The sequence below is a fragment of the Kaistia sp. SLG-1 genome (assembly GCF_059699055.1).
In genome coordinates, this window is sequence record NZ_AP048544.1 from 1,096,383 (window position 1) to 1,552,331 (window position 455,949).

The following is a 455,949-nucleotide window of genomic DNA, read 5'->3' on the forward strand; positions in this document are numbered from 1 at the left end:
TGCCAGCCGCGAAATGCCGATGCCCTATGGCTGGGGCACCGGCGGCGTGCAGGTGACGGCGGCGATCATCGGCCCGGCCGACGTGCTGAAGGTGATCGACCAGGGCTCGGACGACACCACCAACGCCGTCTCGATCCGCAAGTTCTTTGCCAAGACCGCCGGCGTCGCGACGACGACGGAGACGAAGGCCGCGACCATCATCCAGACGCGCCACCGCATCCCGGAGCAGCGGCTGACGGAAAAGCAGACGATCGTCTACCAGGTGCCGATCCCGGAACCGCTGCGCTTCCTGGAGCCGCGCGAGACCGAAACGCGAAAGCTGCATGCGCTGGCCGATTACGGGCTGATGCATGTGAAGCTCTACGAGGACATCGCCCGGCACGGCCACATCGCCACCACCTACGACTATCCGGTCGAGGTCGCGGATCGCTATGTGATGAACCCGTCGCCGACGCCGAAGTTCGACAATCCGAAGATGCACATGTCGGAGGCGCTGCAATTGTTCGGCGCCGGCCGCGAGAAGCGCATCTATGCCGTGCCGCCCTTCACCAAGGTGCGCAGCCTCGATTTCGAGGATCATCCGTTCGAGGTGCAGCGCTTCGACAAGCCCTGCGCGCTCTGCGCCGCGACCAATGTCTATCTCGACGAAGTCGTGCTCGACGATCGCGGCGGGCGGATGTTCGTCTGCTCGGACTCCGACTTCTGCGAGGAGCGCCGGGCCGAGGGTCATCGCGGCGAACTCTCCGGGGAGGCGGCATGATGACCGAAGTCTCCGTCCGCAAGGCGACCGAAGCCGATCTGCCGGCCCTGCTCGCGCTCTATGCGCAGCCGGATTTCAACAATGGCCGCGTCACCACGCTCGAAGTGGCGCAGGCGACGCTCGCCCGCATGGCGACCTATCCCGATTTCGCCGCCTATTGCGCCGAGATCGATGGCGAGATCGTCGGCACCTTCTCGCTGATGGTGATCGACAATCTCGCGCATTGGGGCATGAGCTCGGCGCTGGTCGAGAACGTCGTCGTCGCCAACGGCCACCAGGGCGCGGGCATCGGCCGCGCCATGATCCGGCAGGCCTTCCGGCTGGCCGAGGAGAAGGGCGCCTACAAGGTCGCGCTTTCCTCCAACATCAAGTCGACCCGGGCGCACGCCTTCTACGAGAGCCTCGGCTTCGAGAAATACGGCTTCAGCTTCAGGCTGGAGCCGGTGGTCGGCGATCGCGCCCTTCAGGTTGAACTCATTGACGGAGCCGCATCATGACGGCCAATCTGAACGACAAGCCGCTGCTTTCCGCGCGCGGTCTCGGCAAGCATTACGGCCAGCGGCTCGGCTGCCGGGATGTGAACTTCGATCTCTACGAGGGCGAGGTGCTCGCCGTGGTCGGCGAATCCGGTTCCGGCAAGTCGACTTTGCTCGGCCTGCTCGCGACCGAACTCGCACCCACCGCCGGCGCCGTGCACTACCGCATGCGCGATGGCGAGACGCGGAACCTGTTCGATCTCTCGGAGGCTGATCGCCGCTTCCTGCTCCGTACCGACTGGGGCTTCGTCCGCCAGGACGCGCGCGACGGCCTGCGCATGGGCGTCTCGGCCGGCGGCAATGTCGGCGAGCGGCTGATGGCGGTCGGCGGCCGGCACTATGGCCGCATCCGCGACACGGCGAGCGACTGGCTCGGCCGCGTCGAGATCGAGCCGGAGCGGATCGACGATTTGCCGAAGAGCTTCTCCGGCGGCATGCGGCAGCGCCTGCAGATCGCCCGCAACCTCGTCACCCATCCGCGCCTCGTCTTCATGGACGAGCCGACGTCCAGCCTCGACGTCTCGGTACAGGCGCGCCTGCTCGACCTGATCCGCGGCCTCGTCGCCGAGCTCGGCCTCGCGGTCATCATCGTCACGCACGACCTCGCCGTCGCCCGCCTGCTGTCGCACCGGATCATGGTGATGCGGCAGGGCCGGGTGATCGAGACCGGCCTCACCGACCAGGTGCTGGACGATCCGCGCGAGGCCTACACCCAGCTTCTCGTCTCCTCGGTGCTCGCAGCATGACCCAGAATCTCGTCAGCCTCGAAGGCGTCTCCAAGGCCTTCACCCTGCATCTGCGCGACGGTCTTAGGATCAGCGTCGTCGACAACGTCTCCTTCAAGGTCGAGCCCGGCGAATGCGTCGTGCTGGGCGGCCCCTCCGGCGCCGGCAAATCGTCGATCCTCAAGATGATCTACGGCAACTACCGCTGCGATCACGGTCGCATCCTCGTTCGCGACGGTGACGAACTCGTCGATGTCGCCACCGCCGAGCCGCGCCGCATCCTGGCGCTGCGCGGATCGGTGATGGGCTATGTCAGCCAGTTCCTGCGCGTCATTCCCCGCGTCTCGGCGCTCGACATCGTCGCGGGTGCTGCGACCGACAGCGGCGTCGGCCGGGCCGAGGCTTGGAGCCGGGCCGAGCGGCTCCTGACGCTCCTGAACGTGCCGGAGCGGCTCTGGAGCCTGCCGCCGGCGACCTTCTCCGGCGGCGAGCAGCAGCGCGTCAACATCGCGCGTGGCCTCGCCGCCGACCGGCCGATCCTGCTCCTCGACGAGCCGACCGCCTCGCTCGACGCGGCGAACCGCGCCGTCGTCGTGCGGCTGATCGAGGAGAAGAAGCGCGCGGGAACCGCCATCATCGGCATCTTCCACGACGAGGACGTCCGCGATCACGTCGCCGACCGCATCGTCGACGTGACGGAATTCGCCGCCTCCAGGGCGGCCTGAGCGGCAAGAGCCTGCAAGCAAACGAGATCGAAATGACCGAACCGACCGAATTCCTGATCGAGAACGCCAGCCTCGTCCTGCCCGACCGGGTGGTGCAGAACGGCTGGATCGCCATTGCCGGCGGCAGGATCGCCGAGATCGGCGAGGGCAAGGCGCCGGAGCGCGGCCTCGACGTCCAGGGCGACACGCTGGTGCCCGGCCTCGTCGAGCTGCACACGGATCACCTGGAAGCGCATTTCGCGCCGCGTCCGCATGTGCGCTGGCACGCGCTTTCTTCCGTCATGGCCTATGACGCGCAGATCGCCGCGGCCGGCATCACCACCGTGTTCGACTCGCTCCGTGCCGGCTCCGACGCCGATTCCGCCTCGATCGGCACCGATCTGGCGCAGCTTGCCGCCGCGATCGCGGAAGCGCGCGCGACCGGCCATCTCCGCGTCGATCACCGCACGCATCTGCGTTGCGAGATTGCCTGCGAGGACGTGCTGGAGCATGTCGAGGCCTATGCCGCGCAATACCCCGTCCACATGATGTCGCTGATGGACCACACGCCCGGCCAGCGCCAGTTCAAGGATCTCGAGACCTGGCGGCGCTACTACATGCGCAAGAAGCCGATGTCGGACGAGGAAGTGAACCGCTTCGTCGGCAATCGGCTGGCGCTGCACGCCAACAATGCCGGGCCGAACCGGCTGCGCCTCGTCGAGATCGCGGCCGAGACCGGCGCGGTGCTGGCGAGCCATGACGACGCAACGATCGCGCATGCCGAGGAAGCCGTCGAGAACGGCGTCGGCCTCGCCGAGTTCCCCACCACGATCGAGGCGGCGGAAGCGCTGCACCAGGCCGGCATCAGCGTCATGATGGGCGGACCGAATGTGGTGCGTGGCGGCTCGCATTCCGGAAATGTCGCAGCCGAAGAGCTCGCACGCGCCGGCGTTCTGGATATTCTGTCGTCGGATTACGTGCCTGCGAGTCTCCTGATGTCCGCCTTCGAACTGCCGCGCCGGATTCCCGGCATCGACCTTGCCACTGCCATCCGCACCGTGACGCTGACGCCGGCGCGCACCACCGGCCTTACCGACCGTGGCGCCATCGAGACCGGCCTGCGCGCCGATCTCGTCCGCGTCCATGTCAGCGGCGGCGAAAGCCCGACGCCGATCGTGCGCCAGGTCTGGCGCGAAGGGCAGCGGGTTTCGTGAGGCGGTGATGGGACAGGGCGTTCTCGTCGCGGTGGTCGGCCCCAGCGGGGTCGGCAAGGACACGCTGATCGGCCACGCCAGGGCGGCGCTGGCGGAGGAGGACGGTTTCGTCTTCGTCCGCCGGCTCGTCACGCGCGGCGAGAATGCGTTCGAGGATCATGACACGCTGGACGAGGCGGCGTTCGCCAGAGGCGTCGAGAGCGGTCGCTTCCCGGTCTCCTGGCGCGCGCATGGCCTCGGCTACGCGCTCCCCGCCGCGACGCTCGACGCGATCGCAGCCGGCGCCATCGTCATCTGCAATTTTTCACGCGGCGCGATTGCTGCCGCGCGCGAACGCTTTCCCGCCGTGCGCGTGGTGGCGATCTCCGCGCCGGACGCGATCCTCGCGGCCCGCCTGATCGCGCGCGGCCGCGAGACCGAAGAGGGCGTCGCTGCCCGCCTCGCCCGCGAGGCGATCTGCGCGCGCGAGATCGATCCCGACCTGACGATCGTCAACGACCGCCCGATCGAGCAGTCCGGCGGCGAGCTGGTGGCGTATCTCCGGAGCCTGCGGGGGTGAGGCGCGCTTTCCGGACGCTGTTTCCACTCGACCATCATCCTGAGTGTCTAGCCGCATGTTCGGATGGAAGAGGAGACGTCCTTCTTTCAGGTCGAAAACGCTCTTGCGTTTTCGGGAGGGGGCACTTCGCGTAGCTTGCGGTAAATCCGACGAAGCAACCCCTCCCCAAGACCGCCCGAAGGCGGTCTTGACCCTCCCTCAAGGGGAGGGTTCAGGCATCATCCTGAGGTATCAGGCGAAGCCGGGCCTCGAGGGAGGGTCCAGGGAACGCGTCTGCAGGCCGATCCCTAGAACCGTCGCGCCATGGTGAGGCTGCCCGCCGGCAAATCGTCCGACACTACCTCCGCGAAGCCGAGCTTTTCGTAGAAGGCGATGGCGCGGTCGTTCTGCGGGTGGACGTCGAGATGCATGCCCGGCGATCCGGCCGCCGCCAGCGCGTCCATCAGATGCTGGAAGCCGCGTTTGCCCCAGCCTTGGCCGCGCGCCTCGGGCAGGAAGTCGATATGTCCGTGCGAGGGGAAGGCGTGCAGCGCCGGCGGATAGGCGTAGGGCGGATGGTGGATGCGGTGGCGCACCCAGTCGCTGCCGCGCCAGAGGCTCTCGTCGGCTCCCGGATCGCGGATGCGTTGCCTGAGGCCCGGCAGCCAGTCTCGCTCCATGCGCCGATAGAAATCCGGCGTGTCGAGCGCGCCCATGATGTAGCCGGCGACGCCGTCCGGGCCGTCGAGCACGAAGGCGAGCTCGGGCTCGAGCACCAGATAGGGGCCGATGAACATGTGGCCGAGCGCGTCGGGATCGTCCTCGCGCGCCGTGGCGTCCTGCCCCGCGTCGCCGGTGCGCAGGCAGACCCGGTAGACGGCCGGTAGGTCGGCGAGGTCGGCCTTGCGCAGCCGGAACGCTCCGCTGGATACGGCCGTCATGCGGAAACTCCGTTCTTCACCTCTCCCTGAGGGAGAATCTTTGCAGCCCACTGTCCTCATCATCCTGAGGAGGCCTGAAGGGCCGTCTCGAAGGACGCAGAGCGGTCGTGCAGCTGAAATCTTGCCCCAAGGTCGTGCGTCCTTCGAGACGGCTTGCTGCCGCAAGCCTCCTCAGGATGATGGACATCGGGCCCCGCACAACTCAAGGGTTCCAAGAGAAGCGCCGAGGCTTGAGCCTCGGCTTATTCTCGCGTCAGGCCTCAGGCGAGTGTGCGGCCGCCGTTTACCGCGAAGGTCTGGCCGGTGATGAAGTCGGCGGCTGGCGAGGCGAGGAAGGCGACGATGCCGGCGATGTCCTCCGGCACGCCCTGATGGCCGAGCGGCACCAGGCGGCGATAGTCCTCGAGCTCGTCGACCGTCGTGTCGGCGTGGCGCTCGACCGGGATGAAGCCCGGCGCGACGAGGTTGACCGTGATGCTCTCCGGGCCGAGCTCGCGGGCCCAGGAGCGCGTCAGCCCGACCATGGCGGCCTTGGCGGCGACGTAGTGGCCGAAGATCGGATTGCCCATGTCGACCACTTCGGAGCCGATATTGATGACGCGGCCGGCGCGCCGGGTCCGCCAGTCCGGCAGCACCGTCTGCAACAGGAGCAGCGGCGCCTTGACGAAGAAGCGCAGCTGGTCGAGGTGGTCGTCCCAGGTCTGTTCCTCGATCGGGATCAGCGGCTGCGGGCCGGTGGCGTTGTTGACGATGAGGTCGACCGGGCCGAGCTGGCGGGTGATCTCGGCGATGCCGTGGCGGACGCTGGCCTTGTCCGTGACGTCGAACTTGAAGGCCGCGGCCTGTCCGCCGGCGCTGGTGATGGCGTCGACGACGCTGCCGGCGCCGATGTCGTCATGTGCGAAGTTGACGGCGACCGTCCAGCCGGCGCCGCCGAGCCCCTTTGCGATCGCTGCGCCAAGCCCGCGTGAAGCGCCGGTGACGAGTGCAATTCCCACGATCATCCTCCCGAAATGACGCCCGCCCTGGGATTCGTGCGGGCCGCCGCCGATCGAAGCACAGGCGGCCGGGATTGTCTCCCGACTTCTTAGCCGGGTAGGGGGCGCCTAATCGACAGTGGCCGCGACCGGCACCTCGAAGATCGTGCCCGAGACCATGTTTCGGCCGGCGGCCTTGGCGATGTAGAGCTGCTCGTCGGCGGCCCGGATCCACGCTTCCGGCGCCGCGCCCGGAACGCAGGGCGCCGTGGCGACGCCGATCGAGACCGAGACGGTCGGCGCCGCCTCGGAGCCGGAATGCGGGATGTTCAGCGCCTCGACCCGCTCGCGGATGCCGCGCGCGATCTCCATCGCCTCTTCGAAGCGGGCTTCCGGCAGCACGCAGGCGAACTCCTCGCCGCCATAGCGCACCGTCAGGTCGCTGCCATGGCGCACGGCCCGGTTCAGCGCCGCCGCCACCATGGTCAGGCAGCGGTCGCCGGCCGTGTGGCCGTAGAGGTCGTTGAAGCGCTTGAAGAAGTCGATGTCGAGGATGATCACCGACAGCAGGCCGCCGCTGAGCGAGAGGCGGGCGGTCTCGACATTGAGCGTCCGTTCCAGCCGGCGGCGGTTGCCGAGGCCGGTGAGCGCGTCCGTCACCGCCAGCCTGGCGAGGTCGTCGCGCAGCCGCTTCATCTCCAGATGGTTCTTTACGCGGGCGCGCACGACCACCGGCGAGATCGGCTTGTGGATGTAGTCGATGGCGCCGAGTTCCAGCCCCCGCACCTCGGCCTCCTGGTCGCCGAGCGCCGTGGTGAAGATCACCGGCACGTCGGCGAGCAGCGGATCGTTCTTGATCTGGGTGCAGACGTCATAGCCGTCGGTGCCCGGCATCAGGATGTCGAGCAGGATGAGATCGGGGAGGGCGGTGCGGGCGATCGCGAGCGCTTCCTCGCCGGACGTCGCGAAATAGATGTCGTGATCCTCCTCGAGCACGGCGCTGAGGATCTCGATGTTGCTGACTTCGTCATCGACGAGGAGGATCGATGGCCGCTCGCTCAATTCAGTTTTTCCTTGGTGTCGTCAAACCGACGCTCGATGGCGTCCAGCCCGGCCAGGGCGTTGGTGAAATCCAGCCGGGCGATCGGGTCGCGGATCCCGTCGAGCGATGTCGCCTCGGCCGAGCCGCGAAGCGTCGTTTCCAGGGCTTCGAAGGTCTTGCGGGCCCGCATGCTGCGCACGCCGAGCTGCTGGCGAAGCTCGCCGAGAAGCCGGATCGCCTCGGCGCGCCCGGCGGCGTCGAGCCGCGTCTCGGGCTCGGCCGCCTTAACCGTCTCGGCCGCGCTGGCCGTCTCGGCCGGCTGCAGCGACCGTGCCGCGGCGAGCGCCGGCTGCAGCGCCTGGTCGAGCCGCTCGACGAGATCGTCGATGTTCATCAGCTCGCGATGCGCCAATGCGTCCTCCAGCTGGCGCGAGGCCTCGGCCACCTTGCGCAGTTCGAGCGAACCGGCGACGCCCTTCAGCGTGTGGGCGAGGCGGCGCGCCTCGTCCAGCGCCCCTGCATCGATGTCCTCGCGCAGCGTCGCGGCGAAGCCGCGATATTTGGCGCCGAAACTGACGATCAGCTTGCGCAGCAGGGCGGACTTGCCGTTGACGCGGGAGAGCGCCGCCGGGATGTCGAACGGCGGCAGTTCCTGCGGCAGCTCGGTCGAGGCGAGCGGCGCGGCCGGCGTGGCGGCGGGCGCGACGGCCGCGGGGCTCGATGCTGTGGCGGCGGGCTTGAGCCAACGTTCCAGCGTGCGCATCAGCGCGGCCGGATCGACGGGCTTTGCGACATGGTCGTTCATGCCGGCATTCAGGCAGTTCTGGCGTTCCTGCTCATAGGCATGAGCGGTCATGGCGATGATCGGCAGGGTTTCGGCGGGGATGCGCTCGCGTATTTTGCGCGTCGCCGTGATGCCGTCCATCTCCGGCATCTGGATGTCCATCAGCACCGCGTCGTAGCGGCGGCCGGGATCGAGCGCGAGCTCGCAGGCGATCCGGCCGTTCGCGGCCAGCTCGACGACGAGGCCGCCGTCGCTCAGGATCTCGTAGGCGACCTCGCTGTTGATCTCGTTGTCCTCGGCCAGGAGGATGCGCGAGCCGCGCAGTTCCGGCGCCACCATCGGCACCGTTGGAAGCGCGGGAACGACGGTTTCGTCCGGCGCGCGCGCATTGCCGATGAACTGCGTGATCTGGGTGAGGAGTAGCGCGGGATCGATCGGCTTGACGAGGAAGGCGGAAATGCCGGCCGCGCGCGCGTCGGCCATCGCCTCCTCGCGGGCATAGGCGCTGACCATCATGATCGTCGGCAGCTTCGTCAGCTTTTCGCTCGCCTGCATCGCCTCGACCGCCTGGATGCCGTCCATGCCGGGCATCTTCCAGTCGATCAGCATCAGGTCGTAATTGGTGCCGCGCTCGTTCGCCGCCTCGAGGAAGGCGATCGCCTCGGTGCCGGAGGCGACGAGGTCCGATTGCACCGACCAGCTTTCGAACAGGTTGTGCAGGATCTCGCGCGAGGCGGGATTGTCGTCGACGATGAGGACGCGCAGCCCGCGCAGTTCCTCGATATGGGCGGCGCTGGCGAGCATCTCGGCGTCGCCGATCTGCATCCGCACCGTGAAGGTGAAGGTGCTGCCGGCGCCCGCCTGGCTTTCGACGCGGATCGAGCCGCCCATCAGCTCGACCAGCTGCTTGCTGATGGCGAGGCCAAGGCCGGTGCCGCCGAAGCGGCGCGTCGTCGAGCTGTCGGCCTGGCTGAACGAGCGGAAGAGGTTCGCCTGCTGCTCCGGCGTCATGCCGATGCCGGTATCGCGGACGGAGATCTCGAGGAGGAGGTCCGGATCCCGGCGCTCGAGCGCGCGGATCGACAGGATGACGCCGCCGCGCTCGGTGAACTTGACCGCGTTCGAGACGAGGTTGAGCACGATCTGGTTCAGCCGCAGCGCGTCGCCGAGAAGCGTCTCGGGCACGCTGTCGTCGACGACGATGCGGATCTCGACGCCCTTCTCGGCCGCCTTCACCGCCGAGATCGCCGTGGCGTTCTCGATCGTGTCGCGGATCTCGAAATGGGTGCTCTCCAGCGTGAGCATGCCGGCCTCGATCTTGGAGAAGTCGAGGATGTCGTTGATCAGGCCGAGCAGGGCGGTGCTGGCCGCCTTGATCTTGCTGACATAATCGGCCTGCTTCGGCGTCAGCTCGGTGCGCAGCGCCAGGTGACTGAAGCCGAGAATGGCGTTCATCGGCGTGCGGATCTCGTGGCTCATATTGGCCAGGAACAGGCTCTTGGCGATGCTGGCGGCATTGGCCTCGCGGGTCTTGACCTCGAGCGTGCGGTTGTAGCTGACGATCTCGTCGCTCATCGCCTTGATCCGGCGGAAGCTCGCCACCAGCGTGATGCTGAGCCAGACCAGGACGGCCGTCTGGAACGCGACGATCGAGGCGTGCAGGTAGACGCGGGGCAGGTCGGCGCCGGCGGGGAACACCGCATAGGGGAACACGAAGTTCAGCATCAGGTGGTGGGCTGCGACGGCGACGGCCGCGACGACCACGGGCCGCCAGTCGCACCAGCCGATCACCAGCGCCAGCGTGGCGAAGAAGTACATGTGCATGTCCATCTGCCACGCATGTCCGGCGAACAGATAGACGAGAAGGGCGGGCTGCCCCATCAGCGCGACCGCCGAGACATAGCGCGTAACCGGCGCCGGACCGCGCAGCAGCCACGAGATCTGCAGCGCGGCCGCCAGCAGCGCGGCGATCAGCGTCGGCGCGATCACGCTCCGGCCGATCGACCCGGCGACCAGCGCCATGAACGGCACATGCACCCAGATCAGGACCACCAGGAACAGGCCGAAATTGCGCCGCAGTCTATCGAGTTCGGCCATTGTGCAATCCTTGAAAGGTACTGCCCCGGCGGGCAGGTCTGGTCTGGCGGACAAATCGGATCAGGCGGGCAGGCAGCCGCGCAATTTGACGGCATCGAGGACGAGCCACGCGCCCGTCCGATACAGCCTGGCGATGAAGTCGGGATTGTCGGACCGGGCGATGAGGACGTTCGCAAGGCCGGCGCCGGCGACGATCGTGCCGCCCGAACTGGCGATGATCTCCGCGGTCTCGGCGGCGTCGGCCCAGAGGGGTGCCACCACCGCGACCTCGGGCGTGCCGGCATCCGCCGTCATCGAGCCGAGGAAGATGGCCAGAACGCTCACGATCAGGAGCAGGCCGGCCGGGATGAAATCCCGCCAGCTTCCCCGCTCCGTCCGAGAATCGAGCTCTACGCGTGAAATTCGCTGCCCCCTGCGACTGCCCTGCCGCAAAGGCGCATAAAACCCGGTTCACGGTACGTTATCAAGGCGCATAGGGTCGCGCCCGCCGGCAAAGGTGGAATGCTGCCGGCGGGGTCGGTAACGGACCGGAGCGCTATCGGTCAATCCAGGTGGGCACTTCCCCCATGACCGGCCATCATTCGCCGGTGCTGCATTCTGCTTTTCTGGATTGGCTCGGTCGTTGGGGTCTCCCGCTTCGCTTGAACCCTCCCCCTGAGGGAGGGTCGAAAACGCAACAGCGTTTTCGGGGAGGGGGCGCTGCGATGGGGACAGGTGTTTTGTGCGGGGGAGCCGAAGGCACCCCTCCCCAAAACCGCAAAGGCGGTTTTGACCCTCCCTCAAGGGGAGGGTTCAAGGGAGAACGGGCGTGGAAATCATCCCTTCACGGCGCCGACGGCGATGCCGTTGACGATCTGGCGCTGGAAGATGACGTAGAGGATCACGATCGGCGCGGCGGCTAGGCAAATGCCGGCGGCGAGCAGCGGCACGTTGGTGGTGTATTCGCCGCGCAACGCCGCGATGCCGACCATCAGCGTGCGCTTGTCCTGCAGCACCAAAAGCGAGATCAGTACGTCGTTCCAGCAATAGAGCGTGTTCAGAATACCAAGCGTTACCAGCGCCGGCTTGCCCATCGGCAGCATGATGTGCCACCAGACCTTCAGGAGGCTGGCGCCGTCGATCTGCGCCGCCTCGAACAATTCGCGCGGGAGGCGGGCGTAGAAGGCGGTCATCAGATAGACGCTGAACGGCAGGAAGAACGCCGTATAAGCGATGATCAGGCCGGGGCGGCTGTCGATCAGGTTCAGGCCGATCATGGTGCGGTAGAACGGCACCAGCACGACCTGCACCGGGATCATCAGCGACACCAGGATGGTGATGAAGATCGCCTTGCGGCCGCGGAAGCGCAGGATGGCGAGCGCGAAGCCGGCCATCGAGGCGACGACCAGCAGCACCAGCACCGCGCCGACCGTGACGACGACGGAATTGGTGAAATATTCGGAGAGGCGCGACTGGTTCCAGGCCTGGGCGAAATTGGCGAAGGTCGGGTCGGTGGTCAGGCCGAACCGGTCCAGCACATAGCCTTTTCGCGTCTTCAGCGCCGCGTTGACGGCGAAGAAGACGGGATAGACGGCCGAGAGCGCGAGCAGCGCCATCGGGATCGAGATCAGCCAGAGGATGCGCTTCTCTCGGGTCTGGACGGCGGCCATGGCGTGCTCCTCAGATGCTGGCGTTGCGGGACATGATGCGGATCTGGATGGCGGCGAGGCCACCCATCATCAGGAACAGCACCATCGAGATCGCGCTGGCATAGCCCGGGCGGTTCATCCGGCCCTGTTCGAGCCAGATCAGGAATTCCGGCAGGATGGTCGAGGTGCCGGGGCCGCCGGCGGTCAGCACGTAGATCAGGCCGAACATCGCGGTCAGCATGCCGATCGTCGTCACCACGGCGGCGAACTCGATGATCGGCCGGATCGACGGAATGACGATGTACCACCAGGTCTGGGTCAGCTTCGCGCCGTCGAGCTTGGCCGCCTCCAGCATGTCGGACGGCACGGTCGAGAGGCCGGCGAGGAAGATCAGGAGGCTCATGCCGAAGGTCGACCAGAGCTGCACGGCGATCAGGCTGAAGAGCGCGGTCGACGAATTGCCGAGCCAGTCGACGGCCGAGAAGCCGAGCGCCTTCAGGAACATGTTGAAGGAGCCGTCATAGCGCAGCAGCACGTTGAAGATGGCGCCGACGATGACGGAGGAGAGCACGGCCGGGAAGAAATAGACGGCGCGGTAGAGCTTGCCGCCCGGCACGCCCTGGTGGATCAGGATGGCGAGCACCAGCGGCAGGCCGATCCAGATCGGCAGCGTCGCCAGCAGGATCAGCATGTTGACGAGGCTGTCGAGGAATACAGGGTCGCTGGCGATGCCGATGTAGTTGTCGAAGCCGACGAAGCGCGGCGCCGACATGCCGTCATAATCGGTGAAGGAATAGCCGAAGCCCCAGATCAGCGGCACGATCCGGAAGACGACGACCAGCGCTAAGGCCGGCAGCACGAACAGATAGGCGAAGCGCTCGACGCTGCGGCTGCCGGGATCCGCATGCGCCGCGGCGGCGGCCTTGCGGCGCTTGGTGTCCGTTGCGGTCAGGATCTCGGTCATGCGCGGGGCCTTCTGGCTATCAGAATGGAGGAGGTTCCGGGCGAGCGCGATCTCGTCCGGACCATCGTCGCGGGGCTCGCGGAGCGACCCGGCAGTCCACTCCCGTCACCCCCGCGAAGGCGGGGATCCATGCAGCCGGGTTCCGGGAGATTCGCGGGATCGGTCTCGGCTGAATGGATCCCGGGTCAAGCCCGGGATGACGGCGAGCGTGTGGATGCACTCTGCGGCTTCAGGGCCGAAGACTACTTCTTCTTCGCCTGCGCCTGGACTTCGTCGAGGCGGGCGACGGCCTTGTCGACCGTGGTCTCGCCGGTGAACAGCATCTGGCTCTGGCGATGCCATTCCTCGGTCTCGGCCGTCGAGGTGTTGTTGTGCAGCAGCGCCGCGCCGTTCGAGAGCGAGCCGAGCACGACCTTGGCCGAGGGGCTCTCGACCTTCGAGGTGTCGACGGCGGTATCGGACGGCACCGCGCCGGCGGCCTCGAAGAACACCTGCATCGCAGGCGTCTCGGCGAAGCTCTTCGCGAGCGCGATGGCGAGGTCCTGGTTCGGCGAGAATTTCGTCACCGCGTAGCCGATGCCGCCGGCGAGCGGCATCAGCAGCGTCTCGTTCACGCTGGTCGTGACCGGCGGCATGACGAAGACGCCGACATTTTGCGGCTCGAGGAACTCGTCGAATTCCTTCCAGTGCGCCACGTCCGAGAGCAGGCCGATGGTGTTGGCGTTCTCCGAGCGCTCGAAGCTCTGGTATTCGTCCATGAACTTGGCGGTCGAGTTGGCGCCTTCCGCGTACCAGCCGTCCTTCTGGGTATCGACCCAGGCCTGGACGATCGCCTTGATCTCCGGGCTCGACCATTTGAGGTCGCCGGCGGTCCAGGCCGCCTGCTGCGCCGGCGTCAGCGCGTTGGCGGCGGCGGAGGAATAGAAGAAGTCGGCGCCGTAGCCTTCCTTGTTGCCGAGCGCGAAGCAGGTGGTGCCGGCGGCCTTCAGCGCCTCGCAGACCGCCTTGAGCTCGGCCCAGCTCTTCGGCGTCTTCTCGGGATCGAGCCCGGCCTTCTTGTAGAGTTCCTTGTTGTAGTAGACGGCGAGGCCCTGGATCGAGATCGGCACGGCATAGACGCTGCCGTCGGGACCGGCGAACTCGTCCCAGCCGGCGACGCGCGTTCTGATGTCGGCGACCTTGTCGTCGAGCTTGGTCAGCGCGGCGATGCGTTCCTTCGCCTGCGAACCGCCATGCACCAGCACGACATCCGGCCCCTTGCTGGCGGCGATCGCCGTGCCGAGCAGGGTGTAGTACTGGTCGTGCGGCTGCATGACGTATTTGATCGTCACGCCGGGATGCGCGGCCTCGAAATCGGCCTTCACCTTGTCGTAATACGCCGTCGTCGTCGGATCGCCGGACTTCCAGTCCCAGACCGTCAGCGTGACGTTCTCGGCGCTGGCGATCGACATGGCGCCGATGGTGACGGCCAGCGTGCCGGCGAGCCTCGTGCCGAGGCGCAGAAGCGTTTTCGTCGTCTTCATTAGAGGTCTCCTCCCTCGCTTATCGTTCCCCTTGCCCGCTGCCGGCGAGCGCGGCGGCGGGCATTGTCGGCTTGCGGCCGGCCTAGTGCGGCAGGCGCGTGTTCACCGGTCCCGGCGGCAGGGCGTCGTTCGCCAGCACCTCGGGCACGGCCCATTCGCTGCGCGCGCTTTCGGAAAGCACCAGGCCGTGGCCGGGGCGGTCATGCGCATGGATCCAGCCGTCGCGGATCTCGAAAGGCGTCTCGACCAGATGGTCGAAATTCTGGAACGAGTATTCCAGCCATTCGACCTCCGGCAGCGCGATCGCCATGTTGACGCCGATCTCCAGGAACGAATTGCCGAGGCTGACGGGAATGCCGTGCTCGGCGGCGAGCCAGCCGATGCGCATCACCTCGGAGACGAAGCCGTGCACGTTGATCATGTCGGTGCCGCGCGCCTCGATCAGCTGGCGCTTGCCGTGCGCGTCGAAATATTCGCCCGAATTCACCAGCGTGAACGGGCAGCCGGCCCGGATCATCTTCAACCCCTCGAAATCGTAGCGCAGGCAGGGATCCTCGATCCACAGGATGTCGAAGCCGGCATCCCGGATCTTGTTCATGTTGCGGACGGTCTGCTGCGGCGACCAGCCCTCGTTGGCGTCGATCATGATCGCCTCGGGCTTGCCGACGGTCTTCACCAGCAGGTCGAGGCGGTGCAGGTCGCGCTCGATGTCGGGATGGCCGACCTTGATCTTGAACGCTCGGTAGCCGATCGACGCGGCGTGGTCGAACAGCGCGCAGAAATCATCGTCCGAGAGGTGGAAATCGAGGCCGCTGGCATAGGCCTTGACCCGCGTCTTGCTGCCGCCGAGCAGCTTCCAGAGCGGCATGTCGAGTTCCTTGGCGGCGAGATCCCAGAGCGCCTGGTCGACGCCTTCGCCGAAGGGGAGCGAGGCGCCGCGGATGTTGCCGCCGCGCGGCCGGCGCACGCGGTGAACCAGCGCCGCCGGGGCCTGGCCCTCGAGGCCTGGCCAGATCTCGGCGCGGAAGATCCGCTCGATCTCGGCCTGCGCGGGCAGCGGGTTGAATAGCGTCGCGAGGAAGCCGAGACCGACCATGCCGTTGTCGGCGATCAACTCGATCGTCGCGACATGCGCATGCGCGATGCGGACCTGGCTGTCGCCGATCACACGGTCGCGGGCGAACTGGAAACGGACAATTCGGAAATCCACGATACGCATGCTATGCTCGCTTAATCGATCAAGAATGAGAGTTGATATGTCACGTAAGCGATCTGATAGATCAGATCTCCTTTCTTCGCAAGATGCCGGCGCGACCGAACCGACGGAGCGCGAGGGCGATTCCGTCACCGTGTCGCTGAGCGAGGTCGCCTATGAGCGCATTCTCGACATGCTGTTCGGACGCGAGCTGCCGGCCGGCGCCTTCGTCTCGCAGAACGATTTGGTGAAGCTGATCGGCGTGCCGGTGGCGCCGCTGCGCGATGCGCTGCGCGTGCTGCAGACTGAAGGGCTGCTGACGATCCATCCGCGCTCCGGCATCCGCTTCCTGAAGGCGGATTTCGAGCTGGCGCGGAACACCTACCAGCTGCGCGGCATTCTCGAGCGGCCGGCGGTGCGTGTGTTCGCCGAGACCGCCTCTATGGAAGTCCTGGACGCGCTGATCGCCCGGCACGAGCGCGGCATCGCGGCGCTGGAGCGCGACGGCTTCACGCCGGCGATCGCGCCCGAGATGATCGACATCGACGCGGTGCTGCATTTCGAGATCATCGGCGCGCTCGGCAATCCGCTGATCGGATCGACCTATCGCCGCGTCCATAACTATCTGCGGCTGATCCGGCTCGATCGCACCCTGACCACGCCGATCGTCATGCGCACTTTGCGCGAGCACATGGTGCTGCTCGAGGCCTGCAAGGCCCGCGACGCCGACGCCGCCGAGGCGGCGCTGCAGGCGCATTTCTCCAACGCGCTGCAGCGGACGCTGGGGATTTTCTGAGGTCTTTGGCCGGAGCGGTGGGGGCGTGGTGCGTGCTTCGAGACGCCCGCTTTGCGGGCTCCTCAGCATGTTGGGAATTTGAGGGCCAAGAGACCCTCACCAGACCCTCACCCCAACCCTCTCCCGCAAGCGGGAGAGGGGGCTGACCGCGGCCAGCCTCTCTGTCGACACAACACGGGCGGAAAGCCCTCTCCCGCGAGCGGGGGAGGGTGGGGTGAGGGGCTTGCTTCTCGCTCCGCGACTAGCTCGCCTTGGTCACCCAGCCGAGCACGTTCTTCCACAGCCGCGCATAGCCCGGCCATTCGACGAAGCTGTTCGGCAGCCAGTGCGGGCCGATGTCGGAGGTCCAGGCGACGCTGCGGCCCTCGCCATAGCTGCCCGTGACGAGGAGCGGGTGGCCGCCGTCGGAATCGGGCAGCCGCGCCAGCAGCTCGACGCCCGGCCGGTCCTTGAGCTTGACCTCGTTGGCGCCGAGCAGGATCGGCCATTCGCCGTCGAGCCCGGCGAGGATCGGATGCGAGCGGTCGCCGGTGATCTCGGCGCGGAAACCTTCCGGCACCTCGATGCGGTCGTCATGGGGCAGGCAGTCGACCGGCAGCGCCTGCTCGACCGCCGTGCGCGCCCAGCGCCCGCGTCCGTCGATGCCCTGGAAGGTCAAATAGCCGCCGATCATGACGAGACCGCCGCCCTTTTCCGTCCATTCGCGCAGCAGCTTGACGCGGTTCGGCACCGGCTTGCCGTGTAGCCAGACGTCGGGATGCAGCAGGATCGAATTGGAGCCGATGTCGGAGAGGATTACCGCGTCATAGGCGTCGAGCCCTTCGAGCGTGAAGGGGAGGTCGGTCGGCGCCTGATGCGCCTGCATGTAGGTCAGCTCGAACTCGCTGTCCTTCAGCGCCTTCACCAGCGGCTCGGCGCCGAGATGGAAGGTGACGCTGCCGAACTGGTCGAAACCCTTGTAGTGCGTGGCGCTCGACATCCAGCTTTCGCCGACGAGCAGTACTTTCTTCCTGGCCATTTTCTTCCCTTGAGATGCCGCTCTCAGATACGTGGCGGCTTGACGGATTCGCGGATGATCAGCTCGACCGGCAGGATCTCGGTATCCGGCCTGCGGATTTCCCCCTTGATCAGGCTGAGCACGCGTTCAACCGCCAGCCGCCCCATGGCGGCGACCGGCTGGCGGATGGCGGTAAGCGGCGGATCGAACAGGTCGAGCGGGCCGGCATCGTCGAAGGCGACGACGGAGATGTCGGGGCCGACCTTGACGCCGCGCTGCTTGAAGACGGCGAGCATGCCGAGCACGATCTCGTCGGAGGCGGCGAAGACCGCCGTCGGCGGCCGGTCGAGCGCGAGGAGCCTGTCCGCCGCCTCGCGGCCATGCGCCGAGGAGTACTGGCCGGTGAGCTCGGCCGCGATGGTCATGTCCAGCCCGGATTCGGCGATGGCGCGGCGAAAGCCGGCGACGCGGTTGCGGCTGCTCGAAAGCCCGGCCGGGCCGCCGACATAGGCGAGATTGCGATGCCCGGCCTCGATCAGATGGGTGGTGGCGAGAAAGCCGCCCTGTTCGCTGTCGGCCATGATGGTCGGCGCGATCGTGCCGTCGACGTCGTCGTCGACGAGGACGACCGTGCCTGCCGCCTGCAGCGCCCGCGTCAGCGCCGGATCGTCGCCATTGTTGGTGATGAAGAGCAGGCCGTCGACATAGCGGCGCGACAGCCGGCTCAGATAGTCGAGCTCGCGCTCGGTCCGGCTCAGCGTCGGGCAGAGGACAAGGCCGAGGCCGAATTCCGACGCCGCCCGTTCGACCGCGGCGGCGAGATGGGCGAAATAGGGATTGGAGATATCCGGCACGACCAGGCCGATGGTCTCGGAGCGGCCGAGGCTCAGGCTGCGCGCATGCGGATTGGGCTGGTAGCTCAGGGCGGCGATGGCGGCGTCGATGCGATCCGTCGTCGCCTTGGGCAGCTTGATCGAGTGGTTGAGATAGCGCGATACGGTGGCGATCGAGAGGCCGCACGCTTCCGCGACATCCTTCAGCGTCGCAATCTTCCGGCCCGTCGCGTCTTTCTTTTCGATCATCGCATTCCTTCTCGATGACGATGGCTGGCATACCTCAGCATGCGCGGTGCCGACGCCCCAATTCGCAGGATGAAATAATTCTGACCTGCAAAGCAACCTGCGGATGCGACATCGACCTCGAAATGTCGAAAAGCGATAGAGCGCCTATGTCTTTCGGGGGAGCCGCCTTGCCTCCCCGTGATGGGGCCGCGATAGACTGAACCCGGATTCTGGATGTCTGTCGCAGGAGTATAGCGTGAATTCACCCGATCGGTTCCGTCCGGACGCCGCCATCGGCCTTCGTTGCGAGGCGCTGCTCGAAACGGTCGAGCCGGCGCTCAACGCCGAGGTCGCGGCCAAGCTGGCGGAGCCTCGCCCGCCGGAGGATGGCCTCGTCCTCTCGGCCGATGTCGCCGCCGAGCTGGTCGCGCGGCACGGCCTCGCTGACATCCGCGAGCTGATGCTGCTGCTGGTGCCGTTCGCGCGCAACGTGGCGCGGCCGCCGATCTCGAATTTCACCATCGGCGCGGTGGCGCTGGAGCGCGAGACCGGCGCGCTCCTCCTCGGCGGCAATGTCGAATTCCCCGGCGCCAATCTCGGCGAGGCGATCCATGGCGAGCAGTTCCTGTCGGCGCGCGCCTTCTCGCGCGGCACGTCGATCGCGGCGATCGCGCTCGAGGCCGCGCCGCCCTGCGGCCATTGCCGCCAGTTCCTGGCCGAGTTCAGGGGCGGACTGGACGTCGATATCATCACCATGCAGGGACACCGGATCCCGCTCCGCGACCTGCTGCCCTGGGCCTTCTCGCCCGCCGATCTCGGGGAAGCGGGCGTGACGCCGTTGGCGCCGGGCTCAATCCGGCAGGCGCTCGCAGTAGTGCATTCGGAGATCGCGGATATGCCGGCCCTCGAACAGACGCTCATCGCCGCCGGCCAGTTCGCCTATGTGCCCTATGGCCGCGCGCCGTCCGCCGTGGCGCTTCGGCTCGTCGACGGCAGCGTCATCACCGGCGCGGCGCTGGAGAACGTCGCCTTCAATCCGAGCCTCGGCCCGTTGCAGGTGGCGCTGGTCAATCTGATCGCCGCCGGCCGCGCCTATGACGAGATCGAGCTGGCCGTGCTCGGCGGGGTGGAGAAGGGGGCCGTCGACTATTCCCGCGACCTGCCGAACCTGCTGGCGACGGTGGCTCCGGCGGCGAGCTTCGAGCGGGTGGTCTGGGAAGTGGCGTGACGGGGGCTCCCCTTGGAACCCTCCCCTTGAGGGAGGGTCAAAACCGCCTCGGCGGTTTTGGGGAGGGGGCTCTTCGAGGGATGGATCCATGCGGCCGGACCCCGTTGCCCCTTACCTCTCCCATGGGGAGAGGTCGGCCCGCAGGGCCGGGTGAGGGGGTAGGGAACCATCCGGTGAGGCCGTAAACCCTCACCCGCCGGCCCTTCGGCCGTCGACCTCTCCCTCAGGGAGGTTAAGAAGAGAGGGCGTTCCCTGGACCCTCCTTCGAGGCCCGGCTTCGCCGGGCACCTCAGGATGATGGTCGAGTTTCTGGGGAGGGGGCTCTTGTCATGCAGGGCCCCCGAGGCAGGTCGATCTGCCGGTCGCCCCTCCCCGAAAACGCTGGCGCGTTTTCGACCCTCCCTCAAGGGGAGGGTTCAAGGGGAGGCAACCCTCTCCCGCGAGCGGGCGAGGGTTTAGGGAAGCAATTACGCCGCGACGCCTTCGCCGAAGGCGGGGATCGTCGAGGCGATCTTGTCGCCGGTGAAGTTCGCGACCCAGCCATCCGGCGAGATGAACAGGCGGATACAGGTGAAGTTCGGCTCCGGGCCCATGTCGAACCAGTGCAGCGTGCCGGCCGGCACCGACAAGAGGTCGTCGCGGGTGCAGACCACCTGGTAGACCTTGTCGCCGAGATGCAGGTAGAACGCGCCCGATCCCTCGACGAAGAAACGGACTTCGTCCTCGTCATGCGTGTGCTCGTCGAGGAACTTGGTGCGGATCGTCTGCTTGTTGGGATTGTCCGGCGTGATGCGCATCACGTCGATCGTCTTGTAGCCCTCGGCGGCCGAAAGCCGGTCGATCTCCGGCTTGTAGGCGGCGAGGATGTCCTCATGGCTGGCATCGGCGGCGAGCTCGGCGCCGGCCTTCCAGCGCTCGAACAGCACGCCGACCTTGTTGAGCTCGGCGGCGATCTCGGCCGGATCGGACGTGACGGTGACGGGGTTGGCCGGATCCTTGTCCGGATAGATGGTCAGCGTGGTCATGGCGTGAACCTCCTGTAGGAAAGCTCGAATTCGAACAGCGTTTCGAGCGCTTCAAGATGACGGGCGGCATCGCCTTCGGTGGCGCCCCATGCATAGACACCGTGTCCGGCCAAGAGATAGCCGGGCGCGGGAATAGCCCCCTGGCGGGTCGTCGGCTGCGCCAGGCGCGCCTCGACCCGGCCGGACAGGGCCGGGATGTCCTGATCATTGGCGAAGACGGGCACTTCGACAATTGCTTCATGCGTCCTGACACCGGCGAGCGCCTTCTGCAGCTCCCAGCCGGTCAGCGTCAGCGTGCCTTCGTGAAGCGCCAGCCGCGACAGCACGGTCGCCGCCGGGCTGTGGACGTGGAAGATTGCGCCGAGTTCCGGCCGTTGCCGGTAGAGGGCGGTGTGCAGCTCGGCTTCCGCCGAGGAGCCCGGCAGCAGCGGCTCGCCGAGCGGCTGGATCAGGATGTCGGACGGGACGAGGTTGCCCTTGTCGACGCCCGAGCGGGTGATCGCGATCTGGTCGGCATCGATGCGGACGGAGAAATTGCCCGATGTCGCCGGCACCCAGTGGCGCAGCGACGCGTTCCGGCCGGCGGCGATGACGCCCGCGACCGCCTTCTGCACGATATCGGCCGTGTCCGGCGCGCCGGTTTCGGTCTTCAGGGGAATCGTCTGCGCCAACCGCGCAACCTCCGTCAAAAAAGCGTCCCGGAACGGGTCCGGGCGCCACCATACTAGCTAAACCACGCGCGGGCGCGCGCGGGAGATCAAATTTCCCAATCCGGGCCCATGAAAGAGAAAATCCTTCGTTCCGCCAGCGTAAGCCGTCGCGCTATCAGAATTATATTGCAACTTCGCAGTCGAATTACAGCGCGTTCTCGGGTCGCAGCCCCGACCGGACGGAACACAGGGAGAGTTTAGCATGAAGCGTTTCGCATTCGGTCTTGCCGGCGCGGGCCTGCTGGCCACCAGCCTGCTCGGCGCCCCCGCCTATGGCGAAGGCATTGCCGGCGCCCCGGCTCCGTTCGACAAGGGCGGCGTCAAGGTGGCGCTGGTCACCTTCATCTCGGCCGGCGATTTCTTCCAGTCCTACCAGGCCGGCGCCGAGAAGCAGGCGAAGGCGCTTGGCATCGACCTGCAGATCTTCCCGGGTCGCCAGGACGCCGCCCAGCAGCGCGAGCAGATCGAGCAGGCGATCAATCTCGGCGTCAAGGGCATCATCATCGATCACGGCCAGCCGGAAGCGCTGAAGGACGTCGCGCAGAAGGCGCTCGACGCCGGCATCAAGGTCGTCGCCTTCGACGTCGATCTCGGCAATCCCGCCATTCCCCAGGTCGAGCAGTCGGACCACGAACTGGCCAAGACCGCGCTGGAGCAGGCGATCGCCGACAACGGCAAGTCGTTCAACGCTGGCTATGTCTATGTCGCCGGCTTCGCGCCGCTCGACCGCCGCAACGAGGTCTGGGAAGAGACCAAGAAGGCCAATCCGGGCATCGTCGAGAAGGCGCGCTGGGGCGCGGTGAACGACACCACCGCCGCCTCGACCGCCGACCAGACCAAGGCCGCCTTCCAGGCCAATCCCGACATCACCGTCGTGTTCGCGCCCTATGACGAGTTCGCCCGCGGCGTGAAGCTCGCGACCGACGAGCTCGGCATCTCCGACAAGGTGAAGATCTACTCGGCCGACGTCTCGACCGCCGATATCACCGAGATCGCCGCCGACGGCAGCCCGTGGGTCGCCACCGTCGCCACCAACCCCGCCGTCGTCGGCGAAGTCTCGGTGCGCGCCGTCGCCAAGCTGATCGCCGGCGAGGACCCCGGCCACAATATCGTTGTGAAGCCCGTGCTGATCACGCAAAAGGATCTGCGCGACAACGGCATCAAGACGGTGGAAGATCTCGACGCGAAGCTGCCGGCTTTCGGCAAGAGCGACGCGGCGAGCGCCAGCTGGATCCCCGTCGCGACGCAGTAGACGCAATGGAGCGAGATGCATGAGCCTGCCCATACGCAGCATGTTCGGCAAAGCGGCCCTCGGGGCCGCTTTCGTCGTCATGGCCCTCTCGACCGCGGAGGCGGTCGAGCCGGTCCTGATCTCCTACGAGGCGGCGCCCTCGGCGGGGTATGACCTGCCGAAGCTCGGCGAGGCGCCCTATGCGGTGCGCTCCGCCTTCGCCACGCAGGCGCTGGCCGGGATCGTCCCGAAGATCGCCGACGCCGTCGGCGTCGAAGACGCCAAGATGGTCAGCGAGGTGACGCCCGGCGGCTACCTGCTGAAGACCAACGCCTCGCTGCAGACCATGGCCGATCTCGACGACGCGGCGGCCGACCGCTTCGCCGCCGCGCTCGGCTATGTCTTCCGCCAGGAAAGCGTGCTGGTCTCGCGCCTCGACGACCCGTCCGGCCAGACCGACTTCGTCACCGTGACCTATCCGCGCGACAAGCTCGATTCCACCGTCGCGCAGGCCTTCTTCGAGAAGGCGGCCTCGATCGATCAGGGCCTCGGCGGCGGCTACACGGTGTTCGGCGACGACCAGATCTTCCTGAACGTCACCGATGGCGACGGCAAGCCCTATAGCGGCCTCGACCACGACGCCTTCCTCGCCGGCCTCAGCAAGGCGGCGGCGGAGTTCGGCCCCCTGAAGCCGACCGTTACCAACAATGGCAAGGCGGTCGCCCGCTTTGTCGGCAATGACTGGAAGGCCCAACCGGACGGCGCGGCCTATATCGAGCGCCTCGGCGGCAAGGATTCCGATCTCGTCAAGAAGCTCGAGACGATCGAGGCCGACTATGCCGTGCTGGTCGACGCCGCCGCCACGCGCTACGGCTGGAAATGACGCTAGAGCGTTCTCGAGCGAAGCGGATACCGGTTCGCATGAAAAAACGCGAGAAAACAAATAGTTAGAGCGCGCGGTCCCGTCCGCGCGCCCTCCCAGACTGAATGAGCAGGTTCGATGTCGCTTCATACTCCCGACGGCTACCAGGCCCTCGACAACCATTCCGTCCGGACCTTCCTGGCTGGCCTTCCGGAGATCCGCTCGAAGCTCGGCGGCGCCCCGGAGCGCTGGACGGTCGAGGAGGTCGGCGACGGCAATCTGAACCTCGTCTTTCTCGTCGACGGGCTGGACGGCTCGGTCTGCGTGAAGCAGTCGCTTCCCTATGTGCGCGCCGCCGGCGAGAGCTGGCCGCTGCCGCTCGACCGCGCCTTTTTCGAGCAGTCCTACTACCGGGCGATCGAGCCGCATGTCGAAGGGCTGGTTCCGCGCTTCTACTACTATGAGCCCAAGCTCTACGCCTTCGTGATGGAGAAGCTCTCGCCGCACATCATCCTGCGGCGCGGCCTGATCGAGGGCCGGCGCTATCCGCAGGCTGCCGCGCATGTCGGCGATTTCGCCGCCCGCTCGACCTTCGCCACCTCCGATTTCGGCGCCACCATCGAGGAAAAGGCGGAGCTGACGGCGCGCTTCGCCAAGAACACCTCGCTGATCCGCATCACCGCCGAGGTGGTGTTCTCCGATCCGCTGAGCCCGTCGCCGCGCAACCGCTGGACCAGCCCGGAGCTCGATGGCCTCGCGGCGCGCTTCCGCTCCGATTCCGTGCTGAAGGCGGCGGTCGCCCATTTCGGCTGGCGCTTCCTGACCGAGGGACAGGCGCTGATCCATGGCGACCTGCACACCGGCTCGGTCATGGTCACCGAGACCGACACGCGCGTCATGGACCCGGAATTCTCCTTCGTCGGGCCGATCGGCTTCGACGTCGGCGCTTTCCTCGCCAATCTCGTCATGAACTACCTGGCGCAGCCCGGCCACGCGACGGCGGCGGACGACCGGCGCGAGCAGGCCGACTGGGTGCTCGACCAGGTGCCGGTGTTCTGGAACGCTTTCAAGACGCGCTTCCTGTCGCTCTGGGAGACGAGCGCCCGCGGCGACGCCTATCCCGTCACCATGTTCGGCAACCCCGCCGACGCCACCGTGCTCGCGGCGGCGCGCGAGGTCTTCCTCGACCGGATCTTCGCCGACGCGGTCGGCTATGCCGGCGTCAAGACGATCCGCCGTATCCTCGGCTTCGCCCACAATGCGGATTTCGAGCGGATCGCCGATCCGGCCCGCCGCGCGCCGCTGGAGACGAAAACCATCGAGCTCGCGCGCGCCTTCCTGCTCGAGCCGGCAAGCTTCCGCACGCCGGAAGACATCGTCGCCGCCGCGAAGGCGATCTGAGGCAAGTTGGCGGGGGCTCAGGCCCCGCTGCCCTCGGGGGCCGGTGCGCGCGCCGCCATCGCCTTGGCGCGCAGCTCCGCGACATGCGGGTCGATGAATGTCGACCGGTAGTGGAGCCGGTAGCGAAGCCGGCGCCAGTGCTTCGGCCGCAGCGTCAACAGGCCGAATACCGTCCGCCGGAAGGTCTTGAACTGCCAGCCGCGCTTCGGCTTCGGAATATCGGCGCCGGACACCTCGCGATAGGCATCGAAGACATCCGCCAGCGGTGAGCGCTTGTTGCTCCACGGCTTGTCGGGGCCGGGATAGTGGATGATGCGCGGGATCATCTTCGGGAAGCGGGTGTATTCGCGCGCGAAGAAGTTGAACTTGCGGTCGATGTAGCGAACGCGGTCCCGGGCGACGAGGTTGATCGCCGTCTGGTCCGGAAACTCCAGCCCGGGCCGGTCGAGCAGTAGCGCGATCGCCTGCTCCGCGATCCGCTCGGCGCGCCAGAGGGCGAGGTTCATCACCAGGACGCCGGAGTTGATGTACTGGTCGGGCCGGAGTCCGATGTCCGCCAGGAACGCCGGCGTCATCAGCCCGTCGAGCGCGCCGGCGACCAGATCCCTGCCGAGATCGAGCTGCCAGAGCTCCGAAATGTCCGAATTCACCACCGCGTCGCCGTCGATATAGATGGCCTTGTCGTGTTCGGCGAGAAGATCGGGAATGAAGAGCCGCGCATACATGGCGGGCGACCAGTTCACGCTCTTCGGCAACCGGGCCAGAAACGCGGGGTCGACGCCAACGATCTCGCAGGAAATGCCATGGTCGGCGCAGAAGGCCGAAAGCTTCTTGCGCCCGTCCGGACTGATGCCGGCGTCGACGACATAGAAGCGGGCGTTCCGGTTGTTGATCCATGCTGAGTAAATGAGCATCATCATGCCTGGGACGAACTTGGTGTCGCCTGCGCTGACGATGATCATTCTAGGTCAGTCCGATATCCCGATATTTCGTTGACGGTCGTCGATGCAATGCCATTCGGTACGGCGACAGGGCCTGAAGGCGCCCTGACTGTCCGGTGCATGGATTGGTTGCATAGCGGATCGCTGCGACCGGAACCAGCGCTGTTCGAGCGGCCGGTGCACCGGTTTACGTCAAGAAAACGTGAGGGAAGGTTGCCCGCTCCGCCCGCCCCTCGACGCAGGGGAAGCGGGCGCCGGACTACCGCTTCTTCTTGCCGAGGCCGAAGGTCAGCGCCAGCGCGCCGACGAGGACGACGCCCTTGACGAAGTCCTGCGTGTAATAGGGCGCGTTCAGCATGGTGAGGCCGTTCAGGAGCACGCCGACGAAGATCGCGCCGAGCACGGTGCCGAGCACGTGCGGCCGGCGCTTGTCGAGAACGGCGAAGCCGATCAGCGCGGCGGCGACGGAATCGAGCAGCAGCGAATTGCCGGCCGAGACGTCGCCGCGTCCGACGCGCGAGGCGACGATGAGCCCGCCGAGCGAGGCGAGCGTGCCGGAGATGACATAGGCCCAGAGGCGATACGCCTTGGTCGGCGCGCCGGCGAGATGCGCCGCCGTCTCGTTGCCGCCGATCGCATAGAACACGCGGCCCCAGCGCGTCCGCTCCATCAGGAACCAGGCGAGGATGGCGACGACAGCCATGACGATGACGGGGTAGGGCACCGTGTCGAACAACCGCCCGCGACCGAGGATGAGGAAGGCCGGATCATAGGCGCCGGGCGCCGTCGTGCCGTTCGGCAGGGTCATGCCGGCGGTGATCGAGCGCCCGCCGGTCGGGATCAGCTGCAGGCCGGCCAGCAGGAACATGGTCGAGAGCGTCGCCAAGAGGTCGGGCACGCCGACGCGCACGATCAACAGGCCGTTCACGAGCCCGATGAAGGCACCCATCAGCAGCACGAGGCCGAGCGTCTCGACCGCGTTCATCTGCAGGACGACCATGGCGTAGCTCGCCGCCATCACCGAGGAGGCGGCGACGCTGCCGACGGAGAGATCGAAGCCACCGGCCGACATGGTGATCGAGACGCCGACGCCGAGGATGGCGACGACGGACACCGCCTGCAGGATGGAGAACAGGTTGGCCGAGTTGATGAAGGCGGGCTGGGCGTACCAGAACCCAACCAGCATCAGCGCCAGGAGCACGAAGAGCGCATATTTGCGCCCCGTCTCCGCGAAGGTCGAGGCCGGCTTCGACGAGGATGCAGCGTGGTCGGTCATGGTGTCTGTCCTGTGCCGTCGGCCCGGGTCTCGGCGCTTTCGACGCTGCCGATGACGGCGGCGAGGCCGCCCTCCTGGCTGCCGTCGGCCTCGTAAAGGGAGTGGTCGCGCATGACGAGGATGCGGTCGGCAACCTCGAGCGCCTCTTCCGTGTCGCTGGTGGCGATCAGCGTCGCCGAGCCGGACTGGCTGTTGCGGATGGCGGCGATCAGGTCGGCGCGCGCGCCGACATCGACGCCCTGGAACGGCTCGTCGAGCAGCAGCAGCCGGCAGGGCGCCGCCTGCCAGCGCGCCAAGACGACTTTCTGCTGGTTGCCGCCGGAAAGCTGGTCCAGCGTGTCGTCGGGGCTGCGGGCCTTGATGCCGAGCCGGCCGATCGCCTCCGAGGCGACCAGGCGCTCGCGTGTTTCGCGCAAGATGCCGAGCGGGAACCAGCGCGGCAGATGCGGCAGCGCGATGGTGCCGGCGATCGAGGCGCCTGGGATCTCGGGCGGCAGCAGCGACGAGGCCCAGCGGTCCTCCGCCACCATGAACACGCCGTTGTCGATCGAGCGTGCGGGCCCGTTCGAGAGCCAGGGCTTGCCGTCGAGCGTGAACGAACCCTCGACCAGCGGCTCCAGCCCGAACAGGGCGCGCAACAAACGACTCTTGCCCGAGCCGAGGGTGCCGGTGATGGCGACGACCTCGCCGGAGCGCAGATCGAGGTCGAACGGCCGGGCGCCGGGGATCAGCCGCGCCTTGCGGATCGAGGCGAGGACCGGCGCGGTCGAGATGGTCGGGGCATGCGCGCCGGCGTCGAGCGTCCGCCCGATCATGGCGGCGATGGCCGCGGAAAAATCGATCGGCCGCGCGAAGGAGGCGACGACCTTGCCGCCGCGCAGCACGACGGCGCGGTCAGCGATCGCCGCGAGATCTCCGGTCCGGTGCGAGATGTAGAGGATGGCGATGCCGCTCTCTTTCAGCCGGCGCAGCACGGCGAAGAGCCGCTCGGCCTCGGTCGCCGAGAGGCTCGAGGTCGGCTCGTCGAGGATCAGCACCGAGGCCTTGGCCGCGACGGCGCGGGCGATGGCGATCAGCTGGCGCTCGGCCGGGCGGAGGTCGATGAAGTCGCGGTCGAGCGGCAGGTCGAGGTCGATCAGCGCCGCGATTTCCTTCGCGCGCTTGCGGGTCGAGCGCGGCGAGACGAAGAAGCTGCCGGTGCCGCAGAGCTCGTTCAGCGTCAGGTTCTCGGCGACCGTCAGCCCCGCCGCGCCGGCCTGGTCGGTCGCCTGGTGCACGGTGGCGACGCCGGCCGCCTGCGCCCCGGCCGGCGAGGCGAACGAGACCGCCTTGCCGTTCAAAAGGATGGTGCCGCTGTCGGCGGTGATCGAACCGGAGAGGATCTTGACCAGCGTCGACTTGCCGGCGCCATTCGCCCCCATCAGCGCCACGATCTCGCCAGCCCCAACCTCGAGATCCGCGCCGGCGAGCGCCCGCGTCGGGCCGAAGGATTTTTCGATGGCCCTGACGGAGACGACGATGTTGGCGGGGGAGGTGGTCAAGGCGGCTCGGTTCGGGACTGGACGTTGACAGGCTCAGGCGGAATTCCCTCCCCCTTGTGGGGAGGGTCAGGGAGGGGGTACCGGCTCGGTCTACAGAGAGCCGCTACCCCTGGCGTTCATTCTTCGGCTTCGGCGCTGGTACCCCCACCCCGACCCTCCCCACAAGGGGGAGGGCGAAGAGGGCGCCGCCCCTAGGCTCAGCTCACCCCTCATACTCCATGATGGCGAGGCCGGCATTGTAATCGGTCGAATAGATGATGCCGTTGGCATCGACGAAGAGGTCGGCCGACTGGATCACGCGGGGACGATTTCCCCGCTTGTCGACCATGCGCTCCGGCGCCGCCGGCACCAGCGCGCCGGTTTCCTTCGGCTCATAGGGGTTCGAGATGTCGAACACGCGCACGCCGGCGTTCTGGTAGGTGGCGAAGATGAGCGTGTCGGAGACGAAACTGCCCGGCCGGTTCTCATGCAGATTGTGCGGGCCGAAATGGCCGCCCTTGGCGGTGTAGTCGGCCTCGGACGGCGTCGGCAGCGTTGATATCGAGATCGGGTTCGCCTTGTCCCTGATATCGAAGATCCAGGTGTGCTTGCGGCCGTCTTCCTCGTGGTCGAGCACGGCCTCGTCGGCGACGACGAGGAGGTCGCGCTTCGGCAGCGGCAGGGCGGAGTGCGTGCCACCGCCGAAGGGCGGCGACCAGTTTTTGTGCGTGATCAGTTTTGGCGATGACTTGTCGGCGATATCGAGGATGGTGAGGCCGCCGTCGCGCCAGCAGGCATAGGCGGTGTCGCCCTCGACCAGGCCGTGATGCAGCGCATAGCGCCGGCCGTCGCCCCAGGTCGGCTGCTCGCCACCGGCCAGGTGCATGCCGGGGATCCACCAGCGACCGGCCTCGACCGGCCTGGTCGGATCCTGCAGGTCGACGATCAGGAAGATGTAGTCGCTGTAGCCGTCGAGCAGCGCCGAGACATAGGCGTAGCGGCCGCCGACATACCAGATGCGATGGATGCCGACGCCGTCGACGGGGAAGAAGCCGATCTGGCGCGGCGCCGTCGGCTTCGAGATGTCATAGATCGCCATGCCGGCCGACCAGTTGCGGGACACCTTGCCGGCGGCGGTGCCGACGGTCTCGCCGACCGATTTCGTGTAGTAGACCTTCTCGTCGACCGCGAAGGCGGCGTCGGCGAACAGGTCGCGCGCATGGATGACGAGCAGCAGATCGTCATGCGTCTGCAGGTGGATCGTCCAGGTGTTCGGCGGCGCCGGCACGAAGACGGTCTCGCCCGGGTTCTTCGGATCGCGCACGTCGATGATGGAAAAGCCCTGCGACCAGGGATGCGCCACATAGGCGAAGCCGCGATGCACCATGACCTGCAGCGCATCCGGCCGCCCGCCCTGGTCGGAATGGCCGATCAGGCGGATGTTCTTGGCAAAATCGGGCGTCGGCAGCGTCATGGCGTTTGGCGGCTTCTTGTTCAGTCGTGATTTTGCCGCGCGTGCGGTCGCGGCGAAGCGAGTTTCTTTCTTCACCTCTCCCTGAGGGAGAGGTCGGACCGCAGGTCCGGGTGAGGGTTTACGCCCTCACCGGATAGGTCCCTAAACCCTCACCCGCCGCACTTCGTGCGTCGACCTCTCCCTCAGGGAGAGGTGAAGGGAAGGGGGCGACGTCATCCCGGGTCAAGCCCGGGATGACGTCGGAGTGTTTGCTGGCCTCACTTCGAAGCCGGGATCCAGTCGGCCTTGGCGGCGTCGCTGTCCTTGAAGGCCGGGAACTTGTCCTGCAGTTCCTCGATCGTCTTGATGTTGTTGTCGACGAGGTCCTTCTTGGTGACCAGAGTCGGCTGGATCAGCACCGAGCGGCCGGGATCCTGGCCGGCGATCAGCTGGGCGAGCGCACGCACCGAGACCTCGCCGACGACGGCCGGGTTGGTGGCGGCGGTGGCGACCCACGGGCTGTTCGGCTCGAGCATGGCCTGGATGTCCGAGGTCGAGATGTCGACGCCGTAGATCTTGACCTTGTCGCTGACGCCGGCCTCGTCGATCGCGAGCTTCACGCCGCGGGCGAACTCGTCCCAGGGAGTGAATACGACGGAGAGCGTCGGGTTGGCGGCGAGCACGGCCTTGGTCTGGTCGGCGACGGAGGCCGGGACGCTGTCGTTGACGACGCCCCAGGTGGCGACTTCCTTGATGCCCGGATACTTCTTCTCGAAGTCCTTCCAGACGGCATAGCGGCGGTCGAGCGGCGCGAAGCCGGCGACATAGACGGCGCCGCCGTCGAAGGTCTCGCCCTGCTCCTTGACCGCCTGCTCGAGCACGAGGCGCGCCATGTCGGCGTCCGACTGCTCGATCTGCGGGATCTTGGCGTTGTCGAGGTTGACGTCATAGGCGACGACCGGGATGCCGGCGTCGATGGCCGCCTGGGCGACGTCCTTCAGGGCTTCCGGCTGGCCGTTGTTGATGACGATGCCCTTGACGCCGAGATTGACCGCCTGCTGGATCAGTTCGCGCTGGGCGTTGATGTCGTTGCGCGCCTGCGAGACGTTGGCGTCGATGCCGAGCGCCTCGGCCTGGCGCTTCACGCCGGCCTCGAAGGCCTGCAGCCAGTCGCCCGAGCCGAGGAAGCTGATGACGGCGATCTTGACGCCGCCCTTGTCGAACGGCGCCGGCGCGCCGGCGATGCCCTCGGCATAGGCGCCGGATGACAGCGCCGTCAGACCGGCGGCGAGCGCCAGCGAAAGAAGTTTCTTGCCCATGTCCCAAACCCCCGTTTGATGGCTCGAAATTGTGCGCCGGCATCTGTGCTCGCTGGAGCTGCCGCCACGATTGTTGCCAAGCTAGCGTTCTACTGTGGGGCATAAAGGAACAGCATTTCAATTCAAGCCATAATTCGGGACATTTGTTGCTGAATGCCATTCGGCCGATGCCGGCGCGGCGGTCCACTTTGACGCGCGATGGCAGGCGTGACTTTCGACGGGATCGCCACCAGAATTCACCGGTTGGACAGGGCGCGCCAGGGCGGCGCATCGCAGGGAACGAAGACAAAGAATGACCAGGCTCACCCGCTTCTCCGTCGCGCCGCTCGCGACGATGACCCGCCATCTCGCCGACGTCGCCTCCGGCCGCGCCGCGCCCGATCTCGTCATCAAGGGGGCGCGCGTCCTCTCGACCTATTCGGAGCGTATCCTGCCGGAGCGCGAGATCTGGATCTCCGGTGGCCGCATCGCGGCGGTGAAGCCGTCCGGTACGCACAAGGGCGGAGCGAAGGCGATCTATGACGCGAAGGGCGGCATCGTCGCGCCGGGCCTCGTCGACCCGCACATCCACATCGAATCCTCGATGGTGACGGCCTGCGCCTATGCCGAGGCAGCGCTTTTGAACGGCACGACGACGATCTTCTGCGACAGCCACGAGATCGGCAACGTGATGGACGTCGCCGGCGTCGAGGCGATGCTGGAGGATGCGCGCGTCGCGCCGCTCTCGATCTTCCTGACGGTGCCCTCGACCGTGCCGGCCACCTCGCCGGAGCTGGAGACGGCCGGCGGCGACCTGACGCCGGACAAGATCGCGGCGCTGTTCGACAAGTGGCCGGAAGCCGTCGCGCTCGGCGAGAAGATGGATTTCGTACCCGTCGCCATGGGCGACGAGCGCAGCCACGCGATCATCGCGGCGGCGCTGTCGCGCGGGCGGCCGGTCTCGGGCCACGTCTATGGCCGCGAGTTCGTCGCGGCCTATGCCGCCAGCGGCGTCACCGATACGCATGAGGCGATCGACCGCGACATCGCCGACGACATGCTGGAGGCCGGCATCTGGCTGTTCCTGCGCGGCGGCCCGCCGACGACGCCGTGGCATTCGCTCCCGCAGGCGATCAAGACGATCACCGAGCTCGGCTCCTCGCACAAGCGCGTCGCGGTGTGCACCGACGACCGCGACGCCGACGATTTGATGCATTTCGGCCTCGACTGGGTGGTGCGCGAGGCGGTCAAGGCCGGCATGTCGCCGGAACAGGCGTGGTCGATGGGCTCGCTGCATGGCGCCACCCGCTTCGGCCAGGAGAACGAGATCGGCGGCATGGGCGGCGGCCGCCGCGCCGACCTCGTGCTGATGAGCGACGATCTCGATCCGCAATCGACCTGGTATGGCGGCGAGCTGGTCGTCGACGGCGCGAAGATCACGCCGATCCTCGATGCGGCGCTCTCCGATCGCTACCAGTATCCGAAGGCGGCGTACCAGACGGTCAAGCTGCCGAAGGGGCTGAAGCTGACGCCGGAGCTGCCGTCCGGTCCCGGCACGCTGCATGCGATCCGCACGGAGCTTCCCGGCATCACGCTCGGCCACGAGCGTATCGAGATCGAGGCGGCGAACGACTGGCAGACCCTGTTCGAGCGGCACGGCCTCTGCTTCGTCACCGTCGTCGAGCGGCACGGCAAATCGGCCGGCAACGTCGCGCATGGCGTGTTGTCGAATTTCAGCCTGCTGCGCGGCGCCGTCGCCTCGTCGGTCGGCCATGACAGCCACAACATCATCGTCGCCGGCACCAACGAGCCGGACATGCAGCTGGCGCTCGACACGGTCGCGGAAACCCAGGGCGGCGTCTGCGTCGTTGCCGACGGCAAGGTGCTGGCGAAGATCGACCTGCCGATCGCCGGCCTCCTCTCCGACAAGCGCGTCACCGAGGTGGCCGAGGAGACGCGGGCGCTGAAGGTCGAGTGGGAGAAGGCCGGCTGCTCGATCCCCTATATGGGCTTCAACCTGATCCCGCTCTCGGTCATCCCGGAGATCCGCATCACCGACAAGGGCCTGGTGCTGGTGCCGGAAATGGCGATCCAGACGATGTTCGAGCCGGCCTGAAGCCAAACGAAAACGCCCCGGCACGCGGTGCCGGGGCGTTTTATCCTGTTCGCCCGTCCGGGATGTCGGAGGACATCCTTTCAGGGAGCGATCTCGCTTCGCGAGCCTAGCCCACCGGGACGGGATGGCTGGTCGCCGGCGCCGCGGCGATGCGGTCGAGCTTCTCGCGCTTGGCGAGGACAGGCGTTTCGTAGGTCTTCTTGGCCATGGTCGTTCTCCTTGCGGGCCTGCCCAGAAGCTCTCGGGCCTCCGGGCCTGGCGCTCATTTCAACGGATGGTGGCGTTCGAAATCGCCGGCAGGGACGCCGGCGACGGCGACTAGGGCGGCGGCGGGCTCACGGGACGCGAGCCGGCGGCCCCGGCTGCGATGCGGTCGAGCTTCTCGCGCTTGACGAGAGCAGGCGCCTCGTAGGTCTTCTTGGTCATCGGAGATGTCCTTCAGGCTAGCCCCGATGCTCCTGGCATGCGGGCATGGCGTTGCTTCAACCGATAGTAAGGGGCCAGTCCGCCGGCAGAAACGCCGGCGCGGCCTTCAACGGAGCGGACGCGAGCCGACGGGTTCGGCAGCGATGCGGTCGAGCTTCTCGCGCTTGACGAGAGCAGGCGCTTCGTAAGGCTTCTTGGTCATGGCAGTTTCCCATTCGCGCCAGCCCCGATGCCTTCCAGCATCCGGGCCGGGCGCTCATTTCAATGGATCGCGGTGTTCGCTACCGCCGGCAGAAACGCCGGCGACGGCCATCAGGTGACGTTCGGACGCGAACCGATGCTCGCCGCGGCGATGCGGTCGAGCTTCTCGCGCTTGACGAGGACGGGTGCTTCGTAGGTCTTCTTGGTCATGGTATTCCCCCAGCCGCCATGCCCGATGCCTTCGCGCGGGGCATGGCGTCCATTTCAATGAATTGTGGTGTCAGGGACCGCCGGCAGAAACGCCGGCGACGGCATCAGACCGGCGGCTTCTGGCCCGAGACGACGGAGTTCGCGGCGATGCGGTCGAGCTTCTCGCGCTTGACGAGGACGGGCGCTTCGTAGGTCTTCTTGGTCATGGCAGATTTCCCATTCACGCCGGCCCCGATGCGCTCTGGCATCGGGCATGGCGCTCATTGCAACGGATGGTGGTTTACGGGATCGCCGGCGGGGACGCCGGCGACGGCCATCACTCGGGCGGACGGACGGCACCCGAGACGGGCGGCAGCGTGGCCGCGATGCGGTCGAGCTTCTCGCGCTTGTTGAGAACAGGCGCTTCGTAAAGACGCTTTGTCATTTAGCCCCCTATGCGTGACGTAGCGTCTTTTCGTTCCAGCTTTATTGGCGCTCCGCAATGGGATCCTAAGGTAACCAGATCGTTCGACACAGTTTTGAAATATCCGTTGCGTGGAAGTCGCACACGCCAACAATCCGCAGGTTGCAGACTATACATAAGACATCTTTGGGTTGCTTCAGAGCGCCGAGGTGACCAGCTCGCGCGCGGCGCGGTCGGCTTCCTGCAGGGCCAGGAAGACGCGATATTTGGCGTCGTGGATTCGCGCCGTCGCGCCGCCGGTCGGCTTCTGCTCGGCGCAGAGGCGCGACATCCGGTCGATCGCCGCGCCGGTGTCCGGATAGGCGCCGGCCGCCACCGCGCCGAGGATCGCTGCGCCCAGCAGCACCGGCTCGGCCGTCTCGGGAATGGCAATGGTGAGGCCGGTGGCGTCGGCCATGATCTGGCGGACCAGCGGGCTCTGTCCGGCGCCGCCGGAAACGACGATCGTGTCGAGCTCGGCGCCCTGTTCGGCCACGGCCGCCACGATCTGCCGCGCGCCATAGCCGAGGCCGCAGAGACCAGCGAGATAGAGGCGCGCCAGGCTGTCGAGATCCTCGTCCATGTCGAGCCCGGCGATCACCGCGCGGGCGTCCGGATTGGCGTTGGGCGAGCGGTTGCCCAGGAATTCCGGCACGACCTGCAGGGTCGCGGCGAGGCGGGCGAGCGCCTCCGGCGTCGCGGCGAGCGCGCCGACGCGCGCCTCGAGATAGGCGAGCAGCGACTTGCCCTCGGCCTTCGCCCTGGCGGTCGCCTCGGCATGGGCCGGGTGCAGCTTGACCAGATGGTCGATCGCGGCGCCCGCCGCCGACTGGCCGCCCTCGTTCAGCCAGAAGCCCGGCAGCATGGCCGAGAAATACGGCCCCCAGACGCCGGGCACGAAGCGCGGCTCGACCGTCGTCGTCATGGCGCAGGCCGAGGTGCCGAAGATATAGGCCATCTGGCGCTTGGCGTCGGTCGTCCGGTTCGCCGTATCGCGCGCGCCGATCGAGCCGACGCCGCCGGCATGCGCGTCGATCAGCGCCGCGCCGACCGGGATGCCGGCCTTGAGGCCGAGTTCGTCAGCGGCCGCCTGCGTCAGGCCGCGGCCCAGCGGCGTGCCGGGATCCACGACATTGGTGCCGATGCGGGCGAAGCCCTCGTCGGCGAGGGCGCCGAGGCCGATTTGGCGGAAATAGCTCTCGTCCCAGCGCTTCTCATGCGCGAGATAGGTCCACTTGCACGTGACGGTGCAGACGGAGCGGTCGAGGCTGCCGGTGGCGCGATAGGTGAGCCAGTCGGAGAGATCGAAGAAGTGCTTCGCCTTGTCGAAGCTTTCGGGCAGGTTTTCCGAAAGCCAGAGCAGCTTCGGCGTCTCCATCTCGGGCGAGATGACGCCGCCGACATAGGCGAGCACCGGATGCTTGGTCGCGTTGATCCGGCGCGTCTGCTCGGTGGCGCGGTGGTCCATCCAGACGATGATGTTGCGGTCGGGATCGCCCGACTGGCTGACGGTGACGGGCTTGTCCTCGGCGTCGATCAGCACCAGCGAGCAGGTGGCGTCGAAGCCGATGCCGGCGACGGCGTCCGGCGCGACCTTCGATGCCGCCATCGCCTCGCGGACCGAGGCGACGATCGCCTGCCAGATGTTCTCCGACGACTGCTCGACGACGTCGCCGGGCTCGTGCCAGAGCGTGATCTCGCGCTTGGCCGAGGCCTTCAGCACGCCGTCCGCGTCGAACACGCCGGCGCGCGCGCTGCCGGTACCGACATCGATGCCGATGAAGAAGCTCATGAGGACATTCCCGTTTCGCTGTCAGCCGGCGGCGTCGGCGCCATAGCCCGGCCGCAGCAGCACCTTGATGGACTCAAGTCCATAGGCCTTGTCGATGGCCGTGGTCCAGTCCTTGAGGCCGTAGTGATGCGTGACGATGCCCTTCGAGGTGACGAGGCCGCGCTGCAGGAGATCGATGGCTACGGGATAGCAATAGGGCGCGAGATGGGCGCCGCGAATATCGAGCTCCTTGCGGTCGCCGATGATCGACCAGTCGGCCGTCGTCTCGGCGCCGAAGACGGAGAATTCGACGAAACGGCCGAGCTTGCGGATCATCTCCAGGCCCTGCGTCACGCCGGCCGGCACGCCCGTCGTCTCGATATAGACGTCGCAGCCATAGCCGTCGGTCAGGCCGCGAATGACCTCGATCGCATCCTCTTCGCGCGGGTTGATCACCACGTCGGCGCCGAAGGATTTCGCCAGCGCCAGCCGCTCCGGCACGAGGTCGACGACGACCAGCTTCTTCGGCGTCTTCAGATGCGCGACCTGCGTCATGAACAGGCCGAGCGGGCCGGCGCCGGCGATCACCACGACGTCGTCGAGCTGGATGTCGCCGCGATTGACCGTATGGATCGCGCAGGAGAGTGGCTCGATGATCGCCGCGTCCTCGAGCGAGATCTCTTCCGGGATCTTGTGCACGCGCGCCGTCTCGGGAATGCGCATGTATTCGGCCATGCCGCCATCGGCGACCTGGCGCTGGAAGCCGAAGATGTTGTGGATCTCGCACATCCAGTACTGGCCCGAGCGGCAGTAGCGGCACTTGTCGCAGGGCACGATCTGCTCGGCGATGACGCGGTCGCCGACCTCGACGCCGAAATGCTCGGCCGCTTCCTCGCCGATCTCCTCGACGCGGCCGAAGAATTCGTGGCCGGGGATCACCGGCGGCTTCACGTAAGGATTCTGGCCGCCCCAGAACATGTTGGCGCCGGACCAGCACTTGCAGTCGCTGGCGCAGATGCCGCAGGCGTCGATCTTCAGCACCAGCTCGCGCCGGCGCGGCTCCGGCTTGCCGACCGCCTCGACGCGATAGTCCTTCGGGCCGTGGCAGACGATCGCCGTCATGGTGCGGGCTTGGTACATGGAGGCCTCTCCAGGGATCCGGGCGACGCTCACGCGGAACGCGCCCTCGTGTTGGAACTGGCCCGCGAGGATAGGGACAGTTCGCGCCCCGCGCCAATCGCGAAACAGCGCCGGACTGATACGGATTTGACCGGGTGGTGATGGTGGGGGGGCCGGCGGGAGGGCGATGCGGGCGCAACCCGCTCGCCGTCATCCCGGGCTTGACCCGGGATCCATGCAGCCGAAGCGCGGGGCGCTCGAAACGCCGGAAAACCCGGCGGGATGGATCCCGGATCTCCGCTGCGCTGCGTCCGGGATGACGGCGAGGGTGCGGAAAGGTTCGACCTGAGCCCCCCACGAATTCAAGGCAAAGCCCTGCGCCTCACACTTCCGGAATGTTCTCCTTGAAGATCGCCTGCAGGCGCGTCGCCGGGCCGGTCGGGTTCGCCTCGCCGCGGGCGGCGCGGGCGAGCCGGTCGACCGCCTCGCGCGCCTCGACGCGCGGGTTCTGGTCGATCGCCGCGTCCATCACGCCGGAGATCAGGAAGCGGCGCGTGTGCTCGGTCAGCTCGTGGCCGATGAAGACGACGGATTTCTCGCGCCCCGCCTCCTGCAGCGCGCGCGCGATGCCCCGGTTTCCCGCGCCGATATTGTAGATGCCGGCGAGATCGGGGTGGCGGGCAAGCAGCGCCGCCGCTTCCCGGTAGGCGCGCTCGCTGTCGTCGCGGATCTCGCGCAGCTCGACGATCGCAAGCCCCGGATAGTCCTCGCTCAACATGTGGCGGAAGCCCATCTCGCGCTCCTCGTGGCCGCGATAGGAAAGCGAGCCGGCGAAGAGCGCGACCTTCGCCGTTTCCGCCTTCAGGAAGCGGCCGAGCAGATAGCCGGCGAGGCGGCCGGCGGCGCGGTTGTCGATGCCGACATAGCCGACGCGCGGCACGTGGCTGATATCCGAGACCAGCGTCATCACCGGCACGCCGGAATCGGCGAGCGCGCGGATCGCCTCGCGCACCACCGGGTGATCGAGGCCGATCAGCGCCACGCCCTGGCTCTTTCCGCGCAGGGCTTCGAGCTTTTCGGCCAACAGCGCCGGCTCGAAGCCCTCGATCGAGTGCAGGCGCAGATTGACGTCCGGCCGCGCCATGGCGGTGTCGGCGAAGCGGGCGGCGAGGTTGTTGATGAAGGTGTTGGTGCCGCCGGGCAGCACGATGTCAAGGTCGACGATATCGATCGGCGGGCGGGCGGCCTCGGCCGTCTCGAGAACGTAGCCGAGGCTGGCGGCGGCGGTAAGCACCTGCGCGCGGGTCCGCTCGCGCACGCCGTCGCGCTGGTTGAGGACGCGATCGACCGTGGCGGTCGAGACGCCCGCCACCCTGGCGATATCAACAAGTGTCGTCCGCATTCCGTCTGTCCGAGTCGTTTGGGCCGAGGAGGCTGCACCTAAGCCGATTGGGGTTCGCGCCGGAAGCGCCGCCGCGTCTCGGTCGATGAAATGATGTAAAATGATGGTTCTGATGTCAATATCATCAGTTGACATCCGATCTGATCAATAACAATCATCTGGCCGTTGACGCCCTCGCGGCGTCGCGGCGCGGTCGTCGTGGTTTCGGTCATCCCGGGAGGAGGGCGCCGGGACCGATCGGCGACGGCTCGGCCGGCTTCCATATGGCTAACGGGAGGTTAACGGCCGCGGCGCGCATTCAGGAATGGTGGAGGAACCCATGGTCGACACGAAGGGCTTCGCGCCCGATCCGGAAATCCGGGTCAACGATCTCCGGATCGGCGCCATCGGCGCCGGCATGATCATGGCCGAGTGCCATCTCGCCGCCTATCACGAGGCCGGCTTCCCGGTCGTGGCGATCGCCTCGCGCACCAAGGCGAACGCCACCAGGGTGGCGACACGCTGGTCGATCCCGACCGTCCACGAGACGCCGGAAGCCCTGATCGAGGACGAGCAAGTCGAGATCCTCGACATCGCCTTCCCGCCGGACCAGCAGCTGGCGCTGATCCGCCACGCGCTGAAGCAGAAGCATATCAAGGGGATACTGGCGCAGAAGCCGCTGGCGCTGACGCTCGACGAGGCGATTGCGCTCCGCGACGAGGCGAAGGCGGCCGGCAAGATCCTCTCCGTCAACCAGAACATGCGCTACGACCAGTCGATGCGCGTGCTGAAGCAGATCCTCGATCGCGGCGAGCTCGGCACGCCTGTCATCGCGACGATCGACATGCACGCGATCCCGCATTGGCAGGGCTTTCTCGAAGATTATGACAGGCTGACGCTCGCTAATATGAGCGTGCATCACCTAGATGTACTTCGCTTTCTGTTCGGCGAGGTCGACGAGATCTACACCGCCGCCCGTCCTGATCCGCGCACGACCTTCGAGCACAAGGACGGCATTACCGCCTCGACGATCAAGTTCCAGTCCGGCGTCTTCGCCGTGTCGCTGGAGGATGTCTGGTCCGGCCCGCGCGAGGAGGGCTTTGACTCGGACATCTACATCAGATGGCGGGTCGAGGGCACGGAGGGCGTCGCCCAAGGCACGATCGGCTGGCCGACCGGCGCCGCCTCGACGCTCACCTATGCCTCGAAGCGCACCACCGGCGGCAAGTGGGTGACGCCGGATTGGGACACGATGTGGTTCCCGCACGCCTTCAAGGGCGTGATGGAGCAGCTGCAATACGCGGTGAAGACGGGCACCGAGCCGGCGCTCACCGTCGCCGACAATGTCCGCACCGTGGCGCTGATCGAGGCCGGCTACCGCTCGATGGCCGAGCGCCGCGCCGTCCGGCTTTCCGAAATCGCCATCTGAAGTTCAGGGAGGAACTCATCATGATGCAGACCGGCATTTTTTCCGGCTATTTCCCCTATGGCCTCGAGGAGACGGCGAAAAAGATCCGCGCGCTCGGCTTCAATACGGTGCAGCTCGACCTGCATTTCAAGGATATCGACCTCTCGGCCGGAGAGATCACCAAGGCCAAGGCGAAGCAGGTCAGGGACACGTTCCGCGACCACGACCTGCCGATCTCTTGCATCTCGGGCTACACCAACATCATCCATCCCGACCGCGACGAGCGCGCCCGCCGCGTCGGCTATCTTAAGGAAATCATCCGCAACGCGCGGGATTTCGGCAGCCCTTACGTGATCTCCGAGACCGGCACCTACAACACCGAATCCGACTGGGTTCATCACCCGAAGAACAAGACCGAGGAAGGTTTCGAGGAATGCCGCAAGGTGATCGCGGAGCTGTCGCAGGAAGCCTATGACCATGGCGCGGTCTTCCTGCTCGAGACCTATGTGAACAACGTCGTCGGCTCGGTCGAGGAGACGGTGAAGATGTTCGCGCAGGTCGATCATCCCGGCCTCGGCCTCTTGATGGACCCGACCAACTATTTCGAGACGCACAACATCGACCGCATGGATCCGATCCTGAACCAGGTGTTCGACACGCTGACCGACAAGATCAAGATCGCGCATGCCAAGGACGTGAAGCGGTCCGGCGACGACAAGAGCGAGAAGCACGCCGACATCGGCGACAGCGACGCGCTCGAGAGCCACACCTTCCGCGGCGTCGGCGAGATCGAGCTGCCGGCGCCCGGCCTCGGCTCGCTCAACTACGACCTCTATCTGCAGCGCCTCTCGGAAAAGCACCCGAACATTCCGGTGATCATCGAGCACCTGTCCGAGGACGACGTGCCGCGCGCCAAGAAATTCCTCGACGGCAAGCTGCGCGCCAACGGGCTGTAGGGAAGACCCTAACCCTCTCGCGCAAGCGGGAGAGGGGAGCGCGCCCCGCGGCCGCGATGTCGGTGAGTGGGCGCCGGCGGAATTGCCCTCTCCCGCTCGCGGGAGAGGGTTGGGTGAGGGCCTTGTGGCCTTCCGCGAAACGAGAAAAGCGAGACACGACCATGGTGGAACTCTTCGGGCGGAGTTTTTCGCGGCGCGAGCTGGCGGAGCATTCGGGAATGCTGTCGCAATTCGCCGGCGTCCGGCTGGTGACGCTGGGCGACGGCGTCGAGCGCGGCATCCGCATGCTCGAATTCCGCACCGGCACCGGCCTGCGCTTCACCGTGCTGGTCGACCGCGCGATGGATATCGCCGATCTCGACTACCAAGGTACCTCGATTGGCTGGCATTCGCCGGCCGGCTTCAGGAACGCCTTCCTGCATGAATATGAGGGCGAGGGCGGGCTGGCCTGGCTGCGGTCGTTCTCGGGCCTGCTCGTCACCTGCGGCCTGGACCATGTGCTCTTCATGCATGAGGCCGCTGCCGACAGCTACGTCTACGGCCCGCGCGGCACGGTCAAGCATTCGCTGCATGGCCGGGTCAGCACGATTCCCGCGCGCCTCACGGGCTATGGCGAGACGTGGGACGGCGACGAGTGCACGCTGTGGGCGGAAGGCATCGTCCAGCAGTCGGCCGTGTTCGGCGAGGATCTGCACCTGATCCGTCGCATCGAGGCGAAGGTCGGCTCGAACGAGATCAAGCTCACCGACCGCGTCGTCAACCACGGCTTCTACAAGACGCCGCACATGTACTGCTACCACATCAACCCGGCGGCGCCGCTGCTGGAAGAGGGCGCCCGCTATGTCGCGCCGATCGAGGAAGTTGTCTGGGCGGCCCATGCCGGCGCCGATTACCGGAAGCAGGGCGTCGGCTACCGCACCCTGCCGGCGCCGCAGCGGAACTTCCACGAGCAGGTCTGGCAGCACCAGATGAAAGCGGATGCGAACGGCCTGGTGCCGGTGGCGCTGGTCAACGACCGCCTCGGCCTCGCCTTCGAGGTCGAGACGCGGCAGGACCAGTTCCCCTGCCAGTTCGAGTGGCAGAACCTGCAGGCCGGCCAGTATGCGATCGGCCTCGAGCCCTCGACCAACCACGTGCTCGGGCACAGATATGCCGAGGAGCACAACGAGCTGATCTGGCTCGAGCATGGCGACGAGCGCCATTACGACACGACCTTCCGCATCCATGCGGGGACAGATTCCGTGGCGGCTCTGGAGCAGCGGATTTCCGGCCTCGCCGCGCAGCCGACCGACGAATATCCGGCCCCGACCGGCAACCACCGGCCAATCCTGGGGCGATGATGTTCGAGAGCGGCCGAGGGCCCAGAAACTGGCGTCATCCCGGCGAAGGCCGGGATCCATTCAGCCGGAGCGGAGGGAGGTTCGCGGACTCTCCCTGGCGGCACGGCTGCATGGATCCCGGGTCGCGCTGCGCTTGCCCGGGATGACGGCGAGCGGGTGGCGAGGCCGAGGTCTCTCCGGCCCGAAGACCTAATTCCTGCGCTTGGGAACTGACCTTGGGAACTGACCCATGAACATCCAGAACAAGACCATCCTTTACACGGGCGCTGCCGGCGGCCTCGGACTGCCGGCGACTTTGGCCTTCCTGCGGGCGGGCGCGACGGTGGTGGCGATCGATCATGATCCCGCCAAGGGCGAGGCGCTGAAGCAGGCGGCTGCCGAGGCCGGCCTAGACAGGCTCGTCTTCGAGGCGCTGGACCTCTCCGATCTCGCCGGTTTGAAGGCGGGGCTGGAGCGGCTCGCTGGGCAGGTGGGCGGCTTCGATGTCGTCATCAACAACGCCGCGATCTACCCGTCGAAGCCGTTCGAGGACTACACGATCGAGGAGCACCAGGCGGTGCAGCGGGTTAATGTCGACGCCGGCATCGTCTGTGTGCAGGTGGCGCTGCCGGGCATGCGGGCGAAGGGCTTCGGCCGCATCATCAACATCGCCAGCGTGACGCTGTCCGGCGGCTGGGCCAATCTCTCGCCCTATGTCCAGTCGAAGGGCGCGCTGGTCGGCCTGACGCGCGCCTGGGCGCGCGAATTTGGTCCGTACGGCATTACCGTCAACGCGATCTCGCCCGGCGCCTTCCCGACCGACGCCGAAAAAATCCATCCCGATCCCGAGGGCTACAACCGCTTCGTGCTCGACCGCCAGGCCGTCAAGCGCCGCGGCGCGGCCGCGGACATCGCCAACGCGCTGATGTTCTTCGCCTCCGAGGAATCGGGCTTCGTCACCGGCCAGACGCTCAATGTCGACGGCGGATGGTGGATGACGTGAGACGGATCGCGAACGCGACCATGCCGGCCGTCTGGCGCGGCTCTCTGCGCTTCCGGTGCTCACGGACCGAAGTCCGCTCCGCTCCGGTTCTCGACAGCCACGCCAGCCGACTCTGCCTGGCGCATTCCCGAGCCGTCTCACGGCCGACGATGTACAAGGGATACTGAAAATGGGCATTCTCTCCGGGTACCGTGTGCTCGACTGCTCGATCGCCATGGCCGGGCCCTTCGCCGCCCAGCGCCTCGGCGATCTCGGCGCCGACGTCGTCAAGGTAGAGCCGCTGAATGGCGAGTGGCAGCGCCATGTCGCCGCCGGTGGCGCGCGCGGCAACAAGGTCAACGTCTCGTTCCTGTCGCTCAACCGCAACAAGCGCTCGCTCGCCATCGATCTGAAGAATCCGGACGGCAAGGCGATGCTGCTGGAGCTGGTGAAGACGGCCGACGTCTTCCTGCAGAACTACCGCCCCGGCGTCGCCAAGCGCCTCGGCGTCGACTATGAGAGCCTCTCGAAGATCAATCCGAGGCTGATCTACGTCTCGATCTCCGGCTATGGCGAGGATGGGCCGTATCTCAACCGCCCGGGTCAGGACCTCGTGCTGCAGGGCATGTCCGGCGCGATGCTGTCGGCCGGCCGCGCAGGCGAGCCCCCCAACGCCGCCGGCCAGTATCTGGTCGACGCGATCACCGCCTATACGGCGTTCGAGGGCGCTCTGGCCGCGCTGCTGCATCGCGAGCGGACGGGCGAGGGCCAGTTGGTCCAGGTCAACATGCTGGACGCGATCACGACGATCCAGATGCAGGAGCTCTCGGTCTTCACCGTCGCGGGCAAGCCGCAGACCCGCTCGGCCGAGCCGCATGCGCATGTCTATATCCGCGCCCCTTACGGCGCGTTCGCCACGACCGACGGCTACATCATCGTCTCGTTCCCGAAGCTCGCGACGCTCGGCCAGGTGATCGGCGAGGATAGCTTCCTCGGCATGGACGACGAGGTCGACACCTGGGAGAAGCGCGACGAGATCTTCGCCAAGACGCGCGAGAAGCTGAAGACGAAGTCCTCGGCCGAATGGCTCGAATTGCTGCGCGCGGCGGATATCTGGTGCGGCCCGGTCTATGGCTATGCCGACCTCGTCGAGGACGAGCAGATCAAGCACAACGGCACCTTCGTCGAATATGACCATCCCACCGAAGGCCATGTGAAGACGCCGGGCTTCGCCATCAGGTTCTCGAAGACCCCGTCCACGGTCGAGCGCGGCGCGCCGCTCGCCGGCGAGCATACCCGCGACGTGCTGCGCGAGGCGGGCCTCGGCGAGGCCGCGATCGACGAACTGGTCGCCAAGGGCGCGGTCATGGACGGCACGGCGAAGGAGGCGGCGGAATGACCGACGACATCCTCTTCACCGTCGACGGTGCCGTCGCCACCATCACGCTGAACCGGCCGCAGAAGCTCAACGCCGTCACGCCGGAGATGTCGAAGGCGATCGTCGCCGCCGTGCGAGAGTGCAATGACAGCGACACGATCCGCGTCGTCATCGTCACCGGCGCGGGCGAGCGCGCCTTTTGCGCCGGCTCCGACATCAAGGAGCTCGACAGCTACGAGACACCCTGGCAGTTCCGCAATCGCGCCGATTATTGCGACGCGATCCGCAAGCTGCTGAAGCCGACCATCGCGGCGGTCAACGGCTATGCCTTCGGCGGCGGACTGGAGACATCGCTTTCCTGCGATATCCGCATCGCTTCCGACAATGCGCAGTTCGCCGCCCCTGAAATAAAACTCGGCTGGATCGGCGGCGGCGGCATGGCGACCTTCCTCGCCCATTCCGTCGGCCCGTCCAACGCGGCGCTGATGATCATGACCGGCGATCCGATCCCGGCCGAGAAGGCGCTCGCCTGGGGGCTGGTCTCCGAAGTGGTGCCGCAGGCCGAGCTTCTCGCCCGAGCCCGCGCCATCGCCGAGGTGATCGCCAGCCGCGCGCCGATCGCCGCCGAGACCGCCAAGCTCAACCTGCACGCGGCCTTCACCATGCCGCAGGAGCAGGCGATCGACTACGAGCGCGACCTGCAGACGATCTGCTTCGCTACCGAGGACGCCATCGAGGGCCGGGCCGCGTTCAAGGAAAAGCGCCAACCCGTCTTCAGGAGGCGCTGATTGGTGTCGTCCTCGTCGGTCGATATTGGATCGGACCGGCAGTTCGGCTAACGTCGCGGCTCTTGCGGCAGCTCCGGCCAGCGTTGGCTCTGGTGTTGCGGTGACATCGTAGCGATGGAGACGTTGGCTTGGACGGCGATGTCACCTCTCAGCTCGAGAGGCTTCATGAGGCGTCGGATGTATTGGTCGCGCTCTATGACGCCTTCGATCGCATCCGCTATGCCAACCGGGCTTTTCGCGATGCCTATTTCGTCGACCGCGACGAGGCTCCGACCTGGGCCGAGCTCATGCGCCGCAATCACGGCCTACGGCGCGGCACGGTCCTTCGCGTCGACGATGTCGAGGCCTGGCTGACCTCGACGCTGTCGCGGCGCGGCAAGACAGGCTTTCGCGCCTTCGAGACGGACTTGCATGACGGGCGCTGGCTCTGGATGACGGAGACGGTGCAGAGCGAGGGCTGGATGCTCTGCATCGCCAGCGACATCACCGGCCTCCGCGTCGAGGAGCGCGCCATCCGGCAGGATCGCGACCAGGCGATCAAGGCGTCCTACACGGACGACCTGACCGGCATTGCCAACCGTCGCTTCCTGACCACGCGCATCGAACAGATCCTTTCCGCCCACCGCGCCGACGCGCAGGCCGGATGCCTGGTCGTCATCGATCTCGATCACTTCAAGCTGGTCAACGACCGTTTCGGCCACCAGACCGGCGACATCATCCTGCGTGACTTCGCGCTCCAGATTCAGGGCCAGTTGCGGCGCGCGGATTCGTTCGGCCGGATGGGGGGCGAGGAGTTCGCGCTGACCTTGCCCGACACGTCGCTCGAGCACGCGAGGCTGATCCTCGAGCGTATGCTCGCCGTGGTCCGCGCCTCGCGGCCGCTCACCCTCTATCCGGATTTCTCCTATTCCTTCTCGGCCGGGATCTCGGTGTGCCGGCCGGAGGACACGTTGAGCGAGTTCTACCGACGCGCCGACGAGGCGCTCTATCAGGCCAAGGTCGCGGGCCGCAACCAGGCGCTGGTGTTCGTCGATCCCGTCGATACCACCGTCGAGGCGCGCTAGGCCCGGATCTCTCCGGTCTTCTCAGGCCGAGGCCCGCATGACGAGCTTGCCTTCGAGCCGCACCTGCTGGGGCGGGTGGCTCTCGTCGCCTTCCACCTCGTTCTCGACCCGGTCGAGCAGGATCGAGACGGCGTTCTGGGCGAGTTGGTCGAAATCCTGGGCCACCGTCGTCAAGGGCGGACAGCCATAGCGGCTGTGCGGCTGGTCGTCGTGGCCGGCGATGCGGATGTCGCAGCCGGGCTCGCGGCCGATGCGAAGTCCGTGCTGGAACGCCGCCGCCATGACGCCGACGGCGCAGCGATCATTGGCGCAGAGTACGGTACGGGTCGGAAAGCCCGGTCCCTGCAGGACGCGTCGCGCCTCTTCGAAGGCGATGTCCTCGAAGCGCCAATCGTTCTTCGGCGTGACGGCGACGATCTCCGGCTTCAGGCCGAGCCGTTCCATGGTCTTCACATAGGCGAGCTTGCGCTCCGGGCCGTTCTGGTTGACGGCCGGCATGTCGAAATAGGTCGGCGCGTCGCCGCTGCGGCAGAGATATTCGGTGATCAGCGGGACGCTCTGGAAATTGTTGGTGCCGACGAAGGGCGTGTCCTCGTCGAGGCTTGAATCGAGGAACACCATCGGAATGCGAGCCTGGAGACTGCGGATCAGCTGCTGGTCGGAATGGACGCCGAGCGGCGCGACGATGGCGCCGGCGATCTTCAGCGACAGAAGCGTTTCGATGGCGCGGGCTTCGAGCTGCGCATCGCCGCGCGACGACAGCACGATCGCCAGATAGCCGCGATCGACGCAGCGCATCTCGATCCGCCGCACCAGCTCCGAGAAGAAGGTATCGCCCGTATCCGGCACGATCAGGCCGACGATCTTCGGCCGCTTCTTGTTCAGGTTCACCGCGAAGAAATTGGGGCGGTACTCGTACTTTGCCAGCGCCTTCTCGATCTGGGCCCGGGTGGATTTGCGGACGCTGTCGGGGTCGTTGAAATACTTGGATACCGTTGGTCGCGAGATGCCGCTGAGCGCCGAGAACTCCGCCATGTTCTTGATCGTGCGATCGGTCATTCGTGTTCTTTCAACACCGGGTTTTGGCGGGGCAAGCAACCGTGCGTCACGGTAGCCGAAATCGTCGTCCGTCGACGCGTGATGACGCAGGGTCTGCATTTCGGGCGAAGCGGACAGGAGACGTAAAGCTAGAGTAACAGACTGCTTTACGCGTGCAAATTTCCAAGTTGACGTGCTTGGGCGGAATGTTAGCCTCCTTGGAGAGGTTGAGCGGGACCGGGAGGACGCGCGAGGCGGAGTTGTCTCGTGCGCGGGACCAAGCCAGCACCCATCATCGACGAAGCGCGGAAGCCGGGCGGATGTTTCGGCGGGCGACGACGTCGTGCGACCAGGGAGGGTCTGCATGAGCCGTGATCTCAAGGGAAAAGTCGCGCTGGTCACCGGCGCGAGCTCGGGCATCGGCCGCGCCATGGCGCGGATGCTGGCGGGGCAGGGCGTGCGCCTGGCGCTGGTCGGCCGTTCGGCGGAACGGCTGCAGGCCGTGCGCGACGAATTCCCCGACGCTGACGCGCTCGTCATCGCGGCCGACCTGACCAAGCCCGCCGAGGTCGAGCGCACGATCGCCGAGACGATCGCCCGCTTCGGCCAGATCGACATCCTGCTTGCCAATGCCGGGCTCTATCTGGCCGGCGACCTTGTCGACGGGAACCCCGACGATTTCGACGCGGTGATCGGCGTCAACATCAACGCCGTGTTCCGCGCCGTGCGGGCAGTCCTGCCCGGCATGATCGAGCGTGGCTCCGGTGAGGTGATCGTCACCAGTTCGGTCGCCGGCCATCAGGCGATCCAATGGGAGCCGGTCTATAGCGCGACCAAGCATGCGGTGCAGGCTTTCGTGCATGGCGTCCGCCGCCAGGTCGCGCCGCATGGCGTGCGGGTCGGCGCGGTGGCGCCGGGCGTCGTCCTGAACGAGCTCTGGGGCTATTCGGATCCCGCCGTGGTCGCTGCCAAGGCGGCGGCGCGCGAGGGGCTGCTGTCGGAAGACGTCGCCGACGCGGTGCTGTTCATGCTGACGCGACCGGCCAATGTCACCATCCGCGATCTGGTCATCCTGCCGCAGAACCAGGACATCTGATCGGCCTTCCGCAGCTGCGGCGCGCCGGGCGGCCCGACGCCGGAAACGGCGTCGGCCGGACGCTTGCGCCCGGCCGGGCGCATCGCTCTCCACTCGCCGGGTCCGATCAGACGGCGTTGATCCCGCTCGTAGCGGGCCGGGATCCATGGATTCCTCTTGGGCATGCCCAAGAGGTATTCCAAGCAAACTTAGCTTGCGTAAAATATCGGATTGACCTCGTCGAAACGCGCAACTAGGCTCATTTCAACAAAAAAGAAATGGGAGGGCTTGGCTCTGCGGAGCCATCAGCCAAATTTGCTGTATTAGTCTCGGCGTCGCCTGTCATCAGGCGCGATGAGGATTGTATTGTCTGATGTTGCAGGCGTCAGGCTGCCAATTTGCTTGTCGAATTTCTTTTATATCCGAATTTTAACTTGGGCGCGCCTTGGCGTGCCAGTGTCCAATCAAGGCCGTATCGATCGCCTGGAGCGTCGATGCCGGCCGAGACCATCGGGTCGAACCGCCCCGAAGAAGGGCGTCGGCAGATGGACCACCGTTGCTCGGCAACAGCTTCCAAATGCAAGGCAAACACGAGGGAACGCCATGAAGAAAATCGTCAAGGCACTGGCGGCACTGGCCGTCGGCGCGACCGTCCTGACCGGCGCCGTGGCGCAGGCGCAGGACAAGAAGCCCACCATCGCGCTCATTCCGGGTCTCACGACCGACGGCTTCTACATCACCATGCGCCGCGGCGCGGAGGCCGCGGCCAAGGCCGTCGGCGCCGAACTCGTCTTCCAGGGCGCGCCTGAATTCAACCCGGTGCTGCAGGTGCCGGTGCTCGATGCGATCATCGCCCGCAAGCCCGACGCGATCCTGATCGCGCCGACCGACAAGGTGCAGCTCGTCGAGCCGCTGAAGAAGGCCCACGCGGCCGGCATCCCGGTCATCACCGTCGACACCTTCATCGGCACCGGCAACTACCAGACCGGCGCCGGCGACGCCGACTTCCCGCTCGCCTATATCGCGTCCGACAACGTTCTCGGCGGCCGCATCGCCGCCCGCTCGCTCGCGAAGGCGATCGGCGAGAAGGGCAAGGTCTACGTCTCCAACGTCAAGCCCGGCATCTCGACGACCGACCAGCGCGAGGAAGGCTTCAAGGCGGAGATGAAGAACTTCCCGAACATCGAGGTTCTCGAGACCCAGTTCAACGACAACGACTCGAACAAGGCCGCTTCGCAGCTGCAGTCGGTGTTTGCCCGTAACTCGGATCTCGCCGGTGTCTTCGGCGCCAACCTGTTCTCCGCGCTTGGCGCCGCCAATGGCGTCCAGCAGGCCGGCCAGTCGGGCAAGGTCAGGGTCGTCGCCTTCGACGCGCCGCCCTCGATCGTCGACAACATCAAGACCGGCCTGGTCGACATCGCGATCGCCCAGCATCCGGCTGAAATCGGCTATTTCGGCCTGATCTCGGCCTTCGCCCATCTCTCGGGCCAGTCGATCCCGGTGGCGATCGGCACGGGCTTCACCGTGATGGACAAGGACAACATCGACAAGCCTGAAATCGCGCAGTTCATCTACAAGGATTGAGCCGCCGGCGCCGTCGGGCCAGCGGTCCGGCGGCGCTCCCTTTCAGTTCGATACCTGTTACGGAGTGGCGCATGTCCGCCCATACGTCTACGGAATCGCGCGCGGACCCCACCCAGTCCCGGTCACGTCAGCTGATCGTTCGCATTGCGGCCCTGCGCGCCTGGCTGTTCCTCGCCCTTCTCTTGATCTTCTTCGAGACGTGGTCGCGCGTCAGCTACGGCCAGACCTTCCTGTTCTCGAGCTATAATGCCCAGTCGATCGCGATCTTCGCCGTCGCGCCGCTGCTCCTGGCGCTCGGATCGACCTTCGTCATCATCTCCGGCGGCATCGACCTTTCGGTCGGCTTCATCATGGGCCTCGCCGCCGTCATTGCCGCGCACGCCACCAATATCGCCGGCCAGTCGCTGCCGCCCTTCGCGGCCATGCTGGTGGGCATCACCGCCGGCCTCGTCGTCGCGCTCGGCCCCGGCTTCGTCAACGGCTTCCTGATCTCGAAGCTGAAGGTGCCGCCCTTCATCGGCACGCTCGGCATGTTCGGCGTGGCGCGCGGCGTCGCCTTCCTGCTCGCCGGCGGCACGACGGTTCCGGTCTCCAATGCCTGGTTCGCCTCGCTCGGCAATGGCCGCCTCTTCGGCGTGCCTATCATCGTGATCATCACGGTCCTGTTCGTGCTCCTGATGCACTACGTCCTGTCGCAGACGCGCTTCGGCCAGCACACCTATGCGATCGGCGCCAACGAGCAGGCGGCGATCCGCTCCGGCATCAACGTGCCACGCCATATCCGCAAGCTGTACATGCTCTCCGCGCTCTGCGCCGGCCTTGGCGGCGTGCTTTATGCGGCGCGCTTCACGGCCGGCGCCGCGCAGGCCGGCGAGCCGCTGCTGCTCGACTCGATCGCCGCCGTGGTGATCGGCGGCGCCAGCCTGTTCGGCGGCTCCGGCACCATCCTCGGCACGGTCGCCGGCGCGCTGGTGATCGCGGTGATCCAGTACGGCCTCGTCTTCATCAATGTCGAGCCGTTCTGGCAGTTCGTCGCCGTCGGCGTCGTCATCATCATCTCGGTGCTCGTCGACCAGACGCAGCGCAAGTTCGGTGGGGATCGTTAGGGATGTCCGTGCAAACCAAGCTGCCGTCCGAGGAGCCCGTTCTCGACGTTCGCTCCGTCTCCAAGCGGTTCGGCGGCGTCGAGGCCCTGAAGGGCGTTTCGATGTCGCTCTATCCCGGCGAGGTGGTGGCGCTGGCCGGCGACAACGGCGCCGGCAAGTCCACCCTGATCAAGACGATCTCCGGCGTGCATGGCCCCGATGGCGGCGAGATCCGCTTCGCCGGCGAGGTGGTCCATTTCGCCACGCCGGAAGCGGCCCGCGCCCATGGCATCGAGACGATCTACCAGGACCTCGCGCTCGCCGACAATCTGTCGATCGGCGCCAACATCTTCCTCGGCCGCGAGCCGATGAAGCGACTGTTCGGCATCCTGCCGGTGCTCGACCGGCCGGCGATGGCGAAGGCCGCCAAGGAGACGATGGCGCGGCTCGACTTCCATGTGAACCGGCTCGACGCGCCTGTCGGCCGCTTTTCCGGCGGCCAGCGCCAGGCGGTGGCCATCGGCCGGGCGATCTACTGGAACGCCCGCGTCCTGATCATGGACGAGCCGACGGCGGCGCTCGGCGTGCCCGAGCAGCGCAAGGTCGTGTCACTGATCCAGAACCTGAAGGCGCAGGGCCGTGCGATCATCTTCATCTCGCACAACCTCCAGGACATCTTCGCGGTGGCCGACCGTATCGTCGTCCTGCGGCGCGGCACGCTGGCCGGTGAACGCAAGATCGCCGAGACCAACCCCGACGAGATCGTCAAGCTGATGGTCGGCGGCTGAGGTCGGTCTCCAACGATGACGGCCGCACCGGTGCGGCCGTCATTTTCTTCCTTGAACCCTCCCCTTGAGGGAGGGTCGAAAACGCCCTTCGCGTTTTCGGGGAGGGGGTCTCTTTCTAGCTCCGGCGGCTATCCTCGATGGGTCACTTCGATAACAAGCGGCCCCTCCCCAAAACCGCTGCGCGGTTTTGACCCTCCCTCAAGGGGAGGGTTCAAGCGGAAGCCCGTATCGCTCACGATGTCTGGGGGACGTCGAACTCCCGCTGCATCTTGAGAATCCGCCGCAAGAACAGCTGCGTATAGATGCCCGGGCCGCTCGAATAGGTGCGCCAGCCGCCGTCGACGGCGATGTCACCGTCGCGGACCCGGCTCCATTCCGCGCTGGCGCGGTAGCGGTCGGAAAAGGCGGCGTCGCTCGAGCTGAAATAGGTGTTGCGCTGGCGGAGCGACGCCTGCGGCAGCAACTCGGTGACGGCAATCGGGTTGACGAAGGCGAGCGCGGCGCGCGCGCCGTCGACATCGCCGCTGACGGCCAGCGCCTCGCAATAGCGTAAGTGCGCGTGGACATAGAGGAGGCCGATCTCGCGGCCGAAGAAGGCGGCGGATTCGGCCCGGCGGAACAGCGTCTCGACGCCGCCGCGATAGACGACCGGCTTGTCCATCAGCCGCGCCCCGTCCGGGAAGAGCAGGTGCTCCTCGATCAGTTTCAGGTGCCGCTTCGTCTGCTCCGGCGTGAACAGCCCGCCCAGAATGGCCTGCGTCATCGGGATCAACGAATAGGAAAGCCCGGTGCGCCGGTCATCTGGATGCAGCATCAGCTCGACGCCGTGATGGCCGGGGTCGAACACGCCGTAGCCGGCAAGGACGCCGTCGCGGATCAGGTGGCGGTTGACGTCGGCCCGGATCGCGTCGGCGAGCGAGGCGAGTTGGTCGGCCTCTTCGATGGCTCCGGTCCGCCGCAGGATCGCGCCATAGCGGCGGATCTGCTCATAGAGCAGCGCGACGGTCCAGCTTGAGACCATCCAGTCGGCGAGATGCGGATCGGCCGGCTGCAGGGAATCGTTCCAGTCGCCCTCGCCATAGCGGATCAGGTGCGTGCCGGGGACGAAGCGGGAGCGGACGGTCGCGAGCAGCAATTCGACATGCTCGCGGATGGAGCCTTGCTCCGTCGTTGGCTCGAGATTGTCGTCGCGCCGCCAGGGCAGCGCCTCGTCGAGGATGCCGAGATCGCCTGTCGCCTCGACATAGTCGCAGAGCGCCTTTAGGGGCCAGACGACGATGTCGCCATGCGCCTCGCCGGCGCGGATGTTGGAATAGGGCGGCAGCATGAACCATTGCGGCCAATCGCCCCGCGTCCGGAACTGCTCGGCGAACAAGATCGTCAGGATTGCGCGCGCCGTCACGTCGTGGCGGAGCGCCAGCATGAATTCGAGCGGCCCCTGGCAGACATCGCGCGTGCCCCAGGCGGCGCCGGTATATTGCTCGAGCCCGTGCGGCACGGTGAGGTGCACGATCGCGTCATGTGCCAGCCAGGGCAGGATCGCCTGCTCGGCGGTCAGCGCGTCGCCATCGTCGGGGACGCGGATCTCGCGCGTGACATTCCGCCAGAAGGCCTGCGCCGGCTCCAGCAGCGTCAACGCGTCGATGCCGGCGGCATAGCGATCCGCGAGCCTTTCCGCCTCGGCGGCGTCGGTCATCGAGCCGACGACGGCGAAGGCGAGGCGGCGCGTCGCGTGGGTGCGGATCGCGACATGGCCGCCGGCGCGCGCGACGCCGTCCTCATAGAGCAGCTCGTCGCCGCCGATCGCCTCGACCGCGTCGGGCGTGCCGGTGATGAGATGGTAGGCGGCGTCCGGAAAGCGCTGGCCCCAGAGCCAGTCGGAGCCCGGACGGAAGGTGAAGCGCTTCGCGGCCGCGTCGACGGTGATCCGGCCGCACTGCTCATATTCGCGTTCGCCGAGCACGATCTGGCCGAAGACGAGGAAGCGGGCCGGCGGCCCTTCGACATCGACCTGCCACTGCATCGCTGCGTCAGCGCCGGCGGCGATCGCCGAGACGGTGACGATCCGGTCGGCGAGGCGATAGATCCAGCGGCAGTCGCTCAAGCCCATGTCGAAGGCGGAGGGCACGGCGAGCAGGCGCCAGCCGTCGCCAATATCGATCAGCATCCGCAAGCCGCTGGCGCGGGTGATGTTGTAGGGGTCGCGCGAGACCGAGAACAGCTTGTGGAACGAGGTGTTGCCGATCGTCAGCTGCGCCGCGAACACGCCATGCATCCAGCAGGTCGCCGCCAGCGTCGCCTCGTCCGGCAGCATCGACTGGCCGCTCCGGAGGATCGAGCCGTGCCGGCGGGCGACGAGCAGCTCCTTTTCGGCAAGCACGACATGGCGGTTCAGCGCGCCGTCGGGCACGAAGAAGGAGAGGAGGGCGGCGTCGCCTTTCTCTTCCAGCGCGCGCGACGGATAGAGCCGATCGAGCAGCGCGGCGTCGAGCGGCAGCACGTCGAGCGTCGGCGCATCCTGCAACAGGCTGCGGACCGTCGGCGCGGGATCGGCCTCGGCAGGCGCGGGTGCGAGCGCCGCGGCGGCGATGCCGTCGAGACGCCCGAGGTCGGCGTCGCTGGAGGCTTCGGGATGGTCGGCGACGAAGACGTCGAAGAAGGTGCGGCGGTCCGATCGGCCCGGCTTGAGCCTCATCGGCTTCGATTGCAGGGCCGGGCAGGCGAGCTCGTGCTGCCAGACGACATTGGCGAGATCCCGGCCGAAGCCGAGCCCGATCTCGTCGAGGACGCGGTATGGCGTGCCGAAGAGCTGGATCGCGTCGGTCGAATAGGCGGTCGCGCCTTCGATACAGCCGAGCGCATGCCAGGGATGGCGGCCCGCCTGCGCAAGATTTTGCCGGCTCAGCACCACCGGGCCGAAGGTCGGATGCAGGGCGGCGCGATGGTCGAGATATTGCGAGGCATAGGCTTCGCTCCCCATCAGGAAGCCACGGCCGCCGAGGCCGAGATCCTGCGCCAGCAGGACGTCGCAGGCGATCTCCGCGGCTCCGAGGTTCTGCAGCTCGACATGCCAGAACCAGCGGGTCGCCACCGGGTCGAGGCGGAGCGTGACGCGATGCGCGATGCCGCCCGTCTGGCCGCGCCAGGCGAACTGGCTCTCGCTCGCCGTGAATTCGACCCTGGCGCGCGGGCCGACCAGCTGCGCGATGAACGGGCTCGCGCCGCCGACGCGCAGCCAGATCCGCCCGATGCCGCCCTCGACCGGCGAGCCGAGGACCTGGTTGATCATCGTCTGGCTGCCACCGTCGCGATGCGTGATGGCGAAGAGCGAGCCGTTCGGCAGGACGGAAATCGAGAGGCCGGCCGGATTCTCGATCCCATGGAGGCCAAGGTCGCCATCCCGGGGTGTCTGGATTTCGCGTCGGGTCGTCTCGGACATCATCGCCTCGCCAGTTTCGCCGTTCCTGCCGGCTTGGCGGATGATATCGACCGTTCGGCGATTTGCCGATGGCCAGATCGGGCTTGTCTGGCTCCTAGCCCTTGAACGGCACCAGCGGCAGGCCCTTGACGCCGACGTCGAGGGCGAACAGGCCACCGGGATTCTGCTGGCCCTTGAGCTGCTCCGGCGTGCGGTTGTAGATCGCCGTCGTGACATAGAGCGTGTCGAGATCCCGCCCACCGAACTCGCAGCAGGTCGGCAAATCCGTCGGCATCTCGATGGTCCGCATCAGCTTGCCCGCCGGATCGTAGCGCAGCACCTTGCCCTTGAAGGGGATGGTCGCCCAGTAGCAGCCCTCGGCATCGACGGTGGAGCCGTCGACGACGCCGCCCATCTCCGAGAGGTCGAAAAAGGGGCGCTGGTTCTCGACTTCGCCGGTGGCGGGATCAAAATCCCACGCCCAGACGACCGGGCCGTGGCTGTCGGTGTAGTAGAGCGTGCGGCTGTCCGGGCTCCAGGCAAGCCCGTTCGAGCAGCCGAAGCCGCCGGCGACCTTATGCACCGAGAGGTCCGTATCCATCCGGTAGAGCGAGGCGTTCTTCACCACCGGCTTGCCGGGCGCCTCGAACATCGAGCCCGACCAGAACCTTCCCTGGCGGTCCGTCTTGCCGTCGTTGAAGCGGTTGTCGGGCAGGTCGGCTTCGGGATCGGCGATCGGGGTCAACGCGCCGGTGTCGGGGTCGAAGAAGTGGAAGCCGCTCGCCATGGTGAGCACCAGCCCGCCCTTTTCGCGCACCGCGATACAGCCGAGATATTCCGGCAGGACGAAGGTCCGCGTGTTGCGCGTCTCGGGCTCGAAGCGATGGATCGCCTTGGCGTAGATGTCGATCCACCAGAGCACGCCGGCCTTCGGATCCCAGTAGGTGCTCTCGCCCAGCTGCGCCTTCGCGTCGGCGACGCATTCGATGTCGGTCATGGGATTCCTCAGACGGATTGGCTTCGCCGCCGGCGGGGCAGGAAGACGGAAAGGCCGGACAGGGCCTCGCTGGCGAGCGAGACGGTGACGAGGATGACGACGCCGTAGACGATCAGGAGCGCGCCGCTGGAGAGGTTCAGCGCCGGCAGGAGCCCGGTCAGGATCGTCAGCACGAAGGCGCCGGCGATGGTGCCGATATAGTGGCCGCTGCCGCCGAGGATCGAGGCGCCGCCGATCGCCACCGCGGCGATCGAGGTGAAGAGATAGGGATCGCCCATGCCGAGATAGGCCTGCGCCGTGTAGCCGGTCAAAAGCATGCCGGCGAGCGCCGCCGTGAAGCCGGAGAGCGTGTAGGCGAGGACGGTGGTGCGCAATGTCGGCACGCCGGAGAATTCGGCCACCGTGGCGCTGGTGCCGACGGCGTAGAGATGGCGGCCGAACGCCGTTTTCGACAGGAGCACGGTGGCGAGGATGGCGAGCGCGATCCAGAGGATCAGGATAACTGGGAAGCCGAGGATGCGGCCGACCGCGAGGAACTGGATCGCTTGCGGCGCGGTCGAGGTCGGCGCGCCGCCCGTATAGACGAGGATGCCGCCCTGCAGGATCACGTTGACGGCGAGCGTCATGATGATCGGCGGCACGCCGAACAGCGCGACGCCGAGCCCGTTGATCATTCCCACCAGCGCGCCGGCGGCGAGCAGCAGCGGCACGATCCAGACCAGCGGCGCGTCCTGGCTGCCGGCGAGCAGCGTCATCAGCACGGCGGCCGAATTCAGCACCCAGGGCACGGAAAGGTCGATGCCGCCGCCGATGATGACGAAGGTCTGGCCGAGCGCGACGATGCCGATGAAGGCGGCGAGCACGGCCGTGCTGCGGAGATGCGTCGGCGACAGGAAGCCCGGCGCGACGACGCTGGTGAGAAGCAGCAGCGCGATCATGCCGAGATAGGCGAGCAGGATGGCCCGGTGGCGGCGCAGGTTCATGAAAGGCTCCGTCGCGCGGATTTCTCGGCGATCGAGCTGGCAAGCACCGCAATCAGCAGGATGATGCCCGAGACGATCGGCTGCCAGTAGCTGGAGACCTCCAGCACGAAGACGAGATTGCCGATGATGGTCAGGATGTAGGCGCCGATGATCGTGCCGACGAGGCCGCCGCGACCGCCGAACAGGCTGATGCCGCCGATCACCGCCGCCGCCACCGAGGGCAGGATGTAGTCCTTGCCGATGGTCGGCGATCCGGCGCCGGTCTGGGTCGTCAGATAGAGGGCCGCCAGCGCCGCGAACAGGCCGGAGAGGCCATAGGTGGCGACGTTGATGCCGAGCGGCGAGACGCCGGAGAGGAAGGCGGAGCGCTCGTTCGAGCCGGTGGCGCGGATCGAGATGCCGAGCCGGGTCCGCTTGAACCAGAACCAGAAGGCGAGGAGGGCGAGGAGCAGCCAGACGGAGCTCGAAAGTCCGAACCACTCGGAAATGCCGAACCGCGTCCAGCTCGCCGGCACGCTGCCGCCGTCAGTCGGCAGGATGATCATCGCCGTGCCGGAAAGGATCGACCAGGTCGCCAGCGTCACCAGGAAGGGCTGCAGGCGGAGCACTGTGATCAGCAGGCCGTTGAAGGCGCCGACGAGGCCGCCGATCGCGACGATGCCGAACGCCCAGGCGGCCGCCTGCGCCGGATCCGTGCCGAAGCGGGTCGCGGCTAGGACGGTGCCGAGGCTGATCATGCCGCCGATCGAGAGGTCGATGCCGCCGCGTAGCAGCACGATGGTCTGCCCGGTCGCCGCCAGCAGCAGAGTCATCGCCGCCGCCGTGTCGAGGTTCAGCTCGTCGATGGTGAAGACGCCTTCGCGGAGCGTGCCGTAGACGGCGAGCAGCGCGGCCAGCATCACGCAGGGAATGATCAGCGAGGCGCGGTCGAGCAATCTGCCGCGCCAGAGGGACGCCGCGCTCTGTCGCGTCGCCGCGCCGTCGGTTGGATGTTCGAGCGTCGCCATGGTCATGCCGCCCTCGTTTCGATCATGGCGGCGCGCAGGATCTGGCGCTCCGAATTGTCGTCGCCCTCGAGGATCGCGGCGAGCCGGCCGCTGCGCAGCACCGCGACCCGGTCGGCGACATGCACCAGTTCGGCGAGATCGCTCGAATAGAACAGGATGGCATAGCCCTTGGCCGCGAGATCGCGCATCAACTGGAAGATCTCGCCCTTGGTGCCGACATCGATGCCGCGCGTCGGATCGTAGAGCAGCAGGATGCGCGCCTGCGTCAAAAGCATCTTGCCGAAGATGACCTTCTGCTGGTTGCCGCCGGAGAGCGTGCCGGCGAGCTGCTCGGGCGTGCCGGCCTTGATCTTCAGCGTGGCGATCATCTCGTCGACCAGCTTGCCCTCGCGCTTCGGGTCGGTGAGGCCGAAGCGGGTGAAGCGCTGGATGACGGAGAGCGTCAGGTTCTCGCGCACGCTCTTCGAAAGCAGCAGGCCGTGATTGCGCCGATCCTCCGGCACCAGCGCCAGGCCGTCGCGGCCGGTCAGCGCCTGGCGCGGGCCGCGGATCGTCTTGGTTTTGCCCCAGATCTCGACCGATCCGCGCGACCCGCCAATGCCGAACAGCGCCTGGAACAATTCGCGCTGGCCGTGGCCCTGCATGCCGGCGACGCCGAGGACTTCGCCCTCGCGGAGATCGAGGTCGATGCCGTCGAGGCGGTGGCCGACGCCGAAACCGCGCAGCCGCACGGCCACCCGCTCCGTCGCCGTCGGCTTCCGCTCCGGATAGAGCCGGTCCATGCGGCGGCCGAGCATATCGGCGATGATCGTCTCGTCATCGACCGAATGGGTGTCGTAGGCGGAAACCGTCGCGCCATTGCGGAAGACGGTGATGCGGTCGGCGATCTGGCGCACCTCGCCAAGCCGGTGCGAGATGTAGATGACGAGCGTGCCGGCCCTGGCCAGCCCCTGCGACAGGCCGAGCAGCCACTCCGTCTCGCGCGGTCCCAGCGCCGAGGTCGCCTCGTCGAGGATCAGCACTTTCGGATCGCTCGACAGCGCCTTGGCGATCTCGACCAGCTGGCGATCGGCCAGCGTCAGCCGGCGCAGCTCCTGATCCGGCCGGATCGCCGGGAAGCCGTGCCGCGCGAACAGCGTCTCGGTGGCCTCGCGCAGGGCTCGCGCGCGGACGGTGCGGGCGAAGGACAATGGCTCGCGGCGGAACCAGATGTTCTGCTCGACCGTCAGGTCGGGGATCAGCGACAATTCCTGGAAGACCGGCGCGATGCCGGCGTCCTGCGCGGCCTGCGGATTGCGCGGCCGGTAGGACTCGTCGCGGAACCGGACGCTGCCGCCATCGGGACGGACAGCTCCGGCGAGGATCTGGATGAAGGTGCTCTTGCCGGCGCCGTTTTCGCCTAGCAGGGCATGCACTTCGCCGGCGCGCGCCGAGAAATCGGCGCGGCTGAGCGCGGTGATGCCGCCATAGGATTTGGTGACGGCGGTGGCGGTCAGAAGTTCGGTCATGCGTGGCCGGATCTCTGGTCAAAATTGCAGCGGCAGGCGAAGGGCGCGTCGGCGAAGGGTCAGGAAGCTTTCTCCCTGTGAGCCGGTAGCAAGACCCTCACCCAGCCCTCTCCCGCTCGCGGGCGAGGGCTAGAGCTCGATCAACTCCCTCTCCCGCGAGCGGGAGAGGGCTGCGGTGAGGGGGCCCTTACGAGCCGGCGGCTTCCTTGGCCGTGATCTCGACCCAGTCGGGCGTGATCGGCAGCGACAGGCCGGGCGCGAGATCGGGGAAGGCGTTCTTGCCGATCTCGATCTTCTGCATCTTCACGTCCGGGTAGAGCTTCGAGGGCTGCGGATCCGTCGCCAGGAACGGGCCGTAGACGAAGACATGCTTGTCCTCGACCTTCTTGCCGTCGAGGATGTCGACCGCGAGCTTCAGCGCCTCGGCCGAGAGATAGGCCGGGTTGGTCTCGAGGATGCACTGCGCCCCTTCCGTCTGCGCGCAGACGAGCGAGGCGGTGTTGTAGCCGCCGCCGGCGACGGGCACGAGCGGGCGGCCAGCATCCTGCAGCGCCTTGATGGCGCCGGAGCCGTAGCCCTGGGTCAGGATCGCGTCGACCTGCGGATGGGCGGCGAGCAGCGAGGCGACGCCTTCCTGCTCCGGGCCGAGCGCGTAATTGCCGTTGAAATAGCCGACGATTTCGATGCCCGGATAGTTCTTCAGCACCTTCTCGAAGCCGGACTGCAGCTGCTCGGAGATCGGCGCGCCGGCGAGGCCGCGATCGACGAACACCTTGCCCTTGCCGCCGATCTTCTCGGCGATCCACTCGGCCTGTACCGCCGGCAGCATGTTCCAGTCGGATTCTAGCTTGTAGGCGCAGTCGGCGGTGGCGACCTGGTCGAAGGTGATGACCAGGATGCCGGCGGCGCAGGCCTTCTCGATCGTCGGGTTCAGCGCCGTCGGCGAGCCGACGTCGATCAGGATCGCGTCGGGCTTGGCGCGGATGATGTTGTTGAGCGAATTGATCTGCGCCTGTGTCGTCGTCTCGACATTCTCGACCTTCAGGTCGACGCGGCCGGCGAGCGGCGGCTTCTTCACCACGGCGTCGGCGATGCGCAGCATCTGCTGGCGCCAGTCATTGCCGACGAAGTTGTTGGAAAGATAGATCTTGTAGGTCTTTTCGCCCTCGGCCTTGGCCGGCGGGGCATAGCCGTATGTCGTCGCGATCGCCGACAGGGCGACCAGTGCTGCGGCAGTGCGCTTCACGGTGTTTCCTCCCTCAAGGAATGCGTCGATGCATGCGCGCGGATGCTTCTTCCCGAAGGCGGCACCCGTCATGATAACGCGATCATCTGCGCCGGCGGTCCTGCGCGCCGACGATCCCTGCACCCCCTCCGGGCAGGGAATAAATATATGCTATTATAATCTCTTTGGGTTGTCCAGCCTGCCGGCCGTCATTCGAGATCGTTCGGCGCGTCGTAGGAAAGGCTGAACAGATCGGCGCGGTTCTTGTTGATCGTCAGTTCGACCGGCTCGCCCTCGGCGGACAGATAGAGCATCTCGATCACCAGGATCGGCCCGCCGACCGCATAGTCCAGCGCCTTCGCCAGCGCCTCGTCGGCGATGTCGGCCCGGACCGTGATCTTGGCGCCGGAAAGCTGGATGCCGAGATGGCGCTGAACGGCGCGGAAGACGACGACGTCGTCGAAATCGGCCCGCTTCAGCCGGCTGCCGATGGCGGGCGGGAAATAGAAGGTCGTCTGCCCGGTCGGGCCGTCTTTCTGGTGCAGCGTCGCCCGCAGGCAATGGCAGGCCTCGTCGGGCTTGAGGCCGAAGGCGGCGGTCGCCGCGGCGGAGCGTTCCTTGCGATAGGAATGGATCTCGAGCGCGCGGCCCTTGGTCGATTCGGCGATCTGCGCGAAGCTCCGGAAGCCGAAGCTCGGCATGGCGGGGGCGGCCGGCGCCGTCACGATCGCCGGCTTCGCGGCGCGCTTCTTGATCAGCCCGTCATTCTCGAGATCGCGCAGCGCCTGGCGCACGGTGATCAGGCTGACGCCGAAGCGCTCGGCGAGGTCGGCCTCGCGCGGCAACGAGGTCCCCGGCTGCAGCGTGCCGCTGGTGATCGGCTCCCTCAGAATGGCGACGAGCTGGCGGTAAAGCGGTCCGTCGTCGCGCGACAGCACGCGCGGCATGAAGCTTTCGAGCGCTGCGACGGCGCCCGCGGAATCGGACGGGTTGTCGCTTGCCGGCTCCGTCTTGCTTGCTCTCACCTGCGCATTCCCCAGAATCGAATTGGCCCCAGAAACGGAACTTGCCTCAGAATCGGAATTTGTTTGAACACCAAATTAGCGAAGTTCGGGGCCTGCACCAACGCGCCGTTGCAGCCCGCCCGGTTGCCGTTCGTTTCCATTAGATTATAGTATCATAATAGATCCGTGAAGTCCGGCCTGTTCGGACCGATTGCCGGGGAGGGCAGGGGGCATGCGCAGCGATCTCAGAGGGAAGGTCGCCTTCGTGACGGGGGCCGCCGGCGGCATCGGACGGGGCATCGTCAGCCGGCTGGCGGCGAACGGCGCCTCGATCGTCGTCGCCGACATCAACGGCGAGGGCGCCCGCGACGTGGCGGCCAGCCTGCCGGATGCGCTCGCCGTGACGGTCGACATCCGCGACCCCGCTTCGGTCGACCGCGCCGTCGCGCTGACGTTGGAAACATATGGCCGCCTTGATATTCTCGTCAACAATGCCGGCGTCAACACGCTGGCCTACCGGGTCGACGTCGACGCCTTCCCGGTCGAGGAATGGCACCGCATCGTCGGCATCGACCTCGACGGTCTGTTCGTGATGAGCCGGCGGGCGCTCGAGCCGATGCTGGCGGCAGGCGAGGGCGGGCGCGTCATCAACATCGCCTCGGTGGTCGGTCTCGCTGCCATGCGGTTGCAGAGCCCGTTCGTCGCGGCCAAGGCCGGCATCATCCACCTGACCCGATCGATGGCGCTCGAACTCGGGGCGAAGGGCGTGCTCGTCAACGCGATCGCGCCCGGCTCGATCATGACCGAGGCCACCAAGGCGCTGTTCTATGGCGCCGAGGGCAAGTTCCAGGCGAAGACACAGGCATTCATGGAGCATATCCCGCTCGGCCGCCCCGGCACGCCGGAGGAGATCGCGGAGGCCGTGCTGTTCCTCGCCGCGCCGGAATCGTCCTACATCAACGGCCAGATCCTCGCCGTCGATGGCGGCTGGACGGCCGGCTACATGATGTGAAACGACGAAGGGGTTAACACGGTTTTCGCGTTAACCCCTCTGTTAGCGTCTCGTAACCGTCCCGTCAGCGCGGGCGCGGCCTCATACCAGCAGTCGCAGCGGCGCCTCGACCAGGTCGCGGAATCCGGCGAGGATTTTTGTCGCGTCGCCCTCCGAGACCGCCTCGGCATCATGTACGAGCAGCACCTCGGCGCTCGCCGCGTCCTCCGCGGCGACGACCAGGAGGCGGAGCTCGGCATCGGCCGGCAGCGCGCCCGCGACCGGTCGGATGCCCCGGGTCGACAGCCGCGACATCACCAGCGCCTTGCCGGTCGTGTCGCTATCCGCCTCTCCGGCGAGCCGCCGCGCGATCTCGGTCGGCGCTAGCGCCACCGCGATGGGGATCGTCACACTGCCACCCTCTGGCCTCGCCCAGCGGATTGCCTCCGCCCGGGACCCGGCCGCCCGCGCCGCCGCCTTGACCAGGAAGGCGTCGATCGAGAGCGCCGCGCCCGACGCCGCGATGAACTCGGCAAGCGGCGCCAGATCGATTGTTGCGGCAAAGGCCGAGATCGACCGGGGCTGCGCTGCTGCAAGCGCCGGAGCCGCAATGGCGGCTTCGGGTGCCGGAGCGGGAGCGGGCGTCGTCGCCACCTTCGGGGCAGGGGCAGTCACGGCCGCTGCGACCGGCGCCGACAGCAGGTCGCCGGCGATGATGCGGCCGTTCGGGCCGGAGCCGGCAAACCCTTCGAGCGCGAGGCCGCGCTCGCGGGCGAGGCGTCTCGCATAGGGCGAGGCGAGGATGCGGACGGGGGCGTTCATGCCGTTCTCCTCACCGGACGCTGCCGATGCGGCCGCCCATCGGCACGACCGCGCCCTTCGGCTGCTCGATCGGGCCGAGAATGCCGTCGACCGGCGCCTCGATCTCGACCACCGCCTTGTCCGTCTCGATCTCGGCGACGATCTCGCCCGCCTTGACCGCGTCGCCCTCCGCCTTCAGCCAGCCGACGATCGTGCCTTCGCTCACCGTCAGATCGCCGAACGGCATGGTGATCGGCTCGCCGTCGCCAGCAGGAGCCGTTGCTGGAGCGGGCGCCGGCGCGGCCGGAGCGGGGGCCGCCACAGGCGCGACCGGAGCAACCGGCGCGACGGGCGCGGCCAAGACCTGGCCACCGACATGCCGCCAGTGCTTCGGCACGGGCGGTCGGCCTTCGAGCACCCCCTTCGCGCCGGCGACGATCTTGTCGGTATCGACCAGCATGGCGCGCTCCAGCGCCGGCGCGAGCGGATGCGGCTGCGCGTCGGTGTTCAACCGGCCGACCGGCGCGTCGAGATCGTCGAAGGCGAGCTCGTTCATCGCCTGCGCCACCTCGGCGCCGACGCCGAACGCGCCCCAGCCCTCGTCGACCACCAGCAGCCGGTGCGTCTTCGCGACCGATTTCGCCACCGTGCCGACGTCGAGCGGCATGATGGTGCGGAGATCGACCACCTCGGCCGAGACGCCCTCGGCGCTGAGCTTCTCCGCCGCTTCCAGCGCGCGATGCACCAGCTGCCCGGCGGCGACGATGGTGATGTCCGTGCCCTCGCGCGCGATTCTGGCGAGTCCGAACGGCACCAGATGCTCGCCCGTCGGCACCGCGCCCTTGGTGGCGAACAGCGCCTTCGGCTCCAGCATCATGACGGGATCGCCGGCTCGAAGCGCCGTCTTCATCAGCCCCTTGGCGTCGGCCGGCGTCGACGGCATGCAGACGATTAGGCCCGGAATATTGGCCCACGACGGATGATAGGTGCCGCTGTGATGGGGCCCGGCCGAGCGCACTGCGCCGGAGCCGACGCGCACCACCATCGGCGCGTTCATCTGCCCGTTCGACATGTAGCGCAGCTTCGCTGCCTGCAGCACGATCTGCCCCGCCGCCTCGAACACGAAATCGGCGAACATCAGGTCGGCGATCGTTCGCGTGCCCGTCGCCGAGGCGCCGATCGCCGCCCCCGTGAAACCCTGCTCGGAGATCGGCGTATCGACCATGCGGTTCGGCCCGAACTCGGCCCAGAGGTTTTTCGTATGCGCGAAGGTGCCGCCGCGCTCGCCCGTGCCCTCGCCGAGATAGAGGATGTTCCTGTCGCGGCGCATTTCCTCCGCGATGCCGTCGCGCACCGCGTCGAGCCAGCTCTGCGTCACGCTCCCCGTCGGCGCCGCCTGCACGAGCGCTTCCGCCGGGTTGATCGGCTCGGCATAGACGTGCAGCCCCGTCGTCGCCGGGTCCGGCTCGGGTGAATTGCGCGCGAATTCGAGCGATTTCTGCACGATGCCGTCGATTTTCGCGTCGATCGCGTCGAGCTCGTCGGTCGTGGCGGCTTCAAAATCCTCGAGAATGCGACGGCGCAGCATCTGGATCGGGTCGCGCTTCGCCCATGCGTCCACCTCCGCCTGCGTGCGGTACGTGCCGGTGACCGGATCGCCCTCGTGATGGCCGACGGTGCGATAGGTCTTCGCCTCGATCAGTGTCGGGCCCTCGCCGGAACGGGCGCGGGCCGTTGCCTCGGCCATTACCTGCCAGACGGCGATGACGTCGTTGCCGTCGACGGCGACGCCGGGGATGCCATAGGCCGACGCGCGGGTCGCGATCTCGGGGTTCAGCGTCGCCGAGGCGAGCGGCGTCGCGGTGGCATAGAGGTTGTTCTCGCAGACGAAGATAGCCGGCGCCTTCTGGATGCCGGCGAAATTGAGCGATTCATGGAAGCCGCCATGGTTGGTCGCGCCGTCGCCGAAGAAGGCGACGCCGACGTCGTCGCGCCCTTGCGTGCGGGCCGACATGCCGGCGCCGACGGCGTGGCTGATGCCGGCGGCGACGATGCCGTTGGTGCCGAACAGGCCGACCGAGCGATCATAGAGATGCATGGTGCCGCCGCGTCCGCCGCAACAGCCGTCGCGCTTTCCGAACAGCTCCGCCATCAGGATGTTGGGATCCATGCCCTTGGCGAGCGCATGGCCATGGCCGCGATGCGTCGAGGTGATCCAGTCGGCCGGCCTGAGATGCGCGCAGACGCCGACGGCCGTCGCCTCCTCGCCGATATAGAGATGCAGGAAGCCGGGCGTCTCGCCCTTGCGGCAGGCGGTTTGCGCCACGCTCTCGAATTTGCGCAACAGCACCATCTGCTCGTAGAGCGCGAGCAGCGCCGGCGCGTCGAGCCCGGCCGGCAGGACCTTGCCGGGTGTGCTGCGGACGACCGGGCTGACGGCAGCCGGCTTGTTCGCTGATTGGGCCGGCTGGCCTCCGCTCTTCCCGCCGTCGGAACGGATGGCTTCCGGGCTCGCGTCCGGGCTTGGTTGCGCGCTCATGCTTCCTCCCTCTTCCCCGCCTGGGCGACGGGGCGATGCGTCCTCGCGTCCGGGTGGACATCGCATCAAAAATTATAATAGCATGATGTTATGTTATCGAACGACGAATTGCCAAGGCCAAAAAGCACCGGTCCTGCAAATCGTCGGAGCGGCGCGGGACGGCAGGCCGGGCGATCGTTTCAGGCCGGCCGGCGGCGAGCCGATGCCGGCCGGCGTGCCGGCCCGCGTCGCGGGAAAGCAGCGCCGGCACAAGAGGTTGAGCCTTGCGGCGTTTCCATGGAACGATGCGCGGCGAGCATTCGGGGGAGAACGCATGGAAGTCGAACTGGCCGGCCAGACCGCGCGCGTTGCGGGCGCTGAATCCGCCATCCTGGAGGCGGTCGCCGCCGCGCTCCGCGCCAATGGCGCGATCGTCACGCGGGATTTGGCACCAGCCTCCGGCTCGCCAGGGGAGGAGGGGAGCGGCGAAGTTTTGGTCGAAAGCATCGCGGCGCCGGATATCCTGATCCTGGCCCATCCGCTGGCGCCCGACGCGAGCTACCGGCCGGAGGCGCTCGTCGCCGAGGCGGAGCGCGTCGCGCGCGCCATGGTTTCGCGAGGCTCGGGCCGCATCGTCCATCTCGTCTCGGCCGCCGGCCTCGTCCCGATGCGCCGCCATCCCGCCTGGTCGGCGGCGGCGGCTTCCGTGATCGCAGCCGTCCGGGCGCTGGCCATGACGGCCGCCCCAAGCGTCCGCGTCAACGCCGTCGCCGTCGGCCGCATCGAGGCGGAAGACGAGGGCGGGGCGGATCCGGCAGCGAGCGGCGACGCGGCCATGCTCTCCCACGTGCCGCTCGGCCGCGCCGGCACGCCGGCAGAAATCGCCCACGCCGTGCTGTTCCTGGTCGACCCGCTGAACAGCTACACCACCGGCCAGACCCTCGCCGTCGACGGCGGCTGGACGACGGGATACGGCCGGAATTTCTGATTTCGTCTCGTCCGGACATCATCTTGGTCAGGCGAGACGTATCTGGACGTCCAAGCCTTCACGTCTCCCCGAGGGAGACCTTTGCAGAACACCACCCTCATCATGCTGAGGAGCACCGAAGGGGCGTCTCGAAGCACGCAGAGCGGTTCTGCAATCGATGCACTGCCCCTGAACCGTGCGTCCTTCGAGGCCCGAGCTACGCTCGGGCGCCTCAGGATGAGGGGGCCGGCGCACTGGATGACTGTCGCCTAGGGTTGCGCGAAGGTTTCCTGATGGAGAGGTCGACGGCCGGAGGCCGGCGGGTGAGGGATTGCAGCCTCACCGTAGGGTTCCCCAAAACCTCTCCCAGAGGAGACGTGCAGCGAGGCTTCCGGCATGAGCGACGCCGTCATCCCACCCTCGCCGTCATCCCGGGCTTGACCCGGGATCCATTCGGCCGGGTTGCCGCCGCGCGGACCCCGGGAGCCCTCGGATGCCTGGATCCTTGCTTTCGCAAGGATGACGGGGAGGGCAGCCAGGCGAGCCTCTGGCAGGCGACGGCCCCCCGACCGACCTGCCCGTCTCAACCCCCATCATCCTGAGGAGGGCCGGAGGCCCGTCTCGAAGGACGCACGGCGCGCCTGCATCCAACACGCGGCCACGAAAGGCTCGCCGGAAAGCGGGGACGACCTCCGCGCGCCCCTTTCGCGCGCGCCCCGGCCGGCTAACATCGAAGCCACGAACAGAATCCAAGGAAACGCCAGCATGATCGAACTCGCCGCCGGTGATCTCACCCTCGTCCTCGCGCCAAAGATCGGCGGCTCGATCGCCGCCTTCCGCAAGAACGGCGTCGACATCCTGCGGGCGCTGACGCCGGAGCGGGCGGCGAAGGGCGACGTGCTCGGCGTCGCCTCCTTCCCGATGCTCCCCTATGCCAACCGCATCGACGGCAACCAGTTCACCTTCGACGGCGTCCCCTATCGCTTCGAAGCCAACAACGGCGCCGAGCGCTTTAATGTGCACGGCACCGGCTGGCAGTCCGTCTGGCATGCGGAGCAGCTATCGGACTCCACCGCTCTGATGACGCTGGAGCGCCGCGTCGCCGGCGAGCCGTTTCAGTATCGCGCCACGCAGCGCTTCGAGCTGGCGCCGGAGGGGCTGACGCTGACGACGACGCTGGAGAACCTCGGCCCCGTCCGCATGCCCTTCGGCTTCGGCCACCACCCCTGGTTCGAGCGCGACGCCGATGTCGCGCTCACCTTCAACGCCCAAAACTTCTGGCTCGAAGCCCCGGACGGAGTTGCCGGCTCGCGCATCACGGTTCCGCCCGAGCTCGATTTCTCAAATGGCGCAAAGCTGCCAAGCCACTGGCGCAACAATGATTATTCCGGCTGGGACGGCGTCGCCGAGCTCCGCTTCCCCTCGCGCGGCGTGACGCTCGTCATCGAGGCCGAACCCATCTTCGAAAACCTGATGCTCTACGCCGACCCGAACCAAACCTTCTTCTGCCTGGAACCCCAAACCAACGTCCCCTGCGCCGCAAACAAGCTGGAAGCCGGCGAGGAAGGGCTGGGGCTGGTCGTGCTCAAGCCGGGCGAGGGGATGGCGGGGGTGGTTCGGTTTGGGGTGAGGTGAGAAGAAATCAGGCACTCCCATTGGAGGCCGGATTGAGGATGGAGAAATCAATCTTAGGTTGAATTAATCGTAAGTGCCTGCTCTCATTCTCGCAGACTTGGAGGCGACTCATTTGCGTATTCAGAGCATAAAAATCGATTGGTGGCGGCACTTTGAGAGTATCGAATTTCAGCTCCCGGATGCGGCCCCGGTAGTATGTATTGTTGGCGGTAATGGCACGGGAAAGAGCCAGATCCTTGAGCTTATTGCAGCGTGTGCACAGCGTATTGGTCTTACTCCTGGAACAGAAAGCAATCGTGGGGATCCATTTTCCGAGGGTGCTCAATTTGAGGTGGTTTTCTATATAAACTCCCTTGCAATTCCTGATCTAGATCGGGGTGATATATATAAGAATCTCAATCTGTCCGAAGCGTATACGCTTTGGGATCGAACGCTAGCTGTAATCTGTAGTCCTGAACTTGGCATTAGAATTCGTGCGGGAGGATTGAAGGAGGAGTGGGAGTCAGAGCTGTTTGCTCTACATACAGTTGGGATAATTCAGCAAAGTGCGTCTGTTCATTATCTCCCTCTGGACGCGGACCGAGCCTACCCAAAACTCCAAATCCCTACTCATCAGTTGGGAGATGTTTTTGAGAAAGATTGGGAAAACACGAAGAAGCAAAGTTCTTTCAAGATCACTCGAAATCTTTATGACGAATGGTTTAAATTTCTAATTGGTCGAGAAAATCAGGAGAATAATAAACATATTCAGGCCATACGCCTCGCTAGGGACGGTGGTGTCGATGAGCCGATGTTTGTCGATCAATTTGAGAGTTACAAAGATGCTATACGAAAAGTTCTGCCACATCTTCTGTTCGTCGGGGTGGACTCCCAGACTAGGCAAATAAGATTTGACTCTACGGGATTGCCGCTCACGTTTGACCAGTTAAGCGGCGGTGAGCGAGAGATAGCTTTTCTTGTGGGGCAGATTGAACGCTTTGGGCTAAAGCGTGGACTCTTGCTTGTTGATGAGCCGGAGCTTCATTTAAACTATGATCTGCTAAGGGCTTGGATCAGCTTTCTGAAGGATAGTGTCGAGGAAGGTCAGATATGGCTGGCAACCCATTCATTGGAGGTCGTTGAAGTTACCGGCCAAGATGCGACCATAATCCTAGATCGAGACGTGAGAACTCGCCGCGTCACTGGTGCCACTAGACTTAGTTTAAGGCCAGTCATAGCGACGTTGTCGCGGGCTATCGGGTCGCCAGCGTTCTCAATTTCGAGTTTGTCTTTTATTATGATTGAAGGTGAGGAGGAGATCGGAGAGCGGGAGAGATTTAGGCTTCTCTGCGATATTCAGCCACATGTGCGATTCCTGGAATCCGGATCTTGCACCGAAGTGATACGAAGAATTGAGGGCCTTAAGAGCCTTGCGAAAGCCTCAGATCAACCCATCCGGATTGGTGGTGTAATTGATCAGGATTGGCGTTCTCCCAGTGAAAGAAGCTTTCTTGTTTCTAAAGGTGTGTTTGTCTTGGGGGTCCATGAGGTGGAGAACTTCTTTCTGCACCCTCAGACATTGATGGAAGTTATGTCCGTCAATGGATCTGATCCGAGCTCTGTAGAGCCGCTTATCTTGATGGCCGCAGACCGGAGGGCTGGCTCCTGGATATTTGATGCTGCGCGCACCAGCCAAAAATTCCGTGACTACCCTGAGCCTTCAAAGGCCGTAAGAGAGTATGTGCATAGATTAACGTGGCAGGATTTTGCCGATCTGGGCGGGCGTTGTGCTGAAATCACTAAAATTCATGGCGATCTTAACGCAAAGCAAGAAGCCGATTTTATAGCCTCGCTAATAGCAAATGCAAAGATATTTCAGAGGAAGCGCGATAGTGGAGACGTATGGAAGTCTTGTGAGGGAAAGGAGGTTTTTCGATCGATCGTTTCTCAATTGGGTTTTGTAGATGATGGTGCGGCCGAGCGAGCGATTTACGCTGTATGGCGTCGTAGGCCGGAGTTATTGCCGAAGGAGTTGTTAGAGCTGCGCGAATATATCGCCGGTATCTAGAGATTGGCCCTCTGCGGCTTGGGCTTGACGATGTCTATCCCTACAACAACAGCGCCGTCAAACCCCCATCCGCGGTAAACGCACTCCCGGTGACAAACGACGCGTCGTCGGAGAGCAGGAAGGCGATGGCGCGGGCGAGTTCGGCGGGGGCGGCGACGCGCGGGACCTTGCGCTCGTCGAAATGGAGGCCGGCCGCTTCCACCCGCTCGCGCGCGTCCGGCGCGTCGCCGAGCGTCATTCTTGTCGCCACCGAGCCGACGACGACCGCGTTGACGCGGACGCGGTCGACCGCGTAGTCGAGCGCCATCTGCTTCGAGAGGCCGACCACGGCCGCCTTGGTGGCGGCATAGGCCGGCACGCCGGGGACGGTCGCGACCGCGTGCACCGAGGCGAGGTTGACGACCGAGCCGCCGCCCGACGCGCGGAGCAAGGGCAGCGCGGCGCGGCAGACGCGAAAGATCGCGGTCAGGTTGACGGAGACGCAGAGGTCCCACTCGGCATCCGTGACGTCCTCCAGGCGCTTGCCCGTCGGATAGATGCCGGCGCCGTTGACGACGGCGTCGAGCCTTCCGGATGTCTCCTGCGCACGCGCGATGGCGGTCCGGATCGCCGCGTCGTCGGTCAGGTCCACCTCGGCGAAATGGAGCGGCAGGCCGCGTCTGGCGTAGTTGGCGGCAAGCGCGCGGCCCTCGTCGGCGTCGAGGCCGAGGCCTTGCACGGTGGCGCCCTCGGCGACGAGATGTTCGGCCGTGGCGCGGCCGATGCCGGTCGCGGCGCCCGTGACCAGGATTGATTTGCCGGCGAATCGTTTCGTCATGCTGTCTGTCCTGCCTTCGCCAGCGCGGCGCGCTGCATCTCCGCCTGCGCGGCGGTGATAGTGCGCAACACCTTGTCCTCGCTGCCTTCCGCGCGCGAGAATTCGCCGACGAGGCGGCCATCGGCGACGACGAGGCAGCGGTCGGAGATGCCGATCACCTCTTCCAGCTCCGAGGCGACGACGACGAGCGCCACGCCCTTGTCGGCGAGGTCGACGATCAGCCGGTAGATCTCGGCGCGGGTCGCCGCGTCGACGCCCTTGGTCGGCTCGTCGAGGAGGAGCACGCGCGGCGCGCGCATCAGCACGCGGGCGAAGAGCAGCTTCTGCTGGTTGCCGCCGGAGAGATGGGCGACGGAGGCTTGCGGCGAGCGCGCCTTGACGTTGAGCGCCCGCATGGCGGCGAGCACGGCGCTCTTCTCGCGGCCGTCGCGCACCATGCCGTGGCTCGAAAGCGGGCCGAGATTGCCGATGGTGATGTTGGCGCCGACGGGCAGGTTGAACAGCAGCCCGTCGCGCTTGCGGTCCTCGGTCAAGAGCGCGATGCCGGCGGCGCGCGCATCGGCGGCGGTGCGGATCGCGACCGGTGCGCCGTCGACGGCGATTTCGCCGGAATAGGGGATGCGGCCGTAGATCGCGTGCAAAATCTCGGTGCGGCCGGAACCGAGCAGGCCGGCGAGGCCGAGGATTTCGCCGGGGCGCACGTCGAAGGAGACATCGCTGACGCCGCGATTGACGCCGAAGCGGCCCGCGATCGAGAGGTTTTTCACCTGGAGCAGCGGCCTCGTTTCCGCCGGCGGCGCGTCATGATGGGGATAGAGGCGCTGCAGCTTCTGGCCCGACATGGCGTAGATGAACTGCTCCTCGTCGAAGGCGTCGCGCTCGATCGCGGCGGCGACGCGGCCGTCGCGCAGCACCGTGGCGCGGTCGCAGATGGCGAGCACTTCGGGCAGGCGGTGGGTGATGAAGATCATCGTCTTGCCCTGCGCCTTCAGCCGGCGCAGCACTTGGAACAGTCGCTCGACCTCGACGCCGGAGAGCGAGGCGGTCGGCTCGTCGAGCATCAGGACGCGGGGCTTGAAGGAGAGGGCGCGCGCGATCATCACCAGGTGGCGCTGCGCCGAGGTCAGGCTAGCGACCAGCATGCGCGGGTCGATCGAGAGGCCGAGCTCGGCGAAGAGGGCGCGCGCCTCCTGCTCCATGCGGCGGCGGTTGATGATCGGGCCGCGGCCGAGGCCGGTATGCCCGGCAAAGACGTTTTCCGCGACGGTCAGCTGCTCCAGCACCTCGATTTCCTGCGGCACGTAGCCGACGCCCCTGGCGCGGGCTTCCGAGGTCGAGGCGAAGGCGACCAACTCGCCGTCGACCAGGATTTCGCCCGAATAGGAGCCGGCCTTGTGCACGCCGTTCAGGATCTTGACGAGGGTCGATTTGCCGGCGCCGTTCTGGCCGAGCAGGGCGTGGATCTCGCCGGGATGCACGGCGAAGTCGACGCCACGCAGCGCCGGCACGCCGGCGAAGCTCTTGGCGATGGCGCGGGTCTGGATGACGGGCGGGGCGGTGTTTGGGTCGGTCATGTTTAGGTCCCCGAAGTCCTTTTCTCGATCGCGCAGTCTCATAGGCGGTCGTCCTCACCGCGACGCCGGTGGCGCATCCGGCCGCGCCACGCTCGCCGTCATCCCGGGCAAGCGCAGCGCGACCCGGGATCCATTCAGCCGCCGGCAGAAGGCGGCGTGGATCCCTGCTTTCGCAGGGATGACGGCGGAGTGGCCTTCGTCGATCTCCGCCTTCACCCACGACGCCCCGGCAGCGGGAGCCAGATTGGCGAGGCCGTAAACCCTCACCCGCCGGCCTGCGGCCGTTCACCTCTCCCTTGAGGCGAGAGGTGAAGAGCGGCTCTCCTCGAAAACCTCAGTCCGGCTTCGACGAAAGTCCCTCACCCAACCCTCTCCCGCATGCGGGAGAGGGCAAGTTGGGAGCCGCTTACTGCCCGGCGCGGTCGAGCATGGCGTAGTAGGGCTCGAGGTCGCCGGCGGTGATGACGCCGGCCGGCAGCGGGTTCAGGTAGGGAACCGCCTTGCCCTCGGCGAGATCGTTGGCGAGCTCTGCGGTCCGGGCGCTTTCCTCGTAGAGCGGCTGCGCGACGACGCCATAGGCGGCGCCGGACCGCACCAGGTCGAGGTTCTGGCGGATATAGTCCATGCCGATGATGACGAGCGGACGGTCGGCCTTGCGCGCGGCGCCCGACCAGGTCTGCGCGCCGTTGCCGGTGGTCGAGAAGGCGGCGGTGACGTCCGGGTTGCCCTGCAGCAGCGCCACGGCCTTCGCCTCGGCGGCCGAGGGCTCGAAGCCTTCCATCTGGGTTTCGAGGATCTTGATGTCGGGGAAGCGCTCGGCCATCGTCTTGCGGAACGAATCCGCCATGACGTTCTCGGTATCGTTCGACGAGCCCTGGGTCAGCGCGATGACGCCCTTGCCGCCCAGCTTCTCGCCCATGGCGATGGCGGCCGACTGGCCGGCGCTCGGGATGTCCTCGCCGACGGCGGCCTTCAGGCCGGGGACGGAGCCCTCCGGCGGCAGCACGTGCCAGGTGACGACGGGAAACCCTTCCTTGCCGAGCTTGCCGATGAACGGGAAGATCTCGGGGCCGGGGCCATAGACGGCGATGGCGTCGAACTTGGTGCGGGCCATGGCGGCCTCGGCGAGCGGGATCGAGGCGGAGACGTCATAATTGGTGGCGCTCGGATTGCCGACCACTTCGCAGCTGTTGCCGAGTTCCTTGCACTTCTCCAGGAAGCCGGCCTGCATCAGCCGGTGCACCGGATGGTCGCGCATCGGCTGCACCCAGAGCACGTTCTTGCCGGCGGCGCTCGCCGCCTGGCCGAAGCCGGCGAGGGCGCCCAGGATGGTCACGGCACCGAGTGCCGCCATTCGGATCTTGTGGTTCAACTCGGTATCCTCCCTGTTGGTGTCCGGCCTGTGCCGGATCGTTTGAAGCTATTGGCCGGCGCTTTTCAGCATGGCGTAGTAGGGCTCGAGGTCGGCGGCGGTCGCGACCTTGGCCGGCAGCGGGTTGAGGTAGTCGACGGCCTTGCCCTCGGCGAGTGCTGCGGAAAGCTCCGCGACCTTCGCGCCTTCCTCGTAGAGCGGCTGCGCGACGATGCCGTAGGCCTCGCCCGACTTGATCAGGTCGAGGTTCTGGCGCGTGTAGTCCATGCCGATGATGACGAGCTTGCGGCCGGCGGCGCGCGCTGCGCCGGACCATGTCTGAAGCCCGTTGCCGGTGGTCGAGAAGGCGCCGGTGACGTCGGCATGGCCCTGGAGCAGGGCGACGGCCTTGGCCTGGGCCGCGCTCGGTTCATAGCCCTCGAGCTCGGGGTCGAGCACCCTTATGTCGGGGTATTTCTCGGCCATCGTCTTCTTGAAGGCGGCCGCCATGTCGTTCTCGGCCGTGTTGTAGCTGCCCTCGGTGACGGCGACGACGCCCTTGCCGCCGAGCTTGTCGCCCATGGCGATGGCGGCGTTGGCGCCGGCCTCCGGGATGACTTCGCCGGTCGCCGCCTTCAGGCCCGGCACGGAGCCTTCCGGCGGAAGGATGTGCCAGGAGACGACGGGATAGCCGTCGCGGGCGAGGCGCGAGATGTAGGTGTTGATGGCCGGGTCGTTGCCGATGACGGCGACGGCGGCAAACTGGGTCCGGGCCAGCGCCGCGTCCGCCAGCGGAATGCTGGCGGGGATATCGAAGCTCGTGGCGCTCGGATTGCCGACGATCTCGCAGGCGTATCCGAGCTCCTTGCACTTATCGAGGAAGCCGGCCTGCATGATCTTGCAGACCGGATGGTCGCGGAGCGGGTTGACCCAGAGCAGGTTCTTCTCGGCGGCTTGGCTCGCCTCGCTCAGCGCCAGCAGGGCGACAATGGCGGCGCCGAACGTCAGTCCGGTCGATCTTGCGGCTTTGTATGACATCACGCTTCTCCCCTCGTTCTTCTTGCCTGGAGCCGATGCATTGCCTGCCGATCCGTCCGGGCTATGGCGGATTGGGCGGGGTCTCGGCCGGCGCGGACGTGGAGCCGGCGATGAAGAAGCGGCGGCGCAATATGTCGAGGCCGACGGCGAGCACCATGATCACGCCCACCGCGATCTGCTGCCAGTTGGCGTTGACGCCGACGACGACGAGGCCGCTGGTGACGACCTGCAGGAGCAGCACGCCGATCAGGCCGCCCGCCATCGTGCCGGCGCCGCCGAACAGGCTGACGCCGCCGACGACGACGCCGGCGATGACGTTCAGTTCCCAGCCGCTTCCGATCGAGGTGGTGCCGGAGGCAAGGTCCGCCATGACGAACATGCCGGCGATCGCCGCGAGCGCGCCGACCGTCATGAAGGCACCGATCTTGTAATGCGCCGTGTCGATGCCGACGAGGCGGGCGACCTCGGGATTGCCGCCGGTCGCGTACATGTTGCGGCCGAGCACGGTGCGGCGGAGCACGAAATCGGCCGTGAGCGCGGCGACGATGAAGAAGACGAAGCTCCAGCCGAGCCCGAAGACGATGCTGGCATAGCCGATATCGCTGATCACGGCCGGCAGCGGATAGACCGGATAGCCGTTGGTGACGACCTGGATCAGGCCCTGGCCGATGAACAGCATGCCGAGCGTCTGGATGAAGGCCGGGATCCTGAACTTGACGACGACGATGCCATTGACGAGGCCGACGCCGGCGCCGACCAGCACGCCGCCGAGCAGCGCTAAGGGCACGGGCAGGGCGAGGGCCGTCATCAGCTTGGCGCTGCAGACGGCGGAGAGGCCGGCGACCGCGCCGACCGAAAGGTCGAACTCGCCGCAGACGAGCAGGATGGTTTGGCCGATGGCGATGATGCCGATGAAGGAGACGACGCGCAGGATGGCGCGGATGTTGCGCTCCGACAGGAAGGCGGGCTCCATCAGGTAGAAGAAGGCGACGAGCACGATCAGCGCGAGCAGCACGCCCACTTCGCCGACGGCGACGAGCCGCGTCAGCCGATCGCGCAGCGCGCGGCCGGATCCCTCGAAGGCGGCATCCCGCTCGACGGTACGTTCCATGTTTTCCTCCCTTTCCACCGGGTACATCCTCCTCGATGCGCTCCCAGGCGGGGCTTCCCCGGAACAGCGGGGCGGCCTGTTCGCATAACATCATGCTATTATAAATTTATCAACTCTCATGAAAATGGGAGGCGGGGAATTTCGGGGGGCGCGGGACGAATGGTGGGATGGGCGAGGGGTGAGCGGCGAATGGTGAATGGCGGGAGGGCTGGGTCGCACGTCGAGTGTGCGACTGGCGTGAGGCGCGCGGCTGGCGTGAATCCTCTGGCCGTCATGCAACCCGTGCCGTCATCCTCTGTCCGGCAGACTGGCAAGCCACCCATTCCCATCATCCTGAGGAGCCCCGAAGGGGCGTCTCGAAGGACGCACGGCCTGCGTGCCGGCGCGGTCCCCACGCCCTCCGGCCGCCATCCCACGCTCGCCGTCATCCCCGCGGAAGCAGGGATCCATCCATCCGAGGCATCGGGAGGTTCGCGCGGCCAACAACCCGGCTGAATGGATCCCGGCTCGGGGGCCGGGATGACGGCGAGCGTGGGGGCGGGCGGCGGAGTTCCACCCGGCCAACAACCGGGCTGAATGGATCCCGGCTCGGGGGATGACGGCGAGGGTGGGGCGGGGTGGGGCGTTCCACGCGGTGGGGGAGGGCGGCAGCGAGATCAGTCCGACGAGCGCGGCTGGCTGCAGCAAGCTCGGTGAGAGCCGCTTTGTCGATTGTTAACAATCAGCCAAGCGCCGCGAACGCCGACCTGCCGAGGCCGCACCCGACCGTCTCGGCCAACCCTACCCGGCCGCCTCGGTCTCGAGCAGGTGTTGCCTCAGGCGGCCATAGGCGGCTTCGATGTGGTCCTCGATGCAGGCGAGCGCGGCAACGGAATCGCGGCTGCGCACCGTTTCGAGCAGCCGCGCGTGCGCCTCGACCCAGGAGGTCAGATAGTCCTCCGGCAGGCCGTCGCGGAGCAGCAGGAAGACGAAGATTTGCGAGCGCAGCGCCTCCCAGGCGCGGTAGAGGCGGGCGTGATGGGCGGCGCGGAACAGCGCGTCGTGGAAGTCGATATCCATCTCCGCGACGCGGCGACGGGTCATCGAGGCGCGCGGAATCGATTGAAACAACAGGAGAATGGCGTCGAGCGGCGCGAGGTCGGCCTCGGTCGCGTTGCGGCAGGCCTCGACCACGGCGAGCTTTTCCAGCGCCGTGCGCAGGCTGTAGATCTCGCTCGCGTCGTGCAGCGAGATCTGCGCCACGGTGGCGCCGCGATGCGTCTCGTGCACCACCAGGCCTTCCTGCTGCAGGCGGAAGATCGCCTGCCGGATCGGCCCGCGGCTGACGTTCAGGCTCTCCGCCAGCTCGTCCTCGATCAGGCGCTCGCCGCGCTGGAAACGGCCGCTCAAAATCGCCTCGCGCAGCGCATCGGCGACGTCGTCGGTCAGCACCCGGCGTTCGCGGCGCTGCAGGGGAGGGGTCATCGGACGCTTGCTCATTGATATAGTCTACTGTTAACAATCCGGAGAACGCCAGCACGAATGTGGCGAGCCAAGGCAGGAAACACCATGCGCATTCTGAAAGCCAACTGGTATCCGCCCGAAAATCCGGAGCTCTTCGAGATGTTCGGATCGAAGGCGGATTTCGACATCGATCCGACCCCCGCCGATCCCGCCTATCGGCTCGATCGCGCCCGCTCGGCCGCCGCCGACGCCGTCATCAACTGCTCGGCGACGCTTCTGTTGCCGGCCGAACTCGACGACTTCGAGAAGGTGAAGATCGTCGTCCGCGAGGGCGTCGGCTACGACAATCTCGACCTCGAAGGCTGGGGCGCGCGCGGCGTGCCGGTCTGCAACGTGCCGGACTACGGCACGACGGAGGTGGCCGACCACGCCATCGCGCTGATGCTGGCGCTGACGCGCGGCACCGACAGCTATGACCGTCTGCTGAACGCCGACCCGGCGCATGGCTGGAACTTTGCCCGCGCGCCGCTGGTGCGGCGGCTGCGGGGCGCCACGTTCGGCGTCGTCGGCCTCGGCCGCATCGGGCTCGCCGCCGCGCGCCGCGCCGCCGCCTTCGACATGCGCGTCGTCTTCTTCGATCCGCATCTCTCGAACGGCGTCGAGCTCGCCACCGGCTACGAGCGCGTGCACAGCCTGCATGAACTGATGGCGATCAGCGACATATTGAGCGTGCATGCGCCGCTCTCGACCGAGACCAGCGGCTTTATCGACGCCGCCGCCTTCGCGGCCGCCAAGCCCGGCCTGATTTTGATCAACACGGCGCGCGGGCCGATCGTCGATCTCGATGCGCTCTTCGCGGCGCTGAAGGACGGCCGCGTCGCCGGCGCCGGGCTCGACGTGCTGCCGAAGGAGCCGGCCGATCGCTCGCATCCGCTCATCGCCGCCTGGGCCGCGCGCGAGCCCTGGATCGACGGCCGCCTGGTCCTGTCGCCGCACGCCGCCTTCTACAGCCCCGCCTCGATGAAGGACATGCAGAGGAAAGCTGTCGAGTGCATCCTCGCTTTTCTGAACGAGGGAAGGCTGACCAACTGCGTCAACCGCGAGTTCCTGGTGACGCCGGCCAGGGTGCGCAAGGCGTCGTAGCTGGCCGCCACCGTCGATCCACGCTCCCCGTCATCCCGGGCTTGACCCGGGATCCATTCAACCGGGTTACTGGGAGGCTCACACGCCCGAGGCTTCCGCTGCATGGATCCCCGCCTTCGCGGGGATGACGGCGAGGGTGGGGCGACGGGGGGCGCTGGTTGGATGAAGAAAAAGGGCGGTGATCATGCGATCGCCGCCCTTTTCATTTCGAGCCGTTTGGTCTCAGCCTCAGCCGTTGTCGGCGGTCGCGGCCGGGACCTTGACGCCGTACTTGGCAGCAAAACCTTCGAGCGCGTTCCAGGTGACGTTGTCGACAGGGATGCCGTCGACGGCGCGCTTCTTCGCCTCGCCCTTCTCGATGTCGGACGGGGCGTAGACCTTCTGGCCGGGCTTCGCCGGCTGGGCGCGCAGGTCGGCCAGGAAGTCGGTGATGCGGGCGTCGAAGACGGAGAGCGCCTGGAACACGGCCGGCGACAGCACGATGAAGAAGTGGCCGATCTGGATCGGCTTGGTGAAGTCCGGGCCGTTGAACGAGGCCATGGTCTTGCCGTGGCCCATGCCGGTGAAGGCCGAGCAGAGCAGGTCGACCATGCCGGCGAGGCCCGAGCCCTTGTAGCCGTAATCGGCGCCGCCTACCGGGGCGACCCAGACGGCCGCGTTGGCGTCGGTGGTGAATTCGCCCTTGTCGTCGACGGCGACCTCGGCCGGCAGCGGCTGGCCGGTGGCGCGGCGGAGGCCGACGCGGTTGAACGGGATCGAGCTGGTGGCCATGTCGAGCACCATCGGATCCTCGCCCTCGACCGGCACGGCGAAGGAGAGCGGGTTGGTGCCGAAGAAGGCCGAGGCGCCGCCATGCGGGATCACCATGGCGTCGGCATGGGTCATGCCGATGGCGACATAGCCCTTGGTCGCGGCGTAGCGCGTGTAGACGCCGGTGGCGCCGTGATGGGTCGAGCGGCCGACGGTGGCAACCGCGACGCCGGTCTTCTCGGCGAGCTTGGCGGCCTCGTCGATGGCGCGGTAGCTGGCGTAATGGCCGAGGCCGTCGTCGGCGTCGATATGCACGGCCGAGGCGGCCTTCTCGGTGACGGTGAGCGTCGGCGTCTTGTTGATGCGGCCGCCGTCGAGGCCCTGCATGTAGAACGGGATCAGGCGGACGCCATGCGTGTCGTAGGCGCGGGCCGAGGCGTCGACCACGGCGCGGGCGCAGGTCTCGGCGCTCTCGCGGTTCACGCCGGCTGCGATGAACAGCTCGGTGACGAACGGTTCGACATCACGGGCCGCGGCACGAACGCCCGCGATCTTTTCCAGGGCCATGTTTTATTCCTCGAGCAAGCGCAGAACCGGAAGCCGTCGGGCGACATCATGGTTCGCCAGATGAAAACAGCAGCGGCCTCGGGGCGTATCCGCGAGCCCACGCAGCCGCGAACCCTCGTCTAAGGCGAAACCGCGCTCTATTCAAATGATGATTGACACGGGAAGGGGCAAAGACGCTGGGGAAGGCGCGACTTTTGTGATCGGTAACGCCGTCACGCGGCATTTCTCCCACAGATGCCGTGGCGAGACGCCGGGGAAAGTCCCTGGCGAGATGCGGCGAAGGGGCTCCGGCCGGCCGGCGAAGGGCGCCGGCCGGCCGGGTTAGCGTGGATCAGCGCAGCTTGTTCACCTTGTCCATGAAGCGCTTGACGCGGTCGGCGTCGACGGCGTTCCAGGTGTAGCCGTCGACCTTGAAATGCGTGCCGATGACGACGCCGGAGGCGAAGTTGAAGATGTCGGTGACGTTGTCGATGTTGACGCCGGTATTGGCGAAGATCGGCACGCTCTTCACCGTCTCGGCGACCTTGCGCAGATTCGACGCGTCGGCCGGCTCGCCGGTGATCGGGCCGGAGACGAGGATGGCGTCGGCGAGCGAGGAGAAGACGGCGCTCTTGGCGCGCAGTTCGATCGGCCGCTGGTCGAGCGAATGGGCGAACTCGGCGTTGATGTTGAAGAGCAGCTTCATGTCATCGCGGCCGAGATTGTGGCGAAGCCGCGAGGCCTCGGCGCAGTTCGGCTCCCAGATGCCCATGTCGGACGCGAACACACCGGTGAAGATCTCGCGCACGAAGGAGGCGCCGGTCACCGCGCCGATCGCGACCGAGGCGATCGGATCCCAGAGGTAATTGACGCCGAACGGCACCTTCAGCTCCGGCTTGATCGCCTGCACGATCGCCGACATCGCGGCGATCGATTCCGGCGCGCCCTTGAAGACGTAGGGGCGGTCGTTCTCGTTGCCGAACATGATGGCGTCGACGCCGCCGGCCTGCAGCTTCTTGACGTCGGAAAGCGCGTCGTCGATCAGCTTGTTCAGGCCACCCTTGGCGTCATAGAGCGGCGAACCCGGCAGGGCGCCGATATGCGACATGGAAATGACCACCTTCTTCTTGTCGCCGAAGAAATCGAAAACCATAAGTCCGCTCCATTATTGCGAAGGATGACAGGGGTAAGCTGGGGTTAACCTCGTTACGGGGCGACCTGAACGTCGACCCGGGCGGCCGCGAGCGCCGCCGCGATCTCAGGCGGTGGCGCTGCGTCGGTGATCAGCACGTCGAGATCGGCGAGCGGCGCGACATGCACCAGCGACATGCGCTGGAATTTCGAGGCGTCGCAGAGCGCGACCTTGAGGCCGGACCGGTTCAGATAGACCTGCTTCAGGTCGACATCCTCGATCGAATAATCGAACAGCCCATCCTTGGTGAGGCCGGAAATGCCGACGAAGCAGACGTCGAACCAGAGCTTTTCGAACTGGGCCACGGCTTCCGCGCCGCCGACCGAGAGCTCGTCGCGGCGGACGCGGCCGCCGGCCAGATAAGTCTCGGTCTGGCTGGCGCCGAGCAGCTCCGCCGCCCGTACGCTGTTGGTGAAAACCTTGGCATGCGTCCGCTCGCGCAAATGCTGCGCCAGCAGGAAGGTCGTCGTGCCGACGTCGAGCGCGATGGCGCGGTGGGCGAGCGACAGCGTGGCGGCCGCGGCGGCGATCCGCTCCTTGGCGTCGCGCTGGTGGCGCAGTCGCGCGTCGAAGCCCGGCTCCTCGCTGTCCATCGCCACCGGGGGCGCGGCCGCCGCGGGCATCGCGCCGCCATGCGTCCGGACCAGCTTGCCGGCGCGCTCCAGTTCCAGGAGGTCGCGGCGGACCGTCATGTCGGAGACCTGCAGCTCGGCGGCGATCTCCGCGACCAGGACGGCGCCGCTGGCGCGCAGCGCATCGAGAATGGCCGCCTGGCGCATCTCGGGCAGGCGGGGACGCGCCTGGATGGAGACGGCATGGGCGGGGGACTTCGGGTGCGCGGCGGGCAGCTTCGACAAGGATCTTCCCTGTTGCAGTGGTCGGGCTCGACGGAACCCGGACCATAGCAGGCCGCCAAACAAATTCAAACATGCTGCGTTGTTTATTGTTTGAATATGTTGTTCTGGGTTCGCTGTGAAAAAAATCTGCGGTCCCGCGAGGCAGCCCCGAAAAGCCTGTCATTGACCGATTTTGTGGCTGTTTTCCTCATTTTTGATGATATGGCAGCCGCTCGATTGCCTCTCCCGAGGGCCGCTTCGCGTAAAAATTAAACACGATCGACCAAAATTGATCCTTGAGGCGTTTGAATTTGTGCGACTACAATCGCCACGTCACGAGAGGGAAAGCCGGCCCGGTGCCGGCGATCGAGGGAGACGCGAGGGGGGCCGTCACGCTCCGTTCGCACGAGGAACGACATGGCATCCATTGAGCTCGACAAGGTTTCCAAGATCTACGCCAACGGCGCCCATGGCGTGCGCGATGTCGATCTCAAGATCGAAGACGGCGAATTCGTGATCTTTCTCGGCCCGTCCGGCTGCGGCAAGTCGACGACTTTGCGCATGATCGCCGGGCTGGAGAGCATCTCCTCCGGCGACCTCCGCATCGGCGGCCGCAGCGTCACGGGCATGGCGCCGCGCGACCGCAACGTCGCCGTGGTGTTCCAGAGCTACGCGCTCTATCCGCACATGTCCGTCTGGCACAACATGGCCTTCGGGTTGAAGATGCGCGGCGCATCGACGGCCGAGATCGATAGCAAGGTGGCGAACGCCGCCGAGCTGCTCGGCCTCAAGCCGCTGCTGCAGCGCAAGCCCGGCGCGCTTTCCGGCGGCCAGCGCCAGCGCGTCGCGCTCGGCCGCGCCATCGTGCGCGAGCCGGAAGCCTTTTTGCTCGACGAGCCGCTCTCCAACCTCGACGCGCAGCTGCGCGCCGAGATGCGGCTGGAGCTGGTCAAGCTGCATCGCCGCCTCGGCCGCACCATCGTGCACGTCACGCACGACCAGGTCGAGGCGATGACGATGGGCGATCGCATCTGCATCATGAAGGACGGGCGGATGATCCAGACCGGCCGGCCGCTCGACGTCTACGCCAATCCGGCCGACACCTTCGTCGCGCGCTTCCTGGCGACGCCGCCGATGAACCTGGTGCCGGCGCGGCTGGAGGCGGCGGGCGACGATCTCGTCGTCGCCATCGACGCCGCGACACGCATCAGCGTGCCGCGCATGCACCATCTGCCCTATGTCCATAAGGCGGGCGGTCCGATCACCGCCGGCATCCGCGCCGAGGACATCTACGAGACGCAGCAGCGCCCCGAATGGCAGAAGATCACGGTCAAGGTGGTCGCGGTCGAGGCGCTCGGCGCGGAAAACGTCCTGATCGGTCTCCTCGGCCGCGACAAGCCGATCGAGATCCAGGCACGGCTCGGCCGGCATTTCTTCGCGCCGGTGGATTCGATGGTCGACCTCTATGTCGACGTCGAGCCGATGCATCTTTTCGATGCCGAAACCGGCAAGGCGGTCGCGCGGCCGCCTCTGCCGGTCGGCCGCTGAGGCGAGGGTATCATGCGCAAGTTCGGCCTGCATTTCGGTTTGATATTGGCATGCGTGGTCGTGCTGCTGCCGCCGCTCTGGGCGCTGCGCACCAGCCTCGTGCCGGAATCGATGTCCTACAGCACGGAGATCTTCCCGGCCTTCACGCTGGACAACTACGCCGGCCTGTTCGCCAAGAACCGGTTCGGCACCTTCTACGTCAACAGCCTGATCGTGGCGCTAGGCTCCGTCCTCGTGGCGCTGCCCTTCGCCGCCTGCACCGGCTACGCCTTCGCCCGCTTCCGCACCGGCGGCCGTTTCGCCCGCTTCGTCGTGCTGGCGACGCAGATGCTGCCGCCGGTGGCGCTGGTGCTGCCCGCCTTCGCGCTTCTGCGCGGCGCCGGCCTCACCAATTCGCTGCCCGGCCTCATCCTCGTCTATTCGGCGCTGAACCTGCCGTTCCTGACCTGGATCCTGATGGGCTTCTTCGAGGGCGTGCCGGCCGACATGGAGGGCGCGGCGATGACCGACGGCGCCACCGCCTGGGGCGCGTTCTGGCGCATCGTCATCCCGGTCTCGCTGCCCGGCCTCGCCGCCGCCGGCGTGCTCGGCTTCATCCTGTCGTGGAACGAGTTCCTGTTCGCGCTCGTCTTGAGCGGGCCGCAGACCGCCACGATCCCGGTTTCGCTGGCTGCGTTGCAGACATCGAATGGCGTGCAGATCGCCAAAGTCTCGGCAGGCGTGGTGCTGGCCATCCTGCCGCTGGTGATCGCCTCGCGCTTCATCCAGCGCTTCATCATCCAGGGGTTGACGTTCGGCGGCGTCAAATAATGCCCGGAGGGGGCAGCGACGCAGCCGGTATCAAAGAGGAGAACACCATGACGCTGAAACGGATTCTACTCGCAGCCGCCGGCCTCGGCGCGCTGATGGCCTCGGCTCCGGCCCATGCCGACGAGATCGTGCTGCGCGCCCTGATGGAGGACGTGCCGGAGACGCAGATCATCGAGAGCCTGCTGCCCGATTTCGAGAAGGAGACCGGCATCAAGGTCGAGTTCGAGAAGATCGGCTACCCCGACATGCACGACAAGCTGGTGTCGCAGCTGGTCTCGCCGCAGAGCTACTACAATCTGCTCGAGGTCGACTTCCTCTGGGCCGGCGAATTCCCGGCCGCCGGCTGGCTCACCGACCTGAAGCCGTTCGTCGAGAAGTCGAACTACGACTTGTCGCCGTTCATCCCCTCGACGCTCGACCTGCTCGGCCGCACGCCGGACAGCCTGCAGATCCTGCCGATGTACAATTACTCGATGGGCCTGCTCTACCGGAAGGACCTGCTCGAGGATCCCAAGCTCAAGGAAGCCTTCAAGACGGCGACCGGCAAGGAACTGGCGGCGCCGACGACGCTCGCCGACTATGTCGAGATCTCCAAGTTCATGAAGGCGAATGCCGGCGTCGCGGGTGCTGCCATGCAGGGCCAGCGCGGCGATCCGAACAGCATGGAGTTCTCCAACTACCTGTTCGCGGCCGGTGGCAACTATCTCGGCGACGGCAAGAAGGTCGTGCTCGACAGCCCCGAGGCCAAGGTCGCGCTCGACCTCTATGTCGACAACATCAAGAACGGCGCGCAGCAGGGCGCTCTCTCCGCCACCCTCGACGACACGCTGCGGCTGATGTGCAGCGGCAAGGCGTTCAGCATGGTCACCTACTGGTGGATGCTGCCGCAGGTCGACAATGCCGAGAAGTGCCCGGATGTCGCCGGCAAGGTCGCGATTTCCGTGATGCCCGGCGGGCATGGCGAGAGCGGCGGCTGGGGCTGGGGCATTCCGAAGAATGTGAGCCCGGAAGAGCAGGAAGCCGCCTGGAAGTTCATCCAGTGGGTGCAGAGCAAGGACATTTCGGTCGCCCGCGCCCTGCAGGGCCACGCGCCGGTCCGCTCCGACGTCTTCGCCGACGCCAAGGTCCTGGAGAAGTACCCCTACTACAAGACCGCGCAGGACATCGTCGCGAGCGGCAAGTCGTTCCCGATCTTCGCCTATTCGGCGCAGTACGAGGACGTGCTCGGCACCTCGCTGTCGCAGGCCGGCGGCGGCGAAGTTACGTCCGACGCGGCGCTGAAGGCGGCCCACAAGGGCCTCGAGGAACTGCTGGCCAAGTAAAGGCCACAGCCAGAGACGGAGCGCGGCGCGGATGCCGCGCTCCGAAGACCACGCGGCGGGAGGCCGCGGGAACGAAGAGCACGATCGGACGGGAATTCAATGACAGGCTGGATCAACAGGGTCAGTCGCGAGACGCGGATCAGCTGGGGCTTTGCCTCACCGGGGCTGCTGCTGCTCGCCATCGTCATGGGCTTTCCGCTCCTCTATGCCTGCCTGCTCTCGGTCTCGTCCTACACGCTCTTGAAACCGGCGATCCTGCCGATCGTCGGCGTCGACAATTTCGCCACCATGATGGCGAGCGACCGCTTCTGGAACGCCACCTGGCTGACGGTGAAGTATTCGGTCGTCACCGTTGCCGGCGAGTTCGTCATCGGCCTCGGCATCGCGCTGATGCTGAACCGCGTCGTCCGCACCAAGCCGATCTACTTCGCCATCCTGACCATCCCGATGGCGATGTCGCCGGTCAGCGTCGCCCTGATCTGGCGCATGCTGCTGCAGCCCAATCTCGGCATCGTCAACCATCTGATGGAGACGATGGGCCTGCCGCGGCTCGACTGGCTCGGCTCGCCCAATCTCGCGCTCTGGACCATGGCCGGCATCGATATCTGGCAGCAGATGTCCTTCGTCGTGCTGATCCTCGCCGCCGGCCTCGCCTCGCTGCCGCGCGAGCCCTATGAGGCGGCCGAGGTCGACGGCGCGCGCGGCTGGCAGCAGTTCTGGTTCATCACCTTGCCGATGCTGCGCCCGGTCGCCGCGATCACCGTCATCATCCAGCTGATCAACGAATTCCGCACCTACGACCTGCCCTATGTGCTGACCAAGGGCGGGCCGGGCACGTCGACCGAGGTGCTGAGCTTCTTCGCCTACCGCCAGGCCTTCCTCGGCCTCTCGATCAACGAGGGCGCGGCCGCCGCCTTCGTCCTGCTCGTCATCGTGCTCGCCATGACGGTGGTGTTCTTCTCGCTGCTGGAAAAGCAGGCGAAGGGGTAGGGCGCCTATCCCTCCACCGCGCCGGGGCTCCGTCCCGGGCCCCGCGCTCCCCGTCATCCCTGCGGAAGCAGGGATCTCATGCAGCGCGAAGCTTGAGCGTCTAGGCTCCCAGAACCCGGCTGAATGGATCCCGGCTCGGAGGCCGGGATGACGGCGAGCGTGGGACGGGCTCGGACCCAGAGAACCCAGATATTGTTTCAAGCAGCCGGCCGGCTCCGCTCCGATCCCGGTTCAGGCGAACCGGGCGAGGTTCAGCAGGCTGTCGCCGGATTGGCTGTGGGTGTGCAGGCGGCGTGACAGGACGATGCCGCCTTCCTGGAAATGGAGCGTTTCCGGCGCTTCCAGCGGGCGTTCCAGGTCGTGCAGCCAGCCGGCGACGTCGCCCGCCGCGACCGTGTCGCCGATCTCGACCGCCGGCTCGAACCAGCCCTCGCGCTCGGCATAGACGAAGAGCGACTGGCCGCCGGTCGAGAGCACGATGGTTTCCGGGCCGCGATCGGCGTCGGTGTAGAGGATCGGCCGATTGGTGATGCCGACGGCCTGCAGCAGATTGTCGACCGCGCGCTGCGTCACCGCCATGGTCGCCTTGGTCGCCGTGGCGCCGCCACCGAATTCACCGGAGAGCGCGATGCAGCCGGCGCGCAGCGCCGCCGCCATCGAGGTCGGCGAATCCGGGCCGTTGTCGGCGATCATGCCGTAGGGCAGGCGCATCGCCTGCATCAGCTCCAGTCCTCGCGAAAAGCGCTCGCCGTCGCCGCTGCGCTCGATCAGGCTGCAGATCAGGTGGTCCATGCTGGTGCCGCCGGAATGCAGGTCGAGCACGACCTCGTGGCGCGGGAAGATCTCGTGCTCGATGTAATGCGCCATGCGCTGGGTCGGGCCGCCATAGGGGTTGCCCGGAAACGAGCGGTTCATGTTGCCGCCGTCGAAGGGCGAGCAGCGCTTCGCGGCCATGACGGCCGGCGTGTTCGCCGCCGGCAGGATGGTGAGCGAGCCGCGGATGTCGGCGGCCTCGATCAGCCGGATCGCCTTCAGCAGCGTCAGCTCGCCCTCATATTCGTCGCCATGGTTGCCGGCCATCAGCACCAGGCTCGGGCCGTCGCCGTTCTTGATCCGGCAGACGGGCATCTTGATCTGGTAGTAGGGCGAGCGGTCGATCGAATAGGGAAAGCTGAAGAAGCCGACCTGCTTGCCGTCCTTGTCCCAGTCGATGTCGGAAAAGGCGCCCGTATGCATCGTTGATATCCTTCATGATGGGGTTTCGTTGCGCCGCGGCGCAGCGTTGACTGGAGTCTGGGACGAGATCGACCGCGGGGCCGCAAGGGAACGGGCCCCGGTGGGGAAAAGGGAGTGGAGACGGCGATGCGTATCGAAGAGGGGCTCTATCTGGTGATGAGCGGCGGCGGCGGCTTCGACCTGACCGACGCGTTCGACTGCAACGTCTTCCTGGTCGAGACCGGGGAGGGCCTCGCGATGTTCGACGCCGGCGCCGGCCGCTTTCCCGACCAGGTCTTCGACGTGCTGGAGGAGGACGGCATCGACCCCGCGAAGATCCGCCATCTGTTCCTGACGCATGGCCATGCCGATCATTCCGGCGGCGCGGCGGCGCTGCGCGAGCGGCTCGGCCTGACGGTGCATGCGGGTGCCGCGACGGCGGCCATGGTCTCGGCCGGCGACGAGGAGGGGATCAGCCTCGGCAAGGCGAAGCGCGGCGGCGTCTATCCGACAGACTACGCCTACCGCGCCTGTCCGGTCGACCGTGTCTGGGCGCCGGGTGAGGCGCAGCGCTTCGGCGACGTCACCGTCGAGCTGGTCCCGACGCCCGGCCACAGCCGCGACCACGTCTCCTATCTGGTGACCACGCCGCGCCGGCGCATGCTGATCGGCGGCGACGCGCTGTTCCATGGCGGCAAGGTGGCGATCCAGGACATCGTCGATTGCGACATCGCGGCGATCTGCGAGACGGTGCGCGTCCTCGCGGCGCTGGAATTCGACACGCTGTTGCCCGGCCATCTCGCCTTCACGCTGAAGGACGGCCACCGTCACGCCGAGCTGGCGCTGGCCTGCGTCAACCGCCTGCAATGCCCGCCCTCCATCATCTGACCGTTCCGACCGGGAGGCTGGCCGCATCGCGTTCAGCCTTCGCGCATGCCGCCGAAGATCATCGAGGACATGCCGCCGTCGACGGTGAGGGTGGAGCCGGTGACGAAGCTCGAGCTGTCCTCGGCCAGGAACAGGGCGGCGGCGGCGACCTCGTGCGGCAGGCCGGGGCGCCCCAGGATCACCTCGTCGCGCAGCTCGGCGGCGAGCTTCGGCTCGCTGTAGCCGGTGTGGTCGCCGGTCACGTCGACGGGGCCGGGGGCGATCATGTTGACGAGGATGCCGTGGCGGGCGAGGTCGACCGCCATGGCGCGCGTCAGCATGGCGACGCCGCCCTTGGTCGCGACATAGGCGGCCGCCTCCGGCTCGGCCATGAAGGAATTCACGGAGCCGATGGTGATGATCCGGCCGGTCCGGCCGCCCTTGCCCGCGCCCGCTGCGACCATGGCGCGCGCGCCGGCGCGGCAGGCGAGGAAGGTTCCGGTCAGGTTGACGTCGACATAGAGGTCCCAGTCGCGATCGGTGAGATCGAGGAAATTGCCGGTGCCGCCCTTGATCGCGCCGGAGGCGACCAGGATGTCGAGGCCGCCGAGTTTCTCGACCGCCCGGTCCGTCGCGTCCAGGACGGCGGCGCGGTCGCCGAGGTCGCAGGCGATCGGGATGGCGCCCTGCGCGTTGAAGCGGGTGGCGGCGAGCGGCCCCGGAAGGTCCATCGCCACGACCAGGGCGCCCTCGCGCAGGAAGGCCTCGACCGTGGCGCGGCCGATGCCGCCGGCGGCGCCGGTGACGATCGCCGCCTTGCCGGCAAGGCGCCCCGCCTTGGCTGAACCCGCGCCCGTGATCATCGCCCGCTTCCACTCCCCGACCGCCGGGCTTCCGGCAAAAGCCGTGCCCTGCTTGACCTCATGGGGCAGAATGCTAACGTTCCACTTTAATGCGCGCAATTGCATAACTATGGAATTGAAGGGCCCGGGCTCTTCCGGCCCGGGCGCACGATCAATCGAAAGGCGCGCCCCAGCGCGCGGAAGCGAATGGCCCGGATGCACGACCCCATCTCCCGCGCGACCGGGTCCGTTCAGGACCGGCTGCGCGCGCTGAAAATCGACCTGCCCAGCCCGCCGGCGCCGGTCGGAAGCTTCGTCACCCATGTCCGCGAAGGCAATCTGCTGTTCCTGTCGGGGCAGGGACCGACGCGGGCGGACGGGTTTCTTTTTCAGGGCCGGGTCGGCGACGACGTGACGCCGGAAGAGGCCTATGACCACGCCCGCGTCACGGGGTTGAACCTGCTGGCGGTGATGCAGGAGGCGCTCGGCTCGCTCGACCGGGTGCGCCGGGTGGTCAAGCTCTTCGGCATGGTCAATGCCGTGCCGGAATTCGGCGCGCATCCGCAGGTGATCAACGGCTGCTCCGACCTGTTCCTGGCAGTCTTCGGCGAGGAGCGGGGCCGGCACGCGCGATCGGCCGTCGGCATGGCGTCGTTGCCGAACCGGATCACCGTCGAGATCGAGGCGGTGGTCGCCATCGAGGATTGACGGCCTCAGCGCTCGCGCCAGCCGAGACGGCGCTCGATCGCCTCGGAGGCGCCGCGCACGGCTTCCGCGTAAAGGGCCGAATTGGCGACGACCTTGTGTTCCGGCAGTACGATCGAGATCGTCGCGACGCAGGCGCCCGCCCGGTCGCAGATCGGCGAGGCGACGCAGGAGACGAGGAAATCCGTCTCGCTGATCTGGATCGACAGCCGCTCCCGGAAGGCGAGGCCGGCGAGCTTCGACAGCTTCAGCGCATCCGTCTCGGCGCGCTCGGTCGGCGAGGCGCAGGCGGTGCGGCGGAAGATCTCGATCCGCTCCGGCTCCGGCAGGTGGCCGATCAGCAGCCGTCCCGACGCGGTCCAGTTGAGCGGCACGCGCGTGCCGACCTCCGACAGGATGCGGAAAGGACCCGGCCCCCTGGCCATGGCGAGCACGACCATGTGGCCGTCGTCGCGGCCGCAGATCTGCACGGATTCGCCGATCTCGCGTCCGAGCTGGTGCATGACATGGCTCGCCTCGCCGAGGAAATCGAGCGAGCGGGCATAGGCGAGGCCGTAGTGATAGAGCCGGGCGCCGAGCCAGACCAGGCCGTCGGCGCGGCGCGACAGCATCTCGCGCTCGACCAGTTCGTCGATGACGACATAGACGGTCGAGAGCGGCGCGCCGACCGCCTTGGCGATGGTGTAGCTGCCGGCCGGTTCGCCGGTCTGGTAGAGATGGTCGAGGATCTGCAGGGCGCGGTCCATGCCGCTGACCCGCGCCCGACGGGGTAACTTATCCGGCTCAGGAGTTTCGCCCGTGCCGCGCTGGGGGGATTTCATGGCGGTCACTTTCCGTTCCAGTGGCCGATATTGCATATATCTGGAACAGTCGCGCGTCCACCGCAGCGTCGGGAACCTCAACCCGGCGCGAGGCTGAGTTCGCCGGGGAAATGGCAGGCGACGGTGTGATCCGCGGCTCTGTTTTGCTGGGGCGCGTTTTCTTCACGCGAACCGGCATCCACTTCGCTCGAAAACGCTATCGCCCCGTGCGGTCGCAGCGCCGGGCGTTCCTCGGCGCAGATCGCGCGGTCCTTGCCGACCGGGCAGCGGGCGCGGAAGACGCAGCCCTTCGAGGCGCCGCTGCCGAGCGGCGAGACCTCGCCCTCCAGCACGATGCGCTGGCCCGTCTTGGCGCCGACGCGCGGCACGGCCGAGAGCAGGCTGACCGTGTAGGGGTGCTGCGGATCGGCGAAGAGTTCCTTGGCCGTGCCGCTCTCCATCACCTGGCCGAGATAGAGCACGGCGAGGCGGTCGCAGAAGAACTCGGCGACCGTCAGATCGTGCACGATGAAGACGTAGGAGACGCCGAGCTTCTCCTGCAGATCCTTCAATAGGTTGAGGATCTGCGCCTGCACCGAGACGTCGAGCGCCGAGATCGGCTCGTCGAGCACCACCAGCTCCGGCTCCAGCACGAGCGCGCGGGCGATGCCGATGCGCTGGCGCTGGCCGCCGGAAAACTGGTGCGGCCGGCGATCGGCGAATTCCGGCCGGATGCCGACCAGCTCCAGCATGGCGTCGACCTTGGCGCGGCGTTCCCTGGCGTCGCCGAGGCCGTGCACGATCAGCGGTTCCTCGACGAGGTCGCGCACGCTCATGCGCGGGTCGAGCGTGCCGGTGCTGTCCTGGAACACCATCTGCATGCGCCGGCGCAGCTTTCGCATCGGTTCTGGCGCGAGGCTCGCGACGTCGATGCCGTCGAAGCGGACGCTGCCGCCGGTCGGCTCGACGAGACGGAGGATGGCGCGCGCCGCCGTCGACTTGCCGCAGCCGGATTCACCGACGAGGCCGAACGTCTCGCCGCGTCCTACGGTGAAGGAGATGCCGTCAACGGCGCGCAGTTTTTCGCGGCTTGGTTTGAACGGATTGCTGCTTCGCGCGGCAAAGCTCTTTTCGAGATGATCGACGACGAGGAGCGGCGAAGTTGTGTCGCGTCCGGTCATGATGCGGCGACCTCGCTGGCGCGGGCAGCGCGCTCGGCGGCGAAATGGCACTCGACAAGCGACGGCCCGGCGACGGTCTCGATTTCGACCGGGGCAGGCTGGTGCGCGCGGCAGATCTCGCGGCCATGGCCGAAGAAGCAGCGCGGCTCGAAGGCGCAGCCGGAGGGCATGGCCGAGAGGTCCGGCGGCATGCCGGGAATGGCTCGGAGCCGCGTGCCGATCCGGGCAGGATCCGGAATGCTTTCGAGCAGGGCCTGCGTATAGGGATGGGTCGGTTTGGCGAGGATCGCCTCGGTCGGGCCGCGCTCGACGATGCGCCCGGCATACATGACCTGCACCACGTCGCAGAACTCGGCGACGACGCCGAGATTGTGGGTGATGAGCAGCACCGCGACGCCATGATCGGCGACGACGCGCTCCAGAAGCGACAGCACCTGCGCCTGCGTCGTCACGTCGAGCGCCGTCGTCGGCTCGTCGGCGATGATAAGATCCGGCGCATTGGCGAGCGCGATGGCGATCATGACGCGCTGGCGCATGCCGCCGGAATAATGATGCGGATAGTCGTCGAGCCGCCGTTCCGCCGCCGGCACTTCCACTTCGCGCAGCAGCTCGACGGCCCGGGCGCGCGCCGCCTTGTGGCTGAGGCCCGGCTGGTGGCGGCGCAGCGTGTCGATCATCTGCGCGCCGACCGTCTGGATCGGGTCGAGCGCGCCCATCGGATCCTGGAAGATCAGCGACACGGTCTTGCCGCGGATCGTCTTCATCGCCCTCTCGCCAAGCCCCACCAGGTCACGGCCGTCGAGCAGAACCTGGCCCGAAGCAATGCGGCCGGGCTTGTCGATCAGGCTGAGGATCGAGAGCGCCAGCGTGGACTTGCCGCAGCCGGATTCGCCGACGATCGCCACCTTCTCGCCGCGCCGGACCGTGAGCGAGACGTCGCGCACGGCCGCGACCGCGCCGGCGCGGGTGGCGAATTCGGTGGTGAGGCCGCGAACCTCCAGCAGGGGCGGCTGGTTCGTCGTTGCGCTCATCGTCCGCCTCCCTGGCTCTGGGCGACGCGCGGATCGAGCATGGCGGCGAGGATGTCGACGACGAGGCTGGTCAGCACATAGATGAAGGCGGAGAGCAGGATGAAGGCCTGCACGACGGAGAAATCCTGCTTCAGCACGCCGTCGGTGACGAGGGCGCCGGCGCCCGGCCAGACGAAGACGCGCTCGACCAGCACGCTGCCGGCGAGCAATTGCCCGAACAGCAGGCCGGCGGCGGTGAGCGTCGGCAGGAAGGCGTTCGGCAGCGCGTGGCGGACATAGGCGGCCCAGCGTGTCAGGCCACGCCCGCGCGCGACGGTGATGAACGGCTCGCGCGTCACCCCTTCGAGATTGGCGCGGAGCAGCCGGTAGAGGAAGCCGAACGGCATCAGGCCGAGTGTCAGCGCCGGCAGGATCAGGTGGCGGATCGCGTCCTTGAAGGCGGTCCAGTCGCCGGCGAGGAGCGAATCCACCGTCAGCAGGCCGGTGACGGTCGGCGGCGGGATGATGCGCAGACCGAGCCGCCCCTCCGGGCCGGGCAGCCAGCCGAAGCCCTCGAAGAAGATTAAGAGCATCATCAGGCCGAACCAGAAGGGCGGCACGCCCTGGGCGAAGAAGGAAAGCGCCCGTACGCCGCCATCCGAGACCGGGCCGCGCCGATAGACCGAGACGAGGGCGCAGGAGACCGCCGCGACGAAGGCGAAGAAGAAGGCGAAGAGGCCGAGCTCGATGGTGGCCGGGAAACGGGCGAGCAGCAGGCCGGCGACCGATTGCCCGGTCGAATAGGAGAAGCCCCAGTCGCCCGACAGGAAGCGCTGCATGTAGATGAGGTACTGGCTGAGGATCGAGCCGTTCAGGCCGAGCTCGGCGCGCAGCGCCTGCACCGCCTCCTCGCCGGCGAACTGGCCGAGGAAGAGGCGGGCCGGATCGCCGGGCGTGAGGCGCAAGAGCACGAAGGCGATCAGCGATGCGCCGATCAGCGAGATCAGCGAAGTGACGATGCGGCCCGAGATCAGTCTCAGCATGTCAGCGCACCTGGTTGCGCGCCGAGCGCGGGTTCAGGCTCTCCTCGAGCCGGTCGGCGAGGAGGTTGGCGGCGATCACCGCGAGCAGCACGCCGAGGCCGGGGAAGAGCGCCAGCCACCATTGCCCGGTCAGCGCATATTGCAGGCCGTCGGTGATCATCGCGCCCCATTCGGGCTCCGGGATCTGCGCGCCGAGGCCGATGAAGCCGAGGCCGGCCAGCGTCAGGATGGCATAGCCGAAGACGGAGGCGCATTGCACCAACATGGTCGGGGCGGTGTGCGGCAGCAGATGGCGGGCGATGATGCGGCCGCGCTTCGCGCCCATGGCGACGCTCGCCTCGACGAAGGGCATGGTGCGGATTTTCAGGATATCGCCGCGCATCAGCCGGGCGAAGAAGGGCACGGAGGAGAGCGCGATGCCGATCGCCGCCGTCTTCAGGCCGACGCCGAGCCCGACCGTCACCGCCATGGCGAGGATCAGCGGCGGGAAGGCGGCGAGCGCGTCGATGATGCGCATCAGCATGGTGTCGACGACGCGGCCGCCGATCCCCGCCGCGACGCCGATCGCGCCGCCGACGACGAGGCCCGCCAGCACCACGATAGCGCCGACGGCGAGCGAGATGCGGGCGCCGGTGAGGAAGCGGGCGAACACGTCGCGGCCGTTGCTGTCGGTGCCCATCGGATGGGTGAAGGAGGGGGCGGCGAGCGGCGCGCCGAAATCCATGTCGAGCGGGCCGAGCGGCCAGAGGAGCGGCCCGATGAGGGCGCCGAGGATCAGCAGGGCGGCAATCAGCGTGGCGAGGGCGAACGCCTTGTCGTCGCCGATCCGCCGCAGCGCCGTCCCAACCCAAGCTCGTTTCACCAGCGGCACTCCGCATAAAGCACTGCGCGCGGCCCATGGACCGCGCGCTGTTTTCGGATCGGTCGACCGGGCGGAGGCCCGATCAATGCGTTATGTTACCGGCCCCAGAGATTGAGGTCGAACGGACCGTCCTGGGCGAAGTGCCAGTCCTTGACGTCGGCCGAGACGACGGCCGTGTAGACGTCGGCATAGACCGGGATGCGCGGGCTGTCGGCCACCCAGATCTTGGCGATCTTGTCCCAGAGCGCCTGCCGCTCGGCATCGCTCTTCAGGTCGTGGCGGGTGTCGAGCAGGGCTTCCGCTTCCTTGCTGCAGTAATTGCTGGTGTTGTAGGCGGAGGCGCAGCGCAGGTCGTAATCGAGCAGCCAGGCCGGATCGTCGACCGACGGGCCGTCGAAGCGGACGATCGCCGAGGTCTTGGTCTTGGCGCCGACCGCTTCCTGATAGCCTGAGGCCGGCAGCTTGCGGATCGTCAGGTTGACGCCGATCTGCGACCAGGCGCCCTGGGCGATGGTGGCGATCTGCTCCTGATCGTTCTGGCCCTCGCGGATGATGATCTCGGCGGTGACCGGGGTCTTCACGCCGGATTCGGCCAGCAGCTTCTTCGCCTTCTCGAGGTCATAGGCGCGCGCCGCGCCGATTTCCTTGTTGTAGGCCGGGAACTGCGGCGGGTAGGGGCCGTAGAAGGTCTCGCCGAAGCCGTGCGCGACGTTCTTCAGGATGGCGTCATAGGGCAGCGCGTAGGAGAGCGCCTCGCGGAACTTGGCGTTGTCGAACGGCGCGACCTGGTTCGGCAGGCCGATCAGCTGCCAGCGCGCGGTCGGGACTTCGATGACCTTGAGGCCGTCGGCGCCCTTCAGGCTCTCGACCGAGGCCTTCGACAGGCCGAGCGTCACGTCGGCCTGCTTGTTGCGGGCCTGCAGCAGCAGCGTCGCGTTGTCGGTGATGAAGTTGACGATGACGTCCTTCTCGCGCGGCGCTTCGCCGAAGAAGTCCGGATTGGCCTTGAACACGGCGCGGACGCCGGGCTGGTAGTCGGCGAGCAGATAGGGACCGCTGCCGGCGGCGTGGCCGGCGAGCCAGGCCTTGCCGCCATTCGCCTCGACCGTCTTCAAATCGATGATGCCGAGATTGGGCTGGGTCAGCGCATGCGGCAGCAGCGGCTCGCCGCGCTTCAGCTTGATCACGACGGTCGTCGCGTCCGGCGCCTCGATCGCCTCGGTGTTGCCGAACTGGGCCGCCTCGAGGAAGTAGGTGCCGCAGGTGCCGCTCTTCAGCACGTATTCGAGCGAGGCCTTCACGGCGGCCGCGTCGAGCGGATTGCCGCTCGGGAATTTCAGCCCGTCGCGCAGCTTGAAGGTGAGCACCTTGCCGTCGTCGGAGACCTTGTAGCTCTCGGCCAGGTAGCCGACGATCTTGGTCGTGTCCTCGGTGGTGACCTTGACGCCCTCGGCGGCGTTGGCGACCGGCTTCGCCTCGTAGCGCAGGAGCGGCGTGTAGAGCGGGGCCAGGAAGCCGTCATCGGCGATGTCGCAGACGATGGTCGGATCGAGCGTCGGCGGCGGCAGCGAATAGTTGATGACGAAGGGGCCTTCGGCGGCGGTCGCGGCGAGCGGCGCGAGGGCCGTCGCGGCGAACGATATGGCCAAGGCGCCGGCCCGGACGCGCGCGGAAATACCAGACATGAGTCAATCCTCGATTGGCTTGCGGATCATGGTCGCACCGCGTTGGGACGTAGTCCGGGGGGCCGGCCTGCTGCCTGGACGGGGACGATTGTGGCAGATTAAGCGCGAAGTCCCCGCGCTGCGCGGCGCGAAATTTTAAGTTTCGCTAAAATCGTGGATTTTCGTCCCCCTTGCTTGGGCCGCGAGAGAACATCGATCCTTATATCGTTCCGATCCATCTGGTAAAAGCACGGTTCTACTGCTCGGGAGAGAATTTCTTTGCGTTGGCTGTAACGTTAGGGAAGTTCGCAACCTGCAATTGATCGGGAACAGATGATGTCGCACTGGAATGTCGGTATTGACGTTGGCGGAACCTTTACGGATCTCGTGGCCATCGGTCCCAATGGCGAGTTCCGCGCCACGAAGACACCGTCGACGCCCGATCAGTCGGACGGTGTTCTGAACGGCCTCGGCCGCCTCGCGACCGAGCTGGGCCGCTCGCTGGCCGATTTTCTCGGCGAATTGCCGCTCATCGTGCACGGAACCACCGTCGCGACCAATTCGCTGCTCGAATACAATGGCGCCAAGGTCGGCCTGATCACGACCAAGGGCTTTCGCGACGAGATCGAGTTCCGCCGCTCCTACAAGGAGAGCGTGTTCGACCCGCGCCTGAAGCCGCCGCACGCCATCGTGCCGCGCCGCTCGCGCATCGGCGTCGCCGAGCGCGTCGACCATCAGGGCAACGTGCTGACGCCGCTCGACGAGGCGGAGGTCCGCGCGGCCTGCGAGGAATTCCGCCGCCAGGGCGTCGAGGCGGTGGCGATCTGCTACCTCTTCTCCTTCGTCAATCCGGCGCATGAGCGCCGCACCGCCGAGATCGTGCGCGAGGAGCTGCCGGACGCGTTCATCTCGCTCTCCTGCGACGTGCTGCCGGAAATCCGCGAGTTCGAGCGCGTCTCGACGACGACGGTCAACGCCTTCGTCGGCCCGCGCGTCAACGCCTACCTGACCCATCTCGAAGAGCGGCTGCGGAGCCAGGGCTTCAAGGGCGAGCTCTTCATCATCCAGTCGAATGGCGGCGTGCTGTCGGCAGGCGAGGCGGGGCGCTACGCCGTCAACACGCTGCTCTCGGGACCGGCCGGCGGCGTCACGGCCGGCTCCTATCTCGGCGAGATGGCGGGCTACGACAATCTGATCACCGTCGACATGGGCGGCACCAGCTACGACATCGCGCTGATCGAGAACCTGCAGCCGGCGGTGACGACCGAGAGCTGGATCGGCCGCTACCGCATCGCGCTGCCGATGCTCGACATCCACACCATCGGCGCCGGTGGTGGCTCGATCGCCTGGGTCGATGCCGGCGGCGCGCTGCAAGTGGGACCGGCGAGCGCCGGCTCCTATCCGGGCCCCGCCTGCTACAGCCGCGGCGGCACGCGCCCGACCGTCACCGACGCCAATGTCGTGCTCGGCCTGCTCAATCCCGACTTCTTCCTCGGCGGCGAGATGGTGCTCGACCGCGAGAAGGCAGTCGACGCGGTGCGCCGCGAAGTGGCCGAGCCGCTCGGGCTCTCGGTCATCGAGGCGGCCTCGGCGATCATCGAGTTGGTCAATTCCAACATGGCTAACGCCACGCGGCTGGTGACCACCAAGCGCGGCCGCGATCCGCAGCAGTTCGCGCTCGTCGCGGCCGGCGGCGCCGGCGGCATCCATGCCGGCAAGCAGGCCGAGGAACTCGGCATCCGCACCGTGATCGTGCCCGGCCTGGCGCCCGTCTTCTGCGCGCTCGGCGACAACGTGGCCGACCTGAAGATCAGCGAGAGCCGCACCCATATCGGCCGCGTCGACGAGCTCGATTTCGAGGCGCTGAACACGATGTTCCAGGAGATGGAGCAGCGCGCCCGCGGCCGCCTCGCCGGCCAGGCCGTGGCCGGCAATTTCGAGATCAAGCGCAGCCTCGACATGCACTATGTCGGCGAGGTGCACGAGGTGACGGTGCCGATCCGCTCGCGCACCCGCCGCATCACCAAGCTGAACCTCGACGCGACGCTTGGCGATTTCCACGAGCTGCACGAGCGGCTGTTCGCGCACAAGGATCCGAGCCAGCCGGTCGAGATCCTGACGCTGCGGCTCGACCTGATCGGCGTGCGCGAGCGGCCGCGCATGATCCCGCAGGAATTCGGCGACGAGGATGCCTCGGGCGCGCTGAAGGGCGAGCGGCAGGTGCATTTCGACGTCGAGCCGACGAAGGTGCCGGTCTATGATGGCGGCCTGCTCAAGGCCGGCAGCTTCATTCCGGGGCCGGCGATCATCGAGCAGTGGGGCACCACCATCGCCGTCTATCCGGGCCATGAGTGCCTGATCGACGCCTATGGTAATGTCATCATCGAGATCGGCCAGGCTCGGACGGCGGCGGAGCGCGCCGCCTGATGATCCGCTCGCAGATCCTCTACAGCCGCATCGCGGCGATCGCCCGGGAGCTGGCCGAGACGGTGGGCCGGACCGCCCGCTCGCCGGGCCTGACCGAGGGCCGGCGCTATGCCGCCGCGCTCCTGACGGGCGAACCAAAGCTCGTGGCGCAGGCGCAGTACGACGCCAGCCACGTCTTCCTGATCCGCGACAGCGTCGCGGCGCTGCTCGATCGCTTCGCCTTCAATCTCGGCGAGGGCGACATCGTCCTCGTCGGCGATCCCTATAGCGGCGGCTCGACGCCGCAGGCCCTCACCATCGCCGCGCCCTTGTTCTACGAGGGCGAGCTGGTGCTGTTCCCGGCCGTCCGCGCGGAGATGGCGGATCTCGCCGGCGAGTTTCCGGGATCGCTGCATCCCTTCGCCTCGGAGACCTGGCAGGAGGCGGTGCGCTTCACGCCGCTGAAGCTTTATCGCCACGGGCTGCTGCAGCGCGACGCGCTCCGCTTCATGCTGCGCAACAGCCGCGCCGAGAGCCAGGTCCGTGCCGACATCGAGGCGATCGTCTCCGCACTTCGTGCAGCTTCCGCCTCGCTCGTCGCGCTGATGGACGAGAAGGGCCGCAAGGCGACCGAGACGGCGATCGCGCAGACGATCGCGCACAGCCGCGCGCTGGGTGCCGCCGAGATCACCGAGCGCTTCGGCGCCGTCGACCGGACGGAGCGGACGAGCCTGCCGGTCTCGGTCGATGCGTCGGTCGATCTCGTCGTCCGCGTCACCACCTCCGACGGCCATCTCGGCCTCGATTTCACAGGCACGGGTTCCAATCGCTCCGGCCCCTACAACATGACGCCCGGCCAGGCGAAGGGCTACGCGCTGGTGGCGGCGCTGGCGGAATCGCTCGATGCGACGACGCTGAACGACGGCCATCTGCAGCTGGTCTCGATGACCGCGCCGAAGGGCTCGCTGGTCGATCCGGTGCTGCCGGCCGCGACCGGCCTTTCGGATGCCGTCACCGCGCATCATCTGGTCGGCCTCGTCCGCGCCGCGCTCTTTGGCGGCGAGGCGCCGGACGAGACGCGGCTCGACGGCGTGCAGCCGGCCGTCCTCGCCTTCCTGCCGATCGGCGCCGAGGACAATCCGCCGATCAGCCTCGATCCCGGCTTCTCGCTCTCGGCGCAAGGCTGGGGACCACCTGTGCTCGCCGGCCGTCGCCTGATGCCGTCCGCCGAGGTGCTGGAGGCGCGCGAGCATTTCAATCTCGTCAGCCGCGAGATCGGCGCCGATGGGCGGATCCACGCCGTCATCCGTAATGACGGCCCGACGCTCGAGGGCAATTTCTTCGTGCCGCGCGACGCGGGCGGCCCGCGCGGCCGGCTCACCCTCGTCGTCGACGGCGCCCGGCAGGTGCTGGAGAGCGCCGTGCTCGTCGTCATCCCGCCCGGCGGGCTGATCGAGTTCATCTACCCGACCTATGCGGAGCGCGCCGATGGATAAGAGAAGTTTCGTTCTGTCGCAGGTCGTCGCCGGCTCGCTCAACACGATCGCCGACGAGATGAGCGCCACCGTGACGCGGACGGCGCGCTCGCCCGTCTTCAACGAGGCGCATGACTTCACCACCGCCATCTTCGAGATGAAGGACATGAAGTCCCGGCTCGTCGCCCAGTCGCCGGGCTGCACGCTGCATCTCTATGCCGTGGCGATGGCCGTCGACCGCGCCATCGACGCGTTCAAATACGACCTGCAGCCGGGCGACGTGATCCTTGCCTCCGATCCCTACAATGGCGGCACGCATATCCCGGATCTCGTCGTCATCACGCCGGTGTTCCACGATCGCAAGCCGGTCCTGTTCCCGGCCGTGCGCGCCCATATGGGCGATGTCGGCGGCCCGGTCGCCGGCGGCTACAACCCGCATGCCCGCGACGTCTGGCAGGACGGGCTGGTGATGCCGCCGGTCAAGATCGTCGAGCGCGGCGAGAAGCGCGCCGACATGTTCGACCTGATCGTCGCCAACAACCGCATCGCCCACTGGATCAACGGCGACCTCGACTCGATGATCGGCGCCTGCCAGCTGGCGAGCCGCCGCATCGGCGAGCTGTTCGACCGCTACGGCCTCGACACCGTCCGCGACGCCATCCAGGCGAATGTCGACTATTCGGAGCGCCGCGTGCGCGCCGAGATCGAGAGCTGGGCTGACGGAGAGTACTACGCCGAGACCTTCGTCGACCACGATTATCAGGGCCAGCGCGACGTCAAGATCGCCTGCAAGGCGATCGTTCGGGGATCCGACCTGACGCTCGATTTCACCGGCACGGACCCGCAGGTGAAGGGCTTCATCAACAGCCCGATCGCCAACACCATGTCGTTCATCTTCATTGGGCTGACGACCTGCTGCGACGAGGACATCCCGATCAACGAGGGCTGCATGGCGCCGGTGACGGTGATCGCGCCCGAGGGCACGGTGATCAACCCGAAGCGGCCGGCCCCGGTCGGCACCTGCACCTGCTCGGCCGGCGCCGAGGTGACCGAGGCGGTGCTGCTGGCGCTGGCGCAGTGCGCGCCGAAGCGCGTCGGCGTCAACGCCCACAAGATGCCGCTCGTCATGTCCTATGGCAGCTACGACGACGAGCGGATGTGGGTGTTCCTGAACTTCATCGGCTTCACAGGCGGCGCGGGTGCTGCCTACGAGACCGATGGCTGGGGCCTCTATCCGCCGCTGATGACGGGCGTCATCCTGCCGTCGATCGAGATGACCGAGATCCAGTATCCGACCCGGATCCTGAAGCACGAATATGTCGCCGATCAGACCGGCGCCGGCCGCTGGCGCGGCACGCCGGGGCTGGAGACGATCACCCAGCATCTCGTGCCGAACCAGACCAGCGTGATGATGGAGGGCGTTCGCCACACCGCCAAGGGCATGGTCGGCGGCGAGCACGGCGCCTCGAACCGCGTCTATCTGGCGACGCCGGAAGGCGCCGAGACCGAGATCCCCGAATACGCCTTCATGCATCCGCTCGAGGCCGGCGGCGCCATCCGCACCATACGCGGCGGCGGCGGCGGCTGGGGCGACGCGATGGAGCGCGCGCCGGAGACGGTGCGCGAGGACGTCATCGACGGCTATGTCACGCGCGAGGGCGCGCTCGCCGATTATGGCGTCGTGCTTGACGAGGAACTCGGGATCGACGTCGCCGCGACCGAGGCGGCCCGCGCCGCCCGGCTCGCCCGCGCCGCCTGACGTCGGAACCGGCCGGGCGACGCGCCCGGCCACGGAGAGAGACCACCATGTCCGATCTCGATCGCCGGCGCGCCAAGAGGCTGCTTGACGAACGCGGCCTCGACGCGCTGGTGCTGACCCAGCCGGAGAGCTTCTCCTATGCGACGGGCCTGCCGGCCGGCGTCGCCGCGATGTGGCGGCGCGCGGGCGGGGCGACGGCGCTGGTGCCCTCCGACCCGGATGCGCCGATCGGCGCCATCGTCGGCGACTTGAACGCCGACGCGCTGGCGCGACGCGCCCCGGCGCTCGACATCCGCACCCATCCGCTCTGGATCGATCTGGTCGACATCGGCGGTCTCGATCCGGCGGAGCCGGACACCGCCAAGCTGGTGACGGCGGGCTACCGGCGCGACAATGGCGGCTCCGACCGGTTTGCGCCCCGGCCGACGACGTTCCGCGCCGAGACGGCCTTCGCGGTGCTCGGCGAGATGCTGCGCGAGCGCGGGCTTGGCCGGGCGCGGATCGGCGTCGATCTCGAATTCATGCCGGCGGCCGATTTCGCCTCGTTGGGGGCGGCGCTGCCGGAGATCGACTGCGTCGACGGTTCGGAGGTGGTCCGGCGGCTGCGGGCGGTGAAATCGCCGCGCGAGCTCGACTGCATCCGCCGCGCCTGTGCGCTCTCCGACGCCGGCTTCCGCGCGCTCGTCGCCGGCATCCGCGCCGGCGATACGCCCAAGGACATGACGCGGCTCTGGCGCGACGGCGTGGCGGCGGAAGTCGCGCGGCGCGGCGAGACGGCCCTGACGGGCGTCTGGGACTACATGTCGGTCGGCCCCGATCCCTGGAGCGGCGGCGGCGAGGTCGTGCCGGGCGCGATCCTCAAGGCCGATGTCGGCTGCGTCGTCGACGGCTACAATTCGGATACGGCGCGCAGCTACGTGTTCGGCGAGCCTGACCGGATCGCCCGCGACGTCCATGCGGCGCTCGCCGATGCCTTCGAGGCGGGACTAGCGGCGATCCGGCCGGGAGCAAAGATGTCGGACGTGTTCGAGACCACGGTCGCTGCCATGCGCGCCGCCGGCTATCCCGGCTACCGGCGCGGCCATTTCGGCCATTCGATCGGCGCCAGCGTCGGCTCGGAGGAATGGCCCTTCTTCGCCGCCGACAGCGATTTCGTGCTGGAGCCGGGCATGGCGCTCGCTTTCGAGACGCCGTTCTACGGCAAGGGCATCGGCGCACTGACGATCGAGGACTCGCTCATCGTCACCGAGACGGGCGTCGAGATCCTGAACGATCTGCCGCGTGGGCTGGTTCGGCTCGGCTAATGCCGTCACACACTACGCGTCGCGCGGCAGCACCTGCATCACCCGCGCGACGAAGATGTGAAACGATTCCATGTAGTTGCGCAGGAAGGTCTCGGTCGATTCATCCGAGACCTCGCCGTCGTCGTTGATCAGGCCGGGCTTGAACTGGATATAGGCCTCCGGCGCGTTCATCTGCGGCGCGTTGCAGAAGGAGAGCACGCTGCGCAGGCTTTGCTGGGCGATCGCCGTGCCGATCGCGCCCGGCGAGGTGCCGATCACGGCGGACGGCTTGCGGGCGAAGGAATTGGTGCCATAGGGCCGGCTCGCCCAGTCGATGGCGTTCTTCAGCCCGCCGGGGATCGAGCGGTTGTATTCGGGCGTCACGAACAGCAGCGCGTCGTTCTCGGCGATCGCCGTCTTGAAGGCTCGTGCGACCGGCGGATAGTCCGCGTCATAGTCGTAGCTGTAGAGCGGCAGGTCGCGGAACGAGATCTCGGTGAATTTCAAATTCTCCGGCGAGAGCTTGATCAGCGCCTTGGAGAGCTTGCGGTTGATCGAATTGGTGGCGAGGCTGCCGACGAAATATCCGACCTGATAGGTTTTCATGATCCATCCCGTTTGAACGCCGCGCGGACGGGACCTCCGGTCCCCTCCCTCTAAAGAGGGCACCGCCGCGGCGTTTCAAGTCGGGGAGGGGCGGCGGACCGGGGCGCCGCCGGGGCCGGACTACACTGGCTCGCCCAGCTGGATCTCGCCCTCGAAGCGCTGGATGCGCGACGGTTCGGGCAGGCTGGAGGCCGAGAAATACTCCGGATAGCGCTCCTGCACCCGTCCGAGCACCGAGAAGATCCGGCGCAGATGGTTGCGCATCGCCTCCTCGGCGGCGTGGATGTCGCCCTTCTCGATCGCCGCCGCGATGGTCCGGTGCTGGTCGATGACGACGGCGACGCTGTCCATGCGCGGGAAGGTCAGATAGCGGAACCGGTCCATGTGCAGCTTGGCGGCGCTGATGTCGGCCCAGATGCCGGGGAAGCCGGCATAGGCGGCGATGTGCTGGTGGAACAGCTCGTCCGACTTGAAGAAGCGCGCGTCGTCCGAGATCGCCAGCAGCGTGTCCTGGATCGCCAGCTCGTCCTTCAGTTTCTGCACCAGCTCGTCGCGCTGGGGGCTCTCGATGGCGCGGGCGACGAGGCCGATCTCGAGCGCCTCGCGCAGGAACTGCGACTTGCGCAGATTGTCGAGGCGGAGCGGCGCGACGACGCTGCCGCGCTGCGCGTAGATGTCGATCAGCCCGAGGCTCGCAAGGCGGGCGAGCGCCTCGCGCACCGGAGTGCGGCTGACGCCGAGCGCCTCCGACATGCCCTTTTCCGAAATCAGCTCGAACGGCTTCAGGCGGAAGGCCATGATCTCGTCCAGGAGGACGTCGAAGGTTCGTTGCGCCACCGAGCCGGCCGGTGTGGTCTCGGGGTAGAAGGCCGAACTGGTGCGGGCTACGCGATCTCGCGCCATGGTCGGAATTCCCTAAAGGCTCTGCAGTTTCAAACCGTTCATGAAGTGCTTGCGCAGCAGCAGGAACAGCGCGACGCTGGGCAGGCTGGCGAGCAAGGTCGCCGTCATCACGACATTCGGCGTGGTGTTGGCGTAGCTGCCTTGTAGCACCATCAGGCCGTTCATGAGCGAGCGCGCTTCCTCGCGGCTGGTCAGCACCATGGAAAAGATAAGGTCGTTCCAGATCCAGGTGAACTGGATCAGGAAGAGGGTGGCCATCGGCGCCCAGCAATTCGGCAGGATGATCGAGCGGAAGATGCGGATTTCCGAGCAGCCGTCGATGCGCGCCGCCTCGTCCATCTCGCGCGGCAGGCCGGCCATGAAGTTGCGGAGCACCAGCACGGGGAAGGGGATGCAGACGGCGGTGTAGAACAGCATCATGCCGATGCGCGAGTTCGTCATGCCGAGCTTGTTGTAGCCCATGAAGAGCGGGATCAGGTACATCTGCAGCGGGAAGATGGTGCCCGAGAAGATCAGCATGAACCAGAAGCCCTTGCCGGGAAACTCGATGCGCGTCAGCCCGTAGGACGCCAGCGCCGCGATGAAGATCGCCGCGCCGCCGCCGACCAGGCCGTAGAGCAGCGAGTTCAGCATGCCGGAGCCCATCTTGGCCTTCGACCACGCCTCGGAGATGTTCTCGAACACGGGCGTGATCGAGGTCGGCAGCGACAGCGGATGGCCGAGGCCGTATTCCGCGTTGGTTTTGAAGATCGAGATTGCGAGATAGTAGAACGGCGTGATCCAGGCCAGCGCCAGGATCGCGGTGATCGCGAACAGCAGGATCCGCTGCGTGCGCGCCTGGTCGTTGCGGCGGGCGATGGCGTCGAAGTCGAGCGTCGCGAGGTCGAAGGTGGTTACGGACATCTTGTGATCCTCAGCGCTTGTCGAGACGGTGCTGGAGCGCGCCGAGCGACCAGGAGATGCTCATCGCGATGATGCCGAGGACGACGGCGATCGCCGCGCCATAGGCCCAGGAGCCGGCCCGGAACGATTCCCAGTACTGGTTGACCGAGAGCGTCAGGGTCGAGCGGTTGGGGAAGTCGCGGCCCATCACCCAGACGAGATCGAACGAGGTGAAGCCGGCGAGCACCGAGACGGTGGTGACCATGATCAGCGTCGGCATCAGGAGCGGCAGCACGATGTGGCGGAAGACCTGGCTGCGCGAGGCGCCGTCGACCTTGGCGGCTTCCATCGGCTCGCTCGGCAGCGCGTTGAGGCCGATCAGGAGCAGCACCATCATCAGGCCGACCTGCTGCCAGACATGGGTGACGATCATGGCGGGCGTGGCGAGATGCGTTTCGTAGAGCCAGCGGTTGGCGAGGTCGCCGAGGCCGATGGCGCGCAGCCCCGAATTGACGATGCCCTCATTCGCATAGACGTAGTACCAGACGACGCCGACGGCGGTGGCCGAGAACATGCGCGGCAGGAAGAAGATCGACTTGAAGGTCTCCTCGCCCTTGACGCCGCGCACCAGCATGGCGAGCGACAGGCCGATGGTTGCCGGCAGGACGAAGGAGACGGCGACCCAGATCATTGTGTTGATCGTGGCGTCGAAGAATTTCGGATTGGAAGCGAGACGCTGGTAGTTGGCGAAGCCGGCGTACTGGTTGAGGCCCGAGAACTTCGCCCACTGCGTCATCGACGCGTAGAGATTGAACACTACCGGCAGCAGCAGGAAGATCGCCACGAAGGCGATCGCCGGCGCCATGAAGGCGAGCGCGGTCCAGAGCCGCTTGCGGGCGCGACGCCGCTCGGCCGCGATCATCGCGTCGATCGAAGGCGCGCCGGGCGGCAGGGCAAAGGCTGGTTGTGGCTGCTTCATCTCTCGTCTCCCGCGCAGGAATTGCACCCGGCAGGGCCGCGCTGGGCGGTCCTGCCGGGGATCGTCGGATTACTGGTGGTTGGCCCAGTACTGCGAGGCGATCGCCTCGATATTGGCCATGGCCTTGTCGGCCGCTTCCGGCGACGGATTGGTCATGAAGCGGTTGAACTCCTCGACCGCCGGCAGGACGATCTCGGACGGCGAGGCTTCCCAGTAGCGCGTGACGGAGTTGTACTTGCCGTCGGTCGCGATCTTGGCGATGTCGGTGATGATCGTGTTCGGCGTCTTCGCCTTCAGATTGCCGGCATAGAGGCCGGGATCGGTCGCCCAGCTGTTCATGGCGTTCTCGCTCATGTACCAGTCGGCGAACTTGGCGACGTCGGGGTTCTCGAGGCCCGCCTTGGTGATGACGATCGGCGCGCCTTCGACGATGACATTGTTCGGCAGCGACGGATCGACATTCGGCATGATGAAGGCGCCGAAATCGGTGCCGGCCTTCATGCCGCCCTTCTCGACCAGGCCGATGATCCAGTCACCGAACAGGTACATCGCGCCCTTGCCGCGGGCGAAATCAAGCGGCTCTTCCTGGCTGGTCGGATCCGTGAAGTAGCCCTTGGCGTAGAAGTCGTTCCAGATCTTGAAGACGTTCCTGACCGGCTCGTCGGTGTATTTGAGCTTGCCCTGGTTGAGGGCCGCATAGGCGTCTGGATTGGTCCTGAGCAGCAGTTCCTGGAACCAGACGAAGCCGCGCCAGCCGTCCTGGATGCTGGCGTTGAACGGGGTGATGCCGGCGGCCTTCAGCTTGTCGGCGGCGGCGATCAGCTCCTCCCAGGTCGCCGGCGGATTGGCGATGCCGGCCTTCTCGAACTGCGCCTTGTTGTAGAGCACGATCCAGCGGTTCAGGCCCGTCGGCATGCCGTAGATGTGGCCGTCGACCGTGAAGGGCGCGGCGCTCGAGGCGTCATATTCGCCCGACGCGATCTTCTTAGCCCAGAGGTCGTCGAGCGGGGCGAGCTGGCCGCTGTCGACGATTTCCTTCAGCTTGGTGCCGTTCCACCAGGTGAAGGCCTGCGGCGCGTCGCCCGACATCAGGCTCGACTGGATGTAGGCCTGGAACTGGTCGGTGGCGTAGGCGCTGAAATTGAGGTCGATGCCGTCTTTCTTCGCCGTCGCCGTCAGGCCGTCCCAGCCGGACTGGTAGAACGGCTTGTCGTGGAAGACGGTGACGGGATCGGCGGAAGCCGCCGCCGTTGCAAAGGTCATGCCCAGGGCCGCCGCGGCCAGGAGCTTCGTCAATCTGTTCTGCATGGCTCTCCTCCAGAGTTTTTGCTTGGTTCAGACGTTCAGGATCTGCGCAGCGTGCGGCCGGTATCCGCATCGAAGAGATGCAGCCGCTCCCTGTTCAGCAGGAAGGTCAGGGTCTCGCCCTCGGCGACGGGACGCGGGCGCTGCATGCGGCTGGTCACGTCGGCGCCGGCGAATTCGGCGAAGATCAGCGTCTCGTTGCCGAGCGACTCGGTCAGGTTGACCTTCGCCTCGAAGCGATGGGCGCGCTCGGGCGGCATGCCGTGCCCGTCCGGCACGATGTCCTCGGAGCGGATGCCGACCGAAACCGGGCGGCCCTCCGCCGGCACGTCGAAGGCGGCGCCGTCGATGGCGATCGTCGTGCCTCCGTCAAGCGCGATGGCAGGCTGGCCGTCGGCGGTGCGGGCCGAGCGGGCGGGCAGGATGTTCATGGCGGGCGAGCCGATGAACTGGCCGACGAACTGGGTCGCCGGGCGCTCGAACACGTCGAGCGGCGCGCCGGCCTGCTCGATCAGCCCGTCGCGCATGATGACGATCTTGTCGGCCATGGTCATGGCCTCGATCTGGTCGTGCGTGACGTAGATCGCGGTGGTGCCGAGGCGCTGGTGCAGGCGCTTGATCTCGACGCGCATGGCGCTGCGCAGTTGCGCATCCAGATTGGACAGCGGCTCGTCGAACAGGAACACCTTGGGCTCGCGGATGATGGCGCGGCCCATGGCGACGCGCTGGCGCTGGCCGCCCGAAAGCGCCGAGGTGCGACGATCGAGATAATCGGTCAGGCGCAGGATGTCGGCGGCGTGGCGGACGCGGCGGTCGATTTCATCCCGCGGCACCTTCGCGACCTTCAGCGCGAAGGCCATGTTCTCGTAGACGGTCATATGCGGATAGAGCGCATAGGACTGGAACACCATGGCGATGCCGCGATCGCGCGAGGCGACGTCGTTGACGCGGCGGCCGCCGATGCTGATGTCGCCATGCGAGACGCTCTCAAGCCCGGCGATCATGCGGAGCGTCGTCGACTTGCCGCAGCCGGACGGCCCGACAAAGGCGACGAAGCTGCCGGCCTCGATCTCCAGGTCGATGCCTTTGACGGCGACCTGGCGGCCATAGACCTTGACGAGTTCGCGGAGGGTTACGTTGGACAATGGCTTAATCCTTGCGCGGCGAGCCGCCGATCCTGGACAGGAGGCCGCCATCGACGCGGACGACCTCGCCGGTGACGAAGGAGGCGGCGTTCGAGCCGAGGAAGGCGACGACTTCGGCGACTTCTTCCGGCCGCGCCGTGCGGCCGAGCGGATGCATGCCGTCGAGGACGCGCCAGAGCGCGGCGGGGTTTTCGTTGAGCGCCACGGCATCGCGCAGCATCGGCGTGTTGACCGCGCCGGGGGCGACCGCGTTGACCCTGACGCCGAGTGGCGCATAGTCGACGGCCATGGATTTCGTCATGCCGATCAGGCCGTGCTTGGCGACGGAATAGGCGAGCACGCCCTCCTGGCTCGCGAGGCCCTGCGCCGACGACATCAGCACGATGGCGCCGTGGCTCTCGCGCAGCATCGGCATCGCGGCCTGCGAGATCAGGTAGGCGGCCTTCAGGTTGACGTTCATCACCTCGTCCCAGAGCGCCTCGTCGGTCGTCTCGACGGTGCCGTAGCGCTGGATGCCGGCATTGTGGGAGAGGAGGTCGAGCCCGCCGAGCTTCTCCCGGGCGACCGAGGCCGCCTGTTCGCAGACGGCCTTGTCGGCGACCGAGCCGATGACGGTGTGAACGTCGGAACCCTGCGCCCTGAGCTCCGCCGCGAGCGCTTCGAGCGGCTCGGCGGCGAGATCGAGCAGGACCATGGCGGCCTTGTCGCGGGCGAGCCTTTCGGCGACCGCGCGGCCGATGCCCATGGCGGCGCCTGTGACGAGCGCGCGTTGTGCCTGTGCCGACATGCGGCTTCTCCCTCTCTGTAGGCTCGTCCGACTACCATGGCAGCCTTATGAGCCTGTCTCCCTGTCGGGACCGGCCATCGCTGGCCGGCCGGTTGTCTCAGCCGCGCGCCGCGCGGATCGCCTGAAGCGACGCCGCCATGCGGTCGCGGATGCTGTCGCTCGGTCCTTCCGCGTACATCCACGATCCGCCGACCGAGGTGATGTTGCGGAGCTTGCCGTAGCCGGCGAGATGCGCCGGCTGGATCTTGCCGCTCGGCATGAACGTGGCGGAGGTGAAGATGTTGGCGAAATCGGCGAGCACCACCGTGCCGCCGGCCGGCTCGGACGGATAGAACTTCAGCAGATCGAAGCCGGACGCCTGCGCCGCCATGACCTCGCTCGCCGTCTGCACGCCGGGCACCAGCGCGATCGGGCCCGCCCTGGCGTGATCGCAGACGGCGGGCAGGAAGCCGGGGCTGATGGTGAACTCAGCGCCGGCGTCGACAGCGGCGTCATAATGCGCTGTCGTCAGGATCGTGCCGGCGCCGACGAGGAGCTCCGGAAAGCGCTTGCGGCAGGCCTCGATGGCGGCGAGCGCCGCCTCGCTGCGGAGCACGATCTCGATCGCCTCGGCGCCGCCCTCGGCCAGCTCTTCGGTGAGCTGCAGCACGAAATCGACCGAGCGCGGCTGCACGATCGGCAGGATCGCGGCCTGGCGCAGCTTCGGTTCGAGGCGGTCCGGCGTCATCGGGCGAGCTCTCCATCCAGCATGGCGAGCGTCTCCGCCCGGTTGGGCGCGCCGAGGCGCCCACCGAACGTCAGGCATTTGAGCGCCGCGGCGGCGCTGGCGAAGCGGATCGTGCGCTCCATGTCCCAGCCTTCCGCGAGGCCGACGGCGAAGCTGCCATGGAAGACGTCGCCGGCCGCCAGCGTATCGACCGGCGTGATCTCGGGCGCCTTGGTGTGGCGCACGGCGTTGGTCGCCATGTCGAGCCAGAACGTTCCGGCGCCGCCGGCAGTCACCGCGACGAAGACGCCGGTGCGCGCATGAAGCGCCTGGACGGCCTCGGGGCCGGCGATCTCGTCGCCGCAGAGAATGGCGGCGGCGGGTTCGGAGGCGACGATATGGGTGGCGAAGGGGAGGAGGCTCTCCAGCACTGGCCTTGCCGCGACGTCGACATCGAGAATGGCGGGAATGCCGGCGTTGCGCGCCGCCCGCAGCGCCATCGCGGCGGCGCCCGGCCAGCGCACGTCCGTCAGGACCGCGTCGAAACCGGAGATGTCAAAGGGGAGGGCATCCGGCACGGTGGTGGCGCGCGGGTCATAGAACGGCACGATCATCCGCTCGCCGGCCGCGTCGACCAGAATGGTGGCGATCGCTGAGCGGGCGCCGGCAACGCGGCGCACGCCCGAGCAGTCGATGCCTTCCGCCACGAGTTCGGCGATCAGTTCCCCGCCCAGCATGTCGTCGCCGACGCTGGCCCAGAGCGAGACATCCGCCCCCTGGCGCTTCGCCGCCGTGGCGGCGCTCGACGCCATGCCGGCCGCGTTCTGCACGGCCTCGAGGGGAATGAACTTGCCCGGCCCGCGCGGCAGCTCGTCGAGCCGATAGATCGTATCCTGAGTCAGCGCGCCGACGCAGAGGATGCGGGGAGGGCGGCTCACTGCAGCGCCAGCCTGTAGCCGCGCTGATGCGCGAGCGTGGTCATGATGCCGCGAAGCTCGGCGAGGCCGCGCAGGCGGCCGATCACCGGATAGCCCGGATGGGTCGGCCGCGTGACGTCGTCGATCAGGTCGTGACCGTGGTCGGGCCGGAACGGGATCAGCGCGTTGGGCAGGCCTTCGGCGCGCCGGCGCTGTTCCTCTTCCATGATCACGCTCACCACCGCGACCATGTCGACGTCGCCGCCGAGGTGATCCGCCTCCATGAACGAGCCGTCCGGTTCCTTGGTGACATTGCGCAGATGGGTGAAGAAGATCTTGTCGGCGAAGCGCCTGGCGATCGCCGGCACGTCGTTGGCGGGATTGGCGCCGAGCGAGCCCGAGCAGAGCGTCAGGCCGTTCGACGGCGACGGCACGGCGTTCAGGATGAAGTCGATGTCGTCGGCGTTCTTGACGATGCGCGACAGGCCCATGATGTCGCGCGGCGGGTCGTCCGGATGGATCGCCATCACCACGCCGGCCTCTTCCGCCGCCGGCAGCACGTTCTCGAGGAACTGCACCAGATTTGCCCGCAGCTTCGCGTGGTTCATCTCGGCCTGCTCGGCCAGGATGTCGCGCAGCTCCTCGATGCCGTAGCGTTTGAAGGCGCCCGGCAGGCCGGCCATGATGTTGGCGAGCAGCTTGGTCTTCGCTTCCGGCGGCGTCGTGTCCATCCACTCGCTCGCCCGCTGCAGCACGTCCTGGTGATAGTCGCGCTCGGCGCCCGGCCGCTGCAGGACGTGGCAATCGAACGCTGCGACCTCATGCATGTTGCACTTCAGCGCGCGGGCGCCGCCCGGCAGCTCGACGGCGAGGTCGGTGCGGGTCCAGTCGAGCACGGTCATGAAATTGTAGCAGACGGTGCGGATGCCGGCCTGGCCGAGATTGCGCAGCGTCTGGCTGAAATTGCCGTAGAGCCGGTCGAGGTCGCCGCGGCCGAGCTTGATGTCGTCATGCATCGGCACACTCTCAACGACGCTCCATTTCAGGCCCATCGACGTGTCGGCCTCGATGATCGCCTTGCGTTCGAGGATCGCTTCCAGCGGCCAGACTTCGCCATAGGGGATCTCGTGCAGCGCACTGACGATCCCGGTCGCGCCCGCCTGGCGGGCGTGGGCGAGCGTCGCCGCATCCTTCGGTCCGAACCAGCGCCAGGTCTGTTCCATTCAATCCATCCCGCATCTGCGATTGCATCCGGCCCGCGCCGTCTGTCGACGCCGTCCCTCGGCCGGAACCAGCTTGCCCCAAGCCCGATCGCTTCTAGAGGTCGGCTACCATGGTAGTCAACTGGAGTCTTCGTGATCGGTGGGATTCGAGGGCTTGGATGTTGGGGCCTTGCTTGAACCTCCCCCTTGAAGGGAGGTCGAAAACGCCTTCGCGTTTTCGGGAGGGGGCGCTTTGCGCAGCTTGCGGCGAATTCGGGAAGAACCCCCCAAGACCGCCAGCAGGCGGTCTTGACCCTCCCTAAGGGGAGGGTTCAGGGCATCGAGCTTCCCGGGACGAACGATGGACCAGACCGCATCCCGAAAAGCGATGGCTGCGGCGATATCCCCGGATGGTAAACTGGCGAAAGGCCGACTGAGTCGCGCCGATACCGCCACGGACGCCGCCGGTCCGCCTTGCGCAGAGCGCGCCCGCCGATTGCCGGTGGGACAAGCCACGGGGAACCATGTTTCGCTTCATTCACGCCGCCGATCTCCATCTCGACAGCCCGTTGCGCGGGCTGGCCCGGCGCGGCGAGCTGGCCGGCGTGTTTCTCGAAGCCTCGCGGCGCGCGCTCGAAAACCTCGTCCAGGCGGCGATCGATGCGAAGGTCGATTTCGTCGTCATCGCCGGCGATGTCTATGACGGCGACTGGAAGGACTATGCGACGGGGCAGTTCTTCGTCCGCGAGATGGGCCGGCTGGCGCGCGCGGATATCCGCGTCTTCCTGATCCGCGGCAATCACGACGCCGAGTCGCTGATCAGCAAGAGCCTGACCCTGCCTCCCAACGTCTTCAGCTTCTCGGTGCGCTCCGTGCAGACCGAGACGATCGAGGATCTCCGCGTCGCGCTGCATGGGCGCGGCTTCGCCAATCGGCACGTGCCGGACAATGTCGCGCTGACCTATCCCGCGGCGAAACCCGGCTATTTCAACATCGGCGTGCTGCACACCTCGCTGACCGGCCGCGACGGCCACGACGCCTATGCGCCGTGCTCGGTCGAGGACCTCGCCCGCGCCGGCTACGACTATTGGGCGCTCGGCCATGTCCACAAGCGCGAGGTGGTCTCCGAGAACCCGGCCATCGTCTTCCCCGGCAATCTGCAGGGGCGGCACGCGCGCGAGACCGGGCCGAAAGGCGCGACGCTCGTCACCGTCACCGACGGCCGCATCACCGACATGCAGGCGCTGACGCTGGACGCGGCGCGGTTCGAGGCGGTCGAGATCGACGCGGCCGGGCTGGCCGATCCGAGGGCGCTGCTCGCCGAGGCGCGGCGGATCATCGCCGAGACGCGCGACGGCGCCGAGGGACGGCCGTTGGCGCTGCGGCTGACGATCACCGGCGAGACGGCGCTGCACGATTATCTCTCGGTCCAGGCCGAGCAGATCCGCGAGGAAATGCAGGCGCTCGCCTGGGAGGCGGGCTCCGACATTCTGATCGAGAAGGTGCGCGACCGCACCACGCCGCCGCGCGGCGAGGCGCGGCTTTCGGCGCTCCTCGGCTTCGACGCCATTCTCGCCGATATCGCTGCCGACCCCGCTTTCCGGGCCGAGATCGCCCGCACACTTGGCGACATGCGGGCGCGCACGCCGGCGGATGCGCTGGCGCTGCTGGACGCAGCCGATGCCGAGGCCGATGTCGTGGCGGGCAGCGTCATCGACGCCGCGACCGAGGCGGTGCTGGCGGCGCTCGGCCATGTCGGCAACGAGCCGGAGGGCGCGCGATGAAGCTCCGTTCGCTTGGCCTCGAACGCTATGGCCGCTTCACGGATCGCGTGCTGGAATTCTCTTCCGAAGCGCGCGTGACCGTCATCGTCGGCGCCAATGAGGCCGGCAAGACGACGGCGCTGGCAGCCGTCGCCGACGCGCTGTATGGCATCGAAACCCGGTCGCGCTACAATTTCCTGCATGATTACAAGACGATGCGACTCGCCGCGACGGTCGAGGCGCCGGATGGGCGGACGCTCTCCTTCGCCCGGCTGAAGCGGCTCAACGCGGCGCTGGTCGATCCGGCCGACGAGAAGCCGTTGAATGACGATGCGCTGGCGCCCTTCCTCGGCGCGCATGACCGGCAGGCCTTTCTCGACATTTTCGGCCTCAACCAGAAGCGCCTGCGCGAAGGCGGCGAGAAGCTGCTCGCCGGCGGCGGCGACCTCGCCGAGACGCTTTTGGCGGCGGCGCCCGGTCTCGGCCATGTCGCGGCGCTGCGCGACCGCTTCCAGGACAGTGCTGCCAAGATCTTCAATCCGGCCCGCAAGACGTCGAGCCATCTGTTTCACGTCGCCGTCGACAAGCGCGCCCAGGCGCAGCGCGCCATCCGCGAGCTGGAGCTCCGCGTCGACGAAGTCCGGAAGTTGCGCGACGAGGCCGAACGCGCGGCCGAGGCGCGCGGGGCGGCGGAGCGCGACGAGCGCGCCGCCGACATCGCGCTTGTCCGGGCGCGCGGGCTGGTGCAGGCGGCGCGCGAGTTGCGCATTCTCGACGGCCAGGCGCGGGCGCTGGCGGCGCTCGGCGAACTGCCGGCCGTGCCGGCCGGCTTCGCCACCGGCGCGCGCGAAGCCTTGCAGCATCTCGCCTCGGCGCGCGAGCGGCATCGCTTCGCGGACGATGAGGTGGCGCGCGCCAGTGCGGAACGCGACGGCATCGACCTCGACGACGCGATCCTGCCCTTCGCCGAGACCGTCGAGGTCGTCGATGGCGAGCGCGCGGCCGTCGCCAAGGAATTGTTGAGCCTGCCGAACCGGCGCGCCGAGGCGGCCGAGGCGCGCGCCGCGCTCGAACGGATCGCGCAGGCGCTCGGCCTCGCCGACGTGGCGCGCCTGCTCGCCTCGCTGCCGGACATGCCGCTTCTGGCGCGGGCCGAGGACCTTGCCGATCGCAAGTTCACGGCCGCCGCGGCGGCGGAAGCGCTTTTACGCGAAAAATCGCGGCAGCTGGCCGATCGGCAGCTCGCCGAGACCGCGCGGGCCGGGCTCGGCCATGTCGCCGACCCGACGCCTTTGCAGCGCCGGCTGGCGCTGCTCGACGGCGCCGAGGAGCGCGAGCGGGCGCTCCGCCAGCTGGAGCACCGGCTCGGCGCGCAGCGGGCGCAGCTCGGCGAGCGGGTCGCCCGGCTCGGCCATGGCCTCACCGACGCCGACGCGCTCGCCGCCCTGCCGCTGCCTTCGCTCGGCGCGGCGGAGGCGACGCTCCGGGACCTCAGGCTGGTCGACGATGCGCTCGGCCGGCTGCGGGAGGCGCTTTCGGCGCTTGAGGAAGAGGATGGCCGGGTCGAGGCGCGGCTGGCGCTGTTGAAATCCGGCCGCCCGGCGCCGACCGACGCGGCGATCGCAGCCGCCCGCCGGGACCGCGACATGGCGTGGTCGGCGCTCCGGCCGCTGGCGCTCGGCGAGCGGCCACGGCGCGACGGCGACCTCGAGAGCGTCGTCCATCTCGACCGGGCGCTGATCTCGGCCGACCAGCTTGCCGACGAGCGGCAGGTCGAGACGCAGCGGCTCGCCGAGCTGGCGCAGGCCGAGCGCGACCTCGCCGATCTCGCCGTGCGCAAGGACGCGGCGCGGAAGCGCCTCGCCGAGGCGACGGCGCGGCACGTCGCGGTGCTGCGCGACTGGACGGGGCTCTTTGCGCCGTCGGCGCTGACGCTCGAGGCCGACGACCGGGCGCTGGCGTTGTTGCGCGAGGTCGAGAGCATCCGTCAGGCGCGCGACCTCCTGCGCCAGGAGACGGCGCAGGCCGAGGCGCAGCGCGAGTCGATCGCCTTCGAGCGGGCCGAGACCGACCGGTTGCGCGCCCAGCTTGAGCTCCCGACGCTCGGCGATGCGCCGCTCCGCATGGCCGACCTGCGCGACGCGATCGCCGTTGCCGAGGCGCGCTTCCGGAAGGCGCGCGACCATGAGCGCGACCTGAAGCAGCTGGACGCCGGAGAGGCCGATCTCGCGGCGCGCGAACAGGCCGCCGCCGAGGCGCTGGCGGCGCTGGTCGCCGAGGCGGGCGAGATCTTTCCGCGCCTTTCGATCCGGACCGAGGCGTCGGCCGGCGAGGCGCGCGCGGCGATCGATCTCTGGCGTGACGCGCTGCGGTTCGCCGCCGAGCTCGGCACGGCCGAGCGCCGCATCGCCGGCATCGAGCGGGACCGTGATCAGTTCGTCGCGCGCGTTGCGGCACTTTTGGGTGAGCTTGGCGCCGCCGCTGAGGACGATCCCTTCGCGGCGGCGAAGCTGTTGCGCGGCCGTCTCGACCGGGCGCGGCAGCTCCGATCGCGCGCCGACGCGGTCGACGAGGCGGTCGAAGCCCGTCGGCGTGGCCTCGCGGTCGCGGCCGAGGCGCTGCAGGTGGCCGAGGCGGCGATGGCCGGGATCCTCGCGACCGCCGGCTCTGCCGCCGAGGCGCTGCTGGCGCCGCTGCTCGACCGGCTCGACCAGGCGGCCCTCTGCGCCGGGCGGATCGCCGAGGCGCGCGAGCGCTTCGAGGGCTTGAGCGGCGGGCGGAGTGCCGACGAGGTGCGCGCCGCGATCGACGGCCGCGACGACGAGGCGCTGGCGCTGTCGGCGGCCGAGCTCGAAGTGGCGCATGCTGATGCGCGCACGGCGCGCGACGCCGCGATCGAGATGGATACGCAGGCGCGCGCCGCGCTTCAGGCTCTCGAGCGGCGCGACGGCGCGGCAGCCGCGGCGCAGGACGAGCAGGACGCGGTCGCCGAGATCGCCGAGGCGGTCGAGCGCTTCAGCCGCGACCATGTCGCCGCGCGCCTGCTCTCGGCCGCGATCGAGCGCTACCGGGCCGAGCACCAGAACCCGATCGTCGAGCGCGCCTCGCACGCCTTCGCGATGCTGACGGGCGGCGACTGGAGCGGCATCGGCATCGATTATGACGAGGATCCGCCCCGCCTCGCCGCGCTCCGCGACGGCCGCCTGCTGGGTCCGGACGCGCTTTCGGAAGGGACGCGCGACCAGCTCTTCCTGGCGCTGCGCATCGCCGCGATCGAGGAGCATGCGCGCCGGGCGACGCCGCTCCCCTTCATCGCCGACGACCTCTTCATCACCTTCGACGAGAAGCGCACGGAAAACGGCTTCCGCCTGCTCGGCGAGCTCGGCGCCTTCACGCAGGTGATCGTCTTCACCCACCACCTCTACGTCGCCGAACGCGCGGTGGCCGCGCTGGGCAAGCAGGCGGCGGTGATCGAGTTGTGAGGTGGGACGGTGCCCGGGCGGGATGCGGAGTTCCTTTACCTCTCCCTGAGGGAGAGGTCGGCCCGAAGGGCCGGGTGAGGGTTTACGCCCTCTCCGGATGGTTCCCTAAACCCTCACCCGCCGGCCTGCGGCCGTCGACCTCTCCCTCAGGGAGAGGTGAAAGGAGAGCGTCCCCGCATTACGGGCCAGACGCTCAGGATGATGGATATCGAGCATCGCATGACTGCAGGGCAGCGTTGCGCAAGGGTCTCCCCAGGGAGAGGTGAAGGGGGAGGTCTGGCCCCGGCCTTTGCTCCACGCTCGCCGTCATCCCGGCCCCCGAGCCGGGATCCATTCAGCCGAGGCCTTGGGAAGTCAGGCCTGCGGATGCATGGATCCCTGCTTCCGCAGGGATGACGGCCAGGGTGGGACGGTTCAGGCGGGCCCGACCGGGGCGCGCAAACCTCGTTGCCTCTTCCTGAACAGGAACGCGGTGTGTTACCCCGCTCCCGTCGTCCACTCGCCAAAACTCGCGATGAACCGGTCGACTTCTTCCGCCGTGTTGTATTGCGCCAGGCCGACGCGGACGACGCCGCCCTTGTCGATCAGGCCGAGGCGGGTGGTCGGCTCGATGCCGTAATTGTGGCCGTGCCAGAGCGAGATGTTCTTCCTGGCCATCGCCTTGCAGATCTCGGTCGGATCGGTGCCGGCATAGGTGAAGGAGACGGTGGGGACGCGTCGCGACAGCGCCTGCTTCTCGGTCAGGCCCTGGATCTTCAATTTCGGGAAGGATTGCAGCCCTTCGATCAGCCTCGCCGTCAGGACGCGTTCATGCGCGTCGACGGCGTGCATGCCGGCGACGAAGCGCTGGCGCCGCGTCGCCTGGTCCGATGCGCCGCCGAACGTGCTGCCGATCCATTCGAAATGCTCGATCGCGCCGCGCACGCCGGCGAGCGACTCGCGGTTGGTGGTGCCGGTCTCGAATTTGCCGGGCGGCGTGTTGGAGGCGGCGCGAACCTTGTAGGCCTCGAGCTCGTCGAGCACCTCGCGGCGTCCCCAGAGCACGCCGTGATGCGGGCCGTAGAACTTGTAGGCCGAGCAGACGAGGATATCACAGCCGATCTCCTGCACGTCGATGACGCCATGCGGGGCGAACTGCACGGCATCGACATAAACCAGCGCGCCGACCGACTTCGCCGCCCGCGCGATCGTCTTCACGTCGTGGATCGTGCCGGTGACGTTCGAGGCATAGCCGATCGCCGCCACCTTGAGCCGGTCGGTGACGAGGCTGTCCAGCTGCGTCAGGTCGAACTCGAAGCTCTCGGGATCGAAGTCGATCCAGCGCACGACCAGCCCCATGTCCTCGGCCAGCATCAGCCAGGGCGCGACATTCGCGTCGTGGTCCATGCGGGTGAGCAGGATCTCGTCGCCGGGCAAGAGATCGCGGCCGATGGCGCGCGAGATCGCGAAGGTGAGGGTGGTCATGTTCTGGCCAAACACCACCTCGCGCCAGTCGGACGCGTTGAAGAGATCGGCCATCGCCTTGTGCGCTTCCTGCGCGTTGGCGCCGGCGCGCAGCGAGGTGTCGAAATAGCCGCCGAGATTGGCGTTGTCTTCGACGAGCGCCTCCATCATGCGGTGGATCACCCGGCGCGGCACCTGCGTCCCGGCCGGATTGTCGAAGAAGACGGGCGCGTCGGCCCGGTCGGCGATCGCCGGGAATTCACGTCGGATCGCCTCGATGTCCAGGCCTGTCGCAGCGGCGGTGCTGTCGCTCATGGCCGCTTCCTCCCGTTTTGATGTCACGCCGTTAGCGATGGATGGCGATGGCGCGCGCCGGAAATCCCGAGCCGCCTTCGGCCTTCGGCCAGCTCGCCAGGATCAGCGCGCCGGCCTCCGGCACTTCGTCGAGGCGGGCGAGCAGCTCGATCTGCCAGCGGTCGAGCGACAGCACATAGTGCTCCAGCGCATAGCTGCCGGCGGACGTGGCGAGGCCGGGATCGGTGTCGATCTGCTCGTGGCCGATCGCCGTGATGCCGCGCTCCTCGAACAGCGCCTCCAGCACGTCGCGGGACCAGCCCGGCGTGTGCGCGACGCCGTCGGCGGAGCGGTTGTAGAAATCGTCGGTATCCGGCCAGCGCTTCCACCAGTCGGTGCGCAGCGCCACGAAGGATTTTTCCGGGATGCGGCCGTTGCGCGCCTCCCACCCTGCGATGTCGTCCAGCGTCGGCGTGGCGTCGGCGTTTGCCGCCACGCGTTCGCTGATGTCGAGAATGACGAGCGGCAGCAGCATCTCTTCGACCGGGATCTGGTCGACGGTCCGGCCCCATTCGATGAAGTGGACCGGCGGATCGACATGCGTGCCCCATTGTCCGACGAATCCATAGCGATGGACCTGGAATCCATCGCCCCTGGAATGGTCGAACAGCACCTCGCGTTGCTCGTCCGGGAACAGCGCAAAGCGTGGCTGGCCCGGATGGAAGGCATGGCTCAGGTCGGTGAAGGTCGCGCCGGCGAGCTCGGCTCGAAAGAGTTCCCAGAGGCTGCTGCTGCCGTTCATGGTTTTATGGCTCCGGCACGTAGGTCGGGGCGGCCTCGCTGGCGAGCGTCAGCTTGCCGTCCTTGACGCCGATGACCGAGACGGACTTGTCGGGAACGGCGACACCCGGACGGTAGGTGATGGTGCCGGTGACGCCCGGCAGGCCCGACGTGGCGGCGATGGCGTCGCGGATCTTGGCGGGTTCGGGCGCGCCGGCGCGCTTGATGGCGTCGGCCATCAGCTTGACGGCGTCATAGCCGAGCGCCGCGAAGGAGTTTTCGGGCGCGTTGCCGGTCGCCTTCTTGTAGGCCTCGCTGAAGGCGACGACGGCCGGGCTGCCGCCTTCGCCCATGAAGGCATGCGTGGTGAAATAGGCATCGTTCGCGGCGGCGCCGCCGACTTCGACGAGCAGCGGCGTGTCGTAGCCGTCGCCGCCGACCACGGGCAGGTTGATGCCGGCCTGGCGGAGCTGCTTCAGGATCAGGCCGATCTCCTCGGCGTTGGACGAGGCGTAGATGAAGGCGGGCTGTTCCGGCAGCGCCTTGATCTTGGCGATCTGGGCCGTGAAGGTCTTGTCGCCGATCTTGTAGGTGTCCTGGCCGAGCAGTTTGCCGCCGCCATGCGCGTAGGCATCCTTGAAATAGTCGGCGAGCAGCGTCGTATATTCGGAGCCGATGTCGGTGAGCAGGTAGCCCGTCTTGGCATTGAGCTTGTTGAGCGCGAATTCCGCGCCGACGGCGGCCTGGACGTTGTCGCCGAAGGCGGCGAGGAAGACCTGGTTGCCGAGCTGTTCCGGCAATTTGGGCGAGGTGGCGCCCGGCGTGATGAACGGGATCTTGGCCTTGTCGACCTGCGGCCCGATCGAGAGCACGCTGTCGGAATCGGCGAAGCCGATGATGCCGACCACCTTGTCGCTGTCGATCAGCTGGCTGGCGACGGTCGAGATGACGGTCGCGTCGCTCTTCGAGTCATAGGTCACGAGCTCGATCGGGCTGCCGAGCACGCCGCCGCTAGCGTTGATCTCGGCGACGGCGAGCTTGGCGCCGTTCAGCATCGGCCCGTCGAGCGAGGCCTGCACGCCGGTGAGATTGGCCGGGAAACCGATCTTGATCGGATCCGCCGCCTGAGCGCCGGGGATCGAAATGGCGAAGGCGGCGCCGAGGCCCAAGCCGATGGCCGCCCGTCTGGAGAGCTTCATCATCTGTCTTTTCCCTCTTTATGATTATGGTTCGCCGACTTGCCGGAGAGACCGAACGTCAGTTCGCGGTCTCCCATGATCCCCTTCGGCCGGAAGATCATGATCAGGATGAACAGGAAGCCGAGCACGATCTGGCTGGCTCCGAACAGCGCCGGGACGGTGAAATCGCCGATCGAGAAGCCGCGCTCGACCGAGCGCAGCACTTCCGACAAGAGCGACACGCAGATGACGCCGATGATCGCGCCGGAGAGCGAGCCCATGCCGCCGAGAACCAGCATGGCGATCAGGTTCATCGTCATGGCGAAATAGAAGGTGTTGGGCGAGAACGAGCCGAGATAGTGGGCATAGAGCGAGCCGCCGACGCCGGCGAAGAAGGCGCCGATGACGAAGGCGAGCAGCCGGGCGCGCAGCACGCTGATGCCGACGGCGCTCGCCGCGATCGTGTCATCGCGCACCGCCTTCATCCGCCGCCCGAACGGCGAATAGACCAGCCGAGACAGCACCAGCAGCGTGATGGCCAGCCAGCCGAGGACCCAGGGCAGCGTCGTCGCCAGCGGCACGCCGGTGAAGGTGCGCGCGCCGCGGGTGAAATCCGAGGCGTTGATCAGCACGACGTTGACGATGATGAGGAAACCCATCGTCGCGACCGAGACGAAATAGCCGGAGAGCCGCATCAAGGGATAGCCGACGATGACGGCAAGCAGCGCCGTGAACAGGCCCGCCGCCAGCGTCGCCGGCAGGAAGGGCAGGCTGAACCAGTTGAGGAGATCCGGCAAATGCGGCAGCAGCGCCTTCTTCTGCTGCACCGTCAGCGACAGGATGCCGGCGGCATAGGCGCCGGCGCCGATGAAGCCGACATGGCCGAGCGAGAACACGCCGGTGAAGCCGTTCGAGAGCGAGAGCGACAGCACCAGGATGCTGTTCAGCGCCATCAGAAGCAGGATGCGGACGAAATAGTCGCCGACGACATGGGGGGCCGCGAAGGCGACGATGGCGGCAAGCACAAGTGCGGCGCCGACGGCGAGCGGAATGCGGACATCGGCCTTCACAGCTTGATCTCCCGGTTTGGCTGCATGAGGCCGCCCGGCCGGAACAGCAGGAAGGCGATCAGGAGAGCGAAGACGATGGCGTCGCGATAGGGAACGACGGTGTCGGGCAGGAAGGCGACGATGAAGATCTCCAGCGCGCCCAGCATGTAGCCGCCGAGCAGCGCGCCCGAGATCGAGCCGAAGCCGCCGATGATCGCGGCGACGAAGGCCTTCAAGAGCGGCGTGAAGCCCATCTGGGGCTGCACGACGCCGGCCTGCGCCGCCCAGAGCACGCCGGCGAGACCGGCGAAGGCGGAGGCGACGAGGAAGGCGACGATGATCAGCCTGTTCACGTCGAGGCCGACCAGCTGCGCCGCCGACATGTCCTCGGCCGCCGCGCGCATGCCGAGGCCGACGGTGGTGCGCGTGATGAACCAGCCGAGACCGATCAGCGAGACGAAAGTCAGCGCCACGGTCAGCACGTTGATGTTGGTGAAGGTGATGGCGCCGCCGGCGAGCTGCCAGGAGCTGTTCAGCATGTCCGGCAGCGGGAAATTGCGCGGCGACGAGGTGAACAGCAGGATGCCGAGATTTTCCAGGATGTAGGTGACGGCGAGGCTGGTCAGGAGCCGTGTCACGTCGGGGGCGTTACGGATCGGCCGGTAGGCGATGCGCTCGATCAGGAAGCCGGCGATCGCCGAGGCGAGAATGCCGCCGATCAGCGCGGGCACGAACGGCACGCCGATCGCGATCAGCAGCACGGTGGTGAAGGCGCCGACCATCATGACGTCGCCATGCGCGAAATTGGTCAGTTTCAGCACGCCGAAGACGATCGACAGGCCGACCGCGACCAGCGCGTAGAGGCTGCCGAGGCTGACGGCGTTGATCACCTGCTGGAGGATGTATTCGAACTGGCTCATTCGGCCGCCCCCAGATAGGCCTGCGCCACCCGGTCGTCGTCGCGAAGCTCGGCGGCGTCGCCCGAAAGCGCCACCTTGCCGGTTCGGAGCACATAGGCGCGGTCGGCGAGATTGAGGGCGAGCGCGATGTTCTGCTCGACCAGCAGCATGGTCATGCCCTGGCGCTTCAGTTCGGCCAGCGCCTCGAAGATGTGGCGGACCAGGAGCGGCGCGACGCCGAGGGACGGCTCGTCGAGCAGGAGCAGGCGCGGCGCCGCCATCAGGGCGCGGGCGAGCGCCAGCTGCTGCTGCTCGCCGCCCGAAAGCGTGCCGGCCAATTGCCGCCAGCGCTCGCGCAGGATCGGGAACAGCACGAACATCTTCTCGGTGTCGCGGGCGACGCCGTCGGCATCGGAGCGCGTGCAGGCGCCGAGGCGCAAATTCTCTGCCACGGTGAGGCTGCCGAACAGGCGGCGGCCCTCGGGGCTATGGGCGACGCCGAGCCGGACGATCTGCGGCGGCGAGCGACGGTTGATGACCGCGCCGTCGAAGCGGATCGTGCCCGCCTTCGGCCGGGCCAGCCCGGAAATGCTGCGCAAAGTCGTGCTCTTGCCGGCGCCATTGGCCCCGACCAGCGCGATCACCTCGCCCTCGCGCACGTCGAGCGAGACGCCCTTCAGCGCGCGCACGGCGCCGAAATTGACTTCGAGATCGTGGACCTGGAGGAGGGGCGTGTCAGCTGTGGCCAAGATACGCCTCCCGGACGCGCGGGTGGCTGCGCACTTCTTCCGGCGTGCCGACGCAGATCACCTCGCCGGTCGCCAGCACCTGGATGCGTTCGCAGAGCCCCATGATCAGGTCCATGTCGTGCTCGACGACGACGACCGCGACGCCGAAGCGGTCGCGGATGGTGCGGATCAGGCCGGCGAGCACCTTGGTCTCGTTGGAATCGAGGCCGGCGGCGGGTTCGTCGAGCAGCAGCAGTTCCGGCCGTGTCGCCAGCGCGCGGGCGATCTCGAGCCGGCGCTGGTCGCCATAGGGGAGGTCGGCGGCGAGGCGGTCCTTTTGCTCCGCGAGGCCCATCAGGTCGAGAAGCTCCGCCGCCACCGCCTCGGCAGCCTCGACGCGCCGGCGATAGAGCGGACCGCGCACGACCGAGGCGATCGGCCCGATCGGCTCGCGCAGCTGCGCCGCCGCCAGCACGTTCTCAGCCACCGTCAGTGTGCCGAACAGCCGCGAGCCCTGGAAGGTCCTGGCGATGCCGAGCGCGACGATGCGCGAGGTGCGCATGCCGACGATGGAGCGGCCCTTGAACTCGATGCGGCCGGAGTTCGGCTGCGAGAAGCCGGTGATCAGGTTGAAGAAGGTGCTCTTGCCGGAGCCGTTCGGGCCGATGATGCCGACAATTTCGCGCGGCCTGAGCGTGATGGTCTGGTCGCGCAGGGCGACGAGCCCCCGGAACGACTTGGTCAGTCCCGATGTCTTGAGCAGGATCTGCTCGTCCGATCTGCCATCCCGCAATGCCAAACTCGATCCCTCAAGAGAACTTGTTTCATGCAGTCAAACTGGTCGTTGTCTTTATTGTATCTTCATCGCCGAGATGGAGATTAAAATCGATGCAATATTATTTGCGCCGATCGAATATTATAGTTGAACCTTATTTCTATATTGGAGTGTCAAGCTGACGCTATGTCAAGCGAGGTTGCCTCCGAACCTTCGAAATTCGATCAGACCCGGGCGGCAAGCTCCTCGATGAGGCTCGCCGTATCGGTCTGGCGGCAATAGCCCTTGAAGGCGGCGAGCGCGTTGTCGTGCCGTTCGCGGCTGTCCGTGGTGCAGGCATCGACCGGGCAGATCATGCGGAAGCCGCGATCGGCGCCGTCGCGGACGGTGTGGTCGATGCACTGGTCGGTGAGGAAGCCGGTGACGATGACGGTATCGATGCCGATGTTGCGCATCAGATATTCGAACACGGTCGAGTTGAAGAGGCTGGACGAGGTCTTGGGCAGGACGATCTCGTCGTCGCCGGGGCGCAATTCCGCGATCACGCGGGTCTCCGGTGAGCCGGGCGCGAAATGGAAGTTGGTCTGCTTGTAGTCGAGGCTGCGGTCGCGGCCGTCGCGGGTCAGGCTCTCGATCACGGTGAAGACGATCTCGGCGCCGCTCGTCCGGCCGGCGGCGATCAGGCGGGCGATGTTGGGGATCGCGACGTCGCGGGCGCTTTCGAAGAAATAGGGCCGCGCCGTCGCCGCGCCGGGGTGAAAGATGCCGTCCTGCGTGTCGATGACGAGGATGGCGGTGCGCGCGGGATCGACGGGCGCGAGCCGTTCGGTGAGCGGCGCGCGGCTCATGTCCGGTCCCCGGTGAAGGTGCCGTAGGCCTGCGAGAGCACGCGCTCGAGACGTTCCGCCCATTCGGCCTGCCCGGTGGCAGTGCCGATCAGATCCTGACGGATCTCGAATTCGACATAGGGCAGGCCGCGCTCCTCGCCATGGACGGGGATGGAATAGTCCTTCGCCATGTCGACGCCATAGGGCTCGTTGCGGCCGACGACGAGGTTCTCTTCCTCATCGAGCCCGGCCAGGACCGGCAGGGTGAAGCGGGTGTCGACGCCATAGCAGAGCCCGACATGCCAGGGGCGGTCGAACGGCCGCGCCCGCAGCGACGGCGTGAAGGAGTGCATCGAGACGAGAATGGTCGGAATGCCGGCGTCCGTGCGGGCGTCGAGGATCGCGACGATCTGGCGGTGATAGGGCTCGGCGATCTCGCGCAGGCGCAGCGCCCGCGCTTCGTCCGAAAGGCCGGCATTGCCGGGAATGACGGTGCCGTCGGAGACGAGGGCGATGCTGTCCGGCGAGGTGGTGCGGCGGTTGCACTCGACGACGAGGCGGGAATAGCGCTGGAAGATGAGCGGCGCGTCGAGACGATCGGCAAGGCGTTCGGCGACACCGTGAATGCCGATGTCGATGCCGATATGGCGGTCCAGTTCGGCCGGCTCCAGTTCGAGCCCGTCCAGCATCGCCGGCACGGCGTTGCCGGCATGATCGCAGATCAGCACGAAGGGCGAGGCGCCGTCCTCGTTGCGGAGGCCGACCGGCTCGGGATCGCCGGGGCCGAGCAGGCGGTTGGCGGCGTGGTGGGGCGCGGTCATCAATAGGCCCGCGCGTAGAGGCGGCAGAGTTCGTCCATGTCGATGCCGGCCGTCATGCCGATTTCTCCGCGCTTGTGGATCAGATAGGCGTTGGAAAGCACCGGCCCGAGCCAGCCCATGGCGGCGCTGTCCGCCTGCAGCGCGTCGAGCGCTTCCTCAAGCGTGCGCGGCAGGTCGCCGATGCCGCGCTCGTCGCGCTGCTCTTGCGTCAGCGCGCCGGGATCGCCGCTGGAGATGAAGGGCGCCGGCAGCTTCTCGCGGATGCCGGCGAGGCCCGCATGGATCAGCATGCCGAGCTGCAGATAGGGGCTCGCGGTCGCGTCGGCGGCGCGGAATTCGAGATTGAAGCGCCTGGCGACGTCGACGCCCTCGACCTCGGGATAGGGGCAGATCCGCAGCAAGGCCTCGCGGTCGCGATCGGCGAGATTGGCGTAATAGGCCGACCAGGAATGCGGCTTCAGCCGCTCGTAGGAAATGGCGCTGGGGGCGGCGATGGCGCAGAGCGCGCGGGCATGCTTCAGGATGCCGGCGGCGAAGGCGGCGCCGGTCGGGCTCAGTTTTCCGGGGCCGTCGGCGGCATAGGCGACCGGCTTGCCGTCCGCATCGATCAGGCTGAAATGGATGTGGACGCCGTTGCCGACGATGCCGCGCGTCACAACCGGCGAGAAGGAGAGGTGGTGGCCGTGCCGGCGCGCCACCGAGCGGCCGATCTCGCGCAGCTTGACCGCCTCGTCGGCCGCGGTCAGCGCCAGCGCCGGATCGACGGTGATCTCGTATTGGCGCGGGCCGTATTCGGGCAGGAACGTGTCGGGCGATAGCCCGTTGGCGCGCAGCGCGCCGACGAAATCGCCGATGAAGGGTTCGAGGCCGCGCAGCGTGCTGGCGGCATAGGAATCGCCCGGCCGTTCCTCGCCGCCGTCGATCCAGAATTCATGCTCGAAGCTCGCGAGCAGCCGGAGGCCTGTCTCGCTTTCGAGCGCCTCAATCGCGCCCTTCAGGAAGCCGCGCAGGCAGCAGTCCCAGCGCTCGCCCGCCATGGTGAGGATGTCGCCGAGGATGACGCGCTCGACGGTTCCGCCATCGCCATAGTCGAGGGTGATGTCGCCCTCGGGCACCGGCACCAGCATCAGATCGCCCTCGGCGCCGAACGGCGTCGCCGGAATGCGGCCGAGGCAGTTGATCATGATGTTGGTCGGCGTCCAGCCGACGCCGAAGCGGCGCCGGCTTTCGAGTTCGCGTGCCGGAAAACCCTTGCCACGAACCTGCCCGGCAATATCGCTGCAGCAGACAGTGACGATCGTCTCACGCTCGATCGGCATGCATCCCCCGAATTCCCTCTGGCTTCGGTGCCGTCGCGCGGGTTGACCCGCATCTGTTTCCGGCACGGAAGGAACGCTAACATGCGTGACGAAAATTTTACAAGCCGACCCTTTAGGCGGTGAAGCTGTAATTTTTCGCAATGCCAGAGGGGTGTTCGAATCAGGGCATCAGCTTTGTTCGAACCGCCTCGATCGTCTCGAAACGGGCGCGGCCGATCGCCCATTGCCGCGCGTCGATCGAGAGCGCCAGCGTCTCGACCAGCGCGATCAGGCCGATCAGGCTGTCCCAGGGGGAGGGCAGGTCGACCTGGGCGCGCAGCACGACATCGGCCACTTGCGCGACATCCGACATCCAACGGTCGGTGAAGAGGGCTACGACCGCGCCGCGCTCCTTGGCGATCTCGGCGGTGCGGATGGTGTCTTGCTGGTAGCGGCGGATGTCGAACAGGATGACGACGTCGCGCTTGCGCAGGTCGGCCAGTTCGTCCGCCCGGCGCGACAGCCCCTGCGAGAACAGCCGCACGCGGCTGCGCATCTTGCGCAGGTGGAATTCCAGGTGCCGCGCCGCCGGATCGGTGAAATCGCCGCCGAGCAGGAAGATCTCGCGACGCTCGTCGACGAGGAGGTCCGTCAGCCGCTCGATATCGGCCGGGCTCGCCATGGCGAGCGAGTTCTCGACCGTGGTCACGAGGCTGCGGGCGAAATCGGCGAAGGGCGCCGTCTTGCCGTCGACATGCGGGCGGGTCAGCGGATACTCGGCCTGAGCCTCCATCTCCTCGCGCAGCGCACGGCGGAAATCGGCATAGCCGGAGAAGCCGAGCTTGGCGACGAAGCGCAGGATGGTCGGCGCGCTGACCTTGGCGCGCTCGGCGAAAAGTGCCACCGTCTCCATGCCGGTCGTCGGATAGCGGGCGAGAAGCGCACGGGCGGCGCGCCGCTCGGCCTCGCTGAGCGACGCCATGCTGGCGGTCACGCGGTCGGCCAGCGTCGGCTTGTCGGCCCGGGGGCCGGTGGCCGGACTCTCGTCGTCTTGGCCGCTCTGGCCTGCCGTGTCCCGCGTCCCGCTCATGCCGTCTCCTTCTGCTCCCTCGCAGAATAATCCAATAACATTTCGACGGCATCTTCCCAGAAGCGTAATCCTCATTACAGTACCGATGCGTCCAACCAAGCTTCGTCCCCTGGACCAGGCCGCCGCCTGATCCCAGGTCCCTTATGCCCTTGCCGGAGTTGCCGATGACCGTCCTGCCACCGATCGACGCTCCCAACGGCGCGTATCGCGAGCGAAACTTCGTACCGGCGCGGACCGCGCTTCTCAATGTCGACATGCAGAACGGCGAGTTCAACGAGGAACTCCTGTTCCGCGCCCGCCTCGACGGCACGCCGGAAGCGAAGAAGCGCGCCTTCTACGAGCGGATCGCCGATGTCGTCATCCCGAACCAGGCGCGGCTGCAGGACGCGGCGCGGGCGGCCGGCATCGAGGTGATCTTCACGGTCATCGAAAGCCTGACGCAGGACGGCCGCGACCGCAGCCTCGATCACAAGATCTCCGGCCTGCACTGGCCAAAGGGATCGTGGGAGGCGAAGCCGATCGAGGCGGTCGGGCCGCGCGGCGACGAGATCATCATCCCGAAGACGGCGTCGGGCATCTTCAACTGCACGAACCTCGAATACGTCCTGCGCAATCTCGGCGTCGAATATCTCGTCATCTACGGCGTGGTCACCGACCAGTGCGTTGAATCAGCGATCCGCGACGCCGCCGATCGCGGTTTCCTGGTGACGCAGGTCGAGGATTGCTGCGCCGCCGACGCGCCCGGCAACCATGAAGGCTCGATCGAGGCGATGCGCGGCCACTATTGCCGCACCCGCACCACCGACGAACTGATCGCCGAGATCCGGGGCGCCTGACCGCGCCCGTTTGACCGCCTCCCATTCTCGAAGCCGCGATCCGGGCGGCGCCGAACCCAGAGGGACCGCCATGTCCGACCAGCCGACGCTCTCGCACAATGAACTCCACGCCTGGGACCGGGATCATTTCTTCCATCCCTCGACCCACATGGCGCAGCATGCGCGCGGCGAGACGCCGAACCGCATCATCGCCGGCGGCGAGGGCGTCTACATCACCGATGTCGACGGCAGGCGCAGCCTCGACGCCTTCGCCGGGCTCTACTGCGTCAATGTCGGCTATGGCCGCACCAAGATCTCCGAGGCGATCGCTCGGCAGGCGGCGGAGCTGCCCTACTATCACGCCTATGTCGGCCATGCCTCGGAGCCGTCGATCCGCCTCGCCAAGATGGTGATCGACCGGGCGCCGGCGCATATGAGCCGCGTTTTCTTCGGCCTGTCCGGCTCGGACGCCAACGAGACCAACATCAAGCTGGTCTGGTACGTCAACAACGTGCTCGGCCGGCCGGAAAAGAAGAAGATCATCTCGCGCTGGCGCGGCTATCACGGCTCCGGCGTCATGACCGGCAGCCTGACGGGGCTCGCCGCCTTCCACAATCTGTTCGATCTGCCGCGCGCGCCGATCCTGCATACCGAGGCGCCGTATTTCTTCCGTCGCGCCGACCGCAGCCTCAGCGAGGAGCAGTTCTCGCAGTTCTGCGCCGACCAGCTCGAGGCGATGATCCTGGCCGAGGGTCCGGAGACCATCGCCGCCTTCATCGGCGAGCCGGTGCTGGGCACGGGCGGCATCGTGCCGCCGCCGGCCGGCTACTGGCCGAAGATCCAGGCGGTGCTCGACAAATATGACATCCTGCTGATCGCCGACGAGGTGGTGACGGCGTTCGGCCGGCTCGGCTCGATGTTCGGCTCGGATCACTACGGCATCAGGCCGGACCTGATCACCATCGCCAAGGGGCTGACCTCGGCCTATGCGCCGCTTTCCGGCGTCATCGTCTCGGAGAAGGTCTGGCGTATTCTGGAGCAGGGGTCCGACAATTTCGGCCCGATCGGGCACGGCTGGACCTATTCCTCGCATCCGCTCTGCACGGCGGCCGGCGTCGCCAATCTCGAAGTCGTCGACGAGTTGGACCTCGTCAACAATGCCCGCGACGTCGGCGCTTATTTCAGGGAACAGCTCGCGGAGGCGGTCGGCGGCAAACGGATCGTCGGCGACGTGCGCGGCGAGGGGCTGCTGGCGGCGGTCGAATTCGTCCGGGATCGCGACGACCGCGCCTTCTTCGAGGCGTCGGAGAAGGTGGGCCCACGCATCGCCGCCGCGCTGCTCGAACAGGGCGTCATCGGCCGCGCCATGCCGCAGGGCGACATCCTCGGCTTCGCGCCGCCGCTCTGCCTCTCCCGCGAGGAGGCCGATATCGTCGTCGCAGCGACGGCCAAGGCGATCGACGAGGTCGCCGCCACGCTCTGATCCGCACGACCCAACGGAAACGGCCGGCTCATCCTCGATGACCCGGCCGTTTCGTTATCTCGGTTTGGCGCTGGCAGCGCCTATTCGTCGATCCGGTTCAGCAGTTTGCCGCCCTCGGCGCGATGCAGATATTGCGAGCAGACCAGCCAGCCCTTGATCGGTCTCAATAGCAACAGGGTTGGCAGCAGCAGGATCGGCAAGGTCGTGATGAGGTGAACCCAGAGGGGCGCCTCGTATTTGAACTGGATCCAGAGCGCGAAGACCACGGCCGGAACCGCGCCGATGAACTGCGCGAAGAAGGCCGGCCCGTCGGCCGGATCGGCGAAGGAAAAGTCGAGGCCGCAGACCTCGCAGCGCGGGGCAAGCTTGAGCCAGCCGCTGAAGATATGACCGGACTGGCAGCGCGGGCAACGGCCGGAAATGCCAAGCCGGAAGGCCAGGCGGTATGGGGATTCGGTTTCGCTCATGGCGATCCTTTGGGTGCTTTCGGGCAGGCCTGCCTGCCGGACGGATTGGCTCGCTGGCTTCGGAATGACCCTGGCGCAGTGTGCCGGAGGCGGGCAACTCTGCTGGTCGCGCCTGCCTTTTGATCTCCGATGATCAAAATATAGCCTTTATCGCCGCGTCATGCGAGGCGACGAAATGTAGCCGTCACACATCCGCCGGTTGACGCCTCCGCCGCGGATGACCGTGCGGGACTCTTCTTTCACACTGAGGAGACCTTTGCAGAACACCATCCTCATCATGCTGAGGAGGCCCGCAGGGCCGTCTCGCACGCAGAGAGGTCGTGCCATCGATCGGTTGCCCCGGGATCGTGCGTCTTTCGAGGCCCGAGCTACGCTCGGGCACCTCAGGATGATGGAGATAAAGCCCCGCATCACGATTGGATACGGATGCGCAAAGGTCTCGTGACGGAGAGGGGGCAACGCGGCCCGAGCGGGAAATCGGGTTCGCTTGTTTACGGACCAGACACTCAGGAATCGCCGGGATCGCGGTCGAACTCGTCTTCGTCCTCGTCGAGCTCTTCCTCGTCTTCCGGCAGGTCAACGGCATCGCGCATCGGGCGGCCGTCGGTGTCGATCAGATTGTCGAGAAACGCCTGGTTGGCGCGATCGTCGATCTCAGGCACGGCGTGCTCGGGCACGTCGCGGCTCGGCGGCATCGGATCGGGAAGCGGCTTCTTCGGATCCATCCATGTCTTCCTTTGCTGAAATCAGAACGAACGACAACGCTCGCTGACGCGAAAGCGTCGCCGTGAGTTCGCCCGAACGTGCCGTCGTCTAGCCGGTGAGCAGATCGTCCTGCACGCGCAGCCCCCTGGCCAGCAGGCGCAGGGCGTCCTTCGAAATCATCCAGCCGGTCTCGCAGCGTGTGATCTGGGTCAGCGCGACGCCGGTGCGGTCGGCCAGATCCGTTTGGCTGATGCAGCGCCATTCACGGATCGCCTTCAGCGGATGTTCGCCTGCAGCAATCTTGTCCATGACATGGCTCGGGAGCGCGGCCGTATCGCGCGGTCCCACATTGGGCTGCTGACGGAAATGACGAAGCTCCATCTCTCCCTCCCAATCAACGGCATACGGATGCCGTTAGGTAAGAGGAACGCACGAAATCACGAAATGTTCCAGTGTTTTCATGCGCCCGGAGCTTCAACTTTCGATGCGGCTCAGACCGGGGCGAGCCCGGCCCGGGCGCGGAATTCCGCCTCGCGAACGTCGAGCGCGCGGCCCGCGAGATCGTCGGCGTCGGCCGAGCAGAGATAGACGATCGCGCGCGCCGGGTCGTCGACCGAGGCGAGGGTTTCACGCGGCAGCTTGCTCACCGGGCCGACGCCGGAGGCGCGGATGACGCCCTGCATGTCGGTGTCGACGATGCCCGGCGAGAAGCCGAAGACGCGGATGCCGCGCGCGCCATATTCGAGTGCGACCGACTGGGTCACCATGGCGAGGCCGGCCTTGCCGGCGCAATAGGCGCTCCAGCCCTCCATCGGCCGATGCGCCGCGCCGGAGGAGAGGTTGACGATGGTGCCGCGTCCCCGCGCCAGCATCGCCGGCAGGACCGCGCGGATCACCGCGACCGCGCCGACGAGATTGGCGTTCACGCTGGCGGCCCAGGCGGCCGGATCGGTCTCGTGCAGCAGGCCGATCGGCTGCACCACGCCGGCATTGTTGACCAGGAGGGTGGGCGCGCCAACCCGGGCGGTCGCTTCCTTGACCGCTGCCTCGACCGACGCCACGTCGGAGACGTCGCAGGCAATGGCGATGGCGCGACCCTCGGCGCAGCGCGCGGCGGTCGCCTCGGCGTCGGCAAGCCGGCGCGCCGTGACGACAACCGTGGCGCCGGCTTCCGCCAGCGCGATCGCCGCAGCGGCGCCGATGCCGCCCTTGGCGCCCGTGACGAACGCGATCTCTCCGTCGAGCATGTCAGCCCACTCCTAGTCCATGTGCCATTGCAGCGGCAGCATATAGGCGAAACCGGTGCGCGGGTCGCCTTCGAGCTTCATGATCGGCGCCATCGCCTCGCCCCAGCGCTTGTTGACCGGATCGTCCTTCAGATGGGCGATGGTCTTCTGCAAATCGTCGGTCTCGAAATAGCCGATCAGCTTCAAGCCCAAGCGGAAGATCGAGTAGTTGCGGATGCCGGCCGCCTTCAGCGTCTCCAGCATCTCAGGCCAGATCTCGTCATGCGCCTTCTTGTATTCCTCCTCGCAGCCGGGACGGACTTCGAGAACCCAGGCGTGATGTCCCATTCTTCTTCCCCTCAGGCGAGATAATCGTGAACGATGCGGCCGGGCACGAGCGTGAAATCGGCCTTCCAGTGCAGGCCGTCCAGCATGTCGACCACCGGCAGGCGGTGGATCGGCGCCTGCGCGTTCGGGCGGAGCTCGACCGTGCAGGGCCCGCCCCAGCATTCGTGCACGACGACGTTGGAGAGCCGCCGCGCCGTCAGCTGCCGGATGGCCGGGCGCTGGTCGATGTGGTCGATGACCTTCAGATTGATGTTCTCGGCGAAGTCGAAATGCCGGTTGAGGCTGGCCAGCGTATCGGTGCGCTGCTTGTAGGGTAGGGTGCCGGTCAGCACGTCGATGCCGTTCCGCGCCACCGTGCCGACGACGAGGTCGCCGCGCAGTTCCAGCTTCGGCTCGCCTGATTTCTTTGGCTGGCCGTGCAGCTCGCGGCCATGCGCGACGCCGGCGTCGGAGGAGAGGAACAGATAGGGCGAATAGGAGCCCTCGGCGACGCCCGGTAGGCGGCAGCCGAGCGAGACGTTGCTCTCGCCATAGGGGCCGAGCCATTCGGTGTCGTTCATCCGGTAGATATGCGCCATGACGATGTCGCTGGTCGGCTCCAGCGGCGGCGGCAGCAGCCTTGCCACGGCGGCTTCCGTCGTCCGCCAGACCAGCGTCAGCACGTCGACATTGCGGAAGGTGAACGGGTAGGGCGGCACCATCGGTGCGTCCCAGGGCGTCGAGAAGCCCGGCTTCAGAATGTCCTCGACGGTCAGACGATCGAGGCCGCCATTGCGCAGGTCCTTGCTCATTCCGTTGCATCCTGCGCGAAGCGCGCTTCCTTGGGCGGCGCGATGCCGTAGCCGACGAAGCCGCCCGTGACGTTGATCAGTTCGCCGGTGACGAAGGAGGCCTCCGGCGAGGTGACGTAGGCGACGGCGGCGGCGACGTCGGCCGGCCGGCACCAGCGGCCGACGGGGATGGTCTTCAGCACCTGCGCCTCGAACGCCTCCCAGGAGAGGCCGAGCTTTTCCGCCTTTTCGCGGAACTGCTTCTCCATGCCGGTGCCGGGGCCGACATGGCCCGGCGCGACGCCGTTCACCGTGATGCCATAGGAAGCGAGCTCGACCGCGAGGCACTGGGTCAGGCCCCAGAGCGCGTTCTTCGAGGCAATGTAGGCGCTGGAATAGGGATTGCCGAAATTGAGCCGGGTGATGATGTTGACGATGCGGCCGCGCTCCGCCCGCATCATCGCCCGCGCCGCCGCGCGGCAGGTCAGGAACGGCCCGCGCGCATTGACGCTCTGGATCCGGTCCCATTCCTCCGGCGTGGTGTCGACGACGAGCTTCTGCAGATGGATGCCGGCGGCGTTGACGAGGATGTCGAGGCGGCCATGCTGGTCGAGCACGGTCTCGAAGGCCTGGTCGACCGAGTTCGCGTCGGTAATGTCGATGCCGACGGCGCTGCCGCCGACGCCGTTGGCGACCTCGGCCGCGAGCGCCTCATTGTGATCGGCCGCGACGACGTGATAGCCGTCCGCCGCCAGTCGCCGGACGATCTCGGCGCCGATGCCGCCGGCGCCGCCGGTCACGAGCGCAATGCCTTTTGCCGTCACGCCAGCCACTCCCTCACGCAGTCGCGCATGTCGACGGTCTCGGTGAGCACGTCGTCATGCAATCCGTCCATGTAGTCCTGATGCACATATTCGATCGCCAGATAGCCGTCGTAGCCGGCCGCTTTCAGCGTTCCGAGCATGGCGCCGAAATTGATCGTGCCGAGCGAGAGCTTGCATTGCAGCACGCCCATCCGCGCCTGGCGGAGATGCACGTGGGCCGCATGCGGCGCCAGTATGTCGATCTCCTCCTGCCGGTAGCCGAGGCAGACGAAATGTGCGTAGTCGAGCGCGAGCTTCAGGCCGGGCACTCGGCCGAGCAACTCGAGCACCAGCGTCGGGCTTTCGAGATAGGAATGGACATGCGGCTCGATGGTGAGCTGCACGCCTTCCGGCGCCGCGATCGCGACCAGCCGGCGCAGGCTCTCCGCCGATTCCGCCAGCGCGCTCGCCCGGTCCTGGCCGGGATTGACGACGCCGGGCAGCACGAAGACGCTGCCGAGGCCGGCGCGCTTCGCGAAGCGCACGACTTGGCGAAAATCCGCCTCGTTCTGCTCACGATGGCGCGGGCCGGCGAGGTTGCGGTCCGACAGCGAGTTGCCGAACAGATGGTAGAGATTGGGCAGCGCGACGCCGAGCTTCAGCACGCGGTCGGCCATGCCGTCCGGGTCGGCGATCAGCGCCTCCTTGTCGAGGCCGGGCTTGTAGAAATAGCCGAGGTCGAGCGCGCCGATGCCGAGAATGCGGGAGAGCCCCGCCGCCTCGTCCAGCGTCAGGCTGCGCAGCGACCAGGTGGTGAGCGAGAGCTTCATCCGCGTCAGACCTTCTCGACGCGGCCGCTCTCGGCCGAACGGTAGAGCGCGTCCAGCACCTCGACGGCGCGCATGCCGACAATTCCGGGCGAGGCGTTGTGCGGGGCGAGGCCACGGCAGATGTCGACCAGCAGATTGACCGGCTCGATGCAGCTATAGGCGCCGGCGCCGGCGGCGATCGGAACGATCTCGTCGGTGCCGTCGCGGCGGCTCACTTCCAGCCGCTCGCGCTCGATGTCGAGCAGCAGCATGCCCTCCGAGCCGAAGATGCGCAGGTCGATCTGAAAGCCGCGATGCTTCGGCACGGTGGACGAGCCGGAGAGCGAGCCGGTGGCGCCATTGGCGAAGCGGACGACGGCGGCGTCATAATAGTCGACGCCGCTCGGCGAGCGGCCGACCATGGCGAAGACTTCCTCCGGCGCGATGTCGGCGATCTTGAACAGCAGGCCGAGCGCGTGCACCAGCTGGCCCCAGCCATAGCCGCCGGCCCGCTTCGGATCGGCCCAGGTCGAGGCCGGCGGACGGAACATCGCGCCCTCGGTTTCCTTCATCGGCTCGCCGGCCATCAGGTCGCCGAGGGCCGAGGCCATCTGCAGCACGACGTGCTCGACCTTGCCGATCTTGCCAGAGGCGACGAGTTCGGCGGCGCTGGCGCTGAAATGCTTGAAGTTCCAGCCATAGGGCACGACGATCTCGCGACCGCGTTCCGCCGCGGCGGCGACGATCTCGCGCGCGTCTGATGCCGTCGTGGCGAGCGGCTTCTCGACCAGCACGTGGCAGCCAGCCTTTATCGCGGCCAGCGCATGCTCATGGTGCAGCACATGCGGCGAGGCGACGATGACGCCGTCGAGCGGCACCTCGCGCAGCATCTCGGCATAGTCTTCATAGCCATTCTCGATGCCGAAGCGGTCCTGGATTTGGCGCAGCTCCGCCTTGCCGAGCCGGTTGACGGCGACCAGTTCGCAATGCGGGTTGTCCCTGAGCGCCGGGATGTGGTTCTCGACCGCCCACCATCCCGCGCCGATGATGCCGATCCGCGCGCGTTTCATGAGTTTCGTTCCATCAGGGAGTGATATCCATGGCGTTGACCGTCGAGAGGTGCACGTTGGTCATGTGCTGGACCATCGCCGCCTCGGCGGCGTCCGGGTCGCGCGCTGCCAGCGCCGCGACGATCAGTTCGTGATCCTGGAAGGATTGGCTGAGGACGCCCGGCGTTTCGGCGGCAATCCGCCGGTATTCCATGCCGAGGATGTAGAGCGAGGTCGAGACGCGCACGAGGAACGGGTTGCCCGTCGCGTCCGACAGAACGCGGTGGAACTCGACGTCGGAGACGCGAAACCCGATGGGATCGTTGATCAGCCCGCGCTGGACGAGGAGCATGTTCTTCATCCGCGTCAGGTCCTCGGGCGTGATCCGCTCGGCGGCCATCCGTCCGATACCGCCGTCGATCAGCTTTCGCGACTCGTAGAGGGCGTTGACGTTCTGCTCGTTGAGCGTGATCAAGAGCTGCAGCGGGCCGAGCAGATCGGACGCTTCGAGCGACGACACATAGATGCCGCCGCCCTGCCTGACCTTGAGCACGCCGAGGATCTGCAGACCGCGCAGCGCCTCGCGGACGCTGGGGCGGCTGACCTGCATGGCCGCCGCCAGCTCGCGTTCGGGCGGAAGTTGGTCGCCCGGCCTCAGGTTCTTTGTCCGCACCAGGTCGAGCAGCTTCTTGGCAACCTGTTCGGCTACCGAGCTGCGCTCGATCGGTTCGAAATCGGCCGGGATCATCTCCGCCATCCTATTCCCCCAGCGCGCGGGTTCGGATCTGGTCGAGGCTGACCGCCAGCATCAGCACGACACCACGGGTGACATCCTGCCAGAAGCTGGAAACATCAAGCAATGTCAGGCCGTTGTTGAGCGTGCCGAGGATCAGCACGGCAAGCAGGGTGCCCCAGACGCTGCCGCGGCCGCCGTTCAGGCTGGTGCCGCCGAGGATGATCGCGGCGATGACGGTGAGGAGCTGCGAGCCGGCCGCCGTCGGGCCGGCGGCGCCGAGCATGGCGCCGAGGATGGTGCCGGCGACGGCGCCGGAGATGGCCGAGATGACGTAGAGGATGATGACGGTCTTCTCGAGCGGGATGCCGATCAGCCGCGACGCCTCGGCATTGCCGCCGGCGGCGTAGATGTAGCGGCCGAAGCGCATCCGCGTCATCACGACCCAGAGGCCGACGAAGGTCACCATCATCAGGATGAACGGGATCGGGATGCCGACGACGCGGCCGGAGCCGACCCAGTTGAAGCCCGGCACCATCAGCGGCCGGGTCAGGCCGCCGGTCAGCACCAGCGCGATGCCGGAGATGATGCTCATCATGCCGAGCGTCACGATCAGCGGGTTGAGGCGCAAGCGCGTCGTAAACAATCCGTTAACCACGCCGATCGCCGCGGCGACGAGGATGGCGATGGCGACGGCAATCCAGATCGGGACGCCCATGCCGAATAGCATCGAGATGACGACGCCGGTCAGTCCGGCGATCGCCGCGACCGAGAGATCGAGGCCGCCGGCGATGATCAGCGGCGTGCCCGCCGCCGCCATCAGGCCGATATAGGCGACGTTGCCGCCGATCTGCAGCATGTTCCTGAGCGTCAGGAAGAAGGGCGACAGCACCGAGAAGACGGCGATCAGGATCAGGTAGAAGATCGCCAGCATCGCGACGCCGGACCAGGGCTGCCCGAGCAGGGCGGACATCCGCTCCCTGGCGCCGCCGGCGGCATGTGTTTCGACTGAATGGGCCATGGAATGAAGTCCTTCAGGTGGCCTGGAAGGCAGGATCGTTGCCGGTTGCGGCCATGAGCTCGGCCGGCTTGGCGCCGCGTTCGAATTCGCCGACGAGGCGGCCGCGATCGAGCACCAGCGAGCGGTCGCTGATGCCGGCGACTTCCTCGACGTCGGAGGAGAGGATCAGGACGGCGTAGCCGCGGTTCGCGAGCTCCCGCAGCTTGCCGTAGATCTCCCGCCTGGCGCCGACATCGACGCCGCGCGTTGGCTCCTCGAGGATCAGCAGGCGCACGCCCTCGACCAGCCAGCGGGCGATGCAGACCTTCTGCTGGTTGCCGCCGGAGAGGGTGCGGATCTTCTGCTCGGGACCGCGCGTGCGGATGCCGAGCTCGCCGATCCAGCGGATGGCGTGCTGGGCCTCCTCGTCCTTCGAGACGAACAGGCCACGCTCGAAGCGCTCCTCGAAGGGAAGGGCGATGTTCTCGCGCACCGTCAGGTCGGCGACGATGCCTTCCTTCTTGCGCTCGGCCGCGACGAAGCCGATGCCGGCGAGCTTGCCGGCGCGGGCGCTCATCGGCCGGTAGCTCTGGCCCGCGAGGCGGACATCCGCCGTCTTGAGCGGACCGAGCGCGCCATAAAGCGCGCGGCCGAGCACTTCGACGCCGGATCCGACCAGGCCGAAGATGCCGAGGATCTCGTTCTGCCGAAGCGTGAAGGAGATGTCGTCCAGCTTGCGCGGGATGCTGAGCTTCTCGACGTTCAGGATCTCGGCGCCGGGTGCGCCGGGCGTGCCGACGTCGTAGAGGTCGTCGACCGTGTTGCCGAGCATGGCGGCGAGCACTTCGGCGCGCCTTGTGTCGGCGGTGTTGAAGGTGCCGGCGTTGCGGCCGTCGCGCAGCACGACGATGCGGTCGGAGATCTCGAACACTTCCGAGAGGTAGTGCGAGATGTAGATGACCGAGACCCGGTTCTCCTTCAGGCGGCGGATGATCCTGAAGATCATCTTCGCTTCCTGCTCGGTCAGCGCCGCCGTCGGCTCGTCCATGACGAGGATGCTCGCATTGCCGGCGAGCGCACGGGCGATCTCGACGATGCGCTGTTCGGCGACGGAGAGCCGCTTCACCAGCATGTCGGGCAGGATGTCGGCGAAGCCGAGCTGGTCGAGCAGTTCGCGCGAGCGGGTGCGCATCGCGTCCTTGTCGACCTGCAGGATGCCGAATTTGCGCTTCAGCGGCATGTCGCCGAGGAAGATGTTCTCGGCCACCGTCATGTCCGGCATGACGGAGATTTCCTGCGGCAGCAGCTTGACGCCGGCGGCGACGGCTGCGGCCGGATCCTTGAAATCGACCTCCTCGCCGTCGATGCGGATGGTGCCGCCGTCGCGGCTGTAGAGGCCGGTCAGGATCTTCATCAGGGTCGACTTGCCGGCGCCGTTGGAGCCGAGCAGGGCGACGACCTCGCCGGGTTCGACGCTGAGATCGACATGGGTGAGCACCGGCACGCGTCCGAAGGACTTGCCGATGCCGTGCATGCCGAGGCGGGGAACGTTGGTCGCCATGCGGCCCTTCCTGAAATCAAAGAGAAGTAGGCGGGCGCGTTTGGCGCGCCCGCCGGCCGATCCTATCAGTTGGTCGGGATCAGGTTCTGGTAGTCGGCGAGATCGGGCAGGGCCCGGATCTCGGCCAGGTGCTTCTCGAAGGCGGCCTGCGGGAACTCGAACTTGATCGGGTCCTTGCCCTCGGCGCAGGCGAACTTGTCGTAGAAGGTGCAGACATTATCCTTGGTCACCATCACGTGGTTGACCAGGACCGTATCCGGCACTTCCTTGCCGGCGAGCTGCATCAGCGCCAGCGGGATCAGGTAGTTGCCGTAGCGCTCGGGGAAGTAGCCGACCGACGATACGAAGCTCGGCTCGTCGATCATGTTCTGGATTTCGTCGGCGCCCATGCCGACGACGATCAGGTCCGCCTCGCGGCCGGCCTGCTTGACGGCGCGCAGCATGCCGGTCGCCGCCTGGTCGTTGATCGCCGTCACCATGATCGGCGCGCCCTCGGGGATGCGCCCGATGACGTTGTTCATCTGGGTGAAGCTCTCTTCGAGCGTGTTCTTGGTGTCGATCTTGATGATGTGATCGTCCGCGAAGCCGTCGACGGCCGCCTTGAAGCCGGCGACCTGGCCGCCTGTGCGCATGGCGGGAATGGCGCCCGACTGCGGCAGTTCGCCGACGACGAAGTAGCCTTGCTTGACCTTGTCGGCACCGAATTTGGCGATCGCCGCCTGGCCGAGATAGGCGCCGCCCATGAAGCCGGAGCGCGGGTTGTTGGCGCCGAAGAAGGTGGCGCCCGGCATCGGGATGTCGATCGCCACCACCTTGGTGTTGGCGTCATTCATCTGCTGCATGATCGTGGCGCCGAAATTGGCGTCGGTCTGGAATTCGGTGACGTGGTCGACCTGGCGCTGCAGGAAGCTCTGCGCGTTGGCGAGCGCGGTGGCGCCGTCGAGGCGGTTGTCGGCGACCTGCAGCTCGATGCCCGCCGCTTTGGCGTTCTCGAGCATGCCGTTCTCGACCTTCAGGCAGAACGACACGTCGCGCTGCAGGTTGGCGAAGCCGAGGACGAGGTTCTTGCCGTTGTTGGGCTTATGGGCGGCGGTGGCGTCGGCCACCATGGCCTTGAGCTGGTCGGCGCTCAACATGGCGCCGTCGAATTTCGCCGGGTCGAACCCGTGGAAATCCTCGGCATAGGCGGCGCTGCCGAGCAGCAGCGTCATGACGGCCGCGCCGGCGACGCGGCGCATGGCATCGAACGGAATCCGAGCGTTCATTGGAATCTCCTCCCTCAAAGAGCATTCAGAATTGGTAAGGCCAATTTCTTATTGCCGTAAAACAAGCACGACATTTCACCTCACGCAAGCGTCACGTTGAAATAATTGGCCTGACCAATTTGATTGACGCCTCTCCGGTTTTGCCTCTAGCCTTGACGGAAAGTACCGCTCGAAAAGCGCGGTGAAGGGGAGGAATTTCGCATGCGTCTCGGCGGAGCTGAGTGCTTTGTGCTGCGTTGGCCGGAGCCGAATGATTTCGGCCACGACCGGATGACGCTGCTGGTCCGGGTCGACACCAAATCCGGAATCTCCGGCTGGGGCGAGGCGATCGCCATGTGGCCGGAAGCACTGCGGGCGACGGAGCTTGTCATCCGCGACGGCCTGCTGCCGCTGCTGGTCGAGCGCGACCTCTCCGATGTCGAGGGCTGCTGGCAGGCGATGAAGAACCATTGCTGGTGGTATGGCGAGGGTGGCATCGCCTCGATGGCCATCTCGGCGATCGACATGGCGCTCTGGGACCTGAAGGCGAAGGAAGCCGGCAAGCCGCTGGTCGATCTCTTCGGCCGCCATCACCAGGCGCTGCCCGTCTGCGCCAGCCTGCACGTCAACCAGGCGACGATCGAGGACAGCGTCCGCGACATCGCCGGCCACATCGCGAACGGCTTCCGCTCGACCAAGCTCGGCCTCGGCAAGCGGGGCCTGTCGCGCGCCGGCCGAGATCCCGATTACGACGTGGCGCTGGTGGCGGCGCTGCGCGCGGCGATCGGGCCGGAGGCCGGCATCATGGTCGACGCCGGCAACGGCACGAAATGGGATCTCGACACCGCCATCCGGACGGTGAAGCGGATGGAGGAATCCGCAATCGCCTGGATCGAGGAGCCGTTCCTGCCCGGCCAGGTCGCCGACCATATCGCCTTGAAGGCCGCCGTTTCGACGCCGGTCGCGGTCGGCGAGCGCGAGTTCACCGTCGCCGGCTACCAGCGCTGGCTCGATACGGGGGCTGCCGACGTGCTCGGCCTCGATCCCGCCCGCATCGAGGGCGTCACCGGCTTCCGCAAGGCCGCCGCCGTCATCGAGGCGGCCGGTAGAACCGTCAACGCACATGCCTGGAGCACGGCGGTCCTGACCGGCGCCAGCCTGCACCTGTCGCTCGCCTCGAAGGCGGCCGAGCTGTTCGAGCTGAAGCCGCTGCCGGGGCCGATGCAGTTCGACCTCGTCGACGAGCCGTTCTGGCACGAGAACGGCCTCATCTCGGCGCCGAACCGCCCCGGCCACGGCGCCGAACCCCGCGCCGATGTTCTTGCTCGTTACCGGGTGAACTGAGGCGGGCAGGGAGGATGGTCGATAGACCCTCACCCCAACCCTCTCCCGCAAGCGGGCGAGGGGGCAGACTGAGCCCGGTCTCGTTGCATCCGCCACACGGCCGGAAAGCCCTCGCCCGCTTGCGGGAGAGGGTGGGGTGAGGGGCTTGCTTGATACCACGCGTGGTCAGAATCGCTGAGCGTGGTCACCATCCCAGCGAAAGCAGGGATGACGGCGAGGGTGGAGAAACGGCGGAGGCAGGACCGAGGCAGCAATCCCGGTCCAGTTTCACAGTTGTGATGAGTCTCCTCCGTGAGAGGTGAGAATTCAGATGGTCATTGCTGAGGAAAACCCGATGAAAACCGTGATGGTCTATGGCGATTCCAACAGCTGGGGCGCCGAGCCGCAGCCTGAGCGCGGTGTCGGTGGCCGCTTCGCGCCGGATGTGCGCTGGCCGGGCGTGCTGCAGCAGAAGCTCGGCGCCGGCGTGCAGGTGATCGCCGAGGGGCTGAACGGCCGCACGACCTGCGTCGACGATCCGGTCGAAGGGCATCACAAGAACGGCGCGCGTTTCCTGCAGGTGGCGATCGAGACGCACATGCCGCTCGACCTCGTCATCATCAAGCTCGGCACCAATGATCTGAAGGCGCGGCTGTCGATGCAGGCGGGCGACATCGCCGATGGTGCGGTGCGCCTGGCCGACATCGTGCTGGGCTCGGCCACCGGGCCGGAGGGCAGGGCGCCCAAGGTGCTGCTCGTCGTGCCGGCGCCGATTGTGAAGCTCGGCTGGCTCACCGAGATGTTCGAGGGCGGCACGGAGAAATCGCGAAAGCTCGGCAAGGAATTCGCCCGCGCCGCCGCGCCGCGCGGCATCCCGGTGTTCGAGGCGGGCTCGGTCATCGCGTCGAGCGAGGTCGACGGCATCCATCTCGACGCGGACGCGCATCGCACGCTCGGCGAGGCGCTCGCCGGCCGGGTGCGCGACCTTCTGGCGGATTGAGGGAAGAACCATGGCGCATGACACGTTGAAGGTCGGCCTGTTCGGCATCGGACTGAACGCCTACTGGCCGCAATTCGCCGGCCTCGAACCGCGCCTGCGCGGCTATATCGAGACGGTGGCGGCAAAGCTGGCGCGGCCGGGTGTCGAGATCGTCAATCTCGGCCTGATCGACGATCCCGAGAAGGCGATGGATGCCGGGCACCAGTTCCGCGCCGCCGATGTCGACCTGATCTTCCTGCATGTCACGACCTACGCGGTGTCCTCGACCGTGCTGCCGGTGGTGCAGCGCGCCAAGGTTCCGGTGGTGATCCTGAACCTGCAGCCAGCCGCCGCGATCGACTATGCGACGTTCAACGCGCTCGACGACCGCACGCAAATGACCGGCGAGTGGCTCGCCTTCTGCGCCGCCTGCCCGGTGCCGGAGATCGCCAACGTCTTCCGCCGCGCCAACATCGATTTCCACCAGGTGACGGGCGTGCTCGAGGGCGACGACCATGTCGACCGCGAGATCGAGGCCTGGATCGAAGCGGCGCGCGTCGCCTATGTCATGTCGCACAACCGCCTCGGCCTGATGGGGCGCTATTACAACGGCATGCTCGACATCTATTCCGACACGACGGCGCAGGTCGCGACCTTCGGCGGCCATCTGGAGATCGTCGAGATCGACGAACTGGCTGAATTGCGGAAATCGGTGACCGAACTGGAGGCGGCGGCGCGTGTCGACGGCTTCCGGGGCGAGTTCGACATCCAGGCGGATTGCGATCCGGCCGAGCTTTTGCGCGCCGCCCGGACCTCGATCGCGCTCGACCGGCTGGTGGCGAAGCACAAGCTCGGCTCGCTCGCCTATTACTATGAATCGGTGCCCGGCCACGACCACGAGGACGTCATCTCGTCGGTGATCCTCGGTTGTTCGTACCTGGCGGCGCGCGGCGTGCCTGTGGCGGGCGAATACGAGGTGAAGAACGCGCAGGCGATGAAGATCCTCGACACGCTCGGCGTCGGCGGGTCGTTCACCGAGTATTACGGCATCGATTTCAACGACGACATCGTGCTGATGGGCCATGACGGCCCCGGCCATACGAAGATCGCCGAGGGCAAGACCAAGGTCCGGCCGCTCAAGGTTTATCACGGCAAGGTCGGCTCCGGCGTCAGCGTCGAGATGTCGGTCAAGCACGGCCCGGTGACGCTGCTCTCGGTGGCCGAGGACGGCGCCGGCAAGCTGAAGCTGGTGGTGGCGGAGGCTGAATCGGTGCCCGGTCCTATCCTCGAGATCGGCAACACCAACAGCCGCTATCGTTTTTCCATCGGCGCGCGAAAATTCGTCGAGACGTGGAACGCCGAATGTCCGGCGCATCACTGCGCCGTCGGAATCGGCCATGTCGCCGACAAAATCGAGAAGCTCGGCCAGCTGCTCGGCATCAAGACCGTGAAGGTGTGTTAGAAAAATACGGACGACCCCGACGCGGAGATCGGGACGTCCGTTTCAAGTATCTTCCCAGAGGGGATGCCGGTTCGGGCGGTCCCGCCGTCAGGGCGTGATCGCTACCTTCAGCACGCCGTCGCGCTGGTGGCCGAAGAGGTCGTAGGCTTCCTCGATGTCGTCGAGCTTGAAGCGGTGCGTGACGAGCGGCGTCAGGTCGACCCGGCCGGAGGCGACGACATTCATCAGCCGGCGCATGCGCTCCTTGCCGCCCGGGCAGAGCGAGGTGACGATCTTGTTGTCGCCGAGGCCGGCCGAGAACGCGCTGAGCGGGATCTTCAGATCGCTCGAATAGACGCCGAGGCTCGACAGCGTGCCGCCCGGACGCAGGACGCGCAGCGCGGATTCGAACGTGCCCTGGGTGCCGAGCGCCTCGATCGCCACGTCGACGCCGCGGCCGCCGGTCAAGGCCATGATCTGCTCGACCGGATCGCCCTTCTTGAAATCGACGACGATGTCGGCCCCGAGCTTCTTGGCGACCGCGAGGCGCTCCGGCACGGTGTCGACGCCGATGATCGTGGTGGCGCCCATCAGCTTGGCGCCGGCGACGGCGCAGAGCCCGATCGGGCCGAGCGCGAACACGGCCACCGTGTCGCCGATCCTGACGGCGCCGCTCTCGGCGCCGGCGAAGCCGGTCGACATGATGTCGGGGCACATCAGGATTTCTTCGTCCTTCAGCCCTTCGGCGACCGGGCTCAGATTGGCGGCGGCATCGGGAACGAGGACATATTCGGCCTGGCAGCCGTCGATCAGATTGCCGAATTTCCAGCCGCCGGTCGCCTTGAAGCCGTGCTTGGTGCCGGGGCCGTCCTGCGAGCCGCAGCCGCAGAGGCAGGCATAGCTGTGACCGCTCGGCGTGATGGCGCCGGCGATGACGCGCTGGCCCTCCTGGTATCCCTCGACCGCCGAGCCGAGCTTCTCGATGACGCCGACCGGCTCGTGGCCGATCGTCAGGCCCTTGGCGACGGGATATTCGCCCTTGAGGATGTGGATGTCGGTGCCGCAGATCGTCGTCGTGGTGATGCGCATCAGCGCATCGCGCGGCCCGACATCGGGAATGGGCTTCTCGTCGAGGACGATCCGTCCGGGTTCGACGAATATGGCGGCTTTCATGCGCGGCATCGAAACCTCCTCTTCCTCGCTCGCAGGAGGAGCCCCGCAGGCGAGTGTGCGACATCCGATCAGGATAGATCGTATCCGGATGCGGCGCAGAGTGGTTTGATATCCGTCAAATCGCGCGAAGGAGCCCTCAGCCCCGCGCGGTGTGCTCGCCGTCGTTTATGCCGCGGTCACCGACCAGCGAGGCGACGCTGTCGGCCTTCTCGGTCCGGTCGCGATAGATCGCGGCGCGGGCGAGCAGCATCAGCGTCACCGGCGTCGTCACGGTGACGAAGGCGGTGATCAGCAGCTCGTGCAGCACGAGGCGCGATTGCAGCACCGAGAAGCACACCATCGAGGCGATCAGGATCGCGCCGGCGCCGCCCGTCGTGCCGAGGGTGGGCGCGTGCACGCGCTCGTAGAAGCTCTTGAAGCGGACGAGGCCGATGGTTCCGAGCAGCGTCAGCCCGGAACCGAGCAGCAGCAGGAAGGCGACCAGCAGCGCCGCCCAGGCGGGAAGGTCTTCGAGGCCGTTCATTCGATCACCTCGCCGCGCATCAGGAACTTGGCCAGCGCCGCCGTCGAGACGAAGCCGAGCAGGGCGATGACTAGCGCCGCCTCGAAATAGATCGTGCTGCCGTTGCGGATGCCGAAGGTCAGGATCAGCAGCATGCCGCAGACATAGAGCGCGTCGACGCCGAGCACGCGGTCCTGCGCGCGCGGGCCGGCGAGGATGCGGTAGGCGGCGCAGGCCATCGCCGCGACGAGCATCAGCTGCGAGGCCGTGATCGACCAGAGGAGGATCGTCGTGCTCATTCGAAAACCTCCATCAGCAGCTGCTCGTAGCGTTTCTGGATCGTCTCGATCCAGAGATCGCCGTCGACCAGGTCGAGGACATGGATCAGGAGCCGGCCGTTCTCGGCGTGATACTCGACCCAGGCGGTGCCTGGCGTCGCCGTGAGGATGCAGGCGAGCACCGCGAGGCCCGTCCGGTCGCGCAGCCGCAGCGGAACGACCACGAAGCCCGGCCGCCGGGTGCTCCGCTTGCCCTGCAGGATGAGTTTCGAGACCGCGACGTTCGAGTGGTAGATGTCGATCAGCACGCGCCCGATCAGGACCGGGATCAGGTGCCAGCGCCGCAGGCGCGGCTTGTCCGGCTGTAGCGCCGCCATCGCCCAGGACGCGGCGACGGCGATCACCGTGCCCAGGATCAGATGGCCGAGCGAGAAGCTGTTCAGGAGCAGCCACATCAGGATCAGCGACGCCGTCAGCAGCGGGTAGGGCAGGAACCGGCTCATGGTGCGACCTCCGGCGTCTTGCTGGCCGGAGCCTCGGGGGCAGGGGCCTCGACGCGCGGCGCCGACATGACATCGCGGATGTAGCTGTGCGGCGCGTGCAGCGACTGGGCCGTCTGGTCCATGTAGCGCATCACCGGCCCGCCGAAGATCGTCAGCCCGACGCAGAGCGACAGCAGGAAGGCGATCGGCGCGATTTCCATCAGGAGGACGCGCGGCACGATGCCCTCGATCGGCGCCCAGAAGGCCTGGATGCCGGCGCGGGTCAGCGAGATCATCGCGGCGAGGCCGGAGATGACGAGCAGCGCGACGAAGGTCCAGATCGCCGGCGACAGGCTGCCGCCCTCGGTGAGCCCGTCGGGATTGAGCAGCGCCGTCAGGATCGCGAACTTGCCGACGAAGCCGGAGAGCGGCGGCAGGCCGGCCAGAAGCAGGCCGCAGGCGGCGAAGGAGATGCCGAGGATGGCGAGGGTCGAGGGAATGGCGACGCCGATCTCCTCCTCCGCTTCCTCTTCCTCGAGGTCTTCGCCATAGGCGTCGAGCGTGATGGCGAGGACGCCGGCGGAGGGATCCTGCACGCGGTCGATCAGCTCGATCAGCAGGAAGAAGGCGCTGATCGCGAGCGTCGAGCTCACCATGTAGTAGAGCGCGCCGGCGGTGGCCGAGACGTTGGCGATGCCGATCGCCGCCAGCATCGTGCCGGACGAGACGAGAATGTAGTAGCCGGCGAGGCGTCCCTTGGCCTGGGACGCCATGACGCCGATGGCGCCGAAGGCGATGGTCACCATGCCGCCGACCAGAAGCCAGGAATCGCCGAAGCCGCTCGAGGCTCCGGCCTCGACACCGAAGAGGAGCGGCGAAAGACGGAGCAGCACATAGACGCCGACCTTGGAGAGGATGGCGAAGATGGCGGCGACGGGGGCGGCGGCAGCGTTGTAGGCGGTCGGCAGCCAGAAGCCGAGCGGCCACATGCCGGCCTTGACCAGGAAGGCGATGCCGAGAATGCCGGCGCCGGCGTCGAGCAGCATGCGGTCCGAGGCCGGCACGCCGGGGATCCGCAGCGCCAGGTCGGCCATGTTGAGCGTGCCGGTGACGCCATAGATCATGGCGACGCCGATCAGGAACAGCGACGAGGCGGCGAGGTTGACGACGATGTAGTGCAGGCCCGCCTTGACGCGCGCCTGGCCGGAGCCGTGCAGCATCAGGCCGTAGGACGACGCCAGCATCACCTCGAAAAACACGAACAGGTTGAACAGGTCGCCGGTCAGGAAGGCGCCGTTGACGCCCATCAGCAGCAGCTGGAAGAGCGTGTGGAAATGCGGGCCGCTCCGGTGCCAGCGCGCCAGCGAATAGACGATCGCCGCGATCGCCAGCATCGAGGTCAGCACCAGCATCAGCGCCGCCAGGCGGTCGAGCACCAGCACGATGCCGAACGGCGCCGGCCAGTTGGCGAGCAGATAGACCTTCGTCGCCGGCCCGTTGGTCGCGGTCGGCGTGTTGGCGAAATCGAGCAGCGCGATCGCGACCAGAGCCAGCGCGATCGTCGAGATGACGTTGATGGCGGCTTTCAGCGCATGCCGGCGTTCATCGATCAGAAGTAGCGCCGCGCCGGTGATGAGCGGCAGCAGGATCGGAACGATGACGAGATGTTCAGCCCAATCCATCAGCTGGGCTCCCGGCCGTCGACATGGTCACTGCCCGTCAGGCCGCGCGAGACCAGAAGCACGACGAGGAACAGCGCCGTCGTCGCGAAGCCGATGACGATGGCGGTCAGCACCAGCGCCTGCGGGATCGGATCGGCATAATCGGCCGGATTGACGGCGCCGGCGGAGGAAAGCACGGGCGGTGCCGCCACCTTCAGCCGTCCCATCGAGAAGATGAACAGATTGACGCCATAGGCGATGAGCGACAGCCCGATGATGAGCTGGTAGGTGCGCGGGCGGAACAGCAGCCAGACGCCCGAGCCGATCAAGACGCCGATGCCGATGGCGAGAACGAGTTCCATCAGGCGGCCTCCTCCTCGCTGGTCGCGGCGGCGCGCGTGGAGCGCAGGCGGCGGATCGATTGGTGCGCGAGAGCGATCAACATCAGGCTGGTTGCGCCGAGAACGAGGGAGAAGACGCCGAAATCGAACAGGCTGGCGGTGGCGGCCGGCACGGCGCCGATCAGCGGCAGCTCGATATATTGCGAATGCGAGGTCAGGAACGGATAGCCGAAGACCCAGGAGCCGGCGCCGACGATGGCCGCCAGCAGCAGTCCGAAGCCGATCCAGACGACCGGCAGCACGCGCAGCCGGTCCTCGACCCAGATCGTGCCGGCGGACATGTATTGCAGGATGAACGCCGCCGCCATGGCGATGCCGGCGGCAAAGCCGCCGCCCGGCAGGTCGTGGCCGCGCAGGAACAGGTAGGCGGCGAACAGGATGATGACCGGGAACAGCCACTGCATGATCAGCGACGGCACCAGCAGATAGTCGCTGATCGTGTCGCCCACCTTGCGGTCGGGCTGGGCGTCGTCATGCGCGTTCTGGATCCGCTGCTGTTCCGGCGATTCGACGCTGTCGGCGGCCGGGCGGAAACGGCGGAGCAGGGCGAACACCGTCAGCGCGACGACGCCGAGGACGGTGATCTCGCCGAAGGTGTCGAAGCCGCGGAAGTCGACCAGGATGACGTTGACGACATTCTTGCCGCCGCCTTCCGAATAGGCCTTCTCGAGGAAATAGTCGCCGATCGTGGCCGGCTGGGTGCGCGTCATGATCGCATAGGCGACGATCGTCGCGCCGAGGCCGGCGGCGATCGCCATGGCGAAGTCGCGATAGCGGCGGAACCTGGCGATGACGGGAATCGTGTCCGTGGCGATTTCCGGCGACCGCTTCGGCAGCCAGCGCAGGCCGAGCAGGATCAGCACCGTGGTCACTACCTCGACGAGGAGCTGCGTCACGGCGAGATCCGGCGCCGACAGCCACAGGAAGGTGATGCAGGTGACGAGGCCGGAAACGCCGAGCAGCATCAGCGCCACCAGCCGGTGGAACTTGGCCTGCCAGGCGGCGCTGACGGCGCAGATGATCCCGATCAGCCACATGGCGACGAAGACGGGATCGGCGCCGGCAAGCGTCGGCCTACGCCAGTCGAGCCCCTGCAGCCAGATCGGCCATGTCGCCGCGATCAGAGCCACGAGCACGAGCAGCCGCAGCTGCGGCTGCAGCCGGCGGGTGCCGAGATTGGCTTCCAGGAAGCGGGCCCAGCGCCACGAGATCGTGGCCATGACGCGCTCGAAGATGCGCTGCCCCTTGAGGCGGCGGAAATAGGGAGGCCCTTCCTCGGAGGTGGCGAGGTAGTTCTTGAGGAAGTGGTAGAGCAGCACGCCGGCGGCCAGCGCGCCGATGCTCATGATCAGCGGCAGGTTGAAGCCGTGCCAGATGGCGAGGCTGTATTCCGGCGTCGCCGGGCCGAGCACCGACACCACCGCCGTGTGCAGATACGGGCCGATCGTGTAGCCCGGCAGGATGCCGACGACGAGGCAGGTCAGCACCAGCAGCAGGATCGGGAAACGCATCCAGAAGGGCGGCTCGTGCGGCTCATGCGGCAGGTCGGTCGGCGGCGGTCCGAAGAAGGTGCTGTGGATGAAGCGCAGCGAATAGGCGACGGCGAAGGCGCTGCCGAGGAAGGCGGCGTAGGGGGCGGCCGTGTCGAGGATCGAATTGACATGCGTCTCGATCGTCTCGGCGAAGAACATCTCCTTCGACAGGAAGCCGTTCAAGAGCGGCACGCCCGCCATGGCGGCGCTCGCCACCATCGCCAGCGTCGCGGTGAACGGCATGAAGCGGAACAGGCCGCTCAGCCGCCGCATGTCGCGCGTGCCGGTCTCGTGGTCGATGATGCCGGCGGCCATGAACAGCGACGCCTTGAAGGTGGCGTGGTTCATCATGTGGAAGATCGCGGCGACGGCGCCGAGCGAGCTGCCGAGGCTGAGCAGCATGGTGATCAGGCCGAGATGGCTGATCGTCGAATAGGCGAGCAGGCCTTTGATGTCCTGCTGGAAGATGGCGAAATAGGAGCCGAGCAGGAACGAGCTCATGCCGGCGAGCCCGACGATCCAGAACCATTCCTCCGTGCCCGCGAGCACCGGCCAGAACCGCGCCAGCAGGAACACGCCGGCCTTCACCATCGTCGCCGAATGCAGGAAGGACGAAACGGGGGTCGGCGCCGCCATCGCGTTCGGCAGCCAGAAATGGAACGGGAACTGCGCGCTCTTGGTCAGCGCCCCGAGCAGGATGAAGCAGAGCGTCGGCACATAGAGCGGATGCGAGCGGATCAGCTCGCCCGACGACAGCACGCGGTCGAGGTCGTAGCTGCCGACGATGTGGCCGATGAGCAGCACGCCGACCAGCAGGCCGAGGCCGCCAATGCCGGTGATCGTCAGCGCCATGCGGGCGCCGTCGCGCGCGCCGGCATTGTGGTGCCAGTAGCCGATCAGCAGGAACGAGAAGATGCTCGTCATTTCCCAGAAGATGACGAGCAGGATGAGATTTCCCGACAGCACGATGCCGAGCATCGAGCCCATGAAGGCCAGGAAAAACGAGAAGAACCGCGGCACCGGGTCTTCCGGCGACATGTAGTAGCGCGCGTAGAGCACGACGAGCAGGGCGATGGAGCTCACCAGCATGGCGAACATCCAGGCGAATCCGTCCATGCGCAGCGTGAAGTTCAGGCTGAGCGACGGGATCCATTCGACGTGGTTGTGGACGGCGCCATTCTGGGCCACGGCCGGGTAGAGCAGGGCGGCGAGCGCGATGCAGATCAGCGCGACGGCGGCGGCGAGGCCGGCGGCGGCATTGCGGGCATGCGTGGGGAGAATTGCAGCAAGGATGCTACCGGCGAACGGCAGGCCGACCATCAAAATCAGCGATGTGTCGTCCGTCATTCTCTACAATGATCCGCTGTCAACCCAGGCAACCATTGCCTGATCTCACCCATTATGGTTGACTTGGGAGAGGTAAGGCAAGGGCATAGGACAATGAATTTGCTGCCGGAGCAATGTCGGGCTGCACGCGGGCTCCTGAATTGGACCCAGGAGCACCTCGCGGCGATCGCGGGTGTATCGCGCAGCACGATCAAGGACTTCGAGTGCAATCGCCATGTGATTCACCGCGCCACGGAATCCCTGCTGATTCGCGCGCTGGAGGAAGGCGGCGTCCGCCTCATTCCCGCCGAAGGCGAAGGCCCGGGCGTCCGCCTCGCCTGCCGCTGCGCCGGCGCCCAGCCGGGCATGGTCGGCTGAGGCGCAGCCTCGTCGCGAACTCGGATTTACCTCCCCCTGAGGAAGCTTTTCGCGCAGCACCGTTCTTTGGGCGGCGACGCCCCAAGCCGCTGGGCCTTCCAGGCCCATCGACCGTCTCCACCATCATCCTGAGGTGCTTCGCGCAAGCGAAGCCTCGAAGGAGGCTCCAGGGAATGCGGTTCGGCAAAAAGGTCTCGGCGCCCTGAATCAAAAAGGGCTGCCGCACCGGGGTGCGACAGCCCTTCTTCATTTCGGAACCTCGTCGACGGCGCTTACTGCGCTTCGACCAGGAACGGAGCCAGGTCGAGCTTGGCGCCCATGTACTTCTCGAAGATCGTGGAGAGCGAGCCGTCGGCGGCGCCCTGCTTGACCCAATCCTGCAGCCAGGCCTTCAGCTCCGGCTCGTTCTTGCGCAGGCCGATGCCGAGCGGCTGCTGGACGACTTCCGCCTTGGGCTCCAGCTCCTTGGCCGGGTAGCGCTCGGCGAGCGTCAGGAACATGCCGTAGGGCGCGCACATGGCGTCGACCTGGCCGGACATCAGCGCGGTGATGGTGGTCGCGTCATCGTCGAAGCGGACGAGCTTGGTGTCGGCCGGGGCCTTCTTGGTCAGCTCGGTGTCCTGCAGGTTGCCGCGGACGACGCCGACGCGCTTGCCGGAGAGGTCCTCGAGCGACTTGATCTCGACGCCCTTCGGTCCGAACACGATCAGGCGGTTGACCGAGTAGGGGACGAAGTCGACGACCTTGGCGCGCTCGGGGGTGATCGCGAAGGACGAGATGACGATGTCGGTCTTGTTCGTCAGCAGGAACGGCACGCGGTTCGGGCCGGTCACTTCGACGAGCTTCATCTTGACGCCGAGATCCTGGGCCAGCTTGTTGGCGACGTCCACGTCGGCGCCGGCCGGCTTCAGGTTGGCGTCGGTCATGCCCCATGGCGGCGCGCCGAGGTCGATCGCGATGGCGATCTCGCCCTTGGCCTTGATGTCGGCCAGGAGATCGGCCTTGGCGACGCCGGCAACGCCGAGCGCCATGGTCGCGGCGAGCGCGACGCGGGTCAGGAACTTCATTCTCTTACCTCCAGTTAGAATGTCAGAGACCGCTGCTCAGGAATTGCCGCAGTTCCGGGGTCTTCGGATCCGCGAAAAGCTCAGCCGGCGGCCCTGCCTCCCAGACCTTGCCCTGGTGCATGAAGACGACGATGTCGGCGACACGGCGGGCAAAGGCCATTTCATGCGTGACGAGGACCATGGTCATGCCGTCACGCGCGAGATCTTCCATGACCTTCAGCACTTCGCCGGTCAGTTCCGGATCGAGCGCGGAGGTCACTTCATCGAACAGCAGCACCTTCGGGGAGAGGGCGAGCGAGCGGGCGATGGCGACGCGCTGCGCCTGGCCGCCCGAGAGCTGCTCCGGATAGGACTCGGCCTTGTCCGCCAGCCCGACCAGCCCGAGCACCTTGTGGGCGATCGCGTCGGCGTCGGCGCGCGACTTCTTCTGCACCGCCGTCAGGGCGAGGGTGATGTTCCGGAGCACGGTCAGGTGCGGGAACAGATTGTAGCTCTGGAACACCATGCCGACTTCGGAGCGCAGGCGCTTGATCGACGCGCGGTCCGACATGCTGACATTGTGGCCGCAGACCTTGATGGTGCCGCCATTGATCTCTTCGAGCGCGTTGATGCAGCGCAGCAGCGTGCTCTTGCCGGAACCGCTGCGCCCGACGATCGCGACCATGGTGCCGCGCTCGATCTGGAGCGAAACGCCGTGAAGGACCTGGAGAGGGCCGAAACTCTTCGAAACGTTGTCGACGACGATGATGGGTTCGGCGCCCGGGACGGCTTCGTTCCGAGGTCTCGTGCCGGTTGCTTCATTTACCGACATTGAGCTTCCTTTCGAAATGCCTGCTGGCGAGAGAGAGGGGGTAGCACATCGCGAAATAGATGATGGCCACGAAGATGAAGGTGATGAACGGCTGGAAGGTCGAGTTGTTGACGATCTGGCCGGCTCGGGCGAGTTCGACGAAGCCGATGATCGAGGTGATCGACGTATTCTTGATGATCTGCACCATGAAGCCGACCGTCGGCGGGATCGCTATACGCATCGCCTGCGGAAGGATGACGTAGCGATACTGCTGCGTCCGGCTCAGGCCGATGCAGTTCGAGGCTTCCCACTGGGTCTTCGGCACCGACAGGATGCAGCCGCGCCAGATCTCGCCGAGGAAGGCGGAGGTATAGAGCGTCAGCGACAGGCCGGCGGCGGCGATCGGCGGGATGTCGAGGCCGAGGATCGACAGGCCGAAATAGGCCAGGAACAGCACCACCAGCAGCGGCGTGCCCTGGATGATCTGGATGTAGGTGGCCGACAGAAGGCGCAGCGTCTTCAGCTGCGAGACGCGGCCGAGCGCCAGGATCAGGCCGAGGATGCCGCCGCCGATGAAGGCGATCACCGACAGCAGCAGCGTCCAGCGGGCCGCCTCGATGAGATAGATCAGATGGGTGGAGGAAAACTGGATCACGATCTCACCTCACGTGCGCAGCTTGCGGCGGCGGACAAAGGCGACTTCGCCGATGGCCCAGAGAACGACGCGGAAGAGGACGGAAAGGGCGAGATAGATGGCCGCGACGATCAGGTAGACCTCGAACGAGCGGAACGTTTCCGACTGGATCAGGTTCGCCTCGGCGGTCAGCTCCTGCGCGGAGATCTGCGAGGTGATCGAGGACGACAGCATCAGGAGCACGAACTGGCTCGAAAGCGCCGGATAGACGCGCTCGACCGCCGGAATCATGATGATGTGCCAGTAGACCTGGAACTTGTTGAGGCCGAGGCATTCCGCGGCTTCGAGCTGGCCCTTGGCGATCGATTCGATGCCGGCCCGGATGATCTCGCTGCCATAGGCGCCGGTGTTGATCACCAGCGCGATGACGGCGGCGGTCTCGGCCGAGAGCTTCAGACCGAGGCTCGGCAGGCCGAAATAGACGATGAAGATCTGGACCAGCAGCGGCGTGTTGCGGATCACCTCGACATAGGCGCCGACCAGCCCGGAGGCGAGCTTGTTCTTGCCGGAGCGGATGACGGCGCAGATCAGGGCGAGGACGAAGCCGATGGCGATCGACGCGCCCGCGAGCAGGATCGTCTGCCAGGCGCCGCGCAGGAACGCGGGCCAGCTGTCCAGAAAAAATGAGAAATCAAACGAGTATGAGAGCATCCCGTCGCCTGCGCTGTTGGTGGGCTCGGTAAGGATTGTGGTGAGATCGCGTGTCGTGCGGCAGGCTGCTGCCCGTCACCGATCGTTCCGAAGGCGCGACGAGGCGCTCCGGAAATCCGCTGACCTGGCTGAGGACGGCGGGATATTTCCTGTTGCGGAGGGCCGCGGGATCAGGGCCCTGTGGCAATCCGGCTTGGCGAGCCGGCGGCGGGCGTCGCCCGTTCCGCGAGGGCTCGGCCGGCGGGACCCGACGCTGCCGGCAGGCCGAGGGGGGATCGGCCTTCCGTTCGTCAGAGTCTCGATTTCCGTGGTGCTCATTGCATTGCCTTGGTCGAACGCCCCCTCCCGGAGGCAAGAATAGCGTTCCGCCGGAAACCGGCGCGCGCGGGCCTTGCTCAGGAACGTTGGACGGATGCGCGGGCCTGCCGCGCAGACCGACCGTCACCATGGCGAGTTGTCGACCGCGGGTCTGACAACCAACCGGGCACCTGTTGCCTCTTTTTGCGTCCCGGCACTAGTATTCTAGTCCACTGTGAATGACAATATGCGTTAACAAGCGGCCCTTACGGAAGGTCGGAATCGCCTAAATGCTTGGTTTTTCACCTGCATTGGACGAAAACCGGCGAAGCGGCAGCAAACGCCTATAAAAAAATGTGCGGGACGGAATTGATGACGGAACCGGTTGGGCAATCGCTCGGTGCCATCCTGGATGATGCCAATCTGAGCCGGGACCGGCGGGCATCGCTTCAGGTCTATGAACTGCTGCGCCGGGCGATCATCTCGCTGGAGCTGGAGCCCAACCGTCCGATCTCGGAGCAGGATGTCGCCAACCGTCTGTCGGTCAGCCGCACGCCGGTCCGCGAGGCCTTCATCCGTCTCCAGGAAGAAGGTTTACTGACGAGCTACCCGCAGCTCGCGACGGTGATCGCGCCGATCCGGATGGAGGGGCTGCTCGAGGCGCAGTTCCTGCGCGAGGCGATCGAATGCGCAACGGCGGAGCGCGCCGCCCGCATCATCGACGAGGACGGCATCCTCCGGCTGCGTTCGCTGCTGGCGCGCCATGCCGCCTCGCTCAAGGCCGAGAAATGGCCGGAATTCCATCTCCTCGACGAGGAGACGCACCGGCTGATCTGCGAGGTCGCCGGCCTGCGCGGTCTCGGCCGCCCGGTCGAGCAGGCGCGCGGACATCTCGATCGCGTGCGCTATCTGACCTTGCCGGAGCTCGATACGTCGCGCCGGGTCGTCGACCAGCACACGACCGTCGTCGAGGCGATCTGCGAGCATCGGCCGGAAGACGCGCGCGAGGCGATGCGCGTGCATGTGCGCGACCTGCTGCCCCGGCTGGAAGGCTTGCGCGAGCGCTATCCCGACTTCTTCGAGGAGAAGCCGCAATTCGCCCGCCGGACCTCGGTCCGCTAGCCGATCCCCTCTTCGGCTCCAGCGCCGGCTGCCAGCAAGGCGGGCGGGAGCCGTTTGTCTTTGCGAATACCCCCGGCTACGATCCGACGGCGACAACAGGGAGGTCGCGGGGGGATTGCGGCATCATCGTTTCCGGGCGCGACATCTCGCGCCGGCTGGTTCGCTGCCGCACCCTCGGCGATGTCGGGCAGGCGTGAGTGCGTGGCATGGCAGATCGTAGCCCGAAGGGCGCGCGGAGCGGGCAGGGGGCGGACGGAGGTGGCGTCGATCGGACGCCCGCCTATGCCTTCATCGCCGAACGGCTGCGCCGGGGCATCGCGAGTGGCGGGCTTCCCGAGGGGGCCGTGCTGCTCGAAGGGCATATCGCCTCGATATTCCGGTCGAGCCGCTCGCCGGTAAAGCGGGCGCTGGCCCGGCTGGAGGCGGAGGGGTTGCTCAGCCGGTTCGACGGACGCGGGCTCCTCGTCGGCCAGCGCGACGCGCCGAGGCGGCTGAAGATCACGTCCGACATGCTCGGCCTCGACGCGGAGGCGGCGCTGCCGCCCAAGCCCTTCGCCTGGCAATCGCTCTATTACGATTTCGAGCGCGAGGTGATCCTGCGCTCGGTGTTCGGCCGCTTCCGCGTCAACGAGCTGGCGCTCGCACGCCATTTCGACGTCGGCCGTACCGTGGCGCGCGACCTTCTGATCCACGCCCAGCAGGTCGGCATCGTGACCAAGGGTGAGAAATCGCACTGGTGGCTCATTCCGCTCGACGAGGCGCGGTTCCGCGATCTCTACGAGTTGCGCATCCTGCTCGAGCCAGCGGCGCTGGAGACCGCCGTCGACGCCATTCCGCCGACGGTCGTGGCCGGCATGGTGGCGCGGCTGCAGGCCGGCATCGATCGCTCGGGCGATGCCGACGTCGCCGAGCTCGACGTGCTGGAGAGCGATCTCCACATCGATTGCCTCGCCTATGGCGGCAATCGCGAGATCACCGAGGCGCTGAAGCGCACACGCTGCATCCTCGTTTCCGGCAAGCACTTCCAGGTCGCCCTGCAGCGCCAGCCCTATTTCGATTCGTTCCCGCAGGAGCATCTCGAAGTCCTGCAGGCCGTCGCGCGGCGGGACGCCGCCGCGGCGACGCATCTGCTCAGGGCGCATCTGCGGGCATCGAGCGAGAAGGCGGCGGAACGCCTGGCCGCCTTCCGCGCCACCCATGCCGTCTCGCCGACGTCCTATTTCGTCTGAAGGCCGTCCAGGCGGGCCGATCCGGCCGCCGGCGCCTGTCGATGAAATCTATTATAAACCTTACGAAGGAATGGAGTTGCGCGAACGGCCGATTGCAATCATTCTGCGCCGCGTTGTCGCCGAAAAGGCGGCACCAGAGTTCTGCTGGTCCCGGAGTGTTCCTTTGGAGTGAACGCCCGCAGCCGGCAAAGCCCGCCGCCCTGAAAAGGGTGTGCTGTTCCGGTGTGTCGGGGGGAGATGCCGGAACGAGGGAAGGGGAGAGCATCGATTTGGCGCTCGCCCCTCCCTTGGGCCCGACCCGAGGCAATCCACGAAACCAGCGAGACCCGAGCCGCGTCATTGTCGCCGGCTCCCGGTGGCATCCGCGCTGACGCCTGCCGTCGATCCGGCTACGGCTTCCGATATCGTGAGTTGTTCCGTTGCCAGCTGCCCTGTCAGGGTTGCAGGATGACGGCGATGCTTGACGCAGATGAACATAGTCTCGTTCTCGTCATGAACATCCGATTCGGAGTCTTGCCTTCTGGTTAGATCGACGTCACGCATTGCCAATATTGTGCACTTGCGAACAAGTACTGTGCAGTCGCGGCGCTCGATTCACAGGAGGGTAATGTTTCGCGCTGCGGACTTAAAAAATAGCTTGGCAGGAGCTGCCCGCCCGACACATGATCCCGGTCCGGGATCCTCGTTGGATGGAGGTCCAACGAGCCCGGCTTCCGGAGCGGGCCGTCGCGGCGGGAAGGCTTTTCCGAGGCGACCGAGGGGATGGGGAGGACGCACGGGCCCGGAACCGGGCGGTTTCAGATCATCTGCCGCGGAAGGACGGGGCGCCGGAGCGCCTGAACCGTCTCCGCCGGATCGAATACATCCGATTTCTGCGAGGCTGCCGGGGGAACAATCAACAATACGGCCGTCCTCGCAAGCCGGATGAAGGTTACATCGACTTCTACCTCGCTCGTTAGACATTCACGCAATGAATACGACAGGATCAGCTCAATGTACCAAATCAGGAAACGCAGGGTTCTCAGTCTATTGCTCGGCGCGGCCGCCATCCTTGGCGCGACGTCCGCGTCGCAGGCGGCGACCATCCGCGTCGTGCTCGGCTATTACAGCGCCGCGACGCAGGGCCTGTTCGAGGGCATGGCCAAGGACTTCATGGAGAAGCACCCCGGCGACGAGGTGAAGATCGAAGTCATCCAGTGGGACAACCTCCAGCAGCGCCTCACCACCGACATCGCCGGCGGCACCGCCCCCGACATCGCCATGATCGGCACGCGCTGGCTGGTCGACTACGTCAAGAACGATATCGCCGAGCCGCTCGACGGCTACATGACGCCGGAGTTCAAGGCCGGCTTCATCGAATCCTTCCTGTCGCCCTCGACCTTCGACGGCAAGATGTACGGCCTGCCGGTCGCGGCTTCGGCGCGCGCCATGTATTACAACAAGGACCTGCTGGCGAAGGCCGGCGTCAACGAGCCGCCGACGAACTGGGACGGCGTCGTCGATGCGGCCAAGAGGATCAAGGCGCTCGGCACCGATGCCTATGGCTTCGCGCTGCAGGGCAAGGAGATCGAGACCGACGCCTACTGGTACTATTCGCTCTGGACCCATGGCGGCGAGATCATCAAGGACGGCAAGTCCGGCGTCGCGAGCCCGCAGGCGATCGAGGCGCTGGCGCTCTACAAGATGATGATCGACGAGAAGCTGACTGAGCCCGATCCGAGCGGCCTGAACCGCCAGGACATCGAGCGCCTGTTCAAGCAGGGTCGCATCGGCATGATCCTGACCGGCCCGTGGCTGCGCGGCCAGATCAAGACGGACGCGCCCAACCTCAATTATGGCCTGTCGTCCATTCCGGAAGGCTCGAACAAGGCCACCTACGGCGTCACCGATACGCTGATGGTGTTCAATTCGAGCCCGAACAAGGAACTGGCGATGAAGTTCCTGACCGAGACGGCGTTCAGCCCGAAATGGCGCATCGAATTCTCGACCAAGGAAGGCTTCCTGCCGGTGATGAAGGAGGAGGCGGCCGCGCCCGTCTTCGCCAATGATCCGCAGCTCAAGGCCTTCACCGACATGCTGCCCTATGCCCGCTTCGCGCCGCCCGTCGCCAACTGGGAGCAGATGGTCGATGCGGTGATCGCGGCGCTCCAGAAGGTCTATATCGGCCAGGCCCAGCCTGAAGCCGCCCTGAAGGACGCGGCGGCGACGATCGATGGCCTCATCGAGCAGTAGTGCCGGCAAGGCATCGGAGGTCGGTGCCCGGCGCGGGAAAACGCGCGCCGGGACCCAGGCCAACGGCAGGATAGGGAGCGTCAGCGCGCCCTATCTTCTCATCCTTCCCGCAATCCTCTTCGCCTTCTGGATCATCGGCTATCCGATCTACGACATGGCCAACATGTCGGTGCACGCGGTCAACCGCTTCGGCAAGACCACGGCCTTCAACGATTTCGCCAATTACCAGCGGCTGTTCTCGCACCAGCTGTTCCTCGGCTGCCTCATCCGCACGCTGGTCTGGACGGTGTTCGTCGTCGGCGGCACGGTGATCCTGTCGGTGCCGATCGCGCTGGTCCTGAACGAGAAGTTCTATGGCCGCACGCTGGCCCGCATCATCATCATGCTGCCCTGGGCGGTATCGCTGACCATGACCGGCATCGTCTGGCGCTGGTCGCTGAACGGCCAGTTCGGCATGGTCAACGCCACGCTCTCGAGCTTCGGATTGCAGAATACGCCGGTCGAATGGCTGGCGACGGCGGGGACCGCCTTCCCAATCCTGATCGCGATCGGCATCCTCGTCTCGATCCCGTTCACGGTGACGGTCATCCTCGGCGGCCTGTCCTCGCTGCAGGCCGACATCTTCGAGGCGGCGAAGATCGACGGCGCCAGCGGCTGGCAGCGCTTTCGCTACCTGACGCTGCCCTTGATCCGGCCCTTCCTCAACATCGTCCTCGTGCTGAATTTCATCTACGTCTTCAACTCGTTCCCGCTGATCTGGGTGATGACGCAGGGCGATCCCGCCAACAGCACCGACATCCTGGTGACCTGGCTCTACAAGCTCGCCTTCCGCTATGGCGAGCTCGGCATCGCGTCCGCCTTGTCGATCGTCATGTTCCTGATCCTGCTGGCGCTGACCATCACCTATGCGGCGCTGGCGATGCGGCACGAGCGGAGGGAGATCTGAAATGGAGCATCCGGTCCGGAAATCCCTTCTGATGTGGCTCTGCCTGTCGCCGCTGATGCTGGTGATCCTGTTTCCCTTCGCCGTCATGGTGTCGACGGCGGTGAAGCCGCGCCTCGAGGTGCTGTCCTATCCGCCGCACTGGCTGCCGAGCGAGATCCGGCTGCAGAACTTCGCCGACATGTGGGAGGCGACGCGGCTCGGGCCGGCGGTGCTCAACAGCGTGCTGGTCAGCATCGCCGCGACCATCCTCTGCCTGCTGGTCGCCATTCCGGCGGCCTATGCCTCGGCGCGGATGGAGTTCACGGGAAAGCGGCTGTTCCGCCAGTTCCTGCTCGTCACACAGATGCTGTCGCCGATCGTGCTGGTGCTCGGCATCTTCCGGCTGATGGCGCGGATGGGGCTGGTCGACCAGCTGCCGGCGCTGGTGCTGGCCTATGTCGCCTTCAACCTCGCCTTCTCGGTCTGGATGCTGCAGGCCTATTTCCAGACCATCCCGAAGGAGCTGGAGGAGGCGGCGAAGCTCGACGGCGCCTCGGCGCTGCAACGGTTGCAGCGGATCTTCCTGCCGCTCGCCCTGCCGGCCATTGGCATCACGGCCGTTTTCGTCTTCATCTATTGCTGGAACGAATTCGTGCTGGCGATGACGCTGCTGCGATCGCCCGAGAACAACACGCTGACCTTCCAGACCTTCTCGCTGGTCGGCGGCCGCTATCAGGTCGAATGGGACCACGTCATGGCGGCGACTCTCGTCGCCAGCGTGCCGGTCGCCGTCATCTTCGCGCTGCTGCAACGTTCGCTGGTCAGCGGGCTGACGGTCGGCGCCGTGAAGTGATCTTCGGGCGGCGGGGAACGGCCCGCCGCCTCCATCATCCAAAAATCGCGGAGACCGAGATGGGACTGAAGGATTGGTTCGGGCTTGAAGGCAAGCGTGCGCTCGTCACCGGCGCGAGCCGCGGCCTCGGCCGCGAGATGGCGTTGGCGCTGGCGGAAGCCGGCGCCGACGTCATCATCACCGGCCGCACGCAGGAGACCCTCGATGCGACCGTTGGCGACATCCGCGCCTTCGGCCGGCAGGGCTGGGGCGTCATGGCCGACATGGCGAAAGCGGATCTGTGCGAGGCGGCCTGCCAGACGATCCTCGAGCAATACGGCCCGGTCGACATCCTGATCAACAATGTCGGCAACCGCATCGCCAGCATGCCGATCGTCGAGGAGACGCTGGAGACCTGGCAGCAATCGCTCGACATGAACCTGACGAGCTGCTTCCTCGGCACGAAGATCTTCGGCGCCGCGATGCTGGAACGCGGGCAGGGCGGGCGCATCATCAACATCGCCTCGATGAGCGGCCTGATCGCCAATCGCGGCATTGGCGGGCGCGACTACGAGACCGGCAAGGCGGCGGTGATCCATTTTACCCGATGCGCCGCCGCCGACTGGGCGCCGCACGGCGTCACCGTCAACGCGATCTGCCCGGGCCTGTTCATGACCGACACCAACCGCAGCTGGAACGAGCGGCGGCCTGACGTGATCGAGGCGATCGTCGCCCACATTCCGATGGGCCGCCCCGGCAATCCGCCGGAGATCGCGCCGCTCGCCGTCTATCTGGCTGGTCCCGCCGCTTCCTACGTGACCGGCGCCGCCTATGTCATAGATGGCGGCTACACGCTCTGGTAGGCTGATGATGCGACAGAGGCAACTTCACCTCTCCCTGAGGGAGAGGTCGGAGCGAAGCTCCGGGTGAGGGTTTAGGGAACTCTCCGGATATGCCGTAAACCCTCACCCGCCGCCGTTCCGGCGTCGACCTCTCCCTCAGGGAGAGGTGAAGAAAGAAAAAATCCGCCCGGGCAATACCGGGCGAGCGTCCTATCCAGGGAGTTATCGTGTCGATCCATTTCTTCGGCCGCCTGCCAGACGGCACGGCCATCTCGGAGATCAAGCTTTCCAACGCCGCCGGCGCCAGCGCGTCGATCCTGACCTTCGGGGCGGCGCTGCGCGATCTCGTCGTTCCCGTCGAAGGCGGCGAGCCCCGGCGCGTCGTGCTCGGCTTCGAGACGCTCGACGGCTATCTCGAGAACAATCGCTATCTCGGCGTCACAGCCGGCCGGCATGCGAGCCGCATCGATCGCGGCCGGCTGGTCATCGACGGGGTCGAGCATCAGCTCTCGCTGAACGAGGGCGGCGTGCATCTGCATGGCGGCGTCGTCGGGTTCTCGCGCAAGCTGTGGCGGATCGTCGAAACGGATGAGAGTTCGGTGACGCTCGGGCTGCTCTCGCCGGACGGCGACGACGGCTATCCGGGCGAGCTCGACGTGCGCTGCACCTATCGGCTGCTGGAGCCGGGGACGATCGCGATCACCATGACGGCGACCACGGACGCGCCGACCGTCGTCAGCCTGGCGCACCATTCCTATTTCACGCTGCAGCCCGGCACGTCCGTCCGCGACCATCGCATGCAGCTGAACGCCGTCGGCTACACCCCGCTCGGGCCCGATCTGGTGCCGAGCGGCGAGATCGTCGACGTCGCCGGCACGCCCTATGATTTTCGCGCGCTTCGTCCGCTTTCCGACCCGAAGGGCGATCCCGACTTTCTCTATGACTGCAGCCTGGTCATCGACCGCGAAGGCAAGGCGGACGCCAGGGGGCTGGTCCGCGCCGTCCGCCTCGTCGCGCCGGACGAAAGCCTCGCCATGGAGGTCCACACCACCGAGCCCTGTCTTGTCTTCTATGACGGCGCCGGCCTCGCCTCCGACTGGCCGGCGGTCGGCGGCATCCCGCATGCGCCGCATGCCGGGCTCTGCCTGGAGCCGATGCGCTATCCCGACAATCCGAACCAGCCGGCCTTCCCCTCCGCCATCCTGCGGCCGGGTGAGCTCTACCGGCAGGTGACGGAGTACCGCTTCTTCTGATCGAGCGCTCTAGCGCGCCAGACCGGACGCGATGGCCGCCATCGGATGGGCGGCCGTCGTTTCCGACAGGCGCTCGACCTGGCAACGGCAGGAGAAGCCGGTGGCGAGAACCGCCGCTTCGCCTGTGATCACCGGTGCCCAGGATGCGTCGAAAAGCGTCCGGCTGACCGTCTGGTTGCGCGCCTCGTGGCCGAACAGGCCCGCCATGCCGCAGCAGCCGGTCGGAACCGTTTGGACCGGCAGGCCGAGGGCCGTGAAGATCTCCTTCCAGTGCCGAAGCGCCTGCGGCGCCGCCGAGGCCTCGGTGCAATGGACCATCAGCTTCGGTCCGGCGCCGGTTGCCGATGCGGCCTTCGGCCAGCGATCACCGACCGCAAGACGCTCGCGCAGGAACTCCTGCACCAGCATCACCTTCGGAACGCGGCTTTCGATCTCGCGGAACTCGCCGCGGGTCATCAGCACGAAGGCGGGATCGACGCCGATCTTCGGCAGGCCGGTCTGTTCCAGCCGCTCAAGTGCTGCGATCTGGCGGCGGGCGAGCCGTTCGAAGCGCCGGCGCATGCCCTTGACGTGGCTCGCCTTGGAGCCGGGCGGCAGGGTGACGATGACCGGCTTGTAGCCCAGCGCGGCGAGCCCGTCGCAGACGGCCTTCACCGCGCTTGTGTCGAAGGTGGCGGTGAAGGGGTCCTGCAGCACCAGCACCGCAGGGTCGGTGCGATCCATCGCCGGCACGTCGGCGAAGGAGAGTACGGGATGGCCGAGCTGGCGCAGTCCGAGCCGCGAGATCGCCGGCAGGTCGACGAAGCCGAGCCGCGGCCCGGCGAGGCGATAGGCGAGCGGCGCCAGCCGCCGCGCCAGCGGCCGGAGGGCGGCGATAACAGGCGCGAGCGCCTCGACGGCAATGGCGGCGCGGTCGCGCAGCGGGCGGCGGCGGGTCGCGTGGTATTCGTCGAGAAAGCGCGACTTCAGGGTCGGCACGCTGACATGCGCCGGGCAGGCGCTGCCGCAGGCATTGCAGCCGAGGCAGGTGTCGAGCGCGGCATAGGCGTCGCGCGCGATCGCGTCCTGCTCCGGCGCGCCGGCTGATTTCGCCTGCCGCCAGCGCCGGACGGCCTCGGCGCGTCCCTTCGGCGACTGGGTCAAGTCGCGCGTCGCCTTGAAGGACGGGCAGATCGGCACGGTCTTGCTGTAGTTCAGGCAGGACGCATTGCCGTTGCAGTGAAACGCCATCTCGAAGGCCGGATCCCCCGGCGCATTGCCCTTGCGAAACGGCATGTCGAGAATGCCGATCGGCCTCTGGTCGACGGCGACCAGCTTGCCGGGATTGAAGCGCTCGTTCGGATCGAAGGCGCGCTTGATCCGCTGGAAGGCGGCATAGGCGACCGGGCCGACATAGTCCGGCAGATAGGCGCCGCGAATGCCCTTGCCGTGCTCGCCCCAGAAGATGCCGCCATGCGTCTTGCAGAGCGTGTAGACGGCGTCGGAGACAGCCTTGAAGATCGCCTGGTCGGCCTTGCCGTCGAGATCGAGCGCCGGCCGGACATGCAGGCAGCCGACATCGATATGGCCGTAGATGCCGTAGGCGAGACCGTGCTTTCTCATGATCGCGTCGAAGCCGTCGACGAAGGCGACGAGGTTCTCGACCGGCACGACGCAATCCTCGACGAAGGCGACCGGGCGCTTGGCGCCCTCGCGCTTGCCGAGCAGGCCGACGGCGGCGGCGCGGGTCGACCAGAGGCGGGCGCTGTCGGCCTCGTCGACCGCGCGGTAGGTGCCGATCACGCCGGGAAGGCGGGCCGCATCCGCCGTCAGCCGGGCGACGGAGCGATCGAGCGCCTCACTGTCCTCGCCGACGAATTCGACGAAGAGATAGGAGATGCGCGCGTCGGCCTCGCCGCGGATCGCCAGCGGCAGGCCGTCCATCAGCCCGGCCTCACGGGCGAGGCGCTGCACCCAGTCGTCCATGATCTCGATCGCCAGCGGCTCATGCCGGAGGATCGGTTCGCCCGCCGCCAGCGCATCGGCGAAACGCTCGAAGGCGACGACGACGAGGCGCTTTTGACGCGGCTTCGGCGTCAGCTTCAACCGGACGCGCGTGACGAGGCCGAGCGTGCCCTCGGCGCCGAGCAGCAACCGCCACCATTCGAGCTCGTCCGGGGCAGGGCGCGCCCGCTCGAGGTCGTAACCGGTGAAGCGGCGCGAGATCCGGGGCGTATTGTCGATCAGCGCCTGCCGTCCGGCATCGCAGGCCCGGGCGACGTCCGCGAGCAAGGGGGCAGCCCAGTCGGGCGCCGGGCGGAGGCTCGAGATCGTCCGCCCGCCCTCCGTCACCAGATCGAGCCCCAGCAAATTGTCGCTGGTCTTGCCGTAGATCCGCGATCCCTTGCCGGAGGCGTCCGTGCTGACCATGCCGCCGATCGTGCAGCGGTTCGAGGTCGAGGTGTTGGGCGCGAAGAACAGGCCGGTGTCGCTGATCCGCTCGTTCAGCTCGTCGAGGACGATGCCGGGCTCGACATCGACCCAGCCCTCGTCGGCGTTCACGGCGAGGATCTTCGTCATGAAGCGCTGGAAATTGACGATGACGCCGCGATTGAGGCTCTGGCCGTTCGTGCCCGTGCCGCCGCCGCGCGCCGTCATCGGCAGCGCGCGGAAGCGCTCCTCGCCGGCGACGCGCATCAGGATCTCGACATCGTAGCTGCTTCTCGGCGCGACGATCAGGTCGGGCTCGATCTCGTAGACGCTGTTGTCGGTCGACATCGCGGCGCGCGAGGCATGGTCGCCGGCGATCTCGCCGGCGAAGCCGGCGGCGCGCAGCGCGGCCTCGAAGGCAGCGAGGGGAGAGGGAGCGTCCAGCGGGCGGAGGCGAGTGGCGGTGGCGGGCATGGCTTGGGCGGGGTCCTGACGATGGCCCTATTGAAGCACGGTGGAGAAATTCTCTACATTGGAATGAAATGAGCATTTATTCGAAAAATACGAACATCGGTATCCGTCACTTTCGCGCCGCGTTGGCGCTGGCCCGGGAACAGTCGTTCGCGCGCGCCGCCGATGCGCTGGGCGTGGTTCCCTCGGCGTTGACCGAGACGATCAAGCAACTGGAGGCGGATTGCGGCCTGCGCCTGTTCGACCGCGAGTCCCGCCCGGTGACGCCGACCGAGGCGGGCGAGGCGTTCCTCGTCGAGGCACGGCGGGTCGTGTCGGATTTCGAGGCGGCGCTGCACGATCTCCGCCGCGTCGGCGGCGTCGAGCGCGGATCGGTCAGGGTCGCGGCCGCCCCCTCCGTCGTGCTGTTCCATCTCGCGCCGGCCTTGAAGACGTTTCGCGCCGTGCATCCGGCCGTCGAGGTCTCGGTTCATGACGACATCGCCGCGCGGGTCGGCTCCCTCGTCCTGGAGCGCGAGGTCGATTTCGGCATTGCCGAGCGCTGGCACGAAAGCGACCAGCTCGCCTATGAGCCGTTCCATGTCGATCCCTTCGTGCTCGTCTGCCACCGCGAGCATCCGCTCGCCGAACGAAGCCGCGTCCGCCTCGCCGATATCCCGGCCGCCGATGTGATCGCCCTCGACGAGAGCACCGGAACGGGCAAGCAGATTGCCGCGGCCGCGCCGGCGATGCCGCCGGGCTTCCTGGAAGGGCGGCTCCGGGCGCATGGCACGATCGCGCAATTGACGATGATCGCGCAGGGCATGGGCGTCGGCCTGATGCCGGAGCTCGCGGCTTCGGTGATCCAGAGTCCCGAAATCCGCCGTATTGCGGTCGAGGATCTGGGCCTCCGGCGGACGCTCTGCATCATCCGGCGCGCCCGGATCGGGCTGTCGCCGGCGGCGGAACGGCTGCTCGGGCACATCCGGCCGCTCGGCTCGCTCGCCTCCGCCTGAACGGTCCTTTTGCCGGGTAAGCCCGAATCCGATCTGACTTCCGTCGTTTCCATCCGTCCACGGCCGAAATTGTCACGCAGAAACCTTGTCTAAAATAGCGATTCCTCCGTCATTATTGTTTGAACTCATATGAGTTTGCGTGTAGGGACGAAGGGCTGCCTGACTTATGGACGCTATGGAGAAATGCGATGTCACACGATCCCGTTTCGGCACAGCCGAAGGGCAAACTCGTCATTCGCAACATCGGTATGGTGCTCAGCGGCGCCATGGAAAATCCGATCCTTGAAGCGGATACGGTTGTCGTCGTGGACGGCAAGATCGCAGCCATCGGGCGCGCCAAGGATGTCGACACCGATCATCCGGATCAGGTCATCGACGCCAACCAGGCGGTGCTGGCGCCGGGCCTGATCGACAGCCACGTTCATCCGGTCGCGGGCGACTGGACGCCGCGCCAGAGCCAGCTGAACTGGATCGACAGCACCATGCATGGCGGCGTGACCACCATGATCTCGGCCGGCGAGGTCCATACGCCCGGCCGTCCGACCGATATCGTCGGCCTGAAGGCCCTGGCGATCGCGGCGCAGCGCACCTTCACCAATTTCCGTCCCGGCGGCGTCAAGATCCACGCCGGTGCTCCGATCATCGAGCAGGGCATGGTCGAGCAGGACTTCAAGGACCTCGCCGACGCGGGCGTCCGGCTTCTCGGCGAGATCGGCCTCGGCAGCGTCAAGGACGGCGAGACGGCCGGCAAGATGGTGGCCTGGGCGCGGAAGTACGGCATCCAGTCGACGATCCACACCGGCGGCCCGTCCGTGCCGGGCTCCGGCCTGATCGGCGCCGATGTGGTGCTGGCGGCCGGCACCGACGTCGTCGGCCACATCAATGGCGGCCACACCGCGCTGCCGGATCGCGAGATCCGTTGCATCTGCGAGGGCTGCAAGGCCGGCCTCGAGATCGTCCATAACGGCAATGAGCGCGCCGCTCTCTATGCGCTGCGCACGGCGCGCGAGATGGGCGAGATGGAACGCGTCATCCTCGGCACCGACGGCCCGGCCGGCTCCGGCGTCCAGCCGCTCGGCATCCTCCGCATGATCTCGCTGCTGTCGTCGCTCGGCGACGTTCCGGCCGAGATCGCCCTCTGCTTCGCGACCGGCAACACCGCGCGCATGCGCAGCCTGGAAAGTGGCCTGATCGAAGTCGGTCGTCCCGCCGACTTCGTCTTCCTGGCCAAGGCGATGCACTCCGCCGGTCGCGACCTGCTCGACAGCATCCAGCTTGGCGATCTGCCTGGAGTCGGCATGATCGTCATCGACGGCATCGTCCGCTCGGGTCGCAGCCGCAACACGCCGCCGGCGGAACGCCTGCCCTTCGTCTGCAACTAACGCTCTCGACTACTTCAGGAGTTTGAAAATGACCGACGTTGTCGTCCGGAAATTCCTCATCCGCATCGAGGAAATTTTTCACGAGGGCGGACCCGTTTCCGCCAATCCGCCCCGTCGCGGCACGATCATGGCGGTCGTCAAGAACCCCTATGCCGGCCGCTACGTGGAAGACATCACCGGCTTCATGGAAGACCTGAAGCCGCTCGGCCTCGAAATGTCGACGCGCCTGCTCAACGCGCTCGGCGGCGACAAGTCGGTGATCGAGGGCTACGGCAAGGGCGCCATCGTCGGCGAGGGCGGTGAGCTCGAGCACGGCGCGCTCTGGCACATGCCGGGCGGTCACGCCATGCGGGCGCTGCTCGGCGACGTCAAGGCGATCGTCCCCTCGGCCAAGAAGGTCGGCGGCGTCGGCGCCAACATCGACATCCCGATCACCCACATCCACGCGTCCTATGTCCGCAGCCATTTCGATGCGATCGAGGTCAATGTTCCCGACGCGCCGCGCGCCGACGAGATCGTGCTGATCCTGTCGATGACCACCGGCTCGCGCGTCCACGCCCGCGTCGGCGGCCTCGCGGTTTCCGACATCAAGGGCGAGGATGGTCTGCGATGACCGTCATCCGCAAGATCATCACGACGCTGGAAGAGACGCTGATCGAGGGCGACGTCGTCCTGCCGCATCCCTTCCGCAAGGCGTCGGCCGTCGCGGTCGTCTCGAATTCGGCCTCCGGCCGCTATGTCGAGGATCTGAGCGAGCTGATGGATCTGGGCGAGCAGCTCGGCGACATCCTGCCCCGGCGGGCCGTGGCGCTGCTCGGCATTCCCGGTGATCAGGTCGAGAGCTTCGGCAAGGCGGTGATCGTCGGCGCCGAGGGCGAACTCGAGCATGCGGCGGCGATCATGCACCCGAAGCTCGGCGCGCCGTTCCGCGCGGTGCTCGGAAAGGGCGACGCGCTGATCCCGTCGGCCAAGAAGCGCGCCAATATCGGCGCCGTCATCGACGTCCCGCTCGGCCACAAGGATCATGCGCGCGTGCGCAGCCATTTCGACGCCATGGAAGTCCGTGTCCCGGACGCGCCCAAGAAGCACGAGATGGTCGTGGCGATCGCCGTCACCGATTCCGGCCGTCCGCTGGCCCGCGTCGGCGGCCTGCGCAAGGAAGATATCGACAAGGCCTAGACCGTCTGCGCCTCGTCGAAAATGAAAAGGGCCGCTGCTCGCGCAGCGGCCCTTTTCTATTGGGGGGGGGCAGGGGTCGTCAGGCCCGGGCGGCGATCTCCGCGCGGATCTCGTCTCCATGCTCGCCGAGGCGCGGCGAGCGCTTGTCGATCGACAGCTCCGCGCCCGACATGGTGATCGGCGTGCGCACGCCCGGCACGCCGCCGAGATCGAGGCGCATGCCGCGCGCGACCACCTGCGGATCGGCGAAGACGTCTTCCAGCGTGTTGATCGGCCCGGCCGGAACATGCGCGACTTCGAGCTTGGCGAGCAGGGCGTCGCGCTGCCAGTTTGCAAGCTCCGCGGCGATCGCTTCCGTCAGCGCCGTCCGGTTGGCAACCCGGCTCGCATTGGTCAGGAACCGCGTATCGGTGGCGAGTTCCGGCTTGCCGATCACCGAGGCGAAGCGGGCGAACTGGCCATCATTGCCGACGGCGAGGATCAGGTGGCCGTCGGAGACCGCGAAGGTCTGGTAGGGCGCGATGTTCGGATGGGCGTTGCCGAGCCGGCGCGGCGGCGTGCCGGTGGCGAGGAAGTTCATCGCCTGGTTCGCCAGCACGCCGACCGAGGTGTCGAGCAGCGCCATGTCGATGTGCTGGCCGACGCCGGTGCGCGCGCGCTGGGCGAGCGCCGCCTGGATCGCGATGACGCTGTAGAGGCCGGTGAAGATGTCGGAAAAGGCGACGCCGATCTTCTGCGGTTCGCCGGCGGGATCGCCGGTCAAATCCATGATGCCGGCCATGCCCTGGATCAGAAAGTCGTAGCCGGCGCGCTCGCGATACGGCCCGGTCTGGCCGAAGCCGGTGATCGAGCAATAGACGAGGCGCGGGTTGATCGCCTTCAGGCTCTCATAGTCGAGCCCGTATTTGGCGAGGCCGCCGACCTTGAAGTTCTCGATCACCACGTCGGCGTCGCGGATCAGCGCGCGGACCAGCTCGACGCCTTCCTCGGTCCGGAAGTCGGCGACGATCGAGCGCTTGCCCCGGTTGCAGGCGTGGAAATAGGCGGCGGATCTCTCGCCGCCGTCCTCGATGAAGGGCGGCCCCCAGGTGCGGGTGTCGTCGCCATCGGGGCTTTCGACCTTGATGACGTCGGCGCCGAGATCGGCCAGCGTCTGACCGGCCCAGGGGCCGGCCAGGATGCGCGCCAGCTCGATGACCTTCAGTCCCTCGAGCGGCTGCATCAGAAGAACGCCTGGATGCCGGTCTGGGCGCGGCCGAGGATCAGCGCATGCACGTCGTGCGTGCCCTCATAGGTGTTGACCGTCTCGAGGTTCTGCGCGTGGCGCATGACGTGGTACTCGATCTGGATGCCGTTGCCGCCATGCATGTCGCGGGCCTGGCGGGCGATGTCGAGTGCCTTGCCGCAATTGTTGCGCTTGACCAGCGAGACCATTTCCGGTGCTGCCTGGCCCTCGTCGAACAGCCGGCCGACGCGCAGCGACGCCTGCAGGCCGAGTGCGATCTCGGTCTGCATGTCGGCGAGCTTCTTTTGGAACAGCTGCATGCCGGCGAGCGGCTTGCCGAACTGCTTGCGGTCGAGGCCGTACTGGCGGGCGCGGAACCAGCAATCCTCGGCAGCACCCAGCACGCCCCACGAGATGCCGTAGCGGGCGCGGTTCAGGCAGCCGAACGGCCCCTTGAGGCCCGACACGTTCGGAAGCAGCGCGTCCTCTGAGACCTCGACATTGTCGAGCACGATCTCGCCGGTGATCGAGGCGCGCAGCGACAGCTTGCCGCCGATCTTCGGGGCGGAGAGGCCCTTCAGGCCCTTCTCCAGCACGAAGCCGCGGATCGCGCCGTCATGCGCTTCCGATTTCGCCCAGACGATGAAGACATCGGCGATCGGCGAATTGGAGATCCAGGTCTTGGCGCCGTTCAGGACGTAGCCGCCCTCGGTCCTCTTCGCGTTGGTGATCATGCCGCCCGGATCGGAGCCGGCGTCAGGCTCGGTCAGGCCGAAGCAGCCGATCCACTCGCCGGTCGCGAGCTTCGGCAGGTACTTCTGCCGCTGCGCCTCGCTGCCATAGGCATAGATCGGATACATCACCAGCGACGACTGCACGCTCATCATCGAGCGATAGCCCGAATCGATGCGCTCGACCTCGCGCGCCACCAGACCATAGGCGACGTAGGAGGCGCCAACGCCGCCATATTCGGCCGGCACGGTGACACCGAGCAGGCCGGTCTCGCCCATCTCGCGGAAGATCTCGGGATCGGTCAGCTCTTCGAGATAGGCCTTCTCGACGCGGGGCAGCAGGCGGTCGGCGGCGAAGGCCTTAGCCGTGTCGCGGATCATGCGCTCTTCGTCGGTGAGCTGGGCCTCGAAGTGGAACGGATCGTCCCAGACGAAGCGTGACAGTGCCGGCAGGTCCTTCGGCTTTAGGGTCGGGTTCTGGGCGGACATCGATCTCACCTATTGCTTGGATCCGGGGCGCGCGCGGCGGGCGCGGACGGTCGGTCCGGCCGGAGTCCTGGCGCGTTTCGGCGTTGAAACTAGCAAATTCGGGCTCTCCGCGATAACAAGGGTTTCAGCGAAGTTGATGAGTATTAGTGATAGGCTCGCGGGAGCGTGACCATGCGCGAAGGCTACATACCGACGATCACGGAGCTGCAGGCCTTCTCGGCCTGCGCCCGTCTCGGAGCAACGACGCGCGCCGCCCAGGCCCTCAACCTGACCCAGAGCGCCGTCAGCCGCTCGGTCGGCACGCTGGAGGAGCGGCTCGGCGTCCGCCTGTTCCACCGGGTGAAGCAGCGCCTCATCCTTTCCGATGCCGGACGGGCCCTCTATCGCGACGCGGACCGGCTGCTCGATGATCTCCGGCAGGCGGCGATGACGGTGATGGCCTTCGGCGGCCATGCCGACGTGCTGCGGCTCGCCGTGCTGCCGACCTTCGGCTCCAACTGGCTGGTGCCGCGGCTTGCCGCCTATCGGGCGATCGCGCCCAATCTCACCTTCGATGTCTCGGCCCGGCTCGACGTCGTCGATTTCGAGACGGAGGGCTTCGACGCCGCGATCCAGCGCGGCGATCACCGGCCGGGCGGCGCCTATGCCGACGTGCTTATGGCGGAGGAGCTTGTGGTGCTGGCGGCGCCGTCGCTGCTCGGCGGGCGGCGCGTGCTGGCGGATGACGAGCTGGCGGGCCTGCCGCTGCTGCAGCAATCGACCCGGCCGACGCTCTGGCTCGACTGGTTCCGCGATGCCGGCCTCGACAGCCGCACCATCCTGCGCGGCGCCCGTTTCCAGCATTTCGACATGGTGGTGAACGCGGCCATCGCCGGCCTCGGCGTCGCGCTCGTGCCGGAAGTGGTGGCGCGGGCGGCGCTGGCGGCGGGCGATCTGTGTCCCGCTTCCGAGCGCCGGCTCGTCGGCGACCAGCCCTATACGCTGATCTATCCCGCCCGCAGCCGCCAGATGGATGGTTTCATGCGGTTCCGCGCCTGGCTGCTCGACGAGGTGAAGGCCGGTCCTGCCGCCGAGACGACGGCGGGCTGATGGCCGGTCCTCGTCGAGGCGGCTATTCGTCGCCGATGCGCTTGAGCAGTTCGAGCAGCAGGGCCTGTTCGGCCGAGGAGAGGGGCGCGAGCAGCTGCTGGCCGGCTTCGCGGCTCTTGGCGAGCCGCTGAAGCGTGTAGTCGACGCCCTTGTTCGTCAGCGTGATGATCACCATCCGCTGATCGGTGCTGGAGGCGCTGCGCGCCACCAGGCCGAGCTTGCGCAGCTTGCGCACGACCAGGCTGATCGTCGACGGATCCATCGCGGTCAGGCGACCGAGATGGTTCTGCGAGACATCGCCATAGCGCAGGATCGTCGCCAGCGCAGCGAACTGCGTCGGCGTCAGATCCTCGCCAGTCATCACGGTCTGGAAGCACGTCGTGGCGCGCTGATGGGCCTTCCGGATGATGTGCGCGGGATGTAGATCGAGGTCATATCCGGTTGCCGCGAGCGTCGCGTCGATCTGCTCCCGTGTATAGCGGGTGCCTTCGACTGGCGGGTGGTCGAGAAGCCGGGTATTTCCGCTGCTGTCATCACTCAAAGGATTGGTGTCCCGTTCAGCCCCGCTTGTCCTAGAGACAAGCCTCAAACCTGTTGTAGCGCAAGGCCGTTCTGCAGAGAGGCCACAACATCCGCGGCGTTGGAGACGACGCCGAAATGGGTGGCGATGTCGTAGAGCGAGCTTTCCTGCTCTCGCGCTCCGGTTGCAGCGCAGCAATCCTGCGGTACGACGACGTCATAGCCGATGAAGAAGGCGTCGTGCACGGTCGAGCGCACGCAGATGTTGGTGACCACGCCGAACACGACCAGCTGGGTGATCTGCATGTCCTTCAGCGTCAGGTCGAGATCCGTCTGGAAGAACGCCGAATAGCGGCGCTTGATGATGTGGATCTCGTCGGGACGCGCGCCGAGGTCGTCGATGATCTCGGTGCCCCAGGTGCCCTCGACGCAATGCGGGGTGCGCTTCACCCATTCGCGGTCGCGGCGCATGTTGGCGCGGTGCACGTCATGGACCCAGAGGACGGGCGCGCCGACGGCGCGGGCGGCCTCGATCACGGCGAGCTGCGGCGGCACCAGCGTCTCGTAGCCCGGCAGCACCATCGCGCCGCCCGGCTTGCAGAAATCATTGATCATGTCGACGACGACCACCGCGGTGCGCGCCTTGTCGAGCGACATGGTTTCGCCATGACGGTGCGACGAGAAAACGTCCGAGCTCATATGAACCTCCATGCCTGCCGCGGGTGCCACCTCATGCTTTCGGCATGGGTCGTCCGGGTTCCCTGTGCCTCGGACTTTATTTGGCTAATAAGTAAAATGAACCATCAAGTCAATCTCCGCCGCCTGTGCATTTTTGAACCATTCACATGCGCTATGTGACTGATTTTAGAGCATTTTATCAAAATTCAATCACATTGTAGCAACGCATTGACAACCGCGGGATTTCGATCAAATTATTGTATGACTATCAATGAATGGAGGGGTCGAGGGGACGCCTCGTGTCATTGGTATGGAGGGACTCTACATGCACATTCGCAAGCGGACTCTTTCGCGACTGATGCTCGCCAGCGCCATGACCGTGCTGGCGGCTCTTTCACCGTCGATCGCCAGCGCCGAGGGCGTCACCCTCAAGGTGTTTGGCGGCTCTGCGCTCAACAAGCTGGCCCCCCGCCAGACGCCTGACGTGCAGAAGGCCATTCAGGACAAGGTGATCGCCGGCTTCCTCAAGGAGCATCCCGAAGTCAAGGCGGTCGAGTGGGACGCCCAGGGCCCGCAGGCCAACGACGTCCAGCGCCTGATGACGGCGCGGCTCGCCAATCAGGAAATGGACCTGATCGCGTGCTCGGCCTTCTACACCAACGGCGCCTATGTCCGCCGTGGCCTGGTCCGTCCGATCACCAAGGAGATCCAGGCGTTCGCCGGCAATCTCGACCAGCCGGCGATCGGCGCCTTCACCGTTCGCGGCGAGGTCTACGCCGTTCCGATTACCACGATGTCGACCTCGGCGATCTTCTACAACAAGAAGCTGTTCGCCAGCCTCGGCATCCCCGTCCCGCCGACCTACGAGGACCTGAAGGCGGCCGCGCCGAAGCTCGCCGCCGCCGGCGTGATCCCGCTGCTGCATCAGGGCTCGAACGCGCCGATGTGGCCGATGTGGTATTTCGAGACCTTCGCCCAGTCCTCCGGCGATCCGATCGGCCGCACGACGGCGATCCTCGACGGCAAGGCCAAGTTCAACGATGCCGACGGCGTCGCCGCCTTCGCGCTGCTCAAGCAGTGGGTCGATGACGGCATCCTCTCCAAGGACTCGCTCGCCGTCGACCAGGACGGCATGCGCTCCGCCTTCGCGAGCGGCAAGAGCGCCATGTACTATGGCGGCACCTGGGAAGTTCCCTCGCTCGAGGAGAGCGTGAAGGACTTCGAATGGGGCGTCTTCGCCTTCCCGAAGATGCCGGGCGCCGCGGGTGAGCCGAAGCATGGCGGCGGCGCGGACAACGGCATGTGCATGTCGGCGACCATCGCGCCGGAGAAGGTCGACGCCGCCGTCGCCTTCATGGGCTACCTGACCAAGCCGGACGTGGCGACGCTCTATCTCGAGCCCGAGCAGCCGCTGGCGACCTCGGTCAAGGGCGTGCCGGTCGTCGAGGACGCCTATGCCAAGGATCTGCGCGCCAGCGCCTTCCCGAACACCGTCAAGTTCCTCGATTGGGTCTGGCCGGCCGAAATCGCCACCGCCGTCTCGTCCTCGATCGCCGGCGTCGTCGGCGGCCAGCTGACGCCGCAGCAGGCAGCCGATGCCGTCCAGGCCGTCTATGACGATCTGGTCGCCCAGGGCAACTGGCCGCCGGCCGACTAAGTCTCTGACTTGAAAATGGGCATCGACCTCGAAACGATGCCGATGCCCGCAGCAAGGCGAGGCGCCGTCTCCGGCAATCCGGAACGGCGCCCGCTGATTTGGCATGCCGCCTGATCCGATAGTCGATAAGGACAAGACGATGACGACCCTGAGCTCGAAGCCGCAGCGCTTCTCGATCGGTTATCACCTGAACAGCTGGGACCTCGAAGGCCTGCCGCTGCAGCCGGCGCTGAAGTTCCTGGCCGACCAGGGCTTCGGCTGGTTCGAGATCCTGGCCTTTACCAGCCTCTCCGACCAGTTCGCCCGCAAGTACATGCAGCTCGGGCACCAGGCGCCCATGGGCGTCACCACCGATACCGACATCCTGCGCCGCTACGCGATCCTGTCGAAGGCGCAGAGCGAGCTCGGCATCCGCCTGTCGTCGCTCTACGTCAACGCGGTCTTCGTCAATCCGGTCGCCTGGGAATATGAGCGCGACGTGCTCCTGTCGCTGGCGCGCCTCCTCAAGGGCTTCGATGCGCCGGTGCTGGTGCTCGGCGGCGGTCCGTCGGTCGCTTCCGGCAATGCGCATGACGCGCAGGACTACCGCGATTTCGCCCGCGCGCTCGAGGATATCGGCCGCCGCACCAAGGATCTCGGCATCGATACCGTCTACCACCCGCACCTCGACACCTTCGTCGAGACGCGCGAACAGCTCGACCGCCTGATGGACGTGCTCGACACCTCCGTCGCCGGCCTCTGCATTGATCCGGCCCATCTGGCGCAGACCTATTCCGACCCGGTCGACGCGGTGAAGACCTACATCTCCGCCATCCGCTACATGCATCTGAAGGACACCAAGGTCGATCCGGCGCTCAAGGGCTATGACCGCTACGCGGCCTTCTGCGAGCTCGGCGCCGGCGTCGTCGACCTGAAGGGCATCGTCAAGGAGCTGCTTGACAACGACTATGCGGGCCTCGCCATCGTCGAGCTCGACGCGTCGCAGAAGACGGCCGAGCAGAGCACGCTGGAGAGCATCGACTATCTGAAGAACACGCTCGGCCTCGTGCTGACGCCTGACGGTTCGGCGTAACGATGGCGAACCTGTCGGCAATTTCTGGTGAGCGCGCGCGGGCTGTCCCGCGCGCTTCCTTGGCGAAGCGCCTGGGGCGCAGCGATGGCTTTGTCGCGGCGATGATGATCTTGCCGGCAGCCATCCTCTTCTCGCTGTTCTTCCTCTGGCCGTTCTTCAACGGCCTGTGGCTCAGCTTCCATCGCTGGGACGGCTTCTCGGCACCCCGCTTCATTGGGGTGGCGAACTATCTGCGGCTGACCAAGGACGGCGTCTTTCTCGGCGCGCTGAAGAACAGCTTCATTTTCGTGATCCTGAGCCTCGCGCTGAAGAACGGGCTCGGCCTCGCGCTGGCGCTGCTCCTCAACCGGGTCACCTTCGCGCGCGCCTTCTTCCGCGCCTCGGTCTTCGTGCCGGTGACGATCTCCTTCGTCGCGGCGGGCCTGCTCTGGTCGTGGATCTACAATCCGGTGTTCGGCCTGCTCAATGCGGGGCTGGATTTTGTCGGCCTGGCGTCGTGGAAGCGCAGCTGGCTCGGCGACGCCAATACGGCGCTCTATGCCGTCATCGCGGTCGACGTCTGGAAATGGCTCGGCTTCCACGCCGTCATCTATCTCGCCGGCCTGCAAACGATCCCGTCCGAGCTCTACGAGGCGGCCCGCGTCGACGGCGCCAGCGCCTGGCGGCGCCTCTGGCACATCACGCTGCCGCTGATGGTGCCGGTGATCTTCATCAACACCATCCTCGGCCTGTCCGGCGCCTTCGTCCGCAACTTTGACATCGTGCACGTCCTCACCCAGGGCGGCCCCAACCATGCCACCGAGGTCGTGATCACGGCGATGGTGAAGGCGGCCTTCAATGAGAGCCAGATGGGCTACGCCGCCGCCATGGGCTATGCGCTGTTCGTCCTCGTCGGCGGCCTCTGTGCGGTGCTCGTCTATCTGCTCGGTCGAACGAGGTTCAAAGTCTGATGGCCACGTCCTCCGCCCCCGCCGCGCCGCCGGCCGCGTCGTCCTCCTTCACGCAGACGCTGGAACGGCTCGGCATCTACGCCGCCTTGGCGATCGTGCTGTTCCAGACGCTCTACCCGCTGCTCTGGGTGCTGTTCGGCTCGTTGAAGACCAAGCCCGAGCTGATCAACAATGTCTGGGGCCCGCCGTCGAGCCTGGTGTTCGAGAACTATGTCCAGGCCTGGCAGATGGCGGACATGGGCAACCGCATCTTCAACAGCGTCACGGTGACGGCGCTGTCGCTGGCGATCCTGATCGTCGTCGTCACGCCCTGCAGCTATGCCCTGGCGCGGCTGCGCTTCCCCGGCCGGGTGGTGATCACCGGTATCGTCGTCGGCTCCATGCTGGTGCCGCCGCAGGTCCTCGCCATCCCGCTCTTTATGGTGGCGCGCGATCTCAACATCATCAATTCGACGGTCGGCATCTCGTTCATCTACGCCGCCTCGATCATGCCGCTGTCGATCTTCATCATGCGCAGCTTCTTCATGTCGCTGCCGTTTGATCTGGAGGATGCGGCGCGTGTCGACGGGGCAGGGCGGGTGACGATCCTGTTCCAGATCATGCTGCCGCTCGCCCGCCCGGGCATGGCGCTGATCATCATCTTCGGCTTCATCGAAGTCTGGAACGACTTCTTCCTCGCTTTCCTGCTGCTCCGGCAGCCGGATGTTCAGACCATCCCGCTCGGCTTGGTCAATTTCTTCCAGCAGTACGACTCCCTGTGGAACCTCTATTTCGCAGCGTTGATGATCACCACCCTGCCGGTGATCGCCCTGTTCGTGCTCATGCAGCGGCAGTTTATTGCCGGCCTGACCGCCGGCGCAGTGAAGGCCTGAAATGACAAAGCGTAAGATCGGTGTCGGCGTGGTCGGCTGCGGCGAGATTGCCCAGCTCATGCATCTGCCCATCATCAAGGAACTGCCGGGGATCGAGATCGCGGCGCTGTGCGATCTCTCCCGCCAGGTCGTCGACAGCCTGGGCAATGCCTATGGCGTCGCCGGCCGCTACACCGACCACCACGACCTGATCAACGACCCCGCCGTCGACGTGGTGGTGATCTGCACCTATGACCACGGCCCGATCATCGAGGACGTGATCGCCGCCGGAAAGCATTTCACGGTCGAGAAGCCGCTCGCCTTCACCGCCGAGGAGGCCGCTCCGCTGGTCCAGAAGGCCAAAGCCAAGGGCGTCCTCGGCCTCGTCGGCTACATGAAGCTCTATGATCCCGGCTATGTGCTCGGCATCGAGCGAATGGCCTCGATCGAGGCGCTGAAGCAGATCCACGTCCACAATTTCGCCGGCCGCTTCGACCGCTACCAGAGCCTCTATACCCAGGTTCGCGGCAACGACATCGACCCGTCGAGCTTCGCCGCCGGCCGCGCCTCGGCCGATGCCCGCATCGAGGCCTCGCTCGGCCCGGATCACGCCGGCTACAAGGACCTCTATCTGATGCTGCTGATGCTCGGCAGCCATAACCTCGCCGTGCTGCGCGGCGCCTTCGGCGTCGCCGAGAGCGTCGAATACGCCAAGGCCGTCGATCCCAACCACATCTTCGCGCTGCTCAATTTCGCCAATGGCGTGCCCTGCGTGTTCGAAGTTTCGTTCGGCGCGCAGTATGAGTGGTGGGACGAATGGATCGCCGCCTATGGCAAGCATGACGAGGTCCGCGTCGACTTCCAGAACCCCTATGTCCGCAACACGGCGGCGACCGTCACCATCCGCGAGCCGCGTGGCAACGGCCCGTCCGAGACGATCATTCCCGGCAAGCCGGACACCGCGTTCCGCCAGCAGTGGCTGCATTTCATCGACTGCATCGAGAACGGCACCGCGCCGCGCACCAGCCTCGAGGGCGGTCTCGAAGATCTGAAACTGGCGCAGGCCATCATCCAGGCGCTGCCGCCCCGTCCGAAGGCTGCCAACTGATGCGTATCGTCATTACCGGTTCGAGCGGCCTGCTCGGGCGCCACGTCGCCGCCGCCACCGTCGCGGCGGGCCATGATGTCCTCGGCATCGACACCGTGCCGCCGCCGGGCGCCGAGGCCGGCTGGCGCCACATCAGCGCCGACCTGACCGATCTCGGCGTGGCGCTGCAATTGGTGCGCGACGCCGACGCGGTGTTCCACATCGCCGCCATTCCGCGCCCGACGGGCCGGGCGGCGGCGGAAGTGTTCCAGACCAACATGGCGCTCGCCTACAACGTCATCGAAGGTGCTGCGCTCTCCGGCGCCCGCCGCTTCGTCTACGCCTCGTCCTTCAGCGTCTTCGGCTATCCGTTCTTCACGCGCTGGCCCGAGCAGCAATATCTGCCGATCGACGACGCCTACCCGACCGGCCCGCAGGACGCCTATGGCCTGTCGAAGTGGCTCGGCGAGGAGATGGTGCAGTCGGCCGTCCGGCGTGGCGCCTTCTCCGCCGTCAGCCTGCGCATGCCCTGGGTGCAGACGCCCGAGAGCTTTGCCGGCCAGATCGGCCCCCGCCGCGCCTCGGGCGACGCCGGCCGTGATCTCTGGTCCTATATCGACGCCCGCGACGCCGCCGACGCGTTCCTTTTGGCGCTCGAGGCGCCGGTCGAGGGCCATGCCCGCGTCATGATCAGCGCGGCCGACAGCTATATGGACGTGCCGACGGCGGAGCTCGCGGCGCGCCACTTCCCGAACGCCAGGCTCGGCGCGCTGCCGGGTTTCGCCAGCACGTTCGACCTCGACAACGCGCGGAAGACGCTGGGCTACGAGCCCCGCCATTCCTGGCGCGACTACCCGAAAGCATGATTGGAGACTGCGTATGACGAGGTTCGTGGACAAAATCGTCGTGGTGACCGGCGGCGCGGGAGCCATCGGCCAGGCGGCCGTGCGCCGCTTCCTCGATGAGGGCGCGGCCGGCGTCGCCATCCTCGACCAGGACGGCGCGCGCGCCGAGGCGCTGGCGGCGGAGCTGGGTGATCGCGCGCTCGCCGTCGCGGCCGACGTGACCGAGCCCGCGGCGGTCGACAAGGCGCTCGCGGCCGTCGTCGCGCGCTTCGGCCGGATCGATGTCCTCTTCAACAATGCCGGCATCTCCGGCACGCCGGCGCCGGTCTATGACCTGCCGCTGGAAGAGTGGGACCGCGTCATCCGCATCAATCTGCGCGGCATCTTCGTCGTGCAGCAGGCGGTCGTCCGCATCATGATCGCGCAGAAGACCGGCGGCGCCATCGTCAACATGGGCTCGTCCATGGCGGGCTGGGACGTGCTGTCGGGTGGCTCGCCCTACGCCGCCAGCAAGCACGCCGTCGTCGGCCTGACCAAGGTCGCGGCGCTCGACTGCGCGCCCTACGGCATCCGCATCAACGCGATCTGCCCGGGCGTCATCCAGACGACGCTCGGCGTTCCGGCTTCCGACCGCGCCGCATTCGAGGAAAGCACCAAGCGCTTCTCCGACCGCATCCCGCTGCGCCGTATCGGCCAGCCGGAGGACGTCGCCGCCTCGGTCGCCTTCCTCGCCAGCGACGATGCCCGTCACCTGACCGGCTCGGAGCTTCTGATCGACGGCGGCCAGACGCTGCAGAGCTGGGCCAACGCCCCCGACGCGGACGCTTTCCCGCGCTACATCTGAAACGACGAAGGGGCAGCCAATGGCTGCCCCTTCTGATTCAGGCTGACGTCGTCAGGCCTGCTTTCGTCAGGCTTTCCTGGCGATGGCAATGCACTCGACTTCGTAGCGCAGCGCGGCGCCGAGGCAGTTGGTGATCGTCGTGCGGGCCGGGAACGGCTCGCTGAAATATTCGCGGTAGAGCTTGTTGAAGAGCGGGATATCGGCCGGGTCCTGCACGTAGTTGCGCGTCTGCAGGACGTGCTTGAAGTCGCTGCCGGCGGTCTCCAGCACCTTGCGCATATTCTCCATCGAACGGCGCATCTCGCCTTCGAAGTCCTCGGAGATGATCTTACCCGTCGCGTCGACTGACGCCTGGCCGGAGACGAAGATCAGCTCGCCGAACTTGGTCGACGGGCTGAACGGCAGGTGCGAGCGGGGGGTATCCGGTTCGCTCGGATATTCGATCATCTTGGGTCTCCGTAAGATCGTGGGATATTGTTCACCTCTCCCCGAGGGAGAGATGCGAGGAATGACTTCCGTTGCGATGCGTGCGCCGCTCAGCTGACCGGGAAAACCGGCGAGCGCAGGCGGCGATAGGGGAGCGAGGTGATGACGCTCGTGCAGGGGCCTGATGTCGCCACCGTGTAGCTCCCGACCGTGATCGGATCGTAGGCGCGGCGATGCGCGACCGCAGCCTTGACGCCGATCGCCTTCAGATCCTCCGGGATGATCCCCTGCGAGCGGAGCTGGCCGAGATCGAAGGGCGGCGTCTTGCGGCTGTTGACCAGGATCTGGATGCCCGCCGTCTCCAATACGATCGACGGCCCCATGCTGATATGGACGCCCTGCATGGCCGCGAGGTGGCTGTTGCGGTCTTCCAGCTCGAATTCGCCGTCGCTGCGGCTGACGAAGGCGGCCTCGATCTCGACCGGCCCGGCGCCGAGCCGGCTGCCCTTGCCGCCGAGGGAGACCTTTCGGATCTCGCCGGGCTTCGCGTCGGCAAACAGTTGCACCGCCTGCGCGTCGGCGATGGCGACGGCGGCATTGCGGATGCCGTGGCGCAGGAAGCCGCGCAGGATGGCCGTATCGTCGCCCGGCGCGCCGCCGCCGATATTGTCGGCCGGCTCGACCACGACATAGGGGCCGCCCTCCAGCGTGGCGATCTCGGCGAGCGCGGCGTCGAGGTCCCATTCCTTCGGCTGGCCGAATTCGCGCAGCTCCCAGGCGAGCGCCTCCAGCCGGTCGAGCGCTGCCTTCGCCCGCTCGGCGGATCCCGTCGTGATCAGCGAGAAGGCGACACCCGCATCCGGCACGTCGGAAAAGGAATAGCCGCCGATGATGTTGACGGCCCAGATCTCGGGATCCTCGGCCTCGATCTGGCGGGCGAGCGCTTCCAGGTCGCGCATCGGCCGGTCGGCCGTGCCGGTGCCGGGCGGCGCCCATAGGATCGCGGCGTTGCGGGCGTGCATGACCGGCGCGGCCTTCTCGCGCAGCGCGTGGGCCAGAAGCTCGGCCGAGCGGACGGCGGCGTCGCGCGCGTCGGTGTGCGGGTTTTCTCGATAGGCGACGAGGCCGTTGGCGTATCTCGCCATGGCGGCGGTGAACGTCGCATGCAGGTCGAACACGCCGTAGAGCGGCAGCGCCTCGGCGCCGGGAACCGCGCGGATGCGGGCTAGGAGCTCGCCTTCGGGATCGACGCTCGCCGTCGTCACCATGGCGCCGTGCAGCGCCAGCCAGATGCCGTCGAGGCCGCCATTGGCGAGCGCCGCGCGCAATCCGGCCTCCAGCTCCTGCCAGAACTGCTCGAACACGGCGTGGTCCGTCGTGCCCGAGGGGAGGGCGGAATATTCGATGACCGGGACGACGTCCCAGCCCTCGGCAGCCGCCACCTCCAGGAAACCGTCGACGGTGGAGCCGTCGCCCTTGCGGGCCGGCAGTTCCGCGCCGCGCAGGATCTCGTAGTCCGCGAGCCGCGTGATCTCGTCCACGAAGGTGTGGGTCTCGTGATAGAGCCCGGCCAGCAGGATGCGAGGGCGGCGCGTATTCATGGAGGCTACCTGATTATCTGTTGCGTGACATGCTCGCCGTGACCTCGGCGAGGGTGGCGACGAGAAGCCGGCCGAGCCGCTCGATGGCGTCCGGCTCGAAGCGGGCCGAGGGGCCGGCGATGGAGACGGCGGCGATCGCTTCGCCGCCCGGCGCGAAGATCGGCGCGGCGACACAGGCGCCGCCGACCTCATTTTCCTCGTATTCGGTGGTCCAGCCGACGGTGCGGCAGCGCTCCAGCACTTCTTCCAGCGCCTGCGGATCGGTGATCGTCCGGTCGGTCGCGGCCGGCAGCGAGCCGAGATTGTAGATGATCTTGCGGAAGGAGAGCGGCTGATAGGCGAGCAGCGCCCGGCCGCAGGCAGTCGAGTGATAGGCGGCGCGCGTGCCGGAATAGGACGAGACGCGCAGCGTCTGGCTGCCTTCGAGGCTCTCGACGATGACGGCGTCGGTCGGGCCGGGCAGGGCGAGATTGACGGTTTCCCGCGTCTCCGCGCACAGTCGCACCAGATAGGGCTGCGCCAGCGCCGCGATGTCGAGCCGCCGCTCGACCGCCTTGCCGTAGACGAGGTGCTGCAGGCTGAGGCGGTAGGCGCCGGCCTTGGCGTCGCGCTCGGCCAGGCCGACGTCGACGAGCGCCGTGACGAGGTTGAAGGCCGTCGTCTTCGCGAGCCCGGTGCGCAGCGCCAGGTCGCGCAGCGATACGAAATCGCCGCTCGCCATCGCGTCGAGCAGCGCCTTGGCGCGGGCGACGGACTGAATGCGCGCGGCGACGGCCGCGCCGGAATCGCTCTCTTGCTTCGACATGCTGCTTCTGACCATGGTCATGAATTCCGGAAGCAATATTCCATATTATGGGATGACTTGTCACCTGCTCTTGAAGTCAGTCTGGCACGAAGGCAAAAGTTCGCGCAAGCCGAACATTGTGCTTTCCATGGAGAAGCCGCCCTGCGTTGTTGACAGCACGCCCATCCATCCCTTTAACTTTGCCCAAGCGACCGAAGTGTCGTTCCATTATGTGGGATATGCATCGCAATATATCCCCGTCGCGACAGGGGAGCTGGAATGCGGGTTTTTGTGGCGTCGCTTGCGACCGAGACGAATACGTTCGCGCCGCTCTTCGTCGATCGGACCGCGTTCGAGGGCGCCTTCTATTGCCCGCCCGGCACCCATCCCGAGACGCCGACGCTCTGCTCCGGCCCGATGGTGGCGGCGCGCCGCCGCGCGGCCACGGACGGCTTTACCCTGTTCGAGGGCACGGCGACCTGGGCCGAGCCGGCGGGACTGGTTTCGCGCGAGGCCTATGAAAGCCTGCGCGACGAGATCCTCGACCAGCTCCGCGCCGCCATGCCGGTCGACGTCGTGCTGTTCGGCCTGCACGGCGCCATGGTCGCGCGCGGCTACGATGATTGTGAAGGCGATCTTCTGGCGCAAGCGCGCGCCATCGCCGGGCCGGACGCCATCGTCGGCGCCGAGCTCGACATGCACTGCCACCTGAGCGACCAGATGGTCGAGGCGGCGGATATCCTCGTCGCCTTCAAGGAATTCCCGCATACCGATTTCCTCGAGCGCGCCGAGGATCTGGTCGAGCTCTGCCTGCGGGCGGCGCGGCGCGAGATCGCGCCGGTGAGCGCCGTCTTCGATTGCCGCGCCATCACCGGCTTCATGACCAGCCGCGAGCCCGGCCGCGGCTTCGTCGATCGCATGCTGGCGCTGGAAGGGCAGGACGGCATCCTCTCGATCTCCGTCGCGCACGGCTTCCAGGCCGCCGATGTCTACGATGTCGGCACCAAGGTGCTGGTTGTCGCCGATGGCGAGGCCAATCGCGCCAAGGCGGCGGCGCTCGCCGAACGCCTCGGCCGCGAGATCCTCGGATGGGGCGCCGGTGGCGGCGGTCCCTACCACTACAAGCCCGAGGAGGCGATCGAGCAGGCGCTTTCCGAGCTCGGCCAGCCCGTCGTGCTGGCGGATCGCTGGGACAATCCCGGCGGCGGCGTTGCCGGCGATTCCACCGTCATGATCGAGGCGCTGCTGCGGCATCCGGAAATCCCGGCCGCCATCGGCGCGCTCTGGGATCCCGTCGCGGTCGCCTTCTGCCGCGCCGCCGGCGTCGGCGCCGAGATCGAGCTGCGCTTCGGCGGTAAGGCGGCGCCGACCTCCGGCAAGCCGATCGATGCGCGCGTCACGGTGCGCGGCATCACCGACGACCTGCTGGTGCCGTTCGAGCAGAGCTGGGTCTCGCTCGGGCCGGCTGCCGCCATCACGATCGGCAATCTCGACGTCGTGCTGGCGTCGACCCGCGCGCAGACGTTCAGTCCGCCGGTCTTCACCGATCTCGGCGTCGATCTCGCCACGAAGAAGATCGTGGTGGTGAAGTCCTCCAACCATTTCCACGCGGCCTTCGCGCCGATCGCCCATAGGGTTCACTACCTCGATACCGGTGGGCCGTATCCGAGCGACACCGCCAAGATTCCCTACACCAAGGCCCGCCGCCCCCTCGCACCGATGGACCCCAATCCATGGCTCTGATCCCCCGTCTCGATATCGGCTCGCTCGACGAGCTCGAACTCGATCCGTCCACCAAGGGCCTGCCCTTCGACGCGCCGCGGCTGACCGTCGGCGATGTCGCGCTGCAGGGCTGGAGCCTGCTCGACGGCGACCTGCCGCTGCCCGTCGCCGTCATCCGCCAGGATGTCGTGGCGGCGAACAGCGCCTGGATGAGCGCCTTCACGGCCGGGAACGATCTCGTCATCGCGCCGCACGGCAAGACAACGATGTCGCCGCAATTGTTCGACCTGCAGATCGCCGACGGCGCCTGGGCGATCACGGCGGCGACGCTGCAGCAGGTCGGGGTCTGCCGCCGCTTCGGCGTCAAGCGGGTGCTGCTCGCCAACCAGCCGGTCGGCGGCCAGGCGATCGACGCCTGTTTTCGCGCGCTCGCGGGCGACGACGCGATCGAGCTCTATTGCCTGGCCGACAGCCTCGACGGCGTCGCCATGCTGGCCGAAGGAGCGCGCCGCAACCCGCCCCCGGCCGAAAATCCGCTGCGCATCCTCGTCGAGATGGGGTTTCCGGGCGGCCGCACGGGCGTGCGCTCGCGCGCCGGCGCGCTGGAGATCGCCCGCGCCGTCGCGGCGGCGCCGGGGCTGGAACTGGCCGGCTTCGAGTGCTTCGAGGGCATGCTGCCGACGCCGGAAACGGCGGACGGGCTGATCGACGACGTCGCCGAGACGGCGCTGATGGCGCTGGAGCAGGGGCTCTATGCCTCGCTAGCGCCGATGGTCATCAGCGCCGGCGGCTCAGCCTTCTTCGACCGGGTCGTCGAGCGCTTCAACCGCGTCGCCTTCCCACATCCGGTGCTGCGCGTGCTGCGCTCGGGCTGCTATCTGACGCATGACTCGATCGCCTATGCGGCGGCCTTCCGGCGCATCGTCAGCGAGACGACGCTCACTCTGCCCGAGGGCGGGCTGGAGCCGGCGCTCGAGGTCTGGGCGATGGTGCAGTCGCGCCCGGAAGCTGGCCGGACCATGCTCACCATGGGCAAGCGCGACGTCAGTCACGACGCCGGCCTGCCGGTGCCGCTCCTCTGGTATCGCCCGGACGGCAGCATGGCGGCGCCCGCCGACATGCCGCCCGGCCACGAGGTCGTGGCGCTCAACGACCAGCATTGTCATCTGGTGACGCCGGAGGACAGCCCGCTGAAGCCGGGCGACATGGTCGGCTTCGGCATCAGCCATCCCTGCACCACCTTCGACAAATGGTCGATCCTGATGCTGGTCGACGAGAACTACCGCGTCACCGGCGCGCTGAAGACGTTCTTCTGAAGCGATATCCGCCCCGAATTGTCTGGACTGTGAAAGTTGTTTCACGGAGCGAAACGACTTGGTGTTGACACGAAATGGGCCGGTTTATAGCCTGACGATCAACAGGTTGCCTTACAATTCGCACCTCGGCCCGGATCGGACCGGGTCTTATACTGGGCGTGTTGCGGTCTTCTTGGCTGCCGATTGAACGCATCAGTGAATCTATTCGTCCGGGCCGGAAAATAATTCTCATGGAGATTGACGTTGCGGATCGCAGTCATTCACGTCGCGCAGGAAACCAACGATTTCAATCCGGTGCTGACCACGCTGGCTGACTATCAATCCTTCGGCATTTTCGAAGGGGCGGAGATCTTCGAGAAGCTGCGGGGCTTCGGCCAGATCGGCGGCCACATCCAGGCGATCGAGGAGAGCGGGCTCGAGGTCGAGTCGATCCCGATCCTCCGTGCCTGGGCCGTGGCGGGCGGCCGCATTTCGGCCGAGGCGTTCCAGTTCTTCCAGGACAGGATCCGCGCCGGCCTGCTCGCGGCGGGCCAGATCGACGGCCTGGCGCTGCAACTGCACGGCGCCTGTTCGGCCGAGGGCGTCGACGATGTCGAGGGCGCGCAGATCGCGCTCTGCCGCGAGATCCTCGGTCCCGACGTGCCGATCGTGCTCGGCCTCGATCATCACGCCAACGTCACGCAGAAGATCATCGACAACGCGACCGCCATCGTCGGCCACCGCACCCAGCCGCATGATCCCTATGACACCGGCCTGATCGGCACCAAGCTGCTGCTGCGCATCCTGACCGAGGGCCTCAAGCCCGCGACGGCCTGGCGCAAGATCCCGCTGGTGTCGCACCAGGAGCAGTTCCTGACCTCGCAGGGGCCGATGAAGGTCTGGTTCGACGCGGCGCGCGCGGTCGAGGCCGATCCGCGCGTGCTGCAGGCGTCGAACTATCCGATGCAGCCCTGGCTCGACGTCGCCGAGGGCGGCTGGTCGGTCATCGTCGTCACCGACAACGACCCCGAACTGGCGGAAAAGCTGGCCGACGACCTCGCCGATCTCTGCTGGTCGCTGCGCGATGATTTCCAGATCCGCGAGGCGGTTCCCGTCGACGAGGCCGTCCGGCTCGCCGACGCGGCGCCGGGGCTCGTCGTCCTGAGCGATACCGGCGACACGGTGTTCGGCGGCGCCGCCGGCGACAGCAATCTGCTGCTCGAAGCCATGCTCCGTCTCAAAATCAGCAAGCGCGCGCTGGTGCCGCTGATCTCGCCGCAGGCGGCAGCAAAGCTGGTGGCGGCGGGCGAGGGCGCCACGGTGACGCTGCCGCTCGGCGGCGACGCGGCGACCGAGTTCTTCACCCCGCTCGAGGTGACCGGCACGGTCCGCAAGGTTGGCGGCGGTGTCGTCGTGCTCGACGATTACAACCAGCAGGGCGACGTCGATCTCGGCCCGTCCGTGATCTTCGACGTCGGCAACGTCACGCTGATGATCACCACCTTGCGCGGCGTCGCCGGCAATGTGCCCGGCGTCTATCGCGCCATGGGGATCGAGCCGAAGGATTACGGCATCGTGGTGCTGAAGACGGCGTCCAACTTCCAGTATTTCGCGCCGATCGCGCCCAAGGTGGTCCGCGCCGATACGCGCGGCCCCGGCCAGTCCGACGTCTTCACGCTGCCGTGGAAGCGGATTCCACGCCCGATCTACCCGATCGAGACGTTCGAAGACTGGCGCGAACACTCGTCGCAGCCGGGCGGGCGGGGCGGCGCCTGAGCGGCAGCATCCCGTTAGCGCTTCGTTAACCCAGACATACACCAAGGGGGGAACACCAGCATGAAGACGACCCTATTTCGAACACTCCGGCGGCTGGGGTTCCTGTTTCTCGCCGCGACCGCGCCCGTCGCCGTCGGTGGCGCCGGCTGGATCGCTCCGGCGCAGGCCGAGGAGGCGGCGCTGAAGGGCGGCACGCTCCGCGTCGCGGTGCTCGCGGACCTGACCAATTTCGATCCGCAGCAGTTCTCGACGGTGAACTTCCACCTGATCAAGAACCTCTATGACAGCCTGATCGAATACACCGCCGAAGGCGAGGCGGTGCCGAGCCTGGCGACCGCCTGGACCATCGCCCCCGACAACCAGTCGGTGACGGTGACGCTGCGCGACGACGTCACGTTCCACAGCGGCGCCAAGCTGACCTCGGCCGATGTCGCGGCGACGCTCGCCAAGGCGGCCGATCCCGAGCGCGGCAAGAACGTCTACGCCACCATGTCGATCGTCAAGGACTGGGCGACGCCGGACGACAACACCATCACCATCAACTTCAAGGCGCCGGTGCCCGAGCGCCAGATCACCGACCTCCTGCAGTTCACGATCCCGATCGAGGCAAAGGGCATCGACACCGTCGAGACCGTTCCGGCCGGAACCGGCGCCTACATGCTGGACAGCCGCACTGTCGGCCAGGGCCTGTCGCTGAAGGCCAATCCGAACTACTGGCGCAAGGGCCAGCCGGTCGCCGAGAAAGTCGATTTCACGATCTTCAGCGAGGACTCCTCCGCCAGCGCCGCACTCGAATCCGGCGCGATCGACCTGATCTATGGCGGTTCCTCGCGCAGCGCCGTGCGCCTCAAGGACGCCGGCTACCAGGTCCTGCGCGGACCGGGCCCGCTCGTGCAGGTGTTCCGCATCAATTCGACCCGCGGTCCGTTCCAGAACGCCAAGTTCCGCCAGGCCTTCAACCATCTGATGGACCGAGAAGGCATGCTGCGGGTCGGCTATGCCGGCCTCGGCGAGGTCGTCGCCCTGCCATGGGCGCGGGCAAGCCCGGCCTATGACGCGGCCTACACGGCCGAATTCGCCTATGACCTCGACAAGGCCAAGGAACTGCTCGCGGCTTCCGGCCTCACCCCGGCCGAGATGAGCAACTGGAAGATGCTGGTCTGGGGCAGCGACGAGCCGAGCGTCGTCCTGAGCCAGATCGCGCAGAGCGCGCTGGCCGAGGTCGGCATCAACATCGAGCTCGATGTGCGCCAAGGCGCCGAATATACCGAGGCGCAGCTTGCCGGCGATTACGACACCACCTTCGGCGCCGTCGGCAACGTGCAGAAGTTCCCGTCCCGCGTCGCCACCAACAGCATCTACCGCGTCGTCAAGAACCCGGTGCTGAAGGATCCGCATCCCCATCCCGACTATGTCGACGCCATCAACCGCGTGAACACGACCTCGGGTCCGGAAGCCGATGTGAAGGCGGCCTACGACCATCTGAACCGCGTCCTCGTGACCGATGCCTTCGCCGTGCCGATCAATTCCTACGACACCGGCCTCGTCGTCGCCGCGCCGAACCTCGGCGGTCTGGCGCTCGACATCGACAACCTGTTCGTCGCGCGCACGGTGGGCTTCCAGTGATGCAGGCAGGCACCGACGCCCCGCCGGCAAATCCACGCGCGATCGACCCGGTGCTCTCCGTCCGGGGACTGAAGGTGGATTTCGGCGGCGAGGCGCGTTCGGTGCCCGTCGTCCGGGGCGTCGATTTCGACGTCTTCCCGAATGAAGTGCTCTGCATCGTCGGTGAGTCCGGCTCGGGCAAGAGCGTCACCTCCCTCGCGGTCACCGGCCTTCTGTCGGAGACCGCGCGGGTCAATGGATCGATCCGGCTCTGCGGCATCGATGTCACGACCGCCGCGCCGGAAACGCTGCGCCAGATGCGCGGCCGCGATGTCGGCTTCATCTTCCAGGACCCGACGACGACGCTCAATCCGGTGCTCACCGTCGGCCGCCAGATCACCGAGGGCGAGGTCGCGCATGGCCGCCTGAAGAAGTCCGAAGCCCATGGTCGTGCGGCAGAGCTGCTGCGCGAGGTCGATATCGCCGATCCGCAAGGGCGGGCGGGCCAATATCCGCACCAGTTCTCCGGCGGCATGCGCCAGCGCGCCGTCATCGCCATGGCGATGGCCGGCCAGCCGAAGCTGATCATCGCCGACGAGCCGACCACAGCGCTCGACGTCACCGTGCAGGCGCAGGTGCTCGCCGTGCTGGCGCGTCGCCAGGCCGAGTTGGGCTCGGCCGTCATCCTGATCACGCATGATCTCGGCGTCGTCGCCGAAGTGGCCGACCGCGTCGCCGTCATGTATGGCGGCCGCATCGTCGAAACCGCGCCGGTCGCCGAAATCTTCGAGAACCCGCGCCATCCCTATACGCGCGCTCTGCTGCGCAGCGTTCCGCGCATCGACACGTCGGACTCGCGGCTCGATCCGATCCCGGGCCAGCCGCCCATTCCCGGCGCTCTGCCGAAAGGCTGCTCGTTCCAGCCGCGCTGCGCCGTCGGCCGCGATCAGCCGCTCTGCATTGCCGAGGAGCCGTCGCTCAGCGCCGTCGGCGACTTCAGGCAGTCGGCCTGCCATTTCGCCGAGAGGCTTCCGGCCGAGACGGTGGCGGCCGAACCGCGCGTCCACGCCGAAGCGCCGATGTCCAAGCCCGAACCGCTCCTCGCCGTCGAGGGGCTGAAGGTGCATTTTCCTATTCGGACCGGCGTGCTCCGCCGCACCACCGGCTGGGTCAAGGCGGTCGACGGCGTCAGCCTCTCCGTCAATCCGGGCGAAACGGTGAGCCTCGTCGGCGAATCCGGCTGCGGCAAGACGACGACCGGCCGCGCCATCATGGGCCTGATCAAGGCCACCGGCGGCAGCATCCGCTTCGCCGGCCGCTCGATCCGCGATCTCGACGGCGGCGCCATGCGCAAGGCGCGGCGCGAGATGCAATATGTCTTCCAGGATCCCTATGCCTCGCTGAACCCGGTTAAGTCGGTCGAGGACATCGTCGCCGAGCCTCTGAAGATCCATGGCATCTATGACGAGATGGGCGGCGCGCGCCGCATCGCTGAGCTGTTCGACATGGTCGGCCTGTCGCGCACCATGCTCGGCCGACTCCCGAGCGAATTCTCCGGCGGCCAGAAGCAGCGGATCGGCATCGCCCGCGCGCTGGCGTTGCAGCCGAAGCTCCTGATCCTCGACGAGCCGGTGGCAGCGCTCGACGTCTCGATCCAGGCGCAGGTGATCAACCTGCTGCAGGATCTGCAGCGCGAGCTCGGCCTCGCCTATCTCTTCATCGCGCACAACCTCTCGGTCGTCCGCCACGTCTCCGACCGCGTCGCCGTCATGTATCTCGGCCGTATCGTCGAGGAGGGGACGCGCGACGGGCTCTATGATCTTCCCGTCCACCCCTACACGCAGAGCCTGCTGTCGGCGGCGCCTGTGCCGGACCCGGCCGTCCGCGATACGCGGCGGCGGATCGTGCTCGAAGGCGAGATCCCCAATCCGGCCTCGCCGCCCTCCGGCTGCACCTTCCATCCGCGCTGCTTCCGCGCCACCCCGCTCTGTTCGGCCGAGGCGCCGATATTCGGGCGCCATCCGGGCTTCGCGACGCGGACGGCCTGCCATCACGCGGGGCCGCTCGCCGCGGGCCATCGCAACGTCTTCGCCCCGGTCGCCCTGGAGGCCGCGTCGTGAGCCGTTTCCTTCGCAAGACGCTCTCGATCCTCGGCCGGCTGATGGCGAGCAAGGGTTCGGCGCTGGCGCTGATCTTCCTGGTCGTGGTCACGCTCCTGGCTGTTTTCGCCGACTTCCTGCCGTTGAACCCGGTGGCGCAGAAGCTCGCCAACGCGCTGAAGGGGCCGTCCGCCACCAACTGGTTCGGCACCGACGAGCTCGGCCGTGACATCCTCGCCCGCGTCGTCTTCGGCGCGCGCACCTCGCTCATGACGGCCGGCGGCGCCGTCGCGATCGCGGCGCTGGCCGGCGTGCCGATCGGCCTCGTCGCCGGCTTCTTCGGCGGCTGGCGCGACGCCGCGCTGATGCGGCTCGTCGACGTGCTGCTGGCGCTGCCGGCGATCCTGTTCGCCATGGCGATGATCGCCGTGCTCGGCCGCAGCCAGGCGGCAGCGCTGATCGCGGTCGGCCTGACCGGCATCCCGAGCTTCGCCCGCATCACGCGGGCGCAGGTGCTGACGCTCAGGAAGCGCGATTTCGTCACCGCCGTCGAGGCGTTTGGCGGCACCGCGACCTACAACATGTTCCGCACCATCCTGCCGAACTCGTGGAGCCCGATCTTCGTGCAGGTTGTCGTGCTCTGCTCGGTCGCGATCCTGCTGGAAGCGGCGCTTTCCTTCCTCGGCGTCGGCGTACCGCCGCCGACCCCAAGCTGGGGCGAGATGCTGCGGACAGGAAAATCCTACCTGCATGAGGCGCCCTATTACGCCGTGCTGCCCGGTATCGTGCTGACGCTCACCATCCTCTCCTTCGACGTGCTCGGCCGCGCGCTTTCCGGCCTGCTCGAAGGCCGCCGCGATGTCGTCATCGCCCCGAAGGCCGAAGAGGTGACGTCATGATCGGCTTCGTGCTCCGCCGTCTCTTGCAACTGGTGCCCGTGCTGCTGCTTGCCTCGATGGGCATCTGGGCGATGATCTACGCGGTGCCGGGCGGGCCGATCGGCGCGCTCGCCGGCGAGAATGCCAGCCCCGAGCAGATTGCCGCCGCGACCGCGCAGTTCGGTCTCGACCGGCCGGTGCTGGTGCAATATGCGGAATGGCTCTGGAACGCGCTTCGCGGCGATTTCGGCATCTCGATCCGGGGCCGCGCGCCGGTGCTGGAACTGATCGGCCAGCGTCTGCCGGCGACGCTGCAGCTTGCCGTCGCCGCGACGATCGTCTCGCTCGTCATCGGCATTCCGGTGGCGATCGCCAGCGCGCTGCGCCCCGGCTCCTGGCTCGACCGCGTGCTCTCCGGCTGGAGCGCCATGGCGCTCGGCGTGCCGACCTTCTGGCTCGGCATCCTGCTGATCCTCGTCTTCGCGGTGGAGCTGCGCTGGCTGCCTTCGGCCTCGACCTATGTGCCGTTCTGGGAAAACCCGATCGGCGCGCTGCGCAACGTGGCGCTGCCGGCGCTGACGCTCGGCATCTACGTGTCCGGCATCCTGGCCCGCTTCCTGCGCGCCTCGCTGGTCAGCGAACTCCGCGCCGATTATGTGCGCACGGCGCGCTCGAAGGGCCTGCCGGAGCGGCAGATCGTCGGCGTCCACGTCCTGCGCAACGCGCTGCTGCCCTTCATCACCATCGTCGGCCTGATGATGGCGAACTTCATCGGCGGCGCGGTCGTGACGGAGGCGGTGTTCACCTATCCGGGCATCGGTCGCCTGCTGATCCAGGCGATCTCGACGCGCGACTACCCGCTGATCCAGGGCTGCATCGTCGTCATCCTGATGCTCTACATCGCCATCAACCTGGCCGTCGACGTCCTCTACGCCTACATCGACCCGCGGATTGACTATCGGTGAGGTCTGTTGCCGACCGCTCGCTCCGCTGCCGCCCCACGCTCGCCGTCATCCCGGGCTTGACCCGGGATCCATCCAGCCGGGTTGGCCGACGTGCGAGATTCCCTGGATCGCGGCTGCATGGATCCCCGCCTTCGCGGGGATGACGGCCAGGGTTGAACGGACAATCGCGGTGGGACGGTGAGGCCCTTCCTTCACCTCTCCCAGAGGGAGAGGTCGGCTCGAAGAGCCGGGTGAGGGGATGCGGCTTCTCCGGATGGGTCTGAACCCCTCACCCGCCGGCCTTCGGCCGTCGACCTCTCCCCATGGGAGAGGTGAAAACCGAGAGCCGGCCGCGGTTCGAAGAAGAACTCAATCCGACAGGCCGCGGGCCTCGATCGGCCAGATGTCTTCCAGCTTGTCAGCGCGCACGACGTGCAGGAAGTCATGCAAATTGGCCGTCGGGTCGCAATGCGGGACGCTGCATTCGAGGCGGGTGCCGATCGGCGGCACCGGCCTGCCGGGCAGGGAATCCAGCCGGCCGAACTCGTCGCCGACGAAGGCGATCGTGCCGATTTCTCGGCCGTCGAGATAGGCGCGGGGCGGCGGGCCGTCGACGGCGAAGCTCTTGCTGCCGGCGTCGACGATGGCGTCGCCATGCAGATTATGCGCGATCACCGTGACGACGACGAAGAGGGCGGTGCCGAAGACGTCCGCTCCCGATCCGTGCAGGTCGACCCGGCGATAGTCCTCGTCCATGAACACGTAGGAGCCGGCCTGCACCTCGGTCAGGACCTTGTCCTCGAGATCGAGCAGGTGGCTGCCCGTGCCGCCGCCGGTGACGATGGCGGGCGGCAGGCCGGCTTCGTCGAGCGCGTTGATGATCGCCAGCAGCCGGCCCATGGCGATCCGGTTCTCGGTCCGCCGCGCTTCGTGGTCGAAGATGTGCTGGACGAAGCCGGCATAGCCCTGCACGCCGACGAAGCGGAGCGCCTCCTCGTCGGCGATCTGCTGGGCGAGGGCGACGGCGCGCTCGGGCGTCGCGACGCCGGTGCGACGCTGGCCGACATCGCATTCGACCAGCACGTCGAGGCGGACGCCCGCCTCGCGCGCCGATTCCGCATAGTCGGCGACCAGGCCGGGGCGGTCGACGACGACGGTGAGGATGGCGCCGCGTCGCGCCGCCTCGGTGAGGCGGTCGATCTTCAGGCGGCTCGCGACCGGACCTCTCCCTATGGGAGAGGTGAAAGGCAGCCTTCGACGTTGAAGCCCGACGCCCGCCCCACGCTCGCCGTCATCCCGGGCTTGACCCGGGATCCATCCATCTGCGCCTCGCTGCCGGGATTTGCGCGCGAAACGCCCGAGGCCTCGGCTGCATGGATCCCTGCTTTCGCAGGGATGACGGCGGAGGTTGGGGAGAGGGCGGGCGACTTTCTTCACCTCTCCCAGAGGGAGAGGTCGGCGGCCGTAGGCCGGCGGGTGAGGGGTTCAGACCCATCCGGAGAGGCCGCAACCCCTCACCCGGCTCTTCGAGCCGACCTCTCCCTATGGGAGAGGTGAAAGGCAACCTTCGACACTGGAGAGCGTCACCTACGCCAGCGCGTTGCCCGCCAGCCCCGCCTCGACGGTCAGAATCGCGCCGACGAGATTGCGCGTCGCTTCCGCCTGCGGCTTCGTGAAGAGGTCGAGCGGCTTGCCGACTTCGACGATCTTTCCCGCCGACATTACCGAGACGCGGCTCGTCGTGTAGGCGACGACGGAGAGGTCGTGTGCGATGAAGACGAGGCTGAGGCCGAGCTCGCGGACGAGGTCCTTGAGCAGGTTCAGCACCTGCGCCTGGATCGAGACGTCGAGCGCCGAGACCGGTTCGTCGGCGATCAGCACCTTCGGCGCCGGCATCAGCGCGCGGGCGATGGCGATGCGCTGCAGCTGGCCGCCGGAGAACTCGTGCGGATAGCGCTCCAGCGCCTGCCGGCTCATGCCGACTTGGTCGAGCACCTCGTGCACGCGGGCGGCATGGTCGCCCTCGATCTTGAGCGCCCGCAGCGGCTCCAGCAGCGACAGGCCGATGCGCATCCGGGGGTCGAGCGACGAGCGCGGGCTCTGCATCACCACCTGCACCGAACGGCGGAAATTCCGCCAGCGTTCGCCGTCGCCGGCCCAGACATCGGCGCCGTTGTAGAAGACGTGGCCCTGCTTAGGCGTCTCCATGCCGGTCAGGATGCGCGTCAGCGTCGTCTTGCCGGAGCCGGATTCGCCGACAAGGCCGACTGCCTCGCCGGGGCGGACGTCGAAGCTGACATTGTCGAGCACCGTCAGCGACGGCCGCGCGCCGAGCAGCGACTTGCGGTTCAGCAGGTAGGTCTGCGTCACCTGCCGCATTTCGAGCAATGGCGGCGTCAGGGGCGTTTGGTTCAGCTGTCGGGTCATGACGCGGTCAATCCGGCTTGGGCGGCAAGCTCCGCTCCGGCTCCGATCGGATGCCAGCAGGCGGCGCGGCGGCTGCCCTGGTCGAGTTGCGGCACTTCGGTCCGGCAGCGTTCGCTGGCGGCGGCGCAGCGCGGATGGAAGGCGCAGCCCTTCGGCAGGCTGTGCAGCGGCGGCACCATGCCGGGGATCGAGGCGAGGCGCGAGCTGCCGTCGAGGGCGATGTTGTCCATGGTCGGCTGCGAGTCGAGCAGACCCTTGGTGTAGTGGTGCCGGGGCGCGCGGAACACTTCCGAGACGGGGCCCATCTCGACGATGCGGCCGGCATACATGACGGCGACCGTGTCGCACATCGCCGCGATGATCGGCAGGTCGTGCGTGATCATCATCAGCGCGCAGCCGCGCTCCTGGACGGCGCTGTTGAGGAGGCGCAGCACCTGCTTCTGCACGGTGACGTCAAGCGCCGTCGTCGGCTCGTCGGCGATGATCAATTGCGGATAGCAGGCGAGCGCCATGGCGATCATGACGCGCTGGCGCTGGCCGCCGGAGATCTCGTGCGGATAGGCGCGCATCAGCTGCTCGGGGCGCGGCAGCGACATCTGGCGGAAGAGCTCCAGCGTCTGCGCCTCGGCCTCCTGCTTGCTTGCCCGCGTGTGGCGGCGGATGACCGACGAGACCTGGAAGCCGATGCGGCGCACCGGATCGAGCGAGGAGAGCGGGTCCTGGAACACCATCGAGAGGGTGCGGCCGCGCCGGCTGGAGAGCGCCTTGTCGGACTGGGTGATCAAGTCGACGCCGTCGTGACGGACGCTGCCGTCCGCCTGCCAGCCCATCGGCAGCAGGCCCATCAGCGACAGCGCGGTCAGCGTCTTGCCGGAGCCGGATTCGCCGACGAGGCCCATTCGGCCGCCGGCTGGCAGCGTGAAGTCGATGCCGCGCACGGCGGTCAGCGCGGTGTTGTGCACGACGAGGTTTTTGACCTCGAGCGCGTTGGGCCGGCTTTGCTGGGGCTTCGTCATGAGGCCCTCCGGGCGAGCTTGGGGTCGAGCACGTCGCGCAGGCCGTCGCCGAGCAGGTTCAAACCGAGCACCATCAGCACGATGGCGAGGCCGGGCCAGATCGCGAGCGGCGACGACACGCCGACCTGCTGCTGCGCTTCGTTCAGCATCAGCCCCCAGGAGATCGATGGGCGGTGCACGCCGACGCCGAGATAGGAGAGGCCGGCCTCGGTCAGGATGCCGGCGGCGAAATAGAGCGTGAACTGGACGATCATCACGCCGGCGATGTTGGGCAGCACATGGCGGGCCAGCACGAAGATCTTGCCGCGGCCATAGAGCTTAGCAGCGGTGATGAAGTCCTCGTTCAAGACGCCCATCGCGGCGGAGCGGATGACGCGGGTGAAGGAGGGCGTGAAGAAGGCGGTCAGCGCCAGGATGGTGGTGAGCGCGCCGGAGCCCATGGTGGCGGCCAGCACAAGCGCCGTCACCATGCCGGGGATCGACAGCAGGATGTCGGCGCCGCGCGAGATCGCCTCATCGGCGATCTTGCCGGAGGCGGCGGCGGCGAGGCCGGCGATGGTGCCAAGCAGCAGGCTCAGCGTCGCGCCGCCGGCGCCGACCAGGATCGAGGTGCGCGCGCCAACCATCAGCTGAGCGATGATGTCGCGGCCGAGCACGTCGGTGCCGAGCCAGTGGCCGGGCGTGCCGGCCGGCAGCAGGCGGTTGCGGATCACCGGGATGTTGGGGTTCGACGGCAGGTAGAAGAACGAGACCAGCGCGACCGTCAGGAAGATCGCGGTCAGGATCAGGCCGAGGATGAGCGAGGCGTTGCGCGGCAGCCTGCGGCGCGGCTTGCGCTGCGGCGGCGAGATCGGCACGCCGGAGCCCGGCATGCCGGCGGGCGCGGGAGTCTGGTGGGATTTGCTCAGGGTCATCATGTTGGTTCTCCCGCTCACCGGCTCGACCGGACGCGCGGATCGAGGATGCCGTAGAGGAGGTCGACGAGGAGGTTCACGCCGATGACGAAGATGATGATCAGCATCACGGTCGACTGCACGACGATCACCTCGCGGGCGGCGACGTTGGCGAGCATCATCCGGCTCAGGCCCGGCAGCGAGAACACCGTCTCGATGATGACGGTGCCGCCGATCAGCTCGGCGATCTGCAGGCCGACGATGGTGACGAGCGGCAACGAGGCGTTGCGCAGGCCGACCTTCAGCAGCGCCTCGGTGCGCGTCATGCCGACGGCGCGCGCGGTGCGCAGATAATCCTGGTTCATGACGTCGAGCACGGCGGAGCGGACATAGCGGATCAAGACGGCGGCCATGATCAGGCCGAGCGACAGCACCGGCAGCACCAGCGAGCGGATCGCGCCCCAGGGGCTCACCGACCAGTCGGTCCAGCCGCCGGTCGGCAGCCAGCCGAGGCGGACGCCGAAGAGCAGCGACAGAAGAATGCCGGCCCAGAACACCGGCACGGCGACGCCGACCTGGCTGACGAGGGCGAGGATGGCGCCGGACGGCGTGCCGACATTGCGCGCGGCATAGGTGCCGACGGGAATGGCGATGATCAGGCCGAGGATCAGCCCGGAAAGCGCGAGCGGGATCGAGACGGAAAGCCGCGCGGTGACGAGGTCGGCGACGCTCTCATTGGTCCGGAACGAGCGGCCGAGATCGCCGGAGAGCATGTTGCCGATCCAGTCGAAATACTGGACGAAGAGCGGCCGGTCGAGGCCGTAGCTGTGCGCGAGCGCGTCGATCGCCTCGGGCGTCGCGCCCTTGCCGAGCACGACCGCGGCGACATTGCCGCCGGCGCCCCGGATCAGCAGGAAGATCGCCACCGAGGCGATGAAGATGGCGCCCAGGAAGAACACCAGTTTGCGCAGGACGTAGATCGCCATCAAGCTTTCCCGGAGAGATGCAGGGGATGCGGCCGCCGCCGGCCCGGAGGCGGGCGGCGGCCGTGTCTTGGGCCTGTGCGGCTTACCAGTGCAGCTTGTTGAGCTCGATCGCGACGTTGACGCGCGGCTCCTCAAAACCCTTCAGGTCGGGATTGAAGAGGCCGACGCCCTTCTTGGCGATCAGCGGGATGATGACCGCGTCCTTGCGCAGGATGTCGGCGGCCTTCTTCATCTCGGCCGTATAGGCCTCGTCGGTCAGCGCCACGTCGGCGTCGGCGAGCGCCTTGGTGTAGTCGGCCGAGCAATAGGTGCTCCAGCCGGCCTTGGTCGGATCCGGGCAGGCCCACTGCACCGGGTTGGCGTCGCCCGACATGATCGTCACGTCGAACTGCGGAGGCCGGCCCTGGAAGATCAGCTGCGAATAGCGCGCGAGGTCGATGGCGTTGCGGTTGACGTTGAAGCCGGCGCCCTGCATGGCCGGAACCATGATGTCGGCCGGCAGCGACAGGTCCGGCACGTCGCTGAGCGAGGCGTATTCGAGCGGCGTGCTCGCATAGCCCTTCTCGGCGATCGTCGCCATCGCGCCTTCCATGTCATACGGGAACGGGCAGGTCTCGGCGTTTTCCGGCGAGTACCAGACCTGGTTCGGCAGCGCGAAGGTGCAGGTGTTCTCCGCGCCCCAGGCCGCGCCGAAGGCGTCGTTGTAGGACTGGCGGTCGAGCGTCCGGGCGATGGTCTCGCGCAGTTCCTTGTCGAGCTTCTGGTTCAGCACCGCGTAGGTCGGCTCGCCCACCTGCGGATAGGTGACCAGCGTGTACTTCTTGTCGAGCCCGCGCTTCGAGAGCTGTTCCCAGAGATCGATGGTGATGACGGGAAGCGAATCCACTTCGCCGGCTTCGAGTGCGTTGAGGCCGGCCGTGCCGTCGGTGACGATGCGGACGGTGACGTTCTCGACCGCCGGCTTCTTGCCCCAGTAGGTCGGGTTGGCGGTGAACTCGAAGGCGCTGTTGGTGGTGTAGTTGGCGAGCTTGTAGGGGCCGGTGCCGATCGGGTTGGTGGCGATGTTGGCGGCGTTCGCCTCGGGCTGGATCAGGCCGGAAATCGCACCCATGCCGCGCCAGAAGTTCTGGCTCGGGCGGGAGAGCGTCACCTTGACCGTGTGGTCGTCGACCTTCTCGATCGCCGTCACCGCCTCATAGGCGGCGGCGTAGTCGACGACCGGGCTCGCCTTCATGGTGTTCAGCGAATAGATGACGTCCTCGGCCGTCACCGGCGCGCCGTTCGAAAACGTCGTGTCGCGGATCTTGAAGGTATAGGTCAGCTTGTCGTCGCTGATCGTCCAGCTCTCGGCGACGCCGGGCTCGACGCTGCCGTCCTTGTTGAAATAGACGAGCGGCTCGACGATGTTGGCCGGGATCCACAGCCGCATCGCCGTCAGGTTGCTCTTGACGAAGTCGAGCGTGCCGGGGTCCTGCCGGGCGACGAGGATCATCTTGTTCTCGGCGGCGCGAGGCGAGGCGGCCTCCGCCGTCGTGGCCAGGCCGCCGAGGGCGCCGGCGAAGAGCGTCGCTGCGGCCGTCAGCAGGCCGAGGCGCTTGGTGATCGAATTCCGAGTTCCCTGCATCTTTCAGTTTCCCTTCTGGAAGTGGCGGACGCTGCGGCGTCTCTTCATGCGTGATCTAGGCGGTCACGTTCCCAACGGTGTCCGGGCTGTCGCGTGCTGCGACGCGTCTTGGTCTTGCATCCCGTGTGGTTGCGCGCCGGAGACGGCCGCGCCGCAACACCCTCCCAATGTCGTTCCATGATATGGAACAAGAATTTCTTATATACCGCCGCAGTTTGTATAGGATGCGGCAGGAATGCAAGTCGCATCCCAAAAATGCCGTTGCTGAAGAATGCTGTGCCACGGATTTACGTCGCCTGCGTTCTACCGGATGGAATGCAGGCCTTCCCGCTTGCCCGAGCCGGAGCGCGGGGCGGCCTTGCCTGGCAGGCGCGCGCACGGAACGGCGATCGCCGGCCGGGCATCCGGGCGGAGTTCGAATCTGGAAAGGTTGGGGATTCTTAGCCGCCTTCGATGGCGAGGCGGCGGCCCCGGCCTCCACGCTCGCGGCAATAGGGGCGCGAGCGGAGCGGGAGAGCCCGTCCCGTCGCTTGTCGCGACGAGACGGGAAGGGGCGGCCTAGTCCTCGTCGGAGCCGGCGACGGCCGATTTCGGCATCAGGAAGCGGACGGCGACGAGGCAGAGCAGGGTGGTGAACAAGAGCACCAGCGCCACCAGCGCGTTGATGTCAGGCGTGAAGCCGAGCCGCATCATCGCCCAGAGCCGGATCGGAAGCGTGCTCTGCGTGCCGGTGACGAGGAGCGTGATCATCGTCTCGTCGAAGGAGAGCGCGAAGGCGAGCACCGCCGCGCCGACCATCGCGCTGGAGAGGTTGGGCAGCAGGACCAGGCGGAAGGTCTGCCAGCGGCTGGCGCCGAGATCGTAGGAAGCCTCGACCAGGCTGCTGCTCAGCGATTGCAGCCGCGTCAGGATGGTGCGGTAGACCAGCGCCAGCACGAAGACGGTGTGGCCGATGATGATGGTGACCAGAGAGCGCTCGAAATCGACCTGCCGAAAGAAGATCAAGAGCGCCAGGCCGGTGATGATCGGCGGCATCAGGAAGGGCAGGAAGATGATGAACTGCAGGAAGGCGCGTCCCTTGGCGGTGGGCGAGGTGTAGTAGAGCGCGATGCCGGTTCCCAGCGCGACCGAGCAGACGACCGCGCCGATGCCGACGACGAGCGTGGTCCAGAGCGCGTTGAGCACGCTCTCATTGGCGGCGAGCGCGACATAGGCCGAGGTCGTCGGCTGCGACCAGTCGACGGCGCCCTGGTGGATCGTGAAGAAGGACGAGACGATCGGCACCATCAGCGGGCCGTAGAGCAGCACGAAGACGACGAGCGTCATCAGGATCAGCAGAGCGGGGGCAAGCCTGTCGGCGAGGCGGGTCATCGCGGGCCTCCCTGCTGGCGCTCGACGCTGCCGCCGAGCCGGATCGCGACGATCACCACGGCAGCGAGGATGACGGAAAGAGCGGCGCCGAACGGCCAGTTGAAGGCGGTTCCGAACTGGCTGTAGATGATGCGCCCGAAGGTGAAGCCCGACTGGCCGCCGACCATCTGCGGCGTCAGGAAGTCGCCGATCGCCAGCACAAAGACGAAGCTCATCGCCGACAGCGTGCCGGGCATGCTGAGCGGCACGGTCACGCGCCAGAAGGTCTGCGCGTTGCTGGCGCCGAGATCGGCCGAGGCATGGCGGAGCGCCTTCGGGATGCGCTCGAGCGACAGGAAGATCGGCAGCACGGCGAACGGGATCAAAAGCACGGTGAGCGTCAGCAGCACCGCGTTCAGATTGAAGACGAACAGCATGGACGGCTTGTCGATCAGGCCGGTCGCCAGCAGCGCCTTGTTGAGCATGCCGTTGCCGCCGAGGATGCTGCGCACGGCGTAGATCTTGATGACATAGCTCATCAGGAGCGGCACCAGCAGCAGTACCAGCAGCATGTAGCGGCGGCGGCCGCGCAGCGTCGTCAGGAAATAGGCGACCGGAAAGGCGAACAGCACGCAGAGCACGGCAACGGCCAGGCACAGCAGGCAGGTGCGCCAGAAGATCGGCAGGAAGATCGGATCGGTGAAGAAGCGGACATAATTGGCGACCGTCGGCGTGAAGACGATGTTGCCCTTGTCGACGCTGAAGAACGAATAACCGAGGAAGAGCGCCATCGGCGCCAGCACGAACCAGAACGGCACCGCATAGGCGGCGAGTGCGGCGAGCCAGGGCGTCAGCCGGCTCGGCCCGGCATGGGCGGCCGGTTCGGCGCCGGCGTCGAGGGTCTGCCCGCTCATGCCGGCACCAGGCGGCAGGCGCTCGCGGGCACGACGAAGGTGACGGCGTCGCCGGGCGTGAGCGGTGAGCCGCCCGGACGGCTCGGCATGCGCGCCTTGAGCGACAGAGCGGGGTCGTCGAGCGCGGTGGCGGTCGCAACCGTCGAGGCGCCGGCGAAGGCGACCTGGCCGATCGAAACGAGGAAGCGGTTCTCGCCGGCGAAGTCGTCGCCGATCGCCACCGCCTCGGGGCGGCAGACCGCGAAGGCCGGGCTGCCCACCGGCGCTGCCGCCATTGCGGGCTGGCCGTCGACGGAGCAGATCACCCGTCCGGCGCGGGTCTCGAGCGCCCGCGTCTGGCCGTTCAGCGGCCCGAGCGTGCCCGGAATAAGGTTGTTCTCGCCGAAGAACTTGGCGACGAACTCGCAGCTCGGCCGGTAATAGACCTCGTGCGGCGAGCCGATCTGCTGGATGCGGCCGCCATTCATGACGCAGATCCGGTCGGCCATGGCGATCGCCTCTTCCTGGTCGTGGGTTACGAACAGGAAGGTGGTGCGGATCTCGGTCTGGATCGACTTCAGGAAGGTCTGCATGTGGCGGCGCAGCTCGACGTCGAGGGCGGCGAGCGGCTCGTCGAGCAGGATCAGGCGCGGCCGGCAGATGATGGCGCGGGCGAGCGCCACGCGCTGGCGCTGGCCGCCGGAAAGCTGGGCCGGATAGCGCTTGCCGAGCGGACCGAGCTGGACCAGTTCGAGCGCATCGGCGACGCGCTTGGCGATCTCGGCGCGCGGCGTGCCGCGCACGGCCAGGCCGTAGCCGACATTGCCCTCGACGGTCAGATGCGGAAACAGCGCGTAGTCCTGAAACACCGTGTTGAACGGGCGCTGGTTGATCGGCATCGCCGCGATATCGCGGCCATCGAGCAGGATCTCGCCGCCGGACGGCTTGGTGAAGCCGCCGATCAGGCGCAGGATGGTGGTCTTGCCCGAGCCGGAGGGCCCGAGAATGGTGATGAACTCGCCATCGCGGACGTCGAGATCGACGTCGTGCAGGATCGCGGTCGCGCCATAGGATTTCGAAACCGACCGCAGTTTCAGGAGCACACCGGCTTCGTTCATCGCCACTCCGGGACCATCAGCAAGGAGAAGGAACCGTCCGCGCAGCGCGCGCGGACGGGGATCTGCGTTCGGGCGAGCGCTTACGGCGCTGCCTTGATCTCGTTCCAGAGGTCCGAGCGCTTCAGCGGGTCTTCGACGTTCTCGATCCAGACGAGCTTGTCGCCGTCGCTGGCATTGCTGCTGGGGACGACGGTGTTGCCGAAGCCGGTCCGCTCGGAGAGCTGGGCGCCGATCTTCTTGTCGAGCAGGAAGTTGACCCACTTCGCCGCTGCCGCCTCGTCCTTGACGCCACTGGTCATTGCCCAGTTGTCGAGCCAGGACAGCGAGCCCTCCGTCGGCGCGACATAGGCGACGTGGGCGCCGACCTTCTGCAGCGCCTTCAGCTGCTGCTGGCCGTAATTGGCCCAGATCAGCGCGACGTCGTTGTTCTGGTAGATCTGCATCGCCTCGTCGGCGGTGGTGTAGAAGCTCAGCGTGTTGCGCTTCAGATCGACCAACTTGTCCTTGATCTTGGCGAGCTGTTCGTCGGTGAGCTGGAACGGGTTCTCGATGCCTTCGGTGAGCGCGGTGAAGGAGAAGTTGTGCTCGCCATTGTCATAGGCCAGCACCTTGCCCTGGTACTGCGGATCCCACAGCACGGTCATCGAGGTCGGGGCCGGCTTCACCTTGTCGGTGTCGTAGATCAGGCCGATCGAATCGAAGCAGAACGGAATGCCGTAGGCCTTGCCGTCGCGGGTCATGCCCTTGATCTTGGAAAGGTCCTTGAAGCGCGGCAGCGCCTCCTGCTGGTTCGGGATCTTGGTGAGGTCCCACGGCTTGACCAGGTTGGCGTCGATATAGCGCTGCAGCTGGGCCGTGTTGACGGCCATGACGTCGAAGTCCTTGCCTTCGCTGCCCTTGATCTTGGCCCAGATCTCGTCGTCGCTGCCGACGAAGACGACATCGACGTCGATGCCGGTCTCCTTGGTGAAATCCTTCACCCAGTCCGGGTCGGCATAGCCTTCCCAGGCGAGGACGCGCAGGGTTTCGGCCGAGGCGCTGGAGGCCCACAGGCCGGCCGCCAGCGCCGCGGCGCCCAGAACATGTTTGAATCCGATCACGACATTTCTCCTCTGGCTGGTGTCTGGTGGTGTGGAGCCCCTTGGCCGCGGTGACGGCTGGGGCTCTCTTGCTTGGTTCAGTCCAGTTCTTGGTAGAGGTCCGCCGACGTCAGAGCGGCGTGACGGAGATCCGCTTTTCCTCAGGCCCGGCCGTCATGCGGTTGCGCAGCGGCTTGCCGAAGGTCGGCGAGACGATCTCGAACTCGTCGTTCACCTCCGTCTTGAAGTTGGAGGCGTAGCTCATCGCGTCCGCGCCGAAGAAATAGGCGTGCAGGTCGCCCGGCCGGCAGAACATCGGATAGCGGAAGTGATAGTGCTCGAGATTGGCGATCGAGTGCGACATGTGGCTTTCGCCCGACAGGAACGCCTCGTCCCAGACCACCTTGCCGTCGCGGATGACGCGGACATTGCCCGAGACTTCCTGCGGCAGCTCGCCAAGCAGCAGCTCCGGCCCGAGCGAGCATTCGCGCAGCTTGGAATGGGCGAGGTAGAGGTAGTTCTTGCCCTCGGTGACATGGTCCGAGAAGTCGTTGCCGAGCGTGAATCCGATGCGGCGCGGCTTGCCGTTGCCGTCGACGACATAGAGGCCGACGATCTCGGCTTCCTCGGCGCCGGCGAGCGCGAAGCCCGGCAGTTCCAGCGGCGCGCCGGTCGGCACGACGCAGGTGCCGACGCCCTTGAAGAACCATTCCGGCTGGATGCCGATCTCGCCCTCGGCCGGCTTGCCGCCCGCGAGGCCCATGCGGAAGATCTTCATCGAGTCGGATTCGTCCGCGTCCGGCCCGTGCGTGTCCATATGCATGCGGTTGCGCGCCGTGGCGCTGCCGGTATGGGTCAGGCCCGTGCCGGTGATCAGGAAGCGCGCCGGCTCCGGATGGTCGAGCGGCGGCAGCACGCGGCCGGCCTTCAGCACCGTGTCATAATCGATCGCCGCCTCGCGCGGGCTGTTGGCGACCAGCGCCTCCAGCCCGGTGCCCGTCTCCAGGCTGCGCTGCACCAGCTCGTGCGTGGTGGCGAAGCCCGCGAGCGGCAGCAGCGTCTCGCCATCGGCGCCGACGACGGCGACCTTGCGCTCGCCCGCCTCGGTCTTGAACTGAATCAGCCTCGTGCGGCCTTGTTCTACGCCGTGCATCAGACCCAACCCCCGTCAACGATGAAATGCTGCGACGTGCACATCCGGCTATCGTCGGCAGCGAGAAAAAGCGCCATGCGCGCGATGTCGGACGGCTGGACGCGGTCCTGCAGGCACTGGCGATCGGCGATCTGGCGTTCGCCCTCCGGCGTCAGCCAGAGGCGCACCTGGCGTTCCGTCATGACCCAGCCCGGGATCATGCAGTTGACGCGGATGCGCTCCGGGCCGAACTCGCGCGCCAGCGCCCGGGTCAGGCCGGTGATGGCGGCCTTTGAAGTCACATAGGCCGGGCAATCGGCGTCGCCCACCATCCAGGTGATCGAGCCGAAATTGATGATCGAGCCGCCGCCGGCGTCCCGCATCATCGGCCTGACGGCCTGCGCCGCGAAGAACTGGTGGCGCTGGTTGACCGCGACGCGGTCGTCCCAATAGGCAACCGTCACGTCTTCGGTGCGGTGGCGATCGTCATTGCCGGCATTGTTGAGCAGGACGCGGATGGCGCCGTGCTTCTCCTGCGTCGCGCGGATGGCGGCCTGCAGCGCCTCGATGTCGCGCAGGTCGCAGGGGATGAAGTCCGGCGCCCGGTGCCCGTCGGCGCGGATGCTCTCGACCACGGCGCGCGACGCTTCCTCCGCCATGTCGACGAAGGTGACGATCGAGCCCTGCGCGCAGAAATGGCGGACCAGGCTTTCGCCGATGCCGCTGCCGCCGCCGGTGATGAAGACGACGCGGCCGTCCAGGCTCGGATATATCGCGAAGGGGAAGTCGTGTTCCATCAGCGCCTCAATGGGAATGGCGGGGGATGCCCGCTTCTCGTTTGCCAAGAAGGAAGTCGAAGTCGCAGCCCTCGTCGGCCTGCAGGACGTGTTCGACGAAGAGTTTCTGGTAGCCGTTGACGCCTTCATGCGTCGGCGGGCTCCATTCGGCGCGCCGCGCTTCGAGCTCCGCGTCGGAGACGTCGAGATGCAGGCGCCTTCCGGCGACGTCCAGCTCGATCATGTCGCCGTCGCGCACCAGCGCGAGCGGGCCGCCGGCGGCGGCTTCCGGCGCGGTGTGCAAGACGACGGTGCCGTAGGCGGTGCCGCTCATGCGCGCGTCGGAAATCCGCACCATGTCGGTGACGCCCTGCTGCAGGAGCTTGGCGGGAAGCGGCATGTTGCCGACCTCGGCCATGCCGGGATAGCCCTTCGGGCCGCAGTTCTTCAGCACCATGATGCAGCTGGCGTCGATATCGAGATCGGGATCGTCGATGCGCTTGTAGTAGTGCTCGATGGTCTCGAAGACGACGGCGCGGCCGCGATGCTGCATCAGCGCCTCGGTCGCCGCCGACGGCTTGATGACGGCGCCGCCGGGGGCGAGATTGCCGCGCAGCACGGCGATGCCGCCCTGCGGCGTCAGCGGTTCCTCGAAGGAGCGGATGACCTCGCCATTATAGTTGGGCGCATCGGCGACGATCTCGCCGATGGTCGGGCCGGCGACACTCGGCGCGCTGCCATGCAGCAGGCCGTGCTCGTCGAGCACGCGCATGACGGCGCGCAGGCCGCCGGCATAATAGAAGTCTTCCATCAGGTAGCGGCCGGACGGCATCAAGTCGACGATGGTCGGCACGTCGCGGCCGAACTTGTCCCAGTCGTCGAGCGACAGGTCGACGCCGAGGCGGCGGGCGACCGCGATCAGGTGGATGACGGCGTTGGTCGAGCCGCCGATCGCGCCATTGACGCGGATGGCGTTCTCGAACGCCTCGCGCACGAGGATCTTCGACATCTTCACGTCGTCGCGTACCAGCTGCACGATGCGGCGGCCGGATTCCTGCGCCAGGATGGCGCGGCGGGAATCGACAGCCGGGATCGCGGCGTTGTCGGGCATGCCGATGCCGAGCGCCTCGACCATCGACGCCATCGTCGAGGCGGTGCCCATGGTCATGCAGCTGCCGGCCGAACGGCTCTGGCCCTGCTCGGCGGCGAGGAAGTCGTCGACCGACATGCGGCCGGCCTTCACGTCCTCATAGAACTTCCAGACATGCGTGCCCGAACCGATCGCCTTGCCGCGGAAATTGCCGTTCAGCATCGGCCCGCCGGAGACGGCGATGGTCGGCAGGTCGCAGCTGGCAGCGCCCATCAGCAGCGCAGGCGTGGTCTTGTCGCAGCCGACCAGCAGGATGACGCCGTCGATCGGGTTGGAGCGAATCGATTCCTCGACATCCATCGAGGCGAGGTTGCGGAACAGCATCGCCGTCGGGCGCATGTTGCTCTCGCCGAGCGACATTACCGGGAATTCGAGCGGGAAGCCGCCGGCCTCGTAGACGCCGCGCTTCACATGCTCGGCGATCGTCCGGAGATGCGCGTTGCAGGGGGTGAGCTCGGACCAGGTATTGCAGATGCCGATCACCGGCCGGCCGTCGAAGACATCCGGCGGATGTCCTTCGTTCTTCATCCAGCTCCGGTGCATGAAGGCATTCTTGCCCGCTCCGCCGAACCAGGAGGTGGAGCGATATTTGCGTGGCTCGTCGGCCATGGACGCCTCTGGGTATGTTTCTTATTGAAAAACACTATTCTGTATTACATGATGGTCGTCTCTTTCCCCGTCCAAGTCAACAGACCGTCTGCACGGATGGAACATGCGGGATTGCGCTTGGCCGGATAAAATTCGGCTGCTAGAAGTTTCGCATTGAAGAATGATGTTTCTTGTCGCCAAAGAAGTGACCGCGTATCGATGGCGGACACCTCCGGAAGGATCGACTGCCGATGACCGACGAACGCTACCGGGTGCAGAGCCTCGGCCGTGCCCTCGATTTGCTCGACAAGATCGCCGAAAGCGGCCAGGCCGGCGCGCGGCTGACCGATCTCGCCCGCGATATCGGCCTGTCGAAGCCGGCGGCCTATGCAATTCTCGTCACGCTCCGGGCGCGCGGCATCGTCACCGATATCGGCGAGGGCATGACGCGGCGCTATCGGCTCGGCCTGTCGCTGCTGCGCCTCGGCGATCTCGCCGTGTCCAATACGGGGCTCGCCGACATCGCGCTGCCGATCCTGCGAGACCTGACGCAGATGATCGGCATGACCTCCCGCGTCGCCATGATGGATGACGGTTTCGCGGTGGTGATCGGCCGCGTCGACGCCCCGGGCGCCATTCGCTTCAACGCGGCGCTCGGCCGGCGCGAGCGTCCGCACTGCTCCGGTGTCGGCAAGGTGCTGCTGGCGGCGATGCCGCGCGCCAACGCGCTGGAGCTCGTCGAGCGGGTCGGCCATCCGCCGAGGACGCCGAAGACGCTGAGCACGATCGAGGCGCTGAACGCGGATCTCGACCAGATCGCCGTTCGCCACTATGCGATCGACGACGAGGAAGACCACGAGGGCATCATCTGCGTCGCTGCCGCCGTGTTCGGGCGGGACGGCCAGACGGTCGGCGCCATCAGCGTGACGACGCTGAAGCAGCTTCTGCCGCTCGAGGCGGTCGGCTCGATCGCAGGGCCGCTGGTCCAGCACGCCGACCTGATTTCGCGGGCGCTGGGCGGCCCGAGCGCCGCCGAGGCCTGGCTGCTGCGGCCGCAGGGCTAGCGCCGGAACGAGGGCGATCGCGGCGCACGATTTTTCCGAAGGCGGAGCGGCGGCGGGTCATCAGTTGCGTTCGCCGCGGACGGTATCTCCGGCGCTCTTTCGTCCTGATTTCGAGGTTTGCCGGGACGCGGCGGGCGGTGACGCTACTTTGTGCACAGACGCCGTCGCCCTCGAGCGTCCGGGGGGCCGGGCGGGCCGGGATGTGGCGCGCTCCGGCGTGAAACACTTATTTCCACAGTGAAATTGACGCCGGCGGGCCGGGTTTTCGACGCTCGGCGCGTTTCTTTCCGACTTATCTCGATTCATTTCCGTTGCCGCGTTTTCATGCCTTTTGTTCAGAACGAAGGCATGTATTCCCGTCCTGCGTGTGCCGGAATATCTGGCGGCAGCGTTTACCTTCCGCGCCGGAAAAAGGTGCGTTGACATTCGTCTGCGGCAAACCTAGCATCAAATTACAGAACATTGTTCTGCACTACAAAACAAATGGATTGGACCTGACGGCGCTCCGGCGGAGCCGCCGAAGGATCCGGTCTGGTCCAAGAACGACCCTGTGCTTCTGCTACGGATACGGAAGGCGTCCCGTGCTGACGACATTCATCAACCTGTTCAATTTCGACGGCATCGGCGACTATTTCCCCGATTTGATGCGCGGCGCCGCGATCAGCTTGCAGCTGACGTTCTGCGTGATGTTGATCGCGTTGCCGCTCGGCCTCTTGCTGGCGCTGGCAAAGCTCGGTCGCTCCCGAATTCTTCGGGTCGCCGCCTCGTTCTACATCGAGGTGATCCGCGGCACGCCGTGCCTCTTGCAGCTGTTCTACATCTACTTCGTGCTGCCGGCCTTCGGCATCCGCTTCGATCCGTTCATGGCCGGCGTCATCGGCCTGTCGGTCAACTACTCCGCCTATCTGGCCGAGGTGTATCGCGCCGGCATCGTCGCCATCCCGCATGGCCAGGTCGAGGCCGCCAAGGCGCTCGGCATGTCGCGCCGCAAGATGCTGCGCCTGATCATCCTGCCGCAGGCGATCCGTGTCGTCGTGCCGCCGCTCGGCAACTATTGCATCTCGCTGTTCAAGGATACGTCGCTGGTATCCATCGTCACCGTGCGCGAACTGATCTTCACCGGACAGATCATCTCGTCGACGAATTTCCAGTATTTCACCGTCTTCACCATCATCGGCGCGATCTACCTGTTCTTCTCCTATCCGGCGGCGCTGTTCGTCCGCTACCTGGAGAAGCGCATGGCGATCGGCGCGCGCCGCCCGCCCGTCGTGGTTTCCGACGTCGCCCAGGCCGAAGCCGCCGAAGGGACCGCCAAGTCATGATCCGCCTCGAAAGCATCAACAAGAGCTACGGCTCGCACCACGTCCTGAAGGACGTCTCGCTGAGCGTCGACCGGGCGGAAGTGGTCTGCGTCATCGGTCCGTCCGGCTCCGGCAAGTCGACCATGCTGCGCTGCATCAACAACATGGAGGAGATCAGCAGCGGCACGATCTCGATCGAGGGCCAGCCGGTCTATCGCTACGAGAAGGACGGCAAGCTCATCATCGACAGCGAGAAGCAGATCGAGGCGATCCGCGCCAAGGTCGGCATGGTGTTCCAGTCGTTCAACCTGTTCCCGCATCTGACCGTCACCGAGAACATCACGGTCGCGCCGATCCACGTGCTCGGCCGCTCCCGTGGCGAGGCGACCGACATCGCGCTGGCGCTGCTCGAAAAGGTCGGCCTGGCGCAGAAGGCGCAGGCCTATCCGCACGAGCTTTCCGGCGGCCAGCAGCAGCGCGTGGCGATCGCCAGGGCGCTGGCGATGCGGCCGAAGGCGATCCTCTTCGACGAGGTCACCTCGGCGCTCGATCCGGAACTGGTCGGCGAGGTGCTGCGCGTCATGCGCGCGCTCGCCGACGAAGGCATGACCATGGTCGTCGTCACGCATGAGATGGGCTTCGCCCGCGACGTCTCGGACCGCGTCGTCTTCATGGCCGACGGCCGGATCGTCGAAAGCGGCAAGCCGCACGAACTCTTCGCCGCCCCGCAGCAGGAGCGGACAAGGGACTTTCTGCGATCGGTCCTCGAGCGCAACAGGGAAATGGGCGCCGCGGCCGGTCGATAAACGCGCTTCAAGCAATAACAACGAGGGGATACATCCGTGAATTTCAAGAGCTTGGTTCTCGCGACCGCGGTTGCGACCATGATGACGGGTTCCGTCGCCATGGCCGGCGACATCGGCGTCGGCAATGCCACCTATCATGGCGGCGACGGCTCCTATCAGCGCGCCATCGACAACGGCATCACGCTGCTGATCGCCGCCGATCCGCCGAACACCTATCTGGACGAGAAGACGAAGGAATATGACGGCACCGACGTCCGCATCTTCCGCGAAGTGACCAAGCGCCTCGGCATCGACAAGGTGACCTGGTCGCTGATCCCGTTCGACGCCATGGTGCCGACGCTGCTGTCCAACCGCGGCGACGTCATCGTCGACAATCTGCACGAGAACGAGAAGCGCCTGAAGGTGCTGGCCTTCACCGGACCGTCCTACTGGTACGGCTCGGGCGTGACGGTGGCGAAGGGCAACCCGCACAACATCCACAGCTGGGACGACTTCGCCGGCAAGACCGTCGGCACGCTGCGCGGCTCGGTCAACCACGGCCTGCTCGAGAAGCGCACCGACCTGAAGGAACTCAAGCTCTATACCAGCAACGAGGCCGAGTTCTCCGACATCATCGCCGGCCGCCTCGACGTCGGCATGGAAGACGACATCAAGGTCGGCCAGTTCCTGAAGAAGCATCCCGACGCCGCCATGGAGCTGGTCGCCGACTACAAGCCGCTTCCGGAAGAATATGGCTATGCCCGCTACGCGCTCCGCAAGGACGACGTCGACCTGAACAGCGCCATCTCGCGCGCGCTCGCCGAAATCCGCGCCGATGGCACCATGTCGGAAATCCTCAAGGAGTTCGGCTACACCGACCGCAATCTCTGGTTCTTCCCGGTCAAGAACTGACGCTTTCGACCGGCCCCGCCTCGCGGCGGGGTTCCGCACAGCGATATCGCAGGCCGGCTCACGCCGGCCTGCATTGCATTTGCTTCCTGCCTCAAGTCGCGCGAGGGTAGGCGGGCGCCGACCGGCCGCCCCTTCTCCGGCGGCGGCCCCCTGGGAGCCTCGAGGCTTCGCGGTGCGAAGGGACAGGCGATCCATCGGGTCGCCGCGCGGACACGAAGAAAGATGACCACATGAAGAACCGTCAGCTCGGGCGCACCGGCGCCACGATTTCGGAGATCGGTTTTGGCGCCTGGCAGATCGGCGGCGCCTGGGGCGACGTCAGCGAGGCCGACGGCAAGAAGGCGCTGAACGCGGCGCTCGATGCCGGCGTGTCCTTCATCGACACCGCCGACGTCTATGGCGACGGCCGCTCGGAAAAGATCATCGCCGAGGTGCTGAAGGAGCGCGGCGGCCTCCGCCCGTTCGTCGCCACCAAGGCGGGACGTCGTCTGAGCCCGCATGTCGCTGAGGGTTATACCGGCGCCAACATCGAGGCCTTCATCGATCGCAGCCTCAAGAACCTGCAGACCGACACGCTCGATCTGGTGCAGCTGCACTGCCCGCCGACCGAGGTCTATTACGAGCCGGATTTCTTCGGTGAGCTCGACGGCCTTGTCGCCAAGGGCAAGATTCGCCACTACGGCGTTTCGGTCGAGAAAGTCGAGGAAGGGCTGAAGGCGATCCAGTATCCGAACGTCGCCACCGTCCAGATCATCTACAACATCTTCCGCCAGCGGCCGCAGGAGCTGTTCTTCACGGAAGCCGCGAAGAAGAATGTCGGCATCATCGTCCGCGTGCCGCTCGCCTCGGGCCTGCTCTCCGGCAAGATCACCCGCGACACCGCCTTCCGCGCCGACGACCATCGCAACTTCAACCGCCACGGCGAGCAGTTCGATGTCGGCGAGACCTTCGCCGGCGTGCCGTTCGAGGTGGCGCTGGAAGCGGTCGACGAGCTGCGTCCGCTGGTGCCGGAAGGCGTCGCGATGTCGACCTTCGCGCTCCGCTGGATCCTGCAGCAGCCGGCCGTCTCGGTCGTCATCCCCGGCGCCCGCAACGAGGCGCAGGCGCAGTCCAACGCCGCCGCGAGCGACGGGGCGGCCATCGCTCCCGAGACGCTGGCCCGGATCTCCGAGATCTACGACCGGCTGATCAAGCCGCACGTCCACCAGCGCTGGTAGGCGCTTCTCCCGCCTCCGGGCCGCCGCGCACCGATTGCGCGGCGGCCCGCGAACGATGCCGACAGCATGCGGCTCGACAGGGGCCGACGGGAGGAATGCGATGAAGAAGCTGATCAACGCGACGGCCGACGTCGTCGACGAGATGATCGCCGGCCTGGCGATCGCCAATCCCGGTCTCGCGCTGCTCGAAGGCGAGCGGGTCGTGCTCCGCGCCGATATCGAGGCGTTCAAGGCGAGCGGCCGCGTCGCGCTGATCTCGGGCGGCGGCTCCGGACATGAACCGGCGCATGCCGGCTATATCGGCGAGGGGCTTTTGACCGCCGCCGTTTGCGGCGACGTCTTCACCTCGCCGTCGACGGACGCCGTGCTGGCGGCGATCCGCGCCGCGACCGGCCCGGCCGGCGCGCTGCTCATCGTCAAGAACTATACCGGCGACCGCCTGAATTTCGGCCTCGCCGCCGAGATCGCCCGCAGCGAGGGCTTCGCGGTCGACATGGTGGTCGTCGCCGACGACGTGGCGCTGGCCGAGAATGCCGAGACCGCCGGCCGGCGCGGCATCGCCGGCACCGTGCTCGTGCACAAGATCACCGGCGCGGCGGCGGCCGAGGGACTGTCGCTCGCCGATGTGAAGACCGAGGCCGAGCGCGCCATTTCAGCGATCGGCAGCATGGGCGTCGCCCTTTCCGCCTGCACCGTGCCGGCCGCCGGCAAGCCGGGCTTCACGCTCGGCGACGGCGAGATCGAGCTTGGCCTCGGCATTCATGGCGAGGCCGGCGTCAGCCGCACGGCGATGCAGCCGTCGCGGGCGCTGGTCGAGATCCTGCTCGGCCGCATCTTCGCCGACCGCAAGATCGGCCAGGGCGACCGCGTCGCGCTCCTCGTCAACAATCTCGGCGGCACGCCGGTGATGGAGATGCAGATCGTCGTCGCCGACGTCGCCCGCGTGGCGGCGCGCTTCGGCGTGACGATCGACCGTCTCTGGGCCGGCACCTTCCTGACCGCGCTGGAGATGGCCGGCTGCTCGCTCTCGGCGATGAAGGTCGACGCGGCGCTGCTCGCCCGTCTCGACGCGCCGGCGTCCGCCCCGGCCTGGCCCGGTCGCGGCGCCGGTCCGATCGGCGACGGGCCGAAGTTGATTTCGCAGGCGGCGGTGGCGCCCGGCGCGCCGGAAGCGGGGGAGGGCGACCCGCGACTTGCCGTCGCTGTGCGCGCGGCGGCCGAGGCGCTGATCGCCGACGAGGCGCGGCTGACGGACCTCGACCAGCAGGTCGGCGACGGCGATCTCGGGCTCAATCTGGCGCGCGGCGCCGAGGCGATCCTGAAGGAGATCGACGCCTATCCGGACAAGCGCGCCGCTGCCGTGCTCCGCGCGTTGTCGGCCAGCCTGCGCAAGACCGTCGGCGGCACCTCCGGCGCGCTCTATGCGGCTGGATTGCTGCGCGCCGCCTCCGAACTCGAGGGCGTTCCAACGCCCGGTTTCGCCGATTGGGCGAGGGCGTTCGCGGCCGGCTCGGCGGCGATCGCGCGGCTCGGCGACGCCAAGGTCGGCGACCGCACCATGCTCGACGCCCTGCTGCCGGCGGCGGAGGTGCTGTCGGCGGCTTCCGCCTATGGTGGCTCGGAGGTTCTCGGCCACGCCATCGCGGCGGCGCGTGAGGGAAGTGCTGCGACCGCTGCGATCGCCTCGCGGCGTGGCCGCTCCAGCTATCTGGGCGAGCGCGCGGTCGGCGTTCCGGATCCCGGCGCCGAGGCGGTCGTCGTCTGGCTGGCGGCGATCGCCGGCTCGCGCGGTCGGCCGGGCTGAGCGGCGAACAGCACCGGCAAGGCCAAGAAGGGCACCGGCACGGCCAAGAAGAGCATCGGCAAGGCGGAGAGTGGAGGGTTGCTCCCGCGCCTTGCCGTGCCGTGCTCCGGTCCTGGACCGGTCCGGAGCAGTGTCAGGTCGCCGCGTGCTTCTTGTCGTGCTCGCGGCGCCAGGCCTGGTATTCCTCTTCGGCCGCCGGCGTCAGCGGGTAGTATTTGCGCAGGTCCGCGCCCTCGGAAAGCTTGAGCTTCGAGAACTCTTCCCACTCCGTGTGCTTGCTGGCGCGCTCCAGCAGCTCCTCGGCCATGGCGATCGGCACGACCACGACGCCGTCATCGTCGGCGATGATGATGTCGCCCGGGATCACCAGCGCGTTGCCGCAGGCGATCGGCACGTTGACGCCGAAGGGAATGATGCCGGTCTGGGTGTGGAAGTTCGGCGTCGTGCCGCGGATCCAGTAGCCGAGATCGAGCTTCATCGCCTCGGCCGAGTCGCGGATGCAGCCGTCGATGATCACGCCGGCGCCGCCGCGGCCGGCGAAATAGGTCAGCATCATCTCGCCGAACACGCCGCTCGCCATGTCGCCGCGCGCGTCGACCACGACGACGTCGCCGGCCTGCGCGTGATAGAGCACGTGCCGGTGCAGCTGCTTTTCCGGGTCGTCATATTCGCTGGCGCCGTAAAGGTCCTCGCGCTTCGGCATGAACTGCAGCGTCAGCGCCGGGCCGGCGATGCTGCGGCCCTTGGTATAGGGCAGGGGACCGCGGATCTGCGGGTCGCGGATCCCCATCAGGTGCAGTTCGCCCGCCGCCGTGGCGCTGCCGACCTTGGCGAGGGCGTCGACCAGGGCGCGCGGCGGTCTCTTGATGTCGGGTGTGTGGGTCATCTCGTGTTTCCAGGTTGCGCGCTCGGGCGCGGGTAGGGGAGCCTGTGCGCCGGCGGGAGACCCGGCCCGGGAAGCCCGGGCCGGGCCTTGCCTCACTGCGCGGCGGCCAGACGTTCCATTTCAGCCTGCGCCCAGGCGACGGCCTTCTCCGGGCTCTCGCCGTCGACCAGCACGCGCTGCAGCGACTGGGTGACGATCTTGGCGTTGAAGATGGCGGCGGCGGTCGCGGACGGCGGGCCGGCATGGCCGTCGACCAGGCCGTTGCGGGCCATTTCGTCGAAATTGGCGAAGGCCGGCGTGTCCTTGAACAGCGGCATGGTCTTCGTCTGCTCCGGGTAGATCGGCACCCAGCGGCCGCCGACCGTGGCGATGATCTGCTCGTAGCGAGCCGGCTCGAAGAAGTGGTTCAGCCACGCCTTGGCGTCGTCGGGACGCTTGGTGTCCTTGCTGACAAGCCAGGAGAAGGACGAGATCATGTTGGCCGAGCGGCCCTTCTCGCCGGGGCCCGCCGGAATGGCGATCATCGCCGTGTTGGCGAGCAGGTCCTCGTCGTTCTGCACCATCCACTGGTAGATGCTGGGCGGATTGATGGTGAAGGCGGTGCGGCCCGTCTGGTAGGCGGTGTTGTTGCCGGCGTCGTCCCAGGTCAGCGTCGAGCGCGGGATCGTGCCCTCGGCGAACATGTCGGCGATGTACTGGTAGGCGGCCACCGTCTCCGGCGAGTTCCAGGTGATCGTCTTGCCGGTCTCGTCGAACATCTGGCCGCCATAGGACAAGACGATCATCCGCGCGAAGGATTCGGCGTCGTTGGCCGAGGACAGCGTCATGCCGAAGGCGGTGATGCCCGGATTGGCCTTCAGGATCGCCTGCGAGGCCGTGCGCAGCTCGTCCAGCGTCTTCGGCACTTCCAGGCCGACTTCCTTGAGCAGATCGGTGCGGGCGAACATCGGCACCACGTCGACCTCGAGCGGCAGGGCGTGCGCCTTGCCGTCATACATCACCTGCGAGACGGTGCTCTCGTAGATGCCGCCCGGCACGGCCCGCATCGTCTCCAGGATGTCGTCGAGCGGCAGGGTGACGCCGAGCTTGGCGTAATACTGCGCCTGCGGGCCGACCTGCATGAACACGTCGGGCGGCGCGCCGGCCTGCAAGGCCGCGGCGAGGCGCTCGGTCATGGCGTTGCCGGGGACGACGACATATTCGACGTCGATGCCGCGCTCCTTGCCGAACTGCACGGCCATCTCGGTGATCAGGTCGTCTGCCTGCTGGTTGAAGGCCTGCAATCCCCAGATCGTCAGGTCGGCTGCCTGTGCCTGGAACGGCAGCAGGGCTGCGGCCGAGACCAGCAGGGTCATGGCGAGTTTCTTCATGGTTTCCTCCTCCTTTTTGGTCGTTGAACTTTGTGTTTGTTGGTCTTCCCGGGCGCGCTAGCCCTTGACGCTGCCGGCGGCCAGGCCCTCGACGATGTAGCGCTGCGCGACGATGTAGATGATCAGAATCGGCACGATCGCGATGACGGAACTCGCCATCAGCTGGCCCCAGATGAAGGTGTCGCCCATGATCAGGCCGGTCAGGCCGGCGGTCAGCGTCTTGGTGTCGTTCGAATGGACGAAGACCAGCGCGTACAGGAACTCGTTCCAGGCATGGGTGAAGGCGAAGAGCGCCACCACGGCGAGGCCGGGCTTGGCGATCGGCAGGATCACCTTCAGGAGCGTCTGCAGCCGCGTCGCGCCGTCCACCGTCGCCGCCTCGTCCAGCTCGCGCGGGATGGTGCGGAAGTAGCCGATCAGCATCCACGTGCAGAACGGCACGGTGAAGGTCAGGTAGGCGACGACGAGACCCGTCTTGGTGTTGATCAGCCCCATGTTCTGCAGCACCAGGAACAGCGGGATGAACAAGAGCGACGGCGGCAGCAGATAGGCCATGACGATGGCGCGCGCCGCGGCACCCCGGCCCTTGAAGCGCATGCGGGCGATCGGATAGGCGGCGAGCGCGCCGATCACCGCTGAGATCAGCGTCACCGAGATGGCGACGGTGGCGCTGTTCAGCACGAATTGCGGGAATTTCGAGTTGAACAGCGCGGTGTTGAAGTTCGCGAGCGTCGGGCGCGCCGGCAGCAGGGTCGGCGGAACCGCGTAGATCTCGCGGGATGTCTTCAGCGAGGTGACGACGATCCAGTAGATCGGCGCCAGCGACCAGAACAGGGCGATGACGATGCCGATCGCCGTGAGGATGCGGCCGACCAGAAGTTCTGTCGTGCTCTTGACCATGTCCGGCTCCTATTCTTTCGACGACAGCATGCGGCGCGTCAGCAGCACGATCAGGATGACGAAGACGGGGATCACCGAGACGAGGACGGCGGCGCCGAGCCCGAGCTGGCTCTGGGTGATGCCGTATTCGTAGGCGAGCGTCGGCAGGATGTGCGTGCGCATCGCCGGGCCGCCGCCGGTCAGGATGAACACCATGTGGAACGAGTTGAACGTCCAGATCGTCGACAGCATCACCGTGACGAAGATGACTTCCTTCATCTGCGGCAGCGTCACCGAGAAGAAGCGCCGGAGCGGGCCGGCGCCGTCGATGGCGGCGGCCTCGTTCAGATCGCTCGGAATGGCGGTCAGCGCGGCGAGGAACATCATGGTGAAGAAGGGGAGGCCGTGCCAGACCATGGCGGTGCCGATCGAGAGCATGGCGATCCGCGGATCGGACAGCCAGTAGATCGGCTGGTCCGACAGGCCGAGCGCCAGCACCAGATAGCTGAGCACGCCCGCCTGCTCGTCGAAGATCCATTTCCACGACAGGCCGGCGATCAGACCGGGAACTGCCCAGGGCAGGAAGACCAGGGCGCGGACCAGCCCGCGCGCCGGCATCTTCTGCGCCAGCAGCACCGCGCAGACGAGGCCGATCACCAGCTTCACGGCGACGACGCCCACCGTCAGCACCAGCGAGTTGAAGGCGGCGCGCAGATAGTGCGGATCGCTGAGCAGCTTGGTGAAATTGGCCAGCCCGACGTAGGAGCCGGCCTTGGCGACCATCTGGTCGGTGAACGACGTCGTGACGCCGTCAACGAGCGGATAGGCGATGAAGGCGGCGAAGACGGCGGCCGCCGGCGCGAGAAACGTGTAGGCGACCAGCCAGTCCGGTCGCCGCGTCGGATTGCGGCGGGGAACGGGGGGCGCGGTGAAACCTTTGGGCAGCCGGGCCGCCTCAGCTGCGGCCGGTCGCATCGACGCCCTCCCTCAGTCCGTTCATGTCGCCGAGGGTGACGGTAGCGGCGAGGCCGGTCCGGCGCGTCGCGACCCTCATGTCGCGCGGCCCTTCGACGGACAGGACGGAACTCGGGCGTGAATTGGCGTGGCCTGAATTGACATGGCGTTTCCTCAACCGACTTGCTGCCGCGTTTCGGGCAGGCTATTGACGAGTTTATTATTTGAATTTTACTCGTTCATATTGTAACCGTGGCAAAGAAGCCGGGAGGTGTCAACGTGTCTGATGACGAGGAGGGGCTGCAAAATCGCAATCCGGCCATCGAGCGGATGATGGCGATCCTGACCGAGCTTGAGAAAACCCCGTCCGGCCTCAGCCTGAAGCGGCTGGCGGAGCGGACCGGCGTGACGCGCTCGACCGTGTACCGGATCCTGAATTCGCTCGAGGCGCACGACATGGTGCGCCAGGTCGACCGCGCCCAATATGTCCTCGGCGCCCGGCTGCTGTCGCTCGCCGACGGGGTCACCTCGACGCCGGTCAGCCGCGAGATCGCGGAGAAGGCGCAGCCGCATCTCGACCGCCTCGCGGCGACGTTTGGCGAGAGCTGCAAGGTCTCCGTCTATGATCGTGGCTTCGTGCTCGTGATCGCCGCCGCCACCGGCCACAATCCCTATGCCCTGCATGCCGCCATCGGCCAGCACCTGCCCATCCATGCCGGCGCCGGCAGCAAGGTCCTGCTCGCCCACCAGCCGGAGGCGGAGATCGAGGCGGTGCTGTCGCACGAGCTCAAGCGCTACACCGTCCTGACCTTCGTCGATCCGGAGGCGCTCCGGGCCGAGCTCGCGCTGGTCAGGGCGCGCGGCTGGTCGCGCGACGGCGGCGAATTCGCCGTGTCGGTCAACGCCTATGGCGCGCCGATCGTCAATCTGTCGGGCCAGGTGGTCGCCGCGATCAGCATTCCGTTCCTGGTCGGCCAGGATGCCGAATATGAGGACAAGGTTCGCAACATCGCCATGACGACGGCAATCGCGATCGGCAGCGACCTGACCTGATCGACCGGCTCTCCGCCATCACGGCTGCCGCAGGAAGGCCTGCAGCAGGGGCACGGTGAAATCGAGGAAGGCGCGCACCCGGTGCGGCATGCGCTCGCCGCCGAGGAAGAGGGCGTGGATCTCCTCCTCGTCGCCGACGGTCTCGGCAAGCACCTCGACGAGACGCCCCTCGGCGAGATCGGCGCGCACGTGATAATCGCCGAGGCGGGCGAGCCCGACGCCGGCGACCGCTGCCCTTCGCATGGTTTCGCCATTGTTGGTGAGGAGCGAGCCGGTGACGGCGCGGTCGACCGTGCGGTTGCCCTCGCGCAGCGGCCAGACCGGCACGGCGCGGCGAAAGTTGAAGCCGAGGCAATTGTGCCGGGCGAGATCGTCGACCGAGCGCGGCGTGCCGAACTGCTTGAGATAGGCGGGCGAGGCGACGATCTTGCGCCGCGCGACGCCGATCCGCCGGGCCCGCATGCTGGAATCCTGCAAGGTGCCGACGCGAAAGGCGACGTCGGTGCGGTCGAGATAGAGATCGACCATCTCGTCGGATAGCGACAGGTCGACCCGGATGTTGGGATAGGCCTGCCAGAAGCCGGTGAGCGTCGGCTCGACGCCGTAGATGCCGAAGGCGACCGAGGCGTTGACCCGCACCGTGCCGCCGGCGCAGGCCGCTCCCTGCGAGAGCTCGCGCTCCACTTCGTCGAGCTCGGCGAGCAGCGCCAGGCTGCGCTCGTAATAGAGCTGGCCCTCGGCCGTCAGCGACAGCCGCCGCGTCGACCGCTCCAGCAGGCGGACGCCGAGCCGCGCCTCGATGCGCGAGATCAGCTTGCTCACGGTCGAGGGCGTCATGCGCATCTGGCTGGCGGCGGCCGAGAAATTCCCGGCCTCCACGACGCGCAGGAACACCTGCATTTCGCCGGCGCGATTGTCCATTGGGCGATCCGATCGGTGAATTGGTTTCACAGATTGTGTGGCCCACCAGCGAATTATCAAGCGCCAATGCGGCCGTTATCTCCTCGCCATGCGGAAACGGCGGCAAACGTGTCGCTGCCGCCACCACGGCAAGGGCGGCGCCGCGTCGCTCTCCTCCAGGAGTTTGATGATGCAGACTGTGAAGGCGCATGGCGCGTCGATCCCGGCGCTAGGGTTCGGCGTGTTCCGGATGTCGGATGACGAGGTCGAGCGGGTCGTCCCGGCAGCGCTCGAGGCCGGGTTTCGCCATTTCGACACGGCGCAGATCTATCAGAACGAAGCCGCGCTCGGTCGCGCGCTTGCCGTAGCCGGCGCGCGTCGCGACGATCTCTTCCTGACCACCAAGGTGTGGGTCGACAACTATCACCCGGATCGCTTCATGGCCTCGGTCGAGGAGAGCCTCGACAGGCTGCGGGTCGATCGCGTCGACCTGCTTCTGCTGCACTGGCCCGGCGACGCCGTCCCCGTCGCCGAGCAGATTGCCATGCTCAACGCGGTGAAATCGGCCGGCAAGACGCTGCATGTCGGCGTCAGCAACCAGAACATCGCGCAGATGCGCGAGGCGCTCGCCCTGAGCGCCGCGCCGATCGTCACCAACCAGATCGAGGCGCATCCCTATCTCGACCAGCGTGCCGTCGCGGCGGCAGCCAAGGCCGACGGCGTCTCGGTGACGGCCTATTTCGGCATGGCGGACGGCGCGGTGCCGCAGGATCCGCTGCTTGCCGCGATCGGCCAGAGATACGGCAAGAGCGCGGCGCAGGTCGGATTGCGCTGGCTGCTGCAGCAGGGTTTCGTCGCGCTCTCCAAGACGGCGAAGCCGGAGCGCGTCGCCGAGAACATCGCGGTGTTCGATTTCGAGCTGGCGGAAGACGAGATGGCGGAGATCGCCGGTCTCGCCCGCGCCGATGGCCGGCGCGTCAGCCCGCCGGGCCTGGCGCCCGCCTGGGACTGAGCGCTTCGCCGGCCGGCCCGATCGGGCGCCGGCCGGCTTGGCTTTAGTCCTGCTCCAGCTTCAGGTGGAGCAGGGGGAAGGGGCGGCCTTCGTCGTCCAGCTCGGAGCGGCCGGTGACCACGAAGCCGAGGCGCTGATAGAAGGCGCAGCCGCCCGGGTTCTGCTCGTTGACGTCGACGGTCAGCACCGGCGCCGACTTTCGGGCGTGCTGGATGAGCAGCCGCCCGATGCCCTTGCCGTGCTCGGCCGGGTCGACGAACAGCGAATCGATCTTCGCCTCCGTCATGCCGAGGAAGGCGAGCGGGCGATCGGAGGCGTCGACGACGACCGAAAAGGCCGCGTTCGGCAGATAGGCGCCGCGCACCATGACGCCGATCGAGGCGATGTCCGCCTCGGTCAGGAAGTGGTGCGTCGCCTGCACGGCGCCGAGCCAGATCTCGTACATCCGGTCGAGGTCGTCGGGGCGGGAAGGGCGAATTTGATACATGCTGGCTACCGAAACGCGAAAGGGAGGCACGAAATAAGGGAAGGGGCCGGCAGGGTAAAGAGGGGCGGCGGCAGGCTTGCCGGCGAAACCCGATCGGCGGCCGCATCCAGACGCCGACTTCCGCGTTGTCATGGGTCAACCCAAGGAGATGCGGAATGTTCGATGCAGCACGGATCAAGGAACATGCGGACGTCATCGGAGCCGATGGTGTCCATGTCGGCACGGTCGACGGGGTCGAGGGCGATCGGATCAAGCTGACCAAGCGCGACAGCGGCGAGGGTTCGCATGCCGGCCATCACCATTTCATTCCGCTGGCGCTGGTTGCGGATATCGAGAACGGCAGGGTGCGGCTTTCCGCCAATGCCGACGTCGCGGTGACCTTCGAGGAAGAGCAGAGCGGCGTCTCCACCGAGTGATGCCCCGACGATGAAAAAGGGTCCGCCAGCGCGCGGGCCCTTTAGCTTTCAGCCTGGCACGATCGCCTGGATATCCGCGAAGATGGCGTCCCAGGCGTCATTCTCGATGTCGATCAGGCCGAGGCCGCGCAGCAGGAAGGCGCCTTCCGACGCCAGGATCGCGGTCAGCGCCCTGCGCCCCGCTTCCGTCGAGATGTCGATCCGCCCGAACAACTCCTCGTAATAGCCCTGGATCTGGATCTGATAGGCGGGCGAGCGAACGAGGCTTGCGAGCAGGGCGCTGGCGCGGATGCTCGCCAGCCTGTCCTCGCGATGGTTGGCGTCGATATGCGCCGAGGCGTGGGCGAACGGCTCGTCGGCATGGTTTTCCAGATACGCGCCGACCAGCCCCTCATAGGAGGCTTCGGCCCGCTCCAGCATCGCCTCGATCAGCGCGTCCTTGGTGCCGAAGGAATAGAGCACGCCGCCCTTGCTGACGCCCGCCTCGCGGGCCACGGCGTCGATCGTCAGGTTGATGACGCCGGTCGTGGCGATCACCCGGTCGGCGGCGTCGAGCAGCGCTTCGCGATCGATGGTTGGACGTCTGCCCATGGCTTTTCTCTTTTAATACCGTCTGGACGGATATATATCTCCGCCCCCGCCCCGGCAATCCATCCGGCGCGGAAAGGAGAAGACCATGACAATCGCGCCTCGCAATCGCTGGCTGGTCCTGACCGCCGTGATCCTGGCGTTCCTGCCGGTGGTCGTCGACATGACGATCCTGCATATCGCCGTTCCCACGCTCACCGTCGCGCTCGGCGCGAGCGGCACGGAAATCCTCTGGATCATCGACATCTATCCGCTGATCATGGCGGGGCTGCTGGTGCCGATGGGAACGCTCGGCGACCGGGTCGGCCATCGTCGGCTGATGCTGATCGGTCTCTCGATCTTCGGCCTCGCCTCGATCTCGGCCGCCTTTTCGCCGACCGCGATGATGCTGATCCTTTCGCGCGTGCTGCTCGCCGTCGGCTCGTCGATGATCATTCCGAGCGTGCTGGCGCTCATCCGTCAGACCTTCGAAGACCCGAAGGAAAGGGCGCTCGCGCTCGGCGTCTGGAGCACGGTCGCTTCGGCAGGCGCTGCCATCGGCCCGCTGACGGGCGGCTTCCTGCTCGAGCATTTCTGGTGGGGATCGGTGTTCCTCATCAACGTGCCGATCATGCTGGTGGTGCTGCCGGTGGTGTTCCTGCTCATCCCGAACCGGCCCGTCGCGGCGCTGGGCAGCTGGAAGATCGGTCATGCGCTGCTGCTGATCGCCGGCCTGATCGCGACGGTCTATGCGGTGAAGACGGGCTTCAAGGCGGGACCGTCGGTCTTTGTCTTCGGCGTGCTTGCGCTCGGGCTCGCCCTGATCGCCTGGTTCGCCCGGCTGCAGATCGTCGCCGCCGAGCCGCTTCTCGACCTGTCCCTGTTCCGCAAGCCGGCCATCTCGGTCGGCATGCTGATGGCCTTCATCGCGTCCGGCTCACTCGCCGGTTTCGAGCTGCTGCTGGCGCAGGAGCTGCAATATGTCTATGGCCGGACGCCGCTGCAGGCCGGCCTGTTCATGATGCCGCTCGTCGTCGCCTCGGCGATCGCGGGGCCGATCGCCGGCAAGCTCGCCGGCCGCTTCGGCCTGCGCTGGCTCGGCACGGTCGGTCTCGCCGCCGCGTCCCTGGCCTTGTTCGGCATCAGCCAGTCGAACATTGGCGGCGACGACGTGGCCATTGCCTGCCTGATGGCGCTGCTCGGTTTCGCGCTGGGCGTCGGCCTGCTGGCGTCGTCGGCCGCCATCATGGGCGCCGCGCCGGTCGAAAAGGCGGGGGCCGCCGGATCGCTCGAGGCCACCGGCTACGAGCTCGGCGCCGGTCTCGGCATCACCTTCTTCGGCGTGCTGCTCAGCGCGATCTATCGCAACAATTTCGGTCTCGGCCTGACGGGGGAGGCGGGCGTCGCCGCCCACTCGATCGGCGAGGCGATGGTGGTGGCGCAGAAGATCGGCGGCGCGGAGGGCGAGGCGATCGCCCAGACGGCGCGGATCGCCTTCGCCAGCGCCCATGCCTCGGTCCTGATGGTGACGGCGGCGCTGATCGCGACGCTCGCCGTCGTCGTCTTCGTGGCGCTGCGCAACGAGGGAACCGAGGCCGGGGCCGCCGTCGCGGAGCACTGACGACAAGGGTCCGCCGGATCTTCGGCGGACCCTTCCGCTCGTTCGTTCAGCCCTTCACCGCGCCCGCCGTCAGGCCGGCGACGATGTGCTTCTGGGCGCCGAAGAAGACGATGATCGTCGGCAGGATGGTGAGCGTGATGAAAGCGAGCACCAATTGCCAGTCGGTCGAGAATTCGCCCTGGTAGACCATGATCCCGAGCGGCCACGGATATTTGCTGTCCGTGTTCAGGAGGATCAGCGGCATGATGTAGTTGTTCCAGGAATTCACGAAGGCGATGATGCCGACGGTCGCCAGGATCGGCCGCGAGAGTGGCAGCGTGATGTGCCAGAAATAGCGGATATAGCCGCAGCCATCGACGAGCGCCGCGTCGAACAGTTCATGCGGCACGTTCTGGAAGAATTTCCGGAACAGCATGATGCTCATGCCGAGCCCGAAGGCGACCTGGGGCAGCACCACGCCCCAATAGGTGTCGAGCAGGCCGAGGTCGCGGATGCGGATGAACAGCGGCAGGATCGCGGTCGCGACCGGGAACATCAGCCCGATCAGGAAATAGTTGAGCAGGAAGCCCGAGCCGAAGAACTTCACATGCGCGAAGGTGAAGGCGGCCATGGCGGCGACGGCCAGCGTCAGGATCACCGACAGCACCGCGATAATCAGCGAATTGCCGAGCATCTGCCAGTAGCGCGCGCTGACCAGGATATCGAGGTAGTTGGACCAGATCCATTGGCTCGGCAGGCCGAACGGATGGACCCGCAGGTCGCCCAGCGTCTTGAAGCCGCCGAGCGCCGTGGTGAGGAGCGGCAAAAGCACGATCGCCGCGACCAGGAACAGGCTCGCATAGAGATAGAGCCAGGTGACGAAGCTCAGCCGATGCTTCGAGAATGCGTCCCGGCGCGGCTGCCGGGCGGCGAGGGGCTTCGCGGCGATGATGGTCTGATCAGTCATTGCGCATGAAGATCCGTTTGTAGCCGAAGGCCAGCGTGATGCAGATGACGAACAGCACGACGCCGACGGCGCTGCCGAAGCCGACCTTCATGCGGGTGATGCCGTAGGAATAGAGGAAGGTGACCATGGTCTGGGTGCTGTTCGACGGCCCGCCGCCGGTCAGCGGCATGATCATGTCGAAGAGCTGCAGCGAGCCGATCACCGAGAAGAAGACCGAGAGCCGGATCGTCGGCGCGAGCAGCGGCAGGGTGATGTTGCGGAAGCGCTGCCAGCGCGTCGCGCCGTCCATCTCGGCCGCCTCGTAGTAGCTCTTGTCGACCGATTGCAGGCCGGCGATGAACAGCATCATGTGGAAGCCGAAATACTTCCAGACGATGACGCCGAGCACGGCATAGATGGCGAGGTTCTTGTCGGCCAGCACATAGGGCGAGCTGACGTTGAAGAACGAGGCGATGGCGGCGAACAGGCCGTAGTCGCCGTCATAGACGAAGCGCCAGATCAGGCCGGCCGCCACGTCGGCCAGCACATAGGGCATGAAGAAGATCAGCCGGAACGAGACGGCGCCGGGAATGCGGTGCGACACCATCGTCGCGAGCCACAGCGCCAGCGGAATCTGGATCACGATCGACACGATCATGATCAGGCCGTTGTTGACCAGCGCCTGGCGGAAGGCGCCGTTGCGGAACAGAAGCTCGAAGTTCTTCAGGCCGATGAACTTCTCCGGCAGCCCGTAGCCGCTCCAGTCATAGAGACTGTACCAGGCCGCCTCGCCCATCGGCAGGATGACGAAGAGGGTGAAGATCAGCAGCGCTGGCGGCAGGAACAGGACGAGCACGGGCAGCGTCCCGCCGTTCCTGCGGTGGCCGCCGGCGCGGGCGGCAATCATCGTTTGGGTCATCGGCCCGAACTCTCCGGCTGGAAAGGATCGGCCGCCGCGGGCAGGGAAGCCGCGGCGGCGATGGACAGCCCTGGGCTAGTGCTCCAGTTCCCAGGCGTCCTGGATCTGCTGGGCGGCGTCTTCCGGCGACATCTGGCCGGAGACGATCTCGACGGAGACGTCGTTGACAACGCGCCCGACGGCGGGGCCGAGATCCTGGTCGAGGAAGTTCTGGTGCCAGGTCGAGGCGGCGAGCCCCTGCGCGGCGTTCTTGACCAGCGGCTCCTGGATCGCCTCGCCGCTGCCGATCGCGGCGGGGATGATCAGGTTCTTGCTCGCCATCAGCTTCTGGCTTTCCGGATTGGTCAGGAAGGCCGCGAATTCGAGCGCCTCGGGCGGCGCGTTCTTGGTCAGCACCCAGCCGTTGATGCCGCCCATCGTGTCGGTCAGCTGGCCGGCGCCGCCCTCGACGAGCGGGAAGGCGAAGGTGCCGATCTGGTCCTTGGGCAGGCCCTTGCCGTCGGCGGCGCCGTTGGCCTGGACATAGACCGTGCTCTCGAAGCCGAGCAGCATGGCCGCCTTGCCGTCGGCGAAGACGCCGATCGTCTGCGGCCAGGTGGCGCCGAGATAGCCCTGCTGGAACGGCTCGAGCTTGCCGAGCGCCGCCAGGTCCTGGCCGGCCTTGATGAAGGCTTCCGACTTGAAGCCGTCGCCCTCGTTGGCCTTCGCCGCGTCGAACGCCGCCTTGCCGCCTTCGCGCATGGCGAGGTAGCCCCAGTAGAAATGGATCGGCCACTTCTCGCCGCCGCCGCCGGCGATCGGGGTAATGCCGGCTTCCTTGAGCTTCTTCACCGCCGCCAGGAAGTCGTCCCAGTTCTTGATGCTGGCGGCGTCGACGCCGGCCTTCTCGAACAGCGCCTTGTTGTAGTGGAAGCTGACCAGGCCCGTCTGGTAGGGCAGGGCATAGACCTTGTCCTCGACCGTCAGGCCGTTGACGAGCGCCGGGTTATAGACCGCGCGGAGCTTGCCGCCATCCGCGTCCATCGCCTCGGTCAGGTCCTTGATCGCGCCGGTGCGGGCCTGCTCGGCCAGCACGCCGCCGCCCCAGGTGTAGAACAGATGCGGCGGGTCGTTCGACTGCAGCAGCGTCGGCAGCTTGGCCTTGAACGCCTCGTTCTCGAGGAACTGCATCTCGATCTTGACGCCCGGATGGGACGCCTCGAAGCTCTTGACGATCTCCCCCCAGGCGGCGCCGACATCGGGGTCTATGTTCAGGTGGAGCCATTTGACCGTGGTATCGGCAAGTGCCGTGCTGGCCGAAAGCGCAAGCCCGATCGCCGCGCCGCAGAGCGTTCTGAACTTCATCGATTGTCCTCCCAGACGGGCCCGGCCGTTTCCTCCCACCGGAACCCGTTTAATAAACAATGCGGATTAAATCTGTTCCCGATATGGGGTGGCTGTCAAGCGAAGCTGCTATTTGCTGCGGTGCAGCGCAGAAATCTGGCGTTGACACGCCTCCTTTGCAGTGTGAATAACTGCCTGACCCGGATTAAATGGCCCCCTGGAAATGAAGACAGCTGATCCCGAATTGATGCGCGCCATCAATCGCTTCCACGTGATGGACGCGATCCGGAGATATGGCCCGATCTCGCGCGTCGAGATTTCGGATCGCACGCAATTGTCGGCGACGACGGTCTCGGCGATCACCGCCGCGCTGCTCGACGACGCGCTGATCGTCACGCATCAGCTCGGCGGCATTCGCGACGCGGCGCGCGGCCGCCCGCGCGTCATGCTCGATCTCAATCCACACGCTGCCTATGTCGTCGGCGTCAAGCTGGCGCTCGACCAGATCACGATCGCGACCACCAATTTCCGCGCCGACGTGCTGTCGAGCCTGATGCTGCCGATCCGGCTCGGGCGCCAGCCGGTTTCGGTCATCGCCGACCTCGTCGAGGACGGCATCCGCCGCTCGGTCGCCGATGCCGGCCTCACCATTGAGCAGATCTCCGGCGTCTGCGTCGGGCTGCCCGGGGTGGTCGAGCGCATGGCCGGCGTCTGCCGCGCCAGCCCCATCTTCGGCGAGCGCGACGTGCCGTTCGCGGCGGAGCTGACGGCGCGCCTCGGCGGCGTCGTGTCGACGATCGACAGCGACGTCAATCTCGTCACGCTCGCCGAGCACTGGTTCGGCCAGGCGCGCGGCCTCGATGATTTCCTCGTCATTTCGGTGGAGCTCGGGCTCGGCCTCGGCATCCTGCACAATGGCGAATTGTTCCGCGGCGCCAACGGCCTCAGCCCGGATCTCGGCGACCTGATGGTGCGCACGGCCAATGGAAGCGGCCCGGTCCGGCTCGCCGCCGCCGCCTCCGAGGCGAGCATCCTGGCGGAGGCGCGCGAGATCCTCGCCGGTGGCGAGCACGAGCATGCCTTCCGCCTCGGCCGCGGCATGGAGAAGATCCTGGAACTCGCCGCCGCCGGCGAGCCGCGCATCCTGGCGTTGCTGGAGCAGGTGGGCGGGTCGCTCGGCTTCGCGATCGCCAATCTGATCACGCTGTTCGCGCCGCCGAAGGTGATCCTCGCCGGTGCCGCGCTGCAGGCGGGCGACGCGCTGGTCGAGCCGATCCGGCGCACGGTCGCGGAACTCCTGCCGCCCAGCCTCGCCGATGTCTCCGACATCGTCGTGCATCACTGGGCGGACGACATCTGGGCCCGCGGCGCCGCCGCCATGACCCTGCGCGACCTCTATGGCGCGCCCTGGAACACGACGGGTCCGGTCGTGCACCGCTGACCGTCACACAGAAATCCATCGCATCTGGGAGTGAGCGCGAGATGGTTGAACGGGTAGGAATTGGCTTTATCGGCTGCGGCAATATCAGCGCCGCCTATCTGAAGGCGGCGAAGGGCTTCCCGATCCTCGACATTCGCGGCGTCGCCGATCTGAATGCCGACGCGGCGAATGCCCGCGCGACGGAATTCGGCCTGAAAGCGATGTCGATCGACGCGATGCTCGCCGATCCCTCGATCGAGATCATCGTCAATCTGACCATCCCCAAGGCGCATGTCGATGTCGGCCTCCAGGTCGTCGCCGCCGGCAAGCATGTCCATTCGGAAAAGCCGCTCGGCATCTCGACCGCGGAGGCGCGCCGGCTGGTCGACGCGGCGAAGGCGAGGGGCGTCCGCCTCGGCAGCGCGCCGGATACGTTCTTCGGCGGCGCGCACCAGACCAGCCGCAAGCTGATCGACGAGGGCGCCATCGGCACGCCGATCGCCGGCACCGCCTTCTTCATGTGCCCCGGCCATGAGAGCTGGCATCCGAGCCCCGGCTTCTACTATCTCGGCGGCGGCGGCCCGATGCTCGACATGGGCCCCTATTACGTCACCGACCTGGTCAATCTGCTCGGCCCCGTCGCCCGCGTCGCCGGCGTCGCCACCAAGCTGCGCGACGAGCGCCTGGTCACCAGCGAGCCGCTCAACGGCACGAAGATCCCGGTCGAGGTCGCGACCCATGTCGCCGGCACGCTGCAATTCGTTTCCGGCGCCGTCGTTACCATCGCCATGAGCTTCGACGTGCCGCGCCACCAGCACAGCCCGATCGAGCTCTATGGCTCGGCCGGCTCGATCCTGGTGCCGGATCCCAACCATTTCGGCGGCGACATCAAGCTGGCGACCGCCTCGGAGGACTGGCGCACGGTGCCGACGCAGCACGGTTATGCGGACGGCAATTTCCGCGTCATCGGCGTCGCCGACATGGCGGAGGCGATCCGCACCGGCCGACCGCACCGCGCCAGCGGCGACCTGGCGTTCCACGCGCTGGAGGTGATGGAGGCGTTCCAGCGTTCCTCTGACACCGGCGAGCACATCACGATCGAGAGCCGCCCGGAGCGGCCGGCCGCTCTGCCGGTCGGCGTCGCCATCGGCGCGCTCGGCTGACCATTGAGATCAACAGGGAGTGAGACCATGCGCGAGGCATTGATTGTCTGGGGCGGCTGGAGCGGCCATGAGCCGGAGCAGGGCGCCCACGTCATCGCCGGGATGCTCGAGGAGGAAGGCTTCAAGGTCTATCTCGAGAATTCGACCGAGGCCTTCGCCGATCCGGCGATCGCCGACATGAGTTTGATCGTGCCGATCTACACCATGTCGAAGATCGAGAAGGAGGAGCTTCTCAATCTGACCAAGGCGGTCGAGGGCGGCGTCGGCCTCGCCGGCTATCATGGCGGCATGGGCGACGCGTTCCGCGAGGCGGTCGAGTACCAGTTCATGGTCGGCGGCCAGTGGGTGGCGCATCCCGGCAACATCATCGACTACCATGTCGACGTGACGAAGCCGGACGATCCGATCATGGCGGGCCTGCCGGCGCGGTTCCCCTACCGGTCCGAGCATTACTACATGCATGTCGACCCCTCGAACGAGGTGCTCGCCACGACGACCTTCACCGGCGATCACGCCTACTGGATCGACGGCGTCGTCATGCCGGTGGTCTGGAAGCGCAAGCATGGCAAGGGACGGGTGTTCTATTCCTCGCTCGGCCATGTCGCGAGCGAGTTCGAGGTGCCGGAGATGAATACGATCATGCGTCGCGGCCTGCTCTGGGCGGCGCGCTGAACGCATGCTTCCTGCCGGCCACGCTTCCGGGCGTGGCCGGCATGGTCCGCCGGCCGGGCTGGGCAGGACGGCCCGGCTCTGTCATCCTCGACCCGTTCGCGACGACACGGTAGCCGAGGGACAATGTTGAAATCCTTGAAGATCCTGACCTTTGTCTTTCTGGCGATCGTCGCCTTTCCCGTGATGGCGTCTGGACAGGGCATGAACGAAACCAAGCTGCAGGCGGCGGCCGCGAAAGGCGACGTCGCGACGATCAAGGACCTCCTGTCGCAGCCGATCCAGATCGACGCGCGCGACGCCAACGGGCGCACGGCGCTGCTGCTGGCGACCCATGCCAACCAGGTCGAGGCGGCGAGGGCGCTGATCGAGGCCGGCGCCGACGTCAACGCCAAGGACGATATCCAGGACAGTCCCTATCTCTATGCCGGCGCGCGCGGGCATCTCGAGATCCTCAAGCTGACGCTCGACCACGGCGCTGATCTCAAGAGCACCAATCGCTTTGGCGGCACGGCGCTGATCCCGGCGGCCGAACGCGGGCATGTCGAGACCGTCCGCAGGCTGATCGAGGCGGGCGTCGCCGTCGATCACGTCAACAATCTCGGCTGGACGGCGCTTCTCGAGGCGATCATCCTCGGCAATGGCGGCGAAAAGCACCAGCAGATCGTCCAGCTTCTGGTATCGGCCGGGGCGGACCCGAACCTCGGGGATCGCGAGGGCGTCTCGCCGCTCCGGCATGCCCGCGACCGGGACTACAAGGCGATCGAGGCGATCCTCGTCGCGGCGGGCGCCCGCTGAAAGGAGAGATCCGATGACCGACGCGCAGGACTATCTCCGCCAGGCGATCGAGCTCGCTTACGACAATCTCGAACAGGGAGGCCGGCCGTTCGGGGCCGTGCTGGTCCGGGACGGCGCGATCGTCGCGACGGGCGTGAATGAGGTCATCGACACCAACGACCCGACGGCGCATGCCGAGCTGATGGCAATCCGCGCCGCGAGCCGCAAGATCGGTTCGCCCAATCTCGAAGGCGCGGTTGTCTATGCGAGCGGCCATCCGTGTCCGATGTGCATGGCCGCGATGCGGCTCGCCGGGGTCAAGGAAGTGGCCTATGCCCATTCGAACGAGGACGGCGCTCCCTATGGCCTGTCCAGCGCCGCGATCTACGCCGACCTCGCCAAACCGTTCGCCGAACAGTCGATGACGATCCGCCACGTGCCGACCCGCCTGCAGGCGCGGCCGGAGCTCTATGCCGACTGGAAGCGGCGCCAGGACGAGAACGCCGCGTCCTGAGTGGGTGGCTTTGTTCGGAGATCGCGGCGGTCGATCGGCTGCCTCTTGGCCTTTAGGCCGATCGACCGACTCCACCATCATCCTGAGGTGCTTCGCGCGAGCGAAGCCTCGAAGGAGGCTCCAGCGCGCATTCCGGTGCGCAGACGCAATCCGGCGAGTCCGCCCCGCGATCTACTCAGGTGTTCCCTGGACCCTCCTTCGAGGCCCGGCTTTGCCGGGCACCTCAGGATGATGGTCGAGTTCTGGAATGCAGTCCGGAAGGGCACCTCCCCATCCGTGCCGCTTGGCGGGTGTCTCGCATCAAAAAAGTATCAGTGAGATGATGCCGGTTTGGTAGCATGGGCCGGCGGAGCCCCCTAGGGTCAGGTCATGCAGAGAACCACATAAAGCTGGCCTGCTGGGAGTTCCGTGACGAAGCCGGCGAAGAACTGGCATGGAACGGTTTGGGTGGGGAGGTCCGCCATGACGCCTGATCTGGAAGTCGTGCAAATCTGCCGGGGCGAGTCCTTCAAGGCCTGGTCTCACGGCTATCCGTTTCGCACCGTGCGCTGGCACTTTCATCCCGAATACGAACTTCATCATGTCGTCGCGACGCGAGGACGTTATTTCGTCGGCGATTTCATTGGCGAGTTCGAGCCCGGCAATCTGGTGCTGACGGGGCCGAACCTGCCGCATAACTGGATCAGCGACCTGCCGGAAGGCGCGACGGTGCCGCTGCGTTGCCGGATGGTGCTGTTTTCGCAGGAACTCATCGGCAGCCTCATCAACCTGCTGCCGGAGCTCGCCGCCTTCGACCGCGTGCTGGAGATGAGCCGTCGCGGCGCGCTGTTTTCGCCGGATACCGCGGCCGAGGCCGCGCCGCTGGTCAAGGAGATGACCGAGGCGCAGGGCATCCGCCGGATCGAGCTCTTCGTCACCCTGATGGGGATCCTGAGCCGCTCCGAGGACATGCGGCCGCTCGCGAGCTCGCATTATCTGCCGGATCCGTCCGGCTACATGTCGGTCGGCATCAACAAGGCGCTCGCCTATGTCGGCGAGCATCTGACCGAGCCGTTCAGCGAGACGGACCTCGCCAAGATCGCCGGTCAGAGCCCGAGCGCCTTTTCGCGCAGCTTCCGCCGCCACACCGGCATGGCGCTGGTGCAGTTCGTCAACCGGCTCCGGATCAATCTCGCCTGCCAGCTCCTGATGAGCAACGCGGCGCAGCCGATCACCGAGATCTGCTACGCGGTCGGCTTCAACAATCTGTCGAACTTCAACCGCCAGTTCCTGGCGCAGAAGGGCATGCCGCCCTCGCGCTTCCGGACGTTGTTGGCGGAGAACTCAAAGGTGGCACAGGCTGCCTGAGTAGCGGAGGAGCAGGGAGGAAAGTCCATCGTCGTCGAAGGCCCAAGGTGAGGCGCTTGCCCGCTTCGCCATAGGGAACGTTTGTCCAAATTTCCAAGAAGAAGTCCAGGCGGAAAGGGAGAGAAAATCGAGGATTTGAAAATGCCGGATCCGGAGGGATCCTGCCCGAAACCTTCAAGCCTCGTGATTTCGTCTGGCTCCGCGTTTCTCATAAGCATAATCTTACCAAAGGGAGAAGACCGAATGACAAAATTTGCTTGGAAGCGGGCCGGCGCCTTGGCGCTGGCGGCGGGCTTGCTCAGCGGCGCCGCCACCTTCGCGCAGGCGGCGGAGGTCACCGACGCCACGGTGGCGTTCCTGATGCCGGACCAGGGCTCGACCCGCTACGAGGAGCACGACTATCCGGGCTTCAAGGCCGAGATGGACAAGCTCTGCCCCGGCTGCAAGGTGATCTACCTGAACGCCGGCGCCGACGTGACCCGTCAGCAGCAGCAGTTCAACTCGGTCATCTCGCAGGGCGCCAAGGCGATCGTGCTCGATCCCGTCGATTCGTCCGCCGCCGCCTCGCTGGTCGAGCTGGCGCAGAGCCAGGGCATCAAGGTCATCGCCTATGACCGCCCGATCCCGGACGCCAAGGCCGATTTCTACGTCTCGTTCGACAATGAGGCGATCGGCAAGTCGATCGCGGAATCCCTCGTCAACCATCTGAAGGCCAAGGGCGTCTCGCCGGACAAGGGCGGCGTGCTGCAGATCAACGGCTCGCCGATCGACGCGGCCGCCGGCCTGATCAAGAAGGGCATCCACGCTGGTCTCGACAACAGCGGCTACAAGATCCTCGCCGAATACGACACGCCGGACTGGATGCCGTCCAAGGCGCAGGAATGGGCTGCCGGTCAGGTCACCCGCTTCGGCGACCAGATCGTCGGCATCGTGGCGGCGAATGACGGCACCGGCGGCGGCGCGATCGCGGCGCTGAAGGCGGCCGGCGTCGACCCGCTGCCGCCCGTGACGGGCAATGACGCTACCACGGCCGCGCTGCAGCTGATCATCGCCGGCGACCAGTACAACACGATCAACAAGCCGAGCGAGATCGTCGCCGCGGCCGCCGCGAAGGTCGCGATCCAGCTCCTGAAGGGCGAGACGCCGGAAGCCGGGACGACGCTCTACAACACGCCGTCGCAGCTCTTCGTGCCGGTCGTGGTCACGGCCGACAACTTCAAGGCCGAGATCATCGACAAGAACATCGCCAAGGCCGATGCGCTCTGCGTCGATCGCTATGCGGACGGCTGCAAGGCGCTTGGTATCGCCAAGTAAGTGACGCCGCCCGGCCTCGCGGGAGGCCGGGCGGACCTTTCCGATAGACTTGCGAAGGCTTGCCAAAGGCATGACAAACACACAGCAAGGCGCCCCGGCCGCCGGCGATCCGGTCCTGAGCCTGAAGGGTATTTCCAAGCATTTCGGCGCCGTCTCGGCGCTGACCGACATCGATCTCGACGTCCATGCGGGCGAGGTGGTCGCGCTCGTCGGCGACAACGGCGCCGGCAAGTCGACGCTGGTCAAGATCCTCTCCGGCGTGCACCAGCCGAGCGCCGGCACGATCCGCTTCCAGGGCGAGACGGTGACGCTCGGTGATCCGGGGGCTGCCCTTTCGCTCGGCATCGCGACCGTGTTCCAGGATCTCGCGCTCTGCGAAAACCTCGACGTCGTCGCCAACATCTTCCTCGGCAAGGAACTCAGTCCGATGCAGATGGACGAGGTCTCGATGGAGACCCGCTCCTGGACGCTGCTCAACGAATTGTCGGCGCGCATCCCGAGCGTCCGCGTCGCGGTGGCGTCGCTTTCCGGCGGCCAGCGCCAGACGGTGGCGATCGCCCGCTCGCTGCTGCTCAATCCGAAGCTGATCCTGCTCGACGAGCCGACGGCGGCGCTGGGCGTCGCGCAGACGGCCGAAGTGCTCGACCTGATCGAACGGGTGCGCGAGCGCGGCCTCGGCGTGGTGATGATCAGCCACAACATGGAGGATGTCCGCGCCGTCGCCGATCGCATCGTCGTGCTCCGGCTCGGCCGCAACAACGGCGAATTCTCGCCCGACGCCTCGAACGAACAATTGGTGAGCGCCATCACCGGCGCATCGAACAACTCGGTTTCACGGCGCGCCGGTCGACGGCAGGCCCAGGCCGCCCAGCATTCGGAGACCGGCCTATGAGCGACAACAGCAAATCCGGCGCCTCGCCGGCCGCCGTGCCGATGCTGGATCGCCGCGACGAACGCGTCGCGCATGCGGCGAGCCTCAGCGACAGCATCCGCGCCTTTCTCGACCGGGTGCGCTCCGGCGATCTCGGCATGCTGCCCGTCATCATCGGCCTCGTCATCATCTGGACGGTCTTCTCCATCCTCAACCCCGTCTTCCTGACGCCGAACAACCTCGTCAATCTGCTGTTCGATTCCTCGACGGTCGGCATCATCTCGCTCGGCATCGTCTGCATGCTGATGGTCGGCGAGATCGATCTTTCCGTCGGTTCGGTGAGCGGCGTCGCCTCGGCGATCCTTGGCGTGCTCTGGGTCAACCAGGGACTGCCCGTCGCCGTCGCGATCCTGGCGGCGGTCGGCGCCGGCGCGCTGATCGGCTTTGTCTATTCGCAGCTCTACAACCGCTTCGGCATGCCGAGCTTCGTGGTGACGCTGGCGGGCCTTTTGACGTTTCTCGGCCTGCAGCTCTACCTGCTCGGCACGACGGGATCGATCAATCTGCCCTATGGCTCGCCGCTGGTCCGCTTCGGCCAGCTGATGGTGATGCCGGCCATCGTCTCCGTCCTGTTCGCCGCGCTGCCGGGCGTCGTGATGCTCTACACCGGCTACCGGACAGCCGCGCGCCGCCGGGCGGCGGGGCTGTCGTCGCAGTCGTCGGGCGGCATCATCGCCCGCGCCCTCGCAGTGACGATCGTGGCCGAGCTGGTCGTCGCCTATCTGAACCAGGGCCGCGGCGTGCCGTGGATGTTCGCCCTGTTCGTCGGCCTCGTGCTTGCCATGCAGTACGCCCTGACCCGCACGCGCTGGGGCCGCTCGATGTTCGCCGTCGGCGGCAATCGCGAGGCGGCGCGGCGCGCCGGCATCAATGTGCGGATGATCTATACGAGCGCCTTCGTCTGCTGCTCGACGCTGGCGGCCTTCGGCGGCGTCATGGCGGCGGCGCGGCTGGCGTCGTCCAGCCAGCAGGCGGGCACCGGCGACGTCAATCTGAACGCCATCGCGGCGGCGGTGATCGGCGGCACCAGCCTGTTCGGCGGACGCGGCAGCGCCTATTCGGCGCTCCTCGGCATCATCGTGATCCAGTCGATCTCGAGCGGATTGACGCTTCTCGATCTGTCCTCGTCGCTTCGCTACATGATCACCGGCGGCGTCCTCGCCATCGCCGTCATCGTCGACTCGCTCGCCCGCCGCTCGCGCGTCAGCCACGGCCGCGCCTGAGCCGGCCCCGTGGGTGTCGGCGGTCAAGCCGGCACCCATCCCTTGAAAGCTCCGTCGCTCCCGACGCGTCGCGGCGCGCTGGTTGCTGTCCCCATGCCAGTCCTCTCCAGGACGGGTCCCTCCCGCTCATTCAAAATCTGCAAGAAGGAAGACGATCGTGATTCCCAGGAGAGGCGACGGCCAGGCCGTTCTCATCACAGGCGCCTCGCGCGGCATCGGGCGCGCCATCGCGCTGCGCTTCGCGGCCGAGGGCTACCGCGTCGTGGCGATGGACATTGCGCGCCAGGAAGGCGAGCTCAGGGAAGTGCAGGACCTGATCCGCGCGGACGGCGGCCAATGCGACCTCGTCTTCGGCGATGTCAGCAATCCGGGCTCGGTCAAGACCTTCGTCGCCGAGGCCCGCGCGATCGCCGGCCATATCGATGTGCTCGTCAACAATGCCGGCGTGCTGTCGCTCGCCCTGGTCGACGACATCGAGCCCGAGGAGTGGGACCGCATGTATGACGTCAACACCAAGGGCACGTTCCTGGTGTGCCAAGCGCTGCTCGACCAGTTCCGCGAAGCCGGCAAGGGCCGCATCGTCAACATCGCCTCGATCGGCGGCAAGCGCGGCGCGCCGCTGCAGGCACATTACTGCTCGTCGAAGGCGGCCGTCATCGGCTTCACGCATATCCTGGCGCAGGAAGTGGCCAAGGATGGCATCACCGTCAACGCCGTCTGCCCCGGCATCATCGATACCGACATGGGCCGCAACAACTATCGCGATGCCGCAGCCCTGCAGGCGGTCAAGGACAAGACGGCGATGGGCCGCCTCGGCTATCCGGACGACGTCGTCGGCGCGGTCGCCTTCTTCGCCTCCGACGATGCCTCGTTCATCACCGGCCAGGCGCTGAACGTCTGCGGCGGCATCCTTTTCCACTGAGGCCGCCGAGCGGTCCCGGGACGCTCCCTCCCGCGTTCCGGGACCGGACCCATGGCTTTTCCAAGCCCGAAGCGGCAACGCCCGGCGCCCTCGGCGTCGGGCGTCTCGGTCGTATTTATCCTGACCGTTTCGAGGCGAGAGCACGGATTGACATTTGGTCGCCGGGGTGGAAATGTAATCCCTATACAAAATACTGTATCGCATTACAAAACTGATGCGATGCCGGCAAGAACTGCTTCAGCGGTCGCCGGCGCCGGGGAGTTCAATGGGAGGAGTGGCTATGATTACGAGACGTACACTGTTGACGGCTTCGGCCGGCGGCCTGGCTCTGGCAGGCCTGGGCAGCCGCGCATTCGCCGCCGAGCTCGCCAAGCTCAAGCAGAAGGACACCTACAAGATCGGCTTCGCGCAGACGGAAAGCAACAATCCGTGGCGCCTCGCGCAGACCGCGAGCATGAAAGACGAAGCGGCGAAGCGCGGCTGGCAGCTGGTCTATACCGACGCCGCCGGTTCGGCCGCCAAGCAGGTCGCCGACGTGCGCTCGATGATCGCCCAGAAGGTCGACGTCATCCTGCTGGCGCCGCGCGAAGAGAAGCCGCTCATCCCGGCCGTCATGGAAGCGAAGAAGGCGGGCATTCCGCTCTTCCTCATCGACCGCAACGTCGACGCGACGCTGGCGACCGCCGGCAAGGACTATGTCGCCTTCATCGGCTCGGACTTCGTCAAGGAAGGCCACCAGGCCGCCGAGGCGCTGACCAAGGCGGTGAACGGCCAGGCGAAGATCATCGAGCTGCAGGGAAGCACCGGTTCGTCGCCGGCGAATGACCGCATGAAGGGCTTTGCCGACTACATCAAGGACCACCCCGGCATGCAGATCATCGCGTCGCAGTCCGGTGACTTCGCGCGCGACAAGGGCCGTCAGGTGTTCGAGACGCTCTACCAGGCCCATCCGGACGCCACCGCGCTCTACTCGCATAATGACGAGATGACCATGGGCGCGATCGCGGCGATGGAAGCGGCCGGCAAGGTTCCCGGCAAGGACCTGATAATCGCTTCGATCGACGGCACCAAGGACGCGACCCAGGCGCTGATCGACGGCAAGGTCTATGTCGTGGTCGAGTGCAACCCGAAGTTCGGCCCCGCGGCCTTCGACGCCGTGCAGCGCTACGGCCGTGGCGAGTCGATCGACACCTGGCTCGTCAATGTCGACCGCGTCTTCACCAAGGAGAACGCGGCCGAGTACATGCCCGAGGCCTACTGATCGACGGATCAAGGGGGCGCCGCTCGTCGCGGCGCCCCGCTTCGCACGGGAGGCGTATTGGGCGTCCCCCAGATTTCCGCGACAGTCCCCCAGGGTAACCCATGGATACAGCATCTCGACCGGTGCCGCTGCTTTCTATGCAGGGCATCGACAAGAGCTTTGGCGGCGTTCCGGCGCTGACGGGCGCCTCGCTCGAGGTCGCGCCGGCCGAGGTCATGGCGCTGATCGGCCAGAATGGCGCCGGCAAGTCGACCATGATCAAGATTCTCAACGGCGCCGTCGTGAGCGATGGCGGCGCGATCACCTTCGCCGGGGCGCCGTGGTCGGCGACCTCGCCGCAGGCGGCGCAGCGCGGCGGCATCTCGACGATCTTCCAGGAGATCAACCTGATCGCCTTCCGCTCGGTCACCGAGAACATCTATCTCGGCCGCGAGCTCAAGACCCGTTTCGGCTTCCTCGACTGGCGCGCCATGCATGAGGGCGCGCGCGGCCTGCTGGCCCGCTTCGACGTCTTCGTCGACGTGCGCGAGCCGCTGATGAATTTCTCGACCGCGATCCGGCAGATGGTGGCGATCGCCCGCGCCGTCTCGTTCGAGGCGCGCCTGGTGATCATGGATGAGCCGACCTCGTCGCTCGACGAGAGCGAGGTGCAGATCCTTTTCCAGACCATCCGCCAGCTGAAGGCGCAGGGCGTCGCCGTGGTGTTCGTCAGCCACAAGCTGGACGAGCTCTATGCCGTCTGCGACCGGGTGACGGTCATGCGCGACGGCCGCACCGTCGCCGTCGCCGACATGGCGGATATGGGCAAGCTGCAGCTCGTCGCCGCGATGCTCGGCCGCGATCTCGCCGAAATCCGCAAGGCCGGCTCGACCGCCTTTGGCGAAGGCGGCGATGCGATCGGCGGGGAGCTCCTGGAGACCAAGGGCCTCGCCGTCGGCCGCCGCGTGCAGTCCGCCGACATCGCCGTGCGGAAAGGCGAGATCGTCGGCCTGGCGGGTCTGCTCGGCTCCGGGCGTTCCGAGACGGCGCGGGCCGTCTTCGCCGCCGAGCGGCACACCGCCGGCACGGTCCGCTTCGACGGGCGCGAGGTCGATTTCACGTCGCCGCGCGCGGCGATCGCCGCCGGCCTCGGCTTCTGCACGGAAGACCGCAAGATCGACGGCATCGTGCCGGAAATGTCGGTGCGCGAGAACTTGACGCTGGCGCTGCTGCCGGCGCTGGCTCGCTCCGGCATCGTCGACGAGGCGCGGCAGAACGAGATCGTCAAGCGCTTCATCGCCGAGATCGGCATCAAGTGCTCGAGCCCCGAGCAGAAGATCCGCGAGCTTTCCGGCGGCAACCAGCAGAAGGTTTTGTTGGCGCGCTGGCTCTGCATGGATCCGAAGCTGCTGATCCTCGACGAGCCGACGCGCGGCATCGATGTCGGCGCCAAGGCCGAGATCCAGCGCCTGATCCGCAGCTTCGCCGAGCGGGGCCTGGGCGTGCTGATGATCTCCTCCGAGCTCGAGGAAATCGTCGAGGGCGCCGACCGCGTCTTCGTCCTGCGCGAGGGCCGAACGGTCGAAGCGCTCGACAAGGACCAGATCAGCGAGACCGCGCTGATGAACGCCATGGCGCATGGCGGCGAAGCCGATGCAACTTCCCCGAAGGGGGCTACCTTTGTCTGATATCTCCACTTTTCTCAGGCGATGGGGCGCGCTGCTGGCGCTTGCCCTGCTGATCCTCTTCAACTTGGCCTTCACGCCGCATTTTGCCACCACCCAGACGCTCGCCATCAACCTGACGCAGGTCGCGGTGGTCATGGTCGTCGGCGTCGGCATGACGCTGGTCATCGCGACGGGCGGCATCGACCTCTCGGTCGGCTCGCTGATGGCGATCGCCGGCGCGCTGTCGCCGATGATCTTCACCGGCCAGCTGTTTCCCGTGCCCAACCTCTATGTCGGCATCGCGCTCGGCATCGTGCTGCCGGTCCTGGTGGCCGGCATGTTCGGCTATTTCAACGGCTGGCTGATCACCCGCTTCTCGATCCAGCCGATCATCGCCACGCTGGTCCTGTTCATCGCCGGCCGCGGCATCGCCCAGGTCTGGACGAATGGCGACCTGCAGGTGTTCAAGGTGCCGGAATTCCAGCAGATCGCCATCGGCCGGCTGCTCGGCATTCCCTTCCAGGTCTGGATCATGGCGGTGATCGTCATCGCCGCCACCTGGACCCTGCGCAAGACGGTGTTCGGCCGGCAGGTTCTTGCGATCGGCGGCAACGAGGCGGCGGCGCGGCTCGCCGGCGTTCCGGTCCGCCGGGTCAAGACCCTCGTCTATGTCATCTCGGGCCTCTGCAGCGGCATCGCCGGCATCATCGTCATCGCCATGAACTCTGCCGCCGACGCCAATCTGATCGGCCTCGGCGTCGAGCTCGACGCGATCGCGGCCGTCGCGGTCGGCGGCACGCTGCTCACGGGTGGCCGTGCGACCATCCTCGGCACGCTGATCGGCGCGCTCATCATCCAGCTCGTCCGCTACACCCTGCTCGCCAATGGCGTGCCGGATTCGGCGGCTCTCATCGTCAAGGCCGGGTTGATCATCCTGGCCGTCTGGCTGCAGCGACAGGACAGGGCATGACCTCGATCGCCACATTCCGCGGCGCGGCCCGCGAGATCCGCTTTCCCCAGGGGCTCGGCGTCGTCCTCCTTCTCCTCGCTCTCGTCGCCTTCGGCGGCTGGCGCTACGACGGCTTCCTCGGCAGCTACAACGTGCTGTCGGTGCTGCGCTATTCCTCGATGTTCGCGCTCGTGTCGCTCGGCATGTGCTTCGTCATCATGACCGGCGGCATCGACCTGTCGGTCGGCTCGGTCGCGGCGCTCGGCTCGGTCGTCTCGGCGATATTGAGCCCCTATGGCCTGCTGCCTGGCCTCGCCGGCGGCGTGCTGGTCGGGGCGGCGGCCGGCGCCATCAACGGCCTCGTCATCACGCGGCTCAAGATCCTGCCGTTCATCGCGACGCTGGCCGTCATGCTGGCGGCGAGCGGCACGGCGCTGCTGCTGGCCGGCAACCAGTCGGTCTCGGTCTCCTATGACACGGCGTTCATGACGCTCGGCCAGGGCGACCTGCTGGCGCCGCTCAAGCCCGAATGGATCGACGCGGAGGATGCGGGCTGGCTCGCCGGGCCGCTCGGGATCCTGTTCGACTTCCCGACGCCGGCCTGGATCGCGCTCGCCGCCTATGTGCTCGGCGCGGTCGTCATGCGCTGGCGCGCCTTCGGCCGTCACGTCCTCGCCGTTGGCGGCGGCGAGGAGGCGGCGCTGCTGATGGGGCTTCCCGTCGGCCGCACCATCTTCGCCGTCTACCTGATTTCCGGCAGCCTGGCCGGGCTCGCCGGCGTCATCCTGGCGGCGCAGTTCGGCGCGGGCCAGCCCGTCGAGGGCGCCGGCTGGGAGCTCTTCGCCATCGCCTCGGTGGTCGTCGGCGGCACGCTGCTCACCGGCGGCAAGGGATCGATCGTCGCGACGCTAGCCGGATCGCTGCTGCTCGGCCTGATCTACACCATCCTCAATTTCGAGAATGGCATGGGCTGGATCTCGCTCTCCGCCTACTGGCAGTCGGTCGTCCGCGGCGCCTTCCTGCTGGTCGTCGTCATGGTCCAGGCGAGCTTCGTGAAAAACACCAGGAACTGATCGCGGCTGGCGGCGCGGTCGACCGCGCCGCCGTCGGGTCCACCATGCGGAAGGCCTGCCTCGGGCGGGCTTTCCTTCTCATGCCTTCGCGCCCAAGCGAGGCGGCAACCAGGCTCGGGGGAGAGCAAAAATGATCGAGAGCTTCGTGTTCGGGCATCTGGACGGCGAGGTCGTGCGCGGCTTCGTCCTGCGCAATCGCAACGGCCTGTCGGCCAAGCTGATCACCTATGGCGCGCGGCTGACCGAATTCCACGCGCCGGACCGTTCCGGTGAGATGGCCGACATCGTGCTCGGCTTCGACGACGTCGCTTCCTATGTCGCCACCGACACCTATTTCGGCGCCACCTGCGGCCGTTATGGCAACCGCATCCGCGACGGGCGCTTCTCGCTCGGCGGCGAGGCGTTCCAGCTGTCGCTGAACGAGGGCGCCAACCACCTTCACGGCGGCATCGCCGGCTTCGATCGCAAGAACTGGGACGCGACCGTCGACGAGGCGACCAACACGGTCACCTTCTCCGCCGTGTCGCCGCATGGCGAAGAAGGCTATCCCGGCACCGTCCACCTCTCGTCGAGCTACCGGCTCACCGACGACAACCGGCTGGAGATCGCCATTCGCGGCATGACGGATCGCCCGACGATCCTGAACGCCGTGCACCACACCTACTGGAACCTGGGCGGCCACGGCTCCGGCGACGTCCGCGACCAGGTGCTGGTCCTCAATTCCGATTTCTACACGCCGATCGACGCGGAGCTTTTGACCACCGGCGAGGTTCTCGCTGTCGCCGGCACGCCGTTCGATTTCAGCGTTCCGAAGCCGATCGGCGCCGATATCGATGCGCTCGCCGATGTCGGCACCGGCCATCTGGTCGGCGGCGGTTATGATCACAATTGGTGCCTGAAGGGCGAGGCTGACGATCTCCGGCTTTGCGCCCGCGTCGTCGACCCCGCCTCGGGTCGCGGCCTCGAGCTGCACACCACCGAGCCCGGAGTGCAGTTCTATACCGGCGGCTATCTGAACGAGACGGTCATCGGCAAGTCCAACACGCCCTATTGCCGTTTCGCCGGCTACACCTTCGAGACGCAGAAGTTCCCGGATACGCCGAACTTCGCCCACTTTCCGAGCACGACCGTGTCGCCGGGCGAGGTCTATGACCACCGCATGTCGGTCCGCTTCTTCACGGAATAGATATCGTTCGGATCCCGAAACAAATCGCCGCCGCGCGCCACGCCGGAGCACGGCGGCGATCGAAGGGAAACGCAGCGGCAGTCATAGGTCCGGCGGCGTCGCCCCGACGTCATGTCGGCTCTTGCCGTGGGGTCAATTCTCGCGTCCCTTCTCGGCGCTGCGAGGTTCCGGATTGCACCGATTCGCAGCGCCAGAATGTGAGGGGGGTCTTTCCGGCAGCCGAATGCGGCGCTCGGGACATGCCGTGTGACCGCCTGTGCCCGCCACCGACACCGGATGAGTGATCTCGATGAAAGCCTCTGACAAGAAGCATCTCAAGCGTTCGAATATCGACCTGACCCTGCTCGGCCTCGGCACCGCGCCCTTCGGCGGCCTCTATGCGCCCGTCGCGGTCGAAGACGCCGCCGGCGCCATGCAGGCCGCCTGGGATGCGGGCCTGCGCTATTTCGACAGCGCGCCGATGTACGGCCTCGGCCGCGCCGAGCACCTGATGGGCCATTTCCTGCGCGAGCAGCCGCAGGACGCCTTCCACATCTCGACCAAGGTCGGCCGGCTGATGAGCTTCGAGCGACCGGGCCGCGTCCTGCCGCCGGAAGCGCCGAAGAACGAGTTCGATTCCGGCTGGAGCAACGGCCTGCCGTTCCGCGAGGTGTTCGACTATTCCTACGATGCCATCCTGCGCTGCTATGACGACAGCCGTCAGCGCACCGGTCTCGGCCGCCTCGATATCCTCTTCCTGCACGATATCGGCCGCGTCACGCATGGCGAGCTGCACGATCATCACTGGGGCGCGCTGACCAAGGGCGGCGGCTTCCGGGCGCTGGCCGAGCTGAAGGCCGCCGGGCTGATCGCCGGCTTCGGCCTCGGCGTCAACGAATGGCAGGTGATCCGCGACGCCATGCAGGAGGCCGATCTCGACGTCTGCCTGCTCGCCGGGCGCTACACGCTGCTCGACGGCGACGCGGCCGAGACCTTCCTGCCGCTGGCGAAGAAGCATGACGTCGATCTCGTCATCGGCGGCGTGTTCAACTCCGGCATCCTGGCGTCGACGTCGGGGCGCAAGAAGTTCAACTATGTCGACGCGCCGGCCGAGGTGCTCGCCAAGGTCGAGAAGCTGGAGGCCGTATGCCGCCGCTTCGACGTGCCGCTGCCGGCCGCCGCGATCCAGTATCCGCTGCGCCACCCGGCCGCGACAGTGGTGGTAATCGGCGCCAAGACGGCGGCGCAGGTGAAGGGCAATGTCGAGTGGTTCGAGCGCGACATTCCCGAGGAACTCTGGACCACGCTCGAGTCCGAAGGCCTGATCCCGGCGATCTGACCGGCCGGCCGCTTTGCTGGCTTGAATTATGGCCGCTCCATCGGGGCGGCCATTTTTCGTGGAGGATGCGGAATTGGGCCTGACGTGGCCATTCCGGAGTGTTCATGCGGCGACGAAATTGTCGTCGGCGGTGGCCTGAAGACGTAACTCGGCGTATGAGCCATCATGAGAACGGGCAGGGCGGGCGCCGCCATTCCGGTTTCGATGAAAGGACAGATGCCGCGATGGAGATCAATCCGAACAAGGTCAGCCGGCTGGGGCTTCCCGCTCAGGTCGCCGCCTTTGTGCGCTTCGAGATCCTGCGCGGAAACCTGAAGCCCGGCGACAAGCTGCCGACCGAGCAGGCCTTCGCGGCACAGCACGGCGTCAGCCGCGCCGTCATCCGCGAGGCGATCGCCAAGCTGCGGCATGAGGGGCTGGTGGTCTCGCGCCACGGCATCGGCGCCTTCGTCGCCTCGCCGGAATCCGCGAACTCGCTGACGCTCGAGCCGAACAGCCTCGCCGTGCCCGAGGATTACCGGCATCTCTACGAGCTCCGCCGGATGCTGGAGACGGGCGCGGCCCTGCTGGCGGCGCTGAACCGGACCGAGCAGGATCTCGAGGAGATGGCCCGCTGCATCGACAATATGGCGGCGGTGCGCGACCTGCACAGCGTCTATGTCGAGACGGATATCAGCTTTCACCGCGCCGTCGCCGGCGCGACGAAGAACCCGTTCGTGTCGCTGTTCATCTCCTTCGTCGACGTGAAGCTGCAGGAGAGCATCCTCGTCGCGCTGCGCTCGCTCGATTTTGCCACGACCTCCCTCATCGCGATCGACGAGCACCGCCGCATCTACGAGGCGATCCGCGCCGGCGATCCCGTTGCCGCCTCCGACGCGATGCTCGCGCACCTGACGAACTCGTCCCGCCGGCTGGGGCTGTAGAGCCCCACCGTCTACAGCTTGAAGCGGACCGGCGCGGTGATCGTCTTGTTGGCGCCGGGAGGCGGGGGCGGGACGGGGGAGGCCCTTTTGACGAGGGAGAGGACCTCCTCGTCGAGATCCGGGAAGCCGGAGGATCGGGCGAGCGCGACGCTCAGGACGTTGCCGCCGTCGTCGACGGTGAAGTGGACGGTGACGATGCCGGTCTCGCCGCGCGAGCGGGCGCCGGCCGGATAGCGCTTGCGCCGCTCGAGATGCGCCATCAGCCGCGACTGCCAGCGCGCCGGCGACATCGAGGCGGAGAACAGGCCGGTCATCGACTGCCGCGCCGCGGTGCGGTTCGACTGGCGGACTTCGGCGGCGGCCTCGTTGCTTGCCCGGGAAGCAGCCGACGGCGCCGGGCGCGGCGGTTTTTTGGCCGTCCCCTTGGCGGGTTCCTTGACCTTCTCCCGGGTCTGCTCCTTGGGCGGCTTCGCCTCCGCCAATCGGGTGACGGGCGGTTTCGGGCGCGGCGCCGGCAGCGGAACGGCGACGGTCTCGGCCTCGGTGACGGCTTCCTCGACCGGTTCGATCTCGTCGTCGAGCGGCTCGACGGCAGCGGTCTCCTCGACGGGCTCGACCGTCGCTTCGGCGATCTCCTGCGGCTGCGCCGCCTCGACGACCTCTTCCTCGACCGGCTGCAGTTCCTCCGGGGTCGGCTCCTCGACCGGCTCGGCCATGTTCGGAGCGATCTCGGCCGCGAGCTCGGGATCCGGCGAGATCTCGGTCTTCTCGGTGACGACGGCTTCCGGCTCTGGCGCCAGTTCGATCATGATCGCCGGCGGCGGCGAGGAATCGGCAGCCGTGATCGGCGGCTCGCGCATCAGCCAGGCGGCGGCGCCGACATGCGCACCGAGCACGACGAGCCCGGCGCCGGCCCAGAGCACGGTCTCGCCGATGCGCGCGCCTCGTCCGATCGAGCGGCTCCAGTCGCTCATGGGGTGGCTGCGCCCGCTGGGACGGTCGCCGGCGGCGCGTCGCCCGTCGCGGCCTCGGGCAGGACCTCCAGCCCGACCAGGGCGATCTTCAGATAGCCGGCCTCGCGCAGCAGGTTCATCACCGACATCAGCTCGCGATAGGCGACGGCCTCGTCGGCGCGCAGGAAGATGCGGGCCTCCTTGTCGCCGGAGGTGAAGCGGTCGAGGGCGGCGGCGAGTTGCTCACGCGGGACCGCATCGTTGCCGACATGCAGCGCGAGGTCCGATTTCAGGGTGAGATAGAGCGGCTCGTCGGGCCGCTCCTTCGGCTGCGCGGTCGAGGCCGGCAGGTCGATGTCGACGTCGACGGTCGCGAGCGGCGCCGCCACCATGAAGATGATGAGCAGCACCAGCATCACGTCGATGAACGGCGTGACGTTGATCTCGTGGTTTTCTTCCAGTTCGCCGCTGTCGCGCTGACGGATGCCTCCGGCCATGTCGGTTACCCCGCCAGCCGGAGATTGGCCGGCACCTTGGCGTAGTCGAGATCGCGGCTGACCAGGCGCTCGACGCCGGTGGCGGCGTCGGTCAGCAGCTGGCGATAGCCCGTGATCGAGCGGGCGAAGACGTTGTAGATCACCACGGCGGGGATGGCGGCGACGAGGCCGATCGCGGTGGCGAGCAGCGCCTCGGCGATGCCCGGCGCGACGACGGCGAGGTTGGTCGTGTGCGCTTCCGAGATGCCGATGAAGGCGTTCATGATGCCCCAGACGGTGCCGAACAGGCCGACGAAGGGCGCGGTCGAGCCGATGGTGGCGAGCGCGCCGGTTCCCTTCGACATCCGCCGTCCCGCCTGCGCCTCGATGCGGGCGAGGCTGGAGCCGAGCCGCTCCTTGACGCCGCCGTCGCCGGCATAGTCGAGGGCGGCGAGCGAGCGGCGCAACTCCTCCTCGGCCGAGCGGACCATGAAGGCGCCGGGGCCGCCGCGGCCGGAAAGCGCGCGGCCGGCGTCGACGAGGCTGTTGGCCTGGAGGATGACGGCAAGCGCGCGGCGGATGCGCGCGCGGGCGCAGGCGATCTCGACGGTCTTGGCGAGCCAGATCGTCCAGGTGATCAGCGACGCGACGGCGAGGCCGATCATCACCGCCTTCACGACCCAGTCGGCCGCCATGAACATGCCCCAGGGCGACAGATTGTGCGGCAGGTCCGCGCGGGGTTCCGGCGCCAGAAGCTGGTCCAGCAGGCTGGTTGGCGACGAGGTCGTTGCGGGGGAGGGAGCCGCGTTGGCCGGGGTCGATTCCGGCGGGGTGGCGGTGGACGCTGCCGGCGCAGCCGGGGCCGGAGCGGCTGCAGCAGGAGCGGTGCCATCAATGGCGGGTGCCGCTGGAGCCGTCGAGGCTGGCGTCGGCGTGGCCTCTGAGGATGCCGGAGAAGCCGCCGCCGGCTCGGTGCCGGTCGTGGGCGCAACGACTGTCGGGGCGGGCACCGGTGTCGACGCTTCGACGGCCGGGGCTTCGCTCGTTCCGGAGCTCTGCGTCGCTGGCGAGGACACGGCTGCGCCGCTCGTCTCCTGCGCCAGGGCAAGGCCCGCCGGCAGCAGCAGCGTCGCCGCGAGGACCAGTCCCAGGAGAGCGCCCGCCATGCCGCCGTCCTGGCGACGGCCTCGGAGGGCTCTGGCGGCGGGCTCTATCGGGTCGGACATGGTCGGCATCTCTCTACGGGGTTCATGCGACGGCCCGCGCCGACCTGGCCGGTTGGGGGCGAGGTCGACGCGGTTCCAATGGCGATGTCATTTTTGGGTGCCGACGGGCGAGAGAGCCCTGGGTGCCTAGATCAAGAGGCTTCGGCAGGCATGGCGCCCGCCGCGGCCGGGGATCGCGAGGGGCCGCGATCCGGCGTCAGGGGAAGTTTTCCGTCACCAGGCCGTGCACGCGCCGGAAGGCGGCCTTCGCCCCCTCCATCATGCGCGCCTCTTCGGCCTCGTCGAGCTCGACCGTGTCGAGGGCGGCGGTAAAAGTCTTCCAATGCAGGCCGCGGCCCTCGGGCGCGCCGGCGAGATGGCGGGCGCCGAACGTCTCGGAAAGCCCGAGCTTCGCGGCTTCCTTGATCAGGAACGCGGCGCCGAGATTGGAGCCCTCCGCCACATAGAGCCAGCCGAGCGCCGTCGGAATGTCGGGATCGGCGCCGAAGGCGGGCTCCGTCACCGGGGCCGGAACCTCGACCGCGAGATCGCCCAGATCCTGGCTGACGTCGTCGAACCGGCGCCGGCCGGCGAGGTCGGGCAGGAGGCCGTCGAGAACGGGGTCGGAATAGAGCGCGTCGATGTCGCGGTGGAACTGGTGCTGCACGGCCAGGAAGCGGGCATAGCGCTCCCGGCTCTCGAAGGGACGGCCGGCCATGATCGCCTGGTCCAGCCTGCCATGCGTCTCGTTGGTCTCGGCCTTCAAGCGCTTGGCGCGGCTCGCTTCCAGCGGCCGGACGGTATCCATAGTATCGCTCATGCCTGGGAAACCTTCTCCATGAGATGTGTTTTGCCTGGGGTCGCCTGATCGAAAGGCGAGGGCGGAACCGGGTGTTCCGCCCAAGCCGATGGGATGTGCTGTCTCTCTGCCTGATACAAGCCGGATGTCCGGATTTTCTCTCTTCGCGAACGATTTGGAGGGGATGCCGGAGCCCGCGTCCTAGAACTTGGCGGTCAGGCCGGCGCGGATCGTGCGGCCGGGAGAGGGGATGGCACCAGTTGACATCGGATCCATGTAGTAGCGGTCGCCGAGGTTCTCGGCGCTGAAGTCGAGGGTGACGTCCTGGCTAACCTTGTAGCTGCCGAACAGGTCGACGATCGTGGACTTGGTCCAGACGGTCGGCGGGTTGACGGCGCCCGGTGCCAGGCCATAGCCGCCGAAGCGCTCGCCGAAGGAATAGACCCGCGTCCCGACCGTCAGCCTCTGGTCGAACAGCCGCGCGCCGGCGGTCACCGTGCCCGAATATTTCGGCGGGACGTTGGTGATGCCGTAATCCGTCGCGGCGGCACCATCGCCGCAGGCGCTGTTGGAGCCACAGAACCGGATGTCGTCGTATTTGGTGAAGCCGGCTTCGACGAAATAGCTGCCGGTATCGTACATGGCCGAGAGCTCGTAGCCGCGGAACTTCGCCTTGTCGATGTTGGACCAGGTGTAGATGAATTCCTGGTTGCGGCCGCGGATGATGTAGTCGTCATAGTTGTTGTCGAAATAGACGGCCTTCAGGCGGAAGGCGTCGCCGGTCCGGAAGAGATCGTCGCGCTTCACGTTGAAGCCGAATTCGACATTCTTGGAGATTTCGGGCTTCAGATAGGCGTTGTGAACCAGTCCGCCGGCGCCCACCGCCGACCATTCGCGCAGGCTCGGCGGACGCCAGCCCTCGATGTAGCTCGCGAAGACCTGCAGGCCGTCGAGCGGCGTCACCGTCACCGTGCCCGACGGATTGACGCGCGAGGCCTCGCCCGCCGGCAAATCACCGAGGATCTCGCCCTTTCCCTGGCCCTCATAGGAATCGTAGCGCACGCTGCCTTCGAGCCGCAGCCAGTCGGTGACGTCGAGCCGGGTTTGGTTGAAGGCGCTCAGCAGCAGCCGGTCGCCATTGGCGTTGACGCTGGCATAGATGGGCGGGGTGTTGGGATAGGAAAGGAAGGTCTGGTTTTCGCGCGCCCGCTCGTCGACGAATTCGAGGCCGTTGTTCAGCGTCAGCACGCCGAAGCCGGTCTCGACGACGGTGCGGTTGGAGACGTCGCCGCCATAGGTCCGCACCCGCGTCTTGCCGTCAGCGCCGGAGCCGAGCGTAAAGGCGCGCAGCGTCTCGCTATAGGTATCGACGTCGGAGGCCCACAGATTGGCCGTCAGGTCGATGTAGTCATTGCCTTCCGGATTGTACTTGTAGGTCGAGGTGAAGGTGTTGGTCGTCGTCTCGCTCAGGCCGAACTGCTCCGCCTTTATATTCAGGAACGGGCTGAGGGCGAAGCCGAGGACGGTCTCGTTATTTTCGCCATACTTGTTGTTGTAGCGGATGTAGCCGAGTTCCAACGACTGGCCGTCGCCCCATTTGACCTTGCCCTTGGTGAGGAGGGTGGTCACGTCCTGCGAGGTGTTGAAGACCTCCTGGCCGGGGCCGAACGGCGAGAACCTCTTTTCCGACGGCGGCTGCCAGACGACGCGGTCGTCGACATAGGTGGAGGAGCCGTTCTTGCCGGCGAAGTAATTGCCCTGCTGGCGCCGCGCGAGGGCGGCGACGAACTCGTAATTGTCCTCGACGACGCCGGCGGCGAGATTGCCGGTCCAGGCATCGCCGTTGAAGAGGTCGGACCCGTCGTCGCGGATGGTCTTGGAGCCACGCGCCTGCGGGCTCTCCGTGTTGCTGCCGAGGCTTCCCTTCAGGCGCGCGCCATAGGTCTTGCCGTCCGCGACGATATCGCGGGCGGTGATCGTCCGCATGTTGACGACGCCGCCCATCGCGCCGGTGCCGCCGGCGCCGCTATAGGGGCCCTTGTTGATGTCGACGCCAGCCAGCAGGTCGGGATCGACATAGACCTCGCTGCGGCTGCCGCGATAGCCGCGATAGGAGCCGTTGGACTGGCGCGTGCCGTCGACCATGACGTTGACGCGGCTCTGGCCCTGCAGGCCGCGGATGTTGAGATCCATCGACGCGCCGACGCGGTTGCCGGTGGCGTTGACGCCAGGCGTGTTGCGGAAGATGTCGCCGACCGAGGTCGGCGGTAGCCGCTCGATCTGGGCTCCCGAGATGTGCGCGACCGAGCCGGGCGAGGCGAACGGCAGGTCCGAGGCCGTCGTGCCGCCACCGGCCGTGACGTCGATGACGTCGAGGACCGTCGTGCCGTCGCCCGAAGCCGCCGCACCTGCCGTGGCCGGATCGACCAGCGCGGCCGAGCCGGGGGCGCCGATGCGGACCTGCAGGCCGGTGCCCGCCACCAGCCGTTGCAGCGCCTGCGCCGGCGTCATCGTGCCGGTGACGGCCGCCGACTTCTTGCCCCGCGCCAGCGCGGAGGAATAGCTGATCTGCCAGCCGGTCGCGCCGATGAAGGCGTTGATCGCGGCGGGAAGCGGCTGGGCGGGAATGGAGAAGGCAATGGCCTGGCTGCCGGTCGCAGCCGGCGCGGCGGATTGCGCCGAGGCCTGCATGGGGGCGAGGCCCGTCGCCAGGCCGATCACGGCGGAGGTCACGAGCAGCGATGCGAGGCGGCGTTTCGAGCGTCGGCTCTCCCCTGCGCCGGTACCTGCGCCGGTGGTCATCATCCCGTTCGTCATGCCGCAAAGCCCCTTTTCCAGATCGAAGAGGCCGTCCGGCGTCACGCCGAAATCGACCTCTCACACACCCGACGTTCGAGGGGAGCGAAACCGGAAAAGAAAAGTTGAATTTCTAGCGAAGGATTATGACGCCGCCCGGCAGGGCCGTCAGCGTGACGCCGGCGGCATCCGCCAGGGACTGCAGCGCGCCCTCTATGTCGGTCGTCCTGTAGTTGCCGCTGACGCGAAATCCATCGGCCAGGCTGGCGGTGACGAAGATGGGGGCGCTGCGATAGCGGCGCAGTTCCGAAAGCACCTTGGCGATGGGCTGGTCGTCGAAGACGATGCGCCCCTGTCGCCAGGCGAGCGCCGTCGTCGGATCCGCCGGCTCGACGGCGGAAAGCCCGCCGGCGCTTGCAAAAATCTGCTCGTCCGGTTCCAGCGTCGCGCGGTCGGCCTGTTCGGACGTGCGTCGGACCTCGACGCGGCCGCGCTCGAGGATGACCGCGTCGCGCGCCTCGTCCGCCCGCACCGAGAACGCCGTGCCCTTCACCTCGACGACGCCGAATTTTCCCGCGACGTGGAAGGGATGCGCGGGGTCGTGCAGCACGTCGAAGAAGGCCTCGCCCTGCAGCAGACGCACGTTCCGGCGTCCGCCGTCGAAATCGAGCGCGACGGCCGACGCGGTGTTGAGGATCATGGTCGAGCCGTCCGGCAGCCGGACCGTCGCGCGGTCACCGGCGGCGGTCAGATAGTCGGCCTGCCAGCGCAGCCACAGCGCCGGCGCCTGCCAGATGCCGATCGCCAGCATCAGGAGTGCCGCGACGGCGCCGAGCTTCAGGCGCAGCCGCTTCGCCGGGGGAGCGCTCGCCGTCCGGCCGGCGCGTCGCGCGGTTGTCTGGGTCGACGACGGCGGCGCGACGGGCAGGCTGCGAACGGCGGTGGCGAAGGCCGACGATCCCCAGATTGCCTCGAGGTCGGCAAACGCCTCGGCATGGCGCGGGCTCTGCTGGTGCCAGGCCTGGAATTCGGCCAGTTCGGCGGCGTCCGGCGTCGCGTTGCGCAGGCGGGCGAACCAGTCGAGCGCCTCCTCCTCGATGAGGTCGACGGTCTCGTCGTCCTGCCTGCCGGTGGGCGGCATGGCTTCGGCGCGGACGTCGTCCTCTGAACTCTCTCGTCCCACGCAACTCATCCGATCGTCTGGGCCTTCGGGTCTTTATAGAGATGACGTTTCGCAGTCTGGAATCCGGCAAAAAAAGTTTCGGGCGCCGGATCGCCCGCCCGCGAGGCCCCGATCAACCTCTGTCCTTCCGCGCCAGCGCATCGCGGCAATGCGCCATGGCGAGCTTCAGATCGTTGAAGACGGTGCGCTCGGAAACGCCGAGATGCAGCGCGATCCGCGCATTGGTCCATTCCTCGATCCGGCTCAGCCGGACCACCTGCTGCACGCGCTCGGGCAAGGTTGCGAGCGCGGCCTGGAACAGCCGCAGCCGTTCGCGCTCGATGATCTCCGTTTCCAGCGAGGGCGTATCGGCGGGGATGTTCTCCAGCATTTCGTCGCTGAGGCCGTCCGTCTCGACGCGGGCCCGCGTCTTGCGCCGGCGCAGATAGTCGAGCGCCAGATTGCGGGCGGTCTGGTGCAGGAAGGCCTCGATGTGCTCGATCGGACCCGCCTCGATCGCCTTGTGGGCCCGGACATAGGTCTCCTGCGCCAGATCCTCGGCAATCTGCGGGTCGCGCACGATGCGCATCACGCTCCAGGTCAGGGACCGGCGATGCAGTTGAAATGCGTCGTTCAGGATCGTGGGCATGACGGGAGGCGGCGCGGGGCAAGAGCAGGCTCGCGCATCGTCGACACGGCGAGTGGGGGCAACCTGAGCCGTCAGATAGTCCAGCCGAAAAGATCACGCAACGCCAATGATTTAGACTGTCTCTAGACTGATCCCGTCCGTGCCTGTCGCCGCTTCGGCTCAGAGCGGCGAGATCACGGTCAGGAAGGACGAGGCCTGGCGGACGCGGCCGCCGGCCGGCAGCACCGCCGCCTCGAGCGCGCGGCGCGGGTCGGCGAGATCGAACAGGCCGCTCACCCTCTGCGCCCCGACGAAGGGATCGGCGATGAGGATCCGTCCGGGCACCCAGCGCCCGATCCGGGCGACCAGCGCCGACAGCGGTTCCCGGTCCGCCAGGATGAGCTTGTCCCGCCAGGAGCCGATCTGGCCGGGTTCGCGACGTCCGCGCTCGACCGCCTGCTGGGCGGGATCGAAGCTCATCCAGTCGCCGGCATCGAGGCTGAGCGTTGCCTCCGCCTGTCCGCCGGCCTGGGTCTCGACGAGCCCCTCGTCGACCGAGACGCTGACGATGCCGGCGTCGCTCGATACGTCGAAGGCGGTGCCGCGCGCAATGGCGGTGAGATCGCCTGCCTCGACCTGGAACGGACGGCCGGTGTCCGCCGTCACGTTGAAGAACGACATGCCCTTCAGCAGCACGATGCCGCGCCGGGCGTCGCTGAAGGCGATGGCGATGGCGCTGTCGGGGCCGAGCGTCGCCAGGCTGCCATCGGGCAGATCGATGCGGCGGATCTCGCCCTTGTCGGTGATGTGGTCGGCGCGGGCGCGAAGGATCGCGTCGGGGCCGAAGAGCGAGCCGGCGGCGAGCGCGCCGAGGCCGACGGCGCCGCCCAGCATGAAGTTCCGGCGCGAGGGCGCCTGACGCCGCCGGCGCTCGGCCTCGTGCCGGTCGGTCAGGACCTTGCCGCTCATGCCGTGCACGTCGGAAACCTGGATCCAGATCCGCTCATGCTCGGGACTGCGTGCCCGCCAGGCGCGGATCATCTCGATCGCCACCGGATTATTGGGGGCCGTCTGCAGGCGGATCACCAGGTCGATCGCCTCGTCGAGCAACCGATCGGTGTCCGGTGTCCTTTCGCTCATGCTGCCCCTCCCGGCCGGCCCGCACGATGGCCGGGTCCCTGCGTGCTCGTCCTCTAATACCCGTGGCGCGGCGGAATTTTCGCCCCGTGACGGAGAATTCGTTCAGAGGCTCCCGGTCCGCAGCACGATATGGCGATAGGCCTCGCGGATCAGCGCCCAGGTCCGCGTCGTCGACAGGCCGAGTTCCTGGCCGATCGCGGCGATCGTCTGCCCGCCGAGGCGATGACGCTCGAAGGCGATCCGGGTGCGTTCGGGCAGTTCCGCCAGCGCCGCCTCGACCAGCCGCAGGCGCTGGCGGTCATAGAGCACGACCTCGGGCGAGGGCGTCGGATCGGCGATCTGCAGCAGCATCTCGTCGGCGACGTCGATCATCTCGGACCGGCGGTTGCGCTGGATGTAGTTGATGCTGAGATTGCGCGAGACCTGATGCAGATAGGCGCGCGGATTGTGGTTCGCCGTGCCTTCCTGCGGCGGCGAGGCCAGCACGCGCAGGAACGTGTCCTGCGTGATGTCGGCCGCCGTCTCCTCGTTCAGGCCGCGCCGGCGCAGGGCGCGGGTGATTTCCTTGGCGTGGCGCCGGAACAGGCTCTGAATGTCCCAGGACATGCCCTACCACCCGCCATGGCGTTGCAGGCGATCGAGCGACGCGGCGACCCGGTCCGGCCGTTGCAGGCGCCTTCCGCCGCGAGGGATCGGCTCCGTCACCATCGGCGGATGCCAGTGGCGGAGGCGGATCGGAGCGGGGTTTTCCGGGCTGTCGGTCGTGAACGTCGCGGTCATGAGGCGCTGCACAGGTGAGGGTGGGAGCTCGCGCGCCTCCGAAACGGCGAGTGGGTTCAACCTGGACGTTCGGATAAGGGAGGATCAAAAGCGTTGCAACAACAATGATTTAGAGAGTTTCTAAGGCTCCCCGGCGCAAGGCGCCAACAACCGGAAATCGTTGCGGAAACGTGGACGGGACATGTTTGCCCCGCCCGGCCGTGCTTCTGGAGCTGGGCCGGACGGGGCTTATCGAGGGTTTGAATTCCGCCGGACAGGCTTGGTTATTCCGCGTAGACGGCCTGATGCAGGCCGCGGATGTAGCCGATCGCGTAGAGACGACCGAAAGCCGAGTAACCGGCGTCTTCGTTGCTGTCGCCCTCGACCGTCGGCACGTGGTCCGGCCGCAGCACGCCCTCGTAGCCGATGTCGCGATAGGCCTTCATGCAGGCCAGCATGTCGGTCTTGCCGTCATCGTGCCAGGTCTCCTCGAACGCGCTGGGCGTGCCGCGCACGTCGCGGAAATGCACGAAGGAGATCTTCTTGCCGAACTTGCGGATCGCCGCCGGCAGATCATCGGTCATCAGCGCGAAATTGCCCTGGCAGAGCGTGATGGTGTTCATCGGGCTCGAGGACAGGTCGAGCAGGCGCTGGTAGTTTTCGATGCTGCGCATGATGCGGCCGACGCCGCGGATCGGCGAGAGCGGCGGATCATCCGGATGCATCGAGAGCTTGACGTTCGCCTTCTCGGCGACCGGCAGGACCTTGTTCAGGAAGTATTCGAGATTGGTCCAGAGCGCCTCTTCGTCAATCGGCGGGTTGCTGGTCAGATCCTCCGGCACGTCGTCGATGTTGAAGCTGGTCACCACCGAACCGCCGCGCGACGGCGTCGACAGATTGGTGCGTACCCAGTTGAAGTCGGTCATCCACTCGTAGCACCAGACGGGCACGCCGAGCTTGCCCATGTTCTCGATCAGCGTGCAGACGGTGGCGATTTCCTCGTCGCGGCCGGGCAGGCCGCGCTTCGCCTTGTTGAGCGGCGGCCGCGCCTCGATCACCGCCAGCCGGAAGCCGGCCTGTTCGTAGCGCGCCTTGAGGCGGGTGAGCGGGCCGAGATCCCACGGCGCCTCGCCGGGTTCGAGCAGATCCGGGGTCGGCAATCCGCCGACGGCGACGTCGACGCCGGCCTGTTTCGCCAGTCTCCAGACGGGGGAGGGCGTGGGCTGGATGATCTCAGCGATTTCGAGCATGGGGCGGTTCCTCGGTGTTGGTTTTTGTCGGCGTGAGCCGAAGGTTAGAGAACGGCGGAGCCTGACGCCTCGCCGCCCTGGCGGTTACGCTCCCGATTGACCCTGCCTCTCTCGCGCCCGATCGGACGGGGAATCGCGCCAGGCCGGGGCCTTCGCGACGTCTCTGCGGGGAAGAGTGGGCAAGCTGCGTCCTCCCTTTCGGGATGCGCGGCCGGAGGGGGCAGCGGGTTCGTCTCCTCGATGCGCGTGATCTTGCGAAAGCCGGCTAAAAACCTGTCTTTCGTGACCTGCGTCTGTTCTGTTGAGGCGACGCTAGCATCGTCCTGTATAGCTGTCCACCTGTAGGACAGCATTGCCTTGGCCGAATTTTGAAGCTACGCATTGCCTGTTCGCGAGGCGCGGAACGGCCCAGGCCGGCGGAGAACATGCACCGATGGATTTCCCGAACCTGCACGCCCAGAGAGTGACGCTGGCGGATCAGATCGAGGCGCATATCCGCGACCTCATCGTTTCCGAGCGGCTCGGTTCGGGGGAGTTCCTGCCGTCCTCGATGGATCTGGCGGCCGAGTTCGGGGTCAGCCGGTCGATCGTGCGGGAGGCGATGAAGTCGCTCCAGGCCAAGGGCCTGATCGAGATCGCCAACGGCAAGCGCGCCCGCGTGCGCCCGATGACCAACAGCGTGCTGATCGACTTCTTCGACCGCTTCGCGCGGACCGAGCGCGAGGCGGTGATCGACCTGCTGGAACTGCGCCGGGGCATCGAGGTCCAGGGCGCCATCCTGGCGGCGCGCCGCCGCTCGCCCGAGGATCTCGCCAGCATGTGGGCGAGCGTGCGCAGCATGGGCGACAACCTGGGCGCGGACCCGGACGCGTTCCTCGAGATGGACGTGCAGCTTCATCTCGCCATCGCGCGCGCCTCAAAGAACCAGATGATGTTCCATCTCGTCGCCTCCATCCGCGAGGTCATGCGCGACACGATGCGCGAGGGCCTGTTGCGCCATCCGAGCGAGGAGGACTGGAAGAAGAACTATGCCGACCATCGCAAGCTGGTGACGCTGATCGACGAACAGGACGAGCCGGGGGCCGGCGCGCTGATGGCGCTGCATTTCGACCTCGCCATCCACCGCATCATGACCCTGGATCCGGTCTCCCCTCGGGCAGCGCGTTCCGGGTCGCTCGCGGAGGATGACGAGATTTCCTGACCATCACGGGCAGGAGCCGCGGCAACCGCGATCCGGAGGACGGGGCGCGGAGCGGGAGGGGCGCGCCGCGTATCGACAGGCAGCCGGGTCAAACCGGCTCGGCTGACAAGAAGACCAGGGAGGAAGACATGACGACCACCGCCGCGCCGCTCGCGGAGAGCCTCGAAAACGCCGTGCGCATGGATTCGCGTCCGAGCGATCTGCGCATCACCGATATCCGGGTCGCGACCATCGTCGGCCAGGGCTACTACCCGATCCTGAAGATCGACACCAACCAGGGCGTCTACGGCCTTGGCGAGGTTCGCGACGCCGCGCATCCGGACACGGCCCTGCGGCTCAAGCATCTTCTCGTCGGTCAGAACCCCTGCAACGTCGACTACCTGTTCAAGTCGATCAAGAGCTACGGCAATGACAGCCGCGAGGGCGGCGGCGTCTGCGGCATCGAGATCGCGCTGATGGACCTCGTCGGCAAGGTCTATGGAATTCCCTGCTATCAGCTGCTCGGCGGCAAGTATCGCGACAAGGTCCGCCTCTATGGCGACACGCCGGCGCCGCGCCAGATGACGCCGGAGGGCTATGTCGAGGTGGTGAAGCGGCGCCTCGCCATGGGGCTGACCTTCATCAAGTTCGACCTGCCCGGCGAACTCTTCGAGGCGACCCCGGGCGCGCTGGTCGGCGCGGCGACGAAGTTCGAATATCCGCAGTACAAGCAGTGGTACGCGCCGGGCCGGGGAGCGGGCGCGCGGATCAGCGAGCGCGGCGTCGAGCTGGCGGCGGAGATCACGGCGGCGGTGCGCGACGCGGTCGGCGACGAGATTTCGCTCTGCACCGACCATTTCGGCGAGGGCTTCGTCACCGCCGACGAGGCGATCCGCATCGGCCGCGCGCTCGAGCCCTACAACCTCGCCTGGATCGAGGATCCGCTGCCCTGGACCGACATCGCCAACCACAAGAAGGTCGCCGATGCGCTGCTGACGCCGGTCGCTGCCGGCGAGGATCTCTATCTCTGGGAAGGGTTCCGCGATGCGATCGAGACGCGCGCCTTCGACATCATCCATCCCGACATGCTTTCGTCGGGCGGCCTGATGGAGACGAAGCGGATCGCCGACCACGCCGAGCGCTTCGGCATCCCGACCGCGCTGCATGCCTGCTGCTCGCCGGTCGGCTTCATGGCGAACGTCCATCTCGGCGCGTCGATCGCCAGCCTCGTCGCGGTCGAGCATCACGGTCTCGACCTGCCGTTCTTCCGGCATCTCGTGACAGGCCTCGACGCCGACTACATGGCCGACGGCTATGTCACGGTTCCCGACGCGCCGGGGCTCGGCATCGACCTCAATGAAGAGGTCATCCGCGAGAACCTGCGCGAAGGGGCCGAATATTTCGGCGACACCAGCGAATGGAACCAGCTGCGCGTCGGTCCGGACTGGCTGGCGCACGACTGATCGGGTCGCTCCGGGGCGCGTCGTGAAGGCGCGCCGCGCCCCCGGAAAGCCGCCGGGTCCCTGCTGAGCGACCCCTTTGATCCGCCCGCAAATGCGGCTTGCGGCACGAATTCGCATGATTGACCCGTTAACTTCTCGCTCCCGTTATAGGTGTTGAGCTTATTATGCTGGTGGCTGTCCTTGCGGCATCCTCCCGCGTGACGCGTTTGCGGCCCAACCAACAGATGGAGAAGAGAAGATGACTGCCCTGCGAATGAACAACAACGATCCCATTGCCCTGAACACCGTGGCTTCCGGCTCCGCGACGGCGGATGCCGTGCGGGCGATCCGCGACAATGGCTACGACAATATCCACCTCGATATCGACACGGTGAACGCCACCTGCTGGTGCTTCATGGAGCCGGTCGGCAAACCCTCCTACACGCATGAGTTGATGGACGACATCAGCCGGATGCAGAAGTCGATCACCGGCGCCTTTGCCAACCTGCCGAACCAGGCGGCCGCGCCGTTCTCCTGGTTCGTCATGGCCTCGGCCGTGCCGGGCATCTACAATCTCGGCGGCGATCTCGGGCATTTCGCCCAGCGCATCCGCAGCCGCGACCTGGATGCGATGCGCCACTACGGCCATGTCGCCGTCGAGGCCATTCACCGCAACGTCGTGGCCTTCGATGCGCCGGTGGTGACGATGGCGCTCGTCCAGGGCGACGCGCTGGGCGGCGGCTTCGAGCATGCGCTGTCGTTCGACCTGATCGTGGCCGAGCGCAGCGCCAAGATGGGTCTGCCGGAAATCCTCTTCAACATGTTCCCCGGCATGGGTGCGTACAGCTTCCTGTCGCGGCGCATGAGCCGTGACAAGGCCGAGGCGCTCATCCTGTCGGGCCGCATCCACACGGCCGAGGAGCTCTACGACATGGGCGTCGTTGACGTCCTGGCGGAAGACGGGCAGGGCCAGTGGGCCGCGATGGATTACATCGCCAAGCACAACCGCAAGCACAACGCCCACCAGGCCATGTATCGGGCCCGTCGGCGCGTTAACCCGGTGACGCTCGAGGAACTCATCGATGTCGTCGACATCTGGGCCGAGGCGGCGCTGAACCTGACCGAAGCCGATCTCCGCAAGATGGACCGGCTCTGCTCGGCCCAGAACCGCCGGCTTGCCAGCCTGCAGACCGAGGCCCCGATCCTCGTGGCCGCCGAATGACACCGATTGGCGATGCGCTCGACCGGCGCATCGCCAACGCCCCGGCTGGCTGTCAGCCCAATCCCGCCTCGCGCGCCGAATAGGCGCGCATGGCCTTCTGCGTCCGCCGGAGCTCCGCCCTGGCCTGGCGCGCGAACTCCGCCGAGGCGGCCCGCAACTCGTCTCCGCGCAGTTCGCGCCAGGGAGAACAGATGCGGCCGAGCGCCACGGCGCCGATATTCGCCGAGCTGCTCTGCAGCGCGTGGTCATCGGTGCGGAAGGCTTCCAGGTCGCCCTTGGCGGCGCTCTTGACCAGCCGTTCGAGCATGATCTCGGCGTCTGCCAGATAATCGTCCATCAGTTCGAGCACGAATTCCGTGCTGCCGAGCTTTTCCAGCCGCTCGACCGCCTTCTCGTCGAGGCTCGGCAGGATCTCGGTGCGCACGAGCGTCGGCCGGCTCCCCTTCGGGACAGGGGCGTCCGCCCCGCCGCGGGTGATCCGCTCGATGGCGGCGATGAGCGCGGAGGGCTCCACCGGCTTGATCAGGCAGTCGTCCATCCCCGCGTCGCGCCAGCGGCTGTCGTTGAGCGCGGTCGCATCCGCCGTCAGGCCGACGATGGGAAGATGCCGTCCCCCGGTCTCCATCACGCGGTAGAGCTTGGTCGCCTCCAGCCCGTCCGTATCGGGCATGTTGAAGTCCATCAGCACGATGTCGAGCTGGTCCGCCTTGTCTTCCAGCAGGTCGAGCGCCTGGTCGCCGGTCTCCGCGATGAGCACGGTGTGTCCGGCCTCTTCCAGAATGCGGGAGAAGACGCGCTGGTTGATGCGGTTGTCGTCGGCGAGCAGCACGCGGCAGGGCCGGGCCTGCGGCACGGGGCGTGGGGCCGCCGCCGTCGTCAGGGGAACGAGCATCGGCACCGGCGCCGCCAGCCGGCAGGCGATCGTCAGCGCGCGGCGCAACTCCGTCGCCGTCGGGCGCTCCGACAGCAGGCTGACGCAGCGCTGCCGGATGGACAGGCCGGGCAGCGACGGGAAGGCCTGTGGCTGGATCAGCACGACTTTCGGCGTGGAGCCCCCCGTGCCGCCGGACGGCAGCGCCAGATTCTGGGTGTCCGGCTCGAAGAGCAGGCGGATGGCGCCGGCCGCCTCGGGCGGGAACATGCGCATCGGTCCGAGGCGCGGATCGGCGATCTTCGGCTTCACGCCGAGGGCTGCGAGCGTCTCCGTCAGCGCCGCGAGCGGCGCGATATCGCGGCAGACGACCACGACGCCGCGCTCGCGCCAGGGCTCCTCCATCAGCGCCTCGTCCGGCAGGGTCTGGACGAGGATGTTGAAGCGGAAGGTACTGCCTTCGCCGAGCGCGCTTTCGACCGAGATCGAACCGCCGAGCAGTTCCACCAGCCGCCGCGCGATGGCGAGGCCGAGGCCGGTGCCGCCGAAGCGGTTCATGATGCTGGCGTTGGCCTGCGTGAAATCCTCGAAGATGCGTTCCTGGTCCTTCGGCGCGATGCCGATGCCGGTATCGCTGATCTCCATGATGAGGCGGAGGCTGCCGTCTTCCTCGGTCTGGCCGTCGACCGCGATCGTCACGCCGCCCTCGCGGGTGAACTTCACGGCGTTGCCGACGAGGTTGACCAGGATCTCGTGCAGGTGCTGCCGGCTGCCGTGCAGGAGCAGCGGCGTGCGGGGCGTGACGTGGATGGCGAAGCTCAGCCCGCGCTCGCGCACCTGGCTCTCGACGAGGCGGCGCGCGTCGAGAAGCAGCGCCGCGAGGTCGATCGCCTCGTTCGAGACCGGCATCCGCCCGGCCTCGATGCGCGAGAGATCGAGCAGGCTGTTGATCAGCGATTGCAGCGAACGGGTCGCGACATCCACCGTCTCGACCATGTCGCGCTGTTCGGGGACGAGTGGCGTGTTGCGCAGCAGTCCCGTCATGCCGACGATGGCGGTCAGCGGCGTGCGCAATTCGTGGCTGACGCTGGCAAGGAACAGGCTCTTCGCCTGGCTGGCTTCCTCCGCCGCCTGGGTCGCGAGCGAAAGCTTGCGGATCAGCGTGCCGGCATAGGCGGGCAGGATGACGAGCCCTCCCAGAAGTCCTGCCGAGAGATACCAGCGCTCGTACCAGAACGGCGTCGTCATCACGACGATGCCGAACGAAATCGTCGCGACGGGAATGGCGATCGCGAGCGAGGTCAGGCCGAAGCGGAAGCCGTTGCCGAAGATGACCCAGAGGTAGATCGGAAAGAACAGCGCCGCGACGCCGCCGCCGAGATGCATCTGCCAGGAAAGGAAGCCGCAATCCATCAGCAGTGCGAAGAGGCGCCGGCCGCGCGAGATGCCCGGATAGAGCAGGATATGGCCGAGCACCCCGAGCGCCAGGGTGATGTAGAGCGCCATGACGTCGAGCGCCTGGCCGATCTCGTTGCCGCCGCGGTTCACGAGCAGCACGATGACGATGATGATCGCGAAGACGAGCCGGTTGTAGCTCATCTCGTGCTCGCTGTCGGGCCGGTCCCGCAGTCGTGCGGCCATCCAGCGGAACGGTGCGGCCAGCGTCTGGAGCACCCTAGCTGGCGCTCGCATGTTCGGTCTCCGTCGAACCCTGCACGGGGCCGGAAGTCCCTTCGCCGTATTGCGCGATCCAGTCGGCGAAGGCCTCCGCCGGCAGCGGCCGGCTGAAGAAGTAGCCCTGCACCTCGTCACAGCTTTCCGAACGCAGAAGCGAAAGCTGTGGTTCCGACTCGACGCCCTCGGCAAGCACCTGCAGGTGCAGGATATGGCCGAGGTCGATGATGGTGCGCACGATGGCAAGCGCGCTCGGATCGTTGCCGAGATCCTGCACAAAGGAGCGATCGATCTTCAGCCGGTGCAGCGGGAAGCTGCGGAGATAGCTGAGCGAGGAATAGCCGGTGCCGAAATCGTCGACCGACAGCGTCACGCCGAGCGAGCGCAGCACATGCATCTGCTTGACGATCTGCTCGTCATTGCCGAGCAGGATGCCTTCCGTCAGCTCCAGCTCCAGCGATGTCGGCCGCATGCCGCTCGAGCGCAGCGCATCCTTGACCAAATTCTCGACGCCCTGCCGCTTGAACTGGATCGGCGACATGTTGACGGCGACGCGCAGGTCGCCGAGCCCGGCGCCTTCCCAGGCGGCGCCCTGGCGGCAGGCCTCGTTCAGCACCCACTCGTTGATCGGCAGGATCAGGCCCGTCTCCTCGGCAAGCGCCAGGAACGAGCCGGGGGCCAGCAGGCCGCGCTGCGGGTGCTGCCAGCGCAGCAGCGCCTCGGCGCCGACCACCTTCCGGCTGCGGAGATCGATCTGCGGCTGGTAGTGCAGCACCAGTTCACGGCGCGAAAGAGCGCCGCGCAACTCGCTCTCGAGATGCGCGGTCTGGCTGGCGCGCGGGCGCATGTCGGCCGCGAAGAAGCGCCAGATGCCGCCGCCCAGCGACTTGGCCAGATACATCGCCTGGTCGGAATTCTTCAGCAGCTCGTCCGGGTCGGTTCCGTCCTGCGGCGCGAGCGTGACGCCGATGCTGGCGCCGATATTGAGCGCGAGCGGGCTGTCTTCCTCGCTGTTGAGCAGGTCGAGGATCGACTGGGCCATGCGGCTGGCGTCATCCGGCCCGTCGATGTCGGATTGCAGGATGGCGAATTCGTCGCCGCCGAGGCGGGCGACGGTATGGCGGTCGCCGACCAGCCCCTTCAGCGCATCGGCGACGCGCTGCAGCAGCTCGTCGCCGCGGTGGTGGCCATGCGCGTCGTTGACGGCCTTGAAGCGGTCGAGGTCGATGAAATGCAGGGCGAAATGCTGGTCGCCGCGCCGGCCGCGCGCCAGCTCGCGCCGGAGATGGTCGCGCAGCATCAGCCGGTTCGGCAGGCCCGTCAGGGAATCATGGTTGGCGATATGGAGCAGGCGCCGCTCGGCGTGGCGCTGCTCGGTGATGTCGATCGAGGTCGAGAGGACGCTGGCGATCGTTCCGGTGCCGTCATAGAGCGGCGCCTTGCTGGTCAAGTAGATGCGCGGCTCGCCATTCGGCGCCACCACCTCTTCCTGGCGGGCCGAGATCGGGCGGCCGGTCTTCAGCACGAGCTGGTCGAGCCGGCGGCTGATATGGGCGCGCTCCTCGCCGAGCAGCGTCTCGATCGGCTCGCCAACGAGATCCGCCGGCGTCTTGCCGAAGAAGGCGGCCTGATGCGCGTTGACGAAGACGCAGCGTCCGTCGCGGTCGGTGGCGTTGATCATGGCGGGCACGGTGTCGATCACCTGCGCCAGCGCCTCGCGGCTCTCCCGCAGCAATTGCTCCTTGGCGTTCAGGCTCATCTCCAGCAGGTCCGCCCGCTTGGCGATGACGAGCTGCTGCGTCCGGAGCTTCAGGAGGTTCTTGGCCCGGGCGAGGAACTCGACATGGTCGACCGGGCTCAGCAGGAAATCCGTCGCGCCCGCCTCCAGCGCCGTGACGCGGAACTGCTGGTCGCTATAGGCCGTGATGACGATGATCGGGACGTCCCAGTTGCGGACGTCGGCGCGGATGGCCGCGGTCAGGTCCGCCCCCGTCATGGTCGGCATCTTGTAGTCGGTGATGATCAGGTCGACGGTGTTCTCGGCAAGCCATTCGAGGGCTTTGCGGGGATTGCCGAAAGTGCGGATATCGATGTCGGATTCAAGCTGTCGGGCCAGCTTCGAATAGATGCGCTGATTGGTCGAGCTGTCGTCGACAATGAGGATCTTGAGCATCAGCGCTGGTGCCATGGACACTCGGAAGGCCTCTTGCGGTGGCATGGGCACGGTGGACTGCGATAACCGTATAGCATTGGAAGCTGTTTGGAAGCGGCTGCAGAGTGTGGCTCAGCGCGATTTATGTGTGTAGCCCGGCTGTTACGCAAGAGGCAGCCCCGGATCGCCGCGCTTCCGGAAGCGAACAACCGCGTGAAGCGCGAAAAGAGACATTTCCCCAGCCCCGACCCCGGATACGCGCCGCGCCGGCCGGGTGGCGCCCGTTTTTCATGGCAATCGCCGGCTCAGCGAGGCGACGGGCATAATTTTCCCGCCGCGCCGTTCCGCGCATGATGCGGTTTCTGTAAGCGCTCCGACCGATCGGATATCGCTGGAAACAGGCTTCCCTTGGCGAGGTCTTGGCTCATCCGGGACCGCTCCATCGCGCCGGCGGCGGCCATGTCGCTCACGGCGGAAGCATCACCCTCTTCTGTCAGGCGAGGATCACGAGAGATGACGCAGATCGACGCGGCCTGGGGCGCGGGCCCGAGCGCTTCCTACGAGGCGCTGGCCGAGACCTTCCGGCCGGTGTTCCAGAAGATCGCGGCGGGCGCCGTCGAGCGCGAGGTTTCCCGTCGCCTGCCCTATGAGGAACTCGCGCTGCTGAAGGTCGCGCGTTTCGGCGCCCTGCGGGTGCCGCGTGAACAGGGAGGTTTCGGTGCGTCGCTGCCGGAGCTTTTCGCGCTGCTGATCGAGCTGTCGGCGGCGGATTCGAACGCGACGCAGGCGCTGCGCGCGCATTTCGGCTTTGCCGAGGAGATCGTCAGCACGCAGTCGCGCGCCTGGCAGACGAACTGGTTCGAGCGGCTCGCGGCCGGCGACACGGTCGGCAATGCCTGGACCGAAGTGGGCGACGCCAAGCAGCTCACCTTCTCGACGCGGCTGGCCCGGGACGGCGAGCGCTGGAAGCTGAACGGCACAAAGTACTACACCACCGGTTCGCTGTTCGCGGAATGGATCGACGTCACCGCGACCGGCGAGGACGAGGCGCCGATCGGCATCCTCGTGCGCACCGATGCGCCCGGCGTCGAGATCTTCGACGACTGGGACGGCTTCGGCCAGATCGGCACGGCGAGCGGTACGACGGTGTTCACCGACGTCGCGATCGAGCCGGCGCAGCTGGTCGAGAATGACGGCCGGATCCAATACGGCCAGGCCTTCTTCCAGCTGGTGCATCTGGCGACGCTGGCCGGCATCGGTCGCGCGGCGGCGACCGAGCTCGCGGCGGCCGTCGCCGCCCGCACGCGTCACTACAGCAATGGCGCCGGCGCACGTTCGAGCGAGGATCCGCAGGTCCTGCAGGTGGTCGGCCGCGTCCGCGCCTCCGCCTATTCGGCCGGGGCGATCGTCCTGAAGGCGGCGGAGGCGCTGCAGCGCGCCTTCGAGCAGAGGCTTGCCGGCAACGCGGATGGCGAAGCGGCGGCCGCGGCCATCGCCGACATCGAAGTCGCGCAGGCGCAGGTCATTGTGTCGAGCCTGGTTCTTGACGCGACCGCGTCGGTGTTCGATGCGCTGGGCGCTTCGGCGACGCGCAAGGGTGTGGCGCTCGACCGGTTCTGGCGCAATGCGCGCACGCTGTCGTCGCACAATCCGCGCATCTACAAGGATCGCATCATCGGCGACTTCGCCGTCAACGGCGCGCCGCATCCGGCCCAGTGGCGGATCGGCAAGGTCGCCTGATCCGGCAGGTCTCGCAGCCGCCGGTGCATGCCGGCGGCTGGTTCCTGCCTCAGGCGGGACGACGGCGCAATCCCGCCAGCGCCAGCGCGCCGACCAGGATGAGGCCGGACAGGGCGGATTTCAGGTTGAAGTCCAGCCCGAGCAGATTGAGCCCGTTGGCGACGACGCCGAGGAACAGCACCCCGATGAGCGTTCCCGGCACGTTCGGCCGCAGGCGCGGATGCATCGAGGCGCCGATGAAGGTCGCGGCGATGGCGTCGAGCAGATAGGACTGGCCGGCGAGCGGCGTGAACTGGCGGAGCGTCGCCGCCAGGATGACGCCGCCGAGCGCTGAGCTCGCCGCCGCGATGATGAAGACAACAGTCACATGCCGGCCGACGCGAATGCCGGCGACCCGTGCCGCGCGGGGCTGCAGCCCGATCGCATGGACGCGCTCGCCGAAGATCGTCCGCTCCAGCAGCAGGTAATAGGCGACCAGCACGAGGCCGGCGATGACGATCTCCGTCGGGATGCCGGCGACATCGCCCGTCGCCAGATCGCGGAACGCCGGCTCCATGCGGCGGAAGGCGATCGGGCCGCCGCCATCGGTATAGATGCGCTGGATCGAGCTGCCGATGAAGAAGGTGCCAAGCGTCGCCAGGAACGGCTTGATGCCGAGCCCGACGATCAGGAGGGCGTTGAACGCGCCGACCAGCGCCGCGCCCGCCAGCGCGGCGAGGATCGCGACATACCAGGGCGCGCCATAATCCTTGAGCGCGATCAGGGCGAAGGCGGCGCCGAAATCGACGGCGACCCCGACGGAAAGATCGATCCCGCCCGACGCGATGATCAGCGTCATGGCAAGCGCGACGATCAGGAGGATGGCGCTGCTCTCGACAATGGTCAGAAGGTTGGACGGTGTTGGGAAAGCCGGAGCCTTGAGCGAGAAGAAAATGACCAGGCCGACGAGGATGACGATCAGGCCGTGGCGGAGCGCCATCTCGGCGAGACGGGCCGGGAGGAGGGCTTTCATCGACGCAGCCTTTCGTCCAGCGCCGCGGCGACCAGCACGAGCAGGATCAGGCAGCCCTTGATGCCGCTGACCCAGAAGATGTTGACCTGCAGCAGGGCGAAGCCGGTCGAGAGCGCGGTGACAAGGACGGCGCCGAGCAGGGCGCCCCACACGGTCACCGTCCTGCGCCGGGAGAAGGCGGCGCCGAGAAAGGTCGCCAGCACCATTTCGAGCAGCAGCGGCTCCTCCGAGCCGGGCGAACTGCCCGATCCGCGCGCGAGAATGGCGACGGCGGCGACGGCCGCGGCGCCGGCGGCGAGAAGATAGGAGAGGGCGACCGGCCCGCGTGTCGGCAGGCCCGTCAGCGTCGCGACGGCGCGGCTGGCGCCTACCGCCTGCAGATGCGCGCCCCAGCGGGTGCGATGGATAAGGAAGCCGAGCGCGGCGAAGACGATCAGCGCCAGCGCCATCGAGGCCGGGATGCCCACGACGCTGCCGTCGCGGATCCAGTCGATCCCGGCATTCGAAACGTTGATGCGGCGGTTTGATGTGACGAGCCGGGTGAGGCCGGAGACGGCGACCGAGGTGGCGAGCGTCGCGAGCAGCGGCGTCAGGCCGATGCCGACGACGAGCAGCGCATTGACCGCGCCGACCGCGAGGACGGCCGGCAAGGCGAAGGCCAGCGCCGCCCCGAGGCCGCTGCCGGCGACGGAGAGCTGGTAGCTGACGATGCCGGCGCCGAGCACGGCGGCGGCGGGCAGCGACAGGTCGATGCCGCCCGAGACGACATCGTCGCCGCCGCCGATGACGACAACGGAGAGGCCGCAGGCGAGGATCGCCAGCGGCGCCGACTGGTGCAGGATGGCGGTCAAGTTCTGTGCGTCGAGGAAGTTCGGCGCCCGGAGCGCGAGATAGGCAAGCAGGAGCGCCAGAACGATCAGCGCCGCATGCGAGACGAGGCGGGCGAGCCACACCCGTCCGGCGGGTTCGGCGAGCGCGAGGCTCATGGCAGGACCTCCGGTCCGGTTGCGCCTGTCGTCAGCGCGATGAGGCCGTCGACGCTGATGTCGTCGCGCCGGACGATCTCGACCAGTCGGCCGCGCACGAGAACGCCGATGCGGTCGGAGAGGCCGATCAGCTCGCCGGCGTCGCCGGACGAGACGAGGATCGTCGCACCGTCATCGGCGAGGTCGCGCACCAGCCGGTAGATCTCGGCCCGGGCGCCGATGTCGACGCCGATGGTCGGCTCGTCGAGCAGGAAGATCTGCGCCTCCGCCGCCAGCCAGCGGCCGAGCACGACCTTCTGCTGGTTGCCGCCGCTGAGCAGGCTGACGCGCGTGCCCACGGCGCGCGGGCGGATGTCCAGCAGTTCGGCGAGCCGGGCGGCCCGTGCGTTGGCCCGGCTCTCGCTGCGAAATCCGGCCGAGGAGACTTCGCCAAGCGAGGCAAGGTTGATGTTGCCGGCGACGGCGAGATCGAGCACGAGACCATCGCGGCGTCGATCGCGCGGGACGAGGACGAGGCCGGATTCGACGGATCGCGCCGGATCGAGGCGGATCGGCGCGCCGGACCGGGTGACGCGACCTGTTGCTGGTGGCCGGAGGCCGTAGAGGACGTCGACCAGCTCGTCGCGCCCCGAGCCGATCAGCCCGGCGATGCCGAAAATCTCGCCCTTGGCGAGGCGGAAGCTGACATCGGCGAAGGCGCGGCCGTCGCCGAGCCCCTCGACCGCGATCGCCTCGTCGGGCTCCGGACCTGCCGGGCGGGGCGATGCGGCCGGATAGAGATCATCGAGCTGGCGGCCGATCATCAGCGTGATGATCTCATCCGTCCGCGACGGATCGGGCGCATCGAGCGTCGCGACATGGCGGCCATTGCGGAACACCGTGACGCGGTCGCAGATGTCGGCGATCTCGCCGAGATAATGCGACACGTAGAGGATGGAGACGCCGCGCGCCTTCAGGTTGCGGATGGCGGTGAAGAGGCGCCCGGTCTCGGCCGCGGCGAGCGGCGCCGTCGGTTCGTCGAACACGACGAGGCGGGCGCGGCCATCGATCAGCGCGGCGGCGATCTGCACCAGCTTGCGCTCGGCGATACCGAGATCGCGGATCAGCGCGTCGCCGTCGAGCGGGCAATCCAGCGTGTCGCGCAGGAAGCGCTCGGCCTCGCGGCGCATCCGTCGCTTGTCGAGGCCGCCGAAGCGTCCGGTGCGCTCCTGGCCGAGAAACACGCTCTCGGCGACGGTGAAATGATCGACGAGGTTCAGTTCCTGATGGATGATGCGGACGCCGATCGCCTGCATGTCGGCGGCGGCCCCTTCGGCGAGCTTGCTGCCATCGGCGAGGATGTCGCCGCCGTCGCGCGCGTAGACGCCGCCGAGGATCTTGATGATCGTCGACTTCCCCGCGCCATTCTCGCCGACCAGACCGTGGATCTCGCCGGCGCGGATTTCGAGATCAGCGCTGTCGAGCGCCCGAATGCCCGGAAAGTCCTTGACGATCCCTGTCATGGCGAGCGTCAGGCCGGGCGGCGCGGCGCCGGAAGGGAGGGTCATCGGCAGATCCGTCTCAAAAAGCCGAAGCCCCCGCGAAGGCGATCCATCGCGGGGGCTTTCATTGGGCGTTGGGCCTATTCGATCGTGCCGTAGCCGAGCTGCTTGTAGACGCGCTTGGCGTTTTCCGGGCCGTCGACCGGGATGACCGGCACGAAGGTCTGCGACAGCAGCTTTTCGCCGGCAAAGTGGCGCGCGACGTTCTCGGCCGCGGTGGAGCCGATCAGGTACGGTTGCTGCGCGATGTTGGCGACGAAGGGGCTGTCCTTCTCGGCGATGATCTCGAGCGTCTCCGGGCCGGCATCGACGGCCGTCACGACGACGTCGCCGGCGCGGCCCGCTTCCTCGATCGCCTGGACGACGCCGATGGCCGGCTGGTCCCAGCAAGCGACGTGGATCGCGTCGAGCGTGCCCTTCGGATGCTGTTCCAGCAGCGCCAGCGTCTGCTTGCGCGCGTCCTCGGGCGAGTTGGCGAAGACTTCGGCGAGCTCCGGCTTGAGGATCTCGATCTGCGGGAAATCCTCGAGCACGTATTTCCAGAGATCGTAGCGGACGCCGCAGAACTGCAGCGAGCCGGAGAAGGCGTTGAACACCGCGACCTTGCCCTTGCCGCCGATGGCCTTGGCGAGAAGGATGCCGATCTGCGAGCCGGTATAGTAATTGTCGGAGGCCGTGTTGTTGACGGCCTCGGGCGAAAGGTGATCGACAGTAAAGACCGGGATGCCGGCCTCCTTCAGCGCCTTCAGCTTCGGATCGACCGAAGCATCGCCAAGGATCGTCACGACCGCGTCGACCTTGCGGGTGATGAAGACGTCGTGGTTGTTGGCATGCACCTGGTTGTCGCGGCCGCCATCGGTCGGCACCACGGTGCCGCCCAGCTTCTCGATCGTCTCGGTCGCGCCCTTGAAGGCCTCGCGATCCCAGAAATGCTGGGTGCCGACCACGGCGACGCCGATCGTCTTGCCGGCGAGGCTGAGATCCTGAGCGCTGGCGGCCCCCGCCGCCAGCGCCAGGAGGGAAATACCGCCAACCAGGCCGCCCGCGAGCTGCCTGACGAGCGAGGAAGCAAAATGGAATTTGGTCATAAGAATTCCTGAAAACGGATGGTGTCGCAATCAACACCGGCCCCCCGGGACCGGGAGGCTCGACAGGCCGCCCGGCCTTCGTAAAGTCTACCGAACAAGTCGGGTTTTGAAGACAGGGCGTTCTATCTGCGCGTGCAGGAGGGAAAAATTCGTCGACCGGTCGTCCGGTTCGGGCGACCGATGCCGGGGCCCTAGCCGGCGCCGGCGAGGTCGGCCGATGGTTCGGCGCCTCTCAGAGCGCGCCGTTGCGCGGCGGTGCGACCTGGTTGAGCACCCAGTTGCCGACGACGTGGTACTTCCAGCGCACGGGGTCGTGCAGCGTGTGGGTCCGGGCGTTGCGCCAGTGACGGTCGAGGTTTTCCTCGATCAGTGTCGAGCGCGTGCCGGAAAGCTCGAACAGCGTGTTGGCGGCGGCGAGCGCCACCTCGGTGGTCAGCACCTTGGCACCGGCGGCAGCGATCGTCGCGGCGGTGACATCCGGCTCGGCGAGCGAGGCGCGGGCGATGTCGACGCGCCGGCCGGCGTCGGCCAGCAGCGCGGTGGCGGCATCGAGGCGGATCGCCAGATTGCCGACGATCGAGATCGTCAGCGGATCGTCCGAGGCGCGATCGACGCCGGCGTCCATCCAGGGACGGGCCCGGTTGCGCACGAAATCAAGGGTTTCCGCGAAGGCGGCGCGGGCGATGCCGAGATCGATGCCGGCATGGATGATCTGCCCGAGCGAGCCGATCGTTGTCGGGCGCGCGAAGCCCTTGTGGTGCTCGACGACGCTGTCCTTCTCGACGCGGACGTTCTCGATGATCGTCGTGCCGCTGCCGGTCGTCCGCTGGCCGAACCCGCTCCAGTCGTCGACCAGCGTCAGCCCCTCGGCGTCATGCGGCAGGAAGGACATGGTCGTGCGGCCCTCCGGATCATTGGCGAAGACCACGACCCAGTCGGCGAACAGCACGCCGGTCGAATAGAACTTGCGCCCGTTGATGCGGTATCCGTCGCCGTCCGGCACGATGGTGGTGTTGTGCTGCGCCACCGTCTTGGTGCCGATTTCCGACAGCGCGTTGCCGAACTGGTCGCCGGCGAGCGCCCTTTCGAAGAAGAAGCGCTTCTGCTCCTCGGTGCCGTCGACCCGGAGCGCCTCCAGAATATAGAAGTGGTTCTGCGGGATCTGGCCGATCGAGCCGTCCGCCTCGGCGAGGATCGCCGATACCTCGCCGAGCGTCGCCGCCGAGACGTCGATGCCGCCATAGGCGCGCGGAACGGTGATGGCGAGCAGGCCGGTGGCGGCGAGCGTTTCGAGCTCGGCCCAGGGCAATTGCCGGTCGCGATCGCGCTGCGAGGCGCCACGCGAAAATTCGGCGGCGAGGGCGCGGGCGACGTCGAGCGCTTCCTGATCGCTTTCGATCCGTTTCGCGACGGGCGTGGACGAGCTCGCGGATGCGGGGGAGAGCGGCATGGCGGATCCTGACTGAAGGAGGACGGAGCGCCTGGCCGGGCCGGCGCGCACTTAGCCAAATCTCACCGGGTGAACCGTTTGCGAGAAGCTATCGAATTTCTATCTTCGACCCATATTTGATAATTGTTTCCTTTTGTTTATGTTTATTCGCCAATACGTTACTGTGCCTTTCCATGATTGCGGAAATGTCAGGTAATTCCCTTTTCTATTGGAGATATACATGAGCGCGAGCGTTCCCGAGCGCATCAAGGTTCTCTGGTTCATTCCCACTCATGGCGACAGCCGCTATCTCGGCACGTCGGTCGGGGGCAGGGCGGTCGATCTTCCCTATCTCACCCAGATCGCCCAGGCGGCGGACGGGCTCGGCTATTACGGCGTGCTGCTGCCGACGGGGCGGGCCTGCGAGGACAGCTGGGTGATCGCCTCGGCGCTGGTACCGTCGACGCGCCGTCTGCGCTTCCTCGTCGCGGTACGGCCGGGCCTGCAGTCCCCGACGCTCGCGGCGCGCATGACCGCGACGCTTGACCGGATTTCGGGCGGCCGGCTGCTCATCAACGTCGTGACGGGCGGCGATCCGCAGGAGAACAAGGGCGACGGCATCTTCCTGAGCCATGCCGACCGCTATGCCGTCACGCGCGAGTTCCTCGATATCTACAAGGCGGTGCTGCGCGGCGAGACGGTCGAGCATCATGGCGAGCATTTCCAGATCGAGGACGGGCGCCTGCTCTTCCCGCCGGTGCAGACGCCGTATCCGCCGCTCTATTTCGGCGGCTCCTCGCCGGAGGCGAACGACGTCGCGGCCGAGCAGATCGACAAGTACCTGACCTGGGGCGAGCCGCCGGCGCAGGTGGCCGAGAAGCTCGACACGGTGCGCCGCCTCGCCGACGCCAAGGGGCGCGACGTCAGCTTCGGCATCCGCCTGCACGTCATCGTCCGCGAGACCACCGAGAAGGCGTGGGCGGCGGCCGACGAACTGATCAGCCGTCTCGACGACGATACGATCGCCGCGGCGCAGAAGGTGTTCGCGCGCATGGATTCGGAAGGGCAGGCTCGCATGAGCCGCCTGCATGGCGGCCGGCGCGACAAGCTCGAAGTGTCGCCCAATCTCTGGGCCGGCGTCGGCCTCGTGCGCGGTGGCGCCGGCACGGCGCTGGTCGGCGATCCCGACACCGTGGCGGAACGGATCGACGAATATCGGCGCCTCGGCATCGGTACTTTCATCCTGTCGGGCTATCCGCATCTGGAGGAAGCCTATCGCTTCGGCGAGCTGGTCCTGCCCAATCTGCCGCTCGACCATCCGATCCCCTCGCGCAACAAGGCGGTCAACACCGGCCCGTTCGGGGAAACGATCGCCGGCGACCATCGCCCGTCGGGCAAATGAGCGCCTGTTCATGACCCGTCGCAGAAGACGGCCGACGGTCGTTGTCGTCGGCGGCGGCTTCACCGGCGCGGCGGTGGCGTACCACCTCGCGGCCCGGCGCCTGCCCCGGCTCGGCCTGATCACCGTCGTCGAGCCGCGCCCGCTGCTGGGCGCGGGCCTCGCCTATTCCTCCACCGAGGCGGCGCACCGGATCAACGTGCCGGCGGCCCGGATGAGTTTGATCTCGGAGCAGCCCAGCCACTTCACGGAATGGCTGCGGCGGACCGGCGCGGCCGACCGCGATGCCGAGACGCCGGAAGGACATGTCTTCGCGCAGCGCCGTCTGTTCGGCCTCTATGTCGACGCGACGCTGCTGCCGCTGCTCGGCGAGGGGCTGATCCATCACAGCCAGACCCGCGCGGTCGCCATCGAGCGGCAGAAGGATCGCTTCCGGGTCGGCCTGGAGGACGGCAAGGCGCTCGAGGCCGATTTCGTCGTCCTCGCCGCGACGCATCCCGCGCCTTCCGTGCCGGCGGTGCTCGAGCCCTTGGCCGATCGCCAGGGCTTCGTCGCCAACGCCTATGCCCCGGATGCGATCGAGGGCATCGGCCCGCGGGACCGCGTCCTGATCGTCGGCAATGGCCTCACCTCGGCGGATATCATCGCGGCGCTCGACGCGCGCGGGCACACCGGGCCGATCACGGCGCTCTCGCGCCACGGCCTGCGCTCGAAGGGGCACGCCGCTTTCGCCTGGGAGCCGCGCGGCGATTTCACCACGGCCCCGGCCTCGACCGTCCTGGAGCTTCTCGGGAATATCCGGGCCGAGCTCGACGCGGGCGAGGCTGCCGGCGAGAGCTGGCATTCGGTCTTCGACGCGCTGCGCGATCAGGGCGGCGCGATCTGGGCCGCGCTGCCGCCGGAGGAGCGCCGTCGCCTGGTTAGTCATCTCCGGGTGATCTGGGACATTCACCGCTTCCGCATCGCGCCGCAGGTCGAGGCCGTGCTGCAAAGGCGGATCGCCGAGGGCAGGCTGCAGATCCGCGCGGGATCGCTGGTTTCGGCCGACAGCGAAGCGTCGTCCTTTGTCGTCGGCATCCGCCCGCGCGCGACGGACACGGTCCTGCAAGAGCGCTTCGACGCGGTTGTTGTCGCGACGGGCCCGGCCCATTCGGCCGTCGTCGACGACAATCCGGCCCTCGCTTCCCTCAAGGCGGATGGGCTGGTCACTCTCGACGCGCTGGGCTTAGGGCTTTCGGTCGATACCGGCGCCGTCGCCCTCGATGCTTCAGGCCATCCGGTCACCGGCCTCTATGTCGCCGGGCCGCTCGCGCGGGGAACCTTCGGCGAGCTGATGGGATTGCTGGAGGTGACCCGCCATGCCGAGCTGGTCGCCGACCGGATCGCTTCCCAGATCGCCGACTGAGACAGCGGCGATCCAGGCTTCTCTCGAATTCTAAGGCGTCACGAGACGATCCGCGTCAGCGGATCGTCGGCGCCGTCTGGTTGGACAATTGGCGATAGCCGCCGTGCCAGTAGAGCAGGGGCTGGGCTTCCGCCCGCGTGGTGATGGCGCGGACCGAGCCGATCAGGATCGAGTGCGAATGGCGCTCGATCGCCTCTTCCAGCTCGCAATCGAGCACGGTCAGCGCGTCGACGAGGCCGAGGCTGCCGGTGACGAGCTTCTGCCAGGAAGCGCCCTCGTAGCGGTCGGGTCCCTTGACGCCGCCGCGGCCGGCGAAATTGTCCGCCACATGCTGCTGCTCGTCCGTCAGCACGTTCACGCAGAAGCTCTGGTAGCGCTGGATGGCGGGCCAGGAGGAGGAGCCGCGGTTCAGCGACACGATGATCGTGGGCTGATCGGCCGACAGCGAGGAAACCGATGTCGCGGTGAAGCCGGTCAGGTCCTGTCCCTGGCCGACCGTGATCACGCTCACCGCGCCGGCCAGAAATCGCATGGAGTTCTTGAATGCCGCGCTTTCGACGGGAAGCGGAAAGGCGTCGGTGCCTGCCGGGTGGGGATAGGCTGCGGCAAGGGACATGGTTTTCTCCATGGGGACGTTAGATCGAGGACGGGAAAATGAGGGCGTCCGCCCGCGCCGGCTCAAAGACGGGGCCGGGGAGGCGGTCGGCAATCTGCCTCTCCGCGCGCGGACGGGTCGGCGGCGAAAGGCGGGCATGCGGCGGGTGCCGCCGATGGCTCTGGCGGTTCTCGTGTTTCATGCCGTTATTGCAGCACGAGCGAAGGCTGGAAAACGAGGCCGCGCGTATCCGGATTGGGCCGCCGCGAGGACTTTCCTTGCTCGAAGCCGGGCCGGGAACAGAAGAAAAAACCGAATAGCGATTTTCTCTATTCTGTTGGTCGTGTTGTGGTTGTTCCGTTTCCCTCGCGCGCGTTGGCGATGTGCAGGACGAAAGCCGCGGGACGTCTCGGCCTCGACAGCGGCAAATCCGCGAAACGCTTTTTTATCCATCTCCGCTTCCTGCGAACCGACGCCCTAAGCGGAGGCGGAATGGCGGAAATCATTATTTTTTGAGCCCGATTTGGGGTCGGGTCGGTCGAAATAACGGCGGCACTTCTGATATAACGGATGATGTCAGCCCGTTTTGGAGGCAACCGACGTGCAAAGTCAGACGGCCCAGATCATTGACCTCGCATCCTACCGGAAGGCAAGATTGCCGGAGCCGAAGGCTCCGCAGATGCCCTACGCGATGGCATCGATGCCGGTCGCCTGGATGCCGGTCTGGGTTCTGGTGCCCGTGCCGATGATGTCTCCCGTGGCAACCGCCTGAACGGGGAGTGAGGATGGCCCAGTGGGCGCCCGCCATGATCGATGATGCCGCCGACGAAGTGGTCGCCGATACTTCCGGTGAGCTCGCGGCCCTGGTCGGTCGCAATCTGCGCCGGCTCCGCACCCGGCGTGGTCATTCGCTGGAGCGTCTGGCCAAGCTGTCGGGCGTCAGCCGCGCCATGCTCTCCCAGATCGAGACCGGTAAGAGCGCGCCGACCATCAACCTGCTCTGGAAGGTGGCGACCGCGCTCGGCGTGCCGTTCGCGACGCTGATGAACGGCCAGGAGACGCGCGGCACGACGTTCCTGCCGCGCGACAAGGCCAAGATCCTCGCCTCCAGCGACGGCCGCTTCTCGTCGCGGGCGCTCTTCCCCTTCAGCGGCGAGCGCAAGGTCGAGTTCTACGAGCTGCGCCTCGCGCCGAACCACCGCGAGGATGCGGATCCGCACGCGCCGGGGACGCTGGAGAACCTCGTCGTCGCGCAGGGGACCATCGAGATCATCGCCGGCCGGGATGCGCCGCAGGTTCTGGGCGAGGGGGATGCGATCGCCTTCGAGGCCGACGTGCCGCACAGCTATCGCAATCTGCGCGCGTCGGAGGCGGTGATCTATCTCGTCATGACCTATGTCGAGACGATCTCGGGCTAGGTCGCTGCGGCCATAAAAAAAGGGCCGCCCGACGGGCAGCCCTCCAAGGTGCCGTGAAGCAGGCCGTCAGGCCTTCATTTCCATCATGCACATCATCATCGGCATGCCGCCCATGCTCATCATCATGGGCATGCCGACGCCCATCATGCTCATCATGCGGTTGCAGCAGTCCATGAACATTTCCTTGGACATGCCTTCCATCGGCATCATCTCGCAGGACATGCCCTTGTCGGTCATGGTGCAGGTCATCTTCGCCATCATCATGGGCATCGGCATCATGCCGGGCATCATGTTACCCATCGGCATCATGTTGCCCATCATCGGCATCATGCCGTTCATCATGCCCATTCCGGGCATCATGTTCTGCATGGGCATCGGCATCATGGCGGGCATCGGCATCATCTGCATGGCATTGCTCATCTCAAAGTCTCCAGGATCTCTTTGGCGGCCGCTGCCGTCCATGTCTGGGCATCTAGACCCGCCCCTTCCGTCGGGCAATGGACCATTTTCGCGGCGCTGACGTTTCCTCCTAGCGAGCGGACAGGGTGTCGCAGGAGCGAGCGGCGACGATGAAGATTTCGATCTTTCGTCTGCTATAGCGGAATCGATAATTCGCGGCAGCGCGATTTTGGCGCGTGGGATGGCGTTGTTCGAACATCTTGGCGCGGGGCGGTCGCGAGAGGCAAATTTCTGCCATCGGCGATTCCGTCAGGCTGAAGCCTTGCCAACGCGATGCCTTCCTCTACGGAGCCGGCTTCGCAACGTGCACGGGTGTCGGATGGTCGGGCCTCAATCGGAGGGATGGTTGCACCGGTAAAGGAAGTCGGTGAACCTTCACATTCACAAGCACTTGTCCTATCGTGGCTTAAAATCAACCCAGCTTAGAATTCGCATTCTAAAAGTACGGATCTAGAGAGTATTCCTATGCCCATTTCTTCGTTTGATTGGAATTCTTCTGCCGCATCGCCTGAAATCGTCGAGCTGGCGAAGGCGGAGCAGGAGCGGGCGGGGCGCATCACCAACATGAAGGGCGTGCTGCTGCATTCGGCGCCGGCGTTCCATTTGTTCGGCGCCGTGCTGCCCCTGAAGCAGAGCCTGCAGAAGCGCCTCGGCGCGCGCGCCGTCGACATCTTCTCGCTGGCGATCTCCGAGGATGCGCAGTGCCTGCTGTGCTCGCTCTATTTCCGCCGCGCGCTCAAGGCGCATGGCGTCGATCCCGACAGCTACGAGCCGACTGAGGATGAGGCCGCGCTGATCGAGATCGGCCATCGCATTGCCGCCGAGCCCACGTCGCACTATGCCGCGCCGCCCGAGGGCCTGAAGGGGCTCGAGGCTCGGCATGGCGCGGAAATCGTGGTCGCCGTCGTCGCCTATGGCTCGGCGATGCTCGCGACCAACCGCCTGAACACGACGCTCGGCATTCCGATCGACGAGGATCTGCTGACGGCCGCCGACGTTGCCGGCCTTGCCTCCAAGGCAAGCGCCGCCTGAGTCGGCAGGATGGGCTGAGGTTTGCGAGGCCGGAGAGCGGACGCTCTCCGGCCTCACTTTTTTCTAGCCCTGCGGCAGGTCCCAGACGCCCGGCAGCGCCAGGGCGTCGCGATCGAAGCGGAAGGCGGAGATATCCGCCGGGGTCTCGCCGTCGGTCAGCAGTTCGGCGAGTGTGCGACCGATCACGGAAGCGAACTTGAAAGCGTGGGTGGCGCCGACCACGCAGACCGCGTTCGGATGGCCGGGAAGCCGGTCGAGGACGAAATCGCCGTCCGGCGTATGGGTGAGCAGGCAGGTCTTGGTGTAGAGGAGCGGCCCCGCCGCCCTCGGGATGTGATCCCTAAGGAAGCGAAGCACATCCTTCTCGTTCTTCTCGTCCGGCTCGAAGCCGCGCGTGTCCGGGTGGGTCGGATGAAAGCGGTCCTTGGCGATCTTGACGCCCGGGGCGCCATAGACGGGAAAGCCGTAATAGTTGTCGTGGATCATCCAGATCCAGACCGGGAAGCGCTCCGGCGCGAATTCGTCGAGATGCGGGCTCGCGACATAGCTGACCTGCTCATGCGTCACCTGGAGCGGCAGTTCGAGCCCGAAATGCGCCAGCAATCGGTTCGTCCAGGGCCCGGCGGCGATCACCAGCTTCTCCGCCTGGAACCGGCGTCCGCCGGCCGCGATCTCGTAGCCGCCGTTGATCTGCCGGATCTCGTCGATCGGCATGTTGTCGACGAGCGTCGCGCCGTTGTGGCGGGCGAGGCGGCGATGCGCCTCGTTCGCCTTGATGGCGGCGACGAGGCCGCCATCCGGCTGGTAGACGGCGTGGACCGTGTCGTCGAACTGGAACTGCGGAAAGCGGCGGCGCAGTTCCGCCGGATCGAGCCGGTCAAACCCGACGCCGCAGGCCGCCATGCTCTCGTTGTAGGCGCTCTCGTCGAGCGTCGTCTTCTCCGGCCAGAAATTGAGTTCCCCCGTCTTCAGGACCAACTGCTCGCCGCTATCCGCCTCGACCGCTTCCCAGGCCGCGTAGGCCTGCTCCGCGAAACGCACATAGGGGACCGTGTGGTAGGTCTTGCGGATGATCCGCGAGTGGTCGTGCGATTCACCGCGCCCATGCCCGAGCTCGAACTGCTCGAGGCCCAGCACGTCGCCTCCCGCCTGGTGCGAAAGCCAGTAGCAGGCGGCGCTGCCGAGCCCGCCCAGTCCCAGGACCGCGTAGGTGAAGCTGTCTTTCATGATGGGTTCCCAAGGCTGGAAGCGACGGCATTTTCCAATGCGCGAAAGTTCCAAATATTACAACAGCGATCCGGAATACGATACAAATTGCCTTTCTTTCTGCCGCTGCGCGGGTAAATTATGCTGGGCAAGACGTGCTTGATTTTGATCCGCTCCGTGGGTTGCGACGGGATCTCGCGTCGCCCGCGGTGACCATCTGGCCGTGCCGCGTTGCAGTTTGAAGGAGCGTTTTCGGCCATGAGCCAGAAGTCCCTGCGTTACCGCCTTGGCGTAGACATCGGCGGCACCTTCACCGATGTCCTGGTCATGGAGGAGGAGAGCGGCCGGCTCGTCGCCCTGAAAGTCCCGTCCAACCGCAAGAACCCGGAGGATGCGATCCTCGCCGGCCTCGGCCAGCTCGACGAGCGCCACGATATCGGCGCGTCGGAGATCGTCTATTTCTCGCATGGCACGACGCTCGGCGTGAACACGCTCTTGGAGCGCGACGGCGCCGAGGTGGGGCTTCTGACCACCAAGGGATTCCGCGATATCCTCGAATTGCGGCGGCTGCGGCTGCCCAAGGCGAACGACCTCTTCGTGCCGCGCCCGCGTGCGTTGGCGCCACGCCGCCGGGCCGCCGAGGTGGACGAGCGGATCGCGCAGGATGGCGAAGTCATCGTTCCGCTGAAGCGCGACGACGTCTTGTCCGCCGCCCGCCATCTGGTCGCGCAGGGCGCCTCGAACATCGCCATCTGCTTCCTGCATTCCTACCGCTTCCCGCATCACGAACAGACGGCGAAGGCGTGGATCCTGGAAGAATTCCCGGACCTCTACGTCATCGCCTCGTCCGATCTCTGGCCGCAGCAGCGCGAATATGAGCGCTGCCTGGTCAGCGTCATCAACGGCTATATCGGCGCGCGCATGCGCACCTATTTCGACACGCTGGAGGAGAAGACCCAGGCCGCCGGGCTCGAATGCCGCATCTTCTCGACCAAGTCGAATGGCGGTGTGATGGGCCTGGAAGCCGCCGGCGACCGGCCGGTCGAGACCCTCCTTTCCGGTCCCGCCTCGGGCGTGATCGGCGCCGCCTTCATCGGCCGGATGATCGGCGACGAGCGCCTCATCACGCTGGACATGGGCGGCACCAGCGTCGACATCGCCGTCGTCGACGGCGAGATCCCGTATTCGACCGAGAACACGGTCGGCGATTTTCCGGTGCTGCTGCCGGCCGTCGACGTCTCCGCCATTGGCGCGGGCGGCGGCTCCGTCGCCTGGCTCGACGCGGAGGGCGTGCTGAAGGTCGGGCCGCGCAGCGCCGGTGCGATCCCGGGGCCGGCCTGCTATGGCCGCGGCGGCACCGAGCCGACCGTCACCGACGCCTATGCGCTGCTCGGCATCATGGCGCCGAGCGGCCTGCTCGGCGGCGAGATGAAGCTCGATATCGAGAAGGCGCGGGCGGCGCTGGCGACGCTGGGCGACCGGCTCGGCAAGACGCCGGAAGAGACCGCCGACGCGATCCTGCAGGTGGCGACCGCCAACATCTATGCCGAGCTGGTGCCGCAGCTCGCCCGGCGCGGCGTCGATGCCGGCGAGTTCTCGCTGCTCGCCTATGGCGCCGCCGGACCGACGCATGTCTTCATGCTGGCGCGCGAGCTCAACATGCGGCGCGTGCTGGTGCCGCCGACGCCGGGCCTGCTCTGCGCGCTCGGCTGCCTGGTCGCCGATCTGCGCGCCGATTTCGTGCGCAGCCTCTGGCAGGATGTTCGCGATCTCTCGGACGAGACGCTCACGGACTGCTACGCCGTGCTGGAGGACGAGGCGCGCGAGTGGCTCGACAAGCAGCATGTCGACGTGACCGAGACCTACCTGATCCGCTCGGCCGACATCTGCTATGTCGGCCAGTCGTTCGAGCTGAATGTCGTGTTCCCGGACGAGCCGCGGTCAGTGGAGGCGTTGCAGCGCTGGTTCCACGACCGCTACGAGCTCGTCTACGGCTTCGCCGATCGCAGCAATCCCATCCGCGTGCTGGAAGCGCGCGTGCAGGTCGTCGGCGTCACGCGCAAGCCGAATTTCGAGGCGCTCCGCCCCTTCGCGACCGTCAGCGACAAGCCTGTCTCGTCGCGTCCCATCTACGAGCAGGGCAAGACGGTCACCGGAACGGTGCTGCAGCGTTCCTCGCTCCAGCCCGGCGACCGGTTCCTCGGGCCGGCGGTCGTCGAGCAGTACGACACCACCGTCTATGTGCCGGAGGGCTTCGAGGTCACGGTGGACAAATGGTTCAATCTCGTTGGGGAGCTGTCGCAATGATCGAGGACAAGATCGGTCTGGAAATCCTCAGCAACCGCTTCCAGGCGACCGTCGACGAGATGGCGCAGGCGCTGTTCCGCACGGCGCATACCGTCTTCATCAAGGAGACGCAGGACTACGGCGCCGTGCTGGTCAGCCCGGGCGGCGAAGTCTTCGCGGCGTCGCGGCGCTACGGCGTGCTGATGATGGTCGGCATGCCGATGGACGATGCCATCAAGGCGATGGGCGACGACGTCCGCGAGGACGACGTGTTCATGACCAACGACCCCGAGGCGACCGGGGGCATGTGCACGCATCTGAACGACATCTTCCTCTGGAAGCCGATTTTCCATGACGGCAAGCTGATCTGCTATGCGTGGACCTTCGTGCACATGTCGGATGTCGGCGGCCGCGTTTCGGGCAGCATCGCGCCGTCCAACCACGAGATCTACCAGGAAGGCATCCGCGTTCCGCCGCAGAAGCTCTTCAACCAGGGCAAGCTCGACGAAACCTTCCTGAAGATGTTCCTGGTCAATACCCGCACCGCCGACCAGAACTGGGGTGACATGAAGGCGTGCCTCGCCGCGCTTTCGACCGCCGAGCGCAGGGTCAAGGAGCTGCTGGACCGCTTCGGCGCGGAAAAGATCAGCCAGGGCATCGTCGACGTGCTGAACTACGCCGAGATCCAGGCGCGCCGCGTCATTGCGAGCGTGCCCGACGGAATCTACCGCTTCAGCGATTTCATCGAGGCGGACATGGTCGGGCAGGGCCTGCTCCGCGTCAATCTCAAGCTGACGATCGCCGGCGGCGAGATGCACATGGACTTCACCGGCACGGCGCCGCAGGTCCGCGCGGCGCTCAACCTGCCGAGCTTCAGCAAGACCGGCCACTGGATGCTGATCACCGGCGTCGTGAACTGGCTGTGCACGCGGGAACCCAACATCGCCTACAACGCTGGCCTCGTCCGGCCGATGAAGGTCCATATCCCGAAGGGGACGATCATCAATCCGGAGGCGGGCGCCGCCTATGGCGGGCGCTATTCGACCTCGCACAAGGTCTGCGACGTCATCATCGGCGCGCTCTCGCAGGCCGTGCCGGAACAGCTTCCCGCCACCGATTCCGGCCAGGGCTCGATCCTGCTCGTCTCGGTGCCGGACATGGCGACCGGCGAGACGCGGGTCAGCGTCATCCAGCCGCTGGTCGGCGGATCGGGCGGGCGTCCGGTCGATGACGGCGTCGACGGCACCATGGTCATCCTGAATTTCTTGAAGAACGTCCCGACCGAGCTGCTCGAGCACGAGATGCCGAACCTCCTGATCCGCCGCTATTCGCTGCGCGAGGATTCCGGCGGCGCCGGTCGCTATCGCGGCGGCACCGGCTCGATCGTCGAGTTCGAGACCAACGTGCCGTTCACGACGATCACGGCCCGCAACATGGAGCGCTATCTGTTTCCGCCGGCGGGACGAAAGGGCGGCACGCCGGGAACGACGGGCTTCACCACGCTCAATCCGGATACCGACCACGAGCGCGACATCGGCAAGATCGACATCCTGGAGATGGATGCCGGCGACGTGCTCAGGATCGGGACGCAGGGCGGCGGCGGCTATGGCGATCCGCTGGAGCGGCCGGCCAAAACCGTCTGGGAAGATGTCCTCGACGAATATGTCTCGATCGACACCGCGCGCGAGAAATACGGCGTCGTCGGCACCCTGGCCGGCGGGCTCGATCTCGCCGCGACCGAGGCGCTGCGGAAGGAGATCCGCGCGCTTCGGGCCGGTGCGCCGCTGAAGGAGTTCGATTTCGGACCCGTGCGCGAGGCCTATCACGCCCGCTGGCCGAGCGCCCTGCATGACGCGATCAGCGAGGCGACGCAGAACATGCCGCGCGTGCAGCGGCAGGTTTCCTACCGCGCCCTCTACACCGAGATCGATCGCCGGCTCGATGCCGGCGAGACGGTGACGGCGGACGACGTGCCGGGCCTGCTCCTCTCGCTGCAATCGTCCGGCCGGCGGCGCGCACCGGCCTCGTCGAGACGCTGACGGTGGCCTCTTCGGCGGCGCCGGCCGCCAGCCACGATGGGTCGCGGCGCGCCTTGCCATTGCGCGAGGTCGCGTCGGATGCCCGGCTGCCGAAGGCCGTCGATGTCGTCGTCATCGGCGGCGGCATCGTCGGCGCGTCGGCGGCCTGGCATCTGGCAAAGCGCGGCCTTTCCGTGGCGCTCTGCGAAAAGGGCGTGATCGGCGGCGAGCAGTCGGGCCGGAACTGGGGCTGGTGCCGCAACACGCTGCGCCATCCCGCCGAAATCCCGCTGATGCAGCAGAGTATGCGCGACTGGCGCGATCTCGCCGTGTTCGGCGCGCTCGACACCGGCTTCCGCACGAGCGGGATCCTCTATTCGTCCGGGCGCAACCGCAACGACGAGGCAAGCTACGCCGCCTGGCTCGCCTCGGTCGCGCGATACGGCCTCGATTCCCGGATGGTCACGGCTGCCGAAGTCGCCGGCCTCGTGCCCGGCGGTGCCGGCGCGGCCGTCGGCGGGCTGTATACCGCTTCCGATGGCGGCGCCGAGCCGGACCGCGCGACGGCCGTAATCGCCGAGGCGGCGCGCAACCTGGGGGCCAGCCTCCATGCGGAATGCGCGGTCCGGAGCCTCGAATTGCAGGGCGGCGAGCTCTCCGGGGTCGTCACCGAACAGGGACGGATCGAATGCCGGGCCGTGCTGCTCGCCGCCGGTGTCTGGTCGCGGCTCTTCGCCGGCAATCTCGGCATCGACCTGCCGCAGCTGAAGGTCATGGGCTCGGTGATGCGGACGCATCCGCTGCCGGGCGGCCCCGACGTCTCGGTCGCCGGGCGGCGGTTCGGATGGCGGAAGCGCAGGGATGGCGGCTACACCGTCTCGCAGGCCGACGCCACGATCTTCGACATCGTGCCGGACAGCTTCCGGCTCCTGTCGGATTTTCGCCCGGCCTTCGCCACCGGTCTGCGCAGCCTGCGGCTTCGGATCGGCCGGCGCTTCGTCGAGGAGGCGCGCCTCGCCCGGCACTGGCAAGAAGACGAGATCACGCCCTTTGAGCAGGTCCGCATCGCCGATCCGGAGCCGGCGGAACGGGTGCTGCAGGAAGCGGTGCGGGCGATTTCCGCCGCCTATCCGGTATTCGCCGGCATGCGCATCGCCGGCCAGTGGGGCGGGCTGATCGACGTGATGCCGGATGCGCTGCCGGTGATCGGCCCGGTCCTCTCGATCCCCGGTCTCTTCATGGCGACCGGCTTTTCCGGCCATGGCTTTGGCATCGGTCCGGGCGCCGGCCGGCTCGCGGCCGAACTGATCCATGGCGACGCGCCCTGCGTGGATCCGGAGGCCTTCCGCCTCGAGCGGTTCCGCCGCGCGCAGCCCGGGTCGGCCCGCGCTTACGGAACGTCCTGATGAACGCGGTTCCCGGGTTCCGGCCAGGAGAAAGCGCTGGCACCGGATCGCCAGAGGTGTCAACATACGCAATAGAGTATCATTATTTGGAACGTCTATCCTGCATCGATATCAGCGCCAGGCGCGCGGGATTTCCCCGCGGCGCGATGCGAGCGCTGCGACGCGAGGATGTGACGGGACGACCATCGAGTTGAGAAAGCCGGAATGAAGTATGACGTCGTCATCGTCGGGGCGGGCCATAACGGTCTCGTCTGCGGTGCCTATCTGGCCAAGGCCGGATTGAAGGTCTGCGTGCTCGAGCGGCGCGGACAGGTCGGCGGCGCCTGCGTGACCGAGGAAGTCTGGCCGGGCTACAAGGTCAGCACCGCCGCGCACATGCTGGGCCTGCTGCAGCCGCGCGTGATCCTCGATCTCGAATTGCAGAAATTCGGCTACGAAGTCCTGGCGACCCCGCCGATCGTCCAGCCGATCGAGGGCGTCGGTCCGGTCGTGCTCTGGCGCGAGACCGATCGCCTGGTGAAGCAGTTCGCGCGCTTCTCGCAAAAGGACGCCGCCGCCTATCCCGAATACATCGCCCATCTGGCGCGGCTCGGGCCGGTCTTCCGGCAATTGATGTGGGAGATCCCGTTCGATCCGAGCCGGCTCACGGTCGGCAATCTCCGCGATGCCGCCCTGTTCGCCTGGCGCAACAAGGGGCTGGTCGGCCGCTTCCACGAGGTGGCGGACCTGCTCACCATGAGCGCCTACGACTATCTGAGCCGCTGGTTCGAGTCCGACGCGGTCAAGGCCATCCTGGGTTACTACCCGGCCGGCGGCTCCGGCCAGAGCGTCGGCTTCCATACCGAAGGTACGGCCTATTTCCTGCTGCGCGGCTATCTGCGCGACAACAATACCGCAGCCGGCGGCACCGGCCTCGTGCGGGGCGGGATGGGCACGGTCAGCGACGCGATCGCGCGCTCGGGCGCCCGCTTCGGCATGGAGACGCGGGTTGACGCCGAAGTCGCCCGCATCCTCGTCCGCAACGGCAAGGCCGAGGGCGTGGTGCTGGCGAATGGCGAGGAGATCCGCGCCCGGCTGGTCGTCTCCAACGCGTCGGCCCGGCACACCTTCCTGAACCTCGTCGACGAGGCGGCGCTGTCGGACGAATTCCTCGGCGGCATCCGCAGCTTCGGTGGCCGGGCGACCGCCTTCAAGGTGCATCTCGCCGTGACGGAGCTGCCGAAATGGGACGGGATCGAGGCCTCCGGCTTCGGCCCGGGAGATCCTTCCCAGGTTACGATCGCGCCGAGCGTCGCCTATCTCGAGCAGGCCTTCGCGGATCTGCAGGCCGGCGTGCCGTCGCGCCGGCCCTATCTCACCGTTCAGGCGCCGAGCGTGGTGGATCCGAGCCTCGCCCCGGCGGGTCATCACCTGATGAGCATCTATGGCGGCCACATTCCGACCGGCCCCGGCGCCGATCAGGGCGAGGACACCAAGGAAGCCGTCCTGCAGCGCGTCCTGGAGACGATCCGGATCTTCGCGCCCGGTTGGTCGGGCGCCTATCTGCACAAGCAGGTGATGCTGGCGGCTGACTACGAGGCGGCTTTCGGCCTGCCCGGCGGCAATCCGCACCACGCCGATCTGACGCTGAGCCAGCTCTTCTTCCGCCGCCCGGCGCCGCGCTTCTCCGATCACTCCACGCCTGTGCGCGACCTCTATCTCTCCAGCGCTTCCAACCATCCGGGCGGCGGCGTCACCGGCATTCCGGGCTACAACGCCGCCCGCGTCGTACTGAAGCGGCTGGGGCGAAAAGCCGGCTAAAGGGGACGGTGCGCCCGATAGAAGCCGACAATCGCAGGTTTAGCGGCGCGGAAACGCGCGCCCGCTAAATGGAGGCGCGTTTCACATATTGGAATTTCGCGCCGGGCGCGCTACAGCCTTTCGACAGGACGGATGGGATTTCCGGCGGCGAATCGGGAGAGACGCTCCGGTTGACCGATGTCGATGTGGGGAGGCTGGCATGGAAACGACGGTCGTCAAAGGCTTCAAGGTGCTGGAAGCGCTGGCGCGCAGCCCGGGCAGCCGCACGCTGACCGACCTCGCCGCCGAATGCGGCATGAGCAAGAGCAACGTCCATCGCCTGCTGCGCACGCTCGAAGAGTGCGGCTATGTCGGGCGCGATGTCGACGCCAGGACCTACCGGGCGACGCTCCGGCTCTGGGAACTCGGCGTTCGCGTCTATTCGCGGCTGGATCTTCGGACTTATGCCGTCCGCCATCTGCGCGAGCTCGCCGAAGTGACCGAGGAAACCACCCATCTCTCCGTCTTCGACGGCGAGGGCGTCCTCTATCTCGACAAGGTCGACGGCATCCATGCCGTGCGCACCTATGTCAATGTCGGCGACCGCGCGCCGGCCTATTGCTCCTCCACCGGCAAGGCGATCCTCGCCTATCTGCCGGACGAGACAATCCGCCGTGTCAGCAGCGATCTGAAGCCGTTCACGGAGAACACGGTGCGCACGCCGGCGCAGCTCCGCGCCGATCTCGAACTGATCCGGCAGCGCGGCTATTCCGAGACGCGGGGCGAATATCGCCCCGGCGTGCTCGGCTTCTCCGCCGCGATCCGCAGCCCCTCCGGCGAGCCGCTCGGCGCGATCGGCGTCGCGGGCCCGGAGGAGCGCATGCAGTTGCGCGATCTCGACGCGACGATCGCGGCCGTGCTGACCGCCGCCCGCCGCATCGAGGCCGATCTCGGTTTCGGCCCGACGCCCTCGCTCGGCGAGACGGAGCCGGCGCCGGCTAAGCCGGCCGCCAAATCCGCCACAGCAAAACCGCGCCGCAAGGCGGCCGCCGAGTAGGGCGGCCGCGGCAGGCGGGGAATTAGACCTTCGAGAGCTTCCGTTCGGGATCGAAGAACGGCATCGGCACGACGGTCGCGTCGAGCCTGCGATCCTCCGCCACCACGTGGAGCGCGGTGCCGTGCCGGGTCGCCGGCGTCTCCAGGAAGGCGATCGCGATGGGGTGGCCGAGTTCGTGCGAGTACGACGCGGAGGTGACATAGCCGACATCGCGTCCGTCCAGCGTCACGCGATCGCCGTCGATCGGGATTTCCGGCCCGGTGAGGGTCAGGCCGGCAAGCTGGGTTGCCGGCTGCTCCTTCTTGGCGCGGATCAGCAGGTCCCTGGCGCGGTAGTCGCCCTTCGTCTCGCTGATCATCCAGCCGAGGCCGACCTGGGCCGGGTTGTGCTGCCAGTCGAAGTCATGGCCGAAATTGAGGATCGACGCCTCCATCCGGCGCAGGTTCAGCGCGCGGCTGCCGGCGAGCTTTACGCCGGCGGGACGGCTATGGTCCCAGAGATCGGCGAAGAACTTCGCACCGTGCTCGACGGGGACGTAGATGTCGTAGCCGAGCTCCGCCGTGTAGCCGGTGCGGGAAATGACGACCGGCGCGCCGCAGACTTCCGTCTCCACCGACCAGTAGAAGGGAAGCGCGGAGAGATCGGCGGCGGTGACCTTCTGCAGGATCTCGCGCGATTTCGGGCCCTGGATGCTGGCGACGTGGATCGTGTCGAGATGGCTGGTGATCGTCACGCGCTTTCCCTGCGCGTTGGCATAGATCCAGAACTCGGAATTGCCGGGACCGCCGATCCACCAGAACTTCTCGGCCGAGAAACGGACGAGCACCGCGTCCTCGACGATGCCGCCGAAGTCGTAGCACATGATGGCGTAGTAGCACTGGCCGTCCTTCATGCGCGTCAGGTCGCGCGGGACGAGGCTGTCCATCAGCGCCAGCGCATCCGGGCCGGCGATCTCGATGATCTCCTCGCCGGTGACGTCCCAGAGCCCGGCCACCTTCCGGCAGGCCCAGTATTCCTCGACCGCGTCGGTGAACTGGTCCGGCTTCAGATAGGTGTTGTGCAGCTTGAAGTCCGTCGCGATGGCGCCGATCGTCGGATAGAAGGCCGTCCGCTTCAGGCCCGACCGCGACCGCATGCCGGTGCGCGCATAGGGAGGCGCGCCGGTTATGCAGGCGAACTCTGTGCGCTTGAAGGGCCTGTTTCTCTCGATATCCATCAGGGTCTCCGTTGGGGCGGCGGCGTGGTCGCGGAAAGGTCGGCGCCGATCCGCGGCACGGCATTGAGCAATTGGGCTGTATAGGGGCTGGAGGGCGCGCGGAGCGTCGTCTCCGTGTCGCCGATCTCGCAGAAGGCGCCGCCGTTCAGCACGCCGATCTCCTGGGCGAACCAGCGGACGACCGCGAGGTCGTGCGAAATGAACAGGTAGGTGAGGCCGCGCTCCCGCTGCAGCGTCTCCAGAAGCTCCAGAATGGAGGCCTGCACGGAGACGTCGAGGGCGGAGAGGATCTCGTCGCAGATGATCAAATCCGGATCGGCCGCCAGCGCCCGGGCGATGGCGACGCGCTGTCGCTCGCCGCCGGAGAGCTGGTGCGGACGGCGATCCGCATAGGCGGGATCGAGCCGAACCGCGTCAAGCAACTCGGCGACGCGCGCCTCTCGCGCCTTGGCGTCGAGCGTGCCGAACATCCGGAGCGGCCGCGCGAGGATGCTGCGCACGGTCTTGCGCGGATTGAGCGAGCTGTCGGGGTTCTGGAAGATGATCTGGATCTTCTGGCGCTGCAGCACGGGCCGCCGCTGCGCCAGCGCCGCCACCGGCGCGCCGCCGAAGCGGATGGTGCCGAGGCGGGGGCGCGACAGCCCCGCCACCGCGCGGGCGATGCTCGACTTGCCGCTGCCGCTCTCGCCGATCAGCGCGAAGGTCCTGCCGCGCGCCACGCTGAAGCTCACGCCCTTCACGGTGTCGGAGCCGGGCGGATATTTGCCGAGCCCGAGCAGGCGCCGGTTGGCGTAGCAGATCGAGAGGTTCTCGACTTCGAGCAGGGGTTTCGCCGAGCCGGTCTCGGCCGGGGGAGTGGCGGGTCGGTTGGGCGGCGGCACGTCGATGCGCGGGATCGCCGCGATCAGCCGGCGCGTATAGTCGTGCGCCGGACGTTCGAACAGCGCCGTGGCATCGGCTTCCTCGACCAGCTTGCCTCTCTGCATGACGGCGACCCGCTCGCAGATCTGCGACAGCGAGGCGAGGTCATGGCTCACATAGAGCATCGAGACGCCGGTCTCGCGCTTCAGGTTCGCGAGGAGCTCGAGGATGCGCTTCTGCGTCGTCACGTCGAGCCCGGTGGTCGGCTCGTCCAGGATGATCAGGTCGGGCCGGCAGGCGAGGGCGATCGCGATGGCGACGCGCTGCTGCTGGCCGCCCGATAGCTCGTGCGGATAGCGGCGCGCGGCCTGGGCCGGCTGCGGGATGCCGACCTGCTCCAGAAGCTCCACGACGCGCGCGGAAACGCCCTGCGGCGCGGCGACGGAATGGTAGGTCAGCATCTCGCCGATCTGGCGGCCGACTCGCATCGACGGCGTCAGGCTCGCCATCGGGTTCTGCGGCACGAAGCCGATCGAGCGTCCGCGCAGCGCGAGCAGCTCGGGCTGCGGCAATTCGAAGACGTCGCGGCCGCGAAACAACACCTGGCCGCCGCCGATCCGGCTCGCGCCGCGCTTTTCGCCCATCAGGCAGTAGGCGACGGTGGTCTTGCCGCTGCCCGACTCGCCGGCAAGGCCGAGGGCCTCGCCGCTGGCGATTTCGAGCGAGACGTCGTCGACGGCGCGCGTCCAGCCGTCCCCGCCGAAATAGTCGACGGAGAGGTTCTTCAGCTGCGCGACGGGTTGCGGTGAAGCGGTCACTTCGCCCCCGATGTGCGATGGCCGGGATGGTCGAGCCGCCGCGACAGCCCATCCGCGAAGAGGTTGATACCGATGATGAGGACCGCCATGACGGCCGCCGGCGCCAGGACCGGCCACAGCGAATTGGTGGCGTTGGCGCGCGCCTCGTTGATCATCAGGCCCCATTCCGGCGTCGGCGGCGGCGCGCCAAAGCCGAGGAAGCCGAGCGAGCCGATGAAGATGATGGCGAAGGCGGAGCGGATCGCGAATTCCACCAGCAGCACGCCGAGGATGTTGGGCAGGATCTCGTGCAGGCAGATGCTGAGTGTGGTCTCGCCGCGCGCCCGCGCCGCCGCGACATAATCGTGGGTCGAGACGTTGAGCGTCGCCGCCCGCGCGACGCGGGCGACGCGCGGCACGAACAGGAACGCGACGGTCAGCACGACCAGCCACAGGCTGTTGCCGAGGGCGCTGATGATGAGCAGCGCCAGCACCAGCGTCGGGATGCTGATCAGGATGTCGATGATCCGCATGCCGAGTTCGTCGATCCAGCCCCGGATATAGCCGAGCACGATGCCGATGAGGCCGCCGATCGCGAGCGCCAGGAAGGTCGCGGCGAAGGTCATGGTCAGCACGGAGCGTGTGCCGAGCACGACCCGGCTGAAGACGTCGCGGCCGAGATTGTCGGTGCCGAAGAGGTGCTGCAGCGAGCCGCCTTCGAAGGGATTTCCGGTCAGGATCGCGGCGGCGCCATAGGGCGCCCAGAGCGGGCCGGTCAGCGCCACGCCGATATAGACGAGGATGATGGCAGCACCCACCCAGCCGCTCGCCGACAGGCCGCGCGTCGCGCGGCGAATGCCTCGCCGCCATGACCCGATGCTGGCTTCGGAAAGGGTCATGTTATCGGAGCTTCGGATTGAACAGGATGATGAGGAGATCGGCGACGAGGTTGGTCGCGATATAGGCGCCGGTCATGATCATGCTGATGGCGAGGATGACGGGAATGTCCTTGTGGCCGATCGAATCCACCATCAGCCGGCCGATGCCGGGGAATTCGAACACGGCCTCGACGACCACGACGCCGCCGATCATCCAGGCGACGTTGAGGGCGGTGATGTTGATCGCGGGGCCGAGCGCGTTGGGCAGGGCGTGGAAGAGCAGCACGCGCCAGGCGGGCATGCCCTTCAGCCGCGCCATCAGGACATAGCTGGAATCGAGCACTTCGATGAGGCTCTCGCGCATCATGCGAACCGCATAGGCGGACATCGCGGCGACGAGCGTGATCGTCGGCAGGGCGATCAGCTGCAGCAGCTCGCCGAAGCTCTTCGCCTGGCCGATCAGCGCGAGCGGCGGCAGCCAGGAAAGCTTGATGGCGAAGACCGAGATCAGCAGCAGCCCGATGACGAACTCCGGCAGGCACATGAAGACGAGCACCATGCCCGAAATGAGATGGTCCGCCATCCGGCCCCGGTTGATCGCCGTGATCACGCCAAGCGTGATGGAGATCGGGATGTAGAGAAGCAGCGCGAAGCCCGACAAGATCGCCGTGTTGGCGACGCGCGACGCGATGTAGCCGAGTACCGGCCGGTCGGCGGCGATCGAGGTGCCGAAGTCGCCGCGCAGGAGGCTCGACAGCCACTGCCAGTAGCGCTCGGGGGCGGACAAATGCAGGTGAAGCTGGTCGCGCAGCAGCGCCAGGGTCTCGGGCGTCGCATTGCGGCCGAGAATGCGCGCGGCGGCGTCGCCGGGCAGCATCTCGACCAGCCAGAAGTTGATCGCCGACACGGCGAGAAGGCTGATCAAAGCCATCCCGATCCGTGTCAGCACTGTCCTCGATATCGACAAGGGTCAGCCGATCTCGACCTGGGAGAAGTCCTTGGTGGACTGCTGCGGATGCGACTTCCAGCCGGTGACGTTGGCGCGCGTCGCCGAAAGCGCGTCCGGGAACATCGAGATGATGGCGCCGCCGTCGTCGCGCAGCAATTGCTGGGCCTGCTGGTAGAGCTTGGTGCGCTCGGCCACGTCCGTCGCCGCGCGCGCCTTCTCGATGAAGGCATCGAATTCGGGACGCTTCCAGTGCGTCTCGTTCCACTCCGAGGTCGACAGATACGGCGCCGCGAGGGCGTCGTCGGCGCCGCGGCCCGACCACGACGAGCAGATGAAGGGCTGCTTCAGCCACACCGCGTTCCAGTAATCGTTCGCGGGCGCCTTGTTCAGCTTGACGCGAATGCCGGCCTCGGACGCCATGGCCTGGTAGAGCGTCGCCATCTCGATGAAGCCAGGCACCGTCTCGGAGGTGAACAGCTCGATGTCGATGCCGTCCGGATGGCCGGCTTCGGCGAGCAGGGCCTTGGCCTTCTCTACGTCCCGCTCGCGGGGCTTGGCCTCGAGGCCATACTTGACCCACGGCGCCACCGGATTGTCGTCGCCGATATTGCCGTAGCCGCGGAGCACCAGCTGCAGCATCTGCTCGCGGTTGACGACATATTTCATCGCCTGGCGGACGCGGACATCGTCGAAGGGCGGCGTGTCGGTCCGGGTGCTCAGCGTCAGCACGAAGGGAGCGCGGGTGCGCACCACCTTGACGTCGGGGTTCTGTTGCAGCCCGGCGACGCCGGCGCGGCCGAGATCCCAGACGAGGTCGATCTGGCCGGATTCGATCGCCGCGATGCGGGCGGATTCCTCGGGGATCGAGCGGAGCTCGACGACGTCCACCTTGGGCAGGCCCGGACGCCAGTAGTTCTCGTTCTTGACGTAGGTGCTGACGTCCTCGCCGGGAACGAAGTGCTGGACCTTGAACGGACCCGTGCCGATCGCCGCCGTGCGGAGCTCGGATTCCGGCTGGCCCTCGCGCAGGATGTAGGTGAAGCGGTTGGCGATGAGCTCGGGGAACTCGACGGTCGGCTTCTTGAGCTTGAAGCGAACGGTGAGATCGTCGGGCGCGGTGATCGCGGCGGGATCGATCGTCGCCAGCGCGGCGGCGGCCGGCGAGGCGGTCTTCGGATCGAGCAGGCGCTTGAAGCTGTAGATCACATGCTTGGCAGTCAGCGGCTCGCCGTCGTGGAACTTGACGCCCTCGTGCAGCTTGAACGTCCACTCGTCACCGGTGGCGTTCGATTCCCAGGACTTGGCGAGCTGCGGGACGGCGGCGAAGGTTTCGTCCAGCACCACGAGGCGCTCAAGCACGAGGCTAGTGCGGGCGGCATCCGGATCGATGCTGCTCTTCGCGGGGTCGAGCGTGCCGGTGGCGTTGTCCGCCTCGCCTGCCGCGATCCGGAGCGTCTTGGTCTGCGCCCAGGCCTTCGGGACCGGAATGACCGCGGAGAGGGGCGCGGCGGCCAAAGCGGCCATGGCGCCCGTCATCAACCGGCGGCGAGAGATCCGGAGAACGTCTTTCCCGTGCATGCAACCCCCTAATAAGCTCGCGACCCTGGCCGCGCGACTGGCGTGATCTCTCGGTGCAGCATCGATGGGATCGTTGCCGGCGCTTTGCCGGCGTATCTCCCGCATCCCGATGCTAGCCAGTAATCTCACTATTTGGAATACTGTCTTTCATATTGATACGATCGGATGGCGCCCGCTGTTAAGCCAATCCGTCCTCAACCACACGCCGCCCCAAAACGGAATTGCTCCGCTTGGCGGTTGACGTGGCAAATCCGACCAAATGCTCATTTGGCCAAGGATTTCCGTCGCCGCCAGGCGCGTCCGCCTGTAGTTTTCGCGGCCTGGATATCGTGGGGAGCGCTCGGAAAGCGGCATGACGATCGAGGCCTTCGCGGATCTGCTGCCCGTCCCGGCATCCGGCAACGGCCGGTTGGCCGCTTTCTTCGACGGGGAAACCCTCGACATCGAGATCGAGGCCGATCCCGGGATCGGGGCGTTTCAATGGTTCCATTTTTGCGTCTCCGCCGCATCCGTCCGGCGCATCTGCATCGTCAATGCCGCCCGGTCGAGCTATCCGCGCGGCTGGGACGACGCCGTCGTCTGGGCCCAGCCCGCCGGCGAGACCTGGCGGCCGATCCGCGCCCGCTATTTTGACGCCCAACTCTCCTTTCCGCATGTCGCGCCGGGGCGCGAGGTCACCTACGCCCTGTTCCCGCCCTTCGGGCTGGATCGTCTGACACGAATGGGGCAGCGCGTGGGCGCGAGCCGCCTCAGTGAGGTCGTGTCCGAGGACGAACGGTCGGGGCGGGCGACGCGGCTGGTGATCGGCGACCCCGACCCTGCCGCGCGGCAGGTCTGGGTCGTCTGCGGCCAGCACGGCAACGAGCATCCGGCGCTCTGGTTCGCCGAGGGCCTCGTCGAGGCCCTGCTGGAAGCGGATCGCCTTCCCGCGGGGCGGCGATTTCACGTCGTCCCGGTCGCCAATCCCGGCGGCATGCGGCGCGGGCATCTCCGCGCCAATCCGCAAGGCCAGGATCCCAACCGCCATTGGGGCGGGCAGGGGGATCCGTGCCCGGAAGTCGCTACCTTGCTGCAGGCGATGGACGGGATCGGCGTCGACGTCCTGCTCGATGTCCATACCGATTTCGAGATCGGCTATGTCTATCTCGATGTTCTGGATGCGTGGCTCGGGACCGCGGAGCCGCTCTCCCGACGGCGGGAACGGTTCGAGCGCGGCCTCGCCGGGCGCTCCGGCGATGTCGCCTTCGGCCGGCGCTATCCGTGGCCCGAGCCGCCGAGCCCCGATCTCCTCGCCGGTATGTGCGCGCCGGCGGTCGAGCGCCGCTTCGGGGCGACGGCCATGACGCTGGAATTGCCGATCGGCGCCTATCGCGACGCATCGGGGGCTTCCGGAATATGGACTCCTGAGCATTCTTTAGCGCTCGGCCGGGCGGCGGCCGCCACGCCGCTGGGGCTCTAGTCGCGGCGGGAGAGCGCTTCGTGTTTGTTGCATATTCTGGAAGTCAGTTGCGGTATTCGGAATAATCTGCATTTGTCGCCGCCGGTCCGGAGCCTCTCCGGACGCCGAATCCGGCGCATTCAATTCAAGAAGGAGCGGAACATGGCTCGGTTCCAGGACAAGGTCGCCATCGTTTCCGGCGGCGCGGATGGCATGGGGGCCGCCTGCGTGCGCCAGCTGGCGGCCGAGGGCGCCATCGTTTTCGCGCTCGACGTCAAGGCGGATGTCGCGCGCGACCTGGCGGACGAGCTGGCCGCTTCGGGCGCCCGCGTGCAGGCGATCGAGGCCGACGTGCTGGACGAAGACCAGTTCCGCGCCGCCCTCAAGGCCGCGATGGATCAGGTGGGTCGCGTTGACGTGCTGATCAATGTCGCCGGCGGCAGCGCGGCCGGCCTCGTCGCCGATATCGATCTCGCCGTCTGGGATCGCCTCTACCGGCTGAACGTCCGCAGTACGCTCGTCGCCTGCCAGGAAGTGCTGCCGGTGATGCGGCGGACCGGCGGTAGCATCGTCAACATGGCCTCGATCTCCGGCCTGCGCGGCGATCCCGGCTGGGCCGCCTACAACTCGGCCAAGGCCAGCATCCTCTCGCTGACGCAGTCGCTGGCCTGGGAAGAGGGGCTGAACGGCATCCGCGTCAACGCGATCTGCCCGGGCCCGGTCGCCTCGAAGCGGATGCTGGCGACGCTGCCGCCCGAGGCTTTCGAGGCCTATGACCAGGCCTGCGCGATCGGCCGGATGGGGACGGCGGAGGAACTCGCCGAGGCCATCCTGTTCCTCGCCTCGGACCAGGCGTCCTTCATCACCGGCGCCTCGCTCGTCGCCGATGGCGGGCTGACGGCCAGCACCGGCCAGCCGACCGATTTCGACGATGTGCGGCGCGAGGTGTTCGAGCGCCGGCGTCGTGAGCGCTCGGCCTGAGCGGACAAGAAATGAGACAGGCTGGAATGGATAATCTCGAATTCGATATCGTCGTGGTCGGTGGCGGTGGCGCCGGCGCCGTGCTCGCCCGGACGCTCGCCGACCAGACGAGCGCCAGCATCGCCCTGCTCGAGATCGGGCCGAGCGACGCGGGGCGCGAGGAAGTGCTCGATTTCCGGCGCTACCGCGAGGTGCCCGCCGGCCCGCTCGGGACGCGGATCCCGATCGTGCCACCGGCGCGCGGCAACGGACGCTTCAGCTATCCGATCAGCCGCGTGCTGGGCGGATCGACCTCGCAGAACACCTGCATCTGGTTCCGCCCGCCTGCGACCGATTTCGACGACTGGGTCGCGGCCGGTGCTTCCGGCTGGGACGCCGAGACGGTCTTCCAGCATTTCGAGGCGCTCGAGGCGAAGATCCGCATCGAGACGCACGCGACCCATGGCGATTTCCGCCGCGTCCTGTTCGACGCGGCCGAGCAGTCGGGCTTCCCGCGCATCGATTTCAGCGAGCCATTCGACGCCGGCATGGGCGAGTACCGGATGAGCAAGTCCGGCGCGAACCGGCAGTCGACCTCCGTGGTGTTCCTGCAGCCGCCGTCGTCTTTGCCTTCGAACCTCACCGTCCTCACCGAGACGGCGGTGACGCGCCTCGTCTTCGGCGCTGACAACCGGGTGGTGGGCGTCGAGACCAGCCGTGGCGTCATCCGGGCGCGGCGCGAGGTCGTGCTCTCGGCCGGTGCGCTGGAGACGCCGAAGCTCCTGATGCATTCCGGCATCGGCGAGGCGGCGCAGCTCCAGCAATTCGGCATCGAGGTGCGGCAGGATCTTCCCGGCGTCGGGCGCCATCTGCTCGACCATCCGGCGGCCTGCGTGAACATCGCGGCGACGCGGAGCCTGCCGCAGGACGATCTCTGGAACTATGCCGGCGTGCTGTTCGAGCGGGTCGAGCCGGACGCGCCCTGGCCCGACATCGAGATCCAGCTCGGCCCGGAGCTGTTCGAGCAGCAGACGGCGCCGGCCGGCTACCCGTCCGCGCCTTTCGGCTTTGCCGCCTATTTCACCGTCAACCGCGCGAAGAGCGAGGGCAGCGTGCGGCTCGCGTCGCCGGATCCTTCCCAGCATCTCACCGTCGATCCCGCCTATTTCAGCGATCCCGACGGCTACGACATGCGCATTATGCTGGGCGGCGTCAAAGCCGCGCGACGGCTCTTCGCGACGCCGGCCATGGCCGGCTGGGTGGGCGAGGAACTCGCGCCCGGCGCGAATTGCCGGGACGACGAGGCGATCGCCAATTTCGTGCGCGAGACGGTGACGACCGGCTATCATCCCGGCGGCACCTGCAAGATGGGCGATCGGAACGACCCGCTGGTTGTGGTCGATCCGGAACTCCGCGTCCTCGGCGTGCAGGGCCTCCGCGTCGCCGACGCCTCGATCATGCCGACCATGGTCAGCGTCAACATCGCGCCGACCTGCATGATGATCGGCCACCGCGCCGCCACGCTGATCGCGCGCTCGCTCGCCTGATCGGAAAGGGCCGGCCCGTCGGGGCCGGCCCTCGAAAGATCCTAGCGCTCGTAGAACTTGTTCAGCCGGGCGCTGATGACGACCTCGTTCAGGCAGACCGAATCCGGCTGCGTGGCGATGAAGAGGGCGAGCGACGCGAGGTCCGCCGGCTGCAGCATCTCGGCCCGCTCCTGCGCCGACGGCGGCACCGGCCGCTTGTCGAGGATCGGCGTCGCCACTTCCGCCGGCAGGATGACCGTCGAGCGGATGCCGTTCTTGTATTCTTCCATGTTGATGCTCTGGCTCATCGCCACCACCGCATGCTTCGCCGCCGTGTAGACGGGGCCGCTGACGGGGTGGATGAACTTGCCGGCCCAGGACGCGACATGGATCAGCTGCCCCTGTTGCGCCTTGCGCATCGGGTGCATCGCGGCGCTGGCGCAATAGAACGCTGCCGACAGATTGCTGTGGATCAGCGTGTCGATGCTAGCCGGCGTCAGGTCCTTCCAGGCGCGCTCGACGATGTTGCCGCCGGCATTGTTGACGAGGAGGTCGAGCCGCCCGAAGCGTTCCTCGATCTCGGCGACGATCGCGCCGGCCGTCTCCGGCTGCGTCAGGTCGCCGGAACGGGCGAGGCTCGTGCCACCATTCTCGGCGATCAGCTTCGCCGTCTGCTCAAGGGCTTCCTGCCGCCGTCCGGTCAGGACGACGGTGCAGCCGGCTCCCGCCAGCGCGGTCGCGACCGCCTGTCCGATCCCGCTGCCGGCGCCGGTGATCCAGGCGACTTTTCCAACCAGGCTGTTCATGCTCTTTCGTCCTTCCAGATGAACGTCGCTGATAGCGAAGGAACGGGCGGAAGAGCAAGGGCGTCGGGCGACGACCGGAAAATCAGCGGTGGTCGACGCGGCGGGTGACGAGGTCGCCGACCCACTGCATGCCGCAGACGAGCACGATCAGCACGGCGACGACCGCGACCATCACGCCGGTCTCGAAGCGCTGGTAGCCGTAGCGGATCGCGAGATCGCCGAGGCCGCCGGCGCCGACGGCGCCAGCCATGGCCGAGGCGCCGATCAGTGTCACCAGCGTCACCGTGAAGCCGGCGGTCAGGCCCGGCAGCGATTCCGGCACGATGACCTCGCGGATGATCGTCCAGCGGCTCGCCCCGATCGAACGGGCCGCCTCGATCAGGCCGCGGTCGACCTCGCGCAGCGAGACCGCCGCCATCCGCGCGTAGTAGGGGATGGCGGCGATCGACAGCGGCACGATGGCCGCCGTGGTGCCGATCGAGGTGCCGACGATCAGGCGCGTGAGCGGGATCAGCGCCACCAGCAGGATGATGAAGGGGATCGAGCGGAAGGCGTTGACGAGGCCGCCGAGTACGAGGTTGACGGGCCGGCTTTCGAACAGGCCGCCCTTGTCGGTGGCGATCAGGATGATGCCGAGCGGCAGGCCGATGACGAGCGAGATCAGCCCCGAAGCCGCGGTCATGATCACGGTTTCGACGATCGAGCGAAGCAGGAGATTAAGCAGGATCGGTGACATAGCCGAGCACTTCCAGTCCGGAGACCTTGCCGTCGAAATGGTGGAGGATGCGGTCGCGGTCGCCGGGGCCGATCAGGGGCACGGCGACGAACAGCGTGCCCAGCGGCTGGTCGCGGACATGGTCGATGCCGCCATGCAGGAGGCGCGGCAGCAGCCCGAGCTCGGCCGCCGCCTCGGCGAGCAGCGGACGGCGCGCCGCCTCGCCCGCGACGTCGAGCCGAAGCACGATCTCGGCGCCGCCGGAAAGGTCGATCTGGGCGGCGATATGGGCGGGGAGGCTCGGACGCAGGCTGCGGAGCAGGCTCTTCGTCGTCTCCGAGCGCGGCGCGGCGAAAACCTCCGCGACGGCGCCTTCCTCGACGATCTTACCGTGGTCGAGCACGATGACCCGGTCGGCGATCGCGCGGATCACTTCCATCTCGTGGGTGATGAGAACGATCGTCAGGCCGAGGCGGCGGTTGATCTCGCGCAGGAGCTCCAGGATCGAATGGGTCGTCTCCGGATCGAGTGCCGAGGTCGCCTCGTCGGAGAGCAGGAGAAGCGGCTTGGCGGCGAGCGCACGGGCGATGCCGACGCGCTGCTTCTGGCCGCCGGAAAGCTGGGCCGGATAGGCGTTTGCCTTGTCGCGGAGGCCGGTCAGCTCCAGGAGCTCGGCGACGCGGGCCTGACGCGCGGCGCGGGTCTCGCCAGCGATCTTGAGCGGGAAGCCGATATTGTCGGCGACGGTCTTCGCCGAGAGCAGGTTGAAATGCTGGAAGATCATGCCGATGCGCCGGCGAACCGGCTGCAGGGCCGTCTCGCTGAGCCGGGTGATGTCCTGCCCGTCGAATTCGACGGTGCCGTCATCGACCTTTTCGAGGCCGTTGATGCTGCGGATCAGCGTCGACTTGCCGGCGCCGCTTCGTCCGATGATGCCGAGGATCTCGCCCGGCTGGACGGCGAGCGAAATGTCGTCGAGCGCGGCGACGCCGCCGAAGCGGCGGCGGACATGGCGGAGGCGGACGACGGGGGGCGTCGCGGCGGCGACGTCGTCGAGAGGCGCATGCGCGCCGAGGGTGGGGAACGGTTTGTTCAAGGGCTCGAAGCTCGGATCCTTGCGGGCAAGGCTGGGTCGGGAAGGCCGGAATGCAAGCGGGGCGGCGCTGCCGGATCGGCGCGCCGCCCCGCTTGTCCGGTGCTTACCAGGCAGCCTGGCCGGTGCCCTTGTAGATGGTCACGATGCCGTCCTTGACGCGGTCGTTCTGGTAGGAGGCGACGAGATCCTTGACCCAGGCTTCGTCCTTGCGGTCGTTCTTCACGGCGATGAAGTTGTTGTAGGGATTGTCCTTCGCCGATTCCTGCGCGATCCGGTCGGTCTCCGGCTTCAGGCCGGACTTCAGCGCCCAGTCGGTGTTGACCACGGCGGCGTCGAGATCGTCGATCGAGCGGCCGACGATGCCGGCGTCGAGTTCCTTGATCTCGAGCTTCTTCGGATTTTCGACGATGTCGGCGGCGGTGGCGAGAATGCCGGTGCCGTCCTTCAGCTTGATCAGGCCCTCGGCCTGCAGCACGCGCAGCGCGCGGCCCTCGTTCGACGGATCGTTCGGCACGCCGATCACGGCGCCCTCGGCGATGTCGCCGACCGACTTGAACTTGCGCGAGTAGAGGCCGATCGGCCAGACGGCGGTGTAGCCGACCGGGGTGATGTGATAGCCCTGCGTCTTGATCTGGTTGTCGAGATAGGGCTTGTGCTGGAAGGCGTTGGCGTCGATCTCGCCGCGCTCCAGCGCCTCGTTCGGCTGGGTGTAATCGGAGAACACGACCGTCTCGATGGCGAGACCGTGCTTCTTGCCTTCCTCGACGACGATCCGCCAGAGATCCTCGTCCTCGCCGCCGATGATGCCGACCTTGATCGCCTTCTCCTCGGCGGCCTTGGCAGCGGACGGAGCGAACGAGACGCTGCCGAGCGAGAGCGCGACGGCGAGCGCGCCGAGCAGGGTGCGGCGCGTGGCCGGTGCGGCTTTGAGGCTGAACTTCATCTTGGGTCTCCTTGCGAGGGTCGGGCGATCCGCCGCCGTTTGGCCTGCAATCGCGGATGCCTAAATTCTCACCAGTCGACCGTGCTTTTTCGAGGGATCGGGTTGCCTCCATTCCTGCCGCGCGGGAAAAGCCGGCATGCCGGTGTGCGGTGCAGCGGAATTAAATGTCTCGACCCGCGCTTCCGGCTTCTCCAGTCGAGAAGCCGGCGACGCGCCCCGATCTACCGAAGCCGGGATTTCCACGCGCCCGCTTCGGGCCGGGGCACGCCGAGGTTTTCGCGCAATGTCGCCCCTTCATACTGCTCGCGGAACAGCCCGCGCCGCTGCAATTCCGGCACGACGTGCTCGGCGAACTGCTCGAAGGCCGCCGGCACATGGGCAGGCACGATCATGAAGCCGTCCGCCGCATGGCGGTCGAACCACTCCTCCATCCGGTCGGCGATCACGGTCGGCGTGCCGACGAGATCCCCCTCGGTGCGGGCGCCATACCATTTGCCCAATTGCCGGACGGTGAGCTTCTCGCGCGTCGCGACCTCCAGCACCTCGCGGTAGTGGCCATAGACGCCCTTGACGTCGAGCGGCGGCAGCGGCTTGTCGAGGTCGAACTGCGAGAGGTCGACGTCGATATGGTAGGAGAGGCGGGCGAGGCCGGCCTCGGCCGGCACCAGCTCCTCGAACTCGCGCTTCCGCGCCTCGGCCTCTTCCTCGGTCGCGCCGACGATCGGCGTCACCGCCGGCAGGATCTTGATGTGGTCGGGATCGCGGCCGTATTTCACCGCCAGCGACTTCACGTCGGCAAAGAAGGCGATGGCGGAATCGATAGAGGCGTGGCTGCAGAAGATCACGTCGGCCCAGCGCGCGGCGAAGTCGCGGCCGTCCGGCGACGAGCCGGCCTGGATGATGACGGGATAGCCTTGCGGCGAGCGCGGCAGGCTGAGCGGGCCCTGCACCTGGAAATGCCGGCCCTGGTGATCGATCGAGGCGACCTTGGCCGGATCGGCGAAATCGCCGCTCGCCTTGTCGAGCTTCAGCGCGCCGTCCTGCCAGCTGTCCCAGAGCTTGGCCGTGACTTCGAGGAACTCGTCGGCGCGCTGATAGCGCTCGGTTCGCCCGGGCAGCTTCTCATTGCCGAAATTGAGCGCCTCCGCGTCCTGGAACGAGGTGACGACGTTCCAGCCGGCGCGGCCGCTGGTCAGATGGTCGAGCGAGGAGAAGGTGCGCGCGGCGTTGAAGGGCTGCTGATAGCCGGTCGAGAGCGTCGCGCCGACGCCGAGATGCTCGGTCGCCGCCGCGATCTGCGCGATGACGGGGATCGGGTCCAGCCTCGGCGTGCCGACGCCGTAATGCACGTGGTTCTCGATGCTATTGCCGAAGCTTCTCGGGATGCCGAGGCTGTCGGCGAAGAAGACGAAGTCGAACCGCGCCGCTTCGAGGATGCGGCCGACCTTCTGGTAGAAGGCCGGCGAGAACCAGCCGGATTCCGCATCCGGATGGCGCCACGAGCCGACGCCGCCGGGGCCGGCGTTCATGAAGGCGGCGAGATGGATCTGTCCGGGGCGGGTACGGGGCATGATGATTCCGGGGGAGAGCAGGGGCAGGGAGGTATTTTACGAATGGGCCGGGAGCGGCACGCCGAGATGGCGCAGCAACTGGGCTTCGAGGGCGGCGAGATGGCCATCCTCCGGACTGCGCGGACCGCGGCCGGGGATCGCGACGGTCTCGGAGATCCGGCCGCCGTCGAGCACGATGACGCGGTCGGCGAGCCGGACCGCTTCGGCGACGTCATGCGTGACCATGACGACGGTCCAGCCATGGGCGCGCCAGAGCGTGCCGACGAGGTTCTGCATTTCGAGCTTGGTCAGCGCATCGAGTGCGCCGAATGGCTCGTCGAGCAGCAGCACCTCGGGCTGGCGGACGAGGGCGCGCGCCAGCGAGACCCGTTGCGCCTGGCCGCCGGAAAGGGTGAGGGGCCAAGAGGCGGCCTTGCCGGCGAGGCCGACCTCGCCGAGCGCGTCGGCGACGATGCGCGCCCGGTCCTTCGCCGGCAGTCCGAAGCCGACATTCTCCGCCACCTTCAGCCACGGCATCAGCCGCGCCTCCTGGAAGGCGACGGCGAGCCGGTCGGTGGACTGGAGCTTGCCCGACGAGGCCTGCTCCAGTCCGGCGATGATGCGCAGCAAGGTCGATTTGCCCGAGCCCGAGCGGCCGACGATGGCGATGAACTCGCCCTTCGGGATGACGAGATCGACGCGATCGAGAACTGGCACATCGTCGAAGGTCTTCGAGATGCGCTCAAGCCTGATTTCGGGCACGGCAGGGACTTTCGGTAATCAGACTACTTCGACAGGTCGACGACGTAGTTGGCGATGTCGGGCGCCTTCTCGATGAAGCCGAACTCGACATATTGCTGGCCGAGGCGGTTCAGATCGGCGACGGCGGCAGCGTCGAGCGGCAGGATCTTCGGCGTGTCGAAGCCGGCGACCACCTTGGCGAGCTCTTCCGAGGCGCCGAACTCGCGATAGGCGTCGGGGATCAACGCCGGGTTGGCGTGGGCGCGTGCGGCCTCCTCGACCAGTCCGTCATAGACGGCCTTCAGCGCCTCATGGTGCTTCTCGGCGAATTCGCGGCTGACGATGTGGATCGACCAGTTGGCGGTCGGCAGCTGGTCGGCGGTCACCAGCACCTTGGAGCCTTCCGTCGCGACGGCGTTGGCGAAGTTCTGGTCGTAGCTCGAGATCGCGGCGACCTGGCCGCTGGCGAAGGCGCTGGCGAAGCTCGACGTGTCCAGCGTGACCTTCTCGACCTTCGAGATGTCCAGCCCGGCTTCCTTGAAGGCGAGGTTGAGGACATAGTCGCCGGTCGCGCCGGGGTTATCGATGCCGACCTTCTTGCCATAGAGGTCCTTGAGAGAGGTGACGCCGGAGCCCGGCGCCGCGACGACGCCCTGACTGTTGCCCGAATACTTCTCCAGCGCGAACGCGACCCAGTCGCTGTTCTGCGCCGAGAGGTTGACGAAATAGCCCGTGCCCGTCGACGAGGCGTCGGCGCTGCCGGAGGTGACGGCGTTGTAGGCCGAGAACGGATCGAGCGGGCCGATGAACTCGGCCTTGGCGCCGACCTTGGCGAGTTCCTTCTCGAGGATGCCCGTGGTGCGGATGGTCGTCAGGTAGTTGGCGGTCGGCAAAAACGCCGCGCGAAACGTCACCGCGTCCTCGGCGAGCGCCACGCCGCCGGAGAAGAGCAGCCCGAGCGAGGCCGCGACGGCCGTGCGGCGGAGGCTGAAATTCGAATGGAACATCATGTCGTCCTTGGAGGGAGGGGAGGCAGGGAGGAGAAGTTGGACAGTCGATCGCGATCAGCGCCCGTCATAGCTGTTGCGCCAGGCGAGGAGCCGGCCTTCCAGCAGGCGGACCAGATAGTCCGTGAGGATGCCGAGCAGCGCGTAGATGACGATGCAGAGGAATACCTGGTCGGTGCGCACGAAGCGTTGCGCCTGCGCCAGAATGAAGCCGATGCCGGCATTGGCGTTGACGGTCTCGCTGGTGACGAGCGCGATCCAGGCGATGGCGAGCGAGAAGCGCAGGCCGGTCAGGATCGAGGGCAGCGCGCCGAGGAACAGGATCTTGGTGGCGATCAGGCGCCTCGGCACCCGGTAGACCAGCCCGACCTCGACCAGCTTGCTGTCGACATTGCGGACACCGGCGAAGGTGTTCAGGTAGATCGGCACCAGCACGCCGACGGCGATCAGCGACACCTTCATCCATTCGCCGATGCCGAAGGCGACGATGAAGAGCGGCACTAGCGCGTTGAACGGCACGGCGCGCAGCATCTGCAACGGCTTGTCGACCGCGATCTGGGCGACCCGGTAGTAACCGGCGAGCAGCCCGGCGGCGAGGCCGAGCGCGACGCCGAGCAGGGTGCCGGCCAGCACCCGGGCGAGGCTGGCGGCAAGCGCCTGCGGCAGCTTGCCGTTCAGCGTCAGTTCCCAGCCGGCGGCGACGACCTGCGCCGGCGAGGGAAGCGCCTTCGGTCCCACGAGGCCGATGGCCGACACGAACCACCAGACCAGCAGGATGGCGATCGGGCTGAGCCAGGGGAGCAGGAGGCCCCTAGCAAGGCTGGCTCTGCGTCCGCGCGGCGAAGGCCCGGCAAAGCCGGCCTGCCGCAACGTCTCGGTCTCGGCGCTCATGGGTTCGGTAATCGTCTCAGGCCGCGGGATCGAGCAGCGACAACTGATCCAGCAGCGCGACCGAGAACGAGCCGGTTCCCGGCGCGATCGCCGCGGCCCGCTCGGCGGCCACGGCGAGAACCGCATGGGCGGATACTGCTGCCTGAAGCCGGTCCGGCACAACCCCCGCAAACGCTGCCACTAGGGCTCCAAGACTGCATCCCGTGCCGGTCACGCGGGTGAGATTGACATGGCCGCCCGGCACCGAGACGACGGTTTCGCCATCGGTGATGTAGTCGGTCGGGCCACTGACGGCGACGATGCCGCCGGTCTTCTTCGCGAGGCTCTGCGCGAAGGGAATCGCTTCTTCCGGGCTGGCGGTCGAATCGACGCCCTTGGTGCCACCCTCGCCACCCGCGAGCGCGATCACCTCGCTGGCATTGCCGCGCACGACGCCGGGGCGCAGCGCCACCAGCTCGGCGGCGAGGCGGTCATTCGCGGTCGCGCCGGCGCCGACCGTCACCGGATCGAGCACCCAGGGCGTCTGCTTGGCCGAGGCGGCCTTTGCGACTGCCAGCAGGATTGCCGGATCGTCGGCCACCAGCGCGGCCAGGTTGATCCAGACGCCCTGCGCGATGCCGGCGAAATGCTCGGCCGCCGAGGGCATGCCGCCGATGGCGGGCGACGCGCCGACCGCGAGCAGCACGTTCGCGCTGAGGGGCGCGGCAATGTAGTTGGTGAGGCCGAAGACCAGCGGCGAAGCGGCGCGGACGGCGCGCAGGTCGGATGCGATGGCGGGGGCGGGCCAGGTCTGGGAGGTCATGGTTCTCGATCTCGAGCAGGCCTCCGACGATGGGCTCGGGAGGCGCGATGGGTTCTCCGGAAGCCGCTGTCGACGCGGGCTCCTCGGGAAGAAACGGTCGCCAGCTTATGGAGTTTGGCGGGCGGCCGTAACGCCGTAACGCGCTGAAATATCAAGCGAAAGGCACATGCTATTTCGCCCCGGCCGACAAGCGGGAAATATCATTTCTGGATCTTCGCGGTGCCTCGCAGCGGATCTACACCGCCGGCGGTTCGAGCTCGCTTGCGCGCGTCTGCGCATCGAGTTTGGGGAGATGCGGCGCCGAGGCCAGTAGGCGGCGGGTGAACGCGTGCTGGGGATTGGCGAACAGCGCTTCCGTCGCGCCGCGCTCGACGACCTTGCCGTCCAGCATCACCAGAACCTCGTCGCTGATCTCGCGGATGACGCCGAGGTCGTGCGAGATGAACAGGTAGGAGACGCCGAGCTCGTCCTGCAATTCGCGCAGGAGATCGAGGACTTGCGCCTGGACGGACACGTCCAGTGCCGAAACCGGTTCGTCGCAGACGATCACCTTGGGGTTCGAGGCGATGGCGCGGGCGATCGCGATGCGCTGGCGCTGCCCGCCGGAGAGCTGCAGCGGCCACCGCCCGGCGTAGTCGGGCGAAAGCCGCACCTTTTCCAGGAGCGACGCGATCCGCTCGGCCTGTTGGCCGCGGGGCAGGCCGCCGGCGTCGAGCGCGTCGGAGAGGATCCGTCCGACATTCCAGCGGGGATCGAAGGAGCTGAGCGGATCCTGGTAGATCACGCTGAAGCGCGGCCGTTGCGGCCGCCGCGCGCGTTCAGACACGGCCTCCTTGCCGGCGCCGTTCCAAGGCTGCCCGTCGAAGCGCACCTCGCCGCCATCCGGCCCGACCAGGCCGAGCGCGATCCGCGCGGCGGTTGTCTTGCCGGAGCCGGATTCGCCGACGATGCCGAGGGTCTGGCCGGCGCGAAGCGAGAAGCTGACGTCGTCGACGACGCGGCGATCGCGACGGTCCGGACCGACATAGGTCTTGGACAGCTTCGACGCTTCCAGGACGACCGGGGCCGGCGCTCCGGCATTGGCGGGAACCCGCGTCCGGTGCGGCCGCGCGCCGGGCACCGAACCGAGCAGCAGGCGCGTATAAGCGTGCGACGGCTGGCCAAGCACGATATCGGTCGGGCCCTGCTCGACCACCTCGCCCTGATGCATCACCACCACCTCGTCGGCGATCCGCGAGACGACGGCGAGGTCGTGGCTGATGATCAGCAGACCCTTGCCCCGCTGCTTCACCGCCTCCAGCACGTTCAGGATCTGCGCCTGCACGGTGGTGTCGAGTGCCGTGGTCGGCTCGTCGGCGATGACGATGGCCGGGTCGAGCGCCAGCGCGGTGGCGATCAGGGCGCGCTGGCGCAGGCCGCCGGAGAGCTGGTCGGGCCGCTGCCGGGCGCGCAAATGCGGCTCCGGAATGCCGACGAGATCGAGCAGTTCCAGCATCCGCTGGCGTCGGGTCTCGCGCGTACCCCAGCCATGCGCCGAGAGCGCCTCGATCAGTTCGTCGCCGACGGCGCGGAGCGGATCGAGCGAGACCAGCGCATCCTGCAGCACGAAGCCGATATCCTTGCCGCGCAACTGGCGCCATTGCCGGTCGCTCAGCGAGCGGAGGTCGGTGTCGCCATAGTGCAGCCGTGTCGCCGATATGCCGGCGCCGGCCCCGGCCAGTCCGACCAGCGTGCGCGCCGTGACGCTCTTGCCGGAACCGGATTCGCCGACCAGCGCCACCGCCTTGCCGGGCTCGACGGTGAAGGAAACGTCATGGACGACCCGCCGGCGGCTCGCGCCATGGCCGAGCTCGACCGAGAGGTTTTCGACGGTGAGGGAGTGGCCGGTCATGCGCCGCGTCCTTCCAGCCGGCGCTGCAGATAGCGGCCGAAGACCGTGGTGGCGAGCGTGGTCAGCACGATGAAGAGGCCGGGGAAGAAGGTCAGCCACCAGGCGCGCTGGACGAAGTCGCGGCCCATGGCGAGCATGGTTCCCCATTCGGCTGCCGGCGGCTTGGCGCCGAGGCCGAGGAAGGAGAGCGCCGAGGACCAGACGATCGCCTGGCCGATCCCCATGGTGATGGCGACGATCAGCGGCCGCATGGCGTTGGGCAGGATCTGCCGCGCGATGGTACGGAGCGGCGGATGGCCGAGCGCGCGGGCCGCCTCGACATAGCCGGCGTTGCGGGCCGTGATGACCTGGCCGAGCACCATACGGGCATAACCCGGCGCGGTGCCGATGCCGGTCGCGATGATCAGCGGCCCGATGCCGCTGCCGAGCTGCGCCGCGAACAGAAGCGCCAGCACCAGCGTCGGAAAGGAGAACAGCACGTCGAGCAGCCATGACACGGCGCGTTCGGCGAAGCGCCCGCCCAGTCCGCCGATCAGCCCGAGGACGATCGCGAGGCTCATCGACAGCGCCACGGCGCCGATGCCGAGCAGCAGGGATTGCCGGGCTCCGTAGATCACGCGGGTGAAGATGTCCCGGCCGGATTGGTCCGTGCCGAAGAAGTGGGCCCAGCTCGGCGGCTGGAAGGCCTCGCGCGGCGCAATCGCCAGCGGATTGGCGGCGGTGAAGAGCCTGGGCTCGATGGCGGCGAGCGCCAACGCGACCAGGAAGAGGCTGGCGAGGATGGCCCCCAGCGGAGGCAGCCGGATGGCCGGAAATCGCCAGGCGCCGGGACGGATCGATAAAGCGTCGGAAAAGCTCATCGCGTGGCTGCCTTGATACGGGGATCGACGAGGACGAACAGCAGGTCGGCGACGGTGCTGGCGAGGATGTAGACGATGGTCACCACCAGCGTGACGCCGATCGTCAGCGGCATGTCCTGGCGCGAAACGGCCTGATAGAGGACGCGGCCGAGACCCTGGCGCGAGAAGATCACCTCGACCAGCACGGCATTGCCGATCAGCGACCCGACCGCCCAGGCCGAAAGGCTGATGCCGGGGAGGACGGCATGGCGGAGCGCATGGCGCAGCCGCACCGCGAGGTCGGACAGGCCGCGCGTCCGCGCCGACAGGATGAAGGGCTGGTCGAGCGCCAGTTCGAGCGATTCCCGCGTCACCTGCGCCAGGAAGCCGGCGAGCGGGATGGCGAGCGCCAGCGTCGGCAGGACGAGGCCGGCGAAGCCGTCGCGGCTCTGCGGCGGAAACCACTTGAGCCCGAAGGCGAACACCGCGAGCAGGACCAGCGCCAGCCAGAACTGCGGCAGCGCCGCCGCCACCGCCTCGAGGCCGGAACCAAGGGCGCTGAGCACCCGGTTGCGGCGGGTCGTGCCGATGACGGAGGCAAGCGCCAGGGCCCAGGCCACGACCAGCGCCGACGCCGTCAGTTGCAACGTCGGGCCGATCTGCTCCGCGATGACGCGGACGACCGGCAAGCGCTGCGAGAAGGAGACGCCGAGATTGCCGGTGACCAGCCGCTGCAGATAGAGGCCGTACTGGACGTGCAGCGGCCGGTCGAGGCCGAGCTCGCGGATCGTCGCGGCGATCGTCTCGGGGCTGGGGTTGGCGGTCGGGCCGCCCAGCACGGCGCGGACGGGATCGCCCGGCGTCAGCTTCAGCGCGAAGAAGGTCACGGTCGCCGACGCCAGCAGCACGAGGATTCCGACCAGCGCGCGGATCGCCACGCGCTGGCCGATGCGTCGCAGGCCGTCACCGGATGGGAGAGCCAGGACGCCCGCGGTCATTTGCTGACCCAGGCGTCATAGAGCGTCGTCACCGACAGCGACGGTTCGAGCCGGACGCCATGCGCGGTCTTGTAGACGCCGAGGCGCGTGCTCTGCGGATAGGTCAGGAGCTGCAGGAAGTTGGAGGCGACGATCTTCTGCGCCTGGTAGTAGAGGTCGCGGCGCGGCGCCTCGTCCTGCGTCTCCAGCGCCTTTGCGACCGTCGCGTCGAACTCCGGATTCTTGAAGCCGGTGCCGTTCTGGTGGTAGCCGCCGGAGCCCGCCGCGCCGATGAATTCGGAGCTCAGCACGATGCGCAGCACGTCGGCGGTGTTGGTGTTCCAGTAGGCGCCGATCACGTCATAGTCCCAGCGCGAGTCGCGATCGAGCCACTCCGAGAAGCCGACCGACTCCAGCTGGACGTCGAAGCCGACCTCGCCGGCCGTCGCCTGGATCTGTTCCCAGAGCGAGCGGTCGGCCGGGCCCTGGAAGTCGCCGAGCGGGATGTGGACGGTGAGCTTCTTGCCGTCCTTGGTGCGGATGCCGGAGCCGTCGCGCTCGCTCCAGCCGGCCTCGTCGAGCAGCTTGTTGGCACGCTCGGGATCGTGGTCGTAGAGATGCTGGAAGTCGGCCGTCGCGAACGGCGTCACGGCGCTGAGCGGACCCGGCGCGCGGTGGTAGCGGCCGAAGAAGACGCTGTCGAGCGCGGCCGGGATATCGGCCGAGCGGATGAACGCCTCGCGGACGCGGATGTCGTCGAACGGCGCGCGCGTGATGTTGATGTTGCCATTGGTCGGATTGCCGGGGCGATCGGCGACGATGAGCTTCAGGTCCGCGTTCTGCTCGGCCTCGGCCTCCGATTCCGGCGGCACGGCCTCGATCACGTCGACGTCGCCGCTCGCCAGCGACGCGTAGCGGACCGAGGGCTCGGGAATGATCTTCCAGACGATCTTGTCGAGATAGGCCGGGCCCTGATGGTCGGCGGTCGGCGGCGCCCAGTTGTAGTCGGGATTGCGCTCCAGGATGATTTCGCTCTGGCGGTCCCACTTCACCACCTTGAACGGACCGGAGCCGATCGGGCTCTCGCAGTTGACGTTGCGCTCGCGCGCCAGCGCCGCCGGCGCCTGGATGCCGAGGAAGCCTTGCGCCAGCACCTCCAGGAACGCCGCATAGGGCTTGGAGAGGTGGACGACGGCGGTGAATTCGTCCGGCGTCTCGGTGTTCACATATTGCTGGATGTAGCCGCCGGCGGTCGAGGATTGCGTCGCCGGGTTCTTGATATGGTCGAGGTTCGCCTTCAGCGCGGCCGAATTGAACTTCTCGCCATTGGTGAAGGTGACGTCGTCGCGGAGCTTGAAGGTGTAGGTCTTGCCGTCCGGCGAGATGGTCCAGCTCTTCGCGAGCCACGGGCCGATCCGGCCCTGCTTGTCCTGCGAGACCAGCGAGTCCGTGTACTGCTGCGCGATGAAGACCTGTGGCATGTCGCCGTCGACATGCGGATCGAGGCAGGTGGGCTCGCGGTCCGTCGCGTAGATCAGCGTGCCGCCCTTGACCGGCGACGCCTCGTCGGCCGCCGCCTGGGAAATGCCGCCGGCCAGTAGAAAGAGCGTGGCGATGGCCGTGGAACCGCGCGCAACCGAAGCGCGGCGAGAAATGCGTTTCATGCTGGAATCGTCCTTTGCGGGGGAGGGCAGGCAAAAGTCCACGCCACCCCGTCAAGGGGGGGCGGGCATCCGGGTCTGTGCCGGCCTGCGACGGGCCAGGCCGCCGACCGGGGGCATTTCCGTCTTCCGGGCCGATCAGGCGGCTTCGGCGTCCGATCGTTGCTGGGCGGCGGCTTCGGCCCGCTTCACGGCCTCGATGTCGCGATAGCGCGCACCGGGGTGGTCGTTCGGCAGGAGCGGGCCTTCGCCAAAGAGTTTTTCGCGCAGCGTGCCCTCGGCATAGTGGGTCGGATAGGCGTCGCGGCGCTGCAGCTCGGGCACGAGATGGGCGACGATGTCCTCGAACGTGCCGGGCGTAATCGCATAGCAAAGGTTGAAACCGTCGACGTCGGTCTCCGCGACCCAGTCCTGCAGGATGTCGGCGACGGTTTCGGCCGAGCCGACGAAGACCGGCCCGGCGCCGCCGATGCCGCCCCAGCGCGCCAGTTCCTCGATCGTCCAGGGACGGCCGGTCTGCTCGATCGAGTCGACCAGCGACGTCAGGCCGGCGGATTCGACTTTCCGCACCAGGTCGGTAGGCGCGTACTGGCCGAAGTCGATGCCGGTCCAGCCGGACATGAAGACGAGCGAGCCGTCATAGGAGACATATTCCTGCAGCTTCTCGAACTTGGCCTGCGCCTTGGCGTCGGTCTCGTCGACGATGACGGTGATCAGATTGTAGACGAGGAGCTTGCGCGGATCGCGCCCGGCCGCGGCGGCGCGGGCGCGGATGTCGGCGACATAGCTCTTGAGCGACGGTTTGGTCAGCGCGCCGACGAAGACGCATTCCGCGTTGCGCGCGGCGAAGCGGCGTCCCGCCTCGGACTGTCCGGCCTGGAACAGGAGCGGCGTGCGCTGTGGCGAGGGCTCGCTCAAATGATAGCCGGGAACCTTGAAGTATTTTCCGTCATGGCCGATCTCGTGCACCTTGGCGGGATCGGCGAAGATCCGGCGCTCGCGGTCGCGGACCACGGCGTCCTGTTCCCAGCTGCCTTCGAGCAGCTTGTAGAGAACTTCCAGATACTCCTCCGCCACGTCGTAGCGATTGTCGTGCTGGCGCAGCCCGGCTTCGCCGACATTCTTGGCGCCGCTTTCGAGATAGGAGGTGACGATGTTCCAGGCGACGCGGCCCTTGGTCAGGTGATCGGCGGTCGAGAGGCGGCGGGCGAAGGTGTAGGGGTGCTCGAATGAGGTCGATGCCGTGATGCCGACGCCGATATGGCGGGTGTTCATGGTGATCGGGAGCGCCAGCTGCAGCGGATCGTTGACCGGGATCTGCGCCCCTTGGCGCAATGCATCGTCGAGCTCGCCCTTGTAGACATCGTAATAGCCGATGACGTCGGCGATAAAGATGCTGTCGAAAATTCCTCGCTCAAGAGTTGTAGCGAGATCGGACCAGTATTCTACGTCCTTGTATCTCCAGGACTGGTCGTCCGGATGCGCCCACAAGCCGGGAGACTGATGCCCGACGCAGTTCATCTCGAAGGCGTTAAATCGAATATGACGAGGCACGGGGGATGTCCTTCGAAATTTCGTTGAAGGAGACTAGCCGTGGCGGTCTGGCGGTTACAGGAAGGCGCTATCCTTCTTCGCGGGATCGATGGAAATTTCCTCCGCAATCGGAGGCCTGCTCCAACGGCGGATCGCGTGGTTCGCGCGGGATGGAGATGCGGCGGAGGCTATGACGGGCTGGCAGGTGGGTCTGGCCTTGCTGGCGATCCAGGCGCGGGCGGAGGCCGTCATCCCGGACCGCATTCCCGCAACTCGACCATCATCCTGAGGTGCCCGGCGAAGCCGGGCCTCGAAGGAGGGTCCAGGGAATGCCCTGGCTTCGCCCATAAGCTGCAGGGCTCCGCTGGATCCTCCTTCGAGGCTTCGCTGACGCGACGCACCTCAGGATGATGACGGAGCTGGTGGATCGACCTGGAGGGCTCTGAGAATTGCACAGAATCTCAGCGATCCATCCAGGCCTCGATCTCGAATGACGAGCCGGCGTTAGGCAGAAACCGGCAGCGGTACGTCGGCGTGCACCAATCCCTCGCCGCGCAGGTCCGACCAGAACGCGTCCGGAATGACGGCGGTGAAGTGATCGACATTGGCCACGATCTCGGACGGCTTCACCGCGCCGAAGATGATGGACGAGACCTGGGGCGCCGCGAGCGGGAACTGCAGCGCCGCGGCCGGAAGGGCGACGCCATGGGCGCGCGCCACGTCCGACAGCCTGCGGACGCGCTCGATGACCGCGGGAGAGGCCTTGCCGTATTCGTATTTCGCGCCGTCGACGGCGCCAGTCGCCAGGATGCCGGAATTGAAGACGCCGCCGACCACCAGGCTGGCGCCGCGCTCGCGCACGCGGGCGATTTCGTCGAAATAGATGTCGTGCTCCAGCAGCGTGTAGCGCGAGGCGACGAGGAAGACGTCGAGATCGAAGCGGTCGAGGAAGCGGTTGATCATGCCGCGCTCGTTGATGCCGGCGCCGATGGCCTTGATCTCGCCGCTGCGCTTCAGTTCTTCGAGGGCCCGAAAGCCGCCCTTTTCCAGATCGTCAAGCCGCGCATTCAGCGCCTCCTCGCTCGGGAAGTAGCCGCGATCGAGATCGTGGATGTAGAGCGCATCGACCCGGTTGATGCCGAGACGCTGCAGGCTGTCCTCATAGGAGCGCATGATGGCGTCATAGGTGAAGACGTGGTGATGCTCGAACGGCAGCGCGCCTGCCCAGTTCGGCGGCGTGAAGGATGCGCGGTCGCGCGGCGCCTTCAGGACCCGGCCGACCTTCGTGGTCAGCACATAGCTGTCGCGGTCGTGTTCGTAGAGCGCGCGGCCGGTCCGGTGCTCGGCCTGCCCGAGGCCATACCAGGGCGCGGTGTCGTAGAGACGGAGACCGGCATTCCACGCCGCCTCGAAGGTCGCGCGCGCGGTCGCCTCGTCGATGGCTTCATAGACGCCGCCGAGCGGGCAGGTTCCAAGGCCGAGCACGGGAATTTCGAGGTCGGTCTGGCCGACGCGCCGGAGGGTATCGGGTTGCATGGCTTGTCCTGGAGCGAGCGAGGTGGGTAGCGGGCCGCGCCGAGAGGGCGCGACCGGGCAAAGCGTTAGAGCATTTTTTCCTAGAGGTCTCTCGCGCTGACGACGCGGCCGCTTTCGGCGGATCGGTAGGCCGCCTCCGCCAGGGCATAGGTCTTCAGGCTGTCCTCGGCCGAGGTCTCGAAGGCGCCGCCGCTGCGGAGCGCGTCGATGAAGTGCTGCTGCGTGCGCGGCACGCTGTCCTGGATCTGCGTCCAGGGCGCGGACGTCCAGTCGCGCGCGTCGGCCTCGATCGTCTCGCGCCGTTGCTGCCCGTCCGCGTGCACCAGCAGCACCTCGCCTTCGAGGATCTGGATGGAGCCCTTCCGGCCCTCGATCTCGCCGAGCGTCTGGGGGAAGGGGTTGGGGAAGCGGTGCGAGGCGTAGCTCACGTCGACGATCGAGGTCGCCCGGTTGTCGTGGCGGAGCAGGATCGTCGCGGCGTCTTCCCCGGCCAGTCCCTCCTTCACCGATTGGGTGAAGCAGGACACGTCGTCGGCGTCGCCGAACATGAAGCGGGCGAGATCCAGCATGTGGATGCCCACGTCCATGATCATGAAGCGCTCGGTCTTCAGCAGATAGGGCTGGTTCGAATAGACGTCGATCGCGTTGCGCCAGGAGAGGCGGCCGAAGGTCAGCTCGCCGATCTCGCCGCTATCGAGGATCTCGCGGATGCGCCGGAAGATCTTCTGGAACCGGAAGTTCTCATGCACCATCACCGGCACGCCGGCAGCAGCCGCGTTGGCGACGATGCGCCGGCAGGTGTCGATGTCGGGCGCGAACGGCTTCTGCACGATCACCGGCACGCCATGCTGGACCGCCAGGGCGACGAGCGCCTCGTGCGTTTCCATCGTGGTGCAGATATCGACGAAATCGAACGCGCCGGAGGCGAGCACCTCGGCCGTGTCGTACCAGGCGGGAATGCCGAACTCGGCGGCATAGGCCCGGGCCCGCTCCGCATCGAGGTCGCAGACCGCTGTGATTTCCGCGCCGTCCGTTTCCGTCCAGGCATGGAGTTGATTGCGGGCGAAAAAGCCACAGCCGATCAGCAGCCCCTTGAGGGTTTCCGTCATGTCGCAGTTCCATATTCGACGTGGAGAACGCCATAGGCGCCGAGGCGGACCGTTGTTTCGAGCGGCTGAAGCGCGGAGAACGCCTCGCGACCCAGCGCCGCCGTCTCCAGGCTGTCTTCGTCCAGCAGCCGGCCGGAGGCGACGCCCTGATCCAGCTCGACGGAAACAGGCGTCTCGGAGAGATTGGCGAAAAGCGCCCGCTTGCGGCCGTCCTTCTCCCAGATCACCTGCGCCAGGTTGCCTTGCGTCGAGGCCGAAAGCACCCGCCCTCCGGCGGCGCCGGAGATCCAGCGCGCCACGTGGTAGAGCGGATAGACGCTTCCGTCCGCCCACGTGTCCCAGACTTCGCGCTCATAGGGCTGGCGCGATGCGACGAGCCCGAACGGGCCGGTGGCGGCGCCGAAGGCGAAGCGTTCAATGCCCCACGGCGCGAGCCGGGCGAGATAGCCGACATGCCAGGCGGCGGCGAACAGGCCGCGCTGGCGCGGGTCCCTTGCCGCCATGCCGGTGCGTTCCTCCGGCTGGTTGTCGCTCGGCCCGGGGCCATAGGGGTTGAGCCGCGCGCCGATGCCGACAGGCCCAACGGCCAGGGGCCGGCCGTCCGCGAGCGCCGTGGCCGAATGCAGGATGTGCGGGAGGGATTGCAGCGTTTCCGCAACCGACGCGTCGTCGGCCGCGTGCACGACGGGCGTCGTCGCGAAGGTGAGATAGTCGGCGAACGCCGGCGTCGGCCGCTTGCGATTGAACTCGGTGAAGAAGGCGGGCGAGCCGCCGCCGCGCCGGCTTTCCGGGAAAGCGGCGGCGAGCGCCGCGGAAAGCTCCGCTTCGCCGAGATGCGGCGGGCGCGCCTCGCCCGGCTGGAACGACTGCTCGTCGATCTTGGCGAAGGCCGCGATGTGGGAAACGGCGATCCCGGCAGCCTTCAGATCCGCCGCCAGCCGCGCCAGTTCGGCTCCGGCCGCGGCGGCATCGGCGCCGCCGAGGATCGCTTGAACTTCCAGCGATGCCCCGGTCCGCCGCAACAGTTCGGCGAGATCGCCTGAAGCCGCCGTCGTGTCGCCGCGGGCAAAATCATGGCGGAGCAGGATGCGGGCGGGCTTCAGCTCGGCCAGCGCATCGGCGAAGCGCAGCGCCTCGGTCGCATCGTCCAGGCGGTCGAGCGGCAGCGCGTAGCCCGGCAGGACCTGCACGTCGAGCGCGGGAACGGTGACGGAATCCGCGACCGTTCCGCCGAGGCCCGCATCGGTGATCGCGATCGTCACCGATTGGCGGACCGGAGCGTTTGGCTCGAGAAGGTAGGGATAGGGCAGGCCGATGGGGCGGCTATAGGTCTTGAACGACGCGTCGGACCAGTTGCGGTGATCCTCCATCTCGAACACGTCGCCCTCGAATTGCGTGGAGACGCGGAGCCCTGCGCGCGGCGAATGCGCGATCGCCCGTATGTCCATCACCGGCTGGCCCGGGCTGATCGGCAGCGGGATGACCAGCTTTCTCGCGCCCGAGGATGCGTGCTCGACCTCGACCTCCGTGCCGGCAAAGCCCAGCAGCGGATGGAGGATGACGAAACCCGTCCGGTTGGTGCTGAACGGCGCATCGGCGTGGATCTCGGCCGAGGCCTCGAGATGACCGCTCGCCCGCCCTTCGAGGCGGATCCGCGCCAGCACGCCCTTGCCCGCTTCGCCAAAATAGGCGTCGTAGCGGACGACGAAGCCGGTCGCCTGCTCGTCGATCTCGAGGTCCGAGATCGCGGGCGACGGCGTGCCCCAGCCGGGCGTGCGCACCAGGAAGCTGAGGCCCCGCAGGATTTCCACATTGTCCCATCGCACCCAGCGCAGTGCGCCGGCGTCGAGGGTGGCTTCAAGCGGTCCGGCCTTCAGGAGCCGCTTCGGCGACTCTTCGATCGCGGTGCCGGTACGGAGGATGCTGGGCTTCATCGGGACTGTTTCTTCACGAAGCTGTCGAAGGCCACGGCAGCGACGATGATCAGGCCGACCAGAATCTGCTGCACGTAGGGGGAGACGTTCAGGATGACGAGACCGTTCAAAAGGACGCCGGTCAAGAGGGCGCCGATGACGGTGCCGATGATGGAGCCGGATCCGCCATGCAGGCTGGTGCCGCCGATCACGACGGCGGCGATCGCCGTCAGCTCGTAGCCGGTGCCGGCCACCGCCTCGGCCGAGTTCAGCCGCGACGAGAGCACGAAGCCGCCGAGGCCGGAGCAGAAGCCGACGACGGCATAGACGGCGATCGTAACCCGCGTCGTGTTGATGCCCGATAGCCGGGCGGCGTCGGGATTGGATCCGACCGCGTAGACCGCCCGGCCGAAGCGGGTCTGGGTCAGGACGAAATGCGCGATCAGCGCCACGACGGCGAAGAGGATGACCGGAACCGGAATCGGGCCGATCATGCCGCGACCCCACCAGCCGAAAGCCTCGTCGAAGCCCGAGACGGGGCCGCCATTGCCGATCGTCAGCGCGATGCCGCGAAACACCGTCATGCCGCCGAGCGTGACGACGAAGGCGGGAACCGCGAGCCGCGCCACCGCGAGGCCCTGCAAATATCCGGCAACCGTTCCGACCGCCATGGCGGCGAGCACGGCGAACGGCCACGCATAGCCGGTGCCGTCGCTGCTGAGCAGGAACCGCCCCTCGATGCCGCCCTTGGCGACCACGGCCGCGACCAGCCCGGACATCGCCACCAGCGCGCCGACCGACAGGTCGATGCCGCGCGCCAGGATCACGAAGGTCATCCCGACCGCGATGATGCCGTAGATCGACACCTGCCGCAGGATGTTGAACAGGTTGAGCGGCGTGAGGAACCGCGGCTGCAGGACTGCGAACAGCACGACCAGCGCCAGCAGGAAGATGAGCGGCGCGATCCGGCCGAGCACGGCGAAGGTCTGCGCGCGATGCGTCGTTGTCAGGGTGTTGCTGGACATGGAGATTTCCGGAGATTTCCTTGGAAAGGGTTCAGCCGTGGTGCTTGGTCATTTCGGCCATCAGCTCTTCCGCCACGGCTTTATCGCCGTTCGTCTCGAAGACGGAGCGGCCCTCGCGCAGCACCACGATCCGGTCTGAAAGCGCCATCAGTTCCGGCAGGTCGGAGGAAATGACGAGGACGGCCACAGACTGGCCGGCGATGTCGCGCAGGAGCGAGTGCACGTCTTCCTTCGCGCCGATGTCGATGCCCCGCGTCGGCTCGTCGACGATCAGGAGCTTCGGCTGCCGGGCGATCCAGCGCGACAGGATCACCTTCTGCTGGTTGCCGCCGGAAAGCGTGGCGATCGGGGCGTTGAACGAGGCCGCCCGGATGCCGAGCCGTTCGACGAAGGTGCGGAACAGGCTTCGCTCCGCCGGCCGGTCGTTGAGCCAGCCGTAGCGCGGCGGGCTGGCGCCGGCGAGCGCGAAGTTCTCGACCACGGCGCGCTGCGGCAGGATCGCCAGTCCCTTGCGGTCCTCGGGCACGAGGCCGATGCCGGCGGCGATCGCCTCGGCGGCGGACGACGGCGCAAATCGCTCGCCGTTCAGGCGGATCTCGCCGGAGGCGATCGGATCGACGCCGAAGATCATGTTGGCGGTTTCGGTCCGCCCGGCGCCGACGATGCCGGCGAGGCCGACGATCTCGCCGGCGCGCACCTCGAAACTCACATCCGCGACGCGGGCGGGCGCGCGCCCCGATGCCGGGGCGGCCAGATTGCGGACCTGCAGCACGACGTCGCCCGTGGCGGCGCCCTGCCGTCGCACGCCAATCTGGACGTCGCGACCGGCCATGGCGCGGATCAATTGCTCGTTGCTGGCGGAGGCGACGTCGCCTTCTTCGACCATCTTGCCGTCGCGCAGAACCGTATAGCTGTGGCAGAAGGCGCGGATCTCATCGAGCCGATGGCTGACATAGAGGATCGCGACGCCCTCGCGCGCCAGGCGCTCGATGATCTCGCCGAGATGGCCGACCTCTTCGGGCGAGAGGGAGGCGGTCGGTTCGTCCATGATGACGAGGCGGGATTTCCGCGTCAGGGCGCGCGCGATCTCGACCATCTGCTGCTGCGCGATCGACAGGCCCGCGACGGGCCGGCGAACGTCGAGCGCGGTAATGCCGAGCTGGGCCAGCGCCGCGCGCGCCGCGTCCCGCATCCTGGCCCAGTCCACGGTTCCGAGGCGGCGGATAGGGAGATGCCCGGCGAAAATCGCCTCGGCGACCGAAAGCTCCGGAAACAGCGAGAGTTCCTGGCGGATGACGCTGATGCCGGCCTTGTCGGCGGCGCGCGGGCCGTCGAACTGGACCGGGCGTCCGTCGACGTCGATCGTTCCGCCGTCCGGCGTGAGGACGCCCGACAGAAGATTGATCACGGTGGACTTGCCGGCCCCGTTCTCGCCCAGCAGCGCCCGCACTTCGCCGGCTCCGAGCGAAAGCGAGACGCCGTCGAGGACCGTCACGCCGAAGAAGCGTTTGACGAGGCCGGACGCAGCCACAAAAGGTACGGGGCGCTGTGCGCGCCCCGAAGTCTCGACGTCCACGGTAGAGGGACGTGCATGGATCGTCATTACTTGATGAGCCCCACGCGCTCGGCCTGCTGGAGGTTTTCCGGGGTGATCGCGATCGGGGCGACCAGAATGTTGCTCGCCTCCGGCTTCTTGCCTTCGCGGATGAAGTCGACGAGCGTGCGGACCGCGACGCGACCCTGCTGGCCCGGGAACTGATCGACCGTGCCGGCCAGCTCGCCGTTCTTCACGGCCTTGAGCGCGTCTTCCGAACCGTCATAGCCGTAGATCTTGACCTTGCCCTTGAGGCCGCGGGCTTCGACGGCCTGCGCGGCGCCGAGCGCCATGTCGTCATTGCCGGCGACGATGACGTCCGGAACCTCGGCGAGGCCGGTCAGGACGTTCTCGGTGACGGCGAGGCCCTTGTCGCGCGAGAAGTTGGCGGCCTGCTCGGCGACGAACTGGTACTTGCCGCCGGCAGCGTCGAGCACCTTGTGCACGCCGCCATTGCGGTCATTGGCGGTCTTGTCGCCGGGAATGCCCTGCAGGTTGACGATCTTGGCGCCGTTCGGGAAGTCCTTGGCGACGGCCTCGCCCTGCGCTTCGGCGCCCTTGAAATTGTCCGCCGCGACGTTGGCGAGAACTTCCGGAACGCCGTTGACCGGGCGGTCGACCGTGACGACGGCGATGCCGGCCTTGATGGCTTCCTGAACGACCGGGGCGAGCGCATCGGCTTCTGCCGGCGCGAGGATGATGCCGTCGACGCCCTGCACGATGGCGGATTCGATGTCGGCGATCTGCTTCGGCGCGGAAAGCTGGCCGTCCGCCTTCAGGACCGTGACGCCGCCGATCTTCTTGGCCTCGTCTTCCAGCTGGTCGGTCAGGAACACGAAGTGCGTGAAGGCGAAGGTGAGCGGCGAGACGAACACCGTCACCGGGGCGTCCTTGCCCTTGGGCTCGGCATGCGCCGAGGATGCGGCGGCGAGGATCGCGAGGCTGGCGCCGACGGCAAGAGCGGTCTTACGGAACATGGTGTTGGGCTTCCTTATTTCGGTGCCCAGAAGCTAGCGAGGGCGGCCTTCCCAGCCAAAGGCGAAACCACCAATTTCGGAATGGATTCAGGAAATTAAATACGGAAATTCGAAGGGGATTGGGATATTTTGTCTACATATTTTATGGAGATTATATAATTTCTGCCGAAACGCATACGGTGCGGATAAATTAAATTCTATCAGCAGGTTGCGACTCGATCCAGCATGCCAAAGCCTGTCGTCCCGGCATATTTAACCGGTCGTCGGCCCGGAGAATCCTGGAATATGGATCGGGCCTCGGAAAGGAATGTTATGTCCCAGTATCTCTCGTCCCTTTTCTCGCTCGAAGGGAAAACCGCGCTGATCGCCGGCGGCGCCGGCGCAATCGGCTCGGTCATTTCCGAGGCCTTCGCGAAGGCGGGTGCGCGCGTCATCGTTCACGATCTCTCGGCCGAGCGTCTCGCCAGCCTGGAGGCGCGCTTCCAGGAAGAGAAGCTGCCGTTCCAGGGCCTGCAGGCGGATCTCGATTCCGCCGCGGCCTGCGAGGCCCTCGTCGAGCAGGCGCTGAAGGTGACGGGGCGCATCGACATCCTCGTCAACCTGCAGGGCACCAACCGCCGCAAGCCGATCCTCGACGTCACCCAGGAAGATTTCGACCTGATCACCTCGGTGAATTTCCGCAGCGTCTACTTCCTGTCCAAGGCGGTCCAGCCCGTCATGAAGGCGCAGGGCGGCGGCAAGATCCTGCATTTCAGCTCGCTCTCGGCCAACATCTCCTTCGACACGATCTCCGTCTATGCGGCGACCAAGGCGGCGGTCACCTCGCTGACCCGCTCGATGGCGCACGAATGGGCCGGCGACAACATCCAGGTCAACGCGATCGAGCCCGGCTTCGTCCAGACCGAGTTCACCCGCCCGCTCTGGGACGACGAATATCGCAGCCGCTGGTTCGCGAACTACATTCCCGCCGGACACCTCGCCGTGCCGCAGGATCTGATCACCACCTCGCTCAGCCTGGTGTCGCCCGCTTCGCGCTATGTCACCGGCCGCAGCGTCGTCGTCGACGGCGGCGTGCTCTCGGGCGACTCCTGGGTCGAGCAGCCCGGCCGCCAGTCCGTCTATCCGTAAGAGAGATTGCCGTGACCAACTGGCTCCTTGAAACCGCCGAGCTTGCCGATCTCATCGAACGGCAGGCGGAGAACCTCGTCGTGCTGGATTGCTCCTGGTATCTGCCGGAAGCCGGCAAGCATGCCCGGGACGATTTCCTTGCCGGCCACATCCCCGGCGCCCGGTTCATCGATCTCGCCGATATCTCCGATCCCGACTCGCCCTATGTGAACATGCTGCCGGCGGCCGAGCTCTTTGCCGCCCATGTCGGCCGCCTGGGGATCGGCAACGATACCGACGTCGTCATCTACGATGCCGGCTACGTGTCCTGCCGTCTCTGGTGGATGTTCCGGACCTTCGGCCACGACAAGGTCCGCATCCTGAACGGCGGCTGGCGGAAGTGGAAGGCCGAGGGCCGCGCCATCGAGACCGGCGCGGGCGAGCCGGTCGAGGCGCGCGCCTTCGAGGCCCGGCTGAAGCCCGGCCGGGTCGTCACCATTGACGACGTTCGCGCGGCGATCGATCGCGGCGATACCACCATCGTCGATGCGCGCACGGCCGCCCGGTTCGACGGGCTCGAGGGTTCCGGCTATCCGGGCGTCGCCTCCGGCTACATGCCGGGCGCCATCAACACGCCCTGGGCGCGCTTCTTTGATGCGAGCAAGAATTTCGAGTTCGTCTCGCCGGAGGCCGCCTCGGCGATCTTCGAGCAGGCGGGCGCCGATATCTCCGGCAACGTCATCACGACCTGCGGCTCCGGCGTGACCGCCTGCATCCTCGGCTTCATGATCGAACAGTCGGGCAATGCCGATTGGCGTCTCTATGACGGCTCCTGGCACGAGTGGGGTCAGCAGCCCGACACGGTCAAGCTGGTCAAGCAGCCGGGCTGACGCCCGACGGAAGACGCGCGCCGCCGGGTCGTCCAGATCCTCGGCGGCGCGCTGATGACCCGGCCGAGATCCTTTCGTCGCCTCCAGGCAGGCACGAAAGGATCTCGGCGAGCGGGCTCTGGATATTCCCGACGCATACGCGCGCGTTCGCGCTCTGCCTCGCCCCGCACCGGCGGACGATGTCCGATCGGCGGGCGCTTCGGGCCGCCGGTATCGCGGTCCCATCCTTCCCAATGGATGACGGAATGAGGTCCATCGCGGCTGGCGATGGGCCGTTGTCCGGCTCCTTCGATCCCCCTTCTGGCCGAGCATGGCGTGGCCCCCGGCGGGACGGCGCGTCCCTCATTCGCATAATTGTTGTCGTTGGTGAGCCTGCCGACTTGCGGTTGCGCGCGCCAATTGGAATAAGTGCCTATAATGCCCTAAGGGAATGTCGAGGAGTCGGCCATGTCTCGGAAGGAAATAGTCGATGTAGTCAAGCAATATACGGAGCCGTTCCGTGTGACGAAGGGCAAGGACTTCCGCCTTAAGGATTTCGACCCCGGCGATACGCTGGGGCTCAAGATGGACAAGAAGGAGGCGGCGGAGCTGCTCCGGCGCGGATCGGAATGGCTCGCGATGGAGCAGGACATGCTCTACGCGCAGGATTCCTGGTCGGTGCTGCTGGTGTTCCAGGCCATGGACGCGGCGGGCAAGGACGGGACGATCAAGCACGTGATGTCCGGCGTCAATCCGCAAGGCTGCGACGTCTTCTCGTTCAAGCAGCCCTCCGACGCGGAACTGTCGCGCGACTTTCTCTGGCGCTATGCGATGAAGGTGCCGCAGCGCGGCCGCATCGGCATCTTCAACCGATCCTACTACGAGGAAGTGCTCGTGGTGCGGACGCATCAGGAGCTGCTCCGGGCCCAGAAGATCCCGCCGAAACTGGTGGGCAAGCACATCTGGGAAGAGCGGCTCGCCGATATCGCCCGCTTCGAGGACTATCTCACGCGCCAGGGCGTGATCATCCTGAAATTCTATCTGAACCTCTCCTATGGAGAGCAGAAGAAGCGCTTCATGAGCCGGCTCGACAGGCCGGAGAAGAACTGGAAGTTCTCGGCCAGCGACGTTCGCGAGCGCCGGTACTGGGACGATTACATGAAGGCCTATGACGAGGCGATCCGCGCCACCGCCTCGAAGCAGGCGCCATGGTTCGTCGTCCCCGCCGACAACAAATGGTTCACCCGTCTCATCGTCGCGGCGGCTATCGTCGACGCCGTCGAGAAGCTCGACCTCGAATATCCGACGGTCTCGGCCGAAAAGCTGAAGGACCTCGCGGCGGCGCGGGAAGAGCTCGAGCAGGAATAGCTCGAACAGGAATAGCCAGGGGCAGAGGGAGAGCCACCGCTCATGTCGACGACGATAGCGATACTCGGCGGCGTCGGACTTTTTCTGCTGGGCATGACCGTCATGACCGACGGCCTGAAGGCGCTCGCCGGATCGTCGCTGCGGACGGTTCTCGGCAAGGCGGCGGCGACGCCGCTGTCCGGCGCGTTCTGGGGCGCGATCATCACGCTGCTCGTGCAGTCGTCGAGCGCGGTGACGATGACGACGATCGGCCTCGTCAGCGCCGGGCTGCTCACTTTTCCGCAGGGGCTCGGCCTCGTGTTCGGCGCCAATGTCGGCACCACGGGCACCGGCTGGCTGGTGGCGCTGATCGGCGTGCGCGTTTCGTTGTCGACCTACGCGCTGCCGCTGATCTTCATCGGCGCGCTGGCGCGGCTGCTCGCCAGCGGACGGGTGGCGGCGGCGGGCGGCGCGCTCGCGGGCTTCGCGCTCGTGCTCTACGGCCTGACGACGCTGCAGCAGGGCATGGGCGGGCTCGCCGAAAGCCTGCATCCCTCCGACCTGCCGTCCGTGCTCGGCATGCCGGGCGTCGGCTTCGCCTCCGGCGCGTTCGGTCTCTTCGCCCTGATCGCCGTCGGTCTGGTGATGACGGCCGTGATGCAGTCGTCGACCGCCTCCATCGCCGTCACCATCTCGGCCTTCTTCGCCGGCGCCGTGAGCCTGGAGCAGGGAGCGGCGCTGATCATCGGGCAGAACATCGGCACGGCGACGAGCTCGGCGCTGGCGGCGATCGGCGCCAGCACGACGGCCAAGCGCCTGGCGCTCGCCTATGTGCTGTTCAAGCTCATCGCGGCGCTGATCGCGATCGTCGCCTTCCCCTTCACGGCGGCGCTGATGAGCCGCTTCTCGACTTCCGTCGACGGGACGACACTGCTCGCCGGTTACCATACGGTTTACAATGTGGTCGGCGTCGCGGTGCTGTTACCCGCGACGCAATGGTTCACCCGCGTCGTCGAGCGGATGCTGCCGTCCAAGGAAACGGCGCTCGAACGCGCGCTCGATCCGAGCACGCTCGTCAATCCGGTGGTCGCCGTCGAGACCGCGCGGCGTGTGGTAGCGGAGGTGCTCCGGACGATCACCGCCTCGGTCTCCGCCGCTCTTTCGGGCAGCGGCGCGGCGCAGGACACCGGTCCCGCGGCCGCGACGCTTGAAAAGGTGCGGGACTTCCTGTCCGAACTGAAGGAACCGCCGGAGACGGAGGCGGAGCGCCACCGCATGACGAGCACGCTGCATGCGCTCGACCATACGTCGCGCCTGGCGGAAGCGCTGGCGGGCAGCGGCTTTCCCGGGCAGCCGGCAGGAGGAGCGGATGATCGTCATGCCGCCGCGCTCTGCGACAAGGTTATGCGGGATGCCGAGAAGGTGGCTCTCTCGATCACGACGGAATCGGCGATCAGCGAGCAGGCCAGCCCGATCGGCTGGAGCCTTTCGCCCGAGATCGAAGCGGCGCTGGCCGAGGCCGAGGGCGCCGTGGGCGAGCTCGACGCCATCCAGCGCGACTACCGCACCCGCACACTCGCCGCCGTCGCGCCGGGACAACTGACCGCCGCCGATGCGCTGGCGCGGATCGACGCCGCCCGAGAGCTCGAACGGATTGCGCGTCACGCCTGGCGCGCGACGGCGCATCTCGTCGGCCGTGGTAGGCCGGGCGATCTGGACGTGCGGGCGCAATCGGAAAACACGGTGAGGGATCAATATGAGCGCGCATGAGGCCACCGTATCCGGCGCGGAAAGCGCGCCCTGGCATGCCTTGCCGGCGGAGCAGGTCGAGAAAGAGCTTCGCGTCGATCCCGCGCGTGGCCTCGAAGCGGCGGAGGCGGCCGAGCGGCTTGCTACCTACGGCCCGAACCGCCTGCCGCAGGGCAAGAAGAAGAGCCCGCTGCTGCGCTTCCTCGCCCAGTTCAACAACATCCTGATCTACGTCCTGCTCGCCGCCGGCTTCGTCAAGCTCATGCTGAGCCTGTGGCTCGACGCCTCGATCATCTTCGCGGTGGTGGTGCTCAATTCGCTCCTCGGTTTCGTGCAGGAGGGGCGGGCCGAGAAGGCGCTGGATTCGATCCGCAACATGCTGTCGGCCGAGGCGCGCGTCCTGCGCGGCGGCGAGACGCGGCTCATCCCGGCCGAGGACCTCGTGCCCGGCGACATCGTGCTTCTGGAATCGGGTGACAAGATCCCGGCCGATCTGCGCCTCGTCGACGCCAAGAATTTGCGCACGGAGGAGGCGGCGCTGACGGGTGAATCCGTACCCGCCGAAAAGACCACGGCGCCCGTCGCCGCCAAGGCGACGGTCGGCGACCGGCAGAACATGGTGTTCTCCGGCACCATGGTGGTGTCCGGGCGGGCGTCCGGCATCGTCGTCGCGACCGGCAGCGCCACCGAGCTCGGCCGGATCAACCAGATGCTCGCCGAAGTCAACGCGCTGGAAACGCCGCTGCTGCGCCAGATCAAGAAGTTCGGCTACGTCATCACGGCGGCAATCGCCATCATCAGCGTGCTGCTGTTCGCCTGGGGACACTGGCTCGGCCATATGAGTTTCGTCGAGCTGTTCCAGGCGGTGGTGGGCATCGCCGTCTCGATGATCCCCGAGGGGTTGCCGGCGCTGATCACCATCACGCTCGCGATCGGCGTGCAGCGCATGGCGCAGCGAAACGCCATCATCCGACGCCTGCCGGCGGTCGAGACGCTGGGCTCCGTCTCGCGCATCTGCTCGGACAAGACCGGTACGCTGACGCTGATGGAAATGATGGTCACCTCCGTGGTGACCGCGGATACGGCCTATGAGGTCTCCGGCGACGGCTACGCGCCGGAAGGCGAGGTCAGGGCGGATGGCAAGCCGGTCGGCGAAACGCCGGAAGTGCTGGCGCTGATGGGCCGCGTGTCGCTGCTCTGCAACGACGCGGAATTGTTCCAGGACGACGGCAAGTGGAAGGTCGAAGGCGATCCGACGGAAGGCGCGCTCTATCCGTTCGCGACCAAGCTCGGCATGGACCGGGCCGAGGAGACGGCGGCCGCGCCGCGCATCGACGCGATCCCGTTCGAGTCCGAGCACAAGTTCATGGCGACGCTGAACCGCGCGCCGCAGGGCGAGTTCCTGCTGGTGAAGGGCGCGCCGGAGGTGATCCTCGAGCATTGCGACCGGCAGCAGCAGGCGGCCGGCCCTGCGCCGCTCGACCGCGATCGCTTCGCCAGCGAGGGCGACCGGCTCGCCGCGCAGGGCGAGCGCGTGCTGGGGCTGGCGTGGCTGGAAAACCCCGGCCTGAACGCCGGCAGCCTCGGACCCGAGGACCTGCCGAAAAACCTCGTGCTCCTCGGCCTCGTCGGCCTGATGGACCCGCCGCGCAAGGAGGCGGTCGATGCCGTGCGCGAATGCCATGGCGGCGGCATCCGCGTCACGATGATCACTGGCGACCACAAGATCACGGCCGCGGCGATCGCCAAGATGCTCGGCATCGGCGACGGCCAGACGGCCGTTGCGGGCACCGAGATCGAGGCGATGAACGACGCCGAGCTGCAGGAATGCGTACGCGACGTCGACGTCTTCGCCCGCGCCAGCCCGGAGCACAAGCTGCGGCTCGTGAAAGCGATCCAGGCCAACGGGCAGATCGTCGCCATGACCGGCGACGGCGTCAACGACGCGCCGGCGCTCAAGAAGGCGGATATCGGCGTCGCCATGGGCATCAAGGGCACCGAGGTGACGAAGGAGGCGGCGGGCATGATCCTCGCCGACGACAATTTCGCCTCGATCTCGGCGGCGGTGAAGGAGGGGCGCACCGTCTACAACAACATCGAGAAGGCGATGCTCTTCCTGCTGCCGACCAATGTCGCGCAGGGCGCGGTGATCGCGATCGCCATCCTGTTCGCCTTCACGCTTCCCATCACCGCGCCGCAGGTCCTCTGGGTCAACATGGTGACCTCCGTGGCGCTCGGGCTCGCCATCTCGTTCGAGCCGCATGAGGCGGACGTGATGGGGCGGCCGCCGCGCGCCATCGACCGGCCGATCGTCACCAGCTTCGGCATCTGGCGCATTCTCTTCGTCGGCGCGGCGCTGGTGATCTACACGCTCGTGGCCTTCTTCTGGATGAAGGCGCAGGGCGCCTCGGATCCGATGGCCCGCACCGTCGCCGTCAACGCCATCACGCTCGGCCAGATCTTCTATCTGCTCAACAGCCGCTACTTGGTCGATTCATCCCTGTCGGTGCGCGCGCATCTCGGCAATCCCTATCTCTGGTATGGCATCGCCGCCGTCGTCGTGCTGCAGCTCCTGTTCACCTACGCGCCGCCGTTCCATGCGATCTTCGACACGGCATCCTTGCCGCTCGCGGCGTGGTTCTGGCTTTTGGTCGGCGCGATCATTTTCTTCCTGGTCGTGGAACTGGAGAAGCTCGTTATCCGCTCCGTTCCAGCCCTGCGGGACGCGGCGACGTCACGTCCGGAGATGCCGTCCGCGCCGGCGCTCTGACCGGCGAGGCAGGGGATAAGCCGATCGACCGGACAGGCACCGCGCGGGCCTGGGCCTGCCGGCGTCCCACGAAGTGGGCAATATGGGACGGGTTGGAGGATTGGGCGGTTGACATCGACATGCGAACTGCATGCTGTTCCGCTGTCCCAATCAAAACACGTTCCGAGGCTCCCAGCATGAAAACATACCAACTGCCGCGAACCGGGCTCAACGTTTCCAGCGTCGTGCTCGGTCTGATGCGCATCGCGGCATTGAGCAAGGCCGAAATCCAGCAACTGGTGGGCGGGGCCCGGGATGCCGGCGTCAATGTCTTCGATCACGCCGACATCTATGGCGGCGTGCGCCACCTCTGCGAGGAACGATTCGGCGAGGCTGTCACGCTGACGGCGGCTGAGCGCGAGCAGGTCGTCATCCAGAGCAAGGTCGGCATTCGCAAGGGCTTCTTCGACTTTTCCGCCGAGCACATCCTGCGTTCCGTGGACGAGTCGCTAGCGGCGCTCCGCACCGATTACCTCGACGTCCTGCTGCTGCATCGGCCCGATACGCTGGTCGAGCCCGAAGAAGTCGCTTCGGCGTTCGAGACGCTCCGGACCTCCGGCAAGGTCCGGTATTTCGGCGTCTCCAACCATACGCCGGGTCAGATCGAGCTGCTGAAGAGCGCGGTCACTCAGCCGCTTATCGTCAACCAGGTGCAGTTGAGCATCGCGCATGCGCCGCTCATCGCCACCGGCATCGCCGCCAATATGGGCGGGCTCGATCAGTCGATCGATCGCGACAACGGGCTGCTCGACTATTCCCGCCTCAACGGAATGATGCTGCAGGCGTGGTCGCCCTTCCAGAAGGGCTTCTTCGACGGCGTCTTCCTCGGCGACCGGGAGAATTACGCGGCGCTCAATGACGCCATCGACGAACTGGCCGATGCCTACAACGTCACGCCGACCGGCATCGCCGTCGCCTGGATCACGCGCCACCCGGCCAAGATCCAGGTCGTGCTCGGCACGACCAAACCCGGCCGCGTCGCGGAAGCCGCTGCCGGATCCAGCGTGCCGCTGACCCGGGAAGAATGGTACCGCCTGTTCACGGCGGCGGGGCATACGCTGCCCTGACGCGGTAGCGGACCCTGCTTGTCGGCCGGGATGTCCGGCCGACTTGATCTTGAGCCGTCTCCCGTACGCGGGAGAGGGCGATCGCCAGGGTATTCGTCCGCCGCGGGCGACGACCCGATCGGATCGCCGCGCTAGGCGGGCGTCTCGGCCCGCGCCGCGTAGCGTCTTGCCATGGCGGCGCAGACGATCAGCTGCAGCTGGTGGAACAGCATCAGCGGCAGCACGATGAGGCCCACGCTCTGGCCGGCGAACAGGATGTTGGCCATCGGGATGCCGCTCGCCATGCTCTTCTTCGAGCCGCAGAAGACGATGGCGATCTCATCCGCCTTGGAGAAGCCGAGCCGGCGCGCCGCCCAGGTCGTGACGATGAGAACGATCGCCAGCATCACCACGTCGATGATGACGACCAGCGACAGGCTGGACCAGGTCAGCTGCGACCAGATGCCGGCGACCATGCCCTCGCTGAAGGCGGCGTAGACGATCAGGAGGATCGAGCCGCGGTCGACGAAGGAGGTGAGCTGCTTGTGCCGGACGATCCAGTTGCCGAGGAGTGGCCGCGCGATCTGTCCGAGCGCGAAGGGCAGGAGCAGCTGCAGGCCGATGTCGCGCAGCGAGGTTAAGTCGAGGCCGCCGCCATGCGAGCTCAGAAGCAGCGCGACGAGCGCCGGGGTCAGAAGGATGCCCAGGATGTTCGACACCGAGGCGCTGCAGAGCGCCGCCGGCACGTTGCCACGCGCGATCGACGTGAAGGCGATGGACGACTGCACCGTCGAGGGCAGGACCGCGAGGAACATCAGGCCGAAGGCGAGGTCGGCGCCGAGAAGCGGTTTTAGCAGCGTCGTCAGCGCCAGCCCGACGAGCGGGAACAGGACGAAGGTGCTGATGAAGACCAGGCTCTGCAGGCGCCAGTGCAGGATGCCCTCGACGATAGCCTTCGGTGACAGGCGGGCGCCGTAGAGAAAGAACAGCAGCCCGACGGCGAGATAGGTCACCTTGTCCATGATCTCGGCGCCGATGCCGTGCGCCGGCAGGACGGCGGCAATGGCAACGGTCGCGAGCAGCGCCAGGACATAGCCGTCGATGGGCAGCTTGAAAGGCAGTCTGAAGGACGGCATGTCGAATTCCGATATGGCGGCGGGTCGGGGGGGAGGGTGTCAGGCTTCGGAGGTCAGCGCGGGGTTCAACGCCGCGGCGGCAACACCGAAGAGATCTTTATGAGTCTTTTCAATGGCAGCCCCGACGCAGCCGATCATGGCGGCGCGGCTGCCGAGGACGCTCGCCTCGATGCGCGGCGGGTAGGGCGTGCAGCGGGCAAGCGCCCGGCGGACTTCCGCGATCAGTTCCTCCCGGATGCCGATGCTGCCGCCCAGGATGACGACTTCCGGATCCAGGATGGCGCCGATCGCCGCGATGGCGGGGGCAAGCAGGCGCGCGGTTTCCTCAATGGTGGCGACGGCGGCCGGCTCGCGCTGCTCGAAGGCGGCGAAAACGTCTCGCGCCGTGGCATCGGCGGCGCCGCCATAGCCGGCATAGCGCCGCGTCATGGCGGCGCTACCGACCGCATATTCGAGCGTGCCGAGCGAGAAGCCACGCGAGTCGTAGGGATCGCCGCCGACGGGAAGATAGGCGATCTCGCCCGCGCCGCCGCGGGCGCCGCGCAGCAGCCGGCCGCCGGCGACGATGCCCATGCCGATGCCGGTTCCGAGCGCCAGGAAGGTGAAGTCCGAGATCCCCGCGCCGCTGCCGCGCCACTGCTCGCCCTTGGCCGCGAGGTTGACGTCATTTTCGACGACCACCTCGGCGCCGGTGGCGCGCGCGAGCAGGTCGCGCACATTGATCGCGTCGAAGCCGGGAACGTTCGGGGCGATGGCGACCTTGCCGGTCTCGGCGTCGACGACGCCGGGCGTGCCGAGGACGATCAGCCGGACGGCGTTCGCGGGAATGCCGGCGCGCTCAGTGAGGCCCTGCACCATGCCGGCGATCTGGCGGATCAGTTCGGGGCCGCCGCGCAGGTCGGTCGGCTGCTGCTCCTCGGCGATGATCTCGCCGAGGAGGTCGGCGAGCGCCGCGTTGATCTTGGTGCCGCCGAGATCGACGCCGGCGACGAAGCGCGCGCCGCCATGGATCTCGTAGGTGAGGGCGCTGCGGCCGACCTTGCCGACCGTGCGCCCGCACTCCTTGACCCAGCCGCTTTCCTCGAGCGCGCGTACGACTTCCGACGCCGTCTGCTTCGAGAGGCCGGTCATCTTGGCGATGTCCGCCCGCGAAATGGGCCCGTTGCGCAGGATCGCCTGCATCACCGTCGTCGTCGATATCTGTCGGGCGGCAGGCGGCTCTTGCGGATCGGAGGCCATCGGGGTCTCGCTGCTATTGGTTCGTATGATTGACTAATCCGATCAAAACTCAGGCGTCAAGCCTATCGATTCATCAAAACCAGCTGCAGATAATATACGATCCTCGATAAAAATATCTATCGGCGATTAAATTGGTTCTTCGTCTTGACAAAGTGAAGGGCTCGCCACCAGACTTTGCCATCGACCGATGGAGGGACGGATGACGACGATCGCAGATATCGACAGCTTGCTAGGGCGGGCGACCGCCGAAGTCGGCGTCAGCAGCAGCCGGATCGCGAACGACGGGACGACGATGGAGGCGTCGCTCTGGAGCGTGGCGCCGGGCGCAAAGGCCGCCATCACGGTTCCCGCGCGTTCGGACGGCTACTGGTTCGTTCTGAAGGGGACGGGAAGCATCGCCGATGCCGAGGGCCAGAAGCAGCCGGTCAAGCCGCAGGTCTTCGCCATCGCGGGGCAGGGCAGCGACGTGACGCTTTCGAATGATGGCGGCGAGCCGCTGGAATTTCTCTATGTGATCTCGCCGCCGCCGGGCAGTCAGGCGGAGATCGCCGGCTATGAAGGCGGGCTGAAGACCATCCCGGCCGAGACGGTGGCGCTGGCGCACGAGCCGGAAAACAAGAAGCGTCGCGCCTTCTTCGTCGGCCCCAAGGCGACGCCCTCCGGCCGCGCCGAGGGCATGATCGTCCACTACGAGGCGGAGACGGTGACCCATCCGCATTTCCATCCGGACGCGGACAGCATCTTCGTCATCCTCGAAGGCACGCTCGAATTCACCAATGGCCGCGATCTCACGACGATCCGGCCCGGCCAGGCGGTCTTCATCAACCAGGGCCACCGCCACGGCACCCGCGTAACGCCCGGAGAGAGCGGCGCGGCCTTCCTGGAGTTTCATGTGCCGGCCAAGTTCCAGACGATCCAGGATCCGTAACGGCGGAACTGGGAGACATGGGAACACGTCGTATCAGAGGGGAATAAGATGTCGATCTCGTCTTTCTCGCGGCCTTCGTCCGGCCATCGCGCCAAACGCTTGCTGAAGTCTTTCGCTGCGGCGCTGCTGCTCGGCGGCGCCGCTGTCGCTCCCGCCTTCGCGGCGGATCCGCTGCCGGTGACGATCGGCATGAGCAGCCGCAATTTCCAGCCCGGCATCGCCAATATGTGGATCGGCCAGCCGCTCGGCCTGTTCGGTCCCGATATCGCGGCGACCACCATGGGCACCCAGGGCGGCACCGAGAACCTGGTCCTCATGCTGGCGGGTCGCGTGACCGTCAGCACCGGAACGCAGGACATCGTGCTGAACGGCCTCGCCGAGGGCCGCGACGTGCCGGCTGTCAGCCCGTGCGTCTATCTGCACGGCCTGATCCAGCGGGTGGACGTGCTGCCGGACAGCCCGATCAACGCCTATGCCGACCTCGCCGGCAAGAAGATCGGCATCGAGAGCCTCGCCTCGAGCGACACGGCGGTGCTCAAGTTCCTGCTTCGCAATTCGGGCGTCGATCCGGATTCCGTGACGTTCCTCGCCGTCGGCGCCAAGCAGCAGGCCGCCGCCGCGCTGCGCTCGCGCCAGGTCGACGGCATCATTCTCTCTGACACCGCGGAATCCGACCTGATCGCCGCCGGCGTCGAGCTCAAGAAGGTGCCGCTGGATGCCGCCCTGGAGCAGGCGGCCGTGGGCTACACCTGGGCCTTCGCCAAGAACTGGTATGACGGCAACAAGGACGCCGCCGCCAAGGTCATGCAGGGCATGATCAAGTCGATCATCGTCGCCACGCAGAATCCGGAAGCCGCGGTGCGGATCAGCTTCCACATGCATCCCGAGGCCTTGCCGGCCGGCGTGCCGCTGGATGATGCGGTTGCCAACGGTGTCCGCTCGATCAAGGTGCGCGCGCCGCTGGTGACCGTCGACCGCGCCAAGGGCGAGAAATGGTGCGAGTTCACCCCGGCGCAGTGGACGGGTTACGTCGACATGCTCGGGCTCACCGGCAAGGTCGACCCCGCCGTCTTCTACACGCCGGAGCTGATCGACAAGATCAACGACTTTGACGAGGCCGCCCTGCGCAAATGGGCCGACGAGCTCAAGGTCCCGGTCGATGCGGGCGAATACCAGCGGTGGGTCGCCGAACTCAAGGCTCCGTGATGAACCAGTTGGCAGCGGCCGGAACCTCCGGCATCTCCCCCGCCTCGATCGCCGTCCCCGCCCGGCCGGCGATCGAGGTCCGGGATCTCGACAAGGTCTATTCCTCGCACCGCGAGGGCACGGTCAAGGCGCTGACGGACATCTCCTTTTCCGCGAAAGAGGGTGAGTTCATCTGCGTCGTCGGGCCGTCCGGTTGCGGCAAGTCCACATTGCTCAAGATCATTGCCGGGATCATCCCGGCGACGAACGGTACGCTGCTGGTGAACGGCGCGCCGCCGAGCGACGTGCAGACCAAGGTGGGACTGGTGTTCCAGTCCCCCGTCCTTTTGCCCTGGCGGACGGTGCTGCAAAACACCATGCTGCCCGCCGAGGTCTATGGCCTCGACAAGAAGGCCGCCGAGGCGCGGGCGGCCAAGCTGCTCAAGATGGCGGGGTTGTCCGGGTTCGAGCAATCCTATCCGTCCGAGCTTAGCGGCGGCATGCAGCAGCGGTGCTCGATCACGCGCGCTTTGTTGCCGGATCCCGCCATCCTGCTGATGGACGAGCCGTTCGGCGCTCTCGATGCGATGACGCGAGACACGATGAATCTCGAGCTTCAGCGCATCTGGATGGAAAGCAACAAGACCATCTTCCTGATCACTCATTCGATCCCCGAGGCGGTCTTCCTCGCCGATCGCGTGCTGGTGATGAGCGCGCGGCCGGGCCGGATCGTTGACGACATCAAGATCGACCTGCCACGAGCGCGCGATCTTGACGTCATGCTCGCCCCCGAATTCGGCGAGGCGGTTCGCCGGATCCGCATGCATCTCGGGCTTGGCAACCAGGAGCGTCCCTATGCCGACTGATACTGCCGTCAAGGCGAACATCGCCGCCGGACGCCTCTCATCCTCCCCGGCGGCGAAGGCACGGCCGAACCGCGTGACGGCATTCCTCAACCGCCATATCGCGCCGATCTCCTTCGTCATCCTGCTGATCGTGATCGAGATTTGCGTGCGGGCGTTCAAGGTGCCGGAATATATCCTGCCGACACCAAGCCAGATCCTCCGCTCCCTGATCGCCGGCTTCTCCACGCCGATCGGTTCGCCCAACGGCTTCTACATCCACCTCTATGCGACGGGGCTCGCGGCCGGTTCTTCCTTCGTCGGAGGCGCCATTCTGGGCGTGGTGATGGGCGCTGTCGTGGTGCGGTTCAGCTTCGCGCGACGACTTTTCTATCCCTATATCATCGCGCTCCAGAGCGTCCCCAAGGTGGCGCTGGCGCCGCTGTTTACGGTCTGGTTCGGGCTTGGCTTCGAGTCCAAGGTGGTGCTGGGCGTGCTGCTCACCTTCTTCCCGGTGCTGATCAACACGGCGGCGGGACTTTCCGGCGTAGAGCCGGATCGGCTGGAGCTGATGGCCAGCATGAAGGCGACGGCCTGGCAGACGTTCAAGCTCGTGCAGCTGCCGAGCGCCTGGCCCTTCGTCTTCGCCGGACTAGAACTGGCGGCGATCTATTCGATCCTCGGCGCGGTCGTCGGCGAATTCGTCGGCGGCGAGGCCGGGCTCGGCGTGCTCATTCTCAATCGCAACGCCGCGCTCGACATTCCGGGCTCGATGGCCGCGCTGGTGGTCCTGGCCGTCATCGGCATCGGCGTGCAGAGGCTCGTCGCCTTCGTGCGTCGCAAGATCCTGTTTTGGGCGCCGAGCGAGAAGACGCTGACGCGGGAACCCACCTGACGCCTCTCGCGCAGCACGCTCGATCGCGAGCCAACTCAACGTCGCCGTGATTTTTGTCGCGGCGACGTTTTTGTGGGCGCTGTTCCGGGAAGGGTATCGGCGGATTGCTCGAGGCGCCCGTCGCCATGCGCGCTGGCCGACCGGCCTCGTCGTTGGAATGTCTCAGCGAGGGCCGCGGTCGCCCGGCTTCCTCGCCCTGTGCCAGGCTGACGTGCCTGCCGGGCGGGTTCGGGCGAAGCGGATGCCGGCTCGTTGATTGGAAGTGCCGAGGGAAGCCGATCGGCGACGGCCATCAGGTCGCGCATTGCAAATGAGCAATCCAGGGGAGGGAGGTGATCATGGGCGCATCGCCAAACGAAAAGGCCAGCCGCGCGGTGCGCGGCTGGCCAGGTCTCCTGCCCGTCGGAAGGTCTCGGGGCGGGGTCGGACGAAGCGGTGGCGGGCTACTGGCCCGCCGGCTCGCTGATGGTGACGGTGAGGCTGCCGAGACCGTCGATCGCGCCGACCAGGACCTGCCCGGTGGTGACGGCGCCGACGCCGCTCGGCGTGCCGGTCAGGATGATGTCGCCCGCCTCGAGCGCGAAGTAGCGCGAGAGGTTGGCGATGATCTCGGGCGTGGTCCAGATCATCATGCCGAGATCGGCGTCCTGCTTGACCTCGCCGTCGACGGTCATGCGGATGCTGCCCTTGTCGACATGGCCGACTTCGGAGACGGGGTAGATCGTGCCGACCGGGCAGGAGCGGTCGAACGCCTTGCCGAGTTCCCAGGGCTGGTTCGGCCGATCGGACTGGCCGTCGACGCTCCGCCGGGTCATGTCGAGGCCGACGCCATATCCGTAGACATGGTCGAGTGCCTTCTCGACGGGGATGTTGTAGCCGCCCGACTTCATCGCGACGACCAGTTCGAGCTCGTAATGGTAGTTGCTCGTCATCACCGGATAGTCGAGCACCGCGCCGTCCTGCTCGATGCTGTCGGTCGGCTTCTGGAACACGATCGGGAAGTCGAGCTTCTCGTCGCCACCCATCTCGCGGACATGCGCCACATAGTTGCGGCCAATGCAATAGATGCGCCGCACCGGATAGCGCCCGTCCGATCCATGAACGGGAAGGCTCGGCCGCTCCCCGGCATCGACGACGAAATTCTGGCTTGTACCCATCTGCATCCCTTTCTGTGCGGCATCTGGACGTTGGATCATCCAATGTCCATGCACATATCGAAGGCAAAATCCGAAATCAATATGATTTTGACAATCTACGCATAATCATACATTATTCGGTCGTCAGGGTTACAGAGGGAGGACAACCATGCTCAAAAAGGGACGTGGGCGTTTCGGCGCCATCTGCCTCGCCGCCGCCATGGCGGCAGCTACGGTCATCGGCAGCGCATCCGCGCAGGAACTTCGGGAGATAACCGTCGTCCTGCCGCATCCGGGCGCGATCGGGCAGTATCCGATGCATGTCGCGATCGGGGAGGGCTATTTCGCCAATGAGGGGCTGAAGGTCACGGTGCGCGCCGTCGACGGATCCGGCCAGGTCGTGCAGGCGATCGCCGCCGGCCAGGGCGATATCGGCGTGCCGGGCCCGGGGCCGCTTCTGTCGGCGCGGATGCAGGGCGTCGACATCGTCTCGTTCTATAATCACTTCACCAAGAGCCAGTTCGGCATCATGGTGGGGCAGGACGCACCGTTCCAGCAGCTGACCGATCTGAAGGGCAAGGTGATCGGCATCGGCACGGCCGATGGCGCCGAGGTCTCCTTCGCGCGTTCGATGCTCGACGCCGCCGGCATGAAGGAAGGCGCTGATTACACCTTCCTGACCGTGGGCGATTCCGGCCCCGCCACCGTCGCCTTCCAGCGCGGCGAGATCGACGCCTATGCCGCCGCGACCGCCGATGCCGCCATTCTCTCGATGCGTGGCATGAACGTGCGCGACGTCACGCCGGTGGAGTTCCAGGGCTATTTCGGCAACGGCTTCGCCGCGATGCGCCCGTTCATCGACGCCAACCCCACGGTGATGGAAGGTTTTGGCCGTGCGCTCGCCAAGGGCGCGGCCTTCGGCCAGAAGCCGGAGAACCGCGAGAAGGTGCTGGCCTATTCGGCCGTCGGCAATCCCCAGGAGGCCGAGGATCGCAAGCTGCTCGAGGCGCTGTTTGACAACATCAAGCTGCGCGTCCTGCCGACCGATCTTTCCAAGGGCTGGGGCTACAACCATCCGGAGCAGTGGCAGGCCTGGGAGAAGTCGCTCGTCGCTTCGGGCAGCCTGAAGGGGCCGGTGGACGGTCTCGACAAGGCCTATACGAACCAGTTCGTCGCGGCGTGGAACGAGGGCCTGCCGCAGTGAGCGACCGCATATCCGCAATCGGACCGGCCGGGGAGCAATCCCGGCCGGTATTTCAGCTGCGCGGCGTGAGCAAGCACTATGCCCGCCGCAAGGTCCAGGCGCTGGACAAGGTCGACCTGACCTTGCCCAAGGGCACCTTCGCCTCGATCATCGGATCGAGCGGATGCGGGAAATCCACCCTGCTCAAGATCATGGCCGGCCTGGTCCCGCCCTCGTCCGGCAGCGTGCTCCTGAACGGCAAGCCCGTCCTCGGTCCCCGCCGCGAGGCGGGCATGATGTTCCAGCAGGCGACGCTGTTTCCGTGGCGCACGACGCTCGAGAACATCGTGCTGCCTATCGAGGTGCAGCGCGGCAAGGCGGCGGCCCGCCAGGCCGAGGGGCGGGCGCTCGACCTGCTCAAGCTGGTCGGGCTCGAAGGTTTCGAGAAGGTCTATCCGAACGAGCTTTCGGGCGGCATGGCCCAGCGCGCCGCCATGTGCCGGATGCTGATCACCGAGCCGGACGTCCTGCTGCTCGACGAGCCGTTCAGCGCGCTCGACGAACTGACGCGCGACTTTCTCAACATCGAGCTGCAGCGCATCTGCACCGACCGGCAGGCGACCGCGTTCCTGATTACCCATTCGATCTCGGAAGCGGTGATCCTGTCGGACATGGTCTATGTGATGTCGCCGCGGCCCGGCCGCTTCGTCAAGGCGATCCCGATCGACCTGCCGCGCCCGCGCACCCTCGAAATGATGACCGAGCCGCGCTTCGGCGCCTATGTCTCCGAAATTCGCGGCCTGCTGGACAGGGGAGCCTTCCTGTGACCGATTTTCCCGAAACTGTCTGGCGCGAGAAGGTCGCCTTCGTCGACCGCATTCCGCGGCCGCTCGCCATCGCGCTGCTCGTGGCCATCATCCTGGCGGCCTGGCAGACGGTTACCGCGCTCGGCCTCGTCTCGCCGATCATCCTGCCGTCGCCGGCGCGCACGGCGCAGGATCTCGTCTATGTCGGCATGGGCATCCTGACCGGCAGCTATATCTTCTCCGCCTTCCTGGTCACGGCGCAGGAAGTGGTGCTGTCCTTCATCCTTGCCTCGGCGATCGGCATCGCCATCGGCGTCATCGTCGGCGGCACGGCCTTCGGCGAGCGGGCCTTGATGCCGGTGATCGTGGCCATCGATACCATGCCGAAGGTCGCCTTTGCGCCGCTCTTCCTGTCCTGGCTCGGTTTCGGCATCGCCTCCAAGGTGGCGCTCGCGACCTTCATCGCGCTGTTCCCGATCATCGTCGGCGTCGCGGCCGGCCTGCATGCGACGGATGAGAACGCCCGCATGCTGTTCCGCAGCCTCGGCGCCGGACCGTGGCGGACGCTGGTCCAGCTCAAGATCCCGACCGGCCTGCCGCACTTCTTCACCGGGCTCAAGGTCTCGGCCATCGGCGTCGTCGGCGGCGCGATCACCGGCGAGCTCGTGGGCGGCGGCAAGGGCTTCGGCGAACTGATCCGGATCGCGGCCTCCCAGCTTGACACGCCGCGTGTCTTCTCGCTCATCTGCTATCTGAGCTTGATGGGGCTTGCCACATTCGGGGTGGTGGCTTGGATTCAGCGCCGGTTCGTCTTCTGGCATCGCGATTCGGCCCTTGGCGATGGCAACTGAGAGGCCGCTGGAAGGAATGAGCAAGTGAGCTTGAAACCCGAGAAGGCCACGACGGCCACCATGGCCTACGACCAGCTGCGGCTCGATATCCTGCGGGGCAACCTTCAGCCGGGCCAGAAGCTGGCGATCGACAGCATCGCCCAGCGCTATGGCGTCGGCACCAATCCCGTGCGCGAGGCGCTCAACCGGCTCTCGTCGGAGCGGTTGGTGGACCGGCATGACCAGCGCGGCTTCTTCGTGCCGCAGATCAGCATCGAGAGCTGGCGCGAACTGGTGAAGACGCGCTGCTGGCTGGAGAGCCTCGCGCTCGAGCAGTCCATGCGCAACCGGACGGTGGAATGGGAGGAGGAGATCGTCCTCGCCCTCCACCGGATGTCGCGTTCGCCCTGGACCGAGGAGAGCTCGGACATGGCGCGGCGGGCGCAGTTCGAGGGGGCGCACCGCGCCTTCCACGTCGCGCTGCTGGCGAATTGCGGTTCGTCCTGGCTGCTCCAGTTCTGCGAAGTGCTGATGGACCATGCGCAGCGCTACATCTTCGTCTCGGCTGGCGCTGCCTATCCGCGCCGGCACGGCGAAGACGAGCACCGGCAGATCGCCGACGCCGTCCTCGACGGCCGGATCGAAGAGGCCAAGGAGCGGCTCGTCGCTCACTACATGCTCACGCTCGAATATATCGAGCGCGATATCGAAGCCTGATCTCCAGCTCGCGGAATTGACCCATGTATCTGCGTGACTTCATGCAGCCCGGCCGCTCCGTCGCCGTGGCTGAAAACGGCATGGCTGCGACCTCGCACCCCGCCGCGACCCTCGCCGCCCTCGATGTGCTCCGCGCCGGCGGCAACGCCGTCGACGCCGCGGTCGCGGCCGTGGCGCTGCAGGGCGTCGTTGACCCGCACATGACCGGCATCGGCGGCGACTGCTTCGCGCTCTATGCTCCGGCCTCCGGCCCCGTCGTGGCGCTGAACGGCTCCGGCCATGCGCCGGCCGCGGCGACGCTCGACCACTATCTCGAGCGCAAGATCTCCGTCATCGAGGAGCCGACGCCGGACGCCGTGACGGTTCCGGGCGCGGTGGCGGCCTGGGCGCATCTGGTCGGCCGGTATGGCCGCTTCGAGCTGGAGCGCGTTCTGGCGCCGGCGATCGCGGCGGCCGAGGACGGCTACCGGATCACCCCGCGCGTGTTCCATGACTGGGAGCGCTATGCCGGCCGCGTCGCCGCGAACCCGGCCGCCAGCGCGCAGTTCCTGCCGGGCGGCCGCGCGCCGCGCATCGGCGATCGGATGACGGCCCCCGCATTGGCCGCCACCCTGCGCGCGATCGGCAGAAAGGGCGCGAAGGCCTTCTACGAGGGCGAGGTGGCGGAAGAGATCGTCGCCGTGCTGCGCTCGCTCGGCGGACTACACGATCTCGACGATTTCGCCGCCTATGCGCCGATCGAGACGGCGCCGATCGGCGCGGACTATCGCGGCTATCAGTTGCTGGAGTGCCCGCCCAACGGGCAGGGGCTCGCGGCGCTGATCATCGCCCGCATCCTGGACGGCTTCGATCTCGCCGATCCCAGCCTCGGCGAGGCGGACCGCATCCACCTGCTGACCGAGGCGACTAAGGCCGCTTACGCCCAGCGTGACGCGGTGATCTGCGATCCCGCGCACGTTACCGTCGATATCGAGGCGCTGCTCAGCGAAAGCTCGATCGGCGCCATGCGGTCGCGGATCGGGCTAGGCCTGGCGTCGGATCCCGGCGAATGGGAGGTTCCCGCCCATCCAGACACGGTCTATGTGACGGTGGTGGACAAGGATCGCAACGCGGTCTCGCTGATCAACTCGATCTTCTCGGCCTTCGGCAGCGGCATCTATGCGCCGCGTTCGGGCGTGCTGCTGCAGAACCGGGGCTCGGGCTTCTCGCTGCGGCCGGGACATCCCAACGCCATCGGCCCGCGCAAGCGGCCGCTGCACACGATCATCCCCGCCATGCTGATGAAGGACGGCCTGCCGGTGATGTCCTACGGCGTCATGGGCGGCCAGTATCAGGCCGTGGGGCATGTCCATGTTCTGTCGCAGATCCTCGACAGGGGGCTCGACCCGCAGATGGCCAACCAGGCGCCGCGCAGCTTCCATTTCAAGGGGGAGCTGTCGCTTGAAACCACGCATGACCCGGCGATCAAGGCGGAGCTCGAGCGGATGGGGCATAAGGTGAGCTGGGCCACCGAGCCGCTCGGCGGCTGCCAGGCCATCTGGATCGATCGGCAATCGGGCGCGCTGTTCGGCGGCTCCGACCACCGCAAGGACGGCATCGCCCTCGGCTACTAGCTGCTCACACTGACGAGAGACGCGAACCGGAATTCGTTCCGGCTCGCGTCGGGCGGCGTCCGGTCACCCTCAATGGGCGGGGGCGGCGGTCTGCAGGATGATCTTGAGCACGGCCGACGCCAGTTCCGTGACGATGTCGCGCGCGGCTTTCTCCGCCTCGGCTACGTTCGCCGCCTCGATCGCGTCCCGCATGCGCCGCCAGCCTGCGATCAGCCTGCCTTTGCGGTTGGCGCAGGTCAGGCTCGACCGGGTGAAGCCGAGGTTCCGGATCAGCACGAGCGACATGACATGCGGCAGGCTGTTGTTGCCGCTGAGCGCCGCGAGATCCAGCGAGAGCTGGTTGATGGCGACGAGGAAGTCGACGAGCGGCCCCTCGGCGGCAAGGCTCTCCTCGAGCAGGCGCACGGCTTCGTCGAGCAGCTCCAGAGCCTCGCGCGACGAGGCCTCGGCCAGGCGGTGCGCCATCAGCGCATAGAGCTGCCCTTCGATCTCGAAGAGGTCCCTCGCTTCTTCCGGTGTCAGCGACACGACCTGGGCGCCGCGCCGGGCCGAGATCGACACGAAGCCGTCCCGCTCCATGATGCGGAACGCCTCGCGCACCGGATTGCGGCTGACGCCGAAATCGGCGGAGATCTGCTCTTCCACCAGCCTTGCGCCGGGCTCGTATTCGCCCGCGATGATCATCGCGCCGATCTGCTGCGCGATCTGCTCGGAGACGGAGAGCGTTCGCAAAGGCTCTCCACCGGGCCAATCAGCCCGGAACATCGGCGGCGCCTGCCGGTGCAATCCCCCCGGACCCTTCGATTTCACCAGCCAAACCTCCTCAGACGGGCGATACCCATTCGCCCTCGAACGGACCCCGCAATCTGGGCGCCGAGTCGAGACGGGGTGCCTGCTATTTGTCGCGAGGGTTCCCGCGATTTGCAACCATACCGGATCATGGGTTCACCGGCGCCGTCGCCGTCATGGACGGCCGTGATGAAAAGCCGGCGAACCAGTGCGCGCTCACCGGCTGCTCGCTGCGCCAGTCGAGCGCGGGTACGCGGTGATCGAGATAGGCGAAGGCGCAGGCGAAGGTGATCGCGGCGAGGTCGATCCGGTCGCCGAGCTCCGGTATGGCCTGCTCCATGCCGGCGAGGCCGGAGCGGATCTTGCGAAGCTGCGCCTCCGTCCAGTCCGACCAGACGAGCGGTTCCGGCCGCAGCCCGGTCTCGTAGCGGTAGAGCTGCGCCGTCTCGATGACGCCATTGGCGAGGCCGTGCAGGCTGAGCGTCCGCCACCGCGCGGCCCCGGAGGCGGGGACGAGCCGGTCGCCGGCGATCGAATCCAGGAACTGGCAGATGACGTCGCTGCCGGTGACCGTCGTGCCGTCCTCTAGGACGAGCGTCGGCACCTGCGCGAGCGGGTTGACGGCGGCGAGCCGGGGATCGGGCGCGAGGCGGCTCGGCGTGACGGGCACGAGCTCGATCCGGTCGGTGAGCCCCAGCTCCGCCGCGCAGACGCGCACCTTGCGGACATAGGGGGAGGTTGGGGAATGGAATAGTCGCATCGCGGCGCGCGTCCCGGCTTTCAATTTCAAGGTCGACCTTAGTATCGCATTTCTTGACATTGTACACAATTAGACAATGCTCAGGGGCATAGTTTGATCCTGCGCAAGGAACGGCCTGTCGCCGCTCCGCGCGCGGTGCTGCATGCGGGCGGGAATGACCTTGAGTTCGGCGGTTCGGAAGCATCCAGGCGGCAATGCCTCGGGGGAGCAGGGCGCGGTGTTCGACGTCCTCATCGCGGGCGCCGGGCCGGCGGGGCTGACTATGGCCAACCTGCTCGGCCAGGCCGGTGTACGCGTTTTGCTGATCGAGCGGGATCCGGGCTTGTCCGAAATCCCGAAGGCGCTGCTGATCGATGACGAGTTCTTTCGCCTTCTCGCCACGCTCGGCCTCAGCGCGCCCGTCAGCGCCCATGGCGTCTACCCGATCTCGTTCGATTATTATTCGCCGATGGGCTGGCGCGTCGGCCATGTCGAGCCCAGCATCACCGAGCACCACTATTCGCGCCGCACGGCGACCTTCCAGCCCGAATTCGAGGCGATCCTGCTCGCCGGCGGCGAGCGTTTTCCGACCTTCGAGGCGCGTTTCCGGCACGAGCTGGTCGACTTCGAGCAGGATGCGGACGGCGTGGTGGCGACGCTGGCGACCCCGGAGGGCGAGGCGCGGGTACGGGCCCGCTATCTCGTCGGCGCGGATGGGTCGCACAGCCTCGTCCGCAAGAAGCTCGGCATTCCCTTCGACGAGGTGCGGAAATTCGGCGACCGGCACATCGTGGTCGATGTGCTCGAGGATCCGGATACCTCGCCTGTCGCGGTGACGAAGCTCGGCTGGAGCCGGAACTATGTCAGCCTGCCTTCGCCGAACGGCGGCCGGCGCTACGAGGTGTCGCTGCACGAGCACGAGACCGACGACGCCGCCTTGCTCGAGGATGCGGCGCTCGCCCGAATGCTGGCGCCGATCTGCGACGACATCCGCACCCGCCGCGTCATCCGCAAGGCGATCTACACGTTCCATTCGCGCATCGCGCGGCGCCTGTCGGAAGGCCGTGTCCACCTCGTCGGCGACGCGGCGCATGTTATGCCGATCTTCGGCTCCCAGGGCATGAACAGCGGCGCGCGCGACGTGAAGAATCTGGGCTGGAAGCTGGCGGAGGTCATTCACGGCCGCGCTCTTCCGTCGCTGCTCGACAGCTATCACGAGGAGCGCTTCGAGCACCTCGTCGAGACGATCAAGATCGCGACGGCGAACGGCAAGCTGCAGTCGGCGCGCATGCTGCCCGTCACCATGGCGCGGGATCTGTTCCTGGGGGCGGCCTCGCTCATTCCGGCCTTCAGCCGCTGGATCCGCGACATGCGCTATATTCCGAAGCCCTATCTGAAGTCCGGCATCGTCCTGCATGACGGCCGGCCCGATCCGAAGAGCCTGATCGGGCGCGTACTGCCGAACCCGTCCGTGGTCCCGGATGGCGGAGCCGAGACGCTGCTCGACGACCTCCTCGGTCCGGGCTTCGCGCTCGTGGGGTTCGACGTCGCCGAGGCGCCCGTAGCCGCGTTGCGGCATCCCTTCCTCGATCCGGCGCGCATCAGCCGCGTGGCGCTCAGGCCCGCAGGGGCGCCCGCGCCGCGCGCCGCCGAAGGCGTCATCACCGCCGCGCTCGCCGATCACCGGCTGTCGGAGGCGATCGCCTTCCATGCCGGCCAATGGCTGGTCGTGCGGCCCGATCGCATCGTCGCCGCCGCGCTGGCGCCGGCCGACCTCGCCGCGGGCGCCGGGCATCTTTCACGGCTGCTCGCCGGCGAAGCGAGCCCGGAGCCGGCGAGCGTCGCCGCCTGAGACATGTCATCCCAAATGGAGATCAGAAGAGCATGCGTCGTATCCTAATGCTGGCGACCGCCGCCGCGATGGCGTCGCTTCCGCTGCTTGCCGCCCGCGCGGCGGAGGAGCCGGTCATCATCGGCGCCGCCACCGCGTCGAGCGGATGGATGGCCCCCTATGACGAAGGCCCGGTCTCGGCAGCCCAGGTCGCCGTCGACGAGATCAACGAGGCGGGCGGCGTGCTCGGCCACCCGCTGAAGCTGGTGCATGTCGACACCAAGACGGATCGCGCCGAGGCGGCGAAGGCGGCAGCGCAGCTCGCAGGACAGGGCGCCAAGGCGATCATCGTTTCGGCGGATTTCGACATGGGCGGCCCCGCCGCGCTCGTCGCGAACCAGGAAGGCGTGCTCGCCTTCTCGACCAATGGCGCCGACATCAAGCTCGGCAACAAGGCCGTCGGTCCCTACGTCTTCACGCTTGCGACCGAGGCCGAGGGCGCAGGCGCGCTGCTGGCCGACTGGGCCTACAGGAAGCAGGGCTGGAAGACCGGCTACCTGCTCGAGGATACGGCGCTCGAATATACGAAGTCGCTCGCGCGCGGCTTCAAGGCCGGCTGGACGAAGGTCGCCGGCGCCGACGCGCTCGTGGGCGAGGACAGCTACAAGAACGCCGACCCGTCGGTGGCCGCGCAGGTCTCGCGCCTCGCCGCCCTCGACAAGAAGCCCGACTTCATCTTCCTCGCCGGCGTCACTCCCGGCTTCCCGGCGGTGCTGCGCCAGCTGCGGGCGGCGGGCATCGATGCGCCGGTGATCGGCGGCGTCGGCTTCGACGGCGACGAATGGCATGGCGCGTTGCCGCCCGAAGCGCTGACCAAGGTCTATTACGGCTCCTATTCCTCGGCGCGCGGCGACGATCCCCGTCCGGAAATCGCCAGCTTCCTCGAGCGCTTCAAGGCGCGCAACGGCGGCAAGCCGCCGGCATCGGGCGGCCTCGCCGTCTCCGGCTACAGCGCCGTCTACGCCTGGGCGCGCGCCGCCGAGCGCGCCGGCTCGGTCGAGCCGGCCAAGGTCCTCGCCGAGCTGGAGAAGTTCAAGGACGAGCCGCTCCTCGTCGGCCCGACCACCTTTACGCCGGATCTGCACATCAACCGCTCGCGCGCGACGCTGATCGTCGGCTTCGACAACGCCAAGGCGACGCCGCTCGGCTATTACGATCCGGCCGTCGGCGACTATGTCGAATGGTGGAAGAACTGAGCGCGGGCATGATCGAGGCGCACGCCGTCTCGGTAAGCTTCTCCGGCCTGCGCGTGCTTTCCGATGTCTCCCTCGGCCTCGCCGAGGGAGACATTCTCGGCCTGATCGGACCGAACGGCGCCGGCAAGACGACACTCGTCAACGTGCTCTCGGGCTTCACGAAGCCCGGGAACGGCGAGGTTCGCGTCGATGGCCGGTTGGTCGAGGCCGGCGATCCCGCCGCGTTCGTCCGGGCCGGCGTTGTGCGAACCTTCCAGAACGTGCGCCTCTTTCCGCGCCTCAGCGTGCGCGAGAACATCCTCGCGGCCGTGCTGGCCCGGGGCGGTCCCCGGCGCGCGGCGGCGGAACGGGTCGAGCAACTGATGGAAGCCCTCGACCTCACGCGCTTCGCCGATGCGGAAGCGCGCTCCATTCCCTATGGCGACGAGCGCCGCGTCGGCATTGCCCGCGCGCTCGCCGGCAAGCCGCGCTTCCTGCTGCTCGACGAGCCGGCGGCCGGCTTGAACGCCGCCGAGAACGAGGCGCTGATCGGGTTGATCATGCGCCTGCCGCGCGACTTCGGCTGCGGCATCCTGCTCATCGAACACAACATGCATGTCGTGATGGCGCTCTGCAGTCGCCTGCATGTGCTCGACGGCGGCCGGACCCTCGCCGTCGGCGCGGCGGACGAGGTGCGCTTTGATCCGGACGTGGTGCGCGCCTATCTCGGCCGGGCGGGGAAGGGGCGACATGCGGCTCTTAGTTGAAGACCTCTCCATCCACTATGGCCGCATCGCCGCCGTGCGCGGCGTCAGCTTCGAGGTTGGCGAGGGCGAGGCCTTCGCGATCATCGGCGCGAACGGCGCCGGCAAAACCTCGACGCTGCAGGCGATCGCCGGCGGACGGCCGGCATCCGGCGGCACGATCCGCTTTGGCGGGGTTGTTCTGAACCCTCTCTCGCCGGAGGCGAGGGCGAGGCTCGGCCTTTCGCTCGTGCCGGAAGGCCGGGAGGTGTTCGGCTCGCTCACCGTCGAGGAAAACCTGCTGGTCGCCACTGCGGCGCGGCGCGATCGGTCCGGTGTCCGCCGCGATCTCGATCGTCTGCTCGACCGCTTTCCCGTGCTGCGCCATCGCCTTCGCAGCCTCGGTCAGAGCCTTTCCGGCGGCGAGCAGCAGCAGCTCGTCATCTGCCGCGCGCTGATGACCCGGCCGCGACTGCTCCTGATCGACGAACCGTCCCTCGGCCTCGCGCCGCAGATGGTCGACACCGTCTACGACATCCTCGCCGAGCTGCGGGCGACCGAAGGGCTGACCCTCCTGGTGGTCGAGCAGAGCCTCGACCACGTGCTGGAGATCGCCGACCGGGTCGCGATCCTGGAGACGGGCGGCGTCCAGCGCATCGCGTCGCGCGCGACGCTACGCGCGGAACTCGCGGCGTCAGCCACCTCGCGCCAGGCGGCCTGGAGCCTCGCATGAACCAGATCTTCCAGATCGCCTTCGACACGATCAGCCTCGGCGCCCTCTATGCGCTCGCAGCGCTCGGCGTCGGCCTCGTCTTCGGCGTCATGCGGCTCGTGAACTTCGCTTTCGGCGACTACATCACCTGGGCCGGCTATGCGTTGCTCCTGCCCGCGATGGGCTTCGGCGCCTCGCTCGGCGGCGCCGGGCTGGCGGTCCTTTCCGTCGCGCTGCCCGTCGCGGTCGCGATCGGGCTGGCCCTCCTCACCGAGCGGATCGCCTTTCATCCGCTCCGGCGGGCGGATTCCTCGACGCTGCTGATCGCCTCCTTCGCCGTCAGCTACCTGCTGCAAAACCTTATCCTGATGACGGTCGGCGGCCGGCCGCAGAGCGTCGATATCGGCGGCGCGCTGACCGGCCTCGTCGTCCTCGGCGGCGTTCGCCTCGCCATCCTCGACCTCGTGACGCTCGGCGTCGCGGCGGCGCTGATGGCGGCCCTCTATTTCGTGTTGAGCCACACGCTGATCGGCATCCAGCTCCGCGCCGCCTCGGAAAGCTTCGGCATGGCGCGCCTGCTCGGCGTCCGCGCCAACCGGATCATCGCCGCCGCCTTCGCGCTCTCGGGCCTGCTCGCGGCCTTCGTCTCGTTGCTCCTCGTCGCCAAGACCGGCTCGCTCGACTACCGCATGGGCATGCCGCTCGTGCTCGCCGCCTTCATCGGAACGGTGGTCGGCGGGCTTGGCAACATCGTCGGCGCGGCGGTCGGCGGCTTTCTGATCGGCGCCGTGGCGATGATCTGCCAGCACCTGTTGCCGGGGGATTTGCGCGGGGCGCGCGATGCCTTCGTCTTCGCCTTTGTCGTGCTGGTGCTGATCGTGCGGCCACGCGGCCTTCTCACCTCGACGAAGTCTCTGGAGCGCGTATGAGCCGATCCCTGAACAAGGCCGCGCTCCGCAACGCGGTGGCGAGCCCCATACTCCTCATCCTCGGCCTCGTCATCCTCTCCGGCGTCGCCTATGCAGCCGGCGGCAACCTGCCCGCGACCGTTACCGAGCTCCTCGTCTATGTCGTCCTCGTGGTGGGGCTGCAGATCTTCATCGGCAACAGCGGCATCGTCTCGTTCGGCCATATCGTCTTCGGCCTCGTCGCCGCCTATGCCTCGACATGGCAGACCTGCTGCTCGGGGCTGAAGAGCTTCTATATGCCGGGCCTGCCGGCCGTTCTCCTCGACAACAGCGTGCCCGTGCTGCCGGCCGCGCTGCTGGCGGGGCTCGTCGCCGTCCTCTTCGCGCTGGTGATCGGCGTGCCGCTGATGCGGCTTTCGGGCATCGCCTCCGGCATCGCGCTCTTCGGCGTGCTCGCCATGGTGAAGGCGGTCTACGAGACCTGGGACGGCTGGACCGCCGGCACCTCCTCGATCATCGGCCTGCCGCGCTATGTCGATCTTCCCGTCGCCCTTGGTGCGGCGTCGGCGGCGATCGTTATCGCCTTCCTGTTCCGCAATTCGCGCTACGGGTTGATGCTGCGCGCCGCGCGGGAGGACGAAGTGGCGGCGCGCGCGGCCGGCATCCCGGTCGTGCGGCTCCGCATCCTCGCCCATCTCGTCAGCGCCTTCGTGATCGGCATCGGCGGAGTGCTCTATGTCCACTATATCGGCACGATCTCGGTCGACGTTTTCTGGCTCGACATGACCTTCCTGACGCTTGCCATGCTGGTCGTCGGCGGCCTGCGAAGCGTCACCGGCGCGGTGGTAGGCGTCGTCCTGGTTCGGCTCGTCACCGAGCTGCTCCGTCTGCTCGAGGACGGTGTCGGCATCGGCGGCCATGTCCTCGTCTTCCCGCCGGGCAGCCAACAGGCGGCGCTCGCCATCGTGCTGCTCGTCATTCTGCTGTTCCGGCCCGAAGGGCTGTATGGCAGCCGTGAACTGACCTGGCCGATCGGCCGGCCGCGAGCCGGTTCCGGCAAATCCGAGGAGACTTCTCCATGAGCGACGACATCCCGCTGCTGGTCGATCCCGAATGGCTCGCGGCCCGGCTCGGTGAGCCGGATCTGGTCATTCTTGATTGCAGCACGCGCCTCGAGCCGGATCCGGCCGGCGGCCCCGACCGCAACATCGCCGAGCGGGCCGAGTTCCTCGCCGCGCATATTCCCGGCGCCCGTTTCGCCGACATGGTTTCGGAGCTGTCCGACCCAGCCGGCGCCTATCCCTTCACGGCGCCGCAGCCCGAGGCTTTTGCCGCCGCGGTCGAACGGCTCGGCGTCGGCCCGGACAGCCGCGTCGTGCTCTATGCCAGCGGCAATCCGTGGTGGGCGACGCGGGCCTGGTGGGTGCTGCGCCTCTACGGTTTTGACCGGGCCGGCGTGCTCGACGGCGGCTTCAAGGCCTGGCGCGCCGCCGGCCTGCCGGTCGAGGCGGGCGAGCCGGCGCCGTCTCAGCCTGTTCGATTCCCGGCGCGGCCCCCACGCCCGTTGATCGCGACGGCGAGCGATGTGCTCGCGGCGATCGGCTCGGATGCAGGCTGCGTCGTTAACGCCCTGCCGGCCGCGCGCTTTCGTGGCGAGGGCGCGACGTCCTTGCCGCGCGCCGGCCGCATCGCCGGCTCGATCAGCCTTCCCGGCGCCGAGACGATCGATCCGGCGACGGGGAAAAGCCTGCCGCTCGACGTCATCGAGGCGCGGTTCCGCGCGGCTGGCCTGTTCGACAAGCCGGTGATCGCCTATTGCGGCGGCGGCGTCACGGCGACGTGGATCGCCTTCCTGCTGGCGCGGATGGGCGGCCCGGAGCCGCTCATCTACGATCACTCGCTGCAGGAATGGACGGTCGACCCGTCGCTGCCCATGGCAACCGGCTGAATGGGGCTAGAGCCCGGCCCGCGTGACCAGCTTCTCCACCAGATAGGCGCCGACCGCGTCGGCGCCGGCCTCGCTGCCCCAGCCGGACGCCTTCACGCCGCCGAAGGGCAGCTCCGGCAAAGCGAGACCATGATGGTTGACCGAGATCATGCCGGCCTCGATCGCCGCCTCGGCGGCCGTCGCCCGGGCGATCGAGCCGCTATAGACATAGGCGGCGAGACCAGCCTCGAGCCGGTTCGCCTCCGCGATCGCCTCCTCGGCGGTGTCGAAGGGGCGGAACAGCGCGATCGGGCCGAATGGTTCCTCGTTGAAAGCGCGCGCCTCGATCGGCACGTCGAGGAGCACGGTCGGCTCGAAGAACGAGCCGGCATTGCCGATCCGGCTGCCACCGAGCGCCAGTCGCGCACCCTTCGCCACCGCGTCGGCGACGAAGCCTTCGAGGGCTGCGATGCGGCGGGGATGCGCGAGCGGCCCCATGCCGACGCCCGCGTCGACGCCATTGCCGACGACGACGCCCTTGGCGGCTGCCACGAAGGCCTCGGTCAGGCGGTTGTAGATGCCGCGCTGGACCAGAAATCGCGTCGGCGACGCGCAGGTCTGCCCGGCATTGTAGAACTTGGCGCCGGCGAGCCGCGCGCCGACGAGGACGGGGTCGACATCATCAAAGACGATGACCGGCGCGTGGCCGCCGAGTTCCAGCGTCGAGCGTTTCAGATGTTGCCCTGCAAGCGCCGCGAGTTGCCGTCCGACGGCGGTCGATCCGGTGAAGGAGAGCTTGCGCACGGTCGGGTGAGGGATGAGGTAGGCCGAGATCTCGGCCGGCGTGCCGAAGACGAGGTTGATGACACCGGCCGGCAGGCCGGCATCCGCGAAGGCCTCGACCAGGGCGGCGACCGAGGCGGGCGTCTCCTCCGGGCCCTTCAGGACGATGGAGCATCCCGCGGCCACGGCGGCGGCGAGCTTCAGCACCGCCTGATGCACCGGAAAATTCCAGGGCGTGAAGGCGGCGACGACGCCGATCGGCTCCTTGACGGTCGATTGGGCGATCGCCGCGCCGCCGCGCGCCGGGATGGTGCGGCCATAGACGCGGCGTGCTTCGCCGGCGAACCAGCGCAGGATCTCGGCGGCGAAGGCTGCCTCGCCGATCGCCTCGGGGAGTGGCTTGCCCTGCTCGAGCGTGATCAGGCGGCCGATCGCCTCGGCTCGTTCGGCCAGCAGCGCCGCCGTGCGGTCGAGCACACCCGCGCGCTCGGGTGGGGAGGCGACGCGCCAGACGGCGAAGCCCGCCGACGCAGCCTCGACGGCCGCTTCGAGATCGGCGGCGCGGGCATGAGCGACGCGGCCGATCTCGGCATCATCGGCCGGGTTGTAGATCGGGAGGCTCTCGCCCGCCGCCGACGGCCGCCAGCTACCCCCGATGAAGAGCCTCGTTTCCGCCGGATAGGGAGCGCTGGAGGCAGGATCGGACAGGGACATCGTTATCTCCGCTGAGGCAATCGGTCGGTGGGCGACTGACGCCGACCGGCCGAGGGGACTTCAATTGTAGTACAACATACATTAAGCATGTCTACAGACATTGTCGACTTTTGCCGCTGAGGACGCCATGACCGCCACGCCCACTTATGATCACATCGTCATCGGCTCCGGCTCGGCGGGCAGCGCCGTGCTGCGGCGGCTGGTGGATGCGGGGCGGCGCGTGCTGCTGCTGGAGGCAGGCGGACCCGACGACGTCTCGGCGATCCATCGCGCCGACGGCATGCTGGAGCTGCGCGGTTCGAAGGTCGACTATGGCTACGTCACCGAGCCTCAGCGCGGGCTGAACGGCCGCAGGATCTTTTGGCCGCGCGGCAAGGTTCTCGGCGGATCGAGCGCGATAAACGGCATGATCTTCGTGCGCGGCCATGCGCGGGACTATGACGATTGGGCCTATAACGGCGCCGATGGCTGGGCCTGGGCGGATGTGCTGCCCTATTTCAAGCGGCTCGAAAACCACGAGGACGGCGAGAGCGAGTTGCGCGGTGGTTCAGGGCCGCTTCCGGTCCGCCGCAACGCGGATCCGCATCCGCTTTCCGTGGCGACGGTCGAGGCCGCCAGGGCGCTCGGCCTGCCGGGGAATGATGGCCACAACGGTGCTGACATCCTCGGCGTCGGCCTGCTCGAGATCAATGTCGTGAACGGCCGCCGCATCTCGGCCTGGCAGGCCTATGGCGCGCCCGTCATCGGCCGGCCGAACCTCGAAATCCGCACCGGAGCCCGGGTGCAGCGCATTCTCTTCGAGGGCACCCGGGCCGTCGGCGTCGAGTACCGCGATGGCGAGGGCGTGCACACTGTCCACGCGGACGGCGACATCGTGCTGTCGGCCGGCGCCATCGGCTCGCCGCAGATCCTGCTTCTGAGCGGCGTTGGCCCCGCCGACGAGCTTGCAGCGCTTGGCATCCGGCCGGTCATCGATCTGCCCGGCGTCGGCGCGAACCTGCACGACCATGCGATCAGTCAGGTGGCCTGGCGCTCGAAGCGGCCGCTGCCGCCGACGACCGCCAATCACCTGCAGGTCCAGATCTTCGCGGCGAGCCGGCCGGGCGCCGCCGTTCCCGACACGCAGCCCGTCACCGGCCTGTTCGCCTATCCGGTCGAGGGCTATTCCTTCCCGGCCGGCGAGAGCTTCGCCTGGTTCCCCGGACTCGTCCGGCCCTACAGCCGCGGCCGCCTCAGCCTGAAATCGGCCGATCCGCGCGAGGCGCCGCGCCTCGATCCCGCCTATCTCGACGACCCGGCGGATCTGGAGGCGCTGCTCTTCTCGCTGAAGATGTGCCGCGAGATCGGCGCGCGGCCGGAGCTCGGCGACTGGAACGCGGGCGAGATCGCGCCGGGACCGGGCCTCGTCAGCGACGAGGCGCTGCGGGACTATATCCGCCTCTCGCTCGACACCTATTTCCACCCGGTCGGCACCTGCAAGATGGGCGTCGATCGCCTCGCGGTGGTCGATCCGACGCTGCGCCTGCGCGGCGCGGAAAACCTTCGCGTCGCCGACGCCTCGATCTTCCCGGTGATCCCGACCGGCAACACGCATGCCCCGGCCGTCATGACCGGCGAACGGGCCGCCGACTTCGTGCTGCGGGCGGAGGGCTGAGGTTCTGGTGCCGTCGTGGCCGCGCGCGTTCGATCGCGGGGCTACACGGCGCGGGTTCCCGGCTAGCGGGCGTTCACGAATTCGCCTTGCCGGTAGCGCGGGAAATAGCCCTCGGCGGTCGGGGGCACGCCGCGGTTGAGGCGTTGGAACGCCTCCTCCATGAGGACGGCGCCGCAGATATAGGTTGGCAGCGTATAGGACGCCCATCCCGCCTTGAAGTGGGCCAGCCCGGCGTGTGCCTCGCCGGCGGGAACGCCGCCGAGCGTCAGACGCTGAGCAACCGGCCGGAAAAACTCGATCGCCGCCTGCATCAGCGGATAGGAGATCGCGCGCTCATAGCCGGCGTCCGAATAGGCGGACAAATGCGCGTAGACGTCGCCGCCGTCCCGAAAATACCAGTCCGCGCCGATGAGATCGTCCTTGAGCCAGGCGGAGACGATGGAAGTACCGGGGACTTCGATCTGGCGGGTGAAGATCTCCCGGGAGAATTTTCGCATGTCCGTGATGTTCTTTCGAGCAACCAGCCCTTCATACAGATCGGACCAGCGGCTTGCGAAGGACGAGCCGGGGGAGAAGATCTCGATCCGGTAGTCTCGCGGAGTGGATGAACGCAGCTTTCTGCGATGGTGGCGACCGATCCGATCCGCGGCCTGAACATCGAGATCGATGACATAGTGCTGGTGAAGCGGACGAACGACTTCGAATTGCTTGGCGAGACCGCGCTCGTCCACGGGCGCGAAAGGGTCCGTCACGATTGTCGCTGAGACAAAGGGTCCTTCCAGCTCACCGATGTCCTCGCGCAGCGTCCGCCAGTCTCGGCAAGCCAGCAGCGGGTAGGCGCTCGCTAGGTCCCTCAGACCGTGATCGATCGAACGGGAAATGAGATATCCGCCGGAGCGGTGAAGCGCGGCGATTTCCGGCTCGGCGGCCAGGGAACTGGCATAGGCGAGCGAACGATATCCCGCGCCTTGGTCCTGGGCCGAACTGGACATCAATTCGAAGCGTCCCTCGCTCTATGAATAGCTGTTGTCGATCGGATACAGGTAGGTGCGCGGGGCTCGCTTGTCGGAGCCGATGACGGACACCGTGAGTTCCATCATTGCGGAAGCGAACAACGGATCGACATAGGTCTTCACCTTCACGTGCAGCTCATCGCCAGCAGTCGCGAATATCTCCTCGATCGGCAGGTAGGATTGCTGCCAATGGGTAAGTTTGGAGTAGGGCGAGGTGTTGATGACAATGCCTGGAGCCAGTTCCAGGTTAAAGTAGCCGATGAAGCCATGGCAGGCGCCGTCAGCTTCGAAGCGGTGCACGAACTCGGTTTCAAAGAAAAATGCACTGGATTGATCTGTCTTGCAGTCGAACGATCTGAGTTTGTATTCGCCGAGCAAACTACTGGGTCGAGCCTCGACGATGATCCTGCGTGGCGCGGCGAGTTGGCGACTTTCGGCGACGGAGAAGTCGAAACCGTGAACGGGCTTCTTCCAGAAGCCAAAGCCTCTTTCCGTATAGAGTTGCGAGTTGTCAATCGGCGCGATGTATATCGATGCAGATCCCGGAAGCGCTATCCCGGATGGCTTGAGGTAACGATCTCTTACCTGGCAGAACGCATCGAAGTGCCGGTATTCGTCGATGAGGTACATGCCGGCCCATTCGCTGAAGATAAGATCGACGGGCTCGGGCGCTGCGAAATTGGTGGCGTCGCCCTTGATGAAGGTGATCCGATCGGAAAAGCCATTGTCCGATGCGATCTGCGCCGCGTCCTCGATCATGCTCGTCAGCTCGAGCGCGTAGACCTTGCGCGCGCCGGCTCGCGCCGCGAACAGCGACAGGATCCCGGATCCGGCTCCGACATCGATGGCAACCGTGCCCGGCTTGCATTGAGCGGCGATCGCCTGCCCGAACAGCCTTGTCCGGGTCTCGTCGGCCAGCATGCCGCGCTGGGAACGCCAGGACGAATAGGCCTCGGTGAATACTACCGGCTGAACATTCGGGCCGTCAAATTGCACCAGTTCGGATTGTATGGCCCATTCCAGCAAGCGACGCCCTTCCGAGGCGGAGCCGTGTTTCCTTGAGACAAAGCGCGCCACGAACTGCTCCTCCGTGGCGGAATTCGACAGCAGCGCTACCAGGCGGCCTGCATCCTGCGAAAGACAATAAACGCTCATTCTGGCATCCATCCTTGCGAGTATCGACAGATCAAAGAGAGGCCTATTCGCCTGGTGGCCATGAATTCTGGGGGATTTTCAAAAAGGGCGGTTCGACATAGAGACAAGAATTTTCGTTCCGGAAACGGGCGAAATCGGCGGTCAATCCTTCCAGATCCAACGCGGCGGCACGGTTGAGCTTTCGTCAGTCGGCGTTTTTCTCACGACGAACGTGCTTTCCCACAAGCCGTAATCCATGCGGATGCGGACATGCCGGCTCAAAAGCGTCTTGCACGCGGCCATGGCCTCGTCGAGCGGCCAGTGAAAGAGATCTTCCCGCTCCCAATCGACATGTTTCGCCATGGTGTTGAACACCAGCACGTTCGACACCGAAGGCCAGACCGCCGCGAGCGTGCTCCGTACGAACTCGACCATCTCAGGATAGCTGTTGCCGGGTCGGGCGGTGAAAACGCCGCACATGATGCAAGCGTCGAACGCCTCGGCTTCATAGGGCGCCTCGCGCACGTCGCGGAGATCAAAGCGCCGATCCGGCCATCGCGTTTGCGCAAGCTGAACGGTCGATGCAACGATATCCACCCCGGTATAGTCGACCCGTTCCAGCAATTGGTTGGCCTTGAGATAGTCGAGCAGAAGTCCCGGCCCGCAGCCGAAATCGAGCAGACGGAGAGGGCGCTCCGCAGTCGAGTTCGCAATTCCGGCCTCGGTGAGCTGGACGTGGAAGCGCCTGGCCAGATCGTCGGCGTTCGGCCAAAAGACACCTTTTGGCGTCGCGCCCCACTCCAGGAGGGACCCGACATAGTCTTCGGTCAGCTTGCGGACGTCTTCTCGCATCAAGGGTCTCCTCCCCGGTAGAGCGAGGGTGCGTTACGGACCGGCTGCTGTGATCATCGTCCCGGCCACTGCGCAATCAGGAAGAGCGCAACGAGGATCAAGGCGGGTATGCACAGGGCTATGATGGTGTGCCTTTCGCGCCTTCGCATGCGCTCCAAGCGATGGAATGCGAACTCGAACATGCGCCGCCATTCCTGCTCCTTTTGCAGGATCTCGGTGCGCAGATCGGCGGTTTCCTTTGATCGGGCTTCGAGGGCGCGATCGATGCTTTTCATCGGCTCGAATGCGAGCTCGACCATGCGCCGCCATTCCGCTTCCTTTCGCAGGAATTCGCTGCGCAGGTCGGCCCTTTCCTTCGAGCGGGCTTCGAGAGCGCTATGGATCGTCTCCATCGTCTCGCTTTTCTCGGCCGCCGCCGCCGTTGCCGCCGCGAGCAACGCTTCCACCTCGCGCACGCGGATGCCGGCTTCGTAGGCGCGGACGGTTGCGTCCTTCGCGGTCCATTCTGCCTGGCGGAGGCGTTCTTCCGGGTCGAGAGCGACAGGCGCGACGCTTGGGGCTGACTCCGAGACCTCGCGCAACCGTCCCATCATGTTGCGTCGGCTGCGCTGGAACGACTGCGGATAGTCGGCGCCAAGATGGTCTTCGAGGTCGTTCAAGAGTTCCAGGGACAGGAGGGATTGCTCGAGCAGCGGCCGGGCCGCCCAATTTGAGGAACCATGGATGCGATAGTGGGCCAGCGGCCCCGGGAGATAGTCGATGAACCCCGACCGTGCCGCGAGCAGGCAGAGCGGCCAATCGCCTGCCGGCATATCTCGGAGCCACGCCGGGATATCCTGCAGCGCGGCGGCGCGGATCATGCCCCCGATACCGACGAAGTTGCTCTGGATCAGGTCGTCGATCGTCGCCCGCTTGTCCGTTCCCTTGAGGATCCGGATCACTTCGCCGGTCTCGGTGACCCGTGCGACATCGTGGTAGGTGATGGCGCTATCGGGATGCGCCTCCATGAAGTCGAACTGAGACTGCAGCTTGTCGGGTGACACCCAGTAATCGTCGCCATCCAGCCAGGTCAGGTAACGGCCGCGCGCCAGCTGCAGGGCCCGCGTCACGACGTCATTGTTGCCGAGATTGACGTCGGATCGGATGACGCGGATCCTGTCCGGATAGCGGTCGACGAAGTCCTGAATGACATCCATCGTCGAGTCCGTCGACCTGTCCTCCGATACGATCACCTCATAGGGGAAGGTTGTTTTCTGCATCAGCACGCTGTCGAGCGCCTGGGCAATGTATCGCTCATGGTTGTAGGCAACGATGACGGCCGTAACGGCAGGGTCATTCGATGGTCGTGCGGTCGCATCCGCGCGCAGGAGAGCATCGGCACCGCAATCCGGGCTGTCGGCGAAAGGATCGGCTCGCTCGATTTCGACGGACACGCCGCCGGATTGCTCGTTCAATTTATCCTCCCCCTCTCGTCAAGAATGGATCGATCCCCCGGATGGTCCTCGATGCGCCCCACAGGGCTGCACCTCCAACAGCCTGGCCGCGCCCGTGCGGATATGGATCGCCGGCACGCGGCGGTGGCATCCAGGCGCATTTGGCTACGATGCTACGCAATGCAGTCTTTCCGGGTTCATCCGATGCAGGATGTCCCCGCTCTGACGGCAGATGAAGCGCAGCAGGTCGCAAACATCGGTGACATTGCGCTCCGGCATCGCCGTTCCAGTGGGAAGCTGCATCACCCGTTGCACGAGTGCGTCCGTGACAGGTAGCGATACGGGCGCCGCTGCGCCGGACCCGTAAGGTGCCATGCGGTGTATGCCAGGGTAGAAGTAGCGCCGCGCCAGCACTCCCTCCGCAATGAGCAAGTCGACGACGGTGTCGCGCGTCAGTCCAGTCCGCGCGGGATCAACCTCCGCAACTACATATTGGTAGTTCGAGCGGACCTCGTCGGGAAATTCATAGAGAGAGAGGCCATCGATGGCAGAAATCTCTCTTCTGTAGATACCGTAGTTGCGTCTGTTGACGTCGATGAAGGTATCCATGCTCTCAAGCGAGGTAAGTCCCATCGCCGCGGAGATCTCGGTCATCTTGCCGTTGGTGCCGGTGCTGGTGACGCTGTCGAGGCCCGCAAAGCCGAAATTGCGCATGCGCCGAAGTCGATCTGCCAGCGCGGGATCGCGTGTCGTGATGGCCCCGCCCTCGAAGGAGTTCAGAAACTTCGTGGCGTGGAAGCTGAATACCTCGGCATCGCCGAAGGCTCCGACCATGCCCTCGGCCGTGCCGCAGGCAAAGGCGTGAGCCGCGTCATAGATCAGCTTGAGGCCGCGGCGGTTGGCGAGGTCGGCGAGGCTCGGAATGTCGCAGCCGCGCCCCCAGGTGTGGACGCCGATGATGGCGCTGGTTCGCGGCGTGATCATCGCCTCGACGGATTTCGGATCGATCGTATGTGTCTTCGGGTCGACATCGCAGAAGACGGGCTGAACGCCGAGCCAGCTCAGGGCGTGCGCCGTGGCGACGAAGGTGAAGGCCGGGACGATCACCTCGCCCGTCAGCCCGAACGCCCGGATCACCAGTTCCAGTCCGATGGTCGCATTGCAGACGGCAATGCAATGCGGCGCTCCCGTCACGTCGCAGATCCGTCGCTCGAACTCGACGACGTTCGGTCCGTTGTTGGTCAGCCAGCGCCGATCGAACATTGCGTCAACACGCTCGAGGAAACGCAGGCGATCCCCCACATTCGGCCGGCCGACATGGAGCGCGTCTTGAAAGAGCGGTGTCCCGCCGAGCAAGGCGAGATCGTTCACGTCGTATTTGTTCATGCGTCCCTCCCTTTCCTCGTTCCGGCGGGGCGCGGACGCCCGGTTCGTCTACAGAACGAGGACAGGGACTGTCGTTCATGCTGTAGTCGTGAAGATATGTTTCGTGGCGCGGCGCGGCCCTCCGTCAGGCCACGGCCTGAAGGCCATAGCCGACGCTCTTCGGCGGCCTTGCCTCCGAGGCAAACGAGCCGGCGTCGTCGAAGCCCTTGGCGAAGGAAAGGCGAAACGCGTCGTGATACAGCCCATGCAGCCGGGCGATCTCCATCTCGGAAAGGTTCGCTCCCCGTCTGGAGGCGTTCCGGTCCGCGGTGAACGCGGTCCGGAAGATGCGCGCATAGTCCCGCCAGTACTTGTTCCAGATCGTGATCGTCTCTTTGACCCGAAGGTATTCGCTGATCATCGGGACCGGATGCAGCCGGTAGAAATGGCGGGCGGCCAAGCCCTGGCGGTAGGAGCGGTCGCAGAAGCCGTCGAAGGTGATCGCTCGTACCATGGTCGAGTGCGCTGCCGGCTCGTAGAAGACCTCGAGGCCGTGCCGATCGAGACGCCAGCCACATTCGATGTCTTCGTAGCCGAAGCGAAACTCCGGCGTGAACATCGCATGCTCGAGCAGGAAGGCGCGCTTGCAGGAGGAGCGGCCGCCCCAGAATTCGCGCCAACCGTAGGTATTGGACGACGAGAGACCCGAATAGCAGAAGAGGGAGCCGGCCTTGTTGACGACATAGTCCATCACCGGCGAGCTGGAGACCTCCGGCGCCAGGGAGGTGTAGCCCAGAACCGCCTGATTGGGATTGGGGTGCGACTGATGCGCAAGGAGATGGGTGCGCAGCGCGTCGGGATGCAAGACATCGTCATCATCGAGAAAGACGACGATCGGTGCGCTGGACGCGAAAATCCCAACGTTCTTGGCCGTAGCGATGCCGCAGTGCCGCAAGGTGAATACCTTGAGCGGCAGGTCCTGCCGATGACTGGCGAGGACCTCCAGCGTATTGTCCGTCGAGCCGTCATTGACGACGATAATCTCGAACTGGTCGCGCGGCAGCGTTTGCTTGGAGAGCGCATCGAGGACGAGCGGCAGGTAGTGGGCTCGATTGTAGGTCGGCAGGATCGCAGAGATTTCGAGGGCCATGGAGACTTCCTGCTGTTTACACGACGACGTCAAGCACTCGGAAGGCGTCTTCCGATGCGAGATGGCGATGATTGGTGAGCAGGATCTTGGATTGGCTGCGCGCGTGGTTGCCGTTGTAGGTCGTATTGGGCGGCCGTATCCGGTGAGCTGCTGGCGAGGCGTCGACGATTCCCATTTTCAAGCCGGCGTCCCTGATGACGACAGGCCAGATGTAATCGAGGCCCCAGGCCATTTCGGTTGTTTCGTCGAACGGGATCAGGAGCCTGGCCGCGTCGGCGCGGAGGCAGACCATGGGGCCAATCTCCACGAAGTTGGTCTGGCGAGCGATCGTGCCATCGCACTGAGCGGTGATCCGGTGATCGATGAAGCTGTCGCGGGTGCGCGCCGGTTGGAAGAGCGCGAAATCCGCCCGGATCGCGACGGCAATCAGGTCGTCGAGGAAGCCGGGCGCCAGTTCGACGTCGTCATCGGTGACGACGATCCAGTCGAAGTTCTGAAAATCACGGAGCATTCGGTTGATCAGGGTGAACCGCGCTGTCCGTCGCCGGACGACGGCGTCTCTCGCCGAGACAATCCGCGCGTTGGAATTCAGGGTTATGGCAGTCCAGCGCTGGACGACGTTGAGCGTTCTGGCGCCGGCGAAAACGGCGCGGATGTGCTCGTTGGTATTCTCGACGTCCGCCAGATAGACGCCGGCGGCGAGAACGTTCTGCTTGGCGCTGTTCATTGGAAGAGACTTTCGACTTTGGCGGAGAGCGCCTCGGTCGAGAAACGCTCTTCGATGAAACGACGCCCATTCGCTTGGGTGCTGCGCCAAAGCCCGTCATTCTCGAGCAGGGTGAGGATATGCGCGGCGAAACCTTCAGGCGTGTCGGACTGCAGAAAATGATCGTTGGAGTCGTCGAGCATGCCTTCGAAGGCGATGCTCGTGCCGACGACGGGGAGGCCGTTAGCCATCGCCTCTCCGACTTTGCCCTTGACCCCGGCTCCAAAGCGCAGGGGGGCGACGCAGATGCGAGCGTCGGCATAGAGCGGGCTCAGATCTTCGACGTAGCCCAGGACCGAGACGTTCGGATTTCGCGCGAGCTGTTTGACGGTGTCGTCGGGATTGCTGCCGGCAATGGTAAAATGAACGTCCGGTCGAACGATGAGGACGAGCGGCAATATCTCGTCGACGAACCACTTTACGGCGTCGCCATTGGGCGTATGCCAAAAGCCGCCGACGAACAGCAGTCCCTTCCGGCGCTCCGGTCCCTTGAGTGGCGTCTTGGGGATGACAAAGATGTTGGGCAGCGTCCGGACGTTGGCAAGCGGTGACAGCTTCAGCAGCTCGCGCTTTTCATCTTCCGTAACGGCGATCGTCACGTCGGCTTCGTTGGCGAGCCAGATCTCGAGCGCCTGCATCTCGTCGGCAGCCGTCTCCAGTCTGGGATCGTCTTTCAGCTTTGCTTCGCGTCGCAGGCGCAGCGCATGAAAATCGACCATGTCGTACAGAATGATCGTCTCGGGCCGCTTTTCCCGGATGATCGGAAGAAAGGTTTCCGCGACATTGGGGAAGGACAGGAAGGCATCGGAAAGCCGAGGCTCCGCCTCATCCAGCAGGCGCTCGAGCTGAGCCGGGCCATAGAGTATCTGGGTCACTCCAGCGTTGTGGAGCGCCGTTTCGTAGCGATGCCGCCCCAGCTTGGTGGCGAGGTCGCCGGGGAGCGCGCTCTTCTCGAAAAGCGAGCAGAAGATGATCGGGCGATTTTTCCGCGCGGTGAGCTCGATGAGCGTCTTGAGGCGAAGCGCGCCGCTGCTCTGGTCAAACATCGGCGGCATGTCCGAGCAGATCAGGATCGCAGCCTCATCGGACGGCGTAGCCCGGGACGAGACGTTCGTGAGCTTGAACGTTTCGCGAGGCGAAAAGTCGTATTTGTAAATAAACTTATGGAATGCCGGGCGGGGGCGACCATCCTCCAGGAGGACGATCTTCCGGGCCCACGCGCGGGGCGTGCGGTCGTTGAAGAGGAGTTTGCGCACCCAGCCGCGCGGTTTGCCGTTCTCGTGAAAGGCGAACGGCACGAAGGGGGGGCGGACGGCGCGGCCGATGGTCCGGGGCAGATGGGCAATCCTGTAGCTGAGGGCCCGCTCGCGGCGCGCGATCTTCGCCCGCAGCTGGGCGATTTCCTGATAGCGGGCATCGATCTCTGACCGCATGGATTCGTTCGCGGCGACCAGGGACGCCTGTTGGTCGCGCAGCGCCTGAAGCTCGCCATGCGGAATGAATTTGTGCTCGAAGCCCGCCGCATGGGGCATGTCGCGCTCTATGGCGCGGAGGATGAATTCCGTCGCTGCGATGAAGGGAGCGGCAGCCAGGATCGCGGTGAGCGGTGGCTTGCGGAGGTGCTTTGCCGTGACGTTGACGTAGATGTCTCGACCCTCGTCGACGTTGCGGGCAAAGGCGGCTCCGACGCCGACGCTCGCGGCGAAGTCCCGCCATTGAAACGGCAGGTCGATGTTGCCGTTGTCATAGAAGGCGAAGGGGATGTCGTAGGCGCAGGCGATCATGGCGGCGCCGAGGGAGCCGGCGAGAACGAAGGAGGCGCCGGCGATTTCGTCGATGCGCTCGATCAGCTTGGCGAAGCTAGGCTCGACGGTCGGACGCACGACAAGATCGACCCCCGATGCGTCGATCAGCTCGGCATCGGTTGACGTATCCAGGAGATGGGGCACGCAGATCGTCTTGCCAGCCGTCGAAGCGCGCGCGTTGACGGTGTGGACGAGCGGCAGCAGGAGGGTCGGATCCCCGAGCGGCGCCGATTTCGGCAGGCCGAGGCTGTCACGGGTGAGCGGGCCGCGCGCGCCAAGGAAGGTCGAGCATCTGAGGCGCTCGGAATCGAGAGGGGCATCGTCCCGCTTGCCGCAACCCCAGAAGGCGACTTCGGAGGGGCGGCCGGGGTTTGCGCCGTCCTTCGCGTCAAATGGGAAGGAGTCGATGAGGCCGCCGACCAGCCAATGCCTGTGAGCAAGACCTCTATCTGAGGTTGCAAGCGACGCCGGCAGGTAGGTGCCGAGATAGTCGCCGATATCCTGGACGCGCTGACCATCCGGTTTCCATCCTAGGCGCGCCCGAATGACCTTCTCGATAGGCGTGTCGATGTCGGGGAATGACGCCGGCAGATCAAGATCGTCGACGGCGTGAAGGGCGCTTGGGCCAAGCGGGATTGCGGGTTTGGTCATCGGAATTTTGCCTGGCAGAGGCCCGCTCCGGGCGCATGACGAATCGTGCGTAAGGTCCAAAAGTCCATGAGAGCCTCGATGCCGCCGTCTTCCGTATATTAGAGAAGCACAAATGCTATGTTTGTAAATCCACGATACCAAAAAAAGCTTACGAAAGGGAAGCTTCCGACTTTTGGTGCGGCCTTCACGATATATAAGAGTCGTTCTCATATTAATCGTTATATAGCTCGCCTTATAAAAGCGATCTTGATTTGGTGCGATCTATGGATGTCGATAAAACGACCGAAACCTTGTTGCGTTGATTCGATTGTTAAAATTTTGGATAATTATTATATTTATAATATCATCAGGGTCATTGTGTAATTTTGTTGGCTGTCAATAGGCGAAGCCCTGGAGGTAATGGCTCAAACGGCGCCGCGGGGCGGGTGCGGCGGCTTCTGCGCGCGGAATGAGTCCATCAGGCAGAATGCCGGTCTCCCTGCCGCGGCGTCGCGGTCCAGGCGGATCCAAATGGCAGCTTGCGGCAGGTGCTATGCCGCAGGCGATCTGCCATGGTTAGGGGCGCGGCTGCCTCAGTCGGGGCGCGATGTCAGGCGGTTCTCGTCATCGCGGCGGAAGGGTGGCTCGGCGACTTCTGTGGCATCCCTAGGCTGAATCTAGAGTGTTTGGCGCATCACAGGTTGTAGGCCGATCCCGGGACATTGTGACCTCGATCGGCGAGGTCGGATCGCGGCGGTTCCGCTTGCCCGGTTCGTGTTTTCGCGAGAATTGGGGCGAGAACAGGGAGGCTATCCGGGCCGGGCCGCTCGCCGAGCGTGTCGGTGTCGTGATTGTATCCGCCAATATATGCGGATCGAAGCCGCCAGCGATGAACCGTCAGGACTGGCTTCAGCTTCAGAGGCTGGCACGGCTGACGATGCGACGTCATTGCCGATGCGACGTCAATTTATCGGCCTGATTGACTGGCCGCCTTGGACTTGAGGTCTCGGGAGACGGTGTCCCGGTCCGCCGCCTGCACAGCGGGACGGTCAGCCATCGGCACCGAAACCAAATTCCGGGTCGCCACGCAAACTTGGAACATCCTCTCTCACTATATTCGATGAACTCTGTAGAATTTATCCATGTTAGCGAAGCAGATATGGCGAATTTTCGGATTGTCAGGAAACTTGGCCGACCCTTCGAGCGCAGGGGTGCAGGTGAACCAAAGCGCTGCGACGCGTCGCGAGGCGGTTGACCTCGACCGGGCGGCGTTTGACGCAGACGACCTTGGCCGTTGTTTCCGCTCGAGATCGTCTTCAGGCGGATCATCGTGGCGGACGGTCCTCTCGCCGAGGCTAACATCTTCGAAGGTTCTCATGCCGGTCTCCCTGGACATTTCCTCGACCTGTTCGCTCCGGCGCCTTGCAAGGGCCGATGTGTGATCCCTCCGCCGGCACCTGCCGCCGCCCCGTAGAGGCGTTTGCCCTCATCTCGCCTTGATGCTTTCCGGCGTCCTCAGTCCCCTGTTTCAGTAAGAAGGCCCCGTCATGTCCAGGAAGCAGATGAAGCTTGGCGTCTTTCTGATGTCGCCCGGTCATCACATAGCGGCATGGCGCCAGAAGGACGCGCAGGCGGATCTCGGAGCCAATTTCAAGGCCTACGCGCAGATCGCGCAGCAGGCGGAAGCGGCCAAGTTCGATATGGTGTTTCTGGACGATGTCGTCGCGGTCAAGGATACCAGCGCCGAGACCGGCACGCGCGTAGCGCGGTCGGCCTATTTCGAGCCGGTGACCCTTCTGTCCGGACTTGCCGCCGTGACCAAGACGATCGGCCTGACCGGCACGGCCTCGACGACCTACAACGATCCCTATGGCCTGGCCCGGCGTTTCGCCTCGCTCGACCTGATCAGCGACGGCCGGGCGGCCTGGAACCTGGTCACGTCCAATACCGAGGCCGAGGCGCAGAACTTTGGCGCGGCCAACCACCCGAAGCATGGCGATCGCTACGAGCGGGCCGAGGAATTCGTCGATGTCGTGCTGGGCCTCTGGAACAGCTATGCGGACGACGCCTTCGTTCATGACAAACAGTCCGGCGTCTACTTCGACCACGACAAGCTGAATGTGCTGGGGCACAGCGGCCGGCATTTTTCCGTCCGGGGTCCCCTCAACGTGGCGCGTTCCCGGCAGGGGCATCCTGTGGTCGTCCAGGCCGGCGCCTCGGATCCGGGCAAGGAGCTCGCCGCCCGCACGGCGGAGATCGTCTTCACGGCGCAGCAGACCCTGGCGGACGCGCAGGCCTTTTACGCCGATCTCAAGGGGCGGATGGCGAAGTACGGCCGCAGCGAAGACCAGCTCAAGGTCATGCCCGGGATCTTCCCGGTCGTCGGCCGGACGCGCGCCGAGGCGCAGGAGAAGTTCGAGGAACTGCAGGAGCTGATCCACCCGGCCGTGGGGGTGAGCCTGCTGTCCTACATGATCGGCGATTTCGATCTCTCGCAGTACCCGCTCGATGGCCCGGTGCCGGAACTGCCGGAAGCGAATGGCGGCAAGAGCCGGCAGCACCTGCTGTTCGACCTGGCGCGGAAGGACAATCTGACGATCAACCAGCTGGCCAAGCGGATCGCCGGCGCGCGCGGGCATTGGCAGGTCGTCGGTACGGCCAGCGACGTCGCGGATCTGCTCGAGGACCGCTTCCTGAACGGCGGCGCCGACGGTTTCAACATCATGCCGGCGACGCTGCCGGCAGGCTTGACGGACTTCAACGAGCTGGTGCTTCCAGAACTGCGTCGGCGCGGGCTGTTCCGGACCGAATATGAGGGCGCGACGCTGCGCGAGAATCTGGGGCTGGATTTCCCGAAATGGCAGCGGAAGCCGGCCTCGGTAGCTGCGGAGTGATCCGCCGGGCCGAGCGACAAGCACCGTTCGAGGCCATCGCCTCCCTGATTTCTGAGGACGAACCATGACTTTGCAAGACACGCAGAAATCGATCCTGATCGGGGACGGCGAGCGTTCGGCGCCTGCGAATGTCGACGTCCTGCGCGCGACAGCCGCTGTGTCTGGCCGTTTCCTGTCGCGATATGGCGTGTTGCTTGGCTTCCTTCTGCTTTGGCAGGTCGCAAGCCGATACGGCTGGGTCAATCCCTCCGTCCTGCCGACGGTTGACGCCGTTCTGGTCGCGCTTTGGAAGGGGCTCAGCAGCGGAGCCCTGCTCAAGGATATCGCGATCAGCCTGCAGCGATCCGGCATTGCCTTCTTCGCGGCGGTCGTTGTGGCGATCCCGCTCGGCCTGTTCATGGGGCAGATCCGCGCCGTCGACCACGCGCTGGATCCGATCCTACAGCTCTTCCGCCAGACTTCCGCGCTCGCGCTCTATCCGGTCTTCATCCTGCTGCTCGGGCTTGGCGAGGCTTCGAAGGTCTTCGTGATCTTCTGGGCCACCCTGTTTCCGCTGCTGCTCAACACGATCAGCGGCGTGAAGGAAGTCGATCCGAAGCTGATCGAGATGGCCCGCGTCTATGGCGCTTCGCAGCTCACCGTGTTCCGGCGTGTCGTCATGCCGGCGGCGATTCCGCCGATCTTTGTCGGCCTGCGGCTCGCGGCGACGACGGCGCTGCTGCTTTTGATCGCCTCCGAGATGATCGGCGCGAACAGTGGCGTCGGCTTCCAGGTCATGAACGCGCAGTACAATTTCCAGATCCCGCTGATGTTCGCGGCGATCGTCCTGCTCGCTCTGTTCGGCCTGATCGCAAACTACGCATTGGTCCTGCTCGAGAGACGTTTATGTCGCTGGAGCGACGTTCGTATTTGACAATCGAAATCAAGTATTTTTCTTCAACCACGTGAGAATAGAATGACGTTATCCTTTGTTCGTACCCTAGCTCTCGGAGCCCTTGTATCCGTCGGCATCGCGGCGGTGGGCCAGCCCTATGCGCAGGCCGCCGAGACCGTCACCTTCCGCTATCTCGCCAATCGCGGCGGCTTCACGCCGCATGAGCTGGCGGCCGAACTCGGTTATTTCGACGGCACCGGCGTCGAGGTGAAGGAGCTCGGCTATACGGGCGGCGGGCCAGAGACCCTGTTCGGCGTGGCGTCGGGAAGCATCGACGTCGCCAATGCCGCGGTGCCCGCTGTCCTCAACGCCATCGCGGGCGGCAACGATCTGGTCGCCATCTACCCGCCGAACGGCATCGATGACGTCTCCAAGAGCACGTTTTACGTGCTGGACGACAGCCCGATCAAATCGGTCGCCGACCTCGCCGGCAAGACGATCGCGGTGAATACGCTCGGCGCGCATCTGGACTACGTCGTTCGCGAGGCCCTGAACAGGGCGGGCCAGCCGCAGAACGCGGCCCAGCTCCTGGTCGTTCCGGGTCCCCAGCTCGAGCAGACACTCCGTTCCAAGCAGGTCGACGTCGTGGCGGTCGGCCACTGGCAGGCCACCTTCGACGGCAAGCTGGTCCAGAATGGCGGCGTGCGCCCGATCTTCACCGATACCGAGATCCTCGGCCCGATCGCCGGCGGCTTCATCGCGCTGAAGCGCGACTTCGTCGAGGCCCATCCGGAAGCCGTTCGCGTCTTCGCGGAGCAGTCCGGCCGTGCGGTCGACTGGGCGAAGGCGCATCCCCAGGAGGCCAAGGAGAAGCTCGCCGCCGTGCTGAAGCGCCGGGGCGAAAACGAGGAGCTCGCGCAGTATTGGCGCGGCTTCGGCGTGCCGCCGGGCGCCGCCGCGACCAACCATGACATCGATTTCTGGGTCGGCGTTCTGGAGCGGGAAGGCACGCTGCCGGCGGGCAAGTACAAGGCGGAGAACATTCTCTACCATCGCGACAGCGGGCAGTAAGCGTGCGCTCGTTCGCCTCTGCCGGGCTGCGTCGATGACGACTGCCACCAGCGCGAAGTCGAAAGGTCAGGTCACGGTTCGTGGCCTGACCAAGACTTTCACCATCAACCAGCGGTCCCTGACGGTGTTGAGGGGGCTCGATCTCGATATCCGGCCCGGCGAGATCCTGGCCGTGGTCGGGGCGAGCGGCTCCGGCAAGACCACGCTCCTGCGGGTGCTGGCGGGGCTGGAGACCGCTGACAGCGGCGACGTCCGGATCGACGGGCAGCCAATCACCGGCGTCGGCAAGGAGCGCGCGGTCATCTTCCAGGAGCCGAGGCTTCTGCCGTGGCTGACCGTGCTGGAGAACGTGGCCTTCGGCCTGGAAGTGCGCGGCGAACCGCGCAAGAAGGCGGAGGCGCAGGCGGCCCGCTATGTCTCCCTCGTTGGCCTGAGCGATTTCGTCGACGCCTATCCGAAGCAATTGTCGGGCGGCATGGCGCAGCGCGTCGGCATTGCCCGGGCGTTGACGGTGCAGCCGGAAATCCTGCTGCTCGACGAGCCGCTCGGCGCGCTGGACGCCATGACCAAGATTACCATGCAGGAAGAGCTCACGCGCATCTGGAGCGAGGAGAAGGTCACCATGGTCGTCGTCACGCACGACCTGGAAGAGGCCGTCTATCTCGGCGACCGGGTGCTGGTCCTGCCCAAGGAAAAGGGGCATGCGATCCGTCTGATTGATATCGATCTGCCGCGCCCGCGGGACCGCAGCGAACCCAAATTCGTGAGGCATCGCGAGGAACTGTTGCGCGAGTTTGGCCTGCACTGAGGCGGAAGAGCAGGGGATGACGGCGGCGAGGCTTTCTCGCCGCTTTTTTGTTTTCCGATTGCCCGTGGGGAAGTCCACGACCCTTGCATCCGCTGGGGATCGTCGATGCACGATTGAATGGGTCGCATCCTGCCTCTATCGCATCTAGCGCTCACCTGCCGGCAGGCGCGAGGGCATCTGGCGCGCTCCATTCTCATGCCGTGATGACACTTAGGTGATGAATAAAGTTTCCGCTTGTGTCGCGGCTTGCGGAGTCATAACTTAGGTCCATGCCTAAGTGTCCTGCATCCATCGATGTCCTGCTCAATGCCCTTTCGGAGCCTGCGAGGCGCGCGATCGTCGAGCGGCTCGCGCTTGGTCCTGCATCCGTCAGCACCCTGGCGTCGGTGACGCCGATGTCGCTGCCGTCCGTGATGCAGCACCTGGGGGTTCTCGAAGAGGCGATGCTGATCCGGTCGGAAAAGATCGGCCGGGTCAGGACGGTCTCGCTCAAGCCCGATGCTCTCAAGGAGCTGGAGAATTGGGCGGCCGCGCAGCGGACGGTATGGGAGCGCAAGCTGGACCACTTGGGTGACTATCTCGAAGAAATGGACGTGTCTGAGGAGAAAACACGATGACCGATACGACCGTTACTCATGGATCTTTCACGTTGGAGCGGGTCTACAACGCGCCCGTCTCGCGCGTTTACAAGGCCTATACGGACGCCGAGGCCCGCCATCGCTGGCTGATCCGGGCCGACGACTGGACCGTGCATGAATATCGGCCTGCGCCAAGGCCCGAGGTGGGCGCGACCGAGTTCAGCAAGTTCAGCCCGCCGGGCGCGAGAGTTGTTCTCACCAACGAAACGGTTTTTCTCGACGTGCAGGAGAACGACCGCGTCATCGTCGCCTACGCCATGACGCTGGAAGGCGCGCCGCTGTCGTCGTCGCTGCTGACGACCGAGTTTCGCACCGAACCCGACGGCAAGACCCGCATCATCCTCACGGAGCAGGGCGCCTATCTCGACGGCAACGTGAAGGGGCGCGAGGCAGGCACGAGGATCATGCTGGAGCGCTTCGCCAAGGAGGTCGAGCCGACGGCCGTCGGCTAGCGATCTCGAAATCAGGCCGCCGGTGCGCGCCGCGCCCGGCGGCCGTTTCAGGCGCGGCTGACGACGAGCTTCAACGAGCCTTCGAAGAAGGGTTGATGGCGCAGGGGACCGTAGCGGCGATCCCACGTGCCGTCTGCCAGATCGCGGCCGAGATGCTCGGCGAAGCGCTCGCCGACGGACGGGTTCAGGAAGCTCCAGGCCGAATTGGCCAGGCGGGCGCCCGGCTCCAAGAGGCGCTCCGGACGGCCGTAATAGGCCTCGCTGAAGCCGTCGGTGCAGCCGAGCGGAATGGCGAGCGGGAGGATGTCGGCCCCGCCCAGCGCCACCGCGATGTCGCGTGTGGCGGGATAGCGGCTCGCTTCGACCGCGATCGCCTCCGGCGCGTAGTCATTCAGCCAGAAGCGATCGAGCTCGTCCGGGGCGCAGCTGAGGATGAGCACCGGCCCACGCGTCACGCGCCGCATCTCGGCGAGGCCGGCGCCGAGGTTCGACCACTGGTGCACCGTGAACGTCGCCATGCTGGCGTCGAAGCTGTTATCGGCGAATGGCAGATGCTCCGCCACCGCGTCGATCGCCTCGGAGAGATGGGCGGGGCGCTGGGCGCGCATCGACGCGGAAGGCTCCACCGCCGTGACGTCGCGATCCGTCGGCTCGTAGGAGCCGGCTCCCGCTCCGACATTCAGCACGCTGCGGGCGTCGCCGAGCTGGTCCAGGATCGCTCGGGCGATATGCGGATCGGGCTGGCGATAGCGCGTGTAGCCGCCGCCGCCGATGACGCCATAGTCGGCATCGCCGGCGCTGCCGTCGCCTTTGCGCAGAATAGACATGTGCCCCCTCCGGTCCGCGTTGCGAGCGTGTCATGGAACCGATTTGTTGCAGCGGTATGACGCCCCTATAAGGCCGCCTTGAACTCTCCAGACCCTGCGGACCCATGATTCGTCTCGATAACATCAGCAAGCAGAACGGCCACCAGATCCTGTTCATCGACGCCTCGATGGGGCTGCAGAAGGGCGAGAAGGTCGGCCTGGTCGGTCCGAACGGCGCCGGCAAGACCACGCTCTTCCGGATGATCACGGGCGAGGAGAAGCCGGATGACGGCCAGGTGTCGATCGATCCGGGCGTGACCATCGGCTATTTCAGCCAGGATGTCGGCGAAATGTCGGGCCGCAGCGCCGTATCTGCCGTGATGGATGGCGCCGGCCCGGTCAGCGAGCTGGCCGCCGAGATGGCCGAGCTCGAGGCCGCCATGGCCGATCCCGACCGGATGGACGAGATGGACGCCATCGTCGCGCGCTATGGCGACATCCAGGGCCGCTTCGAGGAGCTGGACGGCTACGCGCTGGAAGGACGCGCGCGGGAAGTGCTCGCGGGCCTGAGCTTCAGCGAGGAGCGGATGGACGGCGACGTCGGCGGGCTGTCGGGCGGCTGGAAGATGCGCGTGGCGCTCGCGCGCATCCTGCTGATGCGCCCGGACGGCATGCTGCTCGACGAGCCCAGCAACCATCTCGATCTCGAAAGCCTGATCTGGCTCGAGGATTTCCTGAAATCCTATGACGGCGTGCTGTTGATGACCTCGCACGACCGCGAATTCATGAACCGCATCGTCGGCAAGGTGGTCGAGATCGACGGCGGTTCGCTTACCACCTATTCCGGCAATTATGATTTCTACGAGCAGCAGCGCGCGTTGGGCGAGAAGCAGCGCCAGGCGCAGTTCGAGCGCCAGCAGGCGATGCTCGCCAAGGAGATCAAGTTCATCGAGCGCTTCAAGGCGCGCGCCTCGCATGCCTCGCAGGTGCAGAGCCGGGTGAAGAAGCTGGAGAAGATCGACCGGGTCGAGCCGCCGCGCCGCCGCCAGTCGGTGCAATTCGAGTTCCGCCAGGCGCCGCGCTCCGGCGACGACGTCGTCAGCCTCAAGAACGTCCACAAGGGTTTTGGTAGCCAGTCGATTTATGAGGGGCTGAACTTCCAGGTCCAGCGCAAGGAGCGCTGGTGCATCCTCGGCGTCAACGGCGCGGGAAAATCCACCCTGCTGAAGATGGTGGCCGGTTCGACGGAGCCGGACCAGGGCATCGTGGCGCTCGGCGGCAGCGTCAAGATGGGCTATTTCGCGCAGCACTCGATGGAGTTGCTCGACGGCGACGAGACGGTTTTCGAGTCGCTCGAGGGTTCGTTCCCGCAGGCCGGGCAGGGCTCGTTGCGCGCGCTCGCGGGCTGCTTCGGCTTTTCCGGCGACGATGTCGACAAGCGCTGCCGCGTGCTGTCGGGCGGCGAGAAGGCGCGTCTGGTGATGGCCAAGATGCTGTTCGACCCGCCGAATTTCCTCGTCCTCGACGAGCCGACCAACCATCTCGACATGGCGACGAAGGAGATGTTGATCGCCGCGCTCTCGGATTTCGAGGGAACGATGATCTTCGTCTCGCACGATCGCCACTTCCTGGCGGCGCTCTCCAACCGCGTGCTGGAACTGACGCCGGACGGCATCCGCCAGTATGGCGGCGGCTATACGGAATATGTCGCCAGCACCGGCAGCGAGGCGCCCGGCCTGCACCCGGCCGGGTAGGGCGGCGCCGGCGGCTGCGCGCCCGTTAGGATCCGGGTTTCCAGCCGAGCGCCGGGCCGACATTCGTCGCCAGTTGCTCGAGAATGTGCCGGTAGTCGGCCTGGTTGAAGACGAAGGGCAGTTCGAAGACGAATTCGTCGGTTTCCTGGAAACTGACGTCCTGCTCGAGCTGGCGCACGATGTCCTCCGTCGAGCCGAACGCGTCGCGGGCCACGATGCGGCGGTTCTCGTCCGGCGCCAGCGTTCTCGGGGTGCGCTTGGCCACATAGGCGGCGAATTTCTCGGCCTGCTCGGCGCTTGCGCCATCGGTCGGCACGACGACGCGGCCCTGGCTGACCACCGCCGCGTCGCCGAGCGGGTGGCGCGCGCGAAAGAGCTGGATCTGGTTCCGTTGGGCTTCGGCAAAGTCGCTCGTCGTCTCGAAGGTGCTGATGTTGCTGACGAGCAGCTTCAGCCCCGCTTCGCCGGCCCAGCCGGCCGAGCGCAGGCTGCCGGCACCGTACCAGGTCCGATCCGCCAGCCCCGCGCTGTGCGGCTCGACCCGATCGGAGAAGACCTCGAACTCTTGCGTCGCGGTGTTCCGGATCGGCTCGCCGCGCGCCAGCCGCAGGAACGCTGCGATGCGCTCGTAGCTGAAATCGTCCTCGCGCCAGGAGGGGCCGAAGATGCGGTCGTTGAACGCGTCCTTGGCCGGCGGGCTGACGCTGAGGCCTGCCTGAAGACGCCCGCCGCTGAGCAGATCCGCCGTCGCCAGATCCTCCGCGAGGCGGAACGGGTTCTCGTAGCCGACCGGGATGACGGCGGTGCCGAGCTGGATGCGCTTTGTCCTCTGGCTCGCCGCGGCCAGAAAGACGGCCGGAGACGACACGCCATATTGCAGGTGGCGCGTCCGGATCCAGCCGCCGTCCAGGCCGAGTTCTTCGGCATATTCGAAGAGCTGGAGGGCCTCCTCCAGGCCTGTTCCGGGATCGTTCCGGTCAAACGGGACGATGTGAAGGAAGCCGAGCTTCTTCAGCGGTCTCTTCTTGCTCATGCCGTGTCCTTCGACATTTCAGGTGTAGTCGCGCGCGGCGCGATTGCTTTGCGGAACGCGTGCAGGTCGATCTGCTTGTGCCCGCCGATGAACAGGCCGTCGCGCGCGAAATCGCGCGTGAAGCCGAGCTTGAAATAGAGGTTGTGCGCCTTCACCATTTCCGGCGCGCTCTTCATGAAGACGGCGCCGAACCCCCGTTCGCCGGCGATCTCGATCAGATGCGCGACGAGCGCCTGTCCGATGCCCCGCTTGCGCGCCTCGGGCGCGATGGCGAGCAGCCGGAAATCCAGCTCGTCGGGACGCGCGTCCGCCATCAAAGGAGCGCCCCCGACCTTGCGGGTCGTTACCGATCCGGTGAGCGCGCCGCTTTCTTTGTCGACGGCCACGAGGACTTCGAATTCGGCCGAGCGCGAGGCGCTTCGATAGAACGACTGCTCCTCAACGGCCTTCTCGCGCGGGCCGTAGTCGAACGCATAGGCCGCCTCGATCAGGCGGTCGACCGCTTTGAATTCGTCGGGCCGCACCGGGCGGATCGTAGGGCTCATGCGGGCACGTATTTGTCGGCGATATGGCCGAGATCGTTGGCCCGGAGCCAGTCGGCATTGTACTCGCGCGAGAGATAGTCCCGGCCGCTGTCGGCGGAAAACGAGACGATGAGCGCTTCGTCCCGCGCCTGCTCGGCGAGTTCGAGCGCGATCTTCAGGCTGAGGATCGAGGAAATCCCGAGGAAGAGCCCTTCCGTCCGCGCGACGTGCCAGCCGAAATCGATCACGTCCGGGGTCGGCAGGTGGCGGATCTCGTCGATGACGTCGAGATCGATATTGGGCGGGAAGTTCCGCTCCAGCGCCTCGTGGCCCGGCGCGCGGTTGAAGACCGGCAGGAGATTGGTGGCTTCGGCGAGCTTGGTGAAGTTGGTCGCGATCACCCGGATGTCCGGGTTCTGCCCTTTCAGATAGGAGCCCGTGCCGCTCACGGTTCCACCGGTGGCGATGGCCGCCACGAAATGCGTGATCCTGCCCTCCGTCTGATGCCAGATTTCCGGCCCGGTCGAATGGACATGGGATTGCGGATTGTAGGGGGTCGCGCCCTGACGCGCCCACCAGCTGTTCGGATCCTCGTTGACGTAGCGCTCGGCCACGACGGCCCAATTGTCGGGGTGGTCGGCGGCGACGTCGGCCTTTCCGGGCAGGATCTCCGCGCCGAGCAGCTTCAGGTAGTTGGCCTTTTCGGGCGAGAGGTGGGTATCGGCGACCACGGTCACCGGATGACCAGCGACGAGGCCGGCGAGGGCGTAGCCGATCGCCGTATTGCCGGCGCCGAAGTCGACGATCCGGTTGCCGGGCTTCAGCTCGCCCGAGGCGCGCGCCTCGCGCACGATGTTGATGCCGATGCGATCCTTCGACGAGCCGCCGATGTTGAACTGGTCCAGCTTCACATAGACCCGCCCCTTCGCCTCGGGCGACAGAAGGCGGTTTACCCGCACCAGAGGCGTGTTGCCGACGAGGTCGAAGAGCGTCTCACGGGTGGGCGCCGCCGTGACATCGGGAAACCCGGCGGGCAGGCCATCCGCGGCGGAAGCGGGCAGGGGCAGGGGAAAGGAGGGGCGTGGAAAGGGGGAGCGCGACATGGAGGGGACTCGGCCGTTTCAGGAAAACTGCTCGATGAAGCCGGTGATGCCGGCGATGGTCAGCGGGGCTGCGAAGGCCTGATCCTCGTGGTCGCCGCCGCCGAGGCCGAGGAGATAGGCTTTCCCGTCGCGGCGGCCGAGCGTCTCGAAGAGCTGGACGCTCTGCCGATAGGACACGCAGGTATCCCGGTCGCCGTGGAGGATCAGGAAGGGCGGTGCCTCGCGACCCACATGCGTGAAGACGACTGGAGAAACGGCAAGCTCCGCATCCCGCAAGAGATGCCGGCCGAGCTGGAAGGGGGGCCAGACGCCGCTTCTCGAAAAGGACGAATGGGCGAAGCTGCCGGGCTCCGGCAGGGGCTCGCTCTGTCGCTCCGCGTCCCACTCGAGCGGGTCGGCGACCAGCGCATAGGTGATCACGCCGGCAGGCTGCCGCGCGTGGGAACGCTTCGTCAGCTTCTCCCATGCGCCGAGACCCACAAGGCTGGCCAAATGCCCGCCCGCCGACGAGCCGGCGAGGAATATGGGAAGGCCGGGATAGCGTTCGGCCGCCCATTCATAGGCGTCTCCCGCATCGTGAAGCTGCGCCGGATAAGTGGCGGCATCCGAGAGGCGATAGTCCGCCGAGAGCACCACGACGCCGTTCTTCGTGAACGGGGCGAGCCGCGGCACGGTGCCGGCCATCTCTCGCGAGCCATATCGCCAGCCGCCGCCGTGGAAATAGAGCAGGACGGCTCGCGCCGGTATGTCTGGCCGGCTGAAAACGGTCAGGAGCTGGTCGCCCTCGGGCCGCGCGGCATAGGTGAAATCCTCTGTCCGAAGCTCGGTCATCGCCGTTCTACTGCTCCAGATCCTCGATGTGCGGGAACAGGTAGTCGGCGACATAGGCCGCCTCCTGCTCCAGCGGCCAGCCGGAGAAGATGAAGGTGTCGACGCCGGGGATCTCGCGCTTGTAGCGCCGGATCGAGGCCGCCACCTCCTCGCCGCTGCCGACGAGATAGATCGAGGCTCCCTCGCCGAAGAAATCTGGCAGGCCGATGAACTCGGTCAGGCCGGCGAAGACGCCCGGCTCGATTTCGAGCTCCTCGATCGTCGGCAGGCGCTTGGCCCGGAACGCCTCGATCCAGCCCTGACGCCGGGCATCCGGCGCCGCGAAATTATAGAGATCGAACTGGCCGCCGGTGAAGAAGCGGATGCGCGTGTTGAAATCGTCGGCGAGGCGCTCGGCCCCGGCAGCCTCATAGGTCTCGTAGAAGGCTTCGCGGGCCCGCTTCGGCGTGCGGCGGACGGTGACGCTGCCGTGAATGCCTACCGACTGGAATTTCCGGCCGTGGCGCGCGGCGGCGGCATGCGCGGCCTCGATCTGTGCCTTGAGCGGTGCGAAGCCCCGCAGAAACGCTAGGTAGACTTCGACGACCTGGCCCGCGTGCTCGATCCCGCCGGGCGTCGTGCCCGCGCCCCAGAGCGGCGGATGCGGCTTCTGGAACGGGCCGAATGGCAGGGCGTTCGGGTTGTCCTGGTAGATCGGCGGGCCGGTCAGCGTCTCGCCGCCGGTTTCCGCGCGACGGTCCAGATAGGTGCCGTCATAGGTGCTGGAGCGCCCCTCGTAGAAATCCTTGAACAGGCGCCAATAGTCGGCGCTCAGCTGGTAGCGCTCGTCCTTCTTCACCGTGAAGCCGTAGGCCGAAAGCTGCCGGTCCTGGCCGTTGACGAGGTTGATCAGCAGCCGTCCTTCCGAGAGCAGATCGAAAGTCAGGGCCTGCTGCGCCAGCAGACGCGGATTGGTGAGGCCGGGATAGATCGGGATCAGGAAGCGCAGCTTCCGGGTCGCGGCGATCAGGCTGGCGACGGTGACCAGCGGGTCCGACGACGAGGTGCCGTGCAGCGCGCCGTAGAAGCCGCGCCGGTCGATGAGCTCGGCCGTGCGGATCAGGTCGTTGTGCTTGAACAGCCGGCGACCCTCCGGATGCCACGGAAAGCGGCCATCGATATGCTTCAGATACCAGAGTATGCGCGTGGTCATGTTCGGTGTTCCGGAAAGGCGGGGTCAGTAGGCGTCGACGTCGACGCCGAGCTCATGAAGCAGCCGCTCGCAGATGTCGCCGAAGCGCTTCAGCGAGCGCCGCCTCGGCGTGGGAATGTCGACGGCGAGGTCGAGCGAGATCCGTCCGTCCCTAAGCACCAGGACCCGGTCGGCCATCGCCACGGCTTCCTCGACGTCGTGGGTCACGAGCAGCGCCGCAAATCCGTGCTGCTCGCGCAGCCGCAGGCTGAGCGCCTGGATCTCGAGCCGGGTCAGGGCGTCGAGCGCGGCGAAGGGTTCGTCGAGGAGCAGGAACTCCGGCTCCTGCGAGAGGGCGCGGGCAACGCCGACGCGCTGCGCTTCGCCACCCGACAGGATGCCCGGCCACAGATCCGCATGGGCATGCAGGCCGACTTCGGCAAGCAGGCCTTCGGCCTTGCGCCGCCAATCCGGGCCGCGATGGCCGAGGGCGACGTTCTGCCAGACCTTCTTGTTGGGGACGAGCCGCGGTTCCTGGAACACGACGCTGTAGCGTCTCGAAACGCGGAACTGGCCCGCGGTCGGTTCTTCGAGGCCGCTCAGGATGCGCAGAAGCGTCGTCTTGCCGCTGCCGCTGCGCCCGAGCAACGCCACCACCTGGCCCGCCGGAATGGTGAGGTTGATGTCGTCGAGCACGGCGCGGCCATTGTAGACCTTGCCCAGGCGTTCGGTGACGACGGCCGCCGGCGCGTTCGAGGAGAGGGTCACTACCGGATCCCCTTCTTGCCGCGCCAGGGCGTCGCCAGCCGCTCGACCGTGCGGACGATCGTGTCGGCGGTCAGGCCGAGAAGCGCGTAGATGAAGACGACCAGGAAGATGAGATCCGTCTGGAAATAGGCCATGCCCTTCGAGGCCAGATAGCCGAGGCCGAGCTTCGCGTTGATCGCTTCGGCGAAGACCAGCAGGATCAGGGCCGTTACCGAGGCGATGCGCAGGCCCTTGAAGATGAAGGGGGCGGCGGCGGGCAGGATGATGCCGAAGATGGTCTGGAACTTGCCGAGCCGGAAGATCTGCGCGACCTCCAGCAGCTTCTTGTCGACGTTGCGCAGGCCGGTGAAGGTATCGACATAGAGCTGCGGCGCGGTCGCGAGCACGATGACCAGCACTTTCGGCAGCTCGCCGAAGCCGAACCACACGACGAAGAGCGGCAGCAGCGAGGAGAGCGGCATCGACCGGAACAGCTGGATGCTCGGGTCGATCAGGCGCTCGACCGGACGAAAGAAGCCGCTCGCCACGCCGAGCGCGATGCCGGCCGAACTGCCGATCGCAAGGCCGAGCGTAGCCCGCTGGATCGAGATCGAAAGATGCTCCCACAGCGTGCCGGCGGCGTAGAGGTCATAGGCGCGGCGAAACACCAGCTGTGGCGAGGAATAGACGCGGACGTTGATATGGCCGGTCTCGGCGGCCCAGCCCCACCAGAGCAGGATGGCGACGGGGATCAGCACGCCGACTAGGCCGCGCAGGATCGGCTTGAGCAGGCGGCTTGCGCGGGATGGCTCCCAGGGCGCGAGCCTGACGCCGGCCTGAGCGGCGGGCTCCGGAAGAGACAGCGACACGGAAAACGTCCTTTCTTCGGATGCATCCGCCGGGGAGGGAGGATGCATCCGGGAGCCTCAGTATTGGTAGTCGACGCTGTTCAGCAGCTTGTTGTAGCGATCGTCGAACGTGACGGTGATGTCCTCGATCGGGCTGATGTCGCCGTTTTCCGCCAGCACATCGGCCGACTTGCGAACGCCCTTGAGCAGCGCGTCGTTGAAGTTGATCGAGGCCGTGCCCTTGTGCCGGCTGACGATGAAGTCCGCGAGGTCAGGCGGAAGCTGGCCCACCTTGATGAAAGCCTCGCGCGCCTTGTCGGGATGGGCGCCATACCACTCGGATTCGAACTTGTTGTAGCGGACGAGATAGTCGCGGATCCGGGCTTCCTTCACCGGGTCGGCGAGGTCGGCGGAACGCGCGGCGAAGCCGTAGAAAACGGCAACGCCGAGATCGTCGGACGAGTAGATCACCTTCGCGTCGCCGGATTGCAGCAGGTCGGCGATGTCGTCGGCAAACGCCGTCAGGACCTGCGCCTGGCCGCTGTGGAAGGCGGCGATGTTGGTGCCGTAATTGTCGTTTTCGAGCGGGGTGATGTCGTTGTGGGTAAGGCCGGCGGCCTTCAGCGATGCGAGGTAGACGGTCGGCGTGTCGCCGCCGACGCTGAAGGCCCAGCTCTTGCCCTTGAGGTCGGCGGGGCTGGCGACGCCGGCATCCGTGCGCGCCGCGGTGACCACCTTCGGGATGTCGCGGATCGGCGGCGGCGAGAAGCCGGCGATGACCTTGATCGGCGCGGTCTGCGCCGTCCAGGCCGGCGTTTCGGCGGCCTGCTGGCGCAGCGCGGTCGTGGCGCCATAGAAGGCGACGTCGATCGTGCCGGCGTTGAGGGCCGCAACCTGCTCGCCGAACGGGGTCTTCGCGGCTTCGATGATGTAGGGAGCGTCGTCGAACAGGCCAGACTGCCTGGCAAGTTCCGTGATCGCCGGGTCGAACGAACCGACCTTGAGCACCGGCTTCCCGTCGGCGGCGTGGGCCGCTGCGACAAGGCCGAGCGCGCCGGCCAGCGCCAGGAGAGATACGCCTAGGGTTCTCATGTTCATTGGGGTCCTTTTGTCCTCGCATGCGCGGAATACGGCCGTTCGCGGCGGCGAACTCGGCGCCAGCTGATCCGATCCAGGCTGGGCTAAGCATCGGATAAGCGAGCAAAAACGCCCCGAAAAGATCATGCGAGGAACGAATGACGTCATGAATTTCAGGAGGTTAGTGAATTTCGTTTCACTACAGGCGGGTCCTGCGAGACGGACTTTGCTCGACCCAAAGTCGCGACGCGTTATCATGCTGGAGAACGCCGAGGTCTTGAAAACCGGCAGGCGGCGCATCCTCGGACCGAGCCGCGAAATATTCGGCTTTATCCGCAAATCCGACGGCCAAAGGCTCCCATGGACATCGATCATCTGCGCCTTTTGCGCGAACTGGCGCGCCACAGGTCCGTCTCCGGCGCGGCCGGCGCGCTGGGCCTCACCCAGTCCACAGCGTCCAAGCAACTCCTGTTGCTGGAGAAGGAGGCAGGCCGGCGGCTGGCGGAGCGTTCGTGGCGCGGGGCGTCCCTTACGCCGGATGGGGAGCGCCTGCTTGCGCATGCCGAGATCATCCTCGATCAGCTGGACCTGGCGGCGCATGAGCTGCAATCGATCGCCGATCGCTCGAAAGGCGCGATATCGCTTGCGGCGTTCGACGGGGCTGTCGCCAGCTTCGTTCCGACCGCCATCCGGGCGACCAGCCAGAGGATCGCAGGGGCGGCGGTAAAGCTCGTGGTTGCCGAGCCCGGCGCCGCGGAAGCGGCGTTCGGCAAGGGCGAAGTGGATGTCGGCCTGGTGCTGAGGGAGACGGCGCAGGCGGCGCACGGGAACGACGGCCGGACGCGGCTGCAGCCGCTCTTTCATGAAAATCTGCTATGCGCCGTTCCATCGGGCCATCCGATTGCCGCGCGGGCCTTCGTCGAGCTCGCCGATGTCGAGCACGAGGCCTGGACCTTCGCCGCCATTGACGGATGTCCGCTCTATGCGGAGTTCTTCGACGCCTGCTCCCGGGCGGGCTTCGAGCCCGAATGCAAGTTTCTGATCGAGGATCTGTCGACGCGGCTTGGCGTCGTGGCGTCCGGCGCCGCGTTCACGATCATTCCGGAACTCATGGTGAGCCACATACCGGAAGGCGTCGCGCTTCGCCCGTTCGGCAATCCCATCCAGACGGTGGTCGCCGCCGTGACCTCGGCGCGTCCGTCGAAAACGCGCGACATCCTGGTCGAGGAACTGATCAACGCGGCAAACGCCCGGCGTCTGCAGATCTCGAGAAAATCCGGATCGACGAACGTGACATTCGCCAACTTCGCCTGAGGTTGGGCGGCCGCTTTCACGCATCGAGGCCTCGACCGAATGGGGAGAGACCTCGATGCGCGGACGGCGTCGCGAACTAGTCCTGCGAGGGCAGGAGCAGGAACTTCTCTCCCGTCGCCTTGCGCTGGTAGGCGCGGATGACGGCGGGGTCGAGCGCCTCGGTCATCGTGATCTCGCGCGTATAGGGGCTGGCGAAGGTCGTGGTGATTTCGTTCGCGACACGCTCGCGGAGCTTCAGCTCCTCTTCGCGGCCGATCCGCTTCAGGTGGTAGAACAGCAGCCAGCCGCCCATCCCCCAGGCCATGCCGGGGCTGGACGGCAGCACCGACGGCGACCGGTCGAGCCGGCCGTAGACATAGACCTGCTTGTGCACCGGCGAGCCATAGGGCGTCGTCGGCGGGGTCTTGGCGACGAGCGCCGCCTCCATGGCGCCAAGGATCTGCCCGGCGAGCGGGCCGCCGCCGATGGCGTCGAACGCCAGCGTCGCGCCGGTCTCGCTGACCGCCGCGATCAGCTGCTCGTGGAAGTCGGGATCGGTGGAGTTCAGGATATGCTTTGCGCCGATCGCCTGCAGGATCGCCGCCTGATCCTGGCTGCGCACGATGTTCACCAGCTCGACGCCGTCGGCGATGCAGAGCTTGTTGAGCATCTGGCCGAGATTGGACGCGGCGGCGGTGTGCACCAGTGCGCTGTGGCCTTCGAGCCGCATGGTCGACAGCATGCCGAGGGCGGTCAGCGGGTTGACGAACGCCGCCGCGCCCTGCTTGGCGGTGACGCCTTCGGGGAAGGCCAGGACGTCGTCCGCGTTAACCTTCCGGTAACGTGTGAACATCGATCCACCCAGCGCGCCGACGACCTTGCCGATCAGGTGGCGGGCATTCTCGCCGGCGGCGATCACTTCGCCCGCGCCCTCATTGCCCATCGCCAGAGACTTGCCGATACGGGGCGCGGCGAAGGCGGCGGCCTGCGGCGGGATCTTCGCCGTCGCGACCGGCCTGCCCGATGATGCGTCGGCGGTGAACGTCGTGACGTCGGCCGGCCCCAGCAGCGTGCCGAGGTCGGACGGGTTGATCGGCGCCGCATCGACGCGAAGGATGACCTCGTCGGGACCGGGATCGCCGACCGGCACGTCCTCGAGCGTCAGCCGCAATTCGCCATCCGGCGTGACCAGCGAACGCAATTCCAGCGAAGTGAAGCTCATAGCAACTCCCAGAGTTCCGGATGAGGGCACCGTTGCGCCCTTCCTTCAGGATGACCCGCTCGCAGCGATCAACCGCGAGTAGCCGCCCCGTATATGGGGGTGACGCTTGCCGGGGTGAGGGGAGCCGACAAAAAAGCCCCTGCCGCTCAAATCCGGCAGGGGCCTCTTCGTGCTGGAGACGCGACGAGGCGTCCCGATTTCGATGCCGTCGCGGCGGATCAGGCTGCCAGCTTGTTGTCGAGATAGAGCTGCAGGGTTTCGCGCGAGCCCTTCTCCCAAAGGGTCTTCAGGGCGTGCGCGAAGCGCTTGCGGAAGAGCTCGGATTTCGTCACTTCGCCGAAGATGTCGTCAAAAACGAGGAACGCGTCCGGATCGTCCTTCGCCTTCAGTGCGGCGGCATGCAGCCGGTCGGCGTTCGGGTCATTCAGGGCGATCTCCTTGCCGCTGTCGGTGGTGCCGGCGAGATAGCGGCACCAGAGGGCGGAGACGAGGGCCAGCCCGACGACGTCGCGGCCTTGGCGCAAGTTGTCGAGCGTCGAGGGCAGGATGAACTTGGGCTGGCGGTTCGAGCCGTCCTGGGCGAGCCGCGGGATGGTGTCGGCGATCTTCGGATTGCGGAAGCGCCGCTCGATCAGGCCGAAATAGTCGGTGAGCGAGGTATCCGGCACCGGCGGCACGATCGGGATGATCTCGTCAGTCTCCAGCTTGGCGAGGAAGGCGCGAACCAGCGGATCCTCCATCGCCTCATGCACGAAATGGATATCCATCAGCGCCGCCGGATAGGCGATCGCCGCGTGCCCGCCGTTCAGGATGCGGATCTTCATGTGCTCGTAGGGCGTGACGTCGGGAACGAAGGTGACGCCGACCTTTTCGAGCGCCGGGCGGCCGTTGGTGAACTTGTCCTCCAGCACCCACTGCTTGAATTCCTCGCAGAAGACCGGCCAGTTGTCCTCGATGTCGAACTGGTCCCGGAGGAAGTCGATCTCGCGCTGGCTGGTCGCCGGCGTGATGCGGTCCACCATGCCGTTCGGGAACGAGACGTTCGCCTTGATCCAGTCGGCGAAGGCCGGATCGGAGAGCCGCGCCGTGCCGATGACGGCGTTGGCGGTGACGACGCCATTATGGGGGATGTTGTCGCAGGACATGACGGTGAAGGGGACGAGGCCCTTCTCGCGGCGCGCCTTCAGGCCGGCGACGATCAGGCCGAACACTGTCTTCGGGGCGGCCGGGTTCTCGCCGTCGGCGGCGATCGCCGGATGCGCCGGATTGAACTTGCCGGATGCGTCGATGAAATAGCCGCCTTCGGTAATTGTCATCGAGACGATCCGGATGGCAGGATCGGCGAGCTTCGCGATGGTCGCCGCCGCATCGCCGACCGGCAGGATGTCGATCATCGGCGCGGTGACGCGCGCCGCCGTCCGGTTGTTGTCCTGCTCGACGACGGTCGTGAGAAAATCCTGCGCGGCGAGCTTCTCGCGCATGGTGACGTCCGACGGCAGCACGCCGGCGCCGATGATCGCCCAGTCATGGTCCTCGCCGGCGTTGAAGAGATCGTCGAGATAGACCGCCTGGTGGGCGCGGTGGAAATTGCCGACGCCGAAATGCACGATGCCGGCTTTCAGCGATGCCCGGTCATAGGCCGGGATCGTCGCCGTCCGCGCAACCTCTCCGAGGGCTGCTGCAACCAACTTCACTGCCATTATGTGTCCTTTCGCGATGGCGGCATGCAGCCAGCGCAAGTTACCGTTTCATGGGGGAGGCCACGGGAGAGCGACAATGTAGCCAGCGTCTACAAAGCTGTGGCTCGCGTGACCGGGATCAAGCGGGGGGCTTTGGTTATTGGGCATTGGGGAGGCGATGGGCACCGCGGACGGCGTCGACGAACGCAGCGCCGCCCATCGCCTCGTTGCATTTTACGGCGCGAGTTCCGCCGACTTGGCCCAGAGGTTGATGTCGGCCTCCTTGGCGTAGGCGTCGATGTCCCGAAGCTCTTCCGCCGAGAACTCGAGATTGTCGAGCGCCTTGACGCAATCGACGATCTGCGAGGAACGGCTGGCGCCGATCAGCGCCGAAGTCACCCGGTCGCCGCGCAGGACCCAGGCGATCGCCATCTGCGCCAGCGTCTGGCCGCGCTTTTCGGCAATCTCGTTGAGCTTGCGGACGTTGTCGATGACGGAAGGACGGATGAAGTCCTTCTTCAGGAAGTGGTTCTGCGCCGCGCGGCTGTCCTCGGGGATGCCGCCGAGATACTTGGTCGACAGCATGCCCTGCGCCAGTGGCGAGAAGACGATCGAGCCCATGCCGACCTCGTCGAGCGTGTCGAGAAGCTTGTCGTCCTCGATCCAGCGGTTGAGCATCGAATAGCTCGGCTGGTGGATCAGGCAGGGCGTGCCGAGATCCCGGAGGATGGCGGCCGCCTCGCGGGTGCGGTGCGAATTATAGGAGGAGATGCCGACATAGAGAGCGCGGCCGGAGCGGACGATGTGGTCCAGCGCGCCGCAGGTCTCCTCCAGCGGGGTCTCCGGGTCGAAGCGGTGGGAATAGAAGATGTCGACATAGTCGAGGCCCATGCGCTTCAGGCTCTGGTCGCAGGAAGCGATCAGATATTTGCGGCTGCCCCATTCGCCATAGGGGCCGGGCCACATGTCGTAGCCGGCCTTGGACGAGATGATGAGCTCGTCGCGCAGACCCGCGAAATCGGTGCGCAGGATCTCGCCGAAGGCGATCTCGGCGGTGCCGGGGGGCGGGCCGTAATTGTTGGCGAGATCGAAATGGGTGATGCCGAGGTCGAAGGCGGTGCGGCACATGTCGACCTTGCGGTCATGCGGCGTGTCGTCGCCGAAATTGTGCCAGAGGCCGAGCGAGACCGCCGGCAGCTTCAGGCCCGAGCGGCCCGTGCGGTTGTACTTCATCTTCGAATAGCGGTCGGATGCCGGTTGCCAGCTCATGTTTCCATTCCTGAAAGAGGACGAGGGACCCGTTCGGGGTCCCTCGCCGGACCTTCAAAGCTGGGAGGCTCTTCGAAGGTTACCGTTCCTGGTCAGTCATACCAAATCCGGCGGGGCATCGTCTGCGACTATCCGCGCTTGTCGTTCCAGGCTTTGAGCTTGACGAAGAAATCCTTGAGGATCGGATCGCGGTGAATCCTGTGGACATAGCGCATCGGGTGACGGCCGCGGTCGACGCTCCAGGTCACCTGGTCGGTGAGAACCGGCGTCGGAACGATGACGCTGTCGCACCAGCTCGGATCGATCAGCCAGGCGACGGGCGCCATGTCCCAGATCTCCTTGGACCAGCCGAGATGATCGTCGGAATATTCCTTGTAGCGCTGCGCCAGGAAGCGGCCGATGTCGCCATGCGGCTCGACATAGCGCTCGATCTCGGCAACCGTGCTGAGGAGATGGGAAACGACGCCCATGCAGGGGAACAGCACGACGGGGACGCCGCTGTCGAACAGCACCTGCGCGCCGCCGACATCCTGCTTCAGGTTGAATTCCCGAACATCCGGCCATTCCAGCGCATGGCCGCCGAGCCAGACGACGACGATCCGGTCGACGATGTCGGGGGCCTTCAGGATCGCCGAGGCGACGTTGCTGATCGCGGCGATCGCGATCACGTAGAGCGGCGCGTCGGGCGTGCTGGCGCGGGCGCGCGCGATCAGATCATCGACGGCCGGCGCCTCGCGAACCACCTTCTGCGGCCCGACATACTCGGTCACGCCCTTGTAGACGAGGCCTTCCGGGCTGACGTCCATACGCTCGAGCAGGCGCAGGATCTCGTCATAGCTGAGCTCCATCCCGTGACCGGCGTCGTTCGAACGGTCATTGTGGAACGGCGCGGCGTAGATCGCCTGCAGGTCCAGGCGATCCGAAGACAACAGCAACTGCACGATCGCGAACTGGTCATCGATCTCGTTGAAGGTATCGGTGTCCAGGACACACTTCACACGGCCAGAAGGCGCCTCCAGCAAACGCAAGTGGTCGGCGTAGTCCAGCACTGTCATGCACGTTTCTCCCTGATGCGAGGCTCGGGCCGCGCGCGAACGGCTTTGCCGTCGCTGGCGGTGAACAGGTAAATGTCTTCGGTTTTCGCGGTGATCCGGACGGTGTCGCCAGGCTCCAGCATCACCATCCCCTCGAGCACGACGGTCACGGACTGCCCGAACACATCGACGACGAGATGCGTCTGCGAACCCGTCTGGTCGACCTGGCTCACGACGGCGGGCAATCCTGCCTCTTCCGTCAGGGTGATGTGCTCGGGGCGCAGCCCGATCTCGACGGCCGTTCCTTCCGGCAGATCGGCGACCGCCACCTGGGGGAGGGCGTCCGCCGACTGCGGCACGACCGCCTTGCCGTTCACCACCTTGCCGGCCAGGAAGTTCATGGCCGGCGAGCCGATGAAGCCGGCGACGAACCGGTTGGCCGGGTTGCTGTAGAGCTCGATCGGCGTGCCGATCTGCTCGATCTTGCCGCCGTTCAGCACGGCGATGCGATCCGCCAGCGTCATCGCTTCGATCTGATCATGCGTGACGTAGATCGAGGTCGTGCGGACCTTCTGGTGCAGCGCCTTGATCTCGGCGCGCATCAGGACGCGCAGCTTCGCGTCGAGGTTGGACAGCGGCTCGTCGAACAGGAAAACGCCGGGGTTGCGGACGATGGCGCGGCCCATGGCCACGCGCTGCCGCTGTCCGCCCGACAATTGCGACGGGCGGCGATCCATGATCCCGTCGATCTGCAGCAATTGCGCGGCGTCGTTGACGCGCTTCTCGATGTCGGCCCTGGCGATCCCGGACAGGCGCAGGTTGAGCGACATGTTCTCGCGCACCGTCATGTGCGGGTAGAGCGCGTAGTTCTGAAACACCATCGCGATGTTGCGCTGCTTCGGGTCGAGCGAATTGACGACCTTGCCATCGAACTCGATCTCGCCGGAGGTCGCGGTTTCCAGCCCCGCGATCATCCTGAGCAGGGTCGACTTCCCGCAGCCCGACGGGCCGACGAGGGCGAGAAACTCGCCCTGCCTGACGGTCAGATTGACGCCCTGGACGACCTCGACCCGACCGAATGACTTCTTGAGATTGCGCAGCTCGACGGCACTCAAAGCATGTCCTCCCTGTCCCCTCCCATGGGGCCTCCGCTTGCCTCGTACGGATCGCAAACGACCGTCCGCATGGCAGCAAAAGTATTGTGGTCACGTGTGCAGTATGTACAAATGCCGGATGACGAGGGTCAAGAGAAAGAATCCATGGGCGATAAAAAAGAGGGCAGGGTCCGCGCGATCGATGTCGCGCGACTGGCCGGGGTCAGTCGCTCGGCTGTCTCCCGGACATTCACGCCCGGCGCCTATGTGTCCGATGCGACAAGAGCCAAGGTGCTCCGCGCCGCGCAGGCCCTGACCTACTATCCAAACGCCATGGCGCGCTCGCTGACGACGCAGAGGAGCGGCATCGTCGGCGTCATATCCGCGGACCTGCAGAACCCCTTCTACGCCCTCACGCTGGAACGGATCGGCGGCGCCCTGCAGGGGCAGGGGCTCGCGCCGCTGGTTCTGTTTGGCGATGAAACCAGCACGAAAGCCCAGATTTCGCAGATCCTTTCCTACCGGGTCGACGCGCTGATCGTGACGAATGCGGTGCTGTCTTCCCGGCTCACCGAGACCGTCAGCCGGATGAAACTGCCGGTCGTGGCGGTCAATCGCTACTTTCCGCAGGACTGGATCACGTCGATCACCTGCGACAACATCCACGCCGCCGGTTCCGTCGCCGATCACCTGCACGGTGTGGGGTCGACGCGGATTGCGCTGGTCACCGGCAAGGCAGACACGTCGAGCAGCCGGGACCGGGAGGCGGGGTTCCTTCGCGCACTGGTGGAGCGCGGCGCCGCCCCGATCGCCATCGAAACCGGCGACTACAGCCATGACAGCGGCGTCCTCGCCGGCCGAAGCCTGCTCGAGCGGGCAGTCGCGCCCGACGCGGTCTTCTGTGCCAACGACCTGATGGCCATGGGCGTCGTCGACGTCGCGAGAAGCGAGTTTGGCCTGCGCGTTCCCGAGGATCTCAGGGTCGCGGGTTTCGACAATTCCGCGGTCGGTTCCTGGCAATCCTACAGCCTGACGACGGTCGATCAGAACATTCCGCAAATGATTGATTTAGCCGTCGAAATCGTCCTTCGGCAGTTGCGCGGCGACGGCGGGCCGACCGGCCAGCACCTCCAGGTCAAGGGAACGCTGATCGTTCGGCACTCGACGTCATCGCCCATCTGACCGGTTGACAGCGACGGGGCCAAATGCAAATCGTGGATATGCACATGTGTGCATACTGAGGAGGAAAGACATGGGAAACATCAGAACACTGTCGGGCGCGCTGGTTGGCCTGGTGACGCTTGTCGCCGCCGGAACCGTGCAGGCCCAGCAGACGACCATCACGCTGCTCACCGCCGAACGTGAAGACACGATGCAGCCGGTCATCGATGGCTTCGAGAAGCTTCATCCCGATATCAAGGTCGTGCACCAGTCCGTGCCCTTCAACGACCTGAACGCGGCCGTCGAGTCGCGCATCGGCCAGGGCGACTCGGGCATCGACGTCATCGCCGCCGACACGCCCCGCATTCCCGCCTTCGCGGCCAAGGGCTATCTCAAGGATCTCAGCGAGCGCGCGGACCAGATCAAAGCCGGGGCGCCAAACCCGGTCGACATCGAGCAGGTCTCCTTCGACGGCAAGATCTTCGCCTATCCGATGTGGACATCGACGCAGATGCTCTACTTCAACCGCGACCTGCTCAAGAAGGCCGGCGTCGAGCTGCCCTCGGGCGATGTCGACAAGCGCCTGACCTGGGACCAGGTCGTCGAGGCCGCGAAGGCGGCGCAGAAGGCCGGCGCCAAGTGGGGCCTCGAATTCCAGCAGTTCGACCGCTACTACCAGCTGCAGGCTCTGTTCGAGTCCGCCGGCGCGGGTTCGGGCCTGACGGGCGACGGCCTCCTGAAGTCGGATGTCGGCAGCGAGGCCTGGGCCAAGACGGCCAAGTGGTATGGCGATCTCTTCGCCGACGGCGTCGCGCCGCGCGGCGTGACCCCTGAGCAGACCGACGACCTGTTCTTCAACGGCGAGGTCGCGTTCCTGGTCGGCGGTCCCTGGTCGATCCATCGCTTCGAGGCCGCCAAGGGTCTCGACTATGGCGTCGCCCCGCATCCCTACTTCAAGGACGGCAAGCCGGTGACGGCGACGGGCTCGTGGGCGCTGGCGATCAACCCGAACACGACCAAGCTCGAAGCGGCGCAGGCGTTCGCCGAATACGCTTCGCTGAGCGGCGAGGGCAACTACCTGACGACGGCCAACAATCCGGTTCCCCCCACCAATCCGGATGCCTTCAAGACCTATGCCAAGAACATGGAGGCGCTGGAGCCGAAGATCGGTCCGGTCGTCGAGCTGATCAATTCGGAGCTCAAGAACACCGCCGTCGGTCGTCCGCGCACCACAGGCTTCGTCGCGTTCGAAACCGTCATGAACAAGTCGTTCGCCGACATCCGCAACGGTGCGGACGCCGCCGATACGCTGAAGGCGGCAGACCGGCAGATTGACAGGCAGCTCTCGCGCCTCAAGTAATCGCGGTTTTTGATTGGCGGGAGGTGCCAATGCATCTCCCGCCCTTCGGGATAGGATCAGCGCAAGATGGCATCTAGCAAGTCTCGGTTCCTGGTCGCCTTGGCGTTCCTGGCGCCCGCCCTCATTTCCGTGTTCGTGCTCAGGCTCTGGCCGGCCGCGGTCGCGGTCTACAACTCGTTTCAGGCGCCCGGCGGCGGATTCAGCCTCGAGAACTACTCGTATATCTTCACCGACGAGAGTTTCCTGGGCAGTCTCAAGACGACCCTGATCTACTCGATCATCATCAATCCGCTCCAGATCGCCGTCGCGCTCGCGCTCGCCGTCCTCATGAACGCCGGCATGCGCACCATCGGCTTCTGGCGCACGATCATCCTGCTGCCGGTCGCCATACCCCCGAGCGTTTCGGCTGTCGTCTGGGGCGTCGCGCTCCGGCCCGACGGGCTGGTCAACTCGATGCTCGAAACCTTCGGCCTCGCTCCGCTCCGCTTTCTCACCTCGCCCGACCAGGCGCTCGCCTCGATCATGCTGATCGTCAGCTGGATCGGGGTCGGATACTGGATGACGTTCCTCATCGCCGGGCTGCAGGAAATACCGCAGTCGCTCTATGAGGCGGTCCGGATCGACGGCGCCAATCGCTGGCAGCAGTTCCGTTTCGTGACCCTGCCGCAGCTCAGGCGCCCGCTCACCTTCGTGCTGGTAGCGAACACGGTTGCGAACTTCCTCGTCTTCGCGCCCGTCCAGATCCTGACGCAGGGCGGTCCGCAAGGCTCCACCAATCTGATCATGAACGAGATCTATTCGCAGGCCTTTATCCTGAGCGACCCCTCGAGCGCGGCCGCCTCGACCGTCGTCCTCGTCGCCGCGACGCTGCTCGTGGTGTCGATCCAGTTCCGCCTGATGAGCACGAAGGAGGATCGGGCATGAGCACCACGTCGCTGCCTCGCAAGGTTGCGATCGTCGCGGTCGCCGTCATCTTCTTCGTCCCGCTCTGGTGGCTGATGATCAGCGCCTTCCGGCCGACGGATTCGATCTTCCGATATCTGTCGCCGATCAGCCTCTACACGTTCTGGCCGGACGAGTGGACGTTCCGCAACGTCCTCGGTGTCTGGAACAGTCCCTTCCGGCTGGCGATCTGGAACTCGATCCTCGTCTCCTCGATCACCATTGCGATCGGCCTCGTCCTCTGCTCGATGGCCGCCTTTGCTCTCGCGGTCATCGAATTCCCCTTCCGCAACGCGATCTTCGCGGTGATGGTCATCAGCTTCCTCATTCCGTTCGACGCCATCGCGGTGCCTCTGTTCGCGATCATGCGCTCCTTCGGTCTTCAGGACAGCTATGCCGGCCTGATCCTGCCCGGCATCGGCAACGGGCTCGCGGTGTTTCTCCTGCGCCAGTTCTTCCTGGGCATTCCGCGGGAGATCCGCGAGGCCGCGGTCGTCGACGGAATGGGATGGTTCCGGATCTACTGGTCGATCTATCTGCCGCTGTCCGTGCCTGCCCTGGTCAGCGCGGCGATCATCCTGTTCGTCTTCCAGTGGCAGTCCTATCTGTGGCCGCTGCTGATCGCGCCGGGTGCGGAGTACAAGGTCGCCGCGGTCGCCATCGCCCAATTCTCCAATGGCTACCAGATCGACTACGGGCTGATCTTCGCGGCGGCCCTGTTCATCGCAGCGATCCCGATGGCGGTGCTGGTCATTCTGCAGCGCTTCTATTCGGCGTCGATCGCCGCGACCGGAAGCAAGGAATAGCGAACGGCGGCGCCCGCTCGGCAACGAGCGGGCGCCGCGCTTCGAGGCCCTGCCGAAGTGGCGCGCCGGTGCGGCGCCCGGTCCTTCAGAGATAAATTCCGCCCACCAAATGAAAGGGTGATAAGAGCTGGGAGACCAGCGTTTCGGCGCGTTATCCGGAGAGATTCGGATCAGGAAGGAAGCGGCGCAGAGTGAGCGAGAGAAGAGACACGCGGGTGCGATCCATCGACGTCGCGCGGCTCGCCGGGGTCAGCCGATCCGCCGTGTCCAGGACTTTCACGCCCAACGCCTATGTCTCTCCCGAGACCCGCAGCAAGGTGCTCAAGGCGGCGGCCGCGCTGAACTATCACCCGAACGCCATGGCCAGAAGCCTGATCACGCAACGAAGCGGGATCATCGGCATCGTCTCGGCGGATCTGCAGAACCCTTATTACGCCAAGATACTGGAAGTTCTCGGCGGCGCCCTGCGGGATACGGGGCTCGCTCCCCTCGTCCTGTTCGGCGATGAGACCAGCACCAAGTCCCAGGTCGCCCAGCTGCTCTCCTATCAGGTCGACGCCCTCGTCATCATCAATGCCGTGACCTCGACGCTCACGGAGAACATCAGCCGGATGAAGGTCCCGGTCGTCGCGGTCAATCGCTATTTCCGGCACGACTGGGTGACGTCGATCACCTGCGACAACCAACATGCTGCCGAGCTGGTCGGAAACCATCTTCTGGATCAGGGCTGCACGCGCATCGGCCTCGTCGCGGGCAACAGCGATGCCTCGAGCGGAACCGATCGCGAGACCGGCTTCCTCCGGGCGCTGGCCAAAAGGGGCGTCGCGCCCGTCGTCGTCGAGAATGGCGACTATACGCACGACAGCGGCGTGGCGATCGCCCGGAAGCTGTTCGGAAGCGGCGCCTCCATGGACGCGGTCTTCTGCTGCAACGACCTCATGGCGATTGGCCTGATGGACGTGGCGCGCAGCGAATTCGGCCTTCGAGTTCCCGACGATCTCCTGGTCGCGGGCTTCGACAACTCCGTGGTCGGCGCGTGGCAATCCTACCGCCTGACCTCGGTCGACCAGAACGTCGAGCAGATGGTCGAGCTCGCGGTCCACTACATCCAGCGGGCTCTCGAGGACGACGGCAAGGAAGCCGGTCAGTTCTTCCAGGTCCAGGGCAAGCTCGTGGTGCGGGAGTCGACCGGGCGATCGCACTGAGCCGGTCATCGCCTCGGGCGCAGGCGCTCTGACAGTCTCCCGGATTTGCGCCATCCAGGAGGAGACCTTTGCAGAACACCGAGGTCGCCATACGGCCCACGGCCTATGGGCAAGGCTCCGTCGCCCCGGCGGAGGCCGGGGCCCATAAACACCGGCCAAGAAAGCTTGGCCCAGCCTATCGGCCACAGGGCTGTGTGTCTGGATCCCGGCCTTCGCCGGGATGACGTTGGAGGGTGGCAAGACCCGATCAGCACGATGGACGCGGTGTTGCGCGAAGCTCTCCGCAGGGAGAGGTTAGGGCAGCTCGCATCGGGCGGTTCGCTGGTTGAATTGCGGGCCAGAAACCGAGGCCGGAACCGGGTCCTCCGGGGCAGTTTTTCCCCCGCCGGTGGCTGCCACGCAACATTTGGGTCGTAACCGTACGAGCGACGCCGGCGACGCAAGATTCGATTGTTCTCCGACCGAATTGGGACTAGCAGTCAGGCCCCCGAATCCCCTGACGGCGTGCCCCAATGAACGAAATGAGCGCAATCGCGGAGATCGCCACGGCCTCCGCAAGGGATCAGATCCTGATCGGTGCGGACTTCGTCCAGAAGGGGGCGCCGGGGGAACGCCTCGACCGCTATTTTGCCGGATTGGCGAGCCAGTTCGACGTCGCCCCCGCCGTGATTTCGGGCGGCCGCGTCTGGTCCTATCGCGAGATGGACACCTGCGCGAATCAGTTCGCCCGCCTGCTGATCGAGCGCGGCGTCAAGGCCGGCGACCGGATCGGCCTGCTGCTCGACCGTTCGGCCGAGACCTACATCGCTGTGCTCGCCGTGATGAAGGCCGGCGCCGCCTTCGTGCCGCTCGCGACCGCGTTCCCGGAAGACCGGATGATCATGATCATCGAGGATGCCGGGATCAGCATGGTCATCAGCGTCTCCGACTATGCGGCGCGGGTGGCGCGGTTGCCGGTGCCGCATATCTCGATCGACGCGGCGCGGTCCGAGATCGAGCTGAAGTCCGCCGACGTGCCGACGCCGATCGGACCGGACGACACGACCTGCTACATCCTCTATACCTCGGGCACGACCGGCAAGCCCAAGGGCGTCGTCGTCACCCATCAGAGCTTCTGCAATTTCATCCGCGTCGCCGCCGCCTCCTATGGCTACCGGCCGGGCGACCGCATCTATCAGGGCATGACGATCGCCTTCGATTTCTCCTCGGAGGAGATCTGGGTGCCGTTCGCCGCCGGCGCCACGGTCGTGCCGGCGCCGGGTCAGCAGCCGCTGGTGGGCGAGGAACTGGCCGATTTCCTGCGCCAGCACGAAATCACCTGCATGGCCTGCAGCCCGACGCTGCTGTCCTCGGTGGAAACCGACGTGCCGAGCCTGCGCGCCATCCTGGTCGGTGGCGAGGCATGCTCGCCCAAGCTGGTCAAGCGCTGGGCGAAGCCGGGCCGGCAGATCCTCAATACCTACGGCCCGACCGAGGCGACGGTCACCGCGACGATGGCGCTGCTCAGCCCCGACGAACCGGTCACGATCGGCACGCCGCTGCCCACCTATTCGATCGCGATCCTCGACCCCGCGAAGCCCGTCCTGCTGAAGGGCGACGAGTTGGGTGAAGTCTGCATCGCCGGCATGGGCGTCGCGGTCGGCTATCTGAACCGGCCCGAGCTCACCGAGCAGAAGTTCATTCACGACTTCATCGGCATCCCGAACAATCCGAGCCAGCGCATCTATCGCACCGGCGATCTCGGCCGCATCAATGCGAAGGGCGAGATCGAGTATCACGGCCGCATCGACACGCAGGTGAAGATCCGCGGCTACCGCATCGAGCTCGGCGAGATCGAGGCCGTGCTGCTCGACCAGCCTTCGGTCGCCCAGGCCGCCGTCACCACCTGGGAGATCGAGCCCGAGCGCGTCGAGCTGGTCGCCTATTACGCGCCGAAATCGGGCGGCGAGCCGATCGACCGCGCCGACCTCGTCAAGGAACTGAAGCGGCGACTGCCCGACTACATGGTGCCGTCCTATCTGGAAGAGTTGTCGGCGATCCCGATGACCGTTTCCAACAAGGCGGACCTGCGGAAGCTGCCCAAGCCCACCAGCGCCCGCGTCGCGGCCGGTCGGGCGATGGTCGAGCCGCGCAACGAGGACGAGACGTTCCTTGTCGAGACGCTGGTCGACGTTCTCAAGTTCGACAGCGTCTCGATCGAAGACCACTTCTTCGACGATCTCGGCGCCAACTCGCTCCTGATGGCACGCTTCTGCGCCCGCGTTCGCAAGCGCGCCAATTGGGCGACGACCTCGATGCGCGACATCTACACCTATCCGACCGTCGCGAGCCTCGCCCAGCACCTGCGCGCGCCGGAGGCGGTGGTTGTCGCCGCCAACGAGCCGATGTTGTCGCGCAAGGCGTCGAATTTCGCCTACTGGATGTGCGGCGCCGGGCAGATGCTGTTTTACGCCGCCTACAGCTATCTGGCCGTCTGGGCGCTCAATGACGGCCTGAACTGGGTCTATGCCGTGCTCGACGAGCCGGCCAAGCTCTATTTCCGCTGCGTCGTCCTTTCCGCCGGGATGTTCTTTGGCCTGACGGGTTTCGCGGTCGTCATGAAGTGGCTGCTCGTCGGCCGCTGGAAGGCAGAGACCTTCCCGATCTGGGGCTGGCGCTATTATCGGTTCTGGGTGGTGAAGACCCTGATCCGCACGGCGCCGGTCGTGCTGTTCCGCGGCAGCCCGCTCTACAGCCTCTATCTGCGCCTGCTCGGCGCCAGGCTCGGCAACCGCACCGTCATCGAATGCCGGTCGGTGCCGGTCTGCACGGACCTGATCTCGATCGGCGACAATTCGATCCTGCGCAAGGAATCGATGATCCTCGGTTTCCGCGCGCAGTCGGGCTATATCCACACCGGCCCCATCAGCATCGGCAAGGGCTCGTTCGTCGGCGTCGGCTCGGCGCTCGATATCGACACCCGCATGGGCGACAATTCGCAGCTCGGCCACGCCTCGTCGCTGCAGCGCGGCCAGTCCATCCCCTCCGGCGAGCATTGGCATGGTTCGCCCGCCATTCCCACGGACGCGGACTATTGCACCGTTCCCAACGTCTCGCTGTCGCGCGTTCGCCGCGTCGTCTTCGAGGTGGTGCAGCTGATCGTCCTGTTCGCGATCGTCACGCCGTTCCCGCTGCTCTTCCATACCTATTGGGAAAACGTCAGCGACGACTACCAGGAGACGATCGGCATCGTCGCCATCGGCACGACGGTCACCGTCTTCGGCTTCATCATCGGCGGCACGCTGCTGGCCGCGCTGGTGCCGCGCCTGTTCAGCCTGGTGCTCAAGCCGGGGCGCATCTACCCGCTCTACGGCTTCCACTACTGGCTGCAATCCATGTCGGAGATCGTCAGCAACATCCGCCTGCTCAACACGCTGTTCGGCGACAGCTCGGCGATCGTCTACTACCTGCGCGCGCTCGGCTGGAACCTGAACAAGGTCGAGCAGACCGGCTCGAATTTCGGCACCAACCAGCAGCACGAGAACCCGCTGCTGTGCGAGATCGGTTCCAAGACCATGGTCTCGGACGGCCTGTTCATGATCAACATGCAGAAGTCGGCCACCGCCTTCCGGCTCGAGCACACGAAGATCGGCGAGCGCAATTTCTTCGGCAACAACATCTTCTATTCGCCGGATGCGCGCGCCGGCGACAATTGCCTTCTCGGCACCAAGGTGCATGTCCCGGTCGACGGTCCGGTGCGGGAAAATGTCGGCCTGCTCGGCTCGCCGCCGTTCGAGATCCCGCGCATGGTCAACCGCGACAAGGAATTGCTCGGCCTGATCTCGGAGGCGGAGCGCAAGCAGCGTGTGCGGTTGAAGAACCTGCACAATCTCGGGACCGCCATCCTGTTCGTGTTCGCGCAGTGGCTGTTCCTGTTCGCGACCCTGGCGATCTGGGACCGGGCGCTCAACTACTATACCGAATGGGGCGAGATCGCCCTGTTCACGGCCATCGTCCTGACCTCGGCCGTCGCCATTCCGTTCTACATCCTGCTCGAGCGGATCAGCCTTGGCTTCCGGCGGCTGAAGCCGCGCATGAGCACCATCTACGATCCCGTCTTCTGGCGGCATGAGCGGCATTGGAAGCTCTCCGACTCGCCGATCATGAACCTGTTCGCGGGGACGCCGTTCCGCCCGCTCATCCTGCGCCTCGTCGGCGTCCGGGTCGGCCGCCGCGTCTATGACGGCGGCTCGATCATGACCGAACGCTCGCTGGTGGAGATCGGCGACGACGTGACGCTGAACGAGGGCTGCGTGATCCAGGCGCATTCGCTGGAGGAGGGCGCCTTCAAGTCGGACTACATCCGCATCGGCAAGGGCTGCACGCTGGCGCCCTCGGCCTTCATCCACTATGGCGTCGTCATGGGCGAAGGATCCGTGGCCGACGTCGACTGCTTCGTCATGAAGGGCGAGACGCTGGAGCCGGACACGGTGTGGCGCGGCAACCCGGCCAAGCTGTTCGGCTATGTCACGCGCATCGAACCCGGTTCACCGGCGGCGAGGCGCTGAGAAGGCGCGAGGCAGCGTCGATGAGCTGCATCTTCGAGGCGGAAGAGCGCGCGCTCGACGAGGCCCTGCGGGCGATCGTGCCGGAAGGCGTGTGGATCGGCTGCCGGCGGATCCGCCCCGGCGACGAGGACCGGCTGACGCCGACCGAACGGCTCACCCTCGGGGCGCGGCCTATGATGCGTCAGCGCGCCAGCGGGGCGGCCCGCCAGATCGCGCGCGATCTCTGCCGCGACCTTGGCCATGCTGACGCGGATATCGCCGTCGCACCTTCCGGCGCGCCCCGGTGGCCGGAGGGGCTGATCGGCTCGCTCGCGCATGACGACGAATTCGCCGTCGCCGTGGTGGCGCGAAGGGGGGGCGTGGCAAATCTTGGCTTGGCAAGCCTCGGCGTCGATGTCGAGCCGGCGGAACCACTGCCGGCGGAGGTAGAGGAATTCATCCATGCCCAAGGCGACCAACTGGCCGGCATCGATCCGGCGCTCGCGACCCGCATGCTCTTCAGCGCGAAAGAGGCTGTCTACAAGGCCGTGTTCCCGCTCGACGGCGTGATCCTCAACTATGACGACATCGCCGTCGATCTTCGCTCCGGTCTGGCCGAAACGACGACCGGACGTCGCGTCAGGCTTTCCTGTCTGCCGCGGCCGCGCGTGGTGACGCTTGCCTGGTGCTGACCGGACGCGGAGCCCGGTCCGTGGCCGGCGATTTCTGATGATCCGAGGCGCGCTTCAGCGCCGATTCCAGGCGGCCGAGGATGAGCGAGGAACGCTTCAGCGCCGTCTCGCCGGCTTCGAGGATTTTCCGATCCCAGGTCGGCGCCTGCGGCTCGGCAGCGTTGCGCTCGAGGATGCGCTTCATGGCAAAGGCTTCCATTCCCTGAGACGGGTCGATCGGGATCGGCGGGCCCAACGGATATCGGGGCCGGGTATTTATTTCGACTGCTAAATCGATCGGTTGACAGCGATCTTGTCAACTACCTTGCCGTGCAGCCGCGACCTCTGTCTCGAATGGCGGAAATCTGCGGACGGGACGAGCCCGCATCGATCGGGGATAGGGCGATGCCGCCTATTCCGCCTCCAGTTTCACCAGAATCGTGTTGTCGGGACCGGTTCCCTGCAGCCAGAATCGCACGGTGTCGCCGACGTGGTAGGCGCTGAAGGCGGAGGCCTCGATCACGCGGAAGCCGGTGGTCCTGGCCGGAAGCAGGTCGGCGATCTCCTCGTGGCTGAGCAGGATCAGGCGCGGATGGATGGCCCGGATCACGCCGTGGCCCTCCCATTGCTGCTGGCCGGGCGCGCCGCCGGCAAGCGACGCCTCGCGTTGCCGCTCGAGTTCTCCGACCTGCTTCTGGAGATCCCGGTAGTCGGTTTCGAGGGCACGGAGCGGACGGCCCCAGGCGCCGTAGCCGACGAGCAGCCCGATCGCCAGCGCGAGATTGAGAAGCAGGACGACGTGCCACGCGCGCATTTGGTTCGATGCCTTTGTCAATGAATGTGCAATTCCGGGAGCGGCGGCGGCGTCTTCTCCTCGTTGAGCTTTTCCACCTGCGCCTGCACGCTGGAAGCCTCGGGCATGCCGGTTTCGCTGCCGCGCCAGATGGCGCGGATATAGCCTTGGCGGTCGATCAGGATTTCCGTGTGCGTGTCGGCCGGCGCGAACAGGCGGTACGCGGCGGTGATATCCTCGTTGCCCTCCGTGACCACCGGGAAGAGGGCGGGGGGCGACGCGCCAAGCTCCGCCACGCGATCCGGCGAACCGGTGGGCGCGACGGCGACGACCTCGACGCCCAGCACGGAAAGGGCCCCGTAGCGCCGCGCAAGCTCGGTCATGCGCTCGCGGGAATCGGGCAGGCTGTAGAGCACCAGCAGGACCATCTTCCTGTTGCGATAGTCGCGCAGCAGTCCCGGTGTCAGCGTGCCCATGGCAATCGGAAAATCCGGAGCGGCCAGCCAGGCGCTGTCCGGCACCACATCCGGCCCGATGCGTCGCTCGTCCTGCGCCGCTTCGGCGGTTCGCAGATAGTTCACGACGCTCCAGCGCTGTTCGTCGCTGAGTTCTCCGGCCTCTGCCTTCAGGAGCCCGAATTCGTCGCCCGGTGTCCGCCGCTCGTTTGACGCGGACGGATAGTCCTTGGGCGATGGCGAAGCGGTGCTGCCTGTCTTCCTTGCCTGCGAGAGCTTCACGCCTTCGACGATGGAGCCGACCTGATAGGGGATCGGCGGCGAGACGAAGGAGGTGGGGTAGGCCTGGACGACAAAGGGCCATAGCCCAAGCGCGGATCCAAATGAGGCGAGGACCGCGATGGCCCCCGCCGTGATCATCGCGCGTCGCCGCCCGGGATAGACGAGGGAGGCAAGGACGAAGGCCAATCCAGCCAGAAGCAGCAGGATCACGGGCAGGAGGAAAAGCTGGCTGGTCGTGCCGTCGGCAATCGCGTCGAAGGACAGCCTGAACGGTAGCGGCCATGCCGGATCTTCGTGCCGGGCCGGCGCCGTCACCGTCATGGCGGAGGCGAAACCGACCAGCAGGATGACCAGGCCGGCCTCCACCGCGATGTACCAGGCCATGGCCCGCGCCGTCTGGCTGGAGGTGGCCTCGTCCGTGCCGGCGAGGGATGCCAGCCGCGCGCGGCTGGCGGCGGCGAGAAGCAGGGCGAAGAAGAGCAGCGCGAACTTGGCAAGCAGGAGATGTCCGTGAAGCGTTCCGAGCAGCCCGGGCACGCCTTCCAGCAACAGCCACGCCGATACGCTGCCCGATCCGGCGAGGATGAGCACCGCGACCAGGGCAATTCGCGAAAACCGCTGCATCGTCCGTATGGCGTAGGGATCGGGCCTCGCGCCGCTTCGGCTCGCGGCATGGAGCAGCAGCGCAAGCGCCGGCAGGCCGCCGACCCAGACTCCGGCGCTGAGCAGATGCGCCATGTCGTTGACCTGCGGCCAGAGGCTGTCGGAGATCGCCGCCGAATGGCCGGAAGCGGCGAACAGCACAAGGGCGACGGCGGCGAGGGCAAACGCCTCGCTGCGCACCGCATACCAGTCCAGCTTCGCTGTGACGTCGGCGCGAAGCTGGAGAAGGACTGCCAGGACGAGGAGGAGCCCCAGCCGCGCCATAAGGACGAGGCCGGGCCATGTGTCCAGCATCGCATGCAGGATCGCGTCGGGATCGAAAGCGGCCTCGGCGCGGCCCTCAAACGACGCCGTGCGCGCCGCCAGCCAGACGACGCCCGAAAGGAGGGCAGCGATGGCGAGCCAGCGCGCGCTGGCCAGAACGCCGCCTTCCCATCTGCGAAAGGTCGGATTTGGCGGCGGTCCGGCCAGCAGCAGCAGCGAGACCGAGCCCGTCAGAAGGACGCATGCCGCGACATGAATCCACAGGGCCGATAGAAGAACGATGCTCATTCAACCTGAAACTTGAAGCGCCCCTGCGTCACATGGGAGTCGACGGAGAGAACGCGCCAGATGACGGTATAGGTGCCCGGTTCGAGCGGCGGCAGCGTCGCCCGCAACAGCTTGGGGTTGGCGCGATCGAAACGACTGTCCTTCCGGTCCGCCTTTTCGCCCTTCTCGCTCTCGACCTGGACGCTGCTATAGGCGGGCTCCAGCTGTTCGGAGAAATAGAGCTTCACCTCGGTCGGCGGACGCTTGAGCTTGCTGTCCGCCTGCGGCTCGGAGCGCTGCAGCCCGCTATGGGCGAAGGCGCCACCCGTCGCCACGAAAAGGGCGGTGAGTGCGAGGAAAGCTCCTCGCACCAACTTGCTGGTCGTCATCGGACAATCCTCAGGCGAGACCGGCGTTTGCCTTGTAGAAGGCGATGATCTCGCTGGTCGGGAGCCAGAACAGGTCGTAGACGCCCGCGGCTCCGTCGCTCCGGCCGGAGATGAGGTCCGGTCCGCGATCATAGCCGGCCGACCAGATCATCCGCTCGCCGGTGTGCTGGAAGTTCGGGCAGGCGCCGTCGATGTTCCAGTCGTTGAACGGGGCCTCGACGACCGGTCCCTTCCACTCCTGCGTGGTGGGATCGTAATGCACGAACAGCAGCGTGTGGAACTTGCCGAAATCGTGGACCGAGACGACGCCGAGCGTGAAGTCGTTCTCGGTGACGACATTCAGGCGGCACTTGAGCGCGATCGAATCCAAGAGGCGGCTCTCGTAGCGCTTGGCCGGCTGCCAGGCGCCGTCGACGAACTGCGTCGTATAGATGTCCGCGCCCGACGGGCCGCCGTCTTCACGCGGGCGGCCGGAAATGAACGACTTCTGCGCCACCTGACCGGGGAGATCGAACGGCATGAAGCAGTGATTGCCGTGCTCGGTGTTGATGTTGCCGCCGGCGACCAGCTGCGCCTTCGTCCAGCCGCCGTCCGCCTGCTTGTGCGTTTCCCAGATAGAGGACTTGCCGCCGCCTTCCGGGCGGGAGCTCATGAAATAGAGCGTGTTGCCGTCTTCCGAGATCCACGGCTCCAGGTCGGTGGAGGCGCTGTTGACCTCATCGGGCAGGCGCTCCGGCGCGGACCAATCCTCGCCATTGCCCGGCCATTCCCGCGACGTGTTGGTGCGGTGGGTGACGAAGATATCCGACGGTCCCGTCACGCGCTTGTCGCCCGGGCTCGCCCAGCGGGCGAAGTAGATCGTGTTTCCGTCCGCAGAAATCGTTGGTTCGTAATTGCCGAACTCGTCGTTGGGGAGGAACGGAAATTTGCGCGGCACAAGCGTTGCCTTCGACGATCCGGCCGTTGCCTTCGACGTTTCGGCCCGGACCTGCGTGGCCGCGCCGCCCGACAAGGTCGCCGCCGTCACAGCCGTCGCAGCGACGGAGCCAAAGAACTTCCTTCGAGACAGATTAGCCATATTTTCCTCTTTTACGGCGGGGATACGAGAACGTATCCATGAAATTTAAACTTGAATTGGCAATCCTTGTTATTTGATTTTAGGGTTTCGGATGAGGATGAAGAAGGTCACAAATTTCATTTCATCTGCGTAATTTGAAACGTTCCGCCTTGGAGTGGGCATTCGGTTATTACGTGACTATTGGGAAGCCGAGTTCCGCAGCGAAGCAGGCGCGCGAAGACGTCCGCGCGCCTGGGGGGCGACGGGCTTGCGGGTGGTGATTCAAGGGGAGGGGGCGGCGCGTCGGTCCCGGCGGGGCCGTGATCAGGGCGGCCGAGGCGGCTCTCGAACGGTATGCGTGACGGCGGCGCGAGACGGAAAGCCTCGCGCCGCAGCCAATGTCCTATCCGAAGGTGAAGGCGAAGGCCTGGACGCCGGGATCGAGGAACTCGATCTCGAAATCGCGGTCCATGACGGGCCCGGCCTGCCGCACCAGCTGGTAGAGCCGCTGGCCGGTCACGGTGCCGTTGCCCTCGTTATCGACGTCGACGCCATGGTCCGCGCCGGGCGCCTTGCCGTCGATCCGGACGCGGTAGCGCACCGGCTTGCCATCGGCCGAGGGGCCGAGGACCAGATGCAGGTCGCGGGCGTGGAAGCGGTATTTTATGCCGCCGCCGGCCTGGTTGAGCGTGGCGCGCTCGCCGCCGACCGACCAGGTGCCGACCAGGCCCCAATCGTTCAGCCGCAACGGCCGGCCGATCGCATAGGCGCGCACCTCGTCCGGCAGGATGCCGCCGTCGGACGCGAAGTTGGCGGCCCGCTCGAAGCCGACATAGGTCTCGGGCGATGCGACATTGTTCATGTCGGCCGCCGCTTCCGCTCCGCTCGCCTTGACGTCGACCAGGGTTTTGGCGACGTCGGCGTGGCCGGCTTCGGCCAGCAATTGCTGGATCACCCGCTCCGACTCGTCATATTCGCCCTCGCCGAAATGGTGGTGGCGAATCCGGCCCTTGGCGTCGATGAAGTAGTGCGCCGGCCAGTACTGGTTCTGGAACGCCCGCCAGATCGCATAGTCGTTGTCGACGGCGACCGGATAGGTCACCTGCAGGTCGCGGGTCGCCTTGCGCACATTGTCCAGGTTCTTTTCGAAGGCGAATTCCGGCGCGTGCACGCCGATGACGACCAGCCCCTGATCCCGGTATTTCTCGGCCCAGGCGCGGACATAGGGGATCGAGCGCAGGCAGTTGATGCAGGAATAGGTCCAGAAATCGACCAGCACGACCTTGCCGCGCAACCCTTCCGCGGTCAGCGGCGGCGAGTTCAGCCAGGTGACGGCGCCGTCGAGCGAGGGGAACTCTCCCTCGATCGGCAGGCTCGGGCCCGACGCCTCGGCATTGGCCGACATCATCATCGCCGGCTCGCCGATCATCACGACGCTAGAGGGATTGCTGTCGCCGGCGGGCTTGGCGTCGTCCTGCGGCATCGGCCGCACCTTGTCGATCAGCGCCTGTTCGATCCTCGACGTGCTGGCGAGCGAGACCTGGGTCAGGAGCCCGGTATCGAGGCCGAGCGCGATCGCGCCGACGCCGACCAGAACGGCGACGCCGAGGCCACGCCGGATCCATTCGCCGGCGCCGAGCGAGCGCTTCATCAGCGCAAAGAAGCGTCCGCCGATCAGCAATGCGAGAGCCAGAGACGTCGCCGCGCCGGCGGCATAGGCGAACAGCAGCAACGAGGTCTGGGCATTGGCGCCGTTGAGCGCCGCCCCGGTGAGGAGAAGGCCGAGGATCGGTCCGGCGCAGGGCGCCCAGAGCAGGCCGGTGGCGACGCCGAGCAGGAAGGAAGGCGCCACCGACGATCCGGTCCGTGATCCGGCGTCGGCGGCCTGCGACAGCCGCGCCCCGAACGCCACCAGCGGCCGGGTCAGCCGGTCGGCCAGCGAGGGGAACAGCAGCGTGACGCCGAAGAGCGCCAGCAGAACGATGGCGGCGATCCGGCCATATTCGTTGGCCTGCACCGCCCAGCTGCCGCCGACGGCGGCCAGCGTCGCCACCGCCGCGAAGGTCAGTGCCATGCCGGCCAGGAGCGGCAGGCCGCTGCGGATAAAGGGCTGGTCGGCGCGGGCGAAGACGAAGGGCAGCACAGGCAGGATGCAGGGGCTGAGGATGGTGAACGCGCCACCGAGATAGGCGAGGATGAACAGAAGCATCAGAACGATCCTGGGCTGGCGGTCAGGCGGCGGTGAAGGTCAGGGCGACGCCATTCATGCAGTAGCGCAGCCCGGTCGGCGCCGGCCCGTCCTTGAAGACATGACCAAGATGGCCGCCGCAGCGGCGGCAGCTGACGGCGGTTCGGGTCACGCCGTAGGATTTGTCGGTGGTCTCGTTGACGGCGCGCGGCAGCGGTTGCCAGAAGCTCGGCCAGCCGGTGCCGCTGTCGAATTTGGTTTCCGACGAGAACAGCGGCAGCTGGCAGCCGGCACAATCGAACCGGCCCTTGCGCTCCTCATGCAGCAGCGCGCTGGTAAAGGGCCGCTCGGTGCCTTCCTGGCGCAGCACAGCGAACTGGTCCGGCGTCAACAATTTGCGCCATTCCGCCTCGCTGTGCGTCACCTCGAAGTCAGCCATCGTCGCAGCGTGGGCGAGGCCCGACGCGGCGAGCCCGGGAATGAACGAGGCGGCAAGTCCGGCCGCGCCCGCCTGAAGCATATGTCGACGTGTCAGCATGTCTCGAAACTCTGCAAGGCGGGGGCCTATCCCTCACCTCAGAGCTTGTACGGACGCGGCCGTCATTTTGTTTCGGAAGGGGCGAGACTCACATCGAATTGATCGATCGCCGGCGGCGTAGGTGGCGCCGGCGGAGCCTCGGGGAAGGGAGGCGCACGCGATCGCGTGCGCTCGAGGATGGCGTCGCCGCCGATCAATCTCCGGCGACGGCGTCCGTCAGGAAGTCGGCCATTTCGGCGTGGTAGAAGGTCTTGGAGCGCGGGCCGATCTGGATCGGTTCGAGCATGCTGACGCACTTGCGGTAATGCGGCGTGTTGCGGTGTTCCTCGAGCGCGGCGGCGGACGTGAAGACCTCGTAGATCAGGAACTTGTGGTCGTCGTCGGGGTCGCGCAGGACGTCGAAGCGCAGATTGCCGGGCTCGCGGCGCGTGCCTTCATAGTTGATGCGAAAGGCTTCGAGAAACGTGTGGGCATGGCCCGGCTTGACCGAAATGGTCACCATCTGGATGAACATAACAACTCCTTTGCAAATGGATCGAGATCGCGCGAGGGCGCGACGCTTTGTGAAATTCAGAGGCCGGGCGCCTTCCACATTGACGTGGTGACACCCTCGTCGACGAGCTGCCGCTGCAGCGCATAGGCGCGCGCCCAGCGCTCGCCGGCCTCGTCGTAGATCGCCTTGTGAGCGGGCTCCGGCTCGAAGTGCCGGTCCCAGCGCACCCAGTTTTCGGCAGTAGAGACGAAGTCGCGTTGCAGACCGGCGCCGATCGCAGCCGCCGCGGCGCAGCCGAGTGCGGTTGCTTCCTTCACCACCGGAGTCACCACGGGAAGCCCCGTGGCGCTCGACAGGATCTGGGCCCAGTGCGCGGATTTGGCCGCACCCGCCGCGAAGACGATCCGCTTCGGCGTCACGCCGGAAAGCGCGAAGATCGCGGCGAGATTGCGCGCGGCGACGATGGCCGCGTTCTCCTGCAGCGCCCGGAAGATCGCCGCCTTGCCGGATTTTTCCGGATCGATCGAGAGGTTCAGGAGCGACGGCGCCGCGTGATACCACTTGCCGTAGCGCATCACGTCGGAGAACACCGGAATGATGCCATAGGCGCCGGGCGGGATATGCGCCGACTGCGCCTCGAGCCGCGCATAGGCATCGCCGTCGGCGCCGGCCGCCGCCACCTCCGCCGCGCCAAAGCTGTCGCGGAACCAGCGCATGACGACGCCGACGAAGAAGCTGATCGCCTCCGCCTGGTTGAGGCCGGCGACCACATGCGGGTTGATGCGCAGATTCATCGACGGATCGGTCAGCGTCTGGTCGACATTGACGATCTGCTGCCAGAACGTGCCGCCGAGCACGGCGCAGTCGCCCTTGTTGACGACGCCGAGGCCGGCCGAGCCGATCTGGCAGTCGCCACCGCCGGCGACGACGCGGGTGCCGGCCCGGAGGCCGGTTGCCTCGGCGGCCGCCGCGGTCACATGGCCGATCACCGCGCCGGGCTCCACCGTCTCCGGGAAGATGTCGTCGCGCATGTCGGCCCAGCGCATCGCCTCCGGCAGCCATTTGCGCTCGCGAAGATCGAACAGGCCCGTCGTGCCGGCATTGGAGGGCTCGCTGACGAGAACGCCCGAGAGCCGCGCCAGCACCCAGTCCGACAACATACTGATCCGATGCATGCGGTCATAGATTTCAGGCAGGTTGCGCTTCAGCCAGAGCAGGCGCGGCAGCGCGCCGAGCGCGAAGGTCTGGCCGGTGTGCTGGTAGAGGCGGGCCTCGAGCTCGGGAAAGGCGAGCTTCAGCTCGCGCACTTCGCTGTTCGAGCGGCTGTCGACATTGGCGCAGGCCCAGATCTCGCGGCCCTCGGCGTCATAGACGACCAGCGCCTCGCGCATGCTGGTGGCGCTGACGGCGGCGATGTCGCCGGCCGAAATGCCGGCGCTGGCGATCGCCTGGCGGATGGCGCGGGCGAGATGCGCCCAGTTGCCCTCGATGTCGAAATCCATCGAGCCCTCGAAGCGCGGATCGGGCTTGTGCCACCACTCGTGCTGGGCCGCCGCGATCTGGTTGCCCGCCGCATCGAAGACGACCGCACGGCCGCTCCCGGTTCCGGCATCGACCGCCAGAAGATACGTCCCCGCCATAACTCTCTCCCTAGTCCTTGAGGTCCATCAGACCCAGCGCCGTCGTTTCATCCGTGATCAGGATGCCGACGAACTTCCCCTTGAGCGCGGCATGGATGGCCGGCACCTTTTCCAGGCCGCCGGCCGCCGCGACGACCTTCTCGGCGCGCGAAAGCGCCGCGAGCTTCACGCCGATGACGCGGTCGTGCAGCTGCAGATCGAGCACTTCGCCCTTGTCGTTGAAGAACTGGCAAAGGATGTCGCCGGCGGCGCCCTTGCGGCGCAGCGGCTCGATCTCGTCCGGTCTCACATAGCCGGAGCGCACCACGGTCGACGTGCCCGAGAGCTCGCCGATGCCGACCAGCTGGTAGGAAGCGTTCAGCGCCATGTCGAGCAGGTTGGCGACGGCGGGCTCGGACGAGAGGTTTTTCGCGACGTCCGGATCGCGCACGACCAGCGGGGCCGGCACGAGGTGGACGCTGCTGCCCCAGTTCGCCGTGCGCATGCCGTCGACATAGGTGCCGACGCCGCCGGTCAGGCTGACCAGGCCGATATTGCGCTCGTTGGCGAGATGGCCGAGGCGCTGGATGGCGTTACTGACGGTGGCGCCCCAGCCGACGGCGAGAAGATCGTCGGGCTGCAGGCGCTGCATGAGGAACTGCGCCGCCGCCTGGCCGAGCCGGTCGCTGGCGCTCTGCTCCGGCAGTTCCGGCACGACATAGGCCTCGAGCAGGCCGTAGCGGCTCTTGATCTCGCGCTCGAGCGACAGGCAGCCCTGGTAGCGCGAGTTGATCCGGACCTGGATGATGCCGGAACGGCGGCCGCTCTCGAGCAGGCGCGACACCTTGATGCGCGACATGCTCAGCTTTTCGCCGATCTCGTTCTGAGTCAGGCCGTCATTGTAATAGTACCAGGCGATGCGCGTGAGGATCTCCTCGTCGGCATCGCCATAGCTCCACTCGTTGCTTTCGATGGCCATACGCCGAGCTTCCCTTCTCGCGACCTATGATCATATCGATAACGCAAAAACATTTGATACGTCAACAGAGTGACTGTCGCCGGCTCGTCAGCTCGTCTGAAACTGCCATAAATCCAGCAAAACCGCGATATTGCAGCGCAATATGCCAGGTGCACCACGGTGACTCCGAGTTTGACCATATTGACGCCCTCCGATTCTTATGATCACTTGAAAGGAACAAGAGACATCTGAACAGGTGCGGAATGACTGCGGATATGGCGGCCGGGAGGGCTGCTCAGCTCACCGGCATATGGAAATCCTACGGTCCCGTTCCGGTCCTGAAGGGGGTTTCGCTGGCGTTGCGGCAGGGCGAGGTGCATGCGCTTCTGGGCGGCAACGGCGCCGGCAAATCCACGCTGATGAAGATCATGTCCGGCCTGGTGCCGGCGAATGCCGGCTCGATCGAGATCAACGGCGAGACGCTGACCCATGCGTCGCCGGCGCTGGCGCAGCAGCTCGGCCTTTATCTGGTGCCGCAGGAAGCGCACATCCTCGGCAACCAGTCGGTGCTGGAGAACATCTGCCTCGGCCTGCGCCCTTCGCCACGTGCCTTGCGCAAGCGGGTCGAGCAGCTTGTCGCGGACCTCGGCGTCACGCTCGACCTCGACGCGCAGGCGGCGACGCTGGAGATCGCCGAGCGCCAGATCGTCGAGATCCTGCGCGGCCTGATCCGCGAGGCGCGCGTCCTGATCCTGGACGAGCCGACCTCCGCGCTGACGCCCTTTGAGGTGCATGCGCTCTTCCAGCGCGTGCGCAAGCTCCAGGCCCAGGGCGTCGGCATCTTCTTCATCTCGCACAAGCTGCGCGAAATCCGCGAGATCTGCGGCACGATCAGCGTGCTGCGCGATGGCGCCGTCGTGCTCAGCGGGCCGCTCGACACCTATAGCGACGCGGAGATCATCGATGCGATGAGCCGCGTCGCCACGGGCACCGCGCCGGTCGCGGCTTCTGCCAAGCAGACCGGCGACAGCGGCGCCGTGCGCCTCTCGGTGCGCAAGCTGAGCGGGGAGGGGTTTCGCGACATCAGCCTGCAGATCCGCGCCGGTGAGGTGCTGGGGCTCGCCGGCGTCGTCGGCGCCGGCCGCACGGAATTCTCCGAAACCCTGTTCGGCCTGCGCCGCCAGAGCGCCGGCTCTGTCACGCTCGACGGCGTCGAGCTCGCCAACCGCTCGCCGCGCCGCTGCATCGACGCCGGCCTCGTCTACCTGCCGGAGGACCGCCAGCAGAACGGCCTGTTCCTCGAGGCGCCGCTCTACTGGAACACCTCGTCCTACCTGATCCACCGCCTGCCTTTCTTCCTGCGGCCGGGCCGCGAGCGCGGCCTCTTCAACGGTTTCCGCCAGAGCATGGGCATCAAGTGCACCGGCCCCGGCCAGCAGGCGAAGGCGCTTTCGGGCGGCAACCAGCAGAAGGTGCTGATGTCGAAGTGCCTGTCGGCGAAGCCCAAGGTGCTGGTGCTGGACGAACCGACCCGGGGCGTCGACGTGGCGGCGCGCAACGACATCTACGCGCTGATCCGCCAGCTCGCGGCTGACGGCGTCGCCGTCATCCTGATCTCGTCCGATTTCGACGAGATCGAGCTGCTCGCCGACCGCGTCACGGTCATGGCCTTCGGCCAGCTCGGCGGCGAACTCACCGAGAACATCAGCGTCGACGCGATTGCCCGCCTGGCATTCGGCGCGGGGGAGCAGGCCCATGCTTAATCTCGTCGCGCGCAACCGCGTCATCATGCTGGTGCTGGTCATGGCGGTTGCCTGCCTGGCGCTCGGCTTTGCGGCGCCCGGCTATCTGTCGGCCGCGACCGCCTCGGTGATCCTGTCGAACAGCCTCGTGCTGCTCCTGATCTCGCTCGGCACCATGCTGGTGATCCTGACGCGCAACATCGACGTCTCCAGCGGCTCGATCCTCGGCTTGAGCGCCGCGACGCTCGGCCTGTCGCTCAACGCCGGCGTCAGCCTGCCGCTGGCGATCGCACTCTGCATCCTGACCGGCGTCGTCGCCGGCGCCGTCAACGGCCTGCTCGTCGCCTATCTCCGCATCCCCTCGATCGTCGCGACGCTCGGCACGCTCGGGCTGTATCGCGGTATCATGCTGATCCAGACCGGTGGCCGCTGGATCGAGGGTCTGCCGCAGGATCTGAAGGCGCTGGCGGGGAGCATCGGCTTCGGCGTCTCGATCCTGACCGTCACCGTGCTGGCGCTGTTCGTGCTCGCCTGGATCTTCCTGCGCCGAACCCGGTTCGGCCGCTATTTCTACGCCGTCGGCGACAATCGCGACGCCGCCCACCATCTCGGCGTGCCGGTCCGGCGCGTGCAGTTCACCGCCTTCGTCGCCTCCGGCGCTTGTGCTGCGATCGCCGGCCTGATCTTCGCGGCGCAGATCGGTTTCATCCCGAACCAGGCCGGCAACGGCGTCGAGCTCAAGGCGATCGCCGTCAACGTGCTCGGCGGCGTCAGCCTGCTCGGCGGCAGCGGCTCGGTCGCCGGCGTCTTCACCGCCGCGATCTTCCTGACCTCGATCGACAGCGCGCTGGTGTTCCTGAAGATCCCGGCATTCTGGAACGACTTCATCGCCGGCGCGATCCTCTTGATCGTGCTGCTGCTCGATGGCCGCATCCGCCTCCTGATCGACCGGCGCATCCGCGCCCGCCGCTACGCCGTCCATGCCCGAGCGCCGCAAGGCGGGGCCGACAAGACTGCCGAAAAGACCCTGCTGGCGGAGGCAAGCCGATGAAAAACGTATTCTTCCGCTGGGAAGCGGCGCTCTTCCTGATGCTGGTCGCCGAGCTCGCCGTGTTCGGCTTCATCAACCCGCGCTTCCTGAATGTCGGGAACCTGATCTACGGCACGTCGGACTTCGTCCAGATCGGCATCGTGGCGCTGCCGTTGACGCTGGTCATCATCGCCGGCGGCATCGACGTCTCCTTCGCCTCGGCGATCGGCCTCTGCGCCATCGTCTTCGGCGTCTCCAACTTCTTCGGCGTGCCGCTGCCGCTGGCGATCGGGTTTTCGCTCGTCGCCGGCGCGCTGGCCGGCCTGCTCAACGCCACTGTCATCCATCTGTCGAAGATCCAGCCGCTCGTGGTGACGCTCGGCAGCCTCTACCTGTTCCAGGGCGCGGCCACTGTATTGTCCGGCGTCGTCGGCGCCGGCGGCTATGAAGGCATCGGCAACTTCCCGCCGAGCTTCACCTCGTTCGGCTATGCCGAGTTCCTCGGCCTGCCGGCGCCGCTCGCCGTCTTCCTCGGCCTCGCCGCCGTCCTCGTCGTGCTGCTGCACTTCACCCGCTTCGGCCGCGCCGTGTTCCTGATCGGCCAGTCGGCGGAAGCGGCGCGCTATTCCGGTCTGTCGGTCGCGACGACGCAGACGATCACCTACGTCATCACCGGCGTCTGCGCCGCGATCGCCGGCCTCGTCATGTCGGCCTATTTCGGCTCCGCCCGCGTCGATCTCGGCGCCTCGACGCTGCTGCCGGCGGTGACGGCGGCCGTGCTCGGCGGCGCGTCGATCTATGGCGGCCAGGGCTCGATCCTCGGCACGCTGCTCGCGACGTTCGTCATCGGCTACCTGCAGCAGGGCCTGCAGGCGAGCGGGGTTCCAAGCCAGATTTCCAGCGCACTTTCGGGAGGTTTGCTGGTTGCGGCGGTCGCATTGCGCCACGGGAGCGCATTGCTGGCCGATTTCATCGCTGTCACCCGACAGAAGCGAAACGATCGGGCGGCGGCATTTTGAGGAGGAAACGACAATGACGATGAAATTCCTGAAGTCCGGTCTGATGGCGGCGACGCTGCTGGCGGGCACGATGTTCGCCTCGGGCGCGGCGCAGGCCGAATCCCAGATCGCCTTCATTCCGAAGCTGGTCGGCGTCGGCTTCTTCACCAGCGGCGGCGCCGGCGCGGTCAAGGCCGGCGAGGAAGTCGGCGCCAAGGTGACCTATGACGGCCCGACCGAGCCGAGCGTCTCGGCGCAGGTGCAGTTCATCAACAACTACGTCAACCAGGGCTACAACGCGATCGTCGTGTCGTCCGTGTCGCCCGACGGCCTCTGCCCGGCCCTGAAGCGCGCCATGGATCGCGGCGTGCTAGTCATGACCTGGGACAGCGACGTCAATCCGGATTGCCGCAGCTACTACATCAACCAGGGCACGCCGGATCAGCTCGGCGGCCTGCTGGTCGACATGGCGGCGGAAGGCGTGACCAAGGAGAAGGCCAAGGTGGCGTTCTTCTATTCGAGCCCGACGGTTACCGACCAGAACGCCTGGGCGGAAGCCGCCAAGGCGAAGATCGCCAAGGAGCATCCGGGCTGGGAAATCGTCACCACCCAGTACGGCTACAATGACGCGCAGAAGTCGCTGCAGACGGCCGAGAGCATCCTGCAGACCTACCCTGACCTCGACATCATCATCGCGCCGGATGCCAACGCCCTGCCGGCCGCCGCCCAGGCCGCCGAGAACCTGAAGCGCGCCGACGGCGTCAACATCGTCGGCTTCTCGACGCCGAACGTGATGCGCCCCTATGTCGAGCGCGGCACGATCAAGCGCTTCGGCCTCTGGGACGTCACCCAGCAGGGCAAGATCTCGGTCCATGTCGCCGAGCACGTGCTGAAGAACGGCAAGATGAAGGTCGGCGACAAGCTCGACATCCCGGGCATCGGCACCATCGAAGTCTCGCCGAACAGCGTCCAGGGTTATGAATTCGAAGCCGACGGCAACGGCATCATCCTGCTGCCGGAGCGGACAGTGTTCACCAAGGACAACATCAACAACTTCGACTTCTGATCACGCACTTCCTGCGGGCGGCTCCACCCGGAGCCGCCCGATCCATTTCTCCAGAACAGACGGATCCTGACCATGCAAAGCCGCTGGAACGGCGACGAGGCCAATCGTTTCATTGAGGCAGCCCTTGCCGCCGGCCAGAGCGAGGCGCTCGGGCTTCGCATCTACACGTCGCGCATCATCGGCCAGGATCCGGATCTCGTGCTGCATGGCGGCGGCAATACCTCGGCCAAGGTGACCGGCGAGGACGGCCAAGAGATCATGCACATCAAGGGCAGCGGCTGGGATCTCGACACGATCGAGGCGCCGGGCCTGCCGGCGGTGCGGATGGAACCGCTCCTCGCCGCGCGTGATGGCGGCAAGCTTTCGGATCCCGAGATGGTGGCGCTGCTGCGTTCCGCGCTGCTCGATCCGGCCTCGCCCAACCCCTCGGTCGAGGCGCTGCTGCACGCCTTCCTGCCGTTCCGCTTCGTCGATCATACGCACGCGACCGCGGCGCTGGCGCTCGCCAACCAGCCGGACATGCGCGAGACGGTGAAGCGCATCTATGGCGACCGGCTCGCCTGGGTTCCCTATGTCATGCCCGGCTTCGACCTCTCGATCGAGGGCGACAAGGTCTATCGCGACCACCCCGGCTGCGAGGGCCTCTGGCTCGAGAACCATGGCCTGTTCAGCTTCGGCGACACGGCTGAGGGCGCTTATGAACTGATGATCGAATTCACCACCCTGGCCGAGCTGGAACTCGCGCGCGCCGGCGTGACGCTGGAAGGCCCGCAGCCGAGCGATCGCGAGGCCGACCCGGCGCTGGTCGAGCGGCTCACCGCCGCGCTGACCCGCGCCGGCTCACCCTTCGCCAAGGGGCTGTCGCTCGACTACCGCTCGACGCCGGCGATCCGCAAGCACGCAGCGAAGCCCGATGTCGAGGATATCGCGCTGCGCGGCACGGTCACGCCCGATCACGTCATCCGCATCAAGCCGTTCCCGTTGATCCTCGATGCCGATGCCTCGGAGGCAGACATCGACGCGGCGCTCGCCGGCTACATCGAGCGCTACACCGCTTATTTCGAGCGCAACGCGGCCAAGGCGGCCGAGCCGAAGACGATGCTCGACGCCTATCCGCGCGTCGTGCTCATCCGGGGTGAGGGCATGTTCGGCCTCGGCGCCAACGCCAAGGCGGCGAAGATCGCCGGCGACCTGATCGAGCAGTCGACGCGCGTCATGAACGCCGCCGAGGCCTATGGCCGCTTTACGCCGATCTCGGAGCCGGACCTCTTCGACATGGAATACTGGTCGCTCGAGCAGGCCAAGCTGAAGCCGGCCTCCGCCTGAGCCCGTTCGGGCGCAGGTCGTCCCTCTGATGCGCGGAGAACGGCTCCCCCGAGGGGGAGCCGTTCCTGTTTCTGCCGGTCGTCATGGGGTCGTTCCGGCAGTTGCCTTCATTCCGCTGCTGCCCCAAGCACCGGTGTGGTGGGCTCTGCCTCGACCCGTTCGGCGGCGGACGTCGCCGGCAGCCGCCATCCCTTGATCAGCGCGTAGATCGCCGGGATCACCACCAGCGTCAGGGCCGTCGACGAGATCATGCCGCCGATCATCGGGACGGCGATGCGCTGCATCATCTCGGAACCGGTTCCCGTGCTCCACAGGATCGGCACCAGGCCGGCCATGATGGCGACGACTGTCATCATCTTCGGCCGAACCCGCTCCACCGCGCCGAGCATGACGGCCTCATAGAGGTCGGCGCGGCTGAAGGTACGCCCTTCTGCGGCGCGTTCCCGCTTCACCTCGGCCATCGCCTGCTCGAGATAGATGAGCATGACAACGCCGGTCTCGGCGGCGACGCCGGCGAGCGCGATGAAGCCGACGGCGACGGCGACCGACATGTTGAAGCCGAGCCACCACATCAGCCAGACCCCGCCGACCAGCGCGAAGGGCAGGGAGAGCATGACGATCAGCGTCTCGGTCAAGGCGCGGAAATTCAGGTAGAGCAGCAGGAAGATGATCAGCAGCGTGACCGGCACGACGATCTTCATGCGCGCCTCGGCCCGCTGAAGATATTCGAACTGGCCGCTCCAGCCGACCGTATAGCCGGGCGGCAGCGTCACCCGCTCCGCGACGGCCTTTTGCGCATCGGCGACATAGCCGCCGAGATCCCTCCCATTGATGTCGACGAAGATATAGGTCGCGAGCTGGCCGTTCTCGGTGCGGATCGAGGTGGCGCCACGGGTGCGCTCGACCTTGGCGACCGCGCCGAGCGGCACCGCGCCGCCGCCGGGCAGGGGCACCTGCACGTCCGCCTCGATCGCCCCGGGGTTCGAGCGCAGATCGCGTGGATAGCGGATGTTGACCCCGTAGCGCTCGCGGCCTTCGACTGTCGTCGTGACCGTTTCGCCGCCGAGCGCGGTGGCGATGACGTCCTGGACGTCGCCGACGGCGAGCCCGTAGCGGCCGAGCGCCTCGCGGTCGGGTACGATGTCGAGATAGTAGCCACCGATGACGCGCTCGGCATAGGCGCTGGACGTCCCCGGCACGGTCTTCAGCGCCGCCTCGATCTCGCGCGCGATCTTCTCCATCTCGCCGAGATCCGGGCCGAACACCTTGACGCCGACCGGCGTGCGTATGCCGGTCGACAGCATGTCGATGCGGGCGCGGATCGGCATGGTCCAGGCGTTCGAGACGCCCGGAAATTGCAGCGCCTTGTCCATCTCGGCCTTGAGGCTGTCGATGGTGACGCCGGGTCGCCACTGCGCCTTGGGCTTCAGGTTGATGATCGTCTCGAACATCTCCGTCGGCGCCGGGTCGGTCGCCGTCTCGGCTCGCCCTGCCTTGCCATAGACGCTCTCGACCTCCGGGAACGACTTGATGATGCGGTCCTGCATCTGCAGCAACTCCGTCGCCCGGGTGACCGAGATCCCAGGCAGGGTCGTCGGCATGTACATCAACGTGCCTTCATTGAGGCTCGGCATGAACTCGGAGCCGAGTTGGCGCGCCGGCCAGACGGAAATGCCGAGGACGACCAGCGCCAGCACGATGGTCAGCGTCTTGGCGCCCAGCACGCCCCGGATCACCGGGCGATAGATCCAGATCAGGAAGCGGTTGATCGGGTTTTTGTGTTCCGGAACGATTTTCCCGCGCACGAAGATCACCATCAGCGCCGGCACGAGCGTCACCGAAAGCAGCGCCGAGGCCGCCATGGCGAAGGTCTTGGTGAAGGCAAGCGGACCGAACAGCCGGCCCTCTTGCGATTCCAGCGTGAAGATCGGCAGGAAGGAGACCGTGATGATCAGCAGGCTGAAGAACAGGGCCGGCCCGACCTCGCTCGCCGCCTCGATCAGGATCTGCACTCGCGATTGGCCGGGTTCCGCCCGTTCGAGATGCTTGTGCGCGTTCTCGATCATGACGATGGCGGCGTCGATCATGGCGCCGACCGCGATCGCGATGCCGCCGAGGCTCATGATGTTGGAGCCGAGCCCGATCGCCCGCATCGCGGCAAAGGCGATCAGGATGCCGACCGGCAGCATCAGGATGGCGACCAGCGCGCTTCGGAGATGCAGCAGGAAGACGACGCAGACCAGCGCGACGATGATGCTTTCCTCGAAGAGCGTTCCTTTCAGCGTTTCGATCGCCGCCTCGATCAGGTGCGAGCGGTCATAGACGGGCACGATCTCGACGCCCTTCGGCAGGCTGCCGGCGATGTCGGCGAGGCGCTGCTTGACGTTGTCGATCACGGTGAGCGCATTGGCGCCGAAGCGTTGCAGCACGATGCCGCTCGCCACCTCGCCCTCGCCGTTCAACTCGGTGATGCCGCGCCGTTCATCCGGCCCGATCTCGACGCGGGCGACGTCGCGCAGCCGCAACGGCACGCCCTCGGCCGTCTTGAGCACGATGTTCTCGATGTCGGCCTGCGATCGGATATAGCCGCGGCCGCGCACCATGAACTCGAACTCGGAGAGCTCGAGCGTGCGGCCGCCGACGTCGCGGTTGCTTGCCCGGACCGCGTCGCGGACCATGGCGAGCGAGATGCCCTGGGCGCGCAGCCGCAGCGGATCGACGACGATGTTGTACTGCTTGACGAAGCCGCCGACGCTGGCGACCTCCGCGACGCCCTCCGCCTTGGACGCGCCATAACGCACGACCCAGTCCTCCAGCGACCGCAGCTCGGCCAGCGTCATTTCCTTGGCGACGACGGCATATTGGTAGACCCAGCCGACGCCGGTCGCGTCCGGCCCGAGGACGGGCGCCACGCCCTGCGGCAGGCGCTGCGCTGCCGCGTTCAGATATTCGAGCACGCGGCTTCGGGCCCAGTAGGGATCCGTGCCGTCCTCGAAGATCACATAGACGAAGGAGACGCCGAAGAAGGAGAAGCCGCGCACCACCTTCGACTTCGGCACGGTCAGCATCGCCGTCGACAGCGGGTAGGTGACCTGGTCTTCGACCACCTGCGGCGCCTGGCCGGGATAGTCGGTATAGACGATGACCTGCACGTCCGAGAGATCGGGGATGGCGTCGAGCGGCAGCGTCTTCAGGGCATAGAGCCCGGCGGCGACGGCGAAGGCCGTGCCGACGAAGATCAGGACGAGGTTGCGTGCGGACCACGCGATCAGCCGGGCGATCATGGCGTGGCCTCCGCGTTTGTCATGCCGTTCAGCGCGGCCTTCAGATTGCTTTCGGCGTCGATCAGGAAGTTCGCCGCGACGACGACCTTGTCGCCGGCGGCGATCCCGGAGCGGATTTCCGCGAAGCCGCCGCCCTGCTGGCCGACCCGGACCTCGCGCGGCTCGAAGCGGCCGTCGCCCTTGTCCACGATGACGATCTGCCGGTCGCCCGTGTCGATCACCGCGTTGTCGGGCACGGAGACGACCTCTTTGCCGCTGCCGCTGGCGATCTCGACATCGGCATACATGTCCGGCAGCAGGACGCCGTCCGGGTTCGGGATTTCGATGCGCACCTTGGTCGTGCGGGTATCGGTTGCCACCTGCGGATAGATCAGGGCTACCCGGCCGCTGAAGCTCTCGCCCGGCCGGCTGCGCAGCCGGATCGTGGCCGATGCCCCGACGTTGACGGCGCCGAGCTGGTACTCGGGCACGTCGGCGACGACCCAGACCGTGGAGACGTCGGCGAGCCGGAAGAGCACGTCGCCGGGCGCCGCCTTCATGCCTTCGACGGCGCTGCGCTGAAGCACGATGCCGTCGCGCGGCGCCGGCCAGGTGATCGAGAGCGGCAGTTTGAGCGTCCGCTCGATCTCGGCGATCGCTTCGGCGGGGACGCCGAGATTTTCAAGCCGCTGGCGGGCGCCGCCGAGCGTCCGCTCCCGTCCGCCGCTGCCGAGGTCGGTCAGGAACTGGGCCCCCGCCGCCGCGACCTCGGGCGAATAGAGCTGGAGAAGCGGCTGGCCCTTGGTGATGCGGTCGCCGGTCGTCACGTTCGCGACCGCGTTGATGAAGGCGTCCGAGCGGGTCGAGACGACCGTCACCCGCCTTTCGTCGAGCTGCACCACGCCCGGTACGCGCACCGGATTGACGATCACCCGTTCGGCGGCCGCCTCCGTCCTCACGCCCGTCCGCTGCAGCCTGCCCGGCGAGACTTTGACCGACGCGCCGTCGTCATTGTCGCCCTCATAGACGGGGATGTAGTCCATCCCCATCGAATCCTTCTTTGGAATCGGCGACGTGTCCGGCAGGCCCATCGGGTTGCGGTAATAGAGCACGCGCTTCGCGCCGCCGTCGGCGGGCGCCGCCGCGACCTTCGGGGGCGCCGGTTTCTCGTCGAAGCTCACATCCTCGCCGGCATGGACGGCCACGAAGTCCCGGCCATCCGCCGTCTTTTTTCGCGCGGCGGAATAGGCGGGCTTTCCGTCGGGATCGCGGTAGTAGAGGACGGGCCCGGATGGCGCGGGATCGGCCTTCGCCGGGGGCACGGCCCTTTCGAGCCAGGGGAGGGCGCGGAGCCACGAAGGGTCAGGCAGCGCGAGATCGCGATGCCCGGCCCAATAGCCGCCAGCCCCCGCCGCCAGAATGGCGGCGAGGGTGAGGCCGGTTCGGCCAGCCCGGCTCACGGGACTGCCTTGAACACGAGCTTGCTGTCGACGGTGCCGGTCTCGCCCTGCACCTTGGCGCCGAGCGACAGGCGCCATCCGCCCGCCATCGATATCTCGGCCTTGAAGCGATAGATGCCGGACTCGGTCGAAGGCAGCGCTTCGATCGGCATGGCCATCATCTCCATCCCGTCGGGGGCCATATCGACGCGCTGCGCGAAGATCACCGCGTCGGGCACGGTCTTGCCGGACCGCTTGTCGATCAGGCGGACGTCGATCTCGGCCGCGTTGCCCTGCTTGATTTCGGGCTGGACGAGCTGGAACTCGTAGTCCTCGATCCCGGCCCACGCGCTGGTGGAAAAAGCCGCAAGACCGATCACCGCCGCGACGGCGGCGTGCTTCATGGAAAACGTCATGGTTCAATACCCAGGTTCATCGTGATCCGCGCAGGCGCGCGGCTGGGCCATGGCGACAAGCCACGGCGCTTCTCCGCGCGGCGGTCGGCCGCGCGGCGACAGGCGGCTCAAAATCGAGCCGACGATGAACTCAGGTTCTGGGCGGTCGTGGCGGGGGCGGTTCGGCCCAGGGATCGCGCGCGGCGTCATTCGACGGCACGAGCACAGCGACCGGCACGAGGATTGCCGGCGTCGATGCGCCGACCACCGGCGCGTTCGGGAAACACTTGGCGAGGCACAGGATCGCCAGCGGGCACGCCTTCTGGCAATCCGGCAGCGACTGCTTCTGGTCAGGACAGCACGGCATGCCGTCCGTCATGCCGGCCATCGCTTCCATAGCCGGCATGTCCTCCATCGCCGCCATCGGCTCGGCGGTCGTCATGGTCTCGACAGCCGCCATCGCCGCGGCCGAGGGCACAGCCATCGGAGCGGTCAGAAGGCCGAGGATCGCCAGGATCGAGAGCAGCCGGGGGAGGAGGGACCGAAGTTTCACGCGCGCAACCTCTCACATCGCGCGGAGCCGGCAAAGATGGCCGCGATCACATAAGTGTCAGGGCGGTGAGGCTGTTTGCCGCGAGGCGCGTTAGCGGGACGGCCGCCATGGGCCAGCCGTCCCGGATGTTCCCGAGGCGCATCCTGATCCGGCGAGCCGACCTAGGCCGTGATCGGGGTTTCCCGGCGCGCGAGGGCGACCCGCTCGTCGTTCGTCGGGTTCTCCGCGAAGATCTTCTGTATGTTGGCGACGAATTCGGCTCGCTTCGCGGGCGCCGCGCCCTCGACCGCCGACGCCAGGGCGCGGCGCAGATCGCTCAGGCCATAGTCGGTGCAATAGGCCGGGGTGTTGGGCTGCTGCCGCCACGAGTCCTGCAGGCTGCCCGCATCGAGCGGATCGAAGCCGACCTGGTCCACCAGCCCCATGGCAACCCGCTTCTCCTCGGGAGAGTCTCCCGCGACGGCGAGCGCCACGCGGTTTCTCGCGCCGGCGGGCTTTCCCTTTTCGGCGAGGGAGGCGGCGAAGATGCTGTTGAAAGCCTTGATGATGGGGCGGCCGAGCTGTTCCGCCACCCACACGCTTTCGGTCTTCCCGGCCTCGATCTCATCCACCGGGGGATCGCGCAGGACGGGATAGTAGTTGCCGGTATCGATCACCGGCACGCCCTCCCGGAGATTGGCGAACAACCCTCGCGGCAGTTTCGCGATGGCCGAGAATGGAATGGAAATGATGACCGCATCGACGCCGTCGACGGCGCCGGAGACGTCTGTTGCGCTGGCTCCGGCCGCCTTGGCGAATTCCCGGACCGCATCCGCGCCACGCGAGTTGGCAACCCTGACCTCATGCCCTTTCGCGGCCAAGGAGCGCGCCAAATGCCCGCCGATTGCGCCGACGCCGATAATGCCGATTTTCATGAGAACACCTTGTAGGTTGACCGCGCTGTTCCCGGACGTAGGTCTGCGCTACCGCAACGACAAGAACACATCGAAAAGTTGAGTGCCGACATAGGCGGCACCGGCGACCGGGGCAGGGGGCTCGCGGGGAAGGGCGAAGGCTGGAGACGCGACGGCGAATGGGGCGAAGACGACAGCGCTTCTAGGCCGTCGAGCCCCAGCGGGCGGTGCACTCCAGAAGGATGCTGTGCGAGGCGTCGGCGTCCTTCTCGTGGCGTTCGATCAGCGCCACGATAGCATCGACGAAGGCGACGTGGTCCTGGCTGAGCGTCGTCAGATCATGGCTTTCCCAGGCGGCCATGGCGATGCCGTCCTGGCCAACGACCGCGAGATCCTCCGGAACCCGCCGGCCCAGGACCTTGCGGGCGGCGTCGGCCGCGCCGATCGCCATCACGTCATTGCCGCAGATGATGGCATCCACCTTGGCGCGATGCAGGAGCAGCACCGCTTCCTTGAAGCCCGCGTCATAGGAATAATCGCCGGAGGCTTCCGCCACGAAGGCGAGGTCGCGCTTTTCCAGCGCGTCCGCGAACCAAGCCCTGCGCTTCTTGTCGATCCAACTGGTCGCTGTGCCCGAGATATAGCCAAAGCGCCGGCGACCGTCCCTGACGATCTTGTCGATGAGCTGGTCGGCCGCCTCCGAACCGTCGATCCGGATGTGCGAGACGTCGGCGTTGTCGAGCGGCTCGGACGAAACGATGATCGGCCGGGTCGTATGGAAGATGTCGACCGCGTCCTGCATCGAAACCGTATCGGAAAAGACGACGACATGATCGACCTGATAGGTCGAGGCGAGCCGGATCAGTTGCAGCCGGTCCTCGTGATCGGCGCAGCACAAAAGGATCGGCAGAAGCTGCCGATCCTGGAGACGATGGACGAGGAGCTGCAGATCCTCGGCCTCGCAGGGATTGCCGATCGCATTGACGACCAGCGCGACGAGACGCGAGCGCTGGTTGTTCAGCGACCGTGCGATCGCATTCGGCTGGTAGCCGTGCTCCCTGGCGACGCTGAGAATGCGGTCGCGCGTCGCGCTGCCGATGCGGGAATCCGGCGAGAAAGCGCGGGAGATCGTTGCCGACGAAACGCCGGCAAGCTTGGCCAATTCCCTCGACGTGATGCGCTTCTTGTTCATCGGAACCCGCAGATTGGTTTCATCCGGCTGTAGCACCAATCCGGATCGATTCTCCATCGCGCGCCGCCGACGCCTTGATCGCGTCCCAGAGCTGCGCGAAGCGGAGGCCGTTTTCGACGGTGGAGGAATTCGGAGCCGTCCCCTCGCGGATGGCGAGGAAGCTCTTCATCGGATTGTCGAGAATTTCGGCCGTCTCGCGCTGGGCGGTCTCGCCGGGCAGGCTGATCTCGCGCCAGCCGCCCCAGGCGTCGATGCGGATGATCGCGCCGGCATAGAAGAGCGTGATGTAGGAGGCGCAGCCGGGCGGGCCTTCGCCTGCCGCCGTGAAGGTGACGAGCGCGCCGCTATCGAGGCGGGCCGAGACCGCGCACAGGATATCGATCGGCTTGCCGCGGTTGTTCATATAGGCGGAAACGCGGGCAAATCCGGAATCGGCGAGCAGGCACACCGTGTTCATCATGTGCGCGCCAGTGTCGAACATGAAGCCGCCGCCGGAAATCTCCGGCTGCTGCTTCCAGTGCCCGTTGTAGCTTTCCGACCAGCCCTCCCAGATCGTCGCCGCGACGTTGACGAGCTCGCCGAACTCTCCCGCCTGGGCGCGCCGCTTCGTGTCCAGCACCAGCGGCGACAAGCCGCCCTGGAAGGCGATGACGATGGTGACGCCCGTCTGCTTCTGGGCGGCGATCAGTCGTTCGGCTTCCTCGACCGTCGTCACCATCGGCTTCTCGAGCAGCAGGTCGAGCCCGGCCTCGGCAACGGCGATCGCCTGCTCGGCATGGAAGGCGTGCGGGGTCGAGACATAGACCGCATCCAGCTGGTCCCGGCAGGCCGCGAGCATGTCGCGATAGTCGTCGAATTCCTGCGGTTCCGGCTTGCCGGCGGCGGTGCAGATATCGGCGAGGCGGCGGCGCGACGGCACGTTCACGTCGGCGGAAGCCACGAAGGTCACCTCCGGCATATGCACCCAGCCGCGCGCATAGTCGGCCGCCTTCAGGCCTGCTCCAATGATCCCAAGCCGCAATGGATTGGACATGTCTCTCTCCCGAGTGATGGTGTTGTGTATACGGTTACACAGAATTACATTTCCCTGCAATGACGAAATAATTACGCTATTTCAATGACTTGATGATTTGATGCGGGAGCGATTGATTCACGTCTTGCCGATTTGAAAAACACGTGTACAGTTTTGTGTGACCGCTGGAGGGCGGCCGTTACCAGGGAGGAAACTATGAGGAAAGTGCTCTTGGCGGGCCTTTGGGCCGCCGGGCTGAGCGTGGCTGTCGCGCCCGTTCACGCCGAAACCATCCGCATCGCCAATCACGGTCAGGCCGGCATCGACGCGATGAAGGGGACCGTCGCGGAAATCGAGAAAAAATACGGCGTCACCGTCGAAGTCGTCGAATATCCCGCGCCCGACAAGGACTATGTGACGAAGCTGCTCACCGAGCTGGCCGCCGGCAATGGGCCGGACATCTTCTCGGTTCCGAGCGCAAGCTATGTCGCCGACATGGTGGCCGCGGGCTATCTCGCGCCGATCACCGCGGAGCTGAAGGCCTGGGACGGCTATGACCAGCTCTACGACGTCGCCAAGCAGCTGGCGGTCAGCCCGGATGGCGAGACCTACGTTCTCCCGTCGATGCTCGGCATCAACCAGATCTATTTCCGTCGCGACGTGATGGAGAAGGCCGGCATCTCGACCGAGCAGCCGAAGACCTGGGCCGAACTCATCGATCGGGCCAAGGAAATCAAGGCCAAGACCGGCCAGTACGGCCTGCTGTTTCCGGCCGGTGTCGCCTGGGGCGGCGGCGCGTTCGAGGAGGGCTTCCAGCATCTCCTCGTCGGCTCGAAGACGCCGCAGATCGCGGCCGCCGACGGCAAGCTCAGCCTGACCGGCGAGGGCGTCAAGGACGTGTTCGGCGTCTACAAGGAGCTGATCGACAACGACCTGATGCCCGTCCAGCCGCTGCTCGGACCGGAGCCCTGGGTGATCCCCAAATATGAGATGTTCCCGGCCGGCAAGCTGGTGGCCACGACCTGCGGATCCTGGTGCTACATCTACGACTGGGGTCGCGAGAGCAAGAACCCGATCCCGAATGTCGAGAAGGTCGTCGGCACCTGGACGATCCCCGGTCAGACGAGCGGGCAGTATGTGCTGGCGGGCCTCGCCGCGCCCTGGGCCGTCAACTCCAAGGCCGCGAATGTCGAGCTCGCCAAGAAGGCGCTGCTCGAGATCGGATCGGTCAAGACCGAGGTCGCCTATGCCGGCCTGATCGGCAATATTCCGGCCCGCAAGGATGCCGGCTCCGATCCCGACTTCCAGAAGCTGGTCGAGCTCGTGCCGATCCATGCCGCCGCTGAAAACGGCGTCTACCTCAAGCAGGCGGCAGGCTTCTCGGCCGTGTCGGAAGGCGTGGCCCGCGCCACCGAGGCGCTGCTTCGCAAGGAGACGGACGCCGCCGGCGCCCAGAAGATCCTGGTTGATTACGTCAAGGAAGTCCTCGGCGACGACGCGGTCGAATAACCTCCCTCGGCCGTAGATCGTCCAGCCAGGGGGAGAGGCGGAGCCTTGTCCGCTTCTCCCCTCGGCCGCAATTGGCGGCCCGCCGGACGATGTCGCTGACCCGATCCTGAAGCCCGGATGTTTCCATGACTTATGAGAAACGTGTTTCCTGGCAGCTCCGGCTGATCTTGCTGCCATCCGTCCTGCTGCTCTTCGCCTTCGTCATCTATCCGGCGATCTATTCCGTCTATCTGAGCCTCACCAACGAGGCCCTGACCGGCGCCGCCGCGCTCAATCCGCGCTTCGTCGGCGCCCGGAACTATATCCGCCTCTTCAACGACCCGAAGTTCTGGAATTCGCTGCTCGTCACGCTCCTCTTCGTGATCGGCTCGGCCATCATCGGCCAGTTCATACTGGGCCTTGTTTCGGCGATCCTGCTGCGCCGGCCGCTCAGGATGAAGTCGATCTTCAATTCGATCATCCTGCTGCCGAACGCCGTGCCCGAGGTGGTCGCCGGCTTCATGTGGATCTCGATGCTGGCCGGCGGCGAGCGCGCCACGCTGTCGCGCATCGTCGCCTTCTTCGGCCTGGAGCCGACGGACTGGCTGCAGACCTTTCCGCTCACCATGATCATCATCGTCAATACGTGGCGCGGCATCGCGACCGCGATGATCCTGCTGACCGCCGGTTTGAGCGCCGTTTCCGAGGAGGTCTACGAGGCAGCGCGCATGGATGGGGCGACCCCGCGCCAGATGTTCACGCGCATCACGCTGCCGCTGATCGCGCCGACGATCCTGCTCTACATGCTCGTCTCGACGGTTTCGACGATCGCCATCTTCGGCTTCGTCTACGCGCTGACGCGCGGCGGCCCGGGCGGCGCGACCGAGCTGATCAGCATCTACATCTACAACCAGTCCTTCACGGCCTTCCAGCTCGGCTATGGCTCCGCGGTGGCGGTGGTTGCGCTCGTCTTCTCGCTCGCGATCGGCGTGATCTACGTCCGTGCGCTCAAGGTGGAGGTCTGAGATGGCGATCCATCATGCCCACAATCCTTCAAAGCGACGCGGCGCCGAATTGGGTGCGTATGCGACGCTGTCTCTGATCTCGATCTTCTGCGCCATCCCGTTCTTCTGGGTGCTGCTGGCCTCGATCGACGGCAACGCGTCGCTGTTCCTGCAATGGCCGCGCGAGCTGACGATCAACAACTACGTCCGGATCTTCGCGCAGGAGGACGGCACGCGCTGGCTGCTGAATTCGCTCTTCGTCGTCGGCACCGCGACCTTGATCGTCATGGTGCTGGCGGGGCTCGGCGGCTATGCGCTGTCGCGTACCCGCGCCTGGTGGAAGCGGCCGTTCCTCTACACGATCCTGCTGATCCGTGTGTTGCCGACGACCGCGCTGGTCGTGCCGCTCTACAAGGTCCTCCTTACCGCCAATAACGGCCTCGGGACGGTGCTTCGCGAGCTGTTCGGCAATGGCCCGGCGCGGCAGATCCTGCGCTATGTCGGCTTCATCGACGGCTATCTCGGCCTGATCCTCGTGCTGGCGACGATGCAGTTGCCGCTCGCGCTCTGGATCATGAAGACCTTCTTCGACACCGTCCCGCGCGACTATGAGGAAGCGGCGCTGATGGACGGCGCAACCCTTCTGCAGCGCATCCGCCGAGTTTTGATCCCGCTCGCCCTGCCGGGGCTGGGGGCTGCCGGTCTCTTTGCCTTCATCTCGGCCTGGGGCGATTTCCTGCTGCCGCTGATCCTGCTTTCCTCGCCGGATCTGCAGACGCTGCCGCTGGGGCTCTTCCGCGCCTTCCTCCGCGTCAACACCATCGACTACGGATTTCTGGCAGCCCTCGCCTTTGTCTATCTGCTGCCGGCCGTCGTCGCCTTCGGCTTTGCCCGTCGCTTTCTGGTCCAGACCTTCTCAGGCGGGGTCAAGGGCTGATGCCTCTCATGATGGATACATTCTCATGGCCGTGATCGAACTCAGGAACGTCCGGAAATTCTACGGCTCCCTCGAAGTCATCAAGGGCGTCGACCTCAAGGTCGAGGATGGTGAATTCGCCGTCTTCGTCGGCCCGAGCGGCTGCGGAAAGTCGACGCTTCTGCGGATGATCGCCGGGCTCGAAGGCATCGACAGCGGCGAGTTCCTGCTGGACGGCAAGCGCATGAACGAGATCGCGCCCGACAAGCGCGGCATCGCCATGGTGTTCCAGTCCTATGCGCTCTACCCGCATATGAGCGTCGCCGAGAACATCGGCTTCTCGCTTGATCTGAAGAAGGTGCCGAAGCCCGAGATCCGCCGCCAGGTCGAGGCGATCGCCGAGATCCTGCAGCTGACGCAATATCTCGATCGCCGGCCGGCCGCGCTTTCGGGCGGCCAGCGCCAGCGCGTCGCGATCGGGCGCGCCATCATCAAGAAGCCGTCGGTGATCCTGTTCGACGAACCGCTCTCCAACCTCGACGCGGCGCTGCGCGTGCAGATGCGGGCCGAGCTGCAGCGCCTGCATCGCGATATCGGCGCCACCGCGGTCTATGTCACGCATGATCAGGTCGAGGCGATGACCATGGCCGACCGGATCGTCGTCCTGAACGGCGGCAAGGTGGCGCAGGAAGCAGCCCCGATCACGCTCTACCACCAGCCGGAAAATGCCTTCGTCGCCACCTTCATCGGTTCGCCGCGCATGAACCTTATCCCGGTCGAGCTCAGCCGGCCCGGCAACGGCCAGATACGGCTGGCCACGCCGGAGGGATGGTCGATCGATCTGCCGGATCCGGGGCCGGCCCTGCCGGCGGGTCCCGCGCGCCTCGGCATCCGGCCGGAGCATTTGAGGCTCGCCGAGGGATCGGATCGCGATTTCGAGGCCGAGATCGCCGTCGTCGAGCGCCTCGGCGTCGAGACCTATCTGGCGGTCGGCTCGCTGGCCGATCCCATCATGGCCCGCGTCGAGGGCGACGTCTCGATCCGGCCCGGCGACCGGGTCGGATTCTCCATCGACCGCACGGCCTGCCACCTCTTTGGCGCGGACGGCCAGGCCGTCCATCGCTCCTGACTGAAGCTCCCTGGAAACTGAGGACAGCATGACGATCAAGGTTACAATCTGGAATGAAGGCCGCCACGAGCAGCTTCATCCGGAGGTCCAGAAGATCTATCCGGATCGCATCGACGGCGCGATCGCGGCCGGGCTCGCGCACGAGGATTTCGAGATCCGTCGCGGCACGCTGGACGATCCCGACGAGGGCCTGCCCGATGCGCTTCTCGAAGATACGGACGTCCTGCTTTGGTGGGGCCACATGGCGCATGACGAGGTCAGCGACGGGCTGATCGACCGGGTGCAGCAGCGCGTCCTGAAGGGCATGGGCCTGGTCGTGCTGCATTCCGGCCATCACTCGAAGCTCTTCCGCCGTCTGATGGGCACCAACGCCAATCTTTCCTGGCGTGAGATGCCCGAGGGCGACCTGGAGCGCGTCTGGGTGCTGAACCCGTCGCATCCGATCGCCGAGGGCCTGCCGCCCTTCTTCGAGATCGAGGCCTCGGAGATGTATGGCGAGCCCTTCGACATCCCGCAGCCCGACGAGCTGATCTTCGTGTCCTGGTATTCGGGCGGCGAAGTCTTCCGCAGCGGCTGCACGTTCCAGCGCGGGCGCGGGCGGATCTTCTATTTCGGCCCCGGCCACGAGACCTTCCCGATCTATCACAACGAGATGGTCCACAAGGTGATCGGCAACGGCATCCGCTGGGCGAAGCAGGCGCACACCGACGGCCGCATCCTCGCCAACTGGCACCGCGCCGAGCCGATCCACAAGCGACCTGTCTAAAGCCGGCTCACTTCTGTCTTCGGTTCCCCGATCAAGGGGAAACGGCCTGCAGCCCTCGAGCGATCCGTCGTTCGAGGGCTGTATCGTTTGGGGAGACTGGACGGCGTTCAGGCGATGAGGATCTCGAGGCCTGAGGCGGAGAATACCTCCGCCAGCCGGTCGGGCGGCGCAGCATCGCTCACGAGTTTGGCGAAGGCGCGGGGCGGCGCGATCTGGGCGATGGCGTGCCGTTCGAACTTCGACTGGTCGCCGAGCAGGATGGCATTGTTCGTCCGGCGCATCGCCGCCTGCTTCACGGCGATCTTCTCGAGATCGTAGTCCATGACGGCTCCATCGTCGTCGAAGCCGGAAAAGCCGATGAAGGCGAAATCGAAGCGGATCGTCGACAGGGTAGCGACCGTGCCGGCGCCGGCGAGCGAACCGTCCGCGCCGCGGGAGGTCCCGCCGATGACGTGAAGCTCGATATCCGGCTCGCCCGCCACGACCATCGCCGTGGCAAGACAGGTCGTGAAGATGCGGAGCCCCGTCCTGCGGCCGCGCAGCTGCTGCGCCAGCGCTTCGATGGTCGTGCCGGAATCGAGGAAGATCGTCGCGCCGTCCGGCACCAGCTCGGCCGCCTTCCTGGCGATCCGTGTCTTCGCCTCCGCCGAGCGCGACCGTTTCTCCTGGTAGCCGAGCCGGACCGTGTTGTCCGAAGGGCCGGCGCCGCCGTGGAAGCGCTGGAGAAGGCGCATCTGGTCGAGCTGGATGATGTCGCGTCGGACCGACTGCATCGACACCGAGAAGCGGTTCGCGAGCGACTCCAGCGTCGTGTAGCCCTGCTCGGCGACGATCGCGACAATCTCGGCCTGGCGGGCGGTCATGCCGTCGCTCTGCCGATCCCCGTATGTCATCTAACTTCCTTGATTGTCACAAATCTTACGTCAGATGGGAGAATAGAAGGCCAGCGGCAAGGCGCAAGCGGAAAAGGGTCGAGGCGGCAAGTGACAGTGTTGCATTGGGTGGAAGACAGCCGGAAGTTGCTTTGCGGGGATCGGGTCTTCGATCCCGCGCGTCTGGAGTGGGTCGAGACCGAGGCGTCGCAACGTTCGGGAGAAGACCTGTCGCCGACCGAGGCGCTCCTCCGCTTCGCCGAGCGAAGCGCGCTCCGCCGTGTCCCGATCGGCATCATCGGCCCGCGCGAAGCGACATCAGGCCAATGCGAATTGGCGGAAAAGCTCGGCGCCGCGCTGGCCGAGCACGGGCTGCAACTTTTGTGCGGTGGCAAGAACGGCGTCATGGAAGCCGCCTGCCGTGGGCACGCATCGGCGGGCGGGTTGCCGATCGGCATTCTGCCCGACGACGAGTGGCAAGCCGCCAATCCCTATGTCGCCATTCCCATCGCCACCGGGATCGGCCCCGCTCGCAACGCCATCATCGCCCGCGCGTGCCTCGCGCTCGTGGCGATCGGCGGCGGCGTCGGCACCCTGTCGGAAATGGCGCTGGGGCTTCAGTTCAACCGTCTCGTGCTCGCCACGAGCGAGGCGCCGCCCGTCGCCGGCGTGCCTGTTGTCGACACGGTCGAGGCGATCCTCGACCGGATTGCCGGGCGAATCTTCCAGATTCCGTAATATACCTTACGACTGTCATTTAGCTTACATACGCGGGCGGTAGAAAGCAGGGGTAACCGGGCGCCTCGACAGCAAGGAGGGCCGACTTGCCTATCGTTGCGATTGCCTATCTGATTTTTCTGGCGGCGCCCGTGCTGCTGCTGGGGCTTGGATCCTTCGGCGAGAGCTGGAGCAACACGCTCCTGCCCAGCGGATTTACCGTCCGCTGGTTCCAGGAGGTCGCAGGAGACCCGAGCTTCCGCCGCGCCTTCTTCACCAGCCTGCAGATCGTCGGCACCACCTGCGTTCTGAACCTGGTCGTCGGGCTGCCGCTCGCCTATGCGATCCAGGCGGGTGCGAAGGGCGGTGTTCGGTTTGCCGCCCGGCTGGTCACGCTGCTGCCCGTGGCCGTGCCGGAACTGGTGCTCGCCTTCGGCTTCATCCTGGTCTTTTCATCCGACGCGCTGCCGTGGCTCGGCAGTTTCTGGCTGCTCGCGGCGGGCCATCTGGTCCTGACGCTGCCCTACACGGTGACTGCGCTCGTCGCCGACATGGAGCAGCTCAACCTCGAGGAATACGAGCACGCCGCCGCGACGCTCGGCGCCTCCTTTCCGGCGCGGCTGCGCGACGTAACCTTTCCGCTGCTCCGGACTAGCCTGCTCTCCGCGATGCTGACCGCCGCCGGCCTCTCGATCGGCGAGTTCCAGCTTTCGAACCTTGTCTCGGGCTTCCTGTCGCGAACCTATCCGGTCGTGCTGCTGCAGGCCTTCTACGGGGCGACCGGCTTTGCCTGCGCGGCGACCCTGGTTCTCCTGTTCCTCGCCATCCTCGCCGCGCTCACCAGCAGCCTGACGGCCCAGTTCGCTCAAGCCAACAAGACGAAATCCGCATGACGCTCCGCTATGAAGCCGTCAACTACACCTATCCGGGAACGACGACCGGCGTGTTCGACATCTCGCTCGAGATCGGCCGGGGCGAATTGCTGGCGATCATCGGCGCGTCGGGCTCGGGCAAGTCGACCCTTTTGAAGCTGCTCGCCGGCTTCGTCATGCCGTCGAGCGGCCGGGTTCTAGTCGAGGGGAGGGACGTCAGCTCTCTCCCGCCGGAAGCGCGCCGGCTCGGCGTGGTGTTTCAGAACTACGCCCTGTTCCCGCATATGCGGCTCTGGGAGAACGTCGCCTATCCGCTCAAGGTGCGCGGCATGGCCAAGGCCGAACGCCGCGCCCGGGCGGTCGACATGCTCGGGCGCGTCGGCATGGGCAGCCGCAGCGACGCCCTGCCGGCGGCTCTCTCGGGCGGGCAACAGCAGCGCGTGGCGCTGGCGCGCGCGCTCGTCTTCGAGCCGCGCGGCCTTCTGCTCGACGAACCGCTTTCGGCGCTCGATGCCGGCCTGCGCGTCGAGATGCGGGACGAGATCCTGCGGGTCCAGCGCGCCTCCGGCATCGCCACGCTGCTGGTCACCCACGATCAGGAAGAGGCGCTGTCGATCGCGGACAAAGTCGCGGTCATGCGCGACGGCCGCCTCGTCCAGCTGGGTACGCCGCGCGAGCTCTACGAGACGCCCGCCAACGCCTATGTCGCGGGCTTCGTCGGCCAGTCCAATCTCTGGAAGGGCAGGGTCGCAGCCGCGGGGCTCGTCGAAACGGACATTGGCCCGCTTCGCTGCGACACGAGCGGCCACGGGCAGGGCGACGCCGTCACCGTATTCGTCCGTCCGGAACGGATCGTTCCCGCGTTCGACAGCAACCCGTCGGATACCGCCAGCCATTTCTCCGGTTCCGTCGCGGCCGATCGATACCTCGGCCCGATCCGCCGGATCGATCTCACCGTTCCAGGCGGACTGGTTCGCCTCGAAACCCATCTGCGCGACGCCGTGACTTCCGTGCGGGTTCCAGCAGATGCCGTGCGTCTCCTCCCAGCGAACTGACTTCAGCAACAGGGGTATTTCCATGAACAGACGGCAATTCATGACGACCGTGACCGCCGGCGTCATGGCGCTGAGCCTTGGCAGCAGCGCTTTCGCCTTCGAAGGCCCGGAGCTCTACAAGGGCGAGCAGGCGCTCTACGACGCCGCCCTCAAGGAAGGCATCGTCGTCTCCTTCGACACCGGACCGACCTGGGCCAACTGGGCCGGCCAGTTCAAGGCGTTCCAGAAGCGTTATCCGGGCATCGAGATGGTCTATAACGACATCGGCTCGGCCGCGACCGTCGTCACCCTCGACAAGTCGCGCAACCGACCGCAGGCGGACACCGCCTATTACTTCGCCGCCTCCGCGCTCGATGCCGTCAAGGCCGGCGTCGTCGTGGGATACGAGCCGGTCAATTTCGATCGCCTGCCGGAGGCGCTCCGGGCCAAGGACGGCCAGTGGTTCACCGTCCACACGCTCAGCGTTGCATTCCTGGTGAACACCAAGCTGGTCAAGAACGTCCCGAAGAGCTGGGCCGACCTTCTGAAGCCCGAATACAAGAACGGGATCGTCTACCAGGATCCGCGTTCCACGGGGCAGGGCCAGGTCGTCACCTTCGCCGCGAGCTTCGGCAATGGCGGCGACATGGAAAACGTCCAGCCGGGCATCGATTATCTCGGCAAGCTCAGCAAGGCGGGCAACGTCCTGCGCACCGTCGGCACGACGCCATACGCGCAGTTCCTGAAGGGCGAGATCCCGATCTGGATCGGCTATGAGAACGACGGCCTGAAGGCGAAATTCGTCGACGGCATGAAGGACGACATCGCCGTCGTCATCCCGCAGGAGGCTTCGGCCGCCGCGCCCTATGCGATCTCGCTGGTCAAGAACGGCCCCAACCCGAACGCCGGCAAGCTCTGGCTCAACTTCATCATGAGCGAAGCCGGCCAGAACATCTTCGCCGAAGGCTATGTCCGTCCCGCCGTCGCGGACATCAAGCTGCCGGAAGCGATCGCCGCGAAGATGCCGGTGGCAGCCCAGATCAAGCCGCTCGATATCGCCAAGGCGACCGCCAAGAAGGCGGAAATCGACGCCGGCTGGGCGAAGGCCGTCCTCGGCCAGTGATCTTCCCAACCCGCCGTCCGCGCCTGCATGGCGCGGACGGCGTCCCTTCGTGCCGATATCGTGAGGAGAGTTCAGATGGGCGCCCGTGCTTCCAGGCCGATGCTGGCCGCCTTTGCACTCCCCGGGCTAGTCGTGCTCGCCCTGTTCTTCCTCCTGCCGGTGAGCTCGGTCCTCGTCGGCGCCTTTTCGGATGGCGGCAGCGCCTTCGGACGCCTCGCGGCCGATCCGGTGTTTTGGAACGGCCTCAAGGGAACGCTTGTCATCGGCACGGCCGCGCCGTTGTTTTCGCTCGCGGTTGGCTTCTGCGTCGCCCTGGCGATTTCGCGCATGGCGCAGGGTCTGCGGACGGCCGTCCTCATCGCTATCTCGCTGCCGCTGACCTTTTCCGGCCTGATCGTCGCCTATGGCTTCATCCTGCTTCTCGGCCGCTCGGGCTTCATCACGCTGCTTCTGGCAAAACTCGGCTTCGATCCGGCGGTGACGGGAGGGTTCATCTTCTCGCCGTTCGGGCTGGGCCTCGCCTACAGCTACTATCTCGTCCCCCGCGTCATCCTGATCGTCCTTCCCGCGATCGCCAATTTCGATCGCAACCAGATCGTGGCGGCGCGTTCGCTCGGCGCCAAAGGGGGAAGGGCGCTCGTCGACGTCATGCTGCCGCAGATCCTGCCGAGCCTCGTCGCCGCCTTCTGCCTGACCTCCGCCGTCGCCGTCGGCGCCTATGGCACGGCCCTGGCGCTGGTGGGCACGCAGGTCAACATCCTGCCGCTCGTCCTCTACAGCAAGGTTTCCGAAACCGGCACAGACCTGCCCGCCGCCTCCGCCGCCTCCCTCGTGCTCGTCGCGATCTGCGCGACCGTCGTCGCGGTCGGCGAGCTCATCCGAAGCGCGCGCAAGGGCTGACGCAGGGGCTGCCGAAGGCGGTCACGAAACCGTGAGGGACCGCCGTTCCCGCGCCGGGGAACAGGCCCGCCGCTGTCACGAAAGCATTATGAGCCGGCACTAGAAACGCCGCCGGTTTGGCGAATGCGCTTGTGAACAGGCCGGCCAGCGTCGGCTTCCGGTGGGTCTGCGACCGGGTCGCGCTTTGCATCTTCACCGCACCGACGAAATCGGAGACGACAATGGACCGCCGTACTTTCCTGATGTCCGCCGCCGGCGCCGCCGCTGGTCTGGCCCTCATGCCCCGCATGGCCTTCGCCGCCAAGGGCACGATCGACTGGTACACGGGCTCGGACGCCAACGTGCTCGACTTCTGGGCCAACACCATCAAGCCCGCCTTCGAAGCCGCCAATCCGGGCATCAAGCTCAACCTCGTCGACGCCGGCGACAATGCGGGCATTCAGGCCATCGCCGAGCGCGCCATCGCCGCCAAGCAGACCGGCACCGACCCGCAGGCCGATTATTTCGAGCACGCCGATCCCAACCTGCCGGCCGGCGCCCTCGATGCCGGAATCTATGTGAACCTGGCTGAGGCCGGTCTCTCCAACTATTCGCACGTCAACCCGCTCGCCATCACCAGCCCGTTCAGCCTGCCGTATCGCGGTTCGCAGGTGCTGCTCGCCTATGACAGCTCCAAGCTCAAGGCCGCCGACGCGCCGAAGAGCTGGGAAGCGCTGGTCGCCTGGATCAAGGCCAATCCCGGCCAGTTCATCTACAATCGTCCCGACAAGGGCGGCTCGGGCGGCAATTTCGTCCGCCGCGCCATCCATCAGGCGAACGGCCTCGATCCCAAGGCGTTCACTATCGACAACTACAGCGACGACTACGCCGCCAAGACGCTCGGCCGCGCCTGGGAGCTCCTCACCGACCTCGCGCCGTCGCTCTACGACAAGGGCGCCTATTCGTCGGGCAACACCCAGTCGCTGCAGCTGCTCTCCCAGGGCGTGGTGACCATGATCCCGGTCTGGTCCGACCAGGTGCTGCAGGCTATCCACCAGGGCGTGCTGCCGGCCGATACCGGTCTCGTCCAGCTTCAGGATCTCGCGCTCTGCGGCGGTTTTTCGCGCGGCGTCGTGCTCTCCAATGGCGTCAACCGCGAAGCGGCCCTGCGCCTCGCCGATTTCATCCTGTCGGAAGAGATCCAGGGCGCCATCCTGACCGAGCTCGGCGGCTTCCCCGGCGTTTCCTGGGACTATATCTCGACCGATCTGCGCAAGCGCTTCGCCGACATCGTCCCGCAGTCCATCCCGACCTTCCCGGAGGGCAAGTGGGAAGCGGCCGTCAATGACGGCTGGTATCGCAACGTTGCTCCGAACGTCGACCGCAAGTCGTGACAGAGGTCGCCCAAGGGGTGGCCCGCCCACCCGTCGATCCCGCAGCGAGCAGGAGGCCGGTAGGCCTCCTGCTCGTCGCCGTTCCGGTTCTCCTGATGATCTGGCTGGTCATCTGGCCGGCCATCAACGCCATCGCCAGCACCATCTGGCGCGCTGACGCCAGCGGCGTTTCCCGCTTCGATCTTTCGAGCTATGCCTTCTTCTTTTCGGATCGCTACAGCCTCGACAATCTTGCCGTCACGCTCTGGACGACGCTGATCTCCGCCGTGCTTCTGCTGCTGATCTGCCTGCCGATCGCGCTCTATCTGCGTTTTTCGCGCGGCCGGCTGCCGGCCTACGTCCAGGCGCTCGCCATCCTGCCGATGTTCGTGCCCTCCATCATCCTGGCCTTCGCCTTCATCCGCGTGCTGGGTCCGAACGGCATGGTCGACATCCTGCTGAACGCGGTCGGCCTCCCGAAGATCCGGACGCCCTATCTCACGCCCTGGGGACCCGTCATCGGCCTGGTGTGGGACAATATTCCGCTGACCGTGCTGATCCTCCTTGCAGGGTTGGGCAGTGTCGCCAACCAGTCGATCGAGGCCGCGCGGGATGTGGGGGCCAATGCCCTGCAGGTCTTCTGGCACATCATCCTGCCGCGCATTTCCAATTCCGTCCTCGTGGCGCTTTCCTTTTCGATCCTCGGCATCTTCTCGTCCTTCACGCTCCCCTATCTGCTGGGGCCCGCGTCGCCGGAAATGCTCGGTCCCTTCATGCAGCGCACCCTGCGCGACGTGCACGACCCGGTCGGCGCCATGACCCAGGCCGTCGTCGCCTTCGGCTTCTGCATCGTGTTCGGCCTCTTCTACGTGCGTTCGGTCGCGCGCAACCGGGGCAAGTGAGATGAAGACGCTTGTTTCCCCGCGGCCGCGCATCGACGGGCTCGGCGTCCTGTTCGCAGCCGTCCTCACGCTTGCCATCATCGGCCCCTTGCTCGTCGTCGGCACCTGGGCCTTCACCGAGGTCTGGCGCTATCCCAGCATCATCCCGCAGCAGTTCGGGCTCCGGTTCTGGGGCCAGACGCTCGGGCGCGCCGACGTCTGGAGCGCGCTGACGCTGAGCCTCCAGCTCTCGACGGTCGTGACGCTGCTCTCGGCGCTGATCTGTCTTCCGGCCGCCTATGCGTTTGCCCGGATGAAGTTCCCGGGGCGCGACATCCTGTTCTTCTCGTTCCTGGCGGGCCATGCCTTTCCGAAATTCGGGCTGCTGGTCGCGATCGCCGCGATCTTCCTGCAGCTGAACCTCATCGGCTCCTTCTGGGGCGTCGTGCTCATCCAGCTCGTCGGCACGCTGATGTTCATGATCTGGATCCCGGTGGCGGCCTTTCAGGCTGTCGACCGTCGCATGGAGGAGGCCGCCCGCGATGTCGGCGCCAGCCCGTTGCGGGTGTTCTGGTCCATCACGCTTCCCCAAGCCGGGCCGACCATTGCCGCGGCCGTGCTTCTGACCTTCGTCAGCACCTTCTACGAGACCGAGGGCGCCTGGCTCGTCGGCGCGCCGAGCATCCGCACCATGCCGGTGCTTATGATCAGTTTCATCAACAACCAGATGGTCATCCAGTTCGGCGCGGTCCTCTCCGTCCTGCTCTGGGTGCCCTCGTTCATCGCCCTCATGTTCGCCCGCCGCGTCATCGGCGGCGGTGCGTTCGCGCGTGGTTTCGGCGGTTAGGAATTCGCATGTCCGTACTCAACATCGCCCAGATCACGAAGACCTATGCCGGCGGCACCCGGGCCGTCGACAGCTTCTCGCTCGACGTCGTGGATGGGGAGCTCGTCTGCCTGCTCGGCCCTTCGGGTTCGGGCAAGTCGACGCTTTTGCGCATGGTCGGCGGCTTCGAGCAGCCGACCGGCGGCCGCATCACCATTGACGGTGAGGACGTCACCCGCCTGCCGCCGGAGCGCCGGCCGACCGGCATGGTGTTCCAGAGCCACGCGCTCTGGACCCATATGAACGTGTTCAAAAACCTCGCCTTCGGCCTCAAGCTGCGCCGGATGCCGGCGCCCCGGATCCAGGAGAAGGTCGAGGCCGTGCTCGAGCTGGTGGGGCTGGCCGGCTATGGCGACCGCATGACCAGCCAGCTTTCGGGCGGCCAGCAGCAACGCGTGGCGCTGGCCCGCTCGCTGGTGCTCGAGCCCAAGATCCTGCTGCTCGACGAACCCTTCGCCAGCCTCGACCAGCATCTTCGCGAGCGCCTGCGCGAGGAGGTGCGCGACATCCAGCAGCGCCTCGGCATCACCACCCTGTTCGTCACCCACGGCCAGGACGAGGCCCTCTCCATGGCCGATCGCATCGTCGTCATGGCGGATGGCAAGACCGAGCAGATCGGCCGCCCCGATGTCGTCTATCGCGATCCGCAGACACCCTTCGTCGCCGGCTTCATCGGCACCATGAACCTGATCGAAGGCGAGGTTCTGGACGGAAGCTTCGTCCGCGCCGATCTCGTCGTGCCGCTTCCGGTTTCCGACGGTCCTGCTACGCTTGCGATTCGCCCCGAAGCGCTCGACCTCGCGGCCTCCGAGACGCCTAGGGCCAGCGTGCATCGGGTCACCGACTATGGCTCGCATGGCCTCGTCGATCTCGATCTCCGCGATGGCACGCGGCTCAAATCCATGGTCGCCCATCCCGATCTGTTCCGGGCGGGGCAGGGGGTCGAGCTTCTGCCGCGCGCCGTCGCGGCCTACCGCAACAACCAGCAGATCTACCGGAGCTGAACGTGACCGTGCCCATCCTGATCGAGCGCGAAGGCCACCGCACGTGGCTCAAATGGCATCGCGGCCGCCGCCGCGCCTCTGATCCGGCCTTTACCGGCGAGCGCATCCTCGAGGCCATGCGCCTCGGCGCCAGCGTCGAGGTCGACCTCGTCATCCATGCCGAGGGCGGCTGCGCGATCCTGCACGATTTGACGCTCGAGCGGGAAACCACCGGCTCCGGAAAGGTGCGCGATACCGGCGCCGCTGCCTTGCGCGAACTCCACCTGCGCGACAATGACGGCAACCCAATCGCCGAGAAGGTGAGGCTGCTCGAGGATCTCTGCGCCCTGCTTGCCCAGGAAGGCATCCATCCCGACGCGCTTCTCCAGCTCGACTTCAAGGAGGACCGGCAGGCGCTCACCCCGGAGGTCATCGAAAATTTCGGCGCCAGCGCCACGCCGATCGCCGGATCGCTGATCTTGTCGGGCGGTGATTTCGACGCCATTGCCAGGCTGGCCGAAGCGGCTCCCGGCATCGCGACCGGTTTTGATCCCTGCTATGACGGCGCGCTGGCCGACCTTCAGGCACGCGGCAACTATCTCGATTTCATCCGGGAGGCGCTCGCCACGGCCCCCGACGCAGGGATGATCTATCTCGATTACGAGATCGTCCTGGCCGCCGAGGACGCCGGTGTCGACATCGTCGCGCCGATCCACGCGGCGGGTCGCCGCGTCGATGCCTGGACGATCCGGGGAACCGATCCCGTCGCGATTGCCCAGGTGGAGCGCCTGTTGCGGCTCCGTGTCGACCAGATCACCACAGACGACCCGGAAGGGCTCGCCGAGGCCTTCAACTCATGACCGTCGATTACGCCACTATCCTCGACCACTTGGTCGCCACCGCCCGCGAGGCGGGGGCGTTGACGCTGGAGCACTTCCAGCGCTTCCGCGACATCGAGATCGGCATCAAGGGCCCCGGCGACTTCGTTTCCGATGCGGACAGAGACTCTGAGACGCTGATCCGCGAGCGCCTGCTCGGCCGCTGTCCCTGGGGCCTGACCGGCGAGGAATTCGCGCCTGTCGAGGGTTCGGACGACGACCACCGCTGGCTGGTCGACCCGATCGACGGCACCACCAATTTCCTGTTCGGCCAGCACTACACCATCACGATCGCGCTGCGTCGCGGCAACGAGACGATCTGTGGGCTGGTTTACAATCCCGTCTCCGACGAGATGTTCACCGCGATGAAAGGCGAGGGCGCCTATCTCAATGGCGTCCGCCTCCAGGTCAGCGCCAGCACGGATATCGCCTTGATGTGCGTCGGCACGGGCCTGCCCACGCCCAACCTCTCGCTGTATCCCGGCGCCTATCAGCGTCTCGACGATATCCGTGCGCCGATCGGCGCGGTCCGCGTCGTCGGCAGCGCCGCCAATTCCTGCGCCTATGTCGCCTGTGGCCGGCTCACCGGCTACTACGAGGAGACCGGGTTCATCGACACGGCGGCCGGCATTCTCCTCGTCCAGGAGGCGGGCGGCATCGTCACCGACTGGTGGGGCCGGGGACCGGAAGTCTATGAGAAGACGGGCACGCTGATCGTCGCCAATCCCGCAACCCACGCCTATCTCCTCGAACGCCTGCGCGACGTGCCGCCGAAGGACCCCACATAGACCCACAGGAACGCCGCCGGCGGATATCAAAGCCGCCGGCAGCTCTCCCGGATGATCAGTTCCGGCTGGAAGACCTCGACGGCGCCGCTCGGCTGCGCCTTGCTGCCGATTTCGTTCAGCAATTGCTTGATGGCGCTTTGCGCCATGTCCGCGATCGGCGCCGCGATCACGGTCGGCGGCGGGTTCATGATGTTGGCGAAGTAGAAATCGTCGATGCCGATCACCGAAACGTCGGCCGGCACCCGGAGCTGCAACTCGCGGAGCGCGTTCAGAACGCCCAGCATCATCATGTTGGACAGCGCGAAGATCGCCGTCGGCGGCTCGGGCGCGCGCATCAGGGCCAGCGTGCTGTCATGCGCGACGGCCTGGTCGAACTGGCCGTCGATCAGCAGGCGCTGTTCGACCGGCACGCCATGGGCGGCGTGGGCGTCGAGATAGCCCTGAAGCCGGTCCTCGCCGGTAACGACATTGGGGCGGCCGGTGGTGACGGCGATGCGGCGGTGGCCGAGTTCGAACAGATAGTCGATGGCGAGGCGCGCGGCGCGCACGTTGTCCAGCTTCACCACGTCATAGGGCAGGCCGGCGATGAAGCTGTCGAGCAGGATCGTCGGCACGTGGATCTGCTCGGCGAGGCTGGCGCCGTGCTCGGCGTCCGATCGGGTGGGGATGATGATCAGGCCGGCGACGCGCTGCGCCCGCATCATGGTGAGGATCTGACGCTCCCGGTCGAAATCCTCGTTGGTCGAATAGACGGCGGCCATGTATCCGGCCTGCAGGCAGGCGGATTCGACCACGCGCGCGACATTGGCGAAGTGCGGATTGGTGATGTCGGGCAGGATGAGGCCGACCAGTCGCGACTGGCCGATCCGGAGGCTCTGCGCCGCACCATGCGGCACGTAGCCGATCTCGCGCACCGCCTTCCGGACCTTCTCGATGACCTCGTCGCTCACCGGCGCCGACCGGTTGATAGCCGCCGATGCGGTCGAAATGGCGACGCCAGCCCGTCGCGCAACATCCTTGATGGTAGCCAAGCTTCCTCCAGCCCCGTCGTCGCCCACTTGTCAAACGGGCCACGACATGCACTATACGAAACGTTTCGTGCAGGCAAATTTCTAGGACGCGGTTTGGGGAGGAGCCCATCCGCGTTTTTTCGGGGAGGGCGCACGAAACGTTTCGACCGGAAATCCGGCGAGACAACAACGACGCTGGGGACGGCGCAAAGGGAGGACATCCATGCATATGCTTTCACGGCGCAGCCTGCTGCTGTCGACGGCGGCTGCGGCCGTCGGCGCGAGCCTCGGTTTCGGGCCGGCTTTCGCTCAGTCGGACGTGACGGCGACGCTCAGGCTCCAGGGCTTCGGCGGCGATGCGGAGCTGAGCGCCATCACCAACGCGATCGCGCGCTTCAACAAGAAATATCCCAACGTCACGGTCGAGCTGGAGATGGACGCCATCGCCAATGGCTGGGGCGACTATGTGACCAAGGTGCTCGGCCAGTTCAACGCCGGCGCCGCCGCCGATGTCTATGGCACCGCCATCGAGACCTTCCAGGCGTTCTCGTCGCGCAATCTCTGGATGGGGCTGGACGACTTCGTCCAAGCCAATTCCGGCTTCTCGGACTTTGCGCCGAGCCTGTTCAAGCAGGGTTCCTACAACGGGGTGATCCACTACATCCCGATCGGCTGGAACAACATCATGATCAACTACAACCGGGACCTGTTCGACAAGGCCGGCGTCGCCTATCCGGCCGACGGCAAATGGACCTGGGACGAATTCCGCAAGGTCGCCAAGGCGCTGACCGTCAAGGACGCATCCGGGACGGTTGTCCAGTTCGGCTACGAGGTTCCGAACCAGAACTTCTTCGTGCAGCCCTGGTTCTTCTCCAACGGCACCGCCATCCTCAACGATGACTGGTCCGCCTCGAACATGCTCGATCCCAAGGTCGCCGAGACGCTGCAGTTCCTCTACGACCTGATCCATGTCGACGGCGTCTCGCCCATTCCGGGCAGCGGCGCGCCGATGGACAGCCAGTTCTTCGCCGGCCAGGTTGCCATGATCAGCCGTGGCCACTGGATCGTGCAGGGCGCCAAGACCAACAAGGTCAACATGGACATCGCCATTCCGCCGAGCAAGGAAAGCGATACCACCGTGATCGGCTTCGGCGGCTACGCCATCAACAAGGACACCGCCAACGCGGACCTTGCCAAGGCGCTGGTCCTCGAGCTGACGAGCGAAGAGACGCAGAAGGAAGAGGGCGAGAAGGGCGGCGGCGTGCCGGGCCGCAAGTCCGCCGCCTCGACCGAGGCGTTCCTGAGCTTCCCGCCCTCGGCCGCGCTCTACTACCAGACCCTGCCGCATACCAAGGCCGTGCCTTCGCCGGCTAACTTCCAGGAAGTCGAGAAGATTTTCATTCGCCACTACACCGCGATGATGGCGGGCGAAATCTCGGTCGCCGACGGCGTCAAGGCGGCCGATGCCGAGCTGGCCGCTTCGTTCGCCCGGCTGAAGCAGTAGCGGCGGCTTCGCCTCCGACATCCTCCGACCGGTCCGGGCGCGCCTCTCCACGGGCGCAGCCCGGGCACCCATCACGGAACGCCGCCCCCGGGTCATCCCCGTGCGGGAGGCTGCCCTATAGCCTTGCTTGGAACTCTCCATGGCCGCCAGTATCGCCGCCCGCCGTTCCTCCTCCGATCTCCGCCGGGCGCAGGCGCGCACCGCCTATCTCTTCGTGCTGCCCACGACGGTCCTCTATGTGACCTTTGTGCTGGCGCCGGTGGTGGTCACCTGCATCCTCGCCTTCGCCCATTTCGACCCGATGATGGGATCGCGCTGGGTCGGCTTCGACAACTTCGTGCGCTTCTTCTCCGATCGCCGCTCGCTGCAGATCCTCTGGAACACGCTGCGCTTCACCTTCTTCGCTGTGACCTTCAACGTGTCGATCGGGCTGATGCTGGCGATCGCGCTCAACCGGGCGATGCCGGGCTGGCTGCTCTATTTCTTTCGCCTGTCGTTCTTCCTGCCGGTGATCATCGCGGCGGCCTTCGTCTCGATCGTCTGGAGCTATCTCTACGGCGATGATCTCGGCGTCATAAACTACTACCTGCGCGTCATCGGGCTGCCGGGCGTGCGCTGGCTGACCGACGCCAATCAGGCGATGACGTCGATCATCATCATGGATGTCTGGAAGAACACCGGCTTCTTCATGATCATCTTCATCGCTGCGTTGCAGGGCGTTCCGAAGACGATCCTCGAGGCGGCGGTGATGGACGGGACGCCCGCCTGGCGGCAGTTCTTCCGCATCACTCTGCCTTACATCTCGCCGGTCGTGTTCTTCTGCATCGTCTATGCCTCGATCGGCGCGCTGCAGGTGTTCGAGTCGATCGTCATCCTGACCCATGGCGGGCCGGGCGACGCGACGCGCTCGCTGTCTATCCTCATCGTCGAGGAAGGCTTCGGCAGCTTCCAGATCGGCTACGCCGCCGCGATCTCGGTCGTCATGACGGTGCTCATTCTCGTCATCACCGCCGCGCAGCAGATCCTCTCCCGCCGTTGGGTGCAGCAATGAATTCGATGATGCAGACGCGCGCCGCCAAGCGCTGGATCGACTGGGCCATCATCGCCAGCATGGTGCTGCTCGCCTTCTTCATGCTGCTGCCGTTCCTGTGGCTGTTCTCGATGTCGTTCCGCTCGGTCGCGGACGCCTACAAGATGCCGCCGAGCTTCCTGCCGCCCAGCCTGGATTTTTCCAACTATTGGGCGGTGATGACGTCGAAGGTGCCGTTCCTGAAGATCTACGCCAATTCGGTGATGATCGCGCTGATCGTGACCGTCGGCCAGATGATCACCTGCACGCTCGCCGCCTTCGCCTTCGCCCGCCTCCAGTTCCGCGGCCGCAACGCGCTGTTCTTCGCGCTTTTGGTCGGGCTGATGTTCCCGGCCCAGGTGACGATCCTGCCGATCTATCTCGGCTATGCCCGCATCGGCCTGATCAACAAGCCGATCGGCCTCGCGCTCATGTATCTCACCTCGAGCTTCGGGGTGTTCCTGATGCGCCAGTTCATGATCAGCCAGCCGAAGGCGCTGGAGGAGGCGGCGCTGATGGACGGCGCCGGCTATCTGAAGATCTTCTGGCGCATTTCGCTGCCCCAGTTGCGGCCGGCCCTCTCGGCGCTCGGCATCATCACCTTCACCCAGACCTGGAACTACTACTTCCAGGCCAAGGTGCTGCTCGGCAAGCAGGACCAGATGACGCTGCCTCTCGCGATGGATGTCCTGCGCGGCTACATGGGCGCCGGCAATCTCGCTGTTGTCATGGCGGCCATGAGCATGTCGATCCTGCCGGTCGTGCTGCTTTTCCTCATTGCCCAGAAATTCGTGATCGAAGGCATCACGATGAGCGGCATCAAGAACTAGAACCTCCAGGGAAATGAACCGAATGTGGGAAGATCTCGCTTCCATCGATACGCGTTTTCACTATGCCGGCGATCGCAGCCGCTATCTCGCCTTTCCGCTCGGCGGCATCGGCTCGGGAGGTCTCTCGATCTCCGGCAGCGGGCGGCTGGTCGATTGGTCGATCCGCAATCGTCCAGCCCTGCAGGGCTATAACGGCTACTCGCATTTCGCCATCAAGGCGGAAAAGGCGGGCGAACTGGTCGATGCCCGCGTGCTCAACGGCCCCTATGATCTCAATCCGTCGGGCGCGCCGGGAATCCGCAAGATGTTCGACGGCTTCGGCCATGGCGCCAATCGGCAGACCCTGGTCGGCGTGCCGCATTTCAAATCCGTCGATTTCTACGGCCGCTTTCCGACCGCCGACCTGGTCTTTACCGATGAGCAGTTTCCCGGTGGCGTCCGCCTGACGGCGCTCTCGCCGTTCATTCCGCACCAGGATCGCGATTCCTCGATGCCGGTGGCGATGTTCGCCTTCGAGATCGTCAACGATACGGCCGACGAGCTGACCTACACGCTCGCCGGAACGCTGGGCAATTATGGCTCGAACAGCGGCCGCCACACCTTCCGCCAGCAGGACGGCATCAGCTCGATGCACCTGACCTCGACCGACGAGGATCTGCCGGAGACGGCGCGCGGCGATCTCACCATCGCGACTGATGCCCTCGACGTCGACCACACCGACCACCATTACCGCGGCCAGTGGTTCGACGATCTCGCCGTCTATTGGAAGGAGTTCGCGCGTCCCGGCCGACTGCCGAAACGGCACTATGACGAGCCGCGGACGAGCCGGCACATGAGCCAGCAGCCCGAGCACGCGACGCTCGGCGCTCGCGTCACGATTCCCGCTGGCGGCCGCGAGACCGTGCGCTTCGTCATCTCGTGGAGCTTCCCCAAGGGCGACGTCTACTGGGCGTTCCGGGCCAAGCCCGATGGCGTGATCCCCGATCGCCCGACGC

Annotated in this window: 398 protein-coding genes (2 of these 398 running past the window's edge); 180 read left to right on the forward strand and 218 right to left on the reverse strand. The window is 66.8% G+C overall.

Annotation, left to right across the window (positions count from 1 at the left end):
- The 6 genes in view from AC6HZP_RS04870 to phnN are tightly spaced (at most 32 nt apart) and all read left to right on the forward strand, a layout consistent with a single transcriptional unit that may run on beyond the window.
- Positions 1-760 carry the 3' portion of an alpha-D-ribose 1-methylphosphonate 5-phosphate C-P-lyase PhnJ gene (locus AC6HZP_RS04870; RefSeq protein WP_497525621.1) on the forward strand. Its footprint begins 125 nt before the window's first position, so 760 of the gene's 885 nt are visible here — the last part of the coding sequence; its start codon lies off the left edge, out of view; its stop codon occupies positions 758-760.
- Positions 757-1,257, forward strand: coding sequence for a GNAT family N-acetyltransferase (locus AC6HZP_RS04875; RefSeq protein WP_497525622.1), 501 nt, complete (start codon positions 757-759; stop codon positions 1,255-1,257). Before AC6HZP_RS04870 ends, AC6HZP_RS04875 begins: the two co-directional genes overlap by 4 nt.
- Positions 1,254-2,042, forward strand: a complete 789-nt coding sequence (gene phnK / locus AC6HZP_RS04880) for a phosphonate C-P lyase system protein PhnK (protein ID WP_201402511.1) — start codon at positions 1,254-1,256, stop codon at positions 2,040-2,042. Before AC6HZP_RS04875 ends, phnK begins: the two co-directional genes overlap by 4 nt.
- Entirely contained in the window at positions 2,039-2,746 is a 708-nt protein-coding gene (gene phnL / locus AC6HZP_RS04885) for a phosphonate C-P lyase system protein PhnL (protein WP_497525623.1), read from the forward strand. Before phnK ends, phnL begins: the two co-directional genes overlap by 4 nt.
- Before the next feature lie 32 nt (positions 2,747-2,778).
- On the forward strand, positions 2,779-3,939 hold the full coding sequence (locus tag AC6HZP_RS04890) for an alpha-D-ribose 1-methylphosphonate 5-triphosphate diphosphatase (RefSeq protein ID WP_497525624.1): 1,161 nt from the start codon (positions 2,779-2,781) through the stop codon (positions 3,937-3,939).
- Positions 3,940-3,946: 7 nt separating this feature from the next.
- Entirely contained in the window at positions 3,947-4,498 is a 552-nt protein-coding gene (gene phnN, locus AC6HZP_RS04895) for a phosphonate metabolism protein/1,5-bisphosphokinase (PRPP-forming) PhnN (RefSeq protein ID WP_497525625.1), read from the forward strand.
- 287 nt (positions 4,499-4,785) lie between these two features.
- On the opposite strand, the gene AC6HZP_RS04900 is transcribed toward phnN, so the two are convergent.
- From AC6HZP_RS04900 to AC6HZP_RS04940, 9 genes are all read right to left on the reverse strand, one after another.
- Positions 4,786-5,418: a GNAT family N-acetyltransferase gene (locus AC6HZP_RS04900; RefSeq protein WP_497525626.1), complete on the reverse strand. Its 633-nt coding sequence runs from the start codon at positions 5,416-5,418 to the stop codon at positions 4,786-4,788.
- Between the two features lie 260 nt (positions 5,419-5,678).
- A complete protein-coding gene (locus AC6HZP_RS04905; protein WP_497525627.1) occupies positions 5,679-6,422 on the reverse strand; it encodes an SDR family oxidoreductase in 744 nt (247 codons plus the stop codon).
- Between the two features lie 102 nt (positions 6,423-6,524).
- Complete coding sequence (locus AC6HZP_RS04910) at positions 6,525-7,457, reverse strand: diguanylate cyclase (RefSeq protein ID WP_497525628.1); 933 nt, start codon at positions 7,455-7,457, stop codon at positions 6,525-6,527.
- Entirely contained in the window at positions 7,454-10,318 is a 2,865-nt protein-coding gene (locus AC6HZP_RS04915; protein ID WP_497525629.1) for a hybrid sensor histidine kinase/response regulator, read from the reverse strand. The genes AC6HZP_RS04910 and AC6HZP_RS04915 overlap by 4 nt, the downstream gene beginning before the upstream one ends.
- 60 nt (positions 10,319-10,378) lie before the next feature.
- Entirely contained in the window at positions 10,379-10,642 is a 264-nt protein-coding gene (locus AC6HZP_RS04920; RefSeq protein WP_497525630.1) for a hypothetical protein, read from the reverse strand.
- A gap of 491 nt (positions 10,643-11,133) precedes the next feature.
- Positions 11,134-11,967: a carbohydrate ABC transporter permease gene (locus AC6HZP_RS04925; RefSeq protein WP_497525631.1), complete on the reverse strand. Its 834-nt coding sequence runs from the start codon at positions 11,965-11,967 to the stop codon at positions 11,134-11,136.
- Between the two features lie 10 nt (positions 11,968-11,977).
- Complete coding sequence (locus AC6HZP_RS04930; RefSeq protein ID WP_201402522.1) at positions 11,978-12,910, reverse strand: carbohydrate ABC transporter permease; 933 nt, start codon at positions 12,908-12,910, stop codon at positions 11,978-11,980.
- 242 nt (positions 12,911-13,152) lie between these two features.
- On the reverse strand, positions 13,153-14,433 hold the full coding sequence (locus tag AC6HZP_RS04935) for an ABC transporter substrate-binding protein (RefSeq protein ID WP_497525632.1): 1,281 nt from the start codon (positions 14,431-14,433) through the stop codon (positions 13,153-13,155).
- Positions 14,434-14,515: 82 nt separating this feature from the next.
- Positions 14,516-15,652, reverse strand: coding sequence for a mandelate racemase/muconate lactonizing enzyme family protein (locus AC6HZP_RS04940; RefSeq protein ID WP_497525633.1), 1,137 nt, complete (start codon positions 15,650-15,652; stop codon positions 14,516-14,518).
- A 130-nt stretch (positions 15,653-15,782) separates the two neighbouring features.
- Between AC6HZP_RS04940 and AC6HZP_RS04945 the strand changes: the two genes are divergently transcribed.
- A complete protein-coding gene (locus AC6HZP_RS04945) occupies positions 15,783-16,424 on the forward strand; it encodes a GntR family transcriptional regulator (protein ID WP_244669802.1) in 642 nt (213 codons plus the stop codon).
- Positions 16,425-16,665: 241 nt separating this feature from the next.
- On the opposite strand, the gene AC6HZP_RS04950 is transcribed toward AC6HZP_RS04945, so the two are convergent.
- Together AC6HZP_RS04950 and AC6HZP_RS04955 are read right to left on the reverse strand one after the other, a co-directional pair.
- A complete protein-coding gene (locus AC6HZP_RS04950) occupies positions 16,666-17,442 on the reverse strand; it encodes a glutamine amidotransferase (protein ID WP_497525634.1) in 777 nt (258 codons plus the stop codon).
- Between the two features lie 23 nt (positions 17,443-17,465).
- Complete coding sequence (locus AC6HZP_RS04955; protein ID WP_497525635.1) at positions 17,466-18,503, reverse strand: LacI family DNA-binding transcriptional regulator; 1,038 nt, start codon at positions 18,501-18,503, stop codon at positions 17,466-17,468.
- Positions 18,504-18,738: 235 nt separating this feature from the next.
- Here AC6HZP_RS04955 and cdd point away from each other — a divergent pair, with 235 nt between their 5' ends.
- Entirely contained in the window at positions 18,739-19,710 is a 972-nt protein-coding gene (gene cdd, locus AC6HZP_RS04960; protein ID WP_497525636.1) for a cytidine deaminase, read from the forward strand.
- Positions 19,711-20,177: 467 nt separating this feature from the next.
- Here cdd and AC6HZP_RS04965 read toward each other — a convergent pair whose 3' ends face one another.
- Together AC6HZP_RS04965 and mtnB are read right to left on the reverse strand one after the other, a co-directional pair.
- Positions 20,178-20,735, reverse strand: coding sequence for a 1,2-dihydroxy-3-keto-5-methylthiopentene dioxygenase (locus AC6HZP_RS04965; RefSeq protein WP_201402529.1), 558 nt, complete (start codon positions 20,733-20,735; stop codon positions 20,178-20,180).
- Positions 20,732-21,406 carry a methylthioribulose 1-phosphate dehydratase gene (mtnB, locus tag AC6HZP_RS04970; RefSeq protein ID WP_497525637.1) on the reverse strand — a complete coding sequence of 225 codons (675 nt, stop codon included), beginning with the start codon at positions 21,404-21,406 and terminating at the stop codon, positions 20,732-20,734. Before mtnB ends, AC6HZP_RS04965 begins: the two co-directional genes overlap by 4 nt.
- Before the next feature lie 241 nt (positions 21,407-21,647).
- Between mtnB and AC6HZP_RS04975 the strand changes: the two genes are divergently transcribed.
- From AC6HZP_RS04975 to mtnK, 3 genes are all read left to right on the forward strand, one after another.
- Positions 21,648-22,697, forward strand: coding sequence for a substrate-binding domain-containing protein (locus AC6HZP_RS04975; protein ID WP_497525638.1), 1,050 nt, complete (start codon positions 21,648-21,650; stop codon positions 22,695-22,697).
- 19 nt (positions 22,698-22,716) lie between these two features.
- Positions 22,717-23,559: a hypothetical protein gene (locus AC6HZP_RS04980; RefSeq protein WP_497525639.1), complete on the forward strand. Its 843-nt coding sequence runs from the start codon at positions 22,717-22,719 to the stop codon at positions 23,557-23,559.
- 117 nt (positions 23,560-23,676) lie between these two features.
- Positions 23,677-24,939: an S-methyl-5-thioribose kinase gene (gene mtnK, locus AC6HZP_RS04985; protein ID WP_497525640.1), complete on the forward strand. Its 1,263-nt coding sequence runs from the start codon at positions 23,677-23,679 to the stop codon at positions 24,937-24,939.
- 17 nt (positions 24,940-24,956) lie between these two features.
- Here the strand turns inward: mtnK and AC6HZP_RS04990 are convergent, their stop codons facing one another.
- From AC6HZP_RS04990 to AC6HZP_RS05010, 5 genes are all read right to left on the reverse strand, one after another.
- Positions 24,957-25,901 (reverse strand): glycosyltransferase family 8 protein, encoded by a 945-nt coding sequence (locus tag AC6HZP_RS04990; protein ID WP_497525641.1) that lies wholly within the window; start codon positions 25,899-25,901, stop codon positions 24,957-24,959.
- Positions 25,902-26,139: 238 nt separating this feature from the next.
- On the reverse strand, positions 26,140-27,156 hold the full coding sequence (locus AC6HZP_RS04995) for an ABC transporter permease (protein ID WP_497525642.1): 1,017 nt from the start codon (positions 27,154-27,156) through the stop codon (positions 26,140-26,142).
- Positions 27,153-28,697, reverse strand: a complete 1,545-nt coding sequence (locus AC6HZP_RS05000; protein WP_497525643.1) for a sugar ABC transporter ATP-binding protein — start codon at positions 28,695-28,697, stop codon at positions 27,153-27,155. Before AC6HZP_RS05000 ends, AC6HZP_RS04995 begins: the two co-directional genes overlap by 4 nt.
- Positions 28,698-28,899: 202 nt before the next feature.
- On the reverse strand, positions 28,900-30,150 hold the full coding sequence (locus tag AC6HZP_RS05005; protein ID WP_497526739.1) for an LVIVD repeat-containing protein: 1,251 nt from the start codon (positions 30,148-30,150) through the stop codon (positions 28,900-28,902).
- 257 nt (positions 30,151-30,407) lie between these two features.
- Positions 30,408-31,448, reverse strand: coding sequence for a substrate-binding domain-containing protein (locus AC6HZP_RS05010; protein ID WP_497525644.1), 1,041 nt, complete (start codon positions 31,446-31,448; stop codon positions 30,408-30,410).
- 292 nt (positions 31,449-31,740) lie between these two features.
- On the opposite strand from AC6HZP_RS05010, the gene AC6HZP_RS05015 reads away from it, so the two are divergent.
- A complete protein-coding gene (locus AC6HZP_RS05015; protein WP_497525645.1) occupies positions 31,741-33,543 on the forward strand; it encodes an adenine deaminase in 1,803 nt (600 codons plus the stop codon).
- 318 nt (positions 33,544-33,861) lie between these two features.
- Here AC6HZP_RS05015 and AC6HZP_RS05020 read toward each other — a convergent pair whose 3' ends face one another.
- From AC6HZP_RS05020 to AC6HZP_RS05035, 4 genes are all read right to left on the reverse strand, one after another.
- Positions 33,862-33,969 (reverse strand): putative RiPP precursor, encoded by a 108-nt coding sequence (locus AC6HZP_RS05020; RefSeq protein ID WP_201402539.1) that lies wholly within the window; start codon positions 33,967-33,969, stop codon positions 33,862-33,864.
- Between the two features lie 1,010 nt (positions 33,970-34,979).
- The gene (locus AC6HZP_RS05025) at positions 34,980-36,614 is read right to left on the reverse strand and encodes an FGGY-family carbohydrate kinase (RefSeq protein ID WP_497525646.1); all 1,635 of its coding nucleotides are present in this window, start codon (positions 36,612-36,614) and stop codon (positions 34,980-34,982) included.
- Positions 36,615-36,635: 21 nt separating this feature from the next.
- Positions 36,636-37,733 carry an alcohol dehydrogenase catalytic domain-containing protein gene (locus tag AC6HZP_RS05030; RefSeq protein WP_497525647.1) on the reverse strand — a complete coding sequence of 366 codons (1,098 nt, stop codon included), beginning with the start codon at positions 37,731-37,733 and terminating at the stop codon, positions 36,636-36,638.
- A gap of 361 nt (positions 37,734-38,094) precedes the next feature.
- Entirely contained in the window at positions 38,095-39,114 is a 1,020-nt protein-coding gene (locus AC6HZP_RS05035; RefSeq protein WP_497525648.1) for a LacI family DNA-binding transcriptional regulator, read from the reverse strand.
- A gap of 319 nt (positions 39,115-39,433) precedes the next feature.
- On the opposite strand from AC6HZP_RS05035, the gene AC6HZP_RS05040 reads away from it, so the two are divergent.
- The 7 genes from AC6HZP_RS05040 to AC6HZP_RS05070 all read left to right on the forward strand — a co-directional run bounded on the left by AC6HZP_RS05040 (position 39,434) and on the right by AC6HZP_RS05070 (position 46,988).
- The gene (locus AC6HZP_RS05040; RefSeq protein WP_497525649.1) at positions 39,434-40,522 is read left to right on the forward strand and encodes a Gfo/Idh/MocA family protein; all 1,089 of its coding nucleotides are present in this window, start codon (positions 39,434-39,436) and stop codon (positions 40,520-40,522) included.
- A 20-nt stretch (positions 40,523-40,542) separates the two neighbouring features.
- Positions 40,543-41,457, forward strand: coding sequence for a sugar phosphate isomerase/epimerase family protein (locus AC6HZP_RS05045; protein WP_497525650.1), 915 nt, complete (start codon positions 40,543-40,545; stop codon positions 41,455-41,457).
- A 161-nt stretch (positions 41,458-41,618) separates the two neighbouring features.
- Positions 41,619-42,797, forward strand: coding sequence for an aldose 1-epimerase family protein (locus AC6HZP_RS05050; protein ID WP_497525651.1), 1,179 nt, complete (start codon positions 41,619-41,621; stop codon positions 42,795-42,797).
- A 229-nt stretch (positions 42,798-43,026) separates the two neighbouring features.
- Positions 43,027-43,779: an SDR family NAD(P)-dependent oxidoreductase gene (locus AC6HZP_RS05055; protein WP_497525652.1), complete on the forward strand. Its 753-nt coding sequence runs from the start codon at positions 43,027-43,029 to the stop codon at positions 43,777-43,779.
- Positions 43,780-43,948: 169 nt separating this feature from the next.
- A complete protein-coding gene (locus tag AC6HZP_RS05060; RefSeq protein WP_497525653.1) occupies positions 43,949-45,157 on the forward strand; it encodes a CaiB/BaiF CoA transferase family protein in 1,209 nt (402 codons plus the stop codon).
- Complete coding sequence (locus AC6HZP_RS05065; protein WP_497525654.1) at positions 45,154-45,924, forward strand: enoyl-CoA hydratase/isomerase family protein; 771 nt, start codon at positions 45,154-45,156, stop codon at positions 45,922-45,924. The genes AC6HZP_RS05060 and AC6HZP_RS05065 overlap by 4 nt, the downstream gene beginning before the upstream one ends.
- Positions 45,925-46,052: 128 nt before the next feature.
- Positions 46,053-46,988 carry a GGDEF domain-containing protein gene (locus tag AC6HZP_RS05070; protein ID WP_497525655.1) on the forward strand — a complete coding sequence of 312 codons (936 nt, stop codon included), beginning with the start codon at positions 46,053-46,055 and terminating at the stop codon, positions 46,986-46,988.
- 21 nt (positions 46,989-47,009) lie between these two features.
- Here AC6HZP_RS05070 and AC6HZP_RS05075 read toward each other — a convergent pair whose 3' ends face one another.
- Positions 47,010-48,047 (reverse strand): LacI family DNA-binding transcriptional regulator, encoded by a 1,038-nt coding sequence (locus tag AC6HZP_RS05075; RefSeq protein ID WP_497525656.1) that lies wholly within the window; start codon positions 48,045-48,047, stop codon positions 47,010-47,012.
- Between the two features lie 343 nt (positions 48,048-48,390).
- Between AC6HZP_RS05075 and AC6HZP_RS05080 the strand changes: the two genes are divergently transcribed.
- From AC6HZP_RS05080 to AC6HZP_RS05095, 4 genes are all read left to right on the forward strand, one after another.
- The gene (locus tag AC6HZP_RS05080) at positions 48,391-49,122 is read left to right on the forward strand and encodes an SDR family oxidoreductase (protein WP_201402551.1); all 732 of its coding nucleotides are present in this window, start codon (positions 48,391-48,393) and stop codon (positions 49,120-49,122) included.
- A gap of 582 nt (positions 49,123-49,704) precedes the next feature.
- On the forward strand, positions 49,705-50,685 hold the full coding sequence (locus AC6HZP_RS05085) for an ABC transporter substrate-binding protein (protein ID WP_497525657.1): 981 nt from the start codon (positions 49,705-49,707) through the stop codon (positions 50,683-50,685).
- 71 nt (positions 50,686-50,756) lie between these two features.
- Entirely contained in the window at positions 50,757-51,791 is a 1,035-nt protein-coding gene (locus AC6HZP_RS05090) for an ABC transporter permease subunit (RefSeq protein WP_497525658.1), read from the forward strand.
- Between the two features lie 2 nt (positions 51,792-51,793).
- Positions 51,794-52,558 (forward strand): ATP-binding cassette domain-containing protein, encoded by a 765-nt coding sequence (locus AC6HZP_RS05095; protein WP_371812875.1) that lies wholly within the window; start codon positions 51,794-51,796, stop codon positions 52,556-52,558.
- Positions 52,559-52,790: 232 nt separating this feature from the next.
- Here AC6HZP_RS05095 and AC6HZP_RS05100 read toward each other — a convergent pair whose 3' ends face one another.
- From AC6HZP_RS05100 to AC6HZP_RS05130, 7 genes are all read right to left on the reverse strand, one after another.
- Entirely contained in the window at positions 52,791-55,997 is a 3,207-nt protein-coding gene (locus tag AC6HZP_RS05100; protein WP_497525659.1) for a GH36-type glycosyl hydrolase domain-containing protein, read from the reverse strand.
- A gap of 94 nt (positions 55,998-56,091) precedes the next feature.
- Entirely contained in the window at positions 56,092-56,973 is an 882-nt protein-coding gene (locus AC6HZP_RS05105) for an SMP-30/gluconolactonase/LRE family protein (protein ID WP_497525660.1), read from the reverse strand.
- 8 nt (positions 56,974-56,981) lie between these two features.
- On the reverse strand, positions 56,982-57,956 hold the full coding sequence (locus AC6HZP_RS05110) for an ABC transporter permease (protein ID WP_497525661.1): 975 nt from the start codon (positions 57,954-57,956) through the stop codon (positions 56,982-56,984).
- Positions 57,953-58,969, reverse strand: a complete 1,017-nt coding sequence (locus AC6HZP_RS05115) for an ABC transporter permease (RefSeq protein ID WP_497525662.1) — start codon at positions 58,967-58,969, stop codon at positions 57,953-57,955. Before AC6HZP_RS05115 ends, AC6HZP_RS05110 begins: the two co-directional genes overlap by 4 nt.
- On the reverse strand, positions 58,966-60,471 hold the full coding sequence (locus AC6HZP_RS05120) for a sugar ABC transporter ATP-binding protein (protein ID WP_497525663.1): 1,506 nt from the start codon (positions 60,469-60,471) through the stop codon (positions 58,966-58,968). The genes AC6HZP_RS05115 and AC6HZP_RS05120 overlap by 4 nt, the downstream gene beginning before the upstream one ends.
- Before the next feature lie 187 nt (positions 60,472-60,658).
- Positions 60,659-61,717, reverse strand: coding sequence for a sugar ABC transporter substrate-binding protein (locus AC6HZP_RS05125; RefSeq protein ID WP_201402559.1), 1,059 nt, complete (start codon positions 61,715-61,717; stop codon positions 60,659-60,661).
- A gap of 188 nt (positions 61,718-61,905) precedes the next feature.
- Positions 61,906-62,721, reverse strand: coding sequence for a GntR family transcriptional regulator (locus tag AC6HZP_RS05130; RefSeq protein ID WP_201402560.1), 816 nt, complete (start codon positions 62,719-62,721; stop codon positions 61,906-61,908).
- A gap of 211 nt (positions 62,722-62,932) precedes the next feature.
- Between AC6HZP_RS05130 and AC6HZP_RS05135 the strand changes: the two genes are divergently transcribed.
- A complete protein-coding gene (locus AC6HZP_RS05135; protein WP_497525664.1) occupies positions 62,933-63,712 on the forward strand; it encodes an SDR family NAD(P)-dependent oxidoreductase in 780 nt (259 codons plus the stop codon).
- 81 nt (positions 63,713-63,793) lie between these two features.
- On the opposite strand, the gene AC6HZP_RS05140 is transcribed toward AC6HZP_RS05135, so the two are convergent.
- Both AC6HZP_RS05140 and AC6HZP_RS05145 read right to left on the reverse strand, forming a co-directional pair.
- Complete coding sequence (locus tag AC6HZP_RS05140; RefSeq protein WP_497525665.1) at positions 63,794-64,513, reverse strand: E3 binding domain-containing protein; 720 nt, start codon at positions 64,511-64,513, stop codon at positions 63,794-63,796.
- Between the two features lie 10 nt (positions 64,514-64,523).
- A complete protein-coding gene (locus AC6HZP_RS05145; protein WP_497525666.1) occupies positions 64,524-67,031 on the reverse strand; it encodes a thiamine pyrophosphate-dependent enzyme in 2,508 nt (835 codons plus the stop codon).
- Between the two features lie 313 nt (positions 67,032-67,344).
- Between AC6HZP_RS05145 and AC6HZP_RS05150 the strand changes: the two genes are divergently transcribed.
- From AC6HZP_RS05150 to AC6HZP_RS05160, 3 genes are all read left to right on the forward strand, one after another.
- Positions 67,345-67,998: an SDR family NAD(P)-dependent oxidoreductase gene (locus AC6HZP_RS05150; protein ID WP_497525667.1), complete on the forward strand. Its 654-nt coding sequence runs from the start codon at positions 67,345-67,347 to the stop codon at positions 67,996-67,998.
- Between the two features lie 744 nt (positions 67,999-68,742).
- Entirely contained in the window at positions 68,743-69,612 is an 870-nt protein-coding gene (locus tag AC6HZP_RS05155; RefSeq protein WP_497525668.1) for an aldose 1-epimerase, read from the forward strand.
- A 112-nt stretch (positions 69,613-69,724) separates the two neighbouring features.
- Complete coding sequence (locus AC6HZP_RS05160; protein ID WP_497525669.1) at positions 69,725-71,659, forward strand: AAA family ATPase; 1,935 nt, start codon at positions 69,725-69,727, stop codon at positions 71,657-71,659.
- 40 nt (positions 71,660-71,699) lie between these two features.
- Here AC6HZP_RS05160 and AC6HZP_RS05165 read toward each other — a convergent pair whose 3' ends face one another.
- From AC6HZP_RS05165 to AC6HZP_RS05190, 6 genes are all read right to left on the reverse strand, one after another.
- On the reverse strand, positions 71,700-72,476 hold the full coding sequence (locus tag AC6HZP_RS05165; protein WP_497525670.1) for an SDR family NAD(P)-dependent oxidoreductase: 777 nt from the start codon (positions 72,474-72,476) through the stop codon (positions 71,700-71,702).
- Positions 72,473-74,050 (reverse strand): sugar ABC transporter ATP-binding protein, encoded by a 1,578-nt coding sequence (locus AC6HZP_RS05170; protein WP_497525671.1) that lies wholly within the window; start codon positions 74,048-74,050, stop codon positions 72,473-72,475. The genes AC6HZP_RS05165 and AC6HZP_RS05170 overlap by 4 nt, the downstream gene beginning before the upstream one ends.
- Before the next feature lie 406 nt (positions 74,051-74,456).
- Entirely contained in the window at positions 74,457-75,422 is a 966-nt protein-coding gene (locus tag AC6HZP_RS05175) for a sugar ABC transporter substrate-binding protein (protein ID WP_497525672.1), read from the reverse strand.
- Between the two features lie 48 nt (positions 75,423-75,470).
- Positions 75,471-76,439, reverse strand: a complete 969-nt coding sequence (locus tag AC6HZP_RS05180; protein WP_497525673.1) for a sugar ABC transporter substrate-binding protein — start codon at positions 76,437-76,439, stop codon at positions 75,471-75,473.
- A gap of 61 nt (positions 76,440-76,500) precedes the next feature.
- Positions 76,501-77,550, reverse strand: coding sequence for an ABC transporter permease (locus AC6HZP_RS05185; protein WP_497525674.1), 1,050 nt, complete (start codon positions 77,548-77,550; stop codon positions 76,501-76,503).
- Between the two features lie 780 nt (positions 77,551-78,330).
- Entirely contained in the window at positions 78,331-79,014 is a 684-nt protein-coding gene (locus AC6HZP_RS05190; RefSeq protein WP_201402571.1) for a GntR family transcriptional regulator, read from the reverse strand.
- An 84-nt stretch (positions 79,015-79,098) separates the two neighbouring features.
- Between AC6HZP_RS05190 and AC6HZP_RS05195 the strand changes: the two genes are divergently transcribed.
- A complete protein-coding gene (locus AC6HZP_RS05195; RefSeq protein ID WP_497525675.1) occupies positions 79,099-80,136 on the forward strand; it encodes a C-terminal binding protein in 1,038 nt (345 codons plus the stop codon).
- Positions 80,137-80,364: 228 nt separating this feature from the next.
- On the opposite strand, the gene AC6HZP_RS05200 is transcribed toward AC6HZP_RS05195, so the two are convergent.
- From AC6HZP_RS05200 to AC6HZP_RS05210, 3 genes are all read right to left on the reverse strand, one after another.
- On the reverse strand, positions 80,365-81,453 hold the full coding sequence (locus AC6HZP_RS05200; RefSeq protein ID WP_497525676.1) for an Ldh family oxidoreductase: 1,089 nt from the start codon (positions 81,451-81,453) through the stop codon (positions 80,365-80,367).
- A 331-nt stretch (positions 81,454-81,784) separates the two neighbouring features.
- Positions 81,785-82,585, reverse strand: a complete 801-nt coding sequence (locus tag AC6HZP_RS05205) for a BtpA/SgcQ family protein (RefSeq protein ID WP_497525677.1) — start codon at positions 82,583-82,585, stop codon at positions 81,785-81,787.
- A gap of 53 nt (positions 82,586-82,638) precedes the next feature.
- Positions 82,639-83,403, reverse strand: a complete 765-nt coding sequence (locus AC6HZP_RS05210; protein ID WP_201404326.1) for a DeoR/GlpR family DNA-binding transcription regulator — start codon at positions 83,401-83,403, stop codon at positions 82,639-82,641.
- Positions 83,404-83,877: 474 nt separating this feature from the next.
- Between AC6HZP_RS05210 and AC6HZP_RS05215 the strand changes: the two genes are divergently transcribed.
- From AC6HZP_RS05215 to AC6HZP_RS05230, 4 genes are all read left to right on the forward strand, one after another.
- The gene (locus AC6HZP_RS05215; RefSeq protein WP_497525678.1) at positions 83,878-85,008 is read left to right on the forward strand and encodes an ABC transporter ATP-binding protein; all 1,131 of its coding nucleotides are present in this window, start codon (positions 83,878-83,880) and stop codon (positions 85,006-85,008) included.
- Positions 85,009-85,020: 12 nt separating this feature from the next.
- Positions 85,021-85,818 carry a carbohydrate ABC transporter permease gene (locus tag AC6HZP_RS05220; RefSeq protein WP_201402576.1) on the forward strand — a complete coding sequence of 266 codons (798 nt, stop codon included), beginning with the start codon at positions 85,021-85,023 and terminating at the stop codon, positions 85,816-85,818.
- 47 nt (positions 85,819-85,865) lie between these two features.
- Positions 85,866-87,140: an extracellular solute-binding protein gene (locus AC6HZP_RS05225; protein ID WP_497525679.1), complete on the forward strand. Its 1,275-nt coding sequence runs from the start codon at positions 85,866-85,868 to the stop codon at positions 87,138-87,140.
- 99 nt (positions 87,141-87,239) lie between these two features.
- Positions 87,240-88,130 carry a carbohydrate ABC transporter permease gene (locus AC6HZP_RS05230; RefSeq protein ID WP_201402578.1) on the forward strand — a complete coding sequence of 297 codons (891 nt, stop codon included), beginning with the start codon at positions 87,240-87,242 and terminating at the stop codon, positions 88,128-88,130.
- A 231-nt stretch (positions 88,131-88,361) separates the two neighbouring features.
- Here AC6HZP_RS05230 and AC6HZP_RS05235 read toward each other — a convergent pair whose 3' ends face one another.
- On the reverse strand, positions 88,362-89,366 hold the full coding sequence (locus AC6HZP_RS05235) for a succinylglutamate desuccinylase/aspartoacylase family protein (RefSeq protein ID WP_497525680.1): 1,005 nt from the start codon (positions 89,364-89,366) through the stop codon (positions 88,362-88,364).
- Positions 89,367-89,492: 126 nt separating this feature from the next.
- On the opposite strand from AC6HZP_RS05235, the gene AC6HZP_RS05240 reads away from it, so the two are divergent.
- On the forward strand, positions 89,493-90,233 hold the full coding sequence (locus tag AC6HZP_RS05240; RefSeq protein WP_497525681.1) for an MBL fold metallo-hydrolase: 741 nt from the start codon (positions 89,493-89,495) through the stop codon (positions 90,231-90,233).
- A 32-nt stretch (positions 90,234-90,265) separates the two neighbouring features.
- Here AC6HZP_RS05240 and AC6HZP_RS05245 read toward each other — a convergent pair whose 3' ends face one another.
- Positions 90,266-91,075, reverse strand: coding sequence for an SDR family NAD(P)-dependent oxidoreductase (locus tag AC6HZP_RS05245; protein ID WP_497525682.1), 810 nt, complete (start codon positions 91,073-91,075; stop codon positions 90,266-90,268).
- Between the two features lie 195 nt (positions 91,076-91,270).
- Between AC6HZP_RS05245 and AC6HZP_RS05250 the strand changes: the two genes are divergently transcribed.
- Positions 91,271-91,762, forward strand: a complete 492-nt coding sequence (locus AC6HZP_RS05250) for a RidA family protein (RefSeq protein WP_497525683.1) — start codon at positions 91,271-91,273, stop codon at positions 91,760-91,762.
- Between the two features lie 5 nt (positions 91,763-91,767).
- Here the strand turns inward: AC6HZP_RS05250 and AC6HZP_RS05255 are convergent, their stop codons facing one another.
- The 6 genes from AC6HZP_RS05255 to AC6HZP_RS05280 all read right to left on the reverse strand — a co-directional run bounded on the left by AC6HZP_RS05255 (position 91,768) and on the right by AC6HZP_RS05280 (position 98,340).
- A complete protein-coding gene (locus AC6HZP_RS05255; protein WP_497526740.1) occupies positions 91,768-92,580 on the reverse strand; it encodes an IclR family transcriptional regulator in 813 nt (270 codons plus the stop codon).
- 77 nt (positions 92,581-92,657) lie between these two features.
- Positions 92,658-93,740 carry an ABC transporter ATP-binding protein gene (locus tag AC6HZP_RS05260; protein WP_497525684.1) on the reverse strand — a complete coding sequence of 361 codons (1,083 nt, stop codon included), beginning with the start codon at positions 93,738-93,740 and terminating at the stop codon, positions 92,658-92,660.
- Positions 93,737-94,771: an ABC transporter ATP-binding protein gene (locus AC6HZP_RS05265; RefSeq protein WP_497525685.1), complete on the reverse strand. Its 1,035-nt coding sequence runs from the start codon at positions 94,769-94,771 to the stop codon at positions 93,737-93,739. The genes AC6HZP_RS05260 and AC6HZP_RS05265 overlap by 4 nt, the downstream gene beginning before the upstream one ends.
- Positions 94,768-95,793: an ABC transporter permease gene (locus AC6HZP_RS05270; RefSeq protein ID WP_497525686.1), complete on the reverse strand. Its 1,026-nt coding sequence runs from the start codon at positions 95,791-95,793 to the stop codon at positions 94,768-94,770. The genes AC6HZP_RS05265 and AC6HZP_RS05270 overlap by 4 nt, the downstream gene beginning before the upstream one ends.
- A 1-nt stretch (position 95,794) precedes the next feature.
- Positions 95,795-96,655 (reverse strand): ABC transporter permease, encoded by an 861-nt coding sequence (locus AC6HZP_RS05275; protein WP_497525687.1) that lies wholly within the window; start codon positions 96,653-96,655, stop codon positions 95,795-95,797.
- A 95-nt stretch (positions 96,656-96,750) separates the two neighbouring features.
- Positions 96,751-98,340, reverse strand: a complete 1,590-nt coding sequence (locus tag AC6HZP_RS05280) for an ABC transporter substrate-binding protein (protein ID WP_497525688.1) — start codon at positions 98,338-98,340, stop codon at positions 96,751-96,753.
- A gap of 315 nt (positions 98,341-98,655) precedes the next feature.
- Here AC6HZP_RS05280 and AC6HZP_RS05285 point away from each other — a divergent pair, with 315 nt between their 5' ends.
- Genes AC6HZP_RS05285 through AC6HZP_RS05300 form a run of 4 tightly spaced genes read left to right on the forward strand, consistent with a single transcriptional unit; the run spans position 98,656 to position 105,263 of the window.
- Positions 98,656-100,746, forward strand: a complete 2,091-nt coding sequence (locus AC6HZP_RS05285; RefSeq protein ID WP_497525689.1) for a hydantoinase/oxoprolinase family protein — start codon at positions 98,656-98,658, stop codon at positions 100,744-100,746.
- On the forward strand, positions 100,746-102,221 hold the full coding sequence (locus tag AC6HZP_RS05290; RefSeq protein WP_497525690.1) for a hydantoinase B/oxoprolinase family protein: 1,476 nt from the start codon (positions 100,746-100,748) through the stop codon (positions 102,219-102,221). The genes AC6HZP_RS05285 and AC6HZP_RS05290 overlap by 1 nt, the downstream gene beginning before the upstream one ends.
- Positions 102,214-103,959, forward strand: coding sequence for a hydantoinase B/oxoprolinase family protein (locus AC6HZP_RS05295; protein ID WP_497525691.1), 1,746 nt, complete (start codon positions 102,214-102,216; stop codon positions 103,957-103,959). The genes AC6HZP_RS05290 and AC6HZP_RS05295 overlap by 8 nt, the downstream gene beginning before the upstream one ends.
- Positions 103,960-104,006: 47 nt before the next feature.
- On the forward strand, positions 104,007-105,263 hold the full coding sequence (locus AC6HZP_RS05300) for a M24 family metallopeptidase (RefSeq protein ID WP_497525692.1): 1,257 nt from the start codon (positions 104,007-104,009) through the stop codon (positions 105,261-105,263).
- A gap of 12 nt (positions 105,264-105,275) precedes the next feature.
- Here AC6HZP_RS05300 and AC6HZP_RS05305 read toward each other — a convergent pair whose 3' ends face one another.
- From AC6HZP_RS05305 to uxuA, 10 genes are all read right to left on the reverse strand, one after another.
- Positions 105,276-105,848 carry an NADPH-dependent FMN reductase gene (locus AC6HZP_RS05305; RefSeq protein WP_201402592.1) on the reverse strand — a complete coding sequence of 191 codons (573 nt, stop codon included), beginning with the start codon at positions 105,846-105,848 and terminating at the stop codon, positions 105,276-105,278.
- 120 nt (positions 105,849-105,968) lie between these two features.
- Entirely contained in the window at positions 105,969-106,751 is a 783-nt protein-coding gene (locus AC6HZP_RS05310; RefSeq protein ID WP_201402593.1) for a GntR family transcriptional regulator, read from the reverse strand.
- 12 nt (positions 106,752-106,763) lie between these two features.
- Positions 106,764-107,654: a carbohydrate ABC transporter permease gene (locus tag AC6HZP_RS05315; RefSeq protein WP_497525693.1), complete on the reverse strand. Its 891-nt coding sequence runs from the start codon at positions 107,652-107,654 to the stop codon at positions 106,764-106,766.
- A 10-nt stretch (positions 107,655-107,664) separates the two neighbouring features.
- The gene (locus AC6HZP_RS05320) at positions 107,665-108,612 is read right to left on the reverse strand and encodes a carbohydrate ABC transporter permease (protein ID WP_497525694.1); all 948 of its coding nucleotides are present in this window, start codon (positions 108,610-108,612) and stop codon (positions 107,665-107,667) included.
- A 69-nt stretch (positions 108,613-108,681) separates the two neighbouring features.
- On the reverse strand, positions 108,682-109,920 hold the full coding sequence (locus tag AC6HZP_RS05325) for an ABC transporter substrate-binding protein (protein ID WP_497525695.1): 1,239 nt from the start codon (positions 109,918-109,920) through the stop codon (positions 108,682-108,684).
- 35 nt (positions 109,921-109,955) lie between these two features.
- On the reverse strand, positions 109,956-111,062 hold the full coding sequence (locus AC6HZP_RS05330) for an ABC transporter ATP-binding protein (protein WP_497525696.1): 1,107 nt from the start codon (positions 111,060-111,062) through the stop codon (positions 109,956-109,958).
- 4 nt (positions 111,063-111,066) lie between these two features.
- On the reverse strand, positions 111,067-111,849 hold the full coding sequence (locus tag AC6HZP_RS05335) for an SDR family NAD(P)-dependent oxidoreductase (RefSeq protein WP_497525697.1): 783 nt from the start codon (positions 111,847-111,849) through the stop codon (positions 111,067-111,069).
- 97 nt (positions 111,850-111,946) lie between these two features.
- On the reverse strand, positions 111,947-112,576 hold the full coding sequence (eda, locus tag AC6HZP_RS05340; RefSeq protein WP_497525698.1) for a bifunctional 4-hydroxy-2-oxoglutarate aldolase/2-dehydro-3-deoxy-phosphogluconate aldolase: 630 nt from the start codon (positions 112,574-112,576) through the stop codon (positions 111,947-111,949).
- The gene (locus AC6HZP_RS05345) at positions 112,573-113,493 is read right to left on the reverse strand and encodes a PfkB family carbohydrate kinase (RefSeq protein WP_497525699.1); all 921 of its coding nucleotides are present in this window, start codon (positions 113,491-113,493) and stop codon (positions 112,573-112,575) included. The genes eda and AC6HZP_RS05345 overlap by 4 nt, the downstream gene beginning before the upstream one ends.
- Positions 113,490-114,695 carry a mannonate dehydratase gene (gene uxuA, locus AC6HZP_RS05350; RefSeq protein ID WP_497525700.1) on the reverse strand — a complete coding sequence of 402 codons (1,206 nt, stop codon included), beginning with the start codon at positions 114,693-114,695 and terminating at the stop codon, positions 113,490-113,492. The genes AC6HZP_RS05345 and uxuA overlap by 4 nt, the downstream gene beginning before the upstream one ends.
- A gap of 503 nt (positions 114,696-115,198) precedes the next feature.
- Between uxuA and AC6HZP_RS05355 the strand changes: the two genes are divergently transcribed.
- Both AC6HZP_RS05355 and AC6HZP_RS05360 read left to right on the forward strand, forming a co-directional pair.
- Complete coding sequence (locus tag AC6HZP_RS05355) at positions 115,199-116,458, forward strand: metallophosphoesterase family protein (protein ID WP_497525701.1); 1,260 nt, start codon at positions 115,199-115,201, stop codon at positions 116,456-116,458.
- Complete coding sequence (locus tag AC6HZP_RS05360) at positions 116,455-119,919, forward strand: ATP-binding protein (RefSeq protein WP_497525702.1); 3,465 nt, start codon at positions 116,455-116,457, stop codon at positions 119,917-119,919. Before AC6HZP_RS05355 ends, AC6HZP_RS05360 begins: the two co-directional genes overlap by 4 nt.
- Before the next feature lie 477 nt (positions 119,920-120,396).
- Here AC6HZP_RS05360 and AC6HZP_RS05365 read toward each other — a convergent pair whose 3' ends face one another.
- The 11 genes from AC6HZP_RS05365 to AC6HZP_RS05415 form a co-directional block, all read right to left on the reverse strand.
- A complete protein-coding gene (locus AC6HZP_RS05365) occupies positions 120,397-121,677 on the reverse strand; it encodes a cysteine desulfurase-like protein (RefSeq protein WP_497525703.1) in 1,281 nt (426 codons plus the stop codon).
- Positions 121,678-121,708: 31 nt separating this feature from the next.
- A complete protein-coding gene (locus AC6HZP_RS05370) occupies positions 121,709-122,458 on the reverse strand; it encodes a cyclase family protein (protein ID WP_497525704.1) in 750 nt (249 codons plus the stop codon).
- A 4-nt stretch (positions 122,459-122,462) separates the two neighbouring features.
- Complete coding sequence (locus AC6HZP_RS05375; RefSeq protein WP_201402606.1) at positions 122,463-123,638, reverse strand: ABC transporter substrate-binding protein; 1,176 nt, start codon at positions 123,636-123,638, stop codon at positions 122,463-122,465.
- Positions 123,635-124,684 carry a branched-chain amino acid ABC transporter permease gene (locus tag AC6HZP_RS05380; protein ID WP_497525705.1) on the reverse strand — a complete coding sequence of 350 codons (1,050 nt, stop codon included), beginning with the start codon at positions 124,682-124,684 and terminating at the stop codon, positions 123,635-123,637. Before AC6HZP_RS05380 ends, AC6HZP_RS05375 begins: the two co-directional genes overlap by 4 nt.
- Positions 124,681-125,583 (reverse strand): branched-chain amino acid ABC transporter permease, encoded by a 903-nt coding sequence (locus tag AC6HZP_RS05385; protein WP_201402608.1) that lies wholly within the window; start codon positions 125,581-125,583, stop codon positions 124,681-124,683. The genes AC6HZP_RS05380 and AC6HZP_RS05385 overlap by 4 nt, the downstream gene beginning before the upstream one ends.
- Positions 125,580-126,311, reverse strand: coding sequence for an ABC transporter ATP-binding protein (locus tag AC6HZP_RS05390; protein ID WP_497525706.1), 732 nt, complete (start codon positions 126,309-126,311; stop codon positions 125,580-125,582). The genes AC6HZP_RS05385 and AC6HZP_RS05390 overlap by 4 nt, the downstream gene beginning before the upstream one ends.
- Entirely contained in the window at positions 126,298-127,083 is a 786-nt protein-coding gene (locus AC6HZP_RS05395) for an ABC transporter ATP-binding protein (protein WP_497525707.1), read from the reverse strand. Before AC6HZP_RS05395 ends, AC6HZP_RS05390 begins: the two co-directional genes overlap by 14 nt.
- Before the next feature lie 206 nt (positions 127,084-127,289).
- On the reverse strand, positions 127,290-127,913 hold the full coding sequence (locus tag AC6HZP_RS05400) for a cysteine hydrolase family protein (protein WP_497525708.1): 624 nt from the start codon (positions 127,911-127,913) through the stop codon (positions 127,290-127,292).
- Positions 127,910-128,713 carry an N-formylglutamate amidohydrolase gene (locus AC6HZP_RS05405; protein ID WP_497525709.1) on the reverse strand — a complete coding sequence of 268 codons (804 nt, stop codon included), beginning with the start codon at positions 128,711-128,713 and terminating at the stop codon, positions 127,910-127,912. The genes AC6HZP_RS05400 and AC6HZP_RS05405 overlap by 4 nt, the downstream gene beginning before the upstream one ends.
- Positions 128,713-130,032, reverse strand: coding sequence for a type I glutamate--ammonia ligase (locus tag AC6HZP_RS05410; RefSeq protein ID WP_497525710.1), 1,320 nt, complete (start codon positions 130,030-130,032; stop codon positions 128,713-128,715). Before AC6HZP_RS05410 ends, AC6HZP_RS05405 begins: the two co-directional genes overlap by 1 nt.
- A 160-nt stretch (positions 130,033-130,192) precedes the next feature.
- Complete coding sequence (locus AC6HZP_RS05415; RefSeq protein ID WP_497525711.1) at positions 130,193-131,101, reverse strand: MurR/RpiR family transcriptional regulator; 909 nt, start codon at positions 131,099-131,101, stop codon at positions 130,193-130,195.
- Between the two features lie 164 nt (positions 131,102-131,265).
- On the opposite strand from AC6HZP_RS05415, the gene AC6HZP_RS05420 reads away from it, so the two are divergent.
- Together AC6HZP_RS05420 and AC6HZP_RS05425 are read left to right on the forward strand one after the other, a co-directional pair.
- Positions 131,266-131,937, forward strand: a complete 672-nt coding sequence (locus tag AC6HZP_RS05420) for a cysteine hydrolase family protein (protein ID WP_497525712.1) — start codon at positions 131,266-131,268, stop codon at positions 131,935-131,937.
- Between the two features lie 70 nt (positions 131,938-132,007).
- Positions 132,008-133,399, forward strand: a complete 1,392-nt coding sequence (locus AC6HZP_RS05425) for an aspartate aminotransferase family protein (protein WP_497525713.1) — start codon at positions 132,008-132,010, stop codon at positions 133,397-133,399.
- 80 nt (positions 133,400-133,479) lie between these two features.
- Here the strand turns inward: AC6HZP_RS05425 and AC6HZP_RS05430 are convergent, their stop codons facing one another.
- From AC6HZP_RS05430 to AC6HZP_RS05490, 13 genes are all read right to left on the reverse strand, one after another.
- Complete coding sequence (locus AC6HZP_RS05430; RefSeq protein WP_497525714.1) at positions 133,480-133,866, reverse strand: DUF983 domain-containing protein; 387 nt, start codon at positions 133,864-133,866, stop codon at positions 133,480-133,482.
- A 506-nt stretch (positions 133,867-134,372) separates the two neighbouring features.
- Positions 134,373-134,591, reverse strand: coding sequence for a hypothetical protein (locus AC6HZP_RS05435; protein ID WP_497525715.1), 219 nt, complete (start codon positions 134,589-134,591; stop codon positions 134,373-134,375).
- A gap of 88 nt (positions 134,592-134,679) precedes the next feature.
- Positions 134,680-134,952: a helix-turn-helix domain-containing protein gene (locus tag AC6HZP_RS05440; protein WP_201402619.1), complete on the reverse strand. Its 273-nt coding sequence runs from the start codon at positions 134,950-134,952 to the stop codon at positions 134,680-134,682.
- Between the two features lie 110 nt (positions 134,953-135,062).
- The gene (locus AC6HZP_RS05445; protein ID WP_497525716.1) at positions 135,063-135,818 is read right to left on the reverse strand and encodes an SDR family NAD(P)-dependent oxidoreductase; all 756 of its coding nucleotides are present in this window, start codon (positions 135,816-135,818) and stop codon (positions 135,063-135,065) included.
- Positions 135,819-135,830: 12 nt separating this feature from the next.
- Positions 135,831-136,145, reverse strand: a complete 315-nt coding sequence (locus AC6HZP_RS05450; RefSeq protein ID WP_497525717.1) for an L-rhamnose mutarotase — start codon at positions 136,143-136,145, stop codon at positions 135,831-135,833.
- Between the two features lie 11 nt (positions 136,146-136,156).
- The gene (locus AC6HZP_RS05455) at positions 136,157-136,936 is read right to left on the reverse strand and encodes an acetoacetate decarboxylase family protein (protein ID WP_029074711.1); all 780 of its coding nucleotides are present in this window, start codon (positions 136,934-136,936) and stop codon (positions 136,157-136,159) included.
- Complete coding sequence (locus AC6HZP_RS05460) at positions 136,933-137,739, reverse strand: SDR family NAD(P)-dependent oxidoreductase (RefSeq protein WP_497525718.1); 807 nt, start codon at positions 137,737-137,739, stop codon at positions 136,933-136,935. Before AC6HZP_RS05460 ends, AC6HZP_RS05455 begins: the two co-directional genes overlap by 4 nt.
- The gene (locus AC6HZP_RS05465) at positions 137,736-138,548 is read right to left on the reverse strand and encodes a sugar phosphate isomerase/epimerase family protein (protein ID WP_497525719.1); all 813 of its coding nucleotides are present in this window, start codon (positions 138,546-138,548) and stop codon (positions 137,736-137,738) included. Before AC6HZP_RS05465 ends, AC6HZP_RS05460 begins: the two co-directional genes overlap by 4 nt.
- A gap of 5 nt (positions 138,549-138,553) precedes the next feature.
- Positions 138,554-139,597, reverse strand: a complete 1,044-nt coding sequence (locus AC6HZP_RS05470) for a Gfo/Idh/MocA family protein (RefSeq protein WP_497525720.1) — start codon at positions 139,595-139,597, stop codon at positions 138,554-138,556.
- A gap of 13 nt (positions 139,598-139,610) precedes the next feature.
- Positions 139,611-140,333, reverse strand: coding sequence for a FadR/GntR family transcriptional regulator (locus tag AC6HZP_RS05475; protein ID WP_201402626.1), 723 nt, complete (start codon positions 140,331-140,333; stop codon positions 139,611-139,613).
- A gap of 1 nt (position 140,334) precedes the next feature.
- Positions 140,335-141,330 carry an ABC transporter permease gene (locus AC6HZP_RS05480; protein ID WP_201402627.1) on the reverse strand — a complete coding sequence of 332 codons (996 nt, stop codon included), beginning with the start codon at positions 141,328-141,330 and terminating at the stop codon, positions 140,335-140,337.
- A gap of 13 nt (positions 141,331-141,343) precedes the next feature.
- Entirely contained in the window at positions 141,344-142,870 is a 1,527-nt protein-coding gene (locus AC6HZP_RS05485) for a sugar ABC transporter ATP-binding protein (RefSeq protein WP_497525721.1), read from the reverse strand.
- Between the two features lie 65 nt (positions 142,871-142,935).
- The gene (locus tag AC6HZP_RS05490; protein ID WP_497525722.1) at positions 142,936-144,135 is read right to left on the reverse strand and encodes a sugar ABC transporter substrate-binding protein; all 1,200 of its coding nucleotides are present in this window, start codon (positions 144,133-144,135) and stop codon (positions 142,936-142,938) included.
- Between the two features lie 201 nt (positions 144,136-144,336).
- Between AC6HZP_RS05490 and AC6HZP_RS05495 the strand changes: the two genes are divergently transcribed.
- The 3 genes from AC6HZP_RS05495 to AC6HZP_RS05505 all read left to right on the forward strand — a co-directional run bounded on the left by AC6HZP_RS05495 (position 144,337) and on the right by AC6HZP_RS05505 (position 147,878).
- Positions 144,337-145,458, forward strand: coding sequence for a mandelate racemase/muconate lactonizing enzyme family protein (locus AC6HZP_RS05495; protein ID WP_497525723.1), 1,122 nt, complete (start codon positions 144,337-144,339; stop codon positions 145,456-145,458).
- A gap of 334 nt (positions 145,459-145,792) precedes the next feature.
- Complete coding sequence (locus AC6HZP_RS05500) at positions 145,793-146,437, forward strand: SGNH/GDSL hydrolase family protein (protein WP_497525724.1); 645 nt, start codon at positions 145,793-145,795, stop codon at positions 146,435-146,437.
- Positions 146,438-146,447: 10 nt separating this feature from the next.
- The gene (locus AC6HZP_RS05505) at positions 146,448-147,878 is read left to right on the forward strand and encodes an arabinose isomerase (RefSeq protein WP_497525725.1); all 1,431 of its coding nucleotides are present in this window, start codon (positions 146,448-146,450) and stop codon (positions 147,876-147,878) included.
- Positions 147,879-147,965: 87 nt separating this feature from the next.
- Here AC6HZP_RS05505 and AC6HZP_RS05510 read toward each other — a convergent pair whose 3' ends face one another.
- The 7 genes from AC6HZP_RS05510 to AC6HZP_RS05540 all read right to left on the reverse strand — a co-directional run bounded on the left by AC6HZP_RS05510 (position 147,966) and on the right by AC6HZP_RS05540 (position 155,233).
- Entirely contained in the window at positions 147,966-149,039 is a 1,074-nt protein-coding gene (locus AC6HZP_RS05510) for an NAD(P)-dependent alcohol dehydrogenase (RefSeq protein ID WP_497525726.1), read from the reverse strand.
- A gap of 127 nt (positions 149,040-149,166) precedes the next feature.
- On the reverse strand, positions 149,167-149,553 hold the full coding sequence (gene mnhG, locus AC6HZP_RS05515) for a monovalent cation/H(+) antiporter subunit G (protein WP_201402633.1): 387 nt from the start codon (positions 149,551-149,553) through the stop codon (positions 149,167-149,169).
- Complete coding sequence (locus AC6HZP_RS05520; RefSeq protein WP_201402634.1) at positions 149,550-149,831, reverse strand: K+/H+ antiporter subunit F; 282 nt, start codon at positions 149,829-149,831, stop codon at positions 149,550-149,552. The genes mnhG and AC6HZP_RS05520 overlap by 4 nt, the downstream gene beginning before the upstream one ends.
- Positions 149,828-150,313, reverse strand: coding sequence for a Na+/H+ antiporter subunit E (locus AC6HZP_RS05525; RefSeq protein WP_201402635.1), 486 nt, complete (start codon positions 150,311-150,313; stop codon positions 149,828-149,830). Before AC6HZP_RS05525 ends, AC6HZP_RS05520 begins: the two co-directional genes overlap by 4 nt.
- The gene (locus tag AC6HZP_RS05530; RefSeq protein ID WP_497525727.1) at positions 150,310-151,974 is read right to left on the reverse strand and encodes a monovalent cation/H+ antiporter subunit D; all 1,665 of its coding nucleotides are present in this window, start codon (positions 151,972-151,974) and stop codon (positions 150,310-150,312) included. Before AC6HZP_RS05530 ends, AC6HZP_RS05525 begins: the two co-directional genes overlap by 4 nt.
- A complete protein-coding gene (locus AC6HZP_RS05535) occupies positions 151,974-152,315 on the reverse strand; it encodes a Na+/H+ antiporter subunit C (protein ID WP_201402637.1) in 342 nt (113 codons plus the stop codon). Before AC6HZP_RS05535 ends, AC6HZP_RS05530 begins: the two co-directional genes overlap by 1 nt.
- Positions 152,315-155,233, reverse strand: a complete 2,919-nt coding sequence (locus AC6HZP_RS05540; protein ID WP_497525728.1) for a monovalent cation/H+ antiporter subunit A — start codon at positions 155,231-155,233, stop codon at positions 152,315-152,317. The genes AC6HZP_RS05535 and AC6HZP_RS05540 overlap by 1 nt, the downstream gene beginning before the upstream one ends.
- A gap of 93 nt (positions 155,234-155,326) precedes the next feature.
- Between AC6HZP_RS05540 and AC6HZP_RS05545 the strand changes: the two genes are divergently transcribed.
- Positions 155,327-155,590: a helix-turn-helix domain-containing protein gene (locus tag AC6HZP_RS05545; RefSeq protein ID WP_497525729.1), complete on the forward strand. Its 264-nt coding sequence runs from the start codon at positions 155,327-155,329 to the stop codon at positions 155,588-155,590.
- A 272-nt stretch (positions 155,591-155,862) separates the two neighbouring features.
- Here AC6HZP_RS05545 and AC6HZP_RS05550 read toward each other — a convergent pair whose 3' ends face one another.
- Genes AC6HZP_RS05550 through AC6HZP_RS05565 form a run of 4 tightly spaced genes read right to left on the reverse strand, consistent with a single transcriptional unit; the run spans position 155,863 to position 158,792 of the window.
- On the reverse strand, positions 155,863-156,657 hold the full coding sequence (locus tag AC6HZP_RS05550; protein WP_201402640.1) for a transporter substrate-binding domain-containing protein: 795 nt from the start codon (positions 156,655-156,657) through the stop codon (positions 155,863-155,865).
- 22 nt (positions 156,658-156,679) lie between these two features.
- Positions 156,680-157,468, reverse strand: coding sequence for an amino acid ABC transporter ATP-binding protein (locus tag AC6HZP_RS05555; protein WP_497525730.1), 789 nt, complete (start codon positions 157,466-157,468; stop codon positions 156,680-156,682).
- Complete coding sequence (locus AC6HZP_RS05560; RefSeq protein WP_201402641.1) at positions 157,455-158,102, reverse strand: amino acid ABC transporter permease; 648 nt, start codon at positions 158,100-158,102, stop codon at positions 157,455-157,457. Before AC6HZP_RS05560 ends, AC6HZP_RS05555 begins: the two co-directional genes overlap by 14 nt.
- A 9-nt stretch (positions 158,103-158,111) precedes the next feature.
- The gene (locus tag AC6HZP_RS05565) at positions 158,112-158,792 is read right to left on the reverse strand and encodes an amino acid ABC transporter permease (protein ID WP_201402642.1); all 681 of its coding nucleotides are present in this window, start codon (positions 158,790-158,792) and stop codon (positions 158,112-158,114) included.
- 669 nt (positions 158,793-159,461) lie between these two features.
- Here AC6HZP_RS05565 and AC6HZP_RS05570 point away from each other — a divergent pair.
- The 7 genes from AC6HZP_RS05570 (at position 159,462) to AC6HZP_RS05600 (ending at position 167,524) form a co-directional block, all read left to right on the forward strand.
- The gene (locus AC6HZP_RS05570; RefSeq protein ID WP_497525731.1) at positions 159,462-160,211 is read left to right on the forward strand and encodes a GntR family transcriptional regulator; all 750 of its coding nucleotides are present in this window, start codon (positions 159,462-159,464) and stop codon (positions 160,209-160,211) included.
- Positions 160,212-160,417: 206 nt separating this feature from the next.
- Positions 160,418-161,440, forward strand: a complete 1,023-nt coding sequence (locus tag AC6HZP_RS05575) for a GntR family transcriptional regulator (protein ID WP_497525732.1) — start codon at positions 160,418-160,420, stop codon at positions 161,438-161,440.
- A gap of 993 nt (positions 161,441-162,433) precedes the next feature.
- On the forward strand, positions 162,434-163,672 hold the full coding sequence (locus tag AC6HZP_RS05580; protein ID WP_497525733.1) for an ABC transporter substrate-binding protein: 1,239 nt from the start codon (positions 162,434-162,436) through the stop codon (positions 163,670-163,672).
- Complete coding sequence (locus AC6HZP_RS05585; protein WP_497525734.1) at positions 163,653-164,618, forward strand: carbohydrate ABC transporter permease; 966 nt, start codon at positions 163,653-163,655, stop codon at positions 164,616-164,618. The genes AC6HZP_RS05580 and AC6HZP_RS05585 overlap by 20 nt, the downstream gene beginning before the upstream one ends.
- 1 nt (position 164,619) lies before the next feature.
- Positions 164,620-165,450 (forward strand): carbohydrate ABC transporter permease, encoded by an 831-nt coding sequence (locus tag AC6HZP_RS05590; protein ID WP_497525735.1) that lies wholly within the window; start codon positions 164,620-164,622, stop codon positions 165,448-165,450.
- A 59-nt stretch (positions 165,451-165,509) separates the two neighbouring features.
- Positions 165,510-166,292 (forward strand): SDR family NAD(P)-dependent oxidoreductase, encoded by a 783-nt coding sequence (locus tag AC6HZP_RS05595; protein ID WP_497525736.1) that lies wholly within the window; start codon positions 165,510-165,512, stop codon positions 166,290-166,292.
- A 206-nt stretch (positions 166,293-166,498) separates the two neighbouring features.
- A complete protein-coding gene (locus tag AC6HZP_RS05600) occupies positions 166,499-167,524 on the forward strand; it encodes an aldose epimerase family protein (RefSeq protein WP_497525737.1) in 1,026 nt (341 codons plus the stop codon).
- 9 nt (positions 167,525-167,533) lie between these two features.
- On the opposite strand, the gene AC6HZP_RS05605 is transcribed toward AC6HZP_RS05600, so the two are convergent.
- The gene (locus AC6HZP_RS05605; protein WP_497525738.1) at positions 167,534-170,407 is read right to left on the reverse strand and encodes an FAD-binding and (Fe-S)-binding domain-containing protein; all 2,874 of its coding nucleotides are present in this window, start codon (positions 170,405-170,407) and stop codon (positions 167,534-167,536) included.
- A 68-nt stretch (positions 170,408-170,475) separates the two neighbouring features.
- Between AC6HZP_RS05605 and AC6HZP_RS05610 the strand changes: the two genes are divergently transcribed.
- The 4 genes from AC6HZP_RS05610 to AC6HZP_RS05625 all read left to right on the forward strand — a co-directional run bounded on the left by AC6HZP_RS05610 (position 170,476) and on the right by AC6HZP_RS05625 (position 173,960).
- Entirely contained in the window at positions 170,476-171,399 is a 924-nt protein-coding gene (locus AC6HZP_RS05610; protein ID WP_497525739.1) for a LysR family transcriptional regulator, read from the forward strand.
- 188 nt (positions 171,400-171,587) lie between these two features.
- The gene (locus AC6HZP_RS05615) at positions 171,588-172,781 is read left to right on the forward strand and encodes an amidohydrolase family protein (RefSeq protein ID WP_497525740.1); all 1,194 of its coding nucleotides are present in this window, start codon (positions 171,588-171,590) and stop codon (positions 172,779-172,781) included.
- 28 nt (positions 172,782-172,809) lie between these two features.
- Entirely contained in the window at positions 172,810-173,394 is a 585-nt protein-coding gene (locus tag AC6HZP_RS05620) for an amino acid synthesis family protein (protein WP_266330425.1), read from the forward strand.
- The gene (locus AC6HZP_RS05625) at positions 173,391-173,960 is read left to right on the forward strand and encodes an amino acid synthesis family protein (RefSeq protein WP_497525741.1); all 570 of its coding nucleotides are present in this window, start codon (positions 173,391-173,393) and stop codon (positions 173,958-173,960) included. Before AC6HZP_RS05620 ends, AC6HZP_RS05625 begins: the two co-directional genes overlap by 4 nt.
- Before the next feature lie 79 nt (positions 173,961-174,039).
- Here AC6HZP_RS05625 and AC6HZP_RS05630 read toward each other — a convergent pair whose 3' ends face one another.
- Complete coding sequence (locus AC6HZP_RS05630) at positions 174,040-175,182, reverse strand: CaiB/BaiF CoA transferase family protein (protein WP_497525742.1); 1,143 nt, start codon at positions 175,180-175,182, stop codon at positions 174,040-174,042.
- The gene (locus AC6HZP_RS05635) at positions 175,182-176,360 is read right to left on the reverse strand and encodes an acyl-CoA dehydrogenase (RefSeq protein WP_497526741.1); all 1,179 of its coding nucleotides are present in this window, start codon (positions 176,358-176,360) and stop codon (positions 175,182-175,184) included. Before AC6HZP_RS05635 ends, AC6HZP_RS05630 begins: the two co-directional genes overlap by 1 nt.
- A gap of 216 nt (positions 176,361-176,576) precedes the next feature.
- Between AC6HZP_RS05635 and AC6HZP_RS05640 the strand changes: the two genes are divergently transcribed.
- A complete protein-coding gene (locus tag AC6HZP_RS05640; protein ID WP_497525743.1) occupies positions 176,577-177,494 on the forward strand; it encodes a LysR substrate-binding domain-containing protein in 918 nt (305 codons plus the stop codon).
- A gap of 22 nt (positions 177,495-177,516) precedes the next feature.
- Here AC6HZP_RS05640 and AC6HZP_RS05645 read toward each other — a convergent pair whose 3' ends face one another.
- On the reverse strand, positions 177,517-178,035 hold the full coding sequence (locus AC6HZP_RS05645) for a MarR family winged helix-turn-helix transcriptional regulator (RefSeq protein WP_497525744.1): 519 nt from the start codon (positions 178,033-178,035) through the stop codon (positions 177,517-177,519).
- Positions 178,036-178,079: 44 nt separating this feature from the next.
- Positions 178,080-178,712 carry a cysteine hydrolase family protein gene (locus tag AC6HZP_RS05650; protein WP_497525745.1) on the reverse strand — a complete coding sequence of 211 codons (633 nt, stop codon included), beginning with the start codon at positions 178,710-178,712 and terminating at the stop codon, positions 178,080-178,082.
- A gap of 304 nt (positions 178,713-179,016) precedes the next feature.
- On the opposite strand from AC6HZP_RS05650, the gene AC6HZP_RS05655 reads away from it, so the two are divergent.
- The 7 genes from AC6HZP_RS05655 (at position 179,017) to AC6HZP_RS05685 (ending at position 185,997) form a co-directional block, all read left to right on the forward strand.
- A complete protein-coding gene (locus tag AC6HZP_RS05655; protein WP_244669818.1) occupies positions 179,017-180,348 on the forward strand; it encodes an extracellular solute-binding protein in 1,332 nt (443 codons plus the stop codon).
- 139 nt (positions 180,349-180,487) lie between these two features.
- Entirely contained in the window at positions 180,488-181,420 is a 933-nt protein-coding gene (locus AC6HZP_RS05660; RefSeq protein WP_497525746.1) for a sugar phosphate isomerase/epimerase family protein, read from the forward strand.
- Between the two features lie 104 nt (positions 181,421-181,524).
- Complete coding sequence (locus tag AC6HZP_RS05665; RefSeq protein WP_371813022.1) at positions 181,525-182,370, forward strand: carbohydrate ABC transporter permease; 846 nt, start codon at positions 181,525-181,527, stop codon at positions 182,368-182,370.
- The gene (locus tag AC6HZP_RS05670) at positions 182,370-183,242 is read left to right on the forward strand and encodes a carbohydrate ABC transporter permease (RefSeq protein WP_497525747.1); all 873 of its coding nucleotides are present in this window, start codon (positions 182,370-182,372) and stop codon (positions 183,240-183,242) included. Before AC6HZP_RS05665 ends, AC6HZP_RS05670 begins: the two co-directional genes overlap by 1 nt.
- A 1-nt stretch (position 183,243) precedes the next feature.
- A complete protein-coding gene (locus tag AC6HZP_RS05675) occupies positions 183,244-184,329 on the forward strand; it encodes a Gfo/Idh/MocA family protein (RefSeq protein WP_497525748.1) in 1,086 nt (361 codons plus the stop codon).
- Entirely contained in the window at positions 184,329-185,174 is an 846-nt protein-coding gene (locus tag AC6HZP_RS05680; protein ID WP_497525749.1) for an NAD-dependent epimerase/dehydratase family protein, read from the forward strand. The genes AC6HZP_RS05675 and AC6HZP_RS05680 overlap by 1 nt, the downstream gene beginning before the upstream one ends.
- A gap of 13 nt (positions 185,175-185,187) precedes the next feature.
- On the forward strand, positions 185,188-185,997 hold the full coding sequence (locus tag AC6HZP_RS05685; protein WP_201402664.1) for an SDR family NAD(P)-dependent oxidoreductase: 810 nt from the start codon (positions 185,188-185,190) through the stop codon (positions 185,995-185,997).
- Between the two features lie 66 nt (positions 185,998-186,063).
- Here the strand turns inward: AC6HZP_RS05685 and AC6HZP_RS05690 are convergent, their stop codons facing one another.
- The 3 genes from AC6HZP_RS05690 to AC6HZP_RS05700 form a co-directional block, all read right to left on the reverse strand.
- Complete coding sequence (locus AC6HZP_RS05690) at positions 186,064-186,444, reverse strand: RidA family protein (RefSeq protein ID WP_497525750.1); 381 nt, start codon at positions 186,442-186,444, stop codon at positions 186,064-186,066.
- 89 nt (positions 186,445-186,533) lie between these two features.
- Positions 186,534-188,024, reverse strand: a complete 1,491-nt coding sequence (locus AC6HZP_RS05695; protein ID WP_497525751.1) for a M81 family metallopeptidase — start codon at positions 188,022-188,024, stop codon at positions 186,534-186,536.
- 13 nt (positions 188,025-188,037) lie between these two features.
- On the reverse strand, positions 188,038-188,829 hold the full coding sequence (locus AC6HZP_RS05700) for an IclR family transcriptional regulator (RefSeq protein WP_497525752.1): 792 nt from the start codon (positions 188,827-188,829) through the stop codon (positions 188,038-188,040).
- Positions 188,830-189,087: 258 nt separating this feature from the next.
- On the opposite strand from AC6HZP_RS05700, the gene AC6HZP_RS05705 reads away from it, so the two are divergent.
- From AC6HZP_RS05705 to AC6HZP_RS05735, 7 genes are all read left to right on the forward strand, one after another.
- Positions 189,088-190,551 carry a M81 family metallopeptidase gene (locus tag AC6HZP_RS05705; RefSeq protein ID WP_497525753.1) on the forward strand — a complete coding sequence of 488 codons (1,464 nt, stop codon included), beginning with the start codon at positions 189,088-189,090 and terminating at the stop codon, positions 190,549-190,551.
- Positions 190,542-191,846, forward strand: coding sequence for a type III PLP-dependent enzyme domain-containing protein (locus AC6HZP_RS05710; protein ID WP_497525754.1), 1,305 nt, complete (start codon positions 190,542-190,544; stop codon positions 191,844-191,846). The genes AC6HZP_RS05705 and AC6HZP_RS05710 overlap by 10 nt, the downstream gene beginning before the upstream one ends.
- A gap of 243 nt (positions 191,847-192,089) precedes the next feature.
- Positions 192,090-193,601 carry a M81 family metallopeptidase gene (locus AC6HZP_RS05715; protein WP_497525755.1) on the forward strand — a complete coding sequence of 504 codons (1,512 nt, stop codon included), beginning with the start codon at positions 192,090-192,092 and terminating at the stop codon, positions 193,599-193,601.
- Between the two features lie 60 nt (positions 193,602-193,661).
- Positions 193,662-195,227 (forward strand): ABC transporter substrate-binding protein, encoded by a 1,566-nt coding sequence (locus AC6HZP_RS05720; protein WP_497525756.1) that lies wholly within the window; start codon positions 193,662-193,664, stop codon positions 195,225-195,227.
- On the forward strand, positions 195,227-197,326 hold the full coding sequence (locus AC6HZP_RS05725; protein ID WP_497525757.1) for an ABC transporter ATP-binding protein: 2,100 nt from the start codon (positions 195,227-195,229) through the stop codon (positions 197,324-197,326). Before AC6HZP_RS05720 ends, AC6HZP_RS05725 begins: the two co-directional genes overlap by 1 nt.
- Positions 197,323-198,204, forward strand: coding sequence for an ABC transporter permease (locus AC6HZP_RS05730; protein WP_497525758.1), 882 nt, complete (start codon positions 197,323-197,325; stop codon positions 198,202-198,204). Before AC6HZP_RS05725 ends, AC6HZP_RS05730 begins: the two co-directional genes overlap by 4 nt.
- Positions 198,201-199,148 carry an ABC transporter permease gene (locus AC6HZP_RS05735; protein WP_201402673.1) on the forward strand — a complete coding sequence of 316 codons (948 nt, stop codon included), beginning with the start codon at positions 198,201-198,203 and terminating at the stop codon, positions 199,146-199,148. Before AC6HZP_RS05730 ends, AC6HZP_RS05735 begins: the two co-directional genes overlap by 4 nt.
- 348 nt (positions 199,149-199,496) lie before the next feature.
- Here the strand turns inward: AC6HZP_RS05735 and AC6HZP_RS05740 are convergent, their stop codons facing one another.
- From AC6HZP_RS05740 to AC6HZP_RS05800, 13 genes are all read right to left on the reverse strand, one after another.
- The gene (locus AC6HZP_RS05740) at positions 199,497-200,564 is read right to left on the reverse strand and encodes an alanine racemase (RefSeq protein ID WP_497525759.1); all 1,068 of its coding nucleotides are present in this window, start codon (positions 200,562-200,564) and stop codon (positions 199,497-199,499) included.
- A gap of 150 nt (positions 200,565-200,714) precedes the next feature.
- The gene (locus AC6HZP_RS05745; RefSeq protein WP_497525760.1) at positions 200,715-201,554 is read right to left on the reverse strand and encodes an ABC transporter ATP-binding protein; all 840 of its coding nucleotides are present in this window, start codon (positions 201,552-201,554) and stop codon (positions 200,715-200,717) included.
- Positions 201,551-202,570: an ABC transporter ATP-binding protein gene (locus AC6HZP_RS05750; RefSeq protein WP_497525761.1), complete on the reverse strand. Its 1,020-nt coding sequence runs from the start codon at positions 202,568-202,570 to the stop codon at positions 201,551-201,553. The genes AC6HZP_RS05745 and AC6HZP_RS05750 overlap by 4 nt, the downstream gene beginning before the upstream one ends.
- Positions 202,567-203,487: an ABC transporter permease gene (locus AC6HZP_RS05755; protein WP_497525762.1), complete on the reverse strand. Its 921-nt coding sequence runs from the start codon at positions 203,485-203,487 to the stop codon at positions 202,567-202,569. Before AC6HZP_RS05755 ends, AC6HZP_RS05750 begins: the two co-directional genes overlap by 4 nt.
- A gap of 14 nt (positions 203,488-203,501) precedes the next feature.
- Entirely contained in the window at positions 203,502-204,449 is a 948-nt protein-coding gene (locus tag AC6HZP_RS05760) for an ABC transporter permease (protein WP_497525763.1), read from the reverse strand.
- Positions 204,450-204,531: 82 nt separating this feature from the next.
- Positions 204,532-206,073: an ABC transporter substrate-binding protein gene (locus tag AC6HZP_RS05765; RefSeq protein ID WP_497525764.1), complete on the reverse strand. Its 1,542-nt coding sequence runs from the start codon at positions 206,071-206,073 to the stop codon at positions 204,532-204,534.
- Positions 206,074-206,631: 558 nt separating this feature from the next.
- On the reverse strand, positions 206,632-207,444 hold the full coding sequence (locus tag AC6HZP_RS05770) for an ABC transporter permease (RefSeq protein WP_497525765.1): 813 nt from the start codon (positions 207,442-207,444) through the stop codon (positions 206,632-206,634).
- Positions 207,441-208,337 (reverse strand): ABC transporter permease, encoded by an 897-nt coding sequence (locus AC6HZP_RS05775; protein WP_497525766.1) that lies wholly within the window; start codon positions 208,335-208,337, stop codon positions 207,441-207,443. The genes AC6HZP_RS05770 and AC6HZP_RS05775 overlap by 4 nt, the downstream gene beginning before the upstream one ends.
- Positions 208,334-209,434: an ABC transporter ATP-binding protein gene (locus AC6HZP_RS05780; protein WP_497525767.1), complete on the reverse strand. Its 1,101-nt coding sequence runs from the start codon at positions 209,432-209,434 to the stop codon at positions 208,334-208,336. The genes AC6HZP_RS05775 and AC6HZP_RS05780 overlap by 4 nt, the downstream gene beginning before the upstream one ends.
- A gap of 80 nt (positions 209,435-209,514) precedes the next feature.
- Complete coding sequence (locus tag AC6HZP_RS05785; protein ID WP_497525768.1) at positions 209,515-210,534, reverse strand: ABC transporter substrate-binding protein; 1,020 nt, start codon at positions 210,532-210,534, stop codon at positions 209,515-209,517.
- 109 nt (positions 210,535-210,643) lie between these two features.
- On the reverse strand, positions 210,644-211,666 hold the full coding sequence (gene araD1 / locus AC6HZP_RS05790; protein ID WP_497525769.1) for an AraD1 family protein: 1,023 nt from the start codon (positions 211,664-211,666) through the stop codon (positions 210,644-210,646).
- Positions 211,666-212,442 (reverse strand): SDR family NAD(P)-dependent oxidoreductase, encoded by a 777-nt coding sequence (locus tag AC6HZP_RS05795; RefSeq protein ID WP_497525770.1) that lies wholly within the window; start codon positions 212,440-212,442, stop codon positions 211,666-211,668. Before AC6HZP_RS05795 ends, araD1 begins: the two co-directional genes overlap by 1 nt.
- A 7-nt stretch (positions 212,443-212,449) precedes the next feature.
- The gene (locus tag AC6HZP_RS05800; RefSeq protein ID WP_201402691.1) at positions 212,450-214,180 is read right to left on the reverse strand and encodes an IlvD/Edd family dehydratase; all 1,731 of its coding nucleotides are present in this window, start codon (positions 214,178-214,180) and stop codon (positions 212,450-212,452) included.
- Between the two features lie 230 nt (positions 214,181-214,410).
- On the opposite strand from AC6HZP_RS05800, the gene AC6HZP_RS05805 reads away from it, so the two are divergent.
- The 6 genes from AC6HZP_RS05805 to dhaL all read left to right on the forward strand — a co-directional run bounded on the left by AC6HZP_RS05805 (position 214,411) and on the right by dhaL (position 221,242).
- Positions 214,411-215,223 (forward strand): IclR family transcriptional regulator, encoded by an 813-nt coding sequence (locus AC6HZP_RS05805; protein WP_201402692.1) that lies wholly within the window; start codon positions 214,411-214,413, stop codon positions 215,221-215,223.
- Positions 215,224-215,804: 581 nt separating this feature from the next.
- On the forward strand, positions 215,805-216,545 hold the full coding sequence (locus AC6HZP_RS05810) for an amino acid ABC transporter permease (protein ID WP_201402693.1): 741 nt from the start codon (positions 215,805-215,807) through the stop codon (positions 216,543-216,545).
- Entirely contained in the window at positions 216,542-217,330 is a 789-nt protein-coding gene (ehuA, locus tag AC6HZP_RS05815; RefSeq protein ID WP_497525771.1) for an ectoine/hydroxyectoine ABC transporter ATP-binding protein EhuA, read from the forward strand. Before AC6HZP_RS05810 ends, ehuA begins: the two co-directional genes overlap by 4 nt.
- A gap of 36 nt (positions 217,331-217,366) precedes the next feature.
- Positions 217,367-218,221: a substrate-binding periplasmic protein gene (locus AC6HZP_RS05820; RefSeq protein WP_201402695.1), complete on the forward strand. Its 855-nt coding sequence runs from the start codon at positions 217,367-217,369 to the stop codon at positions 218,219-218,221.
- A gap of 230 nt (positions 218,222-218,451) precedes the next feature.
- Entirely contained in the window at positions 218,452-219,438 is a 987-nt protein-coding gene (locus tag AC6HZP_RS05825) for an aldo/keto reductase (protein ID WP_497525772.1), read from the forward strand.
- 100 nt (positions 219,439-219,538) lie between these two features.
- A complete protein-coding gene (gene dhaL / locus AC6HZP_RS05830; RefSeq protein ID WP_497525773.1) occupies positions 219,539-221,242 on the forward strand; it encodes a dihydroxyacetone kinase subunit DhaL in 1,704 nt (567 codons plus the stop codon).
- A gap of 133 nt (positions 221,243-221,375) precedes the next feature.
- On the opposite strand, the gene AC6HZP_RS05835 is transcribed toward dhaL, so the two are convergent.
- The 4 genes from AC6HZP_RS05835 to AC6HZP_RS05850 all read right to left on the reverse strand — a co-directional run bounded on the left by AC6HZP_RS05835 (position 221,376) and on the right by AC6HZP_RS05850 (position 225,352).
- Complete coding sequence (locus AC6HZP_RS05835) at positions 221,376-222,128, reverse strand: ribonuclease activity regulator RraA (protein ID WP_201402698.1); 753 nt, start codon at positions 222,126-222,128, stop codon at positions 221,376-221,378.
- Between the two features lie 92 nt (positions 222,129-222,220).
- Entirely contained in the window at positions 222,221-223,498 is a 1,278-nt protein-coding gene (locus AC6HZP_RS05840; RefSeq protein ID WP_201402699.1) for an ABC transporter substrate-binding protein, read from the reverse strand.
- 57 nt (positions 223,499-223,555) lie between these two features.
- Positions 223,556-224,398: a carbohydrate ABC transporter permease gene (locus tag AC6HZP_RS05845; protein ID WP_201402700.1), complete on the reverse strand. Its 843-nt coding sequence runs from the start codon at positions 224,396-224,398 to the stop codon at positions 223,556-223,558.
- Between the two features lie 9 nt (positions 224,399-224,407).
- On the reverse strand, positions 224,408-225,352 hold the full coding sequence (locus AC6HZP_RS05850) for a carbohydrate ABC transporter permease (protein WP_497525774.1): 945 nt from the start codon (positions 225,350-225,352) through the stop codon (positions 224,408-224,410).
- A gap of 258 nt (positions 225,353-225,610) precedes the next feature.
- Between AC6HZP_RS05850 and AC6HZP_RS05855 the strand changes: the two genes are divergently transcribed.
- The gene (locus tag AC6HZP_RS05855; RefSeq protein ID WP_201402702.1) at positions 225,611-226,384 is read left to right on the forward strand and encodes an IclR family transcriptional regulator; all 774 of its coding nucleotides are present in this window, start codon (positions 225,611-225,613) and stop codon (positions 226,382-226,384) included.
- An 18-nt stretch (positions 226,385-226,402) separates the two neighbouring features.
- Here the strand turns inward: AC6HZP_RS05855 and AC6HZP_RS05860 are convergent, their stop codons facing one another.
- Complete coding sequence (locus tag AC6HZP_RS05860; protein ID WP_497525775.1) at positions 226,403-227,305, reverse strand: LysR substrate-binding domain-containing protein; 903 nt, start codon at positions 227,303-227,305, stop codon at positions 226,403-226,405.
- 169 nt (positions 227,306-227,474) lie between these two features.
- On the opposite strand from AC6HZP_RS05860, the gene AC6HZP_RS05865 reads away from it, so the two are divergent.
- Positions 227,475-228,296: an aldo/keto reductase gene (locus tag AC6HZP_RS05865; protein ID WP_497526742.1), complete on the forward strand. Its 822-nt coding sequence runs from the start codon at positions 227,475-227,477 to the stop codon at positions 228,294-228,296.
- Between the two features lie 43 nt (positions 228,297-228,339).
- Here AC6HZP_RS05865 and AC6HZP_RS05870 read toward each other — a convergent pair whose 3' ends face one another.
- Positions 228,340-228,783, reverse strand: a complete 444-nt coding sequence (locus tag AC6HZP_RS05870; protein ID WP_497525776.1) for an acetyltransferase — start codon at positions 228,781-228,783, stop codon at positions 228,340-228,342.
- A gap of 155 nt (positions 228,784-228,938) precedes the next feature.
- Between AC6HZP_RS05870 and AC6HZP_RS05875 the strand changes: the two genes are divergently transcribed.
- Positions 228,939-229,199, forward strand: a complete 261-nt coding sequence (locus tag AC6HZP_RS05875) for a DUF2171 domain-containing protein (RefSeq protein WP_201402706.1) — start codon at positions 228,939-228,941, stop codon at positions 229,197-229,199.
- A gap of 48 nt (positions 229,200-229,247) precedes the next feature.
- Here the strand turns inward: AC6HZP_RS05875 and AC6HZP_RS05880 are convergent, their stop codons facing one another.
- Positions 229,248-229,790 carry a TetR/AcrR family transcriptional regulator gene (locus AC6HZP_RS05880; RefSeq protein ID WP_497525777.1) on the reverse strand — a complete coding sequence of 181 codons (543 nt, stop codon included), beginning with the start codon at positions 229,788-229,790 and terminating at the stop codon, positions 229,248-229,250.
- Between the two features lie 85 nt (positions 229,791-229,875).
- Here AC6HZP_RS05880 and AC6HZP_RS05885 point away from each other — a divergent pair, with 85 nt between their 5' ends.
- Positions 229,876-231,387 carry an MFS transporter gene (locus tag AC6HZP_RS05885; RefSeq protein WP_497525778.1) on the forward strand — a complete coding sequence of 504 codons (1,512 nt, stop codon included), beginning with the start codon at positions 229,876-229,878 and terminating at the stop codon, positions 231,385-231,387.
- 46 nt (positions 231,388-231,433) lie between these two features.
- Here the strand turns inward: AC6HZP_RS05885 and AC6HZP_RS05890 are convergent, their stop codons facing one another.
- The 3 genes from AC6HZP_RS05890 to AC6HZP_RS05900 all read right to left on the reverse strand — a co-directional run bounded on the left by AC6HZP_RS05890 (position 231,434) and on the right by AC6HZP_RS05900 (position 234,575).
- A complete protein-coding gene (locus AC6HZP_RS05890) occupies positions 231,434-232,333 on the reverse strand; it encodes a carbohydrate ABC transporter permease (protein ID WP_497525779.1) in 900 nt (299 codons plus the stop codon).
- Positions 232,326-233,219, reverse strand: coding sequence for a carbohydrate ABC transporter permease (locus AC6HZP_RS05895; protein ID WP_497526743.1), 894 nt, complete (start codon positions 233,217-233,219; stop codon positions 232,326-232,328). The genes AC6HZP_RS05890 and AC6HZP_RS05895 overlap by 8 nt, the downstream gene beginning before the upstream one ends.
- A gap of 87 nt (positions 233,220-233,306) precedes the next feature.
- Positions 233,307-234,575, reverse strand: coding sequence for an ABC transporter substrate-binding protein (locus AC6HZP_RS05900; RefSeq protein ID WP_497525780.1), 1,269 nt, complete (start codon positions 234,573-234,575; stop codon positions 233,307-233,309).
- A 202-nt stretch (positions 234,576-234,777) separates the two neighbouring features.
- Between AC6HZP_RS05900 and AC6HZP_RS05905 the strand changes: the two genes are divergently transcribed.
- The 17 genes from AC6HZP_RS05905 (at position 234,778) to AC6HZP_RS05985 (ending at position 253,190) form a co-directional block, all read left to right on the forward strand.
- The gene (locus AC6HZP_RS05905) at positions 234,778-235,995 is read left to right on the forward strand and encodes an ROK family transcriptional regulator (RefSeq protein WP_201402711.1); all 1,218 of its coding nucleotides are present in this window, start codon (positions 234,778-234,780) and stop codon (positions 235,993-235,995) included.
- A gap of 41 nt (positions 235,996-236,036) precedes the next feature.
- A complete protein-coding gene (locus tag AC6HZP_RS05910; protein ID WP_497525781.1) occupies positions 236,037-237,137 on the forward strand; it encodes a Gfo/Idh/MocA family protein in 1,101 nt (366 codons plus the stop codon).
- Positions 237,138-237,164: 27 nt separating this feature from the next.
- Complete coding sequence (locus AC6HZP_RS05915) at positions 237,165-237,809, forward strand: ThuA domain-containing protein (RefSeq protein WP_201402713.1); 645 nt, start codon at positions 237,165-237,167, stop codon at positions 237,807-237,809.
- Between the two features lie 123 nt (positions 237,810-237,932).
- Entirely contained in the window at positions 237,933-238,604 is a 672-nt protein-coding gene (locus AC6HZP_RS05920) for an ankyrin repeat domain-containing protein (protein WP_497525782.1), read from the forward strand.
- 13 nt (positions 238,605-238,617) lie between these two features.
- On the forward strand, positions 238,618-239,097 hold the full coding sequence (locus tag AC6HZP_RS05925) for a nucleoside deaminase (protein WP_497525783.1): 480 nt from the start codon (positions 238,618-238,620) through the stop codon (positions 239,095-239,097).
- Positions 239,098-239,559: 462 nt separating this feature from the next.
- Positions 239,560-240,444, forward strand: coding sequence for a helix-turn-helix domain-containing protein (locus AC6HZP_RS05930; protein WP_497525784.1), 885 nt, complete (start codon positions 239,560-239,562; stop codon positions 240,442-240,444).
- A gap of 243 nt (positions 240,445-240,687) precedes the next feature.
- Positions 240,688-241,758 carry an ABC transporter substrate-binding protein gene (locus tag AC6HZP_RS05935; RefSeq protein ID WP_497525785.1) on the forward strand — a complete coding sequence of 357 codons (1,071 nt, stop codon included), beginning with the start codon at positions 240,688-240,690 and terminating at the stop codon, positions 241,756-241,758.
- A 70-nt stretch (positions 241,759-241,828) separates the two neighbouring features.
- Positions 241,829-242,650 (forward strand): ATP-binding cassette domain-containing protein, encoded by an 822-nt coding sequence (locus AC6HZP_RS05940; RefSeq protein WP_497525786.1) that lies wholly within the window; start codon positions 241,829-241,831, stop codon positions 242,648-242,650.
- Positions 242,647-243,912, forward strand: coding sequence for a sugar ABC transporter permease (locus tag AC6HZP_RS05945; protein WP_497525787.1), 1,266 nt, complete (start codon positions 242,647-242,649; stop codon positions 243,910-243,912). Before AC6HZP_RS05940 ends, AC6HZP_RS05945 begins: the two co-directional genes overlap by 4 nt.
- A 157-nt stretch (positions 243,913-244,069) precedes the next feature.
- A complete protein-coding gene (locus tag AC6HZP_RS05950; RefSeq protein WP_497525788.1) occupies positions 244,070-244,834 on the forward strand; it encodes an SDR family NAD(P)-dependent oxidoreductase in 765 nt (254 codons plus the stop codon).
- A gap of 280 nt (positions 244,835-245,114) precedes the next feature.
- Entirely contained in the window at positions 245,115-246,095 is a 981-nt protein-coding gene (locus AC6HZP_RS05955) for an ABC transporter substrate-binding protein (protein ID WP_201402721.1), read from the forward strand.
- A gap of 101 nt (positions 246,096-246,196) precedes the next feature.
- Positions 246,197-247,762: a sugar ABC transporter ATP-binding protein gene (locus tag AC6HZP_RS05960; RefSeq protein ID WP_497525789.1), complete on the forward strand. Its 1,566-nt coding sequence runs from the start codon at positions 246,197-246,199 to the stop codon at positions 247,760-247,762.
- Positions 247,713-248,711, forward strand: coding sequence for an ABC transporter permease (locus AC6HZP_RS05965; RefSeq protein ID WP_371812958.1), 999 nt, complete (start codon positions 247,713-247,715; stop codon positions 248,709-248,711). Before AC6HZP_RS05960 ends, AC6HZP_RS05965 begins: the two co-directional genes overlap by 50 nt.
- Entirely contained in the window at positions 248,708-249,763 is a 1,056-nt protein-coding gene (locus AC6HZP_RS05970; RefSeq protein ID WP_497525790.1) for an ABC transporter permease, read from the forward strand. Before AC6HZP_RS05965 ends, AC6HZP_RS05970 begins: the two co-directional genes overlap by 4 nt.
- A gap of 130 nt (positions 249,764-249,893) precedes the next feature.
- Positions 249,894-250,949, forward strand: coding sequence for an aldose epimerase family protein (locus AC6HZP_RS05975; protein WP_497525791.1), 1,056 nt, complete (start codon positions 249,894-249,896; stop codon positions 250,947-250,949).
- Between the two features lie 283 nt (positions 250,950-251,232).
- Entirely contained in the window at positions 251,233-252,267 is a 1,035-nt protein-coding gene (locus tag AC6HZP_RS05980) for an aldo/keto reductase (protein WP_497526744.1), read from the forward strand.
- Between the two features lie 224 nt (positions 252,268-252,491).
- Positions 252,492-253,190, forward strand: a complete 699-nt coding sequence (locus AC6HZP_RS05985; protein WP_497525792.1) for a FadR/GntR family transcriptional regulator — start codon at positions 252,492-252,494, stop codon at positions 253,188-253,190.
- Positions 253,191-253,201: 11 nt separating this feature from the next.
- On the opposite strand, the gene AC6HZP_RS05990 is transcribed toward AC6HZP_RS05985, so the two are convergent.
- The 11 genes from AC6HZP_RS05990 to AC6HZP_RS06040 all read right to left on the reverse strand — a co-directional run bounded on the left by AC6HZP_RS05990 (position 253,202) and on the right by AC6HZP_RS06040 (position 264,358).
- Positions 253,202-254,164 (reverse strand): energy transducer TonB, encoded by a 963-nt coding sequence (locus tag AC6HZP_RS05990; RefSeq protein WP_497525793.1) that lies wholly within the window; start codon positions 254,162-254,164, stop codon positions 253,202-253,204.
- Positions 254,161-254,640 carry a TonB system transport protein ExbD gene (exbD, locus tag AC6HZP_RS05995; protein ID WP_497525794.1) on the reverse strand — a complete coding sequence of 160 codons (480 nt, stop codon included), beginning with the start codon at positions 254,638-254,640 and terminating at the stop codon, positions 254,161-254,163. The genes AC6HZP_RS05990 and exbD overlap by 4 nt, the downstream gene beginning before the upstream one ends.
- A 5-nt stretch (positions 254,641-254,645) precedes the next feature.
- Positions 254,646-255,785 (reverse strand): tonB-system energizer ExbB, encoded by a 1,140-nt coding sequence (exbB, locus tag AC6HZP_RS06000; RefSeq protein WP_497525795.1) that lies wholly within the window; start codon positions 255,783-255,785, stop codon positions 254,646-254,648.
- Between the two features lie 256 nt (positions 255,786-256,041).
- The gene (locus AC6HZP_RS06005; RefSeq protein ID WP_497525796.1) at positions 256,042-256,644 is read right to left on the reverse strand and encodes a biliverdin-producing heme oxygenase; all 603 of its coding nucleotides are present in this window, start codon (positions 256,642-256,644) and stop codon (positions 256,042-256,044) included.
- A 180-nt stretch (positions 256,645-256,824) separates the two neighbouring features.
- A complete protein-coding gene (locus tag AC6HZP_RS06010) occupies positions 256,825-259,485 on the reverse strand; it encodes a TonB-dependent receptor (protein WP_497525797.1) in 2,661 nt (886 codons plus the stop codon).
- 67 nt (positions 259,486-259,552) lie between these two features.
- Positions 259,553-260,602 (reverse strand): FecR family protein, encoded by a 1,050-nt coding sequence (locus AC6HZP_RS06015; RefSeq protein ID WP_497525798.1) that lies wholly within the window; start codon positions 260,600-260,602, stop codon positions 259,553-259,555.
- 112 nt (positions 260,603-260,714) lie between these two features.
- On the reverse strand, positions 260,715-261,230 hold the full coding sequence (locus tag AC6HZP_RS06020) for an RNA polymerase sigma factor (protein WP_497525799.1): 516 nt from the start codon (positions 261,228-261,230) through the stop codon (positions 260,715-260,717).
- Between the two features lie 159 nt (positions 261,231-261,389).
- Positions 261,390-262,349 (reverse strand): FecR family protein, encoded by a 960-nt coding sequence (locus AC6HZP_RS06025; RefSeq protein ID WP_497525800.1) that lies wholly within the window; start codon positions 262,347-262,349, stop codon positions 261,390-261,392.
- Positions 262,350-262,451: 102 nt separating this feature from the next.
- Positions 262,452-262,955 carry an RNA polymerase sigma factor gene (locus tag AC6HZP_RS06030; RefSeq protein ID WP_497525801.1) on the reverse strand — a complete coding sequence of 168 codons (504 nt, stop codon included), beginning with the start codon at positions 262,953-262,955 and terminating at the stop codon, positions 262,452-262,454.
- 3 nt (positions 262,956-262,958) lie between these two features.
- A complete protein-coding gene (locus AC6HZP_RS06035; RefSeq protein WP_497525802.1) occupies positions 262,959-263,129 on the reverse strand; it encodes a hypothetical protein in 171 nt (56 codons plus the stop codon).
- A 263-nt stretch (positions 263,130-263,392) separates the two neighbouring features.
- Positions 263,393-264,358: a mannonate dehydratase gene (locus AC6HZP_RS06040; RefSeq protein WP_497525803.1), complete on the reverse strand. Its 966-nt coding sequence runs from the start codon at positions 264,356-264,358 to the stop codon at positions 263,393-263,395.
- 433 nt (positions 264,359-264,791) lie between these two features.
- Here AC6HZP_RS06040 and AC6HZP_RS06045 point away from each other — a divergent pair, with 433 nt between their 5' ends.
- The 3 genes from AC6HZP_RS06045 (at position 264,792) to AC6HZP_RS06055 (ending at position 268,202) form a co-directional block, all read left to right on the forward strand.
- A complete protein-coding gene (locus AC6HZP_RS06045; protein WP_497525804.1) occupies positions 264,792-265,559 on the forward strand; it encodes a FadR/GntR family transcriptional regulator in 768 nt (255 codons plus the stop codon).
- A 128-nt stretch (positions 265,560-265,687) separates the two neighbouring features.
- Entirely contained in the window at positions 265,688-267,001 is a 1,314-nt protein-coding gene (locus tag AC6HZP_RS06050; RefSeq protein WP_497525805.1) for a mandelate racemase/muconate lactonizing enzyme family protein, read from the forward strand.
- 238 nt (positions 267,002-267,239) lie between these two features.
- The gene (locus AC6HZP_RS06055; protein ID WP_244669833.1) at positions 267,240-268,202 is read left to right on the forward strand and encodes a crotonase/enoyl-CoA hydratase family protein; all 963 of its coding nucleotides are present in this window, start codon (positions 267,240-267,242) and stop codon (positions 268,200-268,202) included.
- Between the two features lie 52 nt (positions 268,203-268,254).
- Here the strand turns inward: AC6HZP_RS06055 and AC6HZP_RS06060 are convergent, their stop codons facing one another.
- Both AC6HZP_RS06060 and AC6HZP_RS06065 read right to left on the reverse strand, forming a co-directional pair.
- Entirely contained in the window at positions 268,255-270,765 is a 2,511-nt protein-coding gene (locus tag AC6HZP_RS06060; RefSeq protein WP_497525806.1) for a sensor histidine kinase, read from the reverse strand.
- Positions 270,749-272,935, reverse strand: a complete 2,187-nt coding sequence (locus AC6HZP_RS06065; RefSeq protein ID WP_244669958.1) for a putative bifunctional diguanylate cyclase/phosphodiesterase — start codon at positions 272,933-272,935, stop codon at positions 270,749-270,751. Before AC6HZP_RS06065 ends, AC6HZP_RS06060 begins: the two co-directional genes overlap by 17 nt.
- A gap of 477 nt (positions 272,936-273,412) precedes the next feature.
- Here AC6HZP_RS06065 and AC6HZP_RS06070 point away from each other — a divergent pair, with 477 nt between their 5' ends.
- The gene (locus tag AC6HZP_RS06070) at positions 273,413-274,639 is read left to right on the forward strand and encodes an acyl-CoA dehydrogenase family protein (RefSeq protein ID WP_497525807.1); all 1,227 of its coding nucleotides are present in this window, start codon (positions 273,413-273,415) and stop codon (positions 274,637-274,639) included.
- A 49-nt stretch (positions 274,640-274,688) separates the two neighbouring features.
- On the opposite strand, the gene AC6HZP_RS06075 is transcribed toward AC6HZP_RS06070, so the two are convergent.
- The 5 genes from AC6HZP_RS06075 to AC6HZP_RS06095 form a co-directional block, all read right to left on the reverse strand.
- Positions 274,689-275,651 carry an ABC transporter permease gene (locus AC6HZP_RS06075; protein WP_497525808.1) on the reverse strand — a complete coding sequence of 321 codons (963 nt, stop codon included), beginning with the start codon at positions 275,649-275,651 and terminating at the stop codon, positions 274,689-274,691.
- A complete protein-coding gene (locus AC6HZP_RS06080; RefSeq protein ID WP_497525809.1) occupies positions 275,648-276,637 on the reverse strand; it encodes an ABC transporter permease in 990 nt (329 codons plus the stop codon). Before AC6HZP_RS06080 ends, AC6HZP_RS06075 begins: the two co-directional genes overlap by 4 nt.
- On the reverse strand, positions 276,634-278,184 hold the full coding sequence (locus tag AC6HZP_RS06085) for a sugar ABC transporter ATP-binding protein (RefSeq protein ID WP_497525810.1): 1,551 nt from the start codon (positions 278,182-278,184) through the stop codon (positions 276,634-276,636). The genes AC6HZP_RS06080 and AC6HZP_RS06085 overlap by 4 nt, the downstream gene beginning before the upstream one ends.
- A gap of 74 nt (positions 278,185-278,258) precedes the next feature.
- The gene (locus tag AC6HZP_RS06090; RefSeq protein WP_497525811.1) at positions 278,259-279,266 is read right to left on the reverse strand and encodes a sugar ABC transporter substrate-binding protein; all 1,008 of its coding nucleotides are present in this window, start codon (positions 279,264-279,266) and stop codon (positions 278,259-278,261) included.
- Positions 279,267-279,498: 232 nt separating this feature from the next.
- Positions 279,499-280,716: an SfnB family sulfur acquisition oxidoreductase gene (locus AC6HZP_RS06095; protein ID WP_497525812.1), complete on the reverse strand. Its 1,218-nt coding sequence runs from the start codon at positions 280,714-280,716 to the stop codon at positions 279,499-279,501.
- A gap of 220 nt (positions 280,717-280,936) precedes the next feature.
- On the opposite strand from AC6HZP_RS06095, the gene ssuD reads away from it, so the two are divergent.
- Complete coding sequence (ssuD, locus tag AC6HZP_RS06100) at positions 280,937-282,097, forward strand: FMNH2-dependent alkanesulfonate monooxygenase (protein ID WP_497525813.1); 1,161 nt, start codon at positions 280,937-280,939, stop codon at positions 282,095-282,097.
- A 10-nt stretch (positions 282,098-282,107) separates the two neighbouring features.
- Positions 282,108-283,499 carry an FAD/NAD(P)-binding protein gene (locus AC6HZP_RS06105; RefSeq protein WP_497525814.1) on the forward strand — a complete coding sequence of 464 codons (1,392 nt, stop codon included), beginning with the start codon at positions 282,108-282,110 and terminating at the stop codon, positions 283,497-283,499.
- Positions 283,500-283,554: 55 nt separating this feature from the next.
- Here AC6HZP_RS06105 and AC6HZP_RS06110 read toward each other — a convergent pair whose 3' ends face one another.
- On the reverse strand, positions 283,555-284,115 hold the full coding sequence (locus tag AC6HZP_RS06110; RefSeq protein ID WP_201402745.1) for a flavin reductase family protein: 561 nt from the start codon (positions 284,113-284,115) through the stop codon (positions 283,555-283,557).
- A 234-nt stretch (positions 284,116-284,349) separates the two neighbouring features.
- Here AC6HZP_RS06110 and AC6HZP_RS06115 point away from each other — a divergent pair, with 234 nt between their 5' ends.
- From AC6HZP_RS06115 to AC6HZP_RS06125, 3 genes are all read left to right on the forward strand, one after another.
- A complete protein-coding gene (locus AC6HZP_RS06115) occupies positions 284,350-284,610 on the forward strand; it encodes a hypothetical protein (RefSeq protein ID WP_497525815.1) in 261 nt (86 codons plus the stop codon).
- Between the two features lie 85 nt (positions 284,611-284,695).
- Positions 284,696-284,866: a hypothetical protein gene (locus AC6HZP_RS06120; RefSeq protein ID WP_201402746.1), complete on the forward strand. Its 171-nt coding sequence runs from the start codon at positions 284,696-284,698 to the stop codon at positions 284,864-284,866.
- A gap of 34 nt (positions 284,867-284,900) precedes the next feature.
- Positions 284,901-285,512 carry a helix-turn-helix domain-containing protein gene (locus tag AC6HZP_RS06125; protein ID WP_201402747.1) on the forward strand — a complete coding sequence of 204 codons (612 nt, stop codon included), beginning with the start codon at positions 284,901-284,903 and terminating at the stop codon, positions 285,510-285,512.
- A 66-nt stretch (positions 285,513-285,578) separates the two neighbouring features.
- On the opposite strand, the gene AC6HZP_RS06130 is transcribed toward AC6HZP_RS06125, so the two are convergent.
- Complete coding sequence (locus tag AC6HZP_RS06130) at positions 285,579-285,932, reverse strand: hypothetical protein (protein WP_497525816.1); 354 nt, start codon at positions 285,930-285,932, stop codon at positions 285,579-285,581.
- Positions 285,933-286,436: 504 nt separating this feature from the next.
- Between AC6HZP_RS06130 and AC6HZP_RS06135 the strand changes: the two genes are divergently transcribed.
- A complete protein-coding gene (locus AC6HZP_RS06135; protein WP_497525817.1) occupies positions 286,437-287,003 on the forward strand; it encodes a carboxymuconolactone decarboxylase family protein in 567 nt (188 codons plus the stop codon).
- A gap of 63 nt (positions 287,004-287,066) precedes the next feature.
- Here AC6HZP_RS06135 and solA read toward each other — a convergent pair whose 3' ends face one another.
- Positions 287,067-288,230 carry an N-methyl-L-tryptophan oxidase gene (gene solA / locus AC6HZP_RS06140; protein WP_497525818.1) on the reverse strand — a complete coding sequence of 388 codons (1,164 nt, stop codon included), beginning with the start codon at positions 288,228-288,230 and terminating at the stop codon, positions 287,067-287,069.
- Between the two features lie 237 nt (positions 288,231-288,467).
- Between solA and AC6HZP_RS06145 the strand changes: the two genes are divergently transcribed.
- The 5 genes from AC6HZP_RS06145 to AC6HZP_RS06165 all read left to right on the forward strand — a co-directional run bounded on the left by AC6HZP_RS06145 (position 288,468) and on the right by AC6HZP_RS06165 (position 296,755).
- Positions 288,468-290,516, forward strand: a complete 2,049-nt coding sequence (locus tag AC6HZP_RS06145) for a hydantoinase/oxoprolinase family protein (RefSeq protein ID WP_497525819.1) — start codon at positions 288,468-288,470, stop codon at positions 290,514-290,516.
- The gene (locus AC6HZP_RS06150; RefSeq protein WP_497525820.1) at positions 290,513-292,534 is read left to right on the forward strand and encodes a hydantoinase B/oxoprolinase family protein; all 2,022 of its coding nucleotides are present in this window, start codon (positions 290,513-290,515) and stop codon (positions 292,532-292,534) included. Before AC6HZP_RS06145 ends, AC6HZP_RS06150 begins: the two co-directional genes overlap by 4 nt.
- Before the next feature lie 53 nt (positions 292,535-292,587).
- A complete protein-coding gene (locus AC6HZP_RS06155; protein ID WP_497526745.1) occupies positions 292,588-293,919 on the forward strand; it encodes an NAD(P)/FAD-dependent oxidoreductase in 1,332 nt (443 codons plus the stop codon).
- Positions 293,920-294,123: 204 nt separating this feature from the next.
- Positions 294,124-295,719: a phytoene desaturase family protein gene (locus AC6HZP_RS06160; RefSeq protein ID WP_497525821.1), complete on the forward strand. Its 1,596-nt coding sequence runs from the start codon at positions 294,124-294,126 to the stop codon at positions 295,717-295,719.
- 199 nt (positions 295,720-295,918) lie between these two features.
- Positions 295,919-296,755 carry an IclR family transcriptional regulator gene (locus tag AC6HZP_RS06165; protein WP_497525822.1) on the forward strand — a complete coding sequence of 279 codons (837 nt, stop codon included), beginning with the start codon at positions 295,919-295,921 and terminating at the stop codon, positions 296,753-296,755.
- Positions 296,756-296,777: 22 nt separating this feature from the next.
- Here the strand turns inward: AC6HZP_RS06165 and AC6HZP_RS06170 are convergent, their stop codons facing one another.
- The 5 genes from AC6HZP_RS06170 to AC6HZP_RS06190 are packed head-to-tail and all read right to left on the reverse strand — an operon-like array spanning position 296,778 to position 302,980.
- Positions 296,778-297,971: an aminomethyl transferase family protein gene (locus AC6HZP_RS06170; protein WP_497525823.1), complete on the reverse strand. Its 1,194-nt coding sequence runs from the start codon at positions 297,969-297,971 to the stop codon at positions 296,778-296,780.
- Complete coding sequence (locus AC6HZP_RS06175; protein WP_497525824.1) at positions 297,971-299,650, reverse strand: dipeptide ABC transporter ATP-binding protein; 1,680 nt, start codon at positions 299,648-299,650, stop codon at positions 297,971-297,973. The genes AC6HZP_RS06170 and AC6HZP_RS06175 overlap by 1 nt, the downstream gene beginning before the upstream one ends.
- Complete coding sequence (locus AC6HZP_RS06180; RefSeq protein WP_201402758.1) at positions 299,647-300,528, reverse strand: ABC transporter permease; 882 nt, start codon at positions 300,526-300,528, stop codon at positions 299,647-299,649. The genes AC6HZP_RS06175 and AC6HZP_RS06180 overlap by 4 nt, the downstream gene beginning before the upstream one ends.
- 1 nt (position 300,529) lies before the next feature.
- A complete protein-coding gene (locus tag AC6HZP_RS06185) occupies positions 300,530-301,456 on the reverse strand; it encodes an ABC transporter permease (RefSeq protein ID WP_497525825.1) in 927 nt (308 codons plus the stop codon).
- Positions 301,457-301,477: 21 nt separating this feature from the next.
- The gene (locus tag AC6HZP_RS06190) at positions 301,478-302,980 is read right to left on the reverse strand and encodes an ABC transporter substrate-binding protein (RefSeq protein ID WP_497525826.1); all 1,503 of its coding nucleotides are present in this window, start codon (positions 302,978-302,980) and stop codon (positions 301,478-301,480) included.
- A gap of 406 nt (positions 302,981-303,386) precedes the next feature.
- On the opposite strand from AC6HZP_RS06190, the gene AC6HZP_RS06195 reads away from it, so the two are divergent.
- The 3 genes from AC6HZP_RS06195 to AC6HZP_RS06205 all read left to right on the forward strand — a co-directional run bounded on the left by AC6HZP_RS06195 (position 303,387) and on the right by AC6HZP_RS06205 (position 306,979).
- Positions 303,387-304,493 (forward strand): M14-type cytosolic carboxypeptidase, encoded by a 1,107-nt coding sequence (locus AC6HZP_RS06195; RefSeq protein WP_497525827.1) that lies wholly within the window; start codon positions 303,387-303,389, stop codon positions 304,491-304,493.
- Between the two features lie 141 nt (positions 304,494-304,634).
- A complete protein-coding gene (locus tag AC6HZP_RS06200; protein ID WP_497525828.1) occupies positions 304,635-305,453 on the forward strand; it encodes an SDR family NAD(P)-dependent oxidoreductase in 819 nt (272 codons plus the stop codon).
- Between the two features lie 26 nt (positions 305,454-305,479).
- Positions 305,480-306,979: a GMC family oxidoreductase gene (locus AC6HZP_RS06205; protein WP_497525829.1), complete on the forward strand. Its 1,500-nt coding sequence runs from the start codon at positions 305,480-305,482 to the stop codon at positions 306,977-306,979.
- Between the two features lie 41 nt (positions 306,980-307,020).
- Here the strand turns inward: AC6HZP_RS06205 and AC6HZP_RS06210 are convergent, their stop codons facing one another.
- The 20 genes from AC6HZP_RS06210 to AC6HZP_RS06305 form a co-directional block, all read right to left on the reverse strand.
- Positions 307,021-307,764, reverse strand: coding sequence for an SDR family oxidoreductase (locus AC6HZP_RS06210; RefSeq protein ID WP_497525830.1), 744 nt, complete (start codon positions 307,762-307,764; stop codon positions 307,021-307,023).
- Between the two features lie 82 nt (positions 307,765-307,846).
- Positions 307,847-308,500 (reverse strand): methionine ABC transporter permease, encoded by a 654-nt coding sequence (locus tag AC6HZP_RS06215; protein ID WP_201402765.1) that lies wholly within the window; start codon positions 308,498-308,500, stop codon positions 307,847-307,849.
- Entirely contained in the window at positions 308,481-309,575 is a 1,095-nt protein-coding gene (locus AC6HZP_RS06220) for a methionine ABC transporter ATP-binding protein (RefSeq protein ID WP_497525831.1), read from the reverse strand. The genes AC6HZP_RS06215 and AC6HZP_RS06220 overlap by 20 nt, the downstream gene beginning before the upstream one ends.
- 103 nt (positions 309,576-309,678) lie before the next feature.
- Positions 309,679-310,518, reverse strand: coding sequence for a MetQ/NlpA family ABC transporter substrate-binding protein (locus tag AC6HZP_RS06225; protein WP_497525832.1), 840 nt, complete (start codon positions 310,516-310,518; stop codon positions 309,679-309,681).
- A gap of 221 nt (positions 310,519-310,739) precedes the next feature.
- Positions 310,740-312,089 (reverse strand): LLM class flavin-dependent oxidoreductase, encoded by a 1,350-nt coding sequence (locus AC6HZP_RS06230; RefSeq protein ID WP_497525833.1) that lies wholly within the window; start codon positions 312,087-312,089, stop codon positions 310,740-310,742.
- 36 nt (positions 312,090-312,125) lie between these two features.
- A complete protein-coding gene (locus tag AC6HZP_RS06235) occupies positions 312,126-312,830 on the reverse strand; it encodes an ABC transporter ATP-binding protein (RefSeq protein WP_497525834.1) in 705 nt (234 codons plus the stop codon).
- A gap of 23 nt (positions 312,831-312,853) precedes the next feature.
- Positions 312,854-313,819, reverse strand: coding sequence for an ABC transporter substrate-binding protein (locus tag AC6HZP_RS06240; protein WP_497525835.1), 966 nt, complete (start codon positions 313,817-313,819; stop codon positions 312,854-312,856).
- Positions 313,820-313,873: 54 nt separating this feature from the next.
- Entirely contained in the window at positions 313,874-314,707 is an 834-nt protein-coding gene (locus AC6HZP_RS06245) for an ABC transporter permease (protein WP_497525836.1), read from the reverse strand.
- Positions 314,708-314,723: 16 nt separating this feature from the next.
- On the reverse strand, positions 314,724-315,509 hold the full coding sequence (thiM, locus tag AC6HZP_RS06250; protein ID WP_497525837.1) for a hydroxyethylthiazole kinase: 786 nt from the start codon (positions 315,507-315,509) through the stop codon (positions 314,724-314,726).
- A gap of 235 nt (positions 315,510-315,744) precedes the next feature.
- Complete coding sequence (locus AC6HZP_RS06255) at positions 315,745-317,400, reverse strand: dipeptide ABC transporter ATP-binding protein (RefSeq protein WP_497525838.1); 1,656 nt, start codon at positions 317,398-317,400, stop codon at positions 315,745-315,747.
- On the reverse strand, positions 317,397-318,260 hold the full coding sequence (locus tag AC6HZP_RS06260; protein WP_497525839.1) for an ABC transporter permease: 864 nt from the start codon (positions 318,258-318,260) through the stop codon (positions 317,397-317,399). Before AC6HZP_RS06260 ends, AC6HZP_RS06255 begins: the two co-directional genes overlap by 4 nt.
- Positions 318,257-319,237 carry an ABC transporter permease gene (locus AC6HZP_RS06265; RefSeq protein WP_497525840.1) on the reverse strand — a complete coding sequence of 327 codons (981 nt, stop codon included), beginning with the start codon at positions 319,235-319,237 and terminating at the stop codon, positions 318,257-318,259. The genes AC6HZP_RS06260 and AC6HZP_RS06265 overlap by 4 nt, the downstream gene beginning before the upstream one ends.
- Positions 319,234-320,880, reverse strand: coding sequence for an ABC transporter substrate-binding protein (locus tag AC6HZP_RS06270; RefSeq protein ID WP_497525841.1), 1,647 nt, complete (start codon positions 320,878-320,880; stop codon positions 319,234-319,236). The genes AC6HZP_RS06265 and AC6HZP_RS06270 overlap by 4 nt, the downstream gene beginning before the upstream one ends.
- A 135-nt stretch (positions 320,881-321,015) precedes the next feature.
- Positions 321,016-322,431 carry an LLM class flavin-dependent oxidoreductase gene (locus AC6HZP_RS06275; protein WP_497525842.1) on the reverse strand — a complete coding sequence of 472 codons (1,416 nt, stop codon included), beginning with the start codon at positions 322,429-322,431 and terminating at the stop codon, positions 321,016-321,018.
- A 483-nt stretch (positions 322,432-322,914) separates the two neighbouring features.
- Positions 322,915-323,946, reverse strand: coding sequence for an aldo/keto reductase (locus AC6HZP_RS06280; protein WP_497525843.1), 1,032 nt, complete (start codon positions 323,944-323,946; stop codon positions 322,915-322,917).
- Between the two features lie 80 nt (positions 323,947-324,026).
- Positions 324,027-325,055 (reverse strand): Gfo/Idh/MocA family protein, encoded by a 1,029-nt coding sequence (locus AC6HZP_RS06285; RefSeq protein WP_497525844.1) that lies wholly within the window; start codon positions 325,053-325,055, stop codon positions 324,027-324,029.
- Positions 325,052-326,989: a D-apionate lactonase family protein gene (locus AC6HZP_RS06290; protein ID WP_497525845.1), complete on the reverse strand. Its 1,938-nt coding sequence runs from the start codon at positions 326,987-326,989 to the stop codon at positions 325,052-325,054. The genes AC6HZP_RS06285 and AC6HZP_RS06290 overlap by 4 nt, the downstream gene beginning before the upstream one ends.
- On the reverse strand, positions 326,986-327,993 hold the full coding sequence (locus AC6HZP_RS06295) for an ABC transporter permease (RefSeq protein ID WP_497525846.1): 1,008 nt from the start codon (positions 327,991-327,993) through the stop codon (positions 326,986-326,988). Before AC6HZP_RS06295 ends, AC6HZP_RS06290 begins: the two co-directional genes overlap by 4 nt.
- A 31-nt stretch (positions 327,994-328,024) precedes the next feature.
- Positions 328,025-329,524 carry a sugar ABC transporter ATP-binding protein gene (locus tag AC6HZP_RS06300; RefSeq protein WP_497525847.1) on the reverse strand — a complete coding sequence of 500 codons (1,500 nt, stop codon included), beginning with the start codon at positions 329,522-329,524 and terminating at the stop codon, positions 328,025-328,027.
- 71 nt (positions 329,525-329,595) lie between these two features.
- Positions 329,596-330,564, reverse strand: a complete 969-nt coding sequence (locus tag AC6HZP_RS06305; RefSeq protein ID WP_201402783.1) for a substrate-binding domain-containing protein — start codon at positions 330,562-330,564, stop codon at positions 329,596-329,598.
- 312 nt (positions 330,565-330,876) lie between these two features.
- Here AC6HZP_RS06305 and AC6HZP_RS06310 point away from each other — a divergent pair, with 312 nt between their 5' ends.
- The 6 genes from AC6HZP_RS06310 (at position 330,877) to AC6HZP_RS06335 (ending at position 339,512) form a co-directional block, all read left to right on the forward strand.
- Positions 330,877-331,692, forward strand: a complete 816-nt coding sequence (locus tag AC6HZP_RS06310; RefSeq protein ID WP_497525848.1) for an SDR family NAD(P)-dependent oxidoreductase — start codon at positions 330,877-330,879, stop codon at positions 331,690-331,692.
- A gap of 11 nt (positions 331,693-331,703) precedes the next feature.
- Complete coding sequence (locus AC6HZP_RS06315; protein WP_497525849.1) at positions 331,704-332,561, forward strand: sulfurtransferase; 858 nt, start codon at positions 331,704-331,706, stop codon at positions 332,559-332,561.
- Positions 332,562-333,008: 447 nt separating this feature from the next.
- A complete protein-coding gene (locus tag AC6HZP_RS06320) occupies positions 333,009-333,908 on the forward strand; it encodes a polyphosphate kinase 2 family protein (protein ID WP_497525850.1) in 900 nt (299 codons plus the stop codon).
- A gap of 42 nt (positions 333,909-333,950) precedes the next feature.
- Positions 333,951-335,657 carry a Na/Pi cotransporter family protein gene (locus tag AC6HZP_RS06325; protein WP_497525851.1) on the forward strand — a complete coding sequence of 569 codons (1,707 nt, stop codon included), beginning with the start codon at positions 333,951-333,953 and terminating at the stop codon, positions 335,655-335,657.
- A complete protein-coding gene (locus AC6HZP_RS06330) occupies positions 335,644-338,406 on the forward strand; it encodes an HAD-IC family P-type ATPase (RefSeq protein ID WP_497525852.1) in 2,763 nt (920 codons plus the stop codon). The genes AC6HZP_RS06325 and AC6HZP_RS06330 overlap by 14 nt, the downstream gene beginning before the upstream one ends.
- A 176-nt stretch (positions 338,407-338,582) precedes the next feature.
- The gene (locus AC6HZP_RS06335) at positions 338,583-339,512 is read left to right on the forward strand and encodes an aldo/keto reductase (protein WP_497525853.1); all 930 of its coding nucleotides are present in this window, start codon (positions 338,583-338,585) and stop codon (positions 339,510-339,512) included.
- A gap of 131 nt (positions 339,513-339,643) precedes the next feature.
- On the opposite strand, the gene AC6HZP_RS06340 is transcribed toward AC6HZP_RS06335, so the two are convergent.
- Positions 339,644-340,627 (reverse strand): bile acid:sodium symporter family protein, encoded by a 984-nt coding sequence (locus tag AC6HZP_RS06340; RefSeq protein WP_497525854.1) that lies wholly within the window; start codon positions 340,625-340,627, stop codon positions 339,644-339,646.
- A 39-nt stretch (positions 340,628-340,666) separates the two neighbouring features.
- On the reverse strand, positions 340,667-341,866 hold the full coding sequence (locus tag AC6HZP_RS06345) for an ROK family transcriptional regulator (protein WP_497525855.1): 1,200 nt from the start codon (positions 341,864-341,866) through the stop codon (positions 340,667-340,669).
- A gap of 199 nt (positions 341,867-342,065) precedes the next feature.
- Between AC6HZP_RS06345 and AC6HZP_RS06350 the strand changes: the two genes are divergently transcribed.
- Genes AC6HZP_RS06350 through AC6HZP_RS06365 form a run of 4 tightly spaced genes read left to right on the forward strand, consistent with a single transcriptional unit; the run spans position 342,066 to position 345,716 of the window.
- A complete protein-coding gene (locus AC6HZP_RS06350; RefSeq protein WP_497525856.1) occupies positions 342,066-342,794 on the forward strand; it encodes a cupin domain-containing protein in 729 nt (242 codons plus the stop codon).
- Between the two features lie 48 nt (positions 342,795-342,842).
- Entirely contained in the window at positions 342,843-344,000 is a 1,158-nt protein-coding gene (locus tag AC6HZP_RS06355) for an ABC transporter substrate-binding protein (protein ID WP_497525857.1), read from the forward strand.
- Positions 344,000-344,845: an ABC transporter ATP-binding protein gene (locus AC6HZP_RS06360; RefSeq protein ID WP_201402794.1), complete on the forward strand. Its 846-nt coding sequence runs from the start codon at positions 344,000-344,002 to the stop codon at positions 344,843-344,845. The genes AC6HZP_RS06355 and AC6HZP_RS06360 overlap by 1 nt, the downstream gene beginning before the upstream one ends.
- Complete coding sequence (locus AC6HZP_RS06365) at positions 344,835-345,716, forward strand: ABC transporter permease (RefSeq protein WP_497525858.1); 882 nt, start codon at positions 344,835-344,837, stop codon at positions 345,714-345,716. The genes AC6HZP_RS06360 and AC6HZP_RS06365 overlap by 11 nt, the downstream gene beginning before the upstream one ends.
- Positions 345,717-346,159: 443 nt before the next feature.
- Here AC6HZP_RS06365 and AC6HZP_RS06370 read toward each other — a convergent pair whose 3' ends face one another.
- Positions 346,160-346,873, reverse strand: coding sequence for a fumarylacetoacetate hydrolase family protein (locus tag AC6HZP_RS06370; RefSeq protein WP_497525859.1), 714 nt, complete (start codon positions 346,871-346,873; stop codon positions 346,160-346,162).
- 148 nt (positions 346,874-347,021) lie between these two features.
- On the opposite strand from AC6HZP_RS06370, the gene AC6HZP_RS06375 reads away from it, so the two are divergent.
- Genes AC6HZP_RS06375 through ggt form a run of 5 tightly spaced genes read left to right on the forward strand, consistent with a single transcriptional unit; the run spans position 347,022 to position 352,001 of the window.
- Entirely contained in the window at positions 347,022-348,056 is a 1,035-nt protein-coding gene (locus AC6HZP_RS06375; protein ID WP_497525860.1) for an ABC transporter substrate-binding protein, read from the forward strand.
- A gap of 56 nt (positions 348,057-348,112) precedes the next feature.
- Entirely contained in the window at positions 348,113-348,862 is a 750-nt protein-coding gene (locus AC6HZP_RS06380) for an ABC transporter ATP-binding protein (protein WP_497526746.1), read from the forward strand.
- On the forward strand, positions 348,859-349,692 hold the full coding sequence (locus tag AC6HZP_RS06385; protein WP_497525861.1) for an ABC transporter permease: 834 nt from the start codon (positions 348,859-348,861) through the stop codon (positions 349,690-349,692). The genes AC6HZP_RS06380 and AC6HZP_RS06385 overlap by 4 nt, the downstream gene beginning before the upstream one ends.
- Positions 349,693-349,716: 24 nt before the next feature.
- Positions 349,717-350,388: a GntR family transcriptional regulator gene (locus AC6HZP_RS06390; RefSeq protein ID WP_201402799.1), complete on the forward strand. Its 672-nt coding sequence runs from the start codon at positions 349,717-349,719 to the stop codon at positions 350,386-350,388.
- A gap of 23 nt (positions 350,389-350,411) precedes the next feature.
- A complete protein-coding gene (gene ggt, locus AC6HZP_RS06395) occupies positions 350,412-352,001 on the forward strand; it encodes a gamma-glutamyltransferase (RefSeq protein WP_497525862.1) in 1,590 nt (529 codons plus the stop codon).
- 69 nt (positions 352,002-352,070) lie between these two features.
- Here the strand turns inward: ggt and AC6HZP_RS06400 are convergent, their stop codons facing one another.
- Together AC6HZP_RS06400 and AC6HZP_RS06405 are read right to left on the reverse strand one after the other, a co-directional pair.
- Positions 352,071-352,733, reverse strand: coding sequence for a GntR family transcriptional regulator (locus AC6HZP_RS06400; RefSeq protein WP_497525863.1), 663 nt, complete (start codon positions 352,731-352,733; stop codon positions 352,071-352,073).
- Positions 352,734-352,938: 205 nt separating this feature from the next.
- Complete coding sequence (locus AC6HZP_RS06405) at positions 352,939-353,550, reverse strand: glutathione S-transferase family protein (RefSeq protein ID WP_497525864.1); 612 nt, start codon at positions 353,548-353,550, stop codon at positions 352,939-352,941.
- A gap of 217 nt (positions 353,551-353,767) precedes the next feature.
- On the opposite strand from AC6HZP_RS06405, the gene AC6HZP_RS06410 reads away from it, so the two are divergent.
- The 7 genes from AC6HZP_RS06410 to AC6HZP_RS06440 are packed head-to-tail and all read left to right on the forward strand — an operon-like array spanning position 353,768 to position 360,906.
- A complete protein-coding gene (locus AC6HZP_RS06410; RefSeq protein WP_497525865.1) occupies positions 353,768-355,381 on the forward strand; it encodes an FAD-dependent monooxygenase in 1,614 nt (537 codons plus the stop codon).
- Positions 355,382-355,413: 32 nt separating this feature from the next.
- Positions 355,414-356,616: an ABC transporter substrate-binding protein gene (locus tag AC6HZP_RS06415; protein WP_497525866.1), complete on the forward strand. Its 1,203-nt coding sequence runs from the start codon at positions 355,414-355,416 to the stop codon at positions 356,614-356,616.
- Positions 356,601-357,362, forward strand: coding sequence for an ABC transporter ATP-binding protein (locus AC6HZP_RS06420; RefSeq protein WP_497525867.1), 762 nt, complete (start codon positions 356,601-356,603; stop codon positions 357,360-357,362). Before AC6HZP_RS06415 ends, AC6HZP_RS06420 begins: the two co-directional genes overlap by 16 nt.
- Positions 357,346-358,071 (forward strand): ABC transporter ATP-binding protein, encoded by a 726-nt coding sequence (locus AC6HZP_RS06425; protein ID WP_497525868.1) that lies wholly within the window; start codon positions 357,346-357,348, stop codon positions 358,069-358,071. Before AC6HZP_RS06420 ends, AC6HZP_RS06425 begins: the two co-directional genes overlap by 17 nt.
- On the forward strand, positions 358,068-358,979 hold the full coding sequence (locus AC6HZP_RS06430; protein WP_497525869.1) for a branched-chain amino acid ABC transporter permease: 912 nt from the start codon (positions 358,068-358,070) through the stop codon (positions 358,977-358,979). The genes AC6HZP_RS06425 and AC6HZP_RS06430 overlap by 4 nt, the downstream gene beginning before the upstream one ends.
- Positions 358,976-360,040, forward strand: a complete 1,065-nt coding sequence (locus tag AC6HZP_RS06435; RefSeq protein ID WP_497525870.1) for a branched-chain amino acid ABC transporter permease — start codon at positions 358,976-358,978, stop codon at positions 360,038-360,040. The genes AC6HZP_RS06430 and AC6HZP_RS06435 overlap by 4 nt, the downstream gene beginning before the upstream one ends.
- Positions 360,037-360,906: a sulfurtransferase gene (locus AC6HZP_RS06440; protein WP_201402809.1), complete on the forward strand. Its 870-nt coding sequence runs from the start codon at positions 360,037-360,039 to the stop codon at positions 360,904-360,906. Before AC6HZP_RS06435 ends, AC6HZP_RS06440 begins: the two co-directional genes overlap by 4 nt.
- A gap of 6 nt (positions 360,907-360,912) precedes the next feature.
- On the opposite strand, the gene AC6HZP_RS06445 is transcribed toward AC6HZP_RS06440, so the two are convergent.
- Complete coding sequence (locus AC6HZP_RS06445; protein ID WP_497525871.1) at positions 360,913-362,382, reverse strand: NAD-dependent succinate-semialdehyde dehydrogenase; 1,470 nt, start codon at positions 362,380-362,382, stop codon at positions 360,913-360,915.
- A 127-nt stretch (positions 362,383-362,509) separates the two neighbouring features.
- On the opposite strand from AC6HZP_RS06445, the gene AC6HZP_RS06450 reads away from it, so the two are divergent.
- Positions 362,510-364,036 (forward strand): GMC family oxidoreductase, encoded by a 1,527-nt coding sequence (locus AC6HZP_RS06450; RefSeq protein ID WP_497525872.1) that lies wholly within the window; start codon positions 362,510-362,512, stop codon positions 364,034-364,036.
- A 62-nt stretch (positions 364,037-364,098) separates the two neighbouring features.
- Here AC6HZP_RS06450 and AC6HZP_RS06455 read toward each other — a convergent pair whose 3' ends face one another.
- The 8 genes from AC6HZP_RS06455 to AC6HZP_RS06490 form a co-directional block, all read right to left on the reverse strand.
- A complete protein-coding gene (locus AC6HZP_RS06455; protein ID WP_497525873.1) occupies positions 364,099-365,028 on the reverse strand; it encodes a hypothetical protein in 930 nt (309 codons plus the stop codon).
- 21 nt (positions 365,029-365,049) lie between these two features.
- Positions 365,050-366,204: a methyltransferase domain-containing protein gene (locus AC6HZP_RS06460; protein ID WP_497525874.1), complete on the reverse strand. Its 1,155-nt coding sequence runs from the start codon at positions 366,202-366,204 to the stop codon at positions 365,050-365,052.
- A gap of 141 nt (positions 366,205-366,345) precedes the next feature.
- Positions 366,346-367,035 (reverse strand): class I SAM-dependent methyltransferase, encoded by a 690-nt coding sequence (locus tag AC6HZP_RS06465; protein WP_497525875.1) that lies wholly within the window; start codon positions 367,033-367,035, stop codon positions 366,346-366,348.
- Between the two features lie 53 nt (positions 367,036-367,088).
- Positions 367,089-368,489, reverse strand: a complete 1,401-nt coding sequence (locus tag AC6HZP_RS06470) for a glycosyltransferase (RefSeq protein ID WP_497525876.1) — start codon at positions 368,487-368,489, stop codon at positions 367,089-367,091.
- Between the two features lie 144 nt (positions 368,490-368,633).
- Positions 368,634-369,854, reverse strand: coding sequence for a DegT/DnrJ/EryC1/StrS family aminotransferase (locus AC6HZP_RS06475; RefSeq protein WP_497525877.1), 1,221 nt, complete (start codon positions 369,852-369,854; stop codon positions 368,634-368,636).
- A 124-nt stretch (positions 369,855-369,978) separates the two neighbouring features.
- Complete coding sequence (locus tag AC6HZP_RS06480) at positions 369,979-370,983, reverse strand: glycosyltransferase family 2 protein (RefSeq protein ID WP_497525878.1); 1,005 nt, start codon at positions 370,981-370,983, stop codon at positions 369,979-369,981.
- Positions 370,984-370,999: 16 nt separating this feature from the next.
- Positions 371,000-371,710, reverse strand: coding sequence for a hypothetical protein (locus tag AC6HZP_RS06485; protein ID WP_497525879.1), 711 nt, complete (start codon positions 371,708-371,710; stop codon positions 371,000-371,002).
- Complete coding sequence (locus AC6HZP_RS06490) at positions 371,707-374,205, reverse strand: glycosyltransferase (protein WP_497525880.1); 2,499 nt, start codon at positions 374,203-374,205, stop codon at positions 371,707-371,709. The genes AC6HZP_RS06485 and AC6HZP_RS06490 overlap by 4 nt, the downstream gene beginning before the upstream one ends.
- A 1,526-nt stretch (positions 374,206-375,731) precedes the next feature.
- Here AC6HZP_RS06490 and AC6HZP_RS06495 point away from each other — a divergent pair.
- From AC6HZP_RS06495 to AC6HZP_RS06520, 6 genes are all read left to right on the forward strand, one after another.
- The gene (locus tag AC6HZP_RS06495) at positions 375,732-377,078 is read left to right on the forward strand and encodes an LLM class flavin-dependent oxidoreductase (protein WP_497525881.1); all 1,347 of its coding nucleotides are present in this window, start codon (positions 375,732-375,734) and stop codon (positions 377,076-377,078) included.
- Positions 377,079-377,142: 64 nt separating this feature from the next.
- On the forward strand, positions 377,143-377,991 hold the full coding sequence (locus tag AC6HZP_RS06500; RefSeq protein WP_497525882.1) for an ABC transporter permease: 849 nt from the start codon (positions 377,143-377,145) through the stop codon (positions 377,989-377,991).
- Positions 377,992-378,033: 42 nt separating this feature from the next.
- The gene (locus AC6HZP_RS06505; protein WP_497525883.1) at positions 378,034-379,023 is read left to right on the forward strand and encodes an ABC transporter substrate-binding protein; all 990 of its coding nucleotides are present in this window, start codon (positions 378,034-378,036) and stop codon (positions 379,021-379,023) included.
- A 34-nt stretch (positions 379,024-379,057) separates the two neighbouring features.
- Entirely contained in the window at positions 379,058-379,831 is a 774-nt protein-coding gene (locus tag AC6HZP_RS06510) for an ABC transporter ATP-binding protein (protein ID WP_497525884.1), read from the forward strand.
- A 269-nt stretch (positions 379,832-380,100) separates the two neighbouring features.
- The gene (locus tag AC6HZP_RS06515; RefSeq protein WP_497525885.1) at positions 380,101-380,448 is read left to right on the forward strand and encodes an ArsR/SmtB family transcription factor; all 348 of its coding nucleotides are present in this window, start codon (positions 380,101-380,103) and stop codon (positions 380,446-380,448) included.
- Entirely contained in the window at positions 380,445-380,921 is a 477-nt protein-coding gene (locus tag AC6HZP_RS06520; protein WP_497525886.1) for an SRPBCC domain-containing protein, read from the forward strand. Before AC6HZP_RS06515 ends, AC6HZP_RS06520 begins: the two co-directional genes overlap by 4 nt.
- A 47-nt stretch (positions 380,922-380,968) precedes the next feature.
- On the opposite strand, the gene AC6HZP_RS06525 is transcribed toward AC6HZP_RS06520, so the two are convergent.
- Positions 380,969-381,748, reverse strand: coding sequence for a class I SAM-dependent methyltransferase (locus tag AC6HZP_RS06525; protein ID WP_497525887.1), 780 nt, complete (start codon positions 381,746-381,748; stop codon positions 380,969-380,971).
- A 104-nt stretch (positions 381,749-381,852) separates the two neighbouring features.
- Here AC6HZP_RS06525 and AC6HZP_RS06530 point away from each other — a divergent pair, with 104 nt between their 5' ends.
- Complete coding sequence (locus AC6HZP_RS06530) at positions 381,853-383,481, forward strand: ABC-F family ATP-binding cassette domain-containing protein (protein WP_497525888.1); 1,629 nt, start codon at positions 381,853-381,855, stop codon at positions 383,479-383,481.
- A 25-nt stretch (positions 383,482-383,506) separates the two neighbouring features.
- Here the strand turns inward: AC6HZP_RS06530 and AC6HZP_RS06535 are convergent, their stop codons facing one another.
- The 8 genes from AC6HZP_RS06535 to AC6HZP_RS06570 are packed head-to-tail and all read right to left on the reverse strand — an operon-like array spanning position 383,507 to position 390,836.
- A complete protein-coding gene (locus tag AC6HZP_RS06535; RefSeq protein ID WP_497525889.1) occupies positions 383,507-384,514 on the reverse strand; it encodes an LLM class flavin-dependent oxidoreductase in 1,008 nt (335 codons plus the stop codon).
- A complete protein-coding gene (locus AC6HZP_RS06540; protein WP_497525890.1) occupies positions 384,511-385,059 on the reverse strand; it encodes a GNAT family N-acetyltransferase in 549 nt (182 codons plus the stop codon). The genes AC6HZP_RS06535 and AC6HZP_RS06540 overlap by 4 nt, the downstream gene beginning before the upstream one ends.
- A complete protein-coding gene (locus tag AC6HZP_RS06545; RefSeq protein ID WP_497525891.1) occupies positions 385,056-386,141 on the reverse strand; it encodes a PLP-dependent cysteine synthase family protein in 1,086 nt (361 codons plus the stop codon). The genes AC6HZP_RS06540 and AC6HZP_RS06545 overlap by 4 nt, the downstream gene beginning before the upstream one ends.
- Before the next feature lie 18 nt (positions 386,142-386,159).
- Positions 386,160-387,026 carry an alpha/beta hydrolase fold domain-containing protein gene (locus tag AC6HZP_RS06550; protein ID WP_497525892.1) on the reverse strand — a complete coding sequence of 289 codons (867 nt, stop codon included), beginning with the start codon at positions 387,024-387,026 and terminating at the stop codon, positions 386,160-386,162.
- Entirely contained in the window at positions 386,980-388,164 is a 1,185-nt protein-coding gene (locus tag AC6HZP_RS06555; protein WP_497525893.1) for an LLM class flavin-dependent oxidoreductase, read from the reverse strand. The genes AC6HZP_RS06550 and AC6HZP_RS06555 overlap by 47 nt, the downstream gene beginning before the upstream one ends.
- A gap of 24 nt (positions 388,165-388,188) precedes the next feature.
- The gene (locus AC6HZP_RS06560; RefSeq protein ID WP_497525894.1) at positions 388,189-388,911 is read right to left on the reverse strand and encodes an ABC transporter ATP-binding protein; all 723 of its coding nucleotides are present in this window, start codon (positions 388,909-388,911) and stop codon (positions 388,189-388,191) included.
- Positions 388,911-389,759, reverse strand: coding sequence for an ABC transporter permease (locus tag AC6HZP_RS06565; protein ID WP_497525895.1), 849 nt, complete (start codon positions 389,757-389,759; stop codon positions 388,911-388,913). The genes AC6HZP_RS06560 and AC6HZP_RS06565 overlap by 1 nt, the downstream gene beginning before the upstream one ends.
- A 57-nt stretch (positions 389,760-389,816) precedes the next feature.
- Positions 389,817-390,836: a PhnD/SsuA/transferrin family substrate-binding protein gene (locus AC6HZP_RS06570; RefSeq protein ID WP_497525896.1), complete on the reverse strand. Its 1,020-nt coding sequence runs from the start codon at positions 390,834-390,836 to the stop codon at positions 389,817-389,819.
- 339 nt (positions 390,837-391,175) lie between these two features.
- On the opposite strand from AC6HZP_RS06570, the gene AC6HZP_RS06575 reads away from it, so the two are divergent.
- Entirely contained in the window at positions 391,176-392,129 is a 954-nt protein-coding gene (locus AC6HZP_RS06575; RefSeq protein ID WP_497525897.1) for a LysR family transcriptional regulator, read from the forward strand.
- Positions 392,130-392,205: 76 nt separating this feature from the next.
- Here AC6HZP_RS06575 and AC6HZP_RS06580 read toward each other — a convergent pair whose 3' ends face one another.
- The 5 genes from AC6HZP_RS06580 to AC6HZP_RS06600 form a co-directional block, all read right to left on the reverse strand.
- On the reverse strand, positions 392,206-393,330 hold the full coding sequence (locus AC6HZP_RS06580) for a zinc-binding dehydrogenase (RefSeq protein ID WP_497525898.1): 1,125 nt from the start codon (positions 393,328-393,330) through the stop codon (positions 392,206-392,208).
- 218 nt (positions 393,331-393,548) lie between these two features.
- A complete protein-coding gene (locus AC6HZP_RS06585) occupies positions 393,549-395,030 on the reverse strand; it encodes a mannitol dehydrogenase family protein (RefSeq protein WP_497525899.1) in 1,482 nt (493 codons plus the stop codon).
- A 213-nt stretch (positions 395,031-395,243) separates the two neighbouring features.
- The gene (gene mgrA / locus AC6HZP_RS06590; RefSeq protein WP_497525900.1) at positions 395,244-396,278 is read right to left on the reverse strand and encodes an L-glyceraldehyde 3-phosphate reductase; all 1,035 of its coding nucleotides are present in this window, start codon (positions 396,276-396,278) and stop codon (positions 395,244-395,246) included.
- Between the two features lie 128 nt (positions 396,279-396,406).
- Positions 396,407-397,333: a nucleoside hydrolase gene (locus AC6HZP_RS06595; protein WP_497525901.1), complete on the reverse strand. Its 927-nt coding sequence runs from the start codon at positions 397,331-397,333 to the stop codon at positions 396,407-396,409.
- The gene (locus tag AC6HZP_RS06600) at positions 397,330-398,427 is read right to left on the reverse strand and encodes an ABC transporter ATP-binding protein (protein WP_497525902.1); all 1,098 of its coding nucleotides are present in this window, start codon (positions 398,425-398,427) and stop codon (positions 397,330-397,332) included. Before AC6HZP_RS06600 ends, AC6HZP_RS06595 begins: the two co-directional genes overlap by 4 nt.
- Before the next feature lie 144 nt (positions 398,428-398,571).
- Between AC6HZP_RS06600 and AC6HZP_RS06605 the strand changes: the two genes are divergently transcribed.
- The 7 genes from AC6HZP_RS06605 (at position 398,572) to AC6HZP_RS06635 (ending at position 409,098) form a co-directional block, all read left to right on the forward strand.
- Positions 398,572-399,588 (forward strand): LacI family DNA-binding transcriptional regulator, encoded by a 1,017-nt coding sequence (locus tag AC6HZP_RS06605; protein ID WP_497525903.1) that lies wholly within the window; start codon positions 398,572-398,574, stop codon positions 399,586-399,588.
- Between the two features lie 70 nt (positions 399,589-399,658).
- Positions 399,659-400,927 (forward strand): sugar ABC transporter substrate-binding protein, encoded by a 1,269-nt coding sequence (locus tag AC6HZP_RS06610; protein ID WP_497525904.1) that lies wholly within the window; start codon positions 399,659-399,661, stop codon positions 400,925-400,927.
- Positions 400,928-400,993: 66 nt separating this feature from the next.
- Positions 400,994-401,851, forward strand: a complete 858-nt coding sequence (locus AC6HZP_RS06615; RefSeq protein ID WP_201402841.1) for a carbohydrate ABC transporter permease — start codon at positions 400,994-400,996, stop codon at positions 401,849-401,851.
- Positions 401,848-402,675: a carbohydrate ABC transporter permease gene (locus AC6HZP_RS06620; RefSeq protein WP_497525905.1), complete on the forward strand. Its 828-nt coding sequence runs from the start codon at positions 401,848-401,850 to the stop codon at positions 402,673-402,675. The genes AC6HZP_RS06615 and AC6HZP_RS06620 overlap by 4 nt, the downstream gene beginning before the upstream one ends.
- Before the next feature lie 191 nt (positions 402,676-402,866).
- The gene (locus AC6HZP_RS06625; protein WP_497525906.1) at positions 402,867-403,880 is read left to right on the forward strand and encodes a LacI family DNA-binding transcriptional regulator; all 1,014 of its coding nucleotides are present in this window, start codon (positions 402,867-402,869) and stop codon (positions 403,878-403,880) included.
- Between the two features lie 521 nt (positions 403,881-404,401).
- Positions 404,402-408,427: a Pls/PosA family non-ribosomal peptide synthetase gene (locus tag AC6HZP_RS06630; protein WP_497525907.1), complete on the forward strand. Its 4,026-nt coding sequence runs from the start codon at positions 404,402-404,404 to the stop codon at positions 408,425-408,427.
- Positions 408,352-409,098, forward strand: coding sequence for a 4'-phosphopantetheinyl transferase family protein (locus tag AC6HZP_RS06635; protein WP_497525908.1), 747 nt, complete (start codon positions 408,352-408,354; stop codon positions 409,096-409,098). Before AC6HZP_RS06630 ends, AC6HZP_RS06635 begins: the two co-directional genes overlap by 76 nt.
- Here the strand turns inward: AC6HZP_RS06635 and AC6HZP_RS06640 are convergent.
- The 10 genes from AC6HZP_RS06640 to AC6HZP_RS06685 all read right to left on the reverse strand — a co-directional run bounded on the left by AC6HZP_RS06640 (position 409,046) and on the right by AC6HZP_RS06685 (position 419,064).
- Positions 409,046-409,282 carry a hypothetical protein gene (locus tag AC6HZP_RS06640; protein ID WP_497525909.1) on the reverse strand — a complete coding sequence of 79 codons (237 nt, stop codon included), beginning with the start codon at positions 409,280-409,282 and terminating at the stop codon, positions 409,046-409,048. The two genes, AC6HZP_RS06635 and AC6HZP_RS06640, sit on opposite strands and share 53 nt — an antisense overlap.
- 207 nt (positions 409,283-409,489) lie before the next feature.
- A complete protein-coding gene (locus AC6HZP_RS06645) occupies positions 409,490-409,891 on the reverse strand; it encodes a copper-binding protein (RefSeq protein WP_497525910.1) in 402 nt (133 codons plus the stop codon).
- Positions 409,892-409,908: 17 nt separating this feature from the next.
- The gene (locus AC6HZP_RS06650; protein ID WP_497525911.1) at positions 409,909-411,822 is read right to left on the reverse strand and encodes a CopD family protein; all 1,914 of its coding nucleotides are present in this window, start codon (positions 411,820-411,822) and stop codon (positions 409,909-409,911) included.
- A complete protein-coding gene (locus AC6HZP_RS06655; protein WP_497525912.1) occupies positions 411,819-412,190 on the reverse strand; it encodes a copper resistance CopC family protein in 372 nt (123 codons plus the stop codon). The genes AC6HZP_RS06650 and AC6HZP_RS06655 overlap by 4 nt, the downstream gene beginning before the upstream one ends.
- Before the next feature lie 10 nt (positions 412,191-412,200).
- Entirely contained in the window at positions 412,201-413,268 is a 1,068-nt protein-coding gene (locus tag AC6HZP_RS06660; protein ID WP_497525913.1) for a TolB family protein, read from the reverse strand.
- A 382-nt stretch (positions 413,269-413,650) separates the two neighbouring features.
- Positions 413,651-415,456 (reverse strand): cytochrome c biogenesis protein DipZ, encoded by a 1,806-nt coding sequence (locus AC6HZP_RS06665; protein WP_497525914.1) that lies wholly within the window; start codon positions 415,454-415,456, stop codon positions 413,651-413,653.
- A 22-nt stretch (positions 415,457-415,478) separates the two neighbouring features.
- On the reverse strand, positions 415,479-415,973 hold the full coding sequence (gene msrB, locus AC6HZP_RS06670) for a peptide-methionine (R)-S-oxide reductase MsrB (RefSeq protein ID WP_497525915.1): 495 nt from the start codon (positions 415,971-415,973) through the stop codon (positions 415,479-415,481).
- Between the two features lie 193 nt (positions 415,974-416,166).
- Positions 416,167-416,487, reverse strand: coding sequence for an antibiotic biosynthesis monooxygenase (locus tag AC6HZP_RS06675; protein ID WP_497525916.1), 321 nt, complete (start codon positions 416,485-416,487; stop codon positions 416,167-416,169).
- A gap of 56 nt (positions 416,488-416,543) precedes the next feature.
- Positions 416,544-418,106, reverse strand: a complete 1,563-nt coding sequence (gene lsrK, locus AC6HZP_RS06680) for an autoinducer-2 kinase (RefSeq protein WP_497525917.1) — start codon at positions 418,104-418,106, stop codon at positions 416,544-416,546.
- 10 nt (positions 418,107-418,116) lie between these two features.
- Positions 418,117-419,064, reverse strand: coding sequence for a sugar-binding transcriptional regulator (locus AC6HZP_RS06685; RefSeq protein WP_201402855.1), 948 nt, complete (start codon positions 419,062-419,064; stop codon positions 418,117-418,119).
- Between the two features lie 242 nt (positions 419,065-419,306).
- On the opposite strand from AC6HZP_RS06685, the gene lsrA reads away from it, so the two are divergent.
- The 5 genes from lsrA (at position 419,307) to AC6HZP_RS06710 (ending at position 425,205) form a co-directional block, all read left to right on the forward strand.
- A complete protein-coding gene (gene lsrA / locus AC6HZP_RS06690) occupies positions 419,307-420,806 on the forward strand; it encodes an autoinducer 2 ABC transporter ATP-binding protein LsrA (RefSeq protein WP_497525918.1) in 1,500 nt (499 codons plus the stop codon).
- Complete coding sequence (locus tag AC6HZP_RS06695; RefSeq protein WP_497525919.1) at positions 420,799-421,836, forward strand: ABC transporter permease subunit; 1,038 nt, start codon at positions 420,799-420,801, stop codon at positions 421,834-421,836. Before lsrA ends, AC6HZP_RS06695 begins: the two co-directional genes overlap by 8 nt.
- Positions 421,833-422,834, forward strand: a complete 1,002-nt coding sequence (locus AC6HZP_RS06700; protein ID WP_497525920.1) for an ABC transporter permease subunit — start codon at positions 421,833-421,835, stop codon at positions 422,832-422,834. The genes AC6HZP_RS06695 and AC6HZP_RS06700 overlap by 4 nt, the downstream gene beginning before the upstream one ends.
- Before the next feature lie 13 nt (positions 422,835-422,847).
- The gene (gene lsrB, locus AC6HZP_RS06705) at positions 422,848-423,879 is read left to right on the forward strand and encodes an autoinducer 2 ABC transporter substrate-binding protein LsrB (RefSeq protein ID WP_497525921.1); all 1,032 of its coding nucleotides are present in this window, start codon (positions 422,848-422,850) and stop codon (positions 423,877-423,879) included.
- A gap of 72 nt (positions 423,880-423,951) precedes the next feature.
- Positions 423,952-425,205, forward strand: a complete 1,254-nt coding sequence (locus tag AC6HZP_RS06710) for a class II aldolase/adducin family protein (RefSeq protein WP_497525922.1) — start codon at positions 423,952-423,954, stop codon at positions 425,203-425,205.
- A 107-nt stretch (positions 425,206-425,312) separates the two neighbouring features.
- Here the strand turns inward: AC6HZP_RS06710 and AC6HZP_RS06715 are convergent, their stop codons facing one another.
- The 7 genes from AC6HZP_RS06715 to AC6HZP_RS06745 form a co-directional block, all read right to left on the reverse strand.
- Entirely contained in the window at positions 425,313-428,489 is a 3,177-nt protein-coding gene (locus AC6HZP_RS06715; RefSeq protein WP_497525923.1) for an efflux RND transporter permease subunit, read from the reverse strand.
- Positions 428,486-429,928, reverse strand: a complete 1,443-nt coding sequence (locus tag AC6HZP_RS06720) for an efflux RND transporter periplasmic adaptor subunit (protein ID WP_497525924.1) — start codon at positions 429,926-429,928, stop codon at positions 428,486-428,488. The genes AC6HZP_RS06715 and AC6HZP_RS06720 overlap by 4 nt, the downstream gene beginning before the upstream one ends.
- Positions 429,925-430,323: a FixH family protein gene (locus AC6HZP_RS06725; protein ID WP_497525925.1), complete on the reverse strand. Its 399-nt coding sequence runs from the start codon at positions 430,321-430,323 to the stop codon at positions 429,925-429,927. Before AC6HZP_RS06725 ends, AC6HZP_RS06720 begins: the two co-directional genes overlap by 4 nt.
- A 130-nt stretch (positions 430,324-430,453) precedes the next feature.
- Positions 430,454-430,855, reverse strand: coding sequence for a hypothetical protein (locus AC6HZP_RS06730; RefSeq protein ID WP_497525926.1), 402 nt, complete (start codon positions 430,853-430,855; stop codon positions 430,454-430,456).
- A gap of 161 nt (positions 430,856-431,016) precedes the next feature.
- Positions 431,017-431,769 carry an NADPH-dependent F420 reductase gene (locus AC6HZP_RS06735; RefSeq protein ID WP_497525927.1) on the reverse strand — a complete coding sequence of 251 codons (753 nt, stop codon included), beginning with the start codon at positions 431,767-431,769 and terminating at the stop codon, positions 431,017-431,019.
- Between the two features lie 181 nt (positions 431,770-431,950).
- Entirely contained in the window at positions 431,951-432,940 is a 990-nt protein-coding gene (locus tag AC6HZP_RS06740) for a LacI family DNA-binding transcriptional regulator (RefSeq protein ID WP_201402866.1), read from the reverse strand.
- 19 nt (positions 432,941-432,959) lie between these two features.
- On the reverse strand, positions 432,960-433,973 hold the full coding sequence (locus AC6HZP_RS06745) for a Gfo/Idh/MocA family protein (protein WP_497525928.1): 1,014 nt from the start codon (positions 433,971-433,973) through the stop codon (positions 432,960-432,962).
- A gap of 195 nt (positions 433,974-434,168) precedes the next feature.
- On the opposite strand from AC6HZP_RS06745, the gene AC6HZP_RS06750 reads away from it, so the two are divergent.
- From AC6HZP_RS06750 to AC6HZP_RS06770, 5 genes are all read left to right on the forward strand, one after another.
- Complete coding sequence (locus AC6HZP_RS06750) at positions 434,169-435,461, forward strand: ABC transporter substrate-binding protein (RefSeq protein ID WP_497525929.1); 1,293 nt, start codon at positions 434,169-434,171, stop codon at positions 435,459-435,461.
- Between the two features lie 125 nt (positions 435,462-435,586).
- A complete protein-coding gene (locus AC6HZP_RS06755) occupies positions 435,587-436,465 on the forward strand; it encodes a carbohydrate ABC transporter permease (protein WP_201402869.1) in 879 nt (292 codons plus the stop codon).
- Between the two features lies 1 nt (position 436,466).
- Complete coding sequence (locus AC6HZP_RS06760) at positions 436,467-437,381, forward strand: carbohydrate ABC transporter permease (RefSeq protein WP_201402870.1); 915 nt, start codon at positions 436,467-436,469, stop codon at positions 437,379-437,381.
- 31 nt (positions 437,382-437,412) lie between these two features.
- Positions 437,413-438,489: an ABC transporter ATP-binding protein gene (locus AC6HZP_RS06765; protein ID WP_497526747.1), complete on the forward strand. Its 1,077-nt coding sequence runs from the start codon at positions 437,413-437,415 to the stop codon at positions 438,487-438,489.
- A gap of 28 nt (positions 438,490-438,517) precedes the next feature.
- Positions 438,518-439,255: a ThuA domain-containing protein gene (locus AC6HZP_RS06770; protein WP_497525930.1), complete on the forward strand. Its 738-nt coding sequence runs from the start codon at positions 438,518-438,520 to the stop codon at positions 439,253-439,255.
- A gap of 107 nt (positions 439,256-439,362) precedes the next feature.
- Here AC6HZP_RS06770 and AC6HZP_RS06775 read toward each other — a convergent pair whose 3' ends face one another.
- Positions 439,363-440,148, reverse strand: a complete 786-nt coding sequence (locus AC6HZP_RS06775; protein WP_497525931.1) for a DeoR/GlpR family DNA-binding transcription regulator — start codon at positions 440,146-440,148, stop codon at positions 439,363-439,365.
- A 108-nt stretch (positions 440,149-440,256) separates the two neighbouring features.
- Between AC6HZP_RS06775 and AC6HZP_RS06780 the strand changes: the two genes are divergently transcribed.
- The 11 genes from AC6HZP_RS06780 (at position 440,257) to AC6HZP_RS06830 (ending at position 450,541) form a co-directional block, all read left to right on the forward strand.
- Positions 440,257-440,865, forward strand: coding sequence for a TIGR00725 family protein (locus AC6HZP_RS06780; protein WP_497525932.1), 609 nt, complete (start codon positions 440,257-440,259; stop codon positions 440,863-440,865).
- Positions 440,866-440,951: 86 nt separating this feature from the next.
- Positions 440,952-441,737, forward strand: a complete 786-nt coding sequence (locus tag AC6HZP_RS06785; RefSeq protein ID WP_497525933.1) for an ABC transporter permease — start codon at positions 440,952-440,954, stop codon at positions 441,735-441,737.
- Complete coding sequence (locus AC6HZP_RS06790) at positions 441,734-442,771, forward strand: ABC transporter ATP-binding protein (RefSeq protein WP_497525934.1); 1,038 nt, start codon at positions 441,734-441,736, stop codon at positions 442,769-442,771. Before AC6HZP_RS06785 ends, AC6HZP_RS06790 begins: the two co-directional genes overlap by 4 nt.
- Before the next feature lie 22 nt (positions 442,772-442,793).
- Positions 442,794-443,873: an extracellular solute-binding protein gene (locus AC6HZP_RS06795; RefSeq protein WP_497525935.1), complete on the forward strand. Its 1,080-nt coding sequence runs from the start codon at positions 442,794-442,796 to the stop codon at positions 443,871-443,873.
- Between the two features lie 75 nt (positions 443,874-443,948).
- Positions 443,949-444,773: an ABC transporter permease gene (locus AC6HZP_RS06800; protein WP_497525936.1), complete on the forward strand. Its 825-nt coding sequence runs from the start codon at positions 443,949-443,951 to the stop codon at positions 444,771-444,773.
- Between the two features lie 221 nt (positions 444,774-444,994).
- Positions 444,995-446,146 (forward strand): extracellular solute-binding protein, encoded by a 1,152-nt coding sequence (locus AC6HZP_RS06805; RefSeq protein WP_497525937.1) that lies wholly within the window; start codon positions 444,995-444,997, stop codon positions 446,144-446,146.
- A complete protein-coding gene (locus AC6HZP_RS06810; protein ID WP_497525938.1) occupies positions 446,143-447,027 on the forward strand; it encodes an ABC transporter permease in 885 nt (294 codons plus the stop codon). Before AC6HZP_RS06805 ends, AC6HZP_RS06810 begins: the two co-directional genes overlap by 4 nt.
- Position 447,028: 1 nt before the next feature.
- Complete coding sequence (locus tag AC6HZP_RS06815) at positions 447,029-447,853, forward strand: ABC transporter permease (protein ID WP_201402881.1); 825 nt, start codon at positions 447,029-447,031, stop codon at positions 447,851-447,853.
- An 8-nt stretch (positions 447,854-447,861) separates the two neighbouring features.
- Positions 447,862-448,896 carry an ABC transporter ATP-binding protein gene (locus tag AC6HZP_RS06820; RefSeq protein ID WP_497525939.1) on the forward strand — a complete coding sequence of 345 codons (1,035 nt, stop codon included), beginning with the start codon at positions 447,862-447,864 and terminating at the stop codon, positions 448,894-448,896.
- A 2-nt stretch (positions 448,897-448,898) separates the two neighbouring features.
- Positions 448,899-449,735: a glycerophosphodiester phosphodiesterase gene (locus AC6HZP_RS06825; protein ID WP_497525940.1), complete on the forward strand. Its 837-nt coding sequence runs from the start codon at positions 448,899-448,901 to the stop codon at positions 449,733-449,735.
- The gene (locus AC6HZP_RS06830) at positions 449,732-450,541 is read left to right on the forward strand and encodes an inositol monophosphatase family protein (protein WP_497525941.1); all 810 of its coding nucleotides are present in this window, start codon (positions 449,732-449,734) and stop codon (positions 450,539-450,541) included. The genes AC6HZP_RS06825 and AC6HZP_RS06830 overlap by 4 nt, the downstream gene beginning before the upstream one ends.
- 26 nt (positions 450,542-450,567) lie before the next feature.
- Here AC6HZP_RS06830 and AC6HZP_RS06835 read toward each other — a convergent pair whose 3' ends face one another.
- Positions 450,568-451,572 (reverse strand): LacI family DNA-binding transcriptional regulator, encoded by a 1,005-nt coding sequence (locus tag AC6HZP_RS06835; protein WP_497525942.1) that lies wholly within the window; start codon positions 451,570-451,572, stop codon positions 450,568-450,570.
- A 202-nt stretch (positions 451,573-451,774) separates the two neighbouring features.
- Here AC6HZP_RS06835 and AC6HZP_RS06840 point away from each other — a divergent pair, with 202 nt between their 5' ends.
- From AC6HZP_RS06840 to AC6HZP_RS06855, 4 genes are all read left to right on the forward strand, one after another.
- The gene (locus tag AC6HZP_RS06840) at positions 451,775-453,055 is read left to right on the forward strand and encodes an ABC transporter substrate-binding protein (protein ID WP_497525943.1); all 1,281 of its coding nucleotides are present in this window, start codon (positions 451,775-451,777) and stop codon (positions 453,053-453,055) included.
- 139 nt (positions 453,056-453,194) lie between these two features.
- Positions 453,195-454,106: a carbohydrate ABC transporter permease gene (locus AC6HZP_RS06845; RefSeq protein WP_497525944.1), complete on the forward strand. Its 912-nt coding sequence runs from the start codon at positions 453,195-453,197 to the stop codon at positions 454,104-454,106.
- On the forward strand, positions 454,103-454,954 hold the full coding sequence (locus tag AC6HZP_RS06850; RefSeq protein ID WP_201402888.1) for a carbohydrate ABC transporter permease: 852 nt from the start codon (positions 454,103-454,105) through the stop codon (positions 454,952-454,954). Before AC6HZP_RS06845 ends, AC6HZP_RS06850 begins: the two co-directional genes overlap by 4 nt.
- A gap of 22 nt (positions 454,955-454,976) precedes the next feature.
- Positions 454,977-455,949: the 5' portion of a GH116 family glycosyl-hydrolase gene (locus AC6HZP_RS06855; RefSeq protein ID WP_497525945.1), read on the forward strand. Its footprint extends 1,610 nt past the window's final position; only the first 973 of its 2,583 coding nucleotides appear in the window; it begins with the start codon at positions 454,977-454,979; its stop codon lies beyond the right edge, outside the window.

What these genes read in the sequence shown, in the direction of transcription:
- AC6HZP_RS04875 (WP_497525622.1), top strand. Translation starts at nt 757, where the DNA reads ATGATGACCGAAGTCTCCGTCCGCAAGGCGACCGAAGCCGATCTGCCG.
- phnK (WP_201402511.1), top strand. Translation starts at nt 1,254, where the DNA reads ATGACGGCCAATCTGAACGACAAGCCGCTGCTTTCCGCGCGCGGTCTC.
- phnL (WP_497525623.1), top strand. Translation starts at nt 2,039, where the DNA reads ATGACCCAGAATCTCGTCAGCCTCGAAGGCGTCTCCAAGGCCTTCACC.
- AC6HZP_RS04890 (WP_497525624.1), top strand. Translation starts at nt 2,779, where the DNA reads ATGACCGAACCGACCGAATTCCTGATCGAGAACGCCAGCCTCGTCCTG.
- phnN (WP_497525625.1), top strand. Translation starts at nt 3,947, where the DNA reads ATGGGACAGGGCGTTCTCGTCGCGGTGGTCGGCCCCAGCGGGGTCGGC.
- AC6HZP_RS04900 (WP_497525626.1), bottom strand. Translation starts at nt 5,418, where the DNA reads ATGACGGCCGTATCCAGCGGAGCGTTCCGGCTGCGCAAGGCCGACCTC.
- AC6HZP_RS04905 (WP_497525627.1), bottom strand. Translation starts at nt 6,422, where the DNA reads ATGATCGTGGGAATTGCACTCGTCACCGGCGCTTCACGCGGGCTTGGC.
- AC6HZP_RS04915 (WP_497525629.1), bottom strand. Translation starts at nt 10,318, where the DNA reads ATGGCCGAACTCGATAGACTGCGGCGCAATTTCGGCCTGTTCCTGGTG.
- AC6HZP_RS04925 (WP_497525631.1), bottom strand. Translation starts at nt 11,967, where the DNA reads ATGGCCGCCGTCCAGACCCGAGAGAAGCGCATCCTCTGGCTGATCTCG.
- AC6HZP_RS04930 (WP_201402522.1), bottom strand. Translation starts at nt 12,910, where the DNA reads ATGACCGAGATCCTGACCGCAACGGACACCAAGCGCCGCAAGGCCGCC.
- AC6HZP_RS04935 (WP_497525632.1), bottom strand. Translation starts at nt 14,433, where the DNA reads ATGAAGACGACGAAAACGCTTCTGCGCCTCGGCACGAGGCTCGCCGGC.
- AC6HZP_RS04940 (WP_497525633.1), bottom strand. Translation starts at nt 15,652, where the DNA reads ATGCGTATCGTGGATTTCCGAATTGTCCGTTTCCAGTTCGCCCGCGAC.
- AC6HZP_RS04950 (WP_497525634.1), bottom strand. Translation starts at nt 17,442, where the DNA reads ATGGCCAGGAAGAAAGTACTGCTCGTCGGCGAAAGCTGGATGTCGAGC.
- AC6HZP_RS04955 (WP_497525635.1), bottom strand. Translation starts at nt 18,503, where the DNA reads ATGATCGAAAAGAAAGACGCGACGGGCCGGAAGATTGCGACGCTGAAG.
- AC6HZP_RS04965 (WP_201402529.1), bottom strand. Translation starts at nt 20,735, where the DNA reads ATGACCACGCTGACCATCTATCCGGACAAGGATCCGGCCAACCCCGTC.
- AC6HZP_RS04975 (WP_497525638.1), top strand. Translation starts at nt 21,648, where the DNA reads ATGAAGCGTTTCGCATTCGGTCTTGCCGGCGCGGGCCTGCTGGCCACC.
- AC6HZP_RS04980 (WP_497525639.1), top strand. Translation starts at nt 22,717, where the DNA reads ATGAGCCTGCCCATACGCAGCATGTTCGGCAAAGCGGCCCTCGGGGCC.
- mtnK (WP_497525640.1), top strand. Translation starts at nt 23,677, where the DNA reads ATGTCGCTTCATACTCCCGACGGCTACCAGGCCCTCGACAACCATTCC.
- AC6HZP_RS04990 (WP_497525641.1), bottom strand. Translation starts at nt 25,901, where the DNA reads ATGATCATCGTCAGCGCAGGCGACACCAAGTTCGTCCCAGGCATGATG.
- AC6HZP_RS04995 (WP_497525642.1), bottom strand. Translation starts at nt 27,156, where the DNA reads ATGACCGACCACGCTGCATCCTCGTCGAAGCCGGCCTCGACCTTCGCG.
- AC6HZP_RS05005 (WP_497526739.1), bottom strand. Translation starts at nt 30,150, where the DNA reads ATGACGCTGCCGACGCCCGATTTTGCCAAGAACATCCGCCTGATCGGC.
- AC6HZP_RS05010 (WP_497525644.1), bottom strand. Translation starts at nt 31,448, where the DNA reads ATGGGCAAGAAACTTCTTTCGCTGGCGCTCGCCGCCGGTCTGACGGCG.
- AC6HZP_RS05015 (WP_497525645.1), top strand. Translation starts at nt 31,741, where the DNA reads ATGACCAGGCTCACCCGCTTCTCCGTCGCGCCGCTCGCGACGATGACC.
- AC6HZP_RS05020 (WP_201402539.1), bottom strand. Translation starts at nt 33,969, where the DNA reads ATGACCAAGAAGACCTACGAGGCGCCTGCTCTCGTCAAGCGCGAGAAG.
- AC6HZP_RS05025 (WP_497525646.1), bottom strand. Translation starts at nt 36,614, where the DNA reads ATGAGCTTCTTCATCGGCATCGATGTCGGTACCGGCAGCGCGCGCGCC.
- AC6HZP_RS05030 (WP_497525647.1), bottom strand. Translation starts at nt 37,733, where the DNA reads ATGTACCAAGCCCGCACCATGACGGCGATCGTCTGCCACGGCCCGAAG.
- AC6HZP_RS05035 (WP_497525648.1), bottom strand. Translation starts at nt 39,114, where the DNA reads ATGCGGACGACACTTGTTGATATCGCCAGGGTGGCGGGCGTCTCGACC.
- AC6HZP_RS05040 (WP_497525649.1), top strand. Translation starts at nt 39,434, where the DNA reads ATGGTCGACACGAAGGGCTTCGCGCCCGATCCGGAAATCCGGGTCAAC.
- AC6HZP_RS05045 (WP_497525650.1), top strand. Translation starts at nt 40,543, where the DNA reads ATGATGCAGACCGGCATTTTTTCCGGCTATTTCCCCTATGGCCTCGAG.
- AC6HZP_RS05050 (WP_497525651.1), top strand. Translation starts at nt 41,619, where the DNA reads ATGGTGGAACTCTTCGGGCGGAGTTTTTCGCGGCGCGAGCTGGCGGAG.
- AC6HZP_RS05055 (WP_497525652.1), top strand. Translation starts at nt 43,027, where the DNA reads ATGAACATCCAGAACAAGACCATCCTTTACACGGGCGCTGCCGGCGGC.
- AC6HZP_RS05060 (WP_497525653.1), top strand. Translation starts at nt 43,949, where the DNA reads ATGGGCATTCTCTCCGGGTACCGTGTGCTCGACTGCTCGATCGCCATG.
- AC6HZP_RS05065 (WP_497525654.1), top strand. Translation starts at nt 45,154, where the DNA reads ATGACCGACGACATCCTCTTCACCGTCGACGGTGCCGTCGCCACCATC.
- AC6HZP_RS05075 (WP_497525656.1), bottom strand. Translation starts at nt 48,047, where the DNA reads ATGACCGATCGCACGATCAAGAACATGGCGGAGTTCTCGGCGCTCAGC.
- AC6HZP_RS05080 (WP_201402551.1), top strand. Translation starts at nt 48,391, where the DNA reads ATGAGCCGTGATCTCAAGGGAAAAGTCGCGCTGGTCACCGGCGCGAGC.
- AC6HZP_RS05085 (WP_497525657.1), top strand. Translation starts at nt 49,705, where the DNA reads ATGAAGAAAATCGTCAAGGCACTGGCGGCACTGGCCGTCGGCGCGACC.
- AC6HZP_RS05090 (WP_497525658.1), top strand. Translation starts at nt 50,757, where the DNA reads ATGTCCGCCCATACGTCTACGGAATCGCGCGCGGACCCCACCCAGTCC.
- AC6HZP_RS05095 (WP_371812875.1), top strand. Translation starts at nt 51,794, where the DNA reads ATGTCCGTGCAAACCAAGCTGCCGTCCGAGGAGCCCGTTCTCGACGTT.
- AC6HZP_RS05100 (WP_497525659.1), bottom strand. Translation starts at nt 55,997, where the DNA reads ATGTCCGAGACGACCCGACGCGAAATCCAGACACCCCGGGATGGCGAC.
- AC6HZP_RS05105 (WP_497525660.1), bottom strand. Translation starts at nt 56,973, where the DNA reads ATGACCGACATCGAATGCGTCGCCGACGCGAAGGCGCAGCTGGGCGAG.
- AC6HZP_RS05110 (WP_497525661.1), bottom strand. Translation starts at nt 57,956, where the DNA reads ATGAACCTGCGCCGCCACCGGGCCATCCTGCTCGCCTATCTCGGCATG.
- AC6HZP_RS05115 (WP_497525662.1), bottom strand. Translation starts at nt 58,969, where the DNA reads ATGACCATGGCGACGCTCGAACATCCAACCGACGGCGCGGCGACGCGA.
- AC6HZP_RS05120 (WP_497525663.1), bottom strand. Translation starts at nt 60,471, where the DNA reads ATGACCGAACTTCTGACCGCCACCGCCGTCACCAAATCCTATGGCGGC.
- AC6HZP_RS05135 (WP_497525664.1), top strand. Translation starts at nt 62,933, where the DNA reads ATGCGCAGCGATCTCAGAGGGAAGGTCGCCTTCGTGACGGGGGCCGCC.
- AC6HZP_RS05140 (WP_497525665.1), bottom strand. Translation starts at nt 64,513, where the DNA reads ATGAACGCCCCCGTCCGCATCCTCGCCTCGCCCTATGCGAGACGCCTC.
- AC6HZP_RS05145 (WP_497525666.1), bottom strand. Translation starts at nt 67,031, where the DNA reads ATGAGCGCGCAACCAAGCCCGGACGCGAGCCCGGAAGCCATCCGTTCC.
- AC6HZP_RS05150 (WP_497525667.1), top strand. Translation starts at nt 67,345, where the DNA reads ATGGAAGTCGAACTGGCCGGCCAGACCGCGCGCGTTGCGGGCGCTGAA.
- AC6HZP_RS05155 (WP_497525668.1), top strand. Translation starts at nt 68,743, where the DNA reads ATGATCGAACTCGCCGCCGGTGATCTCACCCTCGTCCTCGCGCCAAAG.
- AC6HZP_RS05165 (WP_497525670.1), bottom strand. Translation starts at nt 72,476, where the DNA reads ATGACGAAACGATTCGCCGGCAAATCAATCCTGGTCACGGGCGCCGCG.
- AC6HZP_RS05170 (WP_497525671.1), bottom strand. Translation starts at nt 74,050, where the DNA reads ATGACCGACCCAAACACCGCCCCGCCCGTCATCCAGACCCGCGCCATC.
- AC6HZP_RS05180 (WP_497525673.1), bottom strand. Translation starts at nt 76,439, where the DNA reads ATGTCATACAAAGCCGCAAGATCGACCGGACTGACGTTCGGCGCCGCC.
- AC6HZP_RS05185 (WP_497525674.1), bottom strand. Translation starts at nt 77,550, where the DNA reads ATGGAACGTACCGTCGAGCGGGATGCCGCCTTCGAGGGATCCGGCCGC.
- AC6HZP_RS05190 (WP_201402571.1), bottom strand. Translation starts at nt 79,014, where the DNA reads ATGACCCCTCCCCTGCAGCGCCGCGAACGCCGGGTGCTGACCGACGAC.
- AC6HZP_RS05195 (WP_497525675.1), top strand. Translation starts at nt 79,099, where the DNA reads ATGCGCATTCTGAAAGCCAACTGGTATCCGCCCGAAAATCCGGAGCTC.
- AC6HZP_RS05200 (WP_497525676.1), bottom strand. Translation starts at nt 81,453, where the DNA reads ATGGCCCTGGAAAAGATCGCGGGCGTTCGTGCCGCGGCCCGTGATGTC.
- AC6HZP_RS05205 (WP_497525677.1), bottom strand. Translation starts at nt 82,585, where the DNA reads ATGGTTTTCGATTTCTTCGGCGACAAGAAGAAGGTGGTCATTTCCATG.
- AC6HZP_RS05210 (WP_201404326.1), bottom strand. Translation starts at nt 83,403, where the DNA reads ATGCGCCAGGCGGCCATTCTCGATGCGCTGCGCGCCAGCGGCGCCGTC.
- AC6HZP_RS05215 (WP_497525678.1), top strand. Translation starts at nt 83,878, where the DNA reads ATGGCATCCATTGAGCTCGACAAGGTTTCCAAGATCTACGCCAACGGC.
- AC6HZP_RS05220 (WP_201402576.1), top strand. Translation starts at nt 85,021, where the DNA reads ATGCGCAAGTTCGGCCTGCATTTCGGTTTGATATTGGCATGCGTGGTC.
- AC6HZP_RS05225 (WP_497525679.1), top strand. Translation starts at nt 85,866, where the DNA reads ATGACGCTGAAACGGATTCTACTCGCAGCCGCCGGCCTCGGCGCGCTG.
- AC6HZP_RS05230 (WP_201402578.1), top strand. Translation starts at nt 87,240, where the DNA reads ATGACAGGCTGGATCAACAGGGTCAGTCGCGAGACGCGGATCAGCTGG.
- AC6HZP_RS05235 (WP_497525680.1), bottom strand. Translation starts at nt 89,366, where the DNA reads ATGCATACGGGCGCCTTTTCCGACATCGACTGGGACAAGGACGGCAAG.
- AC6HZP_RS05240 (WP_497525681.1), top strand. Translation starts at nt 89,493, where the DNA reads ATGCGTATCGAAGAGGGGCTCTATCTGGTGATGAGCGGCGGCGGCGGC.
- AC6HZP_RS05245 (WP_497525682.1), bottom strand. Translation starts at nt 91,075, where the DNA reads ATGATCACGGGCGCGGGTTCAGCCAAGGCGGGGCGCCTTGCCGGCAAG.
- AC6HZP_RS05250 (WP_497525683.1), top strand. Translation starts at nt 91,271, where the DNA reads ATGCACGACCCCATCTCCCGCGCGACCGGGTCCGTTCAGGACCGGCTG.
- AC6HZP_RS05255 (WP_497526740.1), bottom strand. Translation starts at nt 92,580, where the DNA reads ATGAAATCCCCCCAGCGCGGCACGGGCGAAACTCCTGAGCCGGATAAG.
- AC6HZP_RS05260 (WP_497525684.1), bottom strand. Translation starts at nt 93,740, where the DNA reads ATGACCGGACGCGACACAACTTCGCCGCTCCTCGTCGTCGATCATCTC.
- AC6HZP_RS05265 (WP_497525685.1), bottom strand. Translation starts at nt 94,771, where the DNA reads ATGAGCGCAACGACGAACCAGCCGCCCCTGCTGGAGGTTCGCGGCCTC.
- AC6HZP_RS05270 (WP_497525686.1), bottom strand. Translation starts at nt 95,793, where the DNA reads ATGCTGAGACTGATCTCGGGCCGCATCGTCACTTCGCTGATCTCGCTG.
- AC6HZP_RS05280 (WP_497525688.1), bottom strand. Translation starts at nt 98,340, where the DNA reads ATGTCTGGTATTTCCGCGCGCGTCCGGGCCGGCGCCTTGGCCATATCG.
- AC6HZP_RS05285 (WP_497525689.1), top strand. Translation starts at nt 98,656, where the DNA reads ATGTCGCACTGGAATGTCGGTATTGACGTTGGCGGAACCTTTACGGAT.
- AC6HZP_RS05290 (WP_497525690.1), top strand. Translation starts at nt 100,746, where the DNA reads ATGATCCGCTCGCAGATCCTCTACAGCCGCATCGCGGCGATCGCCCGG.
- AC6HZP_RS05295 (WP_497525691.1), top strand. Translation starts at nt 102,214, where the DNA reads ATGGATAAGAGAAGTTTCGTTCTGTCGCAGGTCGTCGCCGGCTCGCTC.
- AC6HZP_RS05300 (WP_497525692.1), top strand. Translation starts at nt 104,007, where the DNA reads ATGTCCGATCTCGATCGCCGGCGCGCCAAGAGGCTGCTTGACGAACGC.
- AC6HZP_RS05305 (WP_201402592.1), bottom strand. Translation starts at nt 105,848, where the DNA reads ATGAAAACCTATCAGGTCGGATATTTCGTCGGCAGCCTCGCCACCAAT.
- AC6HZP_RS05310 (WP_201402593.1), bottom strand. Translation starts at nt 106,751, where the DNA reads ATGGCGCGAGATCGCGTAGCCCGCACCAGTTCGGCCTTCTACCCCGAG.
- AC6HZP_RS05315 (WP_497525693.1), bottom strand. Translation starts at nt 107,654, where the DNA reads ATGTCCGTAACCACCTTCGACCTCGCGACGCTCGACTTCGACGCCATC.
- AC6HZP_RS05320 (WP_497525694.1), bottom strand. Translation starts at nt 108,612, where the DNA reads ATGAAGCAGCCACAACCAGCCTTTGCCCTGCCGCCCGGCGCGCCTTCG.
- AC6HZP_RS05325 (WP_497525695.1), bottom strand. Translation starts at nt 109,920, where the DNA reads ATGCAGAACAGATTGACGAAGCTCCTGGCCGCGGCGGCCCTGGGCATG.
- AC6HZP_RS05335 (WP_497525697.1), bottom strand. Translation starts at nt 111,849, where the DNA reads ATGTCGGCACAGGCACAACGCGCGCTCGTCACAGGCGCCGCCATGGGC.
- eda (WP_497525698.1), bottom strand. Translation starts at nt 112,576, where the DNA reads ATGACGCCGGACCGCCTCGAACCGAAGCTGCGCCAGGCCGCGATCCTG.
- uxuA (WP_497525700.1), bottom strand. Translation starts at nt 114,695, where the DNA reads ATGGAACAGACCTGGCGCTGGTTCGGACCGAAGGATGCGGCGACGCTC.
- AC6HZP_RS05355 (WP_497525701.1), top strand. Translation starts at nt 115,199, where the DNA reads ATGTTTCGCTTCATTCACGCCGCCGATCTCCATCTCGACAGCCCGTTG.
- AC6HZP_RS05360 (WP_497525702.1), top strand. Translation starts at nt 116,455, where the DNA reads ATGAAGCTCCGTTCGCTTGGCCTCGAACGCTATGGCCGCTTCACGGAT.
- AC6HZP_RS05365 (WP_497525703.1), bottom strand. Translation starts at nt 121,677, where the DNA reads ATGAGCGACAGCACCGCCGCTGCGACAGGCCTGGACATCGAGGCGATC.
- AC6HZP_RS05370 (WP_497525704.1), bottom strand. Translation starts at nt 122,458, where the DNA reads ATGAACGGCAGCAGCAGCCTCTGGGAACTCTTTCGAGCCGAGCTCGCC.
- AC6HZP_RS05375 (WP_201402606.1), bottom strand. Translation starts at nt 123,638, where the DNA reads ATGATGAAGCTCTCCAGACGGGCGGCCATCGGCTTGGGCCTCGGCGCC.
- AC6HZP_RS05385 (WP_201402608.1), bottom strand. Translation starts at nt 125,583, where the DNA reads ATGAGCCAGTTCGAATACATCCTCCAGCAGGTGATCAACGCCGTCAGC.
- AC6HZP_RS05400 (WP_497525708.1), bottom strand. Translation starts at nt 127,913, where the DNA reads ATGAGCCGCGCGCCGCTCACCGAACGGCTCGCGCCCGTCGATCCCGCG.
- AC6HZP_RS05405 (WP_497525709.1), bottom strand. Translation starts at nt 128,713, where the DNA reads ATGACCGCGCCCCACCACGCCGCCAACCGCCTGCTCGGCCCCGGCGAT.
- AC6HZP_RS05410 (WP_497525710.1), bottom strand. Translation starts at nt 130,032, where the DNA reads ATGCCGATCGAGCGTGAGACGATCGTCACTGTCTGCTGCAGCGATATT.
- AC6HZP_RS05415 (WP_497525711.1), bottom strand. Translation starts at nt 131,101, where the DNA reads ATGAGCGGGACGCGGGACACGGCAGGCCAGAGCGGCCAAGACGACGAG.
- AC6HZP_RS05420 (WP_497525712.1), top strand. Translation starts at nt 131,266, where the DNA reads ATGACCGTCCTGCCACCGATCGACGCTCCCAACGGCGCGTATCGCGAG.
- AC6HZP_RS05425 (WP_497525713.1), top strand. Translation starts at nt 132,008, where the DNA reads ATGTCCGACCAGCCGACGCTCTCGCACAATGAACTCCACGCCTGGGAC.
- AC6HZP_RS05430 (WP_497525714.1), bottom strand. Translation starts at nt 133,866, where the DNA reads ATGAGCGAAACCGAATCCCCATACCGCCTGGCCTTCCGGCTTGGCATT.
- AC6HZP_RS05435 (WP_497525715.1), bottom strand. Translation starts at nt 134,591, where the DNA reads ATGGATCCGAAGAAGCCGCTTCCCGATCCGATGCCGCCGAGCCGCGAC.
- AC6HZP_RS05440 (WP_201402619.1), bottom strand. Translation starts at nt 134,952, where the DNA reads ATGGAGCTTCGTCATTTCCGTCAGCAGCCCAATGTGGGACCGCGCGAT.
- AC6HZP_RS05445 (WP_497525716.1), bottom strand. Translation starts at nt 135,818, where the DNA reads ATGCTCGACGGAGAGATCGCGTTCGTCACGGGCGCCAAGGGCGGCATC.
- AC6HZP_RS05450 (WP_497525717.1), bottom strand. Translation starts at nt 136,145, where the DNA reads ATGGGACATCACGCCTGGGTTCTCGAAGTCCGTCCCGGCTGCGAGGAG.
- AC6HZP_RS05455 (WP_029074711.1), bottom strand. Translation starts at nt 136,936, where the DNA reads ATGAGCAAGGACCTGCGCAATGGCGGCCTCGATCGTCTGACCGTCGAG.
- AC6HZP_RS05465 (WP_497525719.1), bottom strand. Translation starts at nt 138,548, where the DNA reads ATGAAGCTCTCGCTCACCACCTGGTCGCTGCGCAGCCTGACGCTGGAC.
- AC6HZP_RS05470 (WP_497525720.1), bottom strand. Translation starts at nt 139,597, where the DNA reads ATGAAACGCGCGCGGATCGGCATCATCGGCGCGGGATGGTGGGCGGTC.
- AC6HZP_RS05475 (WP_201402626.1), bottom strand. Translation starts at nt 140,333, where the DNA reads ATGGCGGAGATGATCCCGGCCGATTTCGAACCGATCGAGCGCAGCTCG.
- AC6HZP_RS05480 (WP_201402627.1), bottom strand. Translation starts at nt 141,330, where the DNA reads ATGGCCCATTCAGTCGAAACACATGCCGCCGGCGGCGCCAGGGAGCGG.
- AC6HZP_RS05485 (WP_497525721.1), bottom strand. Translation starts at nt 142,870, where the DNA reads ATGGCGACCAACGTTCCCCGCCTCGGCATGCACGGCATCGGCAAGTCC.
- AC6HZP_RS05490 (WP_497525722.1), bottom strand. Translation starts at nt 144,135, where the DNA reads ATGAACGCTCGGATTCCGTTCGATGCCATGCGCCGCGTCGCCGGCGCG.
- AC6HZP_RS05495 (WP_497525723.1), top strand. Translation starts at nt 144,337, where the DNA reads ATGCGTCTCGGCGGAGCTGAGTGCTTTGTGCTGCGTTGGCCGGAGCCG.
- AC6HZP_RS05500 (WP_497525724.1), top strand. Translation starts at nt 145,793, where the DNA reads ATGAAAACCGTGATGGTCTATGGCGATTCCAACAGCTGGGGCGCCGAG.
- AC6HZP_RS05505 (WP_497525725.1), top strand. Translation starts at nt 146,448, where the DNA reads ATGGCGCATGACACGTTGAAGGTCGGCCTGTTCGGCATCGGACTGAAC.
- AC6HZP_RS05510 (WP_497525726.1), bottom strand. Translation starts at nt 149,039, where the DNA reads ATGCCGCGCATGAAAGCCGCCATATTCGTCGAACCCGGACGGATCGTC.
- mnhG (WP_201402633.1), bottom strand. Translation starts at nt 149,553, where the DNA reads ATGAACGGCCTCGAAGACCTTCCCGCCTGGGCGGCGCTGCTGGTCGCC.
- AC6HZP_RS05520 (WP_201402634.1), bottom strand. Translation starts at nt 149,831, where the DNA reads ATGAGCACGACGATCCTCCTCTGGTCGATCACGGCCTCGCAGCTGATG.
- AC6HZP_RS05525 (WP_201402635.1), bottom strand. Translation starts at nt 150,313, where the DNA reads ATGAGCCGGTTCCTGCCCTACCCGCTGCTGACGGCGTCGCTGATCCTG.
- AC6HZP_RS05530 (WP_497525727.1), bottom strand. Translation starts at nt 151,974, where the DNA reads ATGGATTGGGCTGAACATCTCGTCATCGTTCCGATCCTGCTGCCGCTC.
- AC6HZP_RS05535 (WP_201402637.1), bottom strand. Translation starts at nt 152,315, where the DNA reads ATGGAACTCGTTCTCGCCATCGGCATCGGCGTCTTGATCGGCTCGGGC.
- AC6HZP_RS05540 (WP_497525728.1), bottom strand. Translation starts at nt 155,233, where the DNA reads ATGACGGACGACACATCGCTGATTTTGATGGTCGGCCTGCCGTTCGCC.
- AC6HZP_RS05545 (WP_497525729.1), top strand. Translation starts at nt 155,327, where the DNA reads ATGAATTTGCTGCCGGAGCAATGTCGGGCTGCACGCGGGCTCCTGAAT.
- AC6HZP_RS05550 (WP_201402640.1), bottom strand. Translation starts at nt 156,657, where the DNA reads ATGAAGTTCCTGACCCGCGTCGCGCTCGCCGCGACCATGGCGCTCGGC.
- AC6HZP_RS05555 (WP_497525730.1), bottom strand. Translation starts at nt 157,468, where the DNA reads ATGTCGGTAAATGAAGCAACCGGCACGAGACCTCGGAACGAAGCCGTC.
- AC6HZP_RS05565 (WP_201402642.1), bottom strand. Translation starts at nt 158,792, where the DNA reads ATGCTCTCATACTCGTTTGATTTCTCATTTTTTCTGGACAGCTGGCCC.
- AC6HZP_RS05570 (WP_497525731.1), top strand. Translation starts at nt 159,462, where the DNA reads ATGACGGAACCGGTTGGGCAATCGCTCGGTGCCATCCTGGATGATGCC.
- AC6HZP_RS05575 (WP_497525732.1), top strand. Translation starts at nt 160,418, where the DNA reads ATGGCAGATCGTAGCCCGAAGGGCGCGCGGAGCGGGCAGGGGGCGGAC.
- AC6HZP_RS05580 (WP_497525733.1), top strand. Translation starts at nt 162,434, where the DNA reads ATGTACCAAATCAGGAAACGCAGGGTTCTCAGTCTATTGCTCGGCGCG.
- AC6HZP_RS05585 (WP_497525734.1), top strand. Translation starts at nt 163,653, where the DNA reads ATGGCCTCATCGAGCAGTAGTGCCGGCAAGGCATCGGAGGTCGGTGCC.
- AC6HZP_RS05590 (WP_497525735.1), top strand. Translation starts at nt 164,620, where the DNA reads ATGGAGCATCCGGTCCGGAAATCCCTTCTGATGTGGCTCTGCCTGTCG.
- AC6HZP_RS05595 (WP_497525736.1), top strand. Translation starts at nt 165,510, where the DNA reads ATGGGACTGAAGGATTGGTTCGGGCTTGAAGGCAAGCGTGCGCTCGTC.
- AC6HZP_RS05605 (WP_497525738.1), bottom strand. Translation starts at nt 170,407, where the DNA reads ATGCCCGCCACCGCCACTCGCCTCCGCCCGCTGGACGCTCCCTCTCCC.
- AC6HZP_RS05610 (WP_497525739.1), top strand. Translation starts at nt 170,476, where the DNA reads ATGAGCATTTATTCGAAAAATACGAACATCGGTATCCGTCACTTTCGC.
- AC6HZP_RS05615 (WP_497525740.1), top strand. Translation starts at nt 171,588, where the DNA reads ATGTCACACGATCCCGTTTCGGCACAGCCGAAGGGCAAACTCGTCATT.
- AC6HZP_RS05620 (WP_266330425.1), top strand. Translation starts at nt 172,810, where the DNA reads ATGACCGACGTTGTCGTCCGGAAATTCCTCATCCGCATCGAGGAAATT.
- AC6HZP_RS05625 (WP_497525741.1), top strand. Translation starts at nt 173,391, where the DNA reads ATGACCGTCATCCGCAAGATCATCACGACGCTGGAAGAGACGCTGATC.
- AC6HZP_RS05630 (WP_497525742.1), bottom strand. Translation starts at nt 175,182, where the DNA reads ATGCAGCCGCTCGAGGGACTGAAGGTCATCGAGCTGGCGCGCATCCTG.
- AC6HZP_RS05640 (WP_497525743.1), top strand. Translation starts at nt 176,577, where the DNA reads ATGCGCGAAGGCTACATACCGACGATCACGGAGCTGCAGGCCTTCTCG.
- AC6HZP_RS05650 (WP_497525745.1), bottom strand. Translation starts at nt 178,712, where the DNA reads ATGAGCTCGGACGTTTTCTCGTCGCACCGTCATGGCGAAACCATGTCG.
- AC6HZP_RS05655 (WP_244669818.1), top strand. Translation starts at nt 179,017, where the DNA reads ATGCACATTCGCAAGCGGACTCTTTCGCGACTGATGCTCGCCAGCGCC.
- AC6HZP_RS05660 (WP_497525746.1), top strand. Translation starts at nt 180,488, where the DNA reads ATGACGACCCTGAGCTCGAAGCCGCAGCGCTTCTCGATCGGTTATCAC.
- AC6HZP_RS05665 (WP_371813022.1), top strand. Translation starts at nt 181,525, where the DNA reads ATGATCTTGCCGGCAGCCATCCTCTTCTCGCTGTTCTTCCTCTGGCCG.
- AC6HZP_RS05670 (WP_497525747.1), top strand. Translation starts at nt 182,370, where the DNA reads ATGGCCACGTCCTCCGCCCCCGCCGCGCCGCCGGCCGCGTCGTCCTCC.
- AC6HZP_RS05675 (WP_497525748.1), top strand. Translation starts at nt 183,244, where the DNA reads ATGACAAAGCGTAAGATCGGTGTCGGCGTGGTCGGCTGCGGCGAGATT.
- AC6HZP_RS05680 (WP_497525749.1), top strand. Translation starts at nt 184,329, where the DNA reads ATGCGTATCGTCATTACCGGTTCGAGCGGCCTGCTCGGGCGCCACGTC.
- AC6HZP_RS05685 (WP_201402664.1), top strand. Translation starts at nt 185,188, where the DNA reads ATGACGAGGTTCGTGGACAAAATCGTCGTGGTGACCGGCGGCGCGGGA.
- AC6HZP_RS05690 (WP_497525750.1), bottom strand. Translation starts at nt 186,444, where the DNA reads ATGATCGAATATCCGAGCGAACCGGATACCCCCCGCTCGCACCTGCCG.
- AC6HZP_RS05695 (WP_497525751.1), bottom strand. Translation starts at nt 188,024, where the DNA reads ATGAATACGCGCCGCCCTCGCATCCTGCTGGCCGGGCTCTATCACGAG.
- AC6HZP_RS05700 (WP_497525752.1), bottom strand. Translation starts at nt 188,829, where the DNA reads ATGTCGAAGCAAGAGAGCGATTCCGGCGCGGCCGTCGCCGCGCGCATT.
- AC6HZP_RS05705 (WP_497525753.1), top strand. Translation starts at nt 189,088, where the DNA reads ATGCGGGTTTTTGTGGCGTCGCTTGCGACCGAGACGAATACGTTCGCG.
- AC6HZP_RS05710 (WP_497525754.1), top strand. Translation starts at nt 190,542, where the DNA reads ATGGCTCTGATCCCCCGTCTCGATATCGGCTCGCTCGACGAGCTCGAA.
- AC6HZP_RS05720 (WP_497525756.1), top strand. Translation starts at nt 193,662, where the DNA reads ATGAAGACGACCCTATTTCGAACACTCCGGCGGCTGGGGTTCCTGTTT.
- AC6HZP_RS05725 (WP_497525757.1), top strand. Translation starts at nt 195,227, where the DNA reads ATGCAGGCAGGCACCGACGCCCCGCCGGCAAATCCACGCGCGATCGAC.
- AC6HZP_RS05735 (WP_201402673.1), top strand. Translation starts at nt 198,201, where the DNA reads ATGATCGGCTTCGTGCTCCGCCGTCTCTTGCAACTGGTGCCCGTGCTG.
- AC6HZP_RS05745 (WP_497525760.1), bottom strand. Translation starts at nt 201,554, where the DNA reads ATGACCCGACAGCTGAACCAAACGCCCCTGACGCCGCCATTGCTCGAA.
- AC6HZP_RS05750 (WP_497525761.1), bottom strand. Translation starts at nt 202,570, where the DNA reads ATGACGAAGCCCCAGCAAAGCCGGCCCAACGCGCTCGAGGTCAAAAAC.
- AC6HZP_RS05755 (WP_497525762.1), bottom strand. Translation starts at nt 203,487, where the DNA reads ATGATGACCCTGAGCAAATCCCACCAGACTCCCGCGCCCGCCGGCATG.
- AC6HZP_RS05760 (WP_497525763.1), bottom strand. Translation starts at nt 204,449, where the DNA reads ATGGCGATCTACGTCCTGCGCAAACTGGTGTTCTTCCTGGGCGCCATC.
- AC6HZP_RS05765 (WP_497525764.1), bottom strand. Translation starts at nt 206,073, where the DNA reads ATGCAGGGAACTCGGAATTCGATCACCAAGCGCCTCGGCCTGCTGACG.
- AC6HZP_RS05770 (WP_497525765.1), bottom strand. Translation starts at nt 207,444, where the DNA reads ATGACCCGCCTCGCCGACAGGCTTGCCCCCGCTCTGCTGATCCTGATG.
- AC6HZP_RS05775 (WP_497525766.1), bottom strand. Translation starts at nt 208,337, where the DNA reads ATGAGCGGGCAGACCCTCGACGCCGGCGCCGAACCGGCCGCCCATGCC.
- AC6HZP_RS05780 (WP_497525767.1), bottom strand. Translation starts at nt 209,434, where the DNA reads ATGAACGAAGCCGGTGTGCTCCTGAAACTGCGGTCGGTTTCGAAATCC.
- araD1 (WP_497525769.1), bottom strand. Translation starts at nt 211,666, where the DNA reads ATGCACGGCGTAGAACAAGGCCGCACGAGGCTGATTCAGTTCAAGACC.
- AC6HZP_RS05795 (WP_497525770.1), bottom strand. Translation starts at nt 212,442, where the DNA reads ATGGAACACGACTTCCCCTTCGCGATATATCCGAGCCTGGACGGCCGC.
- AC6HZP_RS05800 (WP_201402691.1), bottom strand. Translation starts at nt 214,180, where the DNA reads ATGGCCGACGAGCCACGCAAATATCGCTCCACCTCCTGGTTCGGCGGA.
- AC6HZP_RS05805 (WP_201402692.1), top strand. Translation starts at nt 214,411, where the DNA reads ATGACCGACGAACGCTACCGGGTGCAGAGCCTCGGCCGTGCCCTCGAT.
- ehuA (WP_497525771.1), top strand. Translation starts at nt 216,542, where the DNA reads ATGATCCGCCTCGAAAGCATCAACAAGAGCTACGGCTCGCACCACGTC.
- AC6HZP_RS05825 (WP_497525772.1), top strand. Translation starts at nt 218,452, where the DNA reads ATGAAGAACCGTCAGCTCGGGCGCACCGGCGCCACGATTTCGGAGATC.
- dhaL (WP_497525773.1), top strand. Translation starts at nt 219,539, where the DNA reads ATGAAGAAGCTGATCAACGCGACGGCCGACGTCGTCGACGAGATGATC.
- AC6HZP_RS05835 (WP_201402698.1), bottom strand. Translation starts at nt 222,128, where the DNA reads ATGACCCACACACCCGACATCAAGAGACCGCCGCGCGCCCTGGTCGAC.
- AC6HZP_RS05840 (WP_201402699.1), bottom strand. Translation starts at nt 223,498, where the DNA reads ATGAAGAAACTCGCCATGACCCTGCTGGTCTCGGCCGCAGCCCTGCTG.
- AC6HZP_RS05845 (WP_201402700.1), bottom strand. Translation starts at nt 224,398, where the DNA reads ATGGTCAAGAGCACGACAGAACTTCTGGTCGGCCGCATCCTCACGGCG.
- AC6HZP_RS05850 (WP_497525774.1), bottom strand. Translation starts at nt 225,352, where the DNA reads ATGCGACCGGCCGCAGCTGAGGCGGCCCGGCTGCCCAAAGGTTTCACC.
- AC6HZP_RS05860 (WP_497525775.1), bottom strand. Translation starts at nt 227,305, where the DNA reads ATGGACAATCGCGCCGGCGAAATGCAGGTGTTCCTGCGCGTCGTGGAG.
- AC6HZP_RS05865 (WP_497526742.1), top strand. Translation starts at nt 227,475, where the DNA reads ATGCAGACTGTGAAGGCGCATGGCGCGTCGATCCCGGCGCTAGGGTTC.
- AC6HZP_RS05870 (WP_497525776.1), bottom strand. Translation starts at nt 228,783, where the DNA reads ATGTATCAAATTCGCCCTTCCCGCCCCGACGACCTCGACCGGATGTAC.
- AC6HZP_RS05875 (WP_201402706.1), top strand. Translation starts at nt 228,939, where the DNA reads ATGTTCGATGCAGCACGGATCAAGGAACATGCGGACGTCATCGGAGCC.
- AC6HZP_RS05880 (WP_497525777.1), bottom strand. Translation starts at nt 229,790, where the DNA reads ATGGGCAGACGTCCAACCATCGATCGCGAAGCGCTGCTCGACGCCGCC.
- AC6HZP_RS05885 (WP_497525778.1), top strand. Translation starts at nt 229,876, where the DNA reads ATGACAATCGCGCCTCGCAATCGCTGGCTGGTCCTGACCGCCGTGATC.
- AC6HZP_RS05890 (WP_497525779.1), bottom strand. Translation starts at nt 232,333, where the DNA reads ATGACTGATCAGACCATCATCGCCGCGAAGCCCCTCGCCGCCCGGCAG.
- AC6HZP_RS05895 (WP_497526743.1), bottom strand. Translation starts at nt 233,219, where the DNA reads ATGATTGCCGCCCGCGCCGGCGGCCACCGCAGGAACGGCGGGACGCTG.
- AC6HZP_RS05900 (WP_497525780.1), bottom strand. Translation starts at nt 234,575, where the DNA reads ATGAAGTTCAGAACGCTCTGCGGCGCGGCGATCGGGCTTGCGCTTTCG.
- AC6HZP_RS05905 (WP_201402711.1), top strand. Translation starts at nt 234,778, where the DNA reads ATGAAGACAGCTGATCCCGAATTGATGCGCGCCATCAATCGCTTCCAC.
- AC6HZP_RS05910 (WP_497525781.1), top strand. Translation starts at nt 236,037, where the DNA reads ATGGTTGAACGGGTAGGAATTGGCTTTATCGGCTGCGGCAATATCAGC.
- AC6HZP_RS05915 (WP_201402713.1), top strand. Translation starts at nt 237,165, where the DNA reads ATGCGCGAGGCATTGATTGTCTGGGGCGGCTGGAGCGGCCATGAGCCG.
- AC6HZP_RS05920 (WP_497525782.1), top strand. Translation starts at nt 237,933, where the DNA reads ATGTTGAAATCCTTGAAGATCCTGACCTTTGTCTTTCTGGCGATCGTC.
- AC6HZP_RS05925 (WP_497525783.1), top strand. Translation starts at nt 238,618, where the DNA reads ATGACCGACGCGCAGGACTATCTCCGCCAGGCGATCGAGCTCGCTTAC.
- AC6HZP_RS05930 (WP_497525784.1), top strand. Translation starts at nt 239,560, where the DNA reads ATGACGCCTGATCTGGAAGTCGTGCAAATCTGCCGGGGCGAGTCCTTC.
- AC6HZP_RS05935 (WP_497525785.1), top strand. Translation starts at nt 240,688, where the DNA reads ATGACAAAATTTGCTTGGAAGCGGGCCGGCGCCTTGGCGCTGGCGGCG.
- AC6HZP_RS05940 (WP_497525786.1), top strand. Translation starts at nt 241,829, where the DNA reads ATGACAAACACACAGCAAGGCGCCCCGGCCGCCGGCGATCCGGTCCTG.
- AC6HZP_RS05945 (WP_497525787.1), top strand. Translation starts at nt 242,647, where the DNA reads ATGAGCGACAACAGCAAATCCGGCGCCTCGCCGGCCGCCGTGCCGATG.
- AC6HZP_RS05955 (WP_201402721.1), top strand. Translation starts at nt 245,115, where the DNA reads ATGATTACGAGACGTACACTGTTGACGGCTTCGGCCGGCGGCCTGGCT.
- AC6HZP_RS05960 (WP_497525789.1), top strand. Translation starts at nt 246,197, where the DNA reads ATGGATACAGCATCTCGACCGGTGCCGCTGCTTTCTATGCAGGGCATC.
- AC6HZP_RS05965 (WP_371812958.1), top strand. Translation starts at nt 247,713, where the DNA reads ATGGCGGCGAAGCCGATGCAACTTCCCCGAAGGGGGCTACCTTTGTCT.
- AC6HZP_RS05970 (WP_497525790.1), top strand. Translation starts at nt 248,708, where the DNA reads ATGACCTCGATCGCCACATTCCGCGGCGCGGCCCGCGAGATCCGCTTT.
- AC6HZP_RS05975 (WP_497525791.1), top strand. Translation starts at nt 249,894, where the DNA reads ATGATCGAGAGCTTCGTGTTCGGGCATCTGGACGGCGAGGTCGTGCGC.
- AC6HZP_RS05985 (WP_497525792.1), top strand. Translation starts at nt 252,492, where the DNA reads ATGGAGATCAATCCGAACAAGGTCAGCCGGCTGGGGCTTCCCGCTCAG.
- AC6HZP_RS05990 (WP_497525793.1), bottom strand. Translation starts at nt 254,164, where the DNA reads ATGAGCGACTGGAGCCGCTCGATCGGACGAGGCGCGCGCATCGGCGAG.
- exbD (WP_497525794.1), bottom strand. Translation starts at nt 254,640, where the DNA reads ATGGCCGGAGGCATCCGTCAGCGCGACAGCGGCGAACTGGAAGAAAAC.
- exbB (WP_497525795.1), bottom strand. Translation starts at nt 255,785, where the DNA reads ATGGCGGGCGCTCTCCTGGGACTGGTCCTCGCGGCGACGCTGCTGCTG.
- AC6HZP_RS06005 (WP_497525796.1), bottom strand. Translation starts at nt 256,644, where the DNA reads ATGAGCGATACTATGGATACCGTCCGGCCGCTGGAAGCGAGCCGCGCC.
- AC6HZP_RS06020 (WP_497525799.1), bottom strand. Translation starts at nt 261,230, where the DNA reads ATGCCCACGATCCTGAACGACGCATTTCAACTGCATCGCCGGTCCCTG.
- AC6HZP_RS06025 (WP_497525800.1), bottom strand. Translation starts at nt 262,349, where the DNA reads ATGAGCGAAAGGACACCGGACACCGATCGGTTGCTCGACGAGGCGATC.
- AC6HZP_RS06030 (WP_497525801.1), bottom strand. Translation starts at nt 262,955, where the DNA reads ATGTCCTGGGACATTCAGAGCCTGTTCCGGCGCCACGCCAAGGAAATC.
- AC6HZP_RS06035 (WP_497525802.1), bottom strand. Translation starts at nt 263,129, where the DNA reads ATGACCGCGACGTTCACGACCGACAGCCCGGAAAACCCCGCTCCGATC.
- AC6HZP_RS06040 (WP_497525803.1), bottom strand. Translation starts at nt 264,358, where the DNA reads ATGCTCGAAATCGCTGAGATCATCCAGCCCACGCCCTCCCCCGTCTGG.
- AC6HZP_RS06045 (WP_497525804.1), top strand. Translation starts at nt 264,792, where the DNA reads ATGGATTTCCCGAACCTGCACGCCCAGAGAGTGACGCTGGCGGATCAG.
- AC6HZP_RS06050 (WP_497525805.1), top strand. Translation starts at nt 265,688, where the DNA reads ATGACGACCACCGCCGCGCCGCTCGCGGAGAGCCTCGAAAACGCCGTG.
- AC6HZP_RS06055 (WP_244669833.1), top strand. Translation starts at nt 267,240, where the DNA reads ATGACTGCCCTGCGAATGAACAACAACGATCCCATTGCCCTGAACACC.
- AC6HZP_RS06060 (WP_497525806.1), bottom strand. Translation starts at nt 270,765, where the DNA reads ATGCGAGCGCCAGCTAGGGTGCTCCAGACGCTGGCCGCACCGTTCCGC.
- AC6HZP_RS06065 (WP_244669958.1), bottom strand. Translation starts at nt 272,935, where the DNA reads ATGGCACCAGCGCTGATGCTCAAGATCCTCATTGTCGACGACAGCTCG.
- AC6HZP_RS06070 (WP_497525807.1), top strand. Translation starts at nt 273,413, where the DNA reads ATGACGCAGATCGACGCGGCCTGGGGCGCGGGCCCGAGCGCTTCCTAC.
- AC6HZP_RS06075 (WP_497525808.1), bottom strand. Translation starts at nt 275,651, where the DNA reads ATGAAAGCCCTCCTCCCGGCCCGTCTCGCCGAGATGGCGCTCCGCCAC.
- AC6HZP_RS06080 (WP_497525809.1), bottom strand. Translation starts at nt 276,637, where the DNA reads ATGAGCCTCGCGCTCGCCGAACCCGCCGGACGGGTGTGGCTCGCCCGC.
- AC6HZP_RS06085 (WP_497525810.1), bottom strand. Translation starts at nt 278,184, where the DNA reads ATGACCCTCCCTTCCGGCGCCGCGCCGCCCGGCCTGACGCTCGCCATG.
- AC6HZP_RS06090 (WP_497525811.1), bottom strand. Translation starts at nt 279,266, where the DNA reads ATGACCAAATTCCATTTTGCTTCCTCGCTCGTCAGGCAGCTCGCGGGC.
- AC6HZP_RS06095 (WP_497525812.1), bottom strand. Translation starts at nt 280,716, where the DNA reads ATGCCGCTCTCCCCCGCATCCGCGAGCTCGTCCACGCCCGTCGCGAAA.
- ssuD (WP_497525813.1), top strand. Translation starts at nt 280,937, where the DNA reads ATGAGCGCGAGCGTTCCCGAGCGCATCAAGGTTCTCTGGTTCATTCCC.
- AC6HZP_RS06105 (WP_497525814.1), top strand. Translation starts at nt 282,108, where the DNA reads ATGACCCGTCGCAGAAGACGGCCGACGGTCGTTGTCGTCGGCGGCGGC.
- AC6HZP_RS06110 (WP_201402745.1), bottom strand. Translation starts at nt 284,115, where the DNA reads ATGTCCCTTGCCGCAGCCTATCCCCACCCGGCAGGCACCGACGCCTTT.
- AC6HZP_RS06125 (WP_201402747.1), top strand. Translation starts at nt 284,901, where the DNA reads ATGATCGATGATGCCGCCGACGAAGTGGTCGCCGATACTTCCGGTGAG.
- AC6HZP_RS06130 (WP_497525816.1), bottom strand. Translation starts at nt 285,932, where the DNA reads ATGAGCAATGCCATGCAGATGATGCCGATGCCCGCCATGATGCCGATG.
- AC6HZP_RS06135 (WP_497525817.1), top strand. Translation starts at nt 286,437, where the DNA reads ATGCCCATTTCTTCGTTTGATTGGAATTCTTCTGCCGCATCGCCTGAA.
- solA (WP_497525818.1), bottom strand. Translation starts at nt 288,230, where the DNA reads ATGAAAGACAGCTTCACCTACGCGGTCCTGGGACTGGGCGGGCTCGGC.
- AC6HZP_RS06145 (WP_497525819.1), top strand. Translation starts at nt 288,468, where the DNA reads ATGAGCCAGAAGTCCCTGCGTTACCGCCTTGGCGTAGACATCGGCGGC.
- AC6HZP_RS06150 (WP_497525820.1), top strand. Translation starts at nt 290,513, where the DNA reads ATGATCGAGGACAAGATCGGTCTGGAAATCCTCAGCAACCGCTTCCAG.
- AC6HZP_RS06160 (WP_497525821.1), top strand. Translation starts at nt 294,124, where the DNA reads ATGAAGTATGACGTCGTCATCGTCGGGGCGGGCCATAACGGTCTCGTC.
- AC6HZP_RS06165 (WP_497525822.1), top strand. Translation starts at nt 295,919, where the DNA reads ATGGAAACGACGGTCGTCAAAGGCTTCAAGGTGCTGGAAGCGCTGGCG.
- AC6HZP_RS06170 (WP_497525823.1), bottom strand. Translation starts at nt 297,971, where the DNA reads ATGGATATCGAGAGAAACAGGCCCTTCAAGCGCACAGAGTTCGCCTGC.
- AC6HZP_RS06180 (WP_201402758.1), bottom strand. Translation starts at nt 300,528, where the DNA reads ATGACCCTTTCCGAAGCCAGCATCGGGTCATGGCGGCGAGGCATTCGC.
- AC6HZP_RS06190 (WP_497525826.1), bottom strand. Translation starts at nt 302,980, where the DNA reads ATGGCCGCTTTGGCCGCCGCGCCCCTCTCCGCGGTCATTCCGGTCCCG.
- AC6HZP_RS06195 (WP_497525827.1), top strand. Translation starts at nt 303,387, where the DNA reads ATGACGATCGAGGCCTTCGCGGATCTGCTGCCCGTCCCGGCATCCGGC.
- AC6HZP_RS06200 (WP_497525828.1), top strand. Translation starts at nt 304,635, where the DNA reads ATGGCTCGGTTCCAGGACAAGGTCGCCATCGTTTCCGGCGGCGCGGAT.
- AC6HZP_RS06205 (WP_497525829.1), top strand. Translation starts at nt 305,480, where the DNA reads ATGGATAATCTCGAATTCGATATCGTCGTGGTCGGTGGCGGTGGCGCC.
- AC6HZP_RS06210 (WP_497525830.1), bottom strand. Translation starts at nt 307,764, where the DNA reads ATGAACAGCCTGGTTGGAAAAGTCGCCTGGATCACCGGCGCCGGCAGC.
- AC6HZP_RS06215 (WP_201402765.1), bottom strand. Translation starts at nt 308,500, where the DNA reads ATGTCACCGATCCTGCTTAATCTCCTGCTTCGCTCGATCGTCGAAACC.
- AC6HZP_RS06225 (WP_497525832.1), bottom strand. Translation starts at nt 310,518, where the DNA reads ATGAAGTTCAGCCTCAAAGCCGCACCGGCCACGCGCCGCACCCTGCTC.
- AC6HZP_RS06230 (WP_497525833.1), bottom strand. Translation starts at nt 312,089, where the DNA reads ATGCCCCGTACCCGCCCCGGACAGATCCATCTCGCCGCCTTCATGAAC.
- AC6HZP_RS06240 (WP_497525835.1), bottom strand. Translation starts at nt 313,819, where the DNA reads ATGATGTTCCATTCGAATTTCAGCCTCCGCCGCACGGCCGTCGCGGCC.
- AC6HZP_RS06245 (WP_497525836.1), bottom strand. Translation starts at nt 314,707, where the DNA reads ATGAGCGCCGAGACCGAGACGTTGCGGCAGGCCGGCTTTGCCGGGCCT.
- thiM (WP_497525837.1), bottom strand. Translation starts at nt 315,509, where the DNA reads ATGACCTCCCAGACCTGGCCCGCCCCCGCCATCGCATCCGACCTGCGC.
- AC6HZP_RS06255 (WP_497525838.1), bottom strand. Translation starts at nt 317,400, where the DNA reads ATGACCGGCCACTCCCTCACCGTCGAAAACCTCTCGGTCGAGCTCGGC.
- AC6HZP_RS06260 (WP_497525839.1), bottom strand. Translation starts at nt 318,260, where the DNA reads ATGAGCTTTTCCGACGCTTTATCGATCCGTCCCGGCGCCTGGCGATTT.
- AC6HZP_RS06265 (WP_497525840.1), bottom strand. Translation starts at nt 319,237, where the DNA reads ATGACCGCGGGCGTCCTGGCTCTCCCATCCGGTGACGGCCTGCGACGC.
- AC6HZP_RS06270 (WP_497525841.1), bottom strand. Translation starts at nt 320,880, where the DNA reads ATGAAACGCATTTCTCGCCGCGCTTCGGTTGCGCGCGGTTCCACGGCC.
- AC6HZP_RS06280 (WP_497525843.1), bottom strand. Translation starts at nt 323,946, where the DNA reads ATGCAACCCGATACCCTCCGGCGCGTCGGCCAGACCGACCTCGAAATT.
- AC6HZP_RS06285 (WP_497525844.1), bottom strand. Translation starts at nt 325,055, where the DNA reads ATGACGGAAACCCTCAAGGGGCTGCTGATCGGCTGTGGCTTTTTCGCC.
- AC6HZP_RS06290 (WP_497525845.1), bottom strand. Translation starts at nt 326,989, where the DNA reads ATGAAGCCCAGCATCCTCCGTACCGGCACCGCGATCGAAGAGTCGCCG.
- AC6HZP_RS06295 (WP_497525846.1), bottom strand. Translation starts at nt 327,993, where the DNA reads ATGTCCAGCAACACCCTGACAACGACGCATCGCGCGCAGACCTTCGCC.
- AC6HZP_RS06305 (WP_201402783.1), bottom strand. Translation starts at nt 330,564, where the DNA reads ATGTTCCGTAAGACCGCTCTTGCCGTCGGCGCCAGCCTCGCGATCCTC.
- AC6HZP_RS06310 (WP_497525848.1), top strand. Translation starts at nt 330,877, where the DNA reads ATGTCCCAGTATCTCTCGTCCCTTTTCTCGCTCGAAGGGAAAACCGCG.
- AC6HZP_RS06320 (WP_497525850.1), top strand. Translation starts at nt 333,009, where the DNA reads ATGTCTCGGAAGGAAATAGTCGATGTAGTCAAGCAATATACGGAGCCG.
- AC6HZP_RS06325 (WP_497525851.1), top strand. Translation starts at nt 333,951, where the DNA reads ATGTCGACGACGATAGCGATACTCGGCGGCGTCGGACTTTTTCTGCTG.
- AC6HZP_RS06330 (WP_497525852.1), top strand. Translation starts at nt 335,644, where the DNA reads ATGAGCGCGCATGAGGCCACCGTATCCGGCGCGGAAAGCGCGCCCTGG.
- AC6HZP_RS06335 (WP_497525853.1), top strand. Translation starts at nt 338,583, where the DNA reads ATGAAAACATACCAACTGCCGCGAACCGGGCTCAACGTTTCCAGCGTC.
- AC6HZP_RS06340 (WP_497525854.1), bottom strand. Translation starts at nt 340,627, where the DNA reads ATGCCGTCCTTCAGACTGCCTTTCAAGCTGCCCATCGACGGCTATGTC.
- AC6HZP_RS06345 (WP_497525855.1), bottom strand. Translation starts at nt 341,866, where the DNA reads ATGGCCTCCGATCCGCAAGAGCCGCCTGCCGCCCGACAGATATCGACG.
- AC6HZP_RS06350 (WP_497525856.1), top strand. Translation starts at nt 342,066, where the DNA reads ATGACGACGATCGCAGATATCGACAGCTTGCTAGGGCGGGCGACCGCC.
- AC6HZP_RS06355 (WP_497525857.1), top strand. Translation starts at nt 342,843, where the DNA reads ATGTCGATCTCGTCTTTCTCGCGGCCTTCGTCCGGCCATCGCGCCAAA.
- AC6HZP_RS06360 (WP_201402794.1), top strand. Translation starts at nt 344,000, where the DNA reads ATGAACCAGTTGGCAGCGGCCGGAACCTCCGGCATCTCCCCCGCCTCG.
- AC6HZP_RS06365 (WP_497525858.1), top strand. Translation starts at nt 344,835, where the DNA reads ATGCCGACTGATACTGCCGTCAAGGCGAACATCGCCGCCGGACGCCTC.
- AC6HZP_RS06370 (WP_497525859.1), bottom strand. Translation starts at nt 346,873, where the DNA reads ATGGGTACAAGCCAGAATTTCGTCGTCGATGCCGGGGAGCGGCCGAGC.
- AC6HZP_RS06375 (WP_497525860.1), top strand. Translation starts at nt 347,022, where the DNA reads ATGCTCAAAAAGGGACGTGGGCGTTTCGGCGCCATCTGCCTCGCCGCC.
- ggt (WP_497525862.1), top strand. Translation starts at nt 350,412, where the DNA reads ATGTATCTGCGTGACTTCATGCAGCCCGGCCGCTCCGTCGCCGTGGCT.
- AC6HZP_RS06405 (WP_497525864.1), bottom strand. Translation starts at nt 353,550, where the DNA reads ATGCGACTATTCCATTCCCCAACCTCCCCCTATGTCCGCAAGGTGCGC.
- AC6HZP_RS06415 (WP_497525866.1), top strand. Translation starts at nt 355,414, where the DNA reads ATGCGTCGTATCCTAATGCTGGCGACCGCCGCCGCGATGGCGTCGCTT.
- AC6HZP_RS06420 (WP_497525867.1), top strand. Translation starts at nt 356,601, where the DNA reads ATGGTGGAAGAACTGAGCGCGGGCATGATCGAGGCGCACGCCGTCTCG.
- AC6HZP_RS06425 (WP_497525868.1), top strand. Translation starts at nt 357,346, where the DNA reads ATGCGGCTCTTAGTTGAAGACCTCTCCATCCACTATGGCCGCATCGCC.
- AC6HZP_RS06430 (WP_497525869.1), top strand. Translation starts at nt 358,068, where the DNA reads ATGAACCAGATCTTCCAGATCGCCTTCGACACGATCAGCCTCGGCGCC.
- AC6HZP_RS06435 (WP_497525870.1), top strand. Translation starts at nt 358,976, where the DNA reads ATGAGCCGATCCCTGAACAAGGCCGCGCTCCGCAACGCGGTGGCGAGC.
- AC6HZP_RS06440 (WP_201402809.1), top strand. Translation starts at nt 360,037, where the DNA reads ATGAGCGACGACATCCCGCTGCTGGTCGATCCCGAATGGCTCGCGGCC.
- AC6HZP_RS06445 (WP_497525871.1), bottom strand. Translation starts at nt 362,382, where the DNA reads ATGTCCCTGTCCGATCCTGCCTCCAGCGCTCCCTATCCGGCGGAAACG.
- AC6HZP_RS06450 (WP_497525872.1), top strand. Translation starts at nt 362,510, where the DNA reads ATGACCGCCACGCCCACTTATGATCACATCGTCATCGGCTCCGGCTCG.
- AC6HZP_RS06455 (WP_497525873.1), bottom strand. Translation starts at nt 365,028, where the DNA reads ATGTCCAGTTCGGCCCAGGACCAAGGCGCGGGATATCGTTCGCTCGCC.
- AC6HZP_RS06460 (WP_497525874.1), bottom strand. Translation starts at nt 366,204, where the DNA reads ATGAGCGTTTATTGTCTTTCGCAGGATGCAGGCCGCCTGGTAGCGCTG.
- AC6HZP_RS06465 (WP_497525875.1), bottom strand. Translation starts at nt 367,035, where the DNA reads ATGCGAGAAGACGTCCGCAAGCTGACCGAAGACTATGTCGGGTCCCTC.
- AC6HZP_RS06475 (WP_497525877.1), bottom strand. Translation starts at nt 369,854, where the DNA reads ATGAACAAATACGACGTGAACGATCTCGCCTTGCTCGGCGGGACACCG.
- AC6HZP_RS06480 (WP_497525878.1), bottom strand. Translation starts at nt 370,983, where the DNA reads ATGGCCCTCGAAATCTCTGCGATCCTGCCGACCTACAATCGAGCCCAC.
- AC6HZP_RS06485 (WP_497525879.1), bottom strand. Translation starts at nt 371,710, where the DNA reads ATGAACAGCGCCAAGCAGAACGTTCTCGCCGCCGGCGTCTATCTGGCG.
- AC6HZP_RS06490 (WP_497525880.1), bottom strand. Translation starts at nt 374,205, where the DNA reads ATGACCAAACCCGCAATCCCGCTTGGCCCAAGCGCCCTTCACGCCGTC.
- AC6HZP_RS06495 (WP_497525881.1), top strand. Translation starts at nt 375,732, where the DNA reads ATGTCCAGGAAGCAGATGAAGCTTGGCGTCTTTCTGATGTCGCCCGGT.
- AC6HZP_RS06500 (WP_497525882.1), top strand. Translation starts at nt 377,143, where the DNA reads ATGACTTTGCAAGACACGCAGAAATCGATCCTGATCGGGGACGGCGAG.
- AC6HZP_RS06505 (WP_497525883.1), top strand. Translation starts at nt 378,034, where the DNA reads ATGACGTTATCCTTTGTTCGTACCCTAGCTCTCGGAGCCCTTGTATCC.
- AC6HZP_RS06510 (WP_497525884.1), top strand. Translation starts at nt 379,058, where the DNA reads ATGACGACTGCCACCAGCGCGAAGTCGAAAGGTCAGGTCACGGTTCGT.
- AC6HZP_RS06515 (WP_497525885.1), top strand. Translation starts at nt 380,101, where the DNA reads ATGCCTAAGTGTCCTGCATCCATCGATGTCCTGCTCAATGCCCTTTCG.
- AC6HZP_RS06520 (WP_497525886.1), top strand. Translation starts at nt 380,445, where the DNA reads ATGACCGATACGACCGTTACTCATGGATCTTTCACGTTGGAGCGGGTC.
- AC6HZP_RS06525 (WP_497525887.1), bottom strand. Translation starts at nt 381,748, where the DNA reads ATGTCTATTCTGCGCAAAGGCGACGGCAGCGCCGGCGATGCCGACTAT.
- AC6HZP_RS06530 (WP_497525888.1), top strand. Translation starts at nt 381,853, where the DNA reads ATGATTCGTCTCGATAACATCAGCAAGCAGAACGGCCACCAGATCCTG.
- AC6HZP_RS06535 (WP_497525889.1), bottom strand. Translation starts at nt 384,514, where the DNA reads ATGAGCAAGAAGAGACCGCTGAAGAAGCTCGGCTTCCTTCACATCGTC.
- AC6HZP_RS06540 (WP_497525890.1), bottom strand. Translation starts at nt 385,059, where the DNA reads ATGAGCCCTACGATCCGCCCGGTGCGGCCCGACGAATTCAAAGCGGTC.
- AC6HZP_RS06545 (WP_497525891.1), bottom strand. Translation starts at nt 386,141, where the DNA reads ATGTCGCGCTCCCCCTTTCCACGCCCCTCCTTTCCCCTGCCCCTGCCC.
- AC6HZP_RS06550 (WP_497525892.1), bottom strand. Translation starts at nt 387,026, where the DNA reads ATGTCGCCGACTACCTGTTCCCGCACATCGAGGATCTGGAGCAGTAGA.
- AC6HZP_RS06555 (WP_497525893.1), bottom strand. Translation starts at nt 388,164, where the DNA reads ATGACCACGCGCATACTCTGGTATCTGAAGCATATCGATGGCCGCTTT.
- AC6HZP_RS06570 (WP_497525896.1), bottom strand. Translation starts at nt 390,836, where the DNA reads ATGAACATGAGAACCCTAGGCGTATCTCTCCTGGCGCTGGCCGGCGCG.
- AC6HZP_RS06575 (WP_497525897.1), top strand. Translation starts at nt 391,176, where the DNA reads ATGGACATCGATCATCTGCGCCTTTTGCGCGAACTGGCGCGCCACAGG.
- AC6HZP_RS06580 (WP_497525898.1), bottom strand. Translation starts at nt 393,330, where the DNA reads ATGAGCTTCACTTCGCTGGAATTGCGTTCGCTGGTCACGCCGGATGGC.
- AC6HZP_RS06585 (WP_497525899.1), bottom strand. Translation starts at nt 395,030, where the DNA reads ATGGCAGTGAAGTTGGTTGCAGCAGCCCTCGGAGAGGTTGCGCGGACG.
- mgrA (WP_497525900.1), bottom strand. Translation starts at nt 396,278, where the DNA reads ATGAGCTGGCAACCGGCATCCGACCGCTATTCGAAGATGAAGTACAAC.
- AC6HZP_RS06595 (WP_497525901.1), bottom strand. Translation starts at nt 397,333, where the DNA reads ATGACAGTGCTGGACTACGCCGACCACTTGCGTTTGCTGGAGGCGCCT.
- AC6HZP_RS06605 (WP_497525903.1), top strand. Translation starts at nt 398,572, where the DNA reads ATGGGCGATAAAAAAGAGGGCAGGGTCCGCGCGATCGATGTCGCGCGA.
- AC6HZP_RS06610 (WP_497525904.1), top strand. Translation starts at nt 399,659, where the DNA reads ATGGGAAACATCAGAACACTGTCGGGCGCGCTGGTTGGCCTGGTGACG.
- AC6HZP_RS06615 (WP_201402841.1), top strand. Translation starts at nt 400,994, where the DNA reads ATGGCATCTAGCAAGTCTCGGTTCCTGGTCGCCTTGGCGTTCCTGGCG.
- AC6HZP_RS06620 (WP_497525905.1), top strand. Translation starts at nt 401,848, where the DNA reads ATGAGCACCACGTCGCTGCCTCGCAAGGTTGCGATCGTCGCGGTCGCC.
- AC6HZP_RS06630 (WP_497525907.1), top strand. Translation starts at nt 404,402, where the DNA reads ATGAGCGCAATCGCGGAGATCGCCACGGCCTCCGCAAGGGATCAGATC.
- AC6HZP_RS06640 (WP_497525909.1), bottom strand. Translation starts at nt 409,282, where the DNA reads ATGAAGCGCATCCTCGAGCGCAACGCTGCCGAGCCGCAGGCGCCGACC.
- AC6HZP_RS06645 (WP_497525910.1), bottom strand. Translation starts at nt 409,891, where the DNA reads ATGCGCGCGTGGCACGTCGTCCTGCTTCTCAATCTCGCGCTGGCGATC.
- AC6HZP_RS06650 (WP_497525911.1), bottom strand. Translation starts at nt 411,822, where the DNA reads ATGAGCATCGTTCTTCTATCGGCCCTGTGGATTCATGTCGCGGCATGC.
- AC6HZP_RS06655 (WP_497525912.1), bottom strand. Translation starts at nt 412,190, where the DNA reads ATGACGACCAGCAAGTTGGTGCGAGGAGCTTTCCTCGCACTCACCGCC.
- AC6HZP_RS06660 (WP_497525913.1), bottom strand. Translation starts at nt 413,268, where the DNA reads ATGGCTAATCTGTCTCGAAGGAAGTTCTTTGGCTCCGTCGCTGCGACG.
- AC6HZP_RS06665 (WP_497525914.1), bottom strand. Translation starts at nt 415,456, where the DNA reads ATGCTTCTGTTCATCCTCGCCTATCTCGGTGGCGCGTTCACCATCCTC.
- msrB (WP_497525915.1), bottom strand. Translation starts at nt 415,973, where the DNA reads ATGCTGACACGTCGACATATGCTTCAGGCGGGCGCGGCCGGACTTGCC.
- AC6HZP_RS06675 (WP_497525916.1), bottom strand. Translation starts at nt 416,487, where the DNA reads ATGTTCATCCAGATGGTGACCATTTCGGTCAAGCCGGGCCATGCCCAC.
- lsrK (WP_497525917.1), bottom strand. Translation starts at nt 418,106, where the DNA reads ATGGCGGGGACGTATCTTCTGGCGGTCGATGCCGGAACCGGGAGCGGC.
- AC6HZP_RS06685 (WP_201402855.1), bottom strand. Translation starts at nt 419,064, where the DNA reads ATGGCCATCGAAAGCAACGAGTGGAGCTATGGCGATGCCGACGAGGAG.
- lsrA (WP_497525918.1), top strand. Translation starts at nt 419,307, where the DNA reads ATGACTGCGGATATGGCGGCCGGGAGGGCTGCTCAGCTCACCGGCATA.
- AC6HZP_RS06695 (WP_497525919.1), top strand. Translation starts at nt 420,799, where the DNA reads ATGCTTAATCTCGTCGCGCGCAACCGCGTCATCATGCTGGTGCTGGTC.
- AC6HZP_RS06700 (WP_497525920.1), top strand. Translation starts at nt 421,833, where the DNA reads ATGAAAAACGTATTCTTCCGCTGGGAAGCGGCGCTCTTCCTGATGCTG.
- lsrB (WP_497525921.1), top strand. Translation starts at nt 422,848, where the DNA reads ATGACGATGAAATTCCTGAAGTCCGGTCTGATGGCGGCGACGCTGCTG.
- AC6HZP_RS06710 (WP_497525922.1), top strand. Translation starts at nt 423,952, where the DNA reads ATGCAAAGCCGCTGGAACGGCGACGAGGCCAATCGTTTCATTGAGGCA.
- AC6HZP_RS06715 (WP_497525923.1), bottom strand. Translation starts at nt 428,489, where the DNA reads ATGATCGCCCGGCTGATCGCGTGGTCCGCACGCAACCTCGTCCTGATC.
- AC6HZP_RS06725 (WP_497525925.1), bottom strand. Translation starts at nt 430,323, where the DNA reads ATGACGTTTTCCATGAAGCACGCCGCCGTCGCGGCGGTGATCGGTCTT.
- AC6HZP_RS06735 (WP_497525927.1), bottom strand. Translation starts at nt 431,769, where the DNA reads ATGAAAATCGGCATTATCGGCGTCGGCGCAATCGGCGGGCATTTGGCG.
- AC6HZP_RS06740 (WP_201402866.1), bottom strand. Translation starts at nt 432,940, where the DNA reads ATGAACAAGAAGCGCATCACGTCGAGGGAATTGGCCAAGCTTGCCGGC.
- AC6HZP_RS06745 (WP_497525928.1), bottom strand. Translation starts at nt 433,973, where the DNA reads ATGTCCAATCCATTGCGGCTTGGGATCATTGGAGCAGGCCTGAAGGCG.
- AC6HZP_RS06750 (WP_497525929.1), top strand. Translation starts at nt 434,169, where the DNA reads ATGAGGAAAGTGCTCTTGGCGGGCCTTTGGGCCGCCGGGCTGAGCGTG.
- AC6HZP_RS06755 (WP_201402869.1), top strand. Translation starts at nt 435,587, where the DNA reads ATGACTTATGAGAAACGTGTTTCCTGGCAGCTCCGGCTGATCTTGCTG.
- AC6HZP_RS06760 (WP_201402870.1), top strand. Translation starts at nt 436,467, where the DNA reads ATGGCGATCCATCATGCCCACAATCCTTCAAAGCGACGCGGCGCCGAA.
- AC6HZP_RS06770 (WP_497525930.1), top strand. Translation starts at nt 438,518, where the DNA reads ATGACGATCAAGGTTACAATCTGGAATGAAGGCCGCCACGAGCAGCTT.
- AC6HZP_RS06775 (WP_497525931.1), bottom strand. Translation starts at nt 440,148, where the DNA reads ATGACATACGGGGATCGGCAGAGCGACGGCATGACCGCCCGCCAGGCC.
- AC6HZP_RS06790 (WP_497525934.1), top strand. Translation starts at nt 441,734, where the DNA reads ATGACGCTCCGCTATGAAGCCGTCAACTACACCTATCCGGGAACGACG.
- AC6HZP_RS06795 (WP_497525935.1), top strand. Translation starts at nt 442,794, where the DNA reads ATGAACAGACGGCAATTCATGACGACCGTGACCGCCGGCGTCATGGCG.
- AC6HZP_RS06800 (WP_497525936.1), top strand. Translation starts at nt 443,949, where the DNA reads ATGGGCGCCCGTGCTTCCAGGCCGATGCTGGCCGCCTTTGCACTCCCC.
- AC6HZP_RS06805 (WP_497525937.1), top strand. Translation starts at nt 444,995, where the DNA reads ATGGACCGCCGTACTTTCCTGATGTCCGCCGCCGGCGCCGCCGCTGGT.
- AC6HZP_RS06815 (WP_201402881.1), top strand. Translation starts at nt 447,029, where the DNA reads ATGAAGACGCTTGTTTCCCCGCGGCCGCGCATCGACGGGCTCGGCGTC.
- AC6HZP_RS06820 (WP_497525939.1), top strand. Translation starts at nt 447,862, where the DNA reads ATGTCCGTACTCAACATCGCCCAGATCACGAAGACCTATGCCGGCGGC.
- AC6HZP_RS06830 (WP_497525941.1), top strand. Translation starts at nt 449,732, where the DNA reads ATGACCGTCGATTACGCCACTATCCTCGACCACTTGGTCGCCACCGCC.
- AC6HZP_RS06840 (WP_497525943.1), top strand. Translation starts at nt 451,775, where the DNA reads ATGCATATGCTTTCACGGCGCAGCCTGCTGCTGTCGACGGCGGCTGCG.
- AC6HZP_RS06845 (WP_497525944.1), top strand. Translation starts at nt 453,195, where the DNA reads ATGGCCGCCAGTATCGCCGCCCGCCGTTCCTCCTCCGATCTCCGCCGG.
- AC6HZP_RS06850 (WP_201402888.1), top strand. Translation starts at nt 454,103, where the DNA reads ATGAATTCGATGATGCAGACGCGCGCCGCCAAGCGCTGGATCGACTGG.